The organism is Shewanella sp. SNU WT4 (assembly GCF_006494715.1).
Classification (GTDB): Bacteria; Pseudomonadota; Gammaproteobacteria; order Enterobacterales; family Shewanellaceae; genus Shewanella.
In genome coordinates, this window is the sequence record NZ_CP041151.1 from 980,415 (window position 1) to 1,441,787 (window position 461,373).

Annotated in this window: 415 protein-coding genes, 11 tRNA genes, 11 pseudogenes and 1 riboswitch (1 of these 438 cut by a window edge); of the genes and pseudogenes, 268 read left to right on the plus strand and 169 right to left on the minus strand. The window is 45.3% G+C overall.

The features are described from left to right. The first annotated feature begins 83 nt into the window (after positions 1-83). From rpsF to rplI, 4 genes are read left to right on the plus strand one after another with little or no spacing between them, the layout of a single operon-like run. Entirely contained in the window at positions 84-479 is a 396-nt protein-coding gene (rpsF, locus tag FJQ87_RS04425; protein WP_140930903.1) for a 30S ribosomal protein S6, read from the plus strand. A gap of 8 nt (positions 480-487) precedes the next feature. After that, complete coding sequence (gene priB, locus FJQ87_RS04430) at positions 488-793, plus strand: primosomal replication protein N (protein ID WP_140930905.1); 306 nt, start codon at positions 488-490, stop codon at positions 791-793. A 12-nt stretch (positions 794-805) separates the two neighbouring features. Next, positions 806-1,030, plus strand: a complete 225-nt coding sequence (gene rpsR / locus FJQ87_RS04435; RefSeq protein ID WP_140930907.1) for a 30S ribosomal protein S18 — start codon at positions 806-808, stop codon at positions 1,028-1,030. Between the two features lie 38 nt (positions 1,031-1,068). Next, entirely contained in the window at positions 1,069-1,521 is a 453-nt protein-coding gene (gene rplI, locus FJQ87_RS04440; RefSeq protein ID WP_140930909.1) for a 50S ribosomal protein L9, read from the plus strand. Between the two features lie 224 nt (positions 1,522-1,745). On the opposite strand, the gene FJQ87_RS04445 is transcribed toward rplI, so the two are convergent. Beyond that, a complete protein-coding gene (locus tag FJQ87_RS04445) occupies positions 1,746-3,935 on the minus strand; it encodes a S46 family peptidase (protein WP_140930911.1) in 2,190 nt (729 codons plus the stop codon). 197 nt (positions 3,936-4,132) lie between these two features. On the opposite strand from FJQ87_RS04445, the gene dnaB reads away from it, so the two are divergent. The 3 genes from dnaB (at position 4,133) to FJQ87_RS04460 (ending at position 7,978) form a co-directional block, all read left to right on the plus strand. Continuing rightward, the gene (gene dnaB / locus FJQ87_RS04450) at positions 4,133-5,539 is read left to right on the plus strand and encodes a replicative DNA helicase (RefSeq protein WP_140930913.1); all 1,407 of its coding nucleotides are present in this window, start codon (positions 4,133-4,135) and stop codon (positions 5,537-5,539) included. Between the two features lie 26 nt (positions 5,540-5,565). Beyond that, positions 5,566-6,645: an alanine racemase gene (alr, locus tag FJQ87_RS04455; protein ID WP_140930915.1), complete on the plus strand. Its 1,080-nt coding sequence runs from the start codon at positions 5,566-5,568 to the stop codon at positions 6,643-6,645. A 73-nt stretch (positions 6,646-6,718) separates the two neighbouring features. After that, entirely contained in the window at positions 6,719-7,978 is a 1,260-nt protein-coding gene (locus FJQ87_RS04460) for a BamA/TamA family outer membrane protein (RefSeq protein WP_240778831.1), read from the plus strand. Here FJQ87_RS04460 and FJQ87_RS04465 read toward each other — a convergent pair. Continuing rightward, positions 7,975-8,445: a chemotaxis protein CheX gene (locus FJQ87_RS04465; protein ID WP_140930917.1), complete on the minus strand. Its 471-nt coding sequence runs from the start codon at positions 8,443-8,445 to the stop codon at positions 7,975-7,977. The two genes, FJQ87_RS04460 and FJQ87_RS04465, sit on opposite strands and share 4 nt — an antisense overlap. A gap of 642 nt (positions 8,446-9,087) precedes the next feature. Between FJQ87_RS04465 and FJQ87_RS04470 the strand changes: the two genes are divergently transcribed. Beyond that, positions 9,088-9,369 (plus strand): pyocin activator PrtN family protein, encoded by a 282-nt coding sequence (locus FJQ87_RS04470; RefSeq protein WP_140930919.1) that lies wholly within the window; start codon positions 9,088-9,090, stop codon positions 9,367-9,369. 48 nt (positions 9,370-9,417) lie between these two features. On the opposite strand, the gene FJQ87_RS04475 is transcribed toward FJQ87_RS04470, so the two are convergent. After that, on the minus strand, positions 9,418-10,251 hold the full coding sequence (locus FJQ87_RS04475; RefSeq protein WP_140930921.1) for a hypothetical protein: 834 nt from the start codon (positions 10,249-10,251) through the stop codon (positions 9,418-9,420). Positions 10,252-10,459: 208 nt separating this feature from the next. Between FJQ87_RS04475 and FJQ87_RS04480 the strand changes: the two genes are divergently transcribed. Next, positions 10,460-10,795 (plus strand): hypothetical protein, encoded by a 336-nt coding sequence (locus tag FJQ87_RS04480; protein WP_140930923.1) that lies wholly within the window; start codon positions 10,460-10,462, stop codon positions 10,793-10,795. 227 nt (positions 10,796-11,022) lie between these two features. Here the strand turns inward: FJQ87_RS04480 and FJQ87_RS04485 are convergent. Together FJQ87_RS04485 and FJQ87_RS04490 are read right to left on the minus strand one after the other, a co-directional pair. Beyond that, a protein-coding gene (locus tag FJQ87_RS04485) for an IS3 family transposase (RefSeq protein ID WP_140930925.1) occupies positions 11,023-12,176 on the minus strand; the annotation gives its coding sequence in 2 pieces (ribosomal slippage) (positions 11,023-11,933 and positions 11,933-12,176; 1,155 coding nt in all). A gap of 332 nt (positions 12,177-12,508) precedes the next feature. After that, positions 12,509-13,609 (minus strand): DNA cytosine methyltransferase, encoded by a 1,101-nt coding sequence (locus FJQ87_RS04490; protein WP_206194366.1) that lies wholly within the window; start codon positions 13,607-13,609, stop codon positions 12,509-12,511. 778 nt (positions 13,610-14,387) lie between these two features. Between FJQ87_RS04490 and FJQ87_RS04500 the strand changes: the two genes are divergently transcribed. Then, positions 14,388-15,476: a restriction endonuclease, SacI family gene (locus tag FJQ87_RS04500; protein WP_140930931.1), complete on the plus strand. Its 1,089-nt coding sequence runs from the start codon at positions 14,388-14,390 to the stop codon at positions 15,474-15,476. A 61-nt stretch (positions 15,477-15,537) separates the two neighbouring features. Here the strand turns inward: FJQ87_RS04500 and FJQ87_RS18660 are convergent, their stop codons facing one another. Further along, positions 15,538-15,888, minus strand: coding sequence for a hypothetical protein (locus tag FJQ87_RS18660; protein ID WP_206194367.1), 351 nt, complete (start codon positions 15,886-15,888; stop codon positions 15,538-15,540). Positions 15,889-16,623: 735 nt separating this feature from the next. Here FJQ87_RS18660 and istA point away from each other — a divergent pair. From istA to FJQ87_RS04520, 3 genes are all read left to right on the plus strand, one after another. Further along, entirely contained in the window at positions 16,624-18,126 is a 1,503-nt protein-coding gene (gene istA, locus FJQ87_RS04510; RefSeq protein ID WP_140930934.1) for an IS21-like element ISSba11 family transposase, read from the plus strand. After that, positions 18,116-18,862, plus strand: a complete 747-nt coding sequence (gene istB / locus FJQ87_RS04515; protein WP_011839978.1) for an IS21-like element ISSba11 family helper ATPase IstB — start codon at positions 18,116-18,118, stop codon at positions 18,860-18,862. The genes istA and istB overlap by 11 nt, the downstream gene beginning before the upstream one ends. 145 nt (positions 18,863-19,007) lie before the next feature. Then, positions 19,008-20,135 (plus strand): ISAs1 family transposase, encoded by a 1,128-nt coding sequence (locus FJQ87_RS04520; protein WP_140930936.1) that lies wholly within the window; start codon positions 19,008-19,010, stop codon positions 20,133-20,135. Positions 20,136-20,297: 162 nt separating this feature from the next. Here the strand turns inward: FJQ87_RS04520 and FJQ87_RS04525 are convergent, their stop codons facing one another. The 3 genes from FJQ87_RS04525 to FJQ87_RS04535 form a co-directional block, all read right to left on the minus strand. Further along, on the minus strand, positions 20,298-21,350 hold the full coding sequence (locus FJQ87_RS04525; RefSeq protein ID WP_140930938.1) for a hypothetical protein: 1,053 nt from the start codon (positions 21,348-21,350) through the stop codon (positions 20,298-20,300). A 65-nt stretch (positions 21,351-21,415) separates the two neighbouring features. Beyond that, a complete protein-coding gene (locus tag FJQ87_RS04530; RefSeq protein ID WP_140930940.1) occupies positions 21,416-22,516 on the minus strand; it encodes a site-specific integrase in 1,101 nt (366 codons plus the stop codon). A 305-nt stretch (positions 22,517-22,821) separates the two neighbouring features. Then, positions 22,822-23,889: a site-specific integrase gene (locus FJQ87_RS04535; protein WP_140930942.1), complete on the minus strand. Its 1,068-nt coding sequence runs from the start codon at positions 23,887-23,889 to the stop codon at positions 22,822-22,824. A gap of 232 nt (positions 23,890-24,121) precedes the next feature. Here FJQ87_RS04535 and dusA point away from each other — a divergent pair, with 232 nt between their 5' ends. Continuing rightward, a complete protein-coding gene (gene dusA / locus FJQ87_RS04540; protein WP_140930944.1) occupies positions 24,122-25,111 on the plus strand; it encodes a tRNA dihydrouridine(20/20a) synthase DusA in 990 nt (329 codons plus the stop codon). A gap of 231 nt (positions 25,112-25,342) precedes the next feature. Continuing rightward, positions 25,343-25,744: a hypothetical protein gene (locus FJQ87_RS04545; RefSeq protein WP_140930946.1), complete on the plus strand. Its 402-nt coding sequence runs from the start codon at positions 25,343-25,345 to the stop codon at positions 25,742-25,744. Between the two features lie 129 nt (positions 25,745-25,873). Here the strand turns inward: FJQ87_RS04545 and FJQ87_RS04550 are convergent, their stop codons facing one another. Then, a complete protein-coding gene (locus tag FJQ87_RS04550) occupies positions 25,874-26,614 on the minus strand; it encodes an enoyl-CoA hydratase (protein ID WP_140930948.1) in 741 nt (246 codons plus the stop codon). A 40-nt stretch (positions 26,615-26,654) separates the two neighbouring features. On the opposite strand from FJQ87_RS04550, the gene FJQ87_RS04555 reads away from it, so the two are divergent. The 3 genes from FJQ87_RS04555 to FJQ87_RS04565 are packed head-to-tail and all read left to right on the plus strand — an operon-like array spanning position 26,655 to position 28,818. Next, positions 26,655-27,119, plus strand: coding sequence for a copper chaperone PCu(A)C (locus FJQ87_RS04555; RefSeq protein ID WP_140930950.1), 465 nt, complete (start codon positions 26,655-26,657; stop codon positions 27,117-27,119). Positions 27,120-27,157: 38 nt separating this feature from the next. Next, a complete protein-coding gene (locus FJQ87_RS04560; protein WP_168195241.1) occupies positions 27,158-28,129 on the plus strand; it encodes a DUF2333 family protein in 972 nt (323 codons plus the stop codon). 2 nt (positions 28,130-28,131) lie between these two features. Continuing rightward, positions 28,132-28,818 carry a TIGR04219 family outer membrane beta-barrel protein gene (locus FJQ87_RS04565; protein ID WP_140930955.1) on the plus strand — a complete coding sequence of 229 codons (687 nt, stop codon included), beginning with the start codon at positions 28,132-28,134 and terminating at the stop codon, positions 28,816-28,818. Positions 28,819-28,908: 90 nt separating this feature from the next. On the opposite strand, the gene tolC is transcribed toward FJQ87_RS04565, so the two are convergent. Then, entirely contained in the window at positions 28,909-30,270 is a 1,362-nt protein-coding gene (gene tolC / locus FJQ87_RS04570) for an outer membrane channel protein TolC (protein WP_140930957.1), read from the minus strand. A 277-nt stretch (positions 30,271-30,547) separates the two neighbouring features. Between tolC and nudF the strand changes: the two genes are divergently transcribed. From nudF to parC, 7 genes are all read left to right on the plus strand, one after another. Next, positions 30,548-31,177, plus strand: a complete 630-nt coding sequence (gene nudF, locus FJQ87_RS04575; protein ID WP_240778833.1) for an ADP-ribose diphosphatase — start codon at positions 30,548-30,550, stop codon at positions 31,175-31,177. 78 nt (positions 31,178-31,255) lie between these two features. Then, positions 31,256-31,687, plus strand: a complete 432-nt coding sequence (locus tag FJQ87_RS04580; RefSeq protein WP_240778835.1) for a DUF1249 domain-containing protein — start codon at positions 31,256-31,258, stop codon at positions 31,685-31,687. Positions 31,688-31,706: 19 nt separating this feature from the next. Then, positions 31,707-32,546 (plus strand): 3',5'-cyclic-AMP phosphodiesterase, encoded by an 840-nt coding sequence (cpdA, locus tag FJQ87_RS04585; protein ID WP_140930961.1) that lies wholly within the window; start codon positions 31,707-31,709, stop codon positions 32,544-32,546. Between the two features lie 23 nt (positions 32,547-32,569). Continuing rightward, entirely contained in the window at positions 32,570-33,148 is a 579-nt protein-coding gene (locus tag FJQ87_RS04590; protein ID WP_140930963.1) for a YqiA/YcfP family alpha/beta fold hydrolase, read from the plus strand. A 42-nt stretch (positions 33,149-33,190) separates the two neighbouring features. After that, on the plus strand, positions 33,191-35,080 hold the full coding sequence (gene parE, locus FJQ87_RS04595) for a DNA topoisomerase IV subunit B (protein WP_140930965.1): 1,890 nt from the start codon (positions 33,191-33,193) through the stop codon (positions 35,078-35,080). A gap of 133 nt (positions 35,081-35,213) precedes the next feature. Beyond that, the gene (locus FJQ87_RS04600) at positions 35,214-36,323 is read left to right on the plus strand and encodes a PQQ-dependent sugar dehydrogenase (RefSeq protein WP_140930967.1); all 1,110 of its coding nucleotides are present in this window, start codon (positions 35,214-35,216) and stop codon (positions 36,321-36,323) included. Positions 36,324-36,332: 9 nt separating this feature from the next. Continuing rightward, positions 36,333-38,600: a DNA topoisomerase IV subunit A gene (gene parC / locus FJQ87_RS04605; protein ID WP_140930969.1), complete on the plus strand. Its 2,268-nt coding sequence runs from the start codon at positions 36,333-36,335 to the stop codon at positions 38,598-38,600. Between the two features lie 304 nt (positions 38,601-38,904). Here parC and FJQ87_RS18810 read toward each other — a convergent pair. Continuing rightward, positions 38,905-39,063: pseudogene (locus FJQ87_RS18810) on the minus strand (bacterioferritin-associated ferredoxin); the annotation flags it as partial. Between the two features lie 269 nt (positions 39,064-39,332). Here FJQ87_RS18810 and FJQ87_RS04615 point away from each other — a divergent pair. After that, positions 39,333-40,910, plus strand: a complete 1,578-nt coding sequence (locus tag FJQ87_RS04615; RefSeq protein WP_140930973.1) for a PAS domain-containing methyl-accepting chemotaxis protein — start codon at positions 39,333-39,335, stop codon at positions 40,908-40,910. A 183-nt stretch (positions 40,911-41,093) separates the two neighbouring features. Here the strand turns inward: FJQ87_RS04615 and FJQ87_RS04620 are convergent, their stop codons facing one another. From FJQ87_RS04620 to rsgA, 6 genes are all read right to left on the minus strand, one after another. Next, positions 41,094-42,020, minus strand: a complete 927-nt coding sequence (locus tag FJQ87_RS04620) for a D-2-hydroxyacid dehydrogenase (RefSeq protein WP_140930975.1) — start codon at positions 42,018-42,020, stop codon at positions 41,094-41,096. Positions 42,021-42,035: 15 nt separating this feature from the next. Beyond that, complete coding sequence (locus FJQ87_RS04625) at positions 42,036-42,740, minus strand: glycerophosphodiester phosphodiesterase family protein (protein WP_140930977.1); 705 nt, start codon at positions 42,738-42,740, stop codon at positions 42,036-42,038. A gap of 9 nt (positions 42,741-42,749) precedes the next feature. Next, positions 42,750-45,941 (minus strand): mechanosensitive ion channel domain-containing protein, encoded by a 3,192-nt coding sequence (locus FJQ87_RS04630; RefSeq protein WP_140933992.1) that lies wholly within the window; start codon positions 45,939-45,941, stop codon positions 42,750-42,752. A 67-nt stretch (positions 45,942-46,008) separates the two neighbouring features. Then, complete coding sequence (locus tag FJQ87_RS04635; protein WP_140930979.1) at positions 46,009-46,884, minus strand: DMT family transporter; 876 nt, start codon at positions 46,882-46,884, stop codon at positions 46,009-46,011. After that, positions 46,884-47,744, minus strand: a complete 861-nt coding sequence (gene asd, locus FJQ87_RS04640; protein WP_140930981.1) for an archaetidylserine decarboxylase — start codon at positions 47,742-47,744, stop codon at positions 46,884-46,886. Before asd ends, FJQ87_RS04635 begins: the two co-directional genes overlap by 1 nt. A gap of 86 nt (positions 47,745-47,830) precedes the next feature. Beyond that, positions 47,831-48,916, minus strand: a complete 1,086-nt coding sequence (gene rsgA, locus FJQ87_RS04645; protein WP_140930983.1) for a small ribosomal subunit biogenesis GTPase RsgA — start codon at positions 48,914-48,916, stop codon at positions 47,831-47,833. 111 nt (positions 48,917-49,027) lie between these two features. On the opposite strand from rsgA, the gene orn reads away from it, so the two are divergent. The 21 genes from orn (at position 49,028) to FJQ87_RS04750 (ending at position 64,276) form a co-directional block, all read left to right on the plus strand. Further along, on the plus strand, positions 49,028-49,573 hold the full coding sequence (gene orn, locus FJQ87_RS04650; RefSeq protein ID WP_140930985.1) for an oligoribonuclease: 546 nt from the start codon (positions 49,028-49,030) through the stop codon (positions 49,571-49,573). A 117-nt stretch (positions 49,574-49,690) separates the two neighbouring features. Continuing rightward, a tRNA-Gly gene (locus FJQ87_RS04655) sits at positions 49,691-49,766 on the plus strand. Between the two features lie 56 nt (positions 49,767-49,822). Then, positions 49,823-49,898: transfer RNA gene (locus tag FJQ87_RS04660), tRNA-Gly, on the plus strand. Between the two features lie 136 nt (positions 49,899-50,034). Continuing rightward, positions 50,035-50,110: transfer RNA gene (locus FJQ87_RS04665), tRNA-Gly, on the plus strand. A 145-nt stretch (positions 50,111-50,255) separates the two neighbouring features. Continuing rightward, positions 50,256-50,331: transfer RNA gene (locus tag FJQ87_RS04670), tRNA-Gly, on the plus strand. A gap of 136 nt (positions 50,332-50,467) precedes the next feature. After that, positions 50,468-50,543: transfer RNA gene (locus tag FJQ87_RS04675), tRNA-Gly, on the plus strand. A gap of 136 nt (positions 50,544-50,679) precedes the next feature. Then, positions 50,680-50,755 (plus strand) — tRNA-Gly (locus tag FJQ87_RS04680). Between the two features lie 351 nt (positions 50,756-51,106). Continuing rightward, a complete protein-coding gene (locus FJQ87_RS04685) occupies positions 51,107-51,562 on the plus strand; it encodes a hypothetical protein (protein WP_140930987.1) in 456 nt (151 codons plus the stop codon). A 317-nt stretch (positions 51,563-51,879) separates the two neighbouring features. Further along, entirely contained in the window at positions 51,880-52,335 is a 456-nt protein-coding gene (gene tsaE, locus FJQ87_RS04690; protein WP_140930989.1) for a tRNA (adenosine(37)-N6)-threonylcarbamoyltransferase complex ATPase subunit type 1 TsaE, read from the plus strand. A 17-nt stretch (positions 52,336-52,352) separates the two neighbouring features. Continuing rightward, on the plus strand, positions 52,353-53,702 hold the full coding sequence (locus tag FJQ87_RS04695; RefSeq protein WP_140930991.1) for an N-acetylmuramoyl-L-alanine amidase: 1,350 nt from the start codon (positions 52,353-52,355) through the stop codon (positions 53,700-53,702). Between the two features lies 1 nt (position 53,703). Then, positions 53,704-55,587: a DNA mismatch repair endonuclease MutL gene (mutL, locus tag FJQ87_RS04700; RefSeq protein ID WP_140930993.1), complete on the plus strand. Its 1,884-nt coding sequence runs from the start codon at positions 53,704-53,706 to the stop codon at positions 55,585-55,587. Continuing rightward, a complete protein-coding gene (miaA, locus tag FJQ87_RS04705) occupies positions 55,580-56,497 on the plus strand; it encodes a tRNA (adenosine(37)-N6)-dimethylallyltransferase MiaA (RefSeq protein WP_206194368.1) in 918 nt (305 codons plus the stop codon). The genes mutL and miaA overlap by 8 nt, the downstream gene beginning before the upstream one ends. 134 nt (positions 56,498-56,631) lie before the next feature. Further along, entirely contained in the window at positions 56,632-56,898 is a 267-nt protein-coding gene (gene hfq / locus FJQ87_RS04710) for an RNA chaperone Hfq (RefSeq protein WP_140930995.1), read from the plus strand. Between the two features lie 20 nt (positions 56,899-56,918). Then, positions 56,919-58,211 (plus strand): ribosome rescue GTPase HflX, encoded by a 1,293-nt coding sequence (gene hflX / locus FJQ87_RS04715; RefSeq protein ID WP_140930997.1) that lies wholly within the window; start codon positions 56,919-56,921, stop codon positions 58,209-58,211. Between the two features lie 47 nt (positions 58,212-58,258). Continuing rightward, the gene (gene hflK / locus FJQ87_RS04720) at positions 58,259-59,410 is read left to right on the plus strand and encodes an FtsH protease activity modulator HflK (protein ID WP_140930999.1); all 1,152 of its coding nucleotides are present in this window, start codon (positions 58,259-58,261) and stop codon (positions 59,408-59,410) included. 2 nt (positions 59,411-59,412) lie between these two features. Then, on the plus strand, positions 59,413-60,294 hold the full coding sequence (gene hflC / locus FJQ87_RS04725) for a protease modulator HflC (RefSeq protein WP_140931001.1): 882 nt from the start codon (positions 59,413-59,415) through the stop codon (positions 60,292-60,294). Between the two features lie 340 nt (positions 60,295-60,634). Next, the gene (gene petA, locus FJQ87_RS04730) at positions 60,635-61,225 is read left to right on the plus strand and encodes a ubiquinol-cytochrome c reductase iron-sulfur subunit (protein ID WP_140931003.1); all 591 of its coding nucleotides are present in this window, start codon (positions 60,635-60,637) and stop codon (positions 61,223-61,225) included. Continuing rightward, positions 61,222-62,433, plus strand: coding sequence for a cytochrome bc complex cytochrome b subunit (locus FJQ87_RS04735; RefSeq protein WP_140931005.1), 1,212 nt, complete (start codon positions 61,222-61,224; stop codon positions 62,431-62,433). The genes petA and FJQ87_RS04735 overlap by 4 nt, the downstream gene beginning before the upstream one ends. A 2-nt stretch (positions 62,434-62,435) precedes the next feature. Further along, entirely contained in the window at positions 62,436-63,131 is a 696-nt protein-coding gene (locus FJQ87_RS04740; protein WP_140931007.1) for a cytochrome c1, read from the plus strand. A 90-nt stretch (positions 63,132-63,221) separates the two neighbouring features. Next, on the plus strand, positions 63,222-63,851 hold the full coding sequence (gene sspA, locus FJQ87_RS04745) for a stringent starvation protein SspA (protein ID WP_140931009.1): 630 nt from the start codon (positions 63,222-63,224) through the stop codon (positions 63,849-63,851). Beyond that, the gene (locus FJQ87_RS04750; protein ID WP_140931011.1) at positions 63,851-64,276 is read left to right on the plus strand and encodes a ClpXP protease specificity-enhancing factor; all 426 of its coding nucleotides are present in this window, start codon (positions 63,851-63,853) and stop codon (positions 64,274-64,276) included. Before sspA ends, FJQ87_RS04750 begins: the two co-directional genes overlap by 1 nt. Positions 64,277-64,315: 39 nt before the next feature. Here the strand turns inward: FJQ87_RS04750 and FJQ87_RS04755 are convergent, their stop codons facing one another. After that, on the minus strand, positions 64,316-65,401 hold the full coding sequence (locus FJQ87_RS04755; protein WP_140931013.1) for a GGDEF domain-containing protein: 1,086 nt from the start codon (positions 65,399-65,401) through the stop codon (positions 64,316-64,318). Positions 65,402-65,570: 169 nt separating this feature from the next. Between FJQ87_RS04755 and FJQ87_RS04760 the strand changes: the two genes are divergently transcribed. From FJQ87_RS04760 to FJQ87_RS04795, 8 genes are all read left to right on the plus strand, one after another. Then, positions 65,571-66,143, plus strand: coding sequence for an aminodeoxychorismate/anthranilate synthase component II (locus FJQ87_RS04760; RefSeq protein WP_140931015.1), 573 nt, complete (start codon positions 65,571-65,573; stop codon positions 66,141-66,143). A gap of 92 nt (positions 66,144-66,235) precedes the next feature. Continuing rightward, positions 66,236-68,719 (plus strand): prolyl oligopeptidase family serine peptidase, encoded by a 2,484-nt coding sequence (locus tag FJQ87_RS04765; RefSeq protein ID WP_140931017.1) that lies wholly within the window; start codon positions 66,236-66,238, stop codon positions 68,717-68,719. A gap of 370 nt (positions 68,720-69,089) precedes the next feature. Further along, complete coding sequence (locus tag FJQ87_RS04770; protein WP_140931019.1) at positions 69,090-70,367, plus strand: nucleotide sugar dehydrogenase; 1,278 nt, start codon at positions 69,090-69,092, stop codon at positions 70,365-70,367. A 399-nt stretch (positions 70,368-70,766) separates the two neighbouring features. Continuing rightward, positions 70,767-71,918, plus strand: coding sequence for an HDOD domain-containing protein (locus FJQ87_RS04775; protein WP_240778837.1), 1,152 nt, complete (start codon positions 70,767-70,769; stop codon positions 71,916-71,918). A gap of 312 nt (positions 71,919-72,230) precedes the next feature. Beyond that, positions 72,231-73,445, plus strand: coding sequence for an aspartate aminotransferase family protein (locus tag FJQ87_RS04780; RefSeq protein ID WP_140931021.1), 1,215 nt, complete (start codon positions 72,231-72,233; stop codon positions 73,443-73,445). A 55-nt stretch (positions 73,446-73,500) separates the two neighbouring features. After that, positions 73,501-74,535 carry an arginine N-succinyltransferase gene (astA, locus tag FJQ87_RS04785; RefSeq protein ID WP_140931023.1) on the plus strand — a complete coding sequence of 345 codons (1,035 nt, stop codon included), beginning with the start codon at positions 73,501-73,503 and terminating at the stop codon, positions 74,533-74,535. 10 nt (positions 74,536-74,545) lie between these two features. Further along, a complete protein-coding gene (gene astD, locus FJQ87_RS04790) occupies positions 74,546-76,006 on the plus strand; it encodes a succinylglutamate-semialdehyde dehydrogenase (RefSeq protein ID WP_140931025.1) in 1,461 nt (486 codons plus the stop codon). Between the two features lie 133 nt (positions 76,007-76,139). Next, on the plus strand, positions 76,140-76,937 hold the full coding sequence (locus FJQ87_RS04795; RefSeq protein ID WP_140931027.1) for a DUF1338 domain-containing protein: 798 nt from the start codon (positions 76,140-76,142) through the stop codon (positions 76,935-76,937). 60 nt (positions 76,938-76,997) lie between these two features. On the opposite strand, the gene FJQ87_RS04800 is transcribed toward FJQ87_RS04795, so the two are convergent. The 4 genes from FJQ87_RS04800 to crp form a co-directional block, all read right to left on the minus strand. Further along, positions 76,998-78,332: an ATP-binding protein gene (locus FJQ87_RS04800; RefSeq protein WP_140931029.1), complete on the minus strand. Its 1,335-nt coding sequence runs from the start codon at positions 78,330-78,332 to the stop codon at positions 76,998-77,000. After that, positions 78,332-79,018 carry a response regulator transcription factor gene (locus tag FJQ87_RS04805; RefSeq protein WP_140931031.1) on the minus strand — a complete coding sequence of 229 codons (687 nt, stop codon included), beginning with the start codon at positions 79,016-79,018 and terminating at the stop codon, positions 78,332-78,334. Before FJQ87_RS04805 ends, FJQ87_RS04800 begins: the two co-directional genes overlap by 1 nt. After that, the gene (locus tag FJQ87_RS04810) at positions 78,999-79,346 is read right to left on the minus strand and encodes a hypothetical protein (RefSeq protein WP_140931033.1); all 348 of its coding nucleotides are present in this window, start codon (positions 79,344-79,346) and stop codon (positions 78,999-79,001) included. The genes FJQ87_RS04805 and FJQ87_RS04810 overlap by 20 nt, the downstream gene beginning before the upstream one ends. An 89-nt stretch (positions 79,347-79,435) precedes the next feature. Then, a complete protein-coding gene (gene crp / locus FJQ87_RS04815; RefSeq protein WP_140931035.1) occupies positions 79,436-80,071 on the minus strand; it encodes a cAMP-activated global transcriptional regulator CRP in 636 nt (211 codons plus the stop codon). 493 nt (positions 80,072-80,564) lie between these two features. On the opposite strand from crp, the gene FJQ87_RS04820 reads away from it, so the two are divergent. After that, positions 80,565-81,344: a tetratricopeptide repeat protein gene (locus tag FJQ87_RS04820; protein ID WP_140931037.1), complete on the plus strand. Its 780-nt coding sequence runs from the start codon at positions 80,565-80,567 to the stop codon at positions 81,342-81,344. Positions 81,345-81,673: 329 nt separating this feature from the next. On the opposite strand, the gene FJQ87_RS04825 is transcribed toward FJQ87_RS04820, so the two are convergent. The 3 genes from FJQ87_RS04825 to FJQ87_RS04835 all read right to left on the minus strand — a co-directional run bounded on the left by FJQ87_RS04825 (position 81,674) and on the right by FJQ87_RS04835 (position 83,836). Beyond that, positions 81,674-82,561, minus strand: a complete 888-nt coding sequence (locus FJQ87_RS04825; protein WP_140931039.1) for a phosphoribulokinase — start codon at positions 82,559-82,561, stop codon at positions 81,674-81,676. An 80-nt stretch (positions 82,562-82,641) separates the two neighbouring features. Next, a complete protein-coding gene (locus FJQ87_RS04830; protein ID WP_140931041.1) occupies positions 82,642-82,875 on the minus strand; it encodes a YheU family protein in 234 nt (77 codons plus the stop codon). Then, positions 82,859-83,836: a hydrolase gene (locus FJQ87_RS04835; RefSeq protein WP_140931043.1), complete on the minus strand. Its 978-nt coding sequence runs from the start codon at positions 83,834-83,836 to the stop codon at positions 82,859-82,861. Before FJQ87_RS04835 ends, FJQ87_RS04830 begins: the two co-directional genes overlap by 17 nt. 332 nt (positions 83,837-84,168) lie before the next feature. Between FJQ87_RS04835 and FJQ87_RS04840 the strand changes: the two genes are divergently transcribed. Then, the gene (locus FJQ87_RS04840; RefSeq protein ID WP_140931045.1) at positions 84,169-84,690 is read left to right on the plus strand and encodes a TAT leader-containing periplasmic protein; all 522 of its coding nucleotides are present in this window, start codon (positions 84,169-84,171) and stop codon (positions 84,688-84,690) included. Beyond that, positions 84,687-86,276 (plus strand): GMC family oxidoreductase, encoded by a 1,590-nt coding sequence (locus FJQ87_RS04845; RefSeq protein ID WP_140931047.1) that lies wholly within the window; start codon positions 84,687-84,689, stop codon positions 86,274-86,276. The genes FJQ87_RS04840 and FJQ87_RS04845 overlap by 4 nt, the downstream gene beginning before the upstream one ends. 83 nt (positions 86,277-86,359) lie before the next feature. Here FJQ87_RS04845 and FJQ87_RS04850 read toward each other — a convergent pair whose 3' ends face one another. The 3 genes from FJQ87_RS04850 to FJQ87_RS04860 all read right to left on the minus strand — a co-directional run bounded on the left by FJQ87_RS04850 (position 86,360) and on the right by FJQ87_RS04860 (position 87,526). Continuing rightward, a complete protein-coding gene (locus FJQ87_RS04850) occupies positions 86,360-86,545 on the minus strand; it encodes a hypothetical protein (RefSeq protein WP_140931049.1) in 186 nt (61 codons plus the stop codon). Positions 86,546-86,554: 9 nt separating this feature from the next. Beyond that, positions 86,555-87,172 (minus strand): isochorismatase family cysteine hydrolase, encoded by a 618-nt coding sequence (locus tag FJQ87_RS04855; protein ID WP_140931051.1) that lies wholly within the window; start codon positions 87,170-87,172, stop codon positions 86,555-86,557. Between the two features lie 156 nt (positions 87,173-87,328). Continuing rightward, positions 87,329-87,526 (minus strand): YheV family putative zinc ribbon protein, encoded by a 198-nt coding sequence (locus FJQ87_RS04860; protein WP_140931053.1) that lies wholly within the window; start codon positions 87,524-87,526, stop codon positions 87,329-87,331. 125 nt (positions 87,527-87,651) lie between these two features. Here FJQ87_RS04860 and FJQ87_RS04865 point away from each other — a divergent pair, with 125 nt between their 5' ends. Continuing rightward, entirely contained in the window at positions 87,652-89,547 is a 1,896-nt protein-coding gene (locus FJQ87_RS04865) for an ABC transporter ATP-binding protein (RefSeq protein ID WP_140931055.1), read from the plus strand. 3 nt (positions 89,548-89,550) lie between these two features. Continuing rightward, a complete protein-coding gene (locus FJQ87_RS04870; protein WP_140931057.1) occupies positions 89,551-90,156 on the plus strand; it encodes a DUF2390 domain-containing protein in 606 nt (201 codons plus the stop codon). A 78-nt stretch (positions 90,157-90,234) separates the two neighbouring features. On the opposite strand, the gene FJQ87_RS04875 is transcribed toward FJQ87_RS04870, so the two are convergent. Beyond that, the gene (locus FJQ87_RS04875) at positions 90,235-91,686 is read right to left on the minus strand and encodes a RimK family protein (RefSeq protein ID WP_140931059.1); all 1,452 of its coding nucleotides are present in this window, start codon (positions 91,684-91,686) and stop codon (positions 90,235-90,237) included. Between the two features lie 73 nt (positions 91,687-91,759). Between FJQ87_RS04875 and FJQ87_RS04880 the strand changes: the two genes are divergently transcribed. The 3 genes from FJQ87_RS04880 to FJQ87_RS04890 all read left to right on the plus strand — a co-directional run bounded on the left by FJQ87_RS04880 (position 91,760) and on the right by FJQ87_RS04890 (position 96,857). Beyond that, positions 91,760-92,857: a GNAT family N-acetyltransferase/peptidase C39 family protein gene (locus FJQ87_RS04880; protein ID WP_140931061.1), complete on the plus strand. Its 1,098-nt coding sequence runs from the start codon at positions 91,760-91,762 to the stop codon at positions 92,855-92,857. A 792-nt stretch (positions 92,858-93,649) separates the two neighbouring features. After that, positions 93,650-94,552 carry a transporter substrate-binding domain-containing protein gene (locus FJQ87_RS04885; RefSeq protein WP_240778838.1) on the plus strand — a complete coding sequence of 301 codons (903 nt, stop codon included), beginning with the start codon at positions 93,650-93,652 and terminating at the stop codon, positions 94,550-94,552. Further along, complete coding sequence (locus FJQ87_RS04890; RefSeq protein WP_140931065.1) at positions 94,542-96,857, plus strand: bifunctional diguanylate cyclase/phosphodiesterase; 2,316 nt, start codon at positions 94,542-94,544, stop codon at positions 96,855-96,857. The genes FJQ87_RS04885 and FJQ87_RS04890 overlap by 11 nt, the downstream gene beginning before the upstream one ends. A gap of 29 nt (positions 96,858-96,886) precedes the next feature. On the opposite strand, the gene FJQ87_RS04895 is transcribed toward FJQ87_RS04890, so the two are convergent. Next, on the minus strand, positions 96,887-98,278 hold the full coding sequence (locus FJQ87_RS04895) for an aminotransferase class V-fold PLP-dependent enzyme (protein WP_240778839.1): 1,392 nt from the start codon (positions 98,276-98,278) through the stop codon (positions 96,887-96,889). Between the two features lie 936 nt (positions 98,279-99,214). Here FJQ87_RS04895 and FJQ87_RS04900 point away from each other — a divergent pair. From FJQ87_RS04900 to ahpF, 3 genes are all read left to right on the plus strand, one after another. Continuing rightward, positions 99,215-100,729: a leucyl aminopeptidase gene (locus FJQ87_RS04900; RefSeq protein ID WP_140931067.1), complete on the plus strand. Its 1,515-nt coding sequence runs from the start codon at positions 99,215-99,217 to the stop codon at positions 100,727-100,729. Positions 100,730-100,965: 236 nt separating this feature from the next. Beyond that, positions 100,966-101,535, plus strand: coding sequence for an alkyl hydroperoxide reductase subunit C (gene ahpC, locus FJQ87_RS04905; protein ID WP_140931069.1), 570 nt, complete (start codon positions 100,966-100,968; stop codon positions 101,533-101,535). Positions 101,536-101,647: 112 nt separating this feature from the next. Beyond that, positions 101,648-103,189: an alkyl hydroperoxide reductase subunit F gene (gene ahpF, locus FJQ87_RS04910; RefSeq protein ID WP_140931071.1), complete on the plus strand. Its 1,542-nt coding sequence runs from the start codon at positions 101,648-101,650 to the stop codon at positions 103,187-103,189. 64 nt (positions 103,190-103,253) lie between these two features. Here the strand turns inward: ahpF and FJQ87_RS04915 are convergent, their stop codons facing one another. The 4 genes from FJQ87_RS04915 to FJQ87_RS04930 form a co-directional block, all read right to left on the minus strand. After that, on the minus strand, positions 103,254-104,177 hold the full coding sequence (locus FJQ87_RS04915) for an urea transporter (RefSeq protein WP_140931073.1): 924 nt from the start codon (positions 104,175-104,177) through the stop codon (positions 103,254-103,256). A 92-nt stretch (positions 104,178-104,269) separates the two neighbouring features. Continuing rightward, positions 104,270-104,677 carry a CrcB family protein gene (locus FJQ87_RS04920; RefSeq protein WP_140931075.1) on the minus strand — a complete coding sequence of 136 codons (408 nt, stop codon included), beginning with the start codon at positions 104,675-104,677 and terminating at the stop codon, positions 104,270-104,272. A gap of 9 nt (positions 104,678-104,686) precedes the next feature. Then, entirely contained in the window at positions 104,687-105,070 is a 384-nt protein-coding gene (crcB, locus tag FJQ87_RS04925; protein WP_140931077.1) for a fluoride efflux transporter CrcB, read from the minus strand. A gap of 109 nt (positions 105,071-105,179) precedes the next feature. Next, complete coding sequence (locus FJQ87_RS04930) at positions 105,180-105,809, minus strand: MliC family protein (protein WP_140931079.1); 630 nt, start codon at positions 105,807-105,809, stop codon at positions 105,180-105,182. Positions 105,810-106,056: 247 nt separating this feature from the next. Between FJQ87_RS04930 and FJQ87_RS04935 the strand changes: the two genes are divergently transcribed. After that, positions 106,057-106,938 (plus strand): glucosaminidase domain-containing protein, encoded by an 882-nt coding sequence (locus FJQ87_RS04935; protein WP_168195138.1) that lies wholly within the window; start codon positions 106,057-106,059, stop codon positions 106,936-106,938. 73 nt (positions 106,939-107,011) lie between these two features. Here the strand turns inward: FJQ87_RS04935 and FJQ87_RS04940 are convergent, their stop codons facing one another. The 3 genes from FJQ87_RS04940 to FJQ87_RS04950 form a co-directional block, all read right to left on the minus strand. Further along, positions 107,012-107,197 carry a cytoplasmic protein gene (locus tag FJQ87_RS04940; RefSeq protein WP_140931083.1) on the minus strand — a complete coding sequence of 62 codons (186 nt, stop codon included), beginning with the start codon at positions 107,195-107,197 and terminating at the stop codon, positions 107,012-107,014. A gap of 144 nt (positions 107,198-107,341) precedes the next feature. After that, positions 107,342-108,691 carry a cytochrome C biosynthesis protein gene (locus FJQ87_RS04945; RefSeq protein WP_240778898.1) on the minus strand — a complete coding sequence of 450 codons (1,350 nt, stop codon included), beginning with the start codon at positions 108,689-108,691 and terminating at the stop codon, positions 107,342-107,344. A 161-nt stretch (positions 108,692-108,852) separates the two neighbouring features. Then, positions 108,853-109,263 (minus strand): hypothetical protein, encoded by a 411-nt coding sequence (locus FJQ87_RS04950; protein WP_140931087.1) that lies wholly within the window; start codon positions 109,261-109,263, stop codon positions 108,853-108,855. A 205-nt stretch (positions 109,264-109,468) separates the two neighbouring features. Here FJQ87_RS04950 and FJQ87_RS04955 point away from each other — a divergent pair, with 205 nt between their 5' ends. Then, a complete protein-coding gene (locus tag FJQ87_RS04955) occupies positions 109,469-110,734 on the plus strand; it encodes an FAD-dependent oxidoreductase (protein WP_140931089.1) in 1,266 nt (421 codons plus the stop codon). Between the two features lie 130 nt (positions 110,735-110,864). Here the strand turns inward: FJQ87_RS04955 and FJQ87_RS04960 are convergent, their stop codons facing one another. From FJQ87_RS04960 to FJQ87_RS04965, 3 genes are all read right to left on the minus strand, one after another. Beyond that, positions 110,865-112,301, minus strand: coding sequence for a disulfide bond formation protein B (locus tag FJQ87_RS04960; RefSeq protein WP_140931091.1), 1,437 nt, complete (start codon positions 112,299-112,301; stop codon positions 110,865-110,867). 11 nt (positions 112,302-112,312) lie between these two features. Next, on the minus strand, positions 112,313-112,480 hold the full coding sequence (locus FJQ87_RS18665; protein WP_168195139.1) for a hypothetical protein: 168 nt from the start codon (positions 112,478-112,480) through the stop codon (positions 112,313-112,315). Between the two features lie 262 nt (positions 112,481-112,742). Beyond that, positions 112,743-114,938, minus strand: a complete 2,196-nt coding sequence (locus FJQ87_RS04965; protein WP_140931093.1) for an FUSC family membrane protein — start codon at positions 114,936-114,938, stop codon at positions 112,743-112,745. Between the two features lie 438 nt (positions 114,939-115,376). Here FJQ87_RS04965 and mtgA point away from each other — a divergent pair, with 438 nt between their 5' ends. After that, on the plus strand, positions 115,377-116,114 hold the full coding sequence (gene mtgA, locus FJQ87_RS04970) for a monofunctional biosynthetic peptidoglycan transglycosylase (RefSeq protein ID WP_140931095.1): 738 nt from the start codon (positions 115,377-115,379) through the stop codon (positions 116,112-116,114). Between the two features lie 660 nt (positions 116,115-116,774). Here mtgA and FJQ87_RS04975 read toward each other — a convergent pair. Both FJQ87_RS04975 and FJQ87_RS04980 read right to left on the minus strand, forming a co-directional pair. Continuing rightward, positions 116,775-119,174 carry an ATP-binding protein gene (locus FJQ87_RS04975; RefSeq protein ID WP_140931097.1) on the minus strand — a complete coding sequence of 800 codons (2,400 nt, stop codon included), beginning with the start codon at positions 119,172-119,174 and terminating at the stop codon, positions 116,775-116,777. Between the two features lie 135 nt (positions 119,175-119,309). After that, positions 119,310-120,275: a patatin family protein gene (locus FJQ87_RS04980; protein ID WP_240778840.1), complete on the minus strand. Its 966-nt coding sequence runs from the start codon at positions 120,273-120,275 to the stop codon at positions 119,310-119,312. 156 nt (positions 120,276-120,431) lie between these two features. On the opposite strand from FJQ87_RS04980, the gene FJQ87_RS04985 reads away from it, so the two are divergent. Both FJQ87_RS04985 and iadA read left to right on the plus strand, forming a co-directional pair. After that, positions 120,432-120,815, plus strand: a complete 384-nt coding sequence (locus tag FJQ87_RS04985; protein WP_140931099.1) for an MAPEG family protein — start codon at positions 120,432-120,434, stop codon at positions 120,813-120,815. A 96-nt stretch (positions 120,816-120,911) separates the two neighbouring features. Next, positions 120,912-122,084 (plus strand): beta-aspartyl-peptidase, encoded by a 1,173-nt coding sequence (gene iadA, locus FJQ87_RS04990; RefSeq protein WP_140931101.1) that lies wholly within the window; start codon positions 120,912-120,914, stop codon positions 122,082-122,084. Positions 122,085-122,212: 128 nt separating this feature from the next. Here iadA and FJQ87_RS04995 read toward each other — a convergent pair whose 3' ends face one another. Beyond that, positions 122,213-123,628, minus strand: coding sequence for a coniferyl aldehyde dehydrogenase (locus FJQ87_RS04995; protein WP_140931103.1), 1,416 nt, complete (start codon positions 123,626-123,628; stop codon positions 122,213-122,215). A gap of 344 nt (positions 123,629-123,972) precedes the next feature. Between FJQ87_RS04995 and FJQ87_RS05000 the strand changes: the two genes are divergently transcribed. Then, positions 123,973-124,413: a universal stress protein gene (locus FJQ87_RS05000; RefSeq protein ID WP_140931105.1), complete on the plus strand. Its 441-nt coding sequence runs from the start codon at positions 123,973-123,975 to the stop codon at positions 124,411-124,413. 80 nt (positions 124,414-124,493) lie between these two features. On the opposite strand, the gene FJQ87_RS05005 is transcribed toward FJQ87_RS05000, so the two are convergent. Continuing rightward, entirely contained in the window at positions 124,494-125,696 is a 1,203-nt protein-coding gene (locus FJQ87_RS05005; protein WP_140931107.1) for an IS256-like element ISSod4 family transposase, read from the minus strand. A 424-nt stretch (positions 125,697-126,120) separates the two neighbouring features. Between FJQ87_RS05005 and FJQ87_RS05010 the strand changes: the two genes are divergently transcribed. Beyond that, positions 126,121-126,546: a hypothetical protein gene (locus FJQ87_RS05010; RefSeq protein WP_140931109.1), complete on the plus strand. Its 426-nt coding sequence runs from the start codon at positions 126,121-126,123 to the stop codon at positions 126,544-126,546. Between the two features lie 122 nt (positions 126,547-126,668). Continuing rightward, positions 126,669-126,768, plus strand: a riboswitch (purine riboswitch). A gap of 81 nt (positions 126,769-126,849) precedes the next feature. After that, on the plus strand, positions 126,850-127,854 hold the full coding sequence (locus tag FJQ87_RS05015; protein WP_140933997.1) for an adenosine deaminase: 1,005 nt from the start codon (positions 126,850-126,852) through the stop codon (positions 127,852-127,854). Positions 127,855-128,005: 151 nt separating this feature from the next. Here the strand turns inward: FJQ87_RS05015 and FJQ87_RS05020 are convergent, their stop codons facing one another. The 3 genes from FJQ87_RS05020 to FJQ87_RS05030 are packed head-to-tail and all read right to left on the minus strand — an operon-like array spanning position 128,006 to position 130,702. Beyond that, positions 128,006-128,542, minus strand: coding sequence for a DUF924 family protein (locus FJQ87_RS05020; protein WP_140931111.1), 537 nt, complete (start codon positions 128,540-128,542; stop codon positions 128,006-128,008). An 11-nt stretch (positions 128,543-128,553) separates the two neighbouring features. Next, positions 128,554-130,137, minus strand: a complete 1,584-nt coding sequence (locus FJQ87_RS05025) for a PH domain-containing protein (protein WP_140931113.1) — start codon at positions 130,135-130,137, stop codon at positions 128,554-128,556. After that, on the minus strand, positions 130,127-130,702 hold the full coding sequence (locus FJQ87_RS05030) for a PH domain-containing protein (protein WP_168195140.1): 576 nt from the start codon (positions 130,700-130,702) through the stop codon (positions 130,127-130,129). The genes FJQ87_RS05025 and FJQ87_RS05030 overlap by 11 nt, the downstream gene beginning before the upstream one ends. A 177-nt stretch (positions 130,703-130,879) precedes the next feature. Between FJQ87_RS05030 and FJQ87_RS05035 the strand changes: the two genes are divergently transcribed. Next, positions 130,880-131,182: a helix-turn-helix domain-containing protein gene (locus FJQ87_RS05035; RefSeq protein ID WP_140931117.1), complete on the plus strand. Its 303-nt coding sequence runs from the start codon at positions 130,880-130,882 to the stop codon at positions 131,180-131,182. A gap of 27 nt (positions 131,183-131,209) precedes the next feature. Here FJQ87_RS05035 and FJQ87_RS05040 read toward each other — a convergent pair whose 3' ends face one another. Further along, a complete protein-coding gene (locus FJQ87_RS05040) occupies positions 131,210-131,536 on the minus strand; it encodes a DUF2956 domain-containing protein (protein ID WP_140931119.1) in 327 nt (108 codons plus the stop codon). A gap of 105 nt (positions 131,537-131,641) precedes the next feature. On the opposite strand from FJQ87_RS05040, the gene FJQ87_RS05045 reads away from it, so the two are divergent. Then, a complete protein-coding gene (locus FJQ87_RS05045) occupies positions 131,642-131,968 on the plus strand; it encodes a DUF3144 domain-containing protein (RefSeq protein WP_140931121.1) in 327 nt (108 codons plus the stop codon). A gap of 87 nt (positions 131,969-132,055) precedes the next feature. On the opposite strand, the gene FJQ87_RS05050 is transcribed toward FJQ87_RS05045, so the two are convergent. After that, a complete protein-coding gene (locus tag FJQ87_RS05050) occupies positions 132,056-132,670 on the minus strand; it encodes a LysE family translocator (protein ID WP_140931123.1) in 615 nt (204 codons plus the stop codon). 94 nt (positions 132,671-132,764) lie between these two features. Here FJQ87_RS05050 and FJQ87_RS05055 point away from each other — a divergent pair, with 94 nt between their 5' ends. Next, positions 132,765-133,307 (plus strand): thioredoxin family protein, encoded by a 543-nt coding sequence (locus FJQ87_RS05055; RefSeq protein ID WP_140931125.1) that lies wholly within the window; start codon positions 132,765-132,767, stop codon positions 133,305-133,307. A 177-nt stretch (positions 133,308-133,484) separates the two neighbouring features. Continuing rightward, positions 133,485-135,176 carry a hypothetical protein gene (locus FJQ87_RS05060; RefSeq protein ID WP_140931127.1) on the plus strand — a complete coding sequence of 564 codons (1,692 nt, stop codon included), beginning with the start codon at positions 133,485-133,487 and terminating at the stop codon, positions 135,174-135,176. 241 nt (positions 135,177-135,417) lie between these two features. Here FJQ87_RS05060 and FJQ87_RS05065 read toward each other — a convergent pair whose 3' ends face one another. Beyond that, complete coding sequence (locus tag FJQ87_RS05065) at positions 135,418-137,157, minus strand: S41 family peptidase (RefSeq protein WP_140931129.1); 1,740 nt, start codon at positions 137,155-137,157, stop codon at positions 135,418-135,420. Between the two features lie 293 nt (positions 137,158-137,450). Here FJQ87_RS05065 and cobA point away from each other — a divergent pair, with 293 nt between their 5' ends. From cobA to cysC, 5 genes are all read left to right on the plus strand, one after another. Next, positions 137,451-138,263 carry a uroporphyrinogen-III C-methyltransferase gene (gene cobA, locus FJQ87_RS05070; RefSeq protein WP_140931131.1) on the plus strand — a complete coding sequence of 271 codons (813 nt, stop codon included), beginning with the start codon at positions 137,451-137,453 and terminating at the stop codon, positions 138,261-138,263. A gap of 93 nt (positions 138,264-138,356) precedes the next feature. Then, a complete protein-coding gene (gene cysD / locus FJQ87_RS05075; protein ID WP_140931133.1) occupies positions 138,357-139,265 on the plus strand; it encodes a sulfate adenylyltransferase subunit CysD in 909 nt (302 codons plus the stop codon). A gap of 15 nt (positions 139,266-139,280) precedes the next feature. After that, the gene (cysN, locus tag FJQ87_RS05080; protein ID WP_140931135.1) at positions 139,281-140,678 is read left to right on the plus strand and encodes a sulfate adenylyltransferase subunit CysN; all 1,398 of its coding nucleotides are present in this window, start codon (positions 139,281-139,283) and stop codon (positions 140,676-140,678) included. Between the two features lie 5 nt (positions 140,679-140,683). Then, positions 140,684-142,444 (plus strand): SLC13 family permease, encoded by a 1,761-nt coding sequence (locus FJQ87_RS05085; RefSeq protein ID WP_140931137.1) that lies wholly within the window; start codon positions 140,684-140,686, stop codon positions 142,442-142,444. Between the two features lie 15 nt (positions 142,445-142,459). Then, positions 142,460-143,128, plus strand: coding sequence for an adenylyl-sulfate kinase (gene cysC / locus FJQ87_RS05090; RefSeq protein WP_140931139.1), 669 nt, complete (start codon positions 142,460-142,462; stop codon positions 143,126-143,128). 365 nt (positions 143,129-143,493) lie between these two features. Here the strand turns inward: cysC and adhE are convergent, their stop codons facing one another. Beyond that, on the minus strand, positions 143,494-146,097 hold the full coding sequence (adhE, locus tag FJQ87_RS05095) for a bifunctional acetaldehyde-CoA/alcohol dehydrogenase (protein ID WP_140931141.1): 2,604 nt from the start codon (positions 146,095-146,097) through the stop codon (positions 143,494-143,496). A gap of 669 nt (positions 146,098-146,766) precedes the next feature. Between adhE and FJQ87_RS18670 the strand changes: the two genes are divergently transcribed. After that, positions 146,767-146,937, plus strand: coding sequence for a hypothetical protein (locus FJQ87_RS18670; protein ID WP_168195141.1), 171 nt, complete (start codon positions 146,767-146,769; stop codon positions 146,935-146,937). 74 nt (positions 146,938-147,011) lie between these two features. Here FJQ87_RS18670 and FJQ87_RS05100 read toward each other — a convergent pair whose 3' ends face one another. After that, complete coding sequence (locus FJQ87_RS05100; RefSeq protein WP_140931143.1) at positions 147,012-147,851, minus strand: TIGR03899 family protein; 840 nt, start codon at positions 147,849-147,851, stop codon at positions 147,012-147,014. 250 nt (positions 147,852-148,101) lie between these two features. Between FJQ87_RS05100 and hemG the strand changes: the two genes are divergently transcribed. Both hemG and FJQ87_RS05110 read left to right on the plus strand, forming a co-directional pair. Further along, a complete protein-coding gene (gene hemG / locus FJQ87_RS05105) occupies positions 148,102-148,623 on the plus strand; it encodes a menaquinone-dependent protoporphyrinogen IX dehydrogenase (RefSeq protein WP_140931144.1) in 522 nt (173 codons plus the stop codon). A 109-nt stretch (positions 148,624-148,732) separates the two neighbouring features. Further along, the gene (locus FJQ87_RS05110; protein WP_140931145.1) at positions 148,733-149,236 is read left to right on the plus strand and encodes a cytochrome b/b6 domain-containing protein; all 504 of its coding nucleotides are present in this window, start codon (positions 148,733-148,735) and stop codon (positions 149,234-149,236) included. Between the two features lie 89 nt (positions 149,237-149,325). Here the strand turns inward: FJQ87_RS05110 and FJQ87_RS05115 are convergent, their stop codons facing one another. From FJQ87_RS05115 to nfsB, 3 genes are all read right to left on the minus strand, one after another. Next, on the minus strand, positions 149,326-149,982 hold the full coding sequence (locus FJQ87_RS05115; protein WP_140931146.1) for a thiol:disulfide interchange protein DsbA/DsbL: 657 nt from the start codon (positions 149,980-149,982) through the stop codon (positions 149,326-149,328). 177 nt (positions 149,983-150,159) lie between these two features. Then, positions 150,160-150,786, minus strand: a complete 627-nt coding sequence (locus FJQ87_RS05120) for a DNA-J related domain-containing protein (RefSeq protein WP_140931147.1) — start codon at positions 150,784-150,786, stop codon at positions 150,160-150,162. A gap of 91 nt (positions 150,787-150,877) precedes the next feature. Further along, positions 150,878-151,531: an oxygen-insensitive NAD(P)H nitroreductase gene (gene nfsB, locus FJQ87_RS05125; RefSeq protein ID WP_140931149.1), complete on the minus strand. Its 654-nt coding sequence runs from the start codon at positions 151,529-151,531 to the stop codon at positions 150,878-150,880. Positions 151,532-151,753: 222 nt separating this feature from the next. Here nfsB and FJQ87_RS05130 point away from each other — a divergent pair, with 222 nt between their 5' ends. From FJQ87_RS05130 to FJQ87_RS05145, 4 genes are all read left to right on the plus strand, one after another. Continuing rightward, complete coding sequence (locus tag FJQ87_RS05130; protein ID WP_140931151.1) at positions 151,754-152,203, plus strand: CidA/LrgA family protein; 450 nt, start codon at positions 151,754-151,756, stop codon at positions 152,201-152,203. Then, positions 152,203-152,889 carry an LrgB family protein gene (locus tag FJQ87_RS05135; RefSeq protein ID WP_140931154.1) on the plus strand — a complete coding sequence of 229 codons (687 nt, stop codon included), beginning with the start codon at positions 152,203-152,205 and terminating at the stop codon, positions 152,887-152,889. The genes FJQ87_RS05130 and FJQ87_RS05135 overlap by 1 nt, the downstream gene beginning before the upstream one ends. 273 nt (positions 152,890-153,162) lie before the next feature. Then, a complete protein-coding gene (locus FJQ87_RS05140; RefSeq protein ID WP_140931157.1) occupies positions 153,163-154,923 on the plus strand; it encodes an alkaline phosphatase D family protein in 1,761 nt (586 codons plus the stop codon). A 228-nt stretch (positions 154,924-155,151) separates the two neighbouring features. Further along, complete coding sequence (locus FJQ87_RS05145; protein ID WP_140931159.1) at positions 155,152-155,718, plus strand: phosphoribosyltransferase family protein; 567 nt, start codon at positions 155,152-155,154, stop codon at positions 155,716-155,718. Positions 155,719-155,817: 99 nt separating this feature from the next. On the opposite strand, the gene FJQ87_RS05150 is transcribed toward FJQ87_RS05145, so the two are convergent. Continuing rightward, positions 155,818-157,224, minus strand: coding sequence for a permease (locus FJQ87_RS05150; RefSeq protein WP_240778841.1), 1,407 nt, complete (start codon positions 157,222-157,224; stop codon positions 155,818-155,820). Positions 157,225-157,526: 302 nt separating this feature from the next. Here FJQ87_RS05150 and FJQ87_RS05155 point away from each other — a divergent pair, with 302 nt between their 5' ends. Beyond that, a complete protein-coding gene (locus FJQ87_RS05155; protein WP_206194369.1) occupies positions 157,527-157,850 on the plus strand; it encodes a hypothetical protein in 324 nt (107 codons plus the stop codon). A gap of 146 nt (positions 157,851-157,996) precedes the next feature. Here FJQ87_RS05155 and FJQ87_RS05160 read toward each other — a convergent pair whose 3' ends face one another. The 4 genes from FJQ87_RS05160 to FJQ87_RS05175 all read right to left on the minus strand — a co-directional run bounded on the left by FJQ87_RS05160 (position 157,997) and on the right by FJQ87_RS05175 (position 163,038). Further along, on the minus strand, positions 157,997-160,510 hold the full coding sequence (locus FJQ87_RS05160) for an ERAP1-like C-terminal domain-containing protein (protein WP_140931161.1): 2,514 nt from the start codon (positions 160,508-160,510) through the stop codon (positions 157,997-157,999). 75 nt (positions 160,511-160,585) lie between these two features. Then, positions 160,586-161,179, minus strand: coding sequence for a penicillin-binding protein activator LpoB (gene lpoB, locus FJQ87_RS05165; RefSeq protein ID WP_206194370.1), 594 nt, complete (start codon positions 161,177-161,179; stop codon positions 160,586-160,588). 22 nt (positions 161,180-161,201) lie between these two features. After that, positions 161,202-162,563, minus strand: coding sequence for a hypothetical protein (locus FJQ87_RS05170; RefSeq protein WP_140931165.1), 1,362 nt, complete (start codon positions 162,561-162,563; stop codon positions 161,202-161,204). Between the two features lie 271 nt (positions 162,564-162,834). Further along, positions 162,835-163,038 carry a SlyX family protein gene (locus FJQ87_RS05175; RefSeq protein WP_140931168.1) on the minus strand — a complete coding sequence of 68 codons (204 nt, stop codon included), beginning with the start codon at positions 163,036-163,038 and terminating at the stop codon, positions 162,835-162,837. A gap of 451 nt (positions 163,039-163,489) precedes the next feature. Here FJQ87_RS05175 and fkpA point away from each other — a divergent pair, with 451 nt between their 5' ends. Then, the gene (gene fkpA / locus FJQ87_RS05180; protein WP_140931171.1) at positions 163,490-164,269 is read left to right on the plus strand and encodes an FKBP-type peptidyl-prolyl cis-trans isomerase; all 780 of its coding nucleotides are present in this window, start codon (positions 163,490-163,492) and stop codon (positions 164,267-164,269) included. A gap of 81 nt (positions 164,270-164,350) precedes the next feature. On the opposite strand, the gene FJQ87_RS05185 is transcribed toward fkpA, so the two are convergent. Then, positions 164,351-165,322: a CorA family divalent cation transporter gene (locus FJQ87_RS05185; RefSeq protein WP_140931174.1), complete on the minus strand. Its 972-nt coding sequence runs from the start codon at positions 165,320-165,322 to the stop codon at positions 164,351-164,353. A gap of 175 nt (positions 165,323-165,497) precedes the next feature. On the opposite strand from FJQ87_RS05185, the gene FJQ87_RS05190 reads away from it, so the two are divergent. After that, positions 165,498-165,878 carry a YacL family protein gene (locus FJQ87_RS05190; RefSeq protein ID WP_140931177.1) on the plus strand — a complete coding sequence of 127 codons (381 nt, stop codon included), beginning with the start codon at positions 165,498-165,500 and terminating at the stop codon, positions 165,876-165,878. An 84-nt stretch (positions 165,879-165,962) separates the two neighbouring features. Here FJQ87_RS05190 and FJQ87_RS05195 read toward each other — a convergent pair whose 3' ends face one another. The 4 genes from FJQ87_RS05195 to FJQ87_RS05210 all read right to left on the minus strand — a co-directional run bounded on the left by FJQ87_RS05195 (position 165,963) and on the right by FJQ87_RS05210 (position 171,366). Next, positions 165,963-167,858 (minus strand): ABC transporter transmembrane domain-containing protein, encoded by a 1,896-nt coding sequence (locus tag FJQ87_RS05195; protein ID WP_140931179.1) that lies wholly within the window; start codon positions 167,856-167,858, stop codon positions 165,963-165,965. A gap of 319 nt (positions 167,859-168,177) precedes the next feature. Next, positions 168,178-168,756, minus strand: a complete 579-nt coding sequence (gene hutZ / locus FJQ87_RS05200; protein WP_140931181.1) for a heme utilization protein HutZ — start codon at positions 168,754-168,756, stop codon at positions 168,178-168,180. Between the two features lie 55 nt (positions 168,757-168,811). Next, positions 168,812-169,318 (minus strand): heme utilization cystosolic carrier protein HutX, encoded by a 507-nt coding sequence (hutX, locus tag FJQ87_RS05205; RefSeq protein WP_140931183.1) that lies wholly within the window; start codon positions 169,316-169,318, stop codon positions 168,812-168,814. Positions 169,319-169,326: 8 nt separating this feature from the next. Then, on the minus strand, positions 169,327-171,366 hold the full coding sequence (locus FJQ87_RS05210) for a TonB-dependent hemoglobin/transferrin/lactoferrin family receptor (protein ID WP_140931185.1): 2,040 nt from the start codon (positions 171,364-171,366) through the stop codon (positions 169,327-169,329). A gap of 394 nt (positions 171,367-171,760) precedes the next feature. Between FJQ87_RS05210 and FJQ87_RS05215 the strand changes: the two genes are divergently transcribed. From FJQ87_RS05215 to ung, 7 genes are all read left to right on the plus strand, one after another. Continuing rightward, positions 171,761-172,618, plus strand: a complete 858-nt coding sequence (locus FJQ87_RS05215; RefSeq protein ID WP_140931187.1) for an energy transducer TonB — start codon at positions 171,761-171,763, stop codon at positions 172,616-172,618. A gap of 12 nt (positions 172,619-172,630) precedes the next feature. Further along, positions 172,631-173,305, plus strand: coding sequence for a MotA/TolQ/ExbB proton channel family protein (locus tag FJQ87_RS05220; RefSeq protein ID WP_140931189.1), 675 nt, complete (start codon positions 172,631-172,633; stop codon positions 173,303-173,305). Beyond that, positions 173,302-173,715, plus strand: a complete 414-nt coding sequence (locus FJQ87_RS05225; protein WP_140931191.1) for a biopolymer transporter ExbD — start codon at positions 173,302-173,304, stop codon at positions 173,713-173,715. The genes FJQ87_RS05220 and FJQ87_RS05225 overlap by 4 nt, the downstream gene beginning before the upstream one ends. 39 nt (positions 173,716-173,754) lie before the next feature. Continuing rightward, the gene (locus FJQ87_RS05230; RefSeq protein WP_140931193.1) at positions 173,755-174,630 is read left to right on the plus strand and encodes an ABC transporter substrate-binding protein; all 876 of its coding nucleotides are present in this window, start codon (positions 173,755-173,757) and stop codon (positions 174,628-174,630) included. Positions 174,631-174,692: 62 nt separating this feature from the next. Continuing rightward, entirely contained in the window at positions 174,693-175,709 is a 1,017-nt protein-coding gene (locus FJQ87_RS05235; protein WP_140931195.1) for an iron ABC transporter permease, read from the plus strand. Between the two features lie 107 nt (positions 175,710-175,816). After that, complete coding sequence (locus FJQ87_RS05240; protein ID WP_240778842.1) at positions 175,817-176,638, plus strand: heme ABC transporter ATP-binding protein; 822 nt, start codon at positions 175,817-175,819, stop codon at positions 176,636-176,638. Between the two features lie 96 nt (positions 176,639-176,734). Next, on the plus strand, positions 176,735-177,400 hold the full coding sequence (ung, locus tag FJQ87_RS05245) for a uracil-DNA glycosylase (RefSeq protein WP_140931199.1): 666 nt from the start codon (positions 176,735-176,737) through the stop codon (positions 177,398-177,400). Positions 177,401-177,582: 182 nt separating this feature from the next. Here ung and FJQ87_RS05250 read toward each other — a convergent pair whose 3' ends face one another. Together FJQ87_RS05250 and ispB are read right to left on the minus strand one after the other, a co-directional pair. Beyond that, positions 177,583-178,110, minus strand: coding sequence for a type II secretion system protein (locus tag FJQ87_RS05250; RefSeq protein ID WP_346763954.1), 528 nt, complete (start codon positions 178,108-178,110; stop codon positions 177,583-177,585). A gap of 275 nt (positions 178,111-178,385) precedes the next feature. Continuing rightward, the gene (gene ispB / locus FJQ87_RS05255) at positions 178,386-179,357 is read right to left on the minus strand and encodes an octaprenyl diphosphate synthase (protein ID WP_140931203.1); all 972 of its coding nucleotides are present in this window, start codon (positions 179,355-179,357) and stop codon (positions 178,386-178,388) included. Positions 179,358-179,629: 272 nt separating this feature from the next. Here ispB and rplU point away from each other — a divergent pair, with 272 nt between their 5' ends. The 5 genes from rplU (at position 179,630) to folA (ending at position 183,906) form a co-directional block, all read left to right on the plus strand. Beyond that, positions 179,630-179,941 (plus strand): 50S ribosomal protein L21, encoded by a 312-nt coding sequence (gene rplU, locus FJQ87_RS05260; RefSeq protein ID WP_140931205.1) that lies wholly within the window; start codon positions 179,630-179,632, stop codon positions 179,939-179,941. 15 nt (positions 179,942-179,956) lie between these two features. After that, complete coding sequence (gene rpmA / locus FJQ87_RS05265; RefSeq protein WP_140931207.1) at positions 179,957-180,211, plus strand: 50S ribosomal protein L27; 255 nt, start codon at positions 179,957-179,959, stop codon at positions 180,209-180,211. A 227-nt stretch (positions 180,212-180,438) separates the two neighbouring features. Continuing rightward, positions 180,439-181,596, plus strand: a complete 1,158-nt coding sequence (cgtA, locus tag FJQ87_RS05270) for an Obg family GTPase CgtA (RefSeq protein ID WP_140931209.1) — start codon at positions 180,439-180,441, stop codon at positions 181,594-181,596. A gap of 244 nt (positions 181,597-181,840) precedes the next feature. Then, complete coding sequence (locus tag FJQ87_RS05275) at positions 181,841-183,043, plus strand: IS256-like element ISSod4 family transposase (protein ID WP_140931107.1); 1,203 nt, start codon at positions 181,841-181,843, stop codon at positions 183,041-183,043. Positions 183,044-183,423: 380 nt separating this feature from the next. Next, positions 183,424-183,906 carry a type 3 dihydrofolate reductase gene (gene folA / locus FJQ87_RS05280; protein ID WP_140931211.1) on the plus strand — a complete coding sequence of 161 codons (483 nt, stop codon included), beginning with the start codon at positions 183,424-183,426 and terminating at the stop codon, positions 183,904-183,906. Between the two features lie 191 nt (positions 183,907-184,097). Here the strand turns inward: folA and FJQ87_RS05285 are convergent, their stop codons facing one another. The 6 genes from FJQ87_RS05285 to lptD all read right to left on the minus strand — a co-directional run bounded on the left by FJQ87_RS05285 (position 184,098) and on the right by lptD (position 190,867). After that, positions 184,098-184,916, minus strand: a complete 819-nt coding sequence (locus FJQ87_RS05285) for a symmetrical bis(5'-nucleosyl)-tetraphosphatase (protein WP_140931213.1) — start codon at positions 184,914-184,916, stop codon at positions 184,098-184,100. A gap of 8 nt (positions 184,917-184,924) precedes the next feature. Then, positions 184,925-185,305 carry a Co2+/Mg2+ efflux protein ApaG gene (apaG, locus tag FJQ87_RS05290; RefSeq protein ID WP_140931215.1) on the minus strand — a complete coding sequence of 127 codons (381 nt, stop codon included), beginning with the start codon at positions 185,303-185,305 and terminating at the stop codon, positions 184,925-184,927. A 28-nt stretch (positions 185,306-185,333) separates the two neighbouring features. Further along, positions 185,334-186,137, minus strand: a complete 804-nt coding sequence (rsmA, locus tag FJQ87_RS05295; protein WP_140931217.1) for a 16S rRNA (adenine(1518)-N(6)/adenine(1519)-N(6))-dimethyltransferase RsmA — start codon at positions 186,135-186,137, stop codon at positions 185,334-185,336. A 14-nt stretch (positions 186,138-186,151) separates the two neighbouring features. Then, entirely contained in the window at positions 186,152-187,135 is a 984-nt protein-coding gene (gene pdxA, locus FJQ87_RS05300) for a 4-hydroxythreonine-4-phosphate dehydrogenase PdxA (protein WP_140931219.1), read from the minus strand. Between the two features lie 6 nt (positions 187,136-187,141). Then, positions 187,142-188,446, minus strand: a complete 1,305-nt coding sequence (gene surA, locus FJQ87_RS05305; RefSeq protein ID WP_140931221.1) for a peptidylprolyl isomerase SurA — start codon at positions 188,444-188,446, stop codon at positions 187,142-187,144. Positions 188,447-188,563: 117 nt separating this feature from the next. Beyond that, positions 188,564-190,867, minus strand: a complete 2,304-nt coding sequence (gene lptD, locus FJQ87_RS05310; protein WP_140931223.1) for an LPS assembly protein LptD — start codon at positions 190,865-190,867, stop codon at positions 188,564-188,566. A 204-nt stretch (positions 190,868-191,071) separates the two neighbouring features. On the opposite strand from lptD, the gene FJQ87_RS05315 reads away from it, so the two are divergent. The 6 genes from FJQ87_RS05315 (at position 191,072) to aqpZ (ending at position 196,010) form a co-directional block, all read left to right on the plus strand. Next, positions 191,072-192,046: a phosphotransferase gene (locus FJQ87_RS05315; RefSeq protein WP_240778843.1), complete on the plus strand. Its 975-nt coding sequence runs from the start codon at positions 191,072-191,074 to the stop codon at positions 192,044-192,046. Next, positions 192,043-192,720 carry an N-acetylmuramate alpha-1-phosphate uridylyltransferase MurU gene (gene murU / locus FJQ87_RS05320; protein ID WP_140931227.1) on the plus strand — a complete coding sequence of 226 codons (678 nt, stop codon included), beginning with the start codon at positions 192,043-192,045 and terminating at the stop codon, positions 192,718-192,720. Before FJQ87_RS05315 ends, murU begins: the two co-directional genes overlap by 4 nt. Positions 192,721-192,738: 18 nt before the next feature. Beyond that, complete coding sequence (djlA, locus tag FJQ87_RS05325; RefSeq protein ID WP_140931229.1) at positions 192,739-193,518, plus strand: co-chaperone DjlA; 780 nt, start codon at positions 192,739-192,741, stop codon at positions 193,516-193,518. A 67-nt stretch (positions 193,519-193,585) separates the two neighbouring features. Beyond that, complete coding sequence (locus FJQ87_RS05330; RefSeq protein WP_240778844.1) at positions 193,586-194,227, plus strand: outer membrane beta-barrel protein; 642 nt, start codon at positions 193,586-193,588, stop codon at positions 194,225-194,227. 12 nt (positions 194,228-194,239) lie between these two features. Next, complete coding sequence (locus FJQ87_RS05335) at positions 194,240-195,199, plus strand: D-2-hydroxyacid dehydrogenase (protein ID WP_140931231.1); 960 nt, start codon at positions 194,240-194,242, stop codon at positions 195,197-195,199. A gap of 112 nt (positions 195,200-195,311) precedes the next feature. Further along, a complete protein-coding gene (gene aqpZ / locus FJQ87_RS05340; RefSeq protein WP_140931233.1) occupies positions 195,312-196,010 on the plus strand; it encodes an aquaporin Z in 699 nt (232 codons plus the stop codon). Positions 196,011-196,227: 217 nt separating this feature from the next. Here aqpZ and FJQ87_RS05345 read toward each other — a convergent pair whose 3' ends face one another. Then, entirely contained in the window at positions 196,228-196,776 is a 549-nt protein-coding gene (locus FJQ87_RS05345; RefSeq protein WP_140931235.1) for a DUF4136 domain-containing protein, read from the minus strand. A gap of 122 nt (positions 196,777-196,898) precedes the next feature. Here FJQ87_RS05345 and FJQ87_RS05350 point away from each other — a divergent pair, with 122 nt between their 5' ends. Continuing rightward, the gene (locus FJQ87_RS05350; protein ID WP_140931237.1) at positions 196,899-197,309 is read left to right on the plus strand and encodes a DUF1289 domain-containing protein; all 411 of its coding nucleotides are present in this window, start codon (positions 196,899-196,901) and stop codon (positions 197,307-197,309) included. Positions 197,310-197,480: 171 nt separating this feature from the next. Here FJQ87_RS05350 and FJQ87_RS05355 read toward each other — a convergent pair whose 3' ends face one another. Genes FJQ87_RS05355 through FJQ87_RS05370 form a run of 4 tightly spaced genes read right to left on the minus strand, consistent with a single transcriptional unit; the run spans position 197,481 to position 200,792 of the window. Continuing rightward, positions 197,481-198,752 carry an ATP-binding protein gene (locus tag FJQ87_RS05355; protein ID WP_140931239.1) on the minus strand — a complete coding sequence of 424 codons (1,272 nt, stop codon included), beginning with the start codon at positions 198,750-198,752 and terminating at the stop codon, positions 197,481-197,483. 8 nt (positions 198,753-198,760) lie between these two features. Then, complete coding sequence (locus tag FJQ87_RS05360; protein WP_140931241.1) at positions 198,761-199,477, minus strand: winged helix-turn-helix domain-containing protein; 717 nt, start codon at positions 199,475-199,477, stop codon at positions 198,761-198,763. Continuing rightward, positions 199,477-199,881 (minus strand): DUF3019 domain-containing protein, encoded by a 405-nt coding sequence (locus tag FJQ87_RS05365; protein WP_140931243.1) that lies wholly within the window; start codon positions 199,879-199,881, stop codon positions 199,477-199,479. Before FJQ87_RS05365 ends, FJQ87_RS05360 begins: the two co-directional genes overlap by 1 nt. Before the next feature lie 29 nt (positions 199,882-199,910). After that, positions 199,911-200,792 carry a MipA/OmpV family protein gene (locus FJQ87_RS05370; protein WP_168195142.1) on the minus strand — a complete coding sequence of 294 codons (882 nt, stop codon included), beginning with the start codon at positions 200,790-200,792 and terminating at the stop codon, positions 199,911-199,913. A 711-nt stretch (positions 200,793-201,503) separates the two neighbouring features. On the opposite strand from FJQ87_RS05370, the gene FJQ87_RS05375 reads away from it, so the two are divergent. After that, positions 201,504-202,070 (plus strand): GPR1/FUN34/YaaH family transporter, encoded by a 567-nt coding sequence (locus FJQ87_RS05375; RefSeq protein WP_140931246.1) that lies wholly within the window; start codon positions 201,504-201,506, stop codon positions 202,068-202,070. A gap of 216 nt (positions 202,071-202,286) precedes the next feature. Here the strand turns inward: FJQ87_RS05375 and FJQ87_RS05380 are convergent, their stop codons facing one another. Further along, the gene (locus tag FJQ87_RS05380) at positions 202,287-202,763 is read right to left on the minus strand and encodes a YcxB family protein (RefSeq protein ID WP_140931248.1); all 477 of its coding nucleotides are present in this window, start codon (positions 202,761-202,763) and stop codon (positions 202,287-202,289) included. Between the two features lie 294 nt (positions 202,764-203,057). Between FJQ87_RS05380 and FJQ87_RS05385 the strand changes: the two genes are divergently transcribed. From FJQ87_RS05385 to FJQ87_RS05395, 3 genes are all read left to right on the plus strand, one after another. Further along, the gene (locus FJQ87_RS05385; protein WP_140931251.1) at positions 203,058-203,768 is read left to right on the plus strand and encodes a pseudouridine synthase; all 711 of its coding nucleotides are present in this window, start codon (positions 203,058-203,060) and stop codon (positions 203,766-203,768) included. Between the two features lie 527 nt (positions 203,769-204,295). Further along, positions 204,296-204,676, plus strand: a complete 381-nt coding sequence (locus FJQ87_RS05390) for a NirD/YgiW/YdeI family stress tolerance protein (protein WP_140931254.1) — start codon at positions 204,296-204,298, stop codon at positions 204,674-204,676. 50 nt (positions 204,677-204,726) lie between these two features. Then, positions 204,727-205,362: an AcfA family outer membrane beta-barrel protein gene (locus tag FJQ87_RS05395; RefSeq protein ID WP_140931256.1), complete on the plus strand. Its 636-nt coding sequence runs from the start codon at positions 204,727-204,729 to the stop codon at positions 205,360-205,362. A gap of 361 nt (positions 205,363-205,723) precedes the next feature. Here FJQ87_RS05395 and FJQ87_RS05400 read toward each other — a convergent pair whose 3' ends face one another. Beyond that, on the minus strand, positions 205,724-206,218 hold the full coding sequence (locus FJQ87_RS05400; protein WP_140931258.1) for a peptidylprolyl isomerase: 495 nt from the start codon (positions 206,216-206,218) through the stop codon (positions 205,724-205,726). Between the two features lie 414 nt (positions 206,219-206,632). Between FJQ87_RS05400 and FJQ87_RS05405 the strand changes: the two genes are divergently transcribed. Further along, on the plus strand, positions 206,633-207,220 hold the full coding sequence (locus FJQ87_RS05405) for a phosphopyruvate hydratase (protein WP_206194371.1): 588 nt from the start codon (positions 206,633-206,635) through the stop codon (positions 207,218-207,220). Positions 207,221-207,268: 48 nt separating this feature from the next. Here the strand turns inward: FJQ87_RS05405 and FJQ87_RS05410 are convergent, their stop codons facing one another. From FJQ87_RS05410 to pepA, 9 genes are all read right to left on the minus strand, one after another. Beyond that, positions 207,269-207,829 carry a YdcF family protein gene (locus FJQ87_RS05410; RefSeq protein WP_140931260.1) on the minus strand — a complete coding sequence of 187 codons (561 nt, stop codon included), beginning with the start codon at positions 207,827-207,829 and terminating at the stop codon, positions 207,269-207,271. Positions 207,830-208,092: 263 nt separating this feature from the next. Next, positions 208,093-209,283, minus strand: coding sequence for an NO-inducible flavohemoprotein (hmpA, locus tag FJQ87_RS05415; RefSeq protein WP_140931262.1), 1,191 nt, complete (start codon positions 209,281-209,283; stop codon positions 208,093-208,095). 255 nt (positions 209,284-209,538) lie between these two features. Next, positions 209,539-211,086, minus strand: a complete 1,548-nt coding sequence (locus tag FJQ87_RS05420; RefSeq protein WP_240778899.1) for an MFS transporter — start codon at positions 211,084-211,086, stop codon at positions 209,539-209,541. A 243-nt stretch (positions 211,087-211,329) separates the two neighbouring features. After that, positions 211,330-211,881 carry a YbhB/YbcL family Raf kinase inhibitor-like protein gene (locus FJQ87_RS05425; RefSeq protein WP_140931264.1) on the minus strand — a complete coding sequence of 184 codons (552 nt, stop codon included), beginning with the start codon at positions 211,879-211,881 and terminating at the stop codon, positions 211,330-211,332. 71 nt (positions 211,882-211,952) lie between these two features. Continuing rightward, the gene (locus tag FJQ87_RS05430; RefSeq protein ID WP_140931266.1) at positions 211,953-212,237 is read right to left on the minus strand and encodes a hypothetical protein; all 285 of its coding nucleotides are present in this window, start codon (positions 212,235-212,237) and stop codon (positions 211,953-211,955) included. Between the two features lie 121 nt (positions 212,238-212,358). Then, positions 212,359-213,684, minus strand: coding sequence for an NAD(P)/FAD-dependent oxidoreductase (locus FJQ87_RS05435; protein WP_140931268.1), 1,326 nt, complete (start codon positions 213,682-213,684; stop codon positions 212,359-212,361). A gap of 238 nt (positions 213,685-213,922) precedes the next feature. Then, positions 213,923-216,778 carry a valine--tRNA ligase gene (locus tag FJQ87_RS05440; RefSeq protein WP_140931270.1) on the minus strand — a complete coding sequence of 952 codons (2,856 nt, stop codon included), beginning with the start codon at positions 216,776-216,778 and terminating at the stop codon, positions 213,923-213,925. Positions 216,779-216,793: 15 nt separating this feature from the next. Continuing rightward, positions 216,794-217,258, minus strand: a complete 465-nt coding sequence (locus FJQ87_RS05445) for a DNA polymerase III subunit chi (protein WP_140931272.1) — start codon at positions 217,256-217,258, stop codon at positions 216,794-216,796. Positions 217,259-217,517: 259 nt separating this feature from the next. Beyond that, a complete protein-coding gene (pepA, locus tag FJQ87_RS05450) occupies positions 217,518-219,026 on the minus strand; it encodes a leucyl aminopeptidase (RefSeq protein WP_140931274.1) in 1,509 nt (502 codons plus the stop codon). Between the two features lie 361 nt (positions 219,027-219,387). Here pepA and lptF point away from each other — a divergent pair, with 361 nt between their 5' ends. From lptF to FJQ87_RS05465, 3 genes are all read left to right on the plus strand, one after another. Next, positions 219,388-220,500, plus strand: coding sequence for an LPS export ABC transporter permease LptF (lptF, locus tag FJQ87_RS05455; RefSeq protein WP_140931276.1), 1,113 nt, complete (start codon positions 219,388-219,390; stop codon positions 220,498-220,500). Then, positions 220,497-221,555 carry an LPS export ABC transporter permease LptG gene (gene lptG / locus FJQ87_RS05460; RefSeq protein ID WP_140931278.1) on the plus strand — a complete coding sequence of 353 codons (1,059 nt, stop codon included), beginning with the start codon at positions 220,497-220,499 and terminating at the stop codon, positions 221,553-221,555. The genes lptF and lptG overlap by 4 nt, the downstream gene beginning before the upstream one ends. Positions 221,556-221,718: 163 nt before the next feature. After that, positions 221,719-223,038, plus strand: coding sequence for an IS4 family transposase (locus FJQ87_RS05465; RefSeq protein WP_140930444.1), 1,320 nt, complete (start codon positions 221,719-221,721; stop codon positions 223,036-223,038). Between the two features lie 129 nt (positions 223,039-223,167). On the opposite strand, the gene FJQ87_RS05470 is transcribed toward FJQ87_RS05465, so the two are convergent. The 5 genes from FJQ87_RS05470 to FJQ87_RS05490 all read right to left on the minus strand — a co-directional run bounded on the left by FJQ87_RS05470 (position 223,168) and on the right by FJQ87_RS05490 (position 226,565). After that, the gene (locus FJQ87_RS05470; protein ID WP_140931281.1) at positions 223,168-223,677 is read right to left on the minus strand and encodes an RDD family protein; all 510 of its coding nucleotides are present in this window, start codon (positions 223,675-223,677) and stop codon (positions 223,168-223,170) included. A 24-nt stretch (positions 223,678-223,701) separates the two neighbouring features. Next, entirely contained in the window at positions 223,702-223,956 is a 255-nt protein-coding gene (locus FJQ87_RS05475) for a DUF2960 family protein (RefSeq protein WP_140931283.1), read from the minus strand. Between the two features lie 9 nt (positions 223,957-223,965). Continuing rightward, positions 223,966-224,319: a DMT family protein gene (locus FJQ87_RS05480; protein WP_140931285.1), complete on the minus strand. Its 354-nt coding sequence runs from the start codon at positions 224,317-224,319 to the stop codon at positions 223,966-223,968. Between the two features lie 40 nt (positions 224,320-224,359). Beyond that, entirely contained in the window at positions 224,360-224,869 is a 510-nt protein-coding gene (locus FJQ87_RS05485) for a GNAT family N-acetyltransferase (RefSeq protein ID WP_140931287.1), read from the minus strand. A gap of 211 nt (positions 224,870-225,080) precedes the next feature. Then, positions 225,081-226,565 carry a carboxypeptidase M32 gene (locus FJQ87_RS05490; protein WP_140931289.1) on the minus strand — a complete coding sequence of 495 codons (1,485 nt, stop codon included), beginning with the start codon at positions 226,563-226,565 and terminating at the stop codon, positions 225,081-225,083. A gap of 197 nt (positions 226,566-226,762) precedes the next feature. On the opposite strand from FJQ87_RS05490, the gene FJQ87_RS05495 reads away from it, so the two are divergent. The 3 genes from FJQ87_RS05495 (at position 226,763) to cyaB (ending at position 228,557) form a co-directional block, all read left to right on the plus strand. After that, positions 226,763-227,392: a DUF2913 family protein gene (locus tag FJQ87_RS05495; protein WP_140931291.1), complete on the plus strand. Its 630-nt coding sequence runs from the start codon at positions 226,763-226,765 to the stop codon at positions 227,390-227,392. A 283-nt stretch (positions 227,393-227,675) separates the two neighbouring features. Then, a complete protein-coding gene (locus FJQ87_RS05500; protein ID WP_168195143.1) occupies positions 227,676-227,894 on the plus strand; it encodes a hypothetical protein in 219 nt (72 codons plus the stop codon). A gap of 87 nt (positions 227,895-227,981) precedes the next feature. Next, positions 227,982-228,557: a class IV adenylate cyclase gene (gene cyaB / locus FJQ87_RS05505; protein ID WP_140931297.1), complete on the plus strand. Its 576-nt coding sequence runs from the start codon at positions 227,982-227,984 to the stop codon at positions 228,555-228,557. 138 nt (positions 228,558-228,695) lie between these two features. Here the strand turns inward: cyaB and FJQ87_RS05510 are convergent, their stop codons facing one another. Both FJQ87_RS05510 and FJQ87_RS05515 read right to left on the minus strand, forming a co-directional pair. Beyond that, positions 228,696-229,985, minus strand: a complete 1,290-nt coding sequence (locus tag FJQ87_RS05510) for a DEAD/DEAH box helicase (protein WP_140931299.1) — start codon at positions 229,983-229,985, stop codon at positions 228,696-228,698. Positions 229,986-230,178: 193 nt separating this feature from the next. Next, a complete protein-coding gene (locus FJQ87_RS05515; RefSeq protein ID WP_276613157.1) occupies positions 230,179-231,423 on the minus strand; it encodes an Nramp family divalent metal transporter in 1,245 nt (414 codons plus the stop codon). Positions 231,424-231,767: 344 nt separating this feature from the next. Between FJQ87_RS05515 and rihA the strand changes: the two genes are divergently transcribed. Together rihA and FJQ87_RS05525 are read left to right on the plus strand one after the other, a co-directional pair. Next, the gene (gene rihA, locus FJQ87_RS05520) at positions 231,768-232,703 is read left to right on the plus strand and encodes a pyrimidine-specific ribonucleoside hydrolase RihA (protein ID WP_140931304.1); all 936 of its coding nucleotides are present in this window, start codon (positions 231,768-231,770) and stop codon (positions 232,701-232,703) included. Between the two features lie 95 nt (positions 232,704-232,798). Next, positions 232,799-233,188 (plus strand): cupin domain-containing protein, encoded by a 390-nt coding sequence (locus tag FJQ87_RS05525; RefSeq protein ID WP_140931307.1) that lies wholly within the window; start codon positions 232,799-232,801, stop codon positions 233,186-233,188. 311 nt (positions 233,189-233,499) lie between these two features. On the opposite strand, the gene FJQ87_RS05530 is transcribed toward FJQ87_RS05525, so the two are convergent. Continuing rightward, complete coding sequence (locus FJQ87_RS05530) at positions 233,500-235,287, minus strand: aminopeptidase P family protein (protein ID WP_140931309.1); 1,788 nt, start codon at positions 235,285-235,287, stop codon at positions 233,500-233,502. A 282-nt stretch (positions 235,288-235,569) separates the two neighbouring features. On the opposite strand from FJQ87_RS05530, the gene FJQ87_RS05535 reads away from it, so the two are divergent. Continuing rightward, on the plus strand, positions 235,570-236,802 hold the full coding sequence (locus FJQ87_RS05535; protein WP_140931311.1) for a Xaa-Pro peptidase family protein: 1,233 nt from the start codon (positions 235,570-235,572) through the stop codon (positions 236,800-236,802). A gap of 77 nt (positions 236,803-236,879) precedes the next feature. On the opposite strand, the gene FJQ87_RS05540 is transcribed toward FJQ87_RS05535, so the two are convergent. Next, positions 236,880-237,350 carry an FKBP-type peptidyl-prolyl cis-trans isomerase gene (locus FJQ87_RS05540; RefSeq protein ID WP_140931314.1) on the minus strand — a complete coding sequence of 157 codons (471 nt, stop codon included), beginning with the start codon at positions 237,348-237,350 and terminating at the stop codon, positions 236,880-236,882. 419 nt (positions 237,351-237,769) lie between these two features. Here FJQ87_RS05540 and FJQ87_RS05545 point away from each other — a divergent pair, with 419 nt between their 5' ends. Beyond that, entirely contained in the window at positions 237,770-238,294 is a 525-nt protein-coding gene (locus tag FJQ87_RS05545; protein ID WP_140931317.1) for a type II secretion system protein, read from the plus strand. On the opposite strand, the gene FJQ87_RS05550 is transcribed toward FJQ87_RS05545, so the two are convergent. The 4 genes from FJQ87_RS05550 to FJQ87_RS05565 all read right to left on the minus strand — a co-directional run bounded on the left by FJQ87_RS05550 (position 238,281) and on the right by FJQ87_RS05565 (position 240,933). Next, on the minus strand, positions 238,281-238,721 hold the full coding sequence (locus FJQ87_RS05550) for a lysozyme inhibitor LprI family protein (protein ID WP_140934001.1): 441 nt from the start codon (positions 238,719-238,721) through the stop codon (positions 238,281-238,283). The two genes, FJQ87_RS05545 and FJQ87_RS05550, sit on opposite strands and share 14 nt — an antisense overlap. Positions 238,722-238,791: 70 nt before the next feature. Continuing rightward, positions 238,792-239,184 carry a DUF1294 domain-containing protein gene (locus FJQ87_RS05555; protein ID WP_140931319.1) on the minus strand — a complete coding sequence of 131 codons (393 nt, stop codon included), beginning with the start codon at positions 239,182-239,184 and terminating at the stop codon, positions 238,792-238,794. Positions 239,185-239,209: 25 nt separating this feature from the next. Beyond that, positions 239,210-240,451, minus strand: coding sequence for a DUF418 domain-containing protein (locus tag FJQ87_RS05560; RefSeq protein ID WP_140931321.1), 1,242 nt, complete (start codon positions 240,449-240,451; stop codon positions 239,210-239,212). Then, on the minus strand, positions 240,451-240,933 hold the full coding sequence (locus FJQ87_RS05565) for a hotdog fold domain-containing protein (protein WP_140931323.1): 483 nt from the start codon (positions 240,931-240,933) through the stop codon (positions 240,451-240,453). The genes FJQ87_RS05560 and FJQ87_RS05565 overlap by 1 nt, the downstream gene beginning before the upstream one ends. Positions 240,934-241,122: 189 nt before the next feature. On the opposite strand from FJQ87_RS05565, the gene FJQ87_RS05570 reads away from it, so the two are divergent. Beyond that, positions 241,123-242,055, plus strand: a complete 933-nt coding sequence (locus FJQ87_RS05570) for a DUF368 domain-containing protein (RefSeq protein WP_140931325.1) — start codon at positions 241,123-241,125, stop codon at positions 242,053-242,055. Between the two features lie 223 nt (positions 242,056-242,278). On the opposite strand, the gene FJQ87_RS05575 is transcribed toward FJQ87_RS05570, so the two are convergent. Continuing rightward, the gene (locus FJQ87_RS05575) at positions 242,279-243,484 is read right to left on the minus strand and encodes a molybdate transporter family protein (protein WP_140931328.1); all 1,206 of its coding nucleotides are present in this window, start codon (positions 243,482-243,484) and stop codon (positions 242,279-242,281) included. A gap of 294 nt (positions 243,485-243,778) precedes the next feature. Between FJQ87_RS05575 and FJQ87_RS05580 the strand changes: the two genes are divergently transcribed. The 6 genes and pseudogenes from FJQ87_RS05580 to FJQ87_RS05605 all read left to right on the plus strand — a co-directional run. After that, the gene (locus tag FJQ87_RS05580; RefSeq protein WP_140931331.1) at positions 243,779-244,735 is read left to right on the plus strand and encodes a DUF523 and DUF1722 domain-containing protein; all 957 of its coding nucleotides are present in this window, start codon (positions 243,779-243,781) and stop codon (positions 244,733-244,735) included. Positions 244,736-244,739: 4 nt separating this feature from the next. Further along, entirely contained in the window at positions 244,740-245,711 is a 972-nt protein-coding gene (locus FJQ87_RS05585; RefSeq protein WP_168195144.1) for a MerR family transcriptional regulator, read from the plus strand. Continuing rightward, complete coding sequence (gene phrB, locus FJQ87_RS05590; RefSeq protein ID WP_140931337.1) at positions 245,704-247,203, plus strand: deoxyribodipyrimidine photo-lyase; 1,500 nt, start codon at positions 245,704-245,706, stop codon at positions 247,201-247,203. Before FJQ87_RS05585 ends, phrB begins: the two co-directional genes overlap by 8 nt. Positions 247,204-247,249: 46 nt before the next feature. After that, entirely contained in the window at positions 247,250-247,699 is a 450-nt protein-coding gene (locus FJQ87_RS05595; protein ID WP_240778846.1) for a nuclear transport factor 2 family protein, read from the plus strand. After that, entirely contained in the window at positions 247,696-248,469 is a 774-nt protein-coding gene (locus FJQ87_RS05600; RefSeq protein ID WP_140931340.1) for an SDR family NAD(P)-dependent oxidoreductase, read from the plus strand. The genes FJQ87_RS05595 and FJQ87_RS05600 overlap by 4 nt, the downstream gene beginning before the upstream one ends. After that, a pseudogene (locus FJQ87_RS05605) lies at positions 248,466-249,416 on the plus strand (FAD-dependent oxidoreductase); the annotation flags it as partial. The gene FJQ87_RS05600 and the pseudogene FJQ87_RS05605, both read left to right, overlap by 4 nt. Positions 249,417-249,445: 29 nt before the next feature. On the opposite strand, the gene FJQ87_RS05610 reads toward FJQ87_RS05605, so the two are convergent. Continuing rightward, on the minus strand, positions 249,446-250,873 hold the full coding sequence (locus FJQ87_RS05610) for an IS4 family transposase (RefSeq protein WP_140930426.1): 1,428 nt from the start codon (positions 250,871-250,873) through the stop codon (positions 249,446-249,448). A gap of 99 nt (positions 250,874-250,972) precedes the next feature. Here FJQ87_RS05610 and FJQ87_RS05615 point away from each other — a divergent pair. The 7 genes and pseudogenes from FJQ87_RS05615 to FJQ87_RS05645 form a co-directional block, all read left to right on the plus strand. Beyond that, positions 250,973-251,266, plus strand: a pseudogene (locus tag FJQ87_RS05615) (FAD-dependent oxidoreductase); the annotation flags it as partial. Next, positions 251,266-252,042 carry a DUF1365 domain-containing protein gene (locus tag FJQ87_RS05620; RefSeq protein WP_140931345.1) on the plus strand — a complete coding sequence of 259 codons (777 nt, stop codon included), beginning with the start codon at positions 251,266-251,268 and terminating at the stop codon, positions 252,040-252,042. The pseudogene FJQ87_RS05615 and the gene FJQ87_RS05620, both read left to right, overlap by 1 nt. Positions 252,043-252,044: 2 nt before the next feature. Then, positions 252,045-253,301, plus strand: coding sequence for a cyclopropane-fatty-acyl-phospholipid synthase family protein (locus FJQ87_RS05625; RefSeq protein WP_140931348.1), 1,257 nt, complete (start codon positions 252,045-252,047; stop codon positions 253,299-253,301). Next, entirely contained in the window at positions 253,301-253,888 is a 588-nt protein-coding gene (locus tag FJQ87_RS05630) for a DUF2878 domain-containing protein (protein ID WP_140931350.1), read from the plus strand. Before FJQ87_RS05625 ends, FJQ87_RS05630 begins: the two co-directional genes overlap by 1 nt. Continuing rightward, entirely contained in the window at positions 253,885-254,487 is a 603-nt protein-coding gene (locus tag FJQ87_RS05635) for a chalcone isomerase family protein (protein ID WP_140931354.1), read from the plus strand. The genes FJQ87_RS05630 and FJQ87_RS05635 overlap by 4 nt, the downstream gene beginning before the upstream one ends. After that, positions 254,475-255,017, plus strand: a complete 543-nt coding sequence (locus tag FJQ87_RS05640; RefSeq protein ID WP_140931357.1) for a DUF3833 domain-containing protein — start codon at positions 254,475-254,477, stop codon at positions 255,015-255,017. The genes FJQ87_RS05635 and FJQ87_RS05640 overlap by 13 nt, the downstream gene beginning before the upstream one ends. Positions 255,018-255,597: 580 nt before the next feature. Continuing rightward, positions 255,598-256,371, plus strand: a complete 774-nt coding sequence (locus FJQ87_RS05645) for a nucleotide-binding protein (protein ID WP_140931360.1) — start codon at positions 255,598-255,600, stop codon at positions 256,369-256,371. Between the two features lie 265 nt (positions 256,372-256,636). Here FJQ87_RS05645 and FJQ87_RS05650 read toward each other — a convergent pair. Both FJQ87_RS05650 and FJQ87_RS05655 read right to left on the minus strand, forming a co-directional pair. Beyond that, positions 256,637-256,839: pseudogene (locus FJQ87_RS05650) on the minus strand (IS91 family transposase); the annotation flags it as partial. Between the two features lie 138 nt (positions 256,840-256,977). Next, positions 256,978-257,868 (minus strand): site-specific integrase, encoded by an 891-nt coding sequence (locus FJQ87_RS05655; RefSeq protein WP_140931364.1) that lies wholly within the window; start codon positions 257,866-257,868, stop codon positions 256,978-256,980. 89 nt (positions 257,869-257,957) lie between these two features. Between FJQ87_RS05655 and FJQ87_RS05660 the strand changes: the two genes are divergently transcribed. Continuing rightward, the gene (locus tag FJQ87_RS05660; RefSeq protein WP_140931367.1) at positions 257,958-258,392 is read left to right on the plus strand and encodes a hypothetical protein; all 435 of its coding nucleotides are present in this window, start codon (positions 257,958-257,960) and stop codon (positions 258,390-258,392) included. Positions 258,393-258,660: 268 nt separating this feature from the next. On the opposite strand, the pseudogene FJQ87_RS05665 reads toward FJQ87_RS05660, so the two are convergent. The 3 genes and pseudogenes from FJQ87_RS05665 to FJQ87_RS05680 form a co-directional block, all read right to left on the minus strand. Beyond that, positions 258,661-259,116: pseudogene (locus FJQ87_RS05665) on the minus strand (transposase); the annotation flags it as partial. 141 nt (positions 259,117-259,257) lie between these two features. Then, a complete protein-coding gene (locus FJQ87_RS05670; RefSeq protein WP_140931370.1) occupies positions 259,258-260,148 on the minus strand; it encodes a site-specific integrase in 891 nt (296 codons plus the stop codon). 377 nt (positions 260,149-260,525) lie between these two features. Continuing rightward, on the minus strand, positions 260,526-260,864 hold the full coding sequence (locus tag FJQ87_RS05680; protein ID WP_140931377.1) for a DUF3634 family protein: 339 nt from the start codon (positions 260,862-260,864) through the stop codon (positions 260,526-260,528). Positions 260,865-261,365: 501 nt separating this feature from the next. Here FJQ87_RS05680 and FJQ87_RS05685 point away from each other — a divergent pair. The 5 genes from FJQ87_RS05685 (at position 261,366) to FJQ87_RS05705 (ending at position 266,965) form a co-directional block, all read left to right on the plus strand. Further along, positions 261,366-262,463 carry a polyamine ABC transporter substrate-binding protein gene (locus FJQ87_RS05685; protein ID WP_140931380.1) on the plus strand — a complete coding sequence of 366 codons (1,098 nt, stop codon included), beginning with the start codon at positions 261,366-261,368 and terminating at the stop codon, positions 262,461-262,463. Positions 262,464-262,530: 67 nt separating this feature from the next. Beyond that, positions 262,531-263,670: a polyamine ABC transporter ATP-binding protein gene (gene potA, locus FJQ87_RS05690; RefSeq protein ID WP_140931383.1), complete on the plus strand. Its 1,140-nt coding sequence runs from the start codon at positions 262,531-262,533 to the stop codon at positions 263,668-263,670. Continuing rightward, positions 263,667-264,569, plus strand: a complete 903-nt coding sequence (locus tag FJQ87_RS05695) for an ABC transporter permease subunit (protein ID WP_140931387.1) — start codon at positions 263,667-263,669, stop codon at positions 264,567-264,569. Before potA ends, FJQ87_RS05695 begins: the two co-directional genes overlap by 4 nt. After that, positions 264,566-265,381: an ABC transporter permease subunit gene (locus tag FJQ87_RS05700; RefSeq protein WP_140931390.1), complete on the plus strand. Its 816-nt coding sequence runs from the start codon at positions 264,566-264,568 to the stop codon at positions 265,379-265,381. The genes FJQ87_RS05695 and FJQ87_RS05700 overlap by 4 nt, the downstream gene beginning before the upstream one ends. Positions 265,382-265,723: 342 nt before the next feature. After that, complete coding sequence (locus FJQ87_RS05705) at positions 265,724-266,965, plus strand: dicarboxylate/amino acid:cation symporter (RefSeq protein ID WP_140931393.1); 1,242 nt, start codon at positions 265,724-265,726, stop codon at positions 266,963-266,965. An 81-nt stretch (positions 266,966-267,046) separates the two neighbouring features. Here the strand turns inward: FJQ87_RS05705 and FJQ87_RS05710 are convergent, their stop codons facing one another. After that, positions 267,047-267,571, minus strand: coding sequence for an NAD(P)H-dependent oxidoreductase (locus FJQ87_RS05710; protein ID WP_140931396.1), 525 nt, complete (start codon positions 267,569-267,571; stop codon positions 267,047-267,049). A 226-nt stretch (positions 267,572-267,797) separates the two neighbouring features. Continuing rightward, positions 267,798-268,136: a DUF1904 family protein gene (locus FJQ87_RS05715; protein WP_140931399.1), complete on the minus strand. Its 339-nt coding sequence runs from the start codon at positions 268,134-268,136 to the stop codon at positions 267,798-267,800. A 337-nt stretch (positions 268,137-268,473) separates the two neighbouring features. Here FJQ87_RS05715 and FJQ87_RS05720 point away from each other — a divergent pair, with 337 nt between their 5' ends. Both FJQ87_RS05720 and FJQ87_RS05725 read left to right on the plus strand, forming a co-directional pair. Continuing rightward, positions 268,474-269,247 (plus strand): phosphatase PAP2 family protein, encoded by a 774-nt coding sequence (locus FJQ87_RS05720; RefSeq protein WP_140931401.1) that lies wholly within the window; start codon positions 268,474-268,476, stop codon positions 269,245-269,247. 276 nt (positions 269,248-269,523) lie between these two features. Beyond that, entirely contained in the window at positions 269,524-271,788 is a 2,265-nt protein-coding gene (locus FJQ87_RS05725; RefSeq protein ID WP_140931404.1) for a TonB-dependent hemoglobin/transferrin/lactoferrin family receptor, read from the plus strand. A 72-nt stretch (positions 271,789-271,860) separates the two neighbouring features. On the opposite strand, the gene FJQ87_RS05730 is transcribed toward FJQ87_RS05725, so the two are convergent. Both FJQ87_RS05730 and FJQ87_RS05735 read right to left on the minus strand, forming a co-directional pair. Beyond that, entirely contained in the window at positions 271,861-272,820 is a 960-nt protein-coding gene (locus FJQ87_RS05730) for a DMT family transporter (RefSeq protein WP_140931406.1), read from the minus strand. A 176-nt stretch (positions 272,821-272,996) separates the two neighbouring features. After that, complete coding sequence (locus tag FJQ87_RS05735) at positions 272,997-274,139, minus strand: divalent metal cation transporter (RefSeq protein WP_240778847.1); 1,143 nt, start codon at positions 274,137-274,139, stop codon at positions 272,997-272,999. Positions 274,140-274,159: 20 nt separating this feature from the next. Between FJQ87_RS05735 and FJQ87_RS18675 the strand changes: the two genes are divergently transcribed. The 7 genes and pseudogenes from FJQ87_RS18675 to FJQ87_RS05765 form a co-directional block, all read left to right on the plus strand. Beyond that, positions 274,160-274,405, plus strand: a complete 246-nt coding sequence (locus FJQ87_RS18675; RefSeq protein ID WP_168195111.1) for a hypothetical protein — start codon at positions 274,160-274,162, stop codon at positions 274,403-274,405. A 331-nt stretch (positions 274,406-274,736) separates the two neighbouring features. Further along, complete coding sequence (gene bla, locus FJQ87_RS05740; RefSeq protein ID WP_168195145.1) at positions 274,737-275,675, plus strand: class A beta-lactamase; 939 nt, start codon at positions 274,737-274,739, stop codon at positions 275,673-275,675. 476 nt (positions 275,676-276,151) lie between these two features. Beyond that, the gene (locus tag FJQ87_RS05745) at positions 276,152-276,517 is read left to right on the plus strand and encodes a hypothetical protein (protein ID WP_168195146.1); all 366 of its coding nucleotides are present in this window, start codon (positions 276,152-276,154) and stop codon (positions 276,515-276,517) included. Positions 276,518-276,928: 411 nt separating this feature from the next. Continuing rightward, positions 276,929-278,581, plus strand: coding sequence for a winged helix-turn-helix domain-containing protein (locus FJQ87_RS05750; RefSeq protein WP_168195147.1), 1,653 nt, complete (start codon positions 276,929-276,931; stop codon positions 278,579-278,581). Between the two features lie 886 nt (positions 278,582-279,467). Further along, positions 279,468-280,829: a cadaverine/lysine antiporter gene (gene cadB / locus FJQ87_RS05755; RefSeq protein ID WP_140931416.1), complete on the plus strand. Its 1,362-nt coding sequence runs from the start codon at positions 279,468-279,470 to the stop codon at positions 280,827-280,829. Positions 280,830-280,937: 108 nt separating this feature from the next. Further along, on the plus strand, positions 280,938-283,073 hold the full coding sequence (gene cadA, locus FJQ87_RS05760) for a lysine decarboxylase (RefSeq protein ID WP_140931419.1): 2,136 nt from the start codon (positions 280,938-280,940) through the stop codon (positions 283,071-283,073). A 174-nt stretch (positions 283,074-283,247) separates the two neighbouring features. Further along, positions 283,248-283,610, plus strand: a pseudogene (locus tag FJQ87_RS05765) (transposase); the annotation flags it as partial. Between the two features lie 9 nt (positions 283,611-283,619). Here the strand turns inward: FJQ87_RS05765 and FJQ87_RS05770 are convergent. Beyond that, positions 283,620-285,047, minus strand: coding sequence for an IS4 family transposase (locus tag FJQ87_RS05770; RefSeq protein WP_140931422.1), 1,428 nt, complete (start codon positions 285,045-285,047; stop codon positions 283,620-283,622). Between the two features lie 240 nt (positions 285,048-285,287). Here FJQ87_RS05770 and FJQ87_RS05775 point away from each other — a divergent pair. Then, positions 285,288-285,458: pseudogene (locus tag FJQ87_RS05775) on the plus strand (IS4 family transposase); the annotation flags it as partial. Between the two features lie 88 nt (positions 285,459-285,546). On the opposite strand, the gene FJQ87_RS05780 reads toward FJQ87_RS05775, so the two are convergent. The 5 genes from FJQ87_RS05780 to rpsU all read right to left on the minus strand — a co-directional run bounded on the left by FJQ87_RS05780 (position 285,547) and on the right by rpsU (position 290,386). Continuing rightward, positions 285,547-285,623: transfer RNA gene (locus FJQ87_RS05780), tRNA-Ile, on the minus strand. Positions 285,624-285,932: 309 nt separating this feature from the next. Continuing rightward, entirely contained in the window at positions 285,933-287,771 is a 1,839-nt protein-coding gene (rpoD, locus tag FJQ87_RS05785; RefSeq protein ID WP_140931424.1) for an RNA polymerase sigma factor RpoD, read from the minus strand. A 130-nt stretch (positions 287,772-287,901) separates the two neighbouring features. Next, positions 287,902-289,629: a DNA primase gene (dnaG, locus tag FJQ87_RS05790; RefSeq protein ID WP_140931427.1), complete on the minus strand. Its 1,728-nt coding sequence runs from the start codon at positions 289,627-289,629 to the stop codon at positions 287,902-287,904. Positions 289,630-289,719: 90 nt separating this feature from the next. Beyond that, positions 289,720-290,163, minus strand: coding sequence for a GatB/YqeY domain-containing protein (locus FJQ87_RS05795; protein WP_140931429.1), 444 nt, complete (start codon positions 290,161-290,163; stop codon positions 289,720-289,722). A 7-nt stretch (positions 290,164-290,170) separates the two neighbouring features. Next, positions 290,171-290,386 (minus strand): 30S ribosomal protein S21, encoded by a 216-nt coding sequence (rpsU, locus tag FJQ87_RS05800; RefSeq protein WP_006080725.1) that lies wholly within the window; start codon positions 290,384-290,386, stop codon positions 290,171-290,173. 225 nt (positions 290,387-290,611) lie between these two features. Between rpsU and tsaD the strand changes: the two genes are divergently transcribed. Beyond that, complete coding sequence (gene tsaD, locus FJQ87_RS05805; RefSeq protein ID WP_140931432.1) at positions 290,612-291,625, plus strand: tRNA (adenosine(37)-N6)-threonylcarbamoyltransferase complex transferase subunit TsaD; 1,014 nt, start codon at positions 290,612-290,614, stop codon at positions 291,623-291,625. A gap of 133 nt (positions 291,626-291,758) precedes the next feature. Beyond that, positions 291,759-292,775, plus strand: coding sequence for a bZIP transcription factor (locus FJQ87_RS05810; RefSeq protein ID WP_140931434.1), 1,017 nt, complete (start codon positions 291,759-291,761; stop codon positions 292,773-292,775). Positions 292,776-292,786: 11 nt separating this feature from the next. Here FJQ87_RS05810 and plsY read toward each other — a convergent pair whose 3' ends face one another. Next, positions 292,787-293,434: a glycerol-3-phosphate 1-O-acyltransferase PlsY gene (plsY, locus tag FJQ87_RS05815; RefSeq protein WP_276613158.1), complete on the minus strand. Its 648-nt coding sequence runs from the start codon at positions 293,432-293,434 to the stop codon at positions 292,787-292,789. 252 nt (positions 293,435-293,686) lie between these two features. Here plsY and folB point away from each other — a divergent pair, with 252 nt between their 5' ends. From folB to FJQ87_RS05835, 4 genes are all read left to right on the plus strand, one after another. Next, positions 293,687-294,040, plus strand: a complete 354-nt coding sequence (gene folB / locus FJQ87_RS05820; RefSeq protein ID WP_140934005.1) for a dihydroneopterin aldolase — start codon at positions 293,687-293,689, stop codon at positions 294,038-294,040. Positions 294,041-294,063: 23 nt separating this feature from the next. Then, a complete protein-coding gene (gene folK / locus FJQ87_RS05825) occupies positions 294,064-294,564 on the plus strand; it encodes a 2-amino-4-hydroxy-6-hydroxymethyldihydropteridine diphosphokinase (protein WP_140931437.1) in 501 nt (166 codons plus the stop codon). Between the two features lie 8 nt (positions 294,565-294,572). Next, positions 294,573-295,373, plus strand: a complete 801-nt coding sequence (locus FJQ87_RS05830; protein ID WP_140931439.1) for an undecaprenyl-diphosphate phosphatase — start codon at positions 294,573-294,575, stop codon at positions 295,371-295,373. 67 nt (positions 295,374-295,440) lie between these two features. Next, on the plus strand, positions 295,441-296,268 hold the full coding sequence (locus FJQ87_RS05835; RefSeq protein ID WP_140931441.1) for an SAM-dependent methyltransferase: 828 nt from the start codon (positions 295,441-295,443) through the stop codon (positions 296,266-296,268). Positions 296,269-296,376: 108 nt separating this feature from the next. Here the strand turns inward: FJQ87_RS05835 and FJQ87_RS05840 are convergent, their stop codons facing one another. Together FJQ87_RS05840 and FJQ87_RS05845 are read right to left on the minus strand one after the other, a co-directional pair. Next, a complete protein-coding gene (locus tag FJQ87_RS05840; protein WP_140931444.1) occupies positions 296,377-296,643 on the minus strand; it encodes an Lpp/OprI family alanine-zipper lipoprotein in 267 nt (88 codons plus the stop codon). 201 nt (positions 296,644-296,844) lie between these two features. Then, on the minus strand, positions 296,845-298,068 hold the full coding sequence (locus tag FJQ87_RS05845) for a multifunctional CCA addition/repair protein (protein ID WP_140931447.1): 1,224 nt from the start codon (positions 298,066-298,068) through the stop codon (positions 296,845-296,847). 157 nt (positions 298,069-298,225) lie between these two features. Here FJQ87_RS05845 and FJQ87_RS05850 point away from each other — a divergent pair, with 157 nt between their 5' ends. Further along, positions 298,226-299,887, plus strand: coding sequence for an ExeA family protein (locus tag FJQ87_RS05850; protein WP_140931450.1), 1,662 nt, complete (start codon positions 298,226-298,228; stop codon positions 299,885-299,887). Continuing rightward, the gene (locus FJQ87_RS05855) at positions 299,887-300,927 is read left to right on the plus strand and encodes a general secretion pathway protein GspB (RefSeq protein WP_240778849.1); all 1,041 of its coding nucleotides are present in this window, start codon (positions 299,887-299,889) and stop codon (positions 300,925-300,927) included. Before FJQ87_RS05850 ends, FJQ87_RS05855 begins: the two co-directional genes overlap by 1 nt. A gap of 105 nt (positions 300,928-301,032) precedes the next feature. Here the strand turns inward: FJQ87_RS05855 and nhaD are convergent, their stop codons facing one another. Beyond that, positions 301,033-302,280, minus strand: coding sequence for a sodium:proton antiporter NhaD (gene nhaD / locus FJQ87_RS05860; RefSeq protein WP_140934007.1), 1,248 nt, complete (start codon positions 302,278-302,280; stop codon positions 301,033-301,035). A gap of 173 nt (positions 302,281-302,453) precedes the next feature. Beyond that, positions 302,454-303,743, minus strand: a complete 1,290-nt coding sequence (gene hemL / locus FJQ87_RS05865) for a glutamate-1-semialdehyde 2,1-aminomutase (RefSeq protein ID WP_140931453.1) — start codon at positions 303,741-303,743, stop codon at positions 302,454-302,456. A 692-nt stretch (positions 303,744-304,435) separates the two neighbouring features. On the opposite strand from hemL, the gene FJQ87_RS05870 reads away from it, so the two are divergent. Both FJQ87_RS05870 and erpA read left to right on the plus strand, forming a co-directional pair. Continuing rightward, positions 304,436-305,239 carry a DUF6776 family protein gene (locus tag FJQ87_RS05870; protein WP_140931456.1) on the plus strand — a complete coding sequence of 268 codons (804 nt, stop codon included), beginning with the start codon at positions 304,436-304,438 and terminating at the stop codon, positions 305,237-305,239. Then, positions 305,232-305,582, plus strand: a complete 351-nt coding sequence (gene erpA, locus FJQ87_RS05875) for an iron-sulfur cluster insertion protein ErpA (RefSeq protein ID WP_140931458.1) — start codon at positions 305,232-305,234, stop codon at positions 305,580-305,582. The genes FJQ87_RS05870 and erpA overlap by 8 nt, the downstream gene beginning before the upstream one ends. A 159-nt stretch (positions 305,583-305,741) precedes the next feature. Here the strand turns inward: erpA and FJQ87_RS05880 are convergent, their stop codons facing one another. The 4 genes from FJQ87_RS05880 to FJQ87_RS05895 form a co-directional block, all read right to left on the minus strand. Next, positions 305,742-306,137 (minus strand): hypothetical protein, encoded by a 396-nt coding sequence (locus FJQ87_RS05880; protein ID WP_140931461.1) that lies wholly within the window; start codon positions 306,135-306,137, stop codon positions 305,742-305,744. 7 nt (positions 306,138-306,144) lie between these two features. After that, positions 306,145-306,522 carry a DUF2750 domain-containing protein gene (locus FJQ87_RS05885; protein ID WP_140931463.1) on the minus strand — a complete coding sequence of 126 codons (378 nt, stop codon included), beginning with the start codon at positions 306,520-306,522 and terminating at the stop codon, positions 306,145-306,147. A gap of 247 nt (positions 306,523-306,769) precedes the next feature. Next, the gene (locus FJQ87_RS05890; protein ID WP_140931465.1) at positions 306,770-307,870 is read right to left on the minus strand and encodes an anhydro-N-acetylmuramic acid kinase; all 1,101 of its coding nucleotides are present in this window, start codon (positions 307,868-307,870) and stop codon (positions 306,770-306,772) included. A gap of 1 nt (position 307,871) precedes the next feature. Continuing rightward, positions 307,872-309,260: a peptidoglycan DD-metalloendopeptidase family protein gene (locus FJQ87_RS05895; protein WP_140931467.1), complete on the minus strand. Its 1,389-nt coding sequence runs from the start codon at positions 309,258-309,260 to the stop codon at positions 307,872-307,874. Between the two features lie 122 nt (positions 309,261-309,382). On the opposite strand from FJQ87_RS05895, the gene tyrS reads away from it, so the two are divergent. Continuing rightward, complete coding sequence (gene tyrS, locus FJQ87_RS05900; RefSeq protein ID WP_140931470.1) at positions 309,383-310,579, plus strand: tyrosine--tRNA ligase; 1,197 nt, start codon at positions 309,383-309,385, stop codon at positions 310,577-310,579. A 137-nt stretch (positions 310,580-310,716) separates the two neighbouring features. Here the strand turns inward: tyrS and FJQ87_RS05905 are convergent, their stop codons facing one another. The 8 genes from FJQ87_RS05905 to gltB all read right to left on the minus strand — a co-directional run bounded on the left by FJQ87_RS05905 (position 310,717) and on the right by gltB (position 320,723). Next, the gene (locus FJQ87_RS05905; protein WP_140931472.1) at positions 310,717-311,265 is read right to left on the minus strand and encodes a hypothetical protein; all 549 of its coding nucleotides are present in this window, start codon (positions 311,263-311,265) and stop codon (positions 310,717-310,719) included. Positions 311,266-311,371: 106 nt separating this feature from the next. Further along, positions 311,372-311,806 (minus strand): nuclear transport factor 2 family protein, encoded by a 435-nt coding sequence (locus tag FJQ87_RS05910; protein ID WP_140934008.1) that lies wholly within the window; start codon positions 311,804-311,806, stop codon positions 311,372-311,374. 36 nt (positions 311,807-311,842) lie between these two features. Continuing rightward, on the minus strand, positions 311,843-312,475 hold the full coding sequence (locus tag FJQ87_RS05915) for a trimeric intracellular cation channel family protein (protein ID WP_140931474.1): 633 nt from the start codon (positions 312,473-312,475) through the stop codon (positions 311,843-311,845). 2 nt (positions 312,476-312,477) lie between these two features. Beyond that, on the minus strand, positions 312,478-312,870 hold the full coding sequence (locus FJQ87_RS05920) for a DUF2721 domain-containing protein (RefSeq protein WP_140931476.1): 393 nt from the start codon (positions 312,868-312,870) through the stop codon (positions 312,478-312,480). 8 nt (positions 312,871-312,878) lie between these two features. After that, complete coding sequence (locus FJQ87_RS05925; RefSeq protein ID WP_140931478.1) at positions 312,879-313,853, minus strand: cobalamin biosynthesis protein; 975 nt, start codon at positions 313,851-313,853, stop codon at positions 312,879-312,881. A gap of 55 nt (positions 313,854-313,908) precedes the next feature. Then, positions 313,909-314,601 (minus strand): 5'-methylthioadenosine/S-adenosylhomocysteine nucleosidase, encoded by a 693-nt coding sequence (gene mtnN / locus FJQ87_RS05930; RefSeq protein WP_140931480.1) that lies wholly within the window; start codon positions 314,599-314,601, stop codon positions 313,909-313,911. A 251-nt stretch (positions 314,602-314,852) separates the two neighbouring features. Next, on the minus strand, positions 314,853-316,268 hold the full coding sequence (locus FJQ87_RS05935; RefSeq protein ID WP_140931482.1) for an FAD-dependent oxidoreductase: 1,416 nt from the start codon (positions 316,266-316,268) through the stop codon (positions 314,853-314,855). Positions 316,269-316,274: 6 nt separating this feature from the next. Then, positions 316,275-320,723 (minus strand): glutamate synthase large subunit, encoded by a 4,449-nt coding sequence (gene gltB / locus FJQ87_RS05940; RefSeq protein WP_140931484.1) that lies wholly within the window; start codon positions 320,721-320,723, stop codon positions 316,275-316,277. 509 nt (positions 320,724-321,232) lie between these two features. Here gltB and FJQ87_RS05945 point away from each other — a divergent pair. From FJQ87_RS05945 to oxyR, 3 genes are all read left to right on the plus strand, one after another. Next, positions 321,233-322,183: a TIGR01212 family radical SAM protein gene (locus FJQ87_RS05945; protein ID WP_140931486.1), complete on the plus strand. Its 951-nt coding sequence runs from the start codon at positions 321,233-321,235 to the stop codon at positions 322,181-322,183. Positions 322,184-322,439: 256 nt separating this feature from the next. Beyond that, positions 322,440-322,805, plus strand: coding sequence for an Hpt domain-containing protein (locus FJQ87_RS05950; RefSeq protein ID WP_140931488.1), 366 nt, complete (start codon positions 322,440-322,442; stop codon positions 322,803-322,805). Between the two features lie 148 nt (positions 322,806-322,953). Further along, the gene (oxyR, locus tag FJQ87_RS05955; RefSeq protein WP_140931490.1) at positions 322,954-323,865 is read left to right on the plus strand and encodes a hydrogen peroxide-inducible genes transcriptional activator OxyR; all 912 of its coding nucleotides are present in this window, start codon (positions 322,954-322,956) and stop codon (positions 323,863-323,865) included. A gap of 52 nt (positions 323,866-323,917) precedes the next feature. Here oxyR and FJQ87_RS05960 read toward each other — a convergent pair whose 3' ends face one another. The 3 genes from FJQ87_RS05960 to mutH form a co-directional block, all read right to left on the minus strand. Then, positions 323,918-324,259, minus strand: coding sequence for a cysteine-rich CWC family protein (locus FJQ87_RS05960; protein WP_240778850.1), 342 nt, complete (start codon positions 324,257-324,259; stop codon positions 323,918-323,920). A 10-nt stretch (positions 324,260-324,269) separates the two neighbouring features. Continuing rightward, complete coding sequence (locus tag FJQ87_RS05965) at positions 324,270-325,280, minus strand: adenylate/guanylate cyclase domain-containing protein (RefSeq protein ID WP_140931492.1); 1,011 nt, start codon at positions 325,278-325,280, stop codon at positions 324,270-324,272. Between the two features lie 197 nt (positions 325,281-325,477). Continuing rightward, the gene (gene mutH / locus FJQ87_RS05970; protein WP_140931494.1) at positions 325,478-326,152 is read right to left on the minus strand and encodes a DNA mismatch repair endonuclease MutH; all 675 of its coding nucleotides are present in this window, start codon (positions 326,150-326,152) and stop codon (positions 325,478-325,480) included. 906 nt (positions 326,153-327,058) lie between these two features. Between mutH and rppH the strand changes: the two genes are divergently transcribed. The 9 genes from rppH (at position 327,059) to FJQ87_RS06015 (ending at position 335,299) form a co-directional block, all read left to right on the plus strand. Then, a complete protein-coding gene (gene rppH / locus FJQ87_RS05975; RefSeq protein ID WP_140931496.1) occupies positions 327,059-327,577 on the plus strand; it encodes an RNA pyrophosphohydrolase in 519 nt (172 codons plus the stop codon). 12 nt (positions 327,578-327,589) lie between these two features. Next, the gene (gene ptsP / locus FJQ87_RS05980; protein WP_140931498.1) at positions 327,590-329,842 is read left to right on the plus strand and encodes a phosphoenolpyruvate--protein phosphotransferase; all 2,253 of its coding nucleotides are present in this window, start codon (positions 327,590-327,592) and stop codon (positions 329,840-329,842) included. Between the two features lie 159 nt (positions 329,843-330,001). Then, complete coding sequence (locus FJQ87_RS05985) at positions 330,002-330,802, plus strand: sulfite exporter TauE/SafE family protein (protein WP_140931500.1); 801 nt, start codon at positions 330,002-330,004, stop codon at positions 330,800-330,802. Positions 330,803-331,081: 279 nt separating this feature from the next. Continuing rightward, the gene (gene thyA / locus FJQ87_RS05990) at positions 331,082-331,876 is read left to right on the plus strand and encodes a thymidylate synthase (protein WP_140931502.1); all 795 of its coding nucleotides are present in this window, start codon (positions 331,082-331,084) and stop codon (positions 331,874-331,876) included. A gap of 123 nt (positions 331,877-331,999) precedes the next feature. Beyond that, positions 332,000-333,175, plus strand: a complete 1,176-nt coding sequence (gene nhaA, locus FJQ87_RS05995) for a Na+/H+ antiporter NhaA (RefSeq protein WP_140931504.1) — start codon at positions 332,000-332,002, stop codon at positions 333,173-333,175. Next, complete coding sequence (locus FJQ87_RS06000) at positions 333,172-333,567, plus strand: hypothetical protein (protein ID WP_140931506.1); 396 nt, start codon at positions 333,172-333,174, stop codon at positions 333,565-333,567. The genes nhaA and FJQ87_RS06000 overlap by 4 nt, the downstream gene beginning before the upstream one ends. Further along, the gene (nhaR, locus tag FJQ87_RS06005; RefSeq protein WP_140931508.1) at positions 333,568-334,473 is read left to right on the plus strand and encodes a transcriptional activator NhaR; all 906 of its coding nucleotides are present in this window, start codon (positions 333,568-333,570) and stop codon (positions 334,471-334,473) included. Positions 334,474-334,575: 102 nt separating this feature from the next. Next, positions 334,576-334,815: a succinate dehydrogenase assembly factor 2 gene (locus FJQ87_RS06010; protein WP_140934010.1), complete on the plus strand. Its 240-nt coding sequence runs from the start codon at positions 334,576-334,578 to the stop codon at positions 334,813-334,815. Further along, complete coding sequence (locus FJQ87_RS06015) at positions 334,796-335,299, plus strand: protein YgfX (RefSeq protein WP_140931510.1); 504 nt, start codon at positions 334,796-334,798, stop codon at positions 335,297-335,299. Before FJQ87_RS06010 ends, FJQ87_RS06015 begins: the two co-directional genes overlap by 20 nt. Before the next feature lie 20 nt (positions 335,300-335,319). Here the strand turns inward: FJQ87_RS06015 and nadB are convergent, their stop codons facing one another. Then, on the minus strand, positions 335,320-336,933 hold the full coding sequence (nadB, locus tag FJQ87_RS06020; RefSeq protein ID WP_140931512.1) for an L-aspartate oxidase: 1,614 nt from the start codon (positions 336,931-336,933) through the stop codon (positions 335,320-335,322). Between the two features lie 295 nt (positions 336,934-337,228). Here nadB and rpoE point away from each other — a divergent pair, with 295 nt between their 5' ends. The 12 genes from rpoE to FJQ87_RS06080 all read left to right on the plus strand — a co-directional run bounded on the left by rpoE (position 337,229) and on the right by FJQ87_RS06080 (position 347,449). Further along, positions 337,229-337,807, plus strand: coding sequence for an RNA polymerase sigma factor RpoE (rpoE, locus tag FJQ87_RS06025; protein WP_140931514.1), 579 nt, complete (start codon positions 337,229-337,231; stop codon positions 337,805-337,807). 24 nt (positions 337,808-337,831) lie between these two features. Further along, positions 337,832-338,491 (plus strand): RseA family anti-sigma factor, encoded by a 660-nt coding sequence (locus FJQ87_RS06030; RefSeq protein ID WP_140931516.1) that lies wholly within the window; start codon positions 337,832-337,834, stop codon positions 338,489-338,491. A gap of 98 nt (positions 338,492-338,589) precedes the next feature. Then, positions 338,590-339,660 carry a MucB/RseB C-terminal domain-containing protein gene (locus tag FJQ87_RS06035; protein ID WP_240778851.1) on the plus strand — a complete coding sequence of 357 codons (1,071 nt, stop codon included), beginning with the start codon at positions 338,590-338,592 and terminating at the stop codon, positions 339,658-339,660. A gap of 5 nt (positions 339,661-339,665) precedes the next feature. Beyond that, complete coding sequence (locus FJQ87_RS06040; protein ID WP_140931518.1) at positions 339,666-340,133, plus strand: SoxR reducing system RseC family protein; 468 nt, start codon at positions 339,666-339,668, stop codon at positions 340,131-340,133. Positions 340,134-340,236: 103 nt separating this feature from the next. Continuing rightward, the gene (gene lepA / locus FJQ87_RS06045; protein ID WP_140931520.1) at positions 340,237-342,027 is read left to right on the plus strand and encodes a translation elongation factor 4; all 1,791 of its coding nucleotides are present in this window, start codon (positions 340,237-340,239) and stop codon (positions 342,025-342,027) included. Between the two features lie 157 nt (positions 342,028-342,184). Continuing rightward, positions 342,185-343,105, plus strand: a complete 921-nt coding sequence (lepB, locus tag FJQ87_RS06050) for a signal peptidase I (RefSeq protein ID WP_140931522.1) — start codon at positions 342,185-342,187, stop codon at positions 343,103-343,105. Continuing rightward, entirely contained in the window at positions 343,105-343,788 is a 684-nt protein-coding gene (rnc, locus tag FJQ87_RS06055) for a ribonuclease III (protein ID WP_140931524.1), read from the plus strand. Before lepB ends, rnc begins: the two co-directional genes overlap by 1 nt. Then, positions 343,785-344,807 (plus strand): GTPase Era, encoded by a 1,023-nt coding sequence (gene era / locus FJQ87_RS06060; RefSeq protein WP_140931526.1) that lies wholly within the window; start codon positions 343,785-343,787, stop codon positions 344,805-344,807. The genes rnc and era overlap by 4 nt, the downstream gene beginning before the upstream one ends. A gap of 8 nt (positions 344,808-344,815) precedes the next feature. Further along, the gene (gene recO, locus FJQ87_RS06065) at positions 344,816-345,520 is read left to right on the plus strand and encodes a DNA repair protein RecO (RefSeq protein WP_140931528.1); all 705 of its coding nucleotides are present in this window, start codon (positions 344,816-344,818) and stop codon (positions 345,518-345,520) included. Positions 345,521-345,522: 2 nt separating this feature from the next. Further along, the gene (gene pdxJ / locus FJQ87_RS06070; protein ID WP_140931530.1) at positions 345,523-346,260 is read left to right on the plus strand and encodes a pyridoxine 5'-phosphate synthase; all 738 of its coding nucleotides are present in this window, start codon (positions 345,523-345,525) and stop codon (positions 346,258-346,260) included. 11 nt (positions 346,261-346,271) lie between these two features. Next, on the plus strand, positions 346,272-346,652 hold the full coding sequence (gene acpS / locus FJQ87_RS06075) for a holo-ACP synthase (protein WP_140931532.1): 381 nt from the start codon (positions 346,272-346,274) through the stop codon (positions 346,650-346,652). Positions 346,653-346,915: 263 nt separating this feature from the next. Continuing rightward, positions 346,916-347,449, plus strand: a complete 534-nt coding sequence (locus tag FJQ87_RS06080; protein ID WP_140931534.1) for an Mpo1-like protein — start codon at positions 346,916-346,918, stop codon at positions 347,447-347,449. Between the two features lie 88 nt (positions 347,450-347,537). Here FJQ87_RS06080 and FJQ87_RS06085 read toward each other — a convergent pair whose 3' ends face one another. Further along, positions 347,538-348,806: an HlyC/CorC family transporter gene (locus FJQ87_RS06085; protein ID WP_140931536.1), complete on the minus strand. Its 1,269-nt coding sequence runs from the start codon at positions 348,804-348,806 to the stop codon at positions 347,538-347,540. Between the two features lie 80 nt (positions 348,807-348,886). Next, positions 348,887-349,675, minus strand: a complete 789-nt coding sequence (gene ccsA / locus FJQ87_RS06090; RefSeq protein WP_140931538.1) for a cytochrome c biogenesis protein CcsA — start codon at positions 349,673-349,675, stop codon at positions 348,887-348,889. Positions 349,676-349,942: 267 nt separating this feature from the next. Between ccsA and ffh the strand changes: the two genes are divergently transcribed. The 10 genes from ffh (at position 349,943) to FJQ87_RS06140 (ending at position 359,562) form a co-directional block, all read left to right on the plus strand. Then, entirely contained in the window at positions 349,943-351,316 is a 1,374-nt protein-coding gene (gene ffh, locus FJQ87_RS06095) for a signal recognition particle protein (protein WP_140931540.1), read from the plus strand. 233 nt (positions 351,317-351,549) lie between these two features. Then, positions 351,550-351,801, plus strand: coding sequence for a 30S ribosomal protein S16 (gene rpsP / locus FJQ87_RS06100; protein WP_140931542.1), 252 nt, complete (start codon positions 351,550-351,552; stop codon positions 351,799-351,801). A 21-nt stretch (positions 351,802-351,822) separates the two neighbouring features. After that, positions 351,823-352,353, plus strand: coding sequence for a ribosome maturation factor RimM (rimM, locus tag FJQ87_RS06105; protein WP_140931544.1), 531 nt, complete (start codon positions 351,823-351,825; stop codon positions 352,351-352,353). Positions 352,354-352,367: 14 nt separating this feature from the next. Beyond that, entirely contained in the window at positions 352,368-353,108 is a 741-nt protein-coding gene (gene trmD, locus FJQ87_RS06110) for a tRNA (guanosine(37)-N1)-methyltransferase TrmD (protein WP_140931546.1), read from the plus strand. A 37-nt stretch (positions 353,109-353,145) separates the two neighbouring features. Continuing rightward, a complete protein-coding gene (gene rplS / locus FJQ87_RS06115) occupies positions 353,146-353,499 on the plus strand; it encodes a 50S ribosomal protein L19 (protein WP_140931548.1) in 354 nt (117 codons plus the stop codon). A 163-nt stretch (positions 353,500-353,662) separates the two neighbouring features. Next, positions 353,663-354,736, plus strand: coding sequence for a 3-deoxy-7-phosphoheptulonate synthase (locus tag FJQ87_RS06120; protein WP_140931550.1), 1,074 nt, complete (start codon positions 353,663-353,665; stop codon positions 354,734-354,736). Further along, entirely contained in the window at positions 354,736-355,878 is a 1,143-nt protein-coding gene (gene tyrA, locus FJQ87_RS06125) for a bifunctional chorismate mutase/prephenate dehydrogenase (protein WP_140931552.1), read from the plus strand. Before FJQ87_RS06120 ends, tyrA begins: the two co-directional genes overlap by 1 nt. A gap of 247 nt (positions 355,879-356,125) precedes the next feature. After that, positions 356,126-357,784 (plus strand): hydroxylamine reductase, encoded by a 1,659-nt coding sequence (gene hcp, locus FJQ87_RS06130; protein WP_140931554.1) that lies wholly within the window; start codon positions 356,126-356,128, stop codon positions 357,782-357,784. An 85-nt stretch (positions 357,785-357,869) separates the two neighbouring features. Then, positions 357,870-359,093: a hybrid-cluster NAD(P)-dependent oxidoreductase gene (locus FJQ87_RS06135; protein WP_140931556.1), complete on the plus strand. Its 1,224-nt coding sequence runs from the start codon at positions 357,870-357,872 to the stop codon at positions 359,091-359,093. A gap of 139 nt (positions 359,094-359,232) precedes the next feature. Then, a complete protein-coding gene (locus tag FJQ87_RS06140; RefSeq protein ID WP_140931558.1) occupies positions 359,233-359,562 on the plus strand; it encodes a hypothetical protein in 330 nt (109 codons plus the stop codon). A 111-nt stretch (positions 359,563-359,673) separates the two neighbouring features. Here FJQ87_RS06140 and pheA read toward each other — a convergent pair whose 3' ends face one another. Together pheA and raiA are read right to left on the minus strand one after the other, a co-directional pair. Then, positions 359,674-361,689: a prephenate dehydratase gene (gene pheA / locus FJQ87_RS06145; RefSeq protein WP_140931560.1), complete on the minus strand. Its 2,016-nt coding sequence runs from the start codon at positions 361,687-361,689 to the stop codon at positions 359,674-359,676. 199 nt (positions 361,690-361,888) lie between these two features. Then, the gene (raiA, locus tag FJQ87_RS06150; protein ID WP_140931562.1) at positions 361,889-362,275 is read right to left on the minus strand and encodes a ribosome-associated translation inhibitor RaiA; all 387 of its coding nucleotides are present in this window, start codon (positions 362,273-362,275) and stop codon (positions 361,889-361,891) included. A gap of 362 nt (positions 362,276-362,637) precedes the next feature. On the opposite strand from raiA, the gene FJQ87_RS06155 reads away from it, so the two are divergent. Further along, on the plus strand, positions 362,638-363,303 hold the full coding sequence (locus FJQ87_RS06155; RefSeq protein WP_168195149.1) for a cytochrome b/b6 domain-containing protein: 666 nt from the start codon (positions 362,638-362,640) through the stop codon (positions 363,301-363,303). 75 nt (positions 363,304-363,378) lie between these two features. Here FJQ87_RS06155 and FJQ87_RS06160 read toward each other — a convergent pair whose 3' ends face one another. Next, a complete protein-coding gene (locus FJQ87_RS06160) occupies positions 363,379-363,828 on the minus strand; it encodes a cytochrome c (protein ID WP_140931566.1) in 450 nt (149 codons plus the stop codon). A gap of 179 nt (positions 363,829-364,007) precedes the next feature. Between FJQ87_RS06160 and trpR the strand changes: the two genes are divergently transcribed. Then, positions 364,008-364,310 carry a trp operon repressor gene (trpR, locus tag FJQ87_RS06165; RefSeq protein WP_140931568.1) on the plus strand — a complete coding sequence of 101 codons (303 nt, stop codon included), beginning with the start codon at positions 364,008-364,010 and terminating at the stop codon, positions 364,308-364,310. Between the two features lie 97 nt (positions 364,311-364,407). On the opposite strand, the gene slyD is transcribed toward trpR, so the two are convergent. Beyond that, positions 364,408-365,028 carry a peptidylprolyl isomerase gene (slyD, locus tag FJQ87_RS06170; RefSeq protein ID WP_140931570.1) on the minus strand — a complete coding sequence of 207 codons (621 nt, stop codon included), beginning with the start codon at positions 365,026-365,028 and terminating at the stop codon, positions 364,408-364,410. Between the two features lie 537 nt (positions 365,029-365,565). Between slyD and thrA the strand changes: the two genes are divergently transcribed. The 7 genes from thrA (at position 365,566) to FJQ87_RS06205 (ending at position 375,559) form a co-directional block, all read left to right on the plus strand. Continuing rightward, positions 365,566-368,031, plus strand: a complete 2,466-nt coding sequence (gene thrA / locus FJQ87_RS06175; protein WP_140931572.1) for a bifunctional aspartate kinase/homoserine dehydrogenase I — start codon at positions 365,566-365,568, stop codon at positions 368,029-368,031. Next, positions 368,028-368,957 carry a homoserine kinase gene (gene thrB / locus FJQ87_RS06180; RefSeq protein WP_140931574.1) on the plus strand — a complete coding sequence of 310 codons (930 nt, stop codon included), beginning with the start codon at positions 368,028-368,030 and terminating at the stop codon, positions 368,955-368,957. The genes thrA and thrB overlap by 4 nt, the downstream gene beginning before the upstream one ends. Before the next feature lie 11 nt (positions 368,958-368,968). Next, positions 368,969-370,273, plus strand: a complete 1,305-nt coding sequence (gene thrC, locus FJQ87_RS06185) for a threonine synthase (protein ID WP_140931576.1) — start codon at positions 368,969-368,971, stop codon at positions 370,271-370,273. Between the two features lie 245 nt (positions 370,274-370,518). Beyond that, positions 370,519-372,582, plus strand: a complete 2,064-nt coding sequence (locus tag FJQ87_RS06190) for an ATP-binding protein (RefSeq protein WP_140931578.1) — start codon at positions 370,519-370,521, stop codon at positions 372,580-372,582. Continuing rightward, positions 372,570-373,664: a response regulator gene (locus FJQ87_RS06195; RefSeq protein ID WP_140931580.1), complete on the plus strand. Its 1,095-nt coding sequence runs from the start codon at positions 372,570-372,572 to the stop codon at positions 373,662-373,664. The genes FJQ87_RS06190 and FJQ87_RS06195 overlap by 13 nt, the downstream gene beginning before the upstream one ends. A 93-nt stretch (positions 373,665-373,757) precedes the next feature. After that, a complete protein-coding gene (locus tag FJQ87_RS06200) occupies positions 373,758-374,297 on the plus strand; it encodes a hemerythrin domain-containing protein (protein WP_140931582.1) in 540 nt (179 codons plus the stop codon). 59 nt (positions 374,298-374,356) lie between these two features. Continuing rightward, positions 374,357-375,559, plus strand: a complete 1,203-nt coding sequence (locus FJQ87_RS06205; protein WP_140931584.1) for an IS256-like element ISSod4 family transposase — start codon at positions 374,357-374,359, stop codon at positions 375,557-375,559. 63 nt (positions 375,560-375,622) lie between these two features. Here the strand turns inward: FJQ87_RS06205 and FJQ87_RS06210 are convergent, their stop codons facing one another. The 4 genes from FJQ87_RS06210 to FJQ87_RS06225 all read right to left on the minus strand — a co-directional run bounded on the left by FJQ87_RS06210 (position 375,623) and on the right by FJQ87_RS06225 (position 379,867). After that, positions 375,623-375,817, minus strand: coding sequence for a DUF3545 family protein (locus FJQ87_RS06210; RefSeq protein ID WP_140931586.1), 195 nt, complete (start codon positions 375,815-375,817; stop codon positions 375,623-375,625). Between the two features lie 149 nt (positions 375,818-375,966). Beyond that, entirely contained in the window at positions 375,967-377,604 is a 1,638-nt protein-coding gene (gene pgi / locus FJQ87_RS06215; protein WP_140931588.1) for a glucose-6-phosphate isomerase, read from the minus strand. Between the two features lie 19 nt (positions 377,605-377,623). Further along, positions 377,624-378,580 carry a transaldolase gene (tal, locus tag FJQ87_RS06220; RefSeq protein WP_140931590.1) on the minus strand — a complete coding sequence of 319 codons (957 nt, stop codon included), beginning with the start codon at positions 378,578-378,580 and terminating at the stop codon, positions 377,624-377,626. Positions 378,581-378,772: 192 nt separating this feature from the next. After that, complete coding sequence (locus tag FJQ87_RS06225) at positions 378,773-379,867, minus strand: OmpA family protein (protein ID WP_140931592.1); 1,095 nt, start codon at positions 379,865-379,867, stop codon at positions 378,773-378,775. A gap of 758 nt (positions 379,868-380,625) precedes the next feature. On the opposite strand from FJQ87_RS06225, the gene FJQ87_RS06230 reads away from it, so the two are divergent. Then, on the plus strand, positions 380,626-382,056 hold the full coding sequence (locus FJQ87_RS06230) for a sodium:alanine symporter family protein (RefSeq protein WP_140931594.1): 1,431 nt from the start codon (positions 380,626-380,628) through the stop codon (positions 382,054-382,056). A 107-nt stretch (positions 382,057-382,163) separates the two neighbouring features. Beyond that, on the plus strand, positions 382,164-382,937 hold the full coding sequence (gene yaaA, locus FJQ87_RS06235; RefSeq protein ID WP_140931596.1) for a peroxide stress protein YaaA: 774 nt from the start codon (positions 382,164-382,166) through the stop codon (positions 382,935-382,937). 25 nt (positions 382,938-382,962) lie between these two features. On the opposite strand, the pseudogene FJQ87_RS06240 reads toward yaaA, so the two are convergent. From FJQ87_RS06240 to FJQ87_RS06255, 4 genes and pseudogenes are all read right to left on the minus strand, one after another. Beyond that, positions 382,963-383,451, minus strand: a pseudogene (locus tag FJQ87_RS06240) (IS3 family transposase); the annotation flags it as partial. A gap of 80 nt (positions 383,452-383,531) precedes the next feature. After that, on the minus strand, positions 383,532-385,055 hold the full coding sequence (ltrA, locus tag FJQ87_RS06245) for a group II intron reverse transcriptase/maturase (RefSeq protein WP_140931598.1): 1,524 nt from the start codon (positions 385,053-385,055) through the stop codon (positions 383,532-383,534). Positions 385,056-385,719: 664 nt separating this feature from the next. Further along, a pseudogene (locus FJQ87_RS06250) lies at positions 385,720-386,330 on the minus strand (IS3-like element ISSpi4 family transposase); the annotation flags it as partial. Positions 386,331-386,364: 34 nt separating this feature from the next. Further along, positions 386,365-387,518 (minus strand): IS3 family transposase gene (locus FJQ87_RS06255; protein WP_140931600.1). Its coding sequence is split into 2 segments (ribosomal slippage): positions 386,365-387,278 and positions 387,278-387,518, totalling 1,155 coding nucleotides; the frame shifts between segments, so codons are not numbered across the junction. A gap of 665 nt (positions 387,519-388,183) precedes the next feature. On the opposite strand from FJQ87_RS06255, the gene FJQ87_RS06260 reads away from it, so the two are divergent. Beyond that, positions 388,184-388,492: a metalloregulator ArsR/SmtB family transcription factor gene (locus FJQ87_RS06260; protein WP_140931602.1), complete on the plus strand. Its 309-nt coding sequence runs from the start codon at positions 388,184-388,186 to the stop codon at positions 388,490-388,492. Between the two features lie 57 nt (positions 388,493-388,549). Here FJQ87_RS06260 and rpsT read toward each other — a convergent pair whose 3' ends face one another. Then, positions 388,550-388,816 carry a 30S ribosomal protein S20 gene (rpsT, locus tag FJQ87_RS06265; RefSeq protein ID WP_140931604.1) on the minus strand — a complete coding sequence of 89 codons (267 nt, stop codon included), beginning with the start codon at positions 388,814-388,816 and terminating at the stop codon, positions 388,550-388,552. A 322-nt stretch (positions 388,817-389,138) separates the two neighbouring features. On the opposite strand from rpsT, the gene murJ reads away from it, so the two are divergent. The 12 genes from murJ (at position 389,139) to FJQ87_RS06325 (ending at position 402,843) form a co-directional block, all read left to right on the plus strand. Continuing rightward, positions 389,139-390,710: a murein biosynthesis integral membrane protein MurJ gene (gene murJ, locus FJQ87_RS06270; protein WP_140931606.1), complete on the plus strand. Its 1,572-nt coding sequence runs from the start codon at positions 389,139-389,141 to the stop codon at positions 390,708-390,710. Between the two features lie 45 nt (positions 390,711-390,755). After that, complete coding sequence (ribF, locus tag FJQ87_RS06275; RefSeq protein ID WP_140931608.1) at positions 390,756-391,691, plus strand: bifunctional riboflavin kinase/FAD synthetase; 936 nt, start codon at positions 390,756-390,758, stop codon at positions 391,689-391,691. 30 nt (positions 391,692-391,721) lie between these two features. Continuing rightward, on the plus strand, positions 391,722-394,544 hold the full coding sequence (gene ileS / locus FJQ87_RS06280) for an isoleucine--tRNA ligase (protein ID WP_140931610.1): 2,823 nt from the start codon (positions 391,722-391,724) through the stop codon (positions 394,542-394,544). Between the two features lie 10 nt (positions 394,545-394,554). Continuing rightward, a complete protein-coding gene (lspA, locus tag FJQ87_RS06285) occupies positions 394,555-395,061 on the plus strand; it encodes a signal peptidase II (RefSeq protein ID WP_140931612.1) in 507 nt (168 codons plus the stop codon). A gap of 10 nt (positions 395,062-395,071) precedes the next feature. Continuing rightward, entirely contained in the window at positions 395,072-395,491 is a 420-nt protein-coding gene (gene fkpB / locus FJQ87_RS06290) for an FKBP-type peptidyl-prolyl cis-trans isomerase (protein ID WP_140931614.1), read from the plus strand. Between the two features lie 26 nt (positions 395,492-395,517). Beyond that, on the plus strand, positions 395,518-396,447 hold the full coding sequence (ispH, locus tag FJQ87_RS06295; protein ID WP_206194384.1) for a 4-hydroxy-3-methylbut-2-enyl diphosphate reductase: 930 nt from the start codon (positions 395,518-395,520) through the stop codon (positions 396,445-396,447). Positions 396,448-396,669: 222 nt separating this feature from the next. After that, complete coding sequence (pilV, locus tag FJQ87_RS06300) at positions 396,670-397,209, plus strand: type IV pilus modification protein PilV (RefSeq protein WP_140931618.1); 540 nt, start codon at positions 396,670-396,672, stop codon at positions 397,207-397,209. Further along, positions 397,210-398,205 (plus strand): PilW family protein, encoded by a 996-nt coding sequence (locus FJQ87_RS06305; protein WP_140931620.1) that lies wholly within the window; start codon positions 397,210-397,212, stop codon positions 398,203-398,205. Positions 398,206-398,214: 9 nt separating this feature from the next. Next, positions 398,215-398,643 (plus strand): pilus assembly PilX N-terminal domain-containing protein, encoded by a 429-nt coding sequence (locus FJQ87_RS06310; protein ID WP_140934012.1) that lies wholly within the window; start codon positions 398,215-398,217, stop codon positions 398,641-398,643. A 14-nt stretch (positions 398,644-398,657) separates the two neighbouring features. Continuing rightward, positions 398,658-402,152, plus strand: a complete 3,495-nt coding sequence (locus tag FJQ87_RS06315; protein WP_140931622.1) for a PilC/PilY family type IV pilus protein — start codon at positions 398,658-398,660, stop codon at positions 402,150-402,152. A gap of 2 nt (positions 402,153-402,154) precedes the next feature. Further along, positions 402,155-402,547 carry a type IV pilin protein gene (locus FJQ87_RS06320; RefSeq protein ID WP_140931624.1) on the plus strand — a complete coding sequence of 131 codons (393 nt, stop codon included), beginning with the start codon at positions 402,155-402,157 and terminating at the stop codon, positions 402,545-402,547. Continuing rightward, positions 402,544-402,843, plus strand: a complete 300-nt coding sequence (locus FJQ87_RS06325) for a TapY2 family type IVa secretion system protein (RefSeq protein ID WP_140931626.1) — start codon at positions 402,544-402,546, stop codon at positions 402,841-402,843. The genes FJQ87_RS06320 and FJQ87_RS06325 overlap by 4 nt, the downstream gene beginning before the upstream one ends. 240 nt (positions 402,844-403,083) lie before the next feature. Here the strand turns inward: FJQ87_RS06325 and FJQ87_RS06330 are convergent, their stop codons facing one another. Together FJQ87_RS06330 and FJQ87_RS06335 are read right to left on the minus strand one after the other, a co-directional pair. Further along, positions 403,084-403,578 (minus strand): GspH/FimT family pseudopilin, encoded by a 495-nt coding sequence (locus FJQ87_RS06330; RefSeq protein WP_140931628.1) that lies wholly within the window; start codon positions 403,576-403,578, stop codon positions 403,084-403,086. Positions 403,579-403,639: 61 nt separating this feature from the next. Continuing rightward, positions 403,640-404,155, minus strand: a complete 516-nt coding sequence (locus tag FJQ87_RS06335) for a GspH/FimT family protein (RefSeq protein ID WP_140931630.1) — start codon at positions 404,153-404,155, stop codon at positions 403,640-403,642. A 155-nt stretch (positions 404,156-404,310) separates the two neighbouring features. On the opposite strand from FJQ87_RS06335, the gene glnB reads away from it, so the two are divergent. Continuing rightward, entirely contained in the window at positions 404,311-404,649 is a 339-nt protein-coding gene (glnB, locus tag FJQ87_RS06340) for a nitrogen regulatory protein P-II (RefSeq protein ID WP_140931632.1), read from the plus strand. 27 nt (positions 404,650-404,676) lie between these two features. On the opposite strand, the gene FJQ87_RS06345 is transcribed toward glnB, so the two are convergent. Both FJQ87_RS06345 and FJQ87_RS06350 read right to left on the minus strand, forming a co-directional pair. Continuing rightward, positions 404,677-405,564, minus strand: coding sequence for a phospholipase A (locus FJQ87_RS06345; protein ID WP_240778852.1), 888 nt, complete (start codon positions 405,562-405,564; stop codon positions 404,677-404,679). Positions 405,565-405,638: 74 nt separating this feature from the next. Continuing rightward, a complete protein-coding gene (locus FJQ87_RS06350) occupies positions 405,639-406,664 on the minus strand; it encodes a LacI family DNA-binding transcriptional regulator (RefSeq protein WP_140931634.1) in 1,026 nt (341 codons plus the stop codon). Between the two features lie 402 nt (positions 406,665-407,066). Between FJQ87_RS06350 and FJQ87_RS06355 the strand changes: the two genes are divergently transcribed. The 12 genes and pseudogenes from FJQ87_RS06355 to FJQ87_RS06405 all read left to right on the plus strand — a co-directional run bounded on the left by FJQ87_RS06355 (position 407,067) and on the right by FJQ87_RS06405 (position 422,923). Then, the gene (locus FJQ87_RS06355) at positions 407,067-409,472 is read left to right on the plus strand and encodes a TonB-dependent receptor (RefSeq protein ID WP_140931636.1); all 2,406 of its coding nucleotides are present in this window, start codon (positions 407,067-407,069) and stop codon (positions 409,470-409,472) included. Beyond that, entirely contained in the window at positions 409,469-410,671 is a 1,203-nt protein-coding gene (locus FJQ87_RS06360; protein WP_140931638.1) for an IS256-like element ISSod4 family transposase, read from the plus strand. Before FJQ87_RS06355 ends, FJQ87_RS06360 begins: the two co-directional genes overlap by 4 nt. 33 nt (positions 410,672-410,704) lie before the next feature. Continuing rightward, positions 410,705-411,004, plus strand: a pseudogene (locus tag FJQ87_RS06365) (TonB-dependent receptor); the annotation flags it as partial. Positions 411,005-411,116: 112 nt separating this feature from the next. Further along, positions 411,117-412,718: a tryptophan halogenase family protein gene (locus FJQ87_RS06370; protein WP_140931640.1), complete on the plus strand. Its 1,602-nt coding sequence runs from the start codon at positions 411,117-411,119 to the stop codon at positions 412,716-412,718. A 140-nt stretch (positions 412,719-412,858) separates the two neighbouring features. Then, positions 412,859-413,557 carry a SapC family protein gene (locus FJQ87_RS06375; protein ID WP_140931642.1) on the plus strand — a complete coding sequence of 233 codons (699 nt, stop codon included), beginning with the start codon at positions 412,859-412,861 and terminating at the stop codon, positions 413,555-413,557. A 663-nt stretch (positions 413,558-414,220) separates the two neighbouring features. Then, positions 414,221-416,518, plus strand: a pseudogene (locus tag FJQ87_RS06380) (family 20 glycosylhydrolase); the annotation flags it as partial. Positions 416,519-416,602: 84 nt separating this feature from the next. Then, positions 416,603-416,905, plus strand: coding sequence for a chitobiase/beta-hexosaminidase C-terminal domain-containing protein (locus FJQ87_RS19020; protein ID WP_346763955.1), 303 nt, complete (start codon positions 416,603-416,605; stop codon positions 416,903-416,905). A 230-nt stretch (positions 416,906-417,135) separates the two neighbouring features. Next, positions 417,136-418,038 (plus strand): BadF/BadG/BcrA/BcrD ATPase family protein, encoded by a 903-nt coding sequence (locus FJQ87_RS06385; RefSeq protein WP_140931644.1) that lies wholly within the window; start codon positions 417,136-417,138, stop codon positions 418,036-418,038. 10 nt (positions 418,039-418,048) lie between these two features. Continuing rightward, positions 418,049-419,047 (plus strand): SIS domain-containing protein, encoded by a 999-nt coding sequence (locus FJQ87_RS06390; RefSeq protein WP_140931646.1) that lies wholly within the window; start codon positions 418,049-418,051, stop codon positions 419,045-419,047. A gap of 29 nt (positions 419,048-419,076) precedes the next feature. After that, positions 419,077-420,204 (plus strand): N-acetylglucosamine-6-phosphate deacetylase, encoded by a 1,128-nt coding sequence (gene nagA, locus FJQ87_RS06395; RefSeq protein ID WP_140931648.1) that lies wholly within the window; start codon positions 419,077-419,079, stop codon positions 420,202-420,204. Positions 420,205-420,290: 86 nt separating this feature from the next. After that, a complete protein-coding gene (locus FJQ87_RS06400; RefSeq protein WP_140931650.1) occupies positions 420,291-421,436 on the plus strand; it encodes a DUF5009 domain-containing protein in 1,146 nt (381 codons plus the stop codon). A gap of 170 nt (positions 421,437-421,606) precedes the next feature. Further along, positions 421,607-422,923: a sugar MFS transporter gene (locus FJQ87_RS06405; RefSeq protein ID WP_140931652.1), complete on the plus strand. Its 1,317-nt coding sequence runs from the start codon at positions 421,607-421,609 to the stop codon at positions 422,921-422,923. 391 nt (positions 422,924-423,314) lie between these two features. Here FJQ87_RS06405 and FJQ87_RS06410 read toward each other — a convergent pair. From FJQ87_RS06410 to FJQ87_RS06420, 3 genes are all read right to left on the minus strand, one after another. After that, a tRNA-Thr gene (locus FJQ87_RS06410) sits at positions 423,315-423,390 on the minus strand. 6 nt (positions 423,391-423,396) lie between these two features. After that, positions 423,397-423,472: transfer RNA gene (locus tag FJQ87_RS06415), tRNA-Phe, on the minus strand. Positions 423,473-423,625: 153 nt separating this feature from the next. Further along, complete coding sequence (locus FJQ87_RS06420) at positions 423,626-424,501, minus strand: DMT family transporter (protein ID WP_140931654.1); 876 nt, start codon at positions 424,499-424,501, stop codon at positions 423,626-423,628. A gap of 217 nt (positions 424,502-424,718) precedes the next feature. Here FJQ87_RS06420 and greA point away from each other — a divergent pair, with 217 nt between their 5' ends. Then, a complete protein-coding gene (gene greA / locus FJQ87_RS06425) occupies positions 424,719-425,198 on the plus strand; it encodes a transcription elongation factor GreA (RefSeq protein WP_140931656.1) in 480 nt (159 codons plus the stop codon). Positions 425,199-425,243: 45 nt separating this feature from the next. Here the strand turns inward: greA and yhbY are convergent, their stop codons facing one another. Next, positions 425,244-425,543 (minus strand): ribosome assembly RNA-binding protein YhbY, encoded by a 300-nt coding sequence (gene yhbY / locus FJQ87_RS06430; protein ID WP_140931658.1) that lies wholly within the window; start codon positions 425,541-425,543, stop codon positions 425,244-425,246. A gap of 90 nt (positions 425,544-425,633) precedes the next feature. Between yhbY and rlmE the strand changes: the two genes are divergently transcribed. The 24 genes from rlmE (at position 425,634) to deoD (ending at position 452,351) form a co-directional block, all read left to right on the plus strand. Further along, positions 425,634-426,263: a 23S rRNA (uridine(2552)-2'-O)-methyltransferase RlmE gene (rlmE, locus tag FJQ87_RS06435; protein ID WP_140931660.1), complete on the plus strand. Its 630-nt coding sequence runs from the start codon at positions 425,634-425,636 to the stop codon at positions 426,261-426,263. Positions 426,264-426,307: 44 nt separating this feature from the next. Further along, on the plus strand, positions 426,308-428,287 hold the full coding sequence (gene ftsH, locus FJQ87_RS06440) for an ATP-dependent zinc metalloprotease FtsH (RefSeq protein WP_276613159.1): 1,980 nt from the start codon (positions 426,308-426,310) through the stop codon (positions 428,285-428,287). Positions 428,288-428,343: 56 nt separating this feature from the next. After that, a complete protein-coding gene (folP, locus tag FJQ87_RS06445; RefSeq protein ID WP_140931664.1) occupies positions 428,344-429,189 on the plus strand; it encodes a dihydropteroate synthase in 846 nt (281 codons plus the stop codon). A gap of 85 nt (positions 429,190-429,274) precedes the next feature. Continuing rightward, positions 429,275-430,612, plus strand: a complete 1,338-nt coding sequence (gene glmM, locus FJQ87_RS06450) for a phosphoglucosamine mutase (protein WP_140931666.1) — start codon at positions 429,275-429,277, stop codon at positions 430,610-430,612. Between the two features lie 147 nt (positions 430,613-430,759). Further along, positions 430,760-431,542 (plus strand): triose-phosphate isomerase, encoded by a 783-nt coding sequence (gene tpiA / locus FJQ87_RS06455; protein ID WP_140931668.1) that lies wholly within the window; start codon positions 430,760-430,762, stop codon positions 431,540-431,542. A gap of 3 nt (positions 431,543-431,545) precedes the next feature. Continuing rightward, entirely contained in the window at positions 431,546-431,869 is a 324-nt protein-coding gene (gene secG, locus FJQ87_RS06460) for a preprotein translocase subunit SecG (RefSeq protein WP_140931671.1), read from the plus strand. 10 nt (positions 431,870-431,879) lie between these two features. Continuing rightward, a tRNA-Leu gene (locus FJQ87_RS06465) sits at positions 431,880-431,966 on the plus strand. A gap of 81 nt (positions 431,967-432,047) precedes the next feature. Further along, positions 432,048-432,124 (plus strand) — tRNA-Met (locus tag FJQ87_RS06470). A gap of 164 nt (positions 432,125-432,288) precedes the next feature. After that, a complete protein-coding gene (rimP, locus tag FJQ87_RS06475; protein ID WP_140931673.1) occupies positions 432,289-432,744 on the plus strand; it encodes a ribosome maturation factor RimP in 456 nt (151 codons plus the stop codon). A 27-nt stretch (positions 432,745-432,771) separates the two neighbouring features. Continuing rightward, positions 432,772-434,271: a transcription termination factor NusA gene (gene nusA, locus FJQ87_RS06480; protein WP_140931675.1), complete on the plus strand. Its 1,500-nt coding sequence runs from the start codon at positions 432,772-432,774 to the stop codon at positions 434,269-434,271. 23 nt (positions 434,272-434,294) lie between these two features. Beyond that, the gene (gene infB, locus FJQ87_RS06485) at positions 434,295-436,961 is read left to right on the plus strand and encodes a translation initiation factor IF-2 (RefSeq protein ID WP_140931677.1); all 2,667 of its coding nucleotides are present in this window, start codon (positions 434,295-434,297) and stop codon (positions 436,959-436,961) included. Positions 436,962-437,048: 87 nt separating this feature from the next. After that, positions 437,049-437,456 carry a 30S ribosome-binding factor RbfA gene (rbfA, locus tag FJQ87_RS06490; RefSeq protein ID WP_140931679.1) on the plus strand — a complete coding sequence of 136 codons (408 nt, stop codon included), beginning with the start codon at positions 437,049-437,051 and terminating at the stop codon, positions 437,454-437,456. After that, entirely contained in the window at positions 437,456-438,400 is a 945-nt protein-coding gene (truB, locus tag FJQ87_RS06495) for a tRNA pseudouridine(55) synthase TruB (protein ID WP_140931681.1), read from the plus strand. The genes rbfA and truB overlap by 1 nt, the downstream gene beginning before the upstream one ends. Positions 438,401-438,496: 96 nt before the next feature. Next, positions 438,497-438,766 (plus strand): 30S ribosomal protein S15, encoded by a 270-nt coding sequence (rpsO, locus tag FJQ87_RS06500; RefSeq protein WP_140931683.1) that lies wholly within the window; start codon positions 438,497-438,499, stop codon positions 438,764-438,766. A 218-nt stretch (positions 438,767-438,984) separates the two neighbouring features. After that, complete coding sequence (gene pnp, locus FJQ87_RS06505; protein ID WP_140931685.1) at positions 438,985-441,081, plus strand: polyribonucleotide nucleotidyltransferase; 2,097 nt, start codon at positions 438,985-438,987, stop codon at positions 441,079-441,081. Positions 441,082-441,237: 156 nt separating this feature from the next. Beyond that, positions 441,238-442,179, plus strand: a complete 942-nt coding sequence (gene nlpI / locus FJQ87_RS06510) for a lipoprotein NlpI (RefSeq protein WP_140931687.1) — start codon at positions 441,238-441,240, stop codon at positions 442,177-442,179. 232 nt (positions 442,180-442,411) lie between these two features. Next, the gene (gene prfC / locus FJQ87_RS06515; RefSeq protein ID WP_140931689.1) at positions 442,412-444,001 is read left to right on the plus strand and encodes a peptide chain release factor 3; all 1,590 of its coding nucleotides are present in this window, start codon (positions 442,412-442,414) and stop codon (positions 443,999-444,001) included. Between the two features lie 418 nt (positions 444,002-444,419). Beyond that, on the plus strand, positions 444,420-445,193 hold the full coding sequence (locus tag FJQ87_RS06520) for a TatD family hydrolase (protein ID WP_240778855.1): 774 nt from the start codon (positions 444,420-444,422) through the stop codon (positions 445,191-445,193). Positions 445,194-445,370: 177 nt separating this feature from the next. After that, positions 445,371-446,624, plus strand: coding sequence for a NupC/NupG family nucleoside CNT transporter (locus FJQ87_RS06525; RefSeq protein WP_140931693.1), 1,254 nt, complete (start codon positions 445,371-445,373; stop codon positions 446,622-446,624). Between the two features lie 257 nt (positions 446,625-446,881). Next, the gene (locus tag FJQ87_RS06530) at positions 446,882-447,700 is read left to right on the plus strand and encodes an outer membrane protein OmpK (RefSeq protein WP_140934014.1); all 819 of its coding nucleotides are present in this window, start codon (positions 446,882-446,884) and stop codon (positions 447,698-447,700) included. A 409-nt stretch (positions 447,701-448,109) separates the two neighbouring features. Then, on the plus strand, positions 448,110-448,883 hold the full coding sequence (deoC, locus tag FJQ87_RS06535; protein WP_140931695.1) for a deoxyribose-phosphate aldolase: 774 nt from the start codon (positions 448,110-448,112) through the stop codon (positions 448,881-448,883). 139 nt (positions 448,884-449,022) lie between these two features. After that, positions 449,023-450,354: a thymidine phosphorylase gene (deoA, locus tag FJQ87_RS06540; RefSeq protein WP_140931697.1), complete on the plus strand. Its 1,332-nt coding sequence runs from the start codon at positions 449,023-449,025 to the stop codon at positions 450,352-450,354. Between the two features lie 9 nt (positions 450,355-450,363). Continuing rightward, positions 450,364-451,584: a phosphopentomutase gene (locus FJQ87_RS06545; RefSeq protein ID WP_140931699.1), complete on the plus strand. Its 1,221-nt coding sequence runs from the start codon at positions 450,364-450,366 to the stop codon at positions 451,582-451,584. Positions 451,585-451,640: 56 nt separating this feature from the next. Beyond that, entirely contained in the window at positions 451,641-452,351 is a 711-nt protein-coding gene (gene deoD / locus FJQ87_RS06550) for a purine-nucleoside phosphorylase (protein WP_140931701.1), read from the plus strand. 43 nt (positions 452,352-452,394) lie between these two features. Here deoD and FJQ87_RS06555 read toward each other — a convergent pair whose 3' ends face one another. Further along, positions 452,395-453,051, minus strand: a complete 657-nt coding sequence (locus FJQ87_RS06555) for an AhpA/YtjB family protein (protein WP_140931703.1) — start codon at positions 453,049-453,051, stop codon at positions 452,395-452,397. Between the two features lie 77 nt (positions 453,052-453,128). On the opposite strand from FJQ87_RS06555, the gene serB reads away from it, so the two are divergent. Next, a complete protein-coding gene (gene serB, locus FJQ87_RS06560) occupies positions 453,129-454,100 on the plus strand; it encodes a phosphoserine phosphatase SerB (protein WP_140931705.1) in 972 nt (323 codons plus the stop codon). Next, complete coding sequence (locus tag FJQ87_RS06565; protein ID WP_140931707.1) at positions 454,100-455,089, plus strand: alpha/beta fold hydrolase; 990 nt, start codon at positions 454,100-454,102, stop codon at positions 455,087-455,089. The genes serB and FJQ87_RS06565 overlap by 1 nt, the downstream gene beginning before the upstream one ends. A gap of 11 nt (positions 455,090-455,100) precedes the next feature. On the opposite strand, the gene FJQ87_RS06570 is transcribed toward FJQ87_RS06565, so the two are convergent. Beyond that, positions 455,101-457,467 carry a PilZ domain-containing protein gene (locus FJQ87_RS06570; RefSeq protein WP_140931709.1) on the minus strand — a complete coding sequence of 789 codons (2,367 nt, stop codon included), beginning with the start codon at positions 457,465-457,467 and terminating at the stop codon, positions 455,101-455,103. 85 nt (positions 457,468-457,552) lie between these two features. Between FJQ87_RS06570 and radA the strand changes: the two genes are divergently transcribed. Continuing rightward, positions 457,553-458,917 (plus strand): DNA repair protein RadA, encoded by a 1,365-nt coding sequence (gene radA / locus FJQ87_RS06575; protein ID WP_140931711.1) that lies wholly within the window; start codon positions 457,553-457,555, stop codon positions 458,915-458,917. 89 nt (positions 458,918-459,006) lie between these two features. Here radA and FJQ87_RS06580 read toward each other — a convergent pair whose 3' ends face one another. Then, positions 459,007-459,387 carry a PilZ domain-containing protein gene (locus FJQ87_RS06580; RefSeq protein WP_140931713.1) on the minus strand — a complete coding sequence of 127 codons (381 nt, stop codon included), beginning with the start codon at positions 459,385-459,387 and terminating at the stop codon, positions 459,007-459,009. Between the two features lie 209 nt (positions 459,388-459,596). Here FJQ87_RS06580 and FJQ87_RS06585 point away from each other — a divergent pair, with 209 nt between their 5' ends. Beyond that, entirely contained in the window at positions 459,597-460,337 is a 741-nt protein-coding gene (locus FJQ87_RS06585; RefSeq protein WP_240778856.1) for a winged helix-turn-helix domain-containing protein, read from the plus strand. 17 nt (positions 460,338-460,354) lie between these two features. On the opposite strand, the gene torD is transcribed toward FJQ87_RS06585, so the two are convergent. Both torD and torA read right to left on the minus strand, forming a co-directional pair. Then, complete coding sequence (gene torD / locus FJQ87_RS06590) at positions 460,355-460,969, minus strand: molecular chaperone TorD (protein ID WP_140931717.1); 615 nt, start codon at positions 460,967-460,969, stop codon at positions 460,355-460,357. Next, positions 460,966-461,373: the end of a trimethylamine-N-oxide reductase TorA gene (gene torA / locus FJQ87_RS06595; protein ID WP_140931719.1), read on the minus strand. 2,091 nt of this gene lie beyond the right edge of the window; 408 of the gene's 2,499 nt are visible here — the last part of the coding sequence; its start codon lies off the right edge, out of view; its stop codon occupies positions 460,966-460,968. Before torA ends, torD begins: the two co-directional genes overlap by 4 nt.

Sequence of the window (461,373 nt, forward strand, 5' to 3'; positions counted from 1 at the left end):
AATCAGTCACTATATTTCGTTCCTTGCCTCCAATTGGTCCGACTGAGCCAAAACCGAGGCTACCTAACCGTAAGGAGCAATAAATGCGTCATTACGAAATCGTATTTATGGTTCACCCAGATCAAAGTGAACAAGTACCAGGCATGATCGAGCGTTACACAGGTTTAATCACCGAAGCTAACGGCAAAATTGATCGTCTGGAAGATTGGGGCCGTCGTCAACTGGCTTACCCAATCCAAGACCTGCATAAAGCTCACTATGTTCTGATGAACGTAGAAGCAACTGCTGCAGTAATCGAAGAACTGGAAACTGCTTTCCGTTTCAACGACGCCGTTCTGCGTAGCATGGTAATGCGTACTAAAGCAGCCATCACTGAAGCTTCTCCAATGTCTAAGGCCAGAGAAGAGCGCGACTCACGTCGTTCTTTCTCATCTGACCGTGACGAAGCTACTGAAAACGCTGAAGAATCTGCTGAGTAAGTTTATCTGTGTCACTGAATCATCTGTCTATGTCTGGGAGCATAGTGCGCTCAAGACAATTTGACAGTCCTGCTGGCATTAGCCATTGGGTGTTAACTCTGGAACATAAGTCTCAGCGTTATCAAGCCGAAATGTTGCGCAATGTATATTGCCAGATACAGGTGATTTTAAGTGGAGAGCGCTTTTTAAGCGTCGCAGACAAACTAAAAGCCGGTGTGGAGATCGAGGTGCAGGGATTTATTAATCTGCAGCAAAGCCGAAACGGGCAAAACCGTTTGGTTCTCCATGCTGAAAATGTCGAATTGAAATCTTAGGAGACTGTCACCATGGCACGTTATTTCCGTCGTCGTAAGTTCTGCCGTTTCACCGCTGAAGGTGTTACTGAGATCGATTACAAAGATATTGTTACCCTGAAAAACTACATCACTGAGAGCGGTAAAATCGTTCCTAGCCGTATCACTGGTACTAGTGCTAAATACCAGCGTCAACTGGCTCGCGCTATCAAGCGTGCTCGTTATCTGTCACTGCTGCCGTACACTGATCTTCAGTAATCGGTATTGACTCCTAGTCATATTTAGAGGAATTGATAATGAACGTTATTTTGCTTGATAAAATCGCGAACCTGGGCAACCTGGGTGACAAAGTTACTGTTAAAGCCGGTTATGCTCGTAACTACCTGCTGCCACAAGGCAAAGCAGTTGTAGCTAACGCTGCTAACACTGAAGTTTTCGAAGCTCGCCGCGCCGAGCTGGAAGCTAAATTAGCTGCAGAATTAACTGCTGCTAACGAACGTGCTGAAAAGATCGTTGCCTTAGGAGCAGTTGTTATTGCTTCTAAAGCTGGCGATGAAGGTAAGCTGTTCGGTTCAGTTGGCAACCGTGATATCGCTGATGCAGTTACTGCTGCTGGCGTTGCTCTGGCTAAATCTGAAGTACGTCTGCCACTGGGCGCTCTGCGCAACACTGGCGACTTCGAAGTTGAAGTTCAGTTGCACACCGAAGTTAAGTCTGTTGTTAAAGTAACTGTTGTTGCAGAAGCTTAATTAACACCGACGAATAAAAACACCGCTGCGGCGGTGTTTTTTTTTGCCTATTTTTTGTGGATGTACTCCATGCTTAGGCATAAATGTTTGCTAAGCATAGCGTCGTGGCACAGGCTTTACTCAGTTACTCAGTTACTCAGTTACTCAGTTACTCAGTTACTCAGTTACTCAGTTACTCAGTTACTCAGTTACTCAGTTACTCAGTTACTCTCTGCATTATTTGGCTAATCCCTTGCTATTGTAAGTTCCGCCAATAAGTTCTGCGCGTTATCCACCTTATCCATCATCCATAAGATGTAGCGAATATCCACATGTACGGCGCGGGTTATGGTTGGATTAAAGAACCAATCCTTAGTGATGGCTTCATAAGTGGAATCAAAATTTAATCCTACTAATTGGCCTTGACCGTTAAATACTGGGGATCCTGAGTTGCCACCGGTAGTATCCACGCTGGAGAGGAAATTCACTGGCACTGAGTTAAATTGCTCAGGGGTTGCAGCGCATGACACGAGTCGACACAACCAGCCGCGTGGGTCTTGATAAACACTCGTCACCTTATGCTGACCAAGATTGCCGGCATTAATGGCATTCAGTAATTTGTCTGGGGCATTAAATGGTGATTCTCCAGTGTGCTTGGCCTTAATGCCTTCAAGACGAGTAAAAGGCTGCTTATACAGGCCGTCAGCCGATTGATAGCCATCGACACTGCCATAGCTAATTCTTAAGGTACCGTTGGCATCAGGGTACACGGGCCAGTCGTTAGCGCGGTAATAATCAATAATGGCTTGCATGACGGCAGGGCGAGCCATAGTAAGCTCACCGACTAACTCTTTGGTTTTTTGCTCGTTTGCCATGTTGCTTGGGTATAAGGCGACCGCTAGACGAATGAAAGGATCGCGACTGGCTTCAAATTCACTGGCGGATTTTTCCATCCAGCCTAAGCGCTGCTCTTTATTGGTTAAGCGGGTTTCTGCATACATAGCGTCAAGCTTGGCATTGAGGGCATCAGCATCGACATTAAGCCACTTATCGAGCGCCTCGACTCGATTCGTTTGGCCGATATAAGCGTTAATGTCTTGCCGCCACAAATCTTTATCAACTTCGCTAATAAAGCGTGAATCTAAACGCGCTAAGGCGGCACTAAACTGCTTTCTATCGCGCTCTTGATAGCCAGTTTCTCGCTCAATATCGCTCTTTTGCTGCTCCTTGGCCCAGCGATAGAGTTGATTAGCAGCGCTTAACAGGGCGCTTGACTGGGCGTTATCGAAATAAAATTGCGTTTGAATTTGTTGCTGCTGTTTGCTCAGTAAAGTTTCTAAGCGCTTGCTGACATCTCTATTGGCAGCTTGCTTACTGAGCCAAGCATCAAAGCCTGCTTGTTGCTGGCCTTTAATGCTAATGATATCAGTGGCCTTAAAGCCATCGAGTAAGCCATTAAGCTTTTTCATGCGATTGGCATTACCGGCTAAAGTGCTGGCGTAGGCGATTTTGATGGCTTGGTCTTGCTCACCCATAGCCGTAATAGTGTCAATTTGGCGCTGAAAGCGCGCCGCTTGCGCTGGATATTGCCAGTCTTTAGCAAACAGCAATTCAGAGGTTAAGCGATAACGACTGGTGGCACCTGGATAGCCTGCCACAAACACACCATCACCCGCGTTCACGCCATTGGCATTAATAGCTAAATAGCTCTTAGGCTGATAGGGCACGTTATCGGGATGAAATGCCGCAGGGCTGCCATCTTTAGCGACATAAGCGCGCAGAAAAGTAAAGTCGCCGCTATGGCGTGGGTATTCGTAGTTATCAATGTCGCCACCAAAACTGCCAACACTTTCAGGCGGCGCGTACACTAAGCGCACGTCGCGTAAAATTAACTGTTTGATGAGGTAGTATTCCAAGCCATTGTGAAAGCTACGTACTGAGCATTGATAGTTCTTATCGACTTCGCAGTCCTTGATTAAGGCTTTCTTGTTGGCTTCTATGGCCTCATAGCGCGCTAAAGCTTGTTCGCTGACATTGTTAAGTACAGCAGTCGTGACATTATCCACCGCCTCGGTAATAAACAGCTGCTCATTAGGGCCGGCACTAAGTTCTTCATTTAATTGATTTGCCAGGAAGCCTTTGGCGAGATAATTGTGTTCTTTTTTACTGTTATATTGAATGGCGCCGTGGGCACAATGATGATTGGTGACAACTAGCCCTTGGGGCGAAACAAAACTGGCGGTACAATAGCCGAGGCTGACAACGGCATTCATAGGATGCTGAGTGAGGTCGGCTAATTGGTCGGCACTTATGTTGATGCCTGAGGCGACTAATTTATCGCTAATGCTTGGCATTTGATGAGGTTGCCATTGGCCTTCATCAGCCATAGCGGCGGTTGAAACCGCCACCATAGCTGCAATCAAAGTGATGCGCATGTCTTTTCCTTATTGTTATCTTTATGTCCTTCACAGTTAACACTAGGCATCTTGAGTTATTAGGGATAACTCGAGGACGCAAAGCGCAGAATGCGGCAGGGTAAACGGGTTAAATTTGGAGTGTTACGGTAAATATTCCGTAAAAACGCTGCAATGTTATAACATATTTTGAACACTCATTGTAATTGGGAGCGTGAATGTCACAGCAAACTGCCTTTAAGCCCAAGGGAAAGCCAAGAGATGCTCAGCTTGATGCTTTAAAGTTACCACCGCATTCGTTGGAAGCGGAACAATCGGTACTGGGTGGCTTGATGCTGGATTCTGAGGCTTGGGATAAAGTGGCTGAAGCCGTATCTCGAGACGATTTTTACTCGCGAGCTCATAAGCTTATTTTTACCGCCATGCAGTCATTGACTGATGCCGGTCACCCGATTGACTTAGTGACTGTGTCTGAGGGGCTAGAAGTTGAAAGCTTGCTGGATGATGCGGGCGGCTTTGCCTATTTAGCTGAAATCGCCAAAAATACCCCAAGTACGGGTAACATACTATCGTACGCCTCTATTGTGCGTGAGCGTGCGGTTGTGCGCGATATGATCCGTGTTGCCAACGAAATTGCCGATGCGGGTTATCACCCTGAAGGTCGCGATTCCAGTGCTTTGCTAGATTTCGCCGAAACCAAAGTATTTAAAATTGCCGAATCGCGCACCAATGCCAACGAAGGCCCTGAGGATATTAAAAGTATTCTGGCCAAAACCGTCGATAAGATTGAGAAACTCTACAATAACCCGCACGAAGGGGTGACTGGGGTTTCTAGTGGTTTTGGTGATTTAGATAAAATGACCACAGGTTTTCAGGGCGGCGATTTAGTGATTGTGGCGGCGCGTCCGTCCATGGGTAAAACTACTTTTGCCATGAACTTGTGTGAGCAAGCGGCTATGCATGAAGATAAGCCCGTGCTTATTTTCAGTCTTGAGATGCCGTCAGAACAGATCATGATGCGTATGCTGGCCTCTATTGGCCGCGTCGATCAAACCAAAATTCGTACTGGTCAGTTGGATGACGAGGATTGGGCGCGAGTATCATCGACTATGGGGATCATGCTAGAACAAGGCAAGATGTACATAGATGATAGCTCAGGCTTAACCCCAACCGAACTTCGCAGCCGCGCTCGGCGGGTTGCGCGTGATTGGGGCGGGTTATCGATGATCATGGTCGACTACTTGCAGTTAATGAAAGTGCCGTCATTAGCTGAGAATCGTACCCTAGAAATTGCTGAAATTTCACGCTCCCTTAAAGCTTTGGCCAAAGAGCTCGATATTCCTGTGATTGCACTGTCGCAGTTAAACCGCTCCCTTGAGCAGCGTGCCGATAAGCGTCCGATTAACTCTGACTTGCGTGAATCAGGCTCTATCGAGCAGGACGCTGATTTAATTATGTTTATTTATCGCGACGAAGTGTATAACAATGACTCTACTGATAAAGGCACCGCTGAGATTATTATTGGTAAGCAGCGTAACGGCCCCATTGGACGCGTACGTTTAACTTTCCAAGGTCAATATTCCCGTTTCGATAACTATGCAGGACCGCAGTTCGAAGAGGACTAAGGCCTGAACACTAACAAGGTTGATTTTTGAAACCCTTTCCTAGAGCTGAAATCAGTGTCAGCGCGCTGCAGCATAACCTTGCGCAATTAAAATTAGTGGCTCCCACTAGCCGAATTATGGCAGTGGTGAAGGCCAATGCTTATGGTCACGGTTTACTGCCTGTGGCCCGAACCTTAGATGGCGTGGCTGATGGTTTTGGCCTCGCGCGCCTTGAAGAAGCCCTGAAGTTACGCCATGGGCTAATAACAAGTAAGTTGCTGCTGCTGGAAGGTTTTTTCAGAGCAGAAGATCTGCCCTTGTTAGTGCTGCATGATATCGACACAGTCGTGCATCATGAATCCCAGCTTGAGATGTTAGAACAAGCGCAATTAGCTAAACCTGTGACTGTGTGGCTGAAGATAGACAGCGGCATGCACAGATTAGGTTTTACTGCGGCGCAATTTGAAGCTGTGTATCAGCGTTTGCTCGCTTGCCAAAACGTGGCTAAACCTGTGCACTTGATTACTCATTTTGCCTGCGCCGATGAGCCTGATAATCCGTTTACGCTGGCGCAATACGATCAATTTTGCGAATTAACCCAAGCCCTTGATGGTGACCGCTCGCTTGCAAACTCAGCCGGTGCCTTGTATTGGCCGCAAACTCAGCGAGATTGGATTCGCCCTGGCATAGCCATGTATGGCGTGTCACCTGTGACTGGTGATGTCGGCAGTAATCATGGTTTAGTGGCGGCGATGGAATTGAAATCACGCTTAATTGCTATTCGTGACCATAAGGCTGGTGATTCAGTGGGTTATGGTGCTTATTGGCGCGCGCCGCAAGATACTCGTCTTGGGGTCGTGGCTATTGGTTATGGCGATGGTTATCCGCGTAATGCGCCATCTGGCACCCCAGTGTGGATTAATGGCCGGCGGGTACCGATTGTTGGGCGCGTCTCTATGGATATGCTTACCGTCGATTTAGGGCCAGCATCGAGCGATAACGTCGGTGATGATGTCTTATTGTGGGGACAAGCTTTACCCGTAGAAGAAGTCGCTGAGCATATTGGTACCATAGCTTATGAGCTAGTGACTAAGTTAACGCCGCGAGTCAGTTTGTTCTTTGAGTAATCCGTCTGCTTTGACATTAAACGGCGCCTAGCGCCGTTTTTGCTTATGCGTCGCCATCTTGTTAGGAATTGCCTTGAAGTCTTCTTATAAAACCATCTTTGCTAGTGTTAGCTTGTGTTTATTAACGGCTACTGCTGCGCCTGTACTGGCGCAAACTGGATTAGCTCAAGCACAATTAGATCAAACACAATTAGAACAAGCCGCTGCTACCAATGCTAAGTCACCCCCTGAATTTGCGGCTGTGCCTTTTGTGTTTTCTAGTGAAAATCTCAGTACCGCCTTTGGTGGTGCTGGCGTGATTAAGCATGCTGGGCAAGTGCAAGCGAGTATTTTTGGCATCGGCCTTTATTCAAGTAATGACAGTTATGTTACTTATCTTTCAGCCAATAATTATCAGTTGCCAGGGCTTGAGCAATGGCTCTTTAGCGCAGAAACCTATCAAGCGCATTTTACGGAAGGCGTGTATTACTTACCTGATAATAAAGGGCAAGAACAGCGTGCAATCACTACAGGGGATGAATCCTTTACTAAGCTGCATGCCCGCTATGTATTACCTATAGGTCATGGCATTCATGGCGCGGCGCCAAGCATGTTGCCGCAAACGGATATTAGTTGGGACCCAAGAGTCTCTGGGGTATCTAGCGTTAAGTTAACCGCCTTTACGCGGGCGCAGCAGCTTGGCATAGAGTCTATGATTCCAGAGCGTACGCAAGGGGCTGAGTTACTCCTTAATTGGGATAATCGTGACCAAGCGAATAACAGTACACAAGGTGGTGAAACCAGTTTTACTCTGCGCCATGGCTTTGAAGGTAGAGACGCACCGTCATGGACCACGTGGGAGCTTGAGCAATCGGCCTTTTTTTCACTGAGTAGCAATGAGTTATTTCGCCAGCAAGTGATGGCGCTGAATTTGTATCTGGCCGATACCCCGAGCTGGAATGACACCGATAACCAAGGTCAAGCTCATCGACCGCCCTATTACGCTGGCATTGGTTTAGGCGGCTTTGATCGCCTGCGCGGTTATTCCGCTAAGCGTTTCAGCGGCCGCAGCGCCTTACTTTATAGTATGGAGTATCGGGTGCAACCCCATTGGCAACCATTGCAACACTGGCCTGTGTTTGAGTGGTATCAAGTGCCTTGGTGGCAATGGGTTGCGTTTGCAGAAGCGGGGCAAGTCAGCGATGAGTTTTCAGCGGCAAGTTTGCATCAAGACATGCACTGGACCCTAGGCACAGGTGTACGCTTTGAAGTGGAAAGCATAGTCGTGCGTGCTGAAATCGCGAAAAGCCAAGAAAGTACGCAATTCTGGGTGATGGTTAGTCAGCCGTTTTAACCATTTTCTTGGAAACAAATTTCGACGAAAGCTTTGCCATTGAGGCTAGTGAAGGGCAGGATAATTTTCTTGCCATGAGCTTGATGGGAAATATGATGCTCTTTACCGGCCACCACCATAGGGGTGGCCATTTCAAACTGATAGCCTTTCTCGCCTAAAATCCTTTTGGCGCCGCCGCACACCATGTTAGTAATTTCACCGACCATATCTGTTACTTCATCATTGATATGGTCGGGGCACTCCCCCAGCATGTTGTGCATTATCTTAAGGGCTAAGCCTTTTTCAAAGGTTATGGATAGCGAGCCTTTTACTTGTGGGCTAATCATGCCAATCAGCCCAGACACATCACCAAGGGCTATCTCATCTTGCTTGATTCGCGGCCGGCCAGCCGACAGCTCAATGGTGGCCATAGTGCTTATCACGTTCAAGAATGACTCAAGAAACGGATTGATGTATTTAACTTCCATGTAGTTACCCTCACGATATCATTAGGCCTAAGCATAGAAGATAAATCGCCATTGAAAGTGAAACTTAGCGAAATTTTAGCGCGGGTGTGACTTCAAAATAGCCGTTAAAACCATAACAAATTAAGCCTGAACATGTGACTTAGCTGACGGGGAGTGAGTCTGCAACCACAGAGTTTTTCATCATCTGGCCAAGTTTTAGTGGTGTTATCCACTCAATGACTAACTCTTTGTGAGGGTAAAAGCAGGAATCATGCTTAACCATTAAGCGAAAATTCTTAAAAAGATCTCAAAATAATTTAAAATATGCGGCTATTAGTGGTCGTGGCTCGTTTTAAATTAAATGGTTGGTATTAAATGTCTTCAAAATCAATAAGTAGAGTGTTTAGCGTTGCGCCAATGCTAGATTGGAAGTGTGATGGTTTTTTATTTATGTAAAACAAAGGCTTGCTTTAGCTTCTTTGTTGTGGAGGGCAGAGAGGGGCAGAAAACAACAACACATTTCTTGTAGCACTCTCGAGTCTATACTACACCGTCTAAAAATTTATTCAAAAAACTTCTTCAAAGATTTGGAATTACAAAAAAAATTGAGTACATACTAAAGGTATGGCTTGTCGCTATACGTTCATCAACATAGAGAAAATTATGATGACCGTACCTTTTGCAAACTCAAGTATTGCCTCTTTAATATCTGTGAAATTTAATCATGCTCCGCTAATTTCTGTTGTAGATATTGCCGTTGAGTATCTGGGGCTTACGCCTAGTACGGCAAAGCGTAAGGCTCGTAATAACGAATTGCCATTTCCCGTTTTTCGTCTTTCTGACTCGCAAAAAGCACCATGGCTTGTAACATTTGAGCACTTTGTGGAGTATGTTGAGCGTGTAGCGTCTATGTCTCATAATGATTGGATATGCATGCAGTGCTAAAAGTGATGTAGCCCACCAGTATTCTTTATGGGCCTGGGCTTCACTTAGTTATAGCATCAAACCTTTAATTTGATTTACTTGCTCTTTTTGTCGTTTTGTCAGTGCATGGGTCTCTATAGATTCATAGGTTTTAATGAGTCGATTTGCTTGTCGCTTTTTTTGTCTATCGTTGAACTCTTCTTTAGCTTTTAGCCATTTATCAAATTGTGCTTGCATCTGCTTGAACAGTTTTTCTATTTTTAATGCTTCTTTAGCTTTTTCATGCTGATATTGCCAAGTGCTAAGTCTACGTCCTTTTTCTTGCTCAATTGGAATATAACTACGATGGTCAATGCCTATGTGCTGTAATACTGCGAGATTGAAAGCTTGTTTTATCAATCGAGTGGCTTTTTTTTGTTGAAGCTCTTTAAGCACACGATTGCCAATCACCTTGCCAATGATTAGATGAACATGGTCGCCGCTTCCTTTAGAACTATTTTGCAGTTGTTGATGCAGGACTGCACGAACTTGCTGTTTATATTGGGTGAACTCAACTTTATTTAGCTGACAAAGCTTGGCGAGGGCTATGCAGCAGTCTTGAATCATGGCGCGCCATTGCTGATGAGTGGGGCGGTAGCCTTTAGGAAGAGTTAAACAATACTCAACTGCGTAGCTCGATAAAGGGCGTCCCCCACGGCGGTTATACATCTGTTGATTAAGTCGAAACTCTTCACCCGCGAGCGCTATTTTGTTTGAGGTATTTGGGCTACCGAATATGGATACGATACGTTCTGTATGTTTGTGATTGGCGTGCTTTAGGCTTTGTAGATAGCGTTCGCGCATCATGACGCCATCACTGGCGAAGCGAACGGGTTGGGTTATTACAGTCCAGTTTTTTAGCATATTGATTATTTGCTTTAAGCTTACAAATTCATTCTAAATTTTGCAAACTACTGGAATGCAGCTATATGTATTCATTGGTGGTTCCAGATAGAACAACCCACTTCGTTCTTATGTTGTCGACTGGCAAGAAGGGTGACCCTTCTTAACTACCCTAAAAGATTAACCTATTTGGTTTTTGTGTTTTAAGTTATTACACTTAAAGAAAACTATGGCGTATATTTCCCCAATAACACTCGCTGTCAGGCTCGAAGAGTGCATAGAAACAACAATAGATAAGCTAGTTATTAACCTATGTGTCAAAGCAGGGTTCTTAACTGAACAAGATATCAAAAAGAGGTCATGTCGATATCAGTGGGTGCTTAAGCTCACTCAGCACTGTGAGGATGCTATAGCGTTAGAGGAATTGGTTGGGGGTGAGCCTATCACGCCACTGACAATCTCAAACTGCGATAAAATCATGGCACAAAAACAAAAGAAGGCGAAGACGATCGTTGAGGTTGTCGCTAAAGAAGTCATTCGAGCAATTCCAGCATATCAAGGCTAGTCGCAGATTGGGGCTGAGTTGCCTCAGTTTTTTTAGAGGTAAGTGGGGAATTAAAGCCTTGAATAAACGTCTCGGCTCATGCTTCCGGTCTTCCTTTAATTCTTGGCAAAATAGTTCTGCGAGTTCTAAAGGTCATCTTTTCTGTGGTTAGCTTCTTTCTTTGCTCAATCTGGCTAATTTATTTTGGCTTCTGTTCTTCAATGATCTGATCCGCTAACTCTGGACACTTAACTAAGCACTATTTTCAATTCAAAATTCTCAGGGCTTAAATAGCCAAGTGAACTATGCCTTCTGGTTTTGTTGTAATCAACTTCTATGTACTCAAACACTGTGTGCTTCATGGTTTCCCGGTCCATGATCGGCTCGTACTGAATGGCCTCAACCTTCAGTGAATGGAAGAAGCTCTCTGCACAGGCGTTGTCCCAGCAGCAGGCTTTGCGGCTCATGCTTTGGATAAGCTGATTTTTTTCAATTAGATCTCGATACGCATGTGAACAATATTGGCTGCCTCGGTCACTATGAACAATCACTTTTTTTGGAAACCCACGACGAAACTGCGCCATTGTCAGCGCGTCACAAGCCAGCTTAGCCGTCATGCGATTACTCATCGACCAGCCAATCACGGCGCGCGAGTACAAATCGATAATCACCGCCAGATATAGCCAGCCTTCGCTTGTCATCAGATACGTGATATCACCGACCCATTTTTGGTTCGGGCCGCTGGCATCGAAGTTCTGCTCCAGCAGATTTGGCGCCACCGAAAGCTGGTGGTCGCTGTCAGTTGTTGTTTTGAATTTACGGGCTGCTTTAGCCACTAAATTCTGTCTTGTCATGCTGTTCATAATGGTTTTCAAATTAGCGCATTCTCCATCTTCCGCGAGGTCGACTTGAATACGCCGAGCGCCAGAGCGTTCCTTGCTCTGGACAAAAAAAGCTTTGATTTGCTCATCACGGCTGTGCTGTTTGAGCAAGCGTGTACTCGGCTCTTTGCTTGATTTTCGCCAGGCATAATACCCACTTCGCGTCACGCCAAGCACTGTCGCCATTGGCTTTAGGCGAAACTGGTGCTGGTGTTCGAGCATAAATTCGAATCGTTCTACTTTTGATTCTTCCCGAAGTAGGTGGCCGCCTTTTTTAGAATGGCTAAATCCTCAGCTTGGTCGGCTAACTGGCGTTTTAACTTGGCAACTTCAGCAGCAAGCTCGGCTTCGCGCTGGCTAGTTGTCGATTTCTTCTCAATGGCAGAGCGCCAGTTATAAAGTTGTGATTCGTAGATTTTGAGCTGCCTAGCGGCTTCAGCAACACCGACACGTTCGGCTAACTTCAGGGCTTCAGCTTTAAATTCAGCCGTGTGGGTCTTGCGGGTCTTTTTGGTTGTCATATTCACCTCGTTAAGTCATTTTACTCACTTAGCGCGGTGTCCAAAAGTATTGGATCAGATCACAATGTATTAATTAAATTAAGTTGGAAACAGTCGCTGAATTGATAATTGAAAAACGATCGTTGCTGGTTTTATTACAGATAGGGGGACAGATGAAGAGTTCCACAGCATTCATGGGTGAGCCGTGGTGCCAATCTTCTGTATTATGCATGCGACTTAGAAGTGCTTGTTGCGGCACCATATAAAAATATTCGTTAAAAGCACCGTGTGGTGCTTTTCGATTTAGTGCATCGAACTGATACTCAGTGAATAAGTTTAATTGAGTATATTATTTAGATAGCAAGATCTAATTCTAAATTTTCAAGCTTAGGGCACTCATTTGTGGTGCTGCTCTTATCAATTCTATCGAGAACTACTCGAGCAACGACTTCAGCAAGTTTACATGGTACTGCGTTACCAATTTGACTAAATACTTTAGACTGAGGGCCTAAAAAATTATAGCTTTCGGGGAACGTTTGCAAAATTGCGGCTTCATCAATCGTTAATCGCCTTAATCGCGGTGGTACTTGCTTATATTCAGGATCCTGATTACCTGCTATTAGATTGCGGTGGTATTCTTCAACCCAAGATTCTTTGTCATCGTACAAGTGATCTTCATCAATAATTGGTGTTCTGTTCCCCCCCATACTTGCAGGAAGTGTACTTGACCAAGCGTCAGGGTTTAATGGTCTGCCCTGACCATTAAATAGCATTCCTGCATACGGAGATTTTCTTAGAACAGGATTAGTGGCTAATGTAATCTTTGCTTTTGTTAAATTTGGGTTTGTTGTCGTGCCTGCGCGACCTAAATGTAAGATTGCCTCTCTAAGTGAAACTGCCTCTACTCTATAATTATTGAAAGCTGACATTTCGACCGTGGGTAATCCGACTTTAGTACCTATGAAAAACACACGCTCTCGAGATTGAGGTACCCCGAATTCCTTCGCATTTAGAATGTTCATGGTAACGTTATAGCCAGCTTTATTCATTCGTCTAAATATTTCTTCGCGAACAGCTTCAAATTTAGCTAACGAACCTAGTGCTTTAACATTCTCCATGATAAAAGCCTTAGGCTTTACTCGTTCAACAACTGAGCAGTATGAAAATACCAGTTTTGAGCGGGGATCATCTTTATCCATCTTTCCTGCAACAGAAAATCCTTGGCATGGAGGGCCACCTACAACAAGATCGACACCTTCGTAAGCTACCAATTTTTCGAAATTTGTCTCATCATTAATATCACCTTCGATTAAGGTAGTGTCAGGATGGTTATGACGATATGTATTTGATGCATGTGGGTCTAGTTCTGATGCAGCGACAACAGTAAAGCCAGCGCTAACAACGCCAACATCCATTCCACCTGCACCTGCAAACATTGAAATTGCTGTTGGCACGTTCTCTCCAAAATATTGGATTTTCGAATATTTCATAAATGGTAGCATAATATTTAGATTATGAGTAGAACAAAGACTATTTACAATCAAGATTACTGTTCTTTTATACAGTGCCTGTGTGAGGAACGTAAGCGGCTGGGGCTATCTCAGATTGAGGTTGCACAGCAGCTTGGAATGACTCAGTCCGAAGTATCAAAGATAGAGACAGCCGAAAGGCGAGTTGATGTTTTTGAGTTAAAGCAGCTTTTAAAAGTCTACCGGGTTCAACACAATGAAAGGTTGAAGCATTTCGTAGTTGTTTTTTTAGGATTAGATCTGAATGAGCAAAATTTTAATAAATGAGCAGACGATTGGACTTTGAAGCCAGCACTTTGAAAGGCCACACCCATACCAACAAAGCTACGGCTGTTTTTTACTTTGAACCGGAATGATACCTCCTTTATTTTAATTATAAATATTCGATTTTGGAATATTTTAGAGCTTAGTATCTAATCGACTTCTATTACAGTTTTTGCAATCGCTATCGATACTTACGAAATGCAGCCTCATAGAACATCTACCATTCATGATTCCAGATACCGCAGAATTATTGATCTTTTAACACAAGCTCGAAAAGAGAAGGGTCTTCCACTGCTAGAGCTTGTTCAAAAGTTAGGGTTTACACAACCTGACATTTCAAAGATTGAAACGAAGGTAAACATCATTGAATTTTTAGGTTTTCTTGAGGTTATATCTGGTAAAGGCAGTGACTTCGTAAACCAAACATGGAAGAAAATCAATGAGTGTCGCAGTCAATTCAAGTCAAGCGAATATTGTTCTCAGGTCAGCAATTACTGATGTAACCCAAAATAGTTGGGTACCAAATAGCCTCCAATCGAAACAAATTGAGGATGTCATTCTTGGGACGCATCTTACATATCGTTATATATTAACAACAGGATTAATTGCGAAGGCAACCAATGAGAGTTGTAATGCTGTAACTCTACAAGCTGGTTCAAGTCTTCAAGGGGCTTATGATGCACGTTCGATTTGTCATGGTGTTTTGGTACCGATAGAGCGAGAGTTGCTTGGAGGAAGGCTAGGTGAGTCCAATGAACCTTTCTTGAATAAGCCAGCTCGTTATCCAGAGCTTTCGACTTCAAACGCAGTAAGAAGAGGGAATGATGCTCGATTACTAGAAACGACCATCAGTGTATTGAGTAGTCTTACTTCTTCAGAACATGCCTATCAGTGTTTAAAAGATTGTGTTTACTACATATTTCAGCGCAAATCTCGAAACTTGTCTGATTATCTAACCTCAAACGATTCTTCATTACAACAGACTTCTTTAATTCGCTTTGCTGATGAACTGCTAAGTCAGTCTTTTGAGGGGGAAACGTGTGCTCTTCTCGTTGGTGCTACATACAATGCCATGGGGCTTGCTCAGTCTAGAAATTTTGATGTAAAGGTTCATAAAGTGAATCAAGCTGGATCGTCATCTAAAGAAGTGTCGGATGTTGATGTATATGAAAATGGAATATTAATCCATACTATCGAAGTTAAAGACAAAACATTCACACTAGAAGATGTTCAGCACGCTATTAATAAGGCTGTTATGTCAGGAAGTAAGTCTCTAGTCTTTGCTGTTGGGCCAAGAGGGTCACTACAGGGGAGTAGTTGGGCAGAGTTGACCCAATGGTGGAGTCAACGAGGTGTTAACTTGTACTTCGTTAATGTTTTAGAACATTTTGTTTCGACCTTATCAAGCGTTCCAAGCATAGATATTCGTTCGGTTCTAGAGGTGATTAATTATCATGCGGATCAGTCTAAGATTAAAGATGATACATTTGAACATTTGGTGCAATGTTCAAAGGCTGTAATGTCTTAGGTATAGGGATGAATCGTTGCCGCTTGAACTAATTGAAAGTTAAAGCGGCTTACTTGTTAGTTCAGGTATCTTCCAGAGTAAGCTTAATGCTATCAGCAATGTCAGAGACGATATGCTTGGTGGCTATCAAAAACAACAACATTTCAACGTGGTATGGCTCAGGCTGCCCATATACTTCCTTTGAAAGTACTTTCATTAAAGAACAGTATTCAAAATATGCTGTTTTGTGGCTTTTTATACTTACATTTTTATTTGATAAGTTGAATATGGTCATTAAGTCAAATTTAGCTAATTCTGCGTTACGCCCTGATGGTTGTGGGTATAAATTGGTTGCATTGGTATGTTTGAATAACAACCAGTTTAAACTGTAAATTACCCTAGAATCATAGATGGCATATTCATTGTGATTCACAAAGGATGCTACCTTTGAAATAGAAGATATTACGGAAAACGTAGGTCGTGTTAATTTGCAAGCTTTTAGCTCTGAATCCAACTTTTGAAGTAATGAATCATTGCGCTCATTTGATTTAAAAGAGCGTATCCCCCCCCCCAACTTTGAATGATCCAGTATTTACTCTCTAAAGAATCGTCCGTTGGTATGTAATCTTTATAATGGTGTTTAAGATATATGTTTCGTTCATATTGGTTTGAAAGGTTATCAGGGAAAATTAAAGGACAATTCTCTGGGATGTCCCAGTCAAAATATTTGGTTAACGGGTATGCTTGAGCTAGTGTTTTTAGAATTCTTGTAAGGTTTTCCAATCTTAGTATCTCCACTTTAATCACGGAAGTCGTCGGCAGACACATTGACACGCAAAGTGTTGGCGATGTTCCAGAGCTGTTTTTGTTATTCTTGTTGGTGGTCACGAACCATGATGTGCCTATGGTTAGGTTATGACGTTTTTTGCCCATATTTTACCCAAAATCTAGGTTTTTGTCTTTGAACACCACATATAATCACAGTGCTAAAAATATTTTGGGGCAGACAGTTAGAGAGGGCTAGAGAGCTGTTCAGTTTGAGGTAGGATAGAAGGTTTTGCAGGGTGAGATCGTGTATTGCGCGACAATTACCCTGACCGGTTCAGCGACAATTAGAATGGCCGGTTGATCTGATACATTCTGGACAAAGATTCTAAGGGAGTTCTTTGTGCCAGGTCATCGAATTACAGATCAACAAATAAGGCTATTTATGTCTAAACGAAAAGATCACCTTCAAGTTACTGCGGCGAGCAAAGCTGGCATTTCGGAACGCTCTGCAAGACGAATTGAATCCGGCCAGCGACAATTAGGCCCATCAAAACCTCGAAACTACCGTACTCGTACCGACCCCCTAGAACTTGTATGGGACCCCGTCGTTTTACCACTCCTACAACTTTCTGACACTATTACTCCTGTTGGCGTGTTTGATTATCTTTGCGAAGAATATTCAGATGTTTTCGCTGTAACGCTAAGGCGAACCCTTGAGCGACGTATTCAAAAATGGCGACAGATAAATGGCCAAGATAAAGAGGTTATTTTTCGCCAAGTTAAAGAATTCGGTCAGTTGGGGATCATGGATTTCACTTGGGCGGATTTCATTGTCACGATTAGAGGAACAACTCTTAAGCATCGATTTTTTAACTATCGATTACCTGCAAGTGGTTGGAGTTACGTTCAAGTCGTATACGGCGGAGAAAGCTTCGTAGCTGTTGCTACAGGCTTACAAAATGCCTTTGAACAATCAAATGGTGTTCCACAGGAAGTCAGAACGGATAGCTTGAGCGCTGCTTATAAAAACCATTCCAACGAAACATTATTTACTGAACGATTTTCAGAATTATCGATTCATTATGGTTTCAAACCTTCTAAAAATAACACCGGCATTGCCCATGAAAATGGTGCCATTGAAAGCGCCAACAATCATCTAAAAAACCAAATCCGACAAGCTTTGGCTATTCGAGGTTCAAGTGACTTTGATAGCATTGACGAGTATGAAACATTTATTGATGACGTCGTCCAAAGACGTAATCGCCGTATTATGGCACTTCTCATCGATGAGCAACGACAATTACAACCCTTACCTAAATTTGAAAGTGTTAATTACGAAATTTACCCAGTAAAAGTATCGAGCACCAGTACGTTTCAGTTAAAACGAGTGACTTATTCAGTACCATCCAGACTCGTCGGTGCAACATTGCGCGTGCATCTTTTCGATAAAAAATTAGATATCTATTGCCATGGAGTGCACACCGCCACGCTCACTCGCGTACATACGTCAGCAAATAATCGCGGTCATCAAATTAATTATCGTCACTTAATCGGTGCACTAGTGAAAAAACCTCGAGCATTCAGGGGGTGCCAATGGCGAGACCAATTGCTTCCAAATGAAGACTATCGCCAAATATGGAAGAATGTCGATGCTCTACTAAGTGCTGATGAAGCAAGTCTTTATATGGTTAGGTTACTCAATATCGCCAGTAAATCAGATCGTGAAGAAGCGGTAGGAAGATTCGTTCTCGAAGGGATAAACCTAGGGCAACGGCCAAACATAGTTGACTGTGAAGAACGTTTTTTAAAAGACGAAGAGTGGGAATTTAACCCTAAAGTACAACAACATAGCTTAGCGTCTTATCAGCAAATTCTTGACGAGGTGAATGAATATGTCAGTTGAAACGTTGCCTATTATTCTCAAAGAGCTTCGGCTAGTGAGCTTACTTCCACATTGGCAACCGTTGGCTGAGAAAGCACGAGAGCAGCATTGGCCGGTGGAGCGTTACTTAGCTGAATTATGCCAATTAGAACTCAGTTGCAGAGAACAAAAGCGATTGCACCGAGGCTTAAAAGAAGCAACGTTACCAATAGGTAAATATCTTGATACCTATGATTTTAGCGAGGTTGAAGGCTTATCCAAGAAGCAAGTCTGGCATTTAGCCGATAATGCTGAGTGGTTGAAAACAGGAGATAATATCTTGCTGTTCGGTGCCAGTGGTTTAGGTAAAACACATATTGCCGCTGGACTTGGTTATCGTCTTGTAGAGCAAGGGCATAGAGTTAAATTTATGAGTGCGAGCCTACTTGTGCAGCACCTGCAAAAAGCGAAAGAAGAGCTGAGATTGCCAGAAGCCCTAGTCAAATTGGACAGATTTGCAGTGTTAATCTTAGACGATCTAGGCTACGTGCAAAAAAGTACAGAAGAAACTAGCGTCTTGTTCGAGCTTATCGCGCATCGTTATGAAAGATATAGCCTAATAATAACCTCAAACCAATCATTCGAAGATTGGGATAAGTTATTCAGTGACACCGTGATGACCGTAGCTGCAATCGATAGGCTGATCCACCACGCGAAAATTTTGCAATGCAAAGGAGAAAGCTACAGGCGAAAAGAAGCCCAAAACAAACTAAATTAAACCGAGTCTCAACCGGCCAAGTTAATTGTCGCTGGATCGGCCAAGCTAATTGACGCGCTATAATCGTGAACATTTTGTTAAAAAACTAAGATTTGACCTTCAAAGCACGTTGTGATCTTATACTCCCTTTTACGGGGTGCTCACCATGAATACCAATGCTTTTTCTCAATATTTCGGCAAAATAGAAGACCCACGACAGTCTCAAAAAATTCAATATCCGCTTTTTGATATTCTCTTTTTAACCGTCATATCGGTGATTAGCGGGGCTGAAGGCTGGCAAGATATTGAGGACTACGGGAAAGGCCACTTGAAATGGTTCCAAAACAAAGGGTTATTCAGACAAGGTATCCCTGTTCACGATACCATCGCGCGGGTGATAGCGAGCATTAAACCAACCCTGTTTCAACAGTGCTTTCTCGATTGGATTAAGGCGGTTAACAAGCTGACTGAGGGCGAACTGATTGCCATCGATGGTAAAACATTGCGCGGCTCTTACAACCGTGATCAGCGCCGCTCGACGATTCACATGGTGAGCGCCTTTTCATCCGCCAACAAGCTTGTACTTGGCCAGATGAAGACGTCAGAGAAATCGAATGAGATAACGGCCATCCCAGAGCTGCTTAAGTTATTGGATATCAAGGGTTGTCTGGTTTCAATCGATGCAATGGGTTGTCAAACGAACATTGCCAGCACGATTATCGCACAAGAAGGTGACTACTTATTAGCCGTAAAAGACAATCAGCCTACGCTAGCAAAAGCCGTCACAGCAACGATGAATGCGCATATTTCACAACGAATTGAAGCTAACGAAGTGCAGTTAGAGCAAGCACATGGTCGGGTTGACATTCGGGAGTATCATGTTGTCTCGGGAGAAAAAATTGCCCATGACTTTCCAGAATGGAAACACATAAAAAGCATCGGCGTCGCGATTGGGTATAGGCAGCCCAAAACAGGGAAAGCGTCATTGGATTATCGTTACTACATCAGCTCGGCAGCGCTTAGCGCGGAACAATTCGCAGAGGCAGTGCGCAATCACTGGGGAATAGAAAACAGCTTACACTGGGTGCTTGATGCAAGCATGAATGAGGATGCTTGTCAGATTTATCGCGGTAATGCGGCGGAGAATTTAGCGTGTGTACGACACATTGCGCTGAATGCGTTACGGAAAGAAAAGTCGAATCTTAGCGTTCGACGTAAACAGAAAAAAGCGTGGATGAAACCGGAATATGCGGAGCAAGTTTTAGCGGCAGGATTCGATGTGAGTAAAAAATAGACGCTCATGCTCTCGCCCTGGAAGGTTTTGAGGGGAGGGCTAAAGCGAATGTTATTTTTGGGAGGAGGGGAGCCTGTTTTAATAACTGGCTCAAGCTCTAGGGCATTCCGTTCTTTCAGTTGATTGAATAAACGTAAAGAACGGAATAAACGGGTTTAGGAGTTACGTGTGAGTGAGAATAAAGTAAACTTTTTTCCGTCCAGTTTTTCCACCCATCTTAAATCCAATAAGTTTACCAGAAATTTTATCAATTATTTCAATACACTTATCGCGACCGTAATCTGTGTTATTGATGAGTAAATCCCTTAGCTCAGTTTTATCCATATTAATACGACCTAACGAGTTTTTAATTAAAGAGATAGCATCGTGGTGCTTATTAAGGTAGCTGTTGTAGTTATGCTCTTCAGAACGCAAAATCATCTCTCTTGTATACGTATCAGAATCTACATTGTGGACAGAGTTAACCATATCGAGGTACGGCATACTTTCTGCTTTTGTATAAACGTAGGTGAGTTCGAGTGCGTTATTTCCCCGAAGTTTTTGATTAGTCAGCTTGATGTGTTTCGTTTGTAGTCCTGATTTGTCGGTGTTTTCGTCTTCAATGTCCATCATGTAGATGCAATCAACATCCTCAATAAGATCTGACGTACCAGAGTAAACAAGATTATTATTCATATCTCGATTTTTGTTGGTATGACCTAGCCCTATAAATGTCCCTCCTTTAAGAATAAACTCGCTTACTTTAATACCAAAGTTACGCATGTTTTTCTTGTCCATGGTGTCGGCGAACTTTTTCAGAGTATCGACAATAAGCACTACATTTTTCGCATCATCATCGGCCGCTAATCCATCCAAAATTCCTAATAGTGAATGTGATTTGAAGTGGTTGTAACCGGGAACCAGAGTATGGACTCCTATGGCGGCTAAAATTTCTGTTTTTTCAATGATGCCACTTTGAGAGTCATCTGCATTAACATAGAAGACAGATAACCCATCAAGAAGCCCTGTTGTGTGGGCTTGTTTAAGCTGGTTGATGATTAGCAGGGTTTTACCTGCGTTAGGTGGTGCGAAAAGGATGTTTGATTGTCCTTTGAGAACGAGCCTATCAAAAATAAAGGAGCTTTCAGCTGCGTCTTGTTTGATCTTATCTAAGTCGTTATTGATAGAGAAAGAGTTGAGCATTGATAATGTATTTGTCTGATGCATGTTTTTCATTTTAGTTTTGTTATGAAAATAGGATGCACCTTTCGTCTATTAAAAGGTGCAAGGTAGGAAGAATGCTATGCTGCTAAACGACTTGGCAGGGTCGGATAGTAGCGAAGATAAAAATTATTGAGAATGTCGAGGGATCTATGACCTGATACCTTTGAAATAGCTGATAGCGACCAACCAGCTTCGTAGAGTCGGCATAAAGCCTCCGCCCGAAGGTCCCGAAAATGTAAATCTACTATGTCGAGTGATTTATTCAATCTACGCCATGCGGCACCGACTGACCTTGGGTTATAGGGGAAAATTGGGTCAATATCTCTCCCGCGAGGCTGACGCATAATGATTTCAATCGATTTGGCTGAGAGTTTAAATCGCGATGTAACAGTTGTTCCTTTCTTTGGATTTTTTCTATTACGTATTGTAAGTAAGCCGCTATTGGCGTCCCAATCCCCCCATGTTATTTTGTTCCCACAAATTTCACCTAACCGAGCAGCTGTTTCACAGGCAAATTCAAAGATGTCGAGCATTGGTATAGTTCGTGGTTTGGCAAGCTCTTCGTTTTTGAGTGTTATAGTGATTTTTGTTAGTTCGTCGCTAGTTGGGCGACGGGTACGAGCGTTGCTTCGTGCTATGTACCCTTTACGTCTAGCAGTCGAAATTGCATTTGAATATGAACCTAAATTGATGCGATAACGCAGAATCGTCACACAGTCTTTTAGTGCGGAATTCAAAATAGATAGATTATTTGCAGTGGTTTGTGGTTTTACCCGCCACTCATTACTCATATCAGCGGCTAGAGAATACCAATGAGCTTCATGGAGGTTATCAGCTGGAGCTAACCCAAACGGGGTGTTTGCAATGCGTTTTAGCAGAGATGCAGCTTTGGTATTAATACCACTTTTTGTTTGGATGTTGGTCAAATAATCATTGATAACAACGCGAATGGTACAGTATTTTTTTTCCCCATTTAAAAAACTATAACCACCTGTTTTAAAATGATTTTCTAAATTCTCTTTAAAGATTTTTGCTTTTTTTTGTGTTGGGAACGTACGTGATTTCTGACTTAAAACCTGACCACTATCAACAGTACGTACGCGAATTTTATGCTTTGTACATGAAGGCATACTAGGTCGCACTTTTTCTACAGTAACTCGAAGCATTTCTATCCTCATTCATTGGATTCTTTGTAGCTAATCGAAATGCTATTAAATAATTTTTTAAGTGTAAATTATTGAAAATGGGCGTGAATACACGCCCATTTTGTTTTCGCTTTATTGGATTAAATCGTATGCAGGATGTATATAATTCACTTACTTAACGTGAATAAAATAGAATTTAGGAGCAATAAAAATAATTCTTGACATGTAGATAACTCAGTTTTTCACTGTTTTTTTTGTGACTTCCATTGATAATTTTGAAAATAACTGCATGTTTATAAATTAAAATTATGTGTGGTAACTCACGAATCCAACAAAATTTAACGTTGATGTGACTTAGCAACTCCTACTCTTAGATAGATGTTATTCAAAACATTGATATCTCTATGCCCCGTGATTTTAGAGATTTCTACGATATTTAAGCCTCTTTCAAATAATTGACAAGCACCCTCGGCTCTGAGATCGTGGTAGTGTAGGTTTTCAATATTGTGTTGTTTGCAGATTTGCAGCCACGCAGCTCCGATTGATTGTGAATTAAATGGAAAAATTTTTTCGCCGACTTTAGGTTGGCGTTTAATGATATCAATGGCTTCTGGGAATAGAGGGATAGTGCAGTGATTGCCGCGTGTATTACGCGGATCTTTACGATCTCTAATAGTTAAAGTAGCCGCCCGTTCATCGAAATCCTCCCACGTTACACGAGTTACCTCGCCGAGGCGCATACAGGTTGATATTGAAATATGAAATATATCTACAAGGGGGATGTGTGATGCTCTGTGAGACTGCCTTTGTCTTAAACCCTCTTCAGCCATCTTTAGTTCTAATTTAGTTGGCCGCCGATCTCTTTTATCACTTCGACCAATAAGACCATATTTGACGAGAGTCGGAATTGCTTCGTTGTGGGCATGGATATTCGCTTTGTAACCGAACATAGGCCCAGCTACGTTAATTACGCTGCGCAGGTAAGTTACATCTTGATACACGGTTTGCGGAAGCGGTGCAGTAGGCTCATTTAGACGCTCTCTACAGTGTCTTACAAGATCTGTGGGAGTGAGTTCATCGGCTTTCACCAATGCTATGTCGTAACTGCGTAAACGTCTAAGCACTGCTGTTTTAGATCGTCCGAGATTTCTTGAAGTAAAAGCATCATTTAGGTATAGCGTGATGAGATCACCAATAAGGATGCTTTTATTGGGTATATCAACATTGGGAATCCCACTTTCATCCAGCTCTTTAATAATTCCCTTTGCCCATCCAAGAGCTTCTGATTTTTTATCAAAAGTCTTAGATTTTCCAAAAATACGCTTGTTGTTTCGCGACGCGCGCACTCGTGCTTTATACCTAATCCCTGTTTTTCGTTGAATTGTTTCGATATTTATCGTTGCCATTGTAACCTCTATAATGATGATGTAGAGGTGCTAAAAGTTATATGTGTTTAGTAGTCGTTGAAGCAATTACGGTAGATAGCTATAATTCGCAGCTTCCGAGGGGCAGCTTATGCCCATCATTCTGCCCCCCTCTGCCCCTTACGCTAAAATAAGCTAAAATCGGACAGAATATGTTGCAATGCCTTTAGATGGTATTTGCTTTAAGTTACTGATACTAAAGGTTTGTAATAATATGCAACTCAACCGCACTTTCTCAATCGCTCCCATGCTAGATTGGACCGATAGACACTATCGTTATTTTGCACGTCTAATGTCGGCCAATACTTTGCTTTATACCGAAATGGTGACCACGGGCGCTATTTTACACGGTAAAGGTGATTACTTAGGTTATAACCAGCAAGAGCATCCGTTAGCCTTGCAGTTAGGCGGTAGCGATCCTGTGAGTTTGGCGCAGTGCGCTAAGCGCGCCGAGGATTATGGTTATGATGAGGTCAATCTTAACGTCGGCTGTCCATCGGATCGAGTACAAAACGGCCGTTTTGGTGCCTGTTTAATGGCTGAACCGCAGTTAGTTGCTGAATGCGTAAATGCGATGCGTGCGCAAGTTTCTATGCCTGTCACTGTTAAGACGCGCATTGGCATAGATGATCACGATAGCTACGAGTTTTTGACTCAGTTTATTGATACTGTCTCTGATGCCGGTTGCGATACCTTTATTATTCATGCGCGTAAAGCATGGCTCAATGGCTTGAGCCCAAAAGAGAATCGTGAAATTCCGCCATTAGATTATGAGCGCGCCTATCAGCTCAAACGAGATTATCCGCATTTGCACATTAGCGTGAATGGCGGCGTGACTTCACTTGCAGAAGCTAAGCTCCATTTGGCGCAGTTAGATGGAGTGATGGTGGGGCGCGAGGCTTATCAGAATCCTTATTTACTGGCAGAAGTTGATAATCAACTGACTGGCACTGACACTCCAGTGTTAACGCGCGATCAAGTGGTTGATATTATGCTGCCTTATATTGAGCAGCATTTAGCCGATGGCGGGCGCTTAAACCATATTAGCCGCCATATGCTCGGTTTATATCAAGGCTTGCCTGGCGCGCGCGTTTGGCGTCGCCATTTAAGTGAGCAAGCCCATAAGCCTGGCGCTGGGATTGAGGTCATGCTTAAGGCGCGTGAGATGATGAATGAGCAAGCTCAGTTAGTCAGTCAGTATTAATAGTTCACTCTTTCTCGCCGATTAATGAGTTAAACCGTAAGTTGTTAGCATTTTTCACTAGTTGCTAACATTGAAGGGGCGAGAGCGGGCGCATAATCTAAGAGCTAGCACTGTCTAGCTCTTTTTTATATCTTAAAAATCATGTGGTTATATTAGCGTTTGGTTTTTTATCTCAATTGGCACGCGTCTTGAATTACCTCTAATGTCAACGATACCTTAGAGGAATAACCCATGAACACCATTACTATCAAATCTATACTGTTAACTATGATGTTGTCACCTGCCGCTTTTGCCTTAGCCAATGATAAAGCGCAAGAGCCATCCATCTTCGCGGAATTAGAGCAAAGTATGGCACTGGCGCAGCAGCAAATGGTTGCTGACGTTACCTCAAACTTGATGGTGACAGGAAGTGATTCTGAATTAATGGTAGCAACTGGGGTTGAGTCTGAATTAGGTTCAAGTATGGCGGATGCGCAGCAAGCCATGCTTAATGATGTGACCTTGTCGTTAGGATTAAAAAATCATATTCAACAAACAGCTAAAGAGCAGCAGCAATTATTTGAAGCCAGTGCAAGTAAAGCTAGCGCGAGCCAAACAGAGGGCCGCGTAGATCTTAACCGAGCCAAGCCATGATGGTTGAGCTAAGCAGGATGCTGTTGTGGTTATGGCTGATGCCAGTAATGAGTTTTTGTATCGTCGGTGTTATCTGTGTAGTCATTGGCCAATCACAGCCGCAGTTACCTTGATTGGCCTAAATAAGAGTTACTTTTTTTGAATAAATTTAGTCAATTTAGTCCGCGCTTCTTCGCCGTGTAAACAAGCGCTAAATTGCTCTAATTCTTGATGCATTTGATGTTGTACTCGGCTCTTATGTGGCCGCATTAACTGGCGAGTGGCTTGTAATGATTGCGGGGGTTGCTGTGCCAAACGTACCGCTTTAGCCAGTGCAAATTCATACAGTTGCGATGCTTCTACAATATCATTGATCATATTGAGCTGCTTGGCGGTTTCAGCGCTAAAACTCTCGCCTAATAGCAATAATTCAGCGGCTTTTTGATAGCCAATTAATTTAGGTAGCAGCAAGGTGGCACCCGCTTCGGGTACTAACGCTAAATTAACAAATGGCAGTTGAAATACCGCGCTGTCATCGGCATAGACTAAATCACAGTGCAGTAATAAGGTGGTTCCTATCCCGACCGCTGAGCCTGACACCGCTGCTACCACAGGCTTTTTAAGCTCTAACAAGCAATACAAAAATCTAACCGCAGGGTGGGTTGGGCCTAAATCGCCATTGTTAAGAAAATCAGCAATATCGTTGCCAGATGTAAAACATTGATTCTTTCCACAGAACATAAAAGCACGAATACCGTTGTCGGCTTCCCCCTCGATCAGGTATTCTGTAACTCGTTTATACATATCAAGATTAAGTGCATTGCGCTTTTCTGGCCGATTAAAGCAAATTATCCTAACGCCCTGTTGATCTTGGACTTGGATATTGTTCATGGGTTGACGTCCTAACGGGAAGGCAAGTAAAAAGGAGTTTATGACATTGAGAACAAAAATTAAACAGCTGTTTACAGCCTTTGGCATCAGTGTTGTGAGTCTTGGAAGTTATGCCGAAGTAACATTTGACCAAGGTCATGTCCGCGCCATGCCGCCTTCAGCCCCTAATACCGCCGCTTATTTGAGTTTATCTAATCAAGGGGATAAAACCGTCAAGCTGGTAGGTGTAAGGACTGATATCGCCCGTGAGTCGCAGCTACACACTATTATCGAGCAAGATGGTGTGGTTAAAATGCGCCAAATCCATGAGTTAACTATTGCGCCGCAGCACAGCTTAACCTTAAGCGCTGGCGGCGATCATATTATGCTGCTCGGACTTAAGACACCGCTGACGCTTGGTCAATCCGTTGGCTTGCAATTGCAATTTGATGATGGTCAAACCTTAGATGTCAGCCTACCTGTGATGGCCATAGGCGCAGAAGAAACTCATCACCAACATCACTAATTTTATTTAGCCAAAGCTACTGTAAAGGACTGATTATGATAGCTCTATCCGCAAAACGTATAATATTGTCCTTACTGGGATTGTTTGTAATTCTTTATGGAATAACTATTTGGTGGAGCGTTGAACCTGACGTGATCCACGCCAAACAGATGAATGACACTCAAAGTAAACCGCTCGTCGGTTACGCCACTACCAGTGCCTTGATTGACACTATGGAGACCTTACTGACTAAACCCGGTGGTTGGCAGTCTAACGATATCTTGCTGCCGACTGTGATGATGGATGATATGGCGTCGTTTGAGTTCGGTGCGCTTGAGCAAGTGCGCGATCTTGCGGGTGTCATGCGTAAAGAATTTAGCCGCAGTCAATCGCAGTCATCGGCCGACCCAGATTTGTTAGGCGCGCATTCTAAACTGAATATTTCCCACACTAGCTGGCTAGTACCAAGTTCAGAAAGTGAGTATCAAGATGCGGTTAAATTATTGAAGCTGTATCGCGCGCGCATGGCTGATCCTGATAATCAGGACGCCCAGTTTTACGCCCGCGCTGACAACCTCAATGAATGGCTCAAAGAAGTGCAAAAGCGTTTAGGCAGCTTGTCACAAAACTTATCGGCGAGTGTGGGCCAAGATAGATTAAATACTGATTTAGCGGGCGATTCTGGCGCGCGCCAATCAACCCCGTCACATGGCACTACGCAAGTGAAAACTAGCTGGTGGCGTATTGATAATGTCTTTTATGAAACTCGTGGCTCAGCGTGGGCACTGCTGAATTTTATGAAAGCGATTGAAATCGATTTTGCCGATGTTCTAAAGAAGAAAAATGCCGAGGTGAGCTTACGTCAGATTATTCGTGAGCTTGAGGCAACTCAGCAACCTGTATGGTCGCCGATTATTTTAAATGGCAACGGTTTTGGCTTTGTGGCCAACCATTCATTAGTCATGGCGAACTATATTTCGCGCGCCAATGCTGCTGTCATTGATTTAACTAATTTGTTAACACAAGGGTAATTATGAAAAAAGTATTATTAGTCAGTTCTTTATTTGCTGCCATGGCAGCAGGTAGCGCATCAGCTGATACCTTACTGGGCTTTAAAGTCGGTGCTGATTACTGGATGGCTGACACCAGTGGCACTTTTGCTAATGAAGGCGCAATTCAGCCTAATTACAACTTCGATTCATCATCGCAAGGAAGTTTATGGTTTGCCTTTGAGCATCCAATTCCGCTGATCCCGAATGTATTAGTGCGTGAAAATCGCGTTAAAGATGATTATTCAAGCGCAGCTACCTCAGGTAAGGTTGATTTAAGTAATACTGACTATGTGCTGTATTACGAACTGCTCGACAATGACTTAGTCTCGTTAGATGTGGGCGGCGCTTATAAGTTAATGCATGGTAGTTATCGCACTACGCTTAGCAATACTGACATAGATTCAGGCATAGTTATGGCTTATGCCAATGCCATGGTAGGTATTCCTGGTTTAGGTTTATTTGGCTTTGCGGATGTGATGGCTGGGCTTAATGAAACTAGCGTTCATGACGTGCAGTTAGGTTTAGGTTGGAAGTTTGATGGCGCGCTATTAGATACCAGCGTGCGCGTTGGTTATCGCCAGTTTAACTTTGATGCCAATGATTTCTCTGGCGCCAATTCTGACTTGAAGTTTGATGGTGTGTTTGCCGGTGTTGAATTAGATTTCTAAAACAACGCATGACTAACACCCATAATAAAAAAACCGCCAGTGTGGCGGTTTTTTTGTATCACTACTTCATGATTAATGAGTAGTCAGAGCTTAAGCTTGTGGCGGCGCAGAGGTGGTGGTGGCTTGAGATAAGCCATTGTTAATAGCCACTACATCGGCCTCAGTTAAGGTACCTGCTGCTTGTTTCAAGGCCAAAATAGACTTGATATACGAGTAGCGTGCATCAGATAACTGACGCTTAGAGTTATATAAATTCACTGTGCTATTTAGCACGTCAACTATGGTACGAGTACCAACTTCAAAACCGGCTTGAGTCGCTTTTAAGGCACTTTCAGATGAAATGACCGTTTGCTCATAAGCGCGAATCGAGCTGATAGAGGCATCAACGTTGTTATAGTTATTGCGGATGTTTTTTACGGTAGCGCGATAAGTCTGCTCTAATCTTTCACTCGCATTAACAAAGTTAAATTGGGCTTGATCAACTTGCGAGCTCACTTTAAAGCCTTCAAAAATCGGTACGCTTAACTGTAATGCCACATTAGTCGTGCCATTATCGTTAGTGCCACCTGGGTAGTTATTGCTGCCATTACGATCAAGGTTGGTGTTATAGCCAGCATTTAAATTTAATGATGGTAAGTGACCCGATTTAGCCAGTTCAATTTGCTCTGTCGCAATTTCTTTACCAATGCGCTGGATAAGCAAATCAATGCTATTGGTTTCGGCCATCTTCAGCCACTCATTTGAGCCTTCTGGCGCAGGTTTGGCGGCGGAAAAACGCTGAGTATCTAACAAATTAATGCTGTCGTAATCAAGACCTGTGATTTCTTGCAGGGCTTGATAGCTATTTTGCAGGGTGTTTTCCGCTAAGATTTCTTGGGCGCGGGCTAAGTCATATTGAGCTTGAGCTTCATGCACATCGGTAATTGCAGTTAAACCAACGGCAAAGCGCTGTTTAGTTTGCTCTAGTTGACGACCAATGGCAGACACTTCCGATTGCTGGAACACTAACGCATCTTTAGCGCTTAAGACGTCAAAGTAGGCACTAGTGACGCGAATAATTAATGATTGCAGTGCAGAAGCGTAAGATGCGTCAGCTTGTGACGCTGCCTTTTCCGCTAAGCTCAAGCCAACCCATGCACTATGATTATAAATGACTTGATTTAAGGTTACGCCACCAGTGAAACCGCCGGCATTATAAGAGGCATTGGTGTCATCGTTTTCATCAACCCAGCTTTTACCGTAACCTACATTGGCAGATAAGCTTGGTAATAAAGGCGCGCGCGAGGTCTCAATTTGTGAATACAATGAATCACGTTGAGCTTGTGCTTGCAGGACGATAGGATCGTTAGTTAGGGCTTTTTGATAGACCTGCAGTAAATCGTCAGCATAACTAGCACTGCTAATAGCAGCTAAGGTCATGGCGGCGCAGAGGGAACTGATGTTAAGTTTCATGGGTTGTCCTTTGGTGAGACGCAGTTCATCAGCCTCTGCTGATGAAATGACAATATAATTAGTCGAAATTATGCCTTTTCACAAGGTTTATTAGGACATTTCAATGCGTCAATAAGGTAAATTTAATATTTCTATTAGCAAGTTAGCATAGATAATAAGTAATCATTTTCATTCAAGTCAAATGTCAAGTGTAACAGATTTTATTAGGGGCTTTAGCTTTCTACTCTGAGGGCCTAATAATGGCTAGTCATTGAGCTTAAAGGATAAAGGAAACTTTATGTCAGCAGTGAAGGATTCACCCATGGAAACCATGACCGCCTTTGGCAACGACGATGTAGAAGTCATTAGTCAGCGCCCGTTATATCAAGGTTTTTTTCAGCTGCAAGAGTACCGCTTTCGGCATAAATTATTTGCCGGCGGCTGGAGTGAAGAAGTGCGCCGCGAAGTATTTGAGCGCGGCCATGCAGTAGTGGTTCTGCCTTATGATCCGGCGCGCGATCAAGTGGTCTTAATTGAGCAAATCCGTATTCCAGCCTTAGCCACGTCATCGCGACCTTGGTTGCTTGAATTAGTGGCGGGCATGATAGATGCGGGAGAAACGCGCGATGATGTGGCTGTGCGCGAATTGTTTGAGGAAACAGGGCTTGAATGCAGTGCTATGACAGCCGTCAGTCAGTATTTACCTAGCCCTGGCGGCTGCTCTGAAAGATTATATTTTTACTGGGCCAAGATAGATGCGAGTAAAGCCCAAGGCTTGCACGGCTTATGTGATGAGCATGAAGATATACGCCTGCATGTGATGTCGCGCCAACAGGCATATACTTTACTTAAGCAAGGGCAAATAGATAACGGCGCCACTGTGATTGGTTTGCAATGGCTGCAGCTTAACTATCAAGAGTTGTCATAAGCCTTGCATGGAGGGCAATCTAAGCCTGCCCTATGAGCGTCCATAGTAATGAGTATCAGTAACACAGTGACAAGTAACATGAAGGCAAAACCATACCGCGTCGATCTCAGTCGTTTTCTGGCATTATGTGCCCGTAACTATGGCCATATTCAGCAATGGCTACCTAGGGGCCATAGTGCTGGGCAGCAATGGCAGTGGCAGGGCGTGTTTGGCTGCTTGTCGGTGACGTTACTGGAAAATACGCCTTACACTCAGGTGCTCGAAATAAAACGCTACAGCGCGTTAGGGGCGCTTAATCCGTCGATGCAAGACCCTTTGTTGTTAGTTAGGGTTTACCATGACGCGCAATTGGCAGAAGTGTTAACTAGTCGACAGATTTGTGACCTAAATCCAGTTTATGATTACCCAAATATGCATATGTACCAACGAGATGAAAAATATCAGGTCAATGCATTCCTTGAGGATTTACTTAAAATAGGCCACCGAGCAACATTGGTGTGTCAGTCCTAACCGTGTTGGATGTGATCGTTTGCAAAAAGATGCCACAACCTATGACATTATTGAAGGCCAAAGCATACGCTTGGTTCAGATCACAGATCCGCATCTTTTTTCTGATCCACAAGGGCAATTGCTAGGGGTTAATACCCGTGCGAGCTTAGCCTCAGTCCTGCAATTGGTGCATGATAATCATCAAAACGTCGATTGCATCTTAGCGACTGGCGATATCAGCCAAGATTACTCGGCGCAGTCATATCAAGCCTTTGCCGCTATGATGTCGACTCATACTGTTCCTTGTCACTATTTGCCAGGGAATCATGATGATATCCATACCATGAATCTGCACTTGCAAGGCGAGAAACTCTCTGGTGATAAACAAATCTTGGTGGGTAACTGGCAAATTCTGATGCTTGATTCAACCGTTAGGGGGAAGCCTGGCGGCTTACTCAGTGATGCTGAATTGAGCTTTATTGAGCGCAGTGTGGCGCAAGAGCCGCAGCGCCATTGTTTACTGGTGATGCATCATAATCCAATATTGACGGGCGCGGCTTGGTTAGATCAGCATTGTCTGGCTAATGGCAATGAGGTGCTCAAGAGTGTGAGCCAGTTGGCGAATGTTCGCGGTATCTTGTGGGGGCATGTGCATCAACAAATTGATAAAACTTATCCAGGCGCCACGGGTGACATACATCTAATGGCGACGCCATCGACCTGCATTCAGTTCACCCCAAAGTCTGATTTTTTTGCTTTAGATAATTTACAGCCTGGCTATCGTTTGCTGGACTTGCACGCCGATGGTAGCATGAGCACTCATGTTTATCGGGTACCGGGAAAAACCTTTTTTCCGGACGAATCGGCCGGTGGTTATTGAATACTGCCGCAGCGTGAGGAATTATGCTGTTATACATTCATGGATTTAACAGTTCCCCTCAATCGGATAAGGCGCGGATAACCTTAGCCTATTGCCAAGAGCACTATCCTGAGCTGCTGGTGCATCAACCTCAGCTACCTTCTCATCCAGTAGCCGCACTTGCTATGTTATGTGATATCACAGAACAAGCCTTGGCTAAGGGTGAGCCGCTATACTATATCGGCTCCTCATTGGGTGGTTTTTTTGCGACAATCTTGGCTGAGCGTTATGGCGGTGTCGCGGCGCTGGTAAACCCTGCCATTGAGCCTCATCAATTGATGACCTCATTGCTTGGATGGCAAACGAATCCTTATACCGGCGAGCGATATCAGGTTACTCTAGAGCATCAAACGCAATTAGCGGCAATGGCCGTTAAGGTTATCGCTCATCCAGACCGTTTTTTAGTGTTATTGCAAACCGGTGATGAGGTTTTAGATTATCGCGAGGCGGTCGCTTATTACCATTGCTGTCAGTTACGAGTGCAGCAAGGTGGCGATCACGCGTTTACGGGATACCAGGAACAACTCGACGGCATTTTCCAATTTTTTGCCTTAACAACCTAAGCGTGAGCCCTATGGCTCACGTAATCATATATTAAGTGTGCTATGACCAATCAATATACTGCTGATGCCATTGAGGTTCTCAATGGTTTAGACCCTGTAAAACGCCGTCCAGGTATGTACACCGACACGACACGCCCAAACCATTTGGGTCAGGAAGTCATTGATAATAGCGTTGATGAAGCCTTGGCAGGCCATGCCAGTAAAATCGAAGTCATTTTGCATGCCGACAATTCACTGGAAGTCATAGATGATGGCCGCGGCATGCCAGTGGATATTCACCCTGAAGAAGGTATTCCTGGGGTCGAGCTGATTTTAACTAAGCTGCATGCGGGCGGAAAATTCTCCAATAAAAACTATCAGTTTTCGGGCGGCTTGCACGGCGTTGGTATTTCTGTGGTTAACGCGCTATCAAGCCGTGTAGAAATTAGTGTGCGCCGCGATGCTCAAGTCTATGAAATGGCGTTTGAGCACGGTGATAGGGTAGAAGAGTTACATGTCACTGGCACTTGTGGTCGCCGTAATACTGGTACTCGGGTGCGTTTTTGGCCAGAACCGAGTTATTTCGACTCAGCTAATTTTTCGGTGAGCCGCTTAATGTATCTGCTCAAAGCTAAGGCCGTATTATGCCCAGGCTTAATGATACGTTTTCAGAATAAGCAAAATGGTGAGTCCCACGAATGGTTTTATGAGGCGGGGTTAACCGATTATCTGCGCTCGGCCATGGCTGATAATGTATGTTTACCCGCAGATCCTTTTGTCGGCAACTTTAGTGGTCAGATAGAAGCCATTGAATGGGCGATTACTTGGCTGCCAGAAGGCGGCGAGTCCATCAGTGAAAGTTATGTGAACCTCATTCCCACGCCTTTAGGTGGCACCCACGTTAATGGTTTTCGCCAAGGCTTATTAGAGTCAATGCGTGAGTTTTGTGAGTTTCGTAACCTCATCCCCCGCGGACTTAAATTGTCGGCCGAAGATATTTGGGATAAAGCTGCGTATATCGTCTCACTCAAGATGCAAGACCCGCAGTTTGCTGGTCAAACTAAAGAAAAGCTCTCGAGTCGTCAAAGTGCCGCCTTTGTTTCTGGCATAGTGCGTGACGCATTTTCACTGTGGTTAAATTCCAATACCGATCAAGCCGAAGCCTTAGCTGAAATCTGTATTAACAATGCCCAGCGCCGCATGAAAGCCGCGAAGAAAATTGCTCGTAAGCGCGTGACGGCAGGCCCAGCATTACCCGGTAAACTTACCGATTGCACTAGCCAAGACCCAAGCCGCTCTGAGTTATTTTTAGTGGAAGGTGATTCAGCGGGTGGCAGTGCCAAACAAGCCCGTGAGCGCGAAATCCAGGCGATTATGCCGCTGCGCGGTAAGATATTAAATACGTGGGAAGTGGATGCCTCTCAAGTATTAGGCTCGCAGGAAGTACATGATATTTCTGTGGCCATTGGCTGCGATCCTGATAGTTCTGATATCTCGGAATTACGCTACGGTAAAATTTGTATCTTGGCCGATGCGGACTCGGATGGTTTGCATATTGCCACCTTGTTATGCGCATTATTCCTTAAGCATTACCGCGTGTTAGTGGAAAAAGGTCATATCTATATTGCTATGCCACCTTTGTTTAGAATCGACATTGGTAAAGAAGTGTTTTATGCCTTGGATGAGGCTGAAAAGGCTGGGATTTTAGATAGAATCGCGGCTGAAAATAAGAAAGGCAAGGTGCAAGTGACCCGCTTTAAAGGTCTAGGTGAAATGAACCCATTGCAACTGCGTGAAACCACTATGGATCCCAACACTCGCCGCTTAGTGCAATTAACCATAGATGATGCCGATGAGACTCATGCCTTAATGGATATGTTATTGGCGAAGAAGCGCTCGAGCGATCGTAAAATTTGGTTAGAGAGCAAAGGTGATTTGGCGGCGGTGCAGTAAAGCGGGCTTAAGTGAGTGATTGCTTATTTATAAGTGCCAGCCACTTAAGTCATCTTATGATAAAAGCTACAGGTAACACGCACAACAGCGGCAAGATAACAGTACCAACTCAATCGGCTCAACAGGATGTTTGATGTCATATAAAATAATGCCTCAATGGATGAACGGATTAATGCTGATGCTATTAACGACAGCATCGGCTCAGGCGGCTGAGAGTGTGGTGCTGACCGTCAGCAAAGGCTTTGGCATTAGTTTATATGCCTCTGACTTAGGTGATGCCAAGCAAATGGCCATTGGCGATAACGGTACTTTGTTTGTCGGTAGCGATCTGGAAGGGACGCTGGTGGCCTTAGTGGATGAAAACCATGATGGCCGCGTTGATAAGCGCTATACCATAGGGCGTAATCTTGATTCTCCGAGTGCTATGGCCTTTGTTAATGGCGATTTATATGTCGCCTTAAATACTGGCATAGTGAAATACAGCCAAATTGAGCACAAACTCAAACGCCCTGGGCGGCCGCAATCGGTATTTACCAGCTTGGCGGGATTTGGCGCCGAAATCATGCGTACGTTAGCACTCGGTAGCGATGGTCGTTTATATTTAGCCTTAAGTGCCGGTTGCAATGTGTGTGAACCGCAAGCGCCGCTTGGCAGTATTCTTGCCATAACCCTTGAAAGCGGCGCGGTTGAGCAAGTGGCTAGTGGCGTGCGCCATGTCGGCGGTATGGCTTGGTCTGCCCAAGGGCAAATGTGGTTTGGCGATAATGGGCGAGATTGGATGGGCGATAATCTACCCCCCGATGAAATTAATGCCATAGCAACCCCTGGCAGCCATTTTGGTTTTCCCTATCGTCACGGCGATAAGGTGAATGAAGCCAGTTATCCGTCGCCACAACAGTTAGCCATTAGCTTGCCTGAGTATTTGTTACCGGCCCATGTATCGCCCATGGGATTGCATTTTTATCGAGGCCAACAATTTCCTGATAAATATCAGGAGCAGCTATTTGTGGCTGAAAATGGTTCTCTAAATCGCTCCAGCAAGGTCGGCTATCAAGTAGTCGCCTTACTGTTTGAGGGCGATGAAATAACACAAAGACAAACCCTAGTGAATTTTATGGATGGTGAGTTTGCCGTAGGTAGACCACATTCCATAGTAACGGCTCCCGATGGAGCCATGTTTATTTCAGATGACCTTAAAGGCAACATTTATCGCCTGTATTACCAAGGCTCTGAGCTTGAATAGGAAAAAACAATGAGTGATTCGATTGAGATGAGCTTAGACGGCGTTGAACAAATGCCGTTGCGCCGCTTTACCGAAGAGGCCTACCTGAATTACTCCATGTACGTGATCATGGACAGGGCATTGCCCCATATTGGTGACGGTTTAAAGCCGGTGCAACGTCGAATTATTTATGCCATGAGTGAACTGGGGTTATCAGCGCAGTCAAAACATAAAAAATCTGCCCGTACAGTGGGTGATGTATTAGGTAAGTATCACCCCCACGGTGACAGCGCTTGTTATGAAGCCATGGTATTAATGGCTCAGCCATTCTCATATCGTTATCCGTTAGTCGATGGTCAAGGTAACTGGGGTGCGCCAGACGATCCTAAGTCATTCGCGGCTATGCGTTATACCGAAGCTAGACTGTCGCGCTTTTCAGAAGTCTTGTTATCTGAACTAGGCCAAGGCACTGTGGATTGGGGCGCAAACTTTGATGGCACCATGAAGGAGCCTAAAGTCTTGCCTGCGCGCTTGCCGCATATTTTACTCAACGGCATTACTGGTATTGCTGTGGGTATGGCTACCGATGTTCCGCCGCACAATGCTCGTGAAGTGGCCTCTGCCTGTATTGAATTGTTAGATGATCCGCAAACACCCTTATCAAGATTGATGGAGTTAGTGCCTGGCCCTGATTACCCAACGGCAGCAGAAATCATTACTCCAAGAGCCGATATTGCCAAGATTTATGAGACTGGCCGCGGCTCCATTAAAATGCGCGCTGTTTATAGTGTCGAGCAAGGCGAAATAGTGATTACGGCACTGCCGCATCAAACCGGTAGTGGCAAAATCCTTGAGCAAATTGCCGCGCAGATGCAGGCTAAAAAGTTGCCTATGGTCAGCGATTTACGTGATGAATCCGATCATGAAAATCCCGTGCGTCTTATCATAGTGCCACGCTCAAACCGTGTTGATTTTGAGCAACTAATGGCGCATTTATTTGCGACCACGGATTTAGAAAAAAGCTTTCGCATTAACCTGAACGTGCTGGGGCTTGATGGCCGTCCGCAAGTTAAAGGCTTAAAGCAAATGCTGAGTGAGTGGTTAGAGTTTCGAACTCTGACGGTCAAGCGGCGTTTATCTTATCGATTAGATAAAGTCTTAGCGCGCCAGCATATTCTTGAAGCCTTGATGGTGGCGTTTCTCAACATTGATGAAGTGATTGAGATTATTCGTTTCAATGAGCAACCTAAAGCTGAGTTGATGGCGCGTTTTAGCTTAACCGATAAGCAAGCCGAAGCGATTTTAGAATTAAAGTTACGCCATTTAGCTAAGTTAGAAGAAGTTAAAATTCGCGCCGAGCAAGATGATTTAGCCGCTGAACGTGACAAGTTAGAATTACTGTTAGGTTCAGAGCGCCGTTTAAAAACCTTAATTAAAAAAGAGTTACAGCAAGATAGCGCCACTTATGGTGATGATCGCCGCTCACCACTGAAAGAAAGAACCGAATCTAAAGCGCTGACCGAGCAAGAATTACTGCCAACAGAAGCTGTGACTGTGGTGATTTCAGACAAGGGCTGGGTGCGCTGCGCTAAAGGGCACGATATTGACCCTACCAGTTTGTCGTATAAGGCTGGTGATGAGTATTTATGTAGTTCCATTGGTCGCAGTAATCAGCCGAGCGTATTTATTGATACCAGTGGCCGCGCCTTTGCTACTGAAACTCATACCCTGCCATCGGCTAGAAGTCAGGGCGAGCCTATTACTACGCGCTTTAATATAGCGACTGGCGAAACCATAGCCCATGTGGTGCTGGCGGATGAAAGCCAAGAGTTCTTATTGGCAAGTGATGCTGGTTATGGCTTTATTTGTAGCTATAGCGATATGGTGTCGCGCAATAAGGCTGGTAAAGCCCTGCTGAGCTTACCGACAAACGCTAAGGTATTAACGCCGCAAAAAGTGGATAAGACGCTATCACCATCGATTTTGGCAATATCCAATGAAGGTCGAATGCTGTTATTTGCACTCGATGCGCTGCCTAAACTAACCAAGGGTAAGGGCAATAAAATCATAGGTATTCCAACTGAGCGCGCCAAAGAGCGTGAAGAGTGGTTGATGCATTTATTGCTGGTGCCTGCTGACATGCCTGTGACGTTATGGGCAGGTAAACGCAAGCTGACCTTAAAGCCGAGTGATCTTGAGCATTATCGCGGTGAGCGCGGACGGCGTGGTAATAAATTACCGCGCGGTTTACAACGCGTTGACCAAGTCACTTTAGGTGACGATAGCATAAGTCTTTAATCATAAAAAAAAACCGACAGTTAGTCGGTTTTTTTATATCGATACGGTTTAAGCGGCAGTGTTAAGTATTGACCTTAAGCATCAGTGCTAAGTAGCAGGTCTAAGTCACAGTGCTGAGTCACAGGGCTAAGCCGCAGACGTAAGCGTTAGGCTGACGCTAAAGAATTTAAGCAACTTGATAAAAATTATCGGGCTTGGCCACGCAATGCCCTTGAACCTGGCTGTCATCATTCATACCAGTATTGATAGTTGTAGTTGCTGAATCCGTGTCTTTAACCGCAACGGCATCGGTCGCTATGCTGAGTAATTGCGCTTGTATTATATCGGTTGCCATGCTGATGCATTTACCACATTGGTCGCCAACCCCAAGACGATTGCGCACATCGTTAAGGCTAGTGTCGCCAGCGGCTACAGCGCGTTTAATCTGGCTATCAGTGATGCCATTACAAAGACAAATAAACATAGAAACTCCGGCTAATTTACCCCCACATTCTAGTTGAGAATGATTATCACATCCATTAATTTTAAAAAAGTTTGCCAAAATGGGCTTATTGTTTGAAATCAATTTGGTAATTGGATTATGCCTAGTCTAGGCTTAATTCAATATTGCGAGCTTTAAAACGTCATGCAGTCGTTGTACTAGGTGTTAGGAATCACCTTATATAAGCTCAGGAAATAGAACTGCAGGTCACTTTGGATAAGTGTCAGTGATAACAAGGATTGGAGCCCATTATGCGCAAGAATATGCCCGTCACCCAACGTAACAATGATTATCCTGCGGATTGGATTTTACTATCAACTACCGATGATCAAAGTCGTATCAAGTATGCCAACGAAAAGTTTTGTCAAATTGCGGGTTACAAATTAAGTGAAATGCAAGGTCAGCATCACAATATGGTGCGCCATCCTGATATGCCGCCAGCAGCATTCGCTGACATGTGGGGCAAAATTCAAAAAGGCCAACCTTGGAAAGGATTAGTTAAAAACCGTTGCGCTAATGGCGATCATTATTGGGTAGATGCCTTTGTTACTCCCATTTCTGAACATGGTAGAATCGTTGAATTTCAATCAATACGGGTTAAACCGCAACAAGCGCAAATTGATCGCGCAGAAGCTGCTTATAAAGAATTAAATGCCAAAGGCAAGGTTTCTGCGCTACGAGGCGGTATGGCGACAGCGACCAAGTTGGCCTTGTTTGCTGGTCTTGGCATGTTACCTATGCTGTATCTGGCGTGGATGAGTGGCGCTATGGGCTTAGGTTTGTGGGCCTTGTCAGCGTTATTAATTTTTGGCGGTGGTTACGCGGCTTTGGGGCATTTTCGCCAGTTAGTGGCTAAAGCCAAAACCATTTATGACAGCCCACTTATGACCTATTTATACGTAGGCCGTAATGATGATGTGGCTGTGGTTGAACTTGCCATGCAAATGCAGTCTTCAGAATTAAAGGCGCTGTTAGGGCGAGCATTAGATTCTTGTGAGCAAGCAAGCGCCGATGCGCGGATATCGGCCGCTAAAGGTGAAGATGTGCAAGGTAACGGACATTCACTGCAAGGCGAGATGGATCAAGTGGCCACGGCAATGCAAGAAATGACAGCGACCTTAAATGACATGTCTGCCAATTGTACAGACGCTGCTAATGCGTCGCAAAAGGCCTCGGCTGAAGCGAAAAATGGCGATGTTATTGTTGATAAAACTATTAAGTCGATTGAGTCTATGGCAAGCCAACTTAAAGATACTTCTGCAGCCATAGCTGAGCTTGAAAATCACAGCAAAGGCATAGGGACTGTACTGGATGTGATTCAAAGTATTGCTGAGCAAACTAACTTATTGGCATTAAACGCGGCTATTGAAGCGGCGAGAGCGGGCGAACAAGGCCGCGGCTTTGCTGTGGTGGCTGATGAAGTTCGAGCGCTGGCTAAACGAACCCATGAATCGACGACTGAAATTCAAAGTATTATTAATTTATTGCAACAAGGAACCGCGCGGGCGGTGACAAGCATGTACCAAGGGGTCGATGCTGCGCAGTCTTGCGTTAAACAAGCCGATGAGGCGGGTGTTGCCCTGAGAACTATCAGTGAAGCTGTAGCATCTATTACCGATATGACCCATCACATAGCAAGCGCTGTTGAAGAGCAATCGAGTGTGTCTAATGAAGTAAATCGCAACATAGTCAATGCGTCGCAATTATCAAATAGCAACAATGCATTAGGCGAGGATATGGTTGGGCTTAATGAGCAAGTACTGCAAAAAATTAATGCTCAGCAGATGTTAGTGAAGCAATTCTTAGACAGAGTAATGAAACAGGGGTAAGGCTTAACCCCGAATTCAACTTCGAAGTAAGCCTTAACAATAAAAAGCATCCGTAAGGATGCTTTTTAGTTTTATTAGAACGCAGTAAGTTTTAGGCGCTTGCTGGATTATTGAAACACGCGCTTGGCGGCCCATAATGTAATAAATGATGGTGGTTAATAGCAAGCTTGCCTAGTGGCTAACTTAATAGCCGCGCTTGAAATCGACCTTATGGTTAAGCGGTTGCTGCTGAATAAACTTACGGTAGTTGTCAGCAAAAATAGCCACTACTTGATCTGGTACGCTAGGGGCTGAAATATGTGGGGTGATGATGGCATTCGGGCAGCGCCATAGCGGGTGTTGCTGCTCAAGAGGTTCATGTTGAAACACATCTAAAATCGCCAGTTGCTGCGGCTTAGTTAGCAGTTGTTGGTAAAGGGCGGTTTCATCAAGCGAGTCGCCTCGACCAAGGTTAGCTATGATGGCATCACTTTTTAGTAAGCTAAGGCGCTCAGCATTAAGCAGTAATTTAGTGTCTGTTGTGCTTGGTAATACGCTCACTAAGATGTCGCAAGTCGCGATCACGCGGGACAAATCACTTAGGGAATAACATTGGTCAAACTCTGGGTGTTGCTCGCCGCTGCGATTAACGCCAGTGACTTGCATGCCAAAATGGCGCGCAGTTAAGGCTAAATGCTTACCTATGCTGCCAGTACCTAAAATCAGCATATGTTTACCCATAAGGCTGGCATGAGGCAAAGCTTGCCATAGCCCTGCAGTTTGCTGGGTGCGATACCTTGGTAACTGGCGAATATGAGTGAGTAGATGAGCAAACAGATATTCACTCATCAAGGGGCCAAAGATGCCGCGCACATTGGTGAGTAAATAGTCCTGTTTAAGCCTTGGGGCCATCAGTAAATCAACCCCAGCAAAGGTGCTTTGCATCCAAGTCAGCGCTGGGGACAGGGGCAACAGAGGCTTGGCTAAAGCGGGTTCTGCCAGCCAAATATCAGCTTTACTAATGAACTGCGGATCATCACTGGCAATGACTAATCCTGGTAATTGTTGCTGCGCTAATAGTTGGCGGTAGCAGTTATTATCTTTGGTCAGCAATAACAGTAAATGCGCCATAACATCCTTATCAGTTTATTGATTAGCCGATGCCTTAGTTAATACGGCGGCGGCCTTATCAGGATAATTACTAAAAATACCTGCTACCCCTTTGCGCTGCAGCAACAAGATATCTTCTGGATAATCTACAGTATAAACAAAAACATCAATGCCGCGCTGCTTAGCATCCGCTAACATTTCATCTGTCATAAAATTGATATCTAAGTGAATTGATTGCGCATTTAGCGTGGTGGCGCATTGGCATAAATCTAGCGGCACGCCTTCAATCAAGGGCGCAATACGCGCATCTGGCCAGAGCTTACGACAGGTAAGTAAATACTGATGATTAAATGATGAAATCAGTAGCTTATCTGGCGCAAATCCAAGTTCAGAGATTAACCTGGGATACAGGGCTAAAAAGGGCTCAAGTACGCTGCGACCTTTGAGCTCAATATTCACAACCATGCTAGTGGGTAAGCTTTGCATTAATTGCCATAAGCTTGGAATGGCTTCGCCTGCTAGTTTTTGCTCGGCAAGATAAGCGAGGGTTTGCTCATCAATAATACCTTGGCCTGAGGTTTTAGTTTCTAGGCGCCGATCGTGATACACCATCAATTTGCCTTCCACCGCATGAATATCGAGTTCAACCGCAGTAGCGCCTAACTCAATGGCGAGTGTCATCGCTTTAATAGTATTTTCGGGCGCGTAACCACTGGCGCCGCGGTGAGCAAAAATTAGCATTATGATGTCCTATCGTATGATGGGATTAGTATCCCGCTGCGGCTGAGATATATGGATTTCCAGCTGCGGATAGGCCAATTGTAGATCATTTTCTTTAAGCTTCTGGCTAATCCGTTTATGTAAATCATGGCGCAGCGGCCAACGTGAATTCATGTCTTTAGCGTAGGCGCGCACTTCATAATCTTGAGTGTGCTGGCCAAAGCCTGCGAACCAAATTTCTGGCTCAGGAACTAGCAAGGCAAGTTGGCAATCTTGCACCGCTTGATAGAGCGCCGCTTCTACTTTCGATGGGTCTGAATCCCTTGCCACGGCAACATTAATAATGACGCGAGTAATAGGATCAGACAGCGACCAGTTAATTAACTGCTCAGTAATAAAGGCCTTATTTGGCACGATAATTTCTTTTCTGTCCCAGTCAATAATAGTCGTCGCGCGGATTTGAATCTTACTGACAGTACCAGTGAGATCGCGAATAGTAACGGTATCGCCAATACGTACCGGTTTTTCAAATAAAATGATAAGACCTGAAATAAAGTTTGCGAAAATCTCTTGTAAACCAAAACCTAAACCTACCGAGAGCGCGGCAATCAACCACTGCAGTTTTGACCATTCCATCCCTAAGGTTGAAAAGCCAATTAAGGTACCAAAGAAGACCACTAAATAGCGGCTGACCGTAGTAATAGCAAAGCCAGTACCAGGTGATAAATCAAGCCGTTGCAAGATCATCAGCTCTAATAGGCCGGGGAGGTTAGTAGCTATCATCATCGAGAAGCCGACTATCGTTAGCCCTAAGAGTAAGGATTTGAGCGTAATCGGAATTTCCTGCTCAATACCATTAATGCTGGTGGTGCTACTCCACAACGTAATGCCATCTAAGAAGGAAAATAACGCCATGTGGGTTTGGGTCCACAGGCCAATAATACTGGCTAGGAAGCCTAACAGTAATAAGGAGCGCACTAGGCCTAAGGATTGGCTAGAAATAGTTTCTAAATCGACAATCGGCTCTTCATAGGTTTCAAGGCCATCATTAGCATGGGCTTCACCTTTTTCCCGCTGGGCTAAGCGCTCAGCACGTTTGGCTTTAGCGCGATCAAAGGCAATGCGCCGTCTTTCAATCAGCATCCAACGTTTAATCAGCTGATACGACAATAACACCGCAAGACCAAGCACTAGCGATAACTGCAGTTGCAGTAATAACTGAAACGCTGTGTAGTAAAAGCCCATAAAGGCCAGAGCCGCACTGAGCAAGGGCACTGACACTAATACATAGGATAAGGTCTTATGTATTAAGCGCTTATTCTTACCGTCTTTATCGGCGTTGTCTCTAATCTGGTTGAAGATCCCGACCAAATCGCGATACAGCAAAAACAATAAAACACAGAATAAGATAAAGGCGCCGCGGCCTAAACTGTTGCGAATGAGTGAGGCATCTAAGATTTCCGTAAATCCCATGATGCCTACTAGTGGCAGTACCATGATGACAAAACGGTCAAACTTAGCCTGCATGAGCACAACGCTTGCGCGCGGACTATTAAAGTGCCCAGAAATAAGCGAGGTTTCGGCGCACAATAAGTCGATTACTCGCTGTAATAGGTATAAGCCGCCAATTGCCATGGTCGCCATGCCAATGGCTTGGGTAAAGTTGTGGTCGGAATCCAGTGCAATAGCGCCAGCGACTATCACAGGGATGGGCCGCAGCATAGCGTAACCTAAGCTCACTAATAATGATTTTAAGCTGTTACTGAATTTGTCTTGGGTCACCTTGCCGACGTTACGGCTATAGTGAGTCACTACCTTGTGATAGGGTTTGGCCATGAGATCTTGGATCACCACACACAAGGTCAAAAGAATTATCCACCACGACCACAGATTGGTTTGATGGCTAAAACTTGAGCTGACTTGCTGCCATGGCGCTTGGTCAAACATCCACACGATACTGCGCTGCAAATCGATAAACCACGGCTTATTGATTTGCGCTGCATTGGGTACCCAGAATAACTGCTCATTGAGGGTATTTTTTAACTCTTGATGCTGCTGAGATAATTGCTCATAACTAAATTTGAGCTTGGCCAACTCACCGAGATAAATCTCATAAGATTCCATTAGCTTTTTGAGTAACACTTGCTGCGAATCTAGCAGTTTTTGCTGCGACTCGCTGAGCTCAGAATCACTTAATAACAGCTGTTCATTTTGACTGAGTTGCTGCTCCACGTGATAGCGACTTAAGCGCGTATCGGCAATTTTAATCAGCAGCGCTTCAGTATCTGGTGGTTTAGGCAGGTTTTGCAGCATCTGCAAGAAACGCTCACCAAAGGCTGAGTTACCTTGTAGCCAGCTAATTTGCTGCTGAATATTGGTGAGCTGTTTAGCTTGCTGTTGGTACTGATTTTCAGCGTCTTCCTGCTCGCGCACTACCTGGTTGGTTTGTTTAGTCACGCTTTGCAGTTCATCGCCCAAACTAATGTTGGTGTTGCTAAGGCTTAGTGACATTTCATCAATCAAGGTGACATTGGTTGATAAATTATCCAGTAAGGTATTTTCAGTGTTTTGGCTGCGTTCGTCACTTAAGGCGCGATTTAACGCTTCAATCAGTTTTTCTTGTTGCAGTAATTGCGCTCGTACTAACTGCAGTTGCAACTGCGCGAGTTCAATGCGGGTGGGGCTTGAATTTAATTCGGCTTGCAGCGTCAATAAATGCTGTTGATACAAGTCTAGTTGGGTGCGTTGCAGTTGGCCGGTTGGGGTATCCGCGGGGGCACTCACATTTTTTTGCTGTAGCGCCAGTGCGTCGCGGGCATCTTTTAAGGCTTGGGGTAATTGTTTTTGCCGCTGAATATCATCATTTATCTGTTTACCAAGGCTGGCCTCAGTTTCTTTGAGTTCAGATAATTGCAGATAAGCCATAGAGGCTTGCTGGCCTAAATCTTGTTTGGGATTAATGCTAAGTTCTGTGCGCGCGGCTTTGAGCCTAGCATTTAGGTTATGGCGGCGAATTTCACTGTCACGTAACCCTTGCTCGTAGGACTGTTGACTCGTCTCTAAGCTCACTATGCTAACAGTTAATTGATCTATTTGCTGATCAAGAGTCAAGGTCTGAGCCTGATTCGAGTTCATGCCCATGCGCTTGTCTAATGCTAATGGGGAGTTCGCAAAAGCAGAGGCACTAATTAGAGATAATACGAGCAAAAATACACGAAACATGACAGACATAATAACAGCTAGGAAAGTGCTGATCTTAGCTAAGTTATTGGTGGAATAACATCTATTCTTACTTTTTTTTCTGTACTTGTGAGTTATGGTTTTGCGCGGTTTCATAGAGGGCTGTGACTACCACTAAGGTTCCGCCTACCGCGGTTTGCCAGTTAATGGGTTCAGAAAGTAACCACCACGCTAGTAGCGTGCCATATAAAGGTTGCAGGCAAGCCACTAAGCCCACGGTTTTCGCTTTAAGTTGCCTTAATGCTGAGGTGAATAACGCATGGGGAGCGGCGGTAAACATTAGGCCTAGCAATAACAAATATAGCCAAGTGCTTGAACTTACCTCTGTTAATGCTAAATCGCTGGCGGGCATTAAAATGGCTACTGCCACTAAGGTTTGAAAAAACACGGCATGGGCGCCATTGTACTGACTGAAATAGCGCTTAAGGGTGAGATTTCGAGCGGTAAATAAGGCGGCCGATAATATACCGACTAACACACCTAAAGTGGTGTCATTGCCTAATGAAAATTGCGGAATAAGTAAGAAAATCCCCACAAGCACAACCATGCCACTGGCAATATCTTTAAGTGCTGGGCGCTGCTTATGCAGTAACGGCTCAATGAGCACTGTCATCACGGGATAACTAAAAAAGGCAATCATACCGATAGCTACGGTTGAGAGTTGTAATGCGGCAAAGTATGTTACCCAATGCAGGCTAACTAACACGCCTAATATCAGGGCAATGAGATAATCTTTGGGGGATCGTAAACGCAGTGATGCTTGGGTGCATTTTACAAAAATGGCTAAGGCGGTCGCCGCAATCACGCATCTAAGCCAAGTAATATCAAGCGCTGTTAAAGGGATGAGCTTAGAAAATAATGCCGTACCACCAAATAGCAGTACGGCAATATGTAGCTCAATCAGCGCATGTTGCTGCTTCGGCATTACTCTAGGTGAGCCAGCGGGCGGCCTAAGCGGGTGACTGCGCCAGGCTTAATGCCATCAGCAAAGTCATCCAGCATGTCATCAGCAAACAGCATAACAACAGTACTGCCAAGCTTGAACCGACCCATTTCATCACCTTTTTGCAAAGTAATGGCATCAGGACCTGTGGTTGGGTAATCCCAGCTCACGATTTCTTTGCCGCCTGGCGGCGTAATAGTGCCAGCCCATACGGTTTCGATACTGGCAACAATAGTTGCGCCAACTAACACCATGGCCAATGGGCCATGCTCAGTTTCAAAAATGGCCACTACACGTTCATTGCGAGCAAATAAACCCGGTACGTTTTGAGCCGTTAATGGATTAACTGAAAATAAGTCACCTGGCACAAAGGTCATTTTTGACAAGGTACCAGTAATTGGCATGTGAATCCGGTGATAATCACTTGGCGCCAGATAAATAGTGGCAAAGTCGCCACCTTTAAAACGATGCGCGTCTTTGGCGTTATTACCTAATAATGCAAGCGAAGTGTAATCATGGCCTTTGGCTTGAAAAATTCGGCCATCGTTAATTTCACCAAACTGGCTAACAGTACCATCGACTGGATGCACTAATACCTTGGCATTGCTATCTATTGGGCGCAGCCCTGGCTTTAATGCACGAGTAAAGAAGTCATTAAAAGTGCTGTAGGCTTCTGGTGCCTCGCGCTCTGCTTCACTCATATCGATTTTGTATTGCTTAATAAACCAGCTGATCGCCGCCGTTGTGATGCTGCCCGCTTGTGCTGCGGCAAACTTACCCGCTAGGCGCGACACTAGATGCTTAGGTAGCAGGTACTGCAACGCAATTTTTACTTTATCCACAGCTAAATTCCTTTAATTCGTACTTGGCCCAAATAAACCTTGGGCACCGTGACAAAAAATGTCACGGCGAGAATGTATATAAGTGCTTACAAGTCGTCAACACTATGTCGGAAATGACGTGCGTGTCTTTGCTCATCAAGACTCGCAATAATTTTGTGATAGTTGGCAAAGCGTTCATTGGCTATGTGGCCATCTTCAACGGCGGTGCGCAGGGCACAACCTGGATCGCTGCCATGTTTGCAATCACGGAATTTACAGCCGCCTAGGTATTCTCTAAATTCAATAAAACACCAACCCACACGCTCAGGGGGTAAATGCCATAAGGCAAATTCCCGCACGCCTGGAGAGTCAATTAAATCACCACCCGCTGGGAAATGTAATAATTTAGCTGTGGTAGTAGTGTGTTGCCCAAGACCTGAGTTTTCAGACACATCACCTATGATTAAGTCCACATCGGGTAATAGTGCATTAATCAGGGATGATTTACCCACACCAGATTGTCCAGCAAATACGCTGACCTTATCTTTTAGTAAGGCTTGCAACTCATCGATACCGGTTTGTTCGTGACTACTAACTTTAAACACTTGATAGCCAATTTTTTCATAGACAGCTAGCGCCGCGTCAATTTCAGGCTTTAACGCATCATCGAGTAAGTCGATTTTATTCAGTACTATGACTGGCTGAATACCAGTATCTTCTGCGGCCACTAAATAGCGGTCGATAATCTGCGTACTAAAGCTGGGTAATACTGATGACACAATCAAGATCTGGTCGATGTTGGCAGCAATAATTTTTACGCCATCGTAAAGATCGGGGCGACTCAAGAGTGAGTGACGCGGGTGCACAGCTTCCACCACGCCGCCAATGCCAGCGCGAACAGTCGTAGGTTCATCAAGGTTAGTATCACTGGCTAAACGCACTAGCACTTTATCGCCACAGACTAACGAGCCTATGTTGCGACGTATGTTGCAGCGCACCACTTGTCCGCTTGCGGTTTCAATATCAGCGTGTTGGCCAAATCGAGAGATGACGATAGCAGGCTGTTCTTGACCAAGTGAACTATCCTGTAACTCAGGAGCATCGTTTTGCGAATGACCGCGGTTAAGCCTTTTTTCATGGTTTGCACGCATTCTGCGTAACTGCCCATGATTTAATGGTTTCTTTTTAGTCACAAGTATCTCTTCGCCATTAAGGTAATGTCGTGTTCAATAAAAAGCAGTATGATACACGGTCTTGAATAAAAAAGCCTGGTTTAGCGGCAAATGGAAGAAGTAAGGCAGAGTATGGCGGCAAATGAAAACAACCTAATTTGGATCGATCTGGAAATGACAGGGCTTGAGCCTGAAACTGATCGTATCCTTGAAATCGCTACCATAGTGACAGACGCGCAATTAAATATTTTGGCTCAAGGGCCTGTGCTGGCGATTCATCAGTCTGATGAAGTCTTAGGTTTGATGGATGATTGGAACCAAGAGCACCATGGTGCTTCTGGATTAATTACTCGGGTTAAAGCGAGTACTGTTACTGAGCAGCAAGCAATCGATGAAACCATAGCGTTCATCTCACAATATGTGCCAAAAGGTGTATCTCCACTTTGTGGTAACAGCGTTGGCCAAGATCGCCGCTTTTTAAACCGCTACATGCGTGAGTTGGAAGATTACTTTCATTACCGCAATTTAGATGTCAGCACAGTTAAAGAGTTAGTTCGTCGCTGGCAACCTGAGCTGATGAGTCAGTTCAAAAAGCAAAATACCCACCAAGCACTCATGGATATTCAAGAATCTATTGCCGAATTGCAGTTTTATCGAGCAACAGCATTTAAAATTTGAGCAAACGAACAGTTTTTTGCAATATAGGGCTTGCAGGGGTCTGAAATTTTCATATAATGCTGCCTCACTTCTGGGGTGGCTTCAAATTTAGCGAAACACCTTAAGTGGCACAGATAAGCGGCATTAGCTCAGTTGGTAGAGCGATACCTTGCCAAGGTATAGGTCATCGGTTCGAACCCGATATGCCGCTCCAAATTTTAATCTGAAATATTCAGAGTATTAAATGGGGTTCTGTGAAGCAAACAAGATGCGGCATTAGCTCAGTTGGTAGAGCGATACCTTGCCAAGGTATAGGTCATCGGTTCGAACCCGATATGCCGCTCCAAGTTTGAAAGTTAAAAAATTCGGTAGCAGTTCAGTGAGTAGAGCGAAACCTTACCAAGGTATAGGTCATCGATTCGAACCACTCTTTGTAAAAAGATAGGGCCGCTCCAAGTTTGAAGTTGTAAAGTAAACAAGATGCGGCATTAGCTCAGTTGGTAGAGCGATACCTTGCCAAGGTATAGGTCATCGGTTCGAACCCGATATGCCGCTCCAAGTTTAGAAGTTAAAAAATTCGGTAGCAGTTCAGTGAGTAGAGCGAAACCTTACCAAGGTATAGGTCATCGGTTCGAATCACTCTTTGTAAAAAGACAGGGCCGCTCCAAGTTTAAAAGTTAAAAGATGTAAAGCAAAACAAGATGCGGCATTAGCTCAGTTGGTAGAGCGATACCTTGCCAAGGTATAGGTCATCGGTTCGAACCCGATATGCCGCTCCAAGTTTAGAAGTTAAAAAATTCGGTAGCAGTCAGTGAGTAGAGCGAAACCTTACTAAGGTATAGGTCATCGGTTCGAACCACTCTTTGTAAAAAGACAGGGCCGCTCCAAGTTTAAAGATGTAAAGCAAAACAAGATGCGGCATTAGCTCAGTTGGTAGAGCGATACCTTGCCAAGGTATAGGTCATCGGTTCGAACCCGATATGCCGCTCCAAGTTTAGAAATTAAAAAATTCGGTAGCAGTCAGTGAGTAGAGCGAAACCTTACTAAGATATAGGTCATCGGTTCGAACCACTCTTTGTAAAAAGACAGGGCCGCTCCAAGTTTAAAGATGTAAAGCAAAACAAGATGCGGCATTAGCTCAGTTGGTAGAGCGATACCTTGCCAAGGTATAGGTCATCGGTTCGAACCCGATATGCCGCTCCAAATAACTCCTCCTAAATTATTCTCCCCTAATTCGCTCTTGCAATCTTCAGTATTAACTCATCGATTTAATTCAAATTTCTTAAAATAATTTGCAATATATTCTGTGCATTAATATAGCTAAACGTTACCACTAACATAGTGCAGTTCTCATCCATCTTATGGTGAGTTATCTAAATCCTATTTTTCTAAAAACCAATAGTTAAGCGTCTGCCTCAGAACAATTTGTGACCGCATTCAAATAATTGACTAACAACTACAGCTTTAATTCGGCTCTGGTTCGTTTTTAAGCAGTTAGCCCCTACACTGATTTCTCCATTTATTCATAGTGAGATAAGTGCTTGAGGAGTTGATATGCGAATTCAGCAATTACGCGATATGCTAGAGCATGTGGTCGAAACTTATTTAGAAATGCATAAACTCTATCTGCGCCTCTATCATTATGCTGATGATACTCGGGCGAAATTACTGCTTAATTATCTTCAGCAACAAGAACTAGTACAATCCCAAGTATTGGCAACATATATTGAAACTAGCACTAAAGCTATGCTGGATACTTGGTATGAAAATGCTTCTGTCGTTGGGTTAACCAGTAGCTACGCCAATATCTATCTACCCGCCAATATGACAACCGATCAGGTTATCGATTTACATTTGCAATTGGATTCAGAAGTCATAGCCACATTGGATAACTTAGCGGCCAATTCACTCAATCATAAAATTCAGTTAGCCTTAAAAACCTTGGTCAATAGTGCCGAAATCAAGCAGCAAAGGTTAATTCATAGTGCTGCTCGCTTTGATGACTTGTAGCAGTCAGCTAAAAAACTTGCTCTAAGTTGCTTGCTTAACTCTGGTTTAAGCAAGATAAACAATCCTAAGGCTTAAGACTAAATGCTGTTCTCTTGAGCATTTGCAAGCCGATACCTGCTTAACTGGTAAGCAGTTTCATTATTGGTGTTAATTTTGCGCTGTTATCTCTGATATAATCTCTCGTTTTCTTATCGGCAGCGCGGTTGATTATCCTCATTGGTTTATTGATGATTTAATGGTAGTGGTAATTTAGGCTATTTTGAGTGCTGGGCGTGTCTTATATTGTTAGTTTGAAAATGAAGAGAATGAATTTAATCATGGATCCCAAGACTATTTTTCTGAACGATGACACTGAGACTGTTGCTTTTGGTCAAAAAATGGCGGCTTTGTTAACACCGCCTTTAACCCTGTATCTGACTGGCGATTTAGGGGCTGGCAAAACCACCTTAAGCCGCGGAATTATTCAAAGCTTAGGTCACAAAGGTGCGGTTAAAAGCCCGACTTATACCTTAGTTGAGCCTTATGAACTCGCTGATATCGATGTTTATCATTTTGATCTTTATCGTTTAGCGGATCCTGAAGAATTAGAGTATATGGGCATTCGTGACTATTTTAGCGATCGCAGCTTATGTATAGTGGAATGGCCAGAGCAGGGAGCAGGCTTATTACCTGATGCCGATTTACATTTACATCTCGCTTATGACGGCGATAGTCGGTTGTTAACGATTAATGCTGGCAGTGAGTTAGGTAAGAGTCTGTTAGAAAAATTATAAGAATAATTATAAAAACAATGCCAATTACATACTTTAAGGGTTATCCCTATCTCATCCTTCTGACATTGCTATGTTGGAGCTCAACGGCGTTTGCAAATAATTTGCAAGGGGTCAGGATTTGGGCTGCGCCAGAATCGACGCGAGTGGTATACGATCTCTCAACGCGTCCTGATTACAACTTTTTTACGTTAAGTAACCCTGAGCGCTTAGTTATCGACTTAAAGCAAACCAGTTCCAAAGTTAAGTTCGATAAGATTGACAATAACAGTAAGTTAGTCAAAGGCATTCGCCTAAGTAAAGCGCCAAGTAAAGGGGTTTTACGAGTGGTGATTGACCTTAAACGTCCGGTTAAGGCTAATGTTTACGCTTTATCCCCGACGGCGCCTTACGGTAATCGTTTAGTGCTTGATCTTAATGAGATTCAAGAGGCTGCTAAGCCTGTGGTGAAAAGTAAGCCGCAAGCTCTCAGAGACATCATAGTAGCGATTGACGCCGGTCACGGCGGTGATGACCCTGGCTCCATTGGTCCAAGTGGCGTGTATGAAAAAAAGGTAGTGCTACAAATCGCTAAACGCGTGGCGCAGCATGTCAATAACACCCCAGGTATGAAAGCTGTGATGACTCGCAGCGGCGATTACTTCGTGAATCTTGATAAGCGCTCATCCATAGCGCGCGATCATAAAGCCGATATTTTAATTTCAATTCATGCCGATGCCTTTACATCACCTAACCCTAAGGGGGCATCCATTTGGGTGTTATCGCGTCGCCGCGCTAACAGTGAAATTGGTCGCTGGCTCGAGCAGAAAGAAAAACACTCAGAATTATTGGGTGGCGCCGGCGAAATTATTCAAAGCACGGACAGTGAACAATACCTGACCATGACACTGCTGGATATGTCGATGGATAAGTCGATGGCAGTGAGTCACTCGATTGCTGACAATTTATTGCGGGATTTAGGTAAGGTGACTCATTTACATAAGAGTAAGCCGGAAGCGGCGAGCTTTGCCGTGTTGAAATCACCAGATATTCCGTCAATCCTAGTGGAAACTGGCTTTATTTCTAATCCCAGTGAAGAGCGCAATCTAGTTAATACCAAGCACCAAGAGCGCTTAGCTAAAGCCTTGCACACCGGGTTAGTCCGATATTTTGAAGCCAATCCACCCGATGGCAGTTTATTTGCCAATAAAGGTGCGGCTAAGCAGCAGATTAGCCGCAGCGGGGTAATAAAACATAAGGTGAGTAAAGGCGAATCTCTGTCGGTGATAGCGTCGCGCTATCAAGTATCGATTGCCCAAATTAAGGCGGCCAATAACTTAAGCTCTGATACGGTTAGGTTAGGGCAGCAACTCAAAATTCCTAAGGCATAACATGAGCAGTATTCAAATATTGCCACCACAACTGGCTAACCAAATAGCGGCAGGTGAGGTGGTTGAGCGCCCCGCATCGGTGGTTAAAGAGTTAGTGGAAAATTGCCTTGATGCCGGCGCAACTAAAATTGAAATTGAGATTGAAAAGGGCGGCAGTAAGCTCATTAAGATCCGTGATAATGGCGCTGGCATAGCTAAAGATCAGTTAGCCTTAGCATTGGCGCGCCACGCCACCTCTAAAGTCAGCAGTTTGGATGACTTAGAAGCCATCATGAGTTTTGGTTTTCGTGGTGAGGCTCTGGCGAGTATTAGCTCGGTATCGCGTCTGACCTTAACCTCAAAAACGGCGGAACAGAGCGAAGCTTGGCAGGCTTATGCCGAAGGCTCTGAAATGGCGGTTAGAGTGATACCGGCAGCGCACCCTAATGGCACTACCATTGAAGTGAAAGATATCTTCTTTAATACGCCTGCACGCCGCCGCTTTTTGAAAAGCGATAAAACTGAATTCACTCATATTGATGAGTGGCTCAAAAGAATTGCTCTAGCCCGTCCTGATATTCATTTTGTGCTGAGTCATAACGGTAAGCCGGTGCGGCAATTGCGCCCAGCTATGACAGATAGCCAATATATACAAAGACTAAGCCAGATAGGTGGTAAAGCCTTTGCAGAATCAGCCATAGGCATTAATTGCCAGCATGATGGCATGACATTAGCCGGTTACGTGCAATCACCAGCCATTGCATTGGTTGACCCGGATTTGCATTATTTTTATGTCAATGGCCGCTTAGTACGCGATCGATTAGTCAATCATGCTATTAAGCAAGCATTTGCAAGTTATGTGGATGCTGTGTTGCCTGGCTTTGTGTTGATGCTCAGCATCGAGCCGCAGCAGGTCGATGTCAATGTGCACCCAGCTAAACATGAAGTACGGTTTCATCAAGCGCGTTATGTGCATGATTTTATCTTGCAAGCGCTGACGTCGGCATTATCGCAATTTGCTGAGCAAAAGTTACCGCTTGATAATGCTTCAACATTGGTCAATGTATTTGAACACACAAGCCCTAGGGGCGGCGGCTATGATGCCGCAGGCGCAGACGCTAGTTTAGATGCTAGCTCAGATACTAAAGATGATAGTTGCATTGATGACTCATCATCATCATATGGTGCGCCGCTGACTGGCACTTACTCATCCAGCCAAGGAAGTCAGTCAAGTTACTCAAGTCCATCTGCTGGCTCGGGCGCCAGTTATTCTGGCCGAGTTGCAGAAAGTCGCCATTATGGCTCTGCGCCAGTCTCTAAAGGCGCGGCGCGTAGTTATGGCCAGTTACTGCAAACCCCAATGGCTGGGAGCGCTGCCAATGTTAGTGTGACCATGCCGCCAGTGCTTGATAATAAATACTGGGTGATGACGGTAGGCACGCACCTGCAACTGCTCAGCATAGATATAGTTAGGCAGCAGTGGTTGCAGCAACAGATCTTGGCTAGATTAGCCACAGGGTTAATTGCGCAGCCCTTATTAATGCCGATAGCATTGAATGCCGACAAGGATTGGCAGCAACTGATTAATGATAACGACGGGTTACTACGTCAGCTTGGGTTTGAATTAATCATTCGCCATCAGCAGTTGATAATTCGTAAAGTGCCCCCATATCTTAAGGCGAGTCAGTTAGAGCGAATAGTGCCTGAATTATTGCAATGGATAACCTTTGACGAGCCGGCGCTAGAAGCGTTAGCGGCATGGTTAGCGCAACATAGTCGTCAAGGCGACGCTCAGGAATCTTGGTTGTATTTTACCCAATTATCTCAAGGTGAAGTGGAAACTTTATCGCGGCACAAGGTGGATTTGCCTTGGCAAGACTACCTAAAAGAGAATCTAAGTGACTAAAGCAAAAGTACTATGTTTGATGGGACCGACCGCTTCTGGCAAAACGAGTTTAGCTATGGCGTTATCCCAAGATCATAACTGTGAAATTATATCCGTCGATTCTGCGTTAATTTATCGCGGCATGGACATAGGTACGGCCAAACCAACGGCAGATGAGCTTGCGTTGGCGCCGCACCATTTAGTGGATATTTTAGATCCACTGCAGAGTTATTCGGCGGCTGATTTTAGATTAGATGCCTTGCGATTAATCGAAGATATTATTAGTCGCGGTAAAACCCCCTTGCTGGTTGGGGGAACCATGATGTACTTTAAAGCACTGTTAGAAGGGTTATCGCCTTTACCTAGTGCCAATGAAGACATACGTCGGCAGATATTACTTGAGGCCGAGCAACAAGGCTGGCAGGCGCTGCATGATCAATTAGTTGCGATAGATCCGATCGCTGGGGCACGCATTCATCCCAATGATCCACAACGATTATCACGGGCGTTAGAAGTATTTAGGATCTCGGGTAAATCATTAACTGAACTCACCCAGACTAAAGCACCGGCATTACCTTATGATTTTGTTCAATATGCCATCGCTCCGACGCAAAGGCATGAGTTACATAGTTTAATTGAACAAAGATTTGATATCATGATGGGTCATGGCTTTGTTGAAGAAGTGATTAAACTTAAATCACGTCCAGATTTACACTTGGACTTACCGTCGATACGTTGTGTAGGATATCGTCAATGTTGGCAGTATCTAGATGGTGAGTTTTCTGAAGCTGTTATGAAAGAAAAAGCCGTGGCAGCAACTCGGCAATTAGCCAAGCGGCAATTAACTTGGCTACGAAGTTGGCCGGAGCTGCAATGGTTAGAAAGTGGTAATGACAGTAATTTATCGCAGTTAAAACAACATTGCATATAACTGTAAAGATAAGATTTGATTGGAACTTTATATCTGGGCTGCTGGCATAATAAGCAGAGCTGTATAATACTAAAATGCAATCAGATGTTATCGCAGAATTTAATTTTGAATTTCAAAAATAAAAGGAAATAAAAATGGCTAAGGGGCAATCTTTACAAGACCCATTTCTGAATGCTCTCCGTCGTGAGCGTGTTCCAGTATCAATTTATTTGGTCAATGGTATTAAGCTACAGGGACAAGTTGAATCTTTCGACCAGTTCGTCATTTTATTGAAGAACACGGTAAGCCAAATGGTTTACAAGCACGCGATTTCAACCGTTGTTCCTTCACGTCCTTTCACTGTGACGAATCACCAGCCACAAACTGGCGGTTATGGTGCTGACGACAATAGCGCTGAATAATTATTCGCGGGAGATGTTCTTTGTTTGATCGTTATGAGGCAGGCGAAAATGCGGTACTTGTCCATATCAATTTTACTGACGAAGACCGCCGTGAAGACTTAGTCGAGCTGCAGTTGTTGGTGGAATCGGCTGGTGCCCGTGAAGTAGGGGTGATTACTGCAAGTCGCAGAAGTCCAGATCGTAAATTTTTCGTAGGATCAGGTAAAGCTGATGAAATCGCTACATTAGTTGCTGCAACTGATGCTGATGTAGTGATTTTTAATCATGCGTTGACTCCGGCTCAAGAGCGTAATCTTGAAGTCATTTGTCAATGCCGCGTGCTTGATCGTACCACGCTAATTCTAGATATTTTTGCCCAGCGGGCGCGTACGCACGAAGGTAAGTTACAAGTGGAGCTAGCGCAATTGCGCCACATGTCGACTCGCCTTATTCGTGGTTGGACGCACCTTGAGCGGCAAAAAGGGGGGATAGGTCTTCGCGGACCGGGTGAAACCCAGCTAGAAACAGATAGACGTTTACTGCGTGGCCGCATTAAGGCTATCAATAAACGGTTAGACAAAGTTGATCGTCAACGTGAACAAAGTCGGCGTGCGCGTAAACGCAGCGATATGCCGACTGTTTCTTTAGTGGGATACACCAACGCTGGCAAATCGACTCTTTTCAATGCATTAACATCATCCGATGTTTATGCGGCTGATCAGCTTTTTGCTACTTTGGATCCGACCTTACGCAAATTATCTATTGATGATGGCGCGGTTATTCTGGCGGATACCGTAGGTTTTATCCGTCATCTTCCCCATGATCTGGTGGCTGCATTTAAAGCAACCTTACAAGAAACTCGTGATGCCGACTTGTTGCTACACGTGGTGGATTGTGCCGATGAGAACATGGATGATAACTTTGAGCAGGTTCAAGCTGTACTAAAAGAGATTAAAGCCGATAACATTTTACAACTGATTATTTGCAATAAAATCGATCTACTTGATGAGCAAAGCCCTAGGATCGATTATGATGCTGAAGGTAAGCCTACTCGAGTGTGGATTTCTGCTCAGCGTAAGCTTGGCTTAGAGTTAGTTGCTAAGGCGATTACTCTGTTAGTCGGTGAGGTGATTGTTGCACTCACGCTACGGCTGCCAGCCGCAGCAGGGCAATATCTTGGTCAGTTTCATCGACTCGAAGCGATACAGCAACAAGAGTATGACGACTTTGGTAACTGTATCTTGTCTGTGCGTTTATCTGATACGGATTGGCGGCGCATGGTAAAACAAAGTCAGGGTGAATTGGAAACCTATATTGTTACTGATACAGTATAGGTATATTTATATTTTTTCTTATATTCTATCCACTTATGGAGTACTAAATGGCTTGGAATGAGCCCGGTAACAAGGGTAATGACCCTTGGGGGAATAAAGGTGGCAATGATAAAGGGCCACCAGATATGGACGAAGTTTTCCGCAACTTGTCGAAGCGTTTTGGCAAAAAGGGTGGTCCTTCAGATTCTGGCGCCGGCTTTGGAACTAAAGGAATCCTTGTGATCCTTGGTGTTTTAGTCGTTGTTTGGGTGCTTTCTGGTTTTTATTCAATCAAAGAAGCTGAGCGCGGTGTTGCATTGCGTTTTGGTGAATTTGTTGGCTTAAAAGATCCCGGTTTACAGTGGAAACCGACATTTATTGAAGAAGTGTATCCGGTTGACGTTGAAACTGTACGCTCTATTCCTGCAAGCGGTAGCATGCTGACCACTGATGAGAACGTAGTTAAAGTCGAATTAGACGTTCAGTATCGTGTTACTGATCCATACCGTTTTATGTACAGCGCCGTTGATGCCAATGCCAGTTTGCGTGAAGCCACTGACAGCGCCTTGCGTTATGTTGTCGGCCACAACAAGATGGATGACATTTTAACTACAGGTCGTGAAGCGATTCGCAATGACACCTGGAAAGAGTTAGAGCGCATCATTGAGCCTTACCATTTAGGCTTAACCGTTGTTGACGTTAACTTCTTGCCCGCCCGTCCACCCGAAGAAGTAAAAGACGCATTTGATGATGCGATTTCAGCTCAGGAAGATGAGCAACGTTTTATTCGCGAAGCTGAAGCTTATGCTCGTGAAGTAGAACCTAAGGCGCGTGGTGTAGTTGAGCGTATGTCGCAAGAAGCTGAAGCTTATAAGCAGAAAGTGACGCTAGAAGCTCAAGGTCAAGTGGCTAAATTTGATAAGTTACTGCCTGAATATTTAAAAGCGCCAGAGGTGACTCGTCAGCGTCTTTATATCGATACTATGCAGCATGTAATGTCTGGTAATAACAAGGTCATTGTTGATACTAAGAGCAGCGGTAACATGATGTATTTGCCTTTAGATAAAATGATGGATAGAAAGCCAGTTGAATCAAAGAATCCAGCCGTACGTCCAGATTCTGAGAGTCAGCAATTTAACTCTAACTCATCGTCAACACCAAATTACCAGAGCTCTGGTCGTATGACTCGTGAAGAGCGCATGCGTCAAGGGGGAGAATAATCATGAATAGAATTGGATTGATTATTGCCGCTATCGTGTTGGCTATCTTAGCCTCATCCATTTTTGTTGTGAATGAGGGCGAACGCGCCATCGTTGCTCGCTTTGGTAAAGTGGCTAAAAATGAAGGCGTGACTGAAGTCTACGGACCAGGTTTGCATTTTAAGATCCCTATGATCGATAAAATCAAATACCTAGATTCACGCATTCAGACCTTAGATGGCGCAGCTGATCGTTTCGTGACGTCGGAAAAGAAAGACTTGATGGTCGACTCTTATGTCAAATGGCGTATTAGTGATTTCGAAAAGTATTTCTTATCGACTAATGGCGGTATTAAGGCCAATGCAGAGTCTTTGTTGCAGCGTAAAATCAACAACGATTTACGCACTGAATTCGGTCGTCGCACTATCAAAGAAATTGTGTCAGGTAGCCGTGATGAATTGCAAAATGATGCATTAAGAAATGCTTCATTGAGCGCCAAGGATTTGGGTATTGAAGTTGTCGATGTGCGGGTTAAGCAAATTAACTTACCAGCCAACGTCAGTAGCAGTATTTATCAGCGTATGCGCGCCGAGCGTCAAGCCGTGGCTAAAGAGCATAGAGCTCAAGGTAAAGAGCAAGCGGAAATTATCCGCGCTACTACCGATGCCACCGTTGCAATTAAAGTGGCGGATGCCGAACGTAAAGCGCTAACTGTACGCGGTGAGGGTGATGCACAAGCTGCTAAGATTTATGGCGATGTTTACTCAAAAGATCCTGAGTTCTATTCTTTCATCAGAAGTTTAGAAGCTTACCGTGAGAGTTTTAATAACAACTCAGACATCATGGTCTTAGAGCCAGACAGTGAATTCTTCCGCTATATGCGTAATGAATCAGGTAAGCAATAACCATTAGCTTATTTACTCGCTAAAAACCCAGCTTAAGGCTGGGTTTTTTTATGAGAGTCATTTTTACCGAGGCAAATACGACTAAATAGCTAAATTAGCTGGAGTAAATGTAAATCCTGTCATCAAATTCCTTGCTCCTGCTCGCTGCAATGTTTCTACTTTGCTACTCATTTCTCGCAATTTCACTAAAAATGACAAACTAGTATCGAATGTTGCACGTTTTGCTATGATCTGCTTCTTGTTTTTCGATATAATGAGTCGTGTCTCAAATTTCAGCATAGGAATAATGTTGAGAGACCCATATTAAAATAATTCCAACACCCTCGTGGAGAATAAGTGGATGAGCAATGCGCCAGTCGATACCGGACGTCGCAGGTTCCTGACAGCCGCAACCGCAGTCATAGGCGGAGCAGGTGCCGTCGCTGTCGCGGTTCCTTTTATTAAGTCATGGAATCCGAGTGCTAAAGCAAAAGCTGCAGGCGCACCGGTTGAAGTAAATGTGAGTAAAGTCGAGCCAGGTCAACTTATCCGAGTTGAATGGCGTGGCAAACCTGTGTGGGTAGTGCGTCGTACAGAAACTGTGCTGCAACAACTGCCTGGCATTGATAAAGAGTTACGAGATCCTAACTCTGAAGAACCGCAACAACCAAGTTACGCAACTAACTCAGTTCGCTCGATTAAACCCGAATACTTCATCGCCGTCGGCTTATGCACTCACTTAGGCTGTTCTCCAACCTATTTGCCTGACAGTTTTGGCGAAAAAGTAGAAGGTGTCACTTCAGGCTTCTTCTGTCCATGTCATGGTTCTAAATTTGATATGGCTGGCCGTGTATTTCAAGGCGTTCCGGCACCATTGAACTTGGTTGTTCCTCCCCATCAATATTTGGATGAGAGCAATGTCATCATTGGTGTAGACGAAGGAGTCGCATAATGGCAAAGCTAATTGATTGGATTGATGAGCGTATTCCATTAACAGCGACGTATAATCGTCATGTGGGTCAGTACGCTACTCCTAAGAATTTTAACTTCTGGTATTTCTTTGGCTCACTAGCCATGCTGGTGCTGGTCAATCAATTGTTAACTGGTATTTGGTTAACAATGAATTATGTACCTACCGCCGAGGGCGCTTTCGCCTCGATTGAATACATCATGCGTGATGTAGAATATGGCTGGCTATTGCGTTATATGCACTCTACGGGCGCATCGGCTTTCTTTGTGGTGATTTATCTACATATGTTCCGCGGCGTTATCTACGGCTCTTACCAAAAACCACGGGAACTACTGTGGCTATTTGGTATGTTGATTTTCCTCGTGTTAATGGCTGAAGCTTTCATGGGTTATTTGTTGCCATGGGGACAAATGTCTTACTGGGGCGCACAGGTGATTATTTCACTGTTCGGCGCTATCCCTGTGATTGGTGATGACCTGACGCTCTGGATACGTGGTGACTATGTCGTTTCTGGGGCAACCTTGAACCGCTTCTTCGCCTTACACGTGATTGCACTGCCATTAGTGTTAGTGGTACTTGTCTTCCTGCACTTAATTGCTTTGCATGAAGTGGGTTCTAACAACCCTGATGGTATTGAAATCAAAAAGAATAAAGATGAAAACGGTTGGCCTGTTGATGCCGTACCTTTCCATCCTTATTACACGGTCAAAGATATTTTAGGTGTGGCAGGTTTCTTAATCATCTTCTGTTATGTTTTGTTCTTCATGCCAGAGGGCGGTGGTTACTTCCTTGAAAAGCCAAACTTTGAAGCGGCTAACTCGATGAAGACTCCTGATCATATTGCGCCGGTGTGGTACTTCACGCCTTTCTACGCCATTTTACGTGCTATTCCAGATAAACTCGGTGGCGTAGTAATGATGGGCCTGTCGATTGCCGTGTTGTTCGTCTTACCATGGCTTGATCGTTGTAAGGTGAAGTCAGTGCGCTATCGCAGTACTGTGCACAAGCTGAATATTGCTCAGTTCGCTGTGTCTTTCATCATCCTTGGTTACTTAGGCGCGGTACCTTCAACTGCAGCATTAACCATCGCAGCTCAGGTATGTACCATTACCTACTTTGGTTTCTTCCTTGCCTTGTGGATTTATAGCAAGAATGAAAAAACCAAGCCAGTACCAGAGAGGTTGACCTAATTATGAAAAAGCTTCTAATTATTTTAGCTGCCTTGGTACCTGGAATGGTTTTGGCAGCAGGTAGTAGTGTGCCACTCCAGTCAGCTGATGTTGACTTGAACGATAAGCAATCATTACAACGTGGTTTTGTTTTGTTCCAAGAAAACTGTGCAGGTTGTCATAGCACTCAGTATCAGCGTTATGATCGTGTAGCTACCGATATTGGTATGCCAATCGATGAAATGCGTGAAAAGCATATGTTTACCGATGCTAAAGTCGGCGACCTGATGGAAAACGCAATTCCAACCAAAGATGCTGCCAATTGGTTTGGCGCTGCGCCACCTGACTTAACTCTGGTAGCCCGCGTTCGCGGTGAAGATTGGCTATATTCGTATTTGAACGGTTTTTATGCCGACTCAAGTCGTCCATTTGGGGTGAATAACACTGTCTTCCCTATGGTGGGTATGCCACATGTGTTGCAAGGGTTGCAAGGTATTCCTGTTATGCAAGCCGATGGTTCAATAGTGGCAACCGGTGGCATTATGACGCCGGATGAGTATCAACAAGCGACTCGTGATATCACGGCTTACCTAAAATATGCAGGCGATCCAAGTCAAATGGAGCGTAAGCAATTGGGTTGGTGGGTACTCGGATTCTTGTTTATATTCTTTATTCTTGCCTATCTCTTGAAGAAAGAGTACTGGAAAGATGTGCACTAGACGGCAATAACGGGTAAAATATAATATCTGCAAATTGTAAACGAGGGGTTTTTCCCCTCGTTTGCGTTTTTTTTATTCTGGAGGGTACCAATGGCTCTTGCTGCCAACAAACGCTCAGTTATGACCCTGTTCTCAGGTGCCGACGATCTTTACAGCCACCAGGTACGTATTGTACTGGCAGAAAAAGGGGTTACTGTTGATGTCTTGCAGGTAGACCCTAGTGACATGCCGGAAGACCTGCTGGAAGTGAACCCTTACAATTCAGTACCTACGTTAGTAGACCGTGAATTGGTTCTGTATGAATCTCGCATCATCATGGAATATCTGGATGAACGTTTCCCACACCCACCTTTGATGCCGGTATACCCTGTATCACGTGGTCAAACTCGTCTGATGATGCACCGCATCGATTCTGATTGGTATGTACTGGTTGATCGTATCCGTAAAGGTGATCGTGCCGACGCTGCGCGTAAAGAATTAACTGAAAGCTTATTATCAATTGCTCCAGTATTTGCTGAAGTACCTTACTTCATGAGTGAAGAATTCGGTTTAGCTGACTGTTACTTGGGCCCGTTATTATGGCGTCTGCCAGTATTAGGTATCGAGCTTAATACCCCAGCAGCTAAAGATATTAAAGCTTATATGACCCGCATTTTTGAGCGTGAATCATTTAAAGCTTCGCTGACTGAGACCGAGCGCGAAATGCGCATGGGAATCTAATGAAGCCATTAACACCCAACCGTCCATATTTGCTACGAGCCTATTACGATTGGCTATCTGATAACATGCTGACTCCTCATGTCGTTGTTGACGCTTATGTCACTGGCACTGAAGTTCCGCAGCAGTTTGTTAAAGATGGTCAAATTGTGCTGAATATTGCTCAATCTGCCGTGGGTCAACTGACTCTTGATAATGAATATGTCCAGTTTAATGCCCGTTTTGGTGGTGTACCTCATCATGTCATTTTACCAATGGCATCGATTATTGGTATTTATGCCCGAGAAAACGGCGCTGGCGTGGTGTTTGAAGAGGAAGATGCTTACGAGTTAGCGGATGAAGAGAGTGAAGAGCTTGCAACAGTTGAGCCTTCATTACCTGATGACGATAAGCCAAAGCGCAAAAGCCATCTCACGTTAGTGAAGTAATCATGTGTCATCAAAAGAACCAGCTTAGCGCTGGTTTTTTTATGCCTGTTGAATGCTAGGTACCACGCAATTGCGACCTTGGGCTTTGGCTTGGTACAAGCCTTGGTCGGCGCGGCTTAGTAAAGTGTGAAGATTATCGTCTGGTACAATTTGGCAAAGCCCTATGCTGATGGTAAGCGTGAAGGTATGGCTTTGATAAATCAGTGGTACCGCAGCTACGCTTTGGCGAATAGCATCACAGCGCTCAAATATGTTGTCGCTATGCTCTAGCAGGATAGCAAATTCCTCTCCGCCAATGCGGGCTAACATTTCATCATTGGCTATGTGTTGACTCAGTAGTTTGGATACTTGAATCAATGCCATATCCCCACATTCATGTCCCGCCTCATCATTGACTCGTTTAAAGTAATCTAAATCCAGAATTAATAGCCAAGCAGGCTTAGATTTGGCTTGCTGCAGTTTCTGCTGCAACAGCTTCATAAATATTCGCCGATTGGCTAAATGGGTCAAGGGGTCAGTATTGGCCATGATTTCTAGATCGCGTTCACCTAATTCGCTATTCCGCTCATTGATGATTTGAATGATCATTAAGGAACTGACACACGAACAAATGACCGCAATTTGAATGAGGTTCAATATTGATTGTGGTACTAATAATAACTCGGGATTTGGTGGCCACTGGTAGACGTCAAGATAGATATATAAAGCTAAGTTACTGATAACGAGTAGAAGTTGCGCCGGCCATTGGGATCGTTGCAACATAGCTAGAGGCAAGATAGCAAACAGTAAGAAGAAATATTGAGTCTTAAATTCAGTACCTTGGCCTAAAAATATGGCTAATAAGGTCGAGACCATAGCGCTAATAAAGACTAATAAACAGCCAGCCAACAATCGCCCAGTATGATTAAGATAATAAATGACAGGCACAAACACTAAGCACGACATTTGTACATTACCAATCCACACCAGTAGCGGATTGTTAATCATAAGGTAAAGCAGCCAAAAGACGAGTGTGGTGATCATCATTAATAAGGCGCCAAGGTTAACTATCATCAACTTGCGTTGCTGACTATGACTGCTGCAATGTTGATTGCCTATGGCTAATAATTTGACCAAAATCTTCAAGGACACTCCTTGTCAAAAGGGGGCGCGTTTCCTCTATATCTATAGAAGTAGGCACTCTGACAATTGTAGGCGAATTTCGTCCAATGAGCGCAGCAATACCTAGTGTTTGATGATTGCCAACCTTCACTGTGATAGCATCGCAGCAGTGTATTTGTGCTAGGTTAAATCCATGATTTTAATGATCGATAACTATGATTCCTTCACCTTTAATTTGGTGCAGTATTTTCAGCAGTTGGGGCAAGAGGTGTTGGTTAAACGCAATAATGACATCAGCCTTGTTGAGATTGAGGCGTTATCGCCTGACTATATTGTTATTTCACCAGGCCCTTGTACCCCAAATGATGCCGGAATTTCCTTGGCTGTGATTGAACATTTTACTGGTCGCACGCCGATATTAGGTGTGTGTTTAGGCCATCAAGCCATAGGGCAAGTGTTTGGAGCTAAGGTGATTCGGGCGCAAAGGGTCATGCATGGCAAAACCAGTCTAATTCAACATAATGGTACAGGCTTATTTACGCAGTTAAATCTTAATCTGCGGGTCACTCGATACCATTCTTTATTGCTCGATAGTGTGCCAGCAGGCTTTGAGCTTGATGCATGGTTTGATGATGAGCATTATGGCCGCGAAATTATGGCGATTAGTAATAAATCCAAACGTTTGTATTCAGTGCAGTTTCACCCAGAGTCTATTATGACTGAGCAAGGGCATGAGCTGTTAGCTAACTTCTTATCCTTGTCTTAGACAGCTGTTAACACCTTCTGTTAACCTTGTTGTCTGTGTTATAACATCTGCTCAAAATCAGCACAGATAACAATAATAAAGAAGGACACGTCATGAGTTGTTTGCGACGACACTTAGCTCTTAGCGCACTGGCTATTGCCGTACTTAGTGGTTGCGGCTTGTCAGCGGTATCAAAGCCGGCAGTAGAAATCGATAATCCAGTCAACGCGCCTAAGTTACTGGTAGCCGCGCCGCCCACGGCAACTAGCGTCTTAACCTTAGAGCAAATTATGGCGAATCCTGATTGGGTGGGGTTATTGGCGCAAAATCCTTACTTTAGTGCAGATAGCCAAACTATCTATTTTGAGCGTAAAGCTAGCCAAGCCGCGATAGCTGAGCGTTTTGCGCTAAATCTTGCCGATAAACAAACCCGCCCATTAGCTATTAATGAGCAATATCAAGCTGCAACTGATGTGATAACTAGCCCAAATGGTCAATATCAGGCGTATGTTTATCAAGGCAATTTATTCATCAAAGAGTTAAGTGACAATCGCTTAGTCCCTATTTTGCAAACCTCTAATGCCATTGCTTCCATTCAATTTTTAACGAGTGGCGAGCTTGCTTATTGGCAGCAAGATACTTTATATGCGCTGGATTTAAGCGCTGGTATTACGCGACAATTAGCTCAATTACAGTGGCAAGCGGCCCCTAATGGGGTGCAAGAGCCAGAGACTTATTTGGCAAAACAGCAACAGCGCTTAATTGATTTTGTGGCCGCAGAGCATAAGCGCGCTAAAGATAGCGCTGACCATCAAGTGCAGTTGCAAGCACATGACGCAGCCTTAGCACCTGCGCCTTGGTATTTAGGTGACAATAAACGTTTAGTTGATAAGAGCTTATCCCCCGATGGCCAGTTTATTATCTTAGCTGTGACTGAAGTGAGTGATCCTAAGTCTCTTGGAAAAGAGCGCGACATTATGCCTAACTATCTTGGTAAAGATGGCTATGTTGATGCCATCCCAGTACGTCCGCGAGTGGCGCATGCGCCAGATGTTGGCCAAGAATTTATATTACTCAACTTAAAAACTCATCAACAAACTCCTATTACGATTGAAGGGCTAATTGGGTTTGATGAGGATGTGCTCGCCGCCGTAAAAGATGAGAATACTAAGGCTAAGGGCGAGCGCTACAAAAGCGAACAGCAAGTTCGTAAGCTGCAACTAATGCAAGATTGGGGCTGGGATCAAAGCGCGATTCAATGGCATGACAGCGAGCCTAAAGTCGCCCTCATGATAGAAGCCTTAGATAATAAAGACCGCTGGCTAGCAACGGTTGATCTAGAGCGCGGTAAGTTAACCACGCAAGAGCGCCTGCATGATGATGCGTGGGTAAATTATGACTATAACCAGTTTGGCTGGATAAACGACAACTTATATTTTTTATCTGAAAGCAGCGGCTATTCGCAGCTTTATTTTAAGCCACTTACCGGCAAGATTCGCGCCCTAACTCAGGGGCAATATGTAGTTAGTGACATCAGCCTAAGCCCTGACAAGCAGTACCTGTACTACAAGGCCAATAAATCTCACCCAGGTATTTATAACGTTTATCGTGTCAATATTGCCACAGGTGTGAATGAAGCCGTGACCCACTGGGATGGCAACCTTGATTATCAATTAAGCCCTGACGGCCAATCCTTACTGTTAACCGCCTCGCGTCGCACTGAACCGAACGAGTTGTTTTTACAGGTGATTGGCGGCGATCTCACCCAACTTACCGATTTTACCAGCGCAGAATTTAAAGCCTATCCATGGCAAGCGCCGCAAGTTGTGGCTGTGCCATCGACCCATGGCGCTAAAGATATCTATGCGCGAGTGTATTTGCCCCAAGGTTTTGATGCCAGCCAAGCCGCTAAGTATCCCGCCGTAATTTTTAATCATGGCGCTGGTTACCTGCAAAACGCTGACTACGGATTTTCTGGGTATTTTCGCGAGTTTATGTTTCATAACTTATTAGCGCAGCAAGGCTATGTGGTGATGGACATGGATTTTCGCGGCTCTAAAGGTTATGGCCGTGATTGGCGTACGGCAATTTATCGGCAAATGGGGCATCCTGAAGTCGATGATTTGAGTGATGGCATAAAATGGATGCAAGCCAATGCTAATGTGGACGCCGGTAAAGTGGGAACCTATGGTGGCTCTTACGGCGGGTTCTTAACTTTTATGGCGTTATTTACTCAGCCAGAATTATTCCAAGCTGGCGCGGCATTGCGCCCTGTAACTGACTGGGCCCATTACAATGCGCCTTATACCTCTAATATCTTAAATACTCCGGATATTGACCCCATAGCTTATGAGCGCAGTTCACCGATAGAGCATGCACAAGGCTTGCAAAAACCATTATTAATCATGACAGGTGTACTAGATGACAACGTCTTTTTTCAAGATAGCGTGCGTTTAGTGCAGCGGCTCATCGAACTAGAAAAACCTATGTTTGAAACCGCCATTTATCCTGTGGAAGCTCACGGTTTTAAGCAGCCTTCCAGTTGGCTGGATGAATACCGGCGTATTTATGCACTCTTTGAGCAAAATCTAAAATGAGCTAACTTTCAGTCAACGTATGCTCATCGAAGTTAGCACTTAGCTAAATCAACACTGAATTAAACCCAATGTAAAACTCCAAGCAGAGACGTCATAAAACATCTGCTTGGAGTTTTTTGTCTAGATAGTTAATTAAATATTTATCTTGCAGTGTATTTGTGGGCATTGCTTTGAAAGCAGGTTTCTCGGTGTTAATATCGTTAGCAGAATTGTTGTGTAGTAAGTGCTTTTTGTGGTTATCGATTAAAATTTCACCAGAAATGTGACCGTGAACAGTCGGCTATATGATGTAAATGGAATTGTCTGAGGATAGTCTTTGCAACTAATTAAGCATTGATTTATTTATCCTTAGTTTGAAATGGGAAATACTATGATTGATGTTAACAATACCAAGATTGCTATTATCGGCTTGGGATATGTCGGGTTACCATTAGCCGTTGAATTTGGTAAAAAATTCAACACTGTTGGCTTTGATATTAACTCTCAACGAGTTCGAGAGTTAAATGATGGTATTGATTTAACCTTAGAAATTACTTCTGAAGAGCTTAAAGCCTCTCATCAATTAGCCATATCTTCAAATATTGACGATATTAGCGACTGTAATGTTTATATAGTGACAGTACCAACGCCCATTAATAAATTCAAAGCCCCTGACTTATCTCCTGTCATCAATGCTAGTAAAATGATAGGTAAGCTTATTAAGCTTAACGATATCGTTATTTATGAATCAACAGTTTACCCTGGTGCGACTGAAGAAGTGGCGGTACCTGCAATAGAAAAACAGTCAGGCATGAGATTCAACCAAGACTTCTTTGTGGGTTATAGTCCAGAGCGAATAAACCCAGGTGACAAGAGCCATACAGTTACTAACATTTTGAAAGTAACCTCAGGTTCAACCCCTGAGATTGGTCAGTTTGTCGATGAATTGTATAAATCTATTATTGTTGCCGGCACCCATTTAGCACCGTCAATTAAAGTGGCGGAAGCGGCTAAGGTGATTGAAAATACTCAGCGCGATATTAATATTGCCTTGGTCAATGAACTGTCGTTGATTTTTGAGCGCTTAGATATAGATACTAATGATGTACTGGATGCCGCAGCCACTAAATGGAATTTTATTAAATTAAAGCCTGGTTTAGTGGGGGGCCATTGTATTGGTGTCGACCCTTATTATTTAGCGCATAAAGCAGAATCGGTTGGTTTTCATCCACAAATGATCCTATCTGGTCGCAGAACTAACGAAAGTATGGTCGCTCATATTGCTTATCGATTGACCAAGTTGATGAATAATAAAAAAATATTTGTACTCGATTCTAATGTATTAGTACTGGGTTATACCTTTAAGGAAAATTGCCCGGATATACGCAACTCTAAAGTCGAAGAGTTAATTTCTGAGCTTGAAACACATAACATTAATGTCGATATCTATGATCCTTGGTGTGATGTCGATGAATGTATGAAAGAAAATGGCAGACAACTATTAACTGAACTTACGGATAAAAAATATGAGGCCATTATTTTGGCAGTTCCTCATAATGAGTTTTTAGCCTTTAGCGAAGAAAAAATTAAAAGCTTACAGAAAAAGAAATCAGTAATTTTTGATGTTAAAGGCGTATGGCCAAGACATCTTGTCGATACCAGAATGTAATAGACTTAATCACTTGAGGTTAATTATTAACCTCAAGTGATTTCTTCATTAGTCAGCATTAATTATCTCCTTTTTATCTGGTTTATTTTCCCCTAGCTCTTTACTTGTCGCGCCCTTTTAACATTCTGCCTATAGCATAAATATCGATTAATATAAATTAACTGTAGATAAATACACTAAGCATGCAGTCAATGCTGGTGCATAACACTATAAGTCCTTACTTGACGTTGAATTTGCTCAGTGTTTTAGGCGGTTTTTGATGGAGACGTTAAACTTAACTTATTGATATTGTTTTAGTGTGTTAGTTGCTATCTTGAGCATTAAATAGTCGCGCCAAGGCATGCCGATGGAGTTTGCCAAAGTGTCTTGCATGGATGATATGGCTTTAAGGGATATACAGTGACAGATACTATCGAAACTACTGCTGATACCAGTTACGCTACTGTGATTGAATTAGAGAATCGCTTCTATTATCAATTGATTGTAGGTAAGCAAAAACAGGACGATATGCTTGATGGCATGGATGCTGAGGTTGAAGCTGAGTCTTTCAAACTGGATATTGAGCGTCAGGCAGTGTTTGATCGTTTAGCCAAAAAGAAAGAAGCTCGGCGAGTGTTTGAAGATGTTTCTGGGCAACTGGTATACACCTTAATCCAATCTATTTTATTTCAGCTTGATGACCCGCTTGAAACCCTGAAACACGCAGGGCTTACCAGTAAGCAGCTGAGTTTAATGGAAATGCTGCAAAGCACTAATGCCGAATTACCTAAATTAAGACCCCAAATCGAAAAAATGGAATGGCTGAGCCGCGAGCTCATCAACATGGTCAACAGTCCAAGTTTTCGCCATCGCAAACCGCAGCGCGCCTCAGATATTCGCGTTAAAGACATTAAATTAGTCCTTAATTTTATCGGCATTGAAAATTTACAAGTGCTGGTGCCTTATCTATGTATTCGCACTTGGCTACCCACTGGGCGCGCCAACATGATTTGGACTACGCGTAAATTGTGGCGCTACATGTTAGTGACGGCAACCGCGGCGCAAATATTGGCTAAAGAGCAAGGGCTCGATGGCGCCTTTGTCTATACCTGTTCGTTATTGTCGCAACTGGGGACTTCGGCCATTTTGAGCAATAGCTCGATGATTTTTGACGGTATTTGGGGGCATTGGCTGCGAGAAGCCAATCAAAGCCGTGATAAAGAAATTTACGATGCGGTGATTGCCACTGAATTTCCGGCGGAGGCTGTTTATGAGCAAGTGCTTAATCGCAGCGCATCACTCAATTGGGAGTTACTGAGTTTACTCGAATTTGAAGAAAGTCAGTTTACTCAAGTGCTTAAAGAGTTGGCTGAAACTCGCACCTATGAAGGTTTATCGCCACAAGCGGCTATCGTTGCCCGCGCTAGTTGTTTTTCTAAGGGGTTATTGCTGCAAGAAATGCGGCAAATTAGTCCTGAAGAAATCCAAGCCATGCATAGCTACTATCACTTAACTAAGCATGAAGTCGCTTTGTTATCTAAGCAAAATTTCCGAAAATTAGAAATTATGTAATCCACTCGCGATTGTATTATTATGCTGTTATTGTGCATAGTTAGCGAAATAGTGGTCAACATAGGTTTTTAGGGACCATAGCTATGCAAAGTGAGCGCATTTATCGGTTTTATTCGCAAGAGTGAGTAAGCGTAAACCTTGATGTAGCTAGTGCGTTGCTCATTTGTTGTTAAAAACTGGTGTTTCGATCATAAATTCGCTAATAATGGTGTTATATAGATAAGCTGGCGCCGAAAAAACCTCCAATTATTAACGTCGGCGTTGGATGTGAGCCTGAAAGCTCGTACGTTAAATATAAAAAGGATGCAAAGCATGAGTAACAAGCCGTCGTTGCAACGCGCACAATTCGATCAAGTCATGGTGCCTAACTATGCCCCAGCTAATATCATTCCTGTGCGGGGAGAGGGCAGTCGAGTGTGGGATCAGCAAGGTCGAGAATTTATTGATTTTGCAGGTGGAATAGCCGTTAACTGCTTAGGTCATTGTCATCCAGCTCTTACTGCGGCCTTAATGGAGCAAGGCAATAAGTTATGGCATTTATCTAATGTGATGACTAATGAGCCTGCGCTTGCATTAGCAACTACCTTGATTGAGCACACTTTTGCTGAAAAAGTTTACTTTGCCAACTCAGGTACCGAAGCGAACGAAGCGGCCTTAAAGCTTGCTCGTCGTTATGCCCAAGATAAGTTTTCTAGCGATAAAATTGAAATCATTGCCTTTAACCAAGCCTTCCATGGTCGCACTTTCTTTGCTGTAACAGTAGGTGGACAAGCGGCCTATTCCGATGGTTTTGGCCCTAAGCCGCAAGGCGTGACGCACTTGCCGTATAACGATATCGCGGCGCTAGAAGCTCAAGTTTCAGATAAAACTTGCGCGATTATGCTGGAACCTTTGCAAGGCGAAGGCGGCATCATTAACGCCACCCCTGAGTTCTTAAGTGCGGTGCGCCGTTTAGCGGATAAACATAATGCGCTGGTGATTTATGATGAAGTGCAAACTGGCGTTGGCCGTACAGGCAAGCTGTACGCATACATGCACACTAATATAGTGCCGGATATTTTAACCACAGCTAAATCTCTCGGTGGCGGCTTCCCGATAGCCGCTATGCTCACCACCTCAGCCATAGCTGCCCACTTTAAAGTGGGTACCCATGGCTCAACCTATGGCGGTAATCCACTCGCTTGCGCCGTGGCTAATGCGGTATTGGGTCAAGTGTGCCAGCCCCAAGTGTTAGATGGTGTGCGCCAGCGCGAGCAGCTATTTCGTGCCGGTTTAGCGGCGATTAACGAAAAATATCATGTGTTTAGTACAGTGCGTGGCCAAGGCTTACTGTTAGGCGCAGTGCTCAATGAGCAATACGCGGGTCGCAGTCGTGACTTCTTACTCGCCAGCTTAGATCAAGGGCTAATGAGTTTAATTGCTGGCCCTAATGTGGTGCGGTTTGCGCCGTCACTCATTATTCCTGAAACCGATATTGCCGAAGGCTTAGCTCGCTTTGAGCGCGCAGTTGCGAGTGTGGTTGCTTAATTTGGGGCGGGAGTAGATAGGCGCCTTCGGGTGCCTTTCTTTCAGGAGACTATCTATGCTCGTTATTCGTCCAATTCGCGCCAGTGATTTTACTGCGCTTAAGCAAATCGCTATTGATTCTGGTCATGGGTTTACGTCGTTGCCTGTTAATGATGAATTACTTAGCAGCAAAATAGCGCGCTCAGAAGCATCATTTCTTAAAGATGTGGTTACGCCAAGGGATGAAGGTTACTTATTTGTCTTAGAGGATACTGTTAGCCAGCAAGTGGTGGGTACTTGTGGTCTTGAGGCGGCGGTTGGTATGGATGATGCTTTCTATCATTACCGCTTAGGGACGGAAGTTTATCATTCTGAACAAATTGATGTGCGTAATGAAGTTGAAACCTTAACCTTATGCCATGACTACACGGGCGCCGCTGAACTTTGTACCTTGTTTTTAAAAGATGATTACCGCAAAGGTAACAATGGCCGCACTTTATCGCGCAGTCGCTTTTTATTCTTAGCGCAATTTCCTAAGCGCTTTGGTGAACGGGTCATTGCCGAAATGCGTGGGGTGTCGAATGAGCAAGGTGAATCGCCATTTTACGGTTGGCTGCAAAAGCATTTTATTGGCATTGATTTTGTGTATGCCGATTATCTTTCGGGCATAGGTCAAAAAGGCTTTATGGCCGAAATGATGCCAAGAAACCCTATCTATGTCGCGCTTTTGCCGCAAGAAGCTCAAGATGTGATTGGTGAAGTGCATGCCAATACTCGGCCCGCGGTGCGCTTGCTCCACGCCGAAGGTTTTAGGCACCGGGGCTATGTCGATATTTTTGATGGCGGCCCTACGGTTGAATGCCATTTATCTGACATCCGCGCGGTTTGTGAAAGCCGTCTAGTGAGCGTCAATATAGTCACTAACAATGACGCGCCTATCAGCGCCCCTGTTAAGAGCTACATAGTGTCTACTATTCGCCTTGATAACTTCAGAGTCTGTGAAGCTAAATTGGCGATCACCGATGATCTACAAACCGTTGATATTTCGCCTGAGCTTGCCAGTGCCTTGTTACTGCAAGACGGTGAGACTATTCGCATTTTAGCCATGTAGGAAAATAATAATGACTCAATACATTAATGGCCAATGGCTAGCTGGTAATGGGCCAGCCATGCAATCCTTAGATCCTGGATTAAACCAAGTGATTTGGCAGAGTAATAGCGCTGGTGCTGAACAAGTGAATGCCGCCGTGCTGGCGGCGCGCGCGGCGCAATTTGCGTGGTTTGCTTTAGGCTTTGCTGGGCGCTTAGCCATAGTCGAAGCGTATCGCAATCAGCTTGAAGGCAATAAACAACTGCTGGCTGAAACCATAGCGGCCGAAACTGGTAAGCCTTTATGGGAAACACAAACGGAAGCGGCAGCCATGATAGGCAAGATAGCTTTGTCTGTGAGCGCCTATCATCAGCGCACTGGTGAAACCCATAGTGAAACCGCGGCAGGGCGCGCTGTTTTACGGCATAAACCCCATGGCGTTGTGGCTGTTTTTGGTCCTTATAATTTCCCTGGGCATTTACCTAATGGCCATATAGTTCCGGCCTTATTGGCAGGCAATACTGTCATCTTCAAACCCTCAGAATTAACCCCCAAAGTTGCCGAATTAATGGTGACTTTATGGGATAAAGCCAAGCTGCCTGCGGGCGTACTTAACTTAGTGCAAGGCGAAGTGGCAACCGGTAAAGCCTTGGCGGCGCATCCGCAGTTAGATGGCTTGTTTTTTACTGGCAGCTCGCGCACTGGCCATTTATTGCATCAACAATTTGCAGGCGATCCCGGCAAAATTTTAGCCTTAGAAATGGGCGGCAATAATCCGTTAATCGTTAAAAACGTCGCCAATATCCGCGCGGCTGTGCATGACATTATTCAATCGGCGTATATCTCATCAGGGCAGCGTTGCACTTGTGCGCGCCGTCTTTACATAGAAGTTGGCGCCGCGGGTGATGCCTTGATAAGCGCGTTAGTTGCAGCGGTTGAGCGTATCGCGGTTAATTCTGCCTTTGCGACGCCGCAGCCATTTATGGGCTCTATGATTTCAGTGGCGGCGGCTAAAGGCATGGTGGCGGCGCAGGCAAAGCTGATTGCATTGGGTGCAAAATCTTTAGTGACCTTGAAGCATCTTGATGCCAACACTGGCCTAGTGAGCCCAGGGCTTATGGATGTTAGCGCGATAAGCGAGTTACCCGATGAAGAGTATTTTGGCCCTTTGCTGCAAATTGTGCGTTATCAAGATTTTGATGAGGCTATAGAGCTTGCCAATAGCAGCCGTTATGGCTTGTCGGCAGGATTGCTCGCCGATGATCGCGCCGATTTTGAGTATTTCTTAATGCGAATTCGCGCTGGCATAGTCAATTGGAATAAACAAATTACCGGCGCTTCTGGCGCGGCACCATTTGGCGGCGTTGGTGCTTCGGGTAATCACAGGGCGAGCGCCTTTTACGCCGCGGATTACTGCGCTTATCCGGTTGCATCGATGGAAGCGGATAGCTTAAGTATTCCTGATACTTTAAGCCCAGGCTTAGTGCTTTAGCCCATGTAACCATGAGCGATATCAAGCTTTGCCGCTGGCTTAAGAATTGGTGTGGTCTGTTTGAAAACCAGTTAACAACGATAATCAAAATTAACCACTAGTACGCCCTTAGTACTCTTAATAGGAGCAATCCATGCACTCAGATGTCAACGAGCTATTTCAGCAGTTATGGTTCGATTATCTAAAGCTGACCCCGTCTGCCGCTAAGGTTCATCAATTACTTGGCGGCGGCCAAGCCATCATTAACGATCATATTGCGCTGCGCACCTTTAATCGCGGCGGTGTGGGACTTGCGGTACTCGCTGCGCATTTTGAGGCCTTAGGTTATGTGAGTTGCGGCGACTATGTGTTTACTAAGAAAAAGTTAATCGCTAAGCATTTTGAGCATGCTAATCCGCGTTTACCTAAGGTGTTTATCTCTGAGTTGCTGGTGGAGCAATGTAGCCCTGAGCTTGGGGTTATAGTTGATGATTTGCTAGCGCAAATGCAGCCTGCGGCCACCACGGCTGATAACTTCCTGTATTCAGGACGGCACTGGCACATTGATAGCGCCAGTTATCAGGCACTACTCGCTGAAAGTGAATATGCCGCGTGGGTGGCTGCCTTTGGTTATCGCGCTAATCACTTTACTGTGTCTATTAATGATTTAGCTGGCTTTAACACTGTCGCCGAAGTAAATAGCGCGCTTAAGCAGGCGGGCTTTATTCTTAACAGTGTGGGCGGTGAAATTAAAGGCGATAGAGAAGTCATGTTAGAGCAGTCCGCCACTATGGCTGATGTAATAGAGGTGGCTTTTAGCGATAAAACCTTAGCTATCCCGAGCTGCTTTTATGAATTTGCGCTGCGCTACCCCAAAGCCAATGGCGACTTGTATACCGGTTTTGTGGAAGCTTCTGCCGATAAGATTTTTGAATCGACCAATGCTATGTAAGTGGCAAAGCCAATGATAAATAGCAAAATGGGCTCGAATGAGCCCATTTTTTTATCTGTGTTATGACAAGTTCATCAATAAATTGACCTGTAACCCTGGCAGCGTTTCGCCATGAGTAAATTGCAGGCCGATATCATATTGCTCACAAATCTCTTTAACGATAGAAAGCCCTAAACCATGGCCCATCACGCTTTCATCAAGGCGTTTACCGCGCTGCGTCAGCAAGGCTAATTGCTGGGTATCGACCCCTTTGCCATCATCGGTAATGCTAATGCGCACCTGCGAGCTCAACATAGTGATTTCTATGATGACTTTAGTATTTGCCCACTTAAAGGCATTATCGAGCAAGTTACCGACTAGCTCCATGCCATCTTCCCTATGAATAGGTAAGCGGGTGATGTCAGCGCTTAGCTGTAATTCGCACTCTATGGCCTTGTAATGATAAACCTTAGCTAAGGTCATCGTCAGGCTGTCGATATCTTTTGGAATGTTCATTTGCGCCGCAGGCAGCATATTGCCAGTGATCCTAGCGACTGCGAGCTTACGTTCTATCATGTGGCGAATGAGCTCAAGCTGCTGAGTTAAAGCCTCAGCCGTTTGCGGGTCTGTTAAGCCTAACACTTCCACTTGCTGCTGCATGACGGCGAGCGGCGTCTTGAGGCCGTGGCTGAGGTTGCCAAGATTGTGGCGGCTGCGCTCGATTTGATTGCTAGTGTAATCCAGCAGTTCGTTATAAGTGGTCGCAAGAGGCAATAATTCTGGTGGAATACCTTCTAACTCTAAGGTTTGGCTATCGCCATTGCGCAGACGAGTTAACGCTTGTTTTATCTTATTGATTGGCCTAAATGATTGGCGCAGCACTAAAAATATGCCGCAGATCATGGTAAGCAGCATAGCTAAATTAATGAGTAACTTAGTACCGTAAATTTCACTAAAGACTTGGCGGCCAATACTTAAGTCTTGCGCCACTGTGAGCGTGCCTGAGTGATAAGCTTTATTGGATGTGAGCCCCACAGACAATAATTGCATGTCATGCTTTTTAGGGCCGCGGGCTTGCCATACCCGTACTTCGCCTTTGGCTAGCGGCTTGATATTGAGCTGCTGATCCCACAAAGATCGCGAGCGAATTTCTTCATCGCCTAGATTCAGTTGGAAATAGCGCCCCGAAAACACCGGCGTATAAAAACTCGAGAGCTTGGACTCGTTAATGCTGATCTGGCCATCCTTGATTTCGGTGGCCATGATCACGTGCTCAAGATCTTCTTGTAAGCGGTTAATAATGGAGTCGTGAAAAGCCTGCCTCAGCATAGATTCAAACAAGAGCATGCCAAGGATGGTGCCTAATATAACGAGTGCAGTCAGCCAAAGACTGAGCTTACTGCGAATGGACATCATTAGCGCGGTTCACCACTCTCATTGCCATGGAAAATATAGCCTTGGCCACGGCGAGTCTCGATGGCACTTTTACCTAATTTTTTACGTAAATGAGTCACATACACTTCAACCACGTTGCTTTCTTTTTCATCATCAAATTGATAAAGCTTGTCGGTTAACTGGCTCTTAGACAGCAGCTTTTTAGGGGATAATAAAAAGATTTTCAGCAGTCTAAATTCCATCGCCGTCAGTTCAAACAAGGTATCGTTGACTGTAACTGTTTGCTCATCTTCATCTAAGGTCACGCCAGCCACGGTTAACTTTTTCTCTGGGCTATTCATGCGGCCACTGGCGCGTTGAATTAGTGCAGAAATCCGTGCTAATAGCTCTTGCGCATGAAAAGGTTTGGCTAAGTAATCATCGGCGCCGGCGTTAAAGCCTTCGACTTTTTCATGCCATTGGCTGCGGGCTGTGAGCATAATCACAGGAGTATTTACTCCTTGATGGCGCCAATTGGTTAATAGCTCTAAGCCATTACCGTCAGGTAAGCCAATATCTAAAATCACGCAGTCATACTGAGTTTCTTTAATCAGGTAGTCGGCTTCGGCGGCTTTATCTGTGGTGTCGGTAATATAGCCCGCTTGCTTAAGTTGTTTTTGGAGTTCTTTTACTAACAGGTGATTATCTTCAACGAGTAACAGTTTCATGATTTTGGCATTCACTAGGTAAAGGTGTGAGACTGCTTGGCTGACCAGTTTTGGCATCGATACTGAGGTCGATCAATTGACCAGCATTGAGTTTTAGTTGTAAATCATAACGCCATTTATCTTGCTGTTGATAGAGGTGGGCGTCGATCAATTTGCCATCGCAATAGTGGCTGACCAAAGTCAAAGTATCATCGAGTGACAGGATATGGCCACTCGCTACGAGTTGCTTAGCTTGATAATGATGTAATTCCGTGTCTTGACTAAAGACTTGGCTGCTTAACATCAAAATGCTGAGATTGAATAGACATCGACTCACCAGCCTAATCATCGACGCTCCTATAAAAAAAATGGTTCAGAATTACTTCTGAACCACTCTAGCTTTTATGGCTTAAACTAAGCTGAACATCGCCTTAGCTATTAGCGAGTACCATAGACAACTATGGTTTTACCATGCGCTTGAATAAGGCTTTGCTCTTCTAGCATTTTCAGGATACGCCCAACGGTTTCGCGTGAACAACCAACAATCTGGCCGATCTCTTGACGGGTGATCTTGATTTGCATGCCATCTGGATGCGTCATAGCATCAGGCTGTTTGGCCAAATGCAGTAATGTTTGGGCAATACGACCAGCTACGTCTAAGAAAGCTAAGTTACCTACTTTCTGGCTAGTGCTTTGTAAGCGGTAAGCCATTTGTGAGGCAAGCTTCATCAGAATTTCTGGATTAACTTGGATCAGCTGCTTGAATTTCTTATAAGAAATTTCGGCAATCTCACAAGCCTGTTTAGCGCGAACCCAAGCGGTACGCTCAGCTTGTTCTTCAAACAGACCCAGTTCACCGATGAAATCACCCTGATTCAGATAAGACAGGATCATTTCTTTACCTTCTTCATCTTTAATCAATACAGCGACAGAACCTTTAACTATGTAATATAAAGTGTCTGAGTCTTCACCTGCATGGATCAGAGTGCTTTTGGCTGGGTACTTGTGGATGTGACAGTGTGATAAAAACCACTCCAAGGTTGGATCTGGTTTTGGCTTACCAATCAGCGCCATGCCTATGTTCCTCGATTGATTAAAACGAAAATAAGAATATGCTAAATAAATCTCTACCGCCAACGATACTCGCTTAGTTTTCACCATTAGCCGGTTAAGGTAAATGGTTTACGTGAGTATAACGGCGAAGACTTATTTTAATTGACCGCTATTCTGCTACTTTAGTGATACATGTCAACTGTCGGCAGGTTAAAGCCACTTTAATTAAATGAACTCTGCAAACCATGTCACATCTTGCTGTTAAATTAAGCATTATTTACTTAGATTTACCTGCAAAATAAATATATCTTCTGCGTATTATGCGTTCTTGCAGTGTAATTCACCTAGTAAAACTTAGAGATGCGTCTATTTGTGAACTTTTTTTAAGAATACATGGTCGAATTTGCTGGTGAGTGGGTCATTTTGTCCTAAGGTTTACGCCAAATGTGACTTTGCAGGTAAATGCTGGCAGAATCAATTAATAGCTTGGTCGTGGTTTTTTCAGGAGGTTAGTTTGCAGGTAACACCTTGGTTTCATTCTGTGTTTTTTATTGCTTGCCTGTCAGTTATCTCGCCAGTGCAGGCATTCTCCTTGCCACAACCTAAAGAGGAAGTCGCGGCCACTAAAGTGGCATTTATTCAGTTAAATGCAGATGCTGGTGATGCTGAGGCGCAGTTTTTACTCGGGCTTATGTCAATTTCAGGACGTTTTGTCCCAATTGACAAAGATGAGGGCATAAAAAGGCTGCAACAAGCGGCGGCCCAGCAGCACCCGAAAGCGCTGCAGGCGTTAGCCGATATTTACTATGACGGTAAATTGGTGCCGCGTGACTTGAACCAAGCGTTAACGGGCTACCAGCAGTTAGTCACCCAAGGCAATGAAGCCGCAAGATTTCGAATTGGATTAATTTATGCCGCTGGCGGTAAAGGTGTGGCGCGCGATTGCGGCCGCGCTGTCGATGAGTTCACCCAAGTGGGTGATACTGTTTCTTTGGGCAATGTGGTGTGGATATTATCGACTTGCCCAGAAGCTAAGCACAGAGATGGCGCGCGGGCGCTAAAACTTGGTTTAGAGTTATTGAAAAACAATCAACACGACCCATCGATACTGGATAACCTGGCGGCGGCTTACGCTGAAATGGGGGATTTTGGCGCCGCGGTGAAAGTTCAGCAGCAAGCCATTGATGCGTTAAGTCAAAACCCCAGTTTTGAGCAGCACGCCACTGAGTTTCGTTTACGGTTAATTTCTTACTTAAATCGCCAAGCTTATCGCGAGGCGCTGCCGCTAAAATAACTTGCTTAATATCAGCATAGAAAGAGATCGCAAGCGTAGGCTTATGTCATTTAAATTGATGCCTACCGTTGGCTAATCTTAATGTTGCAGCTGGAAAATTGAGTTGGGTTAGTTAGGTTAATTATTTGGGCGAGATAGAAGGGGCGCGTCTGTCACTTGAAGGTAAATAGATCAAGTTGGGGGAATTTACCTAGCAAGCGTCAGACGCCTATTGTCAGCAATCGCTAACAACATAAATCCTAATCTAACTCGCTGAAGTTAATCTTAATCTTGGCGCATCCACGCCTGTTTTTTTGTTCGGTTTGAGGCAGATGTTTTCTATCCGTTAGCTATTCATCGACTGGTTTTAGCAGCAGTTTTCTTTTTTCAAATAAGTCGCGAATAAGCGGCGTAAGAATGAGCTTCATCGCTAGCGACATCTTGCCGCCAGGCACCACCATAGTATCCATTCTCGACATAAATGAGCCATGGATCATATTAAGGTAAGTCGGGAAATCCACTGCGCCTACGCCATTAAAACGTATCACCACAAAACTTTCATCTAGGCTTGGTATCTCTTTCGCGCTAAAAGGATTGGAGGTATCAACCGTCGGCACCCGCTGAAAGTTTATATGGGTGCGCGAAAACTGCGGCGTGATGCAATTAATATAATCATCCATGCTCCGCACTATGGTTTTAGTCACTTTTTCGCGGCTATGGCCGCGCTCTGTGGTATCGCGCACTATCTTTTGGATCCACTCTAAGTTGACTATGGGCACCATACCTATGAGCAAATCTACATGCTTAGCAATATTGATATCATCAATAACTACGCCGCCATGTAGGCCTTCGTAAAACAGCATATCGGTATCGGGTTCAAGCGCTTGCCATTGGGTGAAAGTGCCGGGCATTTGATTAAAAGGCACGGCTTCATCAAAAGTGTGGAGATAGCGGCGAGTTTCGCCTTGGCCTGTGAGACCATACTGGCTAAAACATTGCTCAAGTTTTGCGAAATCATTGGCTTGGCTGCCAAAGTAGCTAATATTTAGCTTCTCTTTTTGTGCCTTACGGATCAACGCTTCCATTTCGACGCGGGTGTAGTTATGAAAGCTGTCGCCCTCTAAGCACGCGGCCTTAATCCCAAGCTGCCTAAAGATGTGATTAAAGGCGGTGGTGGTAGTGGTAGTGCCAGCCCCCGATGAGCCAGTCACTGCAATGATGGGATGTTTAGCTGACATGGATAGACCAAATGTTATCTTTATGATTACTAAATGTTATACCTGTCATTGCTTAGGGGGTCAAATCGCAGCGCTTCCCCTTAGACACAATTCTGCGCTAAACGAATAGCGATACTCTCTTCTGCTTCACTGTATTCAACCACTAGTTCGCGACGCTTTAATGCCTGATGGCAACGAGCTACTGCGTGCTTTAGCGCTTCACTATCGAGCTCACCAAAGCCGCCGTCTTCAACTTGGGCAAACAAGTATTCTTTAATTAAATTATCGACGGTTTCGCTGGGTAGTTGTTGCAGCGATTCATAAGGTACAAGCATGGTTGGCCTTCAGCAGTTGTAAAAAAGACAGCACACGTTTTTCAAGATAAAAACTGGGCTGCCATGGGGTGCCGCCATCAATAAAACCTACGTGGCCCCCAAAGGAGTGAAGCTCATATTCTACTTGGTTAGCTAACTGAGCGTTAGTGGGTATCACTTCTTGCCCCATAAAAGGATCATCTTTGGCATGCATCACTAAAGTGGGGGTGTTAATCGCTTTTAAATAGTGAAGGGCACTGGATTGCTGGTAATAATCATCGGCGCCTGTAAAGCCATGCAGGGGCGCGGTTATCTCATCATCAAACTGATAAAAACTAGTGAGCATATTAAGTTGGCTGGCCTTAATTGCATGGGGGTGTAGGCTGAGTTTTTGCTGGGTTTTAATCCGTAACCGCTTAAGTAAATGCGCTTGATATACTTGTGAAAATCCGCGGGTTAAACGCTTAGCGCAAGAGGCTAGTTGCAGCGGCGCCGATACCACCACGGCGCGCGTGATTTGGCTATTGCCGCCACTTTCTCCAAGGTATTTAGCCAGCATGTTACCGCCAAGGGAGTAACCACAGGCATAAATGGGGGCATGGTTAGTTTCGCCGGCAATATGCACTAAACTTTGGCGTAAATCCGCCGTATCGCCACTGTGGTAACTGCGAGCAAGGCGGTTCATTTCGCCAGAGCAACTGCGGTGATGGTGCACTAGTGCGCATAGTCCCAGCTGTTGGCAGTGATGCAGCATACGCTTGATATAGTGAGATTGGCTGCTGCCTTCAAGCCCATGAATTAACAGCAATACTCCTTGATGGCGCTGTTGATAGTTGAGCCAGTCTACATCAATAAAATCACCATCAGATAATTCCAAGCGTTGCCGCCACAAGGGCACGTCTTTATAGCGGCTAAATACCGGCAAGATGGTTTGTAAATGCGGGTTTCTCGCCCACCAAGGCGGGTTATAGACAGTCGTCATGATTTCAACTTTGGTCTGAGGTGTTTGTCATGGCTTGTTTAATAATTAAACATGTGTTTAATTATTAAACACATGGCCGCGAAGTTGTTAATTATCAGCACTGATTCATGCGAGTCTGTGCTTGGTTTCTTATCTAAGTGACTAAATTAACTGCTTAATATTAAAGATAGATTCAAGTTACTTAATGCATGTAACTCAAGGCTAAGTCATCAGTGCAGTCGCTGAGCTGATAGCTTAACTGATTGATACCATGGTGCAACATAGCAGGCGCCCATTGCCAGCATAAATAGTTGAGTCAGCAGCCAGAGTGAAGCTAGCTCGCCGGAGTCAGGATGAAACGACGTACATTTTTGATGGGAGCAGGGATTGCTACGATAGCGGCCGGCGCGGGCGTTGGTAGTTATCTCGTCCTGCACAATCGCGATATGGATCAGCAGCAATACGATCTGGTGTGGCTGACCTTTATGCCGGTTATTCTGGAAGGCGCTTTACCTAATATGCCTGAACCTCACAAGATAGCGCTTAATCGCACTCTGGACTCCATTCATGCCACTATCAGTGTCTTGCCACTAACGCAGCAGGATGAATTAGCTAGCCTATTATGGGCGCTTAATAACCGTTTAAGCTTGTGGCTACTGACAGGCTCTGTGACTCCGTTAATCATGCGTGAGCCTAGTAGTCTGGCACAAGTGCTTGAAAGTTGGCGACTTGCGTCTATGGATGTGCAAATTCAAGCCTATCTCGGCCTTAAAGATGTGATCTTAGCTAGTTTCTATGCACTGCCAGAGCATTGGGCTGGGCTTGGCTATAAAAAGCCAGAGCTGATCCCCCCTGTGAATATGGAGGCCAAATGAGCATAGTGGATCCTATGGTGGCAGGGATTGCGGCGGGCTGGTCGCATACCGATGGCAGTCAATTAACCAGTAATCAGCGCTGTGAAGCTGATGTTATTATTATTGGCTCTGGCGCGGGTGGCGGCACTGCCGCTGAGATTTTAGCGAAACGTGGGTTATCGGTTATTTTAGTGGAAGGTGGTGCTCTTAAGACTTCGCAAGATTTCACTATGGAAGAGCGCACGGCTTACCCCAGTCTTTATCATCAAGCGGCAGCAATGAAGACTAAAGATAAAGCCATAGGTATTTTCCAAGGACGCAGTGTTGGCGGCTCAACCACAGTCAATTGGACCACCTCCATTCGCACCCCAGACTTAACCTTAGAATATTGGCAGGCGCAAAAGGGCGTAAAACTTTCCGCGCAAAGCTTGCAGCCTTGGTTTGAAACCATGGAGCAGCGCTTACATATCAGTGAATGGCCCGTGCCACCTAACCCAAATAATGCGGCGCTGCAGCGCGGCTGCGAGCAATTAGGTTGGCAATTTACCCGAATTAAACGCAACGTTCTTGGCTGTTGGAACTCTGGTTATTGCGGTATGGGCTGCCCAGTCAATGCCAAGCAATCTATGTTAGTCACCACCATTCCTGCGGCATTATCCTTAGGAGCAAGCTTATTAAGCCGCGTAAAGGCGGTCGAGTTAATTTTTAAGCAAGATAAAATAAGCGCGATTAAAGCGCTGGCCTTAAATGAAAGTCTGCAACCCACTGGCATAGAAGTTGAGCTGGTGGGGCGACATTACATTTTAAGCGGTGGCTCAATTCATACGCCGTACTTAATGATGCGATCGCAAGTGCCAGATCCTTATCAATTGCTAGGTAAGCGTATCTTCTTGCATCCCACCTTATTAAGCGGCGCTATTTTTGATGAAAATATTCAAGCCCATAGCGGCGCGCCGCAAACTATCTATTCCGATCAATTTGTATGGCGTGATGGCGCTGAAGGTGAGCTTGGCTACAAGCTTGAGGTGCCACCCGTGCACCCAATTTTAATTGCCTCTAAAACCATAGGTTACGGGTTAAGCCATGCCGAATTGATGGCGCAATTTAATCACTTACAAGTGACCATAGCCTTAGTGCGCGATGGCTTTAATCGCGATAGTCAAGGCGGGCAAATGCAGCTCACCGACTCAGGATTTGAGCTTGATTATCAGTTAACCCCTGCATTTTGGCTGGCAGCGCGCCACGCTTATTTGAGCATGGCGGAATTGCAGTTTGCAGCAGGCGCTAAAAAAGTATTACCCATCAATGATGGTATGAGTTACTTATCTTCGTGGGCAGAGGCCAAAGCCGCAATAACCAAGATGCCATTGCAACCCTTAAAAACCATAGTGGCCTCGGCTCATGTGATGGGGGGCTGCGCTTTTGGGGAGGAGAAGCGTAATGCTATGGTCAGTAGTGATGGCCGCAGCCATTACTTTGAGAACTTATCTGTCATGGACGGCTCAATATTCCCAACTAGCCTTGGGGCCAATCCGCAATTAAGCATTTATGCAATCACAGCAAGAAACGCTAATTTATTGGCCGATGAGCTTAGCAGTGTGAGTTGATCTCGACATGAACAGTTGCGGCAACAGTTTTAGGTTAAAACTTGTGCTAAAAAACAGTTAATGGCAGTTTGCCGAATTCACGCTTACAGCCAAATATCAACGGGATGATGGCGACGATTGGCCTGCTGGCGCTGCTCGTAATAAGGGCGGCGTTTGAGTGGGCGTTGGCGCCTTTCTTCGCAGTAGCGCTTATCACACACATAAGTGTCATCTATGACTATGGTTTCATGAACCCTACGTCCTTGTCGGTAGGATTGGAGTTTTATCATAGTTTGGCTTTAATGCTCTTTGTGATTATGAGTAATGTTAGCAACTGTAATCAGCTTAGCTATACGCTCAAGGGCTGGTAAATTTTGCTGTTGCTCAGTATCGGTTGCCGAAATACAGGCATCGGTAACTACATGGACAGTAAAGTCGCGATCATGGGCTTCGCGCGCCGTACTTTGTATGGCCATTTGCAGGGAAACCCCAGCCAAATAAATATCAGTGACCTTAGCTAGGTTTAAGAGCAGTGCGAGCTCAGTTTGATAAAAGGCATTGACGCGGCGCTTAACCACTATGGCTTCGTGGGCTAGCGGGGCGACTTTAGGGTGAAACTCACAGCCCCAACTCGAGAGTGTTAATGCGCCATGGGTTATGGCGTTGCTAAACAGCGGCGAGTTGGCAGCCACTTCGCGGTAATCATCACTAAAACCAAGGCGAACATGGATGACGGTCCAATCGTGCTGCCTTGCAAAGGACAGTAATTTGGCCACGCACTTGAGGGATTGATGTTGCTGCTCATACTGGCAAAATGCACTCGACATCTTGCCATTAGGGTCAAGCATTTCATTGATTAAATCGATAACCACTAAGGCTTTATGACTAGCGCTGCTATTACGGCTTTGGCTGGGCATAGGTTAACTCCACTCACAAACGTGGCATAAGCTTAGTTGTTATTGCCCAACTTAGGTATTGATTGGCCGAGTTGCTTTACCCTAGTTTGAATACTCTTATTTAGGCTTAAATGCACTTATTCTGACTTGAATACTTCTATTCTGGCTTACATATTTTTACTCTGGCTTGAACACCCCGATGACGGCACCACTGGCTTGTTTAGTGACTTTAGCGTCGGTTTGTTGGTCGCGATAATCGCATTCAGTGCATTCCACGGTTTCAATGCCATGCTCTTTGAATAATAAAATCGAGTCTTGCGCCTGACACTTAGGGCAGCGAGCGCCGGCCACGAAGCGTTTTTTTATTTTTGTCATTGGTTATCCCTACCATTACTTTTATCAGGTTGCCATTGTGCGAGCACAAGCCAACATAGTCAATTTAACTCACATGCGGTACACTCAGTGCCCATTTTAGTCGTCATAGCGGTTGACCCAGTTACATGATCACAGTATCTCAAGCACAACTTATTCGAGGCAGTAAAGTGTTGCTCGATGAGGCTAACCTCACTATCTATCCCGGTCATAAAATCGGATTAGTGGGTGCCAACGGCACAGGTAAATCTTCATTGTTGGCCTTGCTTAGTGGCGCCATTGGCTTGGATAAGGGCGAAGTACGAGTGCCGCAGCAATGGGCGTTAGCGCAAGTGGCGCAGGAGACCCCAGCGCTTGATAAACCCGCACTTGAATACGTACTTGATGGCGATCATGAATTTCGTCAATTAGAAAGCGAGCTCGCGGCGGCTGAAGCTGCCAACAATGGCCACAGCATAGCTGAACTTCATGGCAAACTAGATGCCATTGGCGGTTACAGTATCCGCGCGCGCGCTGGCAGCTTATTGGCCGGCCTTGGCTTTAAAGAGTCAGAACAAAGCCAACCCGTTAAATCCTTTTCCGGTGGTTGGCGGATGCGGCTTAACTTAGCTCAAGCCTTGTTATGTCGCTCAGACTTGTTACTCCTTGATGAACCGACCAACCACTTGGACTTAGATACCATGTACTGGTTGGAAAACTGGATTAAAGCCTATCAAGGCACCTTAGTCTTAATCAGTCATGACCGTGATTTTATCGATGAAATCGTTGATGAAATTGTGCATGTCGAGCATCAAAAACTCAATTTTTACAAAGGCAATTACAGTGCCTTTGAGCGCATTCGTGCTGAGCGTATGGCGCAGCAACAAGTGGCATTTGAGCGCCAGCAAAAAGAGCGCGCGCATATGCAATCCTTTGTTGACCGTTTCCGTTACAAAGCCAGTAAAGCTAAGCAAGCCCAGAGCCGCTTAAAAGCCTTAGAAAGAATGGCTGAGTTACTGCCATCGAAAGCCGATAGCCCGTTTTATATGAGCTTTCGTGAACCCGATGCCTTGCCAAATCCATTGGTAGTGATGGAGCAAGTGAGCGTAGGTTATGGTGACACGCCAATTCTTAGCAAGGTGCATTTAAATCTGGTGCCAGGTTCACGTATTGGTTTACTTGGTCGCAATGGCGCCGGTAAATCGACCTTAATTAAATTGTTATCTGAGCAGTTGCCACCGCAAAGTGGTGTGTATGAGCCTAATCCTGGGCTTAAAATCGGCTACTTTGCGCAGCATCAAATCGAATTCTTATCATTAGATGATTCGCCGCTGCAGCACTTAGTGCGGTTAGCGCCTTTAGCCCGTGAGCAAGAGTTACGGGATTTCTTAGGCGGCTTTGGATTTGTGGGCGATATGGCGCTGGCACCCGTGCGACCCTTCTCGGGCGGTGAAAAAGCGCGCTTAGTCTTGGCCTTGCTGGTATGGCAACGCCCAAATTTACTGTTGCTCGATGAGCCTACCAACCATTTAGACTTAGAAATGCGTCACGCGTTAACTATGGCGCTGCAAGATTTTAGTGGTGCTATGGTGGTGGTATCGCACGATCGTCATTTACTGCGACTCACCTGTAGCGATTATTACTTAGTGGATAATGGCCAAGTAGCGGCGTTTGATGGTGATTTAGAGGATTATCATCAGTGGTTATTAGAAGCTAACAAGCCAGTACTTGAAGACGGCGCTAACGGTGATAAAGCCAGCGTTGATAAAAAGCAGCAAAAACGCTTAGAAGCTGAGCTGCGTCAAAAGTTATCTCCTTTTAAAAAGCAGCAAGCCAAACTTGAGCAAACCCAAACGAGTTTACAGCAAAAATTGGCGGCCTTAGAGCTGCAATTAACGGATTTAACCTTATACGATGAGGCTAACAAGGCCAAATTAACTCAGGTGCTTAACGATAGAAACACCTTAGGCCAAGCGCTGGAAGACAGCGAAATGCAGTGGCTTGAGTTACAAGAAAGCATTGATGAATTAGAAATGAGCTGCTAATTCATGAGCCGCGCTAAGGATACTGTTGAAGATATGGATACTGGCGCTGCTGTAAATGCCCAAGCGACAACTTCGCTAAGCACTCCGCTAAACACTCAGCGTGATAGCGCGGCGCTTTGGCAAGATTGCGATTTGCTTTATGCCAAGTTGCAGCCTTTATGCCTGCAATTGCAACAGCAGCATGGTGTGTGCGTTAACTTACTCTTACTGGCCTATTGGTGTGATGAGCATGGATTGGGATTAACCCCCATGCAGTGGCAGCAATTGCAGCTTGATGTAAAAGCTTGGGAAGAAGTCTTGTTATTGCCGTTTCGCGGGCTGCGCCAATCGAGTAAATGCTTGCTAGACACGGATGAATATCAGCAGATGTTGGCGCTAGAATTGATGCTTGAGCGTAAATCGCAGCGACATATTTTAGTGCTGATTAAGCAGACGGATGGGCTGGTGGCTAGCGATAAGCAAACTGCTCTGGCAACCAATCAAGACGCTAATCAAAGCATGGATCCGAGCGCGAATAAGAGCGCAAATAAGAGCCAAGCCAATCTAAGCCATTACTTAGGGCTTTTTGGACTCGCGCCGCAGCAATTTTCTCAGTTAGCCATGCCTTAACTCTTGGCTCACAAATATTAAGCCCTTGAAGATTCAAGGGCTTAATTTTATCACTGACTAATGCTAATTAAGTAACCGTTATAGACCGCGCAGTTGAATGCGGCGCAAGAACTCAGTAACAACTCTGTCATAGAGTAAATCACCTAAAAATAAGTCTTCCACCTTGCTATCAATGCTTGGGTTATCATTAACTTCAATGACATATGCTTTGCCATTTCTTTCTTTAACATCTACCCCGTAAAGACCAGAACCAATAAGGTTAGCCGCCTTGAGGGCTGCATCTATCACAGCTTTTGGTGTTTGCTTGATGTCCACACAATCAAAATCACCGGAGGAGACTTTACCGCTTTGATGATGCTGATAAATTTGCCAGTGACCCCGGCTCATAAAGTAGCGACAGACAAAGATAGGCTGACGATTAAGTATGCCGACTCGCCAGTCAAAATCAGTCGGTAGGAACTCTTGGGCTAAAATCAGGGCGCTTTGCTCACCAATGCGTTGGCACTGCTGATAGAGCTCTTCGCTGCTTTTAACCTTAGTTACGCCCACTGAGAATGCGCCATCTGGGATTTTAAGCACCATAGGAAAGCCTATGGTTTGCTCGGCGTGGGCAATGGATGGCAGCGACTTAGCGCGGATAATCGCGCTTTGCGGCATAGGTACTTTTTGCTGATTTAATAACTCAGTTAAAAACACCTTATTGGTACATTTCATAATGGACTCAGGATCGTCCATGACGACTAGACCTAAGTTTTCTGCCGCTTTAGCAAAGCGATAAGTGAAATTACCAATATTGGTGGTGGCCCGAATAAATAAACCATCAAACTCACCTAGACGGGAAATGTCTTGGGGGCCTATGACTTCCATGCTCATGCCGAGGCGATTAGCCGCTTTAACAAAGCGCTTAATTGCTTGGGGGTCTGAGGGCGGGAATTTTTCCTCCGGATCGATTAATACTGCCACATCATAGCGGTACTTGCGATTAAGAGATTTACTGCGCCACACCTTAGTGGAAAATTGCTCGAGGGATTCGGCAAAGAAGGTTTGCTCAGCATCATTGAGATCTTGAAAGGCGAAGCTATTGAGTTGATTTAACTGCCAGCGGCCATTGACCTTAGTGAGCTTGACATCCAGTACCGGCACCATGAATTTTTCAAATAATTGGCGCGCTACTTTCTCAAAGCCTGGTAACTGGGTCTTACCAAAGAAAATTTTACCGCTGATCTCGGCTTGGGCACCGAAGTGTTTATCCAAATCTTGCTGACGGAAATTAATCAGCATAGGTTGAGCCAAATCATTGATGGTCATGACTCGCGGCATGATCCTGTGGCCACGAGCCTCAGCCAGTAGCGAGCAGTAATAACCATTACTCATGTATTGATAGCTGCGACAGAGATTTAACACAGATGTCGCTTTGTGTTGTAAATTGGCGCCTGACTCTAAATATTGCTCAACCGTCATCACTTGGTCTGAGTGAAAATAGTCTTGCCATTGCCTATCGTCGTCAATGACCACAACTATATTTGCCATGTGACTTACCCTCCTGTGGTACTTTTATCACAATTCAGTTTTAATATTCCAACGGCCCTTAAGAGCACTCCATATGGATATTCGTGTTGCTACTCCTGAAGATTTACCCGCCTTACTGCAATTAGAGCAGCAAGTATTTGTCTCAGATCTCATCACTTCACGGCAAATGAAACGCTTTATTAGCTCTAGCCAAAGTTTGTTATTAGTGATGGAAGTCGATAACCAACTGGCAGGTTATGCCTTACTTCTGTTTCATCGCGGAACCCAACTTAGCCGGATTTACTCGATTGCCATTAGCCCTCATTTTCAGGGCCGCGGCTATGCCAAAGCATTGTTAGCTAAGGTTGAGCATGAAGCTGTAAACCAAGGTTATATTACGATAAGACTTGAGGTTAGAGAAGATAATATCTCGGCTAAGACCTTATATCAGCAACTAGGTTATAAATCATTGAAAACCTTAGTTCATTATTATGATGACCTAGCCAGCGGTGTGCGTTTACAAAAGCGTTTAGGTGCGCCGTCCCCTAAGCAATTATTAACTTTGCCCTTATATGTGCAAACCACGCCATTTACCTGCGGGGCGGCATGTTTATTGATGGCATTTGCCCATTTGCGCTCATCTTTTAAGCCAAGTCGCAATGAAGAAATTCAATTATGGCGTGAAGCCACCACCATCTATATGGCGGCAGGACATGGCGGTTGTAGTGGTCGCGGTTTAGCGTTAGCCGCCCATAAGCGCGGTTTTAATGTCGAATTATTTAGCCGTGCTGATGGCGTACCTTTTATTGATAGCGTGCGCTCGCAAGACAAAAAAGATGTGATTACCTTAGTGCACGATAATTTTGATAGCCAATTGCGTGAGGCCAAGGTTGCCATTCATGAATCTGTGCCCACTATCGCCATGTTAGAAACCTGGATAGCCGAAGGTGCTTGTGTCTTGATGCTGATAAGCACCTATCGCTTTAACGGCAATAAAGAGCCCCACTGGATTATTTTATCGGGCATGAGTGAGTTGTTCTTTTACTTCCATGACCCAGAAGTTCAGCACGCTGATGCTAGTGTTGGCGCCAGTTTCGTGCCTATTAATAAATCCGCCATTAACCAAATCATGGGCTTTGGTAAGCAAAAGCATGTGGCTTGTGTGGTGGTGCGCCCTGAGGCTAAATCTTAACCTTGGGCAAGTAATTTAACCTTGGTCAAGTAATCGATGCGCTAGCTATCATAGCGCGTTCGCAGCCTCACTGAATTAACGGTTAACGCCATGAATGTAATGGCTCAGTTTTCGCGCCTGCATCAAATATGTTGAGGCTATATTTAGTGAGATGTTTAGTGAGATGTTTAGTGAGATATTTAGTTAGGTGTTTAGTGTGATATTTTGCACTTACTATCATTGAACAGATAATAATTCAAACGTTTATTTTGGAATTGTCATTTTGTCATTATGGAGGCTGTTTAGTCGCTCTGATTAATAACAATGGCAATAAACAGCTCTCTGTTTGTAGGTGTTTGGTGTTTAATTGAGCTCATATTTTAGCTAGGGTTAAGCACTTAGTAGTCCTTATCAGTATGGTAAAAAACGCAATGTATTAAGGTTGTTTTAATATATGGCGAGGGGTGGTTCTAGTTATTTTGATTTTAATCAATATTTTTAAGCATTAATGAATAAGATGGTATCTAACTAAAGCTATAGCCTAATGCTTACTGGCATTATTGGGGCAGCTAATAATAATTAACGTGTTGTCTTGCCGGGCAGAGGGGGTAATCTGCAATTAATGGTTAATAAAAAAGCTAATGCTGCCTGAATGTGATTGTCTTTGAATAATTACTAGAAATGTGACTTACGCAATGTGTGATTTTTATGGCTCTAGGTATAATTGTCCGCGCAATATTCTACATACTAGCCAAATAATAAGAACTCATTATGAAACTCTTTAATGTCAAACATTGTATTAAGCAATGTCTTATGACGCTTATTCTTGTTTGTGTGTCACACAGCGTCAGTGCTCGCGATCTGGAAGAAGTCAAAAAGGCAGGTGTGCTGCGTCATTTAGGCATTCCTTACGCTAATTTTGTGTTTCGTTTCAGTGAAGACGATCAAGTTAGTTACAGTGGTTTAGATATCGAGTTGATGCAGGGGTTTGCTAAGTATATTGGCGTTGATTATCAATTTATTGCCGCGAATTGGGGCAATGTGTTTGGTAAGCTCACCGGCCAACATGGAAAATTCATCAATCATCAGGTCAAGCTTGGCCACAGACAGGAAATTGAAGGCGATGTCATGGCCCATGGTGTGACCATACTCGATTGGCGCCAGCAACTGGTGGATTTCTCTGATGACTATTTTCCATCAACCGTATGGCTAGTGGCCAAAACCTATTCTGACTTAACGCCTATCACACCCACAGGCTTACTCAAAAGTGACATAGTGAAGGTCAAGGGCATGCTTTGCGGTAAAAATGTATTGGCCATGAAGCAATCGTGCTTAGACCCTGATCTTTATAATCTGCATGAAAGCAAAGTTAACATCATTTGGCCGACTCAAGAATTGCAGTTAAATGAAATGGTGCCCGCCATGCTCAATGGTGAAGCCGAAGCTACTCTATTAGATTTGGCAGACTCTTTAATTGCACTACAAAAATGGCCTAACCAAATTAAAGTCATAGGCCCCATTTCTGAAGAGCAGCGCATGGGCGTGGGATTTAGAAAAAATTCTCCGAAGTTAAGGCAAGCATTTAATGATTACTTGCAACAAATTCGCCGAGATGGCACTTATTTAGCCTTGGTTGAAAAGTATTACCCAAGTGTATTTAATTATTACGAAAACTACTTCGAATCAGTCATAGAAAAATCAAATAATGAACATTAAAAAATGGTTGAATAGTCGCACGGCTATTATTGGCGCAGGCATGTTATTAACAGCTTACTTAATGTTAATACTCGCGGTTGCCAATTTAGGTCAGAGTAAATTACAAACATCGCAAAGCAGCATGATGCAGCTTAAAATTAATAGCTATGCGAATAATTTAAGTTTGTTTTTTGATGCTAATGCCACCAGTCTTGCTAATTTTGCTGATGATAGTGTTATTAATACTTATTTTTCTAATCGCGCTGCGGGTATGTCGCTGCAGTATGGCTTGGGTTCAAGTTTATTTGAGTTGAATAAAGGCTTGGAGCAGTTCATTAGCAGCCGAAAAATAGAAACACTGCCTATTTATGATCGCATCACTATTATTGGTATTGATGGCACTGTCATTGTTGATACGCTTGATAATATTCCATTTGAATCTGAACCTTTGTCGCTAAAACAGCTCGCGAGTAAGCCGTTTAAAATTCTGGTGTCCTCGCACGACGGCATCCCTGAAATCAAACATGTTCATACCATTTATTATCAATATAAGGCCGTCGGGCTATTGGTTGCTGAAGTTAATAATGACGTGATTATCCGTCAGTTAACCATGCAAGAGCACCAAGGTTTTGGGAGTCGCTTAAAGTTAGTGACTCCGACAGCTCACTTATTAGTGTGGGATTCTCTTAAGCATGATCATCATGGTGACTATTGGGAAACGGATTCACATGCTAAAGAATTAGATAAACATATTTATTTTGAAGAAGTCGTCAGTGGCACGCCGTTAAAGTTGATTAGCTGGTTTGCGCCATTAAATGAGCAAGATATCTTTACCTCGGCTTGGTTTATTGTCGCTATTTCGCTATTAGCATTGCCTGTGCTCTATGGTTTGAGCATGTTGATGCGAATTAATAATGCCAACATAGTATTGCAAACTGAAGTTGAATTATCCGCCGATCAGCACATAAAGTTAGCTGAAAAAAATGTCTTATTAAGTAATGAAATCACCAAAAGAATAGAGTCTGAGAAAAGGTTAGAATACCAAGCAACTCATGACGAGTTAACTGGACTTGTGAATCGAACCTACAGTATTCAGCAACTTAATAATGCCATTATTCGTGCTCAGCGTAATAATGATCAGGTATTAGTTATCTTTTTAGATTTAGATAATTTTAAGCAGATTAACGATACCGTTGGCCATCATGCTGGCGACATTTTATTGCAACAAACCAGTGAGCGCTTACTCAAAGTCGTGCGAGAGAGTGATACTGTGTCACGCTTTGGTGGTGATGAGTTTGTGGTAGTGATACCTGAGCTGCGTAGTCAAGAAATGGCTAAAATCATGGCAATTTCAATTTTGTCGTTATTTGAAAAGCCTTTCGTGATTGATGAACAAGAATTTTTTATTACTACCAGTATTGGCATGTCAGTGTATCCGCAAGATGGCGACGATGTAGCTGATTTGCTTAAGAAAGCTGATACCGCCTTGTACCGGGTCAAAGAAGCGGGTCGCAACGGCTTTAGCTTTTTTGATGACAGTATGAACAGTGATGTGCAGCGGAAGTTAGCTTTAAATGTACGCTTGCATCAAGCGCTTAATTACAATCAATTTGAGGTCTATTATCAGCCAATCATTGATTTAACCACGGGTAAAATCATAGGTGCTGAAGCCTTATTACGTTGGACAGATAGTGTCTTAGGCGTTATTTCACCGGATGAATTTATCCCATTAGCCGAGAAAAATGGCTTAATCCATCGCCTCGGCGAATTCGTACTCGATAAGGCGTGTCATCAAATGGCCACTTGGCAGCAATTTGGGCCATTAAAAATTGCGGTGAATATCTCAAGTGTGCAATTTCGCTATTGCGAGCAATTACAGGCCAAGATTATTCGAGTGCTAGCGAGTGCGGGCTTAACGGCGCATCGATTGGAAATCGAAGTTACTGAAAGCTTGCTGATGGAGCAAGATCCGCGTTTAGCCGCGATGTTCTCCTATTTCCGCAAGCAAGGGATTGAATTGTCCATTGATGACTTTGGTACTGGCTATTCATCGTTAAGTTACTTGCAAAAATTTGCCTTTGCTAAGTTAAAAATTGATCGCGCCTTTATTGACCGCATGAGCACCAGTGATTCTGATAGAGCGCTAGTGACAGCCATTTTAGCGATGGCAAAAGCCTTAGGCATGAAGGTGGTCGCTGAGGGGATTGAAGCTGAGCATCAAGCCGATTTTCTGCAGCAACATGGTTGTGAGTTTGGTCAAGGATATTTGTTTAGTCGGCCGGTTGCGGCGAATGAATTTACCGAGCTATTGCGCCAACAGGCGTAATGGCTCGGTAGTTAAGCTATGGCAAGGGATTATGCCATAGTGCGATATAAGCGCTGCATGGCTTTCGCTAACCCAGTGACATCATCTGGATTGTGGAATAAGTGAGTCGACACTCGAATGGCGTGAGTCTTGTGGGTATCATCTGCATCTAATAAGAATGAAATGGTACGAACAATGTAACCGTATTCTTTGTGTAAACGATCGCGGAATTGCAACACTAAATCGCCATCAAACTGATCGTCAAATGGGTTAAAGGTGCTTAAACCACTGGCCAGTTCACGTTCATTAGGGGCAAAGTAATGAGCGTGTGGGAAGTGACGCAGCAACTCATCTTTACACAACTCGCTTAAGTCCAGTACGCGCTTTTCAATCTTATCGCGACCGATATCATCCCACATGTGGCAAGCATCGACTAACGCGCGCTTGGCTGGGTAATTATCTTGGCCAACGGATTGGAAGCGGGCTTGCAGTACGCTAGATGACGATGATGAGTTAATACACCATAGCGGTGTTGCTCTATCATTCCAGAATTCTTTTAAACGCTCGGCATTATCGCGTATGTATAAAATACCGGTTGCGCCTGGTCCGCACTGCCATTTATGGCCAGCACCTGAATAGAAGTCACAATCAATATCGTGGAAATCTAAGTTGAGCATGCCTGGCGTATGGGCGCCATCAATCAAGGTTGGAATACGGTTAGGAATGGCGACTTCTTGACAGATACGCTTGGCAGGTAAACGGGTACCTGTGGTATAGGTCACGTGAGAGAAAGTGATTAAGCGTACGCGGCTACCATACAGCGCCACAGCATCAGCAAAAATATTCACAAAATCATCGGCGCTAATTTCGTGGTCACGAGTATGCACTGGGATAGACAGTTCAATCACTTCAACATCATAACGCTCACGCACTTGACGCAGTGGTGACAAGGCGCCGCCATGTTCATGGTGTGTGGTTAAAATAATGTCGCCCGCTTCAAATTGCAGACCATTAAGAATTGAGCACATGCCGTCAGTGGTGTTGCGGCTTAACACTAATTCGTGTTGGTCGGCGCCAAAACTATGCGCCACTTGCTTGGCTAAATCGATAGTGGGAATATTGCTCTGCCATGGGTTTTCTGAAATAGCTTCGTTATAGTCTTCAAAGTTCTCAAGCACTTGCTCTGGCATTGAACCTGAAGTGCCTACGTTCATATAAGTAGTGCGCTTATTTAGCACGAACTCTTTGCGCACTTTCTTCCAAAACTTTTCGTTAGCCTGTTGGCCATGGAAGCTAGTGGGTTGGCGCTCATTGTCACTGGCCAAGGCGGCCTGAGGAAATGCCAAGGCACCTACACCTGCTAATGTTAATCCACTGGTAGTTTTTAAAAATCGACGTCGTTCAATATTTGTGTGTTCTTGTTCCATTACACTTTGATCCATTTCATTCTCGATATTATTGTTATTTAACAAATGACATAGGTAATAACCGTCGGCAATAAGATAACCTTTTGTTAATGCTGGTTGTTAAAGATAATCGTGAAATAGGCGGGATGTTGTGCAATTAAATTTAAAAATGTGATCCTAAGCCATGTTTGGTTAATTAGTTAGCTGCTATGTATTTAAAGCTTTGACGCTCGCCAAAATATTGACTAGGTAAATAGTATGCGATGAAACTAAGTCGAGAGCTTAATTATAAGTATCAAAGCGTAAAAACCATGGTGGCAATATTTGAGTAAACATAAATATGTTGTCCGGACATATATTATTGTTAGCTGATATAGTATGCGCTAACACCTAGTAATTGAATGATAAATATTCAATTTCGAGAAATGACTTTAATACCTGCTCCAAACCAGTGTCTATCTAGACTCTTATATAAGTACCTATGCCAGTTTTATATTGGTTCTGCTATTAGTCTGATATTGGTTCTGGTATTAATTTCGACATTGGCGTTAATCTAGGTGCCAATATTTATTCATCTATCCATTGGTGCAGGCTTAGCCCTAAGCACCTAAGCCAGAATGCAGATAATAACCGCAAACAGATACAGTGATAGATTCATTAGCATGGCTGCTACGACATGTTTAGCCGCCTGAGTGAACCAGGGTCATGTGCAAAGTGATGAATGGTCAGTGTCAGTTATCGCTAGGCTAGCCAAGCCTTAAACAACAGGCAAGTGAGTGGCTAATAGTGACATAACTAATGCCAACGTACTGTATTAACAGCTACGGTATTAAAAGCTATGGATTTAGAGCGCGCCACTCAAAGCTGCAGCATTAAAAGGTAACTGATTGTTGCTATCACGCCAATTCTATTAATTATTTGGGTGTAATTTGTTAGTATCTTGACCTCAATCAACAAGTTGCGATGCGAATAATGAATAATTATAAAAAATCTTTGCTGGCCCTGAGTCTCAGCCTACTCATAAGTCCAAACCTATTGGCGGAAACCTTTAGCTTTGGCAAAAAGGGGGAAGCGCAAAGCTTAGTTTTGTTTCAAACGGCATCTAGCCCTGTGTATTCATTTACACAGTTGCCGCAGTCGACTCAAGATCAGCTGATTAAAGCTATGGCGGCCGCCGAGTTTAAGGGCGCCAAAGGTCAAATCGTTGAGCTGTTAGCGCCGGTTGGCGTTGAAACCGATAGAATTGTGGTGCTGGGTCTTGGTGGTGATGAGCTGAATATTGGTAACATTCAGGCGCTCGGCGGAAAGTTGCAGCAACAATTGGCTAAGCTGCCTAAGCAGCAAGTGCAACTCCTGGTGGATGACATCCCCAATGAAGCGCAGTTCGCGGCCAATCTTGCCCATGGCATTGAATTGTCGAGCTATCGCTTTGAGCGCTACAAGCCTTCAACTGCAGCGGTTAAGCATTATCACTTTGTCAGTGATGATACCAAGGCGAGAGATACGCATAGTCAGTTGCAAGCCGTTGAGGCCGGTGTGTTTTTAGCGCGCGATCTAACTAATACGTCGGCAGGCGATCTGTACCCTGAAAGCTTTGCCGCAGCGGCGCAAGAGCTTAAGAAGCTTGGGGTAAAAGTCACAGTATTAGATGAAAGCTCATTAATGAAGTCAAACATGGGCGCGTTATTGAGTGTTGGCAAGGGTAGTGATCGCGGGCCGCGTTTAGTGGTGGCGCACTGGCAAGGCAGTAACGATGCGCCAGTTGCCTTAGTGGGCAAAGGCATTACTTTTGATTCTGGTGGATACAATATTAAAGCCACGGGAACTTCGATTTCGCACATGAAGTCTGACATGGCGGGCGCTGCCACGATTCTTGGCACAGTCAAAGCCATGGCACTCCAAAAAGCGCCAGTGAATGTCGTGGCCATTATGCCCATGGCAGAAAATATGATTTCAGGGAATGCATTGCGCCCTGGTGATGTGGTTGCCACGGCCGCAGGTAAAACGGTCGAAGTGATGAATACCGACGCAGAAGGCCGATTAGTGTTAGCCGATGCGATTTGGTACGCGCAAGATAGATATCAACCGCGGGTGATAGTTGATATTGCCACCTTAACAGGGGCTAAGGTCGGAGCCTTAGGGCGAGAATTTGCGGGCATCTTTAGTGATTCAGACCAGTATGTGAATGAACTGACTTTTGCAGGCTCACAAGTGGGTGAGCGTTTATGGCGTTTACCACTTGATAGTAGCTTTGGCGCTGAGCTTGAATCACAAATTGCCGACCTTAAAAATACTGGCGCAGAAGGCAGCGCTGGCGCGTCATCCGCGGCGATGTTTTTAAAGGCTTTTGTCAACGATGGCCAAGATTGGGTGCATCTTGATATTGCCGGAAATGCATTAACTTCCAAGCCGTTAGCGGTTGCCCCTGTTGGCGCAACAGGTTATGGTGTTCGCTTACTTAGCTATTGGTTAACGCAAGCGCAATAATGGCCAAGCCAGAAGATTTAGGCCTGATAGCTATCTTCTAGCAAATGGGTTGCTTAAGCGGTGAGCACACCTCACTGCCTTAAGTTACTCAATTGTCACGAGTAATCGTCGTAACCGATTGCGGCTATAGTTTTTATCCGCTTTAATTGGTTTTCTCGATTAGCTATTATGCTCATCAACGACAGGGCACTAGGTCCTGAATAATAAATTACTTAGTAAATTAAATGGAGATTTACATGACTCAGTCAATCATCAACAGCCTAATCAAGCCTTTCAAAGCCACTGCTTTCCACAATGGTGAATTTGTACCAGTGTCTGAGCAGAACCTGTTAGGCAAGTGGTCTGTAGTATTCTTCTACCCAGCCGATTTTACCTTTGTTTGCCCAACTGAATTAGGCGACATGGCTGATCATTACGAGAAGTTACAAGCCATGGGCGTTGAAGTGTATTCAGTGTCAACTGACACTCACTTTACTCATAAAGCGTGGCACGACACTTCTGACACCATCAAGAAAATTCAGTTCCCTATGATTGGTGACCCAACTGGCGCCATCACTCGTAACTTCGGCGTGATGATTGAAGAAGAAGGTTTAGCACTGCGTGGTACCTTCGTAATCAACCCAGAAGGCCAAATTAAAGTAGCTGAAATCCATGACTTAGGTATTGGTCGTAGCGCTTCTGAGTTAGTACGTAAAGTTCAAGCGGCTCAGTATGTAGCAGCTCACGATGGTGAAGTATGTCCTGCTAAATGGCAGCCAGGTGAAGCGACTTTAGCTCCATCGTTAGACTTAGTTGGTAAAATTTAATTTTCCACTAGTTAACTAGATTCATCATTCTCCTAAGGCCCGGATCTCCCCTAACTATCCGGGCTTTTTTTTTCTGTTGTGTATTAGACATTTTCGAATATTAGGAGTCATCATGTTAGATGCGAACTTAAAACAACAACTGCAAACTTATTTACAAAATCTCAAGCGGCCTGTTGAGCTGCTCGTATCGGCTGACGATGCTCCAAAGAGCCTAGAAATCATTCGCTTAGCAGACGATATTGCCTCCTTATCTGCCTTGGTGACTGTTAAACGTGTTACCAGTCAGCGCACGCCGTCAATGCAAGTTATCAGCCCAGACACTGGCAGCAATATTAGCTTTGCTGGTTTACCTATGGGACACGAATTCACCTCGTTAGTGTTAGCACTGCTGCATACGGGGGGGCACCCAATCAAAATTACTGCTGAGCAGATAGCGCAAATTGCGAGTCTGCAAGGCCAATTCAAGTTTGAGACCTATGTGTCTTTAAGCTGCCAAAACTGCCCTGATGTAGTGCAAGCTATCAACATGATGGCGGCGATTAACCCTAACATTACCAACGTAATGATTGATGGTGCCTTGTTCCAAGAGGAAGTGACCGAGCGCAACATCATGGCCGTGCCTTCTGTGTATTTAAATGGCGAAATTTTTGCTCAAGGTCGCATTAGCTTGGCAGAAATGCTCAACCGTTTAGATAGCGGCGCCGAGGCTCGTCAAGCCGAAGCCTTGTCAGAAAAAGCGCCTTATGAAGTGTTAGTGATTGGCGGCGGCCCAGCTGGCGCATCAGCAGCTATCTATGCCGCACGTAAAGGTCTGCGTACTGGCGTGTTAGCCGATAAATTCGGTGGCCAAGTATCTGAAACTGTGGGCATTGAAAACTTTATTTCAGTGAAAGCAACCGAAGGCCCTAAGTTAGTGGCCAATCTTGAAGCTCATGTTCGCGAATATGACGTTGAGATCATGGACAACCAAAAGGCCGTGTCTTTGAAGCAAGACGGTTTATATCAGGTTGAACTGGCGAACGGCGCAGTACTGAAAAGTAAAACCGTATTACTGGCTACCGGCGCCCGCTGGCGCGAAATGAATGTGCCTGGTGAGAAAGAATACCGCGGTAAAGGTGTGGCTTACTGCCCACATTGCGACGGCCCATTATTTAAGGGTAAGCGCGTTGCGGTAATTGGTGGTGGTAACTCAGGTATTGAAGCCGCCATTGATTTAGCCAACATAGTTGAGCATGTGACTGTGCTGGAATTTGATAGCAAGCTGCGCGCTGATGACGTGTTGCAACGTAAAGCCGCCTCTATGGGTAATATCACCATTATTACTCAAGCTATGACTACCGATGTGGTGGGTGATGGTCAGCGCGTTACCGGCTTAAACTATACCGATCGCGCCACCAATGAAAGCCATCATGTGGCCTTAGCTGGTATCTTCGTGCAGATTGGTTTAGTACCTAACAGCGAATGGTTAAGAGGCACCATTGAGATGACAGCTCGCGGCGAAATTATCGTTGATAATCATGGCCAAACTTCTCTGCCAGGTGTATTTGCGGCAGGCGATGTGACCAATTCTGCTTATAAGCAGATTATTATTGCCATGGGTAGCGGCGCAACAGCATCTTTAGGCGCCTTTGATTATCTTATTCGTAATAGTTAATCAGCGATTCGCTTAACTCAATAAAACCACAAGGCCCATTTAGGGCCTTGTTTGTTTTTGGCGCTTAGCTTTTGGGGCTAAAGCGCCTGAATTTTTGCCATAAAAAATGGATTAAACCAAAGAGGTATAAGGTGATTACATAAGGCGCGGTTAACAAAGGCAAGCTCGATTTAAACCAAAGCTCAGCAGTCATCACTAAGCCAAAGGTCATTAGTAAGGCTACTAATGACCATAGGGATTGCCGCCAACTTGGTATATAAAACACTTGTCCTATGGCCATAGCGGTTAATACGCAGCTAAATCCTAACAAGCCTGATGTCATGGCTGGCGTTATGCCGGTGACGTTAAAGGCAAGAAGTAAAGCGGCGCGTTTATCAGCCAGCAGTATTCCCAGCCAAATCATGGCGCCACTTATGGGATTATTAAGTAGCATCACCTGCGCAATATTATTAAAGAGGGTGGATATACATGCTGCCATTAATTGCGACATGCTTATCTGAGTGATGGTATCTGCGACTGAACCGCCAGTTATGGCTGGCGTGATAGCGGGTATTAAGTGCAAGCCATCTATTAATAGCAAAGCTAACCAAGTGGTTAGCACAAAGGGACCCGTGGATGCGGCAATAGCCAATGGCCGCAGACTGCGCGTAAAGAGGGCGGTAAGTTCAGTGCTAACGATAGCGCTAAGGATAAGATAGCCCCAGAGAGTCTGGCTAGGTTGCAGAAAAGTCGTTAAGGCTAAACCTGTGAGCGCGCCATTAAAGCCATACAGGCCTGAAATAATCATATCGCCATCAAAGCGGCGAAAATGGGCATAACTGTTAGCGACTAAGGTTGCGATAAGCGCGCCAAATAAAAGCAGCCAATGATGGTTGAGCCAAGCGTTATAGCTAATCGCTAATAAAAATAGCAACCCAGTCACAGGTTGCTTAATAAAGAAAATCTGGCTCACGCTAACAAGCGTAGTGGTATAAAAATCACGAGACATATTGGCAGCGGCTCAGGTTTGGCTAGTTGTTTGTGGTGCTTATTGTTTTGGAGCTGGGTTTTGGTACTTCTGTTGTGATTTAGCTTTTATTGCTACTGCGGTGAATTGGGCGGTTGTTTTGAGTTACTAAGGCGGTTAGCCATAGTTAGCCCCAGCCATACGGCAATAAATCCAAGCACTAAGCTAATAATGACATAACAGAGTGACACTAACATGCCGCCAGGTTGCATGCTTTCGTGCGCCACGCCATAGGCAAAGCTTGAAAAGGTCGACATACCGCCAAGCGCGCCTGTGCCAAAGAGTAAGATGACATCATCGGATAAGTTTTGTAAGCGATGGTGGGCGGTGGCAAGCCCCAGCAGAAAAGCGGCAATCACGTTTGCCACCAGAATATCTAGCGGAAAACCGTTATGCATACTTGGGATCAGCAGCATAATAAATTCTCGCACCATGGCGCCAAAAGCGCCGCCAAGAAAAACCAAAATCATAGTGCTGTACATAGTGCTCCCCTAAATACTCGCAAGTGCAATGCCTAAAAATGCCGCCATCACCCCAGCCACTGTCGATAACAACAGATACCCTAACGCTTTAGCCATGTGACCTGCTTCAACGTATTTAAGGGCGTCCATTTGCATTGAGCTAAACGTGGTATAACCGCCTAAAATACCTGTGATGATCAAGGCATTAAGCGGCTCGCCGAATCGCGATTGCCAGTGGATACTCATAAGTACCGACAAGAAAGCAATCACAAAGGCGCCGGTGATATTGAGGCCAAAAGTCGCTATGGGGAAACTAGAAGAAAAGCGCGCCGCAACCCACTTACCGACTAGCCAACGTATTACAGTCCCTATGCCGCCACCTATCCCTACCCACATTACATCTAACGCAGTCATAGTGTGCTCCAACATTGACTAGGCTTGCCTTTGGTTCTGCTTATTGCCGTTAGTTAATCGGCATGAGTAACGTTACTTGTGCGCGCGAATGTGCTTTGGCGGCTTACACTCAATTGGGGATTTTAGTATCGACTAAGGCTTTAGCATCTAGGGCGCGGCACTGCTCATCACTTTTACCGTATTGAATCAAAGTGGCTTCATCGCCTTTGGTCCAAAGGGTTAAATTTTGAGCCTCATATTTAGCGCCAGAGGCAGCGCGAGTCAGCAGTGCTATTAGCTGCTCATCACTTTGGCCTTTAGGTAATAGATTGATAACGGCGGCTGGTACTTCAGTGTCATTGTAAAAATACACTTCCAGTTGGGCTTGATTGCATTGGTAAAATACCGGCGCTGGTACCACAACTTTGCCGCTGGCAATTTGCAATTCAGTGATGCGGCTTTGGTAGCTATCGTTAATGCACTGACCTAAGTTATCGCTTTTCCAGCAGTCGTTGCGGCCTTTAATCCAACCGCGCTGAATCGCTTGGGCGCTTGATTGCTCGGCGCCTTTAAGTTGACTGAGTAAGTGGCTAAAACTGTCATTGAGCTTGCTATCTAATTGCTGTAATTCAGGATGTTGGCAAATATACTCTTCAACAGTCCCTTGGGCTTTACTGCAATCAAATGCGGCGGCATTAGCATTAACACTACACAGTAGGCTGGTGGCGATAAGCGCGATAGATGAAACGGATTTGAGCATTGCACACTTCCTGAAAGGGGGGAGATAGTTCTTTAGACTAGCAAACGGCCGTTATAATGCAATCGCCCTTTAAGAGCCTAAAAAGATAAAAATGAAGGTATTTTTATCTTTCACTTTGCTTAATAAGTGCGCGTATTTATTGAGCCTGCGGCCAAGCTTAAGGCCGACTTTGGCGCCCCGTTGGAGTATTGCGCGCTTTATCAGTAAACTTAAGTATTATAATTTTGCCGACAAGGTTGGTAAGTTTATGAAAAGTAAGATATTAATGTTTTTAGTTTGGCTTATGAGTGCCAGGGCTTATGCCGATGATGCCTTGCCCCTGCCGCCAGAATTACTGGCAATGCCAGTCACTGATGCCAAAATGCTCGCAGGTGGCGCCGCCATGAATGAGTATTTTACACAGCTAAATTATCAACTTCCCTTAGCTTCGAGCAATTTAGTTCCGCCAATATTAACCAAGAATTTACCTGAAAATGCCCGTGGCTTATCAACATCTAAGGCTGATGTAGGTTTTATTCAGTTAATTTTGCCAAGCGTCATAGCAGTCAATGATCAACTGTTACTGGTGCGCCAAGCATTAGTTGACTTGCAGCAGCGCGCTGGCGATTACACACCCGATGAGCAGGCGTGGCTGCAAAAATTAGCTCAGCATTACGGCTTGCAGCAGGTTGATATAAAACAGCTACTGAATCATGTGAATAGCTTGCCTATTGGCATGGTGCTCGCGCAAGCCATAGATGAAAGTGGCTGGGGGCGCAGCCGTTTTGCACGCCAAGGGGACGCTATATTTGGTGAGCATCTACCTCGGGGCTGGCCGCATTATATTTCAACCGATCATGGCCGCATCAAATTGGCGGCATATAACACTGTTTATCAAGGTGTTGCTGCTTACATGTATAACATTAATACCCAAGTGAGTTATGCCGAGCTGCGACGATTACGCGCTGAATATTCAGCGCGAGGCGGCGCGACTGGGTATCAATTGGTGGATGGTTTACAGCATTACTCGATTCGCGGCTGGCACTATGTGAATGATCTTAAAGCTTTAATAAGACACCATCATTTAGATAGTTATAACAAGGCTAAATTATCGAGTCATCAATGGCAGTGGATTGAATTTAGTCGCTAGAGGTAGTGCTAGGGGAAGTGAATGATTAACAGCCCCGTGGGGCTGTTAACTGTGAACTTAGAAGGTGGCTTAGTTAGGCGCGGGTGTTAATGTTTTGGCCGACACTGGCGGATGGCGGGCTTGGCGCTGGCGCATCGGCCGCGGCAATCAAATCCATAATGATCTTGCCTTCGGCTTGCTGTTGCTCCTTACCCATTTGCGCCACTTTGCTGATGTGAGCCACAGTGTTGTTTTGGCTTATGCTGCTAATATCTGCCATTGTCTATTCCTTAGGTTGTCTTACCGATAAGCGGTATCTAGCTTATCGGCAGCTTTGCCATTAAGTTTAGTGGCATTTACTCACGGATTCACGCCAGCCTCAAACGCATCATTGGTCCTTAACGAGCAAGCTTAGTTATTACCGTTAACGAGTGAACCTAGCGCGCCATTTTCGCAGCCAGATAATGCTACACGTCAGGGATATTGCGCCAATAATGAGGCCAATAGCGAGCACAGGATTTTGCATTGACGTCGGGTCAAACACCAACATGCTGCCTAAACCTAGCATCATGATTCCAGACATCAGCTTTAGACCTTCGCCTTCTTTCTCGCTGAGCTTACGTTTGCCTAAGGTTAAGCTAAATACAATCACAATCACGGCCAGTGGTATCACATACACTAAGTTATAAAGTACTAAGTATAAGTAGCGCTCAAGGCTACTTAAGTCATGCATGCTGAGCACGCTGGTATAAATCATAGGAAAGCCTGCAGTACATAACAGCTCATAGGCATTGGCTAAAATGGCAAGCACAGTAGTGCCGACTATCATGGCGCCTAATGAGGTAGCGCTGGATAATTTACCCATGCGTTTAATCAGGCCCGTGCGGTTATTGGCAGACATAGATAAGCTAATTTTGCCTTTCTGGCCGAAGAATTCTTTGATATTGATAACGCCAGCCACCAAGGCCAATAAGCCTGCAATTAAAATTATGGTGCCGCCATCACCGCCGGCGCCAAGCAGCTCAAAAATATTGAGCCAAGCAATCATGAATAAAAAATAAATAAAGCCAGAGAAGAACACAAAAATCCCGCCGACTAACAACATGCGCGTGCGGCTTTTGGCGTTAACCATGATTGAGAGTAAAAACAACAACACAAAGAAGGCGCAAGGGTTAAAGGCATCGACCCCGGCTAATGCCACTGTGAGTAGTGGCAGCGATAAGGTCTCTGGAGCGATAGTACCAATAAAAGGAATAGTCACAGGTTGCACTGAGGTAATAGCTGGGGCGTCGCAGCTACCTGCGCCGGCAAGGCTATTTTGGCTGCAAGTAGCAAATAACGGGGCTTCATTAGTACCCGAGGTTTGCTCTATGGCCGCAGGCGTTATCATATTATCTTGGCTAATAGTGCCGCCCGCCGCTTGATAACATTGGCGTAATTGCTGCTCAATAAAGGCGCCCGAGACTTCATCGCTCGAGTAACCTACGCTCGATTGGCCGCAGAACGCAAAAAAGGGAACTGAGGTAGTTTTTTGTCCAGTAGCTTCAGCCACTTGTTGCCACAAGGCCAAGGCGCCAGGGTCGGTCACTTTATACGATTGCAGTGCTAGCCAAGGGTAATGAGCCGCTAATTTATCTACAAATGGATGGGCAATCGCGCAATGCGGGCAAGTTTGTGACCAGAAAAAATAGACGGGAATGGTAACTTGGCCTTTGGCATCCGTCTGTTGCCACGCTAGGGTGTCAGCAGAGCTAGCTCCGCTGAAGATAGCCATGATGGCAACTAACAAAAAGGTATAAATGTTCCGCATAATAAAACCGTAATAACTTTATTTTCATAACGTTAGATTACGCTTATCAGTGAGGCAGCTCATCTTGCTATTAAGGAAATGTTAGCTAGCTCCAAATTGTCAGAATTAATCATCTGCGAGGGAACTTATTCCGCCAGCGATATGTCAGGCGCTAATGCTGGGCACCAATACAATTGAACGCTGCGCACTTGGGTGTTTTCCACCGTTAAAATTCGGCTAATAATCGGGGCATTAAAAGCTTGAGTGGTGAGGTAGTGTTTGATGCGCTCAATGCGGCGCTGGGCGAGCCACTTGTTATAGTCTTTTAGTTTTTCATCGCTGGTGTCTAGGCCGGCTGAAAATTGCAGTAATAAATAACCATCGGCACTAGCTTTACTGGCCGTCGGGCTATTGACTTGATTTAACAGTTGTTGCCCTTGGCCAGAAAAATAGGAACTGTTGATACTAAATTCGACTTCGCCAAGATGCTCGCCATTAAGGCAAGAGGCATTGGCTGACATGGCCACAAAAGCCAATAAAACAGAAAAGATGCGCATAGTTATTATCGTTATAAGCATTAAAGCCGATTAATCTAAGGCAAAGTTTACTTAAATGCAAACCAGATTATTAGCGCTAAACCTAACGCTTGATGATGGCGCCGCAGTTAAGTTTTCGCGACTAAAAAACGGCAGTACAAGCTAAAGCCTGTTACAGTTAATTCAGTGAGTTAGCGGCTGTAAACGCGGCATTAAGGAGAAAGTTATGTTGGATGTGCTGGTCATTGGCGGCGGGATCACAGGCGTTGGTATAGCGCAGGCGGCAGCGGCGGCTGGATATTCTGTGGCCTTATGGGAGCGCGACGAGATAGCAAGCGGCACCTCATCGCATTCCAGCAAGTTAATTCATGGCGGCCTCAGGTATTTAGAATCCGGTCAGTTATCCTTAGTGCGGCGCTGCCTGCAAGCGCGGCGACAATTACTGCAATTAGCCCCAAGCTTAGTTAACCCAGTCCCTTTTTATATTCCAATTTATAGGGACAGTCAGCGCGGCCTGATGACCTTAACCGCGGGTTTAGGCTTATATGCCTTATTGGCTCAAGGGGATGCGCTGGCGAAATTCACTAAAGTGAAATTGAATGAAACAGATGATCATCAAGGCCTAAATCAGCATAACTTACGCCATATGCTGCAATATTGGGACGCACAAACCGATGACAAGGCGTTGACCTTAGCCGTGGCGGCGGACGCTGAAAAACTTGGCGCAGACATACATCAACATAGACAAGTCGTTGATATTTATCATGGCGCGCGCGTGTGCCAAGTGTGCTATAGCGACCCTTTAGGGAATGAAGGCAGTGTGCGCGCAAGTATGGTGATTAATGCCGCCGGCCCTTGGGCCAATGATTTATTAGAACATGTTACCCCTAAACAACTGCCGCCTGCGGTCGATTGGGTGCAAGGCTCGCATCTTTGGTTAGATATTCCGGCGCCTTCCGGGGTGTATTATTTGCAATCTCAGCTCGATGAGCGGCTGTTTTTTGTGATGCCTTGGCAGGGTAAAACCTTAGTGGGAACGACCGAAGTGCCATTAGCTGTGATGCCGCCGCAGCCGCAAATCACCTTGGCAGAGCAAGAATATTTACTGACTAACTATCATCATTATTTTTCAGATCATAACCGCGCGAGTTTAGCTGGGTTGATCCTTGGCCATTTTTGCGGCGTGCGCGCTTTACCTAAAAATGAAGGCAGCGCCTTTAGTCGCCCGCGTGATACCTTGTTAGTGCAGCAAGCCAATAGCCCAAGGCTAGTGAGTATTTATGGCGGCAAATTAACTGAGTTTATGCCGATAGCTGCCGATGTATTGGCGCTGATTAAGGCGCAGCTTGGCAAACGCAGCGCTATTGCTGATGTGAATACCCGCGTTATTGATAGTGTTGCCGCAGATTTTTTTACTCGCCGCACCAGTAGCGCTGGAGTGACAGTAAGCAACGATAGTGCTGATGGCATAGTTCAAGAGCTTGCTATCTAGCGGGCCGTGTTAGCTATAAAGACGATATAAAGGCTAATGATTAGAGGTAAAAAAAGCGCGATATAAACTATCGCGCTTTTTTATTACCAACAGAGGCAGCTATTAAGCTGTTAACTCATAAACATTGAGCTTACAGGGCGTAAAAGCTGATACTGTTTTGGCCTTCTTTGGCATTAACTACGGCCAATTGACCATTAACCAGTGCCATGGCTTGTGGGTTAGACGTCGCCGTTAAGTTGATAGCTTCTACCACTTGGTTATCGCGGTTCATCACTAATACTTGCTCACCTGAACGGCTCAGCAGGTAGATGTTAGTGCTATCCAAAGCGATACCAGTTACTTGTGGTAAGGTATTGCCATCAAAACCAATCACGGCTTCGCTATTTAACTTAAGATCGTTAGCGCTCATGCGAGTCACGACCAAGTTATTGCGGGCTGCCACTGGCAAGGTCACCATCAGGTATTCTTGCTTGTCAGCATCATAACCAATGTCACCGATATAGTTGAACTTGGCGCGAGTGGTTTCAAAGCGGCCGCGACGTAATTCTTTCACGCCATCGGTACCAGCCATAAAGTTGGCATAGTAGTTAGCAATCTTAGCGTTTGGGTCGTAAGCCACGCGAGCATAGCTCTTGTGATCGGCAGTCACTATCACGCTGTTATCACCATCAAAAGCCACGCCAGCTAAGTTTGAGATTTCAGTTGAGAAAGCCGCGTCAATTTTTACTTGCGCCAAAATAGTATTCAAATCGGTAGATAAGAAATACACCCAGTTATCACTGGTGACTAAGGCATATAAACCTGAACTTGCTTGATACGAAATACCAGTAACCACGCCTTCAATGGCCGCAGGTAAGCTTAATTGTTGGCTAGCAGATACCGACTTATCGCTGTTCATTTTGGTCGCCATATCGCTAGTCATAGCGGCAAAGTCTGGCTTTTCAATGGTATAAGCACCACGAACTGACAGCTTAGATGGGCTCGGCCAGTTACCTGTTGACCAAATGATGTTGTCGCTATTAAAGCTCATGCGCACCGGATCGCTCTGACCAATGAATGGGAACGGGCCAGTTTGGGTGAAGGCTTGCACTATGTTGAAGGCAATGATCACTAAGAAAGTGTTGATGGTTACCTTGTTAAACAGGCTCCATGGCGCTGGCTTGTCGCTCAGCTTGTCACCTTGCAGCAGTAATAATGCGCCAGCAAACAATAAGATAATGGCAAATACCACAATTACCCATACATAGGTATGTACGCCGAAAATGGCAGGACCAAAGCCTTGGCCAATATCGCGGATAATGTGGTTTGAGCTGTGGCGATAGCCAGCCCATAAACCGTAGACGGCAGTTAAGATCAACGCGCCTATATATTTAGGCTTAAGGCCGTAGCGCATGATGAATAAGGCAATCAAGGACACCAGTACCATGGCGGTACGTTCTTGCCAGCATAAAATACATGGGGTATCACCCATGCCAAAGCCTAAAATGATACAGGCAATACCCACAGGGAAAGCGATTAAGACCAGTGCTGCAAAGGACACTATACGATTTAATGTAATTTCGTTCATGATGAGTTCCCTTACAGATTACCAGCCGGGACTAACATGCCCCAAGTCGCGATTAACCAAATGAAAAGACTTAATAAGATACTGATAGTCAATAAAATATGAGCCAGCTTTTGTTTTTGTGGTTTAAAGGCGACTAGCAATGCCGTCACAAAAATAATGCAAAATAATAGAAACTCCACGGTTCTCTCCGTTGCAAGGTTAATGGCTAGAAAATGGCTAACACCCAATGGCCAGTGCCTAGTAATAAATGTCGACCGTGCTGTATTAAATTTATTTCACGGCGCAACCATGTCGCTAAATTAGCAGGATACTAACTACCAAAATGGGGGTAATGTCGCATAACCCTAAAGCAGTAGGTGATGTTTTGCGTAAACTGTGAAGAATAATTTCAAACGGTGCGAAAGTGTGAGTTGTTGCGGCTTGCGTTTAATCTTAGCGTGATCAAGCACGGTTTTTGGCGGGGTGAAGCAAGGTAAAACTGGTGATTTCGGCCTGCAATAACTTAAGTAATGCCAAAGCGTTAAGATCGCCTTGTTTAATCATGGCCTCAAGCTGACCATGCACTTGCTGCTGGTGGCGGGCAATATAGGGATAAAATAATCGTGACTTGCTCAAATGTGCCAAACGTGTTTCGGCTTTGGCAATTAAGCTAATGGTGGCTTGTAGTTCTTTGCGACCTTCAGCGCTTGTTAACTCATGGGCGCGAGATTGTAATCTTGTCAGTAAGCGCAGCATTAAATTACTGCTGTAACTGCACACTAGCATGGACTCAGTGATGCGAGTATTGCGATTGGGTTCAGCCAAATAGCCTTGCCATAAATCAAATAGATTGACGTCATTACTCACGCAAGTATTAAGGCTCGCGGTTAATTGGGCTTGCTGGTTGTTATCGCTGGCATCTAGCATCCCTTGTAATTGAGTTAACAATTGCTGATATCCCACTAAGGTTAAATGCAACTGCTTAGGGAAGTCATGCTTGTGCCAACCAGGCGCTATGATAATGACCCAGACAAGCGGCAATAAAATCCCTAGCAAGGTATTTTCAAGGCGCGGCAATAAAATGATGTCGCCTTCGCCATTCAGGGAAAACCCACAAAACACAAATAAGGTCACGCAGCAAACTGCCACCGCATAATGGCGCGCAGAAGTGTGAAAAAATAGCGTAGCAGCTAAGCAAAACACCCAAGGTAACAGCCCCATAGGTGCCTGCCATTTAAGCATAACAGCCACTAACAATAAGCCTGCCATAGTGCCAATAAAGCGGTCTAAAAATCGCTTCCATGTCATAGCCACATTAGGTTTGAGTACTAATAAGCTCGTCATTAAGGTCCAAAAGCCAAACTCTAAATCAAAGGCGCGCACTAGTATTAAGCCAGAGGCCAAGCATAAGGCGCCGCGAATGGCATGGCGGAACACGTTTGACTGCCAGTGGCATTGATGAATAAATTTCTGCCATTGATTTTGCCAACCATTGCTGCTGACTTGCGGCTGGTAATGGCTTGGCGTGTGATAATTTGCCCTCGGCTCGCGCTGTGTTAATAAATTGATAATGAGGGCGAGTTGCTCAATAAACTTTTTTGCTAATTGCAGCTCAGCCTGCAAATCAGCCATAGCTTGTGGATTAAGTTGGGCGTTTATAAGAGCTGCCTGCTGGCGCGCCGCCCAAAGTTGCAACCCATGAATATCTATGGCTTCAAGCGGGCGCTTATCATGAGTGGCGCCGCGACTGATGTAATCGGCAATCGCGCTGCAAGCTTTATGCATTTGCGCCAGTTGCACTGGGTATTGGCTTTTAAACTCAATCGATGGGATAAAGTCTAGCAGGCGGCTATGTTCCGCCAGCATAGCGGCGAGATCTAACTGACTTTGCAACTGAGTTAAGGCGAGGTTTATTTCACCCGCACTCATTTTTTGATAGAGGCGATGGCTTAATTCATTAAACGATTGCGTAAAGCGTGAACGCGCCTTGGCGGTATCGATAAAGACCTTAGGCCCTAAGCTAATTACGCTACTGCCTAGCTTGGCATGGGTCTGTTGGCTTGGGTGTTCAAGGAGAGGTGCTGCATGGGCCTGATATTTTTTGGCCAGCTGACGATAGACATCAAACAATAAATCTTTGTCTTGCTGATGGGGGAACACTAAGGTTGCCAACCCTTGCCACAATCCATACCAGAGCGCGCCGAGGGCTAACATCAGTGGAATATGCCAAGGCGCTTGCTTGGCTGAATATAAAATCATGGCGTAAATGCCGAGCAAAATACTGGCAAACCCCAGAGCGCCTAAGCGTGGCGATAAGGCGGCTAGCATTAATAAGCCAAAGCTACTGACGGCGAGATAAGCCACAAACACTAAGGTGTGGGGAAAGAGTAACGTGACTGCCAGCGCCGCGAAAAAAAATACCACTATGGCAAGGGAGATATCACGATATCTATGACGCATTAAGGTAGCGCTATCAGCTAAACCGCAAGCAATTGACCCAAGCGACGCCGCTATGCCTAAGGTCACTTGGTTTATATAAAACAGCGGCAATGAACACGAAATAAAACTCAATGCGGCGACATTGGCGCGAATATTCATGCTGTAGCGCCATAATGCCGGCTGCTTGAATGACGATAACCAATCGCGAAACTTAAGCATAGTTGAGTTATCTCAGTGAGTTAGTCTATTTACTTTAGCCGCAAATGCTTAGTGGGCGGGCAAGTTTTTTGTAACTATTGCTGCGATGATTACTGCATGGTACCGATTTACAGAGTCTTAAGCGTCAATGGGGGCGGTATCGCAACTCATCTCGCTAGTGGTTTCTCTCTTGCTTCTCTCTTGTTTCTATTTTAGTTGTCAATCGGCCCATCCCCGCCTCAAAGCTTATTAGTAACAAATGCGTTACCAACTAAACAAATAGCATGGCTCGCCAGTGTAAAAGATGATATTTATGATGAACTTGAATCAGCCTGGCGGCTGATGGAACAGTAGGCTTGATACGTACGCTTTGTTAACTAAAAGCTTGTTAACGCACGGTTGACTCACTTATGAATGCATAAGGGGGCTGACAATATTGGAGTAGGTGTTGGATGATGAATGAGGTTCATTCTGGCTAATCACGAGTCACAAGGTCGGGGTCAACGCCCGCTTGCGCGCACGCTAATGCATAGCCTGTATTGGTTATTGCTGGCATTTATCGCGCTGACCTTTGCCTTAGTACTAGGGATTAAGTTTTGCGATCCCGCGACTTGGAGCTGGCGCTTGCAGCAGCAAGGCATTAATGCTGCGCCGCACACTTGGGTGAGCCTGAGTCAGATTAATCCCCATATGCAGCTTGCTGTGATTGCCGCCGAAGATCAAACATTTGCCAGCAATGACGGCTTTGATTATGCCGCTATGATTGCGGCCTTTGAGCATAATCAGCACAGTAAACAAATTCGCGGCGGCAGCACTATTACCCAGCAATTAGCCAAAAACTTATTCCTCTGGCCAGATCGCAGCTATTTTAGAAAGGCGTTAGGCGCTTGGTTAACCCTCTGGCTTGAGGCGATTTTACCTAAGTCGCGGATACTGGAATTGTATTTAAATATTGTCCAATTAGGCCCAGATATTTATGGCGTTGAAGATGCGGCGCGCCACTACTTTGGTGTCTCTGCCCGTAACCTCACAAGTCATCAAGCCTCGCTGTTAGCGGCGATTTTACCTAATCCGGTGCGCTATAAGGTTAAACCGCCATCGCCTTATGTGATTAAGCGCTCTGCGTGGATACGCAAACAAATGCGCCAATTAGGGGATGAGCCATTGCAGCAAATCCGCAGCGCCCCACATCCTTAAGCTCAAGTCTGAGCCCATCGTGTTTGCCTTGTGAACGGCAATGAATCCTTTATGAACTCAAGTTCACGTTAAGCGTTTACATTAGCGTTTGCTGTTGATGATTTTTATATCAAGTTAACACCTAAAATAGCCATGAAACCCTGATTGGCAGGGGGCGTGCAGTCTTGATGGCTTAGGATAGATGAACTAAATCGCAAGCGCTCACATAAGGGCGGTGCAGGGGAATTAAGGCTGCAAGATTAATTCAAACCGGCAAGGGGTTTACGCTGCCTTATGTGGGGAGTAATCTTCAGTTATCGAAATGAACTCTAACTCATTAGCTATTTAAGTGGTTGATTGATTTAAGTTAATTTAGCTGTTTTTGACTGGATTTGTCTGGAGTAATGATAGTGGTTCGACATCACTTTGTGCGATTTGCCCATCATCAGTTACTTGCCAGACAAAGACGCCGGAGGCAATTGAGCCTTAGACACACTTGGCAGGCGTCTCATCAGCGCGCCAATCGGTTAGTAGCGACTACTTGTCCATTAATTGAGGCTCAAGGACACCAAGGGCTAAACCTTTGGCATCCTATTTATGTTCGATAAGTGTGACATCATGATTTCCTTGCCTTTATGACGGCTTATAGCCCGATTCTCTTACCCAGGTTTGCCGCTGTTATCAGCGGCTTTTTTTTGACTCTTTTTCAGCTTGATTCGCGCGAATAAGGTTAAGTTTGGCTTCTGCCAGTTTTAAAATGTGCATGTCTCCCTGACTATCGCTATGGGTGCCAGCTAATAAACTCATAGCTTCCATAACGTTATCTACGCACCATACCTGAAAGTCACCTGCGGCTATGGCGGCCACTATGTCACTGCGTAGCATTAAGTTAGCCACATTGGTGCGCGGTATTATGACCCCTTGCAAAGGCGTGCGGCCTTTAAGCGCACACACATCAAAAAAGCCTTCGATTTTTTCATTCACGCCGCCTATGGGCTGAGCTTCCCCAAACTGATCCATAGAGCCTGTGATGGCTATGTGTTGATTAATAGGGCGCTCACTAATGGCTGACAGCAAGGCGCAACATTCGGCCATAGTGGCGCTATCTCCATCTATGCCGCCATAAGATTGCTCGAAGGTCAGATGGCAGTTAATCGGTAACTGCTGCTCTTTGGCAAGCATGGTATTTAAATAAGCGCTTAAGATATACACGCCTTTGGAATGCAGACTACCACTGAGTTTGACTTTGTTTTCTATATCTAAAATCTCGCCTGTGCCATAAGAGGTAGTCGCCGTAATTCGATTGGGCACACCAAATTCATGATCGCCGCTACTCATGACTGAGAGCGCATTCACTTGGCCAATTTTACTGCCGCTGACTTGAATTAAGGTGGTGCCATCTTCAAAGGATTCCATAATCTGGCTGCGTAATCTTGATACTCGATATTCATGAGCGCTAATGGCTTGGCTGATGTGCTCTGAGTGGATCATCTTATCTGCGCCTAACTGGGCAAAATAGTTGGCTTCGCGCAGTAAATTGGCGGCTTCCACTGAATAGAGCGACAGTTTATTTTGATGATCAGCGCGCCTACTACTAAATTCTATGACTCGCTCCATGGCGGCGATAGAACAGGGCAACAGCTGATTGTCTTCAATGATGGAGGCTATAAAGCGCGCATATTGATGCTCAGTCTCTTGATTGCGCGTCATGGTATGTTCAAAGTCAGCGGTCACTCTAAAGAGCTCGGAAAAATCCGGATCATAATGCTGCAATAACTGATAAGTCTGGCGATCACCAAACAAAATAATCTTTACTTCTAATGGGATAGGTTCAGGCGCTAAAGAAATAGCGCCGGATAAACTGACCTCACGCTCTAAAGAGCTTAAATCTAACTGTTTAGCGCGCAAGGCGCGCTTAAGGCCGTCCCACACATAGGGGCGATCTAATACCTTAATGGCATCCATCATTAATACGCCGCCATTGGCCTTGTGCAAACTGCCGGGGCGAATAAGGGTAAAGTCGGTAAAGACAGTGCCTTTAAAGCTCGCATTTTCGATATAGCCAAAGAGGCTGTGATAGTTAGGGTTATCTTCCACTATGATGGGCAGCCCAGCGGAACTATCGCCAGCGACTAACACATTGACTTGATAACGCCGCGGCAGTTTTTTCTCTAATGAGGCGAGTGCCAGCGAGTAATCTTCTTCATTGGCATCAAGAAATATATCTAAGTTTTCTAGAATATCTTTGCCCATGGCGGTGAGATAATCATGAACACTGGTTTGCTCGCGATAACGCTTTTTCAGTGGCCGTAAATAATGGGTTAATACCCCTTTAGCCACTTGCTCATCGTGTTGATCTTGTTTATCACTAAACTCATCTTCCCACTCTGTTAAGGTGCGAATTACTGAGCGTAACTGTTTTTCAAGATATTGAATATCTTGCTCAAACTGTTTTTGCTGCGCCTCAGTTAAGGCGTTGTAGCTCTCTTCCGTGTGGGCTTCTTCGCCGTTGAGCGCTGTTAACTGATAATCACCGAGATTACTAATGGTGAGCTCAATGTGGCGCGCTTTAGCGGCATCATTAAGTTCTTGCATTAAGGTTTCTTGCTGTAAACCTAACTGGCTTTTTAGTTGGTCGGCGCGGCTATGGTACAGGTCATTATCAAAGGCCAGCGGCAGGGCTTTGACGAGTTTAAATAGCAGGGATTCTATGTCTTTTCTAAATTGTTTAGCGCTGCCAAGTGGCAGTTTTAATACGCTGGGGCTGCGCTCTTCATCAAAGTTTTTAATGTAGCACCAGTCAAATAATGGGCTAGAGGGCGCAGTGTGGTTATTTAAATAACGCAGCGCCATAGTGCGCTTGCCTAGGCCATTTTCACCTATGGCATAAATGTTATAGCCCTTATCTTTAATGGACATAGCAAATTCAAGCGCTTGGCGCGCGCGCTGCTGCCCTAAGATTTCATCAATCGCTAAAAAGTCGGCGCTGGAGGCAATATCTGAATGGGTTGGAACTGTATGGGCGTTTGTGAGCTTAGTCTTGCGGTATACTTGCTCGCCGCTTAAGAGTTGTATCGCCATAGCATGTCCTTATTTATGCAATAACCTTAACAATGACAATAAGATAGCCAGTTGATTAAGGCAAAGAATAAATGCATCTATCGGCGATATTTAATGACATATCAATCAGGCGTAAACGCTAACCTTTGGCCAATGTTAGCTGCAAAGGTGTTGCTTGAGCTGCGCCAATACTTGTCGGCCTTGCTCAGCGCCATGCTGATAGTCATGTTCTAGTTGCAGCAATTGGCTGCCGATTAAACTCGATTCTAACGGCTTCCTTGCAAAGATTTGGATGATGTCAGCATCTTTAGGTTTATGCTCAATAAAATCGAGCTCATGGCGATAAGACTGTTCATGCATATCAAGTAGGCCTATGGGAGCCGGACAAGAGCCATGCTGACAGAGCCATTCTTTTAAATGATGTAAGGCAGGTGAGTTGGCTTGATATTGGGCATTGGTAGAGCGAATGACCACAATTTTACGCGCGCCTAATTCATAGGCTTTTCTTACTGGGAGCGGCGCGGTAACGCCGCCATCAAAATACTTGCGACCACTTAACATGACATCTTGGTTATAAAGAAATGGCAAGGCGCTACTGGCTTTGAGCACATCATACCAATTGTGAGCCTGAGGCTGGTGGTATTCAGCTTTCAGCCCCGCGGCGCGAGTGGCAGTAAATAAGACTTGGCGGTCTTGGCTGTTAAGGCTGGCTTGCTGCAAGTCGAGCTCCATGCCTTTTTCTTTAGCTTGGGCAAAGTACCAATCTAAATCCAACATGCTTTTGCCAAGAAAGCGGCGACTGACATTGAAAAAGTGTTTATCGCGAGAAAGTACCTGAATACATTGCTTGGCATAACCGTGTTGGCCTGAAAGGTATGCACTAATGTTTTGCGCCCCTGCGGATGTACCTATGAGGATTTTAAAAGGGTTAAAGTCGGCCTTTAACCAGCTGTCGAGAATACCTGCACCAAAAATCCCTCTTTGCCCACCTCCCTCAACTATCAGCGCAGTCCCAGCAACTATATGTTTGCGGCTAGGTGAATGCATAGGTTTGCTATAGTGTTGAAAACTACCATGACTAAAGGAAGTACCAGTATTGTTGAGCTGAGCTAGAAATGCCATGAGGCGGCCACATTACTTTTGCGAAGGCGATTAATGTACCTCCGCGGCGCTAGCTAGACCAATTAATGGCAGTTAATCTAGGCGGATTAATAGTGTAGGATCTGCGCTCAATTCAAAGTAATCATCATCTTATACCAATAATAACAAAGGATAATTATGTCAGTTCTCATCATCTGTTTACTCATAGCCATGTTACTACCTTATTTTGCCAAAATACCGCTAGGTTGGGCGATGGCAAAAGAGGGGCGATATGACAATGCTCATCCGCGCGCCCAGCAAGCGCGTTTAACTGGCTTGGGCGCGCGAGCGCTAGCTGCCCATCAAAACGCCTTTGAATCCTTAATCTTATTTGCGCCAGCGGTATTATTAGTGATTGCTACAGATACTATTAATGCGCAGTCAGAAGTTGCGGCCGTGGTGTATTTGCTAGCGCGTCTTGCCTATCAAGCTTGTTACTTATGTAATTTAGATAAGCTGCGAAGCCTTAGCTGGTTTATTGGTATTATTGCTACCTTTTGGATTTTCGCCCAAGCCATGTAAGGCTTTGGTGATATCCACCACACTCTACTCGTCGCTAGATGACTTTTAAGCGCTTGGCCGCTAGGCTCAGCGCAACGTAAGGAAAGGGATGGCAAGATGGCCTCATTGTTGTTAATAAAAAATGCTGATGTATACAGCCCTGAGCCTTTAGGCTGCGTGGACGTGCTGGTGGCAGGCTCTACAATAATCGCCATAGGCAAAGATTTAGCGATTAGCGGTAACGTGCATCACACCTTAGATGCGCAGGGTAAGTTATTGATCCCAGGCTTAGTTGACCCATTAGTGCACATCACAGGTGGCGGCGGCGAGGGCGGTTATCATACCCGCACCCGGGCAATGGAGTTAACCGATGCTAGTTGCTATGGCGTCACGACCTTAGTGGCCGCATTAGGCACTGATGCCATTAGTCGCACCTTAGAAGATATGCTGGCTAAAGCCAAAGGGCTTGAGCATGAAGGGCTGAATGTCTTTTGTTATACCGGCTCTTACGCCTATCCTGTGGTGACATTAACAGGCTCTATTAGCCGCGATTTAATGTTGATTGATAACATGATAGGCATAGGTGAAATCGCTATTAGCGATCACCGCGGCTCGCAGTTAACTACCACTGAACTGGCGCGCGTGGCTTCTGAAGCGCGAGTGGGCGGCATGTTATCCAATAAGGCTGGCAAGGTTTTTGTGCATGTGGGGGATGGTAAGGGCGGGTTACAACCTTTACATCAAGTGGCGAGCGAGACAGATATTCCGCTGCAGCAGTTTTATCCAACCCATATTAATCGCAGCCAAGCTCTTTTAGAGCAAGGTTTCACTTTTGCCAAAGCGGGCGGCGTGATTGATTTTACCACCTCAACCAATCAAGCCTGTTTAGACAGTGGTGAAGTGGCGGTAGTAGACGCCGTGTTTCAGGCGCTAGATGCTGGCGTTAGCATAAACAACATCAGCTTAAGTTCTGATGGCCATGCCAGCCTGCCAGTATTTAATGAGTTAGGTCAGTTAACTGGGTTAGAAATGGGCCGCATTGCGAGTTTATACGAAACCTTTTGCGAGTTAGTGCAAGCTAACCTGCCATTGTCTGATGCCATTAAGCTAGTGAGCACTAACGCGGCAAGAAACTTACAGCTTAAACATAAAGGCCAATTGGCGGTGGGGTTAGATGCTGATTTAGTGTTGCTTGATGCCAAGCTAACGATTGATAGTGTCTGGAGTCGCGGCCAAGCCTTAGTGCGCGGCGGTGAGCCGACTCGCTATGGTCAGTTTGAAATCCGTTAATGACCTAGATTAGCCGCAAGTTTAACCCCAATAATAACGCCCACATCTGTGGGCGTTATTATTAGGTGGCACTATCACATCTGCATTATCATCACAGTGTTATTGCTGCCCGATAAGGCTTACTGATATCAGCGTAAGAAGAACTTAAGTAATAATTTTTGCACCCAAGTGCCATAAGGCGGGTGCACTAATTTGCCGGTATTAAGCTTGCCGCGCTGCAATACAGTTTTTGCATGACTAAAACGTAAAAAGCCTTCATGACCATGATAATGCCCCATGCCAGATGGGCCTATGCCACCAAAGGGCGCATCATCGGCGGCCACATGAAACACTGTTTCATTGATGCAGACGCCGCCAGAGTGAGTGTTCGCTAACACGTATTGTTGGGTATTGTCGTCAAAACTCATGAGATAAAGCGCCAAAGGTCTTGGGCGATGATTAATATAAGTGACAGCGCCAGCCAAAGAGTCGTAAGGAATAATTGGCAGTAACGGCCCAAAAATCTCTTCTTGCATAATCTGCATATCATCATTGGCATTGAGCACTAGCTGGGTCGCTAGTTTGCGTGAATCGGGTTTCATGCCCTCGCCTGAGGCGCTAATTACTTGGGCGCCTTGGTTTTTTGCATCAAGCAACAAGGCTTGTAGGCGCGCAAATTGGCGATCGTTAATCACATTGCCATAATCTGGGTTGTCTGCCACGGCGCCATACATTTGGTGAAACTTTTGCTGATAAGCGCTGACAAAGGTTTGCACTTTACTGGCTGGGCATAAGACATAATCTGGCGACACGCAGATTTGACCGGCATTAAGGCACTTACCATAAATGAGGCGCTCAACTGCGGTATTGATATCTATGTCATCGGCAATAATCACAGGTGATTTACCACCGAGCTCTAAAGTCACTGGCGTTAAGTTTTTAGCGGCAGCCTGCATCACATAGCGCCCCACGGTAGTGGAACCTGTAAACAGTAAATGATCAAAGGCTAAGCTTGAAAAATAGCTGGCAACCTCGGCTTCACCTTCAACTACCGCCACTTTATCAGCACTAAAACAATCCATTAAGATGCGTTTTATGACTTGATTAGTCGCTGGCGTAAATTCAGATAATTTAAGCATGCAGCGATTTCCCGCCGCCATTAATGACGCCAATGGGCCAAGGGATAACATCACAGGGAAGTTCCAAGGCACAATCACGCCAACCACTCCAAGTGGCTGATAATGCACGCGCACCGTGGCAGGCGCTAACAGTAATCCGGCATGACGGCGGCTTGGTTTCATCCATTTAGCTAAGTGTTTGAGACAGTAATTAATGTTGTTAATGACCGGCAAAACATCTGATATTAAGCTGTCATCTGTGCTGCGATGACCATAATCCTGATTTAACGCCGCCACCAATGGTTCTTGATGTTGCAGTAGCGCCGCTTTTAGGCGAGATAAATCACTTTTACGCTGGGCAAGCGTTGGCATAGGTTGCTGCTGATAGGCCAACTGTTGCTGCTGAAATAACGCCTGAATATGGGTTTCAAATCCCGGTGCTGACATAACTTAAGTACCTTAACTCTGCAGATAAGCCCTTGTGTGGGCGAACTAAGCCTGTGGCTGCTATCTAACGCTCAATGTAAATCGGCCATATTCTTCAATGAATTACCGATGTATTAATAGGCTCAGAGTAAAGTTGTTAGTAATCTTAGGCAAGTACAATGTTATTTGAGCAGCAGAGCGCATCAGTGGTAAGGTTAACTGGCTTGCCGGCGAGCTGTTTGAATGTATTTCACGATAAATTCAACGCCTTATAATGGCTTAATCATGAATAGAAAATCATGCACACAGCTTGCGCAATACTTGTACACTCATTTCACTAAGTGTTGTTATTGAGGGAATAATCTATGCGCTCACGTAAAATTCTATGGCCAACCGACTTTTCAACGACATCGTCACATGCTCTTAGCTATGCCATTGAAATGGCTAATCTGTATCAAGTTAGTTTGCGGATATTGCATGTGGTCGAGCAGCTTAGCGGTGCGGAAAGTTTTCAAATATTAGTGATAAGCCCTGAAGAGCTGATGCAGTCGATGGAAAGGGACGCCGCCGCGCGGATGCAAATTTTATTAGATGGCTTAGAGACTCATTTAACCATAGAAACTGTGGTGCGCCGCTGCGAAGAAAACAACATCGCCGAGCAAATCATTAAAGAAGCCCACGACAGTGATTGCGGCATGATAGTCATGGCAAGTAATGGCCGCCAAGGCTTGGCACATCTACTTAATGATAACGTGTCTGAGCAAGTGGCCAACAAGGCACATTGCCCTGTGCTTATTGTTAAATAGCCGCAGGCGCTGCTTATTCTAACCTAAGTAAGTTATGCGTAAATGGTGAGGGCGTTCAAAATTCTGTGTCAGGCTAATTTTTAAATTTCTAGCACGCTATCTAAACGCCCTTCAAAATAAATCGCTAACTGAGATAAACAAAGGCTCCAATTGTGGATTGGCATGGTCCATTTATCTGAGGCGTTTAATATGCCTGCATAAAGTAGCTTCAACAAGCTATTTTCATTAGGAAAAGCACCTTTGGTTTTGGTGAGCTTTCTAAATTGGCGATGTACCGCCTCAACGGCATTGGTCGTGTAAATCACTTTCCTGATATGTTCTGGGTACCTAAAATAATGGGACAAATTATGCCATTTGCGACGCCAAGAGTTGATTACCAGCGGATAAGCATCACCCCATTTGGCCTCCAGTTCGTCCAATGCCATCTCTGCGGCTTCTTTACTCACGGCTCGATACACAGGCTTTAAATCAGCCATAAACGCTTTCTGATGTTTTGAGGCGACATACTTCATTGAGTTGCGGATCTGGTGGATAACACATAGCTGTGTTTCCGTATTAGGGAAGATACTGGCTATCGCCTCAGGGAAACCGGTCAAGCCGTCAACACAGGCGATAAGAATATCTTTTACACCACGATTATTAAGATCGGTCAGTACGGATAGCCAGTAATTAGCGCCTTCATTTTCGGATAAATGAAGCCCTAAAATTTCCTTTTTTCCTTTCATATTAAGCGCTAACAATGTGTAAACGGCTTTACTGACGTAACGCCCATCCTCTTTGACTTTATAATGTATCGCATCAAGCCAAACGATAGGATAATGGCTATCTAATGGGCGCTGTTGCCACGCTTTAAGTTCGGGGATGAGTTTGTCAGTGATAGCACTGACTGTTGCGTTAGATACATTGATCCCATACATATCTTCAACATGTTGATTAATATCGCGATAGCTCATACCTATACTGAACATCGATAACACTTTACGTTCGATTTCATCGGTTAGCGTAGTTTGATTTTTATTAATCAACTGAGGTTCAAAAGTGCCATTGCGGTCTCTAGGGGTGTCTAACTCAAAGTTACCGGACGGATGCTTAATGGTCTTAGGGGTTTTGCCATTTTTACGATTAGGCAGAGGATCATGCGCTAAATGCTGCTCAAGCTCAGCCTGGAGAGCCGCTTCAGTGAGTTGCTTGATCAGTGGACCAAGAATGCTGTCTTTACCTGTGAGGCTTTTACCTGACTGCAGATCTTTAAGGGCTTGTTCGAAGTTAAAAGGTTGGGTCATGTGTCATTCCTGTTTTTGAATATTTTACTGAAATGACACAGAATTATGAACACTACCTAAATGGTAGTTCCTTAACGCTAGCCGCCCGCTAGCGTTATCATTTTATTCTCTGTTTGTCCCGCTTTTGGTATTTCGCCTTGTTATACCCGTCATCATGCATTTCCTTAATCACACCTCATCAAGACAATGTTTTTTAGCCGGCACATGCATTCTTACATTAACAATGAAAAGTCTGTTAATTTTTGGTGGTTATGTTGGCTTTTGTTTGTGGTATATTTGTCTTTAGGTAACCTATTTTTAATGCGTTACTAATAAGTTGCCTTTTTTATGTGAATAAAAGTGGTAAAGCCTAGTGTTGATGATGTGACTGATTGCCATTAGCACGGCTTGAGATGTACTTAGGTTAAGTTAAGGAACACATTCGATGAAGTATGCAATTATGCGCAGCTTAGCTCTGCTATTGATGATGTCATCTAGCCAGTCAGTACTGGCATCGACGTCTTCTGGCTGGATAAAAGTGTCTGAGCCCTTACTTTATGGTATCTGGGGCAATTCTAATGATGGTGGCGCCACGTTTTCCCGCTTTGATGAATACCTTAAAGACGGCACCTTTAGAGTCTGGGGCAGTTTGCCCGAGGGCGGTGATTACGAAGCTGAAGGCGTGTACGTTAATCTTTATGACAATGGCCAAAAGAAAAGCTGCGCTAGATATACCAAGGTATCAGAAGAGATCAGTCATCTGGTCGACCATTCATTTTGTGTCATCATAATGTCTATCAATGAACGCCAATTTTCCTTTAAGGATAGTGATTCTGGCAAAGTGTCAGTGACTTATCGAATGCCGCAATAATGGCAGCGACTAAGGCGCCCTGACGAGTCATCAATAGATTTGTTTCTGATTTGTGATCTACTAATACACCTCAGCCTTTATCAACATAAACTTTTATGCCACAATCCGCGCCCATAGGCTGATGTCATATCAGCCTATCACTTCGTATAACCCTGTTAATCCGGTACAGGGGTCTCTACCAGAATCCGTAAAATTCTGATTACGAAGAGCTAAGCGATTGATTGCTTATCTCTTTGTATGTTTATTTGTCACTATAATCAGATAAGCCGTCTTTCTCTCGTCATCCCAATTTGAGAGTTAATGATGAAAAGTTTTGTTACTGGATTACCTAAAGTTGAATTACACCTGCACATTGAAGGCAGTTTAGAGCCGGAACTCATGTTTGAGTTAGCGCGGCGCAATCAGGTGGCCATCCCTTTTTCAAGCCCAGATGAAGTGCGCGCGGCTTATCAATTCACTAATCTGCAGTCATTTTTAAATATCTATTATCAAGGCGCCAATGTACTGCTGACTGAGCAGGATTTCTTTGATTTAACCTGGGCTTATCTTGAGCGCTGCCGCGCTGATAACGTGCAGCATTGTGAAATATTTTTTGACCCGCAAACACACACCGACAGAGGTGTGGCCTTTGCGACTGTGGTCAATGGTATCTGCGCGGCGCTAACTAAGGCCGAACAAGAATTAGCCATTAGCAGCCAACTTATTATGTGTTTCTTGCGCCATCTTGATGAAGATGCAGCATTTGCCACCTTAGAGATGGCGCTGCCATTTAAAGATAAGATTATCGGCGTTGGTTTAGATTCTTCTGAGCAAGGCAATCCCCCTGAAAAATTTGCGCGAGTTTTTGCTAAGGCCAAAGCCTTGGGCTTTTTAACTGTGGCTCATGCAGGGGAAGAGGGGCCGGCGCAAAATATTGTCGATGCCATTGAATTGCTACAGGTAAACCGCGTCGATCACGGCGTTAGCTGCGCGCAAGACCCGGCATTAGTGGCAAGTCTTGCGGCTACGCGCATGCCATTAACTGTCTGCCCACTGTCTAACACTAAGCTTAAAGTGTTTGAACACATGACAGATCACAACCTGGTGGAGTTATTAAGGCAAGGCGTGTGCGTCACTATTAACTCAGATGATCCGGCCTATTTTGGCGGTTATATGACAGCAAACTTTATGGCGGTAGCTGAGGCGTTTGCTATCTCTAACGCTGAACTTGCCCAATTTAGCCTAAATGCCATTGAAGCCAGCTTTATCTCTCAAGAGCGCAAAGATGAGTTAACTCAAGCGGTTGAAGCTTATTTACAGCAAGCCTAAGTGGTTTATTTAAGGTAAAGGTGTGTTGATATCGGCCGCGGTCAATAACCTACCGCGGCTTTTTATTATCTTGAATTTGTAGAGATGACTAGCAGCACTTTTTTGCGTGAAATAAGTGAGTCAAATAGGTGAGTGAAATATTGGTGTGATATTAGAAGCTGCTACCTGCTTGCTGTAAAAAAGCTAATTCTTCAGGAGTGGATTGCCTGCCAAGTAACTGATTGCGATGAGGGTAGCGGCCAAATCGGGTGATAATGGCGCTATGGCGCAGTTCAAACTCAAGACTCGCTGCGCTACACCCTTTAAACAGAGGTAATGCCTGCTCATGAATCATGGCAGATTCGCTGTGCATATATGGCATGTATAAAAATGGTTTTTCTTTAGGGGTAAGGGTTTCATCAAGTTTTTGGCTCACAGCTTCTTGGGCTAACACTAGCGCTATAGCGTCATGACTAAAAGCCTTAGCGGTATCGCGATAAATATTACGCGAGAATTGGTCAAGCACAATAATCTCAGCCAAACGCCCTTGGGGAGTTTGCCGCCAGCGCCAGCATTCACCAGCGCTGGCTTGCATTAACGTGTCTGCAAATTGCTGAGATATCTTGGCATCAATGGCGACATCTTTTTTAAACCAGTCTGATGGACTGAGTTGTGTGAACCAAAAATCTAGCACGGTTTGATAGTGCATCTTGCCTCCGCTTAAATCCAATTGTTAAAGTCAGTGCCCGTTGCCATCATAGTTTGGCGGTAAATATGATTAGCGTGGCGCACTGGTATACAAGAAATAGTTACATTGCCGCTAGCAAGGCCAAGGGTTAGAGTGCAAAGGCCGCGGCGTCTAAGCCCTGGTGAGGTGTGCCAGTTAACCGTTTGGATTTTTTTATACTGAATAAAGCGCCATTGCTGGCCAAGTAAGCCCGTATGTAACCAAATGCCTGAGCGCTTAATGTGATAGCCAAGCTGGCAGTAATAGATGATTAAGAACAAACAAAACGCGACGCCAACCAAGGCAAGTGCGCACGATATCCACAACTCCCCCGCAAATAGGCTAAAGAGCGCTGGCATAAAGGGAGCCCACATGCGTTTAGCGAGCCACAACCAATGCACTGACCAGTAAGACTTAGGCAGACTTAATTGCGCTAAGGCGTGCTCGGGTAATCGGCTTGGATTTATGCTGGTTAAAATCGTCGCTAGCTCGCTAGTGCGAAGGCTTGGAATGAGCATATTACCTTTTTTCTGCTGCTCAACTTCTTGGCCTTGGACTTGTTTAAATCTTAAGGTCCAGCGGCCAAGGAGTCTGGCAAGCCAAGGCTGCTCAAGTTGCAATAACTGGATGCGGTGCACTTTTAGGGCATCTTGCTGATGGGAGATCACCCCACCAGTGCGCACTAAAGTGCGGCCATCAAAGCGTAAATGGTAAGGGTAATATTTTAAAATGGCCGACAGCACAGATAACAGACTGAGGATCCCGAGTACTGCCAATAACAAGGTACTGGCTAACACTATTTCCAGCCATAAATCGCCATGGGTGAGTCGAGTGGCTTGCCCCCAAAGGGCTTGGAACCACACTTGCTGTGATAGCTTGTCGTAATCAAACTGTCCAAGTATTGGACTTAAAATCAAGGCGAGCCACAGTAAGTTATTTTGATATAAACCAAATAACACCAGATCATCACCGTTTCTATGAACCCAGAGTGGGGGCTCGTTGGCGGCCATGTTAGTAGTGGCATGGGGCGAGCCAATAGTGTTGTTTGAGTCAATGGCGTGAGTTGCGTGAGCCAGCTCTATAGCGTTAGCCGCGCTATTTGCGCTGGCATGATTATTCCCCACTAAGGCCGCTTGTAGCTCTTTGGCGACACTGGCACTAAGGGCACGCAATTGCACTTCATCTTTGCTTGAGCCTGCGGTTTCAGCCACTAAGGTAAATAAGTCTAAGGGTTTAAAGTAAAACGGCTGCTCTATGCGCACATTGAGGATTTTATCTAACGGGATTTCATCGATTTTGCTGAACAATAATCCTTGCTGCACTATGAGTTTGTCGCGGTTAACTTGATAGTGAAATCTAAGCCAATACACCACTGCCATTATGGTCGAGACACTAAAGACGACACTGGCGCCTATGATTAACCACTTGCTATCAAAGTCCATTTTCCAGCTAGCGTAAAGGATGGGGATGAGCGCATAAGCATTGCTAACTAGCTTAGTTAAATGGCCAAAGACCACGCTGACTATCGCCCACGGGGATAACCGAATAAGATTAGTTTCCCCAGTGTTAAGCGGCATTGTCTGGGTTACCTTGCGCTAGCTGCGGCGCCGCCAAAGAGAGTAGCGCTTGTCTTAGGGATTCTGCGGTCGCTATCGATAACCCAGGTAAATTAATTTCAGCACTACCGCTGCCAGCGCTAAAGCATTTGAGCTGACATAAGCCAAAGCGCAGCTCTAATGGATTTTGCGACAGGCTCACGTGTTGTAAGCGACTGATAGGCATGGCGGTAATATCTTGCCACCACAAGCCAGATTCAATTTGAATGGCAGCGGGATAAACGCAATAAGTGAGGCGCTTGGCGTGCTGCACTCGTAGCCACAAAAAGCCAGTGGTGATGGCTAGCCAAGCTAAGCCTAGGCATAGGAGTAGCCACTGCGGCGGATAAGGCTTAACGACTAATAAAATGAGCCCAACTATGGCAGGTATGCTACTTATTAGCAGCACTTCAACTTGCACTTGGATGTGGTATTTAGCATCGACTGGCATGCGTTCGGTGGCGTTTAATGGTGGCCAATTGGCTTGGCACAGCGGCACCGAGAGCTCGGGATAGTCTTGCGGGGCAATAAATTCAATCTTGGCCATCAGTGGTAATCCTTGTAGCATGCCTTATTAAAGACTTAAGTCAGTGTTGCTAGATAGACTATATCAGTCAATAGCGCATATTTGTTGCAAAATTGTAGGCTCGAATTTTGTCATCAAGGCAACTGCAGTGGTCTGGTTTATGTCTCAACCTATGTCATAGATGGATTGGAGTTAACAATGGATGTCATCGCATCAAAACCGCAAATCGCGTTTTATCGAAAATTATATTTAGCTGGGCTCATTGCCAGTGAACCGCAAAACATGGTGAGTTTACAAGCGCGCACCGGCATGCCAAGACGCACGCTGCAAGATACCTTAGTGGCATGCCAAGATATCGGTATAGTGATTGAGTTTAAACAACAAGGTGAGCGCAATAATGCTGGCGTGTATTGCTTGCACGACTGGGGGCCGATAGCGCCGACTTGGGTTGAAACCCATTGGCTGCAATTGGAGCAAGCCCTGAGTGATGCAGGGCGTTAATGTATTGAGCTAGCGAGTGGCTAAGGGTTATCGCCACATTAGATAAGCGCCAAACCCTAGCCAACTTATGGCTAATAATAACCAAGGCAGGTATGATGCCGCTTGGCTTGGCATAGGTGCATAGTCATCATCAGTACTAACGCTTGTGCTTACTTGCTTTTGTTTATTAAGCTTTTTCTTAAATTTATCTCTGTCTCTTGCTTGGGCTTTATGCTGCTTTTTAAATTCAGCTATGCCTTTTTCTATGCCTTGAGCAATCAACTTTGTTTGTTCTTTGGTTTGCCCTGGCTTTTGGGTCGCTTTGGCAAGCTTATTGGCTTGCTCTTTTGATTCATGAGAAATGTCGGTCTTCATTAAACTCTGGCGTTTGCATCAAATTTGCGCCTGAGTTTACCGCATTTAACTTAGTTTTGGGGTAGAATCCCTCGCAAATATTAGCCATAAAGGAGTGGCGTTGACATGTCACAACAATCTGAAAATCAGCCAGCCCAAGTGGCGAGCTTGTATGAATTAGCCGATCAATTTATCGCGTTAGCCAATGAATTAGCCCAGCAGCAACAAGATGTTGGTAAAGTGGGTTCTGCGCTGAGATTTGCTGCCGCGCGCTTTAATGCCTTTGAGGCGGCGCTGAAATCTGCCGATTTAGCCGCTGAAAAAGACAATGCGCTGGAATGGTTTAGCCAAGATTTTAAAGAAATGTTGAGTGATAATCTTGATGATCATATTGCAACCCCACCAGTGGAAAACATAGATCCACAAGCGGACGTTGAGATTTTTAAAGGTTAATTGCGTGCGTGCCTGTAAGTGCGTTCACTTACAGGCTATTAATGCCAAATGTCTAGAACCAAATGCCTAGAACTTAGAACCCAAGGCTTAGAGGCTGTAAATCACTCTCGCCGCTAACAACAGCAATACCACGCCACTTAACTTATCTATGATATGCGCCTTAGCTTTGAGTTTATCCAACACCTTAGGGTGAGAAAACGCGAACGCGATTAAGGTGTACCACAAACCATCAATCACCATAGGCATTAGCACTATGAGGGCTTGGCCACTCATGTTGTCTGCTAACATCACAAACTGACTAAAAAGCGCGGTAAAGAATAATAAAATCTTAGGGTTAAATAGTGAAATCGCTATGCCATCTTGCGCGGCTTGTCGATAACTAATAGCTTGTCCCCCTTGCCACAAGCCCGGCCCTTGACCTTGAGATCGCAGGGCTTGCACCCCTAAATAGGCCAGATACAAGGCGCCTAACAGAGTAATGGCTTTAAAAACTTGAGGCGAGGCCGCTAACACAGTCGCTAATCCCAGCAATGTCACTAACGCATAGATGCCAATGCCGAGCGCATGTGACCACGCACAAATAATCCCATGCCGACGGCCACTGCCTAATGTGTGGCGCACCACCATAGCTAAACTTGGGCCTGGAGACATGGCGCCGAGTAAACAAATGGCTAATAAACTGATAACGGCAGAAATATCCATATCTTCCTTTGTGTTACATTGAAGTAATCATTGATTGTGATGCAGAATACAAACTCGTGGAACGAGTGGCAATTGAATAAGTAAAGGATGATACATGAGTGGGTTACAAATTGGTTTGTTGTTGGTGTTAGCCGGACTCTTAGGATCGGCTGGCTATTTTACCTACTTAAAAATCCGCGGCTATCCCTTACCGACTATGGTGATAGTGATTTTACTGACGGCCAGTTTTTGTCTGGGTAGTGTCGGTTATTTTGTGAGTTTCACTGAAGATTATCAGGCGTGGCGCCAATTAGAGTGGCAGCGACTGGATGCTGATAAAATTCCCGCCTTAGTGGATGCAGGCTACGTGGTGGTGGTGGATATCACTTCTGACTGGTGCAGTATTTGCCAGCAAAATAAAGCCAACGTCTGGCATCGCGAGCAAGTGACTGAGCGTTTGCGCCGCAGTGATATCATTTTAATGCGCGGCGATGCCACTGAACCTGATGATGAAATCTCTGCCTATTTAGCCGCGCAAGGAGCCCATGGTTTTCCTTTTAATAAAGTTTATGGCCGCGGTAAAACGTCGGGAATTGAACTGCCCCGTGAGCTCACTATCTTAGCCTTAGAAATGGCGCTTAAGCGGCAGGGGATTTAAAGTCACTCTTGGCGTTGTTGCAGGTGACGGATTAATAGCGTTTTTTAGTGGTGTCCCGATTTTTAGATAGCAATGAAAATTTGTACATAAAGTTGCTTACTTGTTAGTAACTCTTGATGGCTGTGATACTTTTACAGCTAATATTCAATGTGTCACCAACTAGCTGCGGGAGCATGCATGAAAAACCTGTTAACCATAATCGTGCTAATTATTATTGGCGGTGTGGGTTATTGGATAAGCCAAGAAACATCGATGAAAAAGGGCGGAGATATGACCATATTGGCGCATATTCCCGCCGACACGCCGTTTTTCTCTGGCCAATTAACCCCGTTTCCAATCAAAGATTATCTAAATAGTATCAAAGATGCATATCAAGACGACGCGCTAGCTGAGGTGGTAGGCACAGGCCCAACTGAGCAGTTCTTTTTCTCGTTATACAAGCAGTACATGACCTTATTGCCTGATCCTAATGCCTTATTAGCGGGCTTTGGCATGAGTGATAACATCCAAGCTTATTTCTATACCTTAGGTTTATTGCCCGTGGTTAAATGGCAAATCGCCAATCCGAATGCCATGAATGCTCAATTTGACAAGGCCGCCGCTGCTAGCTCTGTAAAAATGGAAGCAGGGACTATTGATGGTGTTGACGTTCGCCGCTACATCTTTGATGAAGAGGCGGCGTTAGTGGTGGCTTATCAAGACGGCTGGATGACACTGACCCTTGATATTAAGCAAGCCGATCCTAGCCTATTACCTATGGCGCTCGGTAAAACCCCGATTACTAACTCATTAGCGACCAAGGATATGGTAGGCAAGATGCTGACTAAGCATGGTTTGCTGCCAGATAGTCTGACATTCATTAACCATGAGTCGATTGTTAATGGCATCACAGGCAAAGACACAGGGCTGCTGGCGACACAAATTAAACAAATCATGGCAACGAGTGATGATAGCGATTTAAGCGTGTGGCAAAACCCTACCTGCCAAACCGAATTAGCCAGCATTGCCAGCAATTGGCCAAAGACTGTGATGGGCGCAACTAAGATGTCGATTACTCCAAATCGCACTGAGTTTACCCTTAAGAGCGTTATCGAAAGTAATAACACGGCTATGATGACTGCGCTTTCTGCCTTGCAGGGATTTATTCCCGCGGGTATGACGCAATTAGATGGCCGGATCATGACGATGGCCTTTGGTACTGATACCGCCAAATTAGCAGGTTCAGTGGCTGACATTTGGCTGCAATTGACTGAACCTGCGGCTGCGTGTGAACCTCTGCGTGAGCTGCAATTATCATTGGCAGCAGAGAACCCAGCTATGGTGACTATGGGCGCAGGTATGGCTGATGGCGCTATGGGCGTAGCCATGAGTTTGTTTGATTATCAGATAAATGAGCAAGGTGAGCTAAAAACCTTAGATGCCGCAGTGAGTGTATCGACTCCGCGCCCGAGCACCTTAGTGTCTTTGCTAACCAATATTGACCCTATGTTTGCATCCATCCAAGTTCCTAGCGATGGCACGCCGGTGTCACTCGCTCCTATTTTACAGCTGCCAGACTTTTTACCCCTTGATCCTATGATAGCCATTAAGGGCGAGCATTTAGTGGTATATAGCGGCGCCAAGGCTAAGCAGTGGGCTGACGGTTTAGCGGCGCAGGCGTTAGTGTCTAATGGCATTATGGCGGGCGGCGTTGATTATCAGAAGATTTATCAGCCTTTAGTGATGGCGTTAGAGTTAAGTGGTGAAGAAGTGCCAGCAGATATCGCGGTACTGCAAAATCAGCCAATGCAAGTGGGCTTTGAACTCTTGATGGCGCCACAAGGCATTATCTTTAATACCCAAATGCTATCCACTCCAAGCGTTAAGTAATCTTGAGCCTTAAATGCTTTTAGTCGTGGCTGACTCTAACTCTGAGTTCAGCCTGTGTACCTAAAGACGCTAAGCATAAAAAGTTAAAAGGAGCCAGCTAGGCTCTTTTTTTATGGTTTGCAGATGCTAAATTGGGCTTTGCCAAGGTTTATTGGCCTGAGTTAACTTGCCTGAGTTAACTTGCCTGAGTTAATTTGCCAAGTTAACTAGCCACAGTTAACTTGGCCTCTAGATTAATTCATCAGCTTTTATTGGCGCTAAGCGGCAGTTTACTCAATAAGCTCGCAGGGTGACTCATTGCCATGTGCTCCCAAGTTTTGGCTGAACTGATGCCGTGGGCGGAAATTAGCTGCTGATTAGCATCAAACTCAAGGCTAGTACTTAGATGTAAGCTCAGTTTGGAGTGCGGCAAATAAAAGCTTTTAGTTAACCCTGTGCGGCCTTGGGTTGCTTGACCAATCACATCTACCCGCGGCCAATGGCGCGCAGCAATCGCAAGCCACTCACACTCTTGAATACATTCAGGTCCAGTCACTAACAACACGCGTGCAGGTAACACTCGCGCAGGCTCTGACGGCATAGAAGAGCGGGCAGGCAAAAAGCGCTGCAATTGAGTGCTTAAGCGCTGCGCCTTAATCTGCTGTTTAGTAGTCTCATGGGAGAAGCCCCACAGTTGCAGTGTTTGCGCGCTGCGATAATGCCCCAAAGTATATTGAGTCGCGCCGAGCAGAGTACGCTTCTCGGGTCCAAATCTTTGATTGAGTAAATGCAGTAACGCTTGGCTGCGGCCATGGGCTTTACGGATATCGATAATCACGGTTGGGTAATACTGTAAGGCTTGCTGCAGCTGAGCTTGCAGTTGACTGTCTTCCATGGCCGCTAAGTCATCAACGGCTAGCCACCAATGTTCACCATCTAAGGCTTGCCCGGGTGAGGGGCTATCATCACTTTCGGTTACAGGTATGGCTTGCGGTAAAACAAGCGCTTGATTGATGACCTCAGTAATTATCACGTTTGGCACTAAGGCTAACTCTTGTTTATCCTCCGCACTCTTTGCTGGTTCAATATTGATTTGAATTGGCTTAGGTGTAATTTGTTTTGAAGGGATTAAGGTAAGAGTGTCACTGGCATGGGCTTGATTAAACCACGGCCGTTGCAATAGCGGCAGCAATGACAGCTTAAGATGATGATATTGACGCCATAGCTCAGATCCCACCGCGGTACTGCGCGCCTTTATAGGTAAGTGGCGATAGCTAATTTGGCCGCGGTTATTGGTGAGGGTAATACGTAAATCTTGCTCAGGATTTATGCCCAGCAATGGCCTAAGTTGATGGGCCTGGCTAAGTAGCGCGGCTATCTTAGTTTGATCTTGCCACTGAGATCTGGGTAACAAGGTGCGAATGACATTTATCCAGCGCGAAAGTGGCATACCGTCAATAAAACTGACTATGCTGGCGGTTTTATCCAGTAAGCGGCCGCGATTGTTTTTAGCAATAAAATGATCATTAAAGTATTCAATTTGATAATCATAGTCTTGCTGCGCCGCCACATAAGAGTGACTGGCACTGACATGCAAATTAGGATCGTTAAGTAGGCTTAAGCGCTGGCTTAACCGTAATTGATACTCGTTGATAGCCATGCCGTATTCACTGAGCTTGAACATTTGCTCCTGCCAGTGGCGCCATTCAATCGACCAATCGCTTGAGGCTAAGCTTAAAAACGCACCGTGACTTTGTAGCAAGCCCTCTAGTTCAATCAGTTCCTCAGTAATTTCCTGCTGGGATAAGGTTGCTGGCGGCGTTGCTGCTGGCCAATGCAGGCTTGCTAAGCGCCCTACGCACAGGGCAAGACTTGCAAGCAAGATAATATAGATAGTTCGATAACCCGTATTCATCGCCTTTCCTTGACCTTTTGCCGTAAATTGCGCGGCAGCTAAAGGATATCGTTGAGTGTTTGCCCCATTCCGAACTGGAGTGGGCATGGATTCATCTGACTTTCACCATAAAGTGGATAAGTATTGTTGATAAATTCGCCTAATGCCAAAAATCGCTGGTGGGATTTGTTATGAGTGCTGGGACTAAGGGGCGCGTAGTGCGGCTAGGTTTAGCTTGCTGGGCATAAGGTTAAGGCTTGCTGACGGCATAATAGTCGTCTGCTAGATTAGTGGCGCATTATATATCTTTTAGTTGTAAGCTCTGCCGTTTGTCTATTTATCTAATTATAAAGTTACGCCTATAGTGGCTGACATTGGATAATGAAGATTGCGGAGGCGCTATGGCGCAGCAAAATGACGTAGTATCACTCGCTTATGCCACAGCGACTCCTGGGCTTGTGAGCATAGTGGGCGCAGGCCCTGGCGATCCTGACTTATTGACCATTAAGGCCTTAAGAACTTTACAGCAAGCCGATACCGTGTTGTTTGACGCCTTAGTGAGCGACGATATCCTAGCGCTCATTCCAAGTACCACTGAGCGTATCTTGGTAGGCAAGCGTTCCGGTTTGCACAGTGCGACTCAAGCGGAAATCAATCAACTCTTGATCACTAAAGCTTATACCCGTCGCCATGTTGTGCGGCTTAAAGGTGGCGACCCGTTTATTTTTGGGCGCGGCGGTGAAGAGTGCTTAAGTTTGAAAGCGGCTGGCGTGCCTTATCAAGTGGTGCCCGGCATTACGGCCGCAAGCGGCGCGGCGGCGTATGCCGGTATTCCATTAACTCATAGAGAAATGGCGCGCAGCGTTAGTTTTATTACTGGCCACACGTTAAATGATGATGTCAGTCGTTGGCAAGAATACCGCTCGGCGCAAATGACCTTAGTGATTTACATGGGGGTTGAAAAGGCGGCGACTATTGCTGCCAACCTTATCGCGGCAGGTCGTGACGCCAATACTGCCGCCATCTTTGTGGCCAATGCGAGTCGTCATAATCAAACTTTGCACCCTTGTAGCTTGGCGCAATTAGCCGCCGATAGTGTGCGAGATATTCCTATGCCAGCGCTGCTGATTATTGGTGAAGTCACTCGTTTAGCTTCTGAGCTTAAGTGGTTTGAAGGTAATGCGGCGGAACATAGCACTCAGCTAGCAAAGTGATAAATAGCACTGCAATGAGCTGTTTAAGAAAACACGATTTCAGTTTTTAGTTCAGTACTTATTTAACGGCTGCGGCCAAGAGGGAGAATCAAGATGGTCCCAGAACAACTCAGTCATCTCGCGCAATTAGAAGCTGAAAGCATTCATATTATTCGCGAAGTTGCTGCCGAATTTGCCAATCCAGTCATGATGTACTCCATTGGTAAGGACTCATCTGTGATGCTGCATCTGGCGCGTAAGGCGTTTTATCCCGGCAAGGTGCCATTTCCTTTGCTGCATGTAGATACCGGCTGGAAATTTAAAGAGATGATCGCCTTTCGCGAGCAGCAAGTGGCTAAGTTTGGCTTGAATTTATTGGTGCACACTAATCCTGATGGCTTAGCTCAAGGCATTAATCCCTTTGATCATGGCAGCGCTAAGCATACCGACATAATGAAGACCCAAGCGCTTAAACAAGCCTTAGATCATCATAAGTTTGATGCCGCGTTTGGCGGCGCGCGCCGTGATGAAGAGAAATCCCGCGCCAAAGAGCGAGTCTATTCGTTTCGCGATAAGCAGCACAGATGGGACCCTAAAAATCAGCGCCCTGAATTATGGAATACCTATAACGCCGCCATTGACCCTGGCGAAAGTATTCGCGTGTTCCCGTTATCTAACTGGACTGAGCTGGATATTTGGCAATACATCAAACAAGAAAACATTGAAATCGTGCCGTTATATTTTGCCAAACCACGACCTGTGGTGGAGCGCCAAGGCCAGCTCATTATGGTGGATGACGAGCGCATGCCGTTATTAGCCAGCGATGAAGTGCGCCATTTAACGGTCAGGTTTCGCACTTTAGGTTGTTATCCATTAACGGCCGCCATGGAATCACAAGCCATTACTTTAGATGACATTATTGAAGAAATGCTGCTGGCACGCTCAAGTGAGCGCGAAGGTCGACTGATAGATAGCGATCAAAGTGGCTCAATGGAACTTAAAAAACGTCAGGGTTATTTCTAAGGCGAGGAATCAATAATGAAAAATACAGCCCAGTCAGTGAGTCAGTATTTAGCGCAGCAGCAACATAAAAGCTTATTGCGATTATTAACCTGTGGCAGTGTCGATGATGGTAAAAGCACCTTAATCGGCCGCTTATTGTATGACAGCGCCCAAATTTATGAAGACCATTTAGCCAGCTTAAAAACCGACAGCGCCAAGGTAGGAACTACGGGCGATGCCCTAGATTTAGCCTTGTTGGTTGATGGCCTGCAGGCCGAGCGCGAGCAAGGGATCACTATTGATGTCGCCTATCGTTATTTCTCTACCGACAAGCGCAAATTCATCATTGCTGATACCCCAGGCCATGAGCAATATACCCGCAATATGGCCACCGGCGCGTCAACCTGTGAGCTTGCCATAGTGCTGGTGGATGCGCGCCATGGCGTGCAGCGTCAAACTCGCCGCCATGCGTTAATCGCCTCCTTACTTGGGATTAAGCATCTGGTTGTTGCCATTAATAAAATGGATTTAGTGGCTTACTCGCAAAGTCGTTATCAGCAAATTGTTGATGATGTTGCCAGTTTTGCCGCTGAACTTGGCGAACTGACCATTAACTATGTTCCTGTCTCTGCCTTAGTAGGGGATAACGTAGTTAATGGCAGTGTGCATATGCCTTGGTATCAAGGCCAAAGCTTATTGAGCTTGTTAGAAACTATCGATACAAGGCGCTCGCTTAATACTGAGCCAGTGCGCTTAGCTGTGCAGTACGTGCAGCGCCCAAATCTTGATTTTCGCGGCTATGCCGGCACCTTGCAAAGCGGCACCTTAGCGGTTGGTGATGAGATAATCGCGCTGCCTTCTGCTAAACGCGCAACCGTTGCCAGAATCGTGACCTTTGATGGTGACTTACCGCGCGCCATTGCTGGGCAAGCCATTACTGTGACCTTAAACCATGAGCTAGATATTTCCCGTGGCGATATGCTGGCAAGTGTTGATGCGCCGCCGCAATTAGCCAGTGAAGTGAGCGCCGATCTGGTATGGATGGATGAAGCGCCGCTGGTGCTTGGCAAACTTTACAATGTTAAAGCTGGCCATAAATTAATTCAGGCAACAGTGACGGCGATTGAATACCAGTTAGACGTCAATAGCTATCAACAATTGGCGGCCACTAGCCTGCATTTAAACGGCATAGCTCGGGTCAATTTACGCTTAAGTGAGCCATTAGCTTTTGATGCTTATCAACAATTGCGCCACAGCGGCAGCATGATTTTAATTGATAGGCTCAGCAATGCCACAGTTGCTGCGGCCATGCTGGTGGCCAGCGTTAATCAAGCACCTAAGGCGCAATTTAGTGATTTTGAAAAGCAGCTCAATGCGCTTATTCGCAGCCAATATCCGCATTGGCAAGCCATAGATATTGCCACCTTGGAGTAAGCAAAATGTCCACATGGCTCAGTGCTGCTAATCAGTTATGGATATCGGTTGAGCACTTTGGCATAGGTTTGATTTTAATCGCCTTAGTCATAGGCTTGATTCGAGGGGTATCGAGTCCTGCGTTGTTATTTAGTTTAGCGGCGGTGAGTTGTTATTTATTGGGTTACGTGAGCTTGCAAGGGCTACTGACTAACTTTGCCAATGAAGGCTTAGTGACCTTAGTGCTCTTGCTGTTAGTCACCCAAGCATTAGAGAAAACTCGCATATTAACTCAAATGAGCCGCGCTATTGGCCGCGGTTCATTGGCCTCAACCTTATGCCGTTTAAGTATTTCTACGGCCCTAATTTCATCATTTACCAATAACACCGCTGTGGTGGCATCGTTAATTGGCGCAGTGCGCCATAACACAGGTCATGCGCCCACTAAGCTGTTATTGCCATTATCGTACGCGGCGATTTTAGGCGGCACTTTAACCTTAATTGGTACTTCGACCTCCTTAATAGTGAACTCTTTTGTGGTGGCGGCAGGCTTGCCACCCATAGGTTTTTTTGAGTTTACTCAGGTAGGCATAGTCGCTGCCATTGCGGGCATCATCGTCTTAGTGTTAGGCGCCATGTATTTGCCCGACAGACAAGTGGGCAGCGCGCAGCAAGGCTGGTATTTATTAGAAGCGCGGGTGATTGCAAACAGCAACTTGGTGGGTAAGAGTGTGCAAGACAATCACTTACGCGCCCTTAAGCATTTATATTTGGTGGAGCTTGAGCGCGGCGGCATACGTATTTGCCCAGTACCGCCTGGATTAGTGCTGCAACCCAGTGATGTGTTACGTTTCTCTGGCGCTGTGGATGCCATGGCAGTACTGGAGCAATTTGATGGCTTAGAGTGGTTTGGTAAGCAGCAGGCTCGCGGCCAAAATTTACTGGAAGCCGTCATATCGCCAGCATCGGCTTTAGTTGGGCGCTCGCTCAAACAGGCGCAGTTTCGTGAGCATTTTGATGCCGCAGTGGTGGCGATTCGCCGCGGCGCTGAGCCATTAAAAGGGGGGCTTGGCGATATTGAGCTCATGGCGGGTGATATGTTAGTGCTGGCACCGGGCAAAACCTTTCGCCAGCACCCTGATCTTAATCATGATTTCTTAGCCATCAGTGGCCTTGATATCAGTGTGCGTTTAGATAAAAAACGCAATACCACAGTGTTAGCGACGTTTGCCCTCACTATTTTATTAAGCGTGTTTGAGTGGGTTCCTTTAGCTAAGGGCTTAAGCCTATTGCTGTTATTTTATGTTGGTATAGGGGCTATCACCTTAGATGAAATCCGCAGCCGTTTTCCTATCGGGTTAACACTGGTGGTGGGCAGCGCCTTGAGTCTGGCCAACTTAATGTTGGCGTCGGGGCTTGCTGATAACTTAGCTAAAAGCTTGCTTGCTATGAGTGGCGGTATGGGCGTCATGGCCGCCTTTATCTTAGTGTATTTTTTAACGCTAGCGCTCACTGAACTCATGACCAATAATGCCGCGGCCGCCTTAGCTTTTCCTATCGCTTATGCGGTGGCCATGAGTTATGGCGTTGATACTCGCCCATTTATTTTTGCGGTACTGTTTGGCGCCAGTGCCAGCTTTATTTGCCCTTATGGTTATCAAACCCACTTAATGGTGCAATCGGCCGGTAATTACCAGTTTAAAGATTTTGTGCGTCTGGGGTTACCTGTCTCCATAGTGTATTCGGCCGCGGTGCTCATCTTAGTGCCTTTATGCTTTCCTTTTTAATGATGTGAGGTGTGTATGAAATCAGCAGTATCAGCGCCAGTTGCCGAGGTTATTCAAGGGCAAGATATAGTGTGGCATCAGCATCTGGTCACTGGGTTTGAGCGGGCCGCGCAAAAGCAGCAGCAACCTGTGATCTTATGGTTTACTGGGCTTTCTGGCGCGGGTAAATCCACCTTAGCTGGCGCCTTAGAGCAAGCCTTATTTGCCGCTGGGCATCACACGTATCTGCTCGATGGCGATAATGTCCGCCATGGTTTATGCAAGGATTTAGGCTTTAGCGAAGCTGATAGGGATGAGAATTTACGCCGCGTTGGGGAAGTTGCCAAGTTAATGCTAGATGCGGGCTTAGTGGTGTTATCGGCCTTTATATCGCCCACTCGCAGTGAGCGCGATGCCATTCGCGCCAGCGTGCCCGCGGGGCAATTTATTGAAATTCATGTGGCTACGCCACTGACCGTTTGTGAAGCGCGCGATCCTAAAGGCTTATATGTCAGTGCGCGTAAGGGCGAGATTGCTAATTTCACTGGTATTTCCGCCCCCTACGAAGCGCCATTAGCCGCTGAACTCACCATAGACACCAGTAAAGGTGAGCTTGATAGGCAAGTTGATACCTTAATGACCTATCTCACCGCGCTGGAAATTATTAAAGCCAAAGATGTTAACGCCAAAGATATTAATGCTTGAGTTGATGGCATGCCCTTCATGTATTTGAGGGGCATAAGCCTCTACCTTAAGTATCACAGTTCATGTCATTATGAATGACAGCTCAGAGCCTAGCCTTTATCTCCCAGCGGCGTGTGCCACCCTAATTAAGTGTTAATCAAGAGCGGTATCTACTGCGAAACCATTTACGACCCATTTAAGTCAATCTTATGCTCGTTATGAGCTTATGTATGGCGCTAATCTAATCTCTCATAGCAGCCTCTTTACGCCTAGTGAGACTGTGTTAAATGGCAAAAAAGCCCTTGTGATATAAGGTCGGTTACTGACACTTATACCAGTGAAGGGCTTTTTATTAGCTTAGCGACCTCGCTTCGTGAGGTCACATGTTAGTTATTATCGCTGTAGTTTCGACCATAGTAGCTATCGAGGAACAGTTGTTTCAGCTCGATAAGCAATGGGTAACGGGGGTTGGCTCCGGTACATTGATCGTCAAAGGCATCTTCGGCTAGTTCATCTAACTTGGCGAGGAAGTCGGCTTCGTTGACGCCAGCGTCTTGGATAGAAGCAGGAATGCCAATCGACTTCTTGAGCTGAGTGATTTTCTCAAGCAATTGTTCAACTTTTTCTTCATCCGTTGTTCCGCCGAGTTTCAAGTGATCGGCAATGGCAGCATAACGGCACAGGGCTTTTGGCCGGTCGTATTGGCTAAATGCCGCTTGCTTAGTGGGCAGATCCGTTGCGTTAAAGCGGATAACGTTGTTGATCAGCAATGCGTTGGCTAAGCCGTGGGCAAGGTGGAACTCTGCGCCCAACTTGTGCGCCATTGAGTGGCAAATACCGAGGAAAGCGTTAGCAAAGGCAATACCCGCAATGGTGGCGCCATTGTGAACTTTTTCACGGGCGACAGGTGCTTGCGAACCTAAGTGGTAGGCATCTGGTAAATATTTGCACAGTAAATCGAGGGCTTGCAGTGCTTGGCCGTCGCTGTATTCGTTCGCCATCACGCTGACATAAGCTTCAAGGGCGTGGGTGACCGCATCTATGCCACCAAAGGCGGTGAGGGATTTAGGCATGTCCATCACAAGATTTGGGTCAACAATCGCCATATTAGGCGTGAGTTGATAATCGGCAATTGGGTATTTTTTCCCTGTGACTTCATCGGTCACAACCGCAAAAGGCGTGACTTCAGAACCTGTACCTGAGGTGGTGGGAATCGCCACCATCATGGCCTTGGTGCCCATCTTAGGGAACTTGTAGATACGTTTACGAATGTCCATAAAGCGCAAGGCTAGATCTGCAAAATCAACCTCTGGATGTTCGTACAGCACCCAAATAATCTTCGCTGCATCCATAGGTGAGCCACCGCCTAGGGCGATAATCACATCGGGCTTAAAGTTTTGTGCGACCTTTGCCCCTTGGCGAACTATGGCTAAAGTAGGATCGGCTTCGACATCGTAAAATATTTCGGTTTCAAGGCCTTGGGCCTTTAAAATCCGCATGGTTTCGTCGCAATAACCGTGGTTAAACAAAAATCTGTCGGTGATGATCAGCGCGCGTTTTTTATCGCTCAGTTCTTCCAGTGCTATTGGTAAACTGCCGCGGCGGAAATAAATAGATGCAGGAAGCTTGTGCCACAACATGTTTTCGGCCCTCTTAGCGACAGTTTTCTTGTTGATCAAATGACTTGGACCCACGTTTTCCGAAATCGAGTTGCCGCCCCAAGAGCCGCAACCTAAGGTGAGTGAAGGTGCTAGTTTGAAGTTATACAAATCGCCAATGCCCCCCTGCGAAGCTGGGGTGTTGATCAAGATGCGCGCCGTTTTCATTCTAAAACCAAAGGCATGCACACGTTCGGTTTGCGTGTCTTGGTCGGTATAAAGCCCAGAAGTGTGGCCAATGCCCCCGAGGGCGACTAAGGCTTCAGCTTTATCCATAGCATCGTTAAAGTCGATGGCACGGTACATGCCAAGCAGTGGAGAGAGTTTTTCATGGGCGAAGGCTTCGCTGTCGCCAATGTCGGTGACTTCACCAATCAGCACCTTGGTCCAATGAGGGACGTCAAAGCCCGCCATTTGCGCGATAGTCGCGGCGCTTTGACCCACGATATCGGCATTCAAACTGCCATTTTTTAAAATGACCTGTTGCATCGCCGCGGTTTCATCTTTCGAGAGTATGTAACCACCGTGAGTCGCGAAACGCTCTTTGACCTGCTCATAAATACTGTCGACCACAATTACAGCTTGCTCTGAGGCGCAGACCACGCCGTTGTCGAAGGTTTTCGACATTAATATTGAGCTGACTGCCCGTTTGATGTCGGCGGTTTCATCAATCACAATCGGCGTGTTACCCGCACCGACCCCAATAGCAGGTTTACCGGAAGAGTAGGCGGCTTTTACCATACCTGGGCCACCGGTTGCGAGGATCAAATTAACCTTAGGATGAGTCATTAATTGATTCGATAGTGCGACGCTGGGCTCATCAATCCAGCCGATGATATCCTTAGGCGCACCAGCCGCAATGGCGGCGTCCAGCACTAATCTTGCTGCGGTTGTGGTCGAGTTTTTGGCCCTTGGGTGGGGCGAGAAGATGATCGCATTACGGGTTTTAAGGCTGATTAATGCCTTAAATATCGCGGTCGATGTTGGGTTCGTGGTGGGCACTATGCCGCAGATGATGCCAACGGGTTCGGCTATGGTGATAGTGCCGAAGGTGACATCTTCAGATAAAATCCCGCAGGTTTTTTCATCTTTGTATTTGTTATAAATGTACTCAGAAGCAAAGTGGTTTTTGATCACTTTGTCTTCAACCACACCCATGCGGGTTTCTGCCGCGGCCATTTTCGCCAGCGAAATACGCGCATCGGCGGCGGCGAGGGCGGCAGCACGGAAAATGCTATCGACTTGGGCTTGACTGAACGTTGCATATTCGGCCTGGGCTTTCGCCACACGCTCGACCATCAGATCCAGTTCTTGTGCATTGGTCACTATCACGATTAATACTCCTAAAAAGATTTAGTGAAGCAAGGCATTCACTAAATCCTCTTTGTGATAGAAAATTACACCGAAAACCGGGTTGAAGGTGTGACACAAACGACAATGTCGCAACTTTACGTAATGAAATTACAACAAACACAATCTGTTTGTTTGAATTTCAAGCTGCCACAGAGGGTGAGCGCCCTCAACCAAGAATTATGCATGGAGAAAGAAATTCTAAAAAAGCCAGAATTGATCTCGTCATTTTAATTCAATGATAAATAACTGTTTTTTTGACCTAGAGCATAACTTTATCGTGCCTATGCGAGTTTGCTTATGCCATTAACTCAAGCGGCAGGCGCATGGATGATTAGCTTAAATAGTGTGTTGTCGGGGCGATACTATCAAAAATAGGGATGCTTCAGTTGAGCCCATAAGGAATGCGCTTGCGGCGTGTAAAGCGCCTGACAATACGCTAAACAATACGTCCCATTTCTTAGCTAAATGCCGCAATTCCCCACCAACCACCAAAAACACCTGGTAGCTACTTGTTTCAATTAAGTTAGTCCCCGCGCTTAAGGGGTGATATCAAGATAAGGCACTAAGGCACTAAGGCACTAAGGCACTAAGGTACTTAGGTACTTAGGTACTTAGGTACTTAGGCACAAGGGGCACAAGGAGGTGGATATGGCTCGTACTCATAAGCAAATCTGCGTGTTAAAGGGAATGGCGCTAGTGGGCTTAGGCGCCATCACGGGCCCTTGGGTTTGTCTTGTGCTTTTATCCAAGCTTAATCATGTTAATCACAATCGCTGGGTATTTACTCTGGCAGTAAGCCAGCAGTCAGGGAATCGTTAGCTTAAAGCCGTCGGCTTAAGCTAGTTTGCCGCATAACTAAGGCGCGATATAAGGCAATAGCGCGAGATAAGTCATTAGCGCCACTGAAAATCGCGCGCAAACAAGGCGCGCATGGCTTGCCAGTAAGGGCTGTCGTGGCGCGAGCCTATTAGCTGCACTAACTCATCACCTATGGGGGTAAAGCGATAGTAAGTTAACACTAACTTGGCGTACTTTGGCCGCAGCTGCAGTAACTCTTGTTGATTATGCCAACTGATAACTTGTTTCGGCGCCAGCAAGCCTGTTTCAAATTCACTCTTGTGGAGTATGCCAGCTTCTTGCAAGGTGAGTATGGCGGAATAGGGCAGGCCAAATTGACTGAGTGGCAAGCCTGTATTGACCGGTTTGCGCCAATATTGCCGCAGCCCGCTGGTATTGCGATAGCCGCTAAGCAGAATTAAGTGCGGATCGTTATCTAAGTTGCCGGATAAAGATTTAGCTCGCTCTAAAATAATGGCTTCGCGCTGAGTGAGTTGTTGCAACACTTGAAGACTACGAATACTGAATTGGCCGGGTTTTACTACTTCGCTGGCCAGTATGCGCGCCCATAACTCTTGCATCTTGCTATGACTTATTTGCTTGGCTAATTGCAGAAATTGCATGGTCCAGTCGCTATCAAGCTCAGAGCCTGTGACGTCCGATGGCGTGATAGATAGCGAAATTTTATAAATAGTTTCAAGGTTTTGCTGATATTGTTCTTCTAATAACTGTTGGCGTTTGGCGCTGCGCTCACTTAAGCTCGCTTCACTGGCTTGATAATGGTGATCGCTAGCCAAGCCTAAGTGGCGGCCAATTAACAAGGTTTTTTGGCGGGCTGAGATGGCTTTGTCCTGAATGTGCAGCGCCTGCACCGGAACGTAAGGCTTATCTGTCATTAAGATCCCACTCCTTGGCTAATGTCATGTGGCGCTGGCGTACTCCTATGTCGATTGACTCGCTAGTCGTCCTTGTTATTAGTATTAATCACTAGCATATTGTTATTCATAATATTTGTGAAATAGTTTGCGTTTTGTTGAATATTTGCCGAACTGGGGACAGATGGCGTGATCTCTCTCAAATACTCAGCCCTGACTATCTTCTACACTCAAACTCATAGATTTAGCTTATTAACGGGTAGATACCACAGTGAAAACACTGATTTTATATGCAAGCGTTCATGGTCATACGCAGCTCATTTGTGAGCGTTTGCAAACGCAACTGCAAGCCATGGGCGATGATGTCACCTTGGCTGCGTTAGCCACTGCCCCAGCCTTAAGTGGATTTGATAAAGTATTGATTGGCGGCAGTATTCGCCACGGTAAGCATCAAGCAGCGTTAGTGTCTTACATGCGCCAACATCAGGCGGCGCTGGAGCAAAAAGTCTGTGGCTTTTTTTCGGTGAGTTTAGTGGCGCGTAAACCTGGTAAAAATACGCCAACAACTAATGCGTATATGCAGGCCTTCTTAAAGCAAATCGAGTGGCAGCCACCAATTTTAGAAGTCTTAGGTGGGCGCTTAAATTACCCAGGCTTAGGCACTATGGATAGAAATATCATTCGCTTTATCATGTGGATGACCAAAGGGCCTACGGCGCCTGATACCGACATTACTTTTACCGATTGGGATAAAGTCAGCGCATTAGCCAAACGTTTTCATCAAGCGCGCTAACTCTGTCTCTGAGTTGATGAACGCCTTAACGCATGTTTAGCATGCGTTTTTTATTGAGTCATGTGTTTAGCTATTAGTAGTAGCCCCATTCAGTTGTTAGGGAGTGCCCATGTGGGAAAAGTTTGAGCTTAGGCTGCATCTATTACTTATGCTGGCGAGCGTGAGTTTACTTGTGACTAGCCCGTGGATCCTTATGGGGCGGCAATTGCGAGCTTCTGCCAGTGTTTGGGATTTATGGCATGTGTATGTGGGTTTAGCACTCATTCCGTTAGCCTTGTTATTCTTAATAAAAAACTGCCGCCATGGCCAATGGCGCCTGTATTTTCCGTATTTAGCGGGTAACTTTACAGGCTTGGGGCAAGATTGCCGCGCCCTTGCTCGCGGTAAATTACCGGTTTGTGGCGGCGCTGGCTTATTTAGTGTGGTGGAAGGCTTATTGCTGGTGAGTTTGCTCGGCTGCGCTATTACTGGCGGCATGTGGTTTGTACAACAAGGCGGCAGTGATGCCTTGTGGTGGCGCAGCGTGCATAGTGATTGCGCTTGGATTATGGTCGGAGCCTTAATGGCACACGTGGTCTGCGCGGCACTGCATGTGATTGATATGATGCGCTAATGAGTGACTTGCCAGAGTAATAGATAAACATTTTGTTAATTATCACCCATAAAAAAAGCGCCCTAGGCGCTTTTTTTATGCTGCTGAATTTACTTCTGGGCAGATAAGTAGTTAATCAGCTCAACCATTTCACTTAAGCTGCGCATTTGGCCTAAGTTAACGGCGTATTTGTCGTTAACGATAAAGGCTGGAACACTTTGCACTTTAAATTGGTTCTGCTCGCTGCGCCATAAGGCCAATTTTTCGTTGGTGATAACGTTATCGGCTAAGGCATCATACTGCTTGCTGCTAACACCATGGGCGGCAAAGATTTTCTTAATGTCATCACGGTTGTTGATGCTTGGCTCATGGGCGTGACCTGGGGCTGAGTGGTCATGGCCGTTAGCACCTTCTTCGCCTTGAATGGCATTAAACATGGCGATGTTCAGTGCTTCTGCGCCATTTAACTGGTGGATAACCGCCAGTGAGCGCATCACTTCTGTGCCAATTTCTGAATTCATGAAATCTACATGCTTAGTTTCAAACTTAATGTTCTTATCTAATTTAGGCTTGATAACCGGCATGTATTGAGTTTCAAACGCAAAACAGTTATGGCAATAGAACGAAAAGAATTCAGTTAACTTAGGCTCGGCAGAGGCGGCTTGGTTAGGAATAACTGTGTAGTGAGTGCCTTCAACAAAATCAGCAGCAAATGTAGCTAATGGTGAAATGGCTAACGTCAGTGCTAGGGCTAACTTCTTAATCATAATGTCCTCAGAATTAACATGAAAGTGGTCTAATCCTTGAACTTGTCAGGTTAGGTTGCTTGGCTTCATTATCGCTTAATCAGCGCCGAGATACAGGGGCAATTATGTGAGCCTGCTTGAAGTTTTGACATCCCTTAATTAGGTTTAAAGCCATATTGACCGCTTATCCCGCAAAGATTAGCGCAGGCTTTGCCATGCTTCGCACACTTGGCGAAAGCGCGCAGCATTGCCGCCTTGGCGATCGGGATGCCATTGCAAGGCTAATTTTCGCCACTGTTTACGTATGTCACGGGCATTGGCGTTGCTCGGTAATTCTAATACCGCTAAGGCCGCTATTTTTTCTAATGGCTGCTGATCAAAGCCCATGTAATTTTGGTATTTATTCCAGAACGACTCCAGCATCTGCCGCACTACGTTGGCGCAAGTATCATAGTTATTCCAGTCGTAGTAATAATCTCTAAGGTTAGCGGTTTGGGCTAAGGCGATGGGAAGGTTGCTTGGGATTTGCGCCGTAAGATAAATATCCATGGATTGGATAGTTAACCAGTTATCAGGCAATAACAGGGTTTGAATTTCAAATAAGGCATTCATTATTAAGAAATTGTGTTTGAACAAGTTCTTTTGTGGGTCGCTATCAAGTTCATGTAGAAGCCCTTGCTGACTGAGTTCTGCTGCCAGCGAGTGAATCTTCCAGTGTTGATTGGTGGACTTAAGTAGGCTTAATAGCGGCCAAATCAACGGGTTTTCTTGGGGTAACGCCGTCTCATGAGGCAGAGTCACCTGACTTGTGGGTTCCAACAGCATAGCTAAGCACCTGACGACCTAAGATGGATTAACTATGCCATAGGCTTGGAAATGCGCAAATCAGTAAAAAGAATGAGGCTAGGCGCTAGGGCTAAATCTCAGTGAATAATTTGGCTTGAGCCAAGCGCGATTTAGGCAGTTTGGCATTAAAATCGTCGCTGCTGCGATAGCCTAGTGCTACCATGACGGTGGCGCCAAAACCTTTATCTCGTAAACCTAATTGCTGATTTAAGATAGCAGGATCAAAGCCTTCAATCGGACAGGCATCTATGCCCATCATAGCCGCGCCCAATAACAAGGTGCCGAGGGCTAAATACACTTGCTTATCCACCCAGTGTTGGCAGTCTTTTAGCTCGTGATTATGCATACCCACAAAGAAGGCACGCCCAGCGGCAATGGCTTGCTTGCTGGCATCATCTTGAATGCGGCCGTCTTGCTGCTCTTGCATCAGGATTTCAGCTAGATAGTTATCATCCAGTTGATTGCGACCGCAAAACACAATCACAGCTGACGCATTGAGTATTTTAGTGGTGTTAAAGCCATATTTTTCAGTGCTTTTGGCCAGCCTTTGCTTTCCATCTTCACTGGTGGCGAGCACAAAGTGCCAAGGCTGCGAATTGACCGATGACGGGCTAAATTGCAATAAAGTTTTAATGTCAGCCAGTTGCGCTTCGGTCAATAAGCGGCTGCTATCAAAGGCTTTTGTCGTGTAGCGACTGGTTACGACATCTATGAGTTGACTCATGGGCTATCTCCAAAAATTTGATAGCTCATTGTTTTAGCATAGATGGCGGGTTTTGGGCAGTTTAGTCATCAAGATTGGCTCATTTTCAATGAGATAATTAAGTTTACTGGCACAAGGCATTAATGATAACTAAATGGAATGTATATCATGCCAAAGATTCAATTTTTCTATGTGAAGGAAAGTCTTACACTGGACACCATTTCTATTAACGAGTAAGCGGCCATGGCTGGTTCCAGTCGTCAGTCTAGTGCAATCAAGGTAAGTTTTTTAGTCATTCAAGTCGCAGCCTTAGTGTTGTTGTCATGGGCGTGCGATCAGTTGGCGTTATGGTTAGGTATTCCTATTCCAGGCAGCGTGATTGGTCTTGCCATTATTTTAGGCTTGCTGGCCATGAACTGGTTGCCTGAGCGCGCGATTCAAATCGGCGCCGCTTGGCTGATTGGCGATTTACTATTATTTTTTATTCCGCCAGTAGTCGCAGCACTGCACTTTGAGCCCTTACTTGAAACCTATGGCATTAAATTATTAGTGCTCATTGTTGTGGGTACCGCCAGTGTGATGTTAGGCACGGGCTGGGCTGTCGATAAGTTATTTACTTTTGAGCAAGGCTTAAACCAAACGAGAGCCAATAAGTTGGCCGCTAAAGCTATGAATGCTGGAGATAATCACTAATGGAATGGTTATTGGCTTGGGGCAGCGTATTGCTGACATTAATGTGTTATTACGGCGCTAAAAAGTTATATCGAGTGAAAAAGATTTGGTTTTTTGCGCCGATTTTTCTCGCGCCTTTATTATTGATTGCCTTAGTGGTGAGCTTAGGTATTCCGCTAACTAGCTACAGTCAATACAGCCATTATTTATCAGCGTTATTGGCGCCAGCGGTTATTGCCTTTGCACTGCCCATTTATCGCGAGCGCCATATTATCCGCCAATATCCACTGACCTTATCTTTTGGGGTGTTATTTGGGTTATTGCTGGGGGTGTTATCCACTTGGGGCTTGAGCCAAGTCATAATCCTACCGCCAGAATTATCCCATAGCGCCTTGGCGCGCTCGGTATCGACCCCATTTGCGCTGGCGGCAACGTCAGCCTTTGGCGGCGTGCCGGCATTAACCGCTATGCTGGTGCTTGCCACAGGCGTGATAGGTATGTTGATAGGTGAGCCGCTGTTTCGCATGATGAAACTTAACTCATCCTTAGGTAAAGGCATGGCGCTCGGCGCGTCTTGCCATGGTGCAGGCACAGCCAAAGCCAATGAAATTGGGCAGCAAGAAGGTGTTATTGCGAGCCTGACCATGATTTTTACTGGCATTGGCATGGTATTAACCGCGCCATTATTTGCCTATGTTCTGGGTTAGTAGTCGTTTCACAAGTCCATAAGTCATCTTTCCATAAGTCATAGCGCTACTCTTTAATTGTTAGCGCTACGCTGCTTTCAATTACCCGCGTCCCCCAAAGTTATTCCCTGCAATGGCTATTCCCTCTATGCCTTCGCTCAATCAGTGGCTATGCCCAAGCAATAGCCATAACAGCAACACTTGTGTATTCAGGCAAACACTGGCAGTTTGTTAACATGTTTGTAACTTGCGAAGTGCAAACTACTGCTATGACCTGAACACAAGGATAAATATATGAAACACAGGCAGGTAAGTCGTCGGGATTTTTTAGCGCTTTCGGCAAAAGGGATAGGTGCTGCGGTTATTTCTTATGGACTCATGGGCTGCAATAGCAGCGATGACGACCCGCATAATCCAGCGACGTTTAAGCAAGGAGTAGCGAGCGGCGACCCAACATCATCGGCGGTAATTTTGTGGACTAGGGTGACGCCTGAGCGCGCAGGCGACGTGCAAGTTAGCTGGCAAGTGGCTACCGATAAAGGTTTTACTCAGCTAGTTCATCAAGGCAGTACTCTTACCAATGATAAGCGCGACTACACAGTTAAAATTGATGCTCAAGGATTAGAGGCGGGACGCGAGTATTTTTATCGCTTCTCGGTCGGGGATAATGCATCCGCGATAGGCCGCACTAAAACCCTTGCCAACCATGACGTCTCGCAAGTAAAGCTCGCGGTATTGTCATGCGCTAATTTCCCTGCGGGCTTCTTTAATGTTTACCATTTAGCGGCGACGCAAACTGAGCTTGATGCCGTGGTGCATCTTGGTGATTATATTTACGAATATCCTCGCGGCGGCTATGCCAGTGAAAACGCTGCCAAACTTGATCGTGAAGTCTTGCCAGTAGGCGAGCTGTTAAGTTTAAGTGATTATCGCAGCCGCTATCAGCAGTATCGCAGCGATACTGACTTGCAAAGCTTACATGCCGCGGTGCCCTTTATTTGTGTGTGGGACGATCATGAAGTCGCTAATGATGCGTGGCAACATGGCGCTGAAAATCATAACGATGGCGAAGGTGATTATGATGCGCGCAAGCTTGCGGGGCTGCAGGCTTACTTTGAATGGCTGCCAATCCGCCCGTGGCGTGAAGGCGAATTTGAAGAGATTTATCGCAGCTTTAATTTCGGCCACTTAGTCGATTTACATATGTTAGATACCCGTCATCTGGGCCGTGACAAGCCTTATGATTACAGCGAATTTATTGATGCAGCCACGGGCGCCTTTGATAGCGCCAAGTTTTTAGCGGCCGTGACAGATACCCAAAGAACCATGCTAGGGCAAACCCAATTGTTATGGCTGCAAGGGCAGTTATTAACCGCCAGCGCTCAATGGCAAGTATTAGGTCAGCAAGTGTTAATGGGGCGAATGTTGCTACCGGCAGCCATTGCGACTCAGCAATTATCTATTACTGATTTTGCTAGGTTAGCGCAATTAGCTCAGCTGGCAGCAAGGGCTGCGGCGGGTGACCCAAGCTTAACGGCGCAGCAAGTAGCTTACTTGCAAGCGAATCAAGCGCAATTGACGCCGCAAGTGTTAGCCTTATTAAAATTGCCAAATATTCCATATAATTTAGATGCTTGGGATGGTTACGCCTATGAGCGCGAAGTGATTTTAGCGACAGCTCGCAGCAGCGGAAAAGAATTAGTTGTTATCGCTGGGGATACGCATAATGCCTGGGCCAGTGAGCTTAATGATATTAATGGCAATCGGGTCGGGGTGGAGTTTGCCACCAGTAGCGTAAGCTCACCTGGGCTTGAGTATTATCTTAAGCTTGATCCCAATCAAACCGCCGCCATTGAAGGCGCGGTCACTGAGTTAGTGGGCCCCCTTAAATATTGCAACCTCTATGATCGCGGCTGCATGATCTTGACCTTTACCCCAGAGCAAGTTATCAGTCAGTGGCTATTTGTGGATAGTTTACTCACGCGTGATTACCAAGTGCTGACCAATCGCAGTCAGCAGATGCGCTGGAATAGCCAAGGCTTGCAAGCCGTATAACTCCCCAAGCTTTCAAGCACATTAAAAAGCCGACCTAGGTCGGCTTTTTTCAATTAGGTTAAAAATAGCCATGATTTTATGCAGCAATTACCAGCAAATTGCCGTAGAATGCGCGTCCAAAATCCGGTGGGGGGGGCCTACACTTAATTAACACATTAAGTTTTGTAGCTAGCCAGTATTTTGGACCCATATCTGCCGGCTCAATTCGTCTAATAAGAAGAGAACCTCATGTCAGAGAAACGCTTTATTACCGCACAAGAATTATTGGAAGATTCCTTTCGCTTAGCTGCTCAAGTGTATGACAGTGGTTTTCGGCCGCAATTTATCGTGGGTATTTGGCGTGGCGGCGCACCTATTGGTATTGCTGTGCAAGAATACTTCGACTTTAAACAAGTAGAAACTGACCATATTGCCGTGCGTACTTCATCTTACTATGGTCTTAGCTCTGACATGCAGAGCAAAGAAATTAAGGTTCATGGCCTGCACTACATAGTTGAAAACGCTAATGCCGGTGACAGCTTACTGATAGTTGATGATGTGTTTGACTCTGGCCGCAGTGTTGATGCCTTGATGGAAAAACTGCAAGAATTAATGCGCTTAAATATGCCAAAAGATGTGCGTATTGCCTGCCCATACTACAAGCCAAACAATACCAAAGTGAATATGAAGCCAGACTACTTTATCCATGAATCGGATGAGTGGTTAGTCTTCCCCCATGAAGTTGCTGGTTTAACGCCACAAGAATTGGCTGAAGGCAAAAGTGACTTGAAAAATATCCAGCATTTATTCAAGTAAGCTCTGCGATACTGATGCTATAAGCACTCATACAAGAAGCCACTATATCTAGTGGCTTTTTGCTTGCTGGCGCTTGAGCGGATTATTTACGGCAGCCACTCACATCGACATCGTCATGCCCGCATTGGCTTTTTTACCGATAAGGTAATAAACAATGGATAAGGGGATCACTAGGATGTTCATTAGGCTGGTGAAGTTAAAGCCAAATACATGGGTATTTAATTGCGATAACGCCACTTTCGATGCTTGCCAATCAAACCCTGCCGTTAACGCATTAAGGATTAAACCGGTAGTGGCTATGGCGCAAAACAGCAACAGTACTATGCGTTTAGCGGGCGCCTTACCATAATATTTTTGATACACATGGGTCATAGGTATGGTTAGTACGTCGGCTAAAATAAAGGCCATCACCCCGCCAAAACTAATGCCGCCATGCCATAAGGCCGCTGCCAGTAACAGATTCCCCACCGAGCACACATAAGCAATCACAGCGACAAAAATACCGATAAACACATCAAACACTGAATGCAGCCAAGCTGGCATTAGGCTGGAATCACTAATGAACAGTGTTTGCCACCAGTTCATGGGGACTAGCGCAATCAGTAGTGATGAGATGATAACCCCAATCACAATTTCTTTGCCTATCATGGCAATATCCATATGAAAGAAGCCGGCGCCGCGAACTAAGGCGCTTTTATCTTGATGCATATCGGCGCCGCACTGCATTTCAGTGGCTTTCATTTGGCCTGATGGCATTTCTTTGGGGCTAGTTGATATAGCCGTGTTAGCCGAGGCCATAGGTGTGGCTGCCATATCGGGCATATCTGGCATGGCAGCGCCACATTTCATCTCACCAAGCTTGGTTGCTTGGGTGTTTGAGTGGTCGTTTGCTTGCTTGATATCGGCATCACTATGCATATGGGCGCCGCATTTCATTTCACCGCCACACTTCATTTCATTGTTTTTCATCGCCTTAGGTGAAGGCTCTTGCTCGGTATCCATAGCCATATCCATATCCATGGGCATACTTGTGCTAGGAGCGGAATCGCTTATGGTGTGCCTTAAGGCTAGCTCTAATGGTTTAGGGTAAAAGCGGCTAAAGAGGATGGCGACAATCACTATCAGTAATAAGCCTCCTACAATTTCCCCCACTAAGAATTGCCAGCCAAGCAATGACACTAGCACGATAAACATTTCTAAAATCAGGTTAGTACTGGCCACTAAAAACGCCATCGCATTGGCAAGGCTCGCTTTTTTAACCAGTAAGGTGCGCGATAACGAGGCGGCGGCGTACGAGCATGAGGATGACAGCATGCCAAGCAGGGTGGTTAACATTAAGCTTTTGGGCGTAGTGCGACCTAAATGTTTAGCGACAGTATCCACTGGAACTAGGTTTCGCAGCTGAGATGACAGCATTAACCCTAAGGCCAACGGCCAATATATTTGCCAAATCATGGCGGCCAGAGTCGTTATTATCTCGTTTACAGAGCTTATGACAGTATCCACGCTATTTTCCTTGTTATTGGAATGCACTAAGCATAGTCCAGACTGTCATTGACTAAGAAAAACGGCATGGGTTAAGCCAATGGCTGAGCTAAGCATTGGCAATTAATCTTAGGTCAATGACTTAGCCTGAGTTTGCAACTTGGCTAACTGCCTGTATAGGCTTATTAATAAGCTTTCATTTCACCGTTTTGCTTACTTCATCTCGCGCCATTGCCCGCCACAATCAAGAATATTTGCTATAACTGTTAATGATGTTTAGCGCCAAGCTTAGGTCAACGATTGATATCGGAGAGGGGACTGCGATGAAGAGTGCGAAAGAATTTGCCAGTTGGCTTAAAGAACGCTTGGGTCAGCATAAGGAGGGGGTGTACTTAACTCGTAACGATGTATTGTTGCTGACTAATCGCCAACGGTTTGCTAACGATTATGTGATGGACGTGCATTTTGAAGTGGCGCAATTTGGCATGGGTTTTGTGACCGATGCCAATCGTGAACGCTTTTATTTATTTCGATTGCCTAAGACTCACTGGAAAGTGGAAGGGGATTTTTACCCCAGCGGCGCCCAGCCTGAATTAGAGAGTGAGCTTAATATTCACGCCATCAAGACCATCAATGGCCGCGATTAATTAGCTCTGGCGCTTATTTGCGCCTTGCACCTTCCAACACCTTTTTATCGCAGAGGTTGTTAACGCCAGAAACGCTAACAATCTTATGGATTATTCAAGAGCGCGCCGCTTAAACGTTAAAACGCCCAATTGCCATTTAAATTCCCTTAGTGAGCCCCAAGCTCAGTTGAAAACTGTTGGCATTGTTTCATCACTAACAAATGATTGGTGATCGCATCTTTCAGGGCGCCGGCATCAAGCGTTGTGAGTTCTTGCTCTATGGCATGAATATTGTCTGGTCGACAAGTGAGTACCACGAGACCTGATACTATGGCTTCAGCCTGATGGGGAGCTTGCTTTACCAGTTCAGGCAGCACTTGCCTAATTTGCTCAAAGGCGGCTTGCTGGGCTTGCGGTTGTTGGCCTGGGTACAAGTGCTTACTAATAATGCTAGCGCGCATTGAATAAGGCGCTTGGCTTAATTCCGATAAATAGCGGCGCTTGAGCGCAGCATTCGGGGTTGCCATGCTGGCGATTAAAGCGTGTTGCTGCCCCAATAAACTGGTATCTCGTTTGGCTTCTTTATTGAGCCAAGTTTGGCGACTATCACGGCCAAATTGATTGAGGCGGGTAATAGCCTGCCAGCGCTGCTCTTGGGTTAATGGCCAGCTATAACCGTTAAGCAAAGATTGTAAGTGATCCATGGCTTCATCGGACTGCGCAAACTGCAAATAGCTATCAAGCCAAATGGATGTCGGCCCTTGCTGGTAAATTTGGTGCAAACTAAATTGCTCTAAGGCGTTATAGATGCGTTGTTTGGCAGACGATGTGGGCATGAGGCGCAGTAATTGGTGTAATTGTTGTAATTGCTGCTGCGCTAAAAGCTGCACTGACGGCGCTGAGATATTGGGCAGGTTAAGCATTATCATGCCCAAATAATCATTCAGCGGCAGCTTAGCGGTTAGGCTTGCTTGCCAGATGTCCTCAAGCAACATCATTTGCATTAAGGGATCGCTTATCTGGCTTAAGTGACGAATGGCGGCGGCTTGTGACTTTTCATCTAAGAGAACTTGTCCATAAGCCATGTCTTGAAAGTTGGGATAAACAAAATCTGGGCACACGTTATGGCCCGCATTTGTCACTTCTGTAGTTAACTCTTTAAGCGTGACTAATAAGGTTTTATCTAATTGGAAATCGCGCTGATTTTTATAAAACAACGCCACTTTAACCTTTTGAAAGTGCGGCTCGGTTTGCGTAATTGATAAGCGCTCCAGCACGCCATCTTGGCATTGCCATTGAGCGCTGATGCTATTGATGCCGCCAGACGTTTGATGCGTCCAGTAACGCTCAAGCCCTAAGGGCGCCAGTAGTTGCCGCCAAGCTTGATTGCCCGCCGATTGCCACGAGTGGCGCTGAATAAAGGTTTGCAGTAGTTCAGTAAATTTGCGCTCGCCCACGGCCATCGCAATTTGATTGAGCTCAGAGGCTGATTTTACCGCTAAAAATTGCTGCGCTTGAATTTCAGTGGAGGTGGCGCTTAATGGGTCAAGACTCTCATGCTGCAACTGGTATTTATAGGCCGGTTGTTTTTGCTGTAAAAATTGATATTGCTCTTGGGCTGAGGCATCAATGCCAGCGTTTATGGCGGTTTGGTTGGCAAGGTATAAACCTAGGCCTGCATGCAGGTATAAGTCATCCCACCATGGCAAACTAATTAAGCTGCCAAACCATTGTTTTGCCAATAACTGACTGTTTTGCATATGTTGACTGATGGGTTTGGCATCTAGCGGCAAGCGCTCGGTTACGCTCACCGCAGCAGCTTGTGACATGCTGGCATCGGATAAGCCAGGCAATAAAATCTGATCAAACTTAGTAAAGGGATAAGGGGTTGCCAGCACATGACCTATGCGCTTGAGATTATCGGCGGTGAGTCTTAGCCACTGCTCATAACGCTCATCATCCTGAGTGCTATTTAGGGCAAATAATCTAAATTGCACGCCATCTTGCTGATATTGCCAATGGCTAAAGGGGCCAGCAAACAGTGCAAATTGATGCGGGCTTAACGGCGGCGTTTGCGCAAATTCCCATGTTGTGCTCGCCTCACTGCTCATTTTTGGCACCATAGTGCTAATCACTTGCCAGTCAGACGGCGCCTCAAGACGTAAACTCATTTTGCCCCTAAGCCCGGGCTTGTCAAACAAGGCAAATGGGTGGCTAGCGCCATGGGGTTCAAAGCGTGAATACAGGTAAACTTGCTGAGTATTAGGGTCTATTACGCGAATAAGGCCTTGGCCTTGCTGACGATAATAGCCTTGATAACTTAATTGAATGCGGTTGTTACCGCTTTGCAGTAAGCGCGCAGGCAGGCTTAAAACCTTACCGTTATAGTTAGGATAGATGTTTTGACCATTGATAATGAGCTGCTGAATGTGCGCTTGCTGTAAATCTAGCGGCAAATCTTTTTGATTATCATCGAGTTTGAAATCAATGTCCGCCTTCACGCTAAACGTGTCTTCAGGCGATAACGTCATTTGATAAGCGTAACTAATGTCGCTTAGTCGCTGCGCTAATAATTCGGCGTCGGATTTCGCTTTGTTGGTCAATGGCAAGGGAATGGACTGACAAGCGGTTAAGAACAACACACACATCAGCCAAGCACTGGCTCTAATGAATAGAGTCACTACAGCATCCTTTCTATTTGGGTGGGAGATATAAAAAGCGGGGCCAGTCTAGCCCCGCGGGTTGTTTCGTGGCGATTACAGCCCTAAAAACGATTTTGATTTAGTTTTACGGATTTCTTTTTCATCAGACCATTCAATTAAGCCTGTGTCTAAATCCATCAGGCGCATAGTCATCTTGTAGTAGACGTCACGGGTGCCACCCTCTTGTTTCACTATGCTAGATAAGTTGCCGTATAACATGTATTGAGCGCCGATTTGACGACCAAACTTAATCGCCGTTGATGGGTCAACCATGCCTGAATTGTTTTGATAATCTAATTGCTTACGTACAGCGTCTACTTTAGTCATATCGATAAAGCGGAACTTGCCAGAGCGCAGTAATTGATTGGAGATAGAATCAGTGACTGACTCAGTATCTATGTGCTCAGACGTTTTATTCTTAATGCTATCGACGAAAAGAATTGGACGCTCATTGGCAGTAATTGCCACGACTGGTGGGAAACTTAGCATGCTATCAACCATTTTAGTGGTGATAGACTGCAGATCGGTTGAGCCAAAGTTTTCATTGACGGTTTCAACCGCCGTGGCATTGCCGTACTCGACCTTAGATTGACAAGCGCTAAGGCCAATCACTGCAGCCAACAGAAATACACCTTTAATTGCTTTCATAACATGTCCCATTGTTAACGATTTAGATGATTATTGAATAAATTCGTTGGTAATTACCAGTCTCTATTACCCAAACCAGTGTTGTTTTTGCTTTTTGTACCTCAATCGCCGTGGTTTGACCGCGATTGATTTGTAACTGATATTGTCCTTGCTCGACATAAGTCTGAGCTAATTGGGCGCTTTGCGGCAAGGTCAGCCAGCTGCGCCTATCGGCTTGCTCTGTGATGACGTTAAATATTTGCATGGCAACCGCGCCGACATTGTCTTGGTTATTGCGATTAACTGATTGATTGAGTTCAGCCTTAGCATAAATGCGTGCCGCTTGGCGGGCGAGAATGGCAGGCATTTGCTCTTTAAGCGCTGTGCTTGCTAAGGCATCAATGTTGGCCAGCGGCGCGCTTACTAAGGGTTTACCTAAGCCTTGCACTGTCGATGGCGTAAATATGGGTTTACTGCCTAAGTAAGTGGGTAGTGATGCCGTTTGGATATTGCCATTAATACTAAATGGCACAGTAAAACCTTGCTTGGTCGGCACAAAGCCTTGCTCAATTAAGACAATCACTTGCCCTTGGGAAGCGGTAGGTAATATGGGCGCGCCAAATTTCTTACTAAATTCTTGATATTGCGGCATGCCAAGTAGCTTAGCTAGACGCACTAAATCCTGCTCGACATAAGGGTTACCCGGCATAATTTGCGCGGCTTTACGATAGTCAATAAAGGCATCGTTAGCTTGACCGAGTAACTCATACAATAAGCCAGTCACATAATAGCTGTAGGCATTAAGAAACGAGCTGGCTAAGCCGTCGCCTCTCGCCTCAAGTTGATTCACTTGCGCATCCACCGCGCCATTGGCCAGTTTGGCAATGTTTTCATTGTCAGCTTCGTAGCGTCTTTGTTCTTGCTGTTGCAATTCGTTGGCGCGGCGCGCTTCAACTAAAGCGCCTTGATTGTCGCCTAAAAAGAGGTAATTAAGCGCCTGATATTGATGCACCATGATGCGCTCAAACCCAGGTCCGCGATAAGGGATGACATTATCGTTGAGAAATAAGCTTGATGATTGCGCGCCGATACTGCTGGCGCTAATGGTGGCCTTGTCATCGAAGCGGCGATAATCGGCAATGGCGGTTTGATAGTAGCCTTTACTGGCGGCAAAATTGCCAGCGATTTGCTCGGCGCGGCCGGCTTCTTGGGCGTATAACAGCTGATCTTCACCGCTTAATCCTGATTGCAGGCTGGAAACCGCAGCCGCGGGATTCGGGCTATTTAGGCTTTGTTTAACTTCCGTGAGTTGGCTTGGGTAATTAATAAATAAACTATTAAAGGCGCAGCCTTGCACACTTAGCAATAACAGACCACATCCTAGGGAGTAAATTGCTTGCCGCATCAATGAGCTCCTGCAATCGTGAGGCTTTTTGGGCTATAACAATGACGATGAAAAACGCGATAACAATGGCAAGAGTGCCTGAGGGGATAATGAGTCATACCCGGCCATAAGGGAAGTGCGATTACATACTTGCTGGCAGCGACTTGCCCAAAGCCTGCTATGTGCTGTGTTTGGCACTTCAGCATTAATAACACTGTTATGCCAGCGCGTAGAGCGCGAGTAGCACTCATTATTGCGCACAAAGCTTGGGGCGAAGTCGTCATTCATGTCCTTAATAATGTGGCGGCGGCGTCTCTTCGGACGCTGACGCCATGTTACTTGGTTCAATGTCGCGTAATTTATTGACTACTAATAACAACTGATGCTGCTGTCTGGCAACTAGATCCCCAAGTTTAATCACTTCTTGGTTTAATTCTTCAATGCTGGCTTCAGCAAACGCGAGTTTAGTTTGCAGGTCTTCAATTTGATCTTGCATCTTGCATCCATCAATAAGTAGCGTTAATCGCTAAGGAACATTGGGCCAAGTGTCGACTTGGCCATTACTACTGAGGCTGACAAAAAGAATCGTCAGCCTGCTTTGCGACAGAGTATACAACGGCGCCTTGAGTTTGGGCGTTTTTCGTTGCTGCGACTTATCCATACTGGCATTTTGGCCGCATTGACTGTACTTAAGAATGTAACCCCCTGTAGGTATGAGTAGGTCACAAATAAGGTGATTAACAAAGGTGGGTAAAAAGTGAGCGAAAGAATTTTTCCCATGAACTCATCCCTAAATATTTTGTCCTATAAACCATAGCAAACAAATCCTTAAGTTATTTTTACTATTTTAATAGACAATGGAATATCGTTAATAACTAGTATAAAGTGAGTTCGCTACGACCATTTACGCTAATTTTGATGGCAACATCAAGCTGAGGAAGCATTTAATGAAATCAATTTTTAAATATTCGTTGGTAGCGTTAGCTCTGACGGGTTTAACCGCCTGTAACCAAGAGCAAGACGCTTCATCTGTGGCTGCAACTTCAGCTACAACCCTGACTACGCCAGAACAAAAAGAATCATATAGCATTGGCGCTTCTATTGGTGCCTACATGTCAGGTCATATCGCTGAGCAAGAAGCTTTAGGTATGCCAGTAGACAAAAAGTTAATTATTGAAGGCTTTAGCAATGGCCTGAATAGTGAGCTTAAGCTGACTGAAGAAGAAATGCAGACAGTTCTGCAAGATTTAGACAAGAAGCTCAATGACAAGCGCATGACTGAAGCTAAAGCATTAGCTGATAAATCAGCGGCTGATAGCAAAGCCTTCTTAGAAGCTAACGCTAAGAACGCTGGCGTAAAAGTAACTGAATCTGGCCTGCAATATGAAGTATTGGTTGAAGGCAAAGGCGCTAAGCCAAGCGCTGAAGACACTGTTGAAGTGAACTACTTAGGTACCTTAACTGACGGTACTAAGTTTGATTCATCTTATGATCGTGGCGAGCCAATCAAGTTTCCGCTGAACCGCGTTATTCCAGGTTGGACTGAAGGCGTGCAGTTGATGAACGTCGGTTCTAAGTATAAGTTCGTGATCCCCGCTGAATTAGCTTATGGCGATCGTGACACTGGTACTATTCCACCTAATTCAACCTTAGTGTTTGAAGTTGAGTTGTTAGGTGTTGAGAAAGCGGGCGCTGCAGAAGCTCCTGCGGCTAAAGCTGCCAAATAAGCTCAGCTATTAAATAGCACTCAACCAAAAGGCGCCTTAGGCGCCTTTTTTGTTACCATTTGCTGTTTAGTTTGGCTCAGCTTATTTCAGCCATTTAAAGTGCACAATCAAGTAGAGCTGCACCGCCAGTAATAACACTAAAAAGCCTGAAAATGCCGCAAAGGCCCAATGGCTTTCTGTGCCTGGAATACCGCCGATATTGACCCCAAGCAGGCCAGTTAAAAAACCTAATGGCATAAAAATACTGGTGGTAATAGATAAAAAATACAGGCGCTGGTTAAGCTTGCCAGAGGCTATGCTTGCGAGTTCATCTTGATTGACCTTAACCAATTCACGAATAAGATCTAAGTCTTCAATCATGCGCACTAAGCTGTCGTTATAGTCTTTAAGCTGATTGCGCTCGATTTGCGATAAGGGATACTCGCAGCTACCTAAGCGTGCTAAGGCTTCTCGCTGCGGCGCCAAATAACGGCGACACGCGAGTGCTTGGCGGCGAACATCATTGAGCGAATTATGTAAGGTATCGTCTGGGGTTAACGTCAGCTGATCTTCCAAAATCGTTAGTTTATCTTGTAAGCCATCGACGTATTTAGCCTGTTTTTGCGTGAGCTGATCGCACAAATTCATTAATAGCGGCGTAATGGCGCAAGGCTTAAGTTCTGACAGCGAATCAATAACCGTTCGAATGGAGGCGAGCTGACGTTTACCACAGCTGATTAATCTGTGTTTATCTTGATAGATGCGAATGGCAATCATATCTTGCGGATTATGGCCGGCATTAAGGTTAATACCGCGCAAACAGATAAGTAAGCGATTGCTGGCACTTTGCACTCGAGGCCGCGGTGAGGCCGATAGCAGCACCTTAATGTCGCTTGGCACTAGTCCAAGTTTGAGTAAATGCTTTTTACAGTCAGTGGATTGATAGTCTAAATGCAGCCACAGCTGGTTAGTATCATCAGGTGAGCTGGGTTGCCAAGCAATAGCGTCTTCAATTGATATTTTACGGGCGCCGTCGGCCCCTAACAGATAGGCAAATTGTGCATCGTAATGCATTATCCACTCACTCCCACTCTTAACAGTAAATTACCGCCATTGTTACCTTAATGGCCAATTGAAGCAAATTAACTTCCATTGATTGAAACTTAAGCCAATAGGCGTTTGGATCGGGAATTTTTAATGGCTATGAGTTAGAATTGTGACATTAGTTACCTAAGTAAAGAGATCTCCGATGGAGTATGAATTTCGGCGTAATTCCCTCGATGGAACAGCCACAGCAATTTTCAGTATGGATCATGAAGTATTAGGTCGCTGGTTCTCGGAAGAACTTGGGCAAGATGATGATATTATTGGCGAACTGATGAATGTCATCGCTAAACTGCAGCAAGGTGAAGCAGGGTATTTTCAGTTAGTTGGCAGTGATTTCACCTTAGAGATGGATTTTGAGCAAGTTCGAGTGTTCGCTAACGTGATTGGTTTTAATGAAGACTATGATTTAGAAGACGGTATGAGCTTATATGATGCCGAATCTAGCTGTAGTTGTGGCTTAGATGACTTTGCTACTGCGCTGATTAGCTGGCGCAAATTTTTAGATGAAGGCGACGGCAAATAAACCGTGCTTCATAAATAACGGCCAATCATAGGATTGGCCTTTTTTATGACTGCGATTAATTCATATCCATCTCTGGCAACTCACTTAAGAAGCCGCAAGCCCTGCTGCCGCCCTAAAATCCGGGTGCTGTTCATCTAATAACTGCAAGCTCGCAAAGTCGCGATATAAAGGCGATGTTTGCATCAATTGGCCATGGGTGCCGCTGGCTATGATTTGGCCCTTATCTAACACTATTATGCAATCGGCATTCATGACTGTGCTTAAGCGGTGGGCTATGATGAGGCTAGTTTTATGCTGCATTAACTGATCAAGGGCTTGCTTCACTTTGATTTCACTAATGGCATCGAGCGCGCTGGTGGCTTCATCTAACAGTAAGATGGGGCGGTCGGCTAATATGGCGCGAGCAATGGCAATCCGCTGTTTTTGTCCACCGGATAAACGCACCCCCCGCTCACCTAAATAAGTGTCATAGCCTTCAGGGAAATCGGCAATAAACTCATCCGCTCTGGCGGCTTTGCAGGCTTGCTTTACTTCATCAAGGCTTGCGTCTGCGCGGCCATAGCGCACATTTTCCAGCACGCTGGTGGCAAAAATAACTGGGTCTTGCGGCACTAAGCCAAATTGTGCCCGCAGTTGCTGCAAACTTAACTGCTTAATATCAATACCCGCCAAGCGAATGCTGCCGCGCTGCACATCATAAAAGCGCTGTAGCAAGGCTAAAATACTCGACTTGCCAGCACCACTTGGCCCCACTAACGCGACTTTGCTACCTGTGGCAATATGCAAGTTTAAGTCACTAAATACGGGGTTTTCTTGATGATTTGGATAACTAAAGTGCACTTGCTCAAAGTGAATATCTAAGCTGGCTGAGTGCGGTAACGTGGTTGGCATCGCTACTTGCACTAATTCACTTTGAGAGTCTGCAAGCTCAATTAAGCGCTCGGTGGCGCCCGCTGCGCGCTGAATATCACTAATGACTTCACTAATAGTGGCCATAGCGGTTGCTACCATCACGGCATAAAACAAAAAGGCCGATAATTCGCCGCCACTTAACTGACCATTCATGACTTGAAAGGCGCCATACCAAGTGACTAACACTATGGCGACAATGGATAAAAACATCACTATGGCGATAAGCAGCGCGCGATACTTAATGCGCTCAGTCGCCGCCTGCATTATGGTTTGGGTTTGCTCAGCAAAGTGACGTTTATCTATGCTTTCATGGCCATAGGCTTGCACTGTATGAATTTCATGTAAGGTTTCATCTATGTAAGCGCCAAGCTCTGCCACCTTGTCTTGACTGGTGCGGGATAACTGGCGCACGCGCTTACCCAGCAAGATGATGGGGCCAAATACCACAGGTACGGCTAAAAGTACCAAGGCAGTTAATTGCCAACTGGTAAAGGCCATCATCACTAAAGCGCCAATGGCAGTCACACTTGAGCGCAGCGCCATAGATAAGCTGGAACCTATAACGGTTTGAATAAGGCTGGTATCGGCAGTAAAGCGACTAATCACTTCGCCAGTGCGCTCTTTGGCATAAAACGCGGGGGAGAGTTGCAATAATTGCTGATAGATGTGCTGGCGAATATCGTTAGTCACGCGCTCACCTAGCCAACTCATTAGATAGAAACGGCAAAAAACTGCTGTGCTACTTATGCTGATAATGATGAGTAATGTCAGCATCACTTGATTAAGCGCCTCTGTCTCGCCGCGACTAAAGCCGTTATCAACTAATAATTTAACCCCTTGGCCTAAAGATAACCAAGCGAAAGAACCCACCAATAAACACACTAAGGCAGCGATGACTTTATTTCGATATGGCTTAAGAAATGCAGCAATCCAGCGCAGTACCGCAGGCGTGTTTTTAAGGGGGATGCGCGCAGTGTCAGCGGTTTGATTGATGGCTTTATGCTGGCCCGCAGTGGACGCGCTTACTTTGACAGATTCTGTTGAGCTTAAGTGGTTCGACTCACTCATTCGGTATCCTTGGCGATAGTGCAGGCACTTAACTGACGTCTGGGCGTGTTTAGGTGAATAGGGTTGAAAATGGCTAGGTTATTGAACACAGAGAGCTTGTTAAAAACAGCTAGTTTGTTACACAGATTGCTTGTTATACAAAGGCATTATGACACTAGTTTGCACGGTTAGGCGTGAGTGTTTTCATTATGTTCAGATGATAGATAGTGCATCAGTGTGCAAGAAGGGCGTGCGCATAGCAACAGTGAAATGACAGCAATAACGCTAGAGCCACCACGGGTATCAGCACGGATCAAGGCTCTAGCGCTATCGGTTTTTATTACGCAGGGCTAAGGGGTTGCGCTACGCCATGTTGACCTGCGTTTTGCCAACTCACTTCTAATAACTCATCACCACTTAGCTTAAATGCTTGGCCAAAGCCTTTAACGTACAGACCTTGCTGCGGCCTTAATTGATAAAGATTAAAATCGGCCAGGGCGGCAAGTTCAGCGATCATGTCGCCAAATCGCGCGGTTAAGGCGGCAACCCCTAAGTTAAAATCAGGGTTATCGCGGCCAATGCATTTGGCATGAGCATCAAAGGTAAGACGCTTGCGCGCAAATACGGTTTTGGCTTCGCTTTCGTCTTCAAGCAGCATGACAGACACTAAGGATGATTGCTTTAGGTTCATGCCGTGGCGCGCCATATCGCTAACCAGAATATAAAAACCTTTATCTGCTAATGCATAAGGCGCATAGCTTGCGTTAGGTAAACCATGTTGATCGCAAGTGGCGAGCTGCAAGGTATGGCGGCTGTGTTTAAATTGATTAATTTCAGGCAATAGTTTACTGGCTAAACGTTCTTGCGTGTGGTTTTCAGCCTGCTGTTCATCGATGCGTTGTTCAATACGGGTTGTCATTGTGGCCTCTATTTGTCCTGCACTGCGGCGAGCCGTCAGTTGCTATGATTTCGATTTAACAGTCTGCGGTTAACTGTTTAAGTTGATTGAAATTGTGTACTTGTTCTGGGAATAATTCTCCCGCTTGATCTCGCCCTAAATAAATCTTGAAAATGACATCGCCACTGGCCGCAAAAAAGCAGATGGCATAGCTTGCTCGCCCGCGCAGAGGGCGGCTTACGAGCGCAATGGCGGCAAAGCTTGACAGTAACAAGTGGCCATACATGCCATCGTGCTTACTGTAGAGATTAAAATACCCGAGCCCGAGTTTGCCTTTAGGGAAAGGGCCTTTAAATTCAAAAACATTACCTGCGAGCAGCACTATGGTCATTAAGTTGCCCCACTCTGGCAGGGCTTCAAGTAACTCTTGCGCCAGCGCGCTTGGCAGCCAATGCACTTGCTGTGGCGGTAAATGCTGATAAATCAAGAGTTCACTGACTTCAAGCTTTTGGGCGAGATCACTTGGGCTTGCTTGGGGTTCTGCCTGCAAGGTGGCTATTATGTGGTGGTTAATCATATTCATAGTGAGCCTTAGAAAGTAAAGCGCGCGGATAATTTGAAATTACGGCCTTGGGAGTACAAGGTCTGCCATGCTTGGCGGTAATACTCATCGGTTAAATTGTCTATGCCAGCATCTAGGCGTAAACCGTTTAAGCTGCCACTTGATGGCTCCCACGCGACATAGACGTCCCATAATCCATAAGCGTCAAAGTCAGTGTGGCTTGAGGTACTTGGCAGCTTATTTTGGCTTGCGGTATACATGTAGCGCGTGCCTAGAGTGACATCGTTACTCCACAGGCCTTGGCTTAAGTCGATGGTGAGCTTATTAGCCGGAATGCTCTCTAAATATTCGCCGGTAGCATTATCTGTGCCTTGAGTTTGACCATAGTCGAGGCTTAGGTGTGTTTGCTCGATGCGATAGCGCGCATTAAATTCAAAACCTTGTAATTTCGCGTCTTGCACGTTATTCCAAGTGGTTGTTTGCTCAAAGCCTGGGATGCCCATGAGCGGATTTTCAACTTGCTGAATAATGAAGTCATCGATGTCATTGCGAAATAAGTTAAGGCTCAAGCTTAAGTCATCATCACCCATGAGCTCGCTTAACTGCACTTGCGCTTTTAACTCTTTATTGCGAGCGGTTTCGGCTTGTAGGTCGGGGTTGATTTTAAAGCGGTTACATAATCCATTGGGTAAAAAGCCTGGGATGGATGGAATGCAGTAATGGCTACCGGTTGAGAACATCTCGGTCATGCTCGGGGCGCGAAACGCCTGATCGTAACGAGCGCTTAACGTGAGCCACTGAGCGGTTTTCCAAGTAAGCCCCACAGATGGCGACCATTTATCATCACGACTGGATAAATCTAAGCTGTCACTGGTGTTGTTAAAGCTATCGTATCTTAATGCTGGGCTTAAGGTGACATGCTCAAGCAGTGGAATATCGGCCTGAATAAAGCTGCCCCAAACCTTAGCGTTGGCGTCAATATCATCGGGGCGTTGGCCTACTTGGCCGCTGTCATCGCGCACTGTCGATAATTTATCTTGATAGCCATCAAGACCGTAAATAAAGGCTAGCTCGCCAAAGCGTGAGCGATTAACCAAGCTAAAGCCTAAGGTTTGATAGTCAGTGTTGTCGGTTTGTTTAAGTGCGATGCGCTGTTCATCATACTTAGCTTGGTTGTAATACAGCTTGGCATTGCCATCGAGTAACGCACTGCTGCTTGATTGGAACTGATAATCAAGACTTAGGTGCTTATCGTCAGTATTGCGCTGCACTAATGGCACGCTGCGGCCAACGTCTGCACCTGGGTTACTTGGAACCAGTTCATTAATCTGATTAACGCGCCCGGTTAATTGCAGGCGATTAAGATCATTGGCTTGCCAGCCAAGTTTAGCCATTGACGAATAACCATTATTACCACTGTGTTGTAATTGCTGGCCGTTGCCTAAATCAATGTTATTTCCATCAAAGTAAGCACCATTGACTAACCAATCCCAAGCATCATCTTGTCCAAAGAGCGCGCCGCTGGTTTTGGTTCTATCACCATTGGCTTCATAACCTTGCTTGATATACCCGCCGAATGATTGCTCGTCCTCTAAAAAATCTTTAGCTGAACGGGTATTTTGCGCCACTACGCCGCCAATGGCGCCGCTGCCCCACAGGCTGCTGGCAGGGCCGCGAATGACTTCGATGGATTTGAGCATTTCTGGGTCTAAAAAGTAGGTGCCTCTATGGCCTGAACTGGTGTTTTGCCTGGTGCCATCAACAGTTTGCAGCACTCTATCACCGCCAATACCACGAATTTCAACGGCTTGACTGCTCGCTCTTGGGCCATTGGTCACATTGACGTTGGCAGCCCCAGCGAGCGCTTGTGGAACTGACTGAGGTTGAGTCACTGCGATTTCTTGCTCATCTATCACAGCGACCGAGCGACTTGAATCTGAGGCTTGCTCTTCAATGCGACTTGCGCTGACTAAGACTTCAGTCAATGTTTGATTTGGGCTGGTGGCATGAGCCAAAGGGATGAGATTAAGTCCTGCTAAAACGGCCAAGGTCAGAGGTTTTACCGACATGTACAATATCCTTTTATGATTAAAATCAGCGCAGTAGCGATAAGCCTCAGCCTTGTTGTTCCGCAGTAGTTGGGCGTTATTGGCAGTGTTCACTCGAACGTCACGCACTCTACTTCAATATAAATAATAGATCAAATGATAATTATTACCATTTGTATTTGAGCTAATGCTTGAGTATCCTAATTAGCGAAAGCTTGGGCATAAGCTGATGTTAAGGGTGAGATAGTGATTGATTTTGATTGAGAAACTAACACTTGAGTCCTTGCTAGCGCGGCATTAACTCATGTGGCTTAGCTCATGTGGCAGCAACTTGGAGTGGTGATTAGCATGGAAGCTTGCATGCCTAAAAGCACGGATAGGGATACTTGGTTACTTTTGGCTGGGAGAGTGCGCTGTGACGCCTAAACGCTATTTATTATGTTCGCCCTTGGCGCTGGCATTGTGCGCTATAGCATTTGCCCAGCACTCAGAACCTATGGCCATTAAATCTGGGGTAGGCCATGAGGTAAGCCAGAGGTTGCAATTGCAGTTAACTGCGGCAACGACTCAGATAAAATCTGAGTCAGCATCTGAACCAATAGTTGCTGCCGTTTCGCATGCGCATGCGTTAAGCGCACCAAGCTCACCAAATAGCTCAATAGTGACTAAAACGGCAGAAAAACCACTCGAGACAGGGGTTCATAAGCCAGTAATTAATCCAGCAATGACCTCTGAACGCTCTGTGCCATCAAAGCCATTCAGCAGTGAAGCTAGGCCTAAGGCTCAGGCCAGTAACAATGCGCCAGCGACTGAAACTGTCCAAGATGATGAGGCTACGACAGTGCTTAATGAGAGTGCGCTTGCGCTTAATGAGGCCGCAAAAGTTAATAGGGTTGAACCGTTAACTGCCTCAAGTCGTATGCCAAATTCAATGTTAGACAGTAGTGCCAATGCGCAGCCTCAGTATTTATCTCAGCCTCAATCAAAGGCGGCGCCGGTGTCACTCAGTAAGGCAGATTATGCCAGTGCGCCAACGCCGCCGACGTATCCCAAATTAGCAAGAAAGCGTGGCCTTGAAGGCACAGTGCAGCTTGAAGTGTTCTTTAACCACTATGGTCAAGCGCAATCGCTGTCTGTGCTGACTAGCAGTGGTCATCGAGTATTAGATGAGGCGGCACTGGCCGCGGTAAAAACATGGCATTTTTTGGCACCAAATCACTTAAGCGCGGGTTTGTTTCGCGTCGAAGTGCCGGTTCGTTTCGCTCTAAATTAGTAAGGAAATTCAATGTTAGCTGCTGATCTCAATCTAGGCGTGCTTACTTGGCCGCTAGTCTGCTGCGCCTTAGTGACCTTGGTCATTATTGTTGAGCGCTTGGCTTTTATACTGGTTAATTTGCGCCATCGACCTCAGTTTTTTCGCCAGCAATTGCAGCAAATTATTCCGGTTAAGGTTTCAAGTTTAGCCATTGATAAGCTTGAATCTTGCGCCAGTACGCGCCAAGACATGCTGGCCCGAGGTAGCCTAATGTTACTGCATAGCAAAACCCATCACCGCCGCGATCGCGAAGCCTTAATGACCTTGTGGCTCGCCAAAGAGCAGCGGCAATTATTGTTTGGTATCAAGGTGCTACAAGCCATAGGTGTCATCAGTCCTTTGCTTGGCCTATTAGGGACAGTGCTTGGCCTCATTGACATGTTTGCTGGTTTAGGCCAGAGCGCTGGCCCCATTACTCCCGCCATGTTAAGCGCAGGTCTTGGCCTTGCCATGAATACTACGGCCGCAGGCTTAGTGATTGCGCTGCCTGCACTAACGTTTTCACAAATCATGAATATTTGGGTGGTAGATACATGTCGGCGCACCGGGCATGGCTTAACTGAGCTTAATTTATGGCTTGATGGCGTGCATAGCAAGGCGGGGTTAACACCAGAGCTTGCTGTATATCATGGGGGCACGCAGTGATAGAGCTTGATAAAGGCGCGGATAATCAAGAGCTCAGCATAGATTTAACCGCGCTTATCGACATCATTTTCATCTTGTTAGTGTTTCTAATGCTGACCGCCAACACCCAATTATTAGCTTTGCCGGTTGATGTGCCCACGAGCGGCGGCGAGCAGGCGCAAGTATTAGCGCCTAAGCCCAATATCAGTGTGAATGTGATGGCAAAGGCGCCGTACTGGGCGATTGATGGCCACAGCTATGCAGCCTTTAGTGATTTTAGTGCTGAAGTTGCGCGGCGCTTAACTGTGGAGCCAGAACTTGAAGTGATAGTTGCCGCCGACAAGCAGGCCGAAGTGCAGTTGTTGCTGCAATTGCTTGCCATGTTACAGGCACACAAAATTAGTCAAACCCAAATTTTAATGGAGCCATAAGCGCCGAGTGCGCGCGTTTTGGCTAACAAGGAGATAACTATGTTGAGGTTGTTGGTGAGTGTATTGTGCTTGTCATCGTGGATGTGTGTTGCAGCTAATGCTGCCAGTACTGAAGTTAGTGCAGGTGTTAGTGCTAATGCCAAGGTAGTGGCGGCGGGCGCGGGCGTAACTGAATTAATTTTAGCGCTCGATGCAGGTTCACAGTTAGTGGCCATTGATGCCAGTAGCCAAGCACCTGCTGATTTGTCGCTAACCACTTTGGGCTATCACAGGGCCTTGTCGGCCGAAGGTATTTTGGCGTTGCAACCTAGCGTATTGATTGGAACCGCTGAAATGGGGCCTAAAACCACCATAGATAGAGTGCGCGCCGCTAGGGTAAATGTCGTGCAATTGCCTATCCCCACTAACTATTTAAGTTTGCTGAGTAATATTGATGCGCTAGGGCGGTTACTCAGCAGTGAAACTCAGGCTCAACAGCTTAAAATCAAACTTGATCGCGACTTTGCGCTATTGCAGCAAAAGCAGCAGCAAGTAGCCCCCGCGGCGCCTAAGGTGCTGTTTATGCTAATGATGCCAGAGCGCCCAGCGCGAGTAGGGGGTAAAGGGTCAGCCGGTGATGTGATTATTAATTTAGCCGGTGGCAAGAATGCTGCGGATTTTGAGGGCTATAAAAGTGTGTCACAAGAAGGGATTTTAGCGCTTGATGCTGATGTGATTATTGTAAGCGTGCGTGATGAAACGCCAATGGATGCTAAGCAATTATTGCTGCAACAAATGCCATTATTGCAGCATGCCAAGGCGGTGCTGCAAGGATCTGTGTATCCCATCAATAGTCATGCCTTAATTGGCGGCTTGGGGATCAGCAGCTTACAAGCGGCCAATGAGTTAGCGGAACAATTAATCGACCTAAATTAACTGCTTTGCCAGTGCTTGTATTTAGGCACTCAGCATTCAAGCCAGATTAAGGATTATCCGTAGTGGCTAATTATTCTTTTTATCGAAATAGCGCACTAGTGCTGTTAGTGATTACCTGCATTATTTCTATCAGTGTTGGCCCACTAGCCATAGGTTTTGGTTCAGCATTAAAAGCACTGATCCATAGTTTGACCGCTATGGATGCGTTTGCCATAGCGCCCCACGAGCAAATGGTGATTGATAGCATACGTTTGCCAAGAACCTTGCTGGCCATGACAGTTGGCGCCATGTTGGCGCAAGCGGGCGCTGTGATGCAGGGCTTATTTCGCAACCCATTAGCCGATCCTGGCATTATTGGGGTATCTACAGGCGCTGCGTTAGGGGCGGCTATTTGCATAGTGCTCTTGCCTGTGGCGCCCGCAAGCTTACTGGCCATGGCAGCATTTGCGGGGGGATTAGGTACGACCTTATTGGTGTATCAATTGGCGGCAAGTCGCGATGGTACTTCTGTGGTGATGTTATTGCTGGCAGGCGTTGCGGTATCTGCCTTATTTGGTGCTGGCATTGGGGTGCTGACTTATCTTGCGAGCGATAGCGCCTTACGGGATTTAAGTCTCTGGCAAATGGGCTCCATTGCTGGCGCGAGTTTTGATTATGTGTGGCTCACTTTTGCTGTCTTAGTCATTTTATCTTGGCAATTTCAACGCCATGCGAACGCGCTTAATGCCTTGTTGTTAGGCGAGGCTGAGGCGCGCCATTTAGGCATAGATGTTGAGCGCTTAAAATACCGCATGATTTTATTGTGCGCCTTAGGTGTCGGCGTCAGCGTTGCTGCGACCGGTATTATTGGCTTTATTGGCTTAGTGGTGCCGCACATAGTCAGAATGCTATTAGGGCCAGATCATCGTCAGTTACTGCCCATGAGCGCTGTGCTTGGCGCGATATTGTTAGCCTTAGCGGATATTGGCTCGCGAGTATTAATGGCCCCCGCAGAAGTGCCTGTAGGACTCATCACCGCCTTAATCGGCGCGCCATTCTTTATCTACTTGCTACTCAAACAGCGCCATAGATTGGTGTAGAAACATTTATTGAGACAGAATGGTTTAACAAGAATGCTGTAGAACGAATGATTTTAGCGTAATTGAATTTTACCCTGTGCGCATCGCACTCGGCTAAGGAGTATGTGGTGGCTCAACATCAGTGTTTAACTATTACAGAGTTAAGTGTGCAGCAAGGCCATAAAGTTATTTTGCGCGATATCAATGCACGCTTTAGTTATGGCTCTTTTACTGCGCTGCTTGGGCCTAATGGTGCGGGCAAATCGAGTTTATTAAAATGTATTAGCCAAGATACAAAAGTGCATACTGGCAAGATAAGTCTTTATGATCGAGAGCTTACAAATTGGCCGCGCCTTGAGCTTGCGCGGCAAATGGCGGTATTGCCGCAATACGCGAGTCTGAACTTTCCTTTTACTGTGCAGCAAGTGGTTGCCATGGGGCTTTATCCCTTGAGCCTAGATATGAAGGCGGGGGAGGAGCGCGTTGCTGCCATGCTCGAGCAATTGCAGTTAACCCATTTGGCGCAGCAGAGCTATCCCGCATTATCCGGTGGTGAAAAACAGCGGGTGCATATTGCCAGAGTACTAGTGCAATTAACGCAAGCACCGAGGCCTGCGGTGTTATTGCTTGATGAGCCCACCTCGGCGCTCGATTTAGCGCAGCAACACAGGGTGTTAGGCTTATTGCAGACCTTAGCTAAAGAGAGGCCATTTTGCGTGATAAGTGTACTACACGATATTAATCAAGCCGCGCGATATGCTGACCAAATTATGGTGTTAAACCAAGGCAACATGGTTATTAGTGGCACTCCTAATGAGTGTTTAACTGCAGATTTAATTGAATCCGTTTGGGAATACCGCCCGCAAGCTATGTATGGCCATCTTGATTCGTTTAGCTCACTTCGCCCACCTAGCTCGTCTGCATCTGCGCCCGCGGCTATGTTCTTTTGAACGCGAAACGGCTTTTCATCAAGAATAACGTCTATGCTTGCTCTGCGGCGACTTAACTCTTACCCTTGCGCCATCAGAGTAAGCCGCGGAGCTAGCATGTCAAATCATACCCATTGGTCAGCCTTTATTGCCGCTGAGCAGCAGCAAGCCTATTTTAAAATCCTTGAGCAGTTTGTAGCTGTTGAGCGCCAAACTAAAACTATTTTTCCGCCAGCAAGTGATGTGTACCGCGCCTTTGAATTAACGCCATTAGCGCAAGTGCGGGTGGTGATTTTGGGGCAAGATCCGTATCACGGAGCAGGGCAGGCTCATGGTTTGTGTTTTTCAGTGCAACCTGGGGTGAAAACGCCGCCATCATTAGTGAACATGTATAAAGAATTAGCCACGGATATTGAGGGGTTTACTATTCCTCATCATGGTTTTCTTGAGTCATGGGCGCAGCAAGGGGTGTTAATGCTCAACACAGTATTAACCGTTGAACAGGGCAAGGCTCACTCGCACGCCAAGGCTGGCTGGGAAACGTTTACGGGCGCCGTACTTGAACTGTTAGATCAGCAAACACAACCGATTATTTTTGTGCTTTGGGGCAGTCATGCCATCAAGAAAGGTAAGGTGATTACTGCGGCGCATCACAAGGTATTAACTGGCCCCCATCCTTCGCCGTTATCTGCCTATCGCGGTTTTTTTGGGTGCCGGCATTTCTCGACTATCAATGAGTTACTGCTAGAAAACGGCCAAACTCCGATTGATTGGCAGATATAAGGCTCAAGCTTAGCTATTGGGCATGCTTAACGAGTGAGTTGTACTTAACGGGATGAACTTAACGAGATCAACTTTATGTGCTGAGCCTTATGTTATGAGCTTTATGTTATGGGCTTAGTGAGATGAGCTTAGTGAAGTCAGTTCATCTCACTAGATTTGCATCGATGAGGATTATCTAAGCATTAAGGAATGTGAGTAATCACGCTACCTGTGTTTGAGTTGTAATCTATGTAATAGCTATTATCGCGCTCTAACACGAAGCGGCATTGACCGGCTGCGGTATAATTGGCTTTATAGGTAGTCTTATCTGTCTCAGCAGCGTCTGATACGCTAGGCTCTGCGCCTGCAAACAATATGCGCCATACAGACATGCAATCGTCAACACTATCAAGGCTTGGGCTTTCTTCTACTGGACCAAGAAAATGCTGCGCTGGCCACCCATTGGCATTGATATCTAAGGTACCGGAGCGATCTGCATTGTTAGAGTAAATAGGTACATCTTCCATCGGGCCGGATGCGCCTTTAGCAATCCAAGCGCTATGAGCCATATCAACCGCCGATTTAAAAGCGCCGCCGACGCCTTTAACACTGGAGTCTAAGGCATCATTTTCAAGGTTAATAAATTTAGGCGCCGCAACAACCGCCAAGATTCCAAGGATAATAATGACGACTACGAGTTCAATCAGAGTAAAGCCTGAGTGTTTTTTCACGTTTATTATATCTTCAAAAGTGTTGAGCCATAACATAACATCTTTGTTGGTTAGGCTTAGATTTTTATCGTTAAGTGGTAAGACTTTATCCTTATTGGCAAGCTGGGTAAAGCAGTTGTTGGTGCGATTAGATATTGAGCGCTTACAGTTGATTAAAACGTTTGTGTCGTTTGTGGTGTTAAGTGAGTGCGGAAGACTGATTGATATGAGCAACAAGCCAAAGCACTGCTTTAACTTGTTGCTACTGTCATTAAGCTAATTAAGACAATATGCGCTTAATGATTACGGGCAACGGCTAGTTTAGCCAGTGACACTAATGCTGTTTTATAATCGCTATCGGGTAATACGCTTAAGGCATCAATGGCTTTTTGTGATTCTTCTAACGCACGTTGATGAGTGTATTCCAAAGCGCCGCAGTGACGCAGCGCAGCAATAATAGCATCGATATCCTTAGTGCCATCGCCGTGTTCAATGGCGTGACGGATCATTTCTTGCTCTGCTGGGCTGCCATGTTTAATCGCATAGATAAGTGGTAGCGTTGGTTTACCTTCTGCTAAGTCATCACCAATATTCTTACCTAACTCTTCTGCATCAGCGGTGTAATCGAGTAAATCGTCAGTGAGCTGAAAAGCCGTACCTAAATACTTACCATAATCACCTAATGCTTTTTCCCATGACTTATCGCTGCCAGCAAGTACGGCGACAAGTTGCGTCGCGGCTTCAAATAACTTAGCTGTTTTGCAATAAATCACGCGCATGTAGCTTTGTTCTGTGGTGTCTGGGTCATTGCAGTTCATTAACTGCAGCACTTCGCCTTCGGCTAACACGTTGGTGGCATCGGCCAGTACGGTTAATACCTTCATGCTTTCCAGCTCAGTCATCATTTGAAATGAGCGGGTATAAAGAAAGTCACCCACTAATACGCTAGCACTATTACCAAACATGGCGTTGGCGGTTTTACGACCGCGGCGCATGGTGGACTCATCAACAACGTCGTCATGCAGTAAAGATGCGGTATGAATGAATTCAATAATGGCGGCTAATTTAAGGTGAGCTTCGCCTCGATAATCAACAGCGCGGGCTGCTAATACTGATAGTAAGGGTCTTAAACGCTTTCCCCCACCATTGATAATATAGAATCCTAATTGGTTAATCAGGGCGACATCTGACTCAAGCTGCTTATAAATCAGTTGGTTAACTGCTTGCATGTCGTTGTCAGCAAGCTCGCGGATGGCATGTAAATCCATATAGACTCTGGTTCCAGGGAGGTGTAAATTAAGTTCAGCCCTATAGAAGGCTTTTTTATACAGCCAAATATAACTAAAAATGCTGGTACTAGACAGTAGTAGAAGCAGTATTGTGAGAGTTAAACCGATCTTTTTTTAATCTTTCATAATTTGCTCTTGCCTGATAGTACTTCTTCGCGTAAACTCCGCGACCATTGTCAATAAAGTTTTTTGAGCACCCTGCCGTCCCTACTAAGTGGGACCAGCGTGTCGCAATTTGGAGTGAAATAGCTATGTACGCTGTTTTTCAAAGTGGCGGTAAGCAACACCGTGTTGCTGAAGGTCATACAGTTCGTTTAGAGAAAATTGAAGTTGCTACCGGCGAAACTATCGAATTCGATCAAGTTCTGCTGATTGCTGATGGCGAAAACGTGAAAGTGGGCGCTCCACTGGTTGCTGGTGGCAAAGTTGTTGCTACCGTTATCAACCATGGTCGCGGCGAGAAGGTTATCATCCAGAAGTTTAACCGTCGTAAGCACCACGAAAAGAAAATGGGCCACCGTCAGTGGTTCACTGAAGTTAAAATCACTGCTATCAGCGCTTAATTAGGAGTCTAACTCATGGCACATAAAAAAGCTGGCGGTTCTACTCGTAACGGCCGCGATTCAGAAAGTAAACGTCTTGGTGTAAAGCGCTTCGGTGGCGAATCAGTTTTGGCTGGTAACATCATCGTTCGTCAACGTGGTACTAAGTTCCACGCCGGTGTAAACGTAGGTTTAGGTCGCGACCATACCTTGTTTGCTCTGACTGACGGTAAAGTTAAGTTCGAAGTTAAAGGTCCTAACAACCGTAAGTTTGTTAGCATCCAAGACTAATAGTCGAATTTGCTTAAACGATTAAGCCCCGCCATTGGTGGGGCTTTTGTTTTTGCTAGAGACAATAAAAAGCAATTGCTTTGGCGCTCTAGCCAAGATAGCAGTATAATTTCGCAAATGTTGGCGGCGTCGCTGTCACTCAAGGTGTGGTTTTTGCAGCATGGGCTTTCATGTCACTGCCAGAATTACCGCCTTATGCATAGTTAGTTAACGGTATTGGAATAGATATGAAGTTTGTCGATGAGGCAGTAATCAGAGTTGAAGCGGGCGACGGCGGTAGCGGTTGTGTGAGCTTTAGACGTGAAAAGTATGTGCCAGATGGTGGTCCCAATGGTGGTGACGGCGGTGATGGCGGTAATGTGTATTTGGTTGCTGATGAAAACCTCAACACGCTAATCGATTATCGCTTTGAGCGTTTTCACATGGCTGAACGCGGTAAGAACGGTAGCAGCTGTGATTGTACTGGTCGCGCTGGCGAAGACTTATTCTTAAAAGTCCCTGTGGGTACTCGCACTGTCGATGATGAAACGGCTGAGACTTTAGGTGACTTGACTAAGCACGGTCAAAAGTTACTCGTCGCTAAAGGTGGTTTCCACGGTTTAGGTAACACTCGTTTTAAGAGTAGTACTAACCGTGCTCCAAGACAAAAAACCTTAGGTACTCCAGGTGAAGTACGCAGCTTACGTTTAGAGCTATTATTGCTGGCTGACGTCGGTTTGTTAGGTATGCCTAATGCGGGTAAATCTACCTTAATTCGCGCTGTATCACGCGCTAAACCTAAAGTGGCGGATTATCCTTTCACGACCTTAGTGCCTAACTTAGGTGTAGTGAATCCACGCCCTGGTCAAAGTTTCGTTATTGCTGACATCCCAGGCTTAATCGAAGGCGCCGCTGACGGTGCTGGTTTAGGTATTCGCTTCCTTAAGCACTTAGAGCGTTGTCGTATTCTGCTGCATGTGCTTGATATTGAGCCTATCGATGGTAGCAATCCAGTTGAATCAGCGCGTGCTATCGTTGCTGAACTGGAAAAATATTCACCAAAACTTGCCGAGAAGCCTCGCTGGTTAGTGATTAACAAATCAGACTTAATGCTGGAAGAAGAAGTACAAGAGAAAGTTAATCAAATCGTGCGCGATCTTGATTGGCAAGGTGAAGTCTTCACTATCTCTGCTTTCACCCGTACTGGTACTGAAGCCTTAAGTTCAAAGCTGATGGATTACATCAACACCTTACCGATTGAAGATCGTCGTGTCGATCCGGATGCGGAAGTTGAATTTAAGTGGGACAACTATCATCAATCTAACCTCGAAATCGTTGAAGATGATCTCGATGATGAAGATTGGGATGAAGATGACTATGACGTTGAGGTCATCTACCAACGTTAATCACAGCGAGCTTAATGAGCTAAGTCTAATGTGTTCGAGTGGATGCATTAGACTCGTTAAGCAATTTGTCTGTGCTTAATCTTGAGCATCAAGCATGCGATAGAAGTTGGCAAGCGTTTAAAGATAAGAGCAGCGTAACTGCTCTTATCTTATAGAAATGGCTATCTTAGTGGATATCTTAAATAGCGGTAGTGTTCATAATTCTGTGTCATTTCAGTAAAATATTCAAAAACAGGAATGACACATGACCCAACCTTTTAACTTCGAACAAGCCCTTAAAGATCTGCAGTCAGGTAAAAGCCTCACAGGTAAAGACAGCATTCTTGGTCCACTGATCAAGCAACTCACTGAAGCGGCTCTCCAGGCTGAGCTTGAGCAGCATTTAGCGCATGATCCTCTGCCTAATCGTAAAAATGGCAAAACCCCTAAGACCATTAAGCATCCGTCCGGTAACTTTGAGTTAGACACCCCTAGAGACCGCAATGGCACTTTTGAACCTCAGTTGATTAATAAAAATCAAACTACGCTAACCGATGAAATCGAACGTAAAGTGTTATCGATGTTCAGTATAGGTATGAGCTATCGCGATATTAATCAACATGTTGAAGATATGTATGGGATCAATGTATCTAACGCAACAGTCAGTGCTATCACTGACAAACTCATCCCCGAACTTAAAGCGTGGCAACAGCGCCCATTAGATAGCCATTATCCTATCGTTTGGCTTGATGCGATACATTATAAAGTCAAAGAGGATGGGCGTTACGTCAGTAAAGCCGTTTACACATTGTTAGCGCTTAATATGAAAGGAAAAAAGGAAATTTTAGGGCTTCATTTATCCGAAAATGAAGGCGCTAATTACTGGCTATCCGTACTGACCGATCTTAATAATCGTGGTGTAAAAGATATTCTTATCGCCTGTGTTGACGGCTTGACCGGTTTCCCTGAGGCGATAGCCAGTATCTTCCCTAATACGGAAACACAGCTATGTGTTATCCACCAGATCCGCAACTCAATGAAGTATGTCGCCTCAAAACATCAGAAAGCGTTTATGGCTGATTTAAAGCCTGTGTATCGAGCCGTGAGTAAAGAAGCCGCAGAGATGGCATTGGACGAACTGGAGGCCAAATGGGGTGATGCTTATCCGCTGGTAATCAACTCTTGGCGTCGCAAATGGCATAATTTGTCCCATTATTTTAGGTACCCAGAACATATCAGGAAAGTGATTTACACGACCAATGCCGTTGAGGCGGTACATCGCCAATTTAGAAAGCTCACCAAAACCAAAGGTGCTTTTCCTAATGAAAATAGCTTGTTGAAGCTACTTTATGCAGGCATATTAAACGCCTCAGATAAATGGACCATGCCAATCCACAATTGGAGCCTTTGTTTATCTCAGTTAGCGATTTATTTTGAAGGGCGTTTAGATAGCGTGCTAGAAATTTAAAAATTAGCCTGACACAGAATTTTGAACGCCCTCCAGAATTTTGAACGCCCTCTAAATAGCCTCTTAGTTTCTCCATCAGTGTAATCAGTTAGCCCTGCCAATTATCCCTTCAAATACTTCACGTTTTGTTGCTCGTTAATCCTTATCCAAATCTAAGCCTTCAATAACCTCAAAAGCTCGTTACTTCCGCTATCCGTTTTGCTCTTTAGCATCGAATTAGTTTATCCTGCAGCCGTTTTGACTGTGATTGCCACTCTAGGCATGAATGGGTTCAAGCCAAATTATTCACATTCACTTTATTGTCGAGAACCTTGCTTTTGGTTAGGCTTTGCCATCTTTAGTTTATGATGTCACTCGACTCAGTATATAAGGAGCTCACAGTGCAGATAGCCATGATAGCGGCAATGGCCAATAATCGTGTAATTGGCAAAAACAATACTATGCCATGGCACTTAAAAGAAGATTTACAGCACTTTAAAGCCATGACCCTGGGCAAGCCTATATTGATGGGAAGAAAAACCTATGAATCGATTGGTAGAGCCTTACCTGGGCGCCTGAATATAGTCATGACTCGCGATGCATCATGGCAAGCCGCCGGAGTTACGCGAGTGAGTAGCTTTGATGAAGCAAAAGCGCTAGTGACAGAGTGTGATGAGTTAGTGGTGATAGGGGGAGGTGAGTTGTATCGGCAGTTATTGCCGCAGGCCGATAAGCTATATTTGACCTTGATTGATCTTGATGTTGACGGGGATACTCACTTTCCGGATTGGCAAGTATTCAATTGGGCGATTGAATCTGAAGAGCAACATCAAAACGATAGTGGCATAAAATATCGGTTTATCAATTTGCTTAAGCAAGGCTAGCTTGGATAGGTAAAACCTGAAATAGTAAAAAATTGCAGGCGCTGTGCTGATTGGCATAGCGCCGATACTTCATACTTATTCATGCCAAAGAATTCGCGTAGTTATGAGCGTTATGCACGTTATGGCTTAGGCTCAAAGTTACAGTACTTAACAGATATTTAAACAGGCAGTCAGCATGTAGCCCAGCAGCGCTATCTTAATGATTGTTGAGTAATGCGCTCGTTCTTTTCCAGATGATACAAAGTTAAGTGTTCACCCCAGCAGCAGCCGGTATCTAAGGCAAGCATGCGCTCATTATCGGTTTGTCCCATGAGGGCAGCCCAGTGACCAAAGATAATGTGGTAATCTTGGGGTAATTGTCCTGTAAAGGTAAACCATGGGGCTAAATCGTTGCTTTGAACTGTTTGTGGTGACTCTTTACATTCAAAATCGAGTGAACCATCGCGATGCAAAAAGCGCATGCGGGTGAGCGCATTAATGCAGTAACGTAACCTATCTACGCCAGTGAGTGATTCCGACCAGTTTTCAGCGGTTTGGGTATACATCTTGGCGATGAGCGCTTCGAGATAATCATCAGCCATGAGTGCTTCGCTCACTTGTTTTGATTCTCGTCGTAAGGTCTCAAGATCCCATTGCGGCGGCACGCCAGCATGAGTCATGATGATTTTATGCTCAGGTAATTCGCGCATTAACGGCTGACAGCGTAAGAAGTTGATCAAGGAGTCGCCATCTTCGGCGGCTAAAATTGGCTGGAGATTATCGCAAGCTTTTGCTTTTTTTAGACCAGCAAATACAGCAAGTAGATGTAAATCATGATTGCCTAGTACCAGATTGCCAGCATCCTCAAGGGATTGAAATAATCTCAGTACGGCTAATGAGTCCGGGCCTCTAGCCACTAAGTCGCCGACGGCCCAGAGTTGATCTTTAGAAGGATTGAAATCCACTTTATCAAGTAACAGGCTCAGCTCTTGATAACAACCTTGAATGTCTCCTACAAAATAGTGAGCCACAACATCTCCTAGTGCAGCAAACCCGGTACGGCTAATCTGAAAGGCTTAATCGCGGCTTGAAATCTCTCACCGGCCGCACTTTCCATCACGTAGGAGCCCTGCATAATACCAATAGGTGTTTCTAAAATGGTGCCGCTGGTATATTGGAAGGCCGAGTTCACAGCTATGGTAGGGGTTTCTCCAACCACGCCCGCGCCTTGGACTTCACTCTTATGGCCATTGGCATCGGTAATAATCCAGTGACGCGCCTTTAATGTCGCAGGCTGGTCACCGTGATTAATGATGGTGATGGTATAACTGAACAGGTATTTATCTTCACTGGGAGAGGATTGCTGCGCGTTATACTCAGTCACCACTTCAATAGATATCGAGGATTCCAGTCCGCTCATCCGCATTTCCTTTGCATTGTCCGTTAATTTAGCCGCGGCGACACACTAAGTTAGCCATAGCGACATATTGCTGCACACTGATTTGCTCAGGGCGTAGCGTGGCGTCGATATTTAAGCTCGCAAAGTCAGCATCATTCAATAATCCTTTGAGGTTATTGCGTAAAGTTTTACGACGCATATGAAAGGCTGTCGTCGTTACCTTTTGCATCACAGCAAGATCGTCACATGGCCATGGCTTAACTTCATAAGGCAGTAAGCGCACAACGGCAGAGTCTACTTTAGGAGCTGGTGTGAAGCTTTCTGGTGGTACTTCTAATACAGGTACCACTTGGCAGAAGTATTGGGCCATTACTGTTAAACGGCCATAAGCTTTGCAACCTGGCGCTGCTGATAAGCGTAACACCACTTCTTTTTGCAGCATGAAGTGCATGTTCTCAATATGTTCAGCAAACTCAAACAAATGGAACATTAATGGCGTAGAAATATTGTAAGGTAAGTTACCAAATACTTTTAATTTCTTGCCTGGCTGCAGGAGCTGCGCAAAATCAAACTGTAAGGCATCGCCTTGGTAAATAGTCAGCTTATCTTTCAGCACTGGGTGCTGCTTTAAACGCTCAACCAGATCGCGGTCTAACTCCACCACAGTTAAGTTATCAACGGCGTCAGCTACTGGCTCAGTTAATGCGGCAAGACCTGGACCAATTTCCACCATCACGTGGTCATTGTCTGGTGCGATTGCACCAACAATACGGTTAATAATGTTGTAATCGGTTAAAAAGTTCTGACCGAAGCGTTTTCTGGCCGTGTGGCCTAAATGGACTCTATTGCTCATGGATTTGTATAAATTCAGTTGGAGGCCAGTTCAATGGCCTTATTCAGGGCGCAGACTAAGCTGCCAGTGTCGGCTGTTCCTGTGCCAGCAAGTTCCAAGGCGGTGCCGTGATCCACTGAGGTGCGTATGTAAGGCAGCCCCAGCGTAATATTCACTGACTTCCCAAATCCCTGTGCTTTTAACACAGGTAAACCTTGATCATGATACATGGCCAATACGACATCGGCATCATCAAGGTATTTAGGTTGGAACAAGGTGTCCGCCGGCAATGGGCCGGTAATATTCATAGCGAACTCATTTCTGAGCTGATTGAGCGCAGGAATGATAATGTCAATTTCTTCGCGGCCAAGATGACCATCTTCACCCGCGTGCGGATTAAGTCCACACACATAGATTTTAGGATCGTTAATGGCAAATTTTGCTTTTAACTCTTGGTGCAAGATAGTAATTATATGCACTAATCTGTCGTGAGTGATGGCTTTTGCCACGTACGCCAATGGGATATGGGTCGTCACTAAGGCCACTTGTAAACCAGGGCAAGTAAGCAGCATTACCACATCTTGGCATTTTGCTTGTTGAGCAAAAAACTCGGTATGTCCGCTAAAGGGAATGCCCGCTTGATTGATAATGCCTTTGTGCACCGGACCTGTCACGACAGCGTCAAAATCGCCGCACATGTTGCGCTCGCCGGCGTATCTTAAAGTGTCGACCACATAAGCGCTATTATTTTCGTTGAGCTGACCGCAAATAGAGGGTTCTGCTAATGAAAATGGCTTTATGGTTAAGGTGCCAGCGCGCTGCGCCTTGGGCGCAACCTCTGGCTGATAGGGCTCTAAGGTTAATGGTAATCCTAACTGTTGAGCCCGATTCATTAATAGATCAGGATCGGCGCAGACAACCAATTGCGCATTCCAGTGCTGCTGAGCAATTTGGACAACGAGATCGGGTCCTATGCCAGCAGGTTCACCCGGAGTGATAGCAATGCGTTTGATTGTCAAAGTCAATTATCCTTGGCTATTGTTATTATTGAAGATTTCAATATAGGCTTCAGAGCGCATTTCATCTAACCATAGCTGTAATTCTTCATTGAATTTACGGCGGTAAATTAATTGCTGCGCCTGATTAATGTTCATCTTCGCGGTGGCATCTGTGGTGCGGCTATCTTCTAATTGCACTATGTGCCAGCCGTGGCTTGAGCGAAACGGTGCACTCAGCTCACCAGGATTGAGCTCTTCTAAGGTTTGCGCAAACGCAGGAACGTACATGCGTGGGTCGGCCCATCCTAGCTCGCCGCCTTTGGTGGCAGAACCTGGGTCTTCAGAATATTGGCGAGCTAAGCTCGCAAAATCCGCCTTACCGCTGCGAATATCTTGGGCAAACTGATCAAGCATAGCCTTAGCGCGATCTTCAGATAAAATCGGTGATGGCTTTAATAAGATATGACGCGATTTTACTTCATGAACTTCTTTCGCTTGTAAGCCACGAGTATCAACGACCTTGATGATATGAAAACCTGAGCCGCTTTTAATTGGGCCTATAATGTCGCCTTTTTTCGCATCAGTCACTACTTCAGCAAATAAGGTCGGCATTTCATTGATATTCATATAATCCCAAATGCCGCCTTCCAGCGCTTTAGGGCCAGATGACGCGGCAATGGCGGTTTGCTTGAAATCAGCGCCATCTTTTAAGCGCTTAAGTACTGCCTCTGCGCGTGTTTGTGCGGCTTCTAATTGGACGCTGGTTGGGCTACTTGGTAATTCAATCAGAATATGACCAATTTGGAACTCAACGTTTTTTAAGCCTTGTTCTTCAATCATTTTGACTAAGGTTGAAATCTCTTGGGATGAAATTTGAATGCGGCGCTGCACTTGAATACGCTGAATTTCGCCTAAGGTAATTTCTTGGCGCATCTGCTCGCGATATTGACTAAAGCTTTGACCGCTTTTTTCAATTTCGCTCTGCATTTGTGCCACCGACATCTTTTGCTCTTTCGCAATGTTTTCAATGGTTTGATCTAGTTGTAAATCACCGACCACTAAGCCAATACGCTCAGCCATTTGCAACTGTAAACGCGTTAAAATTAAGCGCTCAATCACTTGAGTTTCTAATGCTTCGTCAGACGGTAATGATTGACCGGCCTCTTTGGCATTATGCTTAACTGTGCTCAGCATATTGTCGACTTCACTTTGTAAAATGATGCCATCGTTAAGTTGCACCGCAACACTGTCTAACGGCACAGGTATTGCCATTGTATTGATGCTGAGTGTTGCGCCTATTAAGGCAGCTATTATTCTTATCCGAGCTTTCATCCAAAAATATCCTTGGCCAAATAATCTTGCGATTGTGGGCATCAATTGATGCCATAGTCGTTGTCAATGTTTGGACTGTCAGTCCCTTCTGTGGTTCAGCAATCTACCATAATTTTATTAATTTCGCAGGTAAAGGGGTTTACGGTAATTGAATAAACCTTCATCAAGCATATCGCTGACACCAAGTGGACCTGAGCCACCCAGACCTTTAATTACGAAGTTAAGGTAAACACCTTTTTCAAACTTTTCACGACTGTCTTCGAGCGGATTAAAGTCTTCCACATAATTGGTGGTGATGTTGTAGTGGTAGCTTAAACGCACCGCCCAGCAGCATGATTCGTATTGTAAGCCGGTAAAAGTTTCGACGGTACGCTCACGATTAAGATCGTAATACCAGTTACCCACAAAATAAATATTATCAGTTAATGGCCAAGTAGTGCGCAGGCCAGTTTGTGAAATATTTACGCGATTATTGGTATTAGTGTTCAATAAATCAGGCACATAGCGATAGTTTGCCTGAATGAGTTTGTTGGTGCCAGGCCGGAAGTCTAAGCTGAATTCCGATTTTTTGGTGCTGCCTTCTTTAGTATCAAACTGAATGGCACCACTAAAATACCACTTGTCATATAAGTGAGCATCTAATTCAGACGCCAGCACAGAAAACGATGGTGTTTCTTCTTCAAATTCAGGGTCGAGAGTAACCTTGTTGTCATCAAAATAGAAAATCTGACCAAGGCTAAATTTTAATTGCTCTAAATTTTGATTATCAAATAAGGTCGTAGTGGCACCTATGGTGACTTGGTTAGCATTGGCAATTCTATCTACGCTGGAGTAGCGACTATCGCGAAATAGTCCATAAAAGTCATCAGCTAAGGCTGCAGTATCGTATAAACCAATGTCAGATTGATCTTCATAACCTACGTATAAATACTGAGCCTGCGGCTCTAAGGTTTGGCGATAGTCATTGCCCAAAATACTGGTATTGCGCTCAAAGTTAATTTGGCCATGAATACGCGCCTGCGGTATGGTGCGACTCACACTTTTCCCTAAGCCATCATCCTGGTTTAATTCCCGCTGCCAATAATTGGTTTGGTATAATTTAAGCTCAGTAGTTAACGAACCCGCTGGCACATAAATCGGCAGAGTTAATGACGGCTCCATATGTAAACGGGTCGCTTTGGCTTCACTGTCTTGATTATGCTCAAAGTTAGTTAACTCAGTGCTGAAGGCAAAATCGAGATTATGCCAAACATCAGGCAAACGATAATTGGCACTGATTTGTGGCATGATTTTATAGGGTTCTTCGTTTTCGTTGCCTAACACTTTAATGTCTTGCACCCGAATACTGGTATCCCAGTTGCGCTGGAAATAGTTAACTTCACCAATACGGTTAAGTTGGTTATCGGTTGACTGATTAATATCTGACGGTAAGTCATTGAAATAGTTATCATCAGACACCTCAGTGTAATTAGCTAATACTCGCCAGTTTTCATCAATGGCGCCTTGATGTTGCCAGTGATACATATAACGATTTGGATCGTCGTCCAGCAATCTATCGTCACCTAAATATCCTAGGTTGATTTGGCCTTGCTGCGCTTCACCGCCTAAATACCTAAATTCGGTTTGCAAGAATAAACCGCGATTAGTCATCGCATGGGGAGTGAAAGTTAAATCGTATTCTGGCGCTATGTTCCAGTAATAAGGCGTAGTCACTTCTAAGCCATTATTGGTGCTAGAACTTATGCTTGGAAATAACAAGCCTGATTTGCGTTTATCAGAGACTGGCACAGTCATATAAGGGATATACAGTACCGGCACGCCCAAAAGCTTCAGCTTGGCATCCCAAATTTCACCCCACTCATCTTCGCTATCGATTTTGATTCGGTCAGCTTCCAGTAACCAAGTCAGGTTTTCTGGCGGGCAAGTCGTGAAGTTGGTTTTCTTTAATAGCAGATTATTATCTGGGGTAATTTGTAATTCTTGCGCTTCACCATGAACTTGTTGCCCATGTAACCAATAGTTAGCCCCAGATAATACCGCGGTATTTTGGCGCATTTTCGCTACTAAACTATCGGCAGTGACAGTAAATAAACTGTCTTGAAAAATTAAGTTACCGTTGGCGTTGAGCTGTTCTTGTTGCTGATGAAATACGGCTTCGTCGGCCTTGATCAGGCGATCGCCTTGGCTCACGCGCACATCGCCCTGAAAGCTCGCCATATCGCCCATGATGGCATTGGATGAGTCAGAACTGATAATGATCTTGTCATGCGTAGCATCGACATCAGGCGTCGCAATACTGCCGCTATTTGCTGCTGGCATAGGTACTGGAGGTATGATGACGCATTGCCCTGGCGTTGGTGCATCAATAGCCATAGCAGTAAAAGGTAAAAGGCTTAATGCCACAAAATAACGAATTTGCATGTCAGATCGATTTAGTTGAATTCTGTCATTGGACAAGTTTAGAGAGGAAAAGTTGTCCTTGGATGTTTACTTAAGCTCCAAAGGCTAAAAACTTGCACTTGGAGGCAAAACAGGCTGTTACTCAATGTTATGCTGGCTATAATAAAGCAATTTTTCGTCAAGAGCCATGAGGTCACCTTGTCCGTATCTAGAAAAGAGAAACTATTGCAATGGTTAGCAGGTTATTTTGCTGAGCCTGTCACGGTTACCTTGATTTCAGGTGATGCGAGTTTTCGCCAGTATTACCGCCTTAGCCACCAACAACGCTCCTTTATTGTGATGGATACTCCTGTTGCTCTGATTGCAACTGAGCCATTTGCCTTAGTGGCAGCCGCTTATCAGGCGCAAGGCATTAAGGTGCCTGCTATCTTGGCGATAGAGCCAGCACTGGGTTTTATGCTGCTTGAGGATTTAGGTGATATCAGTCTGTTATCTTGTTTGACAGATGCCAATGTCGAGTCATGGTATCAGGAGGCTTTAGCTTTACTTCCTGACATTGCTAACGTTAAGCGCACTGCGGCTGGCGATTTACCGCAATTTGACGCGGCATTTGTGCACCGTGAGCTCAGCATTTTTAGTGAGTGGCTGCTCAGCACCCACTTGCAATTTACCTTGAGTGAGGCGCAGCAAACAGTTTTAGCACAAGCATTTGATTGCTTAACTGTGAATGCGCTGGCGCAACCGCAAGTAGGAATGCATAGAGACTTTCACAGCCGCAACTTAATGGTAGTGCAAGATGAGTTGTATGTGATTGATTTTCAAGATGCCGTTATTGGGCCAATCACTTACGATGCCGTGTCGTTACTTCGCGATTGTTATGTGCGTTGGCCAGATGCCGTGGTTGATACTTTGCGTCAGCAACATTTTGAGACTTGTCAGCAGCAAGGTTTGCTGGCGGACACTATTAGTGTTGAGCAATACATTCAATGGTTTGATTTGATGGGGATTCAGCGACATTTAAAGGCTGCAGGTATCTTTGCGCGTCTTAATCATAGGGATAATAAGCCGGGTTATTTGAAAGATATTCCGCTGACCTTAACCTATGTTATTGATATCGCAAATCGTTATCCTGAGCTGCAAGCATTAGCTATGTTAGTAAAAGATGTCCATGAGTTAGTGCTGCAACAGGAGTCGTCATGAAAGCCATGATTTTAGCGGCAGGTCGCGGGGAGCGGATGCGGCCATTAACTGACGCCTTGCCCAAACCTTTATTAGAAGTGGCCGGTAAACCCTTAATAGTTCATCACATAGAAGCGTTAGCCTCGCAAGGCATTACTGAGATTGTGATTAATTGCGCTTGGCTGGCGGATAAAATCGTGAGCTATTTAGGTGATGGCAGTCGCTTTGGCGTTAAACTCAGTTTTAGTATTGAAACCACAGCGCTAGAAACCGCAGGCGGTATCATCAATGCCCTACCTTTATTAGGGGATGAGCCTTTTGCTGTGATTAATGGCGATGTGTTATTAGGGCAATTACCGGATTTTAACCGCGTAACCTTAGGTGATAATTGCTTAGGCCATGTGTGGTTAGTGGCAAACCCTAGCCACAATAGTCGAGGTGATTTTAGCCTGAATGCTGAGGGTTTGGTCTATCAAGCGCTTGATGATGAGCCAACCATGACATTTAGCGGCATGGCCGTGTATCATCCGGCTTTATTTGCTGATGCGCCGCCAGGCGCTTTAGCGTTAGGTCCATGGTTACGACAAGCCATGACCATGCAGCAAATTCAGGGCGAATGTTGGCCCCATTACTGGTGTGATGTGGGAACTGTCGCTCGACTTGAACAAGCCAATGCGGACTTTGGCCAACAATAATTACTAGCGGGAAAGAGAATGCAGATTTGGGGCAAGCTGTTTGGTGGAGCCATAGGCTTTATGTTCGGTAAATTTATCGGACTGGTGATTGGCTTATGGTTAGGTCATAAAGTCGATAAATATATCGCGGCGTCTAAGCAATTAACTAAGCGTGGCAGTAGCCGTCAGGCCATCTTCTTTAATACCACCTTTGCGGTCATGGGCCATGTGGCTAAGGCCTCGGGGCAGGTGACAGCCACTGACATTAAAATTGCGACTTTGCTTATGGATCAAATGCGCATCACAGGCCAAGCGCGAGTTGATGCTCAGCAAGCATTTCGTGACGGCAAGGAAAGTGATTTTGATTTGCGCGGTAGCTTAAAAGCCTTTCGCTTAATCGCTATGGGCCGCAGTGACTTATTGCAAATGTTTATGGAAATCCAAATCCAGACGGCGTTGGCCGATGGTCAGTTGGAAGCCAAAGAGCATGAAATTTTACTCACCATAGCGCAAGACTTAGGTTATGGGCGGATGCAGCTTGATGCCTTATTGAAACGCTGGCAAGCCGAGTTCCAATTTCATCAGCAAGGCGGAAAGCAAACCGTATCCATTGAGCAGGCTTATCAAGTGCTTGGGGTTGATGTGAATGCTGATGATCAGCACATTAAACGTTGCTATCGCAAGCTAATGAATGAACATCATCCCGATAAATTAGTGGCTAAAGGACTGCCGCCAGAGATGATGGAACTGGCAAAGCGTAAGACCCAAGACATTCAAGCGGCTTACGATCGGATTAAAACCGAGCGCGGCATGCGCTAAGGTCTGAGTTAAGGACTGAGCGTAAGACGCCAGCGGCTGACAATATCGTTATTTCAAGGAGTGAAGTATGGATAAACTACATAAAGTAAATATAGCAATGTTGCTGGCGATGGTGACGGGTGCTCAGTGGCTGAGTAGCCCAGCACAAGCGCAAGACTGGTTTGTAACCCCAAGTGGCGGCTATAGCTTTGCTGCCAGTGACTTTGATTTAGAGCTTAACAATAACACTCTTAGCTCCAGCGCTGCCATCAAGGAAGGTGAGCATTGGGGGCTAGCTGTGGGGATGAATACTCCAGAGCCTGGCAATATCTACCTATTATATTCACGTCAATCCACGGAGTTAGTTAGCCAAGGTGGCGCGAGCTCTGAGTCATTAACGCCACTGTCCATTGAATATCTGCATTTTGGTGGCACCTTATTATTCCCAAATGGTAACTTCTCGCCTTATATCACCACCAGTATTGGTTTCACTCGCCTGCGCCCTGAACACCATTTATCCAGTGAAAGCCGCTTTTCCATGGGGATTGGCGCTGGGATGCAATACCAGTTAGTGGAGCGTTTGTCTCTGGTGGTTGAAGTGCGCGCCTTTGCCACTTTTGTTGATAGTGATCAGCAATTATTTTGTGATGAAACCGGCTGCTTATGGCGCGTTCAAGCCGATATCTTTTGGCAGAGCCAAGCCAATTTAGGCTTGAGTTACCGTTTTTAATTGAGAAAAACAATGAAGATTATTGTGCTTGATGGTTACACCTTAAATCCTGGCGATCTTAGTTGGCAAAGCTTTGCCGAGTTAGGTGAGTTAACTGTATTTGATAGAAGTGAGCCAAGTACTATTGTTAGCCGCTGCCAAGATGCTGCCGTAGTGTTTACCAATAAAACTCGCCTGAGCGCTGAGATATTAGCGCAGCTGCCGCAGCTGCGTTATATCGGCGTATTAGCAACTGGCACAGACGTAGTTGATATCGCGGCCGCGACAGCAAGGGGCGTAGTCGTTACCAATGTGCCCAATTACGGCAGTGACGCCGTGGCGCAAATGGTGTTTGCTCATATGCTGCATTTTAGCCAGAAAGTGAGTCTTCATGATGCCGCGGTTAAAGCTGGCTACTGGCAATCTCAAGGGGATTTTTGCTTTACCTTAGCGCCGCTTATGTCGCTAAATGGTAAAACCTTAGGATTAGTTGGGTTTGGCGCCATTGCTCAACAAGTGGCAAGCATAGCTAGCGCTTTTGGCATGCAGCTATTGGTGCATACTAGGAATTGCCCTGCGCACTTGCCTGCTGGCGCCAAATGGGTGGCGCTTAATGATTTGCTGAAGCAAGCGGATGTCGTTTCCCTGCATTGCCCGCTCACACCAGCCACAGCCAATCTTATTAATAAAGACAGCTTAGCTTTGATGAAGCATGGCAGTTTATTAATTAATACGGCCAGAGGCGGTCTTGTGAATGAAGCGGATTTAGCGGCGGCGACTAATGCAGGTAGGCTTGGTGCTGGCCTTGATGTGTTAAGCACTGAACCGCCGCAAGCAGATAATCCATTACTAAGCGCCAATAATGTCAGCATCAGCCCACATATCGCCTGGGCGACATTAGAAGCACGCCAGAAACTACTTGATATAGCTATTGATAATCTTCGCAATTTCCTTGAAAAGCGTCCTTGTCATCAAGTCTTTCCCGCTAAATAAAAACAATCTATTCGCTAAGTTAATGAACCTCTATCTTTCGACTATGTTTGATAGGGGTCTGGCGGTGTTTGACCTTAACGATTAATCACCTCTTACATTGAGGATTTACACCATGTTTAAAATTCTTTGTGCAGAATTTATTGGAACTTTTTGGTTAGTGCTAGGAGGCACTGGAAGCGCTGTGTTCGCCGCAGGCTTTCCTAATGTTGGTATTGGCTTTTTAGGGGTTGCCTTAGCATTTGGTTTAACCGTAGTGACTATGGCGTATGCCATTGGTCATATCAGTGGTTGTCATTTAAACCCAGCGATTACCGTGGGCTTATGGGTTGGCGGCCGATTTGAAGCATCAAAAGTAATCCCTTACATAGTGGCGCAAGTGTTAGGCGCGATTGTGGCATCGACCGTAGTGTATCTTATCGCGAGCGGTAAGGCGGGCTACAGTTTGGCCGATGGTCTCGCGGCCAACGGTTATGGTGAGCATTCACCCGGTGGCTATGATTTATTGTCTGGCTTTATCACAGAAGCTGTCTTAACTGGCATGTTTTTAATGGTGGTTTTGGGCGCAACGCATAGATTAGCAACTCCCGCCATGGCAGGTTTAGCCATAGGTTTATGTTTAACCTTAATCCATTTAATCAGTATTCCCATCACTAACACTTCGGTGAACCCTGCTCGCAGCACAGGTCCTGCCATCATTATGGGGGATTGGGCGTTATCGCAATTATGGCTATTTTGGGTAGCGCCTATTCTTGGCGCTGTAGTTGGCGCGCTCATCTATCGCTGGTTAAGCCCTAATCATCAAAACGACTAAGCCTGATAGAGAGTTAACCAAGATAATACGCATCTTTATTGATATGGCGTGACATGAATCCCCCTAAGTTCTGCTTAGGGTGATTTTTTTATAAAGCTTTTATTGCTAATGCTTGTTATTGCTAAAGCTTGTTATTGTTAGTGCAATAGCGATATTTGCACTGCAAATAAAAGGGCTTCATTGAGAAGCCCTTTTTGCTTACAAGCTAATTAAAGCATTATTCAATATCATCTTCTGGTGGAAAGCGCGCCAGAATATTAGAAATCACAGCTTGGCTGGCTTTAACGTTATCTGGCACAGAATTAGTTAACACAAAGCTGTCTCTTCCGCGCCAAATCAAACGGTTACTTGGATCAAAGATATTAATTTGAATGATTTGCTCAGTCTTATCTTTGCCTAAGGGAATGCCAACACTTGAGCCAACACTAACGCCGCTATTGCTGCCCCAGCCACCAGTCCCGAGCCCAATGGATACGCCTGAATCGCTGGTTTTGGCTTTGCTTGAAAGCTCAATGCCGACTAGAAAATCTGGCGTACGCGGATTATCAAGATAACCTTGGAGTAGTAAAGTGTTAAACACTTGGTCTCTTACTCGGGTGGCAACTAATGGATCGATAGCGCTAGGTGGCGGTAACATACTAAAATTGTTGAGGGTGGAAAAATTGTAATTAACATCGTAATCAGTATTGGCAGGTTTAGTGCTACAGGCCGATACCAACAATAAGGCTAATACACCGATAGTGATCTGACGTATTAGAGTTGCCATAGTTACTCCTTGGTTGAATGAACGCTTGTTAGCACAAATGTGATTAAGATGTTATACCTTAACAGCGTAAAAGTAGCGAATATCTGCGGCAGTAAATTTGATAACTCATTGATAGGTATGCGATGGAACAGCTGCTGTTTTTTGAATTAATCAGTCCTTGCAAAGGTATATGCACCACAGATAAAGGTGGATATTGCTTAGGTTGTTTTCGCAGCCGTGATGAGCGTTTTAATTGGCAAACCTTCAATGACAGTCAAAAACAGGAAGTATTGCGCTTGTGTCAGCAGCGCGGCGCTCGCCGCCGTTATGCCATCTTTCAAGCCCAGCGACAGCAGCAACAACTCAATACTCAAGCATTAAACCAAGCCTTTGATTTCGATATTGATGGTGCAATGGCAATAGATGTTTCTATGAATGTGGAGCCTAATGTGAAAGTGGGTGAGGACATTAGCGCAGACGCAGACAAAGGTATAATCACAGAAGCTTCATCAGAAAGTCACAGTGCAAATAGCAATCCAAGTGCTATCAAGTGACAGGTCAAGTAACAGCCCAAGTAACAGTTCAAGTAACAGCCTAAGCAATAGCGCCGAGCAGACTAGCAATAAGTAAAACCTACTGTGTCTTCGGCTACTGTGCTCAAATCCCCCAGCGCACTAATTGCAATTTAGGCATGAGTTCATACAGCTGCGCCTTAGTTCGCGCTATTAGCTTGGCGGTTGATCTAACGGCGCATGCAGGCTAAAGCGGGTCACTTGTTCATTACTGGTTAAGCTGATATCGCCTTGGTGGCGCGCCATAATTCGGCAAATAATCGCTAAACCTAAGCCAAACCCGCGGTCTTGCTGCTGATTGTTAGCCGCGCGATAAAAGGGTTCAAAAATATGTTGTTGTTCATGCTCGCTGATTGCAGGGCCATCGTTCTCGACATCAATTTGCCAAGTATCACAGTGGCGAACCAGATTAACTTGGATTTTATGCCTATGATAGCGCAATGCATTGGTGAGTAAGTTTTGTAAGGCGCGCTCGATTAAGCTAGGCTCTAACATCACGCAGCAAGGCTGTTCAATGCCGGTGGCGATAATCCTTTGCTGGCACAGAGGTTGAATGCGCTCCACTGTTTGCTGCACTAAGAGGGATAAGTCGCACAATTGACGGTCAACATTAAGCTGCGCTGACTCTAAGCGGGCGTAGCTTAATAGCTCAGTCAGCAAGCCTTCCATCTCAGCGATATCAAGCTGCATATCTTCAATAAACTGGCTGCGCTGCTCTAGCGTTTTCTGGTCGCTGCAATAACTGGGTAGCAGCGCCATGGCAAATTTAAGTCGAGCCAGCGGCGTGCGTAATTCGTGAGACACAGTATTCGATAAGTGCTGCTGATTATCGATAAGATTGCCAATCTGTTTGCCCATCTTATTAAACGCTTCTCCAAGAAATACCACTTGGGAGCTTGGTAATAAATTTACGCGGGTATTCCACTTAGCCTTGGCAAAGTCATTGGCGGCTAATTCTAGCTTGCGTAAATCCCGCGACAATGGGCGTATCCATAACAAGATGACCAAGGCCAGTAATAGATAAAAACCTAAGGTAAAGGTAGTTTCCCAGCCTGCTAATGGCGCTGCCGCGAGCGGGCCGAGCATCAGCACTTGTTCGCCCACTGGAATAAATAAGTATTGCTGCTTGTGGTTATTGACCGTGCGCAACACTTGATTAGGCGCGAGCGCTTGGCTGGTTTGCAGTGAGATTTGATCTTGTGACAATAGAGCGACAGGGCGCTCGGGATTAGCGTCAATTTTACTCAAGTAACGCTGACGCTGCTCTGCTGGCATTTGTTCTAATAAATCTGCCAGCAACAGCAGTGACGGTTGATTCGCTTGTTGTTGACCAAACGTGCTGTGCCACACTTCTTCTAAAGTCCAACCTATGCCGAGAATACTTAGGCTAAGAAGCAGGTATAGGCTAATAAACAAGCGCTTCACGGGGATCCTTAATTATTCCAAGCTTCTGGAGCAAACAAGTAACCTTGGCCCCATACGGTTTTAATCCGAAACGGAGTTTCGATATTGTCGCCAAGTTTTTTGCGTAGGCGTGAAATACGTACGTCAATTTTTCTATCTTTGCCATCAAAATCAATATTAAGCAAATATTGATAAATGAATTGGCGACTTAACACTTGGCCAGCGTTTGAGGCCAGTAACCACAATAATTCAAATTCATGGCTGGTTAAGTCAACCGCATGATCACTCAGTAAAATCGCTTGGGTGTGGGGATCTATGCTGAGCTTGCCAAAGTTAAGACAATGGGATTCGTGCTGATGAGTAGGTTTGGCGCGGCGGCGCAATAAGTTATGAATACGCGCTACTAGTAATGCGGGTTCTACCGGCTTAACCACATAATCATCGGCGCCCAATTCTAAGCCTTTAATCTGATCTTCAGGCGTGCCTAAGGCGCTCATCAATAAGATAGGGCCATGGAAATAATCCGGTAATTTTTCACACAATGATAAGCCATCTAGGCCTGGCAGCATGATATCGAGCAAAATAATGTCAGGCTTATAGTTGATTAAACGAGTCAGCACTGTGTCACCACGGCGCTCCACTTCAACATGCATTCCTTGCGACTTTAAGTAATCTGAAATCAAATTGGCCAAGCGTATATCATCTTCAACTAACAGCACACGAAAAGGCGATTGAGGCGTAGTCATTAAAATAAACTCCAAGGATTTCGGTAGCGTCGACGCTCAGACGTTTGATTGGGGCTAGTCACGGTAAATTTAGCATCGGCGAGTATTTGGTGTGTGGCCTTATCTACTAATAAAAACTGCATATCTGCTTGAGCCTGCACTTCAATTACGGTTGTGTGACTGTTTGGGTCTTGGTTACACCAAGGCGCAATAGTGTCATCCACACTCTGAATACAAACGGCATTGTTAGTGCTTGTTTGCCAATGAAATTGAACTTGAATACGGCAGTGGCTCGTAGCGGCGTCAATAATGCAGACACTCGGCGTGAGGTGCAAGAGATTTTGCTCATCGTTCGCTGCCAATGGGAGACTGCTCATCACTGCGAGTGTCAATAACCCCATAATACTGACTAAAGTGTTAGGCATTACTTATGCCTTAGTTGGCGGATTGCTGGTTACCATAAGTAAGCGACCCCCACAAAGACATGACGGCTGTAGTCTCTGATGATGAGCGGGCTATCGACTATGCTAGCGGCGAGGTGGCGATAGCGAGTCAAGCTTATAAGCTGCCAATGTTCATCTATGGCATAGGTTAAGCTGGCTCCAAGTTGTGGGCTTATGCCAGTGCTTGCTTCATAAGGTAAGTGATAACCAAATTCTTGGGCTCGCGGTTGATAGTAATAGCCAATCACATCGGCATCTTGCCAATGAGCACTGGCATCGAGTTGCAGCGAAAAATTGGACCAAGCAATAAGTTTAGTAAGAGCTACGCGCGCTTCTATGCCTTGATGCACGCCAAAGAGATCATGGCCAACACTGATACTGATATCAGCGAGAGGATTAAAATACCAAGCTTCAATGCCGGCAACATAAGTAAAGTGGCGCTGCGCTAATGGGGTGTTGTGGTTCAATGAGTTCGCGCCATCCTCATGGATAACGTCTTCATGGTGTTGTCTAGAGGCGCCACTTACAAAAATGTTGCTTGGATCCCAGCGGTAAAAATAGCCACGTTCGCCACTGTAGGCGGCAATGATATTCACGGCAACATCTTGATTTTCAACTAATGAATAACCAAATAAACCATTGTCAAAAAAGAACGACTGACCGTAATAAGCAATACTGGGAATGAGATAAATCGGAATGGCAGCATGATTGATGAGTGGATTGGATTGTTCGCCATAACCAGCCGCGAGAGCCACTGACCATTGGTCGGTGTTAATGCAGTCTAATGATAGTGCGCATGTATTGTCTTCTGCCCAAGCTAAGTGGCTGCTGACCAATAGACTAGCGCTTAAGGCGCTAGCAAATAAGAGTGCGCCCCATCTCTTACTGAGCAATAAACGACTCGCAAGTGATCTTAGTCCAAAGCAAGCAAGGTGCATGGCGCATACCATAAGGGCAAAGTGGAGATAATTATATCAGTAACAAATGGTTAAAACAGTATCAACATCTGGCGTGATACAAATTGATCCAATTATGACTATGTTGCAGTTGCGTGTTAATGCTATCGTCGCGCTGAACGTGGTTTTTGGCCCCGTTTATTAACAGCTAATAGACTGACGCAGTCTTAAGCATAATCACTGGCCGACTATTGCAAACAATTGGCTGTAACTGTGGCGCTGGTCACGTAAGCACGGTTTTTGTGGTGCTGGTCGCATCGTCTTTGCCTAATTGGCCATGAATGGCTGTGATTCATGCCGTCACCTTGGTGGGAGTGTGACTTTTGTCACGCTATGTTGATGGTTGTGAACTTGGTAGGCTTTTAGGGTGTTTTAGTGCTAACGCAATGATTTTAAACACAATTAATATCATACATATCTTTCTTACGAGCGAGCTCGGTTGTAAGTTGTTGATATATAGCCTTTTTAATTAATTTCGTTGGTTTTTTGCCTTTGATTAGTGTTTGTTGATTTAATCTCTGCCTTTCTCTATGATGCGCGGCTTCTTTAAGAGGAGACGCTGCAATATCGATGTTCGAGCTGCAGTCCACACCCAATTAATTTGTTAACACGGACGATTGTATCGGCCGTTTTCATTTGAGGAATCACATGTCTACTAAACTGGCTAACCCAGCGCCACTTGGCTTGATGGGTTTTGGTATGACTACCATTTTATTAAATATCCATAACGCGGGTTTTTTCCCAATCGATTCAATGATTTTAGCCATGGGTATTTTCTATGGCGGTATTGGTCAGGTATTAGTGGGTATGATGTGCTTTAAGCGTGGCGACACCTTCGGCACCACAGCATTTACTTCATACGGCTTATTCTGGCTGACTCTGGTAGGCCTGTTAGTTATGCCTATGATGGGCGTAGCGCCAAGCCCAGCTCACTTCATGGGTTGGTACTTATTATTATGGGGCGTGTTCACTGCCTTTATGTTTGTGGGTTCTTTATGCTACCCACGTGCTAAGCAAGTTGTATTTGGTTTATTAACCATTTTATTCTTCTTGCTGGCCGCTCGTGACTTCACTGGTAGCGCCCTGATCGGCACTATCGCTGGTTATGAAGGTATTCTGACTGGCTTGAGCGCTATCTACTTCGCTATGGCGCAAATATTAAACGGTGAATTTGGCCGTACTATTTTGCCAATCGGTGAAAAGAAAGCTGCTTAATCTGTCGTTACGACAGTGACAAGATTTGAGAGAGAGCCTAAGGGTTCTCTCTCACACTAAAAAAGCCGATGCATTGATTGCATCGGCTTTTTTGTTGGTCTTTTATGGCGCTTATCTACCATGGTCCACTTTGTTATGAGCTTACATTGTCATGATCTCAATTTGTCATGAGTCTGCTGGGGCATCATTTCTGAGCCGAATGACCAAGCTCAGCTATTAACCGCGAGCTTGTTGGCGTAAAAACGCTTGGCATTCAGCGGATAATGGTTGCTTGAGCAAATACTGGCGGTTAGTGCCGATTTGCAATACGAAGCCTTGAGTGTGCTCGGTAATGCTCTCTATGTCTGTCCATGACCAGTGCTGATTGACGAAGTTAGAGGTGATGCGCACGCCACTTTCATTAATGGTGACGCTGACGGTATTGTTAGCCGCTTTTGACATCATTTGACGCCATAACCACCAAGTGCGATTAAAGCGGATATTTAAGCCCTCAATGACGCCTAAGCCAATAATAAAATAGCTTAAATAGGCAGGTACGCCGCCTGTTGCCAGTCCAAGACCAATAGCGCATAACACGGCGGCCTTGGCATAAGGTTTAATCCCTGTCAGTGGCGTAGCGGTTTCATCATAACAAGCCAAATAATAGTGGCGGTCTAAAGTGAATTTTGATTCAAAATGCGATTCAGTGATCATAACATCTAAGGTTTAAGCGAATAAACAAAGGCGCAGTGTAGCTGACTTGAGCTTAATTCTCAGTTAATTCCGTGCGTTTTTAGCGCCATCAAGCTAAGTATGGGGTGTTTGTCGCCTCGATAGAGCTAGTGACGGATGTTGCGTTAACACTTAATTTAAGCCTGAGCGCGTTGCCTGTCGCGCTGTAAGCGTCAATAATGCACGCCTAGTTAGGCTTATGTCTTCGCCCGTTCACTTGTGCGCCACAGTAACGGCTAAGTGGCACTATTTATCATTATTATGAGTTATCACAGCATGCAAACTAAACGTGGCAGGTTAGATCGCCTATTAGCCAAACATTTCAATTTACCGCGCAAGCAGATTAGAGCCTTGCTATTAAGTCAGCGCGTCACGGTTGATGGCATCATTATTAAAGACATGGATTTTCAGTTGGATGAATTTATGCAGCTGGCATGTGATGGTGAGCTCATTCGTGGCGATGTGCCTAGGTATTACATGGTCAATAAACCCATAGGCATAGTGAGCGCCACGCAAGATAGCGAGCATCAAACCGTACTGGATTTATTGCCCACAGAATTACGCGCCGATTTGCACATAGTCGGGCGACTTGATTTAAATACTTCTGGGCTAATATTGCTCACTAATGACAGCCGCTGGTCAGAATCCTTAATGGCGCCAGGCGCGCATGTGGCTAAACGTTATCTCGTGACTTTAAAAGAGGCGGTAACGGCTGAATATACAGCAGCATTTAGTGCTGGTATGTATTTTGAATTTGAAGATATTACTACCTTGCCGGCAGAGCTTATTATTCACAGCAGTCATCAAGTAGAAGTAGTGTTAGAAGAAGGTAAGTATCATCAAATTAAGCGGATGTTTGGCCGCTTTCGCAATCAAGTGTTGGCCTTGCATCGCTTTAAAATCGGCGCCTTATCACTTGACCCTAAGCTTGCCGCGGGTCAGTGGCGCGAATTAACTCCGCAAGAAGTTAAAAACGCTCGCGCCTAAGCTTCCGAGTTAACAATCCCTGGGGTAAAAGTGCCGAGCTAGTGGCTAGTGGCTAGTTGTTAGGAATGACGGCAACTAGCTATCACTTGCGGCGATCCTTTTTGTCAAATCACGACAGCTACTGAGAATTTCAATTCACATCACTATCGGCAGTATTTATGGCCGGTGTCTTTCTCTAATGCTTTGCTATAACTCTGTATCTCTGTATGTACCTCTGTACCTCAGTTACGCAGTCACACAGACTCTTACTCTGTCTTGCGGGCACTCAGGCGTGTAAGCATAGATACACGCGCCTTATCCATCTTTACTCACCGTCATTAGCTCTCATTGGTGATTAGTGATTGGCGCGCTGCAACATAGTAGTTATTGATAGGCTAACTACTATTTTTTTAGTCTTTTCTATGGAATATCAGGTCGTTAACCTTACAAAAACGTAAGGTTGCGGCAATCTAAATGACAAACTCTTAGTGTAAATTGCTCAGCATAACGACCGACATCCCATGTCTTCAACAGTATTTGAGTATCTTATGAATAAATTTATCACTTCAAGCGCCTTAGCTCTCGCAACCTTATATTCAGCGGCAAGCTTTGCAAGCCTCCCTGCTGCCAATGTCACCAATCAAGGCTTTTCTGGCCCAACTCAAGTGAGTAGCGTTAAGCAGGTATTAGATTCTGGCATGTTCAGTGATGACACGCCTGTGACCTTAGAAGGCCACATTACAGCCTCGTTAGGCGGCGAAATGTACCGCTTTGCCGATGACACCGGTAGCGTCAATATCGAAATTGAACATGATAAATGGTTAGGTCTTGAAGTGACGCCGGCATCTAAAGTGATTATTCAGGGCGAGATAGATAAAGAATTGCAAGATGTGATGGTTGATGTCAGCCAAATTCAGTTGGCTAAATAATATTAGTGCCGAATTAATCAACAATTACTAAGTGAAATCTAGAGGTTTTAATGAAAAAGTTATTAGTCTTATCGACTCTTTTAGCCGCCCCAGCGTTTGCCACTCCTTATATTGGTGCTGAATATGGCGTGGCTGCAACTAACCATAATTTTGAGCCTGTTGTTAACTTTGTGCAGTTAACACCAGATAATAACGAAGGTGTGGCTGGCGTATTTATGGGTTACCAATTTAGCGATAATTTGGCGCTGGAATTAGGATATCGCCAATCTGAATTAAGTGATGGCCAAGGGCAAGAAAGCTTGGTTGGTACGGGTGCCGACTTAACCGAAATAGAAAAAGACTGGGACGCCGATATTAAGGTGAAGCAGTTAACCTTAATGCCAATATACTCTTTCCATATCAATGATAAATGGACAGCAAAACTGGGCGCCGGTATCAGTTATAGCCGCTATGATTTCAGCGCTTCATTTACTGAAACCAGTGAGCATGTCGCCACAGATATAGAAACTGTCACTTCGCATATTACCGGTGATACTGGTACTCACAGTGAAATTGGTGCGATTGCCAGTGTCGGAGTGGAATACGCCATAATGCCTGAATGGACCGTGGGCGTGAATGCTAAATATCAGGCAGATAGTTTCGCTAATAGCAGCAGCGTTAGCTTAATGACTCGCTACTCTTTCTAAAGACGCTGCGCCTACTTATTTTTGCAATCTAACATTGCGAATCTCAGTATTTGCGGCAAGGCACTCTCATTTATCTTTCACTTGTCTCTCACTATTACTTACCTAAGGGCAATCTTAGGGACGGGGGCAAGTCTATCGCTCAATAGCTTTGGGTTTTTATAGCCTAGAGTTATAAATGTCAGGCTTATAAATATCAGGCTTATAAAGATTAAATTTATAAAGCTTAAGCGTTAGCGCTGGTGAAGATTTAGCTAAGTGAATAATAGTGTGCAAAGAAAATCGAGCATAAATTATGCTCGATTAAATGAATGGCCGTTCAGGTTAATTGATCGGCCATTTTTTATGTGAGCTCAGGCTTAGCTTATTTAATAGCTACTTTTTCAATCACTATATCGCTACGCGGGACATCATCATGGCCAAATAATGACGTGGTCTTGACGTTAGCAATGGTATTAACTACATCCATACCTGCAGTGACTTTGCCAAATACGGCGTAGCCCCAGCCATTGTTGGTGGTTGAGGTATGATCCAAGAAATCATTGTTGGCTAAGTTAATAAAAAACTGCGCAGTGGCAGAATGCGGCGCATCGGTGCGCGCCATCGCTATTGAGCCAATGACATTTTTTAAACCGCGGTTAGCTTCATTGACAATCGGGGCGTTAGTCGGCTTTTCATCAAAATTCGGAGTCATACCGCCGCCTTGGATCATAAAACCTTTGATCACTCGATGAAATAGCGTGCCTTCATAAAAGCCATCTTGGCAATATTTCAAAAAATTCTTGGAAGATACTGGCGCCGTGTCCATATCCAGTTCAATTTCAATATCACCTAAGTTAGTCGTAAAAATAATTGTCATGAGTTTCATCTATCAGTCAATAATACTTGAGTATACCTAATATTTTCGGCCTGCTGATATTGGCGACCGAAAATACTTCTGAGTTGAATTCGAGGGTAAGGCCAAATCCTCATGGAGAAAACTTAAGTTAGCGTTCTGATTTTATAACCAAAAATGAATAGCTGCGAATATAGGCGCTATTCAGGCCTGGTCAATAATTAACCTCGATAAAATTCAATCATTAACAATAGTTGATATTTCAGGCGCTATCGCTTTATTATCAAGTCAGCACGATGGAATGTGTTGCGATGCTGACGTTAAATAGCTAAACATGTTTTAAACATGTTGATAGCAATTTTACCATTGACTCCTCGCTAATAAAGATAAAAACCAGTGAATTGATGTAATTCACCATAATAAGCAAGAGACTCTGAAATGACACTGGAACTCATCACTGAAATACTCGGCTGGACTTCAGTCGCCTTTTATATATCGATAACTATTTTTAATTCCATGAAGTTAACTCGCTTTGCCGCCTTTGGCTCAGCGGCTAACGATACCCTATGGGCATTTTTAATGGGATGGTGGCCTAAAGTCATTCTTAATTTATCGGTAGCATCGTTAAATACTTACCGTTATGCCAAAGATTTTACCAATGCCTCTAAAGCTGTGATTATCGGATTAGGCAGCGTAATGGCCATGGGCATTGCTTATATTTCTTATGTGGCGATCACAGCTTTTATTGCCTCACCTACTTTAGCGGTAGCCCTACAGTTTGTGGACTTAGGAATAATTTTGTTAGCCCTGTATATGACCACGCTCAAGAATTATCGCCTGTTAATGCTGTTTTCTGGCTTCATTGGTATGGCGGCATATTATGGCAATACCCAGATGATGATCATTAAAGTCATAGTGATTGGCATTATGAGTTTTAAATTGTTATTTGATAAAACTGAGCAAGGCGCTGTTGGGACTAATGCTAATTCCAACGCTAATGCCGACGCGGAAACTGCTAAGGCCTAACGCCTAACGTCCTAATTTTTGATGTTGACCTTAAAAGAGCTGACTACGTCAGCTCTTTTTTATGGGTGCTAACGCTTGCTGATAAGCAGCAATATTGTGCTGCTCGCGAGCCATTACGCTTTGTTCGTGGGCTACAAGCGCTTGCTGCTCTGGTTTAGGCAACGGCGTCGGCGCTGGCAGATAAATTAACTGATCACGCCTTAATAAAGGCTGCGCCCCGGATAACAGCAGAGCGTTAAAGATAAGCTGCACTCTTGGCATGTGAAAGTCAGATGTCACTAAGGTGAGTTGCGTTAAACCAAACCTAGTTTTTAACTCAGTTAACGGCGCTAAGCTTAAGCTCGCATCTTCGAAGGTAAAGCGACTGGCAACGGGCGCTAAAAACTTGTCAGAGGGCACACCTAGATTTACTAGATAGTCTTGTACCCAATTGGCATGTAAGCGCGTGGATTGATTAAAGTGCGCGCCAAATCCACCAGTACACATGATGAATTGGCTAGGTGCTTGCTGCCAGCAATGAAAGGTCGTTTCACAGCGTGCTTGGGCTATGGAAGATAATTGGCCATTAGCTAGATTCGGCGCCCCTAACTGTAAAATTAATTCAGACATGGTCTTGGTATCTTGAAGAGTTTTTTGCTAGTAAAGCATCATAGCGATCATTTGTCTGTGATGAAGTCGTGAGTAAGAGGGGTTTTGAAGCTGGGGTCAGTTCAGGTTATTCATAGTTAATTGCCGCGAGCGCTGGAACGGCTAGCTGAAATAGCCTCTGTGATCATAGGACGCCAGATAAAAAAGGCGATGACCACAGTGGCTATTGCTAAAGGACTATTGCTAAAAAAGCCATTTCTTACATGGCTATCAGCTTGATACGCTTACAGGCTTTGATGCGGACCAAAAACTTCATAGTGCATTTGTTCAGCGCTAATGCCGATGGCAGTAAGCTGCTTGGCGACCATTTGCATGAATGGCACTGGGCCACAGAAATAGTATTCGCCATCAAGCGGCAGCTTAGATTGGATAACTTCTAGCTGCATCATGCCGCTAAAATCAAACTGCTCACCTAAGGTGTCATTGATTTGCGGCGCACGGTACCAAACGAAACTGCTGAGCTGCGGGTTTTTCGCTTGTTTGGCCTGAATGTCTGCACCAAATGCATGTACTTGGCTATTTTCGCATGCATGTAACCATAAGGTTTTGCTGCTGTTAGTAGTCAGGCGCTGATTAAGCATGGCGAGCATTGGGGTTAAGCCCACGCCTGCTGAAATTAATACTAATGGACGCTCGGCGGCCGTCGTGAGCATAAAGTCACCCGCTGGCGGAATAACCTCAATAGTATCGCCCACTTGGAATGCTTCATGCAGTAAGTTAGAAACCTTGCCTTGTGGCTCAGATTTAACACTTATTCTAAAATTGCGACCATTGCTGCAATCAGACAACGAATATTGACGAATTTCAGTGTTAGCTAAGCGCGGATGCGTCAACTTTACACTCAAGTATTGGCCCGGGGTAAAAGTAGGCACAGGCATGCCATCCACTGGAGTCAGCTCAAACGAGGTGATCACATCAGATTCTTTACGCTTAGCGCTAATGGTAAAGGCGCGCGTACCTTGCCAACCACCGGTTTGAGCAGCAGCTTGTTGATACAGAGTTTTTTCTCTATCAATGAATATTTGAGCTAAGAACCCATAGGCTTCGCCCCAGGCTTGAATGATTTCAGGCGTAACGGCATCGCCGCCTAACTCTTTTAACGTTTCCAGCAGGTGGTGACCTACGATTTGATATTGCTCTGGCTGGATTAAAAATCCGGTGTGCTTCTGAGCGATACGCTCAACCGCGCTGCCAAGTACGGCAAGGTTATCAATATGGGTCGCATAGGCTGCGACTGCATCAAATAAGGCGGCTGGCTGGCGGCCAGTTTCTTGATTGCTGAGGTTAAAAACATCTTTAAGCTCAGGATTATCTCTAAACATTCTTTTGTAAAAGTGAGCGGTTAACGCAGGACCTGCGCTAGTGAGCAAAGGAATGGTGCTTTTTACTATGCTGATGGTCTGTTGAGATAACATATCTTAAACCTTTATTGTTGATGCATGTTTGTAGCGATATTAAAGATGCATTTGATTTATATCAAACTAAAGATTAATGAAAATGTTCAGAGAGTGATGTCGATCACGACTTACAAATTCACTGGCAGTCCTTGCTGATGAAGTAGCGAGAGTGGAATGAACTCTAACTCAGGGGCAACGGATCAGGTAATAGCCTTAAGCTATAAAGTAAGCATAGCCAAGATTTTACACCTGACTATACTCACAAAGCGGTAGTTAGGCGTGAGCCAGTTGATGGCGTTGTTGATTTTGTAACGTCAGTAGCCATTTGCCGTAGATATAAATACCTACCGCTGACACAGAACCAATAGCAGCAATTATGTACCAAGCCATGCCAATATTGTGGGCGAGGTAAAGCTGCTGAGTGAGAGCGTCTGCCGACTCGCCGGTAAACTTCACTAACGTAGTAAAAGCTTCGCCTTGGGGAATGGCGGCAACTTCCACTGCGGGCATGCCATCTGTGATGAGCTGCTGACGGGAGAATATTTCTTTAGAAGCGTAATGCTCATATAAGCGCGGGCCAAAATAGCCTTCAAGGCCCCAGCCTATACCTTGAGGTAACATCACAAAGCCTAAATACATGGCTTTTTTACCTTCAGGGGCAATATTACCCATAAATTCATTTTTCTTAGGTGAAATCATCATTTCCCCTAGTGAAAACATGGCAATGGCAAAAACCATCATCCACGCCGCATTGGTATAGCCTATGAGCACAAACGCCAAAATACTCAGTAAGCAACCGGCCAGCATGGCTGTGGTTATGCGATATTTAGCGGTTAAGGCCGCGATTAAAAAGCAGCTGGTCATAATAAGGCCGGCATTTAAGTTGAGCATGCCTTCAGGCATGACTTGGGTACCAGCATTATTCAGTCCTAACCAAAACTGTAATATGCCATTTTGGGTGCCTTCTGGGCCAAAGAGGCTAGTTACAATCACGCTGGTATTGACCCACTCAGAAATATGAATGGGCAGAACATCAAATAAAGCATTGAATAAAAACCAGAAGCCAGAAAATACCAGCATGTAGTAAATCACAATGGGCTTTTTAAGCTCATGCCACGCATCTTTCCATAATGCTTGTTGAGTGATTTCGCCAGACTTGATTTTGGCGTTTCGCTCAAGTCTTGCTGCAAGACCTGGCTCCTTATAAGTGAGCAATAACACAAAGTTGAGGGAAATAATGGCGGCGCAGGCGTAAAACACATTATCCCAAGATAATTGGCGCATATGCACAGCAACTAATGGGCCGAGAAAGCCGCCAATATTGACGATTTGATAAAAAATGCCCCACGCCATCGATGAGTTATTTCTATGGGTAGCAAGCACTAAGGTACCTTGAATGCCGGGTTTAAATATCCCGGTGCCGGCCGCAAGTAACATGGCGCCTGCGAGGAACCCCCAAAAACTTGGGAACAAGGCCATGCATAAGTAGCCCGCTATCTTGATGACGGTTGATACAAAAATTGTTTGTTTATAGCCCACTCTATCGGATATGCCGCCGGTAAAAACTGGAATAAAGGTCTGCAAAATTGCCCAAGTAGAAATAATGATGCCGTAATCACTAAGGCTTATTCCCAGCCCCCCTTGTGATTGCGGCGCTTTAGCGTATAAGCCGGCGCTCGCTTTAACGCCGTAATAGGCGATGCGCTCGACCATTTCCATGCCGCCAACTAGCCAAAATACATAACTTAAACTGGCGATGGAGGCCCACATGCCTAGTTGTTTGACTTCTCTTAAGTCATTGTCAGATGAATCTTGCACTATGCAGTCCCTTTTATTGTGATTATTGGGTTGTACCTGTGGTGTAAACGAATTTACTCTACCTTGTTTTTTATAGGTGACAAGCTTTGGGCAATATTGTATTGATGCAAATCAGGATTTGAAGGGTGTTGCGGCGTATTTTCTTTGGGTCATTCATTCAGACTAGAATCTAGTCATATAAAATAAGGAGCCACTAGAGCTCCTTGTTTGGATGAAATTACTTGTTAGCGAGTGTGAATCAAGCACTTATCTCGTATTAGTTGGCGCAGTTAATACGGCTTTGGCTAAGTCATGCTGCAAAATATAGTAGCCAGCAAGGGCAGGAGAGGCGTCTACTGGTACCCCTAAATCAGCCACATCGAGCGCGTAGACAGTAATCTCATAATTATGAGGTTGCGCCATAGGTGGTGGGCAAGCGCCGCCGTAACCCATAAAGCCAAAGTCGTTACGCAGCATGCTCGCGCCTTTAGGCAGTTTGTCGCCGCCAAGTGCGCCCGCGCCTAAAGATAAGCCGGTGGCATCGGCTGGAATATTAATTGTGACCCAGTGCCACCAACCGCTACCGGTTGGCGCGTTAGGATCATACAAGGTCACCGCAAAACTTTTAGTGCCTTTGGGTACATCACTCCACTTAAGTTCTGGTGAAATATTATCTCCGGTACAACCCCAGCTATCAAAAATCTGCTGATTGCTAAAGGTTTTATCATTGGTGACTTGCGGGCTTTCGAGCGTGAGCGCATAAGCGCTCGATGCACTAAAAAGTGCCAGTGCGCAGCTGATAGATAGAATTTGTTTCATAACACCTCCGGTATTGTTGACCAAGTAAGCTTAGTGCGTGTTTGGCTATTTGTAACGATCAACGTTGAATTTCAGTGGGAGCTAGCATTGGTGGCCGGCGGCATTTGCGCTGGGCCTAAACCTATGATGCATTTCAAGTAGCCTTGTTTCCAGCCTTGGGTAAAGTCTTGCTGGCTGCCTGCGATAGTTGGGGCGTTGTCGAGCGCTTGTCTTGGGGTGCCAGCACCTGTTAATGCCGATTTACAGCCCATGTCGCGGCCATAATCAAACATATCTTTATAGTCACTGGCTTGGTCGCTTTGGCTAGCGCAGGCGCTAAGTAATAGCAGTGAAAGAGTAAGAGCAATGAGTTTCATTGTGGCTTCGGCGCATTGATTGAGTCAGCACAGTATAGCCAAAGAATGAGGTAGGTAGGAGATGTTAAGGCGATTTTCATGAAGACTCCATGAAAATCGCATTTATCATTAATGACTTAGATTAATGCAGTTTCATTTTTGGACGTACGGCGCGCATCAGTTTTTCAGCCAGCCACAGTGCCATCATGCGTTTTGCGCCATGAATTGCGTATTGATGCATACGGTACAGGGATAAATACACTAAACGGGCGATTTTACCTTCAACAAACATGCTGTTTTTGTTTAAGTTACCCATTAAGCTACCGACGGTGCTAAAGCGCGATAAATTCACCAGTGAGCCGTGGTCAACGTACTTGTAAGCGACTTCTGCTTTACCGCTACGACGGTTCAAGATGTTTTTATAAACGCAGCTTGCCATCTGGTGCGCTGACTGCGCGCGTGGTGGCACAAAGCCGCCATCTGGCAATTCACAGGCGCAGCAATCGCCAATCACAAATAAGTTTTCTTGCCCCTTAGCGTGTAAGGTTGGCTCGACCAGAATTTGGTTGCTGCGAGTTAAGCTTAAGCCTTCAATATTGGCGATAAAATCAGGTGCCTTAACGCCTGCTGCCCATACCATCATTTGCGCTGCAATTAATTGGCCTTCACTGGTAACAAAGCCTTCTTCCGTAGCTTCATTAATGCGCACGTTTTCCATCACTTCAACCCCAAGCAAAGATAACTCTTTACGGGCAGATGCTGAAATACGCTCAGGTAAGGCTGGTAAAATGCGCGGGCCGGCTTCAATTAATTGAATTTTGAGCTTAGCTGGCGTCATTTGCGCTAAGCCGTAAGACTTAATCAATTTAGCTACGTGGTAAAGATCGGCTGATAATTCCACACCTGTGGCGCCGCCGCCGACAATGGCAATATTTAAACTGTCGACATCTGGATTTTGGTGCACACGGGTAAAGTTATCCAGCAAAGCATGGTGGAAACGCTGCGCCTGGGCGTGTGAGTCTAAGAAGTAGCAATGTTGTTTAACCCCTTTGGTATTAAAGTCATTGCTTACGCTACCTACGGCCAGCACTAGTTGGTCATAATTCAGTTGACGCTCAGCGCTTAACAGCTTGCCTTCCTGATCGTATTTAGCCGCCAAGCTGATGTGTTGCGCTTGGCAATCCATGCCTATCATTTCACCTAGCTCAAAGCGGTAGCCGTGTTGCATAGCGTGCACTGAGTAAATAACGCCATCTAAGTCGGCATCTAATGAACCTGTGGCTACTTCATGTAATAACGGCTTCCAAATATGGCTGCGACTTTTATCAATCAGCACAATTTCAGCACGGCCTTTTTTGCCCAATTTATGGCCTAAAGCACTGGCCAGTTCTAAGCCGCCTGCGCCACCGCCAACTATGACGATTCTGGGTAAAGTATGGGAAGTCGTGGAGTTTTCTGCGCTGATCATTATGTCTAGTCTCAACAATAAATAAAATGGGGGTAAATACTCACTTATGCTGCCTGTTTTTGTGAGTTATGTCATCTTAAATGTGCGGCAGCACCCTAGCAAATGCTTAAATTAAAACCACAAAAATCCGTATGGTTAACATTTTGTGCTACATTGAATATTTTTGTAGCGAAAAATGCTGTTATTGCCAATAAAAAAGGCTGTCGGATGACAGCCTTTTTTAGAACTCAAGTGTGAGTTAGATCTGACTTAACTGACGCTGCTGCTCTTTGAATTTCTCGATGTCGCGGGAGAATTCAGCAAGCTTGGCACGCTCTTTTTCAATTACCGCGGCAGGCGCTTTAGCAACAAAGCCTTCGTTGCTGAGTTTGCCTTCGATGCGACCGGCTTCTTGCGCCAGTTTTTCGATTTGCTTATCTATACGCGCCATTTCGGCGGCTACATCGATTAAGCCTGCCATTGGAATTAACAGCTCCATCTCACCCACTAACTGAGTGGTAGACATCGGGGCTGTGTCATCGCTAGCTAAAATCGTCATAGACTCAAGGCGAGCCAATGAGGTCAAGAAGGTTTGGTTAGCTTCAATGCGCGCCTTATCTTCGGCGCTAACACCGCGCAGCAGGGCATTTAATGGCTTAGATGGGGCAATGTTTAATTCAGCGCGAATGTTACGCACAGCAATAATCATTTGCTTAACCCATTCAAGGTCAGCCATAGCCGTGTCATCCACTTGAGCGGCTTGATACTCAGGGAATGGCATCAGCATCAAGGTATCACCTGTGACGCCAGCTAATGGCTTCACGCGGTTCCAAATGGTTTCAGTGATGTAAGGCATGATAGGGTGCATCAAGCGCTGCATCTGCTCTAGTACTGTCACTAAGGTGTGACGAGTACCGCGCTGCTCTGCTTCACTACCGTTTTGCAGTACTGGCTTAGTTAATTCTAAGTACCAATCACAGAACTGGTTCCAAGTGAATTCATACAAGGTATTTGCCGCTAAATCGAAGCGGTAAGCTGCCATGTGATCATCAAAGGTTTTCACGGTTTGATTGAATAAACCTATGATCCAGCGGTCTGCCAGTGACAGGCTCATCTCGCCGCCTTGCTGACCACAATCTTGATCTTCAGTGTTCATCAACACAAAGCGTGAAGCGTTCCATAACTTGTTACAGAAGCTGCGATAACCGTCTAATCGCTTCATGTCCCAGTTAATGTCACGGCCAGTTGACGCCATCGCGGCTAAGGTAAAGCGCAGGGCATCAGTACCATGAGCTTCAATTCCTTCGCTGAACTCTTTGCGGGTGCTCTTTTCAATCTTAGCGGCCAGTTGTGGCTGCATCATATTGCCAGTGCGCTTTTCCACTAAAGTTTCAAGGTCGATACCATCAATCATGTCTAATGGGTCAAGGACGTTACCTTTTGACTTAGACATCTTGTTACCGGCTTCATCACGAATAAGGCCAGTTACGTACACGGTTTTAAACGGTACTTGTGGCTTACCATCTTCATCTTTGATGAAGTGCATGGTCATCATGATCATGCGGGCAACCCAGAAGAAAATGATGTCAAAACCAGTCACTAACACGTCAGTTGGGTGGAAGGTTTTTAAATCTTCTAAGTTATCTGGCCAACCTAAGGTTGAGAAAGTCCACAAGGCTGATGAGAACCAAGTATCCAGTACGTCATCGTCTTGGCGCAGAACTACTGAGTCCGCTAACTTGTGCTTAGCGCGCACTTCATCTTCAGTGCGACCTACATATACTTTACCAGCTTCGTCATACCAAGCTGGAATGCGGTGTCCCCACCACAATTGGCGCGAGATACACCAGTCTTGAATGTCACGCATCCACGAGAAGTACATGTTTTCGTACTGCTGTGGCACAAACTTGATATCACCATTTTCAACGGCTTCAATGGCAGTTTTTGCCATAGGTGCCACGGCGACATACCACTGGTCGGTAAGCATAGGCTCAATGACCACGCCTGAGCGATCGCCATAAGGCACTTTCAAGGCGTGTGGTGCAATTTTCTCAAGCAGACCTAAACGCTCAAATTCAGCGACGATAGCATCGCGGGCTTTAAAGCGGTCTAGACCGACAAAGCTTTCTGGCAAGTTAACTTGCAGCTCTTTGTTGATGGTACCGTCTGAGTTTACGACTTCAGCCGTTGCGCGAATGGCGGCATCTAAAGTTAAGATGTTGAACATTGGCAGGTTATGACGCTTACCAACTTCATAGTCGTTAAAGTCATGAGCAGGGGTTATCTTTACGCAACCAGTACCAAAGGCCATGTCGACATAATCATCGGCCACAATTGGAATTAAACGGTTAACGATTGGCAGCAATACAAATTGGCCAACCAGCGCTTGATAACGCTCATCATCAGGATGAACAGCCACTGCGCTGTCACCTAACATGGTTTCAGGACGGGTAGTGGCGACTTCTAAATAATCTTTACCATCGGCAGTTAAAGCGCCATTGGCCAGCGGGAAGCGCAAGTGCCACATGTGGCCTTGTTTTTCTTTGTTTTCCACTTCCAGATCAGAAATTGCGGTATGCAGCTTTGGATCCCAGTTAACTAGGCGCTTACCACGGTAAATTAAGTCATCTTCGTACAGGCGTACGAACACTTCTTGCACGGCTTTTGACAAGCCAGCATCCATAGTAAAACGTTCACGATCCCAATCCACAGACGCGCCCATACGGCGTAACTGCTTAGTAATGGTGCCGCCAGACTGTTCTTTCCACTCCCACACTTTATCCATAAAGGCATCGCGACCTAAGTCATGGCGATTTTTTCCTTCTTCGGCTTCAAGCTTACGCTCAACCAGCATTTGGGTAGCGATACCCGCATGGTCAGTACCAACCTGCCATAAGGTATTCTTACCTTTCATACGCTGATAGCGGATTAAGGTATCCATAATGGTGTCTTGGAACGCATGACCCATGTGCAAGCTGCCCGTCACATTCGGTGGCGGGATCATGATGCAATAGTTGCCTTGGGACTCATCACCGTGGGGCTTGAAGTAACCTTGCTCTTCCCAATTTTGGTAGAGCGCCTGTTCAATGGACTGCGGATTGTATGTCTTTTCCATGGGAATTATATATTCTCAATCTAAATCAAGTGGATGCGTTGCTAGGTCTTGAGTGTCAAGGGTGATACCAAGCTGGCGATATTGCTTATAGCGTTCACGAGCTATGGCCTTCATGGCATTGTCACTGGCAACAAAATCGATAATCTGGCTAAAGTTTACCGCAAATGAGGGGCATAGGTCTGCAAGATTAATCAGAAGATGGCGACTTTTATTCGGGCCTAATCGGTCAAAACCAATTTCAACGGGAGCACCATTGTGTGGGCCTTCACCTTTAAGGTTGTGCGGCACAAACGAGTTGGGCTCAAATTGCCACAGTAACTCATCGATAGCAAAGGCTTGCGCCTGATCTTGGCAATGAATATACACGGCTTGTTGATGGCGATAATAGTGCTCTGCCAGTTGGCAAACTTTGTGGTGCAACTCTTCAATGGCGCTACGTTGCTCATTACTTGGCAGGAGGTAAAAAATTGCCTGGCTCATGGCTATGTCGCCTCTATAAGTTGCCGGTAAAGGCGAGATTCTACACCTTTTAGGCAAAGGTTGAAAATATGGGGGCTTTAGTCAGTTTTTGCCAAGACTAAACCGTTAGTGGGTAGGGCAAATAAGCCAATGCCGTTGGGATTAACATCAGCTTGAATCAAACAACAGCCAATAAAAAGCGAAGCCTGAGCTTCGCTTTACAGTTACCGCTATCTAGCAGCAACTGGCATTTTGACATAGTGCCAGAGTGACCAAATGATTACTCGTCGCTGCCGCTGCCAACGCGGTTTAATACAAACTGAGTTAAAATCGGCACTGGGCGGCCAGTGGAGCCTTTATTCGCGCCGCTGTTCCAAGCGGTACCTGCCACATCTAAATGTGCCCAGTGATATTTCTTGGTAAAGCGCGCCAAGAAACAAGCGGCGGTAATAGCGCCGGCTGGACGACCACCTAAGTTAGTCATGTCGGCAAATGGGCTCTCAAGCATATCTTGATACTCATCCCACAATGGCATGCGCCATGCTCTATCACCACTTTGCTCGCCAGCATTTAATAGCTCGTGCGCTAATGGGTTGTGACCTGCAAATAAGCCAGATGCGTGCTTACCTAAGGCGATAACGCAAGCGCCGGTTAAGGTGGCGGTATCAATCACCACTTCTGGGTCAAAACGCTCAACATAAGTGAGAACGTCACATAAGACCAAGCGGCCTTCAGCGTCGGTATTTAATACCTCAACGGTTTGACCTGACATAGTGGTTAAAATGTCACCTGGGCGATAAGCATTGCCCGATGGCATGTTTTCACAGCCCGCTAAAATGGCAGTGACATTAATCGGCAGTTTCAGCTCACAAATGGCTTTCATGGTGCCAATCACGCCAGCGGCGCCGCCCATGTCATATTTCATTTCATCCATGGCTTCGCCAGGCTTGAGTGAAATACCACCTGAGTCAAAGGTTAAGCCTTTGCCGACCAGCACTATGGGCTTGTCGTTAACATTTAAAGCGCCTTGATACTTCATCACTGTCATGATGGATTCATTAGCGCTGCCACGACCTACGGCTAAATAAGCATTCATGCCAAGGTTGGCCATTTGCTCTTCACCCACAGTAGTCACAATTAATTGACTATATTGCTCAGCCATTTGGCGAGCTTGTGAGGCAAGATACGCAGGGTTACAAATATTCGGCGGCATGTTGGCCACGTCACGACATAAATGCATACCGGCAGAAATGGCATTGCCATGTTCAATTGCGCGCTCACCGACGGTTAATTCACGGCGGGTAGGGACGTTGAACACTAGCTTGCGCAGTGGACGGCGATGTTCGCCTTTGCGAGTTTTGAGCGCATCAAAGGTATAAAGGCTGTTATTGGTGGTTTCAACCGCTTGGCGAACCTTCCAATAAGTGTCACGGCCTTTAACATGTAATTCGGTTAAGAAACAAACCGCTTCCATCGAGCCGGTTTCATTTAAGGTATTGATAGTCTTTGCGATGATTTGCTTGTATTGACGCTCATCCAGCTCACGTTCCTTACCGCAACCTACCAGTAAAACACGCTCACTGAGGACGTTAGGTACATGATGCAGCAATAAAATTTGGCCAGGTTTACCTTCAAGATCGCCTCGACGCAGTAAGTTAGATATGTATCCTTCGCTAATCTTATCCAGCTGCTCGGCGATACCCGACAATCGGCGGGGTTCATAAACACCAACAACGATACAAGCTGACCGTTGTTTTTCTGGGCTGCCGCTCTTTACACTAAACTCCATGAGCACTCCTAGATTCTTAAAGACAAATTTTTTTATTTATTGGATAATGCCGCCTTATGCCAAAAATTAGGCGCTAGCGGTTGGCTGTACACAGTTAAGCTAAATATCACTGACCGAGCGTTTTTGTATTGAACAACAGCACTCTACCTTTTGTAGTGATGGTGTTTGTTGTACGACACTGCTAGGCTGATAACAGGTTGAATTGTCGCTTTGCTTAGGATTCAACTTTACGCGCCAAATGAAGCTAGATTGCGGCTTCGTTACCATTGCAGCTGGTCAGAAAACTATCAAAAGTAGACAGTCTACATGAAAGTTTAGCTGATACCAGTAAAAAGATAAGTTTAAACACCGGATCCTGCCTGTGATTGTATTTAGATATCTGATTCGAGAAGTTTTAAAGGCGCAAATTGCGGTACTGTCTGTCCTATTGACTATCTTTATTAGCCAACATTTTGTGCGAGTCTTGGCTGATGCCTCTGATGGTGAATTTCCAGCATCATTAGTCATGACGTTACTGGCACTTAATCTACCCAATTTAGCCGTTTTACTCCTGCCATTAAGTCTCTTTTTGGGGATATTGCTCGCTCATGGGCGCATGTACGCCGAAAATGAGATGGTGGTATTCCACGGGGTTGGTGTGAGTGAATGGTATGTCACCCGCGTCACTTTATTGCTCGCTATTGCCAACATGTTTGTGACTGGCTACTTATCCTTATACGTTAATCCTTGGGCTGAAGAGCAGCAAAACCAAGTGATGGAGCAAGCGCAAGCGGAAGCCGGATTAGCCGCCTTAGTTCAAGGCCGTTTTCAGACCAGCCCAGATGGCCGCGCCGTGTTATTTGTCGAAGGCATAGGCAAAGATAATATTTTAAGTAATGTGTTTGTGGCGCAGCTGCCAGACCCTAAGAGTGAATCAGGATTTACCGATTTAGTTGTGGCAGCGGGCGGGCGCGTGGTTGAAGAAGCCTCGGGTCGCCAAACCTTAAAATTAGATGGCGGCACCCGTTATCAAATCCCGAATAAAGAAGCCGATTACCAAATTATTAATTTTGGTGGGTACGGCATGCAGATTAAAGAGCAAGAAGTGGATCAGCGCCGCCGTAAAATGTCGGCATTACCAGTATCGCAACTGTTAGCGTTAAACACGCCTGATGCCATTGCTGAGTTTAACTGGCGTTTAGCGATTCCGATTTCGATCCCGCTACTGACTTTGATTGCCGTGCCTCTGGCGCGAGTCAATGTTCGCCAAGGCAAGTTTGCTAAGATGTTCCCAGCAATTTTGTTGTACTTAGGCTATTTTGGCTTAATGGTGGCGGGGCGCAAAGCCCTTGAAGATGAAGTGATACCTGCGTATCTCGGCATGTGGTGGATTCATCTATCGGCCTTGTTGTTAGGATTAATGTTGCTAGGTAAAGAAAGAACCTTGGGGATTAAGCTGATTAATAGCTTTAAGCGTAAGAAGGTGGCTTCATGAAGATTTTAGATCTTTATATTGCCCGCGTTATCTTAAGTACCTCGGCTTTATGCCTGCTGGTGCTAACGGGTTTGTCCGGCATTATTAAATGGGTGGATCAGCTCAGAAACGTCGGTAAAGGCGCTTATAGCATGATGGATGCTGGCATCTATGTTCTGTTTATGGTGCCAAGTGATATTGAGATGTTTTTCCCTATGGCGGTGCTGCTCGGCGCCTTGATTGGCATGGGAATGCTGGCATCAAACTCTGAGCTAGTAGTCATGCAAGCATCAGGTCTGTCGCGATTGCAAATCACTATGTCAGCCATGAAAACTGCGGTGCCATTAATGCTGCTAGTGATGGCGCTAGGTGAGTGGGTAGCGCCTGTTGCTGAGCAAAATGCCAATGATTTAAAAACTAGCCAAATTTCAGGTGGCAGCTTAATTAAATCCCACCGCGGCATTTGGGCTAAAGATGGTGATTTCTTTGTTAACATAGGTGAAATTAAGCAATTAGATCATTTAGCTAACGTCACCTTGTATCGTTTCGATGCTAATCAAGAGTTGTCACAAGTCATTCGCGCTAAAGAAGCTGTGTTTGATAAGCACCAATGGCAAATGACAGGTGTGAGTGAAACCCAAGTATCACAAGATAAGATTAATCAGTTTGAGCTTGCCAGTAAGCCATGGTCATCGACCTTGACCCCAGATAAACTCAGTGTAGTGTCAGTAAAACCTGAGGCGTTATCGATTTCTGGCTTAGTGGATTATCTCGATTATTTAAAGATTAACCATCAAGACCCAAGTCGTTATGAGTTGGCGTTATGGCGCAAGATCATGCAGCCAGTGACTATCGCTGTGATGATGTTAGTGGCCTTGTCATTTGTGTTTGGGCCATTGCGTACTGTGACTATGGGCGCGCGCGTGCTGCTTGGGGTGGTGGCTGGTTTTAGTTTCTATATCAGTAACGAAATATTTGGGCCTATGAGCTTGGTTTACAACATGCCAGCTATGGTTGGTGCTATGGCGCCGAGCTTGCTGTTTACCTGCATTGCGTTCTACTTTATCCGCCGCTAATGTGGTGGTTAAAACATCTGCTGATTGCTAGTAAGGTTATAAATAGCGCACTTAACTAATAAAAAAGGTACTCATGTGAGTTAATGCCGATCGTTTTAAGTAGTTGAACGATCTTTCAAGGGCTCCATAATCAGCCGCAACCTAAGTTGCAGCTGATTTTTTTATGTCTGAATTTTCTAAAGAGCTACTCGTTACCGCTGAATTTTTCCAAGCGCAAGATATTGATGTATTCGCCAAACATGTTCCCATGGATTGGGTGGCTGAGGCTGTGCAACAAACTGGCAGGGCCTCGCTTCGAACCCGCCGTTTCCCTGCAGAGCAAGCTGTTTGGTTGGTTCTAGGCATTGGTTTGATGCGTAACCGCTCGATTCAGCAAGTCTGTGATACGCTCTCACTGGCATTTCCCGACTCCAAGGGGGAGCTCCCGCCACTGGCGACCAGTAGTATCATCAAAGCCAAAGAAAAGTTGGGTTCAGAGCCCATGCGTTATCTGTTCAAAACAACCGCTGCACAGTGGGAAACACAGTGCGAATTTGATGAGATAGCGGGATTGAAATTGCTCAGTGTTGATGGGACGTATTTTAAGACGCATAACACTGAAGAAAACCATCACTTTGGCTTTGCACAAAGCACGGCTTCTTTTCCCTCTGTGCTGGCGGTCACCTTAATGTCTACTCGTAGCCACTTACTTTCTGATGCGGCTTTCGGGCCTGTTACCCACAGTGAAATTCACTATGCACAGCAATTGGTTGGCTCAGCTCCCGAGAATTCGCTCACGTTGTTTGACCGTGGGTTTATGTCTGCCGAATTGCTCATCAGCTGGCAAGGAAGCGGTGCAAACACCCATTGGTTAACCCCGATAAAGTCTAAGACCCGCTATCAAATTATCGAGTCATTCTCAGAGTATGACCATCTGGTTGAGATGCCGGTATCACCCCAAGCTAAACAGCAAGCGCCTTATCTGGGGGAGAGCTGGCAAGCCCGCCTTATCCTTATTCCGTCACCCAAAGGTGATATCAAAGGGTTTATCACGTCCTGCCTATGCCCCAACAGCTATCCAGTGAACGATTTACTCAAGGTGTATTGGCAGCGATGGGAGATAGAGAGGGGTTATGGTGAGCTAAAGCAATATCAACTGGAAAATAAACCTGTCCTGCGCAGTAAGAAGAAGGATGGGGTGTATCAAGAATTATGGGGGATCTTAACGACCTACAATATTGTTCGGCTAGAGATGGCCGCAATGGCAGTGCAGCATAAAGTTGAGCCACAGAGGATAAGTTTCATTAATGCTCTGTTTTTAATACAGGATGAGTTTGGTTGGAGTGACAGAGGGAGTCCGGGAGCGATCCCACAGCACTTAAAACGACTGAGGGAAAATGGCAAAAGGTTGATTTTACCCCCAAAGAGGAAGCGGCCCAGCTACCCGCGTGTGGTGCTAAAGAAAACAGTGAAATATCCAAGTAAAAATGCCACTCGATCTTAAGCGAGTGGCATTACTCATGTGAGTACCTTTTTTTGTGGTGGCTTTCTATGATTGCGGCACTAAAGCTATGTCTGTGCGACTTAACTAATGCCTAATCTAACGTCTAACTTAGCACGTAAACTATCGCCTTTAAGCGCCATGCCAGTTACGCATTTGGTTAGCTTCTTTAGACAATACCACCACTTCTGAGCGGGTCATTTTATCTTGTAAGGCCAATTTGTCGGCGCTTAATAAGATCCACAGATTGCCTATGCCTAACAATGACCAGACCACCCGAGCAAACGCTGTGACTAAGCTTAAGGTCTGGCCATTAGGATGTTGCACTTTTAAACGCCAAGCGCGCATACCTAAGGTTTGGCCGCCTTTGCTCCAGAATAAGCTATAAAACAGGGCGATTATGATAGCCAGATACGCTTGATAGAGGTTATGAAATAGCGGCGTCTGGTTGAGTAAGTCAGCCATATGCTGGTGCTCGCCCATACTGATTAACCCGCTATTGACCACTAAGGTAAAAATACCAAAGCCTATGGCGCCAGAGAGCATATAGACGGCTACCGCCAACAAAAGATCATAGCAACAAGCACCTAAACGCCGTAAAAAACCTGCGCGCGGGCAGTTGGCATGTTCCGGGGTTATCATAATTCGTCCTTGTGTTAATCAAGCTTATTCGAGTTCGTCTTCATCTCGTACTAAGTAGATGCGGCCAAATCCTAGGCGGGCAAATTCTTTATCACGAAAATCTCTTACAGCAGTATTGCCTTTAGAGGTCATGGCAATTTGCTGTTCCATCATCAAATGACGTTTCAAATCTATGCCTTCAGCAGCGGCGGCCGCTTCATGAGCATCATGATATTTGTCATACGCAAAATTGATGCGTTTAGTGACACCTTTGTAGGTGTATGCAACTTGTCGTGCCATGGTGTTTCCTTAAAACTCACTGCGGAAAATAAAATAAACGGCGCCAAGAATACACAGTCCAGCCCACAGGTAGTCGAGTTTGAGCGGTTCTTTCATATAGAAAAAGGCAAATGGCACAAACAGGCTGAGGGTGATGACTTCTTGCAGTATCTTAAGCTGGCCTAGATTCATCACAGTGTAACCTATCCTGTTGGCAGGTACCTGCAATAAATATTCAAACAGGGCAATTCCCCAGCTGACGAGGGCGGCAATAATCCACGGCTTGCTACTTAGGCTTTTTAAATGGCCGTACCAAGCAAAAGTCATAAACACATTGCTTAAACACAGTAAGCCTATGGTGATTAATGTCGGTGGTAAGGTCATAGGCTACTCGTTAATGGCTGCCAGTTTTTAGCAGCCAAGCTTAGTTGGGGTGAATGCATAACTGTGTGCATAAATCCATAGTCATATAATGCGGATCATCGCAGTAGCTGCTTAGGCACTTATCGGTATGGGTTTTAATAAAGCCTGCCGCCTGCCAATAACTATGGGCGCCTTGAACGGCAATTAAGCTGAGGCTAGTTAAGTTCAATTCGAGTGCTGCTTGCTTAAGGTGAGTTAGCATTCGCTGCGCGCCGCTTTTGCCTCTTGCCGCGGGAGCTAGCGCCATATCATGCAGATATAAAGTATCGGCATCATTCATGGGCTGCTTAAGCGCTTGATTAAGGGCGGGCGGCTGATGTTGACGCCAAGGGTGAGCCAGACAGTAACCAATGACTTGCTCGTCATCACATAGCACTAGGCAAGTGCTGGGGGCAACTTGCCATTTGCTTTGCATCACAGCTAATGGTTCAGGGTCAATGGCATGGTAGCAAATATCCTGAATAGCCATGATTTCAGGCCAGTCTTGTAGTTCTATCGGGCGCAGTTGCATAAAATCGAATTAACAGGCGGTGAATAAAAGTTAATTGATTATACCTAAGGCTCAGATGTTAATGAACTCTTGTCATTAGCCTGCTGCTTAAAATGTAACGCTAAAACTTAGCACTTATGGGGCGGCTAAGCGCTATTACTTAGCGATAAGTCACAGTGCTAAGTCATAGCGCTTGCTCATTGTAATTAGTCAAAGCGTATTCACATGGCACTTATAAATAGCGCTGGCGTAAGTGCTGCAATAAATACTCTGCCGATAATGGCGCGCCGCAGGCCTGTTGAATAAGTTCTGGGGTGCTTAACAAGCTTCCTTGTTGCCACACCTGCTCAGATAACCAAGCAAAAATGGGCGCCAGTCCTTGGGTTGCCATGACTTGATTTACATCACCAAGTTGCTGCTCCATGGTATTGCGTAATTGCGCGGCGAGCATGGCGCCTAAGCTGTAACTCGGGAAATAACCTAGCTCGCCTAAGGTCCAATGAATGTCTTGCATACAGCCGTTGCGATAATCGCCATCGGTATTGATGCCAAGTAATGACTGCATATTTGCCGACCAAAAGTCGGGCAGGTCAGCAACCGCTAACTCCCCTGTGACTAAGGCTTTTTCGGCATCAAAGCGCAGTAAAATATGACAAGGGTAAGTGACTTCATCGGCATCAACACGAATGCGGCCAGCGCTCACGCGGGTATATAAGTTAGCTAAACGCTTAAGGTCAAATTCACTATTTAAGGTGTTATTGATGTCATTAATAATGAGGCCTAAAAAGCCTTCACTGCGGCCAAGCTGCATTTCACAAAATAGGCTCTGACTTTCATGCACCGCCATTGAGCGTGCTTGCCCCGCAGGTTGGCTGGAAAAGGCCTTAGGTAAGCCCATTTCATACAAGGCATGGCCAGTTTCATGAATAGTGCCCATTAATGCTGAGGTAAAATCACTTTCATCAAAACGGGTAGTCAGGCGAACATCTGACGGCACGCCGCCAGTAAACGGGTGGCTACTTATATCTAAGCGGCCGTGATCAAAATTAAAGCCTAAGCGAGTCATCACCTTGTGGCTGAGTGCAACTTGCGCCGCTTGCGGGTAGTGACCTTGGGCGCTGATATTCATTTCTTGCGCTTGCTTGGTCAGCACAGTTTGAATTAGCGCCGGCAACTGCTGGCGCAATGGGCTAAACCATTGCTCAATATCATGGGCTTTAATACCTGGCTCAAATTTATCGAGCAAGCTGTCGTAAGGGCTAATGCCTAGCGCTTGGCTGCGCACCTGCGCTTCTTGCTGAGTGAGATTAATCACTTCAGTTAGATTTGGTTTAAAGCCAAGCCAATCGTTGTTTTGGCGCTGCCCTCGCCACGCTTGCTCGCAGTTAAGCCCAGCGCGAGTTTTAGCTTCAACTAAATCAGTGGGCATCAAGCTTGCTTGGCTATGTTGGCGCGCCATTTCGCGCACATTGGCCGCTTGCTCTGAGCTTAACGGCCCTTGGGTGGCTTCATGAATCGCATCACTTAACCAGCTGGCACTTTTAAGCTCATGAATATGACCACTTAAGGTCGCTAAAGCATCGGTGCGATCCGCGCCGCCGCCTTTAGGCATCATGGCCGCTAAGTCCCATTCTGCCAGTGCATTAAAATGCTCAAAGTGGCTAAGGCTAGTGAAGTGTTTAACAAGGCGCTGATAACTTAGGTTTTTGGCGTTCATAATCTGGCGTTTTAATAGTGAATATTGCCTTAGCCTAGCATATTCAGCGCTTTGATAAGTACTTATGCCTGGCTAATCCTGGATTGTGCCGCTAGCTAAAAAAAGTATTAGCTGTATTGGTTGTCGCAATAATTGAGGTTACTCGCCTTGGTATATTTAGGGTAAAATGCGGCATTATTTATTATGAAGCTTAATTTATGTCTTATAACCAAGCGGTATACATACTGGCCAAAGAAGGTCTTGAGGCGTTAGCCCAGTCGGCACTTGCCAAAAAGCAGTCAACCCCAGCACAAGAAAGCCATTTTTTATGTAATTGGATGGCAGAATCCTTAAAAAAGAAAGCTTATCCAAAATGCTTGGCGAAAGATTTAACCCGCTGGATTCGTGATGGCCGCAGCCTTGGCGCTGGCGCGCAATTAACCTCGTTATTGCAGCGCATTGAAGCGCAATATCGCCAAGTGGCAGAGCAAAAATCTGGCTTAGGTAAGGCATTTAACGCTTGGCTTGAAGAGTTACGCGCGCAAGACGTGCTGGTAATTACTGATAGTGAAGTCAGTGGTAAGTTAAAGCTTGATAACGATGGCCTGCCAAGTGTGATTATCTCAGCACCTGAGTTTGAAAAAGCGATTGTTGGGGATGAGTTAGTTAAGCCGTTAGCTTTATATATCCGCGCCGATGAAGCTATGTTGGCAAGCTCAGCCTTAGCCCATGGTTTATTACTGAGCCAAGCCAATAAGAAAACTTCGCTCATTAAGCATCATAAAACGTTTCAGGTATTTCCTAAGAATGAGCAGCCAGAATTGGCCTTGTTAGTCAGTAAAATCTAATTTCTGTAGTTACTGACTTAGTTACTGGCTAAGTTATTCCAGTTATGGCGCCAGTCGCGCGCCATAATGCCTTACCCATTCCCTTGCTTAGCCGCTTATTTATTCCAGAATTCAGATAATAACTACTTAGTTAATATGGTGGCCAACATGAGTATGCGACCACAGTCACCCAGCTTAGTTAACACGATAGTGGGGCTGCGACTTCTTACTGAAATACAAAAACAATCCTAACCATATCATGATAAAGCTTGCGCTTAGATTCTTAGACAAGTCGATATCGTTAATGAGCGCAGATGCCAATACTATGGCGCAACCAAAAATGAGAGTGACCTTGAAATTGGCCGATTTTGCTTGTTTTGGTGTCATAGTCCGTCAGTCGAAAGAATTAAACAATTGCGGCGCAATATACAACTTTAGTCACATAGTTGCAACGGGCGGTGTCCAGCTTGATGGTAAAATGTTAACCGCATTGGTTGTGGCTAAATATCGCGCGCTCACTTAGTGTGTGAGCTAGCTCTTTGTTTAGCTATCAGTATCTTAGGTTAGTTGCCCGCGTGAGTTAGGCTGATGTTTTTGCGGAGTAACTTGATTGCAATACTCACATTTTGTTGGTCGCTTTGAGGTTGAACTTAAATTTCGCTTAACATCTAGGACGGATTTCTTAGCTTGCTTAGCGCAGCAAGAACACCACATTCGTTTTATCGATAATATCGAACATGATGTTTATTTTGATGACGCGCAGCGCGAGTTAGCCACTGCAAATAAGAGTCTGTGTATCAGGCGTATTACCCCTGCCAATATCAATTTGTGGATTGTAAAAGGGCCGGGGGAGAGCGAGTGCCAAGCCGTAGATATCAGTGATCATGCCAAGGCGCAAGAGATGCTTAAGGGCATGGGCTTTGAGCCAGTGCTGAGTTATCGCAAGCGTCGCAGTATCTATTTTATCGATGAGTATCACCTGACGCTTGATAATATTGCAGGCCTTGGGGATTTTGCTGAGTTTGCCATTATGACGAGTGATGAAACTAAGCTTGCTGACTATCGACACGCCTTATGGGCGCTCGCGCGCAAGTTTAACTTAGGGGAAGCGCAGCTCATTAACCAGTCGTATTTGAGCATGATGCTAGCGTTGCAGCTAGAGCAAGTATCGCAGCACTGTAATTAGCGTTAGTCATATTTTCAAACTTAAGATGTATAAAGTCCGAATACAAAAATGGCAGAGTAACTGTAACAGTCACTCTGCCATTTTTTTAGGTGATTAAGTCGTTAGCTGATGCGTAATCAAGCTCCTAACCACATCACCTTAGATTTTGGTTTTCTTACCGGCTGAGCCAACTTTCACGTGTACGCGGCGACCCGTCATGCTCTTTTCTGCCACAACCTGCGCGGCAGCATCATCGCTACGAGTTTTCTTACCAAAGCGGCGACGCTTTAATTGCTTGAGCAGTAATTCACGATTACTCACTTCATAGCCTGGCATCATCACGCGCTTAATCTTTTGACCGATCAGCTTTTCAATGTCAGCTAAGGTGCGTTCTTCTTCACGGCTCACAAATGAAATGGCAACGCCTGTTTTACCCGCGCGGCCAGTACGGCCAATACGGTGCACATAGTCTTCTGCCAAGAAAGGTAAGTCGTAGTTGATCACGTATTCAAGGTCAGTGATATCAAGGCCGCGAGCCGCAACTTCAGTCGACACTAACACGCGAATGTTACCTTCTTTGAAGTCACGCAAGGCTTTACGGCGGCTACCTTGAGCTTTCTCGCCATGCACTACGGCAGCTGGAATGCCATCAAGATTAAGCTCTTTTACTAACTTATCAGCATCATCACGGGTGGCGCTGAACACTAACACTCGGTGCCAGTTTTTACGGCCAATCAGTTCCGACAGTAATTCACGCTTACGGCGCTGCTCTACTGGATACACGACTTGGCTAATGGTTGATGCTGTGGTGTTTTGCTTGTCGACCATGATGAGCTTTGGCTTAGTCATGATTTCATCAGCCAGTTTTTTCACGCCGCTAGAGAAAGTGGCAGAAAACAGCAGGTTTTGACGTTGCTTGTTACTGGCTAACAGAATTTTTTGGATATCGGCGATAAAGCCCATATCTAGCATACGGTCGGCTTCATCCATCACTAAGAATTCAATGTCAGATAACGTCAGGTTGCAGGCGATAACATGCTCAAGTAAACGGCCTGGCGTCGCAATAACAAATTCAGCGCCTTGCAGTAATTTCTTGGCCTGCGGCTCCATTTTGTTACCGCCAAACAAGGTCACTACGCGGATATCTGCGTATTTGGCATAAGACTGCACGTTAACTGAGATTTGCTCAGCCAGTTCACGGGTAGGCGTTAAAATCAGGGCGCGGGTCTTACCTGGCGCTCTAGGCTTTGGATTATCGAGCATGCGCTGCAGTAAAGGCAGAGCAAAAGCTGCCGTTTTGCCGGTACCCGTTTGTGCGCTGGCAAGGACATCCTGACCTCGGCGAACGGCCGGTATGGCTTGGCGTTGAACGGGAGTCATAGTCTGATAACCACACTCTACAAGAGCGCGTAAGACTTCGGGGGCAAAACTATAGGCATCAAATTTCATCTGCATATCCTGACTGGGCACAAGCTGATGCTATCAGCCTTGTTATGGGTAAATGCTGCCAAAATTGGCGGCCGCGGATTATAGCAAATTTAGCTTCAAAGGGGGAGTCTTGTGCAATCAAAGCTAGTTAATCAAAAATTAGCTAGAAATAGCGGCCAATTTCAATCGGTCACATGGCAACCTTCTTAGAAGGTTAGGGCGATATCAAGCTAATTAACAGATAGCTATTGAGCATAAGCACTAGCACCACTATGAGTATGCCAAGGCGCTTAACCCAGCGCGAGTTGACATATTGCCCCATTAACTCTGGATTACTGGTAAATCGCAGTAACGGTATGATGGCAAGGGCAATACCAAAGCTTAAAATCACTTGGCTAAAGACTAAAATTTGAGTGACATCCACGCCCATGGCAATAATCACTATGGCTGGCGTCATAGTGATAACGCGCCTTAGCCACAGGGGAATGGTAAACTTCACAAAGCCTTGCATGACCACATCGCCCGCCATTGTGCCCACCACGGTTGATGATAATCCTGACGCTATGAGCGATAAGCCAAATAGGGTTGCGGCCAAGTCACCTAGCATAGGCTTCATGGTTAAATAGGCGGTTTCAATACTGGCAATATGGGCAAAACCTGAAAAATGAAACACTGAGGCAGCCATTGCCACCATAGCTATGTTGGTAAAACCTGCAATTGTCATGGCAATAGTCACATCAAGGCGCGTGCTTTTAAGGCGTAAATCTGTAGCTAAGTGGGACGTTGCTTTAAAGAGCGCTGAGTGCAAATAAATCACATGGGGCATCACAGTTGCGCCTAAAATCCCCGCGGCCAAATACACTTGCTGGCTTGATTGTAAGCTTGGGATCAATAAGCCCGCGCTTAAGCTTGCAAGTGCGGGCGGCGCAATATAAAGCTCAACAAGATAAATCACAGCCACCACTAACAGTATGGCCGCAATGACCCATTCCAGCGGCTTTTGACCGCGCAGACTAAAAGTGAAAATAGCTAAGGTGATGACAGCTGTCATGGCCGCGCCATCGAGTAAAGTCACATTAAATAACAAATGAAAACCAACCGCCGCGCCAATAAATTCGGCCAAATCTGTGGCTATGGCAATGGCTTCTGCTTGTAACCAATAAGGCACGACAGCCCACTTAGGTAAGCGCTCGCCTAAATGCTCGGCCAAATCTTTACCTGTCACTATGCCAAGCTTGGCGGATAAATATTGAATGAGCATGGCCATTAAGTTAGCCCATAACACCACCCACAGCAGTTGATAGCCAAAACTCGACCCCGCCTCAATGTTGGTGGCAAAGTTACCTGGGTCGATATAGCCGATGGCAGCGATAAAGGCTGGGCCTAACATCAGTAACTTACGCTTAAATCCTAAACTGATGTGAGCTGTGGTTGGCATGAGGTGCGCGTGTGAATTCATAAAACGCCATCGATACAAGAAAAGAGTAACAAGCATAAATCTCGCTCAAATGAGAATCAATATCATTTGCGCGCAAGTCTTGAGTAAATAATCGATAGCCTTAACCTAGGGGATATTTATTTGCCGCAGTTGGCTCAATCAAGGCCACCACTGAATCGCATTTATGAACTTAGCCATATTGCCCACTTGGGCTAATGGCTAATGGCTAGTGAATTAGGTGCATCAAGCTTAGGGCTAAATTGTGAGCTTGACTCAAACTAGCCTTGGCGGTTCTTGCTAATCTTAAGGCCGAATTTGGCATTTTCACTAATAACAACAAATTAACTTAGCGTTAGGAATCCCTTATGTCCCTACCCATAATTCTCGACTGCGATCCAGGTCATGACGATGCTATTGCTATGATCATGGCGCTGGCTCATCCGCAGCTTAAAGTGTTAGCCGTGACTACCAGTGCTGGCAATCAGACCCAAGCTAAGACCTTAAATAATGCGCTGCGTATCTTAACTTTGCTGGGGCGCACCGATATAGAAGTGGCAGCCGGCGCGAGTAAGCCACTTAATCGCGAGCTGATTATTGCTGATAATGTTCACGGTGAATCAGGGCTTGATGGCCCTAAGTTACCAGACCCAAGTTTTGCGGCGGTCAATATGCCGGCGTGGGAGTTAATGGCAACTAAGCTGCGCGCATCAGCCGTTCCTGTAACCTTAGTGCCTACGGGGCCATTAACTAATATTGCGCTGCTGCTAACCCTTTACCCTGAGCTTAAGCCTAACATTGCGCAAATAGTGCTTATGGGCGGCGCCGCTGGGGTCGGTAATTGGACGCCAGCGGCTGAGTTTAATATTTATGTCGACCCACACGCGGCCGATATTGTGTTTACTTCAGGTATTCCTATTGTCATGTGCGGCTTAGATGTCACCCATCAAGCGCAAATTCTTGATGCTGATGTGCAGCGCATTCGCGCCATAGATAACAAGGTAGCGCAATGCGTTGCTGATTTGCTGGAGTTTTTTGTGGTATATCACAAAGATCCTAAATGGGGGTTTGATGGCGCGCCGCTACACGACCCTTGCACTATCGCTTGGCTGCTTGAGCCGCAATTATTTCAAGGGATTGATTGCCATGTTGCCATTGAAACTAGCTCGCCATTAACCTTAGGTATGACAGTTGTCGATCGCTTCCAAATAACTGGCCGTAAAGCCAATGCCAAGGTGTTATTGGCGGTCGACAGATTAGGCTTTGTGGATTTACTCGCTCGCAGTTTATTGGCCTACGGTTAAGCTTTTATCATCTGCGCCCGCGCGTCACTAAATCGGACTATGCTATTAAGCTGTTAGCTATGAGCTGGTTTAATTTTGATGGGTAGGAGTAAGTGATGGCAATTTCTGGATTAAGTCAAAGCGGCGTTTGGCAGCATTTGCAACCACTGGATGATGGCCCTGCGGGCTTTTTAGTGCGCGGTACCTTACCGACCGATGCTAATGGCGTGGAACTGATGCTAGAGCATTGGGACCAGGGTACTTCTGAGCCTAAGCATTATCATCCCTGCGATGATATGACCATAGTGATGGAAGGCATGATGGTGGTGCAATGCTATAAAGAGCAAGACGGTAAGCTAGTAATTGATGGTAGTGAGCGCGTTTATCGCAGTGGTGAAACCGCCTATCTTAAGGCTAAACAAGTGCATAGCGTGCGTTACTCTGAAGCCTGCAAACTTGTGTATATCCACGATGGTCAGTTTGATTTTATTGAAATTAAGGCTTAGTGGCTTTGCTGTTAGATTGATAGCCACTCGCAGTTAGAACTTGGTTCAATCTCAGGTAAATCTCAGGTAAATCTCAGTTAAATCTGAGTTGAATCTGAGTTAAATCTCAATTAACTCTTGGATTAATCTGAGATAAGTCATTAATAAAAAGCCGCCGTCAAATTTGACGGCGGCTTTTTTTATGCGAGCTTATGCGCTTCTTAAATCTATGAGTGCCAGCACTTTGTTATGTATTAGTGCTCTGCAATAGCGAGCAGCAATGTCTAGTTGCTCGCTTTTGCTGTTTACTCAGCAGCACACCCACACCGCCGTTAAAGCGGGCTAGTGGCGGCGGTTAACCAGCTAAGTTCAGCGCCAGTTAAGTGACTGGCATGGGCGGCAAACACCTTGGCATGGTAGTGATTTAACCAAGTGATTTCGCTGCTTGTTAGCAGTGATGTTTGCAGTAAACGCTTATCGATAGGTATTAAGGTTAGCGGCGCAAACTCATACATAGTGCGCTCAGTACCTTGTAGCGTTTCACTTTCTTGCACAACCACTAAGTTTTCAATGCGAATACCAAATTGGCCATCGCGGTAATACCCTGGTTCATTAGAGAGCACCATGCCCGGCATTAATGGCGTGGCATTGGTGTTTTTACCTATGCGCTGCGGCCCTTCGTGCACACTTAAACAGTGGCCGACGCCATGGCCTGTACCATGATCGTAATCATAGCCGTATTGCCATAAATACTGACGGGCGAGGATATCTAGCTGTTGGCCTGTGGTGCCTTTAGGGAACTTGGCTTGATCTAATGCGATATGGCCTTTAAGCACTAACGTCACCATTTGCTTGTGCTCAGCACTCACATCACCAATGGCGATAGTGCGAGTCACATCTGTGGTGCCATCAAGATACTGAGCGCCAGAATCCACTAAATAGAGGCTATTGATAGGTACAGTGGCAGGCGTGCCATTGAGATGATTGTAATGACACATAGCGGCATTACTGCCAGCGGCCGAAATAGTATCAAAGCTTGGCTCTAGGTATTGGCTGTCAAGCTTGCGAAAGCTCTCAAGTTTATCGGCGAGCTGCGCTTCATCATAAAGTCTGCCGGCCGCCACTTCACTATCTAACCAAGCTAAAAAGCGGCTAACGGCTAAGCCATCTCGTACATGACTTGCGCGCATGCCCGCTAATTCTTGTGGATTTTTACAGGCCTTAATTAAAGCCACAGGATCCATAGCATCAATTAACTTAGCGCCAGCAAGCTCGGCCGTTAATTGACTGGCGGCATTAGCGCTGTGGCTATCTGCCAATAAACGCTGACCATTAAGCGCGATGAGATGCTCATGTAATTGCTGCTCGGGATAAAACTCAACCCCAGCGCCCACATGGCTGATTATGTTACTGGGCAATTTAGTGAGGTCGGTGAAAAAGCGCATATTGCCATTGGCGCTCAGTAAGCCTGTACCTAACAGCACAGGCAAACATGGAATATCGCGCCCACGAAGATTGAGTAACCAAGCGCATGAATCCAGCGCTGTAATTAAGGCCACTTGCGCGCCTGCCTTGTTAATTTTAGCGCCAACGAGTTCGCGCTTTTCAAGGCTAGTGTTGCCCGCTAATTCATCACTAAATAATATGGCAGGGCTTGATGGCATGGCGGGTCTTTCAAGCCAAGCATCATCAATAGGGTTAGTGGTCAGAGCCACTAATTCAATGCCAGCTTTAGCCAGTTGCCCTTGGGTTTGTTGATACCAAGCTAAGGTATGCAATCTGGCATCAACCCCTACGCGGCTTGGCGCCGTTAAGGTTTGAATGAGATAGTCAGCTAAGGGCAGGTCGGTCAGGCTTTGGTATTCAAACAAGCTAGCATCCACTTGTTGGCGCACTTGCACTGTATAGCGGCCATCAATAAAAATAGCTGCGCGCTGCGCCATAACCACGGCGGCGCCAGCACTACCGGTAAAACCAGTCAGCCATTTAAGGCGTTCATTGGCTTTAGGAACATATTCGCCTAAATACTCATCGGCGCGCGGTTGAATGAAAGCATCAATGTTGAGCTTGGCTAACGCTTGGCGAATAGTGCCAAGTTTATCAGCTATGGATAACGGCATAATGACTCCCTGTTGGAAAACGAACAGTCTGGCCTCTGCGGTCTTATTAGGCTGCGTTGGGTACACTTAGGTGTGGCTCGATTATGACAGGGCGGCGCAAGTGGACGCAAGTGAGCGGACTTACTTGCTGGTGCTCGCTGAATTTGTTGAGCTAAATGTATGGCATTGGCGCTAAGGCTGTGGGCTAGTCTAGCCAACTGACTTACAAATTAATCACTGAAAAATAGCCATCTTTATGCTAAAACTAGCCACTGATTTTTGATGCTATCTTAAGGGCAATACATGACCATGGAATCTAAGACGCTCGGCGTTGGCGGCAGTGATGCGGCAACGCAATTGGCGGCATTAACTGATATGACAGCAGGCATTGACGATATCTCGCTGGATGAATTACGCGCGCGGGTGATGAAGGCGCAGGCATTAATGCAGGAGCACGGCCTCGCGGCTATTTATGTCAATGCTGGCACTAATTTACGCTATTTTACTGGCACTAGTTGGTATGCCAGCGAACGCATGGTTGGCGCTATTATCCCGGCCACAGGTGAGCTTGAATATATTGCCCCATTTTTTGAAGTTGGCACCCTTGAAGGCTATATGCAAATTCAAGGCAAAGTGAATACTTGGCAAGAAGATGAAAGCCCGTATGCATTAGCCATTGCAGTACTTGCGCGCATGGGCATAACCCAAGGCAATATTGGCATAGATGAGTCAACCGCCTTTTTTATGTTTGATGGACTGCGTCAAGCTGCTACTCACTATCAATGGCGCAGCGCCACACCTGTCACCGCAGGGTGCCGCATGCATAAATCGCCGCAAGAGCTGGCGATTATGCAGCGCGCAAAAGACATGACCTTAGTGGTGCATAAAGCCGCGGCGCGCATTTTACGCTCTGGCATTAGCACCCAAGAAGTGGAAGCCTTTATTCATGAAGCCCATAAGCGTGTAGGCGCGGCGGCGGGATCTTACTTTTGCATAGTGTTATTTGGGCAAGACTCATCATTTCCCCATGGCGTTAGTCACCCTAAGTGTTTAGATGAAAACGAGATAGTGCTGATTGATACCGGTTGTCAGCTGTTTGGTTATAAGTCTGACATTACTAGAACCTATGTTTACGGCGTAGCTAATGAGCGTCAGCGTAAGATGTGGGCATTAGAAAAAGCCGCCCAAGGCGCCGCATTTGAAGCTGCGATACTCGGCGCGCCGTGTGAGCAAGCTGATGCAGCCGCGCGCTCAGTACTTGAAGCATCTGGCATGGGGCCCAATTATCAGTTACCTGGACTGCCGCACCGCACTGGCCATGGCATAGGTATGGATATTCATGAGTGGCCTTATTTAGTGAAAGGCAACAAAACACCGCTGGCAGTTGGCATGTGTTTTTCAAACGAGCCTATGCTGGTGCTGCCGGGAGAATTTGGGGTGCGCTTAGAAGATCATTTCTATATGACGGCCAATGGCCCTAAGTGGTTTACTGAACCATCCCACAGCATAGACGACCCTTTTGGTTATCAAGCTTGATTAAACCGTCACTAACAACACGGGCAAGCCATCAGCTTGCCCGTTTAGTTATTTAATCAGGGGACGCCTAAGCCTAATTAATTGATGGCGAGCAGTTCAACATCAAAAATCAGGGTAGAGCCTGGCGCAATTTTGCCAGCGCTGCGATTGCCATAAGCCAAGGTACTAGGAATATAAAAACGCACTTTATCGCCCACAGTCATTAACTGCACGCCTTCGGTCCAGCCTGAAATCACGCGATTAAGCGGAAAATCTATGCTTTGACCACGCTCGACTGAGCTATCAAAAACAGTGCCATCCAGCAAGGTGCCGTGGTAATGAACTGTGACAGTATCCGTCGCTTTTGGGTGCTGCTCACCGTCAGCATTGACTAAGTACTCATATTGCAAACCCGATGGCGTGGTAATTACGCCTTCGCGTAATTTATTGTCGGCTAAAAAGGCGGCGCCTTGTTCAATGTTAGCGACCGCGGCCTTGTTGTTGCTGAAGTTGCTATAAAAGTAAAACACCACGCAGGCGATCACTACGACAGCTAATATCATTTTCATTGTATTGTTATCCATCAATAAAGGGACTGAATCATAGGGCTCAGGCTATTGTCCTTAGTTTTAGCCAATAGGCAACTGTCTTTTACCGCTAAATTAACGAGTTAGCTCTGCGAGCCAGTGTCTGCATCTGTATATCACATCACTCAAATGCTATTAGCAGCATTAGCACTTAAGGTGCGCTTCCTATTTCTTAGCGCCCCTAGTAATAGTGACTGTGACTACTCCGACATCCAAATCTCAATAAAAGTAATAATCGCAATAATCGCGTTAGATAAACAAATGATCACTTTGCGCTTAGGTAAAATCGATTACAATCTCGCGCTTTTATCTGCTTTGCTCTTGTTTACTCCGCGTTGAGGGTTTTGATGGCTTAGCGGTTTTACTTACTTTGTCCACATGACGTTACTGAGATTGCCATCATGATCTGCACCCGAAATACCGCTGGCTTTACCCTGATTGAGCTGGTGGTCGTTATTATTATTCTCGCCATTTTGGCGGTAGTTGCTGCCCCTAAATTTATCGGCCTCAAAAGCGAAGCATTAACGGCGGCGATTTATGATATGCAAGGCCAGCTTAAAGCCGCCAATCAATTGGTTTTTTCTAAAGCCGCATTAGAAGGTAAAGAGGCGTTGGCGTTTCAAGATGTTCATAACCAAGTCGGCTCATGGATCATTTTAGATGGTAAAAAAGTCAGTCTGAATTTTGGCCACATTCAAGGGTCAAGTTGGAATATTGAACAAGTCATGAATATTGATGCTGCCGATTGGACGGTATTAAGTACAGCCAGCGTATTTGCTCAGGCTTATTTAACCCCTAGAGGGGCTCCGGCCTTTGGAACTAGCGACATTCAAAATATTGAGCAGTCGCAGTGTTACCTAAAGTATGCTTTTAGCAAAAAGCAGTTTGACTTACCAGGCTATGAGGTTGTCACTACTGGTTGTTAATTGTCGTTAGCGTGGGCTCAGGTAATACGGGTGGGGTGCTATCCATATAAGTTAACCAGTTTTCCCAAATTTCATGGGTTCTAAGCTGAGTCAACTTGGTTTTGCACCTGAGCGCCATTAAACCGCGAAGGCTGCCATCGCGCCATTGGGTATAAATAGCATCGCACTGAGCAGTCATATATTGCTGCCACGTTTGCTGCGCAGTATTAATGGCAGCGACTAACTCGGTGTCATCAGCATTATGGGTTAAGCTCGCGGCGAGATACTCAGTTAATTGCGCCTGCGCCTTAGCTAAAGTCAGCGCGGCGCACTCGTTAATTTCAATGGTGCTATAGGCTTGGTCGCAATCCACTGCCTTGGTATGGTTAAGCCTGGCATCATTGGCAAAGACGCTACTAGTAAAGAGCGCAAACGTACTCACAAGCATCATCTTAGTTACAAGCACTACCTTAATTACTCGCCACAGCTTCATTATCTTGCCTCATTATTTTATTGCATCAGCGCGAGTTTACGGCACTTAACCAGTTTGCTATCTCAGGGATAAAGATAATTAACCCCACCAATATGCCAAGGTTTAATAATAGGGTTAGCACAAACACGACTAAAAAACGACCTTTGCGATTTTTATGGCGTAACCAGTGCTGCGCTAATAATGCCCCTGGCCAACCGCCACTTAAGCTTAATAGATGTAAGTGCAGTTCTGGCGTGCGCCAATTGTCATTAATGGCGGCTTTTTTATCGCGGCCATACATAACAAAAGTGATAAGGCTAAGGGCAAAATAATAGCCACAAAGAAGCCAAGGTAAGTCGTTCAAGGCCGCGGCTAGTAGCAATAAGCCTAAAAATAAGCCGCTAACAATAACGCCAAGGCTTAAAACAGAAGGTTGCATGACAAGGTATCCTAGGCGATTAAGCTTAAGTTCTAGAATAAAATCTAACACTTAAGCTGCGCCACAATGATTCGGCGGGGCCGATGGTAAAGCGCGTAAGATACGCATTTGCGAGCCATATTTGAAGCAAGATCATAGCGATGGCGAGCATCAAATAATCTTGGCGATCAAAAGTGAGTTGCCATTGAGGTGCGAGGTGGCGAAAAATCACGCTTGCGATCATCGATTGCAGTAAATACAAGGATAAAGCCAAGCGGCCAATATTGGCGAGTGTCCGCCCGAGCCATGAATTTGGTTTAAGAGTGGTCGCAACGACATGAATATACAGGTAGGCGGTAGGAAGCGCGGCATAGTAAATGACAACTTCCGCCAGTGCTTGCAAGCTATGGCTGCTAGCTTGATTAAGGATGATGGCGACAGCGCTTAATAGCATCGCCATGGCAAGGCTACTAATCACTTGTTGGCGCGTAAATCCATGCTCGAAATAACCACGTTCCAATAGGCTTTGCCCCATCAAGATTAACCCCGCGGTTAGCCATAACGTCGATAATGGATAGCTGAGTAAGTACCATCCCATATACTCAGCGTTGGCTATTAGCTGCGATACCAATGAGCCGCTCCATTGCTGATAAATAAGAATAAATGAGAGTGAATCACGGCTTGGTAGCTCGCGCGGCGTTAAGGCCAGTAGCGCTAGCACTAGCATGGCGATATGAAAAAATAGCCAGCCTTTTTGCCATTTCTGCATGGGGGTTAAACCTTGGTAATGCCACACAACCAAGGCCGATAAGGCGTAACTCGTTAAAATATCCCCAGGCCAGATAAAAAAGCCATGCACTAAGCCAATCAGTAATAATGCCTTCATTCGGGCTGCCATGTGGGGATAGGCGTTATCGCCAAGTTTTTGAGCTTGCAGCACTAAGCCTGCGCCAAATAGCATGGCAAACAAACTGATAAAGCGGCCTTCAAATAAGCTAGAAGATAATGCCCCTAGCCAAAAATCACTGCTGGACTGCGCGCCTTGGCATAAAGGTAAATAAGGGTAAAGGCTGCCATAGCTATAAATATTAACCAGCAAGATGCCAAGTAGCGCTATGCCGCGCAGCATATCGAGTGCGGCAATGCGCGTTGCGGCATGGGGAACAGAGTTAAGTGGCTCAAGTGCTAACTTAGAAGTGCTAAGGCTTGAGTCATCAAGGGGAGATAACGCCAAGGGCTTGGTGGATGGCACACTTGGCGGCGTTTGCATATGGGCTGGAGGATACATTAATGGCTAGGTTTATTCGGCTTAGCTGAGATCCAAAGCTTAATGGTGCCAGTCACTACCACGACATTCTTGCTATCATAAGCGCTCACTTGCACATCAAGATCACCCTCTTGCCAAGCATCAGCCTGAGTGCTTGCTACGCAGCGAATATCGCTACCCGCTTTGGCGGTATAGTTAACACTCATGCCCTTAGGTATCCAGCGTAAATGCGCAGGGATAGTCGCCTCCGCTAGCGCGCCCATGGCCATTTCAAGGCCATTACAAATGGCAATCACATGCACAGTACCTATGTGGTTATGCACGCGGCGCTGTTTTTTGATGACCAATTCACAATGGTTGGGGGTAAGCTCAGTAATCAAAGGCTTAACTGTGCCAAAGTAGGGCGCCATGCGACAAATCAAGCGAGAAAACAATTTATCGCCAAACGGCCATTTAGTGCATTTTTGATAGAGCTGTAGGATTTTATTATTCTGCATTACCATATCCTTGCAAACGAAAAGTACCCTGAATTGTTAAGCGGTTAATTCATGGCATTGACGCAAAAGTGCGTGATCACGACCGATAACAAGCTTAACATTGAGTTTACATTGCGCGCTAGCAAAGCTTTGCCATAGACCGACCTAGGTCAAGCACTCTATAATTGGCCGCAGTATCACTATAAGGATTTTACTTTGAAGTATTTGTTGATTTATTTTAAAGGGTTAGCCATGGGGGCTGCCGATGTTGTGCCGGGTGTATCAGGTGGGACTATCGCCTTTATCACAGGGATTTTAGATACCCTGCTTGAGAGTGTTAAGCGCATTAACCCAAGCTTATGGGGCGTATTTCGCAAACAAGGGCTAAAAGCCGCATTTCTGCACTTTAATGGTCCATTTTTGTTCAGCTTGTTAGCGGGCATCCTTACTAGTATTCTCACTTTGGCTAAGTTAATCAGCTATTTACTTGAGTTTCACCCTATCCCTGTATGGTCGTTCTTTTTTGGCCTGATTTTAATTTCAGTGGTACACATGCTCAAGCAAGTCTCAGGTTTTACTTGGGGGCGATTAGCATTATTTATCCTTGGCGTTGCGGCGGCTTACACTATTACTGTGCTGAGCCCTATTAGTGTTGAGGCCACCCCAGTTAATATCTTCTTTGGCGGCGCCATTGCCATTTGCGCCATGATTTTACCTGGAATTTCAGGCAGCTTTATTTTGTTATTGCTGGGCTTGTACTTACCTGTGATAGGTGCGGTGAAGGCGCTTGATCTGAATATTATGTTTATCTTTTGCTGCGGCGCCTTAATGGGCATTTTAACCTTTAGCCATGTGTTATCGGCCTTGTTGCGCCATTTTCATGATGCTACCTTAGTGTTCTTAATCGGCTTAATGCTTGGCACGTTAGGTAAAATTTGGCCATGGAAACAAGTGCTGACTTGGCGCACCAATTCTAGTGGTCATCAAACGCCGCTGCTGGAGCAAAACTTAAGCCCATGGAGCTTTGAGCAAACCGTCGGCCAACCATCGCAATTAGCGTTAGCTGTGCTGTGTATGCTGGTGGGCATAGGCTTAGTGTGGGGCTTAGAGCTTTGGAGTAAAAGACGCGCTCAGCCAAGCGCGGCTTAAGACTGAAGCGATTCAAGCAACTGAAGTGATTCAAGCGATGTAAATGACAGCAGCAATTGTGGCCAAAGCTGACATTTAGCTGAGCCATTGCAATCTGCCGAGTAACAAAAAAGCTAACTCTCTGAGTTAGCTTTTTTTTGTCATGTGTTGTCATGTATTGGCAAGCGCAGCCAAGTGTTGGCGTGTTTGATGAGCCTGGCAATCGGCTAAATTAGCGGCTCAATTAACAGCTAGGCGCGCTGCGATTACAGAGCGCCATCACACGTTGGCGCTGACTTTCTAGAATAAACCCAACCACTAAGCCAAAGGCTGGGTTTAACCATAAACACACCAGCGCTGTGGTGGCTATGACGATAAGGCAATAGCCACGTTTAAGGTTAATGGCTTCGCCTTGGCCGCGAATACGATTAGCCACTAAAGTCAGTAGCGGCAAAATGGGTTTAGCATTAGCAAGTTGCAAGCCTGCCACTATCAATAAACCGCCAAGCATAGGCAGCGGAATTAAGCTCAGCCATGAGGCCGCACTTTGATGCCCAAACAAGGCTATGGCTAAGCACACCACTCCAAAGGTGAGCGGCGCAAAAAAAGTGCGCGCGCCAAAGTGAGTTTGCACTGCCATACCGCCTGCGCCATGGCACATAGCGCTAGCGCCAAAGGGAGCGAGCAAAATATTGGCCAGCCCCGAACTAATGGCAAACCGTGACGGCGTAAAGCGCTCGGGGTTATCGTTAGGGAAACTGTGCTTGGCAATTACTGAGCTTGCTATCACAGCATTAGTTAAGGTTAATGCGAGTTGCGGCAGTACTAGCATGCTGGCTGCCACTTCAAATTCATTCCAGCTTGGCATGCTTAAGCTGATGCCTGAACTGTGCGCCAATACTGGTAATTGCGCCACTTGAGTCCAGCCGATGAACATGCCGCCTAAGATAATGGTTGGGATCATTAAATGCTTGAGTGCTTGATTGCGGCACAGCCACAGCGCTAATAAGGTGAGTCCACCCATCCACCACTGAGCTTCAACATGCTTTAAGCCAAGCAGCATTAGCTGTAAACCTACGGCTAACTGAATACCTGCGCTAATGGCAGGGGATAAATGCTGCGCTAGCCAGCGAATGGCGCCCAAGGCGACCAGCAATAATAAAATACCGCCGATGAGCATGCTGCTTGCTTGCATCACCCCAGGAGTAAGGCCTGCGGTAATAGTCACGGCCGCTATCACTTTCATCGGTTGTATGCCCACAGGGCGGCGATAAAGATAAGCGCTCGCTAAGGCAAACACACCAAAACCTAAAAATATGCCTTGAGCGGAAAATTGATTGAGCGCAATTAAGCCCAAGACTAAAGGCAAAAAGGTGCCTAAGTCAGCAAATGCCGCCTGTGAGTCTGTAACATATTGGCGCCAAGAAGAAGATGGAATAGCGTGGGACATGTCGTTTGCCTAATAAAAAGATCAACCACTTAAGGCAAAATTAATGCCAAATTTATCGCGGGTTTTTAGGGGGTATTCAGAAAATTGTTACCAATACGCGCGGCTATTTTTAAGCAGGCGCCGCCTTTTGTCCACACCTAGGTCAAAACGTCTTATTTGGGCTGGCGAAATTGGGCGCTCAAACGCCACAAACACGTGTTACATAAAAACATTAATGTTTAATACTTGTACGAAATTGTAAATCTTGTATAACTTTGTGGTGTATACCCCTAAAGCAATACAAGGATGGTAGTTATGTACGCATTTACCCCGCAACGAATTCAGCTTGGGATCAGCGCTTGCCTGCTCGGGCAAGAAGTTCGCTTTGATGGTGGTCATAAACGCTCAACTTATGTGCTGTATGATCTTAAGGACATGTTTGATTTTCATCCTATTTGCCCTGAAATGGCCATAGGCATGGGGGCGCCTCGTAAAAGCATTCGCTTAGTGTGCGATAACGACACCATTTTGCTGCAAAGCGCCGATGCAAGCTTAGATGTTACCCAAAAAATGCAAGCCTTCAGTCAACGAACCGTGCCTGAACTTGCGAATTTAGGCGGTTATTTATTTTGCGCAAAATCGCCCACTTGCGGCATGGAGCGGGTCAATGAGTACGCAGTGGGCACCAATAATGCCACTAAGACAGGCGTTGGTGTGTTTGCTCGCCAATTAATGGCGACTTATCCGTTAATGCCAGTGGAAGAAACCAGTCGGCTTAATGATCCCCATATTCGCGATAATTTTTTTACCCGAGTCTATGCCTACCATGAGTGGCAAAGCATGCGAGCAGCAGGGCTAACTAAGCATCAGTTATTGCAGTTTCACGCGCGCTACAAATACTTGCTGATGGCACATAATCAGGTCATTTATCGCGAGCTTGGGCCATTACTGGCCACTATGGAAGATAATCTTGATGAGGTCGCCCACGAGTATTTTACAGGCTTTATGACGGCGCTTAAGTGTCACGCATCCCGTAAAAATCAAACCAGTACCTTACAACATATTCAGGGCTACTTTAAAAAGCAGTTATCGGCCAGTCAAAAAGCTGAGCTTACTTCGGCCATTATGGATTATCACGAAGGACTATTGCCGTTATTAGTGCCTATCACCTTGATTAATCATTATGTGCGCGAGTTTTCCTGCCAATACATAGCCGACCAAGTGTACCTGCAGCCGCATCCGCAAGTGCTTAAACTCAGGTATGGGTTATAACGCCATGATTGCCCATGATAAGTTCATTCACGCTGAGCGCTTTAGTATCGGCGAAGTCTCTAAAATGACAGGGGTGAATTCTATTACGTTACGGGCGTGGCAGCGCCGCTTTGGCCTATTAGTGCCAGAGCGAACTCCTAAGGGGCATAGATTATATAGCCAAGCGGATATTGAATTAATTGCGCAAATTATCCATTGGCTGGAGGCTGGGGTCAGTATCAGTAAAATTCGCCCCCTGCTTAATACGCCTCAAGTTTCATCTTACCCACTTGATAATGAATGGCTGCAACAGCAGCAGGCGTTATTGCACGCATTAAGTCACGTTAACGCCTCGCAATTGCATCATTTATTGGATGAATATGAAGCCCATTATCCGTGGTTGATGCTGCAGCAACAATTGTTTGAACCTTGGTTGCGGCAATTGCCCCAATGGCTGGCTCAGCGCCAAGATGGCCACGGCTTAAGTGTCTGGCTTAAGCAGCAACTCGATTGGCGTTTAAAACCTGCTATTCGGCAAAAACCTTCTATTGCTGTGCTGGCATTGCCGGGCAGTGATGATTTAGATAGCTGGCAATTGTGCTGGCAATTGTGTCAACAAGGCCGCGCCTTTGTGAATTTTGGCTCACTGCCTTGGCCACAAATAAGGTTATTAGCGCCGCGTATTACTCCATCCATCTGGCTAGTGGTCGCTGGGCCTAAGCATTTGCCTTTAGATATTGAAGACTTAGATGCTTTGCCGCTAATGGCAAATAACAGCGAACTTGTCTCTCAACAACGCGGTCGCTACTTAGTGGGTCAGTTCGCACCGTTATGGGATTCCAGTGGCTGCCATCAACCGCTTAACTGGGCAGAGCTTAGTCAGGTATTGGCGCATGCTGGTGCTAACTGCGCTGGTGTTAACAGCACCATTGCTAATGCCAGCGATAGCGATAGCGACAGTGATAGTGATAGTAACAGCGAGAGCCTCAATGACTAGCACGCATGTGGTTTGGTATCGGCGCGACTTACGAGTGGCAGATCATAGGCCCTTATTTGAAGCCATGAGCTCAGCCCGCGCCCAAGGGCATAAGGTTAAATGCTTATACATTGCGACGCCAAAACAGTGGCAGCAGCATCAGCAAGCTGCCATTGGCTTAGATTTTATTGAGCGGCATTTAAATCTGTTAGCGCAATCCCTTGCCGCCCTAGGGCTTGAGCTTGAAGTGGTGGAATTAGCGGATTTTAGTGAGATACCTCAGTGGTTTAGTCATTATCAAGCGCAGCAGCAAGTGGTTGGTGTCTATGCCCATAGTGAGGCGGAATGGAATGAGCGCCAGCGCGATAAGTATGTGAGTCAAAGGGTTAACCTCACCTTATATGACGAGCACTGTCTATTAGCGCCAGGCTCAGTGTTAACGGGCGCTGGCACTATGTATCAAGTATTTACGCCTTTTAGTCGGCAGTGGAAACGCCAAGCTTTGCAATTACTGGCAAGCGATAGCCGCGCCATTTCGCCATTAGCTGTGCCAGTCGCTTTTGCGGCGGCGCTACCTTCCCCTAAACCTATAGTCATACGGGCGCTTAAAGTAGATTCTGGCCATTTTTTAGCAGGAGAAGCGCCAGCGCATCAGCAGTTGCAGCACTTTATTCAAGGCGGCGCCGCGCACTATGGCGCGCAGCGCGACTTTCCGGCGTTAACTGGCACCAGTCAGTTATCGCCTTGGCTAGCCCTTGGAGTGTTATCGGCGCGCCAATGTTTTGCAGCGCTACTGCAGCACCATAGCGATGCCTTTTCAGAGGATAGCGCGGTTAAAACTTGGGTGAATGAGCTTATTTGGCGCGAGTTTTATCGCCATTTATTAGTGCTATGCCCGCGCCTTAGCCGTAACCATAACTTTAACCGCAAAGGCGATGCCATTCAGTGGCGCAACAATAGCGCGGAATTTGCACTTTGGTGTCAAGGGCAAACCGGTTACCCCATAGTGGACGCCGCTATGCGGCAATTAAATCAAACGGGCTGGATGCACAATCGCTTACGCATGGTAACCGCCAGTTTTTTAACTAAACATTTGCTGATTGATTGGCGTTGGGGCGAAGCATATTTCAGCAAGCATTTGATAGATGCCGATCTTGCCGCCAACAATGGTGGCTGGCAATGGGCGGCAGGCACTGGCTGTGATGCCCAGCCCTATTTTCGGGTGTTTAATCCGTTGCTGCAAAGCCAAAAATACGACCCAGATGCCAGCTTTATTCGGCGCTACTTGCCTGAATTAGCAAGAGCTAGCACTAAACAGATACATCAACTGCAAGATCTGCATTTGCATACGGTTAATGGCGTTAATGGCGTTAATGGCAATGATGGCAATGATGGCAATGATGATTGTGCAAGCGCTATGAGCGGCGCGTCTCATTATCCCGCGCCTATGGTCGAGCATGGCATGGCCAGAGCGCGAGCATTACAGGCGTATGCGGTGATGAAAGCGAGCTAAGTGCTTGAGTTTAGAAACTTGAATACAACTATCTGAGGTAAACATCTTGATAGCAAAAGAGATAAGCATAGCGCCCTGGGTGCAGCAATTTGTGGACATGTATCAAGTGTTAAATAAACACAATTTGCATTTACTCGCTGAGGTCTACGCCGCTGAGATTCGATTTACTGATCCCTTACACCAAATCGAGGGACTCAGTGCCTTACAGCGTTATTTCGCTGGGATTTATGCCAATGTCGAGTCGCTGCGCTTTGAGATTGAGACAGTTATTACCGCCGGGGATGATGCGGCGCTGACGTGGGTGATGCACTTTACTCACCCCAAACTTAATGGCGGCCAAGTGATAAGCGTGAGCGGCATGACCCATTTGCGTCAAGGTGACGACAAGATAGTGTGTCATCGCGATTATTTTGATGCTGGGCAAATGCTCTATCGGCATGTGCCGCTATTAGGCACTGCCATTAACATCATCAACCGCCGGTTGGTGAGCGCATGAATAAGCCATTATCTGTACTCATTACTGGCGCGAGCTCCGGCATAGGCGCGCAGTTAGCCGCGGATTATGTCGCTAAAGGCTATCAGGTATTTGCTTGTGGTCGCAGCGCCGAGCGTTTACAGAATTTAACTGGGGTAACACCTGTTGTCTTTGATATTGATGATCGTGAGCAAGTGTATCAGGCCGGGCGTAATGTCGCGAGCTTAATCTCAGCGCCCCTTGATATCATCATCTTAAATGCTGGCGTGTGTGAATACATAGATGATGCCCGCCAGTTTGATGATGAGTTATTTGCCCGCGTTATTCATACCAACTTGATAGCAACCGGTTACTGCTTAGCTGCGTTTTTACCTTTAGTGGCCAAGGGCGGGCATTTGGCCTTAATGAGTTCATCGGCCACTTTTTTAGGCTTGCCGCGCGCCGAAGCTTATGGCGCATCTAAAGCTGGGCTGAGTTATTTGGCCGCGAGTTTAGCCGTAGATTTAGCAGAGCATGACATCAGTGTGAGCTGCATATCCCCAGGCTTTGTGGCAACGCCGCTCACGGATAAAAATAATTTTGCTATGCCAATGCGTATTAGTGCTGCGCAAGCCGCGCGCGTCATTATGAGCGGCATAGAAAAAAAACAATACGCCATTAATTTTCCACGTCGCTTTATCGCTGTGATGAAGTTGCTGGCGTGGTTGCCTAAGCGCTGGTGGCATAAGTTAATTCGCTTGCAGCCCAAGGCTAATTCAGGCTCAGGCACTTCAAAGGGATTGAAGAAATGAACAAGATTGCCATTGTCGGCTCAGGGATTTCGGGCTTAACCGCCGCTCATTTATTGTGTGAGCGCTATGACGTTACTGTATTTGAAAGCAATAATTATATTGGCGGCCACACCGCCACTATTGATGTTGAACTTGATGGTAATAAGTACGCCATAGATACAGGTTTTATTGTGTTTAACGATAGAACTTACCCCAATTTTGAAAAGCTATTAGCCAGAATTGCGGTTAAGCCCAAGCCCACCCAAATGAGCTTTTCAGTGCGTAACCTTACGACTGGGCTTGAATACAATGGCCATACCTTAGCGAGTATGTTTGCCCAAAAATCTAACTTGTTTAAGCCTAAGTATTGGTATTTTTTAAGTGAAATAGTGCGCTTTAATGGCTTATGCAAAAAGTACTATCAAACCGATAATTTCCCCGCCAGCAGCTTAGGTGATTTCTTAGTATTAGAAGGCTTTAGTGAGTTCTTTTGCGAGCACTATATTTTGCCTATGGGCGCTGCCATTTGGTCATCTAGCCTTAATGATATGCGCGCGTTTTCATTGCGTTTCTTCATCCGTTTTTTTGCCCACCACGGCTTGCTGGAATTAACCAATCGACCGCAGTGGTATGTGCTTGAAGGTGGCTCGCGCAGTTATATCCCAGGGCTAATTGCGCCATTTAAAGACAAGATAAAGCTCAATACCAGCGTCAAATCCATTAAGCGCACTAATAACGGCGTTGATTTAGTGACGGACTCTGGTGAGCAATATCGCTTTGATGAGGTGATTTTGGCATGTCACAGCAATCAAGCCTTGGCGATGTTAGAAGATGCCTCTGAGCTTGAACATGACATTTTAAGCCAAATGCTTTATCGCAATAACGAAGTGGTGCTGCATACCGATGCGCGTCTGTTGCCGCAGCGGCGCGCGGCTTGGGCGAGTTGGAATTATCGCTTAGATGGCGATAGCTCTAGCCCCTGTCTCTTGATCAGATCTCATAGCGTTTCTCCGGCTTCAAATAGGGCTTTGGCTAAGCGATACCCCTTTACCTGAGCCTGAAGATCATCCCATCCCTCCCAAATCGTGGACCAGCTGGCCATTCCCGTGCGCTTGCTATCATTAAAGCCTCCTAGTTTGGCCAAGGATTGATAAGCCCACTTCATATTTGGGGCTTCTTTGCCTTTATGTCCCCTTGGCTTGTAGAGCTGCATCAGTACTCGCCATTCATCATTCTCTAAGACATTGCTGCAGCTTTGATTTTCCATGCTTTGCGCTGCTTCGATTTGCCCTCTTTTTCTCAGATAAATTGGCAGGCTCATCACTTCCCGAAGTTGCAGTAGCCGCACACCAATAAAGCAAAGTATCGAGGCCGCTCGCTCAAGGTTGTCTGGCGATGTCATGCGTAACCTTTCAACCCCCGCGCCGGTTTTCCACGCCTTATGAAAGTCCTCAATGCGCCATCTAGTGGTATAAATATCAATCACATGAAGTTGCTGCGCCAACGTGTCAATCGGCTCACTGGTCAGTAGCATCCAAGATAGTCCATCTTCACCTTGGGGAGGATTGAGCTCTTGTGCGTACACCACATTAATCGCATGCTGCTGACGATTATGTTTGATGTTAACCGCACTGGCTTTGAGGGTGAGTTTGGCTGTTCGCGAGGGACGATTCTTGCTTTTCCCACTGGCTTCCTTTATGCCTTTTTGTGGGATGGCGATGGTGTATCCGCCGGTAACGGGATGACTATCCATGTGCTCAAACAGCTTAGCCTCGTATTCTACTAGGTTTCTTGCATGTTTTGCCCGCACCACAAACCGTTCACTATGTGATTGTTTATCCGATAAATAATGCATGATATCCGCTTCTCTATCACACACTGAGATCACTCGCGACATGTGAGCCTGCAAGCGTTGCCGCGTAAAATAGGATGCATCGGCCCATTTACCGCTCTCTTTTTCATCGGCCTCGTTGGGATTATCAGGTCGACACCACCAATCTTGGTGGATCAAGCCCAAGGTCCGAGAAGTATGGCTATCCAGTAGCAAGACAGAATGAACCCACCAACCACGAGACTTATCGGTAGGTTTGCCTAATTTCCCTAATTCAGACGCCACACTGTGCTTATAACTCAGGGCTGTCGTGTCTTCGAGAGCAAGTATTTCATTTATATTTTCAATCGCTTGGGCGGTGCGAGCAAAACCGGCGGCTCTGATCATAGATGGGCTAACATTATCATTGCGGATCAATCGATAGGCTCCTTCGAGTTTGGCATCTTCACCATTACAAGATCTGGCAACCGATTTACCGCTGCCAACCGCCATGTGTTCAGCGACGACGGTTAACCTTGCCGCTCGTCGTTTATCACCTAGCTCAGCATGATGAAAGTGATCATATGCCCATTTGTTCGGGTTAAAAATTGACATTAAAAATGATGAAGTGAGTGAATTTGCATGATCTGATCATCGCCAGTCAAGAAAGTTCCATTTTTTGCTAATAATTTGTGTAGAAGAGACAGCTCTAGCCCTGCGGCTGTCACTTATAACATGAATATTCTGCAAGGGTTATCTGACCAAGCGCCTGTGTTCTGCGTGAGCTTAAATCAAACCGCATCAATAGATAAGCGTAAGATTTTACGCACCTTTAATTATGCCCACCCAGTATTTGATCAGCAAAGTTTTGCCGCGGCCTCTCGCAAACATGAGATTAGTGGGCAGCGCCACACTCACTTTGCTGGGGCTTATTGGCTTAATGGTTTTCATGAAGATGGCGTTAATAGCGCCCTTGATGTTTGCCGGCATTTTGGAGTGACGCTTTAATGCTAAGTGCCCAGTTGAGCACTAAGCCATTAGCCAGTGGCCTATATGCAGGGTTAGTGCGCCATCAGCGCTTTGGGCGTGTGGGTCATAAGTTTGCTTATGACTTGGGGCTGATGTTCATTAATTTAGATGAGTTAGCAGCATTAGAATCCGTTAGCCGCCTGTTTTCAAGTCAGCGTTGGGCTTTGCTGCGCTTTAACGGCAGCGATTATTTACGTGATGACAACATAAATCTTGATGCTAGCCCACAGTCGTTAAAGCAAAGAGTGTTAACTAAGCTGCGTGCCCTTGGGGCTAACACTGAGGTAGATACAGTTATTTTTGCCGGACAAGTGCGTCACTTTGGTTTTTACTTTAGCCCGATTAATTGCTTTTACTGCTATAGCGGCGGTCAATTGCGCTATTTACTGGCGGAAGTGAGTAACACCCCATGGGATCAAAGGCATTGCTATCTTATTGATATCAATAACAACGCGCCTATTACTAAGGCCTTTCATGTGTCGCCCTTTATGAGCTTAGATATGGATTATCACTTCAACGTCGAAGCGCCTGGTGACGAGATTAACTTAGTGATTGAAAATCGCCGTGATAAAAAACTATTTATGGCATCTATGTCATTGGTCAAAAAGGATTTTACCGCCATTAACCTCAGGCAGTGGTTGTGGCGATTCCCGCTATTAACCTTAAAAATTATGGCGGGTATTTATTGGCAAGCCCTCAAATTATGGCTTAAGCGGGTGCCATTTATGGCCCATCCCAGCAAACAGGAGAAGTAACCATGGATAATGCTGTGAGTAGTGCATCGGCACAGACTCTTTCAGAGGGTGTGGCTAAGCGATTAATTAAGCGGGCGTTAACGCATTTATCCCAAGGTTTTCTGCGCATTACCGATAGTGATGGCACTGAGCATTTTGGTGATAGTCACGCGCTATTGCATGCCGATATTCATGTCATTAACCCAGCCTTTTATCGCCAAGTCTTGTTATCAGGCTCCATTGGCGCAGGTGAGTCTTATATTGCTGGTCATTGGCAGAGCTCAAATGTCACTCGGGTGATCCAGCTATTTGCCCGCAACTTAGCTGTACTTGAGCAGCTTGAGCAAGCGTGGTCTTGGCTGGTAAAGCCTGTTAATCGCGTAAAACATGTGTTTAATCGCAATAGTGTTAGTGGCTCCAAGCGCAATATCGTGGCGCACTATGACTTAGGCAACGCTATGTATCAGCAGTTTTTAGACAGCGACATGCTGTATTCCAGCGCTATTTATCCTGATGTGAATACCGGCCTTGAAGAGGCGCAGCAAATAAAGCTTGCCACTATTTGTGAGCGTTTAGACTTGCACCCCGGCATGACCTTGCTTGAAATCGGCACAGGTTGGGGCGCCTTGGCCATTTATGCCGCTAAGCATTATGGGGTGAAAGTAACCACCACTACGATTTCTGAAGAGCAATATAGCTACGCTAACGCTAAAGTGGCGGCGGCAGGGCTTGAAGATAGCGTCACGTTATTAACTTCAGATTACCGCTTACTAACCGGGCAATACGACAGATTAGTGTCTATCGAGATGATAGAAGCTGTGGGGCATGAATACTTACCCGGCTTCTTTAAGATGCTTAATCAGCGCTTAAAACCCAATGGCCGCATGCTGATCCAAGCCATTACTATTAGTGACCAACGCTATGATCAATATAGGAGCAGTGTTGATTTTATTCAGAAATACATCTTTCCCGGTGGCTGCTTACCGAGCGTAACGCGCATGAGCCAATGTTTAGCTAAGCAAACCGATATGGTGCTGTTTAGCGTAGATGATATTGGCTTTGACTATGCCCGCACCTTGAATGACTGGCACAGCAATTTTGATAACGCCATCAGCAAGATTAAAGACTTAGGTTATGGCGATGACTTTGTTCGGATGTGGAAATTCTATTTAAGTTATTGCGAAGGCGGATTTTTGGAGCGCACCACTAGTGCTGTGCATCTTGTGGCGGTAAAACCTGAGTACCGCTTAGCGCAAGCATTAGCGTTTGCGAGTCACTAATGTCAATCCGGCGCAGCAGTATATTTGATGGCTGGCAAAGCGGGCGCGAGCAAGTTATCTCGCTCAAACTCATAGTGCTTGATGCTGCGCGCTTTCAGCTGGTGTGGTGGTTACTGATATTGCAAGGCAATGAGGCGGTGTGGCTCGCAAGTCTAGTATTAATCGCCCAGCTAAGCGTTAGTCGGCGCCGAATTTACGATGGCGTATTTATGCTGGCGATTGCTATGCCGGGCGTGCTTTTAGATAGCTTGCTTAATTATGGCGGCGCCTTAGTGTTTACCGATTTACCTCTATGGCTTGCCTTACTTTGGTGTCACTTTGGCTTAAGTTGTTTATACAGTTTGCAGCCCATGTGGCGCTGGTCATGGCTATCTGTCGCCTTAGTGGGCGCTATTGGCGGCAGCGGCAGTTATATCGCGGGGCTTAAGCTTGGCGCGGTTAGCTCTAATTGGAGTGAAACCACGCTGTTATTGGTGCTAGCACCACTATGGGCCTTAGTGTTTATTTATATAAAATCAATTGTTTATCAAGAATCTCAACATCAACCTCATCATCCATCGAGCGATAACCAAGGTTCACCACAGTGAAACTCTCATTGATAGTCCTTAGCAGTTTGTTAGTCAGCCTAGCTAGCGTTGGCAGCGCTTATGCCGATGCTAAAGCCGCAGTTGCCATCACTATTCCTATTGCCATCGATATGGCAGAGGCCATCGACTCTGATGACGGCGCAGATGAGATTGCACCTGTGTCACTGGAAGTGGGGCGCACGCAAATGTCATTAATGTGGTTTGATGTTTATGTGGCGACCTTATTAACCCCAAGTGGGCAATATCAGGGAATAACTCCGCCGCTAACTTTAGAGATACGTTATCAGCGCGAAATCAGCGCCACGGATTTACTCGATGCCACCCGTGAGCAGTGGCAGCATTTGGGCTTAATGACAGATGGCGGCCAGCGCTGGCTCACTGAGCTTGCAAGGTTTTGGCCGAATGTTACCGCGGGCGATAGCTTAGCCTTGCAGTGGGATAGCGATGGCATGAGCCAGTTTTACTTTAATGGCGACAAAATTGGCCCAAGCTTTGACAAGCAGTTTAGTAATAGCTTTTTAGCCATTTGGTTGTCACCACAAACCAGTTACCCACAATTGCGCCTTGAACTGATAGGGGAAAAATCATGCGACTGCTAAGACGTTTGTTGCTGGCTGTGAGCCTCGGCTCAACCTTGTTATTGTCTGGCTGCGGCAGTGTCGATATTGATGACTATCAAGGCACTCAGCCCACATTAGTGTTATCGCGCTTTTTTGATGGTCAGTTAACCGCCCATGGCATGGTGCAAGATTATCAAGGTAAGGTGACGCGCCGCTTTGTGGTGACTATGACAGGCCAGTGGCGCGATGGCGTTGGCACCTTAGATGAAGCCTTTGTGTATGATGATGGTGAGACGCAGCGCCGTATTTGGACCTTAACTGAATTAGACGCTGGCCAATATCAAGGTACGGCCGCAGATATTTTGGGGGTAGCAACAGGCGAAGCGCGTGGTAGTGCCTTGCAGTGGCGCTATCAAATGTTATTGCCTGTGGATGGCGATACCTATGAAGTCGAGTTTGATGATTGGATGTATCTCATTGATGAGCGCACCATGATAAATAAGAGTGATATCAACAAGTTTGGCGTCACAGTCGCCACTGTGACTTTAGTCATCCAAAAGCAGCCTTAAGAGGCGCTATTGCCGCTTGAGTTGTTGATGAAGGTGTTGCCGCTTTAGCCATGGCTGCGCAGCTGCATGTAAGTGGTCAGTACAACAATCTTTACCGTGGATCAGACTTGCCTAGTCTGATCCACGCGCTTCGGCCAACTCGGTCAGGCTGATCCGTTCTGGCACATTTACGCCCCTTTATCAGTTGCAGCCGATAAATAGCATAAAACAGCTGACGAGCCAGTTGACCTACTGTTACTAATCAATAAATGGCAGTCATTAATCTCTTTCGATAAGACATCAGTATCAATGCTCATTTTCAAATTCTAGTGCTCGTTTATCCAGAGCCGCTCTGATAGAGTCCTTTATAAATCAATAGCTTTAATTTAGTAAACTTTAAATAATAGGTTTATTAAATACGCATGCGCGTTTTGCCAAATATGTGCGCATGCGCATTATACAAATGTTAGCTGAATCCGAGCTGCCTTGTACGGAGTCTATCTGTTGTTATTTAAACTTTCTTCTAATTATCAATTGATTAAGTGATAATGACCACAGTCCAGAAATATGCAGCTAATTGCTTTGTTAGGTAATAATTTAGATGAGAAAACCACGAATATTCATAGCGTCATCAGTAGAAAGTCTAGGTGTAGCAGAGGCTATTAATGTCAATTTAGACCATGAATTTGAAGTTACTATTTGGAAAAATGGAACTTTTAAATTGTCATCAACAAGTGTTGATGACTTAGTAACCAAGTCTTCAGCTGTTGATTTCGCTTTGTTTATTTTTGCTCCAGATGATATCGCTACAATTAGAAGTAGCGAGCAGCATGTGGTTAGAGACAACGTTATCTTCGAAATGGGATTGTTTGTTGGGGCTATTGGAAAAGAGCGTACATTTTTTATCAAACCCAGAAATCAAGAAATGTATCTTCCTACAGATCTTTTGGGGTTGATGCCTGCTGATTATGAAGCAAACCGAAGTGATGGCGATCTTGTCTCTGCAACCAATAGGGCTTGTTCATTAATCAAAGCTGAAGTTAAACGGCTTGGTTTACTGAATAGAGAGTCTCTCAAAGCTAATACAGTTGTAGAAGTGAACTCAAAAAATTATCCAATTTTAGAAGCTGATCTTGCATTTTTATCGGCTGTCTTATCCTCACATACTTCCCATCCAGAAGGGCGAAATTTTTTCCAAATCTGTAGCGATATAGGTGGTGATGATAACAAACTTAGTTTGGCTGCGATAAAGCTAGAGCGCCTTGGTTATATTGAAAAAACAATTGAACATGATAGTTGGGGTAATGCTCTATACCATTATTCTATTAATGAATCAGGTATCGACGTATTGTTGGAGTCAGAATTAGCTCAGTAATAATTCAGTTAACAAATAAGGATAGGCCGCGCGTAGCCGCGACCTTATCCTAAGTGTTGAACAAGCCCGATGCTGGTTGTTGACACTTTATTATGCAAATAGCTGATTGAGAATTTGTGCTCGCGAAAGTCTTATTTTCAAAGAGACTTTTATGCAGACATGACCCGCCCTTAGCGAACGAGCTAATATTTTTATCACTTGTTCATCAAGCCGTTATCGAGTTCTCATTCTGTTTGGTTAACCCGTTATCCTTATACTTCTCGCCTTAGGCGGTGATATTAGCCCCTGTCGGTCGATGACGCATATGAACGCCCATAAAATGCATCGCGAGGTGGCAACAAGGGCAATAGCGCACTGCTAAGGCACGTTTGACCTCAGGTAGCATGGGGAAAACTGCACCTGTGACAGCCAACATCAGTTGGATTTGTTGCCTTAGCTTTTGGCGTTGCCTTGCAGTAAGCCATAGTCCCCAGCAACTCACCCTCGCCGTGTTGCAACGACAACTGAGCATGGCATGGATAGCATCCTGAATTTCTGGGGTGATTTGATGGGCATAACGCCGCCGAAAATCCGCCAGATGTTGGCGTAAAATATCGATAAACTGGCTCATAAGCCACACTCCCACCTCAAGGCCAAGTCGTTGGTCAGTTGGTTAATCGCCTCACAAGTGTTTTTTCGAGTGATGTCAGTGAGCCGCGTGTAACGGGCGGTGGTATTCAGGCTATGATGGCCGAGCAGTGTTTGCACCGAGCGCAAATCGAGTCCTTGCTCCAGCAAATGGGTGGCATAACTGTGGCGTAGACTGTGCGGACTGATGGCTTTATGAATGTTGCACTCGAAAATGACTTGCTTCATGGCTTTTTGGAGCCCACCTCTGTCCATGAGTGAGTCAGGTTGATTATCTTTACCTGGAAACAACAAACGAGGATGACGGTGGGTGCGCCAATAGTACCTTAACGCTAACAAGGTGCGTTGAGGTAACGGCACCAGTCTATCCTTGCCACCTTTAGCATCACGGATATGCACTTGCATCAGCCCCGCATCAATATCCCCGACCTGCAATGATATCGCTTCCCCTAGGTGCAAACCCATGCTGTACAGGGTTAAGAAACAGACTTGATAACGCAGCTGGCGCGTGAGGCTGATAACTATCGCGACTTCGCAGGGCGTCAGGATATCGGGCAGGTGTTTCACCTGGGGTGGCTTAACAATATTAAGCCACTGCCAAGATTTGTTGAGGACGTGAAAGTAGAAAAACTGCAAGCCGTTGCGGTCGAGTTTGACGGTACTCCATGAGTGTGAGGCAATCAAATCGGCAAAATAGCGCTTCAAATCATCGGTAGTCAGGGTATCGGGGCAGCAGTCAAAATACGTCGCAATGCGACGTATGGCTCGGCTGTAAGCATCGATGGTTGCTGGTCGCTTGCCTTGCAAGGTTAAGTTGGTAAGATGTTGTTCATAAAGAAAATCAAAGCGTTGTTGTTCGTGAGTGTTCATGATGATACTCCTAGGTTTGCGACCGAAGCTGGGCGCGTCTAGCAAGTTTTATCCGCTTATTAAGGCGTTAGGAAATTCAAGGAGACTTTGTGGGTAATACAGTAATTAGGTTGCTGAAACTAATCGATAAGAAAGGAGAGGTTTCGTTGTCTGAATTATCGAAGCTAATCCCTAAAAACTATAATGATCATAGAGACTTTTATCCTATCGCGTTCCTAGTATCCAATAATTTGTTAGACGATGAATTCTTTCAGCAGAGAGAACAAGTAGACCTTAAAGAACAGTTACTCGCCAGAGAATTTTATGCCTGTCACAGTGCTGGAAAGTCAGCATCTGATGGCGATAGACAGTTTACAGCAATGGGTAACAAGCAAAAGCTTAGTGACCAAAAGTTTGCTCTTTCTGCGCAAGGTCATATCTACTTAAGTGACTATAGAACTCGCAGAAATGATAGGTTATCAGCGTTAGCTACTGGTATTGTTGTAGGTATCATTACATCACTGGTGACAATTGCTTTGAGTTAGCGAGAATTTTCCTAACAAATAAGGATAGGCCGCGCGTAGCCGCGACCTTATCCCAAGTGTTGAACAAGCCCGATGCTGGTTGTTGACACTTTATTATGCAAATAGCGGATTGAGAATTTGTGCTCGCGAAAGTCTTATTTTCAAAGAGACTTTTATGCAGACATGACCCGCCCTTAGCGAACGAGCTAATATTTTTATCACTTGTTCATCAAGACGTTATCGAGTCCTTATTCTGTTTGGTTAACCCGTTATCCTTATACTTCTCGCCTTAGGCGGTGATATTAGCCCCTGTCGGTCGATGACGCATATGAACGCCCATAAAATGCATCGCGAGGTGGCAACAAGGGCAATAGCGCACTGCTAAGGCACGTTTGACCTCAGGTAACACGGGGAACACTGCACCTGTGACAGCCAACATCAGTTGGATTTGTTGCCTTAGCTTTTGGCGTTGCCTCGCAGTAAGCCATTCTTTATGAAAAGAGTCACGCACTCGCCGTAATCCTTTGGGTAACACATGTTGTAATATCAACCACAGAAATTCGACCGCGGGCAAGCTGCGTACTTGTTGGCAACGAGTCTGACTGTCTTGATAGGTAAAGCTCACCTGATTATCGACATGACGACAAATACTGCTGTCGGGTAAAACGCCCCGATAAAGGTTGCGCGACAGATATTGCAGTGCAGGAGCACCTTTACCGACGAACTGACAATCGACCACCCATTTCGAGTGGGCAGCTAACCCTCGCCGTGTTGCAACTACAACTGAGCATGGCATGGATAGCATCCTGCATTTCTGGGGTGATTTGATGGGCATAACGCCGCCGAAAATCCGCCAGATGTTGGCGTAAAATATCGATAAACTGGCTCATAAGCTGCACTTCCACCTCAAGGCCAAGTCGTTGGTCAGTTGGTTAATCGCCTCACAGGTATTTTGGCGGGTGATATCAGTGAGCCGCGTGTAACGGGCGGTGGTATTCAGGCTATGATGGCCGAGCAGTGTTTGCACCGAGCGCAAATCGAGTCCTTGCTCCAGCAAATGGGTGGCATAACTGTGGCGTAGACTGTGCGGACTGATGGCTTTATGAATGTTGCACTCGAAAATGACTTGCTTCATGGCTTTTTGGAGCCCACCTCTGTCCATGAGTGAGTCAGGTTGATTATCTTTACCTGGAAACAACAAACGAGGATGACGGTGGGTGCGCCAATAGTACCTTAACGCTAACAAGGTGCGTTGAGGTAACGGCACCAGTCTATCCTTGCCACCTTTAGCATCACGGATATGCACTTGCATCAGCCCTGCATCAATATCTCCAACCTGCAATGATATCGCTTCCCCTAGGCGCAAACCCATGCTGTACAAGGTTAAGAAACAGACCTGATAACGCAGCTGGCGCGTGAGGCTGATAACTATCGCGACTTCGCAGGGCGTGAGGATATCGGGCAGGTGTTTCACCTGGGGTGGCTTAACAATATTAAGCCACTGCCAAGATTTGTTGAGGACGTGAAAGTAGAAAAACTGCAAGCCGTTGCGGTCGAGTTTGACGGTACTCCATGAGTGTGAGGCAATCAAATCGGCAAAATAGCGCTTCAAATCATCGGTAGTCAGGGTATCGGGGCAGCAGTCAAAATACGTCGTAATGCGACGTATGGCTCGGCTGTAAGCATCGATGGTTGCTGGTCGCTTGCCTTGCAAGGTTAAGTTGGTAAGATGTTGTTCATAAAGAAAATCAAAGCGTTGTTGTTCGTGAGTGTTCATGATGATACTCCTAGGTTTGCGACCGAAGCAGGGCGCGTCTAGCAAGTATTTAGGATGAGGGGCAAAAGGATGGCTTTATCTTGTTCCTGCCGCAAAGCGGCTTCGTTCAACAAACAATTTAAGAGTGATTCCCCACGCTTGGCATTTTCACTATGCGTTGGTTTTGGTGATTAAGGTGGTATGCGGCGGCTTTTGTATTGCGTTGTTCACCCCTTAACAAGGCGTTAAACCCATAGAAATTTTAATCCGAAACTGACGAGTTAGATCTACAAGCGATAGCAGCCGGCAGCGCTAATGTGTGTACGAACCTTATGGTGCGAACACACCTGAGTACTTGTGAATGCTACAAGCCGTGGTTAGTGATTCTATGTTAGAGGCTAGGCGCGGCGGCCATTATCAGCGTCTTTGCGCTCATAGTATTCAAACGGGAATAAATTACGCAGGCGCTGGCTGACATCATCACTGACATTGGCGGAAATATGCAGGCGCACACTGCCAGAGCGCTCGGCGCGGATGGTGCAGGTGAGTTTTTCAGCTTTGGCTATGGCGCGGGCTTCGCGCTCAAACTTGTCCTGAATTTTACCTTTATGGCTAGTCAGCCGCCCTTGTTTAAAGTGCATTTCAAACAGAGTTAATCCCGATTTGCCGCCAAACATGAGCTTATAAACCAAATAAAAGCCGATGATAATAAGGACGGTCTTGATTGCAATATCCATAAGTGGCGCTCCTACAAGTCGGCGGTTGCCTGCGAAAGTATAGTTATTTGTGCCGCATCCATTCTTTAAAGGCAAGTAATATTACAGACTTAGCCAAGTCAGCCTAATTGGTTTTTGGGCAATAAACTGCGACTTAGGTCGCGCTCTGCGCTATCTGATGTTATCTCGAATCAAGGCCTTACATAACTTGGTGTTGTAAGTGAGCAAGTCTCAAGCTTACGCTTAGGCTATCAGTCACTAGCCTTTGAATCGCATCTTGACTCATGCGTGCGGCTAATGGGTCAGCACACGGGCGAGTATCACCTAGGCCGAGCCAGCATGCTGGCAAGGATTGCAATAAATTGATGGCAATTTAGTCGATTAGCTCAAATTAATGAGGCTTGCGCGCTGACTTTTACGCCAATCGTGATACATTACGCGCCCCCAAATTGTTTGGTTAAGCCTTAGCTTGTTTAACCTGTTGTCACCGGTATTTCCGGGTGGTTTTATGAGGAGTAAAGCATGAAGCTACTGAGATTGACTGTGAGTTGTGTGGCCTTAATTGCATCGTTAACGAGTGCAGCTATCCACGCCGAAGAAGTGGTGCGCGTTTATAACTGGTCTGATTATATTGCGCCTGGTGTATTGCAGGATTTTCAAAAAGAAACTGGCATTCGCGTCATTTATGATGTGTTTGACAGTAACGAAGTGCTAGAAGCTAAGTTGTTGTCAGGTCGCAGCGGTTACGATTTAGTGGCGCCTACCAATCACTTTTTAGCCAAACAAACCCAAGCTGGCGCCTTTATGCCGCTGGATAAATCTAAGCTCAGCAATTACAGCAACCTTAATCCGGTATTGATGCAGCAGCTTGAAGCCGCCGATCCTGGCAATCAATACGGTATTCCGTATTTATGGGGCACCACAGGCCTTGGCTATAACTTAGCCAAAGTGCAGCAAGCCTTAGGCAGCGATGCCAAGGTAGACTCATTAGCGCTGATTTTTGATCCTGCCAATGCGCAAAAGCTCGCCAGTTGCGGTATTTCATTTTTGGACTCACCGGATGAAATGATCCCGCACGCCTTGCTGTATTTGGGGTTAGATCCAAATTCCACCTCGCGCGCCGATTATCAAAAAGCCGGTGATTTACTGGCAAGCGTGCGTCCTTATGTGCGTTATTTCCATTCATCTAAGTTTGTGACTGACTTAGCCAATGGCGATATTTGTATGGCCTTTGGTTTCTCTGGCGATATTTTCCAAGCCGCCGCCCGCGCCGATGAAGCGAGCACAGGTCAAGATGTGCATTACGCCATTCCCAAAGAGGGCGCTAACTTATGGTTTGATATGTTGGCGATTCCCTCCGACGCACAAAACAGTGATAACGCCCATCAGTTACTCAATTACCTGATGCGCCCAGATGTTATCGCCAAGATTTCAGATTATGTGGCTTATGCTAACGCTAACGTGCCAGCCGAAGCCTTAATGAACCCTGAGATTAAAAATAATCCCGCCATTTATCCGCCCGCGGATGTGATGTCCAAATTGTTTATGAATGAAACCCGCGATTTAAAGGCGCAGCGCGATATGACTCGGGTATGGACGCGAGTTAAATCGGGACGCTAACTCTAAGATTCGGCCTACACATTACTTTCGGCCAGCCCAGCGCTGGCCTTTTTTATCTGGATACGTTATGACTCAAAATAAGTCGGTAGTGGCACCTTTGTCTGCATCAAAGAGTGCCACTGATGTGATATTAAGAATTGAAAAAGTTTCTAAAGTGTTCGATGGCTGCCGCGCGGTTGATGAGGTGTCGTTATCGATTGAACGTGGTGAGATTTTTGCTTTATTAGGCGGCTCAGGCTCAGGTAAAACTACCTTGCTGCGTATGCTTGCCGGGTTTGAACAACCCACCGAAGGGCGCATTTTTTTAGACGGTCAAGACATTACCGATCTCCCTCCTTATGAGCGTCCTATCAACATGATGTTCCAGTCGTATGCGTTATTTCCCCATATGACGGTGGAGCAAAATATTGCCTTTGGCCTAAAGCAAGATAAGTTGCCCAAAGCGCAAATTACTGCCCGCGTGCAAGAAATGCTAAAACTGGTGCGCATGGAGCAGTTTGCCAAACGTAAACCGCATCAATTATCTGGTGGTCAGCGCCAACGTGTCGCCTTGGCGCGATCGCTCGCTAAACGCCCTAAATTATTATTGTTAGATGAGCCCATGGGCGCGCTTGATAAAAAACTGCGCACCGAAATGCAGCTTGAAGTGGTTGAAATTCTTGAACGTGTTGGCGTGACCTGCGTGATGGTGACCCATGACCAAGAAGAAGCCATGACGATGGCGGGGCGCATGTCCATCATGAGTGATGGCTGGGTAATGCAAACCGGCACGCCGCAAGATATTTACGAAAGCCCGAACAGTCGCATGGTGGCCGAATTTATTGGTTCAGTGAACATGTTTGCTGGCGAGATTATTGAAGACATGGCCGACCATGTGATTATTCAATCACCAGCGTTAGCGCAGCCATTTTATCTTGGCCACGGTATCACCACTCAGCTGGACGACAGGCAAGTGTGGGTAGCGGTGCGCCCAGAAAAAACCTTAGTGAGTAAAACTAAGCCCGAGCAAGACTATAACTGGGCCGAGGGCATAGTCCATGATATCGCCTACCTTGGCGGTATTTCTGTGTACTACATTCGCTTGGCTCATGGCCAGTTAGTGCAGTGTTCTATGCTCAACCGTGAGCGCGGTGCTGACCAACCTACTTGGGATGATAACGTCTATATCAGCTGGGATGACACTAGCGCCGTGGTACTTAATTCATGATGGCGCCGCGTGAACTTAGGCGTTTAGGGCAACTGGTCGCGGTAGGCTTGCCTTACCTGTGGCTAGTGTTATTTTTTGCCTTGCCCTTTGCCATAGTCGTCAAAATCAGTTTTTCATCGGCGGCCATGGCCATTCCGCCTTATGAGCCGATGTTCAGCTTTATGGATGACATACTGACTGCGAGCATGAATCTTGGCAATTATCTGCTGCTACTGGATGACAGCCTCTATGTTGAGGCCTATTTTGGCTCGATTAAGATGGCTTTCGTGGCCACGCTCGGCTGCCTGTTACTGGGTTATCCGATGGCATACGCCATCGCCAAAACCTCGCCGCAGCGCCAAGCCATGTTATTGCTGCTGGTGATGCTGCCTAGTTGGACCTCATTTTTAATCCGCATTTATGCGTGGATGGGGTTACTTAGCCACAACGGCTTAATCAATCAGGTATTGCTATATCTTGGCGCGATTTCAGAGCCGTTAGAAATCTTAAATACCGATATTGCCGTGTATATCGGCATGATTTACGCGTATCTGCCGTTTATGATTTTGCCTTTGTACGCCAATTTGGCGCGCCAAGATAAGAGTCTGTTGGAAGCGGCGGCCGACCTTGGCGCCCATAAGTTCACTAGCTTTTGGCAAGTCACTTGGCCGTTATCCTTAGGCGGCGTTATGGCTGGGTGTTTATTGGTATTTATTCCGGCCATTGGAGAGTTTGTTATTCCTGAATTACTTGGCGGCCCAGATTCTTTGATGATAGGTAAAGTCTTGTGGCAAGAGTTCTTTAACAACCGAGATTGGCCAGTGGCATCGGCGTTGGCGGTAGTTATGTTGTTCTTATTAGCCATTCCTATTGCTTGCTTTAATCATTATCAAGCTAAAAGTTTGGAGGCTAAGTCATGAAGCGCGTGAGTGTATCTACCTTAGGCTTAATTGGCGGCGTGATTTTTTTATATGCGCCCTTGTTTATCTTAGTGTTCTACTCCTTTAATGCCTCGAAATTAGTGACCATTTGGGGCGGGTTTTCGGTTAAATGGTATGGCGAGTTATTTCGCGATCAGCAGATTTTAGATGCTGTGTGGACGAGCTTAGTCATCGCCTTTAACTCTGCAACCATGGCCGTAATTTTAGGCACGCTGGCCGCTATGGTGATGACGCGTTATCGCGCTTCTCGGGTAAAAACCAGTATTTCAGCCATGATTACTGCGCCTTTGGTGATGCCAGAAGTGATTACCGGTTTATCGCTATTGCTACTTTTTGTGCATATGGCGGACTTTTTAGGTTGGCCATTGGAGCGTGGACGCTTAACTATTTGGATTGCGCATTCCACCTTTAGCGCCGCGTATGTGGCCGTGGTTGTGTCGTCGCGTTTGCGTGAGCTTGACCGCTCCATTGAAGAAGCGGCCATGGATTTGGGCGCCACACCGATGAAGACTTTTATGCTCATCACAGTGCCCATGATAGCGCCATCGCTATTAGCCGGCTGGTTACTGGCATTTAGCTTATCCCTTGATGACTTAGTGATAGCAAGCTTTACCTCAGGCCCAGGTGCTACTACTTTGCCTATGGTGGTGTTTTCGTCGGTGCGAATGGGGGTTACGCCTAAAATCAATGCATTAGCTACGTTAATCATATTAACGGTGGCGCTTATCGCCTTAATAAGCTGGTTTGTGATGCGTCGCAATCAGCGGCGTATGCTCGCGCAGCAGTCATAGCTCGCGGTTATAAAGTAAACAGACAGGAGCTTAGGCTCCTGTCTTTGTTTGCGCTGTATAAAAAATGTGCTTATAACCATTTTGGGGGAAGATCACTGTTTAAAGATTAAACACAAATAAAGATAATTAAAAAATAGCGATGAACTTAGTGTAAACACTGAGTTTTTATTGGATATATCGCTAAATTTTTAAGTAATTGTCACCATAAGTTGGTTTTTTCTGATGAAAAGCTATTTTTTGGCGTTTTGCGGGTATGGTGCACAGTTAACGCCATGGGTGAATGTTATGGTTACTCCAATACAAAAATAAGCTATCGATGATGAGATAACTTTGGGAGTAAGCATGATAAACAAGAGTTTTTTTAAAAACATAGGCGTGCAAGTTGTGATCGCCATGATAATCGGCGCGGCAGTCGGCATGATGATGGGCGACAGCGCCTCTATGTTTGCTCCGCTAGGTACGATTTTCATCAGCCTAGTTAAGATGCTAGTGATCCCTCTGGTATTAGTGTCCATTGTTGCTGGCGCCGCGAGTTTAGGTAACAGCCCATCAGCCGGTAAAATTGGCATAGGCTCCTTTGGCTTCTTTCTCGTCACTTCTGGCATAGCTGTTACTTTAGCCTTAGTCATGGGCTCAGTATTTAAGCCTGGTAGCGGCGTAGATTTCGCCGGTCACGGTCAAGACTTAATGACAGTCACTGCCGAGCAAGGCACAGTGCCAGGTGTGGTTGATACCTTAATAGGTATGATCCCAACCAACGTGTTTGAATCCTTATATGGCGGCAACATACTGCAAATTTTAGTTTTCAGTATCTTCTTTGGTATTGCCCTGACCAAAGTGAAAGGCGATGGCGCCAAGCCGCTGATTAATGGCTTAAACACTACCGTTGAAGCCTTTGTGTGGATGATTAACTGCGTCATGATTATTGCGCCTATTGGTGTGTTTGGTTTGATGGCCGACTCTGTAGGTACCTTTGGTTTCCAAGCGTTAGAAGTGGTGTTTAAGTTATTTGCTGTGTTTGTGGCGGCGATTCTGATTTATGGCTTTATCTTCTTCCCATTAATGGTGCAGTGTTTCTCTAAAGTTACCGCCCGTCAGTTTATCTCGGCCATGAAAAAGCCGCAGGTTATGGCGCTATCAACCGCATCATCCATGGCTACTTTGCCAGTTAACATGGAAACCTGTGAAGAAGAGCTTGGCGTTTCTAAAGCGACCACCGCCTTTGTTCTGCCTCTTGGCGCCACCATTAACATGAGTGGTAACGCCATTTACTACGGCTTAGTGGCTATGTTCTTTGCGCAGATGTACAACATTGATTTAACCATGACCGCTTATATTGCGATTATCTTTACGTCAACCTTAGGCGCCATTGGTCAAGCTGGCGTACCTGGCCCGTCATTCTTAGTGGTCGCGGTATTGCTTGCAGCAGGCATTCCGATTGATGGCTTGCCATTGTTGTTTGCCCTTGACCGCGTGTTCGACATGATCAGAACCTCACTCAACATTACTGGTGATGCGGCGTGCGCCATTGTGATGGATAGATATAGCCCTGAAAAACTAGAGTTATACGCAGCTAAGGCTTAAGCCTACTGAGTGAATCAGTTAAATAAAAACGGCAAGTCTAGGCTTGCCGTTTTTTTGTCAGTAAGAAATTAGCTGCTGGCGTTAAGCTAATTTTGCCATGACAGCGTTGAATTTTTCCTGCCATTCTGGCTGTGTTGGTTGCCCCGCTTCTACATCAAAGTTGTCATAAAAAGCCGGTAATGACAGTTGTGATTTAATTACGCCGCCAAAGTAACCCATGGAGTTCATGGCTGAGCTGAGCACGCTGGCAGCGCCCGCTGGGCCTGGCGATGTGGCCAGTAGTACCATAGGCTTACCTTGAAACACCTTCATATTGATACGCGACGTCCAATCAAACAGATTTTTATAGGCGGCAGTGTAGCTGCCATTATGTTCTGCAAAGGAAATCACTATGGCATCAGCGTTTCCAAGCTTAGCGTAAAAGGCTTTAGCGGCATCAGGCTGGCCGATTTCTTTTTCTTTATCTTCGCTAAAAAGCGGCAGCTCAAAATCATTTAAATCGAGTAATTCCACCTCGGCGCCGGTCACTAAGTGGGCGGCGTAATTCGCCAGTTGTTTATTAATGGAGTGACGACTGCTGCTGGCGCCGAATGCGATTATTTTCATGGGTTATTCCTTGGGGTTGTGAGGGAAATGACATCTAAGGTTAAGCTTAATCTATAGTCACGAGACTATGTTTGGCAATCAAGGCGGGGCTAATGCTAAGAGTTTTATCTGGCTTGGGGGCTTGGGCATTTAAGCTCTGTGGATTTAAGCGCTGGCGCCTAAGTTTCTTGTGGGGGATTAACCAATTCGGGACATAGCCCGAATTGGTTGGTGATGAACTATGGGCTTAGCCGTAATGGGCGCCATTGTCATAGTAATCACTTGGGGTGAGCTTAGTAAAAATCACCGCAACATCTTGCTCTGGCTTATTCATGGCAGTACGCACTAATTGAGTAACCGTTTTTGCTATCTCATCTTGTACTTGTTGGCCACGGTCAAAATACAGCACTTCAATAAAAGGATAAGCGGCAATAGCTTCGCCTTCTGCAAAAAAGCTGGCAGGAATATGCTCGATAGTAAAATGCGCACGCGGACTATTCATCAGCTCACCTAAGGCATCTACCAGTGGGGTCGATAAGGCTTGCACTTGCTCAGCTGTCATGGCGCGGCAACGAAAATGCGGCATAAGAATTCTCTTCAAAAGTTAATGAGTCGCTATTCTAATCCCCAGTTGGCTGACTGCCAACTTTTGCGCGGCAATAGCGTTAGTTGGACGTGATTGAAAAACAAGCTATCTTGATTAAGTAAATGTAATCTTTGAACTTTGTGGCTTACAAGCAAAATTAGCTACACTCACGTGCTTTGATGACACACTTGGCTTTGTTGGTGGTGTAAGTGCTTAGATATAAGCTTTTGGGTTTAAGTGCTTAGATTTAAGTCATGGGCACTAACATTGAATCAAGCATAAATGATGTGGAATTAGCCTCTACTCGGCCTTAGGCCATTGAGCGAAAGGATAGTCAATGACGAAATCACGTTTTGGTCACCAAGGCCTAGCCTCGGGATATATAACGGTAATGTGGCTGTTAATGCTGTTATTGCCGCTCGGCTTACTGTGGCAGCAAACCCAATTGTTCCCTTTGCTCGATCTTAAAGACTGGCCGGCGCAGGCTTTGTATTGGATCACTTGGTCAGGGACTACGCCTTATGGCATAGGTACTATCGTGTTGGTGCTGATGTACAGTGCAACGCGCTTAACTCGGCCCATGTGGATATCGTTATTGTTAGCGGTCGCCATCAGTCAGGCGGTTGGCATTGGCTTAAATCATGAATTAAAACTGCATTTTAAAGAGCCGCGTCCCAATTTAAGCTGGTTTGTCGATCGCGATGAAATGGATGCAGATTTTTTTTATGAGCAAAGCTTAACGCAGCGCACCGACATGCTTGCCAATGCCATCGCTACCCATGCGCGGCAATTGCCTATGTCAGAGCGGATAGCGAGCCAGTGGCGTGAAGAGGTGGGTTATTCATTCCCCTCGGGCCACACTCAATTTGCGGTGTCATTTAGCTTAATCGTCTGTTTTTATTTAGTGGCGTCAGGCTTAGTGGTGCTACCTATGATATTAAGTTTGTGGGCCGTGCTTATGGGTTTGAGCCGAATGTTATTGGGCTTACATTGGCCAGTGGATGTGCTCGGCTCCACCTTGATTGGCGGCGCGCTGGCCGTGAGTTGCATTTTGCTCGTAAACGTAAGTCGGCGTTTTTGGATTAAAAAACTGCCCGCGCGTGAGTCTTAGCGCGGATAGTCGCAGATTTAAGTTAATCCGTGAGTTTAAGGGCGCCGAATGAGGCGCCTTTTTTATTTAAAGGCTTACCCAGGGATTAACGCCCGCGGCAAACAACCGGTCGGTCGCTAATTTAGTTGCGCTGCTGATTTTTTGGGCAAGGTCGCCAAGTCTTATGCTTATATGTGCAAAAAAGCGATCCAGCTAAAAGAACCCAATAGATTAACCCAATACAATGCCCGCATTAACTAAGAATAATTTTCATTAACGATTGCGGGTGTCCATTTCATGAATAAGTTGTCCTTGAGCATACTAGCCTTAGCTATCGCTCAAACGTTAAGTCTTCAAGCTCACGCTGCCAGCGTTGCCGCTGCTGAAACTACTGAAAAATCAGCGAAGAATGATCACCAAGTTCAAGAAGTCATAGTGGTTTCTGGCTCGCGTATGGAGCAGAACATTGAGCAAGTAGCCGGCTCAATCTTGGTGATTGACGAAGACGAAATTAACAACAACATGAGTAATGATTTCGGCAGTATTTTTCGCAATCAATCATCGGTAGCGGTTAAGGGCGGGGCGGGTAAATCCACGTCTATCACTATTCGCGGCATTGGTGGCAATCGCGTGATGATGGTTAAAGATGGCGTGCGGGTAAATAACCAATACGCCTCTCCGCTTGGCCCTGGCGCTGAAGGCACAGGTCGCGGCTTAACGGAAGTACAAAGCTTAAAGCAAGTTGAAGTCGTCAAAGCGGCAGCGTCCACCATGTACGGCTCAGATGCGCTCGGCGGCGTAGTCGTCATGCGCACTAAAGATGCGGCTGATTACCTGTTAGGTGAAGACTACTATGTGTCGATGAACGCAGGCTACGCCGGTATCAACAATGAATACACCGCAGGTTTTACTAGCGCCGCGGCTTACGGCAACTTTGAAAATTTACTGAGTTATCAGCACCGTAAAGGTGAAGAGCTGCCAAACTATTTTGACACTCAGCCAGACAGTGACTTAGTGCAAGACAGTGTGCTGTTTAAGAGCAAGTACCACTTTAACGATTACACCTCAGTGCAGCTGACGCTTGATTATTTAGAGCAGACCTTAAAGCGCTGGGAATATGAGTTTGATAGTAAGACGGGCGCGCTCAAAGAAAATATCGATACAGACCGTGATACTCAAGTGATTAACGGCGCCTTGCAGCTAGTGTCAAACAAGCCAACCCAGATGCACGACATTCTGACGGTTACCGCTTACTTTGGTAATACTGAGCAGTTAGAGCATAGAGATTATTTCAAGAAAACAAAACCAAGCCAAGTGTATGGCCTGAGCCAGCTTCGTGATTATACCTTTGAAGATCAACGCATTGGTTTAAATTCGACCTTCAGTAAGTATATTGGTAACAACAACTATGGTCATCAGATCACTTATGGTCTCGACTATGAGTTTTCAACCATGTCCCGTCACCGCACCGTTAATAATGTGGGCGGGGCGATTGTGCATCCCTTTACTTTTGCCGAGACCGACAGTCAGCGCCTCGGGGTATTTGTGCAAGACGATGTTACTTTACTGAATGGTGATTTGAATTTAATCGGCGGCTTGCGTTATGACTATTTCAATAACACCCCAGATAAGGCGCAGGCCGAGGCCGGTTTAGAAGAAGATTATGTAGAAAGTAATTTTGAACCTATGCGTGACAGTTTCTGGTCGCCAAAGTTAGGTTTAGTCTACAAGCTATCTGACTCTGTCAGTGTCTATGGCCAGTATGCCTATGGTTACAAGATGCCAACTCCAGATCAAAAATGGGGTGAACTTGAAGTTGAAGCAGGTCCTACTGATGTATTGATTAAAGCCAATTACGATCTTAAATCTGAAGAGTCACACACATGGGAAATAGGTGTTCGAGGTAACCATACGGATACGCGATATGAATTGACCGTTTTTTATACCCTAGCTAAAGATTTTATTGACTGGGAGTTTGTTCCTGAAGGTAGCAAGCCTCCATTTAAGTATAATTATCGATATTTTAATCGTGATGAAGTGAAGTTGTATGGCGCTGAAGCTCAAATTAATCATTGGTTGAATGATGAAGTTGAATTGTGGAGTAATATTTCATACACCTATGGTACTGATGAGAAAGGATATTATCTCAACAGCATTAGTCCACTGAAAGGTAATGTCGGTGCCTCTTGGTACACAGATATTAGCGGTATGGAAGCTGAGTTTGGAACTGTGGTTCGTTGGGCAGACAAGATGGATCGCACCACAGATCTAGACCTGTTCCGACCTGTTGGAATCCCTAGTTTGGATGCCATGACCAAAGATTGGAATAGTGTTTATGATACCGCTGGTTATGCGGTTTTAGATTTAACCTTTGGTCTGCGAATTAATGACAGTTGGAATCTGCGTGCTGGCGTATTTAACGTCTTAGATAAAGAATATGTGGATTACGCCGATGTGGCTGGTCAATCAGTATTCTTGCTGGATAAATCGATGAACCTTGAGTATGAAGACTTTACTCAACCGGGTCGCTATTTTAACGTCAGTGTTAACTACAAGTTTTAATTAGTCGTTATCTAATAACAACGCCCGCAATTAGCGGGCGTTTTTTATGGGTGTTGTGCAATGATGGCCACTCTAGGATTGCGGCGCCCGTAAGCGGGCACTGAGTAAATGGCCAAATTGAAACAGGCCAAGCCCCACCACCACAAAGCTCGCGCCTAACAATAACTGCGAGGTGAGTGGCTCATGGTTTAAGAGGCTGCCGAGCATAATGGCAAAGACAGGGGTTATTAGCGTCACTAAGGTCACTGTGCTGGCGGGTAAGTGCTGCAAAATATAAAAATAGGCAATAAAGCCTACTAACGAGCCAAAAATCCCTAAGTATACAATCGCCCACAGCGAGCGGTTATTGATATCAAGGGTGGGCATGGAGGCATCAAATAGCAGGGCGGCCAGCATAAAAAACGGCAGAGAAAAGCCAAGGGAGCCAACCGTTGTGGCTAATGGGTGAATATGCACCTTAATGGTTTTTATCAACACGCCGCTTAAGCTAAATAGACTCATGGCGCATAGCACTAAAGCCACGCCAATTAAGCTGCCTTGAGAGTTTGCCACATTGGCTAAACACACTATCCCAAGCCCCACAAAAGCAATAAAAAATGCCAGCAATTTTAATGGGCTAAAGCCTGCCTCTTTTAAAATCCACTGTGATAATAAGCCCGACATTAATGGCGATAATCCAAAAATCAGCGACATAGTGCCTGATGGTAAATAAAGCGCCGCAAAATAACTGAGTAACATGCCGCCGACTATGCCTATGGTGGAATAGCCATAGAGCTGCAATGCCTGCTTATTGATGGGCAGGCGAATGCGCAGCACCACTAACAGCAGCCCGCCTAAGATAAAGGCGATTAGCATGCGTAGCAGTACCGCCATTGTCGGATGGACTTGTTCACTGCTCCAGACAATCCCAAGCGGGGTTGTTGACCAGACGATAATGCCAATGACAAACGCTATGGGTACAGCTTTTGGCAGACCCGCTGCTGGCGAGGGTGACTGTATTGAGGGTTGTGGCTGTGGCGTACTTAGTGACATGAATTTCCTTGTTCATTAACTTTGTGCACTTTGTCTAATCAGACATCATGCCATAAGTCGTAACTATCATCAGTTGTAACTAACATAAAAATACCTAGCATAAAAAAATACCGAGCATTAATGCTCGGTATTAAATCGTAAGCTCAGTATTAGTTGGGCGACTCTTGCTTAACTCGTTAGCCCGCGAACTTTTGCATAAAGCCTGACACTGAATAGAGCGAGCCCGCGGCCATTAAGGCAACTACTATCATGCCCATTACCGTTAAATATTTAGGGTGCTGATAATCCCCAATAATGTCTTTGCGAGTGCTAGCAATTAAGATGACGCTGAGCACTATAGGTAAAATCAAGCTGTTGACTAATCCCGCTAACATCAAGAGCAACAAAGGTAAATCAACCGCTAAGGTGGCTAAGGTTGTCAGCACAATAAAGCCTAAGCAGTATTGGCGCTCATGGCGGGCAATGGCTGGCACTAAGGTCTTAATCAGTGAAATCGCCATGTAAGAATTACCAACCACTGAGGTAATAGCAGCCACAAACAAGACTAAGCCAAAGATATGGTAGCCAAGTTGGCCAGCGCCTTGTAAAAAGGCGTCAGCGGCAGGGTTCTTCATATCCAAAGTCACGCCTTTAACTATCACGCCTAATACCGCTAAAAACAGCAGCACTCGAATCACCACGGCAATGCCAATCCCCATCCACGCGGCTTGTTTGATGGATTGAATGGCATCTTTGCCTTTAAAGCCTAAGTCCACCATGCGCTGAGCGCCGGTATAATAACCACCAACCGCGCCGCCAACGATAGTTAAGGTCGGTAAAAATAGACTGCTGAAATCTGAAGGGGAAACGGCGGCGATTAAGGTCGGCACTATCGGCGCTTGAGTGGTCAAGGCGACATAAGCAATCAGGACTATCATCAGCATGCCTAAATAGCGCGCCATTCTATCCATTTGTTTGGCGGCGTGATGAGCCACAAACAGTAAACAACCTAAAGCGCCTGTGATTAAGGTGCCCCAAAAGGTGTCTATGCCGGTTAATACTTGAATGCCCATGGCTGAGCCGCTGATATTACCAAAGTTAAAGGCGACCGCGCCTAATGCCAGTAATGAGCCAATCCCATAACCAAGCCCAGGGGTGACCTTATTGGCGATATCTTGAATGCGCAGCCCAGAAACTCCGACTACGCGCCATAAGTTCATCACAATCACGAAGGTCAAAAAGACGGAGGCTAAGATAGGAAAAGCCATGTCCATTTGATAAATGCTGGTAAACACTGTGGTTTGCGTCAGAAATCCAGGCCCTACCGAAGTAGTTGCCATTAAGCATGCCAAGCTAATTAATGCCGTTTTTTGAGGTAAAGCAGTTGGCGCTAGTGCTGAGACTGGCGGGGTATGAGCTAAGGCAGAAGATGAGCTGTGCATGTATGGTCCTGAAATTAGTGTTTCTTCTTTTAGAAAAAAAAGAAACCCAACTGACAGGATCAGTTGCGGCTAAGATGTTTATCGATTTGCTTGCGGGTAAACAGGCGCAATATAGGGCTGAATTAGCTTTAGATCCAGTTATTTATGATTTTAAAGCGCCTTAGTGTGACCAATGTCTTGCTGCGGCCAATTAATGCGTTATTGGTGTGGTTAGTGTTTTTGTGGGCGTGATCTCAATTTTTTGTCGATTAGCAGCGCTGTCGTTGAGGATGTGAGGCATATATAGCAATAATGCTAGTATTGCCCGCCTAATTATCGGCAAGTTTGCGTTATTTATCAGTATCAGTGCCAACATCCTTAGCCATAACTGGAGTTGTTAGTAAGCACCCAGCTAGCTATAGGTAAAAAGCCGGCAACGACAGCGGTTGAAATTTAACAGCAGAATAATTAACTATCCCCACTCACAGAAGATGAGCACGCGCCATGATGACCCTTATGACACGTTTATTATTAGTATTGCTAGCCTTAGCGCAGCCATTAGCTATGGCATGGGCGCAAGCTCCTAGTCAGTTAGTCACTCAAGAGCCTGATTCAATCGCGCCAGCTGCTAATCTGCAAACTCAGATTGAATATTGGCAAACTAAGCTGCAAGTCAAAATAGGCGTGGCCGTGCTTAATACGGCTAACGGTCAGTATTGGGGGTTTCAAGACGAGCAGCGTTTTCCTATGGCAAGCACCATGAAGATGCTGGCCTGCGCTAAATTACTCTATGATGCCGACAATAACCGCTTGCAGCTAAGTGATAAAGTAACAATTGAGGCTGCTGATATTATTACTTATTCGCCCATGACTGAGCCGTTAATAGGTCAGGCGATTAGCGTCAATGATGCTTGTCAGATGACATTAACTAGCAGCGATAATACCGCCGCCAATATAGTGCTTGATGCCATTGGTGGACCTGTGGCCTTAACGCAGTTTTTACGCGCGCAGGGCGATGCTATTACTCGCCTTGATAGATGTGAGCCTGAGCTTAACCAAGGTATGCCAGAGGATGTACGTGACACCACAAGCCCCAAAGCCGTAGTGCATACTTGGCAGCAGTTACTCACGGCTAAGGTATTAAGTGAGAGCGCTAAGGCGCAGCTCACGACTTGGTTGCAACACAATCAAGTAGCTAATGATTTATTGCGCAAGACGCTGCCGCAAGGCTGGCTGATTGCCGATAGAAGCGGCGCAGGTGGCTATGGCGCCAGAGGGATAGTGGCTATGGTTTGGCAGCCAGAACAAGCACCAGTATTTATCAGTATTTACTTGCATCAAACCACTGCCAGCATGGAGCAGCGCAATCAAGCCATTGCCGCCATAGGCGACGCGATATTCGTAGCGCTGCAAAATAAAAGTGTTGATGAGAGCGCAGATAATAACAGTGAATAATTGGCGTAAATGAAAAGGCTTATCATCGGCGCTTCATTGTGCGCCTGTGATACCTAAGAGATAAAGCCAAGCATGGTTAATCAGTCATTACGATTAATAGCGCCGCCGTTGAAAGAATCGATACAATAAATATAATTTCCTTTCGAATGGCATAAAGGTAGCGCATATCTAATGTCCTTAGTTGTACGGGTTAACGTTGCAATGATCACTGCTATTAAATTAGTGCCTAGATTGGTAAAAAAGTGTGATCGCAATCACTTGAGGTGATTAATTTTCGATCATCAACATCCGCTGGCGGCTAACTTTGCGTCGGCTACACTTGCTATTATTAATGGCCTAGATTAAATGTAGCGCTAATTGCTTGAAATGTAAGCGGTAGGGCGGTTTTACTCGTTAAGCTTGGCAAGGTTTGCTATTGTGATGACGCTGTTACGCTTGCGAACTAGCACATCCAATAGCCTTTAAGGAGAAGATCATTGGCTTTAGCGCACCCACAGATAGCTGCCATGCTCAACGAGTTGAATTGCCGTAGTAATTTCAACATCCATAATGTGACTGAATATATGCTGCCGCAGACTAAGGAGCCTATTTATCTGCACTTACAAGGTAAGCAAGCCTGTATTGTCATCCGCCCTGCCTTTGAAGTGTTTGCCAGTGAATTAACCGGTATTGCTGGAGTTAATGGCCAGTATGAATATCATCACAATGCGCAAATGACGCGCTTTCCGACGCGCCAGCATAAAGGTATTAGCGAAACCCATTATGGCCTAGCCTTTACTTTTGATACCCCAGAAGCCTTACGGGATTTTATGACGCGCTTGCTGGCGATTGTCACTGGCTAAGTGGCTTATTGATGAGTTATGTGGCTTATTTAACTAAGCCACATAACTAGGTAAATCATTTTCAAGCCATTGCTAATTCATAGCTAATCCATAGCTAAGTCATTCAGAACGCGCTTTATCGCCACTTCTATTTCCCGCCGCATCTTCATTATCAATGGGTTAAATTACCATTAGCTTGTGCGCTTATCGTGTACGGCAATACTCATCATACCCCCTCAGTTTTTCTGCAAACATTAAAGTTAAGTCGCTGAATTATATAGACGAGGTGGACGTCAGATTAAACCTTGTTAGTCTAGCGTTTGAGATCGCAACTTAGTGGTTTTTGTCTAGTTTACGGCGATGAAATAAGTATATTAGCGCCAATTTTGCTGCACTCTATTGTTAGGCAGCTGGGCTCTGATGGATAGGCTAATGATTGGTTTCAAATTTAAAATCAATGACCTGATATTGCATACTTGCGAGAGCAAGCTGTGTTTTCAGGATAAGACCTTGTGCATTGAGCCAAGGCTAGTCAACTTATTAGCTTTTTTAGCCCAGCATACAGATACGGTATTTTCCCGCGAAGAAATCATTCAAGCTGTGTGGGACGGCGCGGTAGTGACCGAGCAAGTGGTTACTCAGTCAGTGTTTGAACTGCGTAAAATTCTTAATGAATGTCAGCATGGCGACATCATAGTGACCATTCCTAAGCGCGGTTATAAGCTCGCCGCGCAGGTCACCTTGATTGATGAATTAGATGAGATTAACTGCGGCTGCGAAGGTACAGCCGAGCATAATAGTCATGGAATGAGTACTTATGGATTGAGTGCCAATCAAGGTAATGATGGCGAGGCGAAAGTAAACTCGGCCGAGGCTCATCATCAGCGAAATGATGCTTGCCATAAACTTAATAGCGCAGCGTCAAAACATCAGGAAGCTGCTGGCTGCGCCGCAATTACGCCATTTCCATCAGCGCCATTAAGTCGCGCTTTGGCAGATTTTAATCGTACTGAAGGCTTAGGGCGTTCTTGGTTCAAATCCTTGTGGGCACTGGCTGATAACGTGGCGCACAGGTTACTGGACGTATTGATTCTAACCACGTTAGTGGTGGTCGTGGGCTATTTAGCCTTGTATCAAAGTACGCATCATGTGATGCCAGAAATTGATAATGGCTTAATCGTTATCGCTACCGAAGTCGCCCCTGAATTTGCGCCGTCACTTGGCTACCTGGCTTACGGTATTAGTCAGCAATTACAGCTAGATTTACAACGTTTTAGCGCCTATCGCACTCGCATGATTTCTGCCAACACTGCCGCCAGCGGTAAAGAATTACTGATTAACATTATTAGTAAGCAGCATCAGCCTTATTTGATGATTAGCTTGTACAGTCACTCGACGCAAAGGTACTTGTATCAGAGTGAAGAGCGCCTTGATGATGCCAATGTCGCTGCTGTGCTTGTACGCGAAAGCCAAGATTTACTCGATAGCTTAGGGATACATCTTAATGCCGATCAGCAAGGATTAGTGAGACTCGACTGGCTTAGCAGTAGTCAGCAAATCAACCAGTATTTATTAGCGCAATACTATATTAATCAAGATCAAAGCTTTGATATGGCTAAAGGTATTCAAATACTCGATAAGCTCATTAGTCAGCACCCGCAGCAATTAGAATTACTGGCAAAACGTTATATCGCCAGCGCTGAAATGCAGTCACTCGATGACAGCCGTGATGATGAGTTTTTTAGTCATTACGGCGCTGCGTTGTGGCAAGCCTTTAGCCAGCAATCTGGGCCATTTACCGCTGAAATTTGGGATGCCATTGCCTTGTATCATCTCTATCAAGGAGATAATCATCAAGTGCTCGATGCCTTAACGCGCAGCCAAGATGTCAATGGCCAATATACTGCCCTTGGGTATATTATTTTTGGCAAACTTAATCAGCAAGGTCACCCATTATTGGCCAGTGAAGCGTTTTCACAGGCGTATTATTTAGATGCCAGTGAGCGCACTTATTTGTTGTGTCAGCATTTATTCCGCCATAGCGAACTGAGCGGCTCAGCCCCAATACTCGCCGCCCTTGAATAGCTGGCATAGCCAAGCAAGACCTGCAATTAAAGGCTGTGACTAAAGGATTGTTATTCAATGGCTGTGATTAAAGGCAGGTAACTAACGGCTTAAAACTAAAAATTTAGCTAAGGAGCAATCCATTCTTAGCGAAGTGACCGCCATCGAGGCATGTCCTGTTTTACTTATTGGCTTATGCGCTCACCCATCTCTTAAATCCATTGCTTAAATCCATCACTTAAATCTATCTGTTGTTTGTCATTCTGGCGGGCGCCTAATTTATCAACACTTGTTGATGAAGGCTGGCAATTCCTTGGTATTGTAAATTTCCCATAGGTTGCTGAGTCCCGCTCACTATTATTCAGTGCTGCTGGTTTGGAATAGGCATTGAAGGGTTAGCAATTGAGTATTGAATCTGGAGGTTTTTTATCTTTATTGGTACTTAGTTATTGCGCCAGCCTTGATTTGTTTAGGTCGCAGCGGCTTTCCCATAAATAGGTCAATATGCGCCACCTTGATAATTATCACGCCGCTTTATTTCAGCTAAAACTTCCTCTTGATAAAAAGTATATATTAAATAACTTGCTGTATTAAATCGATTTATTTGTATAAATCTTTGATATCTTCTTGATTAAATCATTTCTCGCTCAATGAGGGAATGATGATTTTATTGTCTTGTGGACGCGGCGTAACCTAAGTCTCGAATTCAGCATTCTCCATGATTAATCGCTTATGGAGAGGCTATCACCTTAAGAGGTTGGTGCTTGGCAAGCTTAACGAATAGCAGACCCTTAGCTAGCAGTTAATTGCTGCAGCATCAGCAAACCACCAAGTCATAGATATAGCGGATTAGTAATGTTATAGACCGCTACCTCAATCACTTGGGACTACCTAAGATGGAGACAATATGTCCACAAGTAAAAAGATTGGCTTAATTGCCTGTATCGGTGTGGTAGCCGGTAACATGATGGGGAGTGGCATTGCACTCCTACCGGCCACATTGGCTAAAGTTGGCTCGATTTCAATCTACAGTTGGATTATCTGTATTGTGGGTGCCATGAGTTTGGCTTTTGTGTATGCACGTCTTGCGACCAATAACCCCCAAGAAGGTGGCCCGATTGCTTATGCTGGTGAAATTTCCCCAGCCTTTGGTTTCCAAACTGGCGTGCTTTATTACCATGCTAACTGGATTGGTAACTTGGCGATTGCCATTACCGGTGTTTCTTATTTATCTGTGTTCTTCCCTATCTTAAATGAAACCGTGCCTGCGGCGATTGCCACTATTGCTGCGGTATGGATTTTCACTCTGATCAACCTGTTGGGTGGCTCATGGGTGAGCCGCTTATGTACCTTAGGCTTGGTATTGATCTTAGTGCCAATTATCGGTGTCGCCGTGGTAGGTTGGGGTCACTTTGATCCTGTGATGTATAGCCAAAACTGGAACACTTCACACACTTCAGATTCACACGCCATTGTTAATGCTGTGCTTATTACCTTATGGGCATTCGTTGGGGTGGAATCGGCCGCCGTATCCTCTGGCTTAGTGAAAAATCCACGTAAAACTGTGCCATTAGCCACCATGTTAGGTACCGCTTTAGCTGGCGTGATTTATATCTTATCGACTCAAGTGATTGCCGGTATGTTCCCTGCCGCAGAAGTTGCTGCTTCTGGCGCCCCATTTGCGTTAGCGACTACAGAAGTGTTTGGCGCTTGGACAGCCCCCTTTGTTGCCGCCTTTACTGCGCTGGCTTGTTTTACCTCATTAGGTAGCTGGATGATGTTAGTGGGCGAGGCCGGTAAACGCGCCGCCGCTGATGGTAACTTCCCTAAAATCTTTGGTGAAACCGATAAAAATGGCGTGGCTAAAAAAGGCTTAATCTTAGCGTCAGTCATGATGACAGTGCTGATGGTGTTAATTACTGCCTTTAGCTCAGGCGATGGCCATGCCTCTGGATTATTTAATATTCTGACCACAGATGCCGTGCTGTTAACTATGCTGCCTTACTTCTACTCAGCCGTGAACATGATCCGTTATGAAGGCATGACGACTCGTAATGGCTTTGTGATGTTGTTCTCAGGTATTGCTTGTGTGTTCTGCTTTATCGCCTTAATCGGCGCTGACCCATCCGCCTTAAGTGCCACCTTTATCGTGTCACTGGCCATCTTCATCTTCTACGGCCGCAAACTTGGTCTGAAACAACATTTAGCTTGGGCTGCTAGCAAACTAGCTACCAACGGCGCATCGACCGATGCCAAGGCTAACTCTTAAAGACTCGCTGGGCGAGTAACCAATAACTCGCCCATTCATCCTTTGTTTTCAGCGCTTTCCTTCCCATTCATCAAGGGGAGCGCCCTCACTCACCCTGGAGAAATTCAGATGAACATTATTGCTATCATGAACCACCTCGAGGCACTGTTTAAAAAAGTGCCAGTGCAAGAACTGGAAGCTGAGCTGCAAGCGAAAGGCTATAAGGTTATTTATCCTGAGAATGAGCAAGACTTGATTAAGCTGATTGAAATGAATGCCCGCATTTGTGGCGTGATTTTCGACTGGGATACTTATTCAATGGATTTATGCTCAACCATTAATAGCCTCAATGAAAAGCTGCCACTGTTTACCTTTGCTAATGATCAATCCACCTTAGATATTAAGCTCACCGACCTGCGCTTAAATATCCATTTCTTTGAGTACACCTTAGATTCAGCGGCTGATATCAGCGTAAAAGTGGGTCAAGCGATTGATGCTTATCAAGATTCAATTTTACCTCCTCTGACCAAAGCCTTATTTAAGTATGCGAAAGAAGGTAAATACACTTTCTGTACTCCAGGTCACATGGGCGGCACTGCCTTTAACAAGAGCCCTGCTGGTAGTATTTTCTACGACTTTTATGGCGCGAACACCTTTAAGGCTGATATTTCCATTTCTATGCCTGAACTGGGTTCATTGCTGGATCATACCGGTCCTCACAAAGAAGCCGAAGAATATATTGCCCGCACCTTTAATGCTGATCGCTCTTACATAGTGACTAACGGCACTTCAACCGCCAACAAGATTGTCGGTATGTACTCAGCGCCTGCTGGCAGCACAGTGCTGGTGGATAGAAACTGTCATAAATCATTGACTCACTTATTGATGATGACAGATGTGACGCCACTGTACTTGCGTCCTACTCGTAATGCTTACGGTATTTTAGGCGGTATTCCACAAAGTGAATTTGGCGCTAACGCCATTGAAGCTAAGATTGCTGCAACCCCTGGTGCTAGCCAGCCAAACTACGCGGTAGTGACAAACTCTACTTATGATGGCCTGTTCTATAACACCCAATTTATTAAAGACACGCTAAAAACCAAGTACATTCATTTTGATTCTGCGTGGGTGCCATACACTAACTTCAGCCCAATTTATGAAGGCAAGTGCGGAATGAGCGGTGAGGCTATGCCGGGCCGCGTGTTCTACGAGACGCAGTCAACCCATAAACTGCTGGCAGCCTTCTCACAGGCATCGATGATCCATATTAAGGGGGATGTTGAAGAGGAGTCGTTCAATGAAGCCTTTATGATGCACACTTCAACGTCACCACAGTACGGCATTGTAGCTTCGGCTGAGATTTCAGCGGCCATGATGCGTGGTAACTCTGGTAAGCGTTTAATTCGTGAATCAATTGAGCGTGCTATTCGTTTCCGTAAAGAAATTAAGAGCCTACGAGAGCAATCTGACTCTTGGTTCTTTGACGTGTGGCAGCCTGATGATATTGATACCTTTGAATGTTGGAAGCTGGCACCAGAAGATAACTGGCATGGCTTTAAAGATATCGATGATAACCACATGTATCTTGACCCAGTTAAAGTCACCATTTTAACTCCAGGTATGGATGAGAACGGTGGCATGGCAAGCACAGGTATTCCAGCCTCTATCGTGGCTAAGTATTTGGATGAGCACGGTATCGTGGTTGAAAAAACTGGCCCTTACAACTTACTGTTCTTGTTCTCTATCGGTATCGATAAGCCCAAGGCCATGCAGTTACTGCGCGCCTTAACTGAATTTAAGCGCGGCTTTGATTTGAACTTAACTGTGAAGAGCTTCCTGCCATCACTGTTTGAAGAAGATCCAAGCTTCTACAAAGACATGCGCATTCAAGAGTTGGCCCAAGGTATTCATGACTTAACCGCGCAATATAAGTTACCTGAACTTATGTTCAAGGCCTTTGACGTACTGCCAGAAATGAAGATGACGCCACACAATGCATGGCAGCAAGAATTGCGTGGTCAGATTGAAGAAATTCCATTGCAACAAATGGTGAACCGCATAAGTGCCAACATGATCTTACCTTACCCACCAGGAGTACCTTTGGTGTTGCCAGGTGAGATGATTACTGAAGAGTCTCGTCCAGTATTAGATTTCTTAGTCATGCTGTGTGAAATTGGCCAGCATTACCCAGGCTTTGAAACTGATATTCACGGTGTTTACCAACATGCCGATGGCACCAACACAGTGAAAGTCGTTAAAGCCTAAGCCATTAGATCTGACTCTTAACTGTTAATATCGCGAGTATTCATCTGGTTGTAGCCATCACAGTGATACTCGCGTGTTACCCAAAGTCCGTTGCCCCTGTAGCGGGCTTAATTAGATGGTCCGCCTCACCCCTAAGCTAAGCTTAGGGTTAGGCAAACAAAGAGGCGAACCATCATGTCTACTATTAAAGTAATTGGGATCGATTTAGGCAAATCTTCTTTTCATCTTGTTGCTCATGACTATAGCGGTCGAGAGCAATTTCGAAAGCATTTATCTCGCGCAAAACTTATTGAGTTTTTAGCTCAAATACCCGCAACAATCATAGCTATGGAGTCATGTGGTGGCTCACATTGGCTCGCTCGAAAGTGCCAGTCTTTTGGGCACGAAGTTAAACTCATTCCTCCGCAGTACGTTAAACCTTACGTTAAAACTAATAAAAATGATTACATCGATGCTGATGCAATAGCGGAAGCATCAACACGCCCATCGATGCGCTTTGTTGGTGTTAAAACTGAAACTGCTCAGGTTCTGTCTCTTGATCAGATCTCATAGCGTTTCTCCGGCTTCAAATAGGGCTTTGGCTAAGCGATACCCCTTTACCTGAGCCTGAAGATCATCCCATCCCTCCCAAATCGTGGACCAGCTGGCCATTCCCGTGCGCTTGCTATCATTAAAGCCTCCTAGTTTGGCCAAGGATTGATAAGCCCACTTCATATTTGGGGCTTCTTTGCCTTTATGTCCCCTTGGCTTGTAGAGCTGCATCAGTACTCGCCATTCATCATTCTCTAAGACATTGCTGCAGCTTTGATTTTCCATGCTTTGCGCTGCTTCGATTTGCCCTCTTTTTCTCAGATAAATTGGCAGGCTCATCACTTCCCGAAGTTGCAGTAGCCGCACACCAATAAAGCAAAGTATCGAGGCCGCTCGCTCAAGGTTGTCTGGCGATGTCATGCGTAACCTTTCAACCCCCGCGCCGGTTTTCCACGCCTTATGAAAGTCCTCAATGCGCCATCTAGTGGTATAAATATCAATCACATGAAGTTGCTGCGCCAACGTGTCAATCGGCTCACTGGTCAGTAGCATCCAAGATAGTCCATCTTCACCTTGGGGAGGATTGAGCTCTTGTGCGTACACCACATTAATCGCATGCTGCTGACGATTATGTTTGATGTTAACCGCACTGGCTTTGAGGGTGAGTTTGGCTGTTCGCGAGGGACGATTCTTGCTTTTCCCACTGGCTTCCTTTATGCCTTTTTGTGGGATGGCGATGGTGTATCCGCCGGTAACGGGATGACTATCCATGTGCTCAAACAGCTTAGCCTCGTATTCTACTAGGTTTCTTGCATGTTTTGCCCGCACCACAAACCGTTCACTATGTGATTGTTTATCCGATAAATAATGCATGATATCCGCTTCTCTATCACACACTGAGATCACTCGCGACATGTGAGCCTGCAAGCGTTGCCGCGTAAAATAGGATGCATCGGCCCATTTACCGCTCTCTTTTTCATCGGCCTCGTTGGGATTATCAGGTCGACACCACCAATCTTGGTGGATCAAGCCCAAGGTCCGAGAAGTATGGCTATCCAGTAGCAAGACAGAATGAACCCACCAACCACGAGACTTATCGGTAGGTTTGCCTAATTTCCCTAATTCAGACGCCACACTGTGCTTATAACTCAGGGCTGTCGTGTCTTCGAGAGCAAGTATTTCATTTATATTTTCAATCGCTTGGGCGGTGCGAGCAAAACCGGCGGCTCTGATCATAGATGGGCTAACATTATCATTGCGGATCAATCGATAGGCTCCTTCGAGTTTGGCATCTTCACCATTACAAGATCTGGCAACCGATTTACCGCTGCCAATCGCCATGTGTTCAGCGACGACGGTTAACCTTGCCGCTCGTCGTTTATCACCTAGCTCAGCATGATGAAAGTGATCATATGCCCATTTGTTCGGGTTAAAAATTGACATTAAAAATGATGAAGTGAGTGAATTTGCATGATCTGATCATCGCCAGTCAAGAAAGTTCCATTTTTTGCTAATAATTTGTGTAGTAGAGACAGCTATAGCCCTGTTCTAGCACCATTAAGACGGCTTCGTCTTTGAATGTCTGCGGATAACTTTTATGTGATTTTTTTAAACTCATGTCGACCTCTTAATTTATTGACCATACTGTCTCAAAATTAAGTGTCCGATGGAATTAGACCAGAACATTTTCAGGCCAATACCATTGGGCATCGAACGGTACTCTCAACGATTCGCTTGGGATTGGAGGTACTCAGGCGGCCTGATTATCAAATCACGGAGAAAGAATTGCTGGCGGCGTGGGTATTATTCGCCAATCAGTTACTCAAATATGGCTATGCTATGGCCGATTTATGAGGGGATCCTTCAGGGCATAACTACAGGCAATTTGAGCAGATATGAAAAAGGCGTAGTGGTTACTAACCAGCTACGCCTTATCAGAATATGGTGGCCCCTCACGGACTTGAACCGTGGACCTAACGATTATGAGTCGTGTGCTCTAACCAACTGAGCTAAGGGGCCGGCTCGCGGTAATCGTCACTACCTTAAGCGCAACGGAGTATACGAAGTTTCAAAACGCTTGTCACCACTAAAAACTGAATAAATCCCGTATGTTGGTGCGATTGGTCATCTGTTAAACAGTTTTGGTTAAATTGGAATAGATTAGGGCATTGCAGGCTTAAGTGAATGGCTAACGCTTGGTATTTGGTATTTGGTATTTGGTATTTGGTGCTTGATACTTTGTGCTTGGTCATGTGAGGTTGAGGCCAGCTAAATCGCAGCCAATAAAAAGCCCCGCAGTGCGGGGCTTAATTTATCATGCCGTTACGACTATTCGTCGAGGAATGATTTCAGAATTTCTGAGCGTGAAGGGTGACGCAATTTACGCAGCGCTTTCGCTTCAATCTGACGAATACGCTCACGAGTTACATCAAACTGCTTACCTACTTCTTCCAGCGTGTGGTCGGTATTCATATCAATACCAAAACGCATACGCAGTACTTTAGCCTCACGAGCGGTTAAGCCTGCTAACACTTCGTGGGTAGCATTTTTCAAGCTTTCGCTGGTGGCAGAATCCAGTGGTAATTCGAGGGTAGTATCCTCGATAAAATCACCTAAATGCGAATCTTCATCGTCACCGATAGGGGTTTCCATGGAAATTGGCTCTTTAGCGATTTTGAGCACTTTACGAATCTTGTCTTCTGGCATCAACATACGCTCTGCCAATTCTTCAGGCGACGGCTCACGGCCCATTTCCTGCAGCATTTGACGCGAGATACGGTTCAGCTTGTTAATGGTTTCAATCATATGCACTGGAATACGGATAGTACGGGCTTGGTCAGCGATTGAACGCGTGATTGCCTGTCGGATCCACCAAGTCGCATAGGTAGAGAACTTATAACCACGACGGTATTCAAATTTATCTACCGCTTTCATCAAACCGATATTACCTTCTTGGATCAAATCCAAGAACTGTAAACCACGGTTGGTGTATTTCTTAGCGATAGAAATTACCAGACGTAAGTTAGCTTCAACCATTTCTTTCTTAGCGCGACGAGCTTTAGCTTCACCAATGCTCATGCGACGGTTGATGTCTTTAATCGACTCAATCGATAAACCGGTTTCTTGCTCAACGGCTTGTAACTTGCTGGCGCAGCGAACTACGTCATCTTCAACCATGCGCAAGCCTTCTGCGTATGGCTTGTTAGCGGCTAATTCGGTTGTAAACCATACCAAGCTGCTTTCGTTGCCAGTAAAGGCTTTAACGAAGTTTTTCTTTGGCATCTTAGCTTGTTCAACACACAACTTAAGGATCAGACGCTCTTGAACGCGTACGCGATCCATCATGGAGCGCATGCTCTTAACCAGACGGTCAAACTGCTTTGGCATCAAGCGGAATTCTTTGAAAATTTCGCCGATTTCAAACAGTGCCCGTACTGCTTCAGGATGGTTACGTCCTTTGACATCAATAATTTTTAAGCCAGCTTCATAGGCGCTGCGTAATTGGGCAAAACGCTCACGAGCTTCTTCAGGATCTGGGCCTTTATTGCCTTCTTCTTCATCAGCGCTGTCGTCATCGTCATCGTCATCTTCGTCTTCATCATCTAAATCTTCATCAGATAATTCAGAACCAATGTGAGTGGCGGTCGGTGCAACGTCTTCATCTGGATTAACGAATCCAGAAATGATGTCAGACAAGCGAATTTCTTCAGCTATGTATTGGTCATACTGCTCAAGGATCATGGCGATTGCTTGCGGGTATTCAGACACAGAACTTTGTACTGTGTTGATACCTTCTTCAATACGCTTAGCGATAACAATTTCGCCTTCACGAGTCAGCAGTTCTACTGTACCCATTTCACGCATATACATGCGCACTGGGTCGGTGGTGCGGCCCAGTTCACTTTCAACGGTCGCCAGCGCAGCCGCAGCTTCTTCAGCGGCATCTTCATCTGTGCTGTCTTCTGACATCATGATGTCATCGGCATCCGGCGCTTCTTCATAAACGCGAATACCCATGTCATTGATCATCTGGATAATATCTTCGATCTGGTCAGAGTCGACCATGTCTGCAGGCAAGTGATCGTTTACTTCTGCATAGGTTAAATAACCTTGCTCTTTACCTTTGGCTAGCAACAGTTTAAGTTGCGACTGCGGAGTGTGATCCATAGATATCATCCAAGTTGGGTAACTGTTACAACGACGCCCAGCACAGATAATACTGTGCGGCGCAAATCGTCAATTATAGTCATCTAGCGCTTTCTAAGCTAGTGCTAGATAGGCAAGTACATGCCTTAAATCAAGTTTTTGCTTTCATTATAGCGATAAGCTTCTGTAGCTGTATCCTTTCTTCTTTGGTGTGAGTCTGTTTAAGACTCAGTTCTTGGTACCTTAGGTCAATATATTGATGATTGAGCCATACCAAGGACTTTTTAAACTCGATATCAACATTTTCATCCGCAACCTGATGATCCCATTGAGCTAGTTTCTTCATGGCAGTCACTTGACTGTGTTCCCTAAAGTGCTCAAGCAGTTGGGCTGTGGTGAAAACTTGCTGACGAGTTAGGGCTAGTAATTCGTTGAGCAGGGTAATACCTGGCAGTGTTAATTGGCTTAAGGCCGGTTGCGCTACCAATTGATAGCCTATGTGCGGTTGTTGCACTAACAAGGCAATAGCAAGGCGCAGCGGCGTACCGCGGCCTTTTAATCCTTTGGCATTCACCTGTTGCCGCTTGGCATTGGTGGTAAAGCCTAGTTTCTTTTTTAAATCATCCGCACTGTTCATACCTAAGGTATGAGACAAGCTTTCCAGCAAAATATTTTGCAACACGCTATCTTGAATTTTTTCTATTAGATTAATAGCTTGCTGCGCATAACTGCCTTTGTCGTTAGGGTGGTTTTCCCCAAGACGGGTAAATAAAAACTGCTCTAAACTACTGGCTTCGCTAATGCGTTGCTCGAAGGCTTGTTTACCTATTTGTCTGACTAATGAGTCCGGATCTTCGCCTTGGGGCAAAAACATAAAGCGGACATTGTCGCCAGGTTTAAGTAATGGTAAAGCCGTTTCTAAGGCGCGCCATGCGGCTTCAGTTCCTGCTTTATCGCCATCGTAACAACAGACCACGCGTTTGGAATTTCGCAGTAATAGCTGAAATTGCTCGGCGGTGGTTGAGGTGCCAAGCGATGCTACCGCGTAATCGATACCAAATTGCGCTAGTGCTACCACGTCCATATAGCCTTCGACGACCATAACAGTGTCGACATCGCGATGAGCTTGTTTGAGCTCATACAGGCCATAGAGTTCGTTACCCTTATGAAATATGGGCGTTTCTGGTGAATTCAAGTACTTGGGCGTACCATCACCTAAGACTCGACCGCCAAAGCCTACTACGCGGCCACGTCTATCGCGAATAGGGAACATGAGTCTGTCGCGAAAACGGTCATAACGGCCACCACCATCTTTGGCGATGAGCATACCAGCTGTGAGTAGTTTTTCTTGATTTTCAGGATGATGCTTATATTTTCCTAATAAGCCATCCCACCCCGGGGGCGCAAAGCCAATGCCAAAACTGGTGACTATGTCTTCGCTTAGCCCACGGCGTTCTAAATATTGCCATACTTGTTGCTTGTCAGCATGGTGACGCAGACTGTGCTGGAAAAAGTGATTCGCTTCTTCCATTAATTGGTATAGATCCCGGCTTAAGCCATCGTCCCGACGTTTATTCGGGCTATTCTCGCGCGGTACCTCTAATCCCAATTGTCCGGCTAAATCTTCGATGGCATCGATAAAATCGAGGCGATCATATTCCATAACAAAATCAATTGCATTGCCATGGGCGCCGCAGCCAAAACAGTGATAAAACTGCTTATCGCGACTAACGGTAAAGGAGGGTGATTTTTCACTGTGGAATGGACAACAGGCACTGTAATTTTTGCCCGCTTTTTTGAGCGGAACTCTATGATTGATTAGATCGACAATATCGATGCGAGCAACCAAATCATTAATAAAATCACGGGGTATTGCCATAGGTGAGTGTCACGGCTCCAATAAAACAGCTTGATTATAAACAAACAAGCCGCGCATACGCACGGCTTGTTCATACACAGAAGCTAAGACTTATTGCAATTTAGCTCGGATAATAGCGCCAAGGGCGCTCATGTCCGCTCTACCTTGCACTTTAGACTTCAGTGCTCCCATTACTTTGCCCATATCCGCCATGGTCGCTGCACCGGTATCGCTGATAGTGGCATCTATGATGTCACTGATTTCAGCGTCGGTTAACGGGGTAGGCAGGAAAGATTCAATGACCAGAATCTCAGCGGCTTCCGTTGCGGCTAACTCAGTACGACCTGCAGCCTCATATTGAGTCTGTGAGTCGCGACGTTGTTTGACCATTTTGGTTAACACAGCTAAGGCTTGTTCATCAGTCAAAGATTCGCGGGTATCCACTTCAATTTGTTTGATGGCCGCCAGAGCCATGCGTATGGTTCCTAGACGCAACTTTTCTTTTGCGACTAGGGCCACTTTCATCTCGGCTTTTAGCTGATCTATTAGGCTCATAATGAGATTAATATAAACGTACGCGACGAGCGTTTTCGCGAGAAAGCTTCTTAGCAAGACGCTTTACTGCAGCGGCTTTAGCGCGCTTACGTGCAGTAGTTGGTTTCTCGTAGAATTCACGAGCACGTACGTCAGCCAGAATACCAGCTTTTTCACAAGAGCGCTTAAAACGACGCAGAGCTACGTCGAATGGTTCATTTTCACGTACTTTAATAATTGGCATACGCCATCACCCCTTAGGTGTAAATTTGTATTGACCAGCTTCACTAACACCTCTGTTGGTGCGCCTCGGTCAAGGGATTTCAAAAATGGTGCGAAATTTTATCCTGATTCGTCATCAAAAGTAAACCCCTGCTTTGCTAAAAGCTCAATTGCAGTGCCTTAGGCTGGAGTAAACAGGTCAGTCAGGCTAGAATTGCCGCTTAACAATCATAGCCAGTGAGAGACAATGCGGGTTTTAGGTATAGAAACATCTTGTGATGAAACGGGAATCGCCATTTATGACGATACACTGGGGCTAATGGCGCATACCTTGTATAGCCAGGTTAAGCTGCATGCGGATTACGGCGGTGTGGTGCCTGAGTTAGCGTCAAGAGACCATGTGCGCAAGATCATCCCCTTGATCCGTGAAGCCATGCAAAAGGCTGATATTAGCCCAGAGTCGATTGATGGCGTGGCTTACACCAAAGGTCCTGGTTTGATTGGTGCCTTGCTTGTCGGTGCATGTGTTGGCCGGTCACTGGCTTACGCATGGAATGTACCTGCGGTTGGCGTGCATCACATGGAAGGTCACTTATTGGCGCCCATGCTTGAAGATAATGCGCCGGAATTTCCGTTTGTCGCCTTACTGGTGTCTGGTGGCCACACTATGCTGGTCGATGTGCAAGGCATAGGTCGCTATCACGTCATGGGTGAATCCATTGATGACGCCGCCGGTGAAGCCTTTGATAAAACCGCTAAGCTTATGGGGCTTGATTATCCTGGCGGGCCTCGTTTAGCGAAAATGGCAGCCAAAGGCGAAACTGGTCATTATAAGTTCCCGCGGCCAATGACTGACAGACCTGGGCTTGATATGAGTTTCTCTGGTTTAAAAACCTTTGCGGCCAATACCATAGCCAAAGAAGCCGATGATGAGCAAACGCGCGCTAATATCGCCTTAGCATTTGAAGAAGCTGTGGTTGACACCTTAGCCATTAAGTGTCGCCGCGCCTTGAAAGAGACTGGTCATAAGCGTTTAGTGATAGCCGGCGGCGTGAGTGCTAACTTGCGTTTACAGCAAACTTTAGGGGAGCTGATGCAGTCCATTGGCGGCCAAGTGTTTTATCCGCGCGGTGAGTTTTGTACTGACAATGGCGCCATGATTGCTTATGCGGGTATTAAACGTCTGAACGCTGGTGAGTCTGAATCCTTAACTGTGAAGGGGCAACCGCGCTGGCCGTTAGATACGCTTACTGCGGTTTAAGCCTTAGTTTTACTGAGATCGGCTGCTAATTGCTGTTTTTGCAGCCGATTGAACCTTAAATTTACTTTTCAAAGTCACTTTCTCGCTATCTTTCGGGTATGCTGCCGACCTTTGTTATTTTGTCGGTTATGTCATGCTCTATCACGCTTCGGTTGAACTGCGCTATCCCAAGGGGCCATTTGCATTAAGCTTAGTGGGATTATTAAGCGGCGCCTCGATTTTAGCCTCGATTGTATTTTCGTTATTACTCTTCTTGTCTATCGACGACAACCCTATGATGCAGTGGTTGTTTGGCTCGTTGGCCGTCATATTTGAATTAGGTAAATTTTATGCCTGGTATGAATTTGGCGAGCGTCGTGCTCACCACAATTATGCCGGCGCACTGGTGTCGTTATTATTTTATGGGGTGTTGGCGTTAATTTCGATTGGCGGCAGTATCGGTGGTATTAATGCGGCTACCAATCAAGCGGCTGCTCATGTGCATCAAGCCAGCAGCAAAATTGACAGTTTCAATGCTCAAATCGCAGCGATTGACGCGCAAATTGCGCTCAATAATGAAGCGGCGCAAAAGTACATTGAGATGGAGCGTATCGCGACCGGCGTTCGTCAAATTCAAAAGCAAAATAGTGACTTACGTAAGCAGCAACAAGCCTTAGCGCTCGAGCGTGATAGTTTACCTGTGGCGTCACAAGGCTCGATTATTGGCTTGATTGAGTCATTAGCGGCAGCCCTTGGCATTAGCAGTGGTAATGCGCAGCTCGGACTCGTGGTGTTTTTATCGGTATTGCTGGATTTATTCGCGGCGTTTTTCGTGAGCGTAATCGGTGAAGAGCTACGTTTTAGGCATTACTACCACAACTATCGCCCGATGTTATCGCCAAGCAGCAACAACATAGACGTTGACTTGCCATTACGGCTTCATCTGGATGAGCATGTTGTTGATGATGTTGAACCATTAAGTCTGTTTGATGAAGTGTGTTTGATGTTGGCTCAAGGTGATATCAGCTGCTCTAAAAAAGCCATTGCTAAGCGCTTTAATTTAACCGTTGATGCTGTAGATGGTTTGTTTAAAGACATGCTGGGGCGGGGGCTTATTCATCAAAAGCCTAACCATCATTATCAATGGTTAGGCACACGCGCCGACTCGTGAGTGTGGCGTGATTAGTCGGATTCGCTCTTGGATGAGCGTTTAGTTTTGAATTTGGATTTGAGCTTAGTTTTCAAATTGAATCTAGGCTCTTTACCATTTAATAACCGCTGAATATTAGCGCGATGACGGATAACAATTAAGGTGCTGAGCATGGCCACAGGTAAGGTAAATCTGTCATCTAAATAATAGGTATACACTGGCGCTAACAAGGCGGTTAAAATCGCGGCTAACGATGAGTAGCGCGTGATCAGCACTAACACTAACCAGCTGCCTAGCAGGGCAAGCGCAAGGTCATCGCCAATGGGCGCCATAGCACCAAAGGCAGTGGCAACACCTTTACCACCTTGAAAGTTAAAGAAGATTGGGTAGATATGACCCAAGCACGCCGCAATGGCAATTAAGCCAATCCACACGCCGCTAATTCCCAATAAATAGGCGACATACGCAGGTGCAGCGCCTTTTAGCATGTCAAAAAATAGCACCATGGCCGCAGCACTGGCGCCGCCAATACGCAGCACGTTAGTCGCGCCTGGATTGCCAGAACCTTGGGTGCGCGGATCAGGTAATCCTCGTAAGCGACACACAAGTACTGCGCTCGACACTGAGCCTGCTAAGTAAGCTGAAATTGTCATCATGATAATGATAAGCGTGTCGTTCACGTTGGTTTCCTTTGCACTCTTGGGGTATTATTCCGCCGTTATTCACTTTGCTAATACAAGCAAATCGATGGAGTAACTGGCGTTGGCTATCCTACTTGGTAAATCGGCGGATCGAAAGTCATTATTTGGACTGTGATCATAACAATTGTTACTAAATTTACGCTGAATTCGTGCTAACAAAGTATCATGTCGCGTATTATACGCCGGCTTAGCGGTTAACACTTATCTGACCTCAACCCATTGGAGGATATGATGGACAAGGTATTAATTCGGGAACTCAAAATTGACACCATTATTGGTGTGTATGAGTGGGAAAAGAAACTGCATCAGAGTCTGTATTTAGATTTAGACATGGCATGGGATAATCGCGCAGCGGCCCATGGCGATGATTATGAGCAAGCCTTATGTTATGAAACCGTCAGTAAACGTTTAACTGCGTTAATTACCGCAGAACCGATTGAATTGATTGAAACTGTGGCTGAACGTGTGGCTAAGTGCGTGATGACAGAGTTTGGCGTCTTGTGGGTCAAGGTGCGAGTAATGAAGCCTGGGGCAGTCCCTCACGCGCGAGCCGTTGGCGTAGAAATAGTGCGCGGACATGACTAATCAGCAATAACAGCGGTAGCAAGATGGCCAGTATTTTTATTAGTTTGGGCAGTAATATTCAGCCTGAACATTATTTATGGCAAGGATTACATGACCTTGCACAGCAATTTGATGCGTTAACTTTATCGTCGGTTTACGAAAGTGAAGCCGTTGGTTTTGACGGCGGTAATTTTTTAAACATGGTAGTGGCGGCAGAAACCTCGTTACCTGTGAGTGAAGTTGTTAGTTTATTCAAGACCATAGAAGCCGCTCATGGGCGCTTACCTAGTTCACAAAAATTTAGCTCTCGCACCTTAGATATTGATTTATTGCTGTATGACGATTTAGTGTGTCAAGAGCCGGTGGAATTACCGCGGGCTGAAATCACTGAAAATGCTTTTGTATTGCAACCTTTGGCTGAAATCGCCGCAACGCGCGTGCATCCGCTAACAGGAAAGAATTATCAAACACTTTGGCAAGCTTACTCTAAGCCGCAGCGCTTATGGGTTGTTGAGTTTGACTGGCCACCACAAGTCTCACAATAAGGACGTTCATGGACACGTTTCAAGTTATTATTCTCGCGTTAATTCAAGGGTTAACTGAGTTTTTACCGATTTCAAGTAGCGCGCATTTAATCTTGCCAGCGCAATTGTTTGGTTGGGAAGATCAAGGCTTATCCTTTGATGTAGCCGTGCATATTGGTTCATTACTGGCGGTAGTTTTATATTTTAGAGTCGAAATTGGCCGCATGGTGGTTGCTTGGATAGCGAGTATTGCCAAAGGTGAGCATAGCGATGATAGTAAGCTAGCGTGGTGGATTATCTTAGCCACCTTGCCTGCTGTGGTAATTGGCTTTTTAGCCAAAGATTGGGTCGAAACCTATTTGCGTGGCCCTGGTATTATTGCCGTGACCACTGTGATTTTTGGCTTGTTCTTATGGTACGGCGACAAAATGGCGCGCTGCGAATTAAGCGAATATCAAACTGGCTGGCGCAAGGCGCTCTTGATTGGTTTTGCGCAGGTGCTAGCATTAATTCCTGGTACTTCTCGCAGCGGTATTACTATGACAGCAGCGCTGCTGCTGGGGCTAAATCGTGATGCGGCCGCGCGTTTCTCGTTTTTAATGTCAATTCCAGTGATCTTGGGTGCAGCCACCCTAATGACGAAAGACATTATTACTGAAGGCCTTACCATAGATTGGCAAGCCCTTGGCCTTGGCGTGGTAGTGTCATTTGTGGCGGCTTATTTCTGTATTCACTATTTTCTGAAGATAATTAGCAAGATGGGCATGACCCCATTTGTTATCTATCGTTTAGCCTTAGGCGTGTTCTTATGTGGTTTTATTTTCCTCTAAGAATACCAAGTTAATTTATCAAGCATCACCCAGCGTTGTCTGGGTGATGCTGTTTTAGGACACCAACATGAGCTCATTTTTTCAGTGCCCCATCTGCCAGCAATCACTAAAATCCTATTTGACGACCAAAGACTTACATTGTGAGCAGCACCATAAGTTTCCATTGAATGAAGCCGGTTATTGGGTGTTTGCTAAATCAAAGAAAGAAAAGGGTGCAAGTCTTAGTCGCGCGCAAATGCGCTCGCGGATGTTTTTGCTTGCCAGTGGCATGCTGACGCCAATCGTCGCCAAGATGAAGCCGTTCGTCGCTGCCCATTTTACTCAAGGGCAAGATTATCAGTGGCTGGATTATGATTGTGGTGATGGATTTTATTTAGGTGCGCTTAAAGACAGCTTGCAAGACTCAGGTTTAAGCCTACAACCTCATGGTTTCACTGAAGCCGAAAATGCGTTATTTGTGGCGGCCAAGAATCTTAACGATGTTAGTTTATGCCAAAGCTCCACTAAGCGATTGCCTTACCATGATGAGGCGTTTGATCTACTGACCTTGATAGATAAGCCTATTAAAGGCAAAGAATACTTACGGGTGCTCAAGCAAGGCGGTATGGCCTTAATGGTTGTGGTTGGGCCTCGTCACTTGTGGCAAATTCGCGAGCAGTTATATCCAAGCTTAGAAGCTAAAGCCTTCAGTCTTGATTTGCCGGATTCGTTAACTGTGGTTGCTACTGAAACCATAGCGTGGCAAGCAGATGTGAGCGGTGAGCAAGCATTAACTTTATTGGATATGACACCGTATGCGTGGCGCGCTAATGATAAACAAAGGCAAGCAATAGCGAGTCAAGCCATTACAGGATTAGAGTTTGATTATCGTTTAGTGATAGCTAAGAAGAAGTAAAAAGGTAATTAATTTAAAGCTGGAATGACTGGTAATTTTGGTGGTAACTCTGGGGATTACAGCAAAAAATATTTCGGCAACACGGGTGTGTTGCCGAAATTGATATCATTACTTCTTGTACTTAGAAGACATGTTATCGATACGGTCGTTGGCGCGCTTAGCTTCAGCTTGAGCGTCCATAGCTGCGTTCTTAGCAGCACGAGCGTCAGCAGCTACTTTGCCTTGCTCATTTTTCATAGAGCTAACTTCAGAAGACAGCTGATCAACTTTGTTACCTAAGTTTGCAACGCTTTCTTCCAGAGCAGTAGTGTTAGCACAGCCACCCAGCATAGCAGTCATAGCAACACCAGCAATCATCATTAATTTCTTGTTCATGTAGCATCCCTTAAAGATATAGGTTTAAAAAAAAATATGTAGTTACTAACATTGTGATAACGACATATACAGCATGATTATGTCATAGCTATTTTATTTTGCTATGAAAAAACTGCATGGTGCCCGTTTACTAAATCAAATTTAATCAAAGTGTAACGGATTTCGGGTGCATATTACTAGTATGGTTATCTTTTGTAAATCCTATCTTGCGGTTTTTTTGTCATTAATTATCTTTAGTCGCATTTCTTCAAGTTTTTCTTTGATTTCAGCACCTTGATAACCTTGGTCTAATATAACGCGCACATCAATTTGCCTAGCAAGTTGGTAACATTCGCGCAGATATTGACCTCGTGGATACGCTTTATTCTCAAATCCGTATCGTCCACGACTATCTGCAGTACAGATAACTATCAGTGCTTCTAAGCGTTCGGGTTTACGCCACATATCTGTCTTATTAAAAATTTTCAGTATGGTTTCGGCGCGCAGTTGCTCAATGGTATGTAGCAATTGGTGAAATTCAGTGGCCATAAGCGCTAACTGTTTATAGTTGTTGGGCAGACGCAAGCGTTCACATAAGCGAGTCACAGGTTTAATACCGAGCAAATCATGGCCATGATGGCTGGGCCACTTATTTTTAGGGGTTAAGGCTTTACCTAAGTCATGCACTAAGGCTGCAAAGCGCAGCGCTGGGTCATCGGTCAATAAACAGGCTTGTTGCAGCACTAATAGGCTATGAAGCCCAGTATCTATTTCTGGATGATAAATTTCTGGTTGCGGCACGCCAAAGAGGGCATCGAGTTCTGGCATTATCACGTTGAGCGCGCCGCAGGCTCGCAGCACCTGAAAAAAAACTTCTGGATTTTTTGTGGTCAACGCTTTTTCAATTTCAACAGCAATGCGCTCAGCGCTTAAGCTTTCAAGCTCGCCACTCTCAGCTATTGTGCGCATTAAGCTTAAGGTTGAATTGGCGACACTAAAGCCAAGGGATGCAAAGCGGGCGGCAAAGCGTGCGACCCTTAACACTCTAAGCGGATCTTCAACAAAGGCGTCAGACACATGCCTTAAGGTTTTGCTCTTAAGATCATCAAGGCCATGATAAGGGTCATGCAATTGGCCATGAGTATCTTCGGCAATGGCATTAATGGTTAAATCCCGGCGCATGAGATCTTGCTCTAAAGTGACGTTGGCACTGGCATCACATACAAAGCCGGCATAACCACTCGCCACTTTACGCTCAGTGCGCGCGAGCGCGTATTCCGCTTGAGTGTTGGGATGCAAAAATACTGGGAAATCTTTACCTACTTGGCGATAACCTAAGGCCAGCATTTGCTCGGCGCTGGCGCCGACCACCATATAATCTTTGTCTTTAACGTCTAAGCCTAATAAACGGTCACGCACTGCGCCGCCAACCAGATAAATATCCACAGTCACCCCTTACAATTTTTTTAGGAGCATAACATGGCAAACACTCAGGCTTAAAGGTAACAAATCCCCATAACTGAGCTGTGGTTTTTGACAAGCCGAGCTGCAATCTATACCTTGACTACAGTTCCTCTCAGATCACCTTGGTTATCGATAGTTTATGTATAAAGCGTTTTTCGGACTTAGTGACAATCCCTTTTCAATTGCACCTAATCCTGCTTACTTATTTTTAAGTGAGCGTCATAGCGAAGCTTTAGTGCATCTCACTTATGGCTTAGGCGACAGCGGCGGCTTTGCGCTACTGACGGGCGAAGTGGGAACCGGTAAAACCACAGTGTCTCGCTGTTTGTTGGGGCAATTACCAGAAAATACCGATACTGCCTTTATTCTCAATCCAGCCTTAACTGAGTTAGAACTGCTAGCAACTATTTGCGATGAGCTCCACATTGACTATCAAGCGCAGCCAACGCTTAAGCAGTTAACTGATCTTATCAGTCGGTTTTTACTGAATAATCATCAACAGGGGCGCAATACAGTACTTATCATTGATGAAGCGCAGCATTTACGGGCGAGCGTGCTAGAGCAATTGCGCCTACTGACCAATCTTGAAACCGACACTAAAAAGCTATTGCAAGTGGTATTAATTGGTCAGCCGGAGTTACAGCAATTACTTAAACGCCAAGAATTAAGACAATTAGCCCAGCGTATTACCGCGCGCTATCATCTTATGCCGTTAAATCAGCAAGAGGTGGCGCGTTACGTGCAGCACCGCCTTGAGGTCGCTGGTCGTTTTCAGCCGTTATTTAGCGCTAAGGCGTTAGTGCATTTGCATCAGCTTAGTGGCGGTATTCCGCGCTTAATCAATTTAATATGCGATCGCGCCTTGATGGCGGCTTATGCCAAAGGGCTTGCAAATGTTGGCCGCGAGCAAGTGGCGAGCGCCGCGCAGGAAGTCAGTGGCGATGCCATTGAGGCAGCACCTTCTCGGCCTTGGATTGGCTGGGTGTTAGTGACGTTAATGGTGTCTGTGTTAGTGTTTGTTATTTTAACTAAATGGCTGCCAAGTGTTGAGGCTGTAGCGGACAAGGCCAGCAATCAACCTAATCCTGAGTTGACTAAGTTAGCAAGCAAACAAATATTAAGCACAGCTGAGCCTGCTATTACCTATCAGCAAAATGGCAGTAACGCTCCAAACGCCAATCAAGATGCCATAGCGCAGTTACAATGGCGCCAAGCCTTGACTCAAGCCACAGAAGCCAACGCTTACGCGGCCTTGTTAGGCGCTTGGGATAAAACGCCGATAGTGGGTTTAAGTTCGTGCCAAGCGGCGTTAGATCAAGGCCTTAAGTGCAGTCAATTTCAAGGCGATGTTAAGCTGTTAGAGCAGCTTAATTATCCTGCCGTGGTTCACATGCTTAACGATGAGCAGCAGTTGTTTTATGCCGCTTTGCTGGCCATTGATAACCACGAATTATTACTGCAACTGGGTGAGCTGCAATTTTGGGTGAACCGTGATTGGTTTAATCGTCATTTTGGTGGCAGCTTTGAGTTGTTAGTTCATCCCACCGAGATTAGCTTAAATGCTATTGGTCCTGGGGTTGTCGGTTCCCGCGTGCAATGGTTAGAAGACGCATTAGCGCTAGTGCAGCAGCGCAGCGTGCGCACTTTGTCAAAATTTGATGATGAACTCACGCTCAATCTTAAACAATTTCAACAACAACAGGGATTAAAGGCCGATGGGATTGCCGGACGCGACACCCTTAGCCGTTTAGATATGTTACTTAACACTACAGGTCCTCAACTGACGCAGGCGGTCCAATAATGTCGATATTATTGGACGCTGTGATACGTCAGAAAAATCAAACTAGCCCAGATCCCCTGCATGCCCATTTGCAGTCGCCAGTTAGCAAGGTTAAGCCTAGCTCGCAACTACCTATGCTCGCACTGTCGATGCTCGTGGGCGTAGCCTTAGGTGGTGGCAGTTATGCACTGCTTAATAGCGATGGGGTGGCGCAATGGTTATCCTCAAGTGCGCCTAATGCTCAAGCTAATGGCCAAACTATTGAAGAGGCTACAGAGTTAGCCAAAGCCGCAAAAAATAAACAAACAGAGATAGATACACAGGCGCCAAGCGTTATTCGTAGCTATCAAAGAGTCAGCTTACCCTTAGCTCAAGAGCGTCATTCTCTGGTAATGAATAGTGGCCGAGATAGTGGAATGAGTGGCGGGATTTATAGTCAAGGCTATGGTCAAGACTATGATCAAAGCTATGACCAAAACTATGACCAAAACTATGGTCAAGTAGCGAGTGCCGAAGCCATGGATGAAGATGTTGAGTTAGCAGAGACTGGTTCAGGCTCAGGCTCAGGCTTTGCTACTGCTAACTCGCAGTCGCTGATTTTAGGCAATACCAATTTAACTGCGCAGCAGCAACGCATTATCGCAGAAGCTATGGCTGCAGATAGCCAAATGGCTCAAATTAAACCCCAAACCAACCGCCAAACCCATGCCGAGCCCAAAGATTTAGTGGCGGCCTTTCAAGAGGCGCTGAAGCAAGTTGAATATCAACATTCAATGGCGAATGAAGTGAGTAGTAACAAGCTAAATCCTATTCCACAAGATAGTGACATTAGCATTCCTAAACTTGGGGAGTTGCCATATGCACTGCAAGCGCAAGTACCTGATTTTTCTATTGTGGCCCATGTGTATGCCAGTTCACCGCAAAAGCGTTGGTTGAATGTTGATGGCGTCGAGTTGCAGCAAGGTGACAGTATTGCCGGCGGCATAAAAATTATTGAGATTCGACCAAGAGATGTCGTCATGGAAATGGCCGGTACTCAATTTAGAGTCCCAGCCATTTAGCGGCGGGTTAAAAAGCTCGCTTATCGCTATGTCTTAAGCTCACTTACTAGAAGTAATATTCTTAGCAAGTGAGCAGTATCATTGGCGCTAGTTAACTTAAGCTGCTTACCCGAAAAAGTAATTAGCAATCAGTAAGGTCAAGCCATAGCCCACGCTGTAACATAAAAACAACGATGGGAAATACTTTAAGTAGCTAGTAAATGTCAGCTCTTTCACTCGGCTCATGGCGATAATGCCCGCGGCCGAGCCAATCACTAACAATGAACCACCCACACCTACGGCATAGGTCAAGCCTAACCATTCAGGTATCGATAATTGCGGTTGTGCTTTGAGTAACGCCGCTGTCATAGGTACGTTATCGATAAATGCCGAAGCAATGCCTGTGAAATAGTTAGACAATTGAGGATTGTATTGGCTGTAGATCAACGCCAAGGCATCTAAGCTGCCTATCTGCTTGAGCATGCCTACTAACAATAAAATACCTAAGAAGAACAACAAGGTTTCAAATTCTACTTGGCGAATATATTCTAAAATCTTGATTTCTTCACTGTTGCTATGATTTATCTGTCCCAGTAAAAACATCACAGATAAGCCGCATAAAAAGGTCAATACTGGCGGAATGCTAAACAGCAAGTTAAGCACCATGGTCATGGCGATGGTAATGGCAAACACAGCCGCTATGATTAAATCGACCGTTGAATATTGGCTCTGCGACGGAGTAGTTTGCACTATGCCGTTGGCATTGCGAGAAAACAGCAGGGCGAGCAATGCCACACTGCTGATAGCCGGCAAAAATAACACGATTAATTGTGACATGCTTAAATGACCATCAAGGAAAATCATCAAGGTAGTTACATCGCCTGTGATGAGCGCAACCCCCCCTGAGTTAACCGAGAAAATAATCAGCACGGCGATGCGTCTGCGCATACGCCAATGTAATTGAAAGCTTGTCAATAGCCCTATGGACACTAAGGTAGTTGTTACGTTGTCACATACGGATGATAAGACGAGTGAGAACACCGCAATCATCAGCATCAATTTACGCACGCTTAATTGCTCGGGGAAAATCTTTTCAATCAGCCCTTGAATCAAGCCTTTAGCGTTAAGGTAGGCCACAAACGTCATGGTCGACATCAAAAACAGCCACAAGGTGGCAATCTCTAGCAAGTTTTCATCGAGTTGATGTTTTATTTCTTGGCTGTGGCCAGATATGGAGGCATCAATGAATAAGCTAATCCAAGCGACGCACCCTAAAAACAGAGTGGTTTTCGCTTTATTTATATGGGTGATCTCTTCCGTCATGATACTTATTAACGCCAGTACCGCGAGGCTAATTAAGAACATATGAAACATAATGGCCATCCCAACTGCGAGTTTTTTAAGGTTTTTTTAAGTGCGCAGCGGGATTTGACTACAAAAAGTTAGCTTAAGCAACAGCTTTGTAGCGTTTGGGTAACATACGTTAGTCGTAGATAATAAAAAAGGCGTCAACGACGCCTTTTGCAGGGAGATTAATGGTTTGCTAATTAACGGCTCGCCATGTCAGCCAGCACGCGATCGGCAATGGCTAAGGTCTGTTCGATTTCGGCATCACCATGAGCCATAGATAAGAATCCGGCTTCATAAGCGCTTGGCGCTAAATACACACCGTTATCAAGCATGCCGTGGTAGAAGGCGCGGAACTGCTCCATGTTGCAGCGGGTCACTTGCTCAAAACAAGTCACTTGTGGCTCATCGGTAAAGAAGAAACCAAACATACCGCCCACATAGTTAATCGCCATTGGAATGCCATGCTTATCGGCGGCGGCTTTAAAGCCTTCGGCAATGCGCTTGGTCTTGTCTGCTAACGCTGGATAAATGCCTGGCTCACATAAGGCTTCCATCTGCGCTAAACCAGCAGACATAGCAATCGGGTTACCAGATAAGGTACCAGCTTGATAAACTGGGCCTGTTGGCGCGATAAACTGCATCACATCACGACGACCACCAAAGGCACCCACCGGCATGCCGCCACCTATGACCTTACCTAAGGTTGTTAAATCAGGAGTCACGCCATAATGGCCTTGAGCGCCGCTTTGAGATACGCGAAATCCCGTCATGACTTCATCAATAATCAGCAAGGCGCCGTATTGGTCGCATACTTGGCGCAGGCCTTGTAAGAAACCTGGTACTGGCGGAATACAGTTCATGTTGCCAGCCACAGGCTCAATGATGATACAAGCTATGCTTTCTGGATGCTCAGCAAACATGGCTTTAACTGAATCTAAGTCGTTATACACAGCGGTTAAGGTGTGCTTAGCGAAATCTTCTGGGATACCAGGTGAGCTTGGTTGACCTAAGGTCAGGGCGCCAGAGCCAGCTTTAACCAATAAGCAGTCAGCGTGACCATGGTAGCAGCCTTCAAATTTCAGAATCTTATCGCGGTTAGTGAAACCGCGAGCCAGACGAATGGCACTCATGGTGGCTTCTGTGCCTGAACTCACCATACGCACTTGCTCAATGGATGGCACCATGGCAATCACTTTTTCAGCCATTTGCACTTCAAGTTCAGTCGGCGCGCCAAACGATAAGCCATTCTCAACGGCCTTAAGCACGGCTTCGCGAATTTTAGGGTGGTTGTGGCCTAAAATCATAGGCCCCCACGAACCTACGTAATCAATATAAGCTTTGCCATCGGCATCATAGATATAGGCGCCATCGGCTTTCTCAATAAAGCGTGGTGAACCGCCAACGCCATTAAACGCACGCACGGGAGAGTTAACGCCACCTGGGATAGATAGCTTCGCCTGTTCAAATAAGCTGTCGGAACGGGTCATTGTGAGTCCTTACTGTCGTAAAATATTGTGTGGTATCGGCAGAACAAAAGAGTCGGAGTGTTGGCCTGGCGCCATCACTGTGGCCGAGAGATCAGGTAGTGAATGTACGCTTGATAAAGCATGGCTTCAAGTCGAATTCTGAAATGTTATCAGATGATTGCTAGTTTAGCGGCGCGAGTCACATCTTAATTAGTTGCTATGCTTACTATTAGTGTTCAAGCCATTGAATCGCGCGGCTTAAAGATGAATGTTAGCGAGTGTTAAATGCGCGGCTATTAAGCCCCCATAAAGGCGACTTTAACCTTGTGCGTAAGTAAGTGGTATGAGGGCCATGACGCGCAAACTTACATAAATGAGCTATCAAGCTAAAAACACGGCAAAAAATAGTAACAATACTCGCCAGTTGGTTCTAATCCCCGTAAAATCTATCCTGTCGCCTGGGTGATACACTTGGCGATATGATGAATAAACGCAATAAATGATGACAATGATCATTAAGGTAAATGCGGCCATCGCCATCAGCTATTGAGCGCCGCTAATTCAGCCTTGCTGTTAGCGAGTTTATGTCACTTGCATGCTTTAAAGCCTGCGAACACAGGACTTAAACGTCATCATTATTTGCCTATTGCGTGAGTGGCTGCAGACGATATTGCCTGGATAATCTTTGTTGTTACCTAGAAAAAGGCTTAAACATGACTAATCCATCCGAATGGCGCCGTCGTTTACATGGTTACGGAACTATGAAACGTTCGTCACATATCTATATGATGCTACTAGTTATAGTGGCCTTTGTGGTTGGGGTGTTGTCCAATATTCTTTGGCAAGAATCCCCAGTATCAGCATCAAGCGCTGAAAGAGAAGAAATAGTGCGACTGCGCGCAGAGCAAGAAGTGCGGGCGCAAGAATTGGCTAAAGCGAATATCAATTTAACCGTTGCGACTGAAGCCAATCAAAATATGCAAAAACTGTTTAATGATCAGGTGCAGCAATTAGCCTTGCTCAACCGCGAGTTAACTTTTTATCGCAGCATTATGGCACCAGATCATACCGCTGAAGGTATTGCTATCAATACCTTAGAAATACTTCCCGGCATAGAGCCAGGGCAATTGCAGTTGCAATTGGTGTTAACTCAATTAGAAAAGCGTAAACGCACCTTAAAAGGTAAGGCCAAAATTATCTTGTTAGGGCTACTTGATGGCAAAGAGCATTCGATGACATTAACGTCACTGACTGGCTCATCGCTCGAGTTTGATTTTCGTTATTTTCAGGTGTTAGACAGTCGTTTTAGCCTGCCTGCTGGGTTTGAACTTAAGCAGATAGACGTGGAGATTCAAGTGCCAGCCAGTCGCTGGAATAAGAATGCCCAAGCGAAACAAAGTTTTAATGCCGCAGATGTTATGCAAGGTGCCACGAGCACCGAGACAATACTTGAACAAAATACTCAGGTAATAGATAATCCTGAGCAGCAAACAGAGTTAAGAGGTAGTAATGACTGATCAAGCTGAAACAGCGGTGCCGATCCGCTTTACCGATGCGGCCGCTGAGAAAGTAAAAAGTCTGCTGATTGAAGAGCAAAATGACGCCCTCAAGTTACGCGTGTATGTAACCGGTGGTGGTTGTTCTGGCTTCCAGTATGGCTTTACCTTCGATGAGAAAGTTAACGAAGGTGACTTCACTGTAGAAAAGCAAGGTGTGCAGTTAGTAGTAGACCCAATGAGCTTGCAATATTTAGTTGGCGGTGAAGTAGATTACACCTCTGGCCTTGAAGGTTCGCGCTTCTTTGTGAAAAACCCGAATGCCACCACTACATGTGGTTGTGGCGCGAGTTTCTCAGTGTAATTTAGCGCTGAGTCATCAAGCATTAAGCAATAAAAAAGCCGTTAATGTTAACGGCTTTTTTTATATCAGCTATTTCAACTATTAACTGCAAACAGCAATCTCAAGCCTTAATTTCAAACCTGAGTCTCAAACATCAATCACAAGTATCAAGCGCAGCTATCACTGAATGATATTGAAATTCATTTTAGGCTTAAACCAAAGTCTGACGTTAGGCATCATAGTGACTAGGCCTTGAATCCCACCTAACAACATCAAAGCGCAAATTAAGCCAAATTGCTGGCCAAGGCTCCAAGATTGCAAGGCAGTTAACCAGTCTGGACTCGTCTCTGAGCTCATATTGAGCAGCAAGGCGAGCGCTAATCCGCTTAATGACAGCAATACCGCCATAATCATCATTAGCAGCCAAGCTGATTTTTGGCGACCGATAATAGCCACCGCCAACAAAGCTAGCAATAACGAGGCTATGATGGCTTGTTGCAAGAACAAACCTGTTGCCGCCAGCAAGCCATAAACGCTCGCTAGAAGAATTAACGGCGGTGGCATTTTATCTGTCATGACAAACTTAGTGAGCTGAACGCTTAACTAAACGCTCTTCCAGTTCGTGTGGCAATACCACAACCCCAAGATCGTCAACCACAGGACAAATGGCTACTGCCAAATCGTCTTCTTGCATGCCAGTCACCCAGCGCTCTAACCATTCGTTTAATGGAATTGCCAGAGGTTGGCAGTCTTGCCAATCATCCACAGCCCATGAGTTAGCCGCTTCTTCCGTTGGCCACATAGGGATGCAGTCTTCATCTTCTGTGGTTAACATGACGCAACCGTCGTTATCCTGCAGAGTCCAAATAACTTTTTCTTCTTTAATAATGCTCACCATCACATCGTAACGACCTTCTGGTGTCATTGAGGCTAGTTCAGCCGCAGTTTTGTTCTTGCTCATGATATTTCTCTTACTCAATTAGTTAGCCTTAGAATATCACAAGCTAGACTAATCCCAATAATGCTTTGGTACTCTCAGGGGGCGTTAGTGATTTAGTGGTATTGGCGAGGCGATGAGATATGCGCTGTTGGCGGTTAAATGTTGGCACTTAAAAGTATGCAGGGGCTGATATGACGCTGCTAAAGCGCAGCGTCAGTAACTATTAGTTAGTGGCGCTAGTCGTGGCACTAGATGCTTACTTAACGAGTTATTTAGCGCTATACAAGGCGCCTAATACGCCAGCGCGGCGAGCCCCCGTCACCGCAGGTAAGTTGGCGGGCAGGCCTTGCTTATAACGCAGTGCTAACCAAGCAAAGGCTATGGCTTCAACCCAAGTGGGCGATACCCCAAGGTCTGCGGTAGTAGTGACTACTTGCTTAGGCATTAACAAGCTTAAACGGCGCATTAGCTCGCCATTAAAGGCGCCGCCGCCGCAAATAAACACTTCGCTACTATCATCAATGGCCACAATATCATTGGCTATGCTGTGACAGGTTAAATCCAATAAGGTCGATTGAATATCGGCATCATCTAAGTGAGAGTAATCCGCCAGTTGGTGTGATAACCAGGCTTGATTAAATAACTCGCGCCCTGTGCTTTTTGGGTATGGCTGGGCGAAATAAGGATGAGACAGCATTTGCGCTAATAACTTAGGCTGAGTCTCGCCGCTTGCCGCAAACTCACCATCCTTATCATAAGCTTGTTGCAAGCATTGCTGCGTCCAGTAATCGATTAACACATTACCAGGACCCGTATCAAAACCTAACACTTGCTCAGCATTGCCGGGTAAATAAGTGATGTTGGCCATGCCACCAATATTGACCACCATGCGCGGGCTAGCACTGGCAAACGCTTGCTGATGAAACGCTGGCACTAATGGTGCGCCTTGGCCGCCTAAGGCGATATCTTTACGCCGAAAATCGGCAATCACATCAATGTCAGTTAATACAGCTAAGGTATTGGCATCACCTATTTGCAAGGTAAAACCAATCTCAAGGTTTGGCATGTGGCGTATGGTTTGGCCGTGACTGCCAATGGCGATAACGTCTTCTGGGCTGACATTAGCGTTAGCCAGCAAGGCTTGAGTCGCCTTAGCAAATAATTTGGCGACAGTGCGATCTAAGCGGCCTAAGCGGTTAATTTCATCGCTGCCGGACTGACACAATCTTTGCAAACCTTTGCGCAAATGATCAGGCATAGCTTCTGTGTGGCTTGCCACTAACTTAGGTGTGCCTTCAAAGTCTACTAACACAGCATCCACGCCATCCATGCTAGTGCCAGACATGATCCCAATATACAGAGTCGACATACTAATCTACCTTAGCTGTAGTGGTTCCATCGGTTTGGATACCCGATTGATATTTAGATAGTTGCGCCATTAAATCTTGGCTTACGCGGCTAAAGGCCGGTTTATCTGCACGAGCAATGGCTTCAGCTTTGGGCAGATTAATCGTCCTTGGGTTGCGATGGGTGCCATTAACGATAAATTCGTAATGTAAATGCGCCCCTGTTACGCGGCCGGTGGCACCTAAAGTACCTATAATCTGGCCTTGCTTTACGCTTTGACCACGTTTCACTTTGCGCGCTTTTAAATGCAAGTACTTAGTAGTGTAGGTGTCATTGTGTTTAATAAACACATAGTTACCATTATATTGGTTGTAACCCGATTCGGTGACGCGCCCACTACCGGCTGATTTAATTGGGGTGCCGACCGCGGCCACATAATCTACGCCGCGATGGGCTTTTACTTTTCCGGTCACAGGATGCAAACGCTTAGGGTTGAAATTGGAGCTGACGTATTTAAAATCCACTGGCGAGCGTAAAAATGCTTTACGCATGCTGCTGCCATTTTCGGAATAATATTGGCCATCTGTGTGGCGAATAGCTGTGTAGCGTTGACCTTGGTTGATAAACTCCGCCGCTAAAATATCACCATTGCGGACAAAATCGTCGCCAGCGTATTCATCATCATAAATCAGGGTAAAGCTGTCACCTGCGCGCAAATCGAGGGCGAAATCTATATCCCAACCAAAGAGGTTAGCCAGTTCCATAATTTGCGACGATGAAAGCCCAGCGCCTGCAGCTGCCCGCCAAAAGTTAGAGGTAATAGTGGCGTGAGCAAAGCGTTGATGCCTATCGACTGATTTAGTTTCAATATCCGCCTTAAATTGGCCGCTGGCATCTTTGCGGATCATTAGGGTTCTGACTACATCAATTTGGCGGTCAAGACCAGCCAGTAACCCATCGCCGTCGCTGTAAAGGACTAAGGCATCCCCTGGGATGAGTTTACGCAAATAAGAATCAGCGGATTTCACTTGGGTAATGTCGTAAACATCGCGACTGGTAAAACCCGCGCGCTGAAAAATAGCCGCTAACGAATCTCCAGCGTTCACTGTAATCAGTTGACTGTTTAATTCAGATTCAAGCTCGCCACTTAGGGTATTTTCTGGCAGAACTTCTGCTTCAACCTCATCTTCTCTAAGCGGCGCAGGTGTGCGTTCACTCGGCGGTGTTGGCGAGCGCATAGCTAAAGGTATATCGAATTCTTGAGCATCAGGGACTTTGATTCTTTTGGCGCTAGGCTTGTCACTGGGATCAATTGGTAACATTAACACTACTAATATGGCCAATAGTAATAAACTGAGTAATATTTGATGTGTTTTAGGTAACAGTTTTATTAGTGTTATAAGCTTTGCCATTGATGCAGATACCAAATTCCAGTGAATAGCGAGTCAGGAGTTAGTGTACACACTTTCATTTGCACAGGCTAACAAGTAACATAGCTCTTTTGATTTTTTGGCACCGAGGAGTAGCGGCGGCAATGGCGGATTTAGACCAAGTATTGGCAGAGATTAAACGTGGTACCGATGAGATTTTGCTTGAAGCAGATCTGATTGAAAAACTGAAAGAAGGGCGTCCGTTACGCATCAAGTTAGGTGCTGATCCGACCGCGCCGGATATTCATCTGGGCCACACGGTTATCCTCAATAAAATGCGCACTTTTCAGGAACTCGGCCACGAAGTCATCTTCCTTATTGGCGATTTCACTGGCATGGTTGGCGACCCATCGGGCAAAAACAGCACCCGTCCGCCGCTGACTCGTGAGCAAGTGCTAGCCAATGCTGAAACTTATAAAGAGCAAGTGTATAAGATTTTAGATCCAGCCAAGACTCGCATTGAGTTTAACTCGAGCTGGTTAGAAACCTTAGGCGCGGCAGGCATGATACGTTTGGCATCTCAGCAAACCGTAGCGCGCATGATGGAACGTGATGACTTTAAAAAGCGTTATGCTGGTGGCCAGTCAATTGCTATTCATGAATTCATGTATCCATTGCTGCAAGGCTATGATTCAGTTGCATTGGAAGCTGATGTTGAGCTGGGCGGTACCGATCAGAAGTTTAACTTGCTAATGGGCCGTGAATTACAAAAGTCGGCAGGCCAAAAGCCGCAGACAGTAATCATGATGCCACTGCTTGAAGGCTTAGATGGCGTTAAGAAAATGTCTAAGTCAGCTCACAACTATATTGGTGTGAGTGAAGTGCCTGATGAGATGTTTGGCAAAATCATGTCTATCTCTGATGACTTGATGTGGCGTTACTATGAACTGTTATCTTTCCGCCCATTGGCCGAGATTGAGCAGTTAAAAACAGACGTTGCTAATGGCGCCAACCCACGTGATGCCAAGGTTGCTTTAGCGCAAGAAATTATCGCTCGCTTCCATGATGAAGCGGCGGCAGTAAAAGCCTTAGACAATTTTGTGGCTCGCTTCCAAAAGGGTGCCATCCCTGATGATATTGAAGAAGTGACCTTAACTGCGCCAGAAGGCATGGCGATTGCCAACGTACTGAAAGACGCAGGTTTAGTAGCTTCAACATCGGATGCAATGCGCATGATTAAGCAAGGCGCAGTTAAGATGGATGGCGATAAGCTTGATGACCCTAAACTGCTACTGCAAGCGCCACTTGTGTGTGTATTGCAGGTAGGTAAGCGCAAGTTTGCCAAGGTGACATTAGCTTAAGGCTAACGGTCCATAGGGCAAACACACTTAGCTGAGTTTCGCCTTAATCAAAACCTTATAAATGCCAGCCACTGCTGGCATTTTTTATGGCTATTTATCTAGTGTTATATGAACTGTTTTATGTGCTTAAGCTGCCATTAGGAGTGTTTGCAAGGCGTGGTAGCAAATACGCCGTGGGGTTGGCAACGCCAACTGAGTGCCGCGGTTTGTAATTGCCAGCCCTGATTAAGTTGCTGCAAGGTCACTATTAATAACAACTGCGCGCCATTAGCTTCATTGCGACTAAGAAGATAATACTGCTCGGACTTTACCGTTGATGTTTGTTTGCGTGTTTGCTGGTGTTTTTGATGATGCGCTGCTGTTTGCGAGGTTGTTTTAGCGGCTTTTTTCGGTTTGATGGGGGAGGCTATGGTGAGCTCTATGGGCATAAAAGCTTTGCCAGCGAAATGCTCGGCAATGAGTTTAGGGTGCTGACTCCAGTTATCCCCTTGGCGCGCGGCTTGCTCTATCTGCTGATTAAAATGCGCCACTGGGCGCAGCGCTAAGGACACCACTATGGGGTGAGCATTAAGGGTAGCGTCAGGATTACTTGTCGCATACGCAGGCCATAGCGCACCTAAAGATAACAAACTTAAGGCGCTCATTGAGTAAATCAAAGGCTTGAAAATATAGGCTAATACATTCATTGATAAGCTTTTTATCTAACAAGGATAATGATTCGACTCAGGTTTTTCGCTAAGGTTCCCCATCAAAGGCTAGCAATTATCTAGGCTGTGATACTAGTGCGCGGATTTATTGGCTTTGCAATTGATCTTGCATGGTTTGGTAATCAATTAAATCTAGGTGCTCTTTTACTCGGCGCAGGTGCATATCAAGTTTTAAGGTAGTCACCCCTGGGATGGCAACATTAATGATTTTACCCGGCTTACCAAATAAATCTCCCGGACCTTTAAATTGGTAACTGCCAATCATGACTACTAACGAGCCCGAGTTATACATGTGCTCTATGTTGAATCTATATTCAAGCACACCTTCGTGAGCACGCTTCAAAAAATCAATAATATGCCGCTGCCCAATATACTTGCGTTTGGCAGTACGGTCATGAAAAACAGTTTCCCTGTCATAAAAGCTCTCTAGCGCCGCATAATCATGGGCCGACATAGCATCTATGTATTGAACTGCTAATTGTTGCTCTGGCGGCATATCACCATTGGCCCAAACAGGCATGGCGATAAGCAGCAAGAGTGCGTAGAAAAATTTCAATTAATATCTCTTAGTTTGACCATCAAATGCAGGCAGACTCAAATGCCAATGAATCGCCGCTAACCGTATGCTTAAGGTTACTAGCATAGCTAAGGTGATAGTGGCGGTATTATCCAGCCCTAAGCTATAACAGCCCATATAGGTAATGGCACCTAACATGGCGGCGGTGGCATAAATTTCACTGCGCAAGATTAGCGGGATTTTACGGCAAAGTATATCGCGGATCATGCCGCCGCCCACACCTGTAATCACCCCCATTATGATGCTGCCCATGCCGGAAATACCGAAGGCTAAGGATTTTTCTACGCCTATGATAGTAAATAAGGCTAAGCCAAACGCATCGGCTATGGGTAATAGGCGTGGGTCAATCTTGTTGGGGTAGCGTACTAATAAGATGGTGGGTAAGACAGTTAATAAAATGCAGACTATGTAGTTACTATCGGTTAGCCAAAAGACAGGCGTGGCGCCAATTAACGCATCACGAATACTGCCACCACCCACAGCGGTTACGGCAGCTAATACGATAACCCCAAACGGGTCCATTTTATGGCGCGCCGCCGCCAGTGCGCCAGTTAAGGCAAACACAGCGGTTCCCGCCATATCAAACAGATAAATCCAATTGATAGCATCCATGATTAGCGGCTCATGTCCTTGAGGTGGATATTAAGGGCGTCCACTGAAATACGAATTTCAACCACAGATAAAATCAATGAATAAAGTAATAACAACAAGCTGGCGCCAAACACTAATGAGCCACTCTTATTAAATCCAAGATATATCATCATCATACATAATACGCACAAGGCAAAACTTACCACGCCAGATTCCTGCATGCGGCGAATTAAGCTGATGCGTTGGCGAAAGTTTTTAATTTGAGCGTCTTGCACTGGAACTTTACCGCTACTCAGATTGCGTATTAAGGCTGCCAATGAGAAAAATCTATTGGTATAAGCCAGTAATAACAGTGAAATAGCAGGGAACAGCAACGCGGGAGTGGTTAACGATAAGGGGGCAACATCAATAAGCATATTAATTCCTACGCAGGGGCAGCTAAGCGCAGCGCTATCCATATCAAGGGCAAGCTGCAACAAAAACACATAATAAAACCTTGGCAGCGGCGAGTTAGCCGATAAGCCATGTCAATCGTGGCGGCATAAGGCTCGGCGCCATACACCAATTTGGGTCGAACAACTTTCTGGCCGCTAAACATTTGTGGCCCACCTAAGCTAGTGGCTAAGCTGCGCGCACCTAAGGTTAAAATTTGCGGTAACTCTTGCTTGCGGGTCACAAACGCCTGACTTATGGCCATGGGTTGATGATAGAGCAAGGCCACCAGCGATTGCCAAATCAGTTCAGGCAGCCACTGCAACCATTTATCGAGTGTATATATAGATTGCGCAAAAAATTGATACTTAGGGTCTTGCTTGGGCCAACAAAAAGCGAGCTCATTAATCATACGCACTAGTAACACTAAGACGACGCCGCCAAGAGGAAAATAACATAAAGCTGTGATTAAGGTGCGTGCTGGCGTGGTTAGTTGCGCTTCAATTGTCGCTTTACTGATCCCTATCACAGATAAAGCGTGAGTATCGGCATTCGTTATCGTTTGTAACTGGATTTTGGCTGTTTCTTTTTCGCCAGTTAATAATAAGCCCTGAATGCGGCGCGCTTGGCGATTGACTTGCACGCCAATAAAGCTGATATACAGCAGTAAGCCTTCAAAAAACCACGGATAATAAGCGAGCATTGGCAGCAAGGTTAATATTAGCCACCAAGGCACAATCAACAATAGCGCGGCTAAAGTGCCCGCGAGCGCTTGTTGAAACCTAGAATTGGTGGGTTTACAGGTCTTGGCGCCGAGTAAATGGCATAGCTGCTGCCAGTAATATCTTGGGTCTAATGCCTGCGGCAGTGGCACCAGATAAGCAAGTATTAAGGTCAATAATAACAGCGACAAAGAACCAAGGAGTGGACTGTCCTGCAGTAACGTCTCTAGGATGCGATTGTCCATAATCGTCTCAAGTGATTGCCGCTGTTAGTGGTGACCTTATAACTAATAATCGCGCTTACAGCTGCTTAAGTAACGCCATTACCATTAAGGCCGAGTGATAACCCGCCTTTACAATATAGGCATCAAAATCAACAGGTGAATCATTATTGGCGTTATCGCTCAGTGAACGAATGACCACAAATGGCACCTTAAATTGATGACAAGTTTGTGCAATGGCCGCGCCTTCCATTTCGCAAGCGGCCATGGTTGGGAAGTTTTGCAGCATGACTTTAGTGCGGGCAGGGTCGCAAATGAAGCTGTCACCTGTAGTGATGAGGCCTTCAATGGCTTTTACTTCACCCAGTTCATTAATAGCGGCTTTGGCGGCGGCCACTAATTTAGCATCGGCGATGAAGGCGGCGGGTTGCTGCGCCATTTGACCGATTTCATAGCCAAAGGCAGTCACATCGACATCGTGATGACGAACTTCGTTTGAAATCACAATGTCGCCAATAGCTAAGCTGTCGACAAAGCCACCCGCGCTGCCAGTATTGATAACTGCATCAGGCGCGAATCTATCGATAAGTAAGCTAGTGGCGATAGTGGCCGCTACTTTACCTATGCCGCTGCGAGTCACTATGACTTGTTTGCCATTGAGTTCACCTTCAACGAAATCTATGCCAGCAATGGTGTGCGCTACGCTGTTAGTGAGGGCGGCTATTAAGTGCGCCACTTCTGGCTCCATAGCGCCAATAATACCGATTTTCATGGTGTTGCCTTGTCAATGAGATAAAGGCGCTACTATAGCGTTTTTAGCGAGATGAAAAAAGTGTGGCTAGCGGTTTTAGCGCAGCAATAGCTCAGGCGAGAGGGAGACGTTAGTAGCCATGCAGGAATGCAGGAATGCGGGAATGGGTGTGGGAGAGGTCGGGGCTTAGTGCTTGTTAAGTAAATAACCACCAACAGCCTCAATGGGCGCTGCTGGTGGTTGGATTTTCGCTGAGCTTTAAGTGTTGGCGGTTATGAGGCTTCATTTAAAAAGCTTAAAATCCCAAGCGCAGCCTTACGCCCCTCATCAATAGCCGTCACTACTAAGTCTGAGCCGCGCACCATATCGCCGCCAGCAAAGACTTTGGGATGGCTAGTTTGAAATGGCATCTCAGTGGTTTGAGCCGCTTTTACCTTGCCACTGTCATCGGTCGCTATGGCAAAGTCAGCAAACCATGGGGCAGGGCTTGGCTGAAAACCAAAGGCAATAATGACAGCATCGGCTGCCAATATTTGCTCGCTGCCAGCGATAACTTCTGGGCGCTGACGCCCTGAGGCATCTTTGCTACCAAGCTTAGTTTCAACGCACTCTAATCCCACTACTTTGCCTGCTTGCGCGGTAATTTGCGTTGGTTGACGATTAAATAAAAAGGTCACGCCTTCTTCTTTGGCATTTTGCACTTCTTTGCGTGACCCTGGCATATTAGCTTCATCGCGGCGATAGACGCAGGTCACTTGGCTGGCGCCTTGGCGAATGGCGGTGCGCACGCAATCCATGGCGGTATCGCCGCCGCCTAACACCACGACTTTTTGGCCGTGTAAATTAAGATACGGAAATTCACTGTGGTTCTGCCCCATCAATTGATTGGTGTTACCAATCAAATACGGCAGAGCTTGATATACACCGCTACTTTGTTCACCGGGTAAATCGGCTTGCATGGCGCGATAAGTGCCCATACCTAAAAACACAGCATCAAATTCACTGAGTAAGGTATCAAAACCTATATCTTCACCTATGGTGACGCCTAAGCGAAATTGTATACCCATGCCTTCCATGACAGTGCGGCGCGTCGCCATTACGCTTTTATCTAGCTTAAAGGCCGGAATGCCATAGGTAAGTAGGCCGCCAATTTGCGGATATTTATCAAATACCACAGGCTTAATGCCGTTACGGGCGAGAATATCAGCGCAGCCTAAACCCGCAGGCCCCGCGCCTATGATGGCTACTCGCTCAGGCCTTGGAATCACTTGGCTTAAATCAGGGCGCCAGCCTTGGGCAATTGCGGTATCAGTAATGTATTTCTCAACGCTACCAATAGTGACAGCGCCAAAGTCATCATTAAGGGTACATGCGCCTTCACATAGCCTGTCTTGTGGGCATACGCGGCCACATACTTCTGGCAAGGTATTGGTTTCATGCATGAGTTCTGCTGCTTCAAAAATACGACCTTGTTTGGCAAGGCTAAGCCAATTAGGAATGTAGTTGTGCAGCGGACATTTCCACTCGCAATAAGGGTTGCCGCAATCTAGGCAGCGATCGGCTTGAGTGGCCACTTCATTGCTTTTGAACGGCTGATAAATCTCAATAAATTCTTTTGCGCGCCGAGCTATTGGGTGTTTAGCCGGATCATGACGTTGCACTTCGATAAATTGAAAATCATTGCTCATGGCTGATTACCCTGCTTTGACGGCTAAAGGAGAGCTGGTGGAATCCAGCGTTAATAAGTCGGCGGCATCGATATTTTTGGGCTTAACCAGCACAAAGCAATCAATCCAATTTTCAAAATCGTTCAAGATCATGGCGCCATGCTCACTCTGGGTGAGGGCCACATGTTGCTGAATTAAGGCTTTTAAGTGCTGTTGATGAATACTTGAGCTCACGGCTTGGCTATCAACTAACTCGCGGTTTAAGCGCTTATCAAACTTATTGTATTGATCAAACACGTAAGCAAAGCCACCTGTCATGCCGGCGCCAAAGTTAGCCCCAGTTTTACCCAGCACTAGCACTATGCCGCCGGTCATGTATTCACAGGCGTTATCGCCAACCCCTTCCACAACCGCAATAGCGCCCGAGTTACGTACAGCAAAGCGCTCGCCAGCGGTGCCGGAGGCAAATAATTTACCGCCAGTGGCGCCATATAAGCAGGTGTTACCTATGATGGCAGAACGCTCGGTTTTAAAGTTACTGCCATGGGGCGGAAATAGGGTTAACTGGCCGCCAGACATGCCTTTACCTACATAATCATTGGCATCACCACATAAGGTCATGTGTAAGCCCTGACTATTCCATACCCCAAAACTTTGCCCTGCCGTGCCTTGCAATTTAAGGTGAATGTTAGCTTTAGTGCCTTGACGGCCATATAAGCGCGCTATGTTGCCAGAGAGCGTAGCGCCTACTGAACGGTCGGTATTGGCGATAGTGTAATTAAGCTCAAGCGCTGTTTTCTCCGTTAATGCCTGCTCGCAATCGGCCATAATGCGCTGATTTAATGCGCCAATATCTTCGGGTGGGTTGCGCTCCCGCCACACTAAACCGCTGCCTGCTGGCGGCGTGGCTTGATATAACACCGCAGATAAATCAAGGGCCGCTTGTTTAGCGGTAGCGCCAACCGTCATAGTTAATAAGTCGCAGCGCCCGACTAACTGTTCTAAATGGGTAAAGCCGAGCTGAGCTAAATAGCCTCTGACTTCTTCTGCGATAAATTCGAAGTAGTTCATCACTTTTTGCGGTAAGCCGTGATAGTGATTATCCCGCAGCTGTTTATTCTGGGTAGCAATGCCGGTAGCGCAGTTATTTAGATGGCAAATGCGTAAGTACTTGCAGCCTAGCGCTATCATAGGGGCCGTGCCAAAACCAAAGCTCTCAGCGCCGAGCATGGCGGCTTTAACGACATCAAGCCCGGTCTTTAAACCGCCATCGACTTGCAGGCGAATTTTATGGCGCAGACCATTAGTCACTAACGATTGATGGACTTCGGCTAAGCCTAGCTCCCACGGGCTACCTGCGTATTTCACCGATGAAATAGGACTCGCGCCTGTGCCGCCATCATAGCCAGAGACAGTAATCATATCGGCGTAGGCTTTAGCTACGCCGGTGGCGATTGTGCCAATACCAGGTTCAGAGACTAATTTGACTGACACCATGGCTCTTGGGTTGATTTGTTTTAAATCAAAAATTAACTGCGCCAAATCTTCAATGGAGTAAATATCATGGTGCGGCGGCGGTGAAATCAGGGTAACGCCTGGGCGTGAGTGCCTTAAGCCTGCAATTTCAACGCTGACTTTATCCCCTGGCAATTGTCCGCCTTCACCAGGTTTTGCGCCTTGGGCGATTTTGATTTGCAGCACTTCGGCATTGACTAAGTAATGGGCGGTTACGCCAAAGCGGCCCGATGCCACCTGTTTAATGGCTGAGTTACGTTCACTGTTAAAGCGCGACGGATCTTCGCCGCCCTCGCCAGAATTAGAGCGACCACCTAAACGATTCATGGCCACCGCCAGCGCCTCGTGAGCCTCAGGGCTTAAGGCGCCAATACTCATGGCGGCAGTATCAAAGCGTGGATACAGCTTAGAGGCTGGCTCTACGCTTGATAGCTCAACGGGCGTTTGACTGGTGCTTAAGGCTAATAAGTCGCGCAGTACTGCCGCTGGGCGTTTATCCACGGCATCAACAAAGCGTTGATAGGCTTCGCCATCTTTATTATTTAAGGCTTGCTGCAAGTGAGTGACGACATCGGGATTAAAGCTGTGGTATTCGCCGTCTTCTACATATTTAAGTAAGCCGCCTTGGGGCAGAGGCATATGGGCTTGAAAGGCAAGCTTATGCAGTTGTTTTTGGTCTTGCTCAATATGGCTAAAACTCGCGCCTTGAATGCGGCTAATCACGCCTTTAAAGCACATGTCGACCACATCATCGGCAAGGCCAACGGCTTCAAATAATTGTGAGCAGCGATATGAACCCACAGTGGATATGCCCATTTTGGACATAATTTTTCTAAGGCCTTTATCAATCCCTGAGCGGAAATTGATCATTAGCCCAGTTGAATGCTGCTCGCCATTGCGCGCCGCTAACGCTGCAATCGACTCATAAGCTAAATATGGGTAAATGGCGGTCGCACCAAAGCCGAGCAATACCGCAAAATGATGTGGGTCGCGGGCGGTAGCGGTTTCTACAATGATGTTGGTATCACAGCGCAAACTGTTATCAACTAAGCGCTGCTGCACAGCGCCCACCGCCATGATGGCCGGGATCACTAAGCATTTACTGCCGATGGCTCTATCGGATAATACCAGCAGGCAAGTGCCCATACGCGCCAGACGCTCGGCTTCATCGGTAATGCGTTTAATGGCGTGAGCTAACCCTTCGTTGGCGTCATAACACAGATTTAAAGTGTCAGCGCGATAGTTGGCTTTATCGAGTGTCAGCAGTTGATTGAAATCGCTGAATAATAAAACTGGCGAGCCAAACATAACGCGATAAGCATGGCCTGTGGTTTCATTAAATAAGTTTTGCTCACGGCCAACACAGGTGGTCAGTGACATCACGTGTTTTTCCCGCAATGGGTCAATTGGCGGGTTAGTCACCTGAGCAAACTTTTGGCGGAAATAATCAAATAAAGAGCGCTGCTTAGTCGATAGCACGGCCATAGGGGTATCATCACCCATAGAGCCTATGGCTTCTTCGCCTTTGCTGGCCAGCACCCACACAATTTGCTCGAGCTCTTCACGGCTATAACCAAATAGCTTTTGATATTGCAGTAATTTAGCCGCTGAAAACTCGCTATTGCCTTGCTTGCCTTGGGGCAATTGTTCGGCGGGCGTGAGCACTTGGCTGTTTTTAGTCATCCACTGACGATAAGGATGGCGACGCTTAAGATCGTTATCAATTTCAAGTGATTGATACAATTTGCCATCTAAGGTATCAAGCACTAACAATTCACCGGGGCCAACGCGCCCCTTTTCTATGACTTCATCAGGAGCGTAATCCCAAATTCCCACTTCCGAGGCCAAGGTTAAAATTCTATCTTTAGTGATGACGTAACGCGATGGTCGTAAACCATTGCGATCCACCGCGCAGGCCGCGTGACGACCATTGGTCATAACTATGCCAGCAGGGCCATCCCATGGCTCCATATGCATAGAGTTAAAGTCATAAAAGGCTTTTAAATCATCATCCATTTCTGGATTGCTTTGCCATGCTGGTGGAATAAGCAGGCGCATAGCGCGGAATAAATCCATGCCGCCTGAGAGCAACATATCGAGCATATTATCTAAGGACGATGAGTCTGAGCCAGTTTCATTCACAAACGGCGCCGCCATTTGTAAGTCAGGCAATAATGGCGAGCTAAATTTATAGGCGCGCGCTCTTGCCCATTGGCGGTTGCCAGTAATGGTATTGATTTCCCCATTGTGAGCTAAATAGCGAAAGGGTTGCGCCAGTGGCCATCTTGGGGAGGTGTTAGTTGAAAAGCGCTGATGAAACAGACAAATGGCGCTTTGCAAACGTAAATCGGCTAAATCTGGATAGAACACAGGTAAGGCCGCAGGCATCATCAGCCCTTTATAAACAATGATTTGCCCAGATAAGCTTGGGATATAAAATTCAGAGTCATGCTGCAATTGCTGCTCGATGCGGCGCCTTGCCATGTATAAACGGCGCTCTAAGTCTTTTTCGCGCCAGCCAATGGGCGAATTGATTAACACTTGGGTAATGTTTGGCAAGCTCTTAAGGCCTGTTGCCCCTAAAGCTGTGGTATTGATAGGCACATCGCGCCAACCGGCGATACTTAAGGTTTCTTTTTCGAGTTCTTTGCGTATCACTTGTTTGGCCATTTCGGCCAAGTCTGGGTCTGGGTTTAAAAACAGCATGCCAACCGCAAATTTGCGGCTTAAGTGCCAGCCTTGCTCATCGGCAATAGCTTGGAAAAATTTGACGGGTAATTGCATCAGCAAGCCGCAGCCATCGCCGGTGGCGCCATCCGCTGCCACACCACCCCTGTGTTTCATTCTATCCAAACCTTGAATGGCGGTTCGAATAATTCTATGGCTGGCTTCGCCATCCATTTGGGCTATTAGGCCAAATCCACAGTTATCTCTCTCGAAACTTGGATGATATAAGCTCATACGAAAATCTCCCTTGATACGACTTAACTGAGCGGGAGAGGAGTCAGCGCTAATGTAAGTCGCCTACTAACTAGCCAATGCCCGGACTCTCCAAATTATCGAGACATTAGACAAAGGTCAAATGCAAAAATGCATAAACGTTAAATAATAATCTAATTAGCTTAAAATTTCTTACTTAAGCTTACGTTGACGTAAACGTGCTTAAATTTATTAATGTCATTGTTTTAAATGGATTTTATTTGTTGCGCTGTGTGAGTGCGTCAATTATGCCTATTTATGAAATAATGAGTTTTATTGCAGATACAGTGAATAATCGCTATCTCAAACTTTTCGCTACAACAAGGGGCAATCACTGCGATTTATAGGAGAGTTAGCTTGATAGCTAGTGTTTATCACTGTGGTTAATCAATGCCTTAGGATATTTAGTTGTCAGCTTCAGCATTTTGTGTGGATAACGGCTGCGAAGATCAGCAAATTCTCATACAATAACCGATTTTTTAGGAGGCTTTGTGGGCCTAGATTCATACATCAATACCTATGGCGCCGCCTGTAAAGCACGTTTTGGTCAAAAAGTTAAAAAGCTGACTATCGATGCTAAATTCACTTGCCCGAACCGTGATGGCACCTTAGGCCGCGGTGGTTGCACCTTTTGCAATGTATCTTCTTTTAGCCACGAAGCTGGCACCGACCTTGGTATTAGCGAGCAAATTAGCCAAGGCAAATTTAGACAAAGAGATAGGCAAGCTAAAGGCTTAGGTAACAATAAAGATGCCGCCAATGATAAGTACATCGCCTACTTTCAAGCCTATACCAGTACCTATGATGAATACGCCTTATTAAAGGCGCGCTACGATGAAGCCATTAAAGATGAGCATATCGTTGGTCTTGCTGTTGGTACTCGCCCCGATTGTGTCCCCGATGCTGTGATTGAATTATTAGCCGATTACCAAGACAAGGGGCTCGAAGTCTGGCTCGAACTTGGGCTGCAAACCGCGAATGAGCAGACCTTAAAGCGCATTAATCGTGGTCATGGCTGGCAAGAATATGCCGATACTGTAGCGCGCGCTCGCCGCGCTGGCATTAAGGTTTGTACCCATTTGATTTTGGGTTTGCCTGGTGAAACTCATCAAGATTATATGCAGACCTTAACGCAGGTACTGGAGTTAGGCATAGATGGGTTGAAGATTCACCCGCTGCACATAGTTGAAGGCAGCACTATGGCTAAGGCATGGCGCAGCGATAAACTCACCATTATGGCGCTAGAAGATTATGCCTTTAGTGTGGGGGAGATGATCCGCGCTACCCCTAAACATATTATTTATCATCGAGTTGCCGCGTACGCGCAGCGCCCTATGTTACTCGCGCCCGATTGGTGTAGTCGCCGCTGGGATGCCATGGTTGCCATTGAAGATAATCTACGAGAGTTTGGTGGCCAAGGGCAGGCATTAAGGAGCGATTAGACTGGTGATTAATGCCGCCATAATCATACATTCTATTTAGTTGTAATTAGTAATTATCTAATTTTAAAAGAGATAATTTAATTGTGTGCATGTTGCCGACAAAGTGACCATCTGCTAAAGATTCTGCGCAAAACTTGCCGCGATTAGATGATTGGCTGTGATTTAAGGCGCATATTTAGCAAGGTTTAAGGCTTGCGCCTTTAACGGTAAGAGGTATCATGATGTATCTCACGCTTAGCATTTCGAGGACAATTACATGTCGCAAGCCGATTTAGACACAGTTTTGGATTTAAACACGCTCCAACAATATTGCAATGCCATTGGCGCAACCACCTTATTAAAAAGTGTGGTGTTGTTTGAGCAGTTATTACCAGAATATGTCGGCAATTTAATTCAAGCTCAAGAGGCTTCCGATAAGGAAACTTTATGCGCAGAAGCCCACAAGTTTAAAGGTGCCGCGGGATCGGTAGGAATGAAGCGAGTCCAGCAATTCGCGCAGTTATTACAACACGGTGAATCAGAGCAATGGTCTGAACTGCACTGTGTGTGGTTAAGTAACATAGTTGAATTTAGTGCTAAAGATTTGGCAAGCCTTAAGGCTTATCTTGAATCTCAAGCTTAAGCTTGCGACTGTTTGATTAAGAGGCCTAGGGCCTCTTTTTTTATGGGCGCGCGTTTAATAACTGTGAGGTGGCACTTGAATCTAAGCGCTAGGAGTATGCTAAAGTAATAGGACTTTTGAATTTAAACTGCACAAGGCAATCGAATTCATGAAACACCTTCCCAGCCTTAAAAATTTGTATTACCTAGTACATCTGCATCAAGAACAAAACTTTAATCGCGCCGCCAAGGTGTGCCATGTGAGTCAGTCAACCTTATCCAGTGGTATTCAAAATCTGGAAGAGCAGTTAGGCCATCAACTGATTGAGCGTGACCATAAATCGTTTATGTTTACCGCCATTGGCGAAGAAGTGGTGCGCCGCTCCCGTAACTTACTGACAGATGTGGATGACTTAGTCGAATTAGTCCAAAACCAAGGCGCGCCGATGACAGGCACCATACGTTTAGGTTGTATCCCGACCATAGCGCCGTTTTTATTAAGCCGCTTAGTGCGCCATTGTCAGACTAACTACCCAGAACTTACTTTATTACTGAAAGAAGATACCACCGACAGGTTGCTCGGTGCCTTAGGCAAAGGCGAGCTTGATTTATTGCTGCTGGCATTACCTGTGGATACCCAAGGCTTTCATAGCATGAAAGTTGGGGTTGACCCGTTTAAGATGGTGATGCATAGCGACTTAAAAGAAGGCGTGCATGTGCCTATTGATTATCAGCAACTGCCCGATGAAAGTATTTTCTTGCTGCAAAGCGAGCATTGCATCACAGGGCATGCGATTACCGCTTGTCAGTTAGGGGATAGCGCTAAGGTTAACCCATTTGCGGCGACGAGTTTGCACACTTTAGTGCAAATGGTGGATAGCAAGTTAGGTACGACTTTCTTGCCACAAATGGCCATTGATTCAGGTATCTTATCTAATACCGATTTATGCGTGTTTGACCCGCCAGGGGAAGCACCTTATCGCGATATCGGCTTAGTGTGGCGTCAAACCACCAGTCGAATTTTAACCTTTAGAACCTTAGGTTTAGAAATTCAAAGTTTATTAGAAAAGGGTGGCCGTTAAGCTGCTTAAAGTTAAGCGGATATCTAGTCTTTTTCTAAGACTAGGACTTAGGCTAGGATTTTATTTCGCGGGCTAAGTGTTGAATCTGTAATATCGCCTCGGCGCATGTCTGGCACAGGCAAGCGTCAGGGCGAATAACAGCATTTGGTTCAAGGGTTAAGTCAGAAGTATTTGCCGCTGGACGGGTAGGAAAAGTGATATTAAGGCACCAACAGGCATTAATGTTGGCGCCAGAGGCCACAGCGCACTGGTTACTGGCTTGGCAGCGAGGGCAAATCTGGCTATTAGGCGCTTCATTGATAGGCGCTTTGCTTATCGCTGCTGTGCTCACAGTAGGCTGGTTTGCGGCGAGATTTGCGTCTGGCTCAGTGCTCATCGGCTTACTTTCTCCCATTATGACTGCCTTATTGCTTCTTACTGACACCAAAGACTTCAGTGGTATGTTGCTTACCTTTAAGCTGTACTTGGCCTAAGTTATTGAGGCGATACAAGCTGTCATCCATATTCAATAATTCGGCAAGATTACCTGAAATCAGCATGCGCTGACCTAAAGGATTACACTGATCTTGCAAGCGCGCTAAGGTATTGATGACATCCGAGAAGAAACTAATCTCTTGTTTATGCACGCCAACCACAGCGGCCACTACTTGGCCACAATGGGCCGCCGCCTTAAATTTTGGCACAAACCCGTAATGCTCTTCAAAATAATGGCGCTGCCAATTGAGTTGCTGGCTAAAGTCAAAATAGATATTCATCACTCTATCCTGCTTAATGCCTTGATTTAATGGCCAATGGATCAGTACTGCATCGCCCATATACCTGTATATTTCGGCATCATTATTAGCCACAGTTTCAGCCAACAAGCTAAAACTATCTTGAATTAAGCGACTAAAGCGGTAATCACCTAAGGTTTCCGCGTGAGTGGTTGAAGCCACCATATCTAAATATAAAAACAGTCGCTGCTCATAGCGCGGACGATGATACTTACCTAAACCAATATTGAGTAACACCCTAGGGCCAACTAATAAGCTCATTTGCTCAATAAAGGCGAGGCCAATGCGCACTACCACTAAATAGATGATCAGTGCCTGAAATGACGGGGTATAGAGAATATGCACCGACAGCATTTGCCTGAGGGTCGTCATATGATTAGTAATGGCCCACATGTTTAGGTACTGGGTCATATAAGCTAAGGTTGTGGCGCCCAGTAATAAAAACAGGCCTTTAAAGATCACTGAAAACAGATAGGGCAGGCGATTAATCGCTGATAAGTCAGCAATTAAGTTAGATAACCAATGCAGGGAGCCAAAGATAATACCCATATAAATGGCAAGTGTGGCGAGATCGCCACTGCCAACGGCCCACTGGGGAAGTTCTGGGCTTTGGGCATAGCGAAAGAAGACAAAAGCGGCCATGGCCACGGTCCACGCAAGTATAGCGAAAAGCAATTTTGTGACTTGACGACTGACTATCACTAGGGGAAATACGCCTCATATTGCAGAAGGCGTTAGTTTATAGAAAAACGCGACAACTTGAGAAGATTAATTCGTGATCAAGATCAATAAATGTAGAGAATATGACGAAAAGTTCATACTGCAAGCGGCGCAGCAGGTTATTGGAACGCTTGACTCAAGATTTCAGCGGTAAAGTTTATCTTTAAATAAAAGCCGCGTGGGTTACTGAGTTGCTTTTGTCCTAGGCTATCTATGCTAATGGTTTTTACGCGGCTATTGGCAGCCTTTGGGCGCAGTTGCAGCACTTCGCCATGGCGCGCGGTAATCTTATTCACTTGGCCGGTGGCAATCAGCTCCATGATTTCTTCCCAGTCTTGCTGCAATTGCTGCCACTGCGAAGGCGAGGGTTGCCATAAAAACGCCGTACCAATGCGCCGCTCGCCTAAAGGAATATGGCGATCACCAGCAATCGGTACCCATAGTACTTGCTGCAATTTATGACTCACCAAACAGTCTTGCCAGCGCAGCCCTTGAATATCGTTAAGCGGCGCAACACACACATAAGTGGTTTCAAGTGGCTTTCCTGCGGCATTAATGGGGATGGTTTTAAGCTCAACGCCTAAATGACGGAAATCTTGCTCAGGTTTAGAGCCCGCCGTGGCACCGAGTTCCAACTCAATTAACTGCCCAACCCAACCTTTATGGCGCTGCAGATTGGCTGGCATGACTATGTTATTGGCCTGAGCCAATTGCGCTAAGGTCATACCCGCCATGTTATCGGCGCGCTCGAGTAATTCCGCTAAGGTTTGCGGTGAGTGCTTAGTATTATTCATGGCGGAATTTTAGCAGACTCTCTCATTGATTCAATACTCAAGCGGCTGCGGTTAATGCTGATAGCGAACTTACGTTGTCAGCCTTAGCCTTGCTAACGTTAGCGAATGACGATTATTTGAAAATAAGCCCATATGAAAATCAGTCTAGATAAATAGGCGCATAAAAATAGACGCATAGAAATAAGCACTTATATAGCAGCGCAAATACCCAAAGAGACACATATCGACAACAGCCACAAAAAATTGAACGCGAATTATTGATTGGTTAAAAAGTGAGCGATTGTTTTAGGGGGGATGACCTTAACTAAAATTTTAACTTAACTTGATGTAATTAAAAGCTTTTACTTAGTTATGCTATTTTGCCGTTCAGTTACTCGCTATTTGCCCCACCGTTCCTCACATAGTTATCCACAGGTTTGTTGGATAAGTGCCATTTTTTCACTGCTATAAAGGATCAAATAGCTCAGGTCAAGCCTAAATTCCGCCTTAAAATTGTTTTTTGAGACGGTTTTAAAATTATATTGTGAATAACTTGGTGAGCTTATGTACCGATTATTGTCGATTTTTAGGCTAGTATGATTATTGAACGATTTTGAGTTTTATCAATGAATAATCAAAAGGCATTTAATTAAAGGCATTTAAATACAACTGCTTATGCTTGCCGCGGTTGGCGAATGTTAGTCACAATATTTTGGCAAGATCTTAGTGATAGTGAGTTTTTACCGAGTTTCAAACAGAGATATCCACAGATTTTGTGGATAACGCTCAAGTTAGCTAACATGCTTTGTTGATAAATAAGTGTGAAATGCTTGATTTATCCATAACCCTTGGTTAATCAGCAATTGCTGCCAGCCCCGCTTTGTGAAACAATCGAAGCCATTAATTTTATGCTATTGTGGAGTCCATGTGATTGATAGCGACGGCTTTCGCGCAAATGTGGGCATCATCATCTGTAATAAATTTGGCCAGGTTATGTGGGCCAGACGCTATGGACAACATTCTTGGCAATTCCCGCAAGGCGGTGTCGATGATGGCGAGTCCGCTGAAGAAGCTATGTACCGTGAACTTTATGAAGAAGTAGGTTTAAGGCCTGAACACGTACAAGTCTTATGCAGTAGTCGCTCTTGGTTACGTTATCGCTTACCCAAACGCTTAGTGCGTCAAGATAGTAAGCCTATGTGTATTGGCCAAAAGCAAAAATGGTTTTTATTACAGTTGAAAAGCCAAGAAAGTGCCATCAACTTAAATTCATCAGGTCATCCCGAATTTGATGATTGGCGCTGGGTTAATTATTGGTACCCAGTGCGGCAAGTGGTGTCATTTAAACGCGAAGTATATAGAAAGGTCATGAAGGAATTTTCTCAAATTGCTTTATCATTTCAAGCGAAGGAACCGCAGCGGCGGCGTACTCGCTACCGCAACTAGGAGACGGGGTCAGTGTTAAATACGCTAAGAGACATCACACAAGCTGTTGCCTCAGCCCCAAATCTGGAGCAGGCGTTAACTCTGCTGGTGACTCAAACCAAGCAGGCGATGAATACTGACTGTTGTTCTATCTATTTGCTTGAGCAGCAACAGCTGCTCTTATCCGCCACCGATGGTTTATTAGCCTCGGCGGTCGGGCAAGTGAGTGTTCCCCTTGATCAAGCCTTAGTGGGCTTGGTTGCACAAAAAGAAGAAGTGCTCAACCTCGCCAATGCCCATTTGCATCCCCGTTTTAAACTTATCCCCGAAGTATGTGAAGAGCACTATCAAGCTTTCTTAGCTGTACCTGTGGTATATCAAAAAGCCGTAGTCGGCGTATTAGTGGTGCAGCAAACTGAGGCGCGATTATTTAGTGAGCATGAAGAGTCATTTTTAATGACTTTAGCTGCGCAGCTCGCTATGGCCATTAGTTCACAAAAGCAAAAGCAGCAGCGCTATAAAAACTATGGTGCCATTCAAGCTCAGCATCAGATTTTATACCATGGCAAAACGGCCTCCAAAGGCATAGCCATAGCTTATGGTCTAGTTCTCGGCGCTGAAATTGCTATTGCCCAGCCTGATTTACCTTGTGACAATCTTGATGAAGAGTTAGCGCGCTTAGAGAGTGCCTTACAGCGCAGTCGTGATGATTTAAGTGTGATGGCGTCTCGATTTGAACATGAACTAAATCAAGATATTAGCTCAATATTTACCGCCATGCAGATGCTGCTTGATGATGCGAGCCTTGGCGGCGAGTTTAGGCAAAGCATTAATCAAGGCTGGCGCGCCGAAACTGCTGTTAGCCGCGTGTGCTGCGCCTACATCTTACAGTTTGAAAACATGGAAGATGTGTACCTTAAAGGCCGAGCCGCGGATATCCGCGACTTAGGCATGCGGGTGTTAAGGCAATTGATAGAGCCTGAGCGCGTTGCTTTAACATTAGATAAACCTGTGATTTTACTCGCAAGAGAAGTCACCACTGGCATGCTGGCCGAGTTTTCACCGCAAAAGCTTGCAGGTATTGTGACTGAGTGGGGCGGAACTAACTCTCACGCTGCTATTTTAGCGCGCGCCTTAGGCATTCCGGCGCTGGTTGGTGTTGAGCAGTTGTTTGATGCCGACTTAAATAACAAGTTAATGGTCATCAATGCCAACCGTGGCCAGTTATTAGTGTCGCCAAGCCCCGCGGTAGTCAGTGAATATCGCATGCTTATTTCGGCGGAAAAAGCCTTAGCCAAAGAATACGCCGCAGAATTAGCCTTACCGACCTGCACCTTAGATGGCTACAGAATTCAGCTGTACTTAAATGCCGGCCTCATTAGCGGCGTGGTTAACGATCTTGCCAATGGCGCCGATGGCATCGGGCTTTATCGCACTGAAATTTTATTTATGCTGCAGCAAAGTTTCCCGTCAGAAGCTGAGCAGATGGCGGTATACCAGCAAGTATTAAGCGCGGCCAATGGTAAGCGCGTGGTGCTGCGTACCTTAGATGTTGGCGGTGATAAACCGCTGCCTTATTTTCCTATCAATGAAGATAATCCGTTTTTAGGTTGGCGCGGCATACGTTTATCGTTAGACCACCCTGAGCTTTTTTTGATTCAAATCCGCGCCATGCTGCGCGCGAGTATCGGCCAAGCCTCTGAGCTGTATATCTTGCTACCTATGGTGAGCTGCCTAGATGAAGTCGAGCAAGCCTTGGCGATATTTGATCAAGCCTGGCAAGAAATTAATCTTGATAGTGAAGTGCTGCTGCGCCGCCCGAAAGTAGGCGCCATGATTGAAGTGCCCGCTATTTTGTATCAGATAGATCAATTGGCGCAATTGCTGGATTTTGTCTCGGTCGGCACTAACGATCTCACCCAATACTTGTTAGCGGTTGATAGAAATAATCCTAGGGTCAGTAGCTTGTATGATAGTTACCATCCAGGCTTTCTGCGGGCGCTGCGCCGCGCGAGTTTTGATTGCCAACAAAATCAGCTTGAAGTGAGTGTTTGCGGTGAACTCGCTGGTGAAACCTTAGGCGCGTTAATTTTAGTGGCCATGGGTTTTGATAAACTCAGCATGAACCAAGGAAGCCTAGCGCGGGTCAATTATTTACTGCGGCGCATTTCTCGCACTGACTTAAGTGCCATGCTTGAGCAAATTTTACGCTTGCATGACGGTAATGCTGTGCGTCAGCATTTGCTGATGTTTTTAGATCAGCGCGGCTTAGCAGGGCTGATTTAACGACATTGGTTTAACTGCATAGGTTTAATCGCTTAGCGTTAACTGCACAGCATTAACTGAAAATGCTGAGGGTGAAGCGTTGGCACTACGAGTGACAGTAAGCTTAATGAACGGATAGCAGCTTAAGTATTTGTCTGATAATAATAAAATGGATAAGACGTGGACACTATAGTTTGGTTGATGGTTTGGTGCTTAATTTTAGGCTCATTCGTGGGCTTTCTAGCTGGCCTGCTAGGCATAGGTGGCGGCCTTATCATAGTGCCAGCCTTACTCTATTTATTGCCTAAGGTTGGTATCAGCGAACCTCATTTATTATATGTGGCCATTGCCACCTCGCTTAGCGCCATCATATTAACCTCGGCATCCTCAGCCAAAGCTCACTGGGGGCGCGGCAACGTTGATTTTACGGTATTAAAAGCGTTACTGCCTGGCATAGTCATAGGCGCGTTTTTATCGGGATTTATTGCTAAGGCCTTTTTGGGCGCCTATTTACAGCAAGTGTTCGCTATCTTTGTCATGCTCATGGCCATCAATATGTGGTTTCCCCTTAAAGTTAACGCCGCAGCGGGCTTACCCTCTAACAGCGTTATCTTTGTCATCGGTATTATCATTGCCATGATTTCGGGATTAATGGGGATAGGCGGCGGGGTATTATTGGTGCCATTTTTAGTCTGGTGCGGCTTAGCCATGGCCAAAGCTGTGGGGACTTCGTCTATGATAGGCATAGTGATAGCCTGCTTTGGCTCACTGGGTTATATCACTACCGGTTGGGACGTTCACTCTTTACCTGCTGGCACCTTAGGCTACATCTATGTGCCCGCGTTACTTGCCATTGTTTCAACCTCAGTATTAACCGCTCCTCTTGGCGCTAAAGCCGCCAGCATCTGGCCAACACCCATTCTTAAACGTATTTTTGCACTGCTATTGATAGTCATAGGTGTAAAGCTGTTACTTAGTTAAGACTGGATGCTCATTGTGCTTGCTTACCTGCGAATTTTTAAGTGATGGCGTTACAATAAATTCTTTTCACTTAAGCCGAAATGAGCATATTTCTGTTATTGTAGCGCGCTAGCCGCAAACGAATAACGACAGGCTTGTGGATCGTTTTTGGAGTGAATTTTTGAGTGTCTAATGGTGTAAACCCTAAACAGCTCAAATTATTCAGTCGAGTGTTAACTCGCAGAATCTTATTATCTCCATGTTTTTATTTTAATTTTTTTGAAGGTAGGTGGTACGCTAATGCAGCAATATCTTGAACTTATGCAACATATCTTAGATAAGGGCACAGACAAGTCTGATCGCACCGGCACTGGCACTCGCTCAGTCTTTGGTCATCAAATACGATTTGACTTAAATCAAGGTTTTCCTTTAGTCACCACCAAGAAATGTCACTTACGCTCGATTATCCATGAATTATTATGGTTTTTAAAAGGCGACACCAATGTTGCTTATTTACATGAACACCAAGTAAAAATTTGGGATGAGTGGGCAGATGCTGACGGTAATTTAGGCCCAGTGTATGGCGCGCAGTGGCGCAGTTGGCCGGCCGCTGATGGTCGTCATATCGACCAAATTAGCCAAGTGATAGCGGATATTAAAGCCCAGCCTGATTCGCGACGATTAATCGTATCAGCATGGAACGTAGGTGAACTTGATAAGATGGCATTGGCACCTTGTCATGCTTTTTTCCAATTCTATGTCGCTGACGGCAAGTTATCTTGTCAGCTTTATCAGCGCTCATGTGATGTCTTCCTCGGCTTACCTTTTAATATCGCCAGCTACGCCTTATTGACCATGATGGTCGCGCAGCAATGTGATTTAGGCTTAGGTGATTTTGTTTGGACCGGTGGCGACACCCATTTATACAATAACCATATGGAACAGGCGGCATTGCAATTAAGTCGTGATCCTAAGCCATTACCTGTGATGAAGATCACACGTAAGCCATTGTCTTTATTCGGTTATCGCTTTGAAGATTTCGAACTTGAAGGCTATGAACCGCACCCACATATTAAGGCGCCAGTGGCAATTTAACGGCGACAAACCTAAAAAAGCGACTAATACCTCGGTTTTACCGAGGTATAAGGCTTATTCTTGCGATTATTCTTACTCTGCAAGCTTAGTTAAACTAAGGTTAATATAGATAGGAGATTCATTATGGAAAAAGCACTTCGCAATTTTTTAGGTCAACCGTCAGCAGGGGGCATCTTACTGCTAGTTGCTGTCGCTCTGGCAATGTTAATGGCAAATTCACCACTAGCATTTATTTACGATGGCTTTTTAAACACTCCGATGCAGGTGCGTTTTGGCGCACTGGATATTGATAAGCCGTTATTGCTATGGATTAACGACGGCTTAATGGCCTTGTTCTTTTTATTAATCGGCTTAGAAGTTAAGCGTGAAGTATTAGAAGGCGCGCTCTCAAGTGTGGCCAAAGCTTCACTGCCAACCTTCGCTGCTATTGGCGGCATGTTAGTTCCTGCTGCGTTTTACTTGTTGTTTAACTATGGCAACGAAATTACGCAAAATGGCTGGGCTATTCCTGCCGCCACTGACATTGCCTTTGCCTTAGGTGTTATGGCGCTGCTGGGTAATCGCGTACCTGTTGCCCTTAAAGTCTTCTTATTAGCCTTGGCAATTATTGATGACCTTGGAGTTATCGTGATTATTGCCTTGTTCTATAGCTCAGATTTATCGGTGATCAGCTTGATCATTGCAGGTCTGGCTATTACTGGACTATTTACCCTTAATCGCAGTGGTGTTACTTCATTAGCGCCTTACGGGATTATCGGTTTAATCTTGTGGGTCGCGGTACTGAAATCTGGCGTACATGCCACTTTAGCCGGCGTAATTATTGCCATCAGTATTCCTATGCGTGCCAAAGATGGCAGTTCGCCATCCGAGCATTTAGAGCATAGCTTGCACCCTTGGAGCACCTTCTTAATTCTGCCGGTGTTTGCCTTTGCTAACGCTGGTGTATCACTGGGCAATATGAGCTTAGATATGCTGTTGTCACCTGTGCCATTAGGGATTGCCGCGGGTCTTGCCTTAGGTAAGCCAATTGGCGTGATGTTATTTAGTTTTATTGCAGTGAAACTGGGCTTAGCTGAACTGCCATCTGGCATCACGTGGCGCCATATTTTCCCTGTGGCCATTATGTGTGGTATTGGTTTTACCATGTCGATGTTTATCTCATCATTAGCGTTTGAGCAGACTCTAGGTAATTATGGCGATCTTGCGCGCTTAGGTATCTTGATGGGGTCATGTATTGCCGCGATTGTGGGTTATTTTATGTTATCCAAAGTCTTACCAGCGAAAGGAGCCGTAAAATGAAAAAAACACTGATCCTTGCCCTCGTGGCGCTCATGTGGGGCACTCAAGCTCAAGCCGTGCCTGTTATCCAAGAACTGCAAAGCTGCAATAAAGATGTTAATGCTTTGGAATGCCAAAGCTATTTAGACGGCATAGTTGACGGCGCCTTGATCTTTAAAGGTAAATCAGTAGGTAAGCGTTTGGAGCCTACGGGTTACGAAGCGCGGGCATTAAAATATCGCGGTGGTAATCGCTTTAAGGAAGCTAATCGCGTTTATTGCGCCGATAGAATACCTGATAGAAGCGTATTAGTTGCGGCCGTGAGTGAAGCTGTGACGACTGGGGTGGTGACCACCCAAGATGCACTGACAGAAGTTATGGTTAACTTACTTGATTGTCAGCGTGTAAAGTAAATGTCGCATCTTAACTATAACCATCTGTATTACTTTTGGATGGTTAAGCGCCATGGTTCAGTTACGTTAGCGGCGGAGGCTCTGTGCCTTACGCCGCAAACTGTGACTGGCCAAATTCGCGCCTTAGAAGGTCGCCTTAATGGTGAATTATTTAAGCGCGTCGGCCGGCGTTTAGAAGCCACTGAACTTGGCGAGCTGGTATTTCGCTATACCGACAAGATGTTTAACCTCAGTTATGAAATGCTCGATATTCTTAATTATCAGCGCGAGCAGCACATCTTATTTGAGGTTGGCATTGCCGATGCGTTATCAAAAGCTTTGGCGAGCCGGATTATTTTATCGGTTATGCCAGATGATAATTCTATTCACTTAGCTTGCTTTGAAGCCACCCATGACAGTTTAATGAATCGTTTGCGCGATCATAAGCTTGATATGATTTTGTCTGATTGCGCGGGTGAATCGCTTAAATATCCTGAAATCCTGTCAAAGAAATTGGGCCAATGCAATATCGGCTTTTTTTCCAGTAAACCGGTGACTCGGCCATTTCCTGCATGTTTAGAAGAGCAACCTTTGTTGGTGCCGAGTCGTAAGACTTCGGTGGGGCAACAATTACATCGCTGGTTTGATGATAATGGCTTAAACGTCAAAATCTTAGGCGAGTTTGATGATTCTGCCATGATGAAATCCTTTGGGTTATTCCATCAAGGTATTTTTGTGGCGCCGACGATTTATCAAAAAGATCCTGAGGCGAGTCATATTCAATTAATTGGTCAATCCGATCAAATTCAGCAAGAATTTCATGTGATGTTTGCTGAGCGCATGATTAAACATCCAGCGTTAAAACGCTTACTCAAAACGGATTTTACTGAGCTATTTGCCGGACTTGATGTGCGAGTGCAGGTTTAAAGGTGCTGGAAACACTGGGGCGATGTTATCATGGCTCCAGTGTTATCTTGATTGCATTCAACGCAGAACCATCATTAAAGGAGTAAGAAGGTGACTGAACTGATGAATATTTCACGGGTTAAATGGGCATGTCGACGCGGTATGCTAGAACTTGACGTGCTATTTCAGCCTTTTGTTAACGAGCAATATGAGTGCTTAACCGTTGAAGATAAGCTGTGCTTTATCCGCTTACTGACCAATGAAGATCCTGATTTATTTGCTTGGTTTATGGGTCATGAATTATGTAGCGATCCTGAACTTGCTGCCATGGTAGTGAAAGTTCGTGGGCGCCCAGCCGCATAACTTTGTCATTGCCGCCTCGCGCCATTGGCTAATCAGTCAGTGGCTCGGATTATTGTTATTAAGTTTGACGGCGCTGGCTTGGCCGAGTGATTTACCTTTCATTATTTATCTGCTGTTTACACTCATTCTTGGCACTATCTTAATGGTTCGATGTTGGCAATTGTGGCGTTTTCGCGCTTGGCAGCAACGCTTTAGTCTCAATGCTCAAGGTCAGGGATTTTATTATTGGATGCCTGCGCCGTCTTCACCATTAGCGCCTGCAAATTTGCACGAACATAATCAAGTTATGGCGAGTGATAATCTAAGCCTTAAGATGCAATTAGCCTTTAGGCCTTGGGTATGCCCGTGGTTTTGCTGCTTTGCGATTGATACTCAACAAGGGCGAGTGTGGCTGTGGGTATGCGCCGATATGCTGTCTATGCCTGAGTATCGCGACTTATGCCGATTATTACTTAACTACAAAAAAGCGCCCGCAGGCGCTTAAAAGATTATGTTAAAGAAGCCTTACACATGCTTGGCAGGCTCTAAAATAGTCGGCTTAGCCACTTTAGCCAGTTCTGGGTAATCTAAGTTGTAATGTAAGCCGCGGCTTTCTTTGCGCTCCATGGCGCAGCGAATAATTAATTCAGCCACTTGTACTAAGTTTCTCAGTTCTAGCAAATTATTGCTGACTCTGAAATTGCTATAGTACTCTTGGATTTCTTGCTGCAATAAATGGCAGCGGCGCAGCGCCCGCTCTAAGCGTTTATTGGAGCGCACAATCCCTACGTAATCCCACATAAATAAGCGCAATTCATGCCAGTTATGGGCAATCACTACTTCTTCATCAGAATTAGTCACTTGGCTTTCATCCCATGGCGGTAACTGGCCTGGGTCTGCCACTTTATGCAGTAAGGATTGAATGTCTTCAGCGGCGGCTCGAGCAAACACTAAGCACTCTAACAGTGAGTTACTGGCGAGACGATTAGCGCCATGAAGGCCAGTGTACGCCACTTCGCCAATAGCGTAGAGACCGCTAAGATCAGTTTGGCCATGTAAATCTGTCATCACGCCACCGCAAGTGTAATGAGCGGCAGGCACCACAGGAATGGGCTCTTTAGTCATATCCATACCCAGTTCTAGGCAGCGCTGATAGATGGTCGGGAAGTGCTTGATAATAAAATCGGCCGGCTTATGGGTGATATCAAGATATACGCAATCCACCCCTAAGCGTTTCATCTCATAGTCTATGGCTCTGGCGACAATATCACGCGGCGCTAATTCGGCGCGAGGGTCGATGTCAGGCATAAAGCGCGTGCCATCAGGACGTTTCAGGTAAGCGCCTTCACCGCGCAGCGCTTCTGTCAGTAAGAAGTTGCGTGCTTCGCTGTGATAAAGACAGGTAGGATGGAATTGATTAAATTCCATGTTGGCTACGCGGCAACCTGCGCGCCACGCCATAGCTATGCCATCACCGCTCGCGACATCTGGGTTAGACGTGTATTGATACACTTTAGATGAGCCGCCTGTGGCTAAAGCCACAAATCTGGCCTTAACAGTTTCAACCCGCTCGCTATTGCGGTTCCACACATAAGCACCTAACACGCGATTGCCTGGGCGACCTAACTTGCGACTGGTGATTAAATCAATGGCGTTATAACGCTCGAGCACCTGAATGTTTGGGTGTTCAAGGATACGTTGTTGTAAGGTCAGTTGGACTTCTTTACCTGTGGCATCGGCGGCATGCAAGATGCGTCTATGGCTATGGCCACCTTCACGGGTTAAGTGGTAGCGAGTTTGCTCATTGAGCACACCTTCTTCCATATCGAAAGCCACACCGCAATCAATTAACCACTGCATTGCTGAGCGGGCATTGCTAGCGGTATAAGTGACGACGGCTTCATCACACAGACCCGCGCCTGCAACTAAAGTATCGGCAACGTGGGACTCAATGGTATCCTCTTCATCAAAGACTGAAGCAATACCGCCTTGAGCATAATAGGTTGAGCCTTCATTGAGAGGGCCTTTAGAGAGTAAGGTGACACTAGCGTGCTCGGCTAAGTGTAGCGCTAGGGTTAACCCTGCCGCTCCGCTACCTATCACGAGTATGTCTGATTGGTGTTCAATGGCTGGTTTCATGGGTATTATGCGTAGCATTCTCGGTTTGGCTATGGTAAACCAAGATTTAGCTTGTGCCTACCGCTAGCAAGGGTTCAGATAGCAACAGAAGCAACAACAGAAGTTAGTTTGGGCTGAAAAGCAACAGTTCTGTGACGCGGTGCTCATTATTTGTTCGTAAACGATATGTTTATGACTTAATTTTAATTTTTATTTAAATTTTCAGAACTTTTATCAGGGATGCGAGTCTATTTAAGGGTAAATGATTCGAGCACCTAAGAAATCAGAGATTTAGATTTGGGAGAAGTCAGCTCGAATGGGTGGACAACTAAGTGATCAGCAACTCGTTGAGCTAGTACAAAAGGGCGATAAAAACGCATTTAATCTGCTAGTACAAAAGTATCAAGGAAAAGTGATTAACCTTATTTCTCGATATGTGCGTAACCAAGCAGATGTTGCCGATGTTGCGCAAGAGGCCTTTATTAAAGCCTACAGAGCCTTAGCTAATTTTCGTGGGGAAAGCGCATTCTATACTTGGTTGTATCGAATTGCGGTCAATACTGCTAAAAATTATCTAGCCTCACAAGGTCGAAGAGCCCCTGCCAATGATGTCGATGTTGAAGAAGCCGAATACTTTGATGGCGCCGATGCGCTCAAAGAATTTGATTCACCAGAGCGACTATTGTTATCTGATGAAATTCGCAATGTAGTGTTTGCGACTTTGGAAACCTTGCCCGACGAGTTAAGAATGGCCATATCCTTAAGGGAACTTGATGGCCTAAGTTATGAAGAAATTGCAACAGTGATGGATTGCCCTGTAGGTACCGTACGTTCACGAATATTTCGTGCCCGTGAAACCATAGATAAGCAATTACAGCCCTTGTTGGAAAATTAATGCCAATGCTAAAACAGGTGAACAATGGATAAATCAGGTCAGGAATGGGTATCTGCCGCCGTCGACGGTGAAGTTGATGCGCAGTCTTTTGCTGAATTAGCAAAAGATATCGACTCTCATCAAGAATGGCGAAATTATCACTTGATAGGTGATGCCTTGCGTTCTGAATTGCCAAGTGTCATTAATTTAGACTTATCAGCCGCTATTGCCGATGCTATCGATAAAGAGCCGACTGTGTTTGCGCCGGCTATGAGCGCGCAAGTCTCTAGCGTCACTGCTTTTGGCGACAAAGCCATAAGTGCGCCGGCAAGCAATGAGGTAGTAGGCAGCAGTGATACTAAGACTGCTGAGTCTAAGACCACTAAAGCTAAGGTGCTGCCATTTTTACGACCTTTGGGTCAGTATGTCATTGCAGCCAGTGTCGCATTATTCGCTGTTATTGGTGTTCAGCAAATGTCACAAGTGTCAGATGCTGAGTTAGCGCCTTTACCTGTGCTCAATACCCGTCCTTTGATTGGTAACGCCGCGCCAGTAAGTTTTCAGGCAAGCCCAGTGCAGCAAGAATACAGTAATGAGCAAGTCACTGAGCAACGTCGCCGCATTAATCATTATCTGCAAGATCATATGCTGCAGCAGAAATTAAATAATGGTGATGCCTTGCCACAGGCGCTACCGCAGCAGTAATTAACTGTGTTGCGAATCAATTGATGGTTGGAAAGCTGCAGCTTGTAAGTTAATCTTCAAGCTGCATTTTTATGTTTACTGGAAGCTTGATTGTCCTCATGAATTCTATGTCAAATCGCTCACTCTGTTGCGCTGTGATCCTCTGCCTGTGGGCCTCTTGGCCGCAACTTGCGCTCAGCGCTCAAACTGAAAATACTGGGGCGCAACCTACTGTGCCTCAATCGGCAAATACTCAAGCCGCTAAAGCGCAGTCGTTAGATGCTGAGCCGATTGCAAAACCTGCCACCGAATTACCGCAAGATGCCAAATCTTGGTTAGTGAACATGAGTGAAGCGCTGCGTACCGCTCAATATAAAGTATCTGCTATTCATTTACAGGCTGACCATATTCGCCCGTTTGTGTATCTGCACGGCATAGTTAATGGCGAGCCAGTGGAGTTTTTAGAGTACCTTAATGGCCCGCCTAAAAATGCGGTACGTGTTGGCCGCACTGTTACTTATATCGAGCATGAGCAACCAGCCTACAGCGTTGAGGCCGGTAGAATTGAAGGCAGTTGGCCTGCGGCATTTTCTGGTGATATTGAACAATTAGCAAAGGGGTATGAATTTGTATTAGGTGGGCGCAGCCGTATTGCCGGTCGCCCAGGTCAGATGGTGCGCATTATCCCTAAAGATGATCTTAGATATAATCATCAGGTGTGGATAGATATGGAGAGCTTTTTACCCCTGCGCTATGACTTGCTCTCTGATGATCGCGAGCTTATTGAGCAGATGTTAGCCATTGAGTTATTAGAATTACCAGCGCCAGCCCCCTTACTAGAAGAAGCGTATCGCACTGAATGGCCACCGGTTACTAGCCCACCTGAGCGCGCTGAAGGTCAAAACTGGTTGTTTAATGGCTTACCACAAGGCTTTAAAGTGGTCGCTAAAGATCATCACAGATTGCTGGGTAGTCAGCAGACGGTTGAATATATAGCGCTGTCGGATGGATTAGTGGATATTTCTGTCTATGTGTCACGGGTGGGCGAGACTCCTATGCCGGAAGAGTTAGTCACTCGCAATGGGTTATCCTTAGTGACTGAAATCGTGGGCAATGCCGAGGTAGTTGTTATTGGTAAAGCGCCGGCAGCAACGTTAAGTCATATTGCCCACAGTTTGCATTTGGAATAAGCGCCATGATGGAACAATTTGCTAAGGTCATTGATTGCCGCGACCCGTATATGCCGCTTATCGAAGTGACTTTAACCAGTGCCTGCAATCATTGCGATACTGGTGAGTCTTGCGGCACTCAAGCCGTTTCAAAAGCCTTTTCACCTAAGGTGCAACGCTTTTTTATTCACAGTCCCTATGCGTGCCGCTTAGGTGATGTGCTTAAAATCGGGGTGACTGAATCGGTATTGTTAAAGGCGGCAGCATTAGTGTATATGCTGCCGTTAGTGGGCTTGTTTAGTGGCGCGCTTGTTGGTCAGTGGTTATCAGAATTAACCGATTTTTCCGGCCAAAGCGGCGTAATCATTAGCTCGATACTCGGCGCTATTGCCACTTGGCGGCTCGCTAAATGGTGGTCAGTAAAGCTTGAAGCTAAAGCTGAACCGCAAGTCATGGCTAATTTAGGCCAGCCATTAGTCATGTCCCACGGTTAGCCTTGGCTCACTAACCCTAATGAATCTGATTGGTATTGCGGGCTCATTAGGGTACAATTTCGTACCTTACGTTTTCCCTTTTAAGCTTAGTCACTGCAGCATAATGAAACATATTAGAAACTTTTCGATTATTGCCCATATCGATCATGGCAAATCAACCTTGTCTGACCGTTTAATTCAGGTCTGTGGCGGTCTCACTAACCGTGAAATGGCTGAGCAAGTTCTTGACTCAATGGACATTGAGCGCGAACGCGGGATCACCATCAAGGCGCAGAGTGTGACCTTGGATTACGTCGCTAAAGACGGTGAAACTTATCAACTGAATTTTATTGATACTCCTGGCCACGTTGACTTCTCGTATGAAGTATCACGTTCTTTAGCCGCGTGTGAAGGCGCATTGTTAGTGGTTGACGCCGGTCAAGGCGTTGAAGCTCAAACTTTGGCGAACTGTTATACCGCGCTAGAAATGAACTTAGATGTGGTTCCAGTTCTCAATAAAATCGACTTACCTCAGGCTGAACCTGAGCGTGTAGCTATTGAAATTGAAGACATAGTGGGCATTGAAGCCCAAGATGCTGTGCGTTGTTCTGCCAAGACTGGTCTGGGTATTGAAGATGTCTTAGAAACCATCGTTGCTAGAATTCCACCACCACAGGGCGATCCTGACGCGCCATTACAAGCACTGATCATCGATTCATGGTTTGATGCTTACTTAGGCGTTGTTTCTTTAGTACGTGTGAAGCACGGCCAATTACGCAAAGGCGATAAGTTCAAAGTCATGTCGACTGGCCAAACTTATAATGCTGACCGCGTAGGTATCTTCACTCCTAAGAAGAAAGACACCATGCTGTTAGGTACTGGTGAAGTTGGTTATGTCATTGCTGGTATTAAAGAAATTCACGGCGCGCCAGTAGGTGATACTTTAACTTTAGCTAAGCATGGTGCTGCAAAGCCATTGCCTGGTTTTAAGCGAGTTAAGCCACAAGTTTATGCGGGTGTGTTCCCCATTTCTACCGATGATTACGAAAGCTTCCGTGATGCCTTGAATAAGCTCAGCTTAAACGATGCGTCATTGCAGTTTGAGCCAGAAACTTCATCAGCATTAGGTTTTGGTTTCCGTATCGGTTACTTAGGTCTGCTGCACATGGAGATCATTCAAGAGCGTTTAGAACGTGAATATGATCTTGATTTGATTACCACAGCGCCAACAGTAGAGTACGAAGTTGAGCTGACCAATGGTGAAATCGTCTATGTCGATAACCCATCGGATCTGCCAGCGCTTAACAATATCGCTGAGATGCGTGAGCCGATTGTACAAGCCAACATTTTGGTGCCAAAAGAATACTTAGGTAACGTCATTACCTTATGTATTGAGAAGCGCGGCGTACAAACCAACATGGTGTATCACGGTAATCAAGTCGCTCTGACTTATGATATCCCTGCGGCCGAAGTGGTCATGGATTTCTTTGACCGCCTGAAATCAACCAGCCGCGGTTACGCGTCACTGGAATATAACTTCATTCGTTTTGAACCGGCCGATATGGTGCGTTTAGACGTACTTATCAACGGCGATCGCGTTGATGCGTTAGCTATGATTATTCATCGCTCGAACATTCGTCATCGTGGTCTGGCCTTGGTTGAGAAAATGAAAGAACTCATTCCAAGACAGATGTTTGATATTGCCATTCAAGCGGCTGTGGGTAGCCAGATTATTGCCCGCACAACAGTAAAAGCCCTGCGTAAAGACGTAACCGCCAAGTGTTATGGTGGCGACGTGTCGCGTAAGAAGAAACTGTTGAACCGTCAGAAAGAAGGTAAAAAGCGGATGAAGCAAATCGGTAACGTGGAAGTACCACAAGAAGCCTTCTTGGCCGTACTGAAACTTAACGAGTAATCATTCGTGACTAGAATCTCAATCATTCTTGATTGAGTTATTCATGGTAAGGCGCCGCTATCAGCGGCGCTTTAGTTAGTTTTCCTGTGAACTTTTATAGGTTTAGGCTTACTAACTAAAGCGAGGGCATTACCTAATTTTTTTTGCAGGAGTTTACATGGCAGCCTATTTTTCCATTATTTTGGTGATAGCCACTCTGATCACTGGATTGATCTGGTTATATGATTTAGTAATGTTAAAACCTAAGCGTAAGGCGCAATTAGCCTTGGCCTTAGAAGCAAACGCTCAATTAGATGACGACACTCAAGCAGGGATCATGCGTGAATCTGTGTTGGTGGAAAACGCTCACTCAGTCTTCCCTGTTATCGCTTTTGTGATGATTTTGCGTTCATTCATTTATGAACCGTTTCAAATCCCATCAGGTTCTATGATGCCGACCTTATTGGTGGGTGATTTTATTTTGGTGGAAAAGTTTAGCTATGGCCTGCGTGACCCTGTGTGGCGCACTAAGCTCATTGAAACTGGTGAGCCAGAGCGCGGCGATGTGATGGTATTTAAATACCCAGAAGATACTCGCATTGACTATATCAAGCGCGTAGTGGGTCTGCCGGGTGATACCATCATCTATAACAACAAACAGTTATGGATAAAGCCCGCTTGCAATGGCAGTAATCAGAGCGAATGCGCTGAAGCGCGTTTAGTCGCTCGCAGCGAAGTCAATCGCGGCGAGTTTATTCAAGATGGCGTGCCATTAATTGAATATCAAGAGCAGCTTGGCGCAGTGCAGCATCACATTCTTATCAACCCTATGCGTCCTGATGCCAAAGCCTTCTTTTATGAGCAACCAGGATTACCACTGGGCGAGTGGATAGTTCCCGCTGGTGAATATTTTGTCATGGGTGACAATCGCGACAACAGCAAAGATAGCCGTTTCTGGGGCTTTGTGCCTGAGGCTAATTTGGTCGGTAAAGCCGTAGCTATTTGGATTAGTTTTGAGTTTGACCGCCAACCGTCGGATTGGTTGCCAACCTGGTTACCTTCTGGTGTACGTTTTAACCGAATTGGTGGAATAGTTTAATGTCCCATGTACCTAAGCATTATTCACGACTATGTTGTACTTTAGGTTATGAATTTAACCAGCAAGCTTTACTCATTCAGTCGCTGACGCACCGTAGTGCCGCAGCTAAACACAATGAACGCTTAGAGTTTTTAGGGGATTCAATCCTCTCTATCGTGATTTCAGATGCGCTGTATCATCAGTTTCCTAAGGCGACTGAAGGCGATTTAAGCCGGATGCGCGCCACCTTAGTGCGCGGTGATACCTTAGCCGTTATAGCGCAAGAATTTAATTTAGGTGAATACTTAAGCCTAGGCCCTGGCGAGTTAAAGAGTGGCGGCCATAGACGCGAATCGATTTTAGCCGATGCGGTAGAAGCCATTATTGGCGCTGTCTACTTAGATTCAGATATTGAAGTCTGCCGTCAGTTAGTCTTAGCTTGGTATGCCTCGCGCTTGCAAGAAATCGAGCCAGGTGTAGGTCAAAAAGATCCTAAGACCTTGCTGCAAGAATACTTACAAGGCTTTAAAAAGCCTTTGCCTGATTATCAGGTGACCTTGGTTGAGGGCGAAGCCCATGACCAAACTTTTACAGTGGAATGTCGCATTAAAGACCTCGCTGAGCCGGTAATAGGTGTTGGCAGTTCACGTCGCAAAGCTGAGCAAATTGCCGCAGCTCAGGTATTGGAGTTATTGAAAAAATGAGTAAAAAAGACTTGCCACAGCTATCCGAGCATGACGCTCTGGAACAGGCGGATAACAGCCCGTCGCTGGATGAATTGTTGGCAAGGATGGATTCTAGCCGCCCAACTGCCGTGCAGTTAGAGCATAGCTATTGCGGTATGGTTGCCATTATTGGTCGCCCTAATGTGGGCAAATCGACCCTATTGAACCGTTTATTGGGACAAAAGGTGAGTATTACTTCGCGTAAGCCACAAACCACTCGTCACCGTATTATGGGTATTCATACCGATGGCGCGCATCAGGTAGTGTTTATCGATACCCCAGGTCTGCACATTGAAGAGCGTCGCACCATTAACCGTTTGATGAACCGCGCTGCGGCCAGTTCATTAGCTGATGTGTCTATGGTGATTTTCGTGGTCGATGGTATGACTTGGACCGCTGACGATGAAATGGTGCTCAATAAACTGCGCCGTGGTGGTGAAGAGCGCAAAACAGTGCTGGCGATTAATAAAGTTGACCATATCAAAGATAAAGAAGCCTTGTTTCCTTATCTGGAAGAGCTGGCTGAAAAGTATGACTTTGATGAGATTTTGCCGATTTCGGCTAAAACCGGTACCAACGTCACTCGCATTTTAGAATTAGCACAGCAAAGCTTGCCAGAGGCCGATCATTACTTCCCTGATGATTATGTCACTGACCGTTCACAGCGCTTTATGGCGTCTGAAATTGTGCGCGAAAAGCTGATGCGCTTCTTAGGCGATGAATTGCCTTATGATGCAACGGTTGAAATCGAGCAATTTAAGATGATGGAAAATGGTGTTTATCACATCAACGCCTTGGTCTTGGTTGAGCGTACTGGTCAGAAGCGTATGGTGATTGGTAAAAACGGTGAGCGTATTCGCACCATAGCCACCCAAGCCCGCTTAGACATGGAAACCTTGTTTGATAATAAGGTGTTCTTAGAAGTGTGGGTAAAAGTGAAATCTGGTTGGGCTGACGATGAACGTGCTCTGCGTAGCTTAGGTTACGGCGAAGAATAATAGTCGCCATGCATCGCGGCTATATACTGCACCAAAGACCCTATCGAGAAAATAGTGTGATTTTGCACTTATTGATTGATGGGGTCGGTCGAGTGGATGCCGTGGCACGTTGTGGCCGCGGTAAACGCTCACAAAAGGCCATACTCCAAACCTTTCAGCCGTTACTCATCCAATATCAAGCGAAACATGAATTGGCGACCATTACCGCCATAGAAGCTTACTCTCCAGCCATCCCCCTTAAAGCCAATAGCTTATTTGCTGGCCTCTATCTTAATGAAATCCTCTATCGCTGCATTAAAGGCCAGACGGGTGACAGCTTATTTGTGCCTTACCATCAATGCTTAATGGCGTTAGCGGCAAGCTTTGACAGCAACGCACTGCGCTACTTTGAAATGGCGTTATTGACTGAATTAGGCGGACTTACTGACCTTCATAGTACCTTTGATGGGGTTGACGTGCGTGCTAGCGGGACTTATCAATACCTGCCCGATATCGGCTTACAGTTAGCACAATCCTATTTGAATTATCCCCATTTGAGTGGCAGCATGTTGCTGCGATTAAGTCAGCGTCAGTTGATAGCCGAAGATGGCATCGCGGCGCGCAATTTTATGCGAACCTTAATGCAACCCTTTGTCGGTGACAAGCCACTCAATAGCCGGTTGTTGTTTACCCAAACCCGCAGCGTGCGGGATAGCCAAGTTCAAAAGGAGTGACCATGTCGGGTATTTTATTAGGCGTTAATATTGATCATATAGCCACTATTCGCCAAGCGCGCGGGACGGATTACCCTGATCCTGTACATGCAGCGGCGGTGGCTGAACATGCGGGCGCCGATGGCATCACTATTCATTTGCGTGAAGATAGGCGCCATATTATTGATAGGGATGTTTACCTCTTGGCTAAAACCATCAAAACACGCATGAATTTTGAGTGCGCTGTGACTGATGAAATGATCAATATCGCCTGCGACATTAAGCCTACTTATGTGTGTTTAGTGCCAGAAAAACGCCAAGAAGTCACCACCGAAGGCGGTTTAGATGTGGCGGGTCAGCTTGATAAAGTGCGCGCTGGCGTGGCGCGTTTAAGTGAGCAGGGCATTTTAGTGTCGTTATTTATTGATGCCGATAAAGCGCAGATTGATGCGGCCGTTGCGGTTGGCGCGCCAGTCATAGAAATTCATACCGGTTGCTACGCCGAGGCGACTACTGCCGAGCAAGAGGCGATAGAGCTTAAACGCATTCAAACTATGGCGAAATACGCCTTTGATAAAGGGCTAGTGGTTAACGCTGGCCATGGCTTGCATTACCACAATGTAAAACCCATCGCCGCGATTAAAGAGCTGTATGAGCTTAATATTGGCCATGCGATTATTGCCCGCGCCGCGATAGATGGCTTAGCGGTGGCGGTTAGGGATATGAAGCAGTTAATGCTACAAGGTCGCCGCGGCGAGTAATAGGTACTTAGATGGCGATTATAGGCTTAGGCTCAGACATAGTTGAAATAGCAAGGTTAGAGCAACAAGTTGAACGCTTAGGCGAGAAACTGGCGCAGCGCGTGCTTACCGAGCAAGAGTTAGAGGTGTATCGAGACTCAAAGCAGCCGGCGCGCTTTTTGGCTAAACGCTTTGCCGCCAAAGAAGCTGCCGCTAAGGCGCTCGGTACTGGCATAGGTCGCGGAGTCTCGTTTCATCATATTCATATTACCAATAATGAATGGGGCGCGCCGTTACTGACCTTAACTGGTGGCGCGCTGGCACGCTTACAGCAACTCGGTGGTCAACATTGCCATATTACTATTGCTGATGAGCGCCATTACGCGGTAGCAACTGTGGTGCTTGAGTCGTAAATCGCTTTGTTCACTCAACCAATAAAAGCCAGCTGATGCTGGCTTTGTTGTTTGTGGGCTTGGTTGTTAGTGCGGCTTGATTACTGGAGCTATGACCATAGTGAGCTTGCACCACCTGTAAGGTAAATTATTGGTAGGGCTAACACTCGAGATAAGTGATTATCCCGCTAGTCATTATCTTGCTTATGGATTAACTTGTTGCTTAGTTGTGAAGCCTCATTTTCCACTTAGATGTAATGGCTTGATGAATCACTGGGGATAAGATGAAAACCATAGAACAGCAGTTAACGCGCTATAAGAGTGTGCATTTAGATAGTCGCAATATCAAAACCCACATAATAGGTATTCCCTTGATTATTTGGGCTGTGTTGATTTTGCTCGCCTGCATTCCGCTGCAAGTCACTTTGCTGACTATGAGCGTTAATGTAGCGTCGTTATTCGTGTTTCTAGTGCTGATTTATTATGCCTGCCTGCACAAGCGTTTAGCCTTAGGCATGTTTATTGCCATTATGCCGCTGCTGGTGAGTGCGAAGTGGTTAAGTGAGTTGAGTTACGGGCTTGAATCGGCCATTGGCATGTTTGTTATTGGCTGGCTATTCCAAGGCCTTGGCCATAAATTTGAAGGCGCAAAACCTGCGTTTATCGATGATCTCAATCAGTTATTAATCGGGCCAATATTTTTGATGGCAGAATTCTATTTTGCTTTGGGCTGGGAGCCTAAATTATTGGCGGATATTACTCCCAAGGCGCATGCGCTTAGGGCTGAACTTGACGCTAACAAGCAGGCTAAGGCCTGAACATCTAGCTTCTAGCTTGCAGCGCTTACTCGTGGAAGCGCTGCAGTTTTATGCTTATAAGCTTTTAGCATTGCTAATGTGTAACTGCTTACTGAGTCTTAAACAAATGCGGCATGACTCTAACGGTTTTAATCATATTGCCTGATACTTCAATGATTTCCATTGGATAGCCAAACAAGCGCAGGCTAGTGTTAGTGCATGGAATATCTTCCAAATACTCAATGATTAAACCGTTAAGAGTTTTAGGGCCATCGATAGGTAAATCCCAGCTTAAATGTTTATTTAAGTCGCGGATATTAATGCCAGCCTCTATTAAATAACTGCCATCAGGCTGCGGATAAATCTCATCTTCTGGGCTTGGCGCCATAGAGGTAGTGAAATCCCCAACAATTTCTTCAAGAAGATCTTCAAGGGTAACTAGCCCTTGAATATCACCGTATTCATCCACCACTAAACCGATACGATTTTTATTCTGTTTAAAATTAATTAGCTGAGTATTGAGCGGCGTGCCTTCTGGGACAAAATAAAGCTCTTTGACAGCTCGCAGTAACGAAGCCTTGCTGAACTGATTTTTAGACTGTAAGCGCAGTGCATCGCGCAGATGAATAAAGCCGACCGCATCATCTATGGTATCGCGATACAGCATTACCCGAGTATGCGGGCTTTGTATCATGGCCTTAGTGATTGAGCGAAAGTCATCATTGATATTAATGGCGTAAATTTCAGCGCGCGGCACCATGATATCTTCAACGGTAATATTGCCTAAATCGAGCACCGACAGCAGCATTTCTTGATGATTAGCCGGGATCATGGAACCTGCTTCATACACCACAGTGCGCAGCTCTTCCTGACTTAAGGCATGCTCAGATCGGGAGTTATTAATTCTAAGCAGTTTAAGCACTATGCCAGTAAAGATATTAACGAACCAAATCAGGGGGGAGAACAGCCATAACAAGGGTCTAAGTAAAAAACTGGCAGGGTAAGCCACCATTTCAGGATGTCTTGCCGCTATGGTTTTAGGGGTGACTTCGGCAAAAATTAATACCACTAAGGTCAGTATACCGGTGGCTATGGCTACGCCTAAATCGCCCATAAGACGCAGGCCCAGCAAGGTAGCAATGGCGGAAGCACCAATATTAACTAAGTTATTACCAATGAGGATGAGGCCAATTAACTTGTCTTGTTTATCCAGTAACCCTTGGGCTCGCATGGCACCTGGGTGACCTTGCTTGGCAAGATGCTTTAATCGATAACGATTAAGGCTGAGCATGGCAGTTTCAGAGCTAGAAAAGTAAGCTGAAATCAGTAACAACAACAACAGCAGAATAAATAAGGTACTAGTTGGTATGGTGTCCAAAATAGCTCCAGTTAAGGGTAAACAAGGGTGGAGACATATCCACGAGGCGGGAGGATGATGTTATCCCCCCTTTAATCAGCTTAACGAATGATTAATTCTTTGACAATTCGCGCGCCAAAATAGGCCAGAGTTAATAAGCCTGCGCCAGATAAGGTATAGATGACGGCGGTTTTAATGCGGCAACCCACGCGATAATCCTGCCACAGCATCACGGCATACACAATCCATGCCAGCATAGATAAAATCGCTTTATGACCTTTACCCTCAGCAAACATATCATCCAAGAATACAAAGCCTGTCGCTAAAGATAAACTCAATAAAATCATACCGATAAACACCAGATGGTACAGCTGTTTTTCAACCGTCAGCAGCGGCGGTAACGCCTTGTTAAGCATAAATTGCTTCTGCTTTAATTTTTGTTGAATGAAATACAGTTGAATGGCATAGAGTGCAGCAATCATTAAGGTGGAATAGGCCATTAACGACAACACGACATGAATAAGCATTTCTGGGTGTAAATCAAAATGGGTAATATATTCAGGAGGCACTAACCATAATAATGCCACTGAGATTACCGAACAGGCATATACCACAGGTACGGCAATCATCACTTTTAGGCGAGACATAGTGATGGTAAAAGACAAGGCAATGATCCAATTAACCAAAGAGATTACATTGGTTAAACTAAAGTTTTGTCCTTCTGCGGTAAATATTGCCTGATACAGAGCGGCGCCATGAAACAGTACCGCTACCGCAGCAATCGCGGTGACTAATGAGCGGCGAGGGCCATCGGCATGAAATAACCTACTGGTCACCAACATTAAGGCGATACAGTAGAAAAGCATGGCAGTAGCAGAATAAAAAACCATGGCATTAAACCTGTTGTTAATTGTGAGTGCAAAAAAGATGGTGTAAATCGGGCAGTTACTACACCCAATATAATTAGAATACCATGACAGCGATTCAAATGGGCAGTGATACAGGTGGCAAAAAGTGGCAGTAGTTGATGAAAATCCAGCTTTTATCGGCGAATCGCAATTTGCAGCCACCAAGAGTATGGAAGTCGGTAGCATAATACGCCGACCTCGTTATAATACAGGCCAACTAGATGGCGCAATATAGGTAATGACTGGACGATGTTTGAGAATCTCACTGACAGATTGTCACGCACGCTTAAAAATATCAGCGGGCGTGGTCGCTTAACCGAAGACAACATCAAAGAAACGCTACGCGAAGTGCGTATGGCTTTACTTGAAGCTGACGTGGCTCTGCCTGTGGTGCGGGAATTCGTCAATAGCGTAAAAGAACGCGCTGTCGGCCAAGAGGTCAGCAAGAGTCTGAGCCCTGGCCAAGTCTTCATTAAAATAGTTCAGAGTGAATTGGAAAAAGCCATGGGCGAATCCAATGAAGCTCTGGATTTAGCTGCCCAGCCGCCTGCTGTGATCATGATGGCGGGTTTACAAGGCGCGGGTAAAACCACCAGTGTGGCTAAACTGGCGAAGTTTTTACGCACTCGACATAAAAAGTCGGTATTAGTCGTCAGTGCTGACGTCTATCGTCCAGCAGCGATTAAGCAGTTAGAAACCTTAGCAACCGAAGTGGAAGTTGAATTCTTCCCATCGGATGTGAGTCAAAAGCCAGTCGCGATTGCTAAAGCGGCCATTGCTCACGCTAAGCTTAAGTTTATTGATGTGGTGATAGTCGATACCGCAGGCCGCTTACACGTTGATGAAGCCATGATGGATGAGATTAAGCAGTTACATGCTGAAATCAATCCAATCGAAACCTTGTTCGTGGTTGACGCCATGACAGGTCAAGATGCGGCTAACACGGCCAAAGCCTTCAATGAAGCGCTGCCGTTAACCGGTGTGGTACTGACTAAAGTCGATGGTGATGCTCGCGGCGGCGCGGCGTTATCTATTCGTCATATCACAGGTAAGCCGATTAAGTTCTTAGGTGTTGGTGAAAAAACCGATGCACTGGAGCCTTTCCATCCTGATCGTATCGCTTCTCGTATTCTTGGCATGGGTGACGTACTGTCACTGATTGAACAAGTCGAGCGCGGTGTTGATAAAGAAAAAGCGCTGCAACTTGCCACTAAAGTTAAAAAAGGCGGCAAGTTCGATTTAGAAGATTTCCGTGACCAGCTTCAGCAAATGAAGAACATGGGCGGCATGATGGGTATGCTAGAAAAGCTGCCAGGTGTCGGCCAATTGCCACCAGAAGCCTTAGAGCAAGTGCAAAATGGCAAAATGACAGGTCAAATGGAAGCCATCATTAATTCGATGACAGCGGCTGAACGTAGCAATCCTGATATCATTAAAGGATCGCGCAAGCGCCGTATTGCTGCAGGTTCTGGCACACAAATTCAAGACGTCAATCGCATGCTGAAGCAATTTAGCCAAATGCAAAAGATGATGAAGAAGATGTCGGCCAAAGGCGGCATGCAAAAAATGATGCGCGGTATGCAAGGCATGCTTCCTCCTGGAATGAAGTTTCCAGGACGTTGATGTTACTGGCGTAAGCCAAATTTTAAGGGTTCGGAGGTAGGCCAATCTGGCCAAATCCCTAGCCTGACTTAGCCTGTCTTCAAGGCTCCCGAGGTGTAATAATCGGCAGATTTGGTTGCATTCGTTGAAAAGTCAGGTAAAATCTTCCGGCTTTCTATGCTGGGACTCTTCGCGAACACGGAGTTCCAGTTTTTATTTTTGCTTCAGGCAAATCATTAGAGGATTAAGAACGCATGGTTACCATTCGTTTAGCTCGTGGCGGCGCAAAAAAGCGTCCATTTTATAACATCGTTGTTGCTGATAGCCGCAATGCTCGTGACGGTCGTTTCATTGAGCGTGTAGGTTTCTTCAACCCTATGGCTCGCGGTCAGGAAGAAGCTCTGCGCTTAGACCTGGATCGTGTTGAGCATTGGGTTGCTAATGGCGCTGCGACTACTGATCGTGTTGCCAAACTGATCAAAGACGCTCGTAAAGCAGCTGCTTAATAGCGTTAAGGGTATAGATTGATGAGCAGTAACCAACAACCAATCGTATTGGGCAAAATTGGCGCGTGTTTTGGCGTTAAAGGTTGGATGAAAATCACATCTTATACCGACTCTGTTGAAGGTATTTTTGACTATTCACCCTTATTGCTGATGCAACAAGGTGAATGGCGTGAAGTGAAAGTTGTACAGTGGCGTCTCCAAGGCAAAGCGGTTGTCGCATTGCTGGAAGGGATTAACACTCGGGAAGAAGCGCAAGCACTGACACATAGTGAAATTGCGATTATGCCTGAACAGATGAATTCTCTGCCAGAAAACGAGTTTTACTGGCGTGAACTGATAGGTTGTACTGTAACTAACACTAAAGGCTACAACATGGGAACGGTTGATCAGATCTTGGAAACAGGTTCTAACGACGTTCTGATGGTTAAGGCCAACGCCAAAGATGCTTTTGGTAAAGCGGAACGATTGATTCCCTTTGTCACGGAACAGTTCATCCTTGAGGTGGACGTTGCGGCCAAACAGATTACAGTGGATTGGGATCCAGACTTCTAAGTCGAGGTACGCACATGTGGTTAGGGGTAATAACCCTGTTTCCTGAGATGTTTCGTGCCGTAAGCGATTTTGGGGTGACGGGTCGGGCCGTGAAAAATGGCCTGCTGGAACTGCAAACGTGGAATCCTCGCGATTTCACCCATGATAGACACAGTACTGTGGATGACAGGCCTTATGGTGGTGGTCCCGGTATGTTAATGATGGTGCAGCCTCTACGTGATGCTATCCATGCCGCGAAAGCGGAAGCAGGTGAAGGCGTAAAAGTCATTTACCTGTCGCCACAGGGGCGCAAGCTGACTCAGCAAGGCGCGTCTGAACTAGCACAATCAGATAAACTGATCTTAGTGTGTGGTCGATACGAAGGTATTGATGAGCGCATTATTCAGACGGAAATCGATGAAGAGTGGTCTGTGGGTGACTATGTCCTCTCAGGTGGCGAATTGCCAGCCATGACATTGATTGATGCGGTCGCTAGGCTTGTGCCTGGTGTCCTAGGTAAACAAGCGAGTGCTGAGCAGGATTCCTTCTCAGATGGTTTACTTGATTGCCCGCATTATACCCGTCCTGAGTGCTTGGATGGTTTGACTGTACCGGCAGTGTTACTTAGCGGTAACCACGAAGAAATTAGACGCTGGCGTCTCGAGCAAAGTATCGGAAGAACTTTTCTTAGACGACCAGAATTATTTGACAATCTAGCTCTGACTGACGAACAAACCAGACTGCTGGCGCAATTCGTTGAAACAACGAATAAGTAAACAGTCGACGCTCAGTTATATCTAGAACGGAGTTTTTATGAACAACATCATTAAAATGCTCAACGATGAGCAAATGAAGAAAGACGTACCAGATTTCGGCGCTGGTGATACAGTAGTTGTACAGGTACGTGTTAAAGAAGGTGAAAAAGAGCGTCTGCAGGCGTTTGAAGGCGTAGTTATCGCTAAGCGTAACCGTGGTCTGCACTCTGCATTCACCGTACGTAAGATCTCTAATGGCGAAGGCGTTGAGCGTACTTTCCAGACTCACAGCCCAGCAATCGGAAGCATTGAAGTTAAGCGTCGTGGCCGCGTTCGTCGCGCCAAGCTGTACTATCTGCGTGATCGTTCAGGTAAATCTGCACGTATCCGTGAAAAGCTGGCTACTAAGTAATTATTTAGTAGACCAACAAACCGACGTAAAGTGTTCGCACGAAGACCCGCCCTTGAGGCGGGTTTTTGTTTGTGGTGAAAAATTTTCAGTTGCTCGTGCTAACATCTTCAGGCATTGTAATGCTGTAGCATTACGCAATTACAGCTTTGAATTTGGAGGCAGCATGGTTGACACTAAGCTTGACAATATTCACATCAGCAACGAGCAGGTGCTGATCACCCCGAATCAATTAAAACTGCAATTACCGCTGACCGAGCGTCATTTAGCCTTCGTCAGTGCGGCGCGCCAAACTGTGGCCGATATAGTGCATAAGCGCGATCCTCGCCTACTGGTGATCACAGGTCCTTGTTCCATTCATGACTTAACCGCAGTTAAACACTATGCGCGCCAATTAAAAGCGCTGCAGCTTGAATTAAGCGATGAGTTTTTTATCATAATGCGGGTCTATTTTGAAAAGCCAAGAACCACAGTCGGTTGGAAAGGCTTGATTAATGATCCCGATCGCGATGAATCATTCAATGTCGAAAAGGGCTTACGCCAAGCGCGTGAGTTTTTACTGTTTTTAGCTGAGCTGGAGTTACCTGCGGCCACCGAAGCGCTTGATCCTATCAGCCCCCAATATTTATCTGAATTAATTTCTTGGTCTGCCATTGGCGCCCGCACTACAGAATCACAAACTCACAGAGAAATGGCTTCAGGCTTGTCTATGCCAGTGGGCTTTAAAAATGGCACGGATGGCAAACTTGATGTCGCTATTAATGCACTCAAATCAGCGGCCAGCAGCCACCGTTTTATGGGCATTAATAGTGATGGCCAAGTAGCTTTATTGCAAACCGCTGGTAACCCGGATGGCCACGTTATTTTGCGTGGTGGCCGCGAGCCCAATTACGATGCTGCCTCGGTTAATGCTGCCGCTAACGCCTTACACGCATCGGGGCAAAGTGCACGCTTAGTGATTGATTGCAGCCATGGCAATTCCAATAAAGACTATCGCCGCCAAGTGCCAGTGTGCCTTGATGTCATGGGGCAAATTGCTGCTGGTAATAACAGTATTATTGGGGTTATGCTCGAAAGTCATCTGCAAGCGGGCTCACAGGATGCAAGCGCGTCATCTTTGCAATATGGCGTATCTATTACTGATGCTTGCATCGATTGGCCGGCAACCGAGCAAGTGTTAAGGCTCGCGGCGGTTTTGGTTAAACCGGTATTGGCCACGCGTTTTCAGGGAGAGAATTGATGAATGAAGCGACGAGTGAGGCACTTGAATTATTACGTCAGCAAATAGATGCCGTCGATCAAGAATTGCTGGCATTAGTTAGGCGCCGCTTAGATTTAGTGGCAAGTGTGGGCCGGGTTAAGCATCAAGCGGGTTTACCTATTTATGCGCCTGAGCGCGAGGCTAAAATGCTGGCTAAACGCCGTCAAGAAGCCAGCGAGATGCATATAGCGCCGCAGTTGATTGAAGATTTATTAAGGCGCTTAATGCGCGAATCTTACCTGAATGAAAAAGACGTAGGGTTTAAGTCGGTCAATCCAAACCTTAGCCGCGTAGTGGTGATTGGCGGCGCGGGTGCCTTGGGGCAAGTGTTTGTGCAAATGCTGCGCCTCTCTGGCTATCATGTTGATATTTTAGATGTTAATGATTGGCATAACGCTGATGCACTGCTAGATAACGTGGGCTTAGTGCTCGTGAGTGTACCCATTAGCTATACTTGCGAGCTTATCCGCGAAAAACTGACACGCTTACCAGATAACTGCGTGCTTGCCGATCTCACGTCCATTAAAGCATCGCCTCTTGATGCCATGTTAAAGGCTCATCGCGGCCCAGTCGTTGGGCTGCACCCTATGTTTGGCCCGGATGTCGGCAGTCTCGCTAAGCAAGTGGTGGTAGTGTGCCATGGGCGTGAGCCAGAGCAATATCAATGGTTATTGCAGCAAATGACCATTTGGGGCGCGCGTATTGTGGAAGCCAATGCCACAGAGCACGACAATGCCATGCAATTAGTGCAAGCTATGCGTCACTTTTCAACCTTTGTCTATGGCCTTAATCTGTGTAAACAACAAGCTGATATAAAACAATTATTGCTGTTTAGCTCACCAATTTATCGGCTCGAATTAGCCATGGTGGGGCGTTTATTTGCTCAAAGCCCAGAGCTTTATGCTGATATCATTTTTGCGCAATTGGGTTCTGAAGGTGTGATCGGGGACTATCTAGCTAACTATCGCCAAGCCTTTGAATTACTTAAAAACCGAGACAGAGACACCTTTGTTGAATGGTTTAAGCAAGTTGCAACTTGGTTTGGCGATTTAGCGCCGCAATTTCAATTAGAAAGTCGGCAAATGCTGCAGTCAGTTAACGATATTCACTCCAATCCTTAAATTAGGTTAGAAGCTTAACGTCATCACAGATGAGCCTAGTTATTACATCTCATCTGTGATTGCTCGCTCCATGCCTTACCCCCCGCAATTAACGTCCAGTTAGCTCAATGCGATTAACCTCAAAAAAATCGAAATTATGCGATCTCAATCTTAAACATATAAATATTATGTATGTTTAATTATGCCTGCGAACCTCCACTCGTTATGCTTATAACATATAAATCAAATGCATGTATTAGGTGGCTTTATGTTTTGTATTCAATGTGAACAAACAATCCGCACTCCAGCGGGCAGTGGTTGTAGTTATTCGCAAGGTATGTGCGGCAAATTAGCGGCAACCTCAGATCTGCAAGACGTGCTGATCTATTTATTACAAGGCCTCTCTTACCATGCGTTAAAAGCCAGAGAGTTTGGCATCATAAATCATGATGTAGATACCTTTGTGCCTAAAGCATTTTTTGCGACCTTAACAAACGTCAACTTTGATGATGAGCGCATAGTGGCGTTAGTTGGTGAGGCGCTGAGTTATCGTGAGCAGTTACTGCAAGCCTATAGTGGCCATTGTAGCGCCGAAGACTTAGCCAGCGCGCCGGTATATGCCTCGATGACGTTAGAGGCTGCTAAAAATAACATTATTGAATTGGCGGCCATGGCAGCGCCTAATCGTGGTAGCACTGAGATTCATGAAGATATTTTAGGGCTAAGACTCTTATGTCTTTATGGTTTGAAAGGCGCCGCCGCGTATATGGAGCATGCGCGCGTATTAGATCAAACCAGTATCGATGTGGCCACTGAGTTTCATCGCTTGATGGATTTCCTGGGTTCTGACAGTGAAGATGCTGGCGCGCTATTTGATGCTGCCATGGCGATAGGTCAGCTTAACTATCAAATCATGGCCATGTTAGATTTAGGCGAAACTAGCTGTTTTGGTCACCCTGAGCCTACTCAAGTCAATACTGTACCTTTTAAAGGCAAGGCCATTTTAGTGTCAGGTCATGATATGAAAGACCTTGAGCTGATTTTGCAGCAAACCCAGGGCTTAGGCATTAATGTTTATACCCATGGTGAAATGCTGCCAGCCTTAGCTTATCCAGCCTTTAAGCAATATCCGCATCTGGTCGGCAATTACGGCAGCGCTTGGCAAAATCAGCAAACCGAATTCGCTAATTTCCCAGGCGCTGTGGTGATGACTTCTAACTGCATTATCGATCCCTTTGTTGGTCAATATAACGAGCGTATTTTTACCCGTAGCATAGTGGGCTGGCCTGGGGTTACTCATATTGAAGGTGATGATTTCAGTGCTGTTATCAATAAGGCCTTAGCGCTTGATGGCTTTAAATATGATGAAATTCCACATTTAATCACCATAGGTTTTGCGCGTAATGCCTTAATGGCGGCGGCGCCTGCTGTGGTTGAAAATGTCAAAAACGGTAGCATCAAGCATTTCTTCTTAGTGGGCGGCTGTGATGGTGATAAGTCTGAACGCAGTTACTTTACTGAGTTTGCGACAGCAGCGCCCAAAGATAGCGTGATTTTGACTTTAGGTTGCGGCAAGTACAAATTCAACAAGTTGGAGTTTGGTGATATTAACGGTATTCCGCGCTTGCTTGATATTGGCCAGTGTAATGATGCTTATTCAGCCATTCAATTAGCTTTAGTCTTAAGTGAGATTTTTGAATGTGAACTCAATGAGTTACCTTTGAGCTTAGTATTATCTTGGTTTGAGCAAAAGGCGATTGTTATCTTACTGACCTTGTTATCCCTTGGCGTTAAGAATATCCGCACTGGCCCAACGGCGCCGGCGTTTTTAAGTGCTAATTTATTGCAAGTGCTAGAGCAGCAATTTGGTTTGAAAACCACCACGACTGTGGATGCTGACTTAGCAAGCTTATTAAACCGCGCGTAATTTAAGTAAGGTGAAGTGGCTTAAGTGCAGGCTTTGCTCTCGGCTTCTGCCACTAGAAGCTTGAGCCACTTTACTGGAGATAGACATGAGTAATCCTTTCGCGGCGGCGTTATCGCAATTACAAGTCAGCGCGCCATCAACACCTGCTAAGTTAATCCCGCAAGCTTCGCCCGTTAGCGCGTTAGCGCATAGTTGGCAATCAATGAAGCAAGCAGCATGGACAGCCTCAAGCATTGAGCTTGAGTGCATTGATAAAATACAGCAAACCATGAATGTCGTGAGTTTGGTGTTTCGGCCTTTGCAGCCGCAGTTATTTATCTTTAAGCCCGGGCAATTTGTCACTATTAGCGTCGCGATAGCGGGGAAGAATTACCATCGTAGTTATTCCATTTCATCATCACCGTCTGCGCCACTCACGCTGGAGTTAACCATTAAGAAGGTTGATAACGGTAAGGTGTCAAATTACCTAGTGGATGAGTTTGCCATTGGTGATTGCATTCGTGTAAGTCAGCCTCTTGGGAATTTTAATCTCATTGATATTAACGCTGATAAGTACCTATTTATCAGTGCTGGCTGCGGTATTACGCCTATGATGTCGATGGCTACATTTTTAACTGACAGCCAAGTCAGTGCTGATGTGGCCTTTGTGCACTGCGCGCAGGCACCTGATGATATTATCTTTAACGACAGATTACGCCACTGGCTAAGCCCTAAATCGCACGCGGGATTAAATAGTCAGCGCAATGATTACCAACGTAGTCTTAGCTTTGTGCTTGAACATGGGCTTGAATCTGTTAGCGAGCAAGGGATGCGCGATGATGATGGCATACATTGGGGCTATGGCCGTATTAGCCTTAAGCATTTACAAGCGGCGGTGAGTGATTATCGCGAGCGCAGCATCTTGGTATGTGGCCCAGCAGGCTTTATGCAAGCGCTGCAAAGCATGCTGCATTACGTTGGCTTTGATATGGCGCGTTTTCATCAAGAAAGCTTTATGCCAGCAACAGAATCAGCGCCAACACTGACTGCTGATGGTATTAATCCCAACCCAGTTGTAAAGCTAATGAGTCAAGATGCCAGTGTGCAGTTGCATCAAGGTGACTTACTGCTTGATGGCATAGAATCTTTAGGCTTACCTATTATTGCCGCTTGTCGCAGCGGTGTTTGCGGCTCATGCAAGTGCAAAGTGATTGCTGGGGAAGTCGCTCAAAGTTCGACTGCGCCCTTAAGTGAGGCTGAAATCAACGATGGCCTAGTGCTTGCCTGCTCAAGCCGATTACTGACAGATGTGACTATTGCCTTAGTCTAATGACAAGCTTAACTGTGATTTAAGTTATAAATTTAACTGCTGACAGGATATTGCGCTTTTAACTTCTAGAACGTATTGTTTAAGGGAGCAATGACGCTGGTCCCGCGCCAAGGGATTGATTCCAAACAAGAGAGGCACTATGTCATTAACCACCACTGAAAATGTTTTGTCTGAAGATGTCAGTCTTGGTCATGTGTTGTATGGTTTGCAATCAGCTTTTGCGTTATTCCTAGTTCCTGTGCTTGTGGGTTTAGTGATTAATCTTGCCCAGCGCACTCCGGGGGCATTACTTAATTCACATCTAAAATATCAACGACATAGCACCCTAGGTTTAATCGGTTTAATGACCTTAGGCTATTTGATGGCCGACGGTTGGATGAGTGTGCTCTTGTATGCCACCGCACTTACTTGGTTTTGCCACCGCATTATTCGTGGTTGGTTGAGCTTGTTAGATGGTCAGGCGATTTAGTTCAATCGCTAATGTTTTACCCCTCAGCTAATTCATAAATAAGCCACATTATAAAAAAGCGCCCAGTGTAGTGATTGCTACGCTGGGCGCTTAGTTTTTAATGCTTAGTTGTTAGTCGTGAATAAAATGACTCACAAGTTCAGTTAAGGTGCGAGTGGGTAAATTCGCCGAGAGTATGATGGCTTCTGCCCCTAAACTCTTCGCCGCCAGAATATTGGTCTTAGCATGCTGACTATTACTGCGACTGCGGTGGATCACAGGTAAATGACTGGCACTGATCAACTGACTAATAGCTTCAAGGTCGGCGCGGCTATTGCCTTGATAATCTTGCATACCCGCTTCAATTAAGGCTAGTTGTTGATTGCCTTGCTCCAGTAATTTATCCGCGCAGCCGAGCCAAGTCTTAATATTCGTGGCGGGATCTTTTTCTAATAACACAGGTAAGGTTTGCTGGCCTAATTGCGCAATCAAGCTGTGATTATTCATGTGCTGGCCGCTGACATAGAGTGCATCTACAAAGCGCGGCAGGGTAAGCGGCATGTGAGTCACTTCAACCACGAAGGCGATGTTTAATTGCTGGCAAATGGGCGCTATGGTATCGAGCTCGCACGTTGAGTAGATATCATGAGTCAAGATAATCGCGCCAAAGCCATTGTTTTTAAGGCCTTGTAAACAACTGCGCCAGCCTTGATGGGGTAGGCTACTGATAAGAGCAAGCGCCAATTTATGACTATCCCCAAGGGCATGACTGGCTAGCATTATGCTTGAACAATCAGGTTTAAAGTCGACACTTGAGCGGCTAGTCACGGCTTTGTTGTTAGCGCTGTCAGCATGAATTTCGGCTTCATTTTTAGCATAGTGAGTATCGCTTGCATGGTTGTCATAGTTAGTATCGTGTGCTTGCAGCGCTGTACTTGGCGCTGCGTCTTGAGTCTCGGCGATGGGTTTAAGTAATAACTGCTGCTGATTAAGCTCAGCGGGTTTTACTGTTTCTATAGGATAGCAGCCCAAAACCTTGATATAGCGGGTTTGGCGCTCAAGCTCTTGCAAGGCGGCATTAAGATTATCATCGGCTAAGTTAGCTTCGATATCGAGATAGAACATTTCTTCCCAAGGCGTACCAGCAATAGGGCGCGACTCTAACTTGGTCATATTGAGTTGATGCTGTTTTAGTACCAGTAGAGCATCAACTAAGGCGCCGGGCTTATGGCCGGTTGCCATAATCAAGGTTGTTTTCGCCGGTAATTGACTGGGCACAGACACAGGTTTTCTGCCCACGACAATAAAGCGGCTTTGATTAATGCTTTGATTGGCAAGACCGGCATCTAGTACTTCTAAGCCATAAAGCTCGCCACCTTCAGCGCTACCAATAGCGGCGAAAGTCTCATCCTTACTCTCTACCACTTGCTGCATGGCATCGGCACTACTGGCGCAGTAATGCAGTTGCCATTGGCTATGCTGCTGCAGATATCTATTGCATTGACTCATCGGCTGAGGATGAGCGCATAACTGAGTGATATTGGCTAACTTGCTACCAGGTTTGGCTAATAAGCAGTGGCCGACCTCGATAGTGATTTCACCTATGATGGATAAGCGGGTGTGTTGCAGTAAGTCATAGACTTCATTGATAGAACCCGAAGAGGTGTTTTCTATGGGTAAAAATCCATAATCAGCGTGGCCTTTTTCGACGGCTGCGATTATATCATCAAAATTTTGGCAGCCCATTTCGAGCATGCTCATCTGGCGGCGCTGACAGTAGCGACTGGCGGCAATATGCGAGTAAGAGCCACGCGCGCCTAAATAGGCAATGCAAAATTGCTGAGTTTTATCCTGAGGATTGGCAATATTTTGCAGGTAAGCCTGCTGGCTGAGTACTGAGTCTTCAATAATGGCTTGATATAAATTAATCACAAAATGACTATCAAGGCCTTGCTCACGCCCTTGGGCGACTAAGCGCGATAACAGCTGCTTTTCACGCTCTAAATCTCTGATGGGGCGAACATCCACGGCTTTACTGCGAGCCACCTCAATACTGAGTTCACGCCTTTTGGCTAACAACTTTAGCAAGTCTGCATCTAGGCTGCTGATAGCTGTGCGGATCGTATCTAATGGCAGGGGTTTATCCATGGTGTAATCTCATCAGGAGGTCGAATCAATAACTTACCGCAGTTGGTGCAAGAGTAGTAAGTAATCGCTGTGATTAGTTTAAGTATCAGCTTGAAAAACTACGGCTAGCAGGCATAAGTGTCAATCAAAAATGTGGTCAGCTAATTGTTTTCCATAAAAAAAGCGCACTAAGTGCGCTTTTTTTTAGAAGTGATGCTACTTATGCTTTTTCAGCACCCTCGTAGTCATAGATTTCTTCGAAATCATCATCAAGAATGTCAGTCTCATCAAAGGCGTCTTTGTGATCCGCTTTACCTGAGTTTCTTAAAGCTTCAGGCTTATGAGTTAAGCGATTTAACTGTTTCTCCAGTTTTTGCCCCATGGCATTAATGGCTGTGTATAAATTTTCGTGGGAAGCCTGAGCAAACAATTCTCCTTGAGGCAATTTAATCGATGCTTCAATTTTAAAGAGCGGCTTTTCCTCGGTGATGATCACATGGGGGTTAATCATAGTAATGTCGTGGCGTTCGAGTTTAGCTAAACGGCTTTCAACTCTTTCGCGAATGGGAGCGGTGACTTCAAGGTGCTTACTGGTGATTTTTAGCATATATTGAACCTTATTTTGTTTCCCTTGAGATCAGACTAGCAATCTCTCACGAGAAAGTCGTGATCTAAATCACGCTTTTTGCGCTATTTAAGTTCGATTGCTGACAATTTGACCCAACGTGCAAAATCGATTAAAAAGTGGTGAATTTTGATTGCAACTGCGCCAGAGAGGCGCCATATTTGATGGGATTAGCTAAGGCTTAACCTCAGTATTTTCGTCATTTCTCTGCGTAAAAAATTCCAACATCCCCTCTATTTAGTGGCCGTTGATGGTAATTCATCGGCGGTTAGCGACTAAGGTTTGGTTCTGTTAACAATAATCGTTATCATAGCTGTGATTTAATTGCTCACTTGGAGGTGACAGTGGCAACTTGCATAAAGGTATGGGATAAACCAACTCGACTGTTTCACTGGCTGACGATTGGCCTGTTAGCAAGCTTATGGTGGACGGCTGACCAAGCGCTGATGGATTGGCATCAAGTGTTAGCCTACAGCTTAATGGTGTTAGTGGTATTTCGAATTATTTGGGGTTGCTTTGGCAGTGAAACCTCGCGTTTCAGCCATTTTGTAAAATCGCCTATACGGGTGATGAACTATAGCCGCCAAATATTAACCAGCGGTATCAAGCCTCACCTTGGTCATAATCCACTGGGTGGGTACATGGTGATAGGTATCTTGACCTTATTAACCATTCAATTAGCGACGGGTTTATTTGCATCCGATGAAGTGTTCACTGAAGGTCCTTTATATGCCAGTGTCTCTGCGCAAACGGCTTCTTGGCTCACATGGCTACATAAGTGGAACTTTAACCTCATTCTGGCCTGTTCGGCCGTGCATGTCTTAGCGGTTGGCATTCATCGTTTAAAGGGCGACGCCTTGATAGGCGCTATGATCACTGGCTCAAGACAATGGCATGATAAGCAGCCACATTTGCAGTTTAAATCGAGCTGGCTGGCATGGGGATTAATCATCTTACTGGCAGTGCCGATTGGCTATGGGCTCATTTGGCCTGTGGTTGAATGGATGTAGATTATGTAGATATAGTTATTATAAAAAAAGCGCCTTAGGCGCTTTTTTTATTCGGCACTTAACGTTGAAGAAAGATTAGTCTTTCTTGAAAGTATCGTGACATGATTTACAGTTTTTAGCCGTGGCTTGGAAGGCTTGCTGTATTTGCTTTTTATCACCAGTGTCAGCCACTAAGGCTAAGTTCGCGGCATCAGTTTGAAACTGCTTCATCTTGGCATCAAAATCGGCGCGATCTTGCCAAATATTAGGCTTAGCACCGGTATCGCCTTGGCTAGAATCAGCAACAAAACCTTCTAATGGTAATTTAGATAAGGCCGCAACATTTTGCGCGCGCACCGCAAATACGGCAGCGTCAAAAGGCTTTTTGCCTTTCATCATGGCGCCCATGTCACCAAAGTTATAAGCAATCAGACTGAAAGCACTTTGACGATAGTCAATGGCATGTTCCGTGTCTTTGAAGTCATTGGCAGCGTAAAGCGGAGCACATAAGGCTCCAGAGATAAGTAGCGCAGCAATTCTTTTCATGTTCCCTCTCACATTTTTAGTTGTTAGCGTGATTTCAGCCAAGATTGTACCTTGCCAGTGTGTGCTTTCCCTATGACTTTAATGTAAAAAATTGTCAACTCGCATCAATACACTCCTAAGGACAGCGCTTAATTCCTCAGGTACACTGTCCTTATGTACTAGTACTTGAGTATGGGAAAATGAAGCCTCTATGGTCAGATACGCTAGATAATCTTGCTGGGTTAACTGAGCGTCGCCAAGTTGAGTTATGGTTTGAATTATTGCTCACAGAAGAAGAGCGCCATGCCATAGCAGGGCGGTTACGGGTGTTTCAGTTATTGCTCGATGGCAAACTCAGCCAAAGGCAAATGGCGGCAGAACTTGGGGTGAGTATTGCGACTATCACGCGTTGCTCCAATTATCTTAAGCATATGGAGCCTAATATGCGTCAGCAGATTAGCGGCTTGATAGCACTTACTCCGACAGACGACTTCAGCGAATAAGTCAGCGCTTAAGAGTGAACTATGTTTGAGAGGGTAAAACTAAAAACGCGCCGAAGGCGCGTTTTTATTAAGCAGTTAATCGCCAATATGTACGCGATTAGTGGCAACCACATCCGCCATGGCTATCACAGCCTTGCTTCTTTTCTTCGTGATCGTGGTTATGATCGTGGTCATGACCATGACCGCCGCAACAACCTTCTTCTTTGTCGCCGCACTCACCATTACCACCACAGCCACCGCCGCCACATCCACCATGACTGTGAATATGACCATGAGCAATTTCTTCCTCAGTGGCTTCACGCACGTCAACCACTTCTACATAGAAGTTCAGTGCTTGGCCAGCCATCGGATGATTGCCGTCAACAATGACAGTGTCATCTAATACTTCAGTCACTTGTACTGGGCGTTGACCCATTTCAGTTTCAGCAATAAAACGCATACCTGGAACTATGTCTTCGATATCACCGAAAGCTTGAATAGGCACTTCTTGACGTAAACCGTCATGATACGGGCCATAAGCTTCTTCAGCTTCAATAGTCACATCTAAGGTGTCACCAGCGACTTTACCTTCAAGGGCTTTTTCTAAACCTGGGATCAGGTTTTGTGCGCCATGCAGATAAACCATAGGCTCCATTTCAAATGAACTTTCCAGCAATTCACCTTGCTGATTGGTTAAACGGTAATGGATAGTTACCGCGTTATTTTGAGTGATGTTCATAACGGCTCCAAACATAAAAGTGTGGGCATAATACAATGGTTTTTTCAGCAGTGCGATAGTTGCGCCTTGCTTCTGTAAGCCTGACCACGCTTTTTGCGAATGACAGCGGCCAATCTTTGGGATGTGGTTCAGTATGCCTAAGATGAAAATACTTCATACACAGCATTTGCTGTCACCACTTAAGCTTACTTTTACGTAAGCGGTTAGTTTATTTATTTGATATATAAGTAGTTAATAACCATCGCGTGAGAATTTTAGTCAATAGTGATGATTGGGTTAATGCCTGCATTAACATTTGATAAAAAAGTGCAACAAGGCGGTTGACAAAAAATCACTTTTCAAGCAATTCTAAAAGCACAGTTAATTCAGGGTTAGGTCTATGGCACAGTTAGTCGTTATTACTCGTACCACAACCACCACCATTATTACCATAATGGGGGCGGGCTGACAGTACCCTGAAAATCACATTCACAAGCCCGCTCCCCACCAAGGAGCGGGCTTTTTGTTTCTTAGTGGGCGGCATATGGAGTCTTTACAATGAAAGTCATGAAATTTGGCGGCACTTCACTAGGAAATTGGCAACGTTTTATTAATACGGCTGCCATTGTAAAAGCGCAAGCCGCTAAACAGCCGGTGGCGTTAGTGCTATCTGCGCCCGCTAAGGTCACTAACCTGCTAGTGGATTTGATGGAGCGCGCCACTTTAGGCCAAGATACTGCGGCTGTGCTTAATGCCTTACAAGCCATCTTTGAGCAAATCTTATTAGATAGCGGCACTGAGCTTAATGAGGATGCCATTAATGCGCTGCGCCAAGCATGGCAGCAGCAATGGCAGCAATGGCAGCAAAAATTAACCGGCATTAAGTTGTTGGAGCAATGCCCTGATAGCGTGCGCGCTGAAGTGCTCACCAGTGGTGAGCGTTTATCTGTGGCGATTATGCAGGCCATTTTACAGCAGCAAGGGCTAGTGGTTGGGGTATTAGACCCAGTTAAATTATTTAAAGCCCATGGCTCTGTGATGGAAGCTGCGGTGGATATCAGTGCGAGCCGGCAAAACTGCGGTCAATTAGCATTAGGTGAAGCGCAGGTTTGGATAATGCCAGGCTTTACTGCGGGCAATGGTCATGGGCAAGTCATGTGTCTTGGCCGCAATGGCTCAGATTATTCTGCGGCCGTGTTAGCTGCTTGCTTAGGGGCGTCAACCTGTGAAATTTGGACCGATGTTGATGGGGTATATAATACTGACCCACGCTTAGTTCAAGATGCTAAGTTGTTATCTCAGCTCAGTTATCAAGAGGCGATGGAGCTCTCTTATTTTGGCGCTAAGGTGCTGCATCCCAAAACCGTCGCGCCAATCGCTCAGTACCATATTCCTTGTTATATCAAAAATTCGCTAAATCCTGAGGCAGTGGGCACCTTAGTGTCTAATGCCCCCGACGAGAGTGGCCTTAAAGTTAAAGCCATTTCTAATCTTGATCAGCAAACCATGTTTGATGTGTCAGGCCCTGGCATGAAAGGCATGGTGGGTATGGCAAGCCGTGTATTAGGCGCCATTGCCCGCATTGGTGTGTCAGTCTCGCTAATTACTCAAAGCTCAAGTGAATACAGCATTAGTTTTTGTGTGGCGAGTGTTGATGCGCCAGCGGTTAAGTTATCCCTTGAAACAGAATTTGAATTAGAGCTGCAATCAGAGTTACTGGAAGCGCTTACTATGCGCGATAAGCTTGCGATTGTGTCTCTAATTGGTGATGGCATGCGCACTCACAGAGGCGTCGCCGCAGGCTTTTTTAAGGCACTCGCCCAAGCTGGGGCTAATATCATAGCCTTAGCGCAAGGCTCATCGGAACGCTCGATTTCAGCGGTAGTTGACCAAGTTAAAGTGTCCCAATGTTTGCGCGCTTGTCATCAAGGATTTTTTGGCGCCAGTCAGTACGTCGATGTGTTTTTAGTGGGCTGCGGCACAGTGGGCGCTGGCCTATTAGCCCAAATAAAAGCGCAGCAAGCGGCGCTCGCCAAACAAGATATTCGCATGCGTGTGTGCGGCATTATGAATTCAAGCAAGATGCTGCTCGATATCGATGGCATAGATTTAACTCATTGGCATGGCTTACTCGCAGATTTAGGCCAAGATGCTTGCTTAGATACCATGCTGGCTTTTGCTCGCGATCAGCAATTAGTCAATCCTGTGCTGGTTGATTGCAGTGCGAGTGAGCGAGTCGCGGCGACTTATGTTGAGGCATTAGAAGCCGGTTTACATGTAGTGACGCCTAATAAAAAGGCCAATACCCGCGAGTACGCCTATTATCAAGCGCTGCAACTTACTGCGCGCGCTAAACGGCGCCAATTTTTGTATGAAACTACCGTGGGCGCGGGTTTACCTGTGATTGATAATCTTAAAAAATTGCTGTGCGCAGGCGATGAACTGCATAAATTTAGCGGCATTCTATCAGGCTCATTGTCGTTTATTTTTGGCTGCCTTGATGAGGGCTTAAGTTTATCTGAGGCGACGGTAATTGCGCGGCAAAAATGCTTTACTGAGCCAGACCCAAGGGATGATCTTTGCGGTATGGATGTAGCGCGCAAGGTATTAATCTTAGCCCGTGAAGCGGGTATGGCGCTTGAACTCAGTGATATCAAGGTGCAAAGCGTGCTGCCGACAACATTTGATGATAGTGGAGATATTGACTCCTTTATGACGCGCCTTCCCCAAGTTGATAGTGAAATCGCCGCGCGAGTGGCCGCTGCTAAGGCGCAGGGCAAGGTGTTGCGTTATGTTGGCATGATTGATGAGCAAGGCTGCCGCGTTGAAGTGGCGGAAGTTGCCGAAAATGACCCGCTTTACAGTGTTAAAGGCGGCGAAAATGCACTGGCCTTTTATAGCCGTTATTATCAGCCTATTCCTTTTGTATTAAGAGGATATGGCGCAGGCACTGAGGTAACTGCGGCGGGAGTTTTTGCTGATGTGTTAAGAACCCTTAACTGGAGCCGGGAGGTGATGGCATGATAACTATCTATGCACCAGCCTCTATGGGCAATGTCAGTGTGGGCTTTGATTTATTAGGGGCGGCCTTAGCGCCCATAGATGGCAGTTTATTGGGAGATACCGTCAGTATTGAAGCGGGCGGGCAGAGCTTAAGCCTAAAAGTGCAAGGACCCTTTGCCCATAAGCTGCCAGCTGATCCAAAAGAGAATATTGTTTATCAATGCGCGCAGACCTTTTTAGAAGCCAAGGCGCCTAATGCCAATGTCATTTTAACCTTAAACAAGAATCTGCCCGTGGGAAGTGGCCTGGGTTCCAGTGCAAGTTCAGTGGTTGCAGCCTTTAGTGCGTTAAATGACTTTTTTGATAGGCCTTATGGCCGTGATGAGCTGCTGCTATTAATGGGAGAGTTTGAAGGCAAGATTAGCGGTAGCATACATTTTGATAATGTGGCGCCCTGCTATTTAGGTGGCATGCAATTAATGTTGTCATCACCTTCGGCCTTATGCGCATCTATGCCTGTGATGGATGATTGGTATTGGGTAATTGCATACCCAGGTATTTCATTATCCACCGCATTAATGCGTGGCTTGTTGCCCGAGCATTATCCTAAAGCGACTACGCTCAGCTTTGGACAAAACTTGGCAAGTTTTATTCATGCGCTGCATACGCAGAATTCAGACTTAGCTTTGTCATTACTCAAAGATGTCATCGCTGAGCCATATCGCGCCGATGTTATCCCTCAATTTACTCATGCCAAACAAGCGCTATTAGCCATGGGGTTATCGGCGTGCGGCATCTCTGGCAGTGGGCCATCACTCTTTGCTGTCACCACCAATCAGTCGCTCGCTTTAAATGCTAAAGCGTGGTTAGCGCAGCATTACGTCACTACCGACACTGGTTTTGTGCATGTATGTCAACTTGATACCCTCGGCAGTCGCCCGCTTTAAGGATAATGACAATGAAGTTATATAATTTGAGCCACCCAGAACAACAAGTGAGTTTTAGTGAAGCGGTGCGCTTAGGGTTAGGCAAAGGCCGAGGTTTATTTTTTCCGTGCGACATACCAAAGCTTAAGGATATCAATGTGGTACTAGCCATGCCTTTTATTGAGCGCAGTCAATATATCATTAAGCAGTTTTTGCAAGGTGAGTTAGATGAGGCCAAAGTTGATGCCATGGTAGCTAGCGCCTTTAATTTTGATTTACCTTTAGTGAAAGTTGATGGCGCGCGTTACTGTTTGGAATTATTCCATGGCCCAACCTTAGCTTTTAAAGATTTTGGTGCCCGCTTTATGGCCCAATGTATTAATGCTGTGGGTGACGGTAAGCCGTTAACTATATTAACGGCTACCTCAGGTGACACTGGCGCCGCAGTCGCCCATGCTTTTCATGGGCTAGACAACATCAAAGTGGTGGTATTGTTTCCACAAGGCAAAATTAGTGTATTGCAGCAAAAGCTATTTACTACCTTAGGTGGCAATATCCACACTTTAGCCATAGATGGCGATTTTGATGCCTGTCAGGAACTCGTTAAGCAAGCCTTTGATGATGAAGATATTCGTCATGGACTTGGCTTAAATTCTGCCAATTCTATCAATATCAGTAGGTTACTGGCGCAAGTTTGTTACTACTTTGAAGCTGTGGCGCAGTTTCAAGTAAAGCATCCCAATCAAGCCCCGATTATTTCTGTGCCGAGCGGCAACTTTGGCAATTTAACGGCTGGCATGTTGGCTAAAGCTATGGGTTTGCCGGTGGCACGTTTTATTGCTGCAACCAATGCTAATGATACTGTGCCGCGCTATTTAGGTGATGGTAATTGGCGCCCCAATAAAACCATAGCCACCTTAAGTAATGCCATGGATGTAGCTGAGCCCAGCAACTGGCCAAGAGTCGAAGCTTGTTGTGATGTTATGGGCTGGCCGCTTTCAAGCTTATTAAGTGCGAGCGTGGCAGATAAAGCGGCAAGTCTTGAGTTACAAGCGTTAGCGCGCGGCGGCTATGTGAGTGAACCACACGCTGCAATCGCAGCTAAAGCGCTAACTGATACGCTTGCTGCCCAAGTTGATAGCGAGCCAAAGCCGTTAGGTATCTTTTTGGGCACGGCGCATCCTGCTAAGTTTAAAGAGGTGGTGGATAGCGTGCTGAGTTGTCAGTTACCTTTGCCACAAGCGTTAGCGCAGGTGAGTGACGCGCCATGTTTAGCTGAGCCTATGGCGGCAGATTTTGCCGCATTAAAGCGTTACTTATTTGCGCGCATAGTGTAAAGGCAAGTATGACTAAGCTTGCTGGTGGCATTCATTGGCACCAGCAGTTAAATTTGAGTGTTTTATGGGATTTATCTCGCAATGGCGATAGAGGCAGGTTTACTTCAGAGATTATTTTTTTGTTAGTATAAAAAACTGAGTTATCAGTCATAGTAGTTGTTTTTGCAAAATATTTGACTGTCGGTGCGCCAAAATTATTTTGAACTATATTTAAGTAGTTTTAATAATTTGGTGGAAATGTCGGAATGGATTCTAACTCGTTACCCCTAAGTGTTGATCATCTTAGCTCGCCTGCTATTTCCCTTTCAGCCACTTTGTTGCTGCAATTAGCGCAGCTACAGGCTCAATTTATTCAAGGCCAGGCGGTGCGCGTAGCCCTCACTCGAGTGCTTGCTGAGCACAGTCAGGCGAGCGTTGTGCTACTCGTCGACATCAATGAACTCGATAATGACGCTATGCCGTTAAGTTGCTCGTCGAGCTCAGCGATTACTAGTGTTAATGCTAACTATTGGAGTGAAATCCGTCATTGGCCGCATGCGCCAGAGCCCAAATGTGTCCATGCTTGGCTGCATTATAGCGTTTGGCCAATTGCTAACTCTTCATTAGTCATTTTCTTTGCGCAACCGGATGCCAAGTGGCAAGACACCTTAAGCGAAAAGCAGCAGATACTGACAGATATTATTTATCCTATGTTAGTAGCGCCCAAGCCCTTAACTATCCCTGTGCCTGTCGCCACGAATACCAATAATGTATTTCAGAATATTGTTGATAGCTTTGAATACATGACCATGATCATTCAAGTGGATAGCAGGGGTATCCCGATTATCGCTTATGCCAATGATGCGACCGCAAAAATCAGTCATTACCTTATTGGCGAACTGATTGGTAAACCCATAGCTATGCTATTTGCACAGCACGATAAGCAAGTGACTGACTTTGAAAGTTTTAATGATGCGCTCACTCAATTTACCGGTTTTGATGGTGAAATTAAGATGAATCGACATCATGATGAAACCACCATAATGAAAGTGAACTTGTTTGCAGTTAACCTCGCGTCAGAAACTGTGAGCGTCTTAATTGCTCATGATATTTCCATGGAATTGCAGATGCAGCAAGCCATGTCGCGCACCCAAAAAATGCAGGCATTAGGGCAGTTAGTTGGTGGTATTGCCCATGATTTCAATAATATTTTAGGTGTGCTTAAAGGCAACCTTGAATTAATGCAGTTAAAGAATCGCCAAGAAAGCTTAGATAAATATCTCACTACTGCCTTTAAAGCCTGCTCACGGGGAACCGACTTAACTCGGCGTTTATTGCAATTTTCACGGCAAGAACAATTTAATGCGCAAAACTGCAGTATCAACGAGGTCATTAGTGGCTTAAAAGATATCTTCGATAAATCCCTGACGGCGCAAGTACAAATTGCCATGGAGTTTGGTGCAGACCTTGATGATATTTGCGTGGATCGCGGTGATTTAGAAGATGCCATGCTCAACATGACTATCAATGCCAGAGATGCCATGGAGGGGGTCGGTGCTCTGACCATACGCACAGGTCAAGAGTGGCTTGGCGGCAAACTGCCTGGCTCCTTAACTGATACTCAAGTTAAGAGTGGCCATTATGTGTGGATATCAGTTAAAGACACAGGCTGCGGCATACCTTTACATTTAGTTGAAAAAATCTACGAGCCGTTTTTCACCATGAAAGATAAAAGCAAAGGCACTGGGCTTGGCTTATCTATGATTTATGGATTTGTAAAACGCTCCCACGGCTATATGAGTGTGGTGGATACCGGCCCTCATGGCACTGAGTTTAAAATGTGGTTCCCAGCACAAGAGAAGAAAGCTCATCAGGCAGTGATAGATACCGATACTAATCTGCTTCATTACCCTAAAGTAATGAGTCCATTTAAGGTGTTAATCGTTGATGATGAACCCGAAATCGTGGCAGTAGTGCAAGACTATTGTGAAATATTAGGCATGACCATAGAAACTTGTACTGATCCTGTCACCGTCAGTCGTAAATACAGCGGTGGCAATTGCGATGCGCAGTTATTAATTACTGATGTGCTTATGCCTGGGGGGCTCAACGGTTACAACTTGGCGCAAAACTTACAAGAAAATAACCCGTCATTGTCGGTATTACTGATATCAGGATACATACATGACATAGGAATTAGTAAACAGAAAGAAATGCCGTACCCGGTATTGAATAAGCCTTTTGATATTAAAGGGCTGATTAAGGCGATGTTAAAGCTTGGGATTAAGTTCACTGGTGTTGATGACAAGGATGAATCATGGAAAAGCTAACTCTTTGGGTTGTAGACGACGATATAGATTATGGTGAGCTAATTAAGGAAGTATTAGCCGATGACTATCATCTTAATGTTTTTAATAATGCAAAAGATTATGAGGCCGCCCTACTGGATGTTATTCCAGATATTATCTTAATGGATATCAATTTACCTGATAAAGATGGCATAACCTTATGCCAAGAATTACAACTTCGTCATAGCCAGGTGGCAGTGGTGTTTGTCTCCGGCATGAATACTTTAGAAGAGCGTCTTCGCGCTTATAATGCTGGCGGCGTAGATTTTGTCGCTAAACCTTTTGAGCTCAAAGAGCTCATCATCAAAGTCAGTGCGGTGGCGAGTTATCAGCAAAAGCAAAAAGTGTTAGCACAGGCTGAAAGTCTATCGCGCAGTATGGCATTTCAATCTATGACCGAATCGGCGCAGTACGGTTATGTAATGCAATTTTTCCGCCAATGTTTCTTATGTCATGACTATCAATCATTAGCGAACGCTTTTTTCAACGTGATGGCGCAGTTTGATTTAAATACTTGTCTTGAAATTGTCACCGATAAACCAGAGTACTTCGCGCCGGCCGGCGTTGCGATTAGCCCCATAGAAACCAATATTTTGGAGTTATTAGATAAGCAAGGCAGGCTTTATGATTTTGGTAATCGTACTGTGTGTAGTGACAAGCATGTCTCATTTTTAATCAAGAATATGCCTATGAATGATGATGTGCTTTATGGGCGTATTCGGGATGTGATTGCTGTGATTGTTGAAGGGGTTGAGGCGCGTGTGATGGATATTCGGCGCGAGCAAGCGATGTCGAATGCAATTGTCGATATTAAAGTACTGTTAAAAGAGTTAGGCCAATCAATTGCAGAAAACGACACCAAATTCCAATTAGCATTGGAAAAAATCAATATCGATATTCATTCAAGTTTTCATGTACTCGATATGAATGAAGAACAAGAGGATTATTTCGCCAATATAGTTAAGAAGAACCTTAAGCAGGCGAACTCGGCGCAAGATGCTTTCTTGCATTTGCAGTTATCCTTAAATACCGTGATGTCAGTCTTAGAAGCTACTTCAGAATAATGTGAGTTAGATCATATAAATAATTATGAGTTGCAAGGTATAGTGGATAAATATCGTTCAATGAATACGGCTAGCAGGCATTAAGGATAAGTTATGCTAAAGCGATTAATGCAAGATCATCGGCATATAAGTATCTTACTTTCTATTCTTGAGCGTAAGACCAGTAAGCTCGAAAGTGGCGAGAATATTAACTTTAACCTAGTTAAAGATATTGTTAGTTATATGCAAGAATATGCTGAGCATAGCCATCATCCACTCGAAGATATTGTCTATGAATATTATCTAGAAAAGACACAAGATAAGATGACCGCGAATCGTTTAGCGGGCGAGCATATTGAATTGAATGCTGCGACCGCAGCCTTGATGGCATCATTAACTATGATTTTAAATGATGTCGTCATCCCTCGGGAAAAATTGATTAGAGATCTTCATCAATACGTGACGCAGCAACGCAGTCACATGCATTATGAAGAAACCGCTATCTTCCCTGAATTAGAACATAGATTCAGCCCTAGTGATTGGGAAGCTGTGGGTGACTTTTGTCAAATAAAGTTAATTGAAGACCCTTTATTTAGTGACAATGACACACAGCTCTTCCAAGAGCTAAAAGATTTTATCAACACTGATAGTTAATAGGTAGTGTTCATAATTCTGTGTCATTTCAGTAAAATATTCAAAAACAGGAATGACACATGACCCAACCTTTTAACTTCGAACAAGCCCTTAAAGATCTGCAGTCAGGTAAAAGCCTCACAGGTAAAGACAGCATTCTTGGTCCACTGATCAAGCAACTCACTGAAGCGGCTCTCCAGGCTGAGCTTGAGCAGCATTTAGCGCATGATCCTCTGCCTAATCGTAAAAATCGCAAAACCCCTAAGACCATTAAGCATCCGTCCGGTAACTTTGAGTTAGACACCCCTAGAGACCGCAATGGCACTTTTGAACCTCAGTTGATTAAGAAAAATCAAACTACGCTAACCGATGAAATCGAACGTAAAGTGTTATCGATGTTCAGTATAGGTATGAGCTATCGCGATATTAATCAACATGTTGAAGATATGTATGGGATCAATGTATCTAACGCAACAGTCAGTGCTATCACTGATAAACTCATCCCCGAACTTAAAGCGTGGCAACAGCGCCCATTAGATAGCCATTATCCTATCGTTTGGCTTGATGCGATACATTATAAAGTCAAAGAGGATGGGCGTTACGTCAGTAAAGCCGTTTACACATTGTTAGCGCTTAATATGAAAGGAAAAAAGGAAATTTTAGGGCTTCATTTATCCGAAAATGAAGGCGCTAATTACTGGCTATCCGTACTGACCGATCTTAATAATCGTGGTGTAAAAGATATTCTTATCGCCTGTGTTGACGGCTTGACCGGTTTCCCTGAGGCGATAGCCAGTATCTTCCCTAATACGGAAACACAGCTAGGTGTTATCCACCAGATCCGCAACTCAATGAAGTATGTCGCCTCAAAACATCAGAAAGCGTTTATGGCTGATTTAAAGCCTGTGTATCGAGCCGTGAGTAAAGAAGCCGCAGAGATGGCATTGGACGAACTGGAGGCCAAATGGGGTGATGCTTATCCGCTGGTAATCAACTCTTGGCGTCGCAAATGGCATAATTTGTCCCATTATTTTAGGTACCCAGAACATATCAGGAAAGTGATTTACACGACCAATGCCGTTGAGGCGGTACATCGCCAATTTAGAAAGCTCACCAAAACCAAAGGTGCTTTTCCTAATGAAAATAGCTTGTTGAAGCTACTTTATGCAGGCATATTAAACGCCTCAGATAAATGGACCATGCCAATCCACAATTGGAGCCTTTGTTTATCTCAGTTAGCGATTTATTTTGAAGGGCGTTTAGATAGCGTGCTAGAAATTTAAAAATTAGCCTGACACAGAATTTTGAACGCCCTCAGTTAATAGGCAACGCCTAGGCGCTGCTTTTTATAAAATAGCGTCAATATCCACTTCAATATCGCAGAGGCTGTCGATGTCTTGAAGCTCTTTGAGTAAGCGGCGCTTATCTTTGATTGCTTCAATTTCACGCCATTTACGTTTTTTGCTGTTGCGACGATTTGGCTTCTCTATGACATTGTCATCTTCACGATCTAACATACTTCCATAGTCTAAGCGATCCATGGTGACCTCCTCTGCAAATGTAATGGTCAAACAAAGAAATACCATAACTTAGGAAGAGGATGCAACATCTATGTTTCAAATTTGTTAAGAAACAAATAAATATACGCAAAAAAAAACAGCCCGCAGGCTGTTTTATACTCTGGGCTCAATTAAATATGAGCTTGCTTGAAGAGGTTAATCAATGAATTGCTTGATGAATCAAGTGCTTGGCATTGTTCGTCAGCATTTAAACGCGTGAGAATGTCATTGCCTAAGTTTTTACCTAATTCAACTCCCCACTGATCAAATGAGTTCACATCCCAAATAGCGCCCTGAACGAATGTTCTATGTTCATAAAGTGCAATCATAGCGCCTAAGGTAGCTGGAGTTAACTTATCCATCAATAAGGTGTTGCTCGGCTTATTGCCGGCCATAAACTTATGTTTAGCAATTAAATCTTTTTGTTCTTCACTCAAAGCGCTGGCGGATAATTCTGCTTTGGCTTCATCATATGTGCGACCTTGCATCAGTGCCTGGGTTTGACCAAAACAGTTAGATGCCAATTGCACATGATGCTCACCCAGAGGATTGTGGCTTTGTAATGGCAAGATAAAATCCGCAGGGATTAAGCCGGTGCCTTGATGCAGCAATTGATGATAAGCATGTTGGCCATTAGTGCCTTCACCCCCCCAAATCACAGGTCCTGTGGTGTAATCCACATCGGTGCCATTTAACGTGACTGACTTACCATTGCTTTCCATATCTAATTGCTGGAAATAAGCCGGTAAACCACGCAAATAATGATCATAGGTCAGGACCACGTGAGACTGCGCTTGATAGAAGTTGCTGTGCCATAAGCTGATAAGTGCCATGATCACTGGCATATTCTCTTCAGCTGGGGCTTGCTTGAAATGGGTATCCATTTGGTTGGCACCGCGCAGTAATTGGCGGAAATTATCCATGCCAATCATTAACGCAATCGGTAAACCAATCGCTGACCATAGTGAGTAACGACCACCTACCCAATCCCACATCGGGAAAATGTTGTCAGCATCAATACCAAATTCAGTGGCTTTGGCAACATTAGAGCTCACGGCCACAAAATGCTTAGCGACATCGGCTTGCGCCGCGCCATTGGCCAAGAACCAGTCTTTGGCGCTAAGGGTATTGGTCAGCGTTTCTTGTGTGCTAAAAGACTTGGATGACATGATGAACAAGGTGGTTTCATTGTTCAGCTTGTTAAGCTTTTCGGTCAGGCTAGTGCCATCAACATTGGCAACATAATGGCACTTTAAGCTCTTGCTCCAATATGGGCGCAGGGCCTCAGAAACAATTTTTGGGCCTAAGAATGAACCACCAATACCAATACTGACGATATCAGTAATGGTTTTGCCAGTATAACCGCGCCATTGTCCTTGAGTGACTCGCTCAACAAAGTCTTCCATCTTGGCTAAAGTGGCTTGAACTTCTGGCACTATATTGATGCCATTCACTCGAATATCATCAGTAGCATCAGCACGCAGCGCAGTATGCAGTACAGCGCGGCCTTCAGTGGTGTTGATAATATCGCCATTAAACATGGCTTGCACTTTTTGAGTTAACTGCGCTTCTTTAGCTAAGGCAAATAATGCAGCTAATACGGCATCATCGATACGGTTTTTTGAGTAATCGAGTAATAAGCCACAAGTTTTGAGTGAAAACTGATCGAATCTGTTCGGATTCTCGCTAAACATTTGACGCATGTGCGGCAAATGTTTAGCCATAAGTTGTAAGTTCTGCCAATGTTGGCTTTGGATTAAGCGAGTCATCAAACACTCCTTTGTTATGTTAGGCCGTTAAACGGGCAGTTAACATGACTTCTAATTTTGCTTGGTCGATGGCAAAATTGCGTATGCCTTCAGCCAGTTTCTCAACGGCCATGGCATCTTGGTTATATTCCCAGCGGAATTGCGCTTCTGTCATAGGTGTTGGTGCTGGCACTAATGTCGTGGCGGCTTGTAACTTAGCTACAACCTTAACGTCAGAATTAGCCAACTCTTCTAATAAATTCGGGCCAATGGTTAAACGATCGCAACCCGCTAACTCAATAATTTCACCGGTATTTCTAAAGCTAGCGCCCATTACCACGGTTTGATAACCGTGTTGCTTGTAGTAGTTATAGATTTCAGTCACTGACACTACGCCAGGATCTTCACTGGCAGAATAATTAAGGCCAGTATCTTTTTTGTACCAATCTAAAATGCGGCCAACAAATGGCGAGATTAAGTGCACGCCAGCTTCCGCACACGCACGCGCTTGAGCAAAGCTGAATAATAAGGTGAGGTTACAGTTAATACCTTGCTGTTCTAATTGCTTGGCAGTGCAGATGCCTTCCCAAGTAGAGGCGAGCTTAATCAAAATTCGTGAGGTATCTATACCTGCGGCTTGATACAGACCCACTAATTTTTTAGCTTTTTCGATAGAGGCGGCTTGATCAAACGATAGGCGAGCATCAACTTCAGTCGACATGCGACCTGGAACCGACTTTAAGATCTCAACCCCGATATTCACGGCCAGCTTATCGCCAGCATCGGCAATTTGAGTCGCTAAATCTTGGCTTTGTGATTTGGCATAAGCGATTGCATCATCAATTAAGTGAGCATACTCAGGAATTTCTGAGGCTTTTAAGATTAATGATGGGTTGGTGGTGGCATCTTGTGGTTGGTAGCGTTTGATAGCTTCAATATCACCGGTATCAGCAACGATAGTGGTTAAAGCTTTAAGTTGCGCTAATGTACTTGCCATGAATTACATCCTTCTCAATGATGGCCGAAAATAGGCATAGAGAGTATTAGAAGCGATTTTTGCCGATATTCCAACCTTTGCTGAAAAAAAATTACATTTCTGAATCTAAATGAGTTTAGTGATTGTATTTTATTGCTAAATTTATTCAAAAAAAAAGCCGCTATGATAGCGGCTTTGGCAGTTTCGTAAAGATTAACGCATTACTGGCGCCATTTGTACCACGCTCACGTGAGCTTCGATACGACGGTTAGCAGCATTGGCTTCAGCTGAATTACCTTCCATTAATGGCTGGGTAATACCATAGCCTTTGGCAGAGATTCTGCTTGCGGCAATACCGAATTTTTCTTCCAGTACTTGAGCCACCGCTTCAGCACGTTTTTGTGACAGAGTCATATTGTAGTCTGGCTTACCAACATTAGAGGCAAAGCCCTTGATGACTACAGTTGAATCTGGGTTGTTATTCATGAACTCGGCTAATAAACCCACTTCATCGTAACTGGTTTGATCCAGTACTGCTGAGTTGTTAGCAAATTTTGCATCAACGTCGAGCTCTTGAGCGGTTTCCGCCATAACGGTACAGCCTTGAGCATCCACTAAGTAACCCGCTGGAGTGTCAGGACAAGCATCTGAGCTATCAGGTACGCCATCGTTGTCAGAATCCAGTACGACTGGTGGCGCTACCGGCGCAGGAGTCGCCACTTCAGAACCAAAACGATAGCTTAACTCTAAGCCCCAATAGTTACTTTCCATATCTAAAGTATTCCACTTGGAATCTTCAAGATTCTCATAACGGCGATACTTAGCTTGTAACTTCAGGTTTTCAGTAAGGTTGTAACCCAGACCTACGCCATAATAAGGAGCAACACCATTGTCTGAGTAGTACTCAGAGCCCCATTGCTTGTTATTTGACAGGATATACTTCATGGCGCCTGCTTCAGCAGATAAACTCCAGCTGTCAGCAAAAGGCCACACGGCTACTAAGCCTAAGGTTGCACCCTTAGCACCAACATCGTTTAACTTGTCGCTATAGTCGGTCCACACCGCTTGGCCTAAATCGCGATAGCCAAGTTCAAGACCTAAATAATCATTGAACATGTAACCTGCAAACACATCCCATGCATACGGATCATCTTCACCGCATGTCTTCATGGTTTTTTGGTCACAATTCGGCTGATAGTTATTGACGCCGACACCAGCACCTACATACCAAGGTGTTAATTCTTGAGCAGCAGAGGCCATCAAGGGAAAACAAGCAGCAACTAAAACTAACTTTGATAAGTGTTTCATACATTCTCCAGTTCCATTGCCAATGCCATCAGTCAGTTATTTACTGGCTTTTAATGTCATATCACAGTCAGGCATTGGTGTGTTTTGTGTTGTGGTGTGTTGTGATATGTTTAAAAGATTCTAGCTTATGTTGCGAATAATATCATACGCGTTTCAAGCGGTCATTATTAATAATTTCATGTTGGTTAAAGGTTGTTAATCTGTTGGTTTCGGCTGTTTTTTGACACTTTAGTAAGCTAATCGCATTGGGAACTAGAAATTATTTTGGAATGGTGCGGTAGGTCGGTATATTAGCCAAAGTTAAGCTAGTAAAATTGAGTGTAGAACGCCTGCTGCTTCAATTGACGCTTATGTCTCGTATTGCTCCCAATCACTTAGCCATTAAGTTAACTGTTAATTAGCCACAATAAGTCAGTGGCTATGGGCATGTGTTGAATGGAGTCATTGAGACATTAACCCTAGCGTTCATTGTTTTTTGCGGTAAGGCTTAGGTTAGTGAGTTTAGGTTGGTGGTTTGTTGCACTATGATGCTGATAGGTTGGCTAACTGTAGAGCAAGTGGTTTAGTGCGAGACAGATCACGCGGTTTTTTGTAAAACCTATGCTATTTTGATCCGCTGGTTCAGAAACACAATTGAATAAGTTTGCATAAGTATTCGAATAATTAAATTACAACAAAACTCTGCACCAGTTATCACTAAGATTCATTCACCACAGCAAGCTGTTATGGCTTACTGCAACGGGAAGAAGTAGAACGATATGTTAGAAACAACCATTAATTTCTTAAATTCATTGTTATGGGGCAAGCTCCTTGTTTATGGACTTGTAGGCGCTGGATTATATTTCACCCTTAGATTAGCTTTTATCCAAATTACCCATTTTGGACACGCCATTAAAATCATGGCGATTAGTCGTCAAGGTTCTCAAGGCGGTTTATCTTCCTTCCAAGTGTTTTGTACCAGTATGGCCGCTCGAGTAGGCGCTGGTAATATGGCCGGGGTTGCCGTTGCTATTGTTGGCGGCGGTCCTGGCGCTGTGTTTTGGATGTGGCTTATTGCCGTGTTAGGTATGGCCACTGCTATGGTGGAGTCAACCTTAGCTCAGGTCTATAAAGTCAGAGACAACGACGGTCAATTCCGCGGCGGTCCAGCTTATTATATGGAAAAAGGCTTAGGGCAACGCTGGATGGGAATTTTATTCTCCATCTTTTTAATCATTGCCTTCGGTCTAGTGTTTAATGCGGTGCAAGCTAACACTATCTCTGCCGCGATGGATCAGGTTTTTGATGTACCGCCAACCTATATGGGCATAGTCTTAGTCGTGTTAAGTGGCTTAGTCATCATGGGGGGGTTGCAGAAGGTCGCAAAGGTTTCTGAAATCGTAGTTCCTATCATGGCGCTAAGTTATATCTCGATTGCCTTTGTTATCGTGGTTCTTAATATTCAAGAAGTACCCGCCATTCTCGCGTTAGTGGTTAAAAGTGCTTTTGGCTGGCAAGAAGCTGCCGCTGGTGGCGTCGCTTATACCATAGCCCAAGCTATGCAGTCGGGTATTGCTCGCGGTTTATTCTCGAACGAAGCCGGTATGGGTTCTGCTGCCAATGTCGCGGCCAGCGCCACACCGAATCCTAATCATCCAGCTTCACAAGGCTTTGTACAGATGATGGGGGTCTTTGTGGATACCATAGTGATTTGTACTGCGACCGCGGCCATTATTTTACTGGCAGGGGACACTGGGGCTGATGGTAACGGCATTCAATTAACCATAGGCGCGATGTCTGAACATGTCGGCTCATGGGGGGGCAGCTTTGTGGCTATGGCTATCTTGCTGTTTTGTTTTACTTCTATCATAGCCAACTACTCTTACGCTGAAACCAATGTAATGTTTTTATGTGGTAACAGCAAAAAGGCGTTGCCACTCTTTAGAGTGTGCGTACTTGGTATGGTGATGTTTGGCGCAGTTGCCAAAATTGATTTGGTATGGAACCTTGCCGATGTTTCTATGGGCTTGATGGCTATAGTAAACATTATTGCCTTAGTACTGCTATCTGGCTTAGCTATTCGAGTAATTAACGATTATCGTCGCCAAGTGGACTTAGGCATTACTCCAGAGTTCGATCGGTCTAAGTTCCCAGAGTTAAACAAGCAATTAGATGATGATATCTGGTTACCCGATGAAAGTAGTAAATAGCAAGCTAGCTAATTTCGTTTAGCCTTATCGAAAAAACCACGCCGGTTGCGCGTGGTTTTTTTATGGGGGTTAGGTATGATGTTGGCCAGACTAATGGAGAAAATCTTATGCTTATTCTTGTGTCTCCTGCTAAGACTCTAGATTTTGTAAACCCAGCAACCACAGAGCAATATAGCCAGCCCAATTTACTCGCACATAGCCAAGCACTTATGCCTGTGTGCCGCGATTTAACCCCTATGGATATAGCCTCGTTAATGAAAGTTAGCGATAAAATTGCAGGCTTAAATGCTGCTCGCTTTGCTGAGTGGCAACCGCCATTTACACTCGCTAATGCCAAGCAAGCGCTATTTGCCTTCAGAGGGGATGTTTATACTGGGCTTGACGCCGATAGTATGGATAGCGACTTGTTACAGCAAGCCCAGCAACATTTACGAATTTTGTCGGGCTTATATGGGCTATTAAAGCCTTTAGATCTCATTCAAGCTTACCGTTTAGAGATGGGGACTGGACTTAATAATCCAAAAGGTAAAAATTTGTATGCCTTTTGGGGCAACATAATTACCGATGAAATTAATGCAGAGCTTGCTAACGACTCGCACCCATTAGTGGTTAACTTGGCATCTAACGAATATTTTAAAGCAGTCAATGTTCGTCATTTAGCTTGTGATGTCATTACGCCGGTATTTAAAGATTTCAAGAATGGTCAGTATAAGATCATTAGTTTTTATGCCAAGAAGGCAAGGGGGATGATGGCTCGCTACTTACTGGAACATAAGGTCACTCGAGCAGCGCAAATCTTAGGCTTCAACTATGATGGCTACTATTATAGTGAAAAGGACTCGTCACCCTATGCTCCGGTATTTCTGCGCGAGCCGGTGTAAATCGATTGGCCTCAGCTTGTAGTGGTCAACTAATATTGGCCACAGTTTTAGAGCTTAACCAGAACAATCGTTCTGATTCATTGGGTGTCAGTCCGCCGTTATATTGATGTGGGCGAAGCTGACAATAATATCCAATTATGTATCGTGTAATTTCTTGCTGAGCTTCTGCAAAGTTACGGTACCCTGTCGTTGGTATCCATTCTGTCTTAAGGCTCCTAAAAAAGCGTTCCATTGGACTATTATCCCAACAATTCCCACGTCGAGATAAACTTTGTTTGAGCTGGTATCTCCATAATAATTGCCGATATCTTCTGCTTGTATAGTGAGTCCCTTGATCGCTATGGAACATAACATCTTTAGGTTTACCTCGACCTTCATAGGCCATCGAAAGCGCTTTGCCCGTTAAACGGCTATCTGGTGATAATGACATAGCCCACCCAATGACTTTACGAGCGAATAGATCAATCACAACAGCTAAGTACATCCAGCGGTTACCAGCCCACAGTAGAGTAAGAGGCAGAGCGTAGTCGAACTATTTCTCTGCTTCTCCTCTCCGAACCGTACGTGCACCTTTCAGCGCATACGGCTCTCCGCTTAATTGTGGCTAACAGCCATGGCAACATCGCTATAGCGAGACGTGACAGTATTTCTAATTTCATCTCTGAGGTAGGAGTTTGCTTCTGGTGATCGCCATCTAAAGGGTAATTTAGGGCTACTCACTAATCTAAATAGTGACGCGCCACATAAATTTCCACGATTGCTTTTACCAAATAACACCCATGTCGTTGCCTGATTTGGTGTTGGACGTTTGATCCATGTCATCATTAACGATTTAATAGAACAACGATATTTTCTAGCCAACCACTTAGCGAGTTTCCAGAAAATAATACGATCAATTTTGCTGTAAACTTTCGCGGTGTAATCAGTATGTCGATAAAATTGTGCCCAACCCTTAAGTTTGCGATTGAGTTGTTCCACTTTGTCTATCTTGCTACAGCTATGATCCCCTGATAAAGCCTGACTCAATGAATGAGAAAATGCTTTGGCTTTACCGTTTGGAATACCAGTCACCACTCGCATATTTCCCTTAGGTCCACGCTTTCGAATGATCCTATGTCCGAGAAATATAAAACCGTCATTCACATGTGTAATATGAGTTTTATCCATATTTAACGTGAGTTGCAGCTTACCTTCTAGGAAGTGTCGACATTGGTCACGAATTGCCTCTGCTTGTTGTTTATTGCCTTTGACAATCACTAGAAAGTCATCAGCATAACGGCAATAAGCAACGGCAGGTTTCCATTGTCTGTTTTCCTCAACCGCAGGTTTTCGCTTGATTTTGATACTGTGGTTCCAGTACCAGCGGTCTTTACGGGCTTTCTTGCTCAAGTAACATTTATCCAAATATTGATCGAACTCATTAAGTATTATGTTTGACAATAACGGAGAAATTACACCACCTTGTGGTACGCCTTCGCTTGTTGCACAAAATAGGTTACGTTCAATGTGTCCAGCTTTAATGAAGCGCCAAAGCAAATCATTAAATCGACGGCAGTTGATCCGTTTACGAACACATTTCATCAATAATCGATGGTGAACTGTATCAAAATAGCTTGATAAGTCTCCTTCAATTATCCAGCGACCTCGAGGCTCATTGGATTCGGTCATTTGTAGTTTAACCGTGCGAATGGCGTGATGGACACTGCGCTCTGGTCTAAAGCCATAGGACAACGAATGAAAATCATTTTCCCATATCGGCTCCATTGCCATGAGCATGGCACGTTGAACTATTCTATCCCTAAGCGTTGGTATACCTAAAGGACGTAGCTTTCCATTGGCCTTGGGAATATAGATCCGTCTAGCAGGCATCGGTTGATAGTTACCTGACAGCAGATCATCTCTGATCTCATCAAGATAACCAGCCAAATAAGCCTGTATATGAATCTTTGTTATTCCATCAACACCAGGCGTTTTAGCACCTTTTGAAGAAAGCGTTACTTCAGCCGCTTGGCGAAGCCAATGCGGGTGACTGATAAGGCGCAGCAGTCGATTAACGCGACGCGTTTTATCGGTTGCTGTCCATGTTGCTAATTTACGTTGCTGTTCGCTGATTATCAAAGGTCTTCACTTCATTAAGGTCAGGTAATTTGCTGACGCAAATCAATTAAACTGTGTCCCTTCGCCATGTAATGGGCTTTCCCCATCTCAGACTACTACGAACACTCCGCCAGCTTGTTTGTCATCAGGGTCATGCTCCCTTAGCATTCAAAACAAACCTTCCCCGGTTTATCTACCTGAACTCAAACATATTGGGGTGGATGCCGATCGCAGTCTTTGACCTTATCGTACTGTAAGGTGATGATGCTTAAACGCAGAATTGTGATTTAACGTTTATCCATTAATAAGTACATATTTATTACTCATTAATTCGGCAATAGTGCCCATACGTTTAGCACTATTGCAGCACCATATTGCCTGTTAATTCGTGTAGGCAATGGCGACTTTTCAGCCCATAGATGCGGGTTAACCGGTTCATGTTCTTCATCCGTCCAATACTTAGTCTAGAGGAGCATCTTGGCTTAACGAATTCGCCTCACTCCCCGTTGTCAGCGAGTTACATCACCTTATCAGCATACGATAAGTCACTGCCGCTCAGACTCAACTATCTGCACAACCAGATAGTGCCATAAACAATGTAGCTCCTGCCGTAGTGTTCATGTATTTCAGATAGACTCGTGGTTCGTTAAAGCATTCCATGCTAGTGCTGAACTCCGGGCACACCGTAGGTGACATCACCAACCCAAACTTCATTCGGAGCAGTGACAGCGAATTGTCGACCTAGGTGATTAGGGATTTCAATGTGTTCTAGTGTCGCTTTTCGGTATTTGTGCTTAGGTACCTGACAGCTAACTATACCAAGCTCCTTCATCAACTTAGTGGCGCGATAACGGCTTAGCGAGATACCTTGCTGGCTAACCATATCTGCAATCGTTCTAGCACCTGCCGAGCCGTTACTTGCAGTGTGTACTTCGCTAACTAAACTTCGAAGCTTTACTTTATCTGCGTTTATGGTTGTTGGCCGTTTTCTCCAATACTTGTAACTACTACGATGAATACTGAACACTTCACATAATGTTTTTATGCTGTAGCTCTGCCTGAGTTTCTCAATTATTAAGAATTGTTCAGTGAGTCCGACATCAACAGAGCTGTGGCTTTTTTTAATATTTCGTTGTGCTCCTGGAGGCGAGCTAGTTGCTTTTTTAACTCTCGAATTTCAATTTGTTCTGGTGATATAGGTGATGCTTTAGGTTGCTTACCTTGTCGCTCTTCTCTTAATTGCCGAACCCACTTATCCATAGTTGATTTGCCCACATTCATAGCTTGAGCGGCTTCAACAATTTTGATCTGATCCGCTAACTCTGGACACTTAACTAAGCACTATTTTCAATTCAAAATTCTCAGGGCTTAAATAGCCAAGTGAACTATGCCTTCTGGTTTTGTTGTAATCAACTTCTATGTACTCAAACACTGTGTGCTTCATGGTTTCCCGGTCCATGATCGGCTCGTACTGAATGGCCTCAACCTTCAGTGAATGGAAGAAGCTCTCTGCACAGGCGTTGTCCCAGCAGCAGGCTTTGCGGCTCATGCTTTGGATAAGCTGATTTTTTTCAATTAGATCTCGATACGCATGTGAACAATATTGGCTGCCTCGGTCACTATGAACAATCACTTTTTTTGGAAACCCACGACGAAACAGCGCCATTGTCAGCGCGTCACAAGCCAGCTTAGCCGTCATGCGATTACTCATCGACCAGCCAATCACGGCGCGCGAGTACAAATCGATAATCACCGCCAGATATAGCCAGCCTTCGCTTGTCATCAGATACGTGATATCACCGACCCATTTTTGGTTCGGGCCGCTGGCATCGAAGTTCTGCTCCAGCAGATTTGGCGCCACCGAAAGCTGGTGGTCGCTGTCAGTTGTTGTTTTGAATTTACGGGCTGCTTTAGCCACTAAATTCTGTCTTGTCATGCTGTTCATAATGGTTTTCAAATTAGCGCGCTCGTAATCTTCCGCGAGGTCGACTTGAATACGCCGAGCGCCAGAGCGTTCCTTGCTCTGGACAAAAATAGCTTTGATTTGCTCATCACGGCTGTACTGTTTGAGCAAGCGTGTACTCGGCTCTTTGCTTGATTTTCGCCAGGCATAATACCCACTTCGCGTCACGCCAAGCACTGTCGCCATTGGCTTTAGACGAAACTGGTGCTGGTGTTCGAGCATAAATTCGAATCGTTCTACTTTTGATTCTTCGCGAAGTAGGTGGCCGCCTTTTTTAAGATGGCTAAATCCTCAGCTTGGTCGGCTAACAGGCGTTTTAACTTGGCAACTTCAGCAGCAAGCTCGGCTTCGCGCTGGCTAGTTGTCGATTTCTTCTCAATGGCAGAGCGCCAGTTATAACGTTGTGATCCGTAGATTTTGAGCTGCCTAGCAGCTTCAGCAACACCGACACGTTCGGCTAGTTTCAGGGCTTCAGTTTTAAATTCAGCAGTGTGGGTCTTGCGGGGTTTTTTGATTGTCATATTCACCTCGTTAAGTCATTTTACTCACTTAGCGTGGTGTCCAAAAGTATTGGATCAGATCATTGAGTAATTTTGGTCTAGTACTAGTTGTGCAGATTCGAGTTTAAATTCTGCACTAAACAGTCTTCTTGTACGTTTTTTCATAGTGTCACCTGTTAACTTATGAGGTGATGATATCACCTCTAACTAGGTGGCCAAATTCACCGTACCACTTCAGCTCACTCAAGATGTTTGAGGCCTAATTTGTCCCAACGTTAGTCCTCATTACTTTCCATTCTTTTGCTTTGATAGTTTCGTTACTGCTAAAAGCTCAAATACCCATCGCCGCTAATAACCACATTTCGCTATTGCTAATGGCAAAATTTATATACTTGTTTGATAGGTGTTTAATTAATGAACATACTCTCAACACAAGTATTTTGCAGAAAATGCAAACTAACCTTCTGATTTTTAATATTTACCTTTGCGGTACGTTTGATGTTATCACCTTATAGAAGTGAGATTTAGACGATTTAAACTTAGGTAAGATCATAAGTTCACTTATGTTTTTTTACGTATGTCTCATTTTTGAAAACAAGTTAGCAAAAAGTGTGGGTTAGGTCGCGACTATATTCCTAAGCTAAGGCTATATTAGTCGAGATGATAGCTTAAGGAGAAAAGCTCAGATGAATATTGAATTAATCCAGCAACGAGCAGATCATGCCGTTGTGTTATTGAAGGCTCTAGCAAACGAACGTCGTCTATTTATTTTGTGCTATTTACTCACGGAAGGGGAAATGTGTGTAGGCGAGATGAACAAAAAATTAGGACTGAGCCAGTCTGCTTTATCACAACATCTTGCTTGGTTGCGTAAAGATAATTTGGTGACTACCAGAAAAGAAGCACAAACTGTCTATTACTCACTGAAGAGTGATGAAGTAAAGGCAATTATTCAATTGCTGAATAACCTTTATGGAACTCATCAAGCTGCTTAATAGTTTGAAGTTATAAAAAAACCGGCCTAGGCCGGTTTTTATATATAAACGATAAAATTAAGCAACTAGTGCTTTGATCTTAGCGTTCAAGCGAGCCTTTTGACGGGCAGCCTTGTTCTTGTGGATCAGGCCTTTAGTCGCCATACGATCTACGATAGGCTGGGCAGCGTTAAACGCGGCAACAGCTGTAGTGTGATCGCCTGCTTTAATAGCAGCGATAACTTTCTTAACGTAGGTACGTAACATTGAGCGACGGCTGGCGTTATGCTGGCGACGCTTTTCAGATTGAAGCGCGCGCTTCTTTGCAGACTTGCTATTAGCCAAGGTGCAACTCCTAAAAACTGGGATTAATATTTTTCAAAGGCCGAGGAATATGCCCGCATTTTGTGTTTTTGTCAATGCTGATGAATGAATATCAGTCATTAAATCAAAATAATCCAACCTGACTTGGCTATCTTCAACCCAACTCGTGTAAGATGTGGCGCAATTCTACCAGCAAATGATGTGCTATGACAGAGTGAGTGATGAATTTTTACGAACTGGCGCACATCCACCTACTTGTGTAGGGCTTAAAACACAGAAAACACCAAGGATTGGCTTAAAAAGTCACCGATAATCGCCATTAATAGTTTTTTGAGAGGCTCATTTGAGTAATAAATTAATGCGTTCTGGCGCAATAGTCAGCGCCATGACGTTCATTTCACGAATTTTAGGCTTAGTTCGTGACATGGTGGTTGCCAATTTAATGGGGGCGGGCAGTAGCGCTGATGTTTTTTTCTTTGCCAATAAAATTCCTAATTTTTTACGGCGTCTATTTGCAGAAGGCGCGTTTGCCCAAGCCTTTGTGCCAGTGTTAACCGAATACCAAGAAAAAAATACTCCAGCAGAAACCAAAGAGCTTATTGGTAAGGTGTGCGGCACCTTAGGCGTGTTAGTGACCGGGGTGACTCTGGTGGGGGTTATTGCATCCCCAGTGCTTACCGCATTATTTGGCGGCGGTTGGTTTTGGGCTTGGCTTAATAACGAGCCTGATGGCGCCAAATTTGAACTCGCGTCATTAATGCTTAAAATCACCTTTCCTTATCTGTGGTTTATTACCTTTACTGCACTAGCCGGCGCTATTCTCAACACTCGTGGTCGCTTTGCGGTATCAGCCTTTACGCCAGTATTTTTGAACATAGCCATCATTAGCGCGGCTATGTGGATATCGCCTTCGATGGCAAAACCTGAAATAGGTCTGGCCATCGGGGTATTTTTAGGCGGCGTTGTCCAGCTTTTGTTCCAAATTCCGTTTCTATGGCGTGAAGATGCGCTAGTGCGTCCAAGTTGGGGCTGGCATCACCCTGGCGTAGTTAAAATCAGAACCTTGATGATCCCCGCCTTGTTTGGGGTGTCTGTCTCACAAGTGAACTTATTGCTGGATACCTTTATTGCGAGTTTCATGATGACGGGATCCATCAGTTGGCTGTATTACGCCGACAGATTACTTGAGTTCCCGTTAGGTATTTTTGGTATTGCCATCGCCACCGTGATTTTGCCTGCGTTATCAAGGCGTCATGTCAATGATAATGGAGAAGGCTTTAAAGCCACTATGGATTGGGGCGTAAGAGCCATTTTCCTTTTGGGTATGCCAGCTATGATAGGCTTGATTTTACTGGCTAAACCTATGCTTATCGTGTTGTTTATGCGCGGTGAGTTCGACATGACAGACGTTAATATGGCGTCTTATGCACTGGTCGCTTACGGTTCGGGCTTATTAAGCTTTATGATGATTAAAGTGTTGGCGCCTGGTTATTACTCGCGTCAAGACACGCGAACGCCGGTGCGCTTTGGTATAATAGCTATGGTGAGCAATATGGTGTTCAATATAGTGTTGGCCATACCTTTTGGTTATGTGGGGCTCGCCATTGCGACTTCTATGTCAGCCCTATTAAATGCTGGCATGTTATATTGGGGTTTACATCGCCAAGGTGTCTATCAAGCCACTCGCAAAACAGTTTGGTTTTTTGTTAAAACCTTAGTGGCGACGTTGGCTATGGCTGGCACGCTATTGTATATGATGCCAGAGCAAGGCCAGTGGTTAGACTGGCATATCGGTGAGCGCACTCTGGAATTAGTTAAATTAATCGGGCTTGGCGCGGGTGTTTACCTTCTCATCATGATTATTTGTGGTGTCAAACCTTGGAAATTGCACAGTGGTGCTGATTCTCTTGGCTAGCTGTTATATAATCCGCCAATTTGCGTTGGCTGCTACTGGGGTCATATGGAATTAATCCGCGGCATACATAACATCTTACCGGCGCATCGTGGTTGCGTATTGACCATAGGTAATTTTGACGGTGTTCATCGAGGACACGCCCAAGTTATTTCAAATCTATTGGCTAAAGCTAAGCAATATCATTTGCCAGCGGTGTTGATGACCTTTGAGCCGCAGCCGCTTGAAATGTTTGCTGGCAACGAGGCTCCTGCACGCTTAAGTTTATTGCGTGATAAATTGCTGCTGCTTGATGAATTAGGTATAGATCGCGTCTTGTGCGTGCATTTTAATCGCCGTTTTGCGTCGATGACGGCCGAGCAATTTATTGAAGACTTGCTGGTAAAGCAGCTAGGCGTTAAGTATCTGGTCGTTGGCGATGATTTTCGTTTTGGGCGTCAGCGTCAGGGCAATTACGAGATGCTGTGCAAAGCCGGAGAGCGCTTGGGGTTTGCCGTCGAAAGCACTCAAACCTTTATGGTGGGTTCGCACCGAGTGAGTTCAACTGAGGTGCGTCAACAATTGGCGCTTGGTCATATGGAGCAAGCCAGACGTTTACTAGGACACCCCTATATTATTTGTGGCCGAGTGGCTCATGGGCAAAAAATTGGCCGCACTATTGGCTTTCCTACGGCTAACATAGCCTTAAAACGTCAGGTAGTACCGGTGCGCGGCGTGTTCGCCGTTAGAGTGTTTTGGCCAGACAGTGACATTTATGAAGGCGTAGCTAATATAGGTTTTCGCCCGACAGTCAATGGTCAACAGTGTCAGCTAGAAGTGCATTTATTTGATTTTAATGAATCACTGTATGGTAAGAGTATTGAGGTAGAATTAGTGGCAAAGCTGCGTGATGAGCAGCCATTTGATTCCCTCGAAGCGTTAAAAAAACAGATTTTAAATGATGCGGATAAGGCGAAAGCCTTATTTAGCAATGATGCAAGCTAGCTTGCTAGCTGAGTGAATGGTATGGGATCAATGAGCGACTATAAATCAACTTTGAATTTACCGGAAACCGAGTTTCCAATGCGTGGTAACCTTGCAAATCGCGAACCACAAATGCTGGAGCGTTGGACCTCAGAGCAGCTGTATCAGCAGATCCGTGACAGCCGTGCAGGTAAAAAACCGTTTATTTTGCACGACGGCCCTCCGTATGCCAACGGCAGCATTCATATTGGTCACTCGGTCAATAAAATCCTTAAAGATATTATTATCAAATCTAAGACCATGTCTGGCTTTGATGCTCCTTACGTGCCAGGTTGGGACTGTCATGGTCTACCAATCGAGCTGAAAGTTGAGCAAAAAGTAGGTAAGCCTGGTCAAAAAATCTCTGCCGCAGAATTTCGCGAAGAGTGCCGTAAATATGCACGCACTCAAGTGGAAGGTCAACGTGATGATTTTATCCGTTTAGGCGTGCTTGGTGACTGGCAGCATCCTTACCTCACCATGGATTTTGGCACTGAAGCGAATATCATTCGCTCATTATCAAAAGTGATTGAAAATGGTCACTTGCATAAAGGCGTTAAGCCAGTGCATTGGTGTACGGATTGCGGTTCAGCCTTAGCCGAAGCCGAAGTAGAATACGAAGATAAAACGTCGCCTGCTATCGATGTTGCTTTTGAAGCAACGGATAAGGCTGCAGTCCTGGCTAAATTTGGCGTAAGTGATTACCCACATTCAGTGGCTATGGTGATTTGGACTACAACTCCTTGGACCTTACCGGCTAACCGCGGTTTATCATTAAGCCCAGAGCTTGACTACGTGTTAGTTGAGTTTGAGCAAGAGGGTGAGAAACGCGCTCTGATCTTGGCTGAAGTATTAGCCGAGACTTGTTTAACGCGTTATGGCGCTGAATCTCATCAAGTATTAGGCACAGTTAAAGGCCAAGAGCTTGAATTACTGCGCTTTAATCATCCTTTCTATGACTTTGATGTTCCAGCCATTTTAGGCGACCATGTCACTATTGATGCGGGTACTGGTATAGTGCATACAGCACCAGGTCACGGTCAAGACGACTTTGTTGTTGGTCAGAAATATGGTTTAGAAGTTGCTAACCCTGTAGCTGATAACGGTGTCTATAAAGCAGATACTGAAATCTTTGCCGGTCAGCATGTATTTAAAGCCAATGATGCCGTGGTTGAGTTATTGAAAGAAAAAGGCGTGTTGTTACATCATCAAGCCTATCGTCATAGCTACCCGCATTGCTGGCGCCATAAAACCCCAATCATTTTCCGCGCTACGCCGCAGTGGTTTATCTCTATGGATAACCAAGGCTTACGTAAGCAAGCACTCGGTGAAATTGAGCAAACTCAGTGGATCCCTGATTGGGGACAAAGCCGCATTGAAAAGATGGTTGAAAACCGTCCGGATTGGTGTATTTCACGTCAACGCACTTGGGGTGTACCTATCACCTTGTTCGTTAACCGTGAAACTGAAGAATTGCACCCAGATAGCGTTGCGTTAATGGCGCGTGTTGCTAGCCGTGTTGAGCAGCAAGGCATTCAAGCATGGTGGGATCTTGATGCCAGCGAATTGTTAGGTGAAGATGCTGATAAGTATCGCAAAGTCACTGACACCTTAGATGTATGGTATGACTCAGGTTCTACTTTTGCCTCTGTGGTTGCCGCTCGTCCAGAGTTTAACGGTCATCCGGTGGATTTATACCTAGAAGGTTCAGATCAACACCGTGGCTGGTTCATGTCATCGTTAATGATTTCAACGGCGATGAATGGCAAAGCACCTTATAAGCAAGTGCTTACTCACGGCTTTACCGTTGATGGTAAAGGTCGCAAGATGTCTAAATCTATTGGTAACGTGATTGCTCCGCAAACTGTGACCAACAAGTTAGGCGCCGATATTCTGCGTTTATGGGTTGCGGCTACCGATTATAGCGGTGAGATGACAGTTTCTGATGAGATCTTAAACCGTAGCGCTGATGCCTATCGCCGTATTCGTAACACTGCTCGTTTCTTATTGGCTAACCTCAATGGCTTTAACCCAGAAACCGATATGGTTGCTGTGGAAGACATGGTGGCATTAGATCGTTGGGTTGTGCGCCGCGCGGCTAATTTGCAGCAAGAAATCATTGAAGCTTACGATAACTACAACTTCCATTCAGTCACTCAAAAGCTGATGCAGTTCTGCTCTGTTGAACTGGGTGCCTTCTATCTTGATATCATCAAAGATAGACAGTACACAGCTAAAGCTGAAAGCCATGCACGTCGCAGCTGTCAGTCGGCCTTATTCTTGATCAGTGAAGCTATGGTGCGCTGGATTGCGCCAATTTTAAGCTTTACTGCTGATGAAATTTGGCAGTTGCTGCCAGGTGAGCGCGAAGCTTTTGTATTTACACAAGAATGGTATGAAGGCTTGCAAGCTATTACTCTTGAAAACGATTTGGCTGATGAATACTGGCAGCAATTGCTCAGCGTTCGCACCGAAGTGAACAAGGTGATTGAGCAAGCCCGTCGTGACAAGCGTTTAGGTGGTTCGTTAGAAGCTGACATTACCTTGTTCGCGGATGCCAAGCTGGCGGAGCAATTAGCTCGCATTGGTGATGAACTGCGTTTCGTACTTTTAACCTCAGCTGTGACTGTTGCTCCATTAGAGAATGCTCCAGTGGATGCTATTGCCACTGAAATGGCGAGCCTTAAGTTAGTGTTAGCTAAGAGTGAAGCACAGAAGTGTGAGCGTTGTTGGCACCATAAAGAAGAAGTGGGCACTATTGAAGCTCACCCAACCTTATGTCAACGCTGCGTCACCAACATCGATGGCGATGGCGAGACTCGCCAATTCGCATAAGGAAATAATCATGCCAACAAGCTGGAAAGACAGTGGCTTGCGTTGGTACTTTGTCGCTGTGCTGGTCTTTATTGCAGACCAGCTTTCAAAGCAATGGGTACTGGCCAACTTTTCACTGTATGAATCGATTAATTTATTGCCGTTTCTTAATTTCACTTATGTAAGAAATTATGGCGCTGCATTTAGTTTTTTAAGCGATGCTGGCGGTTGGCAGCGTTGGTTATTTGCCGCAGTGGCTGTAGGTTTCAGCTTAGTACTCACTTACTGGTTAAGACGTCAGTCTGCCAGTGAGTGGCGTTTAAATTTAGCTTATACCTTAGTGATTGGCGGCGCGATCGGTAATCTTGTGGATCGCTTGATGCATGGTTATGTAGTCGACTTTATTGATTTTTATTGGAAAACTAGTCACTACCCAGCCTTTAATATTGCTGATTCCGCCATTTGTGTGGGCGCAGTATTAATGATTTTGGATGCGTTCAAGCAGCCGAAAGCCGAGGCCATTGAGTCTAAGTCGTAATCAAGGAGTAATGATGACAACTGCATTAGTGTGTCATATGAATATTTTGCTAGCGGATGGCAGTACGGCGGAAAGCACTAAAGTGTCAGGTAAGCCCACCAAATTAATACTGGGTGATGCGAGCTTAAGCCCTGCGTTTGAGGCCAATCTCCAAGGGCTTAATGTGGGTGAGCAAGTGACCTTTACTTTGGCGGCAGAGGATGCATTTGGGGCAGTAAATCCTGATGCTATCCACTACTTAGACCGCAGTCGCTTTCCAGCGGATATGGCGCTTGATGCGGGCGTTATCATTAGTTTTTCAGGCCCAGGTGGCAGTGAAATCCCTGGTATAGTTAGAGCCGTCGCGGGTGATTCAGTCACAGTTGATTTGAATCACCCATTAGCCGGCCATGAACTTACCTTTGAATTAGAAGTGTTGCAGGTACTGTAATGACAGCACGACTGGATGTGAAACAATTGGATATATTTTTGGCAAATCCGCGCGGATTTTGCGCTGGGGTTGATAGAGCTATCAGCATAGTTGAACGTGCGCTTGAGTTATTTAATCCGCCGATTTACGTGCGTCATGAAGTGGTACATAACCGCTACGTGGTGGATAACTTAAAACAGCGCGGTGCAATTTTCGTTGATGAACTGCATCAAGTGCCCGACAACAGCATAGTCATTTTTAGTGCTCATGGTGTCTCTCAAGCGGTAAGGCTTGAAGCTAAAAAGCGCGGATTGAAAGTGTTTGATGCCACTTGTCCGTTAGTGACTAAAGTACATTTACAAGTCACACGTGCAAGTCGCAAAGGCATTGAATGCATTCTGATTGGCCATGAGGGACATCCAGAAGTGGAAGGCACCATGGGGCAATACGCTAACCCTAATGGCGGCGTTTATTTGGTGGAATCACCCAAGGATGTTGCTAACTTAGTCGTTAAGAATTCTGCCAATTTATGTTTTGTTACCCAAACGACGCTGTCGGTGGATGACACTATGGATATTATTGCTGCGCTGCAGCAAAAATTTCCGTCCATTGAAGGCCCGCGTAAAGACGACATTTGTTATGCCACGCAAAATCGCCAAGATGCGGTGCGTAAAATGGCTGACAGTGTCGACTTGTTATTAGTTGTTGGCTCTAAAAATAGCTCTAATTCCAATCGCTTGCGCGAGTTAGCTGAGAAAGAAGGTACAGAAGCGTATTTAGTGGATAACGCCTCCGATATAGATAGCGCTTGGTTTGTTAACGTCGCTCGTGTGGCTGTCACTGCCGGAGCATCAGCGCCCGAAGTGTTAGTTAAGCAAGTCGTCGATGCTATTGCTGCTATGGCGCCCAGTGTTGTCACTGAAGTTCAAGGGCGCGAAGAAGATATCGTCTTTGCAGTTCCTGCTGAACTTAGGTAATTAATTGTTTTGTATAAAAAGAGACCGTAAGGTCTCTTTTTTTGGCTGGAATCTATGTAAAAGCTCTCAAGATGTATATGTAAACAATTAAATGTTGCTGGCAAGTAATGCGTTTGTTGTATACCATTGATGAGTGGTTTTTGCGTGTATAAATAACAGATTTTAAACATTATTTTGATTTCGTGTCGTCAAGATAATGCCTAGTGGCGGAGAGTTGACAGCATGGCTTCAAGTGTCAAAGGTTTTTCTTTAATCGAGGTACTCGTCGCCTTAGTCATTTTGGTTGTTGGACTCGTCGGTATATTCAATTTACATATAGTGGCTAAGCGCGGCAGTTTTGAGTCTTATCAGCAGACCCAAGCATCATATTATGCCAATGATATGATTAACCGAATGCGTTTGAATACTAGCCAACTCGCTAATTATGATAATGACAGCCCATTTTCTGGCGTACCAACTGCCGCAGGAAAGGATTGCAATACAGAGATATGTGCCCCGAATGACATGCTTGCTTGGGATATTTACGAATGGCAATCAGCTTTTACTGGAACGGCTGAAATCATCGGCAGTAAAAACCTGGGGGGGCTAGATGCACCTACGGCTTGTATTGATGTAAATGGCAATGATGTGTTGGTTGTTTTGGTTTGGCGTGGCATACGTGAGACGAAGATCGACACATCAAATATCAATGATATTGCAAGTAAATGTGCTGCAGATACTAAAAATCGGCGAATATTTTCCATGAAAACAGTGATTATTTAAATGAGAAATTCAATCAAATATCATGTGTTCCAGTCTGCACAGCGTGGAATGTCTCTGGTTGAGTTAATGATTGCTATGGTCATTGGGCTGTTTTTGACCGTAGGCGTATTTACTATGTTTAGCATGTCGTCATCAAATGTAACCACCACTAGTCAGTTCAACCAGTTACAGGAAAATGGACGGATTGCGTTAGCCATCATAGAGCGCGATATTAGCCAACTAGGATTCATGGGCGATATTACCGGCAGTGATTTAGTGATTGGTTCAAATACTAAGATAGATGCAGGTTCAGCAGTCTCTGGAGTAGATTGTATTGGCGAAGGTCTAAACAATGCCAGTTTGCCCGCCAATCAACCGGCTCATTTCAGGCGATTATGGGGTTATGAGAGTGTTGATACGACTAAGTTTACTTGTTTAGCATCATCAGCAGTAAAAACGAAAACGGATGTTCTACAAATCAAGAGATTAGTTGGCCCCAGCGTAGCGGCAGGAAATGGAAGGAACTATTTTGTTACTGCGACTTCAAGCCAAGCAATATTTTTTAATACAGTCACACCAGCCACTGCATTAACTAATGCCAGAATATGGGAATACCAACACCATGTGTATTTTTTAGCCGATGACGCTGCTGGCGTACCTTCATTAAGACGAAAAACTCTAACGGCAACGGGTATGACTAATGACGAGCAGTTAGTTGAAGGCATAGAAAATATCCGTTTTCTTTACGGCGTTGATGATGATGGTGACCGCACTCCCGATCGCTATCTACCAGCGGCAAATGTCGAGTCAAAGATGTGGGATAATGAATCATTTCAGCGTTTAGTCGCAATAAAAGTGTTTATTTTAGTTCGTTCAGTTCAAGAAGATCGTACCTACTCGAACGATGTCACCTACCAGTTAGGAGACAAGACGATTGAACCGTTAAAGGATAACTATCGGCGTAAAGTCATGTCGACCACAATTATTCTCGAAAACCCTGTGTTGAGCCGGAGTTAAGCTATGTATATAAAGAAACAACAAGGTGTAGTGTTGTTTTTTGCACTAATAGTGTTGCTCATTATGACTGTGATAGGCGTATCTCTAGCCGTCAACTCAACTCAATCATTAAGAATGGCTGGCGCGGGGTCTGAGCGAATAGAAGCTAAGGCCATTGCTGATGGCGGTTTACAGTCAGTGATAGCGAAATATCAAGGGGCGTTATTTGCTAATTTAAATACTGTCACTAATGAAACGCTTTTTGATGGTAAGCAACAATTAACCCCACTTCCAGTTCCTGGGGGAAAAAATGTCGGGTGTCAACGCACAGCTAATGCCAGCGGAGCTAATGTCGTGAGCTGTCGTCGCTTTGAAATTAGTAGTACAAGGACTTTTGGTCGTGAGCATCTGGGCCAGTTAAGTGTGGTAGCAGGCATAGAGCAGCAAATTTTACCCTGAAGGATGAAAGTATCATGCTGAACAAATGGATTACTAGTATTTTAATGGTATTGACTGGCGTAAGTGGAGTGGTTTACGCAGATGATACCGAACTCTATTTGATGGATTCATCGGTTAGATCGGGTAAACGTCCTCAAGTGCTTTTTATTTTCGATAACTCCGGCAGTATGTCGACAGAAGATCAAAATGCTGTCTCAACTTATTGCTCGCAAGCTGATGAGACTCTGGGGAAATGTGATTATCCAGACGGTTTTGAAGATTATCTTGACGGCTATAGCGGCTATATTAATGAAAAAGGTACCTATTGGAACAGTGGTGGTATAGATAATACCAATATGATACCAACACCAGAGAATCCTAAGGATAGTCGTCGTTTCTATGACGAAAATAATAATTGCAATACCTCAATCAAAGCGTTAGCGACTAAAGGCCGTTATACCGGTTTTTTACGTGAGTTTAAAACAGATCGTTGGGATAATTTAGCCGATAATAATGGCTTCAATCAGAATAGTATTGTTGATTGTTATGAAGATATTTTAAATGTTGACCCGAAAAACCCAGGAAAAGATAAAGGCAAGGTGATTAATGATGGTTATCCCATCAACACAAAAGATAAGTATACCAACACTGCTACTGAAGCAGATAGACTAAACAGTCTCAATAATACTCAATTTGGTACAGGTCAGCCTGTGACCCTATACACAGCGCATTATTTGGTATGGCATAAATGGGTGACGACGACTAGTGATGGCCAGAACAGTGGTGGTACCGGCACACGTCTTGATGTTGCTAAGGCCGCCTTAATTACTGCTCTCGATGGTCTTGCTATTCCCATTGATGCAGGCCTAGCTGTATTTAATATTAATTTCGATCAGGAAGGTGAAGCTGATGGTGGGCGGATTGTATTTCCACTAACTGAAATGAATGTGGCGAAGAAAGCCGAGTTGACGAGTTTAATTAATGGTATGCCAGCTAAAACTAATACACCTTTATGTGAAACCTTATATGAAGCTCATCAATATTTTAGTGGTGCTCCAGTTACATTTGGTAATGATGATATAAAATATACCAGCCTAAACTATAAAGAGAATATACCGCCAAGTATTTTGATGAGTGGTAACTACACCAGTCCATTTAAAAAATGCCCAGATACCGCTTATGTTATTTATATTACCGATGGCGCGCCAACCTTAGACAAATCTGCCGATAATTTTATTAAAACATTAACTAATAATGCTGCAAATCGTACTGCTAACTACAGTGTATTCACCTTTACTAATGCAAAAGGAGATAAAGAAATCAGCTATATGCCAGCGTTGGCTGCTTATATGTATAACAATGACATAGTCGTTGGTGATAAAGATGCGTCCGGAGTTGATAATAAGCAAAATATTCGCGTATTTACTATTGGATTTTCTGACGGTGCTGATGCCGCTGCAGCATTGCTTGAAGAAACGGCTTTTAGAGGGGGGAATCCTCGTGATAGTAAAGGCGTATCTAAGGGGTATTATGTTGCAAAAAACGGTCTTGATTTAGTCTCCGCATTAGATAATGCCTTAAAATCAATTGTGACTATCGATACATCATTTACTTCTCCCAGCATCGCGAGCAATAACTTTGATAAGACTCAAACTTATAACTCGGCATATTTTGCTATGTTTTTACCAGGTAATGGTCCGCGTTGGGCGGGTAACCTTAAAAAGCTCAAAGTAAACTCTGCCGGTGAAATTGTGGGGCCGGGTGGTACGGCCAATGCTATCGATTCTAAAGGTAATATTTCAATTGATACTTGTACCTATTGGAATTCTTGCCAAGGTTCTAATGATGGTAATAAGGTTCTTGCTGGCGGCGTGTTGCCGACCCTTATGAGCCAGCTTAACAATCGTAAAATCATTACTAATAGTGGTACTAGTTTGATTGATCTTAAAGCGTCATCCTTTCGTTCAAGTTATTCAGTGGGGGATCAGAATTGGCTATATGGGGTAGATGTCGATGATGATGATAATGATGATAGTTCGTCTGATGCTCGAGATGATATTATGGGCGATCCGCTGCACTCTAAGCCATTAGCGATTAACTTTGGATCCGATGAAAAGACATTAGATGTACGCATTATTGTGGGTACTAACCAAGGTCTAGTTCATATGTTCAAAGATTCTGACAAGGGGAGCGATGATTTTGCTGTCGGCTCAGTGACTGAGTCTTGGGCATTCTTACCTAATGAACTATGGGGAAATATTCCAAAACTACGTGAAAATCCAGCGACTGGGGTTCATTCAGTGTATGGCATGGATTTGTCTCCTGTAGCCTATGTAAAAACGGCGAGTTCTGGTGTTATTGAGAAAGCACTGTTGTTTCTTGGTATGCGCAGTGGCGGCACTTCTTACTATGCATTAGATATCTCAAGCCCTGATTCTCCGACATTTAAATGGATGATCAATTCTAATGATTCGGATTTTATTGATTTAGGTGATACCTGGTCTCAACCCGTAGTAGCCTCAATTGCCGGCATTAACGATCCAGTGCTAATTTTTGGTGGTGGCATGGCATCCAAGCAAGGCTCTGGGGAGGCGGTTTACATTATTAATGCCAATACCGGGTCACTAATCACTAAATTGACTGCAGAGGGTATGGGGAGTATTGCTACTAAAGTGGCTGTGTTAGACAGTGATCACGATGGTAATACCGACAGAGTTTATGCGAGTGATATTACAGGTAATATTTGGCGTATGGATTTAACCGGTAATGACAAGACTAAATGGACAGTATTTAAGTTTGCCTCTATTGCTGATGCGGCACCTGATAATAGGATGTTTTTTTCTGAACCTGTGATTGCACAAACAGAATTTAGTAATGTGCATTCAGAAAATAATAAGCTGAGTTATCAAAAAGTTCCTTATGATGCTGTGACAATAGGCTCAGGCAATAGAGATCATCCGTTAGATTTAGCCACCAATGATAGATATTATGTTTTTCAAGATCGCTATGTGGCCACTCAAAAGTTTGAGCCAGGAAATTTTCCTACGACGTTAACTTCGTCTGATCTTTACTCGGTAACAAGTTCGGCGCCAACCACTGAAACAGACAATGTTGCTTTTGGTAAAAAGAGAGGTTGGTATTATGATTTTGGTGCTGCTGGAGAAAAGACGTTATCAGCGTCGCTAATTTTTGATGGCAAAGTTTATTTTACCTCTTTTGTGCCACCAGTGACTCAAACTGCCGATTTAAACCTTGGAATTTGTAGCTTCTCCGGTCAAGGTCGGTTATATGTTTTTGATCTACATAAAGGCACTCGAACCTCAAATCAACTTTATTATGAGTTAGGTGATAAAATCCCTGATACGCCACAGATAGTTATTCCTAAGCCTAAAGCGGGTGAAGAAAACAATGCTTATATTATTGGTGTTGGTAAGGGTGAATGTGAGAATGGTGAATGTTCTGGTACGATTGAATTAGGTAGTGGACTCACCACAAACAAAATTTATTATCATTTGAATGAGAACAATTAACCATGGGAACAGCAAAGGGTTTTACTCTAATCGAGCTGATGATCACTGTGGCAATTGTAGGCATATTAGCGGCTATTGCTTACCCATCATATATCGATTACATCACTAAAAGTGCGCGCTCTGAAGGTGTCGCTGCGGTAATGAAAGTGGTCAATTTACAGGAACAGTATTATCTGGATAATCGTGCTTATGCTACTGATATGACAAAACTCGGTTTAAATAAGACCCCTTTTATCACTGAGCATGGGCATTATAGTATTGCTTCCGCGGGCAGTAGTGATTTTACTATCACGGCAACAGCGCTAGGTGCGCAAGCAAGCAGGGATAGTAATTGTAAAACAATCACCATGACTTCTGCAGGCATCACTGGACCATCGTCGGAGTGCTGGAAATGATAAAATACATTATCGGTTTTATTTTTTGTACTATGTCTTATATATCGGTCGCGGCCAACATTGACGCTGCAGAGGATTATAAATGTCATATCAAGGTGGCAACGGGGGATAAAATTGTTTTTTATCGTTGGCAGTCAACAAGTGTCAATATAATGGTCGGTAATTTACCTGGAAAGCAATTGCGTGGTTCAGATGGTAATAAATTTTTTATAAAAGATGTAGTTGAATGTGTACAGTTAGGCAATGATTTTACCAATGAATTTAGTAAGCAGTTAGATGAAAATACTCCTAGATAATTGGGGAGTCATATTTATCTTAAATACTGTTTCGAATGCTTGATTGGTGAATGTTTAATGTCATTTGATTACTTGTGTTGGTTAATAGTTTTTATAATGCTTAAATAATCAGGATGGCATATGTAGTGGTGCGTGATATTTTTTTATCTGAGGATTTATTAATTATATTATTTTTCGCCAATATGAGCTGAGTAGATTTGCATTGTTATGAATGGTAATAATTGATGGACTTTGGGGGCGTTAGCAACCCGCCCCAGCATCACTATAAGAAATAATACCACCGACTTTCACTGTTACTGCTTTTGCTTCAGTCTTCTTGCCATTGGGACAATAAGTTAATGTAGCTCCATTAGATAATCCATCAGGGGCGAATGTCAGTAAGGCTACAGAGCCCTTTACTTTATCATTGGCATGGAAACCATCAATAGCTCGCAATGGCTTACTGATGTTTTTATCGGTATAGACCCGTATTCCTTTACTCCAATCCGTCGTAGTTCCACAGGCATCAGCCGTAGCATAAGGGCAAACTTTAACAGTAGTGCCATAGCTAATCGCCTGGCTGCGAGCAAAAATGAGTGTATCGTGGATTTTTTCGATATTACTATTTACTCGCATGCCTTCATAGAGGGACACTAATGATGGAGTGCCAATAGTTAGCAATATTGCAGCTATGGCAATCGTTATCATCAATTCAATAAAGGTAAAACCTAATCCAACGTAAGTCCGTATAATCATGATGTCCTCCAATGAACAGATTAAGTATACCTCACTGAGTTATAAAGTCATTGCGGATAGGTTAATCGCATCGTATCGAAGATGCATGACTACGTCTTATCCGCCCTGCATTGTTAATGATGAGTGCTTGTGAATTAGGGTTATCTTTGGCGTGTGGGCAATAAGTTAATGTTCCATTGCTCCCTGAACTCAAACCACTGGACAGAAATCGTACTCTTTGGCGGTTAAATTGTACCGTGTCATTGGCATTAAACTCATTGATTACCATTAGGAGTTTATCTGCACCATTTAATTGACCGTTAGCATCGACATCGATAAATACTGACATGCCTTTATTCCAGTCACTATGGCATTTATTGGCTATTATGGGGCATACAGTGACTTGAGTGCCCAAATTAATGGCATGGTTTCGAGCCAAATGTAAGGTTTGTTCTATCGTACTTATTTGACTGCTAGCGCGCTGCGCATGCCAAATCCCAGATAAATTGGGGTAACTTAAAGTTGTAACAATTGACACAATCAAAATAATTATGATTAATTCAATCAGGGTGAATCCTTGGTGACGAGATATCAGCATGGGCATTTACCTTTGAGGCATCCAAGCGAGATCAGGTCCATTATTCAACCATTATTCAACCATTATTATAGATGCAGTTATCCAAATAAGGGGCTTTAGCAAACGTAAGCTAACTGGTAAGCTTTAGCCATATTGGTAAGTGATTGGAGTGGGTGATGAAAAAAGTTGAGGCCGTGATTAAGCCTTTCAAATTGGATGATGTACGGGAAGCCTTGGCTGAAATAGGCATTACCGGCATGACAGTCTCAGAAGTGAAAGGTTTTGGTCGGCAGAAAGGCCATACTGAGCTTTATCGCGGCGCTGAGTATATGGTCGATTTTTTACCTAAGGTAAAAATAGAACTAGTTATTCAAGATGATATGTTAGAGCAAGCCTTAGATGCGATTGTTGAAACCGCTCGTACTGGTAAAATTGGTGATGGCAAAATTTTCGTGACTGAAGTGGAACGAGTGATTCGAATTCGTACCGGTGAAGAAAACGAAGAGGCTGTGTAGGCCTCTTAGCATCTGGTGTACATAGAGTTAGAAAGCAATGCCGATCCCCGCGGCATTATCATAGTGGTTATAGTCTGAGATCGTCATGCCATAACCACTTTGCAAGGTGATGTAACCTTTAAACCCCTTATATAAAGGAAATTTCCAGCTAATTTCTTCATAGCCATTGGAAAACCCACTTTCTAGCAGATTTCTCAAGGTAAAACTTAATTGATGCTCACCCATATACCAATCGGCTTTGACTCGGCCATAACCTAAGTAATCACTAATGTCAGGGTTGTAGTTAGTGCTAGTGACATTAGCTCTAAGCCAAGGTTTGATACTTAGTGTTACTTGATTGAAATCAAGTGAAAACTCCACATAGACTCTGTTCCAACTGCGCTCATAAATGCCGCCTTTACCGTTCGATTGATGCTCAAAGCCTAGGCTAGTACTTTGCCAGGTGGATTCATCTTTGCCGTGCAGCCAAGTCCAAAACAATTGCGGCTGATATTGGCTATCGCGAAAGTAGGCCGACTTATCATAAGCCTGCCAATTGGAAATTTGTGAGTAAGCCAGATAAAGGCCGTCATTATCAGTGAATAGATTGTGAGCTAGACCGTATTTAAGGCTAAATTGAAATTGAACATTGGTATTGCCGACATCGCCGCCATTGGGATTTTGTGGTCGATAATAATCTTGATTTAGCGACTGAGTTTGGAATACGGGTAATAAATAATTGGTATCAAATACGGTTAACTGATAAATATCCGTTGTTGGGGTAAGCCCTGCAACGCCACTAAATTTCTGTTGTGGCAAGTGAGTTGGCGCTAACAGTTGGTCGTTGCCATTGCTGTTTTCATCTCTAGTATTGTCATGAGCAGCAAGTGGCAATGATAACAAGCTAATGGCGCAACTTATCAGGTATGGTTTCAATGATTGGACTCCCTATTATTATATTTTTAATAGGTTAGTCCAAATCTAATCAGAATTTTGTTTATTGGTTTAATTTAATCTATAGGCACTGCCGTTGAATCCCTCAGTATGGGTTTAGGAATAAACATTTGGCCATCAAGGTGCTCGCGTCGACGGCATTTATTAATTAAGTTGCAGGTAGCTAGTTTGGCGATAGCTTGATTGGGTTGATGGACAGTGGTTAATTTGGGCCAGGTTTGTCTTGAAAATGGACTATCCTCGAAGCCGACTATGGATATTTGTTTTGGGATAGCAACCCCAGCTAAGCGCGCCGCAAATAGCGCGCCGGCGGCAATTTCATCATTACAGGCCACAATGGCTGTGGGGGCTGGACTTAAACTTAATAATCGATTAGCGCCAGCCACCCCAGATTCAAAATTATATTGGCCATCAATTAAATATTCTGGATACGTGGTTAATTGATGATGGGCTAAGGCTTCTAAAAAACCATCCATCCGCTCTTTAGTGGATTGATGCTCAGGATCACCACTTATAAAAGCAATACGCTGATGCCCGAGTTGAATTAAGTGCTCGGTAATGGCAATGGCGCCGACTTTGTCATTGACTAGCACTTGTAAGCCATTGGCCACTATTTGTTGATCTAACTCTGAGGCGGCAATAATGCGTACATATTGGGTGCCTATGGCATCAAGTGCGGCTAACACTTGTGGGTTTTCTGATAGCGGTGGAGTAAGTACTAACCCTGCGAATTGAGTATGCATAACTAAGGCGGTTAATTCTTGGCAAATATCGCTACTGCTGGCATCGCAAGGATGGATTAGCAGTTCATAACCTTGCTCACGGCACGCATTTAAAATACCGTTTTGCATATCAATAATGTAGTAAGCGTTGGGGTTGTCATACACAAAGCCAATCACATAAGAGCTTGATGACGCTAAGTTTCGAGCCGACTGATTAGGTTGATAATCTAAAGCCTTAATGGCCGCATTCACTTTATCTATAGTGCTTTGCTTGACCTGCGGCTCATGATTAGTGACCCGTGAAACGGTTTTTATCGATACGCCCGCATACTTTGCTACATCATTTATGGTTACTTTCATCACTGAATTCTTGTTAGGTGCAATTTAGGTGCAGGCATAACTTATGCCTAATGTAGTGTTACTCTTGGTCTTACCAGCAGGTCTTACCAGCGAGTGATACATCACTATTGTCTTAATAGTCAGTATTTTACTCTTTAAATTCCCATCAAAATAGATCTTAACCCTCAAAATTAACATATTCATTACACAGCTTGGGTTAAGCACTTGTTTGTCAATAGTAATAATAAATTTCCGTATTCATTTGTTATCTCGTCAACGGTTAATTTTTTATTCTTTTGGTTATTTTGTTGTGGCGCGAATGTTAGTTGTTGTGTAATGTTTGCACAATCATGACAGCGTTGTCATTCTTTAGCGAATGGTTATGTACGAAAACAATAAAAACCGTATGGAAGGGAAATAAAGATGCAATCATCTAACCTAAAGAAAACCTTATTAGCCTCTAAAATTGCTGTTCTGCTGAGCGGTGCAGTAGCTATGGGCGCTATGGCTGCGGAAGCTGAAACTAAAACCAAAACGGCTGATGCAGATATCGAAACCATTGAAGTCACAGGTATTCGAGCGTCACAGCAAGCCAGTTTGAACACTAAGCGTTTCTCTGATGCCGTAGTTGATGCTATTACCGCAGAAGACATTGGTCAGTTTCCTGATGGCGACATCGGTGAGTCGTTAGCCCGTATCCCTGGTATCACGGTTAACCGTCAATTTGGTCAGGGCCAACAGGTATCTATTCGTGGTGCTTCTAACCAATTAACTAATACCTTGCTCAATGGCCATGCCGTAGCATCTACCGGTTGGTATGATCAACAAGCGATTGACCGCAGTTTTAACTACAGCTTATTGCCACCAGAAGCTATAGGCTCAATTGAAGTTTATAAATCATCACAAGCTGATCTGCCGGAAGGTGGCGTTGGTGGTACTGTGATAGTTAATACCCGCAAGCCATTAGATGTGCAGGATAAAACCGCCTTCTTTAGCGCTAAAGGCGATTACGGCACTATTTCTGAGACAACCGATCCTGAATTATCAGGTTTGTACTCATGGTCAAACGAAGATCAAACCTTTGGTATCTTAGGTTCTGCTTCATATGCCAAAACGGATTATCAGCGTAACGGCGTTGAATCATTACTGGGCTGGGGCGAAATTGTTCCTACCACCTTTGAACAGCAACGTGAGCGTCAAGCTTATAACGTCGCTATGCAATATCGTCCTATGGACAACTTAGAGTTTGGTCTTAACATTTTAAGCCTGAACTTAGAGGCCGATAACGCTAACACTTCGATTTTCTTATTCCCGACTCAGCAAGGTGACAGTACCTGTAACAGCGTCAATGCTGCTGGGGTTTGTACTTCAGTTGAACACAGCGGTAAAGATGCATTCGCTTGGGCACAAACGTGGGCGCGTCAAGCTAGCATGAGCTCTGACACCTATAACTTTGATTTTAAATATGAAGGCATAGGTTATACCTTAGATGGTTTAATAGGTAACAGTAAGGCTGACGGCGGCACAGATTTAACTGCTAACTATGGTAACTCCATCGGTAAATCCAGTGATTTCAAAGGCATTTACGATGCTACTGGTGATCAAATCTATATAGATATCGCCAACAAACACTTTGGTGCTGAAGATTTTAACGGTCAAGTCGGCCCTGAGGGCTGGTCACTGAAAAGACAGCCAAACTCAGACGAAGAAACTTACGCTCAGTTTAACGTGACTGTACCGGTTGATTTTGGTGCGATTAACAGCATTAAGTCTGGCGTGCGTTATGCCGACCATAAAGTAACCCAAACCACTGAAAAAGCATTGGTTACAGCTGCTAGCCTTGCAGGGGCTAGGGGCAATGCTAGCGACTACTATAATGGCACCATTTCATCGGGCGCAGGTTTTATATTACCTAAGCCTAATTATGATGCGATGATCAATGGCGCCAAATCAGCTATCACAGGGTTTGAACTGGATAAATCTGGTTATGGCACCTTAAATGAAAAGAACTTAGCTCTGTATGTGATGGCTAACTTTGAAGCCGAAGGCATACGCGGTAACTTTGGTCTGCGCTACATTTCAAGTGACGTTGAATCTGATTACTACGACTTAAATAATAAAGGCGAATTTGCCAATACCTTAAGTACCGATAAGCACGATTATAGCGATGTATTGCCAAGCATTAACGTCGCCTTTGATTTAGCGCCCGATGTAATTTTACGTGCATCAGCTGCGCAAGTGATTTCTCGCCCTAACTATGCCGACTTGTTTGCTACTTCAACCTTACCAGGCTTAAACGATGGTACTCCTGGCAACGAAGTGGTTAACCAAGGCAGTGTAGTATTAGAACCCTTTAAAGCGACCCAAGCAGATTTAGGAATTGAATGGTATTTCAGTGCTGATGGTTTAGTGGCAGCGACTTATTTCATAAAAGATGTGAGCACATTCTCAAGTACTCGTCAGCTGTTAAATCAGCAAATTGGTATCAATGACAATGACTTGATTGCAGATGGTGGCAGTAGCTGTGGTGTTGGTGTGTATGACTGCTGGACAGTGAGTGAGCGTTATAACGCCAATGGCGGCAAAATCGATGGTATTGAATTACAACTGCAAGACTCGTTTGATTCAGGCTTAGGTTACGCCGCAAACTATACCTATGCTAATGCGGTATCACCTGCCGAAAACTACCCAGATTTAGTGGGCGTATTCTCCGATTCATCTAAGCACACAGTTAACTTAGTGGGCTTTTATGAAATGGAAGATTTCTCGGTAGTGTTCATAATTCTGTGTCATTTCAGTAAAATATTCAAAAACAGGAATGACACATGACCCAACCTTTTAACTTCGAACAAGCCCTTAAAGATCTGCAGTCAGGTAAAAGCCTCACAGGTAAAGACAGCATTCTTGGTCCACTGATCAAGCAACTCACTGAAGCGGCTCTCCAGGCTGAGCTTGAGCAGCATTTAGCGCATGATCCTCTGCCTAATCGTAAAAATGGCAAAACCCCTAAGACCATTAAGCATCCGTCCGGTAACTTTGAGTTAGACACCCCTAGAGACCGCAATGGCACTTTTGAACCTCAGTTTATTAAGAAAAATCAAACTACGCTAACCGATGAAATCGAACGTAAAGTGTTATCGATGTTCAGTATAGGTATGAGCTATCGCGATATTAATCAACATGTTGAAGATATGTATGGGATCAATGTATCTAACGCAACAGTCAGTGCTATCACTGATAAACTCATCCCCGAACTTAAAGCGTGGCAACAGCGCCCATTAGATAGCCATTATCCTATCGTTTGGCTTGATGCGATACATTATAAAGTCAAAGAGGATGGGCGTTACGTCAGTAAAGCCGTTTACACATTGTTAGCGCTTAATATGAAAGGAAAAAAGGAAATTTTAGGGCTTCATTTATCCGAAAATGAAGGCGCTAATTACTGGCTATCCGTACTGACCGATCTTAATAATCGTGGTGTAAAAGATATTCTTATCGCCTGTGTTGACGGCTTGACCGGTTTCCCTGAGGCGATAGCCAGTATCTTCCCTAATACGGAAACACAGCTATGTGTTATCCACCAGATCCGCAACTCAATGAAGTATGTCGCCTCAAAACATCAGAAAGCGTTTATGGCTGATTTAAAGCCTGTGTATCGAGCCGTGAGTAAAGAAGCCGCAGAGATGGCATTGGACGAACTGGAGGCCAAATGGGGTGATGCTTATCCGCTGGTAATCAACTCTTGGCGTCGCAAATGGCATAATTTGTCCCATTATTTTAGGTACCCAGAACATATCAGGAAAGTGATTTACACGACCAATGCCGTTGAGGCGGTACATCGCCAATTTAGAAAGCTCACCAAAACCAAAGGTGCTTTTCCTAATGAAAATAGCTTGTTGAAGCTACTTTATGCAGGCATATTAAACGCCTCAGATAAATGGACCATGCCAATCCACAATTGGAGCCTTTGTTTATCTCAGTTAGCGATTTATTTTGAAGGGCGTTTAGATAGCGTGCTAGAAATTTAAAAATTAGCCTGACACAGAATTTTGAACGCCCTCGATTTCTCGGCGCGCTTAGCTTATAACTGGCGTAGTGAGTACATGATCCGTGAATTACCTGGTTTCTACGGTAACCGTGAACACCAACCTTATGGTCAAGTGGATTTTAGTGCCAACTATAACCTCACTGACTATATGACTTTAGTGTTTGAAGCGGTTAACTTGACGCAAGCAGATAGTATTCAAAAAGGTGTATCGCCACTGAATGCTGAAGTTAAGCCAGAGTTTATGGCTAACTATCCAGTATGGAGCTTTGAAGGCGAAGCGCGCTATAAGTTAGGCGTATCCTTAAGCTTCTAACTCTTCGCAGGATTGAGTCAGTGGTTATGGAGTGTCTAATTAGCCTTAACGCAATAGCGCTCTAATCAAAGCCCAGCATTTGCTGGGCTTTGTTATATGGGGAGAATTGATAATGACAATAACTAAAATTGCCATAGTGGGCGGCGGCACTGCCGGTTGGTTAGCGGCGAACCATTTAGGTAAAGCGTTAGCAGCGCGGCGCGATATTGAATTGACGTTAATTGAATCGCCGCAGGTGCCCACCATAGGGGTCGGGGAGGGCACAGTACCTGCTATTCGCCAATCGCTGCAATCTTTTGGCATTAGTGAAACTGAGTTTATTCGCAGCTGTGATGTTACCTTTAAGCAATCGATTAAATTTATTAACTGGTTAGATAAGTCGAGCCATGGCGAGCATTATGCTTATCATCATTTGTTTGATAGACCAAGTTCACCCCTTGATTTAACGCCGCTTTATTTAAGCCAACTGGCACAATCTGAGTTGTTACCCACCAGTTATGCATCCACAAACGCCTTGCCAACTGGCTCAGAACCAAATGCTGGTGGATTTAATGCAAGCTCAGTGCATTACGCGCACTTAGTCTCTGCGCAGCATCAGTTATGCGAAAGCGGTAAAGCCCCTAAATCTATTACTACCCCCGAATGGCAAGGAATAGCAGGGTACGCTTATCACCTCAATGCCCTTAAGTTTGCACAGCTTTTGGCCAGTAATGCGAAGCAAAGATTTAACGTTAACCATATACGAGCTCATATCGATAAGGTTGTACTAGGCGATGACGGCTTAATTTCAGGGCTAGTGACAGAGGAGCATGGCCTAGTTAATTTTGATTTTTATATTGATTGCAGTGGCACGGAAGCCGTGCTGATGAAAGCGTTAAAGGTGCCCTTTATCAGTGTGGCAGATAGCTTGTTTGTCGATACAGCGTTAGCTATTCAAGTGCCTACCGCCGCTCTGCAAACGATTCCGCCTTATACATTAGCCACCGCCCATCAAGCGGGTTGGATTTGGGACATTGCCTTAACTGAGCGCCGCGGCGTTGGTTTAGTGTATTCATCGCGGTATATGAATGAAGACGAAGCAACCCTTAAGCTTCATCGTTATCTTGGTCCAAGCAGTTGTGACATGTCGTTTCGAAAAATAGCGATGAAGGTTGGCTATTTAGCTGAAAGTTGGCGCGGCAATTGTGTGGCTTTGGGGCTAGCGCAAGGGTTTCTTGAGCCGCTTGAAGCCACTTCAATTATGCTTACCGATTTTTCGGCTAAGTTATTGGCGGAGCGATTGCCACAAGATTGTGCGCAATTGCCGTTATTGGCTGGGCGCTTTAATCAGGTAATGCTGCATGCTTGGCAGCGAGTGATAGATTTTGTCAAATTGCATTACTTTTTATCCGACCGCAGTGATAGTCAATTTTGGTTAGATAACCGCAATCCTGCGCATTTATCAGAGGAATTACAGCAACGTTTGCAGCTGTGGCAAACCTCAGTGCCTTTGAAATCAGATTTTTTCTCCAAGTTTGAAGCTTTTGATTTAGAAAATTATTTATACGTGCTTTATGGGATGAAGTATCAGACTCAATTAAGCGGAGCCCCATCAGCAAGCCTTAGGCAACAAGCCGAAGACGTGCAGCAATTGGCTCGAAAATGGCTTGAATATTTGCCTGAACATAGGGATTTACTCGAACGCATTCATAAATATGGCTTACAAAAAAATTAATTTGCCTGTTCATGTTGCGTTAGTGTTGATTAACTTTTTGTTTTTCTATAAAAACTAGGTATAACAGTGGCATCTTAGGCGTCTTTTTGTATAACAAGACGAGCCATCACCCCACCAATAATAGCAAAAGGGATTTTTTCATGACTCAAGCCATTAGCCTGCTCGATCATACTAAACATGGGCACTTAAAAATTGGTGCGCAAGATTTGTCGCACTTACATGATCAACACATAGTGCCTGTGACTTTGCACGAATTCCCACGGGTCGCCGTGGAATTTCCCATAGTGTTTGTTAAAAACACTGAGACGGGTGAGTTTCAAGCTGTGGCTATGTTAGGCCTAAAGCCTGGGCAGAATTTATATGTTAACGATGGCCGCTGGTCAGGGTTATATCAGCCCCATGTGGTGCGTGATTATCCGCTGGGCTTAATATTAAACCCTGAGGTTGAAGATAAAGTGTGGATTGGTATTCGCGATACCAGTCCGATTGTCAACCAGAGCGAAGGCCAAGCCTTGTTTAATGGCGATAAAGAAACTGAATTTCTGGTGGCACGCAAAGAAGCCTTAATTAGTCATTTCCAGCAAGATCAAGTGACTAAGCATTTATTGGCTAAGTTAGCTGAATTGGAGTTATTGGAATCACAAACCTTAACCGTTGAGATTAAGGGTGAAAAACGCAACATCAACGGTTTATATCTTATCAGTGAGGCAAAACTCACCGAGCTCAGTGATGAGCAATTTATTGAATTACGCCGCTTAGGCTTAATTGGCCCAATTTATAGCCACTTGACTTCGCTTAACCAAATTCAGCGCTTGGCACAAACTGAAGCCAGCTTATAACTCACGCTTAATTGAGGCAGTAAAAGCCGTAGCCACGCTACGGCTTTTTCATATGGTTTTTTGTCTTCGGATGACTAATTTTTTAGTCATTGATATCAATTTACGCATAGCAGTTTAGGTGTCACAAGGGGGGGCTTAAGCCTGTTCACTGGGATTTATTTGCGTCTAAAAATGTAGATGTTGATGATTTGCCTTTGTTGGTGAAATAATTGTAGAAATTTGTGGCGCGCTTGTGTAATCTTAAATGACAGCGTTGTCATTGCTTGTTTGGTAACTCTGTGAAGGTCTGCATGAATGGATGAGGTCTCCTTCATGTTTGTTGATTATCGTCACCACTTTGGTTGCGAGTTGCATTTGCAAGGCTTTACAGCCCCATTTGTCTAGTTAGTCTCTCCCCAGAAACTACATGGGCTGGGTTCATCACAGATGATTCCCAGCCATTTTTTTGTCTGGTGTATTACAGATGGCAGGCTTACATAATCACAAGAGAGGATAGTGATGAATCGCTTTGACTTATTGTCGATGCCACTTAGGTCTGTGCCAGCATTAGCAACAAGGGCAAGATTAGCGCTAACCGCAAGCGCTACGCTTGGAATGAGTGTAATGCTCATCTTTAGTGCCAATGCGCAGGCGTTAACTAATGCTGAGACTAAAATTTCAGGGATGCAGGGCTCTGCGACTAACACCATAGTGACGCAGGGCGAAGACAGTCAGCCGAGTGAATCTCAGGCTAAGCTTGCGGCATTTGCCCAGCAACTTAAGCTTGAATATCAACTTATTAATAATACCCAAGGTCGCGACTGCCTCACTGCCGATAATAATGCGCCGTCCGCTCAAACCTCAGAAACTGCCCCTAAGCTGAGTTGTTTTAACGCTCAGCTAGTCATGACATCAACAGTCGATTATAGCGCTGATGTTTCGATATTCTTTAGCCACATTCGCCCAATTTCACGCGTACTAACCCCACTATTCACCATTAAACGCATTCAAGGCGATTTACATCAGTTGCAGGCAACCCCGCAATTTCAAGGCTTTAAAGCAGGTGACACAGTCACCATTCCTTTTGTGGCCGAGTTATGGCAATTAGCCGAAAGCGATGCCATGCCCAATTACTATCTGGTGCAAGCAGGGTTAGCCCCAGAGGTCATCCACAGCACTCAGTTGCAACTTGAAGCCGAGACGGGCATGGAAATCCGCCCCTTTGTCAATGCCTATGATAACGCTCAATTACAATTTAAAAGTAGCGCCACGGATGAAGTGACTTGGGTTACGCCGCAATCAATCTTTGCTGAAAATCAAGACACGCCGCGAAATGAGGCTGGCGTCAGCAGCCAAATTATTCCAACGCCAACAGCAGTGCAGTTGATTAAGGCGCCGCCACTCTCACTTGCCTCGGGACTAAAGATTCAGGGCTATGCTAATAGCAACAAAATAGCCATGGAAAGCGCATTAACCTATCTAGCCTCGTTAGGCATGACTCAATCATCAAGTGGTGTAAGCCTTGCTTTAAGCTTAGATCCAAGCCTTGGCATTGAGGCTTATCGATTAGCTATTAATGATGCGGGCATTGCCATTGTTGGTGGCAGTGATACCGGAGTGTTTTACGGCTTAATGTCGCTAGTCAGTGTGTATGACATCAATACTCAAAGTGTGGCGCAGCTGACAGTGGTTGATGCGCCGCGCTATTCATTTCGCGGCTTTCATCTTGATGTTGCCCGAAACTTTCATGGCGTAGCCCAAATTGAAAAGCTGCTTGAACAAATGGCAGCCTTTAAGCTTAACAAGCTGCATTTGCATATGGCCGATGATGAAGGGTGGCGCTTGGCTATTGCGGGTTTACCAGAGCTCACTGATGTTGGTGCTAAGCGTTGTCATGATTTAACGGAAAAAACCTGTTTATTACCCCAACTGGGCAGTGGGCCAAATGCAGATTCGAGTGTGAATGGTTACTACAGCCGAGAGCAGTACATACATTTAGTTAAGTTTGCGGCGGCGCGCCATATTCAAATTATTCCCTCTATGGATATGCCAGGGCACTCGCGTGCGGCGATTAAAGCTATGGATGCTAGAAGTGCGCGCTTAGCGCCTGCGATAGCCAATCAATATCAGCTTAGCGATCCGCAAGATAAAACTCAATACTCATCGATTCAGCACTATAACGACAACACCATCAATGTGTGCTTAGAGTCGAGTTTTGCATTTATTGACAAGGTAATAAATGAAATCGCCTTGATGCATCAAGAGGCTGGCGCTGCGCTCACGCGTTATCACATAGGCGCCGATGAAACCGCTGGCGCTTGGCTTAAATCACCTGCGTGCGCCGCCTTTATTGCCAATAATCCTTATGGCGTTACTGATATGAATCAACTCGGTGGTTATTTTATCGAGCGGATTAGCCAAATGCTGGCGCAAAAAGGCATTGAAGTCGCCGGTTGGAGCGATGGCATGAGCCATACCCGCATAGAAAATATGCCAACCATAGTGCAATCCAATGTGTGGGATAGTCTGCATGCTGGTGGCCATAAGCGTGCACATCAGCAAGCTAATTTGGGTTGGGATGTCGTGCTTTCCGTTCCCGATGTGTTGTATTTCGATATGCCGCACGCCGCCGATCCCAAAGAGCATGGTTATTACTGGGCGACGCGAGCAAGCTCTAGCCGTAAAGTCTTTGAATTCATGCCTGGCAATTTAGCTGCCAATGCCGAGCAGTAGCTCAATTTTGAAGGGCGGCCTTATGTGGCCGATGACAGCATCATTCGTACAGATACAGGCTTAGATGCGGGTTTAGATACAAGCACTCACTCCAATACTCATGCGGCTCCCGTTGCTATTGGGCAAGCGCCATTAGCACAAGGGCGTGAGGTGCTTGGTATTCAAGGGCAGCTATGGAGTGAAACTGTTCGTTCTAATCAACTGGTTGATTATCTCACTTTTCCACGCCTCTTGATGCTGGCAGAAAGAGCTTGGCATAGCCCAGAATGGGAAGTGCCTTATCTGCCGCAGGGGGCCATTTATAGCGAAAACAGTGAGTATTTCACGCCCTTGATGCAAGCGCAGCAATTAGCGCAGTGGCAGCGACTGGCCAATACCTTAGGGCAAAAAGCATTAGTGAAATTAGACAAGGCCAAGGTTGAGTATCGCGTGCCTTTGGCTGGGGCGAAAATTCAAGATGGTTTAATGCATATGAATACTAGCTTCCCAGGACTTGCGCTTGAATATCGAGAAATGAATGGTCAGTGGCAGCGCTGGAGTCATGGCGTTAAGGTTACCTTGCCTGTCGCTGTGCGCGCCCGTTCCGCCGATGATAAGCGGGCAGGGAGAATGTTAATTTTGAGGGACTCATCATGAATGCATGTGGGGCGTAGGTGAAAAATTACCCAGAAATCGATTGTAATTCATACGATCAAGGAGGGGGTAACGTGATGCTTCTCTAAATTTAGGTGGTAATCACGTATAGGTTCAGAGGTCGAATAATATAAAATGACAGCGCTGTCATTTTTGAGCTAACATCATATCAACCACAATAAATCCTGATGTTGCAGGATGATTCTATGGACGGATATCACATGAGAGATGCGATGAATTCAAATGCGCACACGCAGCAGCCATTATTTTTAGGAATCGATGGCGGTGGTACAAAATGCCGAGCCTTGCTCTATTGTCAGCAGCGAGGTGCGTTAGGAGTTGGTGTCGCAGGTCGCGCCAATCCTCTGCATGGGTTACAGCAAACGTTTGATTCAATCACTGAGTCTGCCTTATTAGCCCTAGCTGATGCGGGCTTAGATGCAAGCCTAATATCAAGCCTGATAGTGGGCGCTGGTCTTGCTGGTGTAAACGTTCCGCGCTTATTTGCCGATGTTGCTGCCTGGGATCATCCTTTCCAACGTTTTTATCTCACCACAGACTTACATACTGCCTGTCTTGGCGCTCATGGCGGCGATAACGGCGCTGTGATTATTACTGGCACAGGTTCTTGCGGCTATGCAAACACTGGCTCGCAGCAAGTGTTACTCGGTGGTCATGGTTTTGCTTTAGGCGATAAAGGCAGTGGCGCTTGGTTAGGTTTAAAGGCCGCTGAGCATGTATTACTCGAACTGGATGGTTTTGCCCCCCCAACCGCGTTAACCCCAAAGCTTCTTAACTATTTCGGTTGTAAAGATGCCATGGGCATAGTGGCGCAGTTAGCCGGTCATTCATCATGCTGTTATGCCAAATTGGCGCATTTGGTATTAGCAACCGCTCGCGAAGGCGATGAAGTGGCTTTAGCCATAGTAAATGATGGCGCGGATTACATTAGTCAATTAGCGCAGAAATTACTGAGCATCAGTCCAAGCCGTTTCTCTATGATAGGCGGGTTAGCCGAGCCTTTACGACCGTTTTTAGCGCCTCAGGTTAGTGATGCCATCAAACCTATATTAGCTGCACCCGAAATGGGCGCAGTATTGTATGCCCAGCAATCAGAACAGCAAGTTTCAATTTAAGGATAAATATATGACTCAAACCATCATGGAGCGCGAAGCGCGTCAAGCCCCGCACCTGATCCGTGAACAATTACTGGCTAATAAAGAATTAGCGGTAGAAATCGGGCAGAAATTACGTGAGTTCAAACCAAAGTTCGTGATGATAGTGGGCCGTGGCTCATCAGATCATGCTGGTGTGTTTGCTAAGTATTTATTAGAAGTAGAGTTAGGCGTGCCTACCTTTGCTGCTGCACCATCGGTTGCTAGCGTCTATGGTAAAACCTTGCACCTCGAAGGCGGCTTAGTGATTGTGATTTCTCAATCCGGTCGTAGCCCAGATATTTTGGCGCAGGCGCGCATGGCAAAAGAAGCCGGTGCTTATTGTATTGCCATTGTTAATGATGAAACTTCACCGATTAAAGATATTGTTGATCAGGTATGGCCGGTGCGCGCTGGTGAAGAAAAAGCAGTTGCTGCCACTAAGAGCTACTTAGCTACTTTGTCATCATTACTGCAGTTGGCCGCTAACTGGTCACAGAATGAAGAATTACTGGCGTCTTTAGAGACCTTGCCTGATGCCCTGCAAGGCGCAGTTGATGCTGAGCCACAACTAAAAGCTGAAGCATTAGAAGGCGTTAAAAACCTGGTGATCTTAGGCCGCGGTTTTGGTTATGCAGTATCTAAAGAAATTGCGTTAAAAATGAAAGAAGTGGGCGGCGTGCATGCTGAAGCTTTCTCAAGTGCTGAGTTTTTGCATGGCCCAGTGACCTTAGTAGAGCAAAAGCTTACTGTTATTGATGCTTGTGTTGCTGATGAGTCTTATGCCAGTCACATAGAACAAGTTGAAAACGTGGCAAGTCGCGGCGCTAATATGATCCACTTAAATCAAACTGCCCATGGCTTAGCGCCGCGCGTTGCGCCATTAGCCTTGTTGCAGCGTTTTTATATCGATATGGCCGCTGTGGCTATTGCTCGGGGAATCGATCCTGATAACCCAAAGGGTCTTAAGAAAGTTACCCAAACCTTATAATCAGCAGTCATTTAACGAGGCATAACTCAATGAGAACTTACTTTCGTGCGCAGCAATTGTTTGATGGTCAGCAGTGGCTATCTGATGTGGAATTTTGTGTCGAGCAAGGGCGTATTGTGTCCTTAAGTACGAACTCAACGAGTCCTGATGCACAAGTGCTCACAGGGCGAGTTGTGCCTGGTTTTATTGATATTCAAGTCAATGGTGGCGGCGGGGTGCTATTTAATAGCAGCCCAAGTGTTGCTGGTATTCAGGCCATAGCCAAAGCTCATGCACGTTTTGGTACCACGGCTATGCTGCCAACCTTGATTACTGATGATATTGAAGTCATGCAGGCCGCAAGTTCTGCTATGGCTCAAGCGATTAAGGCTCAAGTTCCAGGTATTTTAGGGGTGCATTTTGAAGGCCCACATTTATCTGTGCCGAAAAAGGGCGTACATCCTGCAGGCCATATTCGCCGCATTGCCAATGCTGAATTGGCGGAATTTGCTCGGCAAGATCTCGGAATTAAATTAGTCACGTTAGCGCCTGAAAATGTGGCAGAAGATGTCATTAGTCAGTTAGTGGCCGCGGGCGTTAAAGTTTGCCTTGGTCATTCCAATGCTGATTATGCCACGGCGATGGCGGCGATTAATGCTGGCGCCGATGGCTTTACCCACTTATTTAATGCTATGTCAGCACTTGGCTCAAGAGAGCCTGGCGTGGTTGGCGCAGCTCTTGATAGCGACGCTTGGTGCGGCTTAATTGTCGATGGTCATCATGTTCATGCCGCGAGCGCGCGCATTGCACTTCGCGCCAAAGCGCCTGGCAAAGTATTACTGGTGACTGATGCTATGCCGCCGGTCGGGGACGATGACAACCTGACTTTTGAACTCTTTGGTCAACAAGTCATTCGCAGTGGCGATCGCTTAAATGCAGTGACCGGCGAGCTTGCCGGCTGCGTACTTGATATGGCTTCAGCAGTGCGTAATAGCGTATCTATGTTAGGTCTGTCTTTAGATGAAGCGTTAAGAATGGCGTCTTTATATCCTGCCCAGTATTTAGGGGTTAGCGATGATTATGGCCAGTTAACCGTTGGCGCAAGAGCTGACTTTGTGGTGTTAGATGACGATTTACAGGTTAGCCACACCTATATTGGTGGGGATGCTCATTACTAGTTGCTTGATTAGTTGCTTGCAGAATAGCAACGCTCGCTAAAATAATTTAAATTTGGCCATCATAATAATAACTATCAGGATGAACCATGAGCCAAGGACAAACGCAGGATGCGTTACCGCCTATCACGCCGGCAGATAAGCCGCGCACCAGACTTAAATCATTAGATGCCTTGCGCGGCTTTGATATGTTTTGGATTTTAGGTGGCGAGGCCATATTTGCGGCCTTATTTGTTCTGACTTCTTGGCGAGGTTTTGAGTGGCTTGATGGCCAAATGCACCACAGCCAGTGGCATGGCTTTAGCTTTTATGATTTGATTTTCCCCTTATTTATATTCTTATCGGGCGTTGCCTTAGGCTTATCAGCCAAACGCCTTGACGCTTTACCCTTAGCATCTAGATATCCCTATTATCGCCACGCCTTGACGCGTTTATCCTTATTGATTGTCCTCGGAATTATTTATAACCATGGCTGGGGCAGTGGCATGCCGGCGTCTCCTGAGCAAGTGCGTTATGCCAGTGTGTTAGCCAGAATCGCTTTTGCTTGGTTTTTCACGGCCATGATAGTTTGGCACACCTCAATCCGCAGCCAATATTGGCTCGCGGCCATAGCATTAATTGCTTATACCTTTTTGCAATTAAGCTTTGGCGCTAATGCTTTTACGGCGGAAGGCTCGATTAATGCTTGGGTTGATACTCATTGGCTGCCAGGCATCACTTATCAGAATCTGCCTTACGACCCCGAAGGTTTACTTTCAACCTTGCCCGCCATCATCAATGCTTTAGTGGGTGTCTTTGTTGGACGCTTTGTTAAGCAGCAAGCATCCCCTAAGCGATTACTCTTGACCTTATTGTTTGCTGGTAGCGCTCTCATTATTATTGGCATTCTGTTATCGCCATGGATTCCTATTAATAAATCCTTATGGACCATGACTTTTTCGCTAGTCACCATAGGCTCTAGCATATTGCTGTTGGCTCTGTTTTATGGGTTAGTCGATGTTCTTAATTGGCAAAGGTTTGGCTGGTTTTTTGCTGTAATAGGCACCAATGCGATAGTGATTTACTTGGCATCGAGCTTAGTGCAATGGCGTTATGTAGCTGACAGCCTATTCGGTGGGTTTATTCAAGCGGCTCCAGAGTTATGGCAGCCGCTATTAATGGCGATTTCGCTACTTACGGTGCAGTGGTTACTGCTGCGCTGGCTATATAATCGCCAGCTATTTATTAAAGTGTGACACAGCTTACTATCATAGGTTTCTTAAGGATGACAGCGCTGTCTTTTTATGGTGTTATGCTTAAATAAACATAGTTAAAAATGATTAATTGTATAAAAAATAGAGTTAGCCGCTAGGCGGGAAGCTTAAGGTTTAATAATGATAACAAGGACAAGAGGTAGGATATGAGTATGAGTGCAATTAGTGAGGCAAAAGGGGCGCCGCAAAGCAGCCTATTACCTATGACCATTATTGGCATATTGTTTTTTATTTTTGGTTTTGTAACTTGGTTAAATGGCTCGTTAATCCCCTTTCTAAAAATCATTTGTGAGTTAAATGAATTTCAAGCGTTATTCGTGACTTTTGCTTTTTATATTGCCTATACAGTCATGGCTTTACCTATGTCATATATCTTAAAGAAGACAGGCTATAAAGATGGTATGGCAATTGGTCTTGGCATTATGGCCGTCGGTTCATTACTGTTTATTCCAGCGGCGCAATCAGCCAACTATCTCTTATTCCTAGTGGCTTTGTTTGTGCTAGGCACTGGCTTAACTATTTTACAAACAGCATCTAACCCGTATGTAGTGCATATTGGTCCGCGTGAAAGTGCGGCGATGCGTATTAGTATCATGGGATTAATTAATAAGGGTGCTGGCGTAATGGTGCCACTCTTATTTACTGCCTTGGTATTATCAGGTCTTGATAATTTTAGCTCTGAACACTTAGCGGCTTTAAATGAAGTTGAAAGAGCTGCACAAATTTCTGAATTATCAGCACGCTTAGTGATGCCTTACATTTATATGGCAGTGGCTTTAGTGTTTTTGATTGGTTTAGTTAAGTTCTCATCATTACCAGAGCTTGAGTTTGATGAGCCAGGGGCAGAGCATAAAAATGCCACCGGTATCATGCAGTTCCCACAAGTAGTATTAGGTGCTGTTGCCTTATTTTGTTACGTCGGTATTGAAGTTATTGCTGGTGATACCATAGGTTTGTATGGCGCCGGATTAGGCGTTCAAAACTTTGCTTCATTAACTTCTTACACTATGGTTTTCATGGTGATAGGTTACTTGATTGGTGTGACTTGTATTCCAAAAATCATTAGCCAAGAAGCTGCATTAATCGGCTCATCAGTCGCGGGTGTGTTGTGTATCTTTGGCGCTACTATGGCATCAACTGAGTCAACCGCGATTGCTCAAGTGTTATGGGGCTGGTCTGGTATTCCTGTGATCCCTGACTCAGTGACGTTTGTGGCTATGATGGGTCTGGCACACGCCTTGGTATGGCCGTCAGTATGGCCGTTAGCTTTACAAGGTTTAGGTAAGTTTACTGCTCAAGGTTCTGCCTTATTAATCATGGGTATTTCCGGTGGTGCTATTTTACCCCTAGCCTTTGGTCAAGTTGCCTTGTTTGCTGATACTCAAATGGCTTACTGGGTTGGCTTACCTTGCTACCTATTTATCTTATTCTATGCCCTGAAAGGTCATAAGATGCGTAGCTGGAAATAGTGAGTGCGTTCTCTTTAAAGGTGAGTTAGTCGAGAGTTGATTGACGCCTGATATACGCAAACAGTAACGGTCCTTTATAGGGCCGTTTTCTTTGGGTGATTATTTATCTTAGCTGCTTATAACTCTCGCGTTAAAAGGCTTTATTGGAGTTCTAGTGACCTATGGAAGCTAGAAAGGAGTCGTTGTGATTGGAGCGTGACAGTGTATAGAGTGTAGTGGGGGTGGGGGTATGTCTTGCGGGCATAATCAGAGGGGCTTACCTTATCCATAGGCTTAAGGGGTATCATCTCAATGCAACTACCAATTCGATTTAACCACCAATGAATGTAAGAAGGTTTTATTTTGCTACAGATACAACAAAGCCACTCATTGAGTGGCTTTGTTGTTTATATGGTGCCGGCACCAAGAGTCGAACTCGGGACCTACTGATTACAAGTCAGTTGCTCTACCAACTGAGCTATGCCGGCTAATTTTGGTGCCCGAACCCGGAATCGAACCAGGGACACGAGGATTTTCAATCCTCTGCTCTACCGACTGAGCTATTCGGGCAACTAACATCAGAGTTAGTCTGCTATCAAGCGGCTGTCGCTGCTTGATGTGGCTATAGTAGTGTCACAGTTCTAAACTGGCAAGTCGTTTTTTTGTAAAAGCAAACTGTTTGCTCAGCTTTTAATCTTTGTGGTGGTATTTTGAGTTATTTGCTTAAAAATCAACTCGCCGGCTAGTGCTTTTTCGTATTTGCCACACTGTATGCATGCCTAAGGTGGTTAATATGATGGCGCCGCCGGCCATATCATTGGCTGATGGTACATCGCCCACAAATAAATACACATATAAAGGACCTAATAGCACCTCTGCTAGCAAAATGAAGCTAGTTTGCGCCGCGGGTATATACGCAGGTGACTTAGAGATGCACAGATAAGCCCCTGGCACCACTAAACCGCCTAGCAGCAATAAGTAAATAAACTGGCTCTGGCTAACACTTAACGGGCTAGCGCCTTGATAAAGCGAATAGAGCGCAACCAAGATGCCAGAAGCAATTAAAAAGCTGGCAGCATGTTGGCCTTTGGTTTTACGCATAATGACTAGATAGATAGCCGTCGACATAGCAGTAAAGACAGCGTAGAGGTTACCTATCCATTCGCCGTCCCCTGGGGCGAAGGCAAAAATGATCCAAATTCCGGAAATCGCTATGGCAATGGCAATTTGGGTTGGACGTTCAATTCTTTCTTTTAATACGATAAGCGCTAACAATGAGGTAAATAATGGTGCGGTATTAACTATCACTAAAGTGCTGGCAACTTGGGTATGATTGAGCGATTCCACAAAACATATGGTGGAGGCCGCAAATAACACACCTGCCAGTAGCACTAACTTAGTCGGCGGAGTAAAATCTTGAACTAATTCATGGCGATTAAAAATTAATTGAATGAAGAATAAGGAGCTCGCTTGCAATGCTCCGCGCCAAAAAAGTAGATCCCAAGGTGAACCGCCGATCAACTTAACTAATAGGCTATCGAAGCTTAGGATCATGATCCCAGCAAACGCTAGCCATAAGCCTTTATGTTGATCTGTCATGGTTTTTCTCTGCTGATTAAGACTACAAAAGTATAGAACATCCACTTATCAAATAATTTTTCATGGAGATTCTTTCATATAGGCGCAAGCTTGGGTAAGCTGTAGGCATTCTAAAGCACCACCTATTTTCATTGCTGGTGCAATTCCAACCTATTTATATCCAAATGAGCACTGTCTTGTTTGGATTACTGTTGTTTAATGGAGACACAGAACTGTTATGAATAATAAAGTTCCAATGACCGTCGTTGGCGCAGAGAACTTGCGCAAAGAACTGGATTTTTTGAAGTTCGATAGACGCCCTAAAATTACCGAAGCCATTGCTACGGCTCGTGAGCTTGGCGACTTAAAAGAAAATGCTGAATATCATGCCGCTCGTGAAGAGCAAGGTATCTGCGAAGCCCGTATTCGTGACATTGAAGGTAAATTGTCAAACTCGCAAATTATTGATGTAACCAAAATGCCAAATACTGGCAAGGTGATTTTTGGTACCACTGTGACGATTTTAAATCTGAACACTGAAGATGAAGTGACCTACAGAATTGTCGGTGATGATGAGGCGAACTTTAAACTCAATTTGATTTCAGTGAATTCACCGATTGCCAGGGGGTTGATTGGTAAGAGTGTGGATGATGAAGTGACGATTGTGACGCCAGGTGGTGTCTCTGATTTTGAGATAGTGTCAGTTCAATATATTTAATAGATACAAAAAAGCCGCTAAATCTAGCGGCTTTTTTGTTGAAATTTACTTGGCTCGTGGCAAAGCAATCTTCATTTCTTCTGACTGACGGAACAATACCAGTATGTGGCCAATGACTTGGACTTTTTCAGACTGAGTTTCACGAACAATAGCATCTACAATGGCGGCTTTCATGTCGCGATCACTGGTGGCGACCTTCACTTTAATCAGTTCATGATGACCGAGCGCACTATCGATTTCAGCCAGTACACCTTCGGTTAAACCGTTGGATCCCAGCAACACCACAGGCTTTAAGTTGTGAGCCAATGCTTTGAGGTGTTGTTTCTGTTTGGTTGTTAAGTTCATTTCTACCAACTTTATGCTGAGTTACTGTTGAAAAACCGCTATTCTACCCTTATATAGGCTCAGTGTAATACTCATTTTCACGGAAATTCGATGTCAGGTAAAAAACGTTCAGCCAGCTCAAACCGCTGGATGCTAGAGCATTTTGATGATCATTATGTCAAATTAGCTCAAAAACAAGGTTTGCGATCGCGAGCAGCATTCAAGTTAGAAGAGTTGCAACAAAAGGATAAGTTGATTAAACCCGGCATGACAGTCGTTGATTTAGGGGCAGCTCCTGGGGGCTGGTCACAAATCGCGGTTAAATTGCTTGAGGGCAAAGGTAAGGTCATAGCTTGTGACATTTTACCTATGGACCCTATAGTCGGAGTCGACTTTTTACAAGGGGATTTCCGTGAAGATAAAGTATTGGAAGCCCTGTTAACACGTGTTGGTGAAGCGAAAGTGGATCTAGTGTTATCGGATATGGCGCCTAATATGAGTGGAACCGGGGGGGTTGATCAGCCCCGCGCTATGTATTTGGTGGAACTGGCGCTTGATATGTGTCACCAAGTATTAGCACCCAATGGTAGTTTTGCCGTTAAGGTCTTTCAGGGGGAGGGCTTTGACGATTATATGAAAGCGGTGAAGGATGCCTTTAAGGTAGTCAAGACCCGTAAACCGGACTCATCACGCCCGCGTTCGCGTGAAGTCTATCTTGTGGCGACAGGTTACAAGTTGTAGTAATCTAGCGTTAATCATCGCAAGACTTTAAGAGGTCGAGTAATTTGAGTGACATGGCAAAAAATCTAATACTCTGGGTGGTCATCGCCGTCGTACTGATGTCGGTGTTCCAGGGATACTCCCCCTCTTCTTCCTCAGCGCAGAAGATGGATTATTCAACCTTTTTGGATGCAAACCAAAAAGGCAATGTAGCGTCAGTTGTTATTGCTAGCGACCAACGCACTATAGATGGAGTAAAGCGCAGCGGTGAGAAATTCACCACTATCATGCCTATGTATGATCAAGATCTTATCAATGATCTGATGAGCAAAGGCGTGCTCGTAGCGGGTAAGGAAGCCGAACAGACTGGTTTCTTGACTCAAATCTTTATTTCTTGGTTCCCCATGCTGCTATTAATTGGCGTATGGATATTCTTTATGCGTCAAATGCAAGGCGGCGGTGGTAAAGGCGCAATGTCATTTGGTAAGAGTAAAGCCAAGTTGATGGGCGAAGATCAAATCAAAACTACGTTTGGTGACGTGGCAGGTTGTGACGAAGCCAAAGAAGAAGTGAAGGAGTTAGTGGATTACTTACGTGACCCAACTAAATTCCAACGTCTTGGTGGTCGTATACCTACAGGTGTCTTGCTTGTTGGCCCACCAGGTACAGGTAAAACATTATTAGCTAAAGCCATTGCAGGTGAAGCTAAAGTGCCATTTTTTACCATTTCAGGTTCTGATTTCGTTGAAATGTTTGTGGGTGTGGGTGCCTCGCGCGTACGTGATATGTTTGAGCAAGCCAAAAAATCTGCCCCATGTATTATTTTTATCGACGAAATTGATGCGGTCGGCCGTCAACGTGGCGCTGGATTAGGTGGTGGGCACGATGAACGTGAGCAAACACTGAACCAAATGCTAGTTGAGATGGATGGCTTTGAAGGTAATGAAGGTATTATCGTGATTGCGGCGACTAACCGTCCCGACGTTCTCGATGCCGCATTACTGCGTCCAGGTCGTTTCGATCGTCAAGTAGTGGTAGGTTTACCTGATGTTCGTGGTCGTGAGCAGATCCTGAAAGTGCATATGCGCAAAGTGCCGATTGGTGATGATGTACAAGCGAGCGTGATAGCTCGTGGTACGCCAGGTTTCTCTGGCGCCGATTTAGCTAACTTAGTCAACGAAGCGGCTCTGTTTGCTGCCCGCGGTAATCGCCGTGTGGTGGGAATGGAAGAGTTTGAGCGTGCTAAAGATAAAATCATGATGGGTGCTGAGCGCCGCTCTATGGTGATGTCGGAAGCTGACAAAGAAATGACGGCTTATCACGAAGCCGGCCACGCCATTGTTGGTTTTTTAATGCCCGAGCACGACCCGGTTCATAAAGTAACCATTATTCCTCGTGGCCGCGCGTTAGGTGTAACTTTCTTCTTGCCAGAGGCTGATGCTGTTAGCCAAAGCCGCCGTAAACTTGAGTGTCAAATCTCAGTAGCTTATGGTGGACGTTTAGCTGAAGAGATGATTTATGGCCGCGAGCAAGTATCGACGGGTGCATCGCAAGACATTAAGTATGCCACTTCGATAGCACGTAACATGGTGACTCAGTGGGGCTTCTCTGACAAACTTGGACCATTATTGTATGCCGAAGAAGAAGGTGAAGTCTTCTTAGGTCGCTCTATGGGTAAGTCCAAACACATGTCTGATGAAACCGCGACTATCATAGACTCAGAAATTAAGGCGATTATCGATCGCAATTATCAGCGTACTCAGCAAATCCTGACTGATAATTTAGACATCTTACATTCTATGAAAGATGCCTTAATGAAGTATGAGACTCTTGATTCGCCGCAGATTGATGACTTGATGGCTCGTCGTGAAGTGCGTGCTCCTGCTGATTGGGCTGAAGATAATTCTTCGCGCGATGACAACGGGACGCCTAAGGCTCGCCCAGCAGATGCTGCCAATCAAGACAACGTTGAACCTAAAGTGACTGAGGCTGAACCTAAGCCTGAAACGCCACTAAAGGACAGCGGTGAGGCAGAGATTAAATAACTTTTTGAGTTATAAAAGAAAACCCCGAAAGGGGTTTTCTTGTTTTCGGAGGATGGATGCAAAAGCTATATTCACAAGGGTCAAGATTAGATGTGTCAATGCCGGTTATTATGGGCATTGTTAATACCACTCCAGATTCTTTTTCTGATGGCGGAGATTTTTTTAGCACTAAGCATGCCTGTGATCATGCCGATAAACTGATTAACGCTGGCGCGGGCATTATTGATATTGGTGGTGAATCGACCCGCCCAGGTGCGGCCTTAGTCACAGAAGAACAAGAATTAGCGCGCGTCATTCCCGTCATTGAATATGTTAGTCGCCATCATGATGTGTGGATCTCCATTGATACCAGCAAACCTGCTGTGATGGCAGCTGCGATTGCTGCTGGCGCCCATATGATTAATGATGTGCGAGCATTAACTGAGCCAGGTGCATTAGCCATGGCCGCGCAGTTACAAGTGCCGGTATGTTTAATGCATATGCAAGGGCAACCGCAAAACATGCAAGCTAATCCCGAGTATGAAAATATTATTCATGATATTCTCACTTTTTTTAAGGCGAGAATTGCGGCATGTATCGCTGCAGGTATCTCGTTCGATAACTTAGTCTTAGACCCAGGGTTTGGTTTTGGTAAGACGCTAACCCATAACTATCAAATACTGGCGCAATTAGCGCAGTTTGCAGTGTTAGATCGTCCCTTGTTAATCGGGTTGTCGCGTAAGAGTATGATAGGGCAGTTACTGAATCGTGATGTTGAAGAGCGACTAATTGGTAGTGTTAGCGCCGCCTTAATTGCTTGCCAACATGGCGCCAATATTATTCGTGTGCATGACGTGGCTGAAACCATGGACATGCTAAAAGTTTGGCAAATGACCCAAACCCAAATGATAAAACAGAATTAAAAAACGAAAATTATGACGACAATAGTTCGTTATTGATTTTCAAACAGCGTTGAGACCTCGTTACATTTATACATGGATTACAGCAATGAGAAAATTTTTTGGAACTGATGGCATTCGCGGCCGAGTAGGCGCGGGAACAATGACGCCTGAATTAGCATTAAAATTAGGCTGGGCAGCTGGGCGCGTATTATCGCGCAGTGGCACTCGTAAAGTGATTATTGGTAAAGATACGCGTATTTCTGGTTATTTATTTGAATCAGCGTTAGAAGCCGGGCTGTCAGCCGCCGGCTTAAATGTCATGTTGCTTGGGCCAATGCCAACGCCAGCGGTTGCTTATTTAACTCGCACCTTCCGTGCCGAAGCTGGTGTTGTGATCAGTGCGTCACATAATCCTTATTACGATAACGGAATTAAGTTCTTCTCAACGACAGGTTGTAAGTTAGACGATAGCGTTGAACTGCTAATTGAAGCTGAACTTGAAAAACCTATGACCTGTGTTGAATCGCATTTACTGGGTAAAGTGTCGCGGGTAGAAGATGCCGCTGGCCGCTACATTGAATATTGTAAAGGTAATTTCCCCGCCGAATTTACTTTAGAAGGCATGAAAATCGTGGTTGACTGCGCCCATGGCGCGACTTATCACATTGCTCCAAGCGTTTTCCGTGAACTGGGTGCTGAAGTCATTACCATAGGCACTAGCCCAAATGGTGTGAATATTAACCTTGATTGCGGCGCCACCTCAATGGCCGCTATTCAGGCTAAAGTGCTCGAAACAGGCAGTGATTTAGGTATTGCTTTAGATGGCGATGGCGATCGTATCATGATGGTTAATCGTCATGGCGAAGTGATTGATGGTGACCAAATTCTATACATTTTGGCGATAGATGCTCATTTGCGTGATAGCTTGAAAGGCGGCGTAGTCGGCACCTTAATGTCTAACTTAGGTTTTGAGTTAGCCTTAAAGGCTGAAGGCATTCCATTTGAGCGCTCTAAAGTGGGCGATCGCTATGTCATGGAGTTACTTAAAGAAAAGGGCTGGCGCTTAGGCGGAGAGAACTCTGGCCACATATTGAGCTTAGATAATGGAACCACGGGCGATGGTATTATCGCTGGGGTACTTGTGTTGGCGGCTATGTGTCGTCAACAACAGACGTTGGAGCAATTGACGGCCAAGCTTACTATGTTCCCACAGGTGTTAATCAATGTGCGTTTTGAAGGCAAATCAGATCCATTAGCGTCTACCTTAGTAAAACAAACAGTTATTGAGGTTGAGCAGGCGCTCGGTCAACGTGGCCGCGTACTCTTACGTAAATCTGGCACTGAGCCATTAATCCGTGTGATGGTTGAAGGCGAAGACAGAGCTGAAGTGGAACGTTTTGCGAGTCAAATCGCTGCAAGGGTAACTGAAGTTTCCAAAGGCTAAATGCATGGGCAGATAATCTGCCCATAAAACCCCATTTTCGGACAAAAAGCGAGCACTCGCACTAACTTAGCGAATTTTTGTGGGTTTGGGTATTGTAACTTACTTAGCTGTTAGTTATTATCTCTCCCGCTTTCAGAGGAGACAGAGATGGCACTCAGACGCCCCATGGTTGCAGGCAACTGGAAAATGAATGGTAGTGCGGAATTGGCACAAGATTTATTCAGTAAGTTTGCTCGCAAAATAAAGGACGATTCAGCTGAGGTAGTCCTATGTCCCCCAGCCATTTACCTGGAAAGTGTAAAGCGGTTGATGGAACAAAATAAAGAGGCCTTAAGCGGCAGCTTAGTCAGAATGGGAGCTCAGAACTTGAGTCAGCATCAATTTGGTGCTTATACAGGTGAAGTTTCCGGGCAGATGCTTGCAGATGCCGGATGCCGATATGTTATTATCGGTCATTCTGAACGTCGTAGAATGTACGGCGAAACCAGTGATATAGTTGCAGATAAGTTTGCAGCAGCACAGCGACATGGTTTGACCCCGATACTTTGTGTTGGTGAGTCAGGTCCAGCCCGCGAAGCAAGACGGACATTTGAAGTCATTGCTGAAGAGTTGGATGTGGTCATTGAAAAAAATGGCACTATGGCGTTTGATAATGCGATTATCGCCTACGAGCCACTTTGGGCAGTAGGAACTGGTAAAAGTGCGACACCAGAGCAGGCCCAGGAAGTACATGCGTTTATTCGTAAGCGACTTTCTGAAGTGTCTCCCTATATTGGGGAAAATATTCGAATCCTCTACGGTGGTAGTGTGACTCCAGCCAATGCGGCAGATATTTTCGCACAGCCTGATGTTGATGGTGGACTGATTGGTGGTGCCAGTTTAAACTCGGCTGAGTTTTTAACCCTGTGTTCCATAGCGATGAGCGCATAAAATATGTTTAATGTATTAATGGTTGTTTACTTGTTGGTTTCACTTGCCTTAATCGGCTTGATTTTAATCCAGCAAGGTAAAGGGGCTGACATGGGCGCATCATTTGGTGCCGGTGCTTCAGGAACCTTATTTGGTTCAAATGGCTCAGGTAACTTCCTGACTCGAACCACTGCAATATTAGCAATTAGCTTCTTTGCATTAAGCTTAATCATCGGCAATTTGAGTGCAAACTCAGCGAAAGTTGATGATAGCTGGAAAAGTATTTCAACTGCGCCTGTTCAAGTTGAACAGCCAGTAACTCAATCACAGGATAAGATTCCTGATTGATAGCAAGTTCGCCGAGGTGGTGGAATTGGTAGACGCGCAGCCTTGAGGTGGCTGTGACCTAACGGTCGTGCGGGTTCAAGTCCCGCTCTCGGCACCAAATTTGAGTAAATATCGCGTTTTATTTACTCAGATATTGCAAGTAAACGGAATCAACCGTATACTTGCTGCAGTTTTCGGACGCGGGGTGGAGCAGCATGGTAGCTCGTCGGGCTCATAACCCGAAGGTCGTCGGTTCAAATCCGGCCCCCGCAACCAAACTCCCAGTGACGTTTCATTAATTTGGACGTAACTGTTTATAGGTTCTTATGTCAATGACCTCGTGATTACGGGGTTTTTTGTTATTTGTGACTTTTAAATTGGCCGGAATACGGCGTAATACTGGGGCTTATTAGCCCTTTTTTTGTTTTTTGGGGGTTACCTTGGCAACACTAGAATCCAAACTAACCGAGATGTTACTGCCAGCAGTGGCGGCTCTGGGTTTTCAGCTGTGGGGCATCGAATACCTGCAAGCGGGTAAACATTCCACATTACGGGTGTACATCGACAGCGATAACGGCATAAATGTTGAAGATTGCGCAGCTGCCAGTCGCCAGATCAGTGCCATCATGGATGTCGAGGACCCAATTACACATGAATATACCTTGGAAGTTTCCTCTCCAGGTGTCGATCGACCTCTGTTCAATGCCGAGCAATATGGTGTTTATCTTGGGGAAGATGCGAAAGTTCAATTGACTATGCCGGTTGACGGCAGTCGAAATCTGAAAGGTGTTATCACTAAAGTTGATGGTCAAATGTTGACCTTAACTGTTGATGGTAATGATAAATTGGTTGCTATCGATAATATTCGCAAAGGCAACTTAATCGCTAAGTTTTGATAGTTTCAAGGTGAACGAGGCAAGATCATGAATAAAGAAATTTTGCTGGTCGCTGAAGCAGTGTCCAATGAGAAAGCAGTTCCGCGTGAGAAAATTTTTGAAGCGTTAGAAATTGCCTTAGCGACTGCGACCAAAAAGAAGTATGAAGGCGATATCGAAGTTCGTGTTGCTATTGACCGCAAAACCGGTGCGTATGAAACTTTCCGTCGCTGGCAGGTTGTTGACGATCAAGGTCAAGCATTAGAAAACCCATTCCGTGAAATCACTCTTGAAGCCGCTCGATACGAAGAGCCAGGCATCGAAATTGGTGCTTTCATTGAAGATGAAATCGAATCAGTTGTATTTGATCGCATCACTACCCAAACCGCTAAGCAAGTTATCGTACAAAAAGTACGTGAAGCTGAGCGCGCTCAAGTCGTTGAACAGTTTGCTGATAAAGAAGGCGAGCTGATCACTGGTGTAGTAAAGAAGAGCAATCGTGACAGCGTAGTGGTTGATTTGGGCAGTAACGCTGATGGCGTATTGTACAAAGAAGATTTAATCAGCCGTGAAAGTTTCCGCCCAGGCGATCGCGTACGTGCATTATTGTACTCAGTACGTCCTGAAGCTCGCGGCGCTCAGTTATTCTTAACTCGTACTAAGCCGGAGATGTTGATTGAACTGTTCCGTGTTGAAGTACCTGAAATTGCTGACGAGATGATCGAAATCATGGGCGCAGCTCGTGATCCAGGTAGTCGCGCTAAGATTGCTGTGAAGTCAAATGATCGTCGTATCGACCCTATCGGTGCTTGTGTTGGTATGCGTGGCGCACGTGTACAAGCCGTATCGAATGAATTAGGTGGCGAGCGTGTGGATATCATCATGTGGGATGATAATCCTGCTCAGTATGTGATTAACGCTATGGCTCCTGCTGATGTGGCATCCATCATTGTTGATGAAGATAACCACTCAATGGATATCGCCGTTGAAGCTGACTCATTAGCACAAGCCATTGGTCGTAGCGGCCAAAACGTACGTTTAGCCGCCCAGTTAACTGGCTGGGAATTAAACGTGATGACTGTGGCTGATATGAATGCCAAGCATCAGGCTGAAAGTGCTAAAGTTGTTAATCTGTTCGTTAACTCGTTAGAGATTGATACTGATTTCGCACAGGTGCTTGCTGATGAAGGTTTCACTTCATTAGAAGAAATTGCTTACGTGCCGGTAACTGAATTATTGGCCGTTGATGGTTTGGATGAAGACATTGTTGAAGCCTTGCGTGAGCGAGCGAAAGCAGCGATTTCTACCAGAGCATTAGCTTCTGAAGAAGCATTGGATGGGGCAGAACCAAGTGATGATTTACTTGCGTTGGCCGGAATGGATCGTCACCTCGCGTTTGTTTTTGCAAGCCGTGGGATCGTGACGTTAGAAGATTTAGCCGAACAAGGCATTGATGATTTGATCGAGATTGAAGAATTGACAGAAGAAAAAGCGGGAGAGCTGATCATGGCTGCCCGTAACATCTGTTGGTTTGGCGAAGAAGCCTAGTCGATCAACAGGGGGATAAACTGATGTCAGGAACAACAGTCGAGAAACTCGCAACTGAAGTTGGAAAAAGCGTCGATCGTTTGATTGAACAATTTTCAGCCGCAGGTGTGAAAAAAGTTAATGGTGATACTGTCTCTGAGCAAGAAAAGCAGCAGTTACTGGATTACCTTAAAAAACAACACGGTGGCGACGCCGTGCCTACTAAGATGACATTACAGCGTAAAACTGTACAAACTTTGAGTGTTGCTGGTAACGGTGGGCAGTCAAAAGATGTTAAAGTAGAAGTACGTAAGACACGGACATTCGTTAAGCGTGATGAGGCAGCGATAGCAGCAGAAGCACAAGCTCGTGCAGAAGCTGAGGTTAAGGCAAAAGTAGAAGCAGAGGCTAAGGCTAAAGCAGACGCAGATGCCAAGGCAAAAGTAGAGGCAGAAGCTAAGACTAAAGCTGCCGCTGATAAAGCCGCTGCAGAAGCTAAGGCTAAAGCTGAGAAAACTTCTCAAGCTCAAGCCCCATCAACTACTAAAGTTGGTGCAGAAACAACAGAAGCGAGAACAGCCCGTTTGGAACAAGAAAAAATTAAATCGGCCCAAGAAGCACTGGCCAAAAGCAAAGCTGACGAAAAAGCCGCAAAAGCCGCTGAAGAAGCTCGTCGCTTAGCCGAAGAAAATGCAAAACGTTGGGATGATGAAGAACGTTTACGTTTAGAAGCAGAGAAAAACGGCGATCACCATATTACTACTTCTGTCGTTGCTCGTGCAGCTGAAGATACAGTTGATATGGACGAAGAAAAGCGCGGACGTCGTAGTCGCAACAAACCGGCAGCTAAAAAGCGTGGCGGTAAAGATGCGCGTGACGGTCGTGAGCGTCATATGAAGAACCGCAGTAGTGCGCCTAAATCTATGGCTCATGGTTTCAACAAGCCAGTGGTTGCGGTTAACCGCGAAGTCCGCCTTGGCGAAACTGTGTCTGTGGCTGAATTAGCCCAGAAGATGGCTATCAAAGCGACTGAAATCATCAAGCAAATGATGAAGATGGGCACTATGGTTACCATCAACCAAGTGCTTGATCAAGAAACTGCCCAAATGGTCGCTGAAGAGTTAGGCCACAAAGTAATCTTGTTACGCGAAAACGAACTTGAGCATCAGGTTCTGGCTGACCGTGACGGTGATGTTGCTCTTGAGCCGCGCGCTCCAGTAGTGACCATCATGGGTCACGTTGACCACGGTAAGACGTCATTACTTGACTATATCCGTCGTGCAAAAGTAGCTGCTGGCGAAGCCGGTGGTATTACTCAGCATATCGGTGCATACCATGTTGAAACCGACAATGGCATGATCACCTTCTTAGATACTCCTGGTCACGCCGCGTTTACCGCTATGCGTGCTCGTGGTGCTAAAGCGACCGATATCGTTATTCTGGTTGTTGCTGCCGATGATGGCGTAATGCCGCAAACCATCGAAGCGATTCAACACGCTAAAGCTGGTAACGTGCCGTTAATCGTGGCCGTTAACAAGATGGATAAGCCAGAAGCTGATCCGGATCGCGTTAAGACTGAATTGTCACAGCACAATGTAATGTCAGAAGATTGGGGTGGAGAAAACATGTTCGTTCACGTATCTGCTAAAGCGGGTACTGGTGTTGACGAACTGTTAGAAGCCATCTTACTGCAAGCTGAAGTACTGGAACTGAAAGCAGTTCGCGAAGGTATGGCAGCAGGCGTAGTTGTTGAATCTAAATTGGATAAAGGTCGTGGCCCAGTTGCTACTGTCTTGGTTCAAGAAGGTACTTTACGTCAAGGCGATATCGTTCTGTGTGGCTTAGAATACGGTAAAATCCGTGCCATGAAAGATGAGAACGGTAACCCAATCACTGAAGCCGGCCCATCTATCCCAGTTGAGATCTTAGGTCTGTCTGGTGTGCCAAAAGCTGGTGATGAAGCGACTGTTGTTCGTGACGAGCGTAAAGCCCGTGAAGTAGCCCTGTATCGTCAAGGTAAGTTCCGCGACGTTAAGCTGGCTCGTCAGCAGAAATCTAAGCTTGAAAACATGTTTGCTAACATGGTTGAAGGCGAAGTTCAGGAACTGAATATCGTGCTTAAGGCTGATGTTCAAGGCTCTCTGGAAGCTATCTGTGACTCACTGACTAAGCTGTCGACTGATGAAGTTAAAGTTAACATCATCGCTCGTGGTGTTGGTGCTCTGTCTGAAACTGATGCAACCTTAGCTGCAGCATCAAACGCCATCATGATGGGCTTTAACGTTCGTGCCGATGCACAAGCGCGTAAGACCATTGAATCAGAAAGCGTTGATTTACGTTACTACAGCGTAATTTACGACCTGATTGATGAAGTTCGTGCGGCAATGACTGGTATGTTAGCGCCAGAATTCAAGCAACAGATCATTGGTCTGGCTGAAGTTCGTGACGTATTTAAGTCTCCTAAACTTGGCGCTATCGCCGGTTGTATGGTGACTGAAGGTATCGTTAAGCGTAGCGCTCCTATTCGTGTACTGCGTGATAACGTGGTTATCTACGAAGGTGAACTGGAATCTCTGCGTCGCTTTAAAGATGACATGGCTGAAGTTCGTAACGGCATGGAATGTGGTATCGGCGTTAAGAACTATAATGACGTTCGTGCTGGTGACCAGATCGAAGTATTCGAAACCATTGAAGTGGCACGCACACTTTAATCTAATTTGAATTGATAAAGGGCGGGTGCGGTCTATTTGGTACTTGTGTATCAATCAGATGCGGCATACCGCCCTTTGGTGATTATTATGGCAAAAGAATTTAGTCGTACCCGTCGTATCGGTCAGCAATTGCAACAAGAGCTGGCTCAGGTACTGCAGCGGGACATGAAAGATCCGCGTGTTGGCATGATCACTGTGAATGACGTTGAAGTATCGCGTGATTTGAGTTATGCCAAAGTCTATGTGACTTTCTTTGAAGAAGATGATGCTGTCATTGCTGATAAACTGTCAGCTTTAGATGTTGCAGCGCCTTATATTCGTACCTTAGTGGCTGGCCGCATGAAATTGCGCGTAATGCCACAACTGCGCTTTATTTATGATAGCTCGCTGGTTGAAGGCATGCGTATGTCTAACCTAGTGAGTAAAATCATCCGTGATGATGAGCAGAAGCAGAAAGAGCACGGTACTCGCGAAGACGATTCTAAGGAGTCCTAATGGCGCGTCGTCCTAAAGGTCGGTTTATTGATGGCATAGTGCTGCTTGATAAGCCAACTGGCATGAGCTCTAATCATGCCTTGCAGCGTGTAAAGCGTATGTATGGCGCGGCTAAAGCGGGTCACACCGGCGCATTAGATCCATTAGCCACCGGCATGCTGCCGGTTTGCTTGGGCGAGGCAACTAAGTTTTCATCGCATCTGCTTGATGCCGATAAACGTTACTTAGTCACAGCTAAGCTTGGAGTCCGCACCGATACCAGCGATTCTGATGGTGAGGTGGTGCAAGAGCGTCCGCTTAACTTTACTGACGAGCAATTACAGCAAGCATTAGAGTATTTTCGTGGCGAGACCATGCAAGTACCGTCAATGTTTTCGGCGCTTAAATATCAAGGGCAACCTTTATATAAGTATGCTCGCGAAGGTAAAGAAGTTCCGCGCGAAGCCCGTCCAATCACAGTCTATGAGCTTAATTTTGTGAGCTTAGAAGGCGATGAGTTAACCTTAGATATTCATTGTTCTAAGGGCACTTATATTCGCACTATTACTGATGATTTAGGTGAAATGCTAGGCTGTGGCGCGCATGTGATTATGCTGCGTCGCACTAAAGTTGCCGACTATCCTTATGAAAAGATGGTGACGTTAGAGCAGTTGCAAGCCTTAGTAGATAATGCGGCTGAACAAGAGTTGGAAGCAGCAAGCTTATTAGATCCTTTGCTGTTGCCAATGGATACCGCGGTAGCCAATTTTCCTGTAGTACATGTACCTGCTGAGTCTGTTGAATTCTTAATGAATGGCAACCCAGTATCAGTGCCTAATGTACCAGCAGATACGTTAGTGCGGATTACCTTAGGGGAACCTGCGCGTTTTGTCGGTATTGGCCAATTGAATCCTGCCGGATTATTAGCGCCTAAGCGTCTAGTGGTCTTCCAAAGCGCTGATTAAGCTATTGCGCCTTGGCTATATTCTGGCTAAAATACCGCTCCCCTTGGCTGAGTTAGTGATCGGCTAAGGTTTATTATTTATTTTTTGGAGACAAACATGTCACTAAGCGTTGAAGCAAAAGCTAAAATCGTTGCTGAATTTGCCCGTTGTGAAAACGACACAGGTTCTACTGAAGTTCAAGTTGCTCTGTTAACTGCACAGATCAACCACCTGCAAGGTCACTTCAAAGAGCACATCCATGATCACCACTCACGTCGTGGTCTGCTGCGTATGGTTAGCGCTCGTCGTAAGCTGTTAGCTTACCTGAAGCGTACCGACGTAGTTCGCTATGCTGACCTGATCAAGCGTTTAGGTCTGCGTCGCTAATACGGCGTTTGCCTACTTAGTGTGGCTGGTTTTTAATCGGCCTCATTGAGGTAAATAAGGAGGCTTAGCCTCCTTTTTTATTGCCTGTTTTTTGGTGCGTAAGGCTGACAATCAATAAATAGTCTCATAATGGAGACCCTTGCCCTCTTTATCTGGTGCCAGATATTGCAGTATACTTACGCGCGTAATTAAGGTCATTAAATTAAGGAATGGGTCACGTGAATCCTATCGTAAAAAGTTTTGAGTATGGTCAACATACAGTCACCCTGGAAACAGGTGTTATTGCACGTCAAGCGGATGCCGCCGTTTTAGCCAGTATGGGCGACACCACAGTTTTAGTAACTGTAGTGGGTAAGAAACAAGCAGATCCTGGTCGTGACTTTTTTCCTTTGACTGTTAACTATCAGGAAAAAACTTACGCAGCCGGTAAGATTCCTGGTGGTTTCTTTAAGCGTGAAGGTCGTCCATCTGAAGATGAGACACTGATTGCACGTTTAATCGATCGTCCAATCCGTCCTTTGTTCCCTAAAGGTTTTGTTAACGAAGTTCAGGTTATCATCACTGTAGTTTCTGTTGATCCACAGATTGAGCCAGATATCGTTTCTATGATCGGTACTTCTGCTGCATTGGCTATTTCTGGTATTCCATTCAGCGGTCCATTAGGCGCAGCGCGCGTTGGTTATAGCAATGGTGAATACCTGCTGAACCCAGGTGCTGAGCAGCTGGTTGAGAGCCAATTAAACTTGGTTGTTGCTGGTACTGAAGCTGCTGTATTGATGGTTGAATCTGAAGCTAATGCTCTGCCTGAAGAAGTGATGTTAGGCGCAGTAGTTTATGGTCATGATCAACAGCAAGTTGTTGTTAACGCCATCAATGAATTTAAAGCTGAAGCTGGCAAGCCTGCTTGGAACTGGTCTGCACCTGTTAAAGATGCGCAATTAGTTGCTCAAATTAAAGAGCTGGCTGAAGAAGGTCTGACTGCTGCTTATCAGATCATCACTAAGCTTGAGCGTCAAGATCAAGTGTCTGTGGTTAAGCAAGCTGCTATCGCTAAATTACTGGAAACTCAACCAGAACTGAACGTTCGTGAATTGGAAGAGCTGTTAGGTAGTTTAGAGAAGAAAGTTGTTCGTGGCCGCATTATTGCTGGTAACCCACGTATCGATGGCCGTGAACCAGACATGGTTCGTGCACTGAGCGTAATGGCTGGCGTATTACCACGTACTCACGGTTCTGCCCTGTTTACTCGTGGTGAAACTCAAGCGTTAGTGACTTGTACTTTAGGTACTGAGCGTGATGCCCAGAAGATTGATAGCATCATGGGCGAGCGTACTAATCGCTTTATGCTGCACTATAACTTTCCTCCGTACTCAGTGGGTGAAACTGGTATGGTTGGCTCACCTAAGCGCCGCGAAATCGGCCATGGTAAGTTAGCATGGCGCGGTATTAACGCTGTTATGCCATCAGCCGCTGAATTCCCATATTCAGTACGCGTAGTATCTGAAATCACTGAATCTAACGGTTCAAGCTCTATGGCTTCTGTGTGTGGTACTTCTCTGGCTCTGATGGATGCTGGTGTACCTATCAAGACCTCTGTGGCAGGTATTGCCATGGGTCTGGTTAAAGAAGGCGATGACTTTGTTGTACTGTCAGACATCTTAGGTGATGAAGATCACTTAGGTGACATGGACTTTAAAGTTGCTGGTACTCGCGATGGTATTACTGCTCTGCAGATGGATATCAAAATCGAAGGTATCACTAAAGAAATCATGGAAATTGCACTGCAGCAAGCCTATGGCGCGCGTGTACATATCCTGAACGTTATGGATCAAGCCATTGGTTCAGCTCGTGATGATATCTCTGATCATGCACCACGCATCACTACAATCAAAATTAACCCAGAAAAGATCCGTGATGTTATCGGTAAAGGCGGCGCCACTATTCGTGCACTGACCGAAGAAACTGGTACCACCATTGAACTTGAAGATGACGGCACTGTGAAAATTGCCTCTTCTAACAGCGAAGCGACTCAAGAAGCTATCCGCCGTATCGAAGAAATCACTTCTGAAGTTGAAGTCGGTCGTGTTTATAAGGGTAAGGTTATCCGTATCGTTGATTTCGGTGCGTTTGTTAACATCCTGCCAGGTAAAGATGGTTTAGTACACATTTCACAAATCAGTGATGAGCGTGTGGCTAACGTATCTGATCACCTGCAATTGAACCAAGAAGTTGATGTGAAAGTGATGGAAGTTGACCGTCAAGGTCGCGTTCGCTTATCAATCAAAGAAGCTAAAGCACCAGCTGCTGAAGCTTAAATGCTAGATTGATATAAAAAGAGACCTGCGGGTCTCTTTTTTTTGGGTGCTTCACGAGGTTACCATGGATAACCTAATGAATAGATAGCTCCTTTGAGCCGTGCTTGCTATGATTGAAATCATTATTAGTCATGATGGGACGAAAGGGCGATAAGGATGAAATTTACTTCGCAGTTGAAAGCATTAGTTTTAGTGGTGGTTGCTGCTACCAGTGGCGGTTGTGCTTCTACTCATTTTGGCCCGATGGAAGCTGCTGAAGGCCGCTTGCAAATAGTGCCGCCCCTTCCCGTATATGAACAAGAAGTGACACTTGCTAAGCTTAACGAAATTTTAAGTACAGTAGAATTAACTGCGGTGCAGCGTGCGCGCTTCCTTTATGAACGCGGCGTATTATATGACAGTGTCGGTTTACGCTTACTTGGCCGAATAGATTTTCATGAAGCCTTAAAAATTCAGCCAGATCTCGCTGATGCCTATAATTTTTTAGGGATTTATTATACCCAAGAGGGTGAGTATGCCAGTGCGTTCGAAGCCTTTGATGGCGTGCTAGAACTCGCGCCAAGTTATGATTATGCCTATTTAAACCGCGGTATTGCCTTGCATTACGCTGGGCGTGATAAGTTAGCTGAGCAAGATTTACAAGCCTTTGTCGCGCGCCAGCCAAGTGACCCTTACCGAATTTTATGGCTGTATTTAATTCAAACGGCGACAGATCCAGTACTAGCCAAGCAAACTTTGGCGCAAAATCGCGGTGCGATTGAAGAGGGTACTTGGGCCAGTGTGTTAGTGGATTTCTATTTAGGAAAAGTCACGGAAGCCCAAGTATTTGAGGCTGCAAAAGCAGGTCTAACCTCGCCGCGGGAATATGCGCAGCGTTTATGTGAGGCTTACTTTTATTTAGCCAAGCAAGCCATAGACAGTCAGCAATATGACAAGGCCGCCAACTATTTGCGTCTCTCGCTTGCGACCAATATTTATGATTTTGTTGAACATAGATACGCACGTATGGAATTAGGCTTAATCCAGAAGGTATTGGCATCAAGCGGTGTTGACGCTGTGCAACCCCTTGAAGTTGCGCCGCAGCCCCCGGAAGCTTAAGTTTTTTGAGGGTGAAAAAGCGAGTGAACTAGTCACTCGCTTTTTGTTTATACGCTTTTATTGACATTATCCGCCGCTATCGCAGCACCTAAGCCAAGCATAGATTGTTAAACGGGCGCAGATCAGCGAAAATAGTCCCCAATTGTTGTTCACTTGCATATTAGCCGCCGTAAATCTGTATTTTTTGGCGCTGATAATGCGTGCAAAACCCTTTACGAGAAGATTTTAATCGATGTCAAACTCAGCTTTAGCTACCGAAGTCGCCTTACGGCGGACGTTCGCGATCATTTCCCACCCCGATGCCGGTAAGACTACTATCACTGAAAAAGTGTTATTGCACGGGCGTGCTATTCAAACTGCAGGTACAGTGAAAGGTCGTGGTTCAAACCAACACGCAAAATCTGACTGGATGGAAATGGAAAAGGAACGTGGTATTTCTGTGACCACGTCTGTGATGCAGTTTCCCTATGGCGATAGCTTAGTTAACTTACTCGATACTCCAGGCCACGAAGATTTCTCGGAAGATACTTATCGTACTCTGACCGCGGTGGACTCGTGCTTGATGGTAATTGATGCGGCTAAAGGTGTGGAAGACCGAACTCGTAAGCTGATGGAAGTTACTCGCTTGCGTGACACGCCAATTTTAACGTTCATGAACAAGTTGGACCGTGATATTCGCGATCCAATGGAAGTGTTGGATGAAGTTGAAACTGAATTAAACATGATGTGCGCGCCCATCACTTGGCCTATTGGTTGTGGTAAATCGTTTAAAGGCGTGTACCACATTCATCGCCAAGAGACGATTTTGTATCAAACTGGTCATGGTCATACGATCCAAGACGTGCGTATTATCAAAGGTATTGATAATCCAGAGCTCGATGTCGCTGTCGGCTCTGACTTAGCTGAAACCTTGCGCGAAGAGCTTGAGCTGGTGACTGGCGCTTCGAATGAATTCGATCTTGAGTTATTTTTAAGCGGTGAATTAACGCCAGTATTCTTTGGTACCGCATTAGGTAACTTTGGTGTTGATCATATGCTTGACGGTTTAGTGGCTTGGGCGCCAGCGCCTATGCCGCGTGCGACTGATGCCCGTGAAGTTGAAGCATCTGATGATAAGTTCACTGGCTTTGTATTTAAAATTCAAGCCAACATGGATCCAAAGCACCGTGACCGTATTGCCTTTATGCGCATAGTGTCGGGTAAATATACCCAAGGCATGAAGCTTAAGCATGTTCGCATTGGTAAGACGGTAAGCATTTCTGATGCTGTGACCTTTATGGCCGGCGATCGTGAGCGTGCAGCAGAAGCTTACGCGGGTGATATTATTGGTTTACATAACCATGGCACTATTCGTATTGGTGATACTTTTACACAAGGTGAAGACTTAAAATTCACCGGTATTCCAAACTTTGCGCCAGAAATGTTCCGCCGCATTCGCTTAAAAGATCCATTAAAGCAAAAGCAATTGCTCAAAGGCTTAGTGCAATTGGCTGAAGAAGGTGCGGTGCAGGTATTTAGACCACTAGACAACAATGATTTAATTGTTGGCGCTGTGGGCGTGCTGCAGTTTGAAGTGGTTGTTGCTCGCTTAAAATCTGAATATAACGTGGAAGCGATTTACGAAGGCATAAACGTATCAACCGCGCGCTGGGTATATTGCAAGGACGAGCGCAAGCTTGATGAGTTCAGCCGTAAGTGCAGTACGAACTTAGCCTTAGATGGCGGTGACAATTTAACTTATGTGGCGCCGACTATGGTTAACTTGAACCTGTCGATGGAGCGCTATCCTGATGTAGTGTTCGCTAAGACTCGCGAAAACTAATCACGCGATTAGTAATTTCTTTAAAAAGCGACCTTAGGGTCGCTTTTTTGTGGTATCTCACGCAAGTTGGGATAACACTAATGCAGAATAAAACACAGTGGTACATGACTAAGAATTAAATGCAAAGGATGCACTTATGCTAAAAATGATAAAACAAGGCTGGCACAGATATATCTCTTGGTGTGATCGCATGGGTCTAACCCTTGAAAATAAACGCTCTTGCGTGCCTTATAGTAGTGAACCAGTAGATGTATCAGTCAAGCGAAATGATAAAAGTGTCAAAGCGTACAAAGATTAAGTGTTAATTGCTTAGGATTAAGAATTGACGGCGCTATCATCAAACGACCTAATTAACAACAAGCCATGCGCAAAGCCTAATGGTGTAACTCAATGATAAGTCCAAAGGTGAAACTAAGTGATGTTTGACACTCATGCCCATCTTGATGTCAGCGAATTTGATAACTCGCGCGCAGCTTTGGCGGCGCAAATGCAAACGGCTGGCATCACAGGAGTATTATTACCCGGTATATCACCGCAGCATTGGCATCAACAGATACTCATTGCCAACCAGTACCACTGGCCTTATGCCTTAGGCATCCACCCTTGGTATGTACAAGGTGAACTTGAATTACAATGCCAACAGTTGCATGGCCTAATTGAGCAAGGTTTAGCCGCTAATTGTAAAGCCCAAGGCGCCAAACTGGTCGCTATCGGTGAAATAGGACTCGATAAACTTAAAGGGTCACTGGATAGCCAAATTCCTTGGTTAGATAAACAGTTACTTATGGCGCAGGAATTTAAATTACCAGTGATAGTGCACTGCGTAAGGGCGCATCATCAGTTACTGCCGATGTTAAAAAATGCCAAATTAAGGCGCGGCGGAGTTATTCACGGATTTTCTGGCAGTATTGAGCTTGCTCGTGAATACATAGCCTTAGGTTATAAACTGGGTATTGGTGGGCTGTTACTGAGGCCCAATGCGCTGAAATTACAAACGTTAGTATCGCAATTACCGTTAACAAGCATGCTGGTAGAAACCGATTCACCAGCCATGGGACTCGTCCCCGGCGCGCTTAATACACCATTACTCTTACCTGAAGTGATTACAAAAATTGCGCAACTGCACACTTCTACAACTGTCTCAATTCGAGAACAATTGTTTTTGAATGCTACTCAACTCTTTGACATATAGTTCTTTTTATTTGAACGCTGCAATATTAACCCCTAGTTTTTAGCTAACACACTGAAATTAAACTTCAAAACTTTCATCTTAGTGGCGATTTATACTTTTTTCTCATATATAATTTGCCGCGGAAATAGGTTGGTTAACAACATAAACAAAATAAGTTAACAAATAGGGTGATGGTTAATGAATATTCTGATGAGCTTGGTAGGGGTGGTCACTCTACTTGCAATTGGTTATCTGCTGTCAAACAACCGTAAAGCGATTAGCATTCGTACTGTTGGTGGTGCACTGGCTATTCAAGCAGCTTTCGGTGGTTTTGTTCTGTATGTACCATTTGGTAAAGATGTACTGCAAACCTTATCTAATGGCGTTTCAAGCGTTATTGGTTATGCGCAAAACGGTATCGGTTTCCTTTTCGGTGATTTAGCCAACTTTAAAGTTGGCTTTATTTTTGCCGTAAACGTATTACCTATCATAGTGTTTTTCTCGTCTCTGATTGCTGTTCTTTATTACTTAGGGATCATGCAATGGGTTATTCGTATTATTGGTGGCGCCTTACAGAAGGCTCTTGGCACCAGTCGTACCGAATCTATGTCAGCGACTGCCAACATCTTCGTTGGTCAAACTGAAGCTCCATTAGTTATTCGTCCTTTCATTCCAACCATGACTCAATCTGAACTGTTCGCCGTAATGGTGGGTGGTCTGGCGTCTATCGCTGGTTCAGTAATGGCTGGTTATGCGCAGATGGGCGTACCGATTGAATATCTGGTAGCTGCATCATTCATGGCGGCTCCAGGTGGTTTGTTGATGGCAAAGTTAATGCATCCGCAAACAGCTGAAACCATCAACGAAATGGATGAATTACCAGAAGATCCTGATAAGCCTACTAACGTATTAGATGCTGCTGCCGCTGGCGCTGCATCAGGTATGCATTTAGCTCTGAACGTGGGCGCAATGCTGTTAGCCTTCGTAGGCTTAATTGCTATGCTCAACGGCATGTTAGGTGGCGTGGGTAGCTGGTTTGGTATGCCGCAACTGACCTTAGAATTAATTCTGGGTTATGTATTTATGCCGCTGGCGTTCTTAATCGGTGTGCCTTGGCATGAAGCTATGGTTGCAGGTTCATTCATTGGTCAGAAGATCGTTATTAACGAATTCGTGGCTTACCTGAACTTTGCTCCATACCTGAAAGATGTTGCTGAAGGTGGATTGCTGATTAATGGTGAAGTGATGTCTGACCGTACCAAAGCGATTATTTCTTTCGCTCTGTGTGGTTTTGCTAACTTATCATCGATTGCCATCTTGCTCGGCGGTTTAGGTTCTCTGGCGCCAACTCGTCGTCATGACTTAGCTAAAATGGGCGTCCGTGCTGTGATTGCCGGTTCTTTAGCTAACTTGATGAGCGCGACATTAGCTGGCTTGTTCTTAGCACTGTAATGTCACTATGTCCCAGCCTTGTGCTGGGACATTTCAATGATTGCCAACGTATTTTCCTGATTAGATAAGACTGGCAGCAGCACTTAGCTGCGCCGCACGGTCTTTTGCAATCAAAAAGTTAACAACTACTAGGCTTTGTTCACATTTTAGAATTTACTGTTCTCTTTTTGGTTGAGATTTCAATTGAGACAGGTAAAATGCGAACGCTAAAAATAATTGCTGAAAACAGCATATAAAACCAAAAAATGGGGTTGATGATGAAAAAAGTTAAAACTCTTGCCTTAGCTGCTACTACTCTCGCTGCTATGTCTGCACCTACATTCGCTGCTGATCGCGGTGAAGATATCCATGCTGGTGATTACAGCTGGATGCAGTTCAACTACATGTATGCAGACAATGAGCTTCCTGGTGGAAGCAACCACGATTATTTAGAAATGGAATTTGGCGGCCGTTCAGGTGTTTTTGACCTGTATGGTTATGTTGACGTATTTAACCCAACAGAGCGTCCATCTAGTGATAAAGATGGCAAATCGAAAATGTTCATGAAGTTCGCGCCTCGTGTGTCTTTAGACGCTCTGACTGGTATGGACTTGTCTGTTGGCCCAATTAAAGAAGTGTACCTTTCTACTCTGTTCAACTGGGGTGGCGGTTATGATGCTGGATCTACATTTGGCTATGTAAACAACTCTTTCTGGGGTATCGGTGCTGACGTTGAAGTACCTTGGTTAGGTAAAACAAGTATGAACCTGTATGGTTTATATGACTTGAACAACAAAGATTGGAATGGTTATCAGTTCTCGGCTAACTGGTTCAAGCCTTTCTATAACTTTGACAACGGTTCATTTGTGTCATTCCAGGGTTATGTTGATTATCAGTTCGGTGCTGATAAAGAATACCAAGGTTCATCACAGCAAACTTCAGGTGGCGCAGCCTTCTTAGGTCTGTACTGGCACTCTGAGCAATTTGCTCTGGGTTATGGCCTGAAAGCCTATAACGATGTATACCTGATTAAAGACTCAGCTGGTTTTGAATCTACAGGTTTCGCTCACTACTTCGCAGCGACTTACAAGTTCTAAGACTTGTTTGAGGGAGCTGCCAATGCAGCTCCCGTTATCTAACAGAAACAACCACTAAGCAAAGTAATAACCCATAAAAAGTGATTAGTTAGAATTTACTTAAAGCTGGTTTAATTAAGTTAACTGATTTTAAGTAAGCTTTATATTTTTCTCGCGCTAAAACGGATTTTTCGCGGAAAGGTAGACACATACAGTGTGAGTATGACTCTCCCTTCCGGTCTTCATGGATTCAAGTCGTGGTACTCGTTATCAAGTTTGAATACCGACAATTTGGTGTTAACGATTGAATACAATTAGTTAGCACTTAGCACTGTCAGAAGGCCCGGCTCATAATATCCTCTTACAAGCCCAAGCCGACGCTGCTAAGTGACAGAATTTTACTCATTTGAATAATGTCTTGGAGAGCAACATGAGCGATTTAAAATTAGCGGCCCAACGCGCTATCGAATTAATGGATTTAACCACTCTGAATGATGATGATACAGATCAGAAAGTCATTGATTTATGTCATAAAGCCCTGACTCCAGCCGGCAACACCGCCGCCATCTGTATTTACCCTCGCTTTATTCCTATCGCCCGTAAAACTCTGATTGAGTTAGGCGCTGAAGATATCAAGATAGCCACAGTAACTAACTTCCCTCATGGCAATGATGATATCGCGATTGCGGTATTAGAAACTCGCGCTGCTGTGGCTTATGGCGCAGATGAAGTGGATGTGGTATTCCCATATCGCGCGCTGATGGCTGGTGATGAAACCATTGGTTTTGAATTAGTTAAAGCCTGTAAAGAAGAGTGCGGTGAAGACGTATTACTGAAAGTGATTATCGAATCAGGCGTGCTGCAAGACCCTGCGCTTATTCGTAAAGCCTCAGAATTAGCTATCGATGCTGGCGCTAATTTCATTAAGACTTCTACTGGTAAAGTACCAGTTAACGCGACCTTAGAAGCAGCTGAAATCATGCTGACTGTGATCAGTGAGAAAAATACTCAAGTTGGCTTTAAGCCAGCCGGTGGCGTGCGTGATGCAGCCGCTGCTGCTGAGTTTTTAGGAACAGCGAGCCGTATTTTAGGTCAAGATTGGGTTTCTCCTCGTACTTTCCGTTTTGGTGCTTCAAGCCTGTTAACTAGCTTATTGCACACCTTGGAACTGGCGGATGCGCCAGCAGGTACTCAAGGTTATTAATTTCGATAGTGTCCGCACGAGTGAGCTTTATTTCCGCTGTGATTGCCCTAACAATAGTGCAATCACGAGCGCTTGCCACAGGACTTGTGCGGGCTAAATTCTTTGCAAACCTAGTCACGGCAACCTTGGAGGCCAAACTATGTTTTTAGCTCAAGAAATTATTCGTAAGAAACGCAACGGTGAAGCACTTAGCGCAGCAGAAATTCAATTTTTCGTGCAAGGCATTACTGACTTAAGTGTCTCAGAAGGACAGATTGCTGCCTTTGGTATGGCCGTGTATTTCAATGACATGACCATGGATGAGCGTATTGCTATTACAACGGCAATGCGTGACTCAGGCACAGTACTGAATTGGGATGCTTTGGCGCTCAATGGCCCGATTGTCGATAAGCACAGTACTGGCGGCGTTGGTGATGTTATTAGCCTAATGCTTGGCCCTATGGTGGCGGCGTGTGGTGGCTACGTGCCTATGATCTCAGGTCGCGGCTTAGGTCATACCGGCGGCACCTTAGATAAGTTTGATGCTATCCCTGGTTACCAAACTGAACCTGACAGTCAATTATTCCGTCAAGTGGTGAAAGATGTTGGTGTGGCTATTATTGGCCAAACTGGCGACTTAGTGCCTGCCGACAAACGTTTTTATTCTATTCGCGATAATACCGCCACCGTTGAGTCTATCTCTCTCATTACTGCCTCGATTTTATCCAAAAAACTGGCCGCAGGACTTGATGCGCTAGTGATGGATGTAAAAGTCGGTAGTGGCGCCTTTATGCCAACCTATGAGGCATCAGAAGAATTAGCCCGCAGCATTGCCGCGGTCGCTAACGGCGCGGGCACTCGCACTACGGCTATGTTAACTGACATGAACCAAGTGTTGGCATCATGTGCGGGTAACGCCTTAGAAGTGATGGAAGCGCTTAATTTCTTGACTGGCAAGTACCGTCATCCGCGTTTGTACAATATTACTATGGGCTTATGCCAAGAAATGTTGTTATTAGCAGGGCTTGCTGAAAATGCTGCCGATGCCAAACATAAGCTTGATACCGTATTAAACAATGGTCGCGCCGCGGAAGTGTTTGCCAAAATGGTGTCTGGTTTAGGTGGTCCGACTGATTTTGTTGAAAATCCAAGCCGCTATTTAGCGCAAGCTGAGATAGTCGCTCCTGTTTATGCTGACAAAGCCGGTTACGTGCATGCCATGGATACCCGTGAGTTAGGTCTTGCTGTCGTAAGCTTAGGCGGTGGTCGTCGTAAGCCGGGTGATGCTTTGGATTACAGTGTGGGCTTAAGTCAGGTGTGCTCATTAGGGCAAGCAGTTGACGCCCACACTCCATTAATGATGATCCACGCTCAGTCACAGCAAGCATTTGATGTGGCCGCGCAGCTAGTGAAACAGGCTATTATTATCGAGGATACTGCGCCTGTCGCGACTCCTGATATTTATTGCGCCATTCGTGCTAGCGATCTTTGAGGTAATGATATGAAACGTACAGTGATATTAATGCTCGACTCCTTTGGTTTAGGTGCGTCCGCCGACGCGGTAAACTTTGGTGATGTTGGGGCTAATACCTTTGGCTCGATTGCTAAAGAGTGCGCCGAAGGGCGCGCCAATGTTGGCCGTGAAGGTCCTTTGGTATTGCCAAACTTATCACGCTTAGGCTTAGCATATGCTGCCATGGAAAGTGCTGGTGAATTCCCAATGGGATTTAATGGCGACCATGAAGTCATAGGTGCTTATGGCCACGCTGAAGAAATCAGCTCTGGCAAAGACACCCCAAGCGGTCACTGGGAAATGGCAGGCGTACCTGTATTGTATGAGTGGGGATATTTCTCTGACTTAACTAATTCATTCCCATCAGAATTAACCGATAAAATTCTGGCCCGTGCCGGTTTATCTGGATTTTTAGGCAACTGTCACGCTTCTGGTACCGATATTTTAGATAAACTCGGTGAAGAACATATGCGCACTGGCATGCCTATTTTCTACACCTCGGCTGACTCAGTTTTCCAAGTGGCTTGCCATGAAGAAACCTTCGGTTTAGATAACTTATTGCGTCTGTGTGAAATCGCTCGTGAAGAGTTAGCTCCTTATAACATTGGCCGCGTTATTGCCCGCCCATTTATCGGTAATAAGGATGCAGGTTTTGCGCGTACCGGTAATCGCCGTGATTATGCGGTTGAGCCGCCAGCAAAAACTGTGCTGGATAAGATGAAAGACGCCGGTGGTGAAGTGGTGAGTGTCGGTAAAATTGCCGATATTTACGCCCATTGCGGTATCACCAAAAAAGTTAAAGCCAATGGCTTAGAAGACTTGTTTGATGCCACCCTTGAGGAAATCAAGCTGGCTGGTGATCGCACTATTATTTTCACTAACTTTGTCGATTTTGACTCGCATTATGGCCACAGACGCGATGTTGCTGGTTATGCCAGAGCATTAGAATACTTTGATGGTCGTTTGCCAGAATTATTGGCATTGCTGCACGATGAAGATTTATTAGTACTCACGGCCGATCATGGTTGTGATCCTACTTGGAAGGGATCGGATCACACTCGTGAACATGTGCCAGTACTAGTTAAAGGGGCTGGCTTAGTTGCTGGTTCACTTGGTAGACGTAAAACGTTTGCCGATATTGGTCAATCCATTGCTAGCTATTACGAGCTTGAGCCAATGGCATACGGTGAATCATTTATTCATCGCTAATATAAACACCGGCGTAATGCCGGTGATTAAATAACGAAAATACAGAGGTAAAACCGATGGCAACTCCACATATTAATGCAGTAGACGGCGCATTTGCAGAAACCGTATTGTTCCCAGGCGATCCACTGCGAGCCAAGTTTATCGCTGAAACATTTTTAGAAAATGTTGAGCAAGTGACTGACGTCCGTAACATGTTGGGCTTCACTGGTACCTATAAAGGTAAAAGAGTCTCTGTGATGGGTTCTGGCATGGGCATTCCATCTTGCTCTATCTATGCTACTGAACTGATTAAAGATTATGGCGTTAAGAACCTGATCCGTGTGGGTACTTGTGGCGCTATCAGCACTGACGTAAAAGTACGTGATGTATTAATCGGTATGGGTGCTTGTACTGATTCACAAGTTAACCGTTTACGTTTCCAAAACCAAGATTTCGCTGCGATTGCTGATTACGATTTGCTGAGCGCTGTGGTTGACTCTGCAAAAGCTCGTGGCACTAAAGTGCGCGTAGGTAACGTATTCTCGGCTGATCTGTTCTATACCCCAAATCCAAGCATGTTTGATACCATGGAAAAAATGGGTATTTTAGGCGTCGAAATGGAAGCGGCTGGCCTGTATGGCGTAGCTCATGAATTTGGTGCTCGTGCCCTGTGTGTTGTGACTGTATCTGATCACATCCGCACCGGTGAAGCGACTACTTCTGACGAGCGTCAAACCAGCTTCAACGAAATGATTGAAATGACTTTAGAAGCAGTATTAACTCTGTAATCTCTATTAGTCTTAATGCAAAAAGGCCCAAAAGGGCCTTTTTTTATGGGTTTTCGTCACTACCATCGCTATCATTATTGTCGCTTTTATCTTTTAGATAGCGCCTCACTTTATATCTACGCCTATCGTAATCGGCGCGTTTGAACGACAGCGCCCGCGATAGTAAAAAACCTATCAAGCCTGCCACCAATAACATCATTTCTTGCTGTTCCATGTTGATGTTATGGGCCTGTTCAATTTGTTTAAGCATGGAATCTTGGACTAAATACGCCTCAACGTAACCTAAATGCACTTCATCTTGATAGACGGGTTCAACATAGGCCGGATACTCTTTAGCGATATCACTTAAATTCGCAGCATCTTTTTCTATGTTGTTGTCGAGCTGCTGCGCAAAGGCGAGGCGATGGCCTTCACTGCTATATATGCTGACCGCATGAACCTTAGGATCTTGCACTAACGAGGTCGCTAACCATTGAAGTTGTTCATCATTTTGTAACTGTAACGCAGGTGCCGCGCCTTGTGCGGCTTGCTGAACTAAGAGGCGTGCCATCTTCTCTGATTGGGCTTTCAGCAATTGCTTGCCTTGTAGTAGGCTAGTTTGCCAGAGGTGAACTAAGGCAAAAATTAATAGCAGAGCGGTAATGATTTGTACCACTCTGATAAATTTATGGCTTTTTTTCAAACCTTTAAGATGTAACACTGAGCACCATTACAATAATTATCCTTGCCTAATCATAATGGATATTGCGGCTTAGGCACAGTCGGAGAGGTGAGTTCATGGATCTAGCCCCAAAAATTGCTCCTAGTTACGCCCATTTTGATGAGCTATTTAGCCAGATGCGTTTAAGATCTGGACCTGTGTCTGTGCATAATGAAGGCGCCATTTTACCTTGTGTGCGCTGGGTGTTTCCGCGCTCTTGGCTATCAGATGTCGCTATGATCACTAAGCTGTGCCACTGGGCTCATGGCTTTGACTCCTTATCTATTGCGCCGCTGGTAAGACCTGGGGACTATGTCGGCCTAGAGTTTGCTGGCGCGCCGCTTGAGTCCATTTATCAGTCACTGCAATGGGATAATAGCGAAAGCCTAATCATCCATTCACCGCTGCCACAGCTGAGTGAAGCGGGATTGTTAGTGATGGACATGGATTCTACCGCCATTGCCATTGAATGCATTGATGAGTTAGCGGCTATGGCTGGGGTTGGCGCAGAAGTCGCCGCAGTTACTGAGCTTGCCATGCAAGGTGAATTAGATTTTGAGCAAAGTTTACAGCGACGGGTTAAATTATTAGCGGGCGCAGATGAGCGCATTATTACTGACTTATGCCAGCGCTTACCTTTAACGCCTGGGTTAGCTGTAATGTGTCAAACCCTTAAAGACAATGGTTGGAAATTGGTACTCGCTTCAGGTGGTTTTACTCCGTTCGTAAGCGTCTTGCAGCATAAGTTGGGATTAGATGATGCTTATGCCAATCAGTTAGAAATCATAAATGGCAAGCTCACCGGGCAAGTGCTGGGGGAAATAGTTGATGCTAACTATAAAGCGTCGGTATTAACTCAATGCGCGCAGCGTTGGCACATAGCACAAGGGCAGCGCTTAGCCATAGGCGATGGCGCCAATGATATTCCTATGCTGCAAGCATCTGATTTCGGCATAGCCTTTCATGCTAAACCTAAACTGCAAAGCGTTGCTGCGGCCAAGATAAACCGCCTTGATTTACAAACCCTGCTATTTTGGTTGCAAGCATAATGAGCAGCATAAGCACTAACGCTAAGCAGCAACACTGCGAGCACCAAAACGTGAGCATTACTCATCTAGAGCAGCAGTCTCACTTCTTGCCCTTTGAAGATGGGGCGCTGCATGTCCGCTCGATACTGGCACCTGAGCAAGTGCGCGCCGATATGCCTGTGGTATTACTGCTTCATGGCGCCATGTCCAATGGCAAGGTGTTTTATAGTGATAGCGGTAAAGGCTTGGGCTGTTATCTGGCGCGTAATGGTATGGCCGTGTACGTCATGGATACCTTTGGGCGCGGGCAGAGCGAGCCCAGCCTTAATCGCCATAATAATCCGCAGCAAGAGTCAGTGATTTGCCAACAACTGCCATTGGTGCACCGATGGATATTGCAGCACCATCCAGAAGCTAAGGGCGTGCATTGGTGCGCGCATTCCTGGGGCGGGGTATTGATGGCAAGTAGCTTAGTGCGCATGACAGACATAGCGCCAAGGGTGTTATCTTTGGTATGTTTTGGCAGTAAACGCACCATTAAGACTCAGTCCTTGAAAAAGTACTTGATGGTTGATTTACTTTGGAACCGCATTGCGCCGCGATTAGCGCGTAAGCACGGCTACTTTGATGCGCGCCATTGGCGCCTTGGCATGGACAATGAAAGCCAAGCCTCGTTACTTGAAACTATTGACTGGGTTGCAGGCCCTTGGATTGGTCATCAAGATGGTTTTGATTACAGTGAAGCCGCCAAACGCTGCACTTGGCCGCCTGCATGGTTTTTTGCCGGCGCGCGCGATACTGTGCTAGGAAATCCTCGGGATGTACAAGACATGATGGCTGAATGCCAGTTAACTCAGGCTAAGTTTACCTTGCTTGCTAAAGCTAATGGTCATAGTGCGGATTATGGCCATGGTGACATGCTCACCTCGCCATTAGCTATCAGTGATCATTTCCCTGTGCTTAAAGATTGGTGGTTGGAGTTAAATGCCGCGGCTAATCATTCCAACTAATAGCCCTTAAACTAATTTTGCTTGCTCGGAAGTGCAGGGTAACGCAGTAGCACTTCCGAGCTAATATCTAATATCTCGCCAAGGCCAATCACTTGCCAGAGCATGTCTTCCAGCTCTTTTACTTTTTGCGGAGCATGAGGGCGCATATATTCAATTTCACGGCGAATATAGGCCATATCTGGCTTATGCGCGGCGCTGCGATAAATGCGCAGTGCATAGAATTGACCTTGTTGCTGCGCCTTCACAATATAATTAAGCTGCGCGTTAATATCGCCAATAATCCGCGGTTGCAGACAGGTTAAGCTACCTGTGGCTGGTTTTGAAATAAACACTTCAAAAAAATCCATCTCATAATCTGGGTTCATAGTCCGCACTGGATCTAAAAAGTCACGTTTAAGCACGCCATCACCTAGCATGGCGCTTAAATCAATTCCTTGCGGAAAGTTATCAAAGATATTGGTAAGTAAATGCTTAGTTGTGGTGGCAGCTAGGCATGACAGCTTGGCATTGTTGATAGTCTTTTCCACAAACCAGAGTACGCCTGGGAGGCTGCGCATCATCAAGTTTTTCAAGGCTTCCGCCAGCTCTTTGGCCTCGGCATTATTTTCAGTCAATTTTTGCAGTTTTTCTTTATTGGCTTCAATCAGTTTCTTTAAAAACGCTACGCCCATATGAGGCTCATGCCCCATAATTGCCACTAGATGTAAGCTTTGATTATTGCGTCTGCTACGTACTAGCTTATAGGGCATTTCCACCAACATGACTTTACCGGCTAAGGGCTGCAGTTTCGGGAAGCTTAATAGCAAAGGTTCATCAGTGTTAAATTCGAGCACATCATCAAGGTTAAGCTGCATGCCGCGGCCAGAGATATCTTGTGAAATGGCTTTTGCATTAATGTCGCCTTGGCGAATATGCACTAAGGTTTTGAAAGCAAAGCGCGCTTCCATGCGCCGCTCAGAAAATTCCATCGCCACTTGCTGAATTTGGTGAGCATTAATTTTTACTTGGGCAAAGACTTTTAACGCATTGGCGTTTTCTGCATCTAAGCGCGCTTGATAGAGGCGCCGAGCTTGTTCATTGGTCAGATCTTGCACTATTAAGCAGTGCTGCAGCTGAGTTAACTGTTCGGTAACTTCAGGGCTGTAATCGCTGCTTTCTAGCGGCAGAACTGAAGCCTTATAAGGAATTTGGTGGTCAATAGCGTAAGGATTGACGCGATAAATTCTAAAGCTGGTTTTGCGAGCTCCGAAGCCTAAAAATAAATTCAGTAATTGCTGCTGCTCTAATTCCCACAGAGTGGCGGAGTAAAAAAATAGCTTACCATTGGCGTTATGGGAGAAGCATATGAACAGTTGCTGGCGAATGTCTTGTGGCGCTTTGAGTAATCTATCAATGCGTGCATGAGTTAACATGGCAGGTAATTGATTTATATCATTTTGGTCGACAAAGTCATTCAGAATGCTTTGGTTTTCTTGGCTTAATAGCAAATAACTTAAGTGCCATTGCTGTTCTTTTTTGGTGGTAAACACAGCTAAGTGCGGAAAGTGTGGCAGATATTGACGTTCAAGCCCCAAACCTGTGGCGGTATTTAATACGTCACTGACATCGATTTTATAGCGGCCCTTATAGGTTTGCAGCAGCTGCTCTAATAACTCTGAAAGTGCAGGCATAGCATCAAGTCGTTTGAAGCTTACGAAATCGGCATTTGCAGTGGATTCAATCTGTACCACTTGATATTCAACGCCTTGCTTTATCTCATCAGCCACACCATCGTTAATCAGTTCCACTAAAAACAGCTTTACCTTAGCTTGAAGAGAAAGGGCGTGGTTTTTTGGTAACTTAAGACGAATGCCGCTGACTGAAATATCAGTGGAATTTACCGCGTAATTTTGGTTTTGATAATGAATGTCGACCTTGAGGCTATAATGCATCCGCTCTTCATTGCGGTTAAAATAGCTGCCAAGTATTTTTAATGGCATAAAAAATGGCGAATCGAGCACTTGCTTAGTTTTGGCGCTTGCTGCTAGCCTTAGTGATTCGCGGCGACGTTTATGGCTATTGATGACCTCTTCATAGACGCCTAAGGTATAATGCTGCTGATAGAGTGACATCGACTCTAGTAATATGGCTTTGGCGGGGACATCTAAGAAATGCTTCTGTTGATCTACTAGCACTTCCTCCCAAGGCAGTTCAGTTTTATCTCGTAAATCAATATTTCGAGTACAGCGAGTCGCAAGACGATTGAGTTCCATCTTGATGAGAAAACGATCGGAACTCGATTCGCCCGCGGTTAATTGCTCAAACAGCTCCTGAAAATGTTCTTCCATGACGAGAGGTTTGAGCTGGTCTATTAGGCTGCTGTACTCTTTAATTATCATTTATGTTTCTTATAAAAGCATCCAAGCTTTTTATCGGCAGTAAATTTGTTTACTTTATCTTAGCTTATACGAATTTTTGAGAATTATGGCAAAGAATAAAACGGCCTTTGTGTGTAATGAGTGCGGACAAGACTTTCCTCGATGGCAAGGTCAATGTAACGCGTGTAAAGAATGGAACACTATTACTGAGGTGCGTTTAGGAAGTGCGCCAGCTAGTCGCGGTGCAAATTTCAGTGGCTTCGCAGGTTCTGGCAGTAGTCAGGTGCAAACCTTAGCCCAAATTGATTTAAATGAATTGCCGCGCATAGCCAGTTCCTTTGCTGAATTTGACCGTGTACTGGGCGGCGGTATAGTCCCAGGTTCAGCCATCTTAATTGGTGGCCATCCAGGCGCTGGTAAGAGTACTTTATTGCTGCAAACCTTATGTCGTTTGTCGCAGCAAATGCCCGCGCTCTACGTTACGGGTGAAGAATCGTTACAACAAGTGGCGATGCGAGCCCACCGTTTAGGTTTACCGATAGATCAGTTAAAAATGTTATCGGAAACCAGTGTCGAACAAATTTGTGATATTGCCTTACAAGAAAAACCTAAGGTGATGGTGGTCGACTCCATTCAGGTGATGCACATTAACGATGTGCAATCATCTCCTGGCAGCGTGTCGCAAGTGCGCGAGTCTGCGGCTTTTTTAACGCGTTTTGCTAAGCAGCAAGGCATAGCTGTGATCATGGTTGGCCATGTAACTAAAGATGGCAGCTTAGCTGGCCCTAAAGTGCTTGAACACTGTATTGATTGCTCTGTCATGTTTGAAGGTGATAGCGATAGTCGCTATCGTACTTTGCGTTCTCATAAAAACCGTTTTGGGGCGGTCAATGAGCTTGGGGTATTTGCCATGACAGAGAAAGGCTTGAAAGAAGTTGCTAATCCGTCGGCGATATTCTTAACCCGCGATGAAGCGGCTCCAGGCTCATTAGTCATGTCCATTTGGGAAGGGACTCGGCCTTTGCTAGTTGAGCTTCAAGTCTTAGTTGATAGCTCTGCTATGTCTCACCCAAGGCGAGTGGCTGTGGGTATGGATGGCAATCGACTCGCCATGCTATTGGCTGTGATGCATCGTCATGGCGGCCTACAAATGGCGGATCAAGATGTATTTGTGAACGTAGTTGGTGGCGTTAAAGTGACCGAAACCAGTGCTGACTTAGCCTTATTACTAGCCATGGTTTCAAGTTTTAGAAATCATACCTTAGATCAAGACTTAGTTGTCTTTGGTGAAGTGGGGTTATCAGGGGAAATTCGTCCGGTACCTAATGGGCAAGAGCGCTTAATTGAAGCGGCTAAGCATGGTTTTAAGCGCGCTATTGTTCCTAAAGCGAACGCGCCTAAAAAACCTATTGCTGGCATGCAAGTGATAGGTGTATCCAAGCTAAGCCAAGCGTTAGATGCCATCATTTAAATGGCTCATCAATTACGCGTAACACGCATTTAATCGAGTCAGGCGCAGTTTTTATGACTGCGCTGACGACTTCTTAATTTAACTCATGATTATTCTTTAAGAGCACCGCTGCGATGCTGCTCAATAAATAGACTCAATTCGCGGTCCAACAGGCTAGTGTCACCTAGGTTTAATTCAATCAAGCGGCGTAAGTGGCTGATAGATTCCACATCAATATGTTGCGTGCGTAAACCTAACCATTCCTTTTCTTGATGACTAGTTTCAACCTTCATTTGTAAGGAAATATCTGAGCTTGGCAAGGTGAAGTGCAATACCAGATCTGGACTTTTTACATTCAGTTCGGGAGGGCGCTCAACCAGCGCGCCATTCAAACATAAATCAATAATTCGCGTTGGCCAGCGTATGTTACTTTGCGCAATATAGGCATTAGCATTAAAAAAAATCCTTGAGAATTTTCGTCTATCATCCATGTTTTCTTACCTTGCAGCCCCTGTTAACAAACATAAGTATATGTCTTAGCGATTAAAATGCTTGTTTAACGCCGACAAAAACGAATTTAAGATAATTTAGGCCCAATAGTTAATAGGAATTAATGCGTAATATCAGTTTATTATGAAATTTTAACCTGAGTTTATGAAAAATTACGAATACACTTGTCTTCTAACCAAGGAGACACATATTGCCAACTATTTTGCTATTTCAAGCCGCTTCCTGTGCAAGCCATTTACCTTATGAATTCTTTGAGTCGTTAGGGTATCAATTGCGGCGAGTGTGTAATCAAGAGCAGTTGTGGTATGAGCTTAACTTGCATAGCCCTGAGCTTATCTTGTTTGATACTCATACTATGCCGCAAGATAGCATTAGGTTGATTCGTGAAATTCGCAGCCTTACAGTCAATCCTATCTTGGTCATCAGTCCTAACAATGATGTGTTTGATACCATAATTGCATTAGAAATGGGGGCGGATGATTATATGGCGGCGCCTTTGGTATTAAGAGAGTTACAAGTGCGAATGCGCAATTTGCTGTGGCGCCAGCAGTTGTTAACTAAGACTCGGCAGCAGTTGCAGCAAAATAGCGGCTATGGCCAAGATGTGTATTTTGATGATTACCATTTATGCGTTAATCGTCGGCAATTATTTCGCAATCAAGAAGCAATCAGCTTAACTAAAGCTGAGTTTGAATTGTTGCAAGCCTTCACGCGCTACCCTCAGCAAGTATTGAGTCGCCATAGATTGATGCAGCACACTCATCACCGTCATGGCTATGTTAATGAGAGAACCATAGATGTGATTATTCGGCGCCTACGGCAAAAGTTGTGTTCAGGTTTATTTGTGACAGTCCATGGTGAAGGTTATTTGTTTGCGACTATTCCAAGCGCAAAAAAACGCGGCCTAAGCCGCGTTTTCATTAATATCTAGGTTTTTGCAAATAAGCTTTAGCTTTTATCAGACTTAACCCAGTACAAGGTTATCCGCGCTAGTGCTTGATAAAATTGCCCAGCATCTTGTTGCTCAACTTGGCGGCAAAACGCAGGTAACCAAGACAGTAAGCAATTATCAATAAATGCCATCTGCGCCTCGTAACTTGCATGGGTGCATAAATGCCCCATATACGAAAGCATTACCGCTAGATGATCGGCTGGTTCCTTAAAATCGCTTTGCACTGCTAATTGGCTTTGTTTTAAGAAATCACACATCAAATGATGTTGCTCTCCAAACACTAACACTTCCTTAGTATTAGCCAAGTAATGGCTAGCATAAGGCGTTGGCGCGTGCTTACTGCCAATTAAAAATAATCCGCAGTAATCGGCCGCCAGCTCCAACAATTGCCGCTCATTATGAATTTGCGACAATTGCTCCATGATGATTTGTACGTCGTGTTTGACGACAGGATCTTGCGCCAATTGTAACCAAAAAGCTGTTGCTTGAGGCTGAGTTAGCTCGGCGAGCCTAACATCATCTAATTCTCGGGCAAATAGCGATGAAAGCAGCTGGTAAACCAGCGCTCTCACTTGGTCAAGTTCGCTAATGCTGCTAGCTAGCTGACTCATATTGATACCTCGATTGGCCCACTAAAGCCGCTGACTTCAGGCACCTTGCCGCGATACTTCTCATAATTGACTAAGCAAGTATATGCCGAGCAAGCTTGAGCCAATTTCGAGGTACCAATGTCTAATGTACAAGTATTTGGATCGCCATAAGAATCCATAGCACCTATCTCATTGCCGCCTTGTTTGCTGCCATCTTTACCCACAGGGCTATACCAAGCGCCTTCTTGAATACGAATTACTCCTTCAGGGAAATTACTTGAAATAACAGCGCCAGCCAGTAACTGACCGCGGTCATTAAAAACACGGATAATATCGCCGTCGTTAATGCCGCGAGCTTTAGCATCTTTAGCATTGATGTAGCATGGCTCGCGCCCTTGGACTGTATACGTTTCTCTATACGTATC

Bases quoted from the DNA above. Each gene is read 5' to 3' on its own strand.
- FJQ87_RS05065 (WP_140931129.1), bottom strand. From the start codon at position 137,157: ATGCCCACTCCAGTTCGGAATGGGGCAAACACTCAACGATATCCTTTA.
- FJQ87_RS04880 (WP_140931061.1), top strand. From the start codon at position 91,760: ATGGATATTCGTGTTGCTACTCCTGAAGATTTACCCGCCTTACTGCAA.
- FJQ87_RS05625 (WP_140931348.1), top strand. From the start codon at position 252,045: ATGGATAATGCTGTGAGTAGTGCATCGGCACAGACTCTTTCAGAGGGT.
- folP (WP_140931664.1), top strand. From the start codon at position 428,344: ATGCAAAAGCTATATTCACAAGGGTCAAGATTAGATGTGTCAATGCCG.
- mutH (WP_140931494.1), bottom strand. From the start codon at position 326,152: ATGAATAATACTAAGCACTCACCGCAAACCTTAGCGGAATTACTCGAG.
- FJQ87_RS05730 (WP_140931406.1), bottom strand. From the start codon at position 272,820: ATGTCACTAAGTACGCCACAGCCACAACCCTCAATACAGTCACCCTCG.
- FJQ87_RS05840 (WP_140931444.1), bottom strand. From the start codon at position 296,643: ATGAACAAGAAATTAATGATGATTGCTGGTGTTGCTATGACTGCTATG.
- FJQ87_RS04770 (WP_140931019.1), top strand. From the start codon at position 69,090: ATGATTGATGTTAACAATACCAAGATTGCTATTATCGGCTTGGGATAT.
- FJQ87_RS04855 (WP_140931051.1), bottom strand. From the start codon at position 87,172: ATGCCCAGCCAAAGCCGTAATAGCAGCGCTAGTCATAAAGCCTTAGTG.
- FJQ87_RS04800 (WP_140931029.1), bottom strand. From the start codon at position 78,332: ATGATGTCCATTCGCAGTAAGCTCAGTCTTTGGCTGACTGCACTCGTT.
- FJQ87_RS05000 (WP_140931105.1), top strand. From the start codon at position 123,973: ATGCGCTCACGTAAAATTCTATGGCCAACCGACTTTTCAACGACATCG.
- FJQ87_RS05380 (WP_140931248.1), bottom strand. From the start codon at position 202,763: ATGATCACTGAATCGCATTTTGAATCAAAATTCACTTTAGACCGCCAC.
- FJQ87_RS04895 (WP_240778839.1), bottom strand. From the start codon at position 98,278: ATGGATCAAAGTGTAATGGAACAAGAACACACAAATATTGAACGACGT.
- FJQ87_RS04565 (WP_140930955.1), top strand. From the start codon at position 28,132: ATGAAAAAAGTATTATTAGTCAGTTCTTTATTTGCTGCCATGGCAGCA.
- lptG (WP_140931278.1), top strand. From the start codon at position 220,497: ATGAAGATTTTAGATCTTTATATTGCCCGCGTTATCTTAAGTACCTCG.
- FJQ87_RS06525 (WP_140931693.1), top strand. From the start codon at position 445,371: ATGAATATTCTGATGAGCTTGGTAGGGGTGGTCACTCTACTTGCAATT.
- FJQ87_RS04470 (WP_140930919.1), top strand. From the start codon at position 9,088: ATGATGACCGTACCTTTTGCAAACTCAAGTATTGCCTCTTTAATATCT.
- oxyR (WP_140931490.1), top strand. From the start codon at position 322,954: ATGAAACACCTTCCCAGCCTTAAAAATTTGTATTACCTAGTACATCTG.
- glmM (WP_140931666.1), top strand. From the start codon at position 429,275: ATGAGAAAATTTTTTGGAACTGATGGCATTCGCGGCCGAGTAGGCGCG.
- nfsB (WP_140931149.1), bottom strand. From the start codon at position 151,531: ATGAGTCAACTCATAGATGTCGTAACCAGTCGCTACACGACAAAAGCC.
- dusA (WP_140930944.1), top strand. From the start codon at position 24,122: ATGCAACTCAACCGCACTTTCTCAATCGCTCCCATGCTAGATTGGACC.
- FJQ87_RS04545 (WP_140930946.1), top strand. From the start codon at position 25,343: ATGAACACCATTACTATCAAATCTATACTGTTAACTATGATGTTGTCA.
- mtgA (WP_140931095.1), top strand. From the start codon at position 115,377: ATGAGGTTCATTCTGGCTAATCACGAGTCACAAGGTCGGGGTCAACGC.
- FJQ87_RS04935 (WP_168195138.1), top strand. From the start codon at position 106,057: ATGAAAAGTAAGATATTAATGTTTTTAGTTTGGCTTATGAGTGCCAGG.
- FJQ87_RS05670 (WP_140931370.1), bottom strand. From the start codon at position 260,148: ATGAACACTCACGAACAACAACGCTTTGATTTTCTTTATGAACAACAT.
- FJQ87_RS05030 (WP_168195140.1), bottom strand. From the start codon at position 130,702: ATGGCCAAGATTGAATTTATTGCCCCGCAAGACTATCCCGAGCTCTCG.
- nlpI (WP_140931687.1), top strand. From the start codon at position 441,238: ATGAAATTTACTTCGCAGTTGAAAGCATTAGTTTTAGTGGTGGTTGCT.
- fkpA (WP_140931171.1), top strand. From the start codon at position 163,490: ATGAAATCAATTTTTAAATATTCGTTGGTAGCGTTAGCTCTGACGGGT.
- rbfA (WP_140931679.1), top strand. From the start codon at position 437,049: ATGGCAAAAGAATTTAGTCGTACCCGTCGTATCGGTCAGCAATTGCAA.
- FJQ87_RS05060 (WP_140931127.1), top strand. From the start codon at position 133,485: ATGAAAAACCTGTTAACCATAATCGTGCTAATTATTATTGGCGGTGTG.
- FJQ87_RS06390 (WP_140931646.1), top strand. From the start codon at position 418,049: ATGACTCAAACCATCATGGAGCGCGAAGCGCGTCAAGCCCCGCACCTG.
- mtnN (WP_140931480.1), bottom strand. From the start codon at position 314,601: ATGAAAATCGGTATTATTGGCGCTATGGAGCCAGAAGTGGCGCACTTA.
- thrA (WP_140931572.1), top strand. From the start codon at position 365,566: ATGAAAGTCATGAAATTTGGCGGCACTTCACTAGGAAATTGGCAACGT.
- FJQ87_RS05390 (WP_140931254.1), top strand. From the start codon at position 204,296: ATGAATAAATTTATCACTTCAAGCGCCTTAGCTCTCGCAACCTTATAT.
- FJQ87_RS04900 (WP_140931067.1), top strand. From the start codon at position 99,215: ATGAATAATTATAAAAAATCTTTGCTGGCCCTGAGTCTCAGCCTACTC.
- FJQ87_RS06140 (WP_140931558.1), top strand. From the start codon at position 359,233: ATGTCATTAACCACCACTGAAAATGTTTTGTCTGAAGATGTCAGTCTT.
- astA (WP_140931023.1), top strand. From the start codon at position 73,501: ATGCTCGTTATTCGTCCAATTCGCGCCAGTGATTTTACTGCGCTTAAG.
- FJQ87_RS06000 (WP_140931506.1), top strand. From the start codon at position 333,172: ATGAAAAAAACACTGATCCTTGCCCTCGTGGCGCTCATGTGGGGCACT.
- trmD (WP_140931546.1), top strand. From the start codon at position 352,368: ATGTGGTTAGGGGTAATAACCCTGTTTCCTGAGATGTTTCGTGCCGTA.
- FJQ87_RS06210 (WP_140931586.1), bottom strand. From the start codon at position 375,817: ATGGATCGCTTAGACTATGGAAGTATGTTAGATCGTGAAGATGACAAT.
- FJQ87_RS06370 (WP_140931640.1), top strand. From the start codon at position 411,117: ATGACAATAACTAAAATTGCCATAGTGGGCGGCGGCACTGCCGGTTGG.
- ispB (WP_140931203.1), bottom strand. From the start codon at position 179,357: ATGGATTTACATGCCATCCGCGAGCTTGCTGACAACGACATGCAAGCA.
- era (WP_140931526.1), top strand. From the start codon at position 343,785: ATGAGTAAAAAAGACTTGCCACAGCTATCCGAGCATGACGCTCTGGAA.
- FJQ87_RS04975 (WP_140931097.1), bottom strand. From the start codon at position 119,174: ATGGCGATACAACTCTTAAGCGGCGAGCAAGTATACCGCAAGACTAAG.
- lepB (WP_140931522.1), top strand. From the start codon at position 342,185: ATGGCAGCCTATTTTTCCATTATTTTGGTGATAGCCACTCTGATCACT.
- bla (WP_168195145.1), top strand. From the start codon at position 274,737: ATGACACGTTTATTATTAGTATTGCTAGCCTTAGCGCAGCCATTAGCT.
- FJQ87_RS05140 (WP_140931157.1), top strand. From the start codon at position 153,163: ATGAAACACAGGCAGGTAAGTCGTCGGGATTTTTTAGCGCTTTCGGCA.
- FJQ87_RS05395 (WP_140931256.1), top strand. From the start codon at position 204,727: ATGAAAAAGTTATTAGTCTTATCGACTCTTTTAGCCGCCCCAGCGTTT.
- FJQ87_RS06230 (WP_140931594.1), top strand. From the start codon at position 380,626: ATGTTAGAAACAACCATTAATTTCTTAAATTCATTGTTATGGGGCAAG.
- FJQ87_RS04525 (WP_140930938.1), bottom strand. From the start codon at position 21,350: ATGAAAAACATGCATCAGACAAATACATTATCAATGCTCAACTCTTTC.
- FJQ87_RS06315 (WP_140931622.1), top strand. From the start codon at position 398,658: ATGCTGAACAAATGGATTACTAGTATTTTAATGGTATTGACTGGCGTA.
- hflC (WP_140931001.1), top strand. From the start codon at position 59,413: ATGAATAGAATTGGATTGATTATTGCCGCTATCGTGTTGGCTATCTTA.
- thrC (WP_140931576.1), top strand. From the start codon at position 368,969: ATGAAGTTATATAATTTGAGCCACCCAGAACAACAAGTGAGTTTTAGT.
- FJQ87_RS05385 (WP_140931251.1), top strand. From the start codon at position 203,058: ATGCAAACTAAACGTGGCAGGTTAGATCGCCTATTAGCCAAACATTTC.
- FJQ87_RS05495 (WP_140931291.1), top strand. From the start codon at position 226,763: ATGTCTTATAACCAAGCGGTATACATACTGGCCAAAGAAGGTCTTGAG.
- FJQ87_RS05365 (WP_140931243.1), bottom strand. From the start codon at position 199,881: ATGCCTAACACTTTAGTCAGTATTATGGGGTTATTGACACTCGCAGTG.
- FJQ87_RS05715 (WP_140931399.1), bottom strand. From the start codon at position 268,136: ATGCCGCATTTTCGTTGCCGCGCCATGACAGCTGAGCAAGTGCAAGCC.
- FJQ87_RS06030 (WP_140931516.1), top strand. From the start codon at position 337,832: ATGGATAAATCAGGTCAGGAATGGGTATCTGCCGCCGTCGACGGTGAA.
- FJQ87_RS05700 (WP_140931390.1), top strand. From the start codon at position 264,566: ATGAAGCGCGTGAGTGTATCTACCTTAGGCTTAATTGGCGGCGTGATT.
- FJQ87_RS05575 (WP_140931328.1), bottom strand. From the start codon at position 243,484: ATGTCCCACGCTATTCCATCTTCTTCTTGGCGCCAATATGTTACAGAC.
- yhbY (WP_140931658.1), bottom strand. From the start codon at position 425,543: ATGAACTTAACAACCAAACAGAAACAACACCTCAAAGCATTGGCTCAC.
- FJQ87_RS05795 (WP_140931429.1), bottom strand. From the start codon at position 290,163: ATGAGCCTAATAGATCAGCTAAAAGCCGAGATGAAAGTGGCCCTAGTC.
- FJQ87_RS05015 (WP_140933997.1), top strand. From the start codon at position 126,850: ATGAAAAGTTTTGTTACTGGATTACCTAAAGTTGAATTACACCTGCAC.
- FJQ87_RS05045 (WP_140931121.1), top strand. From the start codon at position 131,642: ATGTCACAACAATCTGAAAATCAGCCAGCCCAAGTGGCGAGCTTGTAT.
- rpsU (WP_006080725.1), bottom strand. From the start codon at position 290,386: ATGCCAATTATTAAAGTACGTGAAAATGAACCATTCGACGTAGCTCTG.
- slyD (WP_140931570.1), bottom strand. From the start codon at position 365,028: ATGAACATCACTCAAAATAACGCGGTAACTATCCATTACCGTTTAACC.
- FJQ87_RS04865 (WP_140931055.1), top strand. From the start codon at position 87,652: ATGATCACAGTATCTCAAGCACAACTTATTCGAGGCAGTAAAGTGTTG.
- ccsA (WP_140931538.1), bottom strand. From the start codon at position 349,675: ATGGTTTTTTATTCTGCTACTGCCATGCTTTTCTACTGTATCGCCTTA.
- radA (WP_140931711.1), top strand. From the start codon at position 457,553: ATGGCAAAGAATAAAACGGCCTTTGTGTGTAATGAGTGCGGACAAGAC.
- murU (WP_140931227.1), top strand. From the start codon at position 192,043: ATGAAAGCCATGATTTTAGCGGCAGGTCGCGGGGAGCGGATGCGGCCA.
- phrB (WP_140931337.1), top strand. From the start codon at position 245,704: ATGACTAGCACGCATGTGGTTTGGTATCGGCGCGACTTACGAGTGGCA.
- FJQ87_RS05100 (WP_140931143.1), bottom strand. From the start codon at position 147,851: ATGACAGATAAGCCTTACGTTCCGGTGCAGGCGCTGCACATTCAGGAC.
- pepA (WP_140931274.1), bottom strand. From the start codon at position 219,026: ATGGAGTTTAGTGTAAAGAGCGGCAGCCCAGAAAAACAACGGTCAGCT.
- nagA (WP_140931648.1), top strand. From the start codon at position 419,077: ATGAGAACTTACTTTCGTGCGCAGCAATTGTTTGATGGTCAGCAGTGG.
- FJQ87_RS06225 (WP_140931592.1), bottom strand. From the start codon at position 379,867: ATGAAACACTTATCAAAGTTAGTTTTAGTTGCTGCTTGTTTTCCCTTG.
- FJQ87_RS04980 (WP_240778840.1), bottom strand. From the start codon at position 120,275: ATGGCATTTCTAGCTCAGCTCAACAATACTGGTACTTCCTTTAGTCAT.
- thrB (WP_140931574.1), top strand. From the start codon at position 368,028: ATGATAACTATCTATGCACCAGCCTCTATGGGCAATGTCAGTGTGGGC.
- glnB (WP_140931632.1), top strand. From the start codon at position 404,311: ATGAAAAAAGTTGAGGCCGTGATTAAGCCTTTCAAATTGGATGATGTA.
- FJQ87_RS05905 (WP_140931472.1), bottom strand. From the start codon at position 311,265: ATGAATGTATTAGCCTATATTTTCAAGCCTTTGATTTACTCAATGAGC.
- FJQ87_RS06035 (WP_240778851.1), top strand. From the start codon at position 338,590: ATGAATTCTATGTCAAATCGCTCACTCTGTTGCGCTGTGATCCTCTGC.
- FJQ87_RS05720 (WP_140931401.1), top strand. From the start codon at position 268,474: ATGACGAAATCACGTTTTGGTCACCAAGGCCTAGCCTCGGGATATATA.
- FJQ87_RS05145 (WP_140931159.1), top strand. From the start codon at position 155,152: ATGTCAGAGAAACGCTTTATTACCGCACAAGAATTATTGGAAGATTCC.
- FJQ87_RS05005 (WP_140931107.1), bottom strand. From the start codon at position 125,696: ATGACCCAACCTTTTAACTTCGAACAAGCCCTTAAAGATCTGCAGTCA.
- FJQ87_RS05685 (WP_140931380.1), top strand. From the start codon at position 261,366: ATGAAGCTACTGAGATTGACTGTGAGTTGTGTGGCCTTAATTGCATCG.
- FJQ87_RS04940 (WP_140931083.1), bottom strand. From the start codon at position 107,197: ATGGCAGATATTAGCAGCATAAGCCAAAACAACACTGTGGCTCACATC.
- FJQ87_RS05830 (WP_140931439.1), top strand. From the start codon at position 294,573: ATGGACACGTTTCAAGTTATTATTCTCGCGTTAATTCAAGGGTTAACT.
- FJQ87_RS05810 (WP_140931434.1), top strand. From the start codon at position 291,759: ATGCTCTATCACGCTTCGGTTGAACTGCGCTATCCCAAGGGGCCATTT.
- FJQ87_RS19020 (WP_346763955.1), top strand. From the start codon at position 416,603: ATGCAAGCGCAGCAATTAGCGCAGTGGCAGCGACTGGCCAATACCTTA.
- FJQ87_RS04615 (WP_140930973.1), top strand. From the start codon at position 39,333: ATGCGCAAGAATATGCCCGTCACCCAACGTAACAATGATTATCCTGCG.
- FJQ87_RS05735 (WP_240778847.1), bottom strand. From the start codon at position 274,139: ATGGCAACTACTTCGGTAGGGCCTGGATTTCTGACGCAAACCACAGTG.
- FJQ87_RS05360 (WP_140931241.1), bottom strand. From the start codon at position 199,477: ATGACTACGCCTCAATCGCCTTTTCGTGTGCTGTTAGTTGAAGATGAT.
- torD (WP_140931717.1), bottom strand. From the start codon at position 460,969: ATGAGTCAGCTAGCTAGCAGCATTAGCGAACTTGACCAAGTGAGAGCG.
- ileS (WP_140931610.1), top strand. From the start codon at position 391,722: ATGAGCGACTATAAATCAACTTTGAATTTACCGGAAACCGAGTTTCCA.
- pheA (WP_140931560.1), bottom strand. From the start codon at position 361,689: ATGGATAAACCCCTGCCATTAGATACGATCCGCACAGCTATCAGCAGC.
- FJQ87_RS05375 (WP_140931246.1), top strand. From the start codon at position 201,504: ATGTCTACTAAACTGGCTAACCCAGCGCCACTTGGCTTGATGGGTTTT.
- FJQ87_RS05190 (WP_140931177.1), top strand. From the start codon at position 165,498: ATGGAGTATGAATTTCGGCGTAATTCCCTCGATGGAACAGCCACAGCA.
- ribF (WP_140931608.1), top strand. From the start codon at position 390,756: ATGGAATTAATCCGCGGCATACATAACATCTTACCGGCGCATCGTGGT.
- FJQ87_RS04535 (WP_140930942.1), bottom strand. From the start codon at position 23,889: ATGGCAACGATAAATATCGAAACAATTCAACGAAAAACAGGGATTAGG.
- FJQ87_RS06080 (WP_140931534.1), top strand. From the start codon at position 346,916: ATGAAAACCATAGAACAGCAGTTAACGCGCTATAAGAGTGTGCATTTA.
- FJQ87_RS04915 (WP_140931073.1), bottom strand. From the start codon at position 104,177: ATGTCTCGTGATTTTTATACCACTACGCTTGTTAGCGTGAGCCAGATT.
- FJQ87_RS06330 (WP_140931628.1), bottom strand. From the start codon at position 403,578: ATGATTATACGGACTTACGTTGGATTAGGTTTTACCTTTATTGAATTG.
- FJQ87_RS05185 (WP_140931174.1), bottom strand. From the start codon at position 165,322: ATGCATTACGATGCACAATTTGCCTATCTGTTAGGGGCCGACGGCGCC.
- FJQ87_RS04875 (WP_140931059.1), bottom strand. From the start codon at position 91,686: ATGGCAAATATAGTTGTGGTCATTGACGACGATAGGCAATGGCAAGAC.
- pilV (WP_140931618.1), top strand. From the start codon at position 396,670: ATGGCTTCAAGTGTCAAAGGTTTTTCTTTAATCGAGGTACTCGTCGCC.
- FJQ87_RS04930 (WP_140931079.1), bottom strand. From the start codon at position 105,809: ATGCTCAAATCCGTTTCATCTATCGCGCTTATCGCCACCAGCCTACTG.
- FJQ87_RS05910 (WP_140934008.1), bottom strand. From the start codon at position 311,806: ATGCCTGTTTGGGCCAATGGTGATATGCCGCCAGAGCAACAATTAGCA.
- FJQ87_RS04475 (WP_140930921.1), bottom strand. From the start codon at position 10,251: ATGCTAAAAAACTGGACTGTAATAACCCAACCCGTTCGCTTCGCCAGT.
- FJQ87_RS06195 (WP_140931580.1), top strand. From the start codon at position 372,570: ATGGAAAAGCTAACTCTTTGGGTTGTAGACGACGATATAGATTATGGT.
- djlA (WP_140931229.1), top strand. From the start codon at position 192,739: ATGCAGATTTGGGGCAAGCTGTTTGGTGGAGCCATAGGCTTTATGTTC.
- ffh (WP_140931540.1), top strand. From the start codon at position 349,943: ATGTTTGAGAATCTCACTGACAGATTGTCACGCACGCTTAAAAATATC.
- FJQ87_RS05870 (WP_140931456.1), top strand. From the start codon at position 304,436: ATGACTAATCCATCCGAATGGCGCCGTCGTTTACATGGTTACGGAACT.
- FJQ87_RS05170 (WP_140931165.1), bottom strand. From the start codon at position 162,563: ATGCGGCAAGCAATTTACTCCCTAGGATGTGGTCTGTTATTGCTAAGT.
- FJQ87_RS05750 (WP_168195147.1), top strand. From the start codon at position 276,929: ATGATTGGTTTCAAATTTAAAATCAATGACCTGATATTGCATACTTGC.
- astD (WP_140931025.1), top strand. From the start codon at position 74,546: ATGACTCAATACATTAATGGCCAATGGCTAGCTGGTAATGGGCCAGCC.
- FJQ87_RS04810 (WP_140931033.1), bottom strand. From the start codon at position 79,346: ATGATTAGGCTGGTGAGTCGATGTCTATTCAATCTCAGCATTTTGATG.
- cgtA (WP_140931209.1), top strand. From the start codon at position 180,439: ATGAAGTTTGTCGATGAGGCAGTAATCAGAGTTGAAGCGGGCGACGGC.
- FJQ87_RS06530 (WP_140934014.1), top strand. From the start codon at position 446,882: ATGAAAAAAGTTAAAACTCTTGCCTTAGCTGCTACTACTCTCGCTGCT.
- FJQ87_RS05640 (WP_140931357.1), top strand. From the start codon at position 254,475: ATGCGACTGCTAAGACGTTTGTTGCTGGCTGTGAGCCTCGGCTCAACC.
- petA (WP_140931003.1), top strand. From the start codon at position 60,635: ATGAGCAATGCGCCAGTCGATACCGGACGTCGCAGGTTCCTGACAGCC.
- cysD (WP_140931133.1), top strand. From the start codon at position 138,357: ATGGTCCCAGAACAACTCAGTCATCTCGCGCAATTAGAAGCTGAAAGC.
- FJQ87_RS06375 (WP_140931642.1), top strand. From the start codon at position 412,859: ATGACTCAAGCCATTAGCCTGCTCGATCATACTAAACATGGGCACTTA.
- FJQ87_RS05850 (WP_140931450.1), top strand. From the start codon at position 298,226: ATGTATAAAGCGTTTTTCGGACTTAGTGACAATCCCTTTTCAATTGCA.
- FJQ87_RS05550 (WP_140934001.1), bottom strand. From the start codon at position 238,721: ATGCTTGTGAGTACGTTTGCGCTCTTTACTAGTAGCGTCTTTGCCAAT.
- hmpA (WP_140931262.1), bottom strand. From the start codon at position 209,283: ATGTTATCTCAACAGACCATCAGCATAGTAAAAAGCACCATTCCTTTG.
- FJQ87_RS05175 (WP_140931168.1), bottom strand. From the start codon at position 163,038: ATGCAAGATCAAATTGAAGACCTGCAAACTAAACTCGCGTTTGCTGAA.
- FJQ87_RS05565 (WP_140931323.1), bottom strand. From the start codon at position 240,933: ATGGTAATGCAGAATAATAAAATCCTACAGCTCTATCAAAAATGCACT.
- FJQ87_RS05895 (WP_140931467.1), bottom strand. From the start codon at position 309,260: ATGGCAAAGCTTATAACACTAATAAAACTGTTACCTAAAACACATCAA.
- hfq (WP_140930995.1), top strand. From the start codon at position 56,632: ATGGCTAAGGGGCAATCTTTACAAGACCCATTTCTGAATGCTCTCCGT.
- lpoB (WP_206194370.1), bottom strand. From the start codon at position 161,179: ATGAAAGCAATTAAAGGTGTATTTCTGTTGGCTGCAGTGATTGGCCTT.
- FJQ87_RS05555 (WP_140931319.1), bottom strand. From the start codon at position 239,184: ATGCAACCTTCTGTTTTAAGCCTTGGCGTTATTGTTAGCGGCTTATTT.
- FJQ87_RS04530 (WP_140930940.1), bottom strand. From the start codon at position 22,516: ATGAGGATAGAAATGCTTCGAGTTACTGTAGAAAAAGTGCGACCTAGT.
- dnaB (WP_140930913.1), top strand. From the start codon at position 4,133: ATGTCACAGCAAACTGCCTTTAAGCCCAAGGGAAAGCCAAGAGATGCT.
- potA (WP_140931383.1), top strand. From the start codon at position 262,531: ATGACTCAAAATAAGTCGGTAGTGGCACCTTTGTCTGCATCAAAGAGT.
- FJQ87_RS05515 (WP_276613157.1), bottom strand. From the start codon at position 231,423: ATGAATTCACACGCGCACCTCATGCCAACCACAGCTCACATCAGTTTA.
- FJQ87_RS05510 (WP_140931299.1), bottom strand. From the start codon at position 229,985: ATGAAATTTGATGCCTATAGTTTTGCCCCCGAAGTCTTACGCGCTCTT.
- tyrS (WP_140931470.1), top strand. From the start codon at position 309,383: ATGGCGGATTTAGACCAAGTATTGGCAGAGATTAAACGTGGTACCGAT.
- FJQ87_RS05580 (WP_140931331.1), top strand. From the start codon at position 243,779: ATGTACGCATTTACCCCGCAACGAATTCAGCTTGGGATCAGCGCTTGC.
- FJQ87_RS04995 (WP_140931103.1), bottom strand. From the start codon at position 123,628: ATGTCAGCACCGGGATTTGAAACCCATATTCAGGCGTTATTTCAGCAG.
- FJQ87_RS04600 (WP_140930967.1), top strand. From the start codon at position 35,214: ATGTCATATAAAATAATGCCTCAATGGATGAACGGATTAATGCTGATG.
- FJQ87_RS05725 (WP_140931404.1), top strand. From the start codon at position 269,524: ATGAATAAGTTGTCCTTGAGCATACTAGCCTTAGCTATCGCTCAAACG.
- erpA (WP_140931458.1), top strand. From the start codon at position 305,232: ATGACTGATCAAGCTGAAACAGCGGTGCCGATCCGCTTTACCGATGCG.
- aqpZ (WP_140931233.1), top strand. From the start codon at position 195,312: ATGTTTAAAATTCTTTGTGCAGAATTTATTGGAACTTTTTGGTTAGTG.
- rpsO (WP_140931683.1), top strand. From the start codon at position 438,497: ATGTCACTAAGCGTTGAAGCAAAAGCTAAAATCGTTGCTGAATTTGCC.
- FJQ87_RS06360 (WP_140931638.1), top strand. From the start codon at position 409,469: ATGACCCAACCTTTTAACTTCGAACAAGCCCTTAAAGATCTGCAGTCA.
- FJQ87_RS05680 (WP_140931377.1), bottom strand. From the start codon at position 260,864: ATGGATATTGCAATCAAGACCGTCCTTATTATCATCGGCTTTTATTTG.
- tsaD (WP_140931432.1), top strand. From the start codon at position 290,612: ATGCGGGTTTTAGGTATAGAAACATCTTGTGATGAAACGGGAATCGCC.
- FJQ87_RS04635 (WP_140930979.1), bottom strand. From the start codon at position 46,884: ATGCCGAAGCAGCAACATGCGCTGATTGAGCTACATATTGCCGTACTG.
- FJQ87_RS05330 (WP_240778844.1), top strand. From the start codon at position 193,586: ATGGATAAACTACATAAAGTAAATATAGCAATGTTGCTGGCGATGGTG.
- ahpF (WP_140931071.1), top strand. From the start codon at position 101,648: ATGTTAGATGCGAACTTAAAACAACAACTGCAAACTTATTTACAAAAT.
- FJQ87_RS05135 (WP_140931154.1), top strand. From the start codon at position 152,203: ATGGAATGGTTATTGGCTTGGGGCAGCGTATTGCTGACATTAATGTGT.
- deoD (WP_140931701.1), top strand. From the start codon at position 451,641: ATGGCAACTCCACATATTAATGCAGTAGACGGCGCATTTGCAGAAACC.
- FJQ87_RS05445 (WP_140931272.1), bottom strand. From the start codon at position 217,258: ATGAGCCAGGCAATTTTTTACCTCCTGCCAAGTAATGAGCAACGTAGC.
- FJQ87_RS04625 (WP_140930977.1), bottom strand. From the start codon at position 42,740: ATGCTAATTTTTGCTCACCGCGGCGCCAGTGGTTACGCGCCCGAAAAT.
- FJQ87_RS04750 (WP_140931011.1), top strand. From the start codon at position 63,851: ATGAAGCCATTAACACCCAACCGTCCATATTTGCTACGAGCCTATTAC.
- FJQ87_RS04795 (WP_140931027.1), top strand. From the start codon at position 76,140: ATGCACTCAGATGTCAACGAGCTATTTCAGCAGTTATGGTTCGATTAT.
- FJQ87_RS05210 (WP_140931185.1), bottom strand. From the start codon at position 171,366: ATGTCGGTAAAACCTCTGACCTTGGCCGTTTTAGCAGGACTTAATCTC.
- FJQ87_RS06205 (WP_140931584.1), top strand. From the start codon at position 374,357: ATGACCCAACCTTTTAACTTCGAACAAGCCCTTAAAGATCTGCAGTCA.
- FJQ87_RS05350 (WP_140931237.1), top strand. From the start codon at position 196,899: ATGGAACAGCTGCTGTTTTTTGAATTAATCAGTCCTTGCAAAGGTATA.
- nudF (WP_240778833.1), top strand. From the start codon at position 30,548: ATGTCAGCAGTGAAGGATTCACCCATGGAAACCATGACCGCCTTTGGC.
- FJQ87_RS04590 (WP_140930963.1), top strand. From the start codon at position 32,570: ATGCTGTTATACATTCATGGATTTAACAGTTCCCCTCAATCGGATAAG.
- FJQ87_RS05960 (WP_240778850.1), bottom strand. From the start codon at position 324,259: ATGGGAGAAAGTAAGCCGATGAGCACTGAGCCAGACGCAAATCTCGCC.
- FJQ87_RS05545 (WP_140931317.1), top strand. From the start codon at position 237,770: ATGATCTGCACCCGAAATACCGCTGGCTTTACCCTGATTGAGCTGGTG.
- FJQ87_RS05890 (WP_140931465.1), bottom strand. From the start codon at position 307,870: ATGTCGACTCTGTATATTGGGATCATGTCTGGCACTAGCATGGATGGC.
- FJQ87_RS06385 (WP_140931644.1), top strand. From the start codon at position 417,136: ATGAATTCAAATGCGCACACGCAGCAGCCATTATTTTTAGGAATCGAT.
- FJQ87_RS04500 (WP_140930931.1), top strand. From the start codon at position 14,388: ATGAGTGTCGCAGTCAATTCAAGTCAAGCGAATATTGTTCTCAGGTCA.
- FJQ87_RS06350 (WP_140931634.1), bottom strand. From the start codon at position 406,664: ATGAAAGTAACCATAAATGATGTAGCAAAGTATGCGGGCGTATCGATA.
- FJQ87_RS05025 (WP_140931113.1), bottom strand. From the start codon at position 130,137: ATGCCGCTTAACACTGGGGAAACTAATCTTATTCGGTTATCCCCGTGG.
- FJQ87_RS05915 (WP_140931474.1), bottom strand. From the start codon at position 312,475: ATGGATGCTATCAATTGGATTTATCTGTTTGATATGGCGGGAACCGCT.
- iadA (WP_140931101.1), top strand. From the start codon at position 120,912: ATGGCCTCATTGTTGTTAATAAAAAATGCTGATGTATACAGCCCTGAG.
- cobA (WP_140931131.1), top strand. From the start codon at position 137,451: ATGGCGCAGCAAAATGACGTAGTATCACTCGCTTATGCCACAGCGACT.
- FJQ87_RS06565 (WP_140931707.1), top strand. From the start codon at position 454,100: ATGAGCAGCATAAGCACTAACGCTAAGCAGCAACACTGCGAGCACCAA.
- FJQ87_RS05620 (WP_140931345.1), top strand. From the start codon at position 251,266: ATGCTAAGTGCCCAGTTGAGCACTAAGCCATTAGCCAGTGGCCTATAT.
- FJQ87_RS05935 (WP_140931482.1), bottom strand. From the start codon at position 316,268: ATGAGCAATGATTTTCAATTTATCGAAGTGCAACGTCATGATCCGGCT.
- FJQ87_RS06335 (WP_140931630.1), bottom strand. From the start codon at position 404,155: ATGCTGATATCTCGTCACCAAGGATTCACCCTGATTGAATTAATCATA.
- FJQ87_RS05410 (WP_140931260.1), bottom strand. From the start codon at position 207,829: ATGTCTGAATTAATTTTACAGTTAGGGGCGCCGAATCTAGCTAATGGC.
- FJQ87_RS05335 (WP_140931231.1), top strand. From the start codon at position 194,240: ATGAAGATTATTGTGCTTGATGGTTACACCTTAAATCCTGGCGATCTT.
- nusA (WP_140931675.1), top strand. From the start codon at position 432,772: ATGAATAAAGAAATTTTGCTGGTCGCTGAAGCAGTGTCCAATGAGAAA.
- FJQ87_RS05430 (WP_140931266.1), bottom strand. From the start codon at position 212,237: ATGAAACTCATTGCTCTTACTCTTTCACTGCTATTACTTAGCGCCTGC.
- FJQ87_RS04825 (WP_140931039.1), bottom strand. From the start codon at position 82,561: ATGTCAGCTAAACATCCCATCATTGCAGTGACTGGCTCATCGGGGGCT.
- FJQ87_RS05130 (WP_140931151.1), top strand. From the start codon at position 151,754: ATGGCTGGTTCCAGTCGTCAGTCTAGTGCAATCAAGGTAAGTTTTTTA.
- FJQ87_RS05275 (WP_140931107.1), top strand. From the start codon at position 181,841: ATGACCCAACCTTTTAACTTCGAACAAGCCCTTAAAGATCTGCAGTCA.
- FJQ87_RS06580 (WP_140931713.1), bottom strand. From the start codon at position 459,387: ATGGATGATAGACGAAAATTCTCAAGGATTTTTTTTAATGCTAATGCC.
- FJQ87_RS06400 (WP_140931650.1), top strand. From the start codon at position 420,291: ATGAGCCAAGGACAAACGCAGGATGCGTTACCGCCTATCACGCCGGCA.
- FJQ87_RS05925 (WP_140931478.1), bottom strand. From the start codon at position 313,853: ATGGACAATCGCATCCTAGAGACGTTACTGCAGGACAGTCCACTCCTT.
- rplS (WP_140931548.1), top strand. From the start codon at position 353,146: ATGAACAACATCATTAAAATGCTCAACGATGAGCAAATGAAGAAAGAC.
- FJQ87_RS04850 (WP_140931049.1), bottom strand. From the start codon at position 86,545: ATGATAAAACTCCAATCCTACCGACAAGGACGTAGGGTTCATGAAACC.
- FJQ87_RS05465 (WP_140930444.1), top strand. From the start codon at position 221,719: ATGTCTGAATTTTCTAAAGAGCTACTCGTTACCGCTGAATTTTTCCAA.
- thyA (WP_140931502.1), top strand. From the start codon at position 331,082: ATGCAGCAATATCTTGAACTTATGCAACATATCTTAGATAAGGGCACA.
- FJQ87_RS06570 (WP_140931709.1), bottom strand. From the start codon at position 457,467: ATGATAATTAAAGAGTACAGCAGCCTAATAGACCAGCTCAAACCTCTC.
- deoA (WP_140931697.1), top strand. From the start codon at position 449,023: ATGTTTTTAGCTCAAGAAATTATTCGTAAGAAACGCAACGGTGAAGCA.
- parC (WP_140930969.1), top strand. From the start codon at position 36,333: ATGAGTGATTCGATTGAGATGAGCTTAGACGGCGTTGAACAAATGCCG.
- rplI (WP_140930909.1), top strand. From the start codon at position 1,069: ATGAACGTTATTTTGCTTGATAAAATCGCGAACCTGGGCAACCTGGGT.
- rnc (WP_140931524.1), top strand. From the start codon at position 343,105: ATGTCCCATGTACCTAAGCATTATTCACGACTATGTTGTACTTTAGGT.
- FJQ87_RS05530 (WP_140931309.1), bottom strand. From the start codon at position 235,287: ATGCCGTTATCCATAGCTGATAAACTTGGCACTATTCGCCAAGCGTTA.
- rpsF (WP_140930903.1), top strand. From the start codon at position 84: ATGCGTCATTACGAAATCGTATTTATGGTTCACCCAGATCAAAGTGAA.
- secG (WP_140931671.1), top strand. From the start codon at position 431,546: ATGTTTAATGTATTAATGGTTGTTTACTTGTTGGTTTCACTTGCCTTA.
- hutX (WP_140931183.1), bottom strand. From the start codon at position 169,318: ATGAATATGATTAACCACCACATAATAGCCACCTTGCAGGCAGAACCC.
- FJQ87_RS04480 (WP_140930923.1), top strand. From the start codon at position 10,460: ATGGCGTATATTTCCCCAATAACACTCGCTGTCAGGCTCGAAGAGTGC.
- folK (WP_140931437.1), top strand. From the start codon at position 294,064: ATGGCCAGTATTTTTATTAGTTTGGGCAGTAATATTCAGCCTGAACAT.
- FJQ87_RS04845 (WP_140931047.1), top strand. From the start codon at position 84,687: ATGAGCATAGTGGATCCTATGGTGGCAGGGATTGCGGCGGGCTGGTCG.
- FJQ87_RS06405 (WP_140931652.1), top strand. From the start codon at position 421,607: ATGAGTGCAATTAGTGAGGCAAAAGGGGCGCCGCAAAGCAGCCTATTA.
- FJQ87_RS05600 (WP_140931340.1), top strand. From the start codon at position 247,696: ATGAATAAGCCATTATCTGTACTCATTACTGGCGCGAGCTCCGGCATA.
- FJQ87_RS06520 (WP_240778855.1), top strand. From the start codon at position 444,420: ATGTTTGACACTCATGCCCATCTTGATGTCAGCGAATTTGATAACTCG.
- FJQ87_RS05485 (WP_140931287.1), bottom strand. From the start codon at position 224,869: ATGCAACTGCGCCCGATAGAACTACAAGACTGGCCTGAAATCATGGCT.
- FJQ87_RS05110 (WP_140931145.1), top strand. From the start codon at position 148,733: ATGTGGGAAAAGTTTGAGCTTAGGCTGCATCTATTACTTATGCTGGCG.
- FJQ87_RS05120 (WP_140931147.1), bottom strand. From the start codon at position 150,786: ATGCTGTTGGAACCCACAAGTCAGGTGACTCTGCCTCATGAGACGGCG.
- mutL (WP_140930993.1), top strand. From the start codon at position 53,704: ATGAGCAGTATTCAAATATTGCCACCACAACTGGCTAACCAAATAGCG.
- crcB (WP_140931077.1), bottom strand. From the start codon at position 105,070: ATGACTGCGTTAGATGTAATGTGGGTAGGGATAGGTGGCGGCATAGGG.
- FJQ87_RS05655 (WP_140931364.1), bottom strand. From the start codon at position 257,868: ATGAACACTCACGAACAACAACGCTTTGATTTTCTTTATGAACAACAT.
- orn (WP_140930985.1), top strand. From the start codon at position 49,028: ATGGCGGCAAATGAAAACAACCTAATTTGGATCGATCTGGAAATGACA.
- FJQ87_RS05470 (WP_140931281.1), bottom strand. From the start codon at position 223,677: ATGATAACCCCGGAACATGCCAACTGCCCGCGCGCAGGTTTTTTACGG.
- FJQ87_RS04765 (WP_140931017.1), top strand. From the start codon at position 66,236: ATGAGTTGTTTGCGACGACACTTAGCTCTTAGCGCACTGGCTATTGCC.
- rimM (WP_140931544.1), top strand. From the start codon at position 351,823: ATGAGCAGTAACCAACAACCAATCGTATTGGGCAAAATTGGCGCGTGT.
- rplU (WP_140931205.1), top strand. From the start codon at position 179,630: ATGTACGCTGTTTTTCAAAGTGGCGGTAAGCAACACCGTGTTGCTGAA.
- FJQ87_RS05770 (WP_140931422.1), bottom strand. From the start codon at position 285,047: ATGTCAATTTTTAACCCGAACAAATGGGCATATGATCACTTTCATCAT.
- surA (WP_140931221.1), bottom strand. From the start codon at position 188,446: ATGAAAGCTCGGATAAGAATAATAGCTGCCTTAATAGGCGCAACACTC.
- FJQ87_RS04740 (WP_140931007.1), top strand. From the start codon at position 62,436: ATGAAAAAGCTTCTAATTATTTTAGCTGCCTTGGTACCTGGAATGGTT.
- FJQ87_RS04955 (WP_140931089.1), top strand. From the start codon at position 109,469: ATGTTGGATGTGCTGGTCATTGGCGGCGGGATCACAGGCGTTGGTATA.
- rpoE (WP_140931514.1), top strand. From the start codon at position 337,229: ATGGGTGGACAACTAAGTGATCAGCAACTCGTTGAGCTAGTACAAAAG.
- FJQ87_RS06160 (WP_140931566.1), bottom strand. From the start codon at position 363,828: ATGAAAAGAATTGCTGCGCTACTTATCTCTGGAGCCTTATGTGCTCCG.
- rihA (WP_140931304.1), top strand. From the start codon at position 231,768: ATGTCCCTACCCATAATTCTCGACTGCGATCCAGGTCATGACGATGCT.
- FJQ87_RS04885 (WP_240778838.1), top strand. From the start codon at position 93,650: ATGACGCTTATTCTTGTTTGTGTGTCACACAGCGTCAGTGCTCGCGAT.
- infB (WP_140931677.1), top strand. From the start codon at position 434,295: ATGTCAGGAACAACAGTCGAGAAACTCGCAACTGAAGTTGGAAAAAGC.
- FJQ87_RS05085 (WP_140931137.1), top strand. From the start codon at position 140,684: ATGTCCACATGGCTCAGTGCTGCTAATCAGTTATGGATATCGGTTGAG.
- FJQ87_RS04890 (WP_140931065.1), top strand. From the start codon at position 94,542: ATGAACATTAAAAAATGGTTGAATAGTCGCACGGCTATTATTGGCGCA.
- FJQ87_RS05710 (WP_140931396.1), bottom strand. From the start codon at position 267,571: ATGAAAATAATCGCATTCGGCGCCAGCAGCAGTCGTCACTCCATTAAT.
- FJQ87_RS05345 (WP_140931235.1), bottom strand. From the start codon at position 196,776: ATGGCAACTCTAATACGTCAGATCACTATCGGTGTATTAGCCTTATTG.
- rsmA (WP_140931217.1), bottom strand. From the start codon at position 186,137: ATGAGCAATAGAGTCCATTTAGGCCACACGGCCAGAAAACGCTTCGGT.
- yaaA (WP_140931596.1), top strand. From the start codon at position 382,164: ATGCTTATTCTTGTGTCTCCTGCTAAGACTCTAGATTTTGTAAACCCA.
- FJQ87_RS05885 (WP_140931463.1), bottom strand. From the start codon at position 306,522: ATGAGCAAGAACAAAACTGCGGCTGAACTAGCCTCAATGACACCAGAA.
- FJQ87_RS05405 (WP_206194371.1), top strand. From the start codon at position 206,633: ATGACACTGGAACTCATCACTGAAATACTCGGCTGGACTTCAGTCGCC.
- istB (WP_011839978.1), top strand. From the start codon at position 18,116: ATGTCAGTTGAAACGTTGCCTATTATTCTCAAAGAGCTTCGGCTAGTG.
- FJQ87_RS06010 (WP_140934010.1), top strand. From the start codon at position 334,576: ATGAATATTTCACGGGTTAAATGGGCATGTCGACGCGGTATGCTAGAA.
- FJQ87_RS04620 (WP_140930975.1), bottom strand. From the start codon at position 42,020: ATGGCGCATTTACTGTTATTGCTGACCAAAGATAATAACTGCTACCGC.
- FJQ87_RS18675 (WP_168195111.1), top strand. From the start codon at position 274,160: ATGCCGTTTTTTGAGGTAAAGCAGTTGGCGCTAGTGCTGAGACTGGCG.
- FJQ87_RS04580 (WP_240778835.1), top strand. From the start codon at position 31,256: ATGAAGGCAAAACCATACCGCGTCGATCTCAGTCGTTTTCTGGCATTA.
- FJQ87_RS06135 (WP_140931556.1), top strand. From the start codon at position 357,870: ATGAGTAATCCTTTCGCGGCGGCGTTATCGCAATTACAAGTCAGCGCG.
- nhaD (WP_140934007.1), bottom strand. From the start codon at position 302,280: ATGTTTCATATGTTCTTAATTAGCCTCGCGGTACTGGCGTTAATAAGT.
- FJQ87_RS04695 (WP_140930991.1), top strand. From the start codon at position 52,353: ATGCCAATTACATACTTTAAGGGTTATCCCTATCTCATCCTTCTGACA.
- nhaR (WP_140931508.1), top strand. From the start codon at position 333,568: ATGTCGCATCTTAACTATAACCATCTGTATTACTTTTGGATGGTTAAG.
- lspA (WP_140931612.1), top strand. From the start codon at position 394,555: ATGCCAACAAGCTGGAAAGACAGTGGCTTGCGTTGGTACTTTGTCGCT.
- FJQ87_RS05435 (WP_140931268.1), bottom strand. From the start codon at position 213,684: ATGATCAGCGCAGAAAACTCCACGACTTCCCATACTTTACCCAGAATC.
- FJQ87_RS04520 (WP_140930936.1), top strand. From the start codon at position 19,008: ATGAATACCAATGCTTTTTCTCAATATTTCGGCAAAATAGAAGACCCA.
- lptD (WP_140931223.1), bottom strand. From the start codon at position 190,867: ATGCAAATTCGTTATTTTGTGGCATTAAGCCTTTTACCTTTTACTGCT.
- FJQ87_RS04960 (WP_140931091.1), bottom strand. From the start codon at position 112,301: ATGAACGAAATTACATTAAATCGTATAGTGTCCTTTGCAGCACTGGTC.
- FJQ87_RS04760 (WP_140931015.1), top strand. From the start codon at position 65,571: ATGATTTTAATGATCGATAACTATGATTCCTTCACCTTTAATTTGGTG.
- folB (WP_140934005.1), top strand. From the start codon at position 293,687: ATGGACAAGGTATTAATTCGGGAACTCAAAATTGACACCATTATTGGT.
- pgi (WP_140931588.1), bottom strand. From the start codon at position 377,604: ATGACTCGCTTAATCCAAAGCCAACATTGGCAGAACTTACAACTTATG.
- FJQ87_RS05965 (WP_140931492.1), bottom strand. From the start codon at position 325,280: ATGGCCGCTTTTGTCTTCTTTCGCTATGCCCAAAGCCCAGAACTTCCC.
- FJQ87_RS05610 (WP_140930426.1), bottom strand. From the start codon at position 250,873: ATGTCAATTTTTAACCCGAACAAATGGGCATATGATCACTTTCATCAT.
- cysN (WP_140931135.1), top strand. From the start codon at position 139,281: ATGAAAAATACAGCCCAGTCAGTGAGTCAGTATTTAGCGCAGCAGCAA.
- FJQ87_RS06545 (WP_140931699.1), top strand. From the start codon at position 450,364: ATGAAACGTACAGTGATATTAATGCTCGACTCCTTTGGTTTAGGTGCG.
- FJQ87_RS04555 (WP_140930950.1), top strand. From the start codon at position 26,655: ATGACATTGAGAACAAAAATTAAACAGCTGTTTACAGCCTTTGGCATC.
- FJQ87_RS06320 (WP_140931624.1), top strand. From the start codon at position 402,155: ATGGGAACAGCAAAGGGTTTTACTCTAATCGAGCTGATGATCACTGTG.
- FJQ87_RS04685 (WP_140930987.1), top strand. From the start codon at position 51,107: ATGCGAATTCAGCAATTACGCGATATGCTAGAGCATGTGGTCGAAACT.
- FJQ87_RS04830 (WP_140931041.1), bottom strand. From the start codon at position 82,875: ATGCTTGTACCTTATGAATCGCTGCAACAACTACCCAGCGAAACCGTC.
- FJQ87_RS04965 (WP_140931093.1), bottom strand. From the start codon at position 114,938: ATGCTTAAGTTTCGCGATTGGTTATCGTCATTCAAGCAGCCGGCATTA.
- FJQ87_RS05535 (WP_140931311.1), top strand. From the start codon at position 235,570: ATGACCATGGAATCTAAGACGCTCGGCGTTGGCGGCAGTGATGCGGCA.
- FJQ87_RS06305 (WP_140931620.1), top strand. From the start codon at position 397,210: ATGAGAAATTCAATCAAATATCATGTGTTCCAGTCTGCACAGCGTGGA.
- parE (WP_140930965.1), top strand. From the start codon at position 33,191: ATGACCAATCAATATACTGCTGATGCCATTGAGGTTCTCAATGGTTTA.
- FJQ87_RS05500 (WP_168195143.1), top strand. From the start codon at position 227,676: ATGAGCGCAGATGCCAATACTATGGCGCAACCAAAAATGAGAGTGACC.
- FJQ87_RS04550 (WP_140930948.1), bottom strand. From the start codon at position 26,614: ATGAACAATATCCAAGTCCAAGATCAACAGGGCGTTAGGATAATTTGC.
- FJQ87_RS06200 (WP_140931582.1), top strand. From the start codon at position 373,758: ATGCTAAAGCGATTAATGCAAGATCATCGGCATATAAGTATCTTACTT.
- crp (WP_140931035.1), bottom strand. From the start codon at position 80,071: ATGGCGCTGATTGGTAAGCCAAAACCAGATCCAACCTTGGAGTGGTTT.
- FJQ87_RS05475 (WP_140931283.1), bottom strand. From the start codon at position 223,956: ATGGCACGACAAGTTGCATACACCTACAAAGGTGTCACTAAACGCATC.
- FJQ87_RS06260 (WP_140931602.1), top strand. From the start codon at position 388,184: ATGAATATTGAATTAATCCAGCAACGAGCAGATCATGCCGTTGTGTTA.
- FJQ87_RS05540 (WP_140931314.1), bottom strand. From the start codon at position 237,350: ATGAAAATGATATTAGCTGTCGTAGTGATCGCCTGCGTGGTGTTTTAC.
- FJQ87_RS04945 (WP_240778898.1), bottom strand. From the start codon at position 108,691: ATGGCTATCTTCAGCGGAGCTAGCTCTGCTGACACCCTAGCGTGGCAA.
- FJQ87_RS05525 (WP_140931307.1), top strand. From the start codon at position 232,799: ATGGCAATTTCTGGATTAAGTCAAAGCGGCGTTTGGCAGCATTTGCAA.
- FJQ87_RS05195 (WP_140931179.1), bottom strand. From the start codon at position 167,858: ATGAGTGAGTCGAACCACTTAAGCTCAACAGAATCTGTCAAAGTAAGC.
- hcp (WP_140931554.1), top strand. From the start codon at position 356,126: ATGTTTTGTATTCAATGTGAACAAACAATCCGCACTCCAGCGGGCAGT.
- ung (WP_140931199.1), top strand. From the start codon at position 176,735: ATGTCAAATCATACCCATTGGTCAGCCTTTATTGCCGCTGAGCAGCAG.
- FJQ87_RS05855 (WP_240778849.1), top strand. From the start codon at position 299,887: ATGTCGATATTATTGGACGCTGTGATACGTCAGAAAAATCAAACTAGC.
- serB (WP_140931705.1), top strand. From the start codon at position 453,129: ATGGATCTAGCCCCAAAAATTGCTCCTAGTTACGCCCATTTTGATGAG.
- FJQ87_RS05920 (WP_140931476.1), bottom strand. From the start codon at position 312,870: ATGCTTATTGATGTTGCCCCCTTATCGTTAACCACTCCCGCGTTGCTG.
- rlmE (WP_140931660.1), top strand. From the start codon at position 425,634: ATGTCAGGTAAAAAACGTTCAGCCAGCTCAAACCGCTGGATGCTAGAG.
- FJQ87_RS06120 (WP_140931550.1), top strand. From the start codon at position 353,663: ATGGTTGACACTAAGCTTGACAATATTCACATCAGCAACGAGCAGGTG.
- tsaE (WP_140930989.1), top strand. From the start codon at position 51,880: ATGGATCCCAAGACTATTTTTCTGAACGATGACACTGAGACTGTTGCT.
- FJQ87_RS05155 (WP_206194369.1), top strand. From the start codon at position 157,527: ATGAAGAGTGCGAAAGAATTTGCCAGTTGGCTTAAAGAACGCTTGGGT.
- lepA (WP_140931520.1), top strand. From the start codon at position 340,237: ATGAAACATATTAGAAACTTTTCGATTATTGCCCATATCGATCATGGC.
- FJQ87_RS05630 (WP_140931350.1), top strand. From the start codon at position 253,301: ATGTCAATCCGGCGCAGCAGTATATTTGATGGCTGGCAAAGCGGGCGC.
- deoC (WP_140931695.1), top strand. From the start codon at position 448,110: ATGAGCGATTTAAAATTAGCGGCCCAACGCGCTATCGAATTAATGGAT.
- FJQ87_RS18670 (WP_168195141.1), top strand. From the start codon at position 146,767: ATGGCTCGTACTCATAAGCAAATCTGCGTGTTAAAGGGAATGGCGCTA.
- FJQ87_RS05020 (WP_140931111.1), bottom strand. From the start codon at position 128,542: ATGCACTATCAAACCGTGCTAGATTTTTGGTTCACACAACTCAGTCCA.
- FJQ87_RS05585 (WP_168195144.1), top strand. From the start codon at position 244,740: ATGATTGCCCATGATAAGTTCATTCACGCTGAGCGCTTTAGTATCGGC.
- FJQ87_RS05880 (WP_140931461.1), bottom strand. From the start codon at position 306,137: ATGACAGATAAAATGCCACCGCCGTTAATTCTTCTAGCGAGCGTTTAT.
- FJQ87_RS05950 (WP_140931488.1), top strand. From the start codon at position 322,440: ATGTCGCAAGCCGATTTAGACACAGTTTTGGATTTAAACACGCTCCAA.
- FJQ87_RS05115 (WP_140931146.1), bottom strand. From the start codon at position 149,982: ATGATTAAGAAGTTAGCCCTAGCACTGACGTTAGCCATTTCACCATTA.
- FJQ87_RS05230 (WP_140931193.1), top strand. From the start codon at position 173,755: ATGTTGAGGTTGTTGGTGAGTGTATTGTGCTTGTCATCGTGGATGTGT.
- hflK (WP_140930999.1), top strand. From the start codon at position 58,259: ATGGCTTGGAATGAGCCCGGTAACAAGGGTAATGACCCTTGGGGGAAT.
- FJQ87_RS04985 (WP_140931099.1), top strand. From the start codon at position 120,432: ATGTCAGTTCTCATCATCTGTTTACTCATAGCCATGTTACTACCTTAT.
- FJQ87_RS05490 (WP_140931289.1), bottom strand. From the start codon at position 226,565: ATGAACGCCAAAAACCTAAGTTATCAGCGCCTTGTTAAACACTTCACT.
- FJQ87_RS06355 (WP_140931636.1), top strand. From the start codon at position 407,067: ATGCAATCATCTAACCTAAAGAAAACCTTATTAGCCTCTAAAATTGCT.
- cadA (WP_140931419.1), top strand. From the start codon at position 280,938: ATGAACATTATTGCTATCATGAACCACCTCGAGGCACTGTTTAAAAAA.
- FJQ87_RS04860 (WP_140931053.1), bottom strand. From the start codon at position 87,526: ATGACAAAAATAAAAAAACGCTTCGTGGCCGGCGCTCGCTGCCCTAAG.
- FJQ87_RS04950 (WP_140931087.1), bottom strand. From the start codon at position 109,263: ATGCGCATCTTTTCTGTTTTATTGGCTTTTGTGGCCATGTCAGCCAAT.
- FJQ87_RS04805 (WP_140931031.1), bottom strand. From the start codon at position 79,018: ATGAAACTGTTACTCGTTGAAGATAATCACCTGTTAGTAAAAGAACTC.
- sspA (WP_140931009.1), top strand. From the start codon at position 63,222: ATGGCTCTTGCTGCCAACAAACGCTCAGTTATGACCCTGTTCTCAGGT.
- FJQ87_RS05400 (WP_140931258.1), bottom strand. From the start codon at position 206,218: ATGACAATTATTTTTACGACTAACTTAGGTGATATTGAAATTGAACTG.
- rpsR (WP_140930907.1), top strand. From the start codon at position 806: ATGGCACGTTATTTCCGTCGTCGTAAGTTCTGCCGTTTCACCGCTGAA.
- hutZ (WP_140931181.1), bottom strand. From the start codon at position 168,756: ATGACAACCCGTATTGAACAACGCATCGATGAACAGCAGGCTGAAAAC.
- FJQ87_RS05040 (WP_140931119.1), bottom strand. From the start codon at position 131,536: ATGAAGACCGACATTTCTCATGAATCAAAAGAGCAAGCCAATAAGCTT.
- nhaA (WP_140931504.1), top strand. From the start codon at position 332,000: ATGGAAAAAGCACTTCGCAATTTTTTAGGTCAACCGTCAGCAGGGGGC.
- FJQ87_RS04445 (WP_140930911.1), bottom strand. From the start codon at position 3,935: ATGCGCATCACTTTGATTGCAGCTATGGTGGCGGTTTCAACCGCCGCT.
- FJQ87_RS06190 (WP_140931578.1), top strand. From the start codon at position 370,519: ATGGATTCTAACTCGTTACCCCTAAGTGTTGATCATCTTAGCTCGCCT.
- rpmA (WP_140931207.1), top strand. From the start codon at position 179,957: ATGGCACATAAAAAAGCTGGCGGTTCTACTCGTAACGGCCGCGATTCA.
- FJQ87_RS05440 (WP_140931270.1), bottom strand. From the start codon at position 216,778: ATGGAAAAGACATACAATCCGCAGTCCATTGAACAGGCGCTCTACCAA.
- FJQ87_RS05425 (WP_140931264.1), bottom strand. From the start codon at position 211,881: ATGAAACAAATTCTATCTATCAGCTGCGCACTGGCACTTTTTAGTGCA.
- truB (WP_140931681.1), top strand. From the start codon at position 437,456: ATGGCGCGTCGTCCTAAAGGTCGGTTTATTGATGGCATAGTGCTGCTT.
- FJQ87_RS04465 (WP_140930917.1), bottom strand. From the start codon at position 8,445: ATGGAAGTTAAATACATCAATCCGTTTCTTGAGTCATTCTTGAACGTG.
- prfC (WP_140931689.1), top strand. From the start codon at position 442,412: ATGTCAAACTCAGCTTTAGCTACCGAAGTCGCCTTACGGCGGACGTTC.
- FJQ87_RS05220 (WP_140931189.1), top strand. From the start codon at position 172,631: ATGTTAGCTGCTGATCTCAATCTAGGCGTGCTTACTTGGCCGCTAGTC.
- trpR (WP_140931568.1), top strand. From the start codon at position 364,008: ATGAAGCCTCTATGGTCAGATACGCTAGATAATCTTGCTGGGTTAACT.
- FJQ87_RS06420 (WP_140931654.1), bottom strand. From the start codon at position 424,501: ATGACAGATCAACATAAAGGCTTATGGCTAGCGTTTGCTGGGATCATG.
- FJQ87_RS05055 (WP_140931125.1), top strand. From the start codon at position 132,765: ATGAGTGGGTTACAAATTGGTTTGTTGTTGGTGTTAGCCGGACTCTTA.
- cysC (WP_140931139.1), top strand. From the start codon at position 142,460: ATGAAATCAGCAGTATCAGCGCCAGTTGCCGAGGTTATTCAAGGGCAA.
- FJQ87_RS06040 (WP_140931518.1), top strand. From the start codon at position 339,666: ATGATGGAACAATTTGCTAAGGTCATTGATTGCCGCGACCCGTATATG.
- FJQ87_RS06325 (WP_140931626.1), top strand. From the start codon at position 402,544: ATGATAAAATACATTATCGGTTTTATTTTTTGTACTATGTCTTATATA.
- gltB (WP_140931484.1), bottom strand. From the start codon at position 320,723: ATGAGCTTATATCATCCAAGTTTCGAGAGAGATAACTGTGGATTTGGC.
- apaG (WP_140931215.1), bottom strand. From the start codon at position 185,305: ATGAGCGGACTGGAATCCTCGATATCTATTGAAGTGGTGACTGAGTAT.
- rpoD (WP_140931424.1), bottom strand. From the start codon at position 287,771: ATGGATCACACTCCGCAGTCGCAACTTAAACTGTTGCTAGCCAAAGGT.
- cadB (WP_140931416.1), top strand. From the start codon at position 279,468: ATGTCCACAAGTAAAAAGATTGGCTTAATTGCCTGTATCGGTGTGGTA.
- ahpC (WP_140931069.1), top strand. From the start codon at position 100,966: ATGACTCAGTCAATCATCAACAGCCTAATCAAGCCTTTCAAAGCCACT.
- FJQ87_RS05035 (WP_140931117.1), top strand. From the start codon at position 130,880: ATGGATGTCATCGCATCAAAACCGCAAATCGCGTTTTATCGAAAATTA.
- FJQ87_RS05480 (WP_140931285.1), bottom strand. From the start codon at position 224,319: ATGACCTTACCACCGACATTAATCACCATAGGCTTACTGTGTTTAAGC.
- FJQ87_RS04630 (WP_140933992.1), bottom strand. From the start codon at position 45,941: ATGTTTCGTGTATTTTTGCTCGTATTATCTCTAATTAGTGCCTCTGCT.
- acpS (WP_140931532.1), top strand. From the start codon at position 346,272: ATGGCGATTATAGGCTTAGGCTCAGACATAGTTGAAATAGCAAGGTTA.
- FJQ87_RS04870 (WP_140931057.1), top strand. From the start codon at position 89,551: ATGAGCCGCGCTAAGGATACTGTTGAAGATATGGATACTGGCGCTGCT.
- FJQ87_RS05705 (WP_140931393.1), top strand. From the start codon at position 265,724: ATGATAAACAAGAGTTTTTTTAAAAACATAGGCGTGCAAGTTGTGATC.
- pdxJ (WP_140931530.1), top strand. From the start codon at position 345,523: ATGTCGGGTATTTTATTAGGCGTTAATATTGATCATATAGCCACTATT.
- recO (WP_140931528.1), top strand. From the start codon at position 344,816: ATGCATCGCGGCTATATACTGCACCAAAGACCCTATCGAGAAAATAGT.
- FJQ87_RS05050 (WP_140931123.1), bottom strand. From the start codon at position 132,670: ATGGATATTTCTGCCGTTATCAGTTTATTAGCCATTTGTTTACTCGGC.
- FJQ87_RS05835 (WP_140931441.1), top strand. From the start codon at position 295,441: ATGAGCTCATTTTTTCAGTGCCCCATCTGCCAGCAATCACTAAAATCC.
- hemL (WP_140931453.1), bottom strand. From the start codon at position 303,743: ATGACCCGTTCCGACAGCTTATTTGAACAGGCGAAGCTATCTATCCCA.
- tpiA (WP_140931668.1), top strand. From the start codon at position 430,760: ATGGCACTCAGACGCCCCATGGTTGCAGGCAACTGGAAAATGAATGGT.
- fkpB (WP_140931614.1), top strand. From the start codon at position 395,072: ATGATGACAACTGCATTAGTGTGTCATATGAATATTTTGCTAGCGGAT.
- FJQ87_RS05645 (WP_140931360.1), top strand. From the start codon at position 255,598: ATGAGAAAACCACGAATATTCATAGCGTCATCAGTAGAAAGTCTAGGT.
- greA (WP_140931656.1), top strand. From the start codon at position 424,719: ATGAATAATAAAGTTCCAATGACCGTCGTTGGCGCAGAGAACTTGCGC.
- raiA (WP_140931562.1), bottom strand. From the start codon at position 362,275: ATGCTAAAAATCACCAGTAAGCACCTTGAAGTCACCGCTCCCATTCGC.
- tolC (WP_140930957.1), bottom strand. From the start codon at position 30,270: ATGAAACTTAACATCAGTTCCCTCTGCGCCGCCATGACCTTAGCTGCT.
- nadB (WP_140931512.1), bottom strand. From the start codon at position 336,933: ATGAAACCAGCCATTGAACACCAATCAGACATACTCGTGATAGGTAGC.
- FJQ87_RS04835 (WP_140931043.1), bottom strand. From the start codon at position 83,836: ATGACGACTGTCTATAACCCGCCTTGGTGGGCGAGAAACCCGCATTTA.
- tyrA (WP_140931552.1), top strand. From the start codon at position 354,736: ATGAATGAAGCGACGAGTGAGGCACTTGAATTATTACGTCAGCAAATA.
- FJQ87_RS04840 (WP_140931045.1), top strand. From the start codon at position 84,169: ATGAAACGACGTACATTTTTGATGGGAGCAGGGATTGCTACGATAGCG.
- FJQ87_RS04920 (WP_140931075.1), bottom strand. From the start codon at position 104,677: ATGTACAGCACTATGATTTTGGTTTTTCTTGGCGGCGCTTTTGGCGCC.
- FJQ87_RS05560 (WP_140931321.1), bottom strand. From the start codon at position 240,451: ATGTATCCTCCAGCCCATATGCAAACGCCGCCAAGTGTGCCATCCACC.
- FJQ87_RS05010 (WP_140931109.1), top strand. From the start codon at position 126,121: ATGAAGTATGCAATTATGCGCAGCTTAGCTCTGCTATTGATGATGTCA.
- FJQ87_RS05695 (WP_140931387.1), top strand. From the start codon at position 263,667: ATGATGGCGCCGCGTGAACTTAGGCGTTTAGGGCAACTGGTCGCGGTA.
- dnaG (WP_140931427.1), bottom strand. From the start codon at position 289,629: ATGGCAATACCCCGTGATTTTATTAATGATTTGGTTGCTCGCATCGAT.
- rpsP (WP_140931542.1), top strand. From the start codon at position 351,550: ATGGTTACCATTCGTTTAGCTCGTGGCGGCGCAAAAAAGCGTCCATTT.
- FJQ87_RS04780 (WP_140931021.1), top strand. From the start codon at position 72,231: ATGAGTAACAAGCCGTCGTTGCAACGCGCACAATTCGATCAAGTCATG.
- tal (WP_140931590.1), bottom strand. From the start codon at position 378,580: ATGGCAAGTACATTAGCGCAACTTAAAGCTTTAACCACTATCGTTGCT.